The sequence below is a fragment of the Bradyrhizobium sp. RDI18 genome, assembly GCF_043203335.1.
Classification (GTDB): domain Bacteria; phylum Pseudomonadota; class Alphaproteobacteria; order Rhizobiales; family Xanthobacteraceae; genus Bradyrhizobium; species Bradyrhizobium retamae.
Window position 1 is genome coordinate 4,270,001 of sequence record NZ_JBICRN010000008.1, and the last position, 449,235, is coordinate 4,719,235.

The following is a 449,235-nucleotide window of genomic DNA, read 5'->3' on the forward strand; positions in this document are numbered from 1 at the left end:
TTTCCCTCTCCACGACGGACGTTAGCACCCGCCGTGTGACTCCCGCATATTGCTTTCGGGTATTCGGAGTTTGGTTGGGTTTGGTAAGACGGTAAGTCCCCCTAGCCCATCCAGTGCTCTACCCCCGAAGCATTCATGCGAGGCGATACCTAAATATCTTTCGCGGAGAACCAGCTATTTCCCAGTTTGATTGGCCTTTCACCCCTAACCACAAGTCATCGGAGTCTTTTTCAACAGACACCCGTTCGGTCCTCCAGTGAGTGTTACCTCACCTTCAACCTGCTCATGGCTAGATCACTAGGTTTCGGGTCTAATACAACGAACTTGGCGCCCTATTCAGACTCGCTTTCGCTGCGCATACGCCTATCGGCTTAAGCTTGCTCGTTAAATTAAGTCGCTGGCCCATAATACAAAAGGTACGACGTCACCCAGAACGTATCTTGGGCTCCGTCTGTTTGTAGGTGTCCGGTTTCAGGTCTATTTCACTCCCCTCGTCGGGGTGCTTTTCACCTTTCCCTCACGGTACTGGTTCACTATCGGTCGCTGAGGAGTACTTAGGCTTGGAGGGTGGTCCCCCCATGTTCAGACAGGATTACACGTGTCCCGCCTTACTCAAGGATACATCATCGCATTACCCGTACGGGGCTATCACCCTCTGAGGCCCTGCTTTCCTGACAGGTTCCGGTTGTCTTTGATGTATCACTGGCCTGGTCCGCGTTCGCTCGCCACTACTAACGGAGTCTCGATTGATGTCCTTTCCTCCAGGTACTTAGATGTTTCAGTTCCCTGGGTTCGCTTAAAACCTCCTATGAATTCAGAGATTTCATACCTTCACTTGATAACTGGAAATCCAAAACCTCACGGCTTGGTCTCACACATTGCTGTACGAACCCCAAGATAGAGATCTTGGAGTTCCAGCTATCGAAGGTGGGTTTCCCCATTCGGAAATCCGTGGATCAAAGCTTCTTCGCAGCTCCCCACGGCTTATCGCAGCGTAGCACGTCCTTCATCGCCTCTCAGCGCCAAGGCATCCACCGAACACCCTTAAGGCACTTGATTGCTCTCATTATCAATGTCCACACACTCGGCAGAATGTTGTCTGCGCAACAGCCATTGAAGGCACGCATCCTCGATGAATGCGATTGCAACAGCCGGACACTGATTAGAAAGACCAGCTTGCTTCGTAAGATCGAACCGATAGCGAGGCGGTCAAGCTTCGCTACAAAGATCATTTACAACTCACTCATCTTGCGATGAGCGAGCGCCGAAATGATCTGGAGATTAGGAATGAGAGCCCGCAAATTGCTTTGCAGATCCCAAACTCGGATCGATCTCCTCTTTACGATGTCAGATATCACGCATCACGCTATCCATCCGGACTGCGCATGCGAAGTGATGTTTCGCGGACGATTACTCGAGGCATTCCCGGTCTTCGATTTCATCTGGTGGAGCCAGACGGGATCGAACCGACGACCTCATGCTTGCAAAGCACGCGCTCTCCCAGCTGAGCTATGGCCCCGTACCAGAAGACGAATGTTTTCTTTCGCGCTCGCCTTCGCTGGCGCTACGGCGCAGCAGCCTTCGTTCAAGGAAGGCCTGCCGAGCCGAAGCTGCGTTGCAGCGAAGGCTGGTGGGCCTGGGAAGACTTGAACTTCCGACCTCACGCTTATCAAGCGCGCGCTCTAACCAACTGAGCTACAAGCCCCTAACACGAAGGACTCAAGCTCGCGCGCAATCAGCTCACGCCAATGCATCGCACAAGCGCCAAACCTTCGCACAGCGCTAAGCCCCTGGCGCGTGTTCGTCCGCGAAGAAAGAGAAACGAAGACGGCGAAATCCCGCCAATGCAGCTCAACAATCCTGACGATTGTTGGCCACTGATGTTTCTAAAACGATCCGATAGATAGCAAGCTATCTGAAGGATCATCCTTAGAAAGGAGGTGATCCAGCCGCAGGTTCCCCTACGGCTACCTTGTTACGACTTCACCCCAGTCGCTGACCCTACCGTGGCCGGCTGCCCCCTTTCGGTTAGCGCACCGTCTTCAGGTAAAACCAACTCCCATGGTGTGACGGGCGGTGTGTACAAGGCCCGGGAACGTATTCACCGTGGCGTGCTGATCCACGATTACTAGCGATTCCAACTTCATGGGCTCGAGTTGCAGAGCCCAATCCGAACTGAGACGGCTTTTTGAGATTTGCGAAGGGTCACCCCTTAGCATCCCATTGTCACCGCCATTGTAGCACGTGTGTAGCCCAGCCCGTAAGGGCCATGAGGACTTGACGTCATCCCCACCTTCCTCGCGGCTTATCACCGGCAGTCTCCTTAGAGTGCTCAACTAAATGGTAGCAACTAAGGACGGGGGTTGCGCTCGTTGCGGGACTTAACCCAACATCTCACGACACGAGCTGACGACAGCCATGCAGCACCTGTCTCCGGTCCAGCCGAACTGAAGGACCCCGTCTCTGGGGCCCGCGACCGGGATGTCAAGGGCTGGTAAGGTTCTGCGCGTTGCGTCGAATTAAACCACATGCTCCACCGCTTGTGCGGGCCCCCGTCAATTCCTTTGAGTTTTAATCTTGCGACCGTACTCCCCAGGCGGAATGCTTAAAGCGTTAGCTGCGCCACTAGTGAGTAAACCCACTAACGGCTGGCATTCATCGTTTACGGCGTGGACTACCAGGGTATCTAATCCTGTTTGCTCCCCACGCTTTCGTGCCTCAGCGTCAGTATCGGGCCAGTGAGCCGCCTTCGCCACTGGTGTTCTTGCGAATATCTACGAATTTCACCTCTACACTCGCAGTTCCACTCACCTCTCCCGAACTCAAGATCTTCAGTATCAAAGGCAGTTCTGGAGTTGAGCTCCAGGATTTCACCCCTGACTTAAAGACCCGCCTACGCACCCTTTACGCCCAGTGATTCCGAGCAACGCTAGCCCCCTTCGTATTACCGCGGCTGCTGGCACGAAGTTAGCCGGGGCTTATTCTTGCGGTACCGTCATTATCTTCCCGCACAAAAGAGCTTTACAACCCTAGGGCCTTCATCACTCACGCGGCATGGCTGGATCAGGCTTGCGCCCATTGTCCAATATTCCCCACTGCTGCCTCCCGTAGGAGTTTGGGCCGTGTCTCAGTCCCAATGTGGCTGATCATCCTCTCAGACCAGCTACTGATCGTCGCCTTGGTGAGCCATTACCTCACCAACTAGCTAATCAGACGCGGGCCGATCTTTCGGCGATAAATCTTTCCCCGTAAGGGCTTATCCGGTATTAGCCCAAGTTTCCCTGGGTTGTTCCGAACCAAAAGGTACGTTCCCACGCGTTACTCACCCGTCTGCCGCTGACGTATTGCTACGCCCGCTCGACTTGCATGTGTTAAGCCTGCCGCCAGCGTTCGCTCTGAGCCAGGATCAAACTCTCAAGTTGGACTTGAAACCTTGAACCGGCTGATCACAACGTTTGACGAGGTCCCACCATATTTATCGCCCGCGATTCACATCGCTGACGACGATGGTGTAACCTTTAAAACGTGTACCGCCGAAGTCTTTCGTCCAGCCTCAATGCTTCAATACTTGCGTATTTAAGCGATCGAGACTCGCAAGGACTCCGCCGTCCACGTTTCTCTTTCTTCATCTTCACTTGTCAAACAGCCCGGGACCGCTGGGGATCCCACCCTTCCATCTCTGGAAGGTTCCGTAGCCACCCATCCGACGACAAATAACAACCGACTTGTATCGGCTGTTGAGTCACTCATCGTAATGAGGAGCTTACGGGGCGCGAATAGATGCCTTGGCCTCGGGGCCAATGCATCGCCGCGCTCAGTGGCCGGGTTATAGGCCCGCCCGATCGGGGTTGTCAACGCCCTTCGTCAACAAATTGTCGCATCACGTCGAAGAATTTTGGGACGCCAAGAAGTCCCTATGTTTCGGGCCTTTGGCCGCACTTGAGCCACAATCCTGCGACGTTCTGACTATAAGGTAAGCATTGAATCACCGGATGCCAGTGGGGGCTGCCCGGTGTTCATCTACCCGGGACAGGCGATCTCGAGGAACCCGTCGCCTTTCCCACGCGGCCAGGAAACTTCGAGAGATCTGCTGACCATTGACGTTCGAGACTGCGGCCGGTCTTCTTCTGGCCTCTGATTCCCGAATTTCCATGCGTGCGGCAACGCCATGCTCCGGAATCGCTCCCTCAAAAGGGCGGAAACGTGGGCTCTGGATCGGGCGAGGTCTTGTCGGATGTCGATGGAATTTGGGGGGACACAGGGTTGAGCCAGAAGGCGCCACGCGGAAGCGGCTATGGACGCGAGATCGGGATCATTGATCTCGGTCACGAGCCGCCACTTTCCGTGGATGGCTCGGAAGCCGCGGTGATCGATCGCCGCCGTGTCTCTGTACAATGGTTCAGCGGCACTATCCTCACCGGTCTGTGCGGCGCGGCCCTCATCGGCGGCGCCGTTTTTGCGTCCCTCGACGGCGAAATGACCTTTGCCAAGGTGCCGGAGCGGGTCGAAGGCGCGTTGCGCGGGGCATTCGGCGCCAATGACCGCACCGCCACCCTGCACAAGAGCGACCGCCTGCCGCCGCCCGGCGAATCCACCGCCTCGCGCAATGTGATGCGGGTATCGACAGTTACCCGGGTCGGGAACCGCGACGTGATGCGGGTGCGGCCATTCGTTCGCATCTCCGGCAATCTATCGATGACAACGAGCGATCTCGCCGCCAAGATCCCGCCGTTCAACGCGCAGCGCATGCTCACCGATGTCGGCAGCTCGACTCAGCCGGCTTCCGAGGATCCGAACAATCCCGAGGCGGTCGAACCCGACGCCGAGGTTTCCTTCGTGACCAAGGATCTCGCAACGGTGCTGCCGAAGGCGAAAGTCTCCGCCGTGGTCGCGCTGGACGAAGTCCTGATGCGGGTGCGGGATGCCGCGAACTGGCGCGGCTCGGGCGGCGTCCGCTACACGGCGCTTGCCAATGCCGCCGCCGACACCAGCGGCGTGCAGTCCGATCTCAAGCTCGCCTATGCCACCGAAGGCAACGTCTCCGATCCCTATGCCGGCTTTGAAACCCGCATCGTGCCGGAAAATGTCACCCTGCTGCCGAAGACCAAGGACCAGATCACCGGCGGCAACCCCACCGGCGAACGCGTTCACATCGTGAAGAAGGGCGACAGCGTCGCTTCAGTCCTGCGCGACCAGGGCGCGACGCCCGATGAAGCCAGGGCGATCGCGTTGACCCTTGGAGCCCGCGGCCGCGACGGCGGCCTGAGGGAAGGTCAGAAGCTGCGTATCCTGATGGCGCCCTCGGGCCTCGGCCCCGCTGCCCGGCTGCAGCCCTATCGCGTGATCGTCGCCAACGACACCACCGTCGAAGCCGTGGCCGCGCTGTCGGACGTCGGCAAATATGTCGCGGTCGACGTGCAGAGCATGAATACCGTCGCCGAGGCTCCCGCCGGCAAAGATGACGATGATGACGACGAGGATGACGGCAGCGGCGTCCGCCTCTACCAGAGCATCTACGAGACCGCCATGCGCAACAAGGTGCCGGCCGCGGTGATCGAGGACATGGTCCGCATCTATTCCTACGACGTCGATTTCCAGCGCAAGGTGCAACCGGGCGACTCCTTCGACGTGTTCTTCGCCGGCGACGACGAAGCCACCCCCAGCACCGAAAAGACCGAGGTGCTGTTCGCTTCCCTCACCGTCGGCGGCGAAACCAAAAAATACTATCGCTTCCAGACCCCGGACGATTCCGTCGTCGATTTTTACGACGAGACCGGCAAGAGCGCGAAGAAGTTCCTGGTCCGCAAACCCGTCAACAACGCCATCATGCGGTCGGGCTTCGGCGGCCGCCGCCACCCGATCCTGGGCTTTACCAAGATGCACACCGGCGTGGACTGGGCGACGCCCTACGGCACGCCCATCTTCGCCTCCGGCAACGGCGTGGTCGAGAAGGTCGGCTGGGAAGGCGGCTACGGCAAATACGTTCGCCTGAAACACAATAACGGCTACGAGACCGCCTACGGCCACATGTCGGCGTTCGCCAAGGGCATGGAGCCCGGCAAGCGCGTGCGCCAGGGCCAGGTGATCGGCTTCGTCGGATCGACGGGCATGTCGACCGGCGCCCATGTCCACTACGAAATCCTGGTCAACGGCCGCTTCGTCGACCCGATGCGTGTCAAGTTGCCGCGCGGCCGTTCTCTCGAAGGCTCAATGCTGGCGAGCTTCGAAAAGGAGCGCGACCGTCTCGACGCCCAGATGAGCAACCGCGGCAACTCGGCGCGGGTTTCCGAAGCCACCGGCACCACGCCGCAGACCCGCCAGGTCAGCCGCTGAGCCTTCGGGCCGCCCCCGAGAGGCAACTTTACGGCGCCGCGCGAGCGCTGATCAGGAAGACGATCCCGATCGCCGTAAGTCCGAAGGCAACGGCGGCCAGCGGCAGCAGCATGTCGATTGCCGCCTGCGTACCATGGATCTTGCTGTCCCAGACCGCGAAGTCGCCAGTTCTCCAATCATGAAACGAGGTCTCGTCGGAGTGCGGTTGATGTGGCTTCGCGTGCCGTTTCCAGACCAGCGACAGCGACCACGGAAGCAGGACGGCAACCAGCAGCAACACGCTGACCATGGCCAGCAGGAGTCCGATGTCACTCTGGCGGTCGAACAATATCCAGGCCGCTGCCGCAAACCACGCCACAAGCCCGACGGCGGCCCCATAGATGCCGGGGTGGATCTGATCGAAGACGGGCCTGTTGTGTAGGACGATTTCTTTTGTCATCGGAGGGAACCTGTCTCTGGTTACTCTGGGCCGATGCTCCCGGCAGTAGCCGACGCCGATCACCTGCAAGGGCAATCGCAGCGCCGTCCGGCGGTTTCATTAATTTGCGTTCAGTCGCGGCCCCGATGGAACCGGAGCGGCCGGTATCCAGTTGACTAACTGGCAAAATCTTCAATGGAGGATGCCATGGAGAATTGGAGCAACGCAAAATTGTGCGACGTCGCGAACCTGGTCCTCGGCGCGATACTGTTCTTTTCGCCCTGGATGTTCGGCTTTGACGCCGGAACGGTCTCCAACAACGCCTACGTCACAGGCCTCGTAATCGCGATCATTGCGATAGCGGCGCTGGCAGCGTTCGCGGTGTGGGAGGAATGGCTGAACCTGATCGTCGGACTGTGGGCGCTGGTATCGCCTTGGGTCCTGGGCTTCCAGGGGACCACGGCGATGACGGTGCACGTGTTGATCGGCGCTGCCGTGGCGGTGCTGGCGGCGATCGAAATCTGGCTCATGACGCAATACCCGCCGCGGCTTACTACGGGCCGCTGAGGCACCTTGCCCACATACCGCCCGCCGCATGGCTGGCGGCGGGCGGTTGTTGGCGCGACGTGAAGGGGATGAGCAGCAATGAACCGCATTACCCGGGACGACATCATCAAGGCAGTCAGCGGGGCTGACGAAGTCACGATCGCCCAGATCATCGGAACCGGCGCCACCGTAGATGAGCTGGCGGAGGCTCAAGCCTGGATGGCCAATGACGAGCCGATGCTGAATGCGGGCCGGCCGCTGGCGACCGGCCGGGTACGCGAGCTCGTGGACATACTGACCGAGCTCGAGCCCGAGGACGATGATCCCGGTCAGCCGGGGCCTGCCTTCAGTTCAACGGAATGACACAGCCGCGGACCCCTTAGCCAAAAGCCCCGAACATAGCGTGTTCGGGGCTTTTGCGTTGGTGGGGCGCCTCAATTCAGCTTGCGCTTCGGCACCGGCGCTTCGAACTGCGCGATCTCCGCGGTCTGCGCGGCCTTGCCGTTGAAGGTCAGTACGTTGCCTTCGCTCGAGATCTCGACGGAGTCGCCGTCGGCAATCTCGCCGGCGAGGATCATCTCGGCCAGGGGATCCTGCAGGTTGCGCTGGATCACCCGCTTCAGCGGGCGGGCGCCGTAAGCCGGATCCCAGCCCTTGGCGGCCAGCCAGTCGCGCGCCGCTGCATCCAATGTCAGCGTGATCTTGCGATCCTCCAGCAGCCTCTGCAGGCGAGCGAACTGGATCTCGACGATCCGGCCCATCTCGCTCTTCTGCAAGCGGTGGAACAGGATGATCTCGTCGACGCGGTTGAGGAATTCGGGCCGGAAATGCGCCCGCACCATCCCCATCACCTGTTCGCGCACCGCCATTGTGTCCTCGCCTTCCGGCTGGTTCACCAAAAACTCCGAACCGAGGTTCGAGGTCATGATGATCAGCGTATTACGGAAGTCGACGGTGCGGCCCTGGCCGTCAGTCAGCCGGCCGTCGTCGAGCACCTGCAGCAGCACGTTGAAGACATCGGGGTGGGCTTTTTCGATCTCGTCGAACAGCACCACCTGATAGGGCCGCCGCCGCACCGCTTCGGTGAGCGCGCCGCCCTCGTCATAGCCGACATAGCCGGGAGGCGCGCCGATCAGCCGCGACACCGAGTGCTTTTCCATATACTCGGACATGTCGAGGCGGACCATCGCCGTCTCGTCGTTGAACAGGTACGCCGCCAGCGCCTTCGTCAGCTCGGTCTTGCCGACGCCGGTGGGGCCCAAGAACATGAACGAGCCCATCGGGCGGTTCGGGTCCTGCAGGCCGGCGCGCGAACGGCGCACGGCGGTTGCCACCGCACGCACGGCTTCGGCCTGGCCGACCACGCGCTTGCCGAGGCTATCCTCCATTTTCAGGAGCTTGTCCTTTTCGCCTTCCAGCATCTTGTCGACGGGAACGCCGGTCCAGCGCGACACCACCTGTGCGATGTGGTTGGCGGTTACCGCCTCCTCCATCATCTCGCCCACGTCTTCCTTGGCTTCGAGTTCGGCGAGCTTCTTTTCGAGTTCGGGAATTCGGCCATAGGCGAGCTCACCCGCACGCTGGAATTCGCCGCGGCGCTGGGCATTGGCGAGTTCGATGCGCAAGGTGTCGAGTTCGCTCTTCAGCTTCTGCGCGTTCGACAGCTTGTTCTTCTCCGCGCTCCAGCGCGAAGTCAGGTCGGCCGATTGCTTCTCGAGTTCGGCCAGTTCCTTTTCCAGCGTCTGCAGGCGGGTTTTCGAGCCGAGATCGGTTTCCTTCTTCAGGGCCTCCTGCTCGATCTTCAGCCGGATGATTTCCCGGTCCATCAAATCGAGCTCTTCCGGCTTGGAATCGACCTGCATCTTCAGCCGCGCCGAAGCCTCGTCCACGAGGTCGATGGCCTTGTCGGGCAGGAAACGATCGGTGATGTAGCGGTTCGACAGCGTGGTCGCGGCGACAAGTGCGGAATCGGTGATGCGAACGCCGTGGTGCTGCTCGTATTTGTCCTTCAGCCCGCGCAAGATCGAGATCGTATCCTCGACCGTCGGCTCGGAGACGAAGATCGGCTGGAAGCGCCGCGCCAGCGCGGCGTCCTTCTCGACATGCTTGCGATATTCGTCGAGCGTCGTCGCGCCGATGCAGTGCAGCTCGCCGCGCGCCAATGCCGGCTTCAAGAGGTTGGACGCGTCCATCGCACCGTCCGCCTTGCCGGCGCCGACCAGCGTATGCATCTCGTCGATGAACAGGATGATCGAACCTTCGGCTGAGGTAACTTCCTGCAGCACCGCCTTCAGCCGCTCCTCGAACTCGCCGCGGTACTTGGCGCCTGCAATCAGCGCGCCCATGTCGAGCGAGAGCAGTTTCTTGTCTTTCAGGCTCTCGGGCACGTCGCCGTTGAGGATGCGCAGCGCCAGGCCTTCGACGATCGCGGTCTTGCCGACGCCGGGTTCGCCGATCAGCACCGGATTGTTCTTGGTGCGGCGGGAAAGCACCTGGATGGTGCGGCGGATTTCCTCGTCGCGGCCGATCACCGGGTCGAGCTTGCCGTCGCGCGCGGCTTGCGTGAGGTCGCGGGCATATTTCTTCAGCGCGTCATAGGCGTTTTTCGGCCGATGCGCTATCGGCTGTACGGCCCTTGCGCAGCGATTTGATTGCCGCATTGAGGTTTTGCGGCGTGACGCCGCCCTTGCTCAGAATGGTACCGGCTTCGCCGCTCTTCTCGAGCGTCAGCCCCAGCAGCAGCCGCTCGACCGTGACAAAGCTGTCGCCGGCCTTCTCGGCGGCTTTTTCCGCCGCGTCGAAGGCGCGCGCCATATCTGGGGCAAGATAGATCTGCCCGGCGCCGCTGCCCGAAACCTTCGGCAGCTTCTTCAGCGCGTCCTCGGTGGCCTTGAGGATGGCGCGGGAATTGCCGCCAGCGCGATCGATCAGCCCGCCGGCCAGTCCCTCGCTGTCGTCCAGCAACACTTTCAGCACATGCAGCGTCGAGAACTGCTGGTGCCCATCGCGCATGGCGAGCGATTGCGCAGACTGGATGAAGCCGCGCGCCCGCTCGGTGTATTTTTCAATATTCATCTTTTGCTTCCCTCGGCATGCCGCTCCCACCCCTGAGGCATGATTGCGGCATCTTCATTGGGTATCCGCGGACCGCGTTGATATTCCTCAACCGGCCACGGGTCGTCGCCCTGTTTTCAGGCTTGACGCAAATGTGGGCACTGCCGGGCGAAACGGAAGAGCCGCAGCTATAAATTCGGAGTTGTGGCGCGAGCCGGGGGAATCTCTTAATAAGCGGCATGGATGCTACCTCCCCCGCCCGCATCGCCGGGATTTACCGTTACCCCGTCAAAGGCCTGACCCCGGAGCAGCTCGACCACACTGAGCTCAAGCCCGGGCAAACCCTTTGGCTGACCGCCGCTACGCCATCGAGAACGGCCCCTCCGGTTTCGATCCGGCGGAGCCGAAATGGCTGCCGAAGCCGCACTTCCTGATGCTGATGCGGGATGAGTGGCTGGCCGGCCTGCACACCCATTTCGACGACGCGAGCAACGTGCTCTCGATTCTGCCGGAACGGCGAGATTGCGGCCCAGGGCAATTTGGCGACCGCCGAAGGCCGGCGGACAATCGAGAACTTCTTTGCCACCGCCTTTGCCGGCCAGATCAAGGGCCCGCCAAAGGTGCTGGAAAGCCCCGGCCACAGCTTCTCGGACGTCGCCCGCAAGGTCGTTTCGATCATCAATCTCGCCAGCGTCCGCGCCATCGAGGACATCGTCGGCGCCCCCGTTCATCCGCTTCGCTTCCGCGCCAATCTCTATGTCGAGGGCTGGCCGGCCTGGCACGAATTCGACCTGCTCGACCGGACGCTTGCGATCGGCGACATCAGGCTGAAGGTGGTGAAGCGCATCGTCCGCTGCGCCGCCGTCAATGTCGATCCCGATACGGCCGAGCGCGATCTCGCGATTCCCCCGGCGCTGCAGCGCCAACTCGGCCACGGCGATTGCGGGATCTATGCCGAGGTGATCACCGGCGGCAGCATCAGCACCGGCGACGCGATCGCGGCGGAGCAGGCCGAGTTGTTGTAGGGCGTCTGCTGCCATTGCGGGTACGGCGCTCACGCTCCGCGCATGCGGGATACACCGAGTCCTATCCACGTCATTGCGAGCGCAGCGAAGCAATCCACGTCTCGGCTCGGGGATAGATGGATTGCTTCGCTTCGCTCGCAATGACGTGGGTACGACTTCGCGATCTCGCGACACTGATCGCCCGAGATTTGCATCTTGATTTGCCTCTCCTCGAAAACAGAGGGCGCAGGGAAGACCGGGTGCGCGCCGCACCCGCGGTCTCGTGTGCAATTGCGCATAGGAAGAACGCACACGAGCATACAGGTACAGCGGGAGCATCCCGGCCTTCCCTGCGCAATGGCTTTACGGCTTACTTCGTGCTCTTCCCGGAGAACGGCTCTTTTGCCTCCGTCGCCGACGGGATATTCCCGCCAACTTAGCGCCAGCACCGCGGCGCCCGAACCACACGACTTCGCCGTACGCTTCCTGCGCCTACGTCTTGCGCATTCCGCGTCCACCGCATCTCACCGCACGTTCGTGACGATCGCGAGCGCCCCTCATCCGCCGTGAGACGGGCGGAGTTATGCGACTGATTTGGGGGAGAACGAAAGCGGAATATTTTTGATTCTTCTTGTTTTCTGGGCTTGACACGATTTCGGAAAATCAGAAGTGATTTGTCGTGCCAGTTACCAACGCCAGCGTTCTTGCCATATAGTTCAGCACCCAGACGAGCGGGATGTCTGTTCGGAGGATTGAGGTCATGCACAAAACACAGGGATTGTTACTCCTGGCTATCGCTGCTGTCCTTTTCAGCCCACCGGTAGGGGCGCAACAGGTTGCGGCCGAAACGCCGCAGACGATGCTGTCGGCTCAGATTCTGTACGCAGGGGTTCACCTGTGACAAGGCGCTCGGCGCCACCAGGGACAAAAAGCGCTCCCAGCCGGACCGTGCCGTCTGGGTCCTCAAATGCAGCAACGCGACATACCGCGTCACACGCGCCCCCGACATGGCAGCGAAGGTCGAACCGCTCCCGTGAGCGAATGACCTTCGCTCACGGGCGATGGTGGGCACGGCGCTTGCGCTTTTGCCCGCTCTACGGTTTGCCGCAATCCCGATGCAGTTAGATTTATGGTGGGCACGCGGAGCCTGTCATCACTCCGCGAGCGCCCTTGCGCTCGTCGCTGGGCGCGCGTTCGCGCGACCCGTTGGCTTTGCCCATCCTACAGGACTGCCGTCATTGCGCCCGATGCAACGATCGCGCCGCATCGTTCGATTGCCAGCAAACAAGCTCGATGGAGCTATTCCGCCGGCGCAAGCTGGCCCCTGCTCGAGCGTGCTGCAGCGGTTTCGCGCACCCGGACACGGGCACGGCGCTTGCGCCACCAGATCACGACGCCGGTCACCGATAGCGCCGCAACCACCAGCCCCATCACCGAAATCAGGATGCGGCCGGGCAGCCCGACGATCTCGTCCGGAATGCAGCGGGAATTGCGCCTGCACGAAGATATCAGCGGCGGTGCCGACCCACGGCAGTCGCTCGCCGATCGGACGTCCGTCCTCGCTGTCGTAATAAAGCTGCGCCGGGCCGACACCGCCGGCGCCATGATCGTCGCCGGGGTGGAAGAAGGCCGCGGCATACACGCCATGGGCCGGGCCGTAATTGATCGAACCGACAGGCGTGGTCCATCCCCTGCTCTTGCCGTCGGCCGCGGCGCGCGCGGCGACATCGGCATACGTGACCTTGGGTTCGATCGGATCGTCGAGATGCCGATACGGACGCTGCTCATACGGCGTCGGGGTGTAGTTCGATACCGTCTTCATCAGCGGCGAGAACACCTCGAAATACAGGTTGAGCGAGAACGCCGTGAAGGCGATGACGAACAGCAGCGCCCAGGTCCACAGGCTGAAAGCGCGGTGGATATCGAAATTGATTCGATAGGCACTGCCCGAGGTCTTGATCTTCCAGGCTGGCGCCCAGCGCGCCCAGAAGCCCCGGCCGAGTTCGCGCGCAACGGCGGGTGCTCGCTCCGCCCTGGCGCGGCGACGGGACGGCAGCGTCAGATAGAAACCGACGAAGCAATCGATGGTCCAGATGATGGCGATGACGCCAAGCACGCGCATCCCCCAGCGATCGCTGCCCCAGAACTCCGGAATGTGCATGGTGTAGTGCAGCTTGTAGAGAAACGAGACGAAGTTGGCGCGCGTCACCGGCCACACCGCACCCCAGTAGCGCCGCCCGAGCTCCGCGCCGGTGTTGGGATCGAGGAAGATCTGATTGTAGTCGAGCTCAAATCGCTTGCCGGTGGCGGGATCGATCCGCGGCAGCACGAAGAACCACAGCGAATGTTCTTTCTCCGGGGTCATGAACATGTGGACGACGCGCGCGCGCGGATCGCGCTGCTCGATCAGCTTGACAAGCTCGACGGAAGGAATCGCGGGACCGCTGCTGGTCACATCGAACAGGTTCTTGTTCAAGAGATCATCGATCTCGTGATCCCATGAGATGATCGCGCCGGTGACGCCCGAAAAAACAGAAAGCCGGCGGTGAGAAGGCCGGCCCAGCGATGCAGTCGCCCGAAGATCAATTTCATGGCTTCGCCCGTGCTGTTGGTGCCTCAATTAGCAAACATCATCACCGCCGGTCGATTTGACCGGCGGTGATGTATCCGTCGCATTTCGCGGCCGACCTACCATCGATAGGTCAGCTTGGCGATCGCCTTGCGGCCCTCGGCATAGAAGCAGCTCGTATAGCCGTAGCAGGCCGCGACATAGCGGGTGTCGGCGATGTTGGTGACGTTCAGCGCCAGGCGATAGTTGTCTTTGGTGTAGGCCAGCAGCGCGTCGACCGCGGTCGAGGCCGGCACCTTAAAGGTATTGGCATCGTCGCCGAAGGTCGAGCCGACATAACGGACGCCGCCACCGACCTGGACGCCGGCGAGCGGCCCGCTCTGCAGCGTATAGTCGGTCCACAGCGCGAACCGGTTGAGCGGCACGGTGGTCGGCGCCTTGCCGACGTTTACGGGGTCCTCCGTGACCACGGCATCGATGTAGGAGTAGGCGCCACGGACGTTGAAGCCTTCGATCAGCGTGGCCGTGCCTTCCAGCTCGATGCCGCGCGAGTTCACCTGCCCCCTCTGCTCGGCGGTGTAAAGCGGCGGCGCGAAGGTGACGACATTGGACCGCGTCAGATCGAACGCCGCCAGAGTGATCAGCGCATTGATCCCGACCGGCTGATACTTCACGCCGACTTCATACTGGACGCCGGTTTCCGGCTTCAGCAGCTCGCCCGCGGCGTTGGTGTTGAGCACCGGCAGGAATGATTCGGCGTAGCTGAAATACGGCGCGATCCCGTTGTCGAAATTGTACATCACGGCGGCGCGACGGGTGAATGCCGAGTCATTCGTTCTCGCGGAAGACCCGGGTCTCGCGGCAGCCGCGGCGAGAAAGTCGTCCAGATCGGTCGCGGCGAAGTCCTGCCGGGCGCCGAGCAGGAACGAGAGCCGGCCGAGCTTGATCTGGTCCTGCGCGTAGATTCCCATCTGCGACTGCTTGATGTTCTGGTCGTCCGCAGGGCCGAGATTGGTCCATGTGTTGGTGTAGACAGGCGCAAACACGTTGATCTTGCCGGTAGTGTACGTTGAAGCGACGTCCCGGAACGAGGTGTTGCGGTAGTCGATGCCGAACAACGTGGTGTGGCTCAAAATGCCGGTGACGAATTTTCCCTGGAGCTGGTTATCGACTGCGAAGGAGTTGATGGTCGTTGCACCGCCAGAGCCGGCGCGTGACATCAGGCCTGCGGCTTCGTCAGCCGCCGAGGCGTAGCCCAGGCCGTAGAAGCTCTGCTGTTCGTTGTGCATCCACGCATAACGCAGGTTCTGCCGGAACGTGAGGGCCTCGTTGATGTCGTGCGATAGCAGGTAGCCCGCCGTGGCCAGTTCGGTATCAAACCGGTTGAAATTGGGCTCGCCGCCGAAAAACGTATTCGGAATGATGCGGCCGTTGTTGGGCCACACCGTGCCCGACGGCGGCAGGAATTGCAGGCCCCAGCCGGCGGTGTCCTTTTGATAGTTGGCCAGCAGTGTGATGGTGGTGTCTTCGTTCGGCTTGATCGTCACCGCCGGCGCGATGAAGATGCGGTTGTCCTTGGTGAAATCGACCTGGGTTTCGCCGTCGCGGACAGCGCCGGTGAGGCGCCACAATACGGTGCCCTCCTTGTTGGCGGGGCCGCCGACGTCGAATTGGCCCTGGTAGCGATTGAAGCTGCCGCCCGAGACGGAAATCTCGCCAAACTGATAGGCCGTGGGCAGCTTGCTGACATAGTTGAGAATGCCACCGGTGCCGCTGCCACCATACATCACCGAGGATGGACCCTTCAGCACTTCCAGACGCTCGGCGCCGTAGGGCTCCAGACCGAGGAAGTGCACGTAGCGGCTGCTGGGCAGCCGCAGGCCGTCGAGATAGAGGCCCGGCATGGTCATGTCGAAACCGCGGATCTGCAACCCGCCGAAGCGCGTGTCGGAACCGCCGTTGACGTCGCCGCTGACGCCCGCGGTATAGCGGAGCGCCGCGCCGACCGATTCCGCTCCCTGGTTTTTGACCTGGTCGGTGGTGACGACGGAGATCGACTGCGGGGTTTCGATGATCGGCGTGTCGGTCTTGGTCGCGGTGCCGGTGCGGGTTGCGACAAAGCCGCGCACGGGACCGTTGGCGCGTTCGCCGGCACCTGGGCCCGATACGGGCGCAGCCGGTGCCGCCTGCGGGTTGGCGGCGCGGGTAACGCGCCTAGCGCGCGTGGTCGCAGCACGGCGGGATGGTTGGGCCGCGGCCGGGCGGGCGCGCTGCTGCGGCGCGTCCACGGTGACCGGCGGCAGTGACGACTGCGCCAGCGCACCACCGGTCGGCAGGAAGAGCGTGAAACTGCTGACTGCCCCGAGGCAGATCATTCGCATCAGTTGAAGTCGAGTGGCGGAAAACGAATGAAATGCTGTCAGTGTCACCCTTAAGATACCCCGAAGTCTGCCGGCTTGGCCGGTAGGATTTTTGATGCCTCGCTCTAACGCAGACATCTTCGGAGTTCGATGGGTGGTAGCTAGAATTGCTCCAGATTGCGCGATGAAGCGCCAGTTTGCCGATGGCAACCGTGGGAGAAACTTGCGATCGCGTCGCCTTCAATCGTGACGTGCATCAGCGTCGCGCCGACGCACAGGTCGCCCCGGACTGGATTTCAGATTCCAAGCGCGAGGAGGCCAGTACAAACCACAATCAAACCGACGACGATAACAGCAAGAAAACTGGATGAAGCAAAATCTTCGCGCATGACGACACCTACCGCCTCAGGCAAATCTCTCGCGAGCCTGAACCTCTCGCCCCAGGAGTCTCACATAGCCTCCGGTTGTTTGGGGAGAGCCATCAAACCACGGGTTTGTTTCAGGGTGTCTTCGTTGGACTGGGAAAACGACTTCGTCGGAAGGTCCTGCTGTTACGTCCCGGAGTTCCCATGAAACGTCCTCACGAAACTGAGAAGCCAGCGCGGCAATAGGGATAGGCCGCGCCGACCTTAACTCCACGCAACAAGGGCCGGGGTTCCGAGATGTGGCGTAGTTCTTACCCCGCTGCCGCGCCCCCATAACGTGCCCACCATCACGAAGCGTGCTCGACGATAGAGGGTTGGCACGGCGCACGCGCGCCTTTGTCCACCCTACCGTAGATACGGCCGCGCGAGACTGGGGCCGGCGTCCCTAAAACGTCGCCCGTTCGCCGGCCATCGCACGCTCGATCGCGTCTATCAAGATCTGGAGTTCGACGAATTTTAGCCGCGCGCGCTCCGCCTTGTCGCGATCGAACGGCGCGGCGAGCACCTTTGCGTGTGCGTCGCGATCCTCAATCATGCGGTCCCGAGCCTTCTTCAAAATCTCATGGCGTTCGTTCATCTGGTCACTACCTCTATCGTGCCGAACTCCCTCAGGCGGAGCGGGGACTACCAATTGATGATCACGGCGCCGGCAACGACCAGCCCCAGGAAGACCGGCAAAAGGATGGGTGGGGACAAGCCACTCGCTGAGAGCGAATTATTTGGGATCGGGCATATGCTCACCTGTTCAGTTCAGGCAGGACATGCCGCGGCATTTCTTTTCGATTCAGGCCTGCTCGATCTATGCGCGAAAATCGATGCCGCGCAAAATAATCCCTGGGGGGTTGCCTTCAAACTCTCCGGCGAGAAATTTCCGGGAAGCGCATTGTTCGATCCGATCCCGCAGCCGCACGAATTGTCGTTCGCGCTGGTCCGCCGCTGTACGCGAGACATGTTCGAGATCGTCCATCGCTGCGGCGCTGATGGCGCACGGTATCACCCTGGCACCGTCCATCATCGAGAACAGCACTACCATGCGATTGAATTCATAACCACCGATGTCGCCGCGCACGAGTGTCATTTGATCCATCTCCGGCTGGTAAAGGCCGTGCCGCCAGCTCTCAGCCCGTCATTTCTTTCGAACGGGTTGAGGATCAATCTCCGCAATCCTGCGCAGGCATTCGGCTTCGGAATCGTGCGGGCCAGAGACGAATGTTCCGCTGACTTTGGTGGAGTACCATCCGGAAGCGACACCGAGGCGGAGCGATTCTTCAGTCTTGACGTGACGGGGCGAGAGATTTTGCATTCGGTGCTTTCAGTTGCGCGTTCGAGGCAATTCGAGTGCGTGGCAAGAAACTCGACTGCCGAGCCAGAATATTCGCCACGTCAGCTTTCACCAGCGAGGCGGGTGAGGTCGGCCAGTACGGTGGCCACGAGGTCGCGGTGATGCGTGTCGGTCGGCGCCAAATCCGCCGCGTAGAGATTCAGGACGTACCGCGCCTTTGCGACCGCTTCCGGCCACGACCCAGCCGGGACGGTCAGGAGCTGTAGCTCGAGGGCGGCCTGGCGGTCCCGCTGCAGCTTTGCGTTAGCCTCGACGTCGGCGAGCGCGCGGCGGATATCGGTCGCCTTTTGCGCCGCCATGCCCCGGTGCTTGTCGAGATCGACCGGGGTTTCACTCACGAGATGCGATCGCGTCGTCGCGCTGCGCATCGGAAAGATCGACCGAGCTGATCGAGATCATTTCCGTCGAAGCTTGGTGCGGCGCCGCGCCGGGGACCATGATCATGGTGGCGACGCGGCGGAAGCTCTGAAATGAAAGTCCTTCGATCATTTCCTCGTCGGTGATGACCTCATAAGCACCAGGCGGCAACAGCCGGCCGACCCCCTTGAGATGGAACGGACGCTTGAAATGAATCATTTCCCGTCGCGAGCGCATGGTCATGTATCGACCGTGCGCCCTTTCCCCGCAAATAGCTATCGATTTCTCGAACAAAGCGGCATTCGTCCAGGCAACCCGCGCCAGCCGCTGAACCGGGGACTAGGCATCGCAATTACGAGAACAATCGATCGGTCGCCTTGTCGAGCCGCTTCGCCGAACCGCTCGCGTCATTTAGATGACCAACCAATTCACCGGATAGCCGGTAGATGTTCTTGCCCTTGAGGTCAAAGAGCTTCTTGCCGCTAAGATCGAAAATTTCGGGACCGACCACCACAGCGACGCGGGTTCCCTTACTGTTGAATATGGTGCCATTCATGAGCGGGCTCCTTGTTTGACAGCCTGCTGTGAATGCTGCGCCCATTCGTCGCCAGTAGCGAGATAAATCGACCGGAGCCCGCGCCTTTACTGCGGCGGCCTCATTGGACTGCCCAACCATCCCAGCTCTATTCGGATCCGCAGCCGCCTGCGCTTCATGGATCAGCCCGCATTTCCCGCCGGCCTTCACCCCGCCTGCAGCCTCGCCCCGCAAGGAACGGGGCGAGGAAAAGAAGCGCCGCGACGCAATCCGCCTCAGCTCGTCGGCATGACGTAGGCGTAGATACGGCCGCGCGAGACTGGCAACTCGCGGACGCGGTTGCCGCTGTTGCCGGAGATCATGATCGGATTGCCCTTGGCGTCGATGCCGGTGATGATGCCGACATGGCCGCCGCGGCGGCCGCGTGACATCACCGCAATGGCGCCGACCTGCGGGCCGGAAATGCGCTGGCCGTATTTCGCGAACGAGCTCGCCATGTCCGAGCCGGTGCCGCGATAGCCGGAATGTTGCAGGACCATGTTCATGAACCGCGCGCACCACAGGCTGCCGCGTCCCGTGGGGTTGCCGCCGAGATATTTCCGTGCTTCGGCGACGACGTTCGATGAGGTGTAGCCTGAGGCCATCGCGCCGCTGGTCGGCGGCACCGTTGAATTGGATTCGACGCTCGTTCCCGGCGTGACGCTAGCGTTGGCGTCGGCAAGACCGCGCGCGTGCATCTGCGTGACCGCGCGCTCCCAGCGCGATGTGTGCCGGGCGTGCCTGAGCCGGGCGCGACGGCCGGCGCGATCGGCGCGCGCTGCCTTGACCGTGTTGGGCGAAACGAAACCGCCGGGTGTCGCCATCTCGGCGCGGCTTCCCCATGAAGCTCGTTCCCATGAAGCTCGGGTTGTTCTCGACAAAGCCGCCCGCCTGCATGCGTGCAGCCCTGCGCTCCCAGCGCGACATCCTGAGAGCATGGCGATGGTGACGATATGCGTAATGATGCTTGACGTGATGACCGGCGTGATAAGCGCGAGCGTGTCGCCCTGCGCCGTGATTTGGTTTTGCTGAAGCTGGAGAGACAAATACGAAGATGGAAGCCGAACATAGTGCCAACGCGACGAAACGAAGCGACCGGCGAAACGCAAACAACTGACTCATACTTGAACCTCTAACACTCCCACACTTTGCGTTCGTCTACGAACGAACGCGGCCGGCGTTTTGTGTTGCGGGATGTGACGAGAGGAAGATTTTATGTGGCGGCGAGGAAACAATTTCGGGGTGATTCCGCGACAATTCGATGGCGAAAATGAACCTTTCCTGCCGCATTGCAGCCCCGAAAATTAATTGCAATTTTGTGGGTTAGCTGCGCAATGAAGTTACGAAATAACAAGAAAATCGAGAGGAATCCGAAATGCCCTATGCCGTCGCCAAGGATCGCGTGCGTCTCTATTTCGAGGAGGCCGGAAGCGGGACGCCGATCATCTTCCTGCACGAGTTCGCTGCCGACCACACCAATTGGGAGCCGCAGATGCGCTACTTCTCGCGCGGCCATCGTTGCATCGCCTATTCGGCGCGCGGCTATACGCCTTCCGACGTGCCGCCCTCGGCCGAAGTCTACACCTACGAGTATTTCTACACCGACGCGCTCGCCGTGCTCGATCACCTCGGCATTGCCAAAGCGCATTTCGTCGGCCTGTCGATGGGCTCCTATTCCTCGCTGCAGGTTGGCCTCAATGCGCCGGAGCGCGCGCTGTCGATGACGCTCGCCGCCGTCGGCGCCGGCTCGTCACTCGAACAGCTCGACGCCTTCCGCGCGCAATGCGTCGCCAATGCCGAGCAATATGAGGCGATCGGATCGGTTGAAGTCGCCAAGGTGACGCGTGAGGCGCCGAGCCGGATTCCGTTTTTGCTGAAGGACCCGCGCGGCCACGCCGATTTCTACGCCGCGCTGGCGCGTCATGATGCCAGGGGCTCGGCCAACACCATGCGCAGCTTTCAAGGCGCACGACCGTCGATCTACACCATGAACGATGCGATCCGACGCGTGCCGACGCCGGCGCTGATCCTGTGCGGCGACGAGGACGACAATTGTATTGAACCGAGCCTGTTCCTGAAGCGGCATTTGCCGGCCGCAGGGCTTTCGTTCTTCCCGAAGTCGGGCCACGTGCTCAATCTGGAAGAGCCGGCGCTGTTCAACGAGATGGTGGAGCGGTTCATCGCGCTGGCGGAAGCCGGGCGATGGCCGGCGCGCGATCCGCGGTCGATGGTGGCGGCGGTGGTGTGAGCCGCTGCGGTCCCTATTTCCCCTTCCCGCCCCTGCTCAGCAAAAACACGCCCTGCTCGCCGAACATGTTCCAGACCCACCAGGGCAGGTTCAGCGGCACGGGGCGGCCGTAGAGATCGAGCGCCACTGCGCGCTCCATCTTGACGTTGATCTCGTCGCAGAGCTGGACGAAATCCTTGATCGTGCAGAAATGGATGTTCGGCGTGTCGTACCAGGTCGCCGGGAGGTTTTCGGTACGCGGCATGTGGCCGCCGACGAGCAGTTGCAGCCGCATCTTCCAGAAGCCGAAATTCGGGAACGACACGATCGCGCGCCGGCCGATGCGCAGCAGGTTTTCCAGGACCGGTTTCGGCTGCCGCGTCGCCTGCAGCGTCTGCGACAGGATGACGTAATCGAAAGCGTCGTCGGGATAATTGACGAGGTCGGTGTCGGCGTCGCCCTGCACCACGGCGAGGCCCTTGGCGACGCAGCGGTTGACGCCCTCGCGCGACAGCTCGATGCCGCGGCCATCGATGCCCCGGCTCTCCAGGAGCTGCAGTAATTCGCCGTCGCCGCAGCCGACGTCGAGCACTTTTGAGCCGGCCGCAATCATCTCGGCGACGAGGAGATGATCGGTGCGATATTTACCGGTGCGATCGGGCGCTATGCCGCCGAGCGGCAACGCTTGCTCCTGAAGGGCCATATCAACCGCCTGTACCGTCAAGGCCGCGCGCCTTGCCCGCGGATTCCAGGAAGGCGCGAGAAATGTCGAAGAACTCGGGCACGTCGAGCAGGAAGGCATCGTGGCCGCGGTCGGTCTCGATCTCGGCGAACGACACCCGCGCGCTGGAGGCGTTCAGCGCATGCACCAGCGCGCGCGATTCCGAGGTCGGAAACAGCCAGTCGGAGGTGAACGACACTACGCAGAAGCGGGTCTTGATGCCGCGAAACGCTTCCGCCAGCACGCCGTTATGGTCGGCGGCGATATCGAAATAGTCCATCGCCCGCGTCAGATAGAGATAGCTGTTGGCATCGAAGCGCTCGACAAAGGAAGAGCCCTGATAGCGCAGATAGCTTTCGACCTGGAAATCCGCATCGAACGAAAACGTCGGCAGTTCGCGATCCTGCATCCGCCGCCCGAACTTGCGATGCAGCGCGGCGTCGGAAAGATAGGTGATGTGCCCTGCCATCCGCGCCACCGCCAGTCCGCGATGCGGATGCGTGCTGCGCTCGAAATAGCGCCCATGATGCCAGTCCGGATCAGCCATCACGGCCTGCCGGCCGAGTTCGTGAAATGCGATATTTTGCGCCGAATGGCGCGTCGAGCAGGCGACCGGCAGCGCCGAAAACACCCGTTCCGGATAGGCTGCCGTCCATTGCAGCACCTGCATGCCGCCCATCGATCCGCCGATCACGCATAACAATGTTTGGATGCCCAGCCGGTCGAGCAACATGGCCTGCGCGCGGACCATGTCGGGGATGGTGATGATCGGAAAATCCAGTCCCCACGCCTTGCCGGTCGCCGGGTTGGTCGAGGCCGGACCGGTCGATCCCATGCAACCGCCGATCACGTTCGAACAGAGGATGAAATATCTGTCGGTATCGAGCGGGCGCCCCGGACCGACCATGATTTCCCACCAGCCGGCCTTGCCGGTCAGAGGATGCACGTTGGCGACATGCTGATCCAGCGTCAGCGCGTGGCAGATAAGGATCGCGTTGGAGCGGTCGGCGTTCAACTCGCCATAGGTCTGGTACGCGATCTGGAATGGCGCGAGATCGATGCCGCAATCGAGCCTCAAGGGCTGCTCGATGCCGAATTTGGCCACCGGCGAGGTCGGATGATCGGCCTCGTGGGCGCGGTCCTCGCTGTGAATCGACGGACTGGGTACCGACTGCAATGGTGTCATCCCGACCTTCCTCCTCGCGGAGGTCCTTACAGACAGAAATCAGGCCGTAAAAAACCCGGCCTGAACGAAAGGTTCGGCCGGGATCAATCTGTCCCCGGCCTGTTTAGCGAGTTGTTTAACGTGGCTGCAAGCCGGCCGGCTCAAATGACCACGGAATGGAACAAAGCTAGTCCGAAGCAGGTCCCCCGTCAAGGCAGCCGTATGGTTAACCCTGCGGCGATCATGGCGGACCTGACGTTTCTCTTTGCTTTCGACGGCCGTCTTTTCTAATCAATGCCCTTGCTGGGTGGTGATTTCAGACCGATCCGGCGCTGAAGGTTTTAACATGTCCAAGGCACCCCCGGCTCCGCCCTCGCTGCAGGAATTGCGCAAGGAGATCGACGCGATCGACGAGCAGGTCCATCGCCTCTTGATGGCGCGCGGCGACATCATCGACCGGCTGATCCAGGTGAAGCAGACCCAGGAGGTGGGGTCGGCGTTCCGGCCCGCGCGCGAGGCCAGCATGATGCGCAGCCTGGTCGAGCGCCATCGCGGCATCCTGCCGCTCGATACCATCGAGAGCATCTGGCGCGTCATCATCTCGACCTTTACTTACGTCCAGGCGCCGTTCTCGGTGCATGCGGACGTCTCGGTCGGTGAGCCCGCGATGCGGGATTCGGCGCGGTTTCACTTCGGCTTTGTCGTGCCCTATGTCGGCCATTTCAGCGCACAGGCCGCGGTTGAAGCCGTGGCGAAATCGAAGGGCGATCTGGCGCTGGTCTCGGCGGTCTCGAGCCGCACGCCGTGGTGGAGCGCGCTGGAAGCCGAAGGCGCGCCAAAAATCATTGCCCGGCTGCCGTTCCTCGAACGCGCCGATCATCCGGCCGCGCTGCCGGTGTTCGTGATCTCGCGCGTGGCCGATGATGCCATGGTGACGGAGGTGCAGATGTGGAGCGTCCGCGTCTCGGGGTGGAACGCCGATATCGCCCGCGCGCTCGCCCCGCTCGCCGAAATCGTCGCCGTGCCCGATACCGCTTTCGACGGCGCGGCGCTTTTGGTATCGGATGCCGGCACCGGGTTCGAAAAGATCAAGACCGCCCTGATCCAGGCCGGCGCCTCGGTGCGCTCGTCGGCTCTCGTCGGCAGCCACGCAACACGCTATACGGTGCCCCCGAACGGGTCGGCGAAGCCTTAAACGCTGCCCGAAATTCCGGAGTTGAAGATGAACCGCCCCGTGCCGAATCCCGGCATTCTCGATATTGCGCCCTACACGCCCGGCAAGAGCCCGGTGCCGGAGCCGGGCCGCAAGGTGTTCAAGCTGTCGGCCAACGAGACCCCGTTCGGGCCGTCGCCGAAGGCGATCGAAGTCTACAAGGACGTGGCTGATCATCTGGAGGATTATCCGGAAGGAACCTCGCGCGTGCTGCGCGAAGCGATCGGCCGCGCCTACGGGCTCGATCCCAACCGCATCATCTGCGGCGCCGGCTCGGACGAAATCCTCAACCTTTTGGCGCACACCTATCTCAGCCAGGGCGATGAGGCGATCTCGACCGCCCACGGCTTCCTGGTCTATCCGATCGCGACGATGGCGAACGGCGCCAAGAACGTTGTCGCGCCCGAGACCAATTTCACCGCCGACGTCGACGCCATTCTCGCGCGCGTGACGCCGCGCACGAAACTGGTATGGCTCGCCAACCTGAACAACCCGACCGGCACCTACGTGCCGTTCGACGAGGTCAAGCGGTTGCGCGCCGGCCTGCCGCCGCATGTGCTGCTGGTGCTCGACGCTGCGTACTCCGACTACGTGTCGCGCAACGATTACGAGCTCGGACTGGAGCTGGTGGCCACCACCGAAAACACCGTAATGACGCACACCTTCTCCAAGATCCACGGGCTGGCGGCCCTGCGTGTCGGCTGGATGTTCGGCCCGGCGCACATCATCGATGCCGTCAACCGCATCCGAGGTCCCTTCAACGTCTCGACGCCGGCGATGCTGGCGGCGGTCGCCGCGATCGAGGACACCGCGCACATACAGAAGTCGAAGGCATTCACCGAAGAGTGGCGCAACTGGCTGACGGAGGAAATCGGCAAACTCGGACTGAAGGTTACGCCGAGCGTCGCCAACTTCGTGCTGATCCACTTCCCGACCGAGAAGGGCAAGACCTCGGCTGATGCGGACGCGTTCCTCACCAAACGCGGCCTGGTGCTGCGGGCACTCAACAATTATGGCCTGCCGCACGCGCTACGCATGACCATCGGCACCGAAGAGGCCAACCGTCTCGTCGTCGATGCCTTGCGCGACTTCATGGCGGCCAAGTGAGTACGGTACCGATCTTCCGACGCGTCGCGCTGATCGGCTTCGGCCTGATCGGCGGCTCGATCGCGCGCGCGGTGCGGGCCCAGGGGCTTGCGAGCGAAATCGTCACCACCGCGCGTTCGGGGAAGACGCGCGCGCGGGTTACCGAGCTCGGCATCGTCGATCGCGTGCTGGAGACCAACGCGGAGGCCGTCAACGACGCCGACCTCGTGATCCTCTGCATCCCCGTTGGCGCCTGCGGGCAGGTGGCGCAGGAGATCGCGCCGTTCCTGAAAGCGGGCGCGATCGTTTCCGACGCCGGCTCGGTGAAGGGCGCCATCGTCCGCGAAATGGCGCCGCATTTGCCGGGCCATGTTCACTTCGTTCCGGCACATCCGGTCGCCGGCACCGAGCATTCGGGTCCTGATTCCGGCTTCGCCGAACTGTTCATCAACCGCTGGTGCATTCTCACCCCGCCCGAGGGCACCGACCCCATGGCGGTCGAAACGCTGCGCGCGTTCTGGGCCGGCATGGGCGCCAAGGTCGAGACCATGACGCCTGATCATCACGACCTGGTGCTGGCGATCACCAGCCATTTGCCGCATCTGATCGCCTACACCATCGTCGGCACCGCAGACGAGCTGGCGCAGGTCACGTCATCGGAAGTGATCAAATTCTCGGCCGGCGGCTTTCGCGACTTCACCCGCATCGCGGCGTCGGACCCGACGATGTGGCGCGACGTGTTCTTGAACAACAAGGAGGCCGTGCTGGAAATGCTCGGCACCTTCAACGAGGACCTTTCAAAGCTCACCCGCGCCATCCGCCGGGGCGACGGCGAGGCGCTGTTCGAGCATTTCACCCGCACCCGCGCCATCCGCCGCGGCATCGTCGAGATCGGCCAGGATTCCGCCGCGCCCGATTTCGGCCGCCCGCATCCGCCGCTGAAGAAGACGGAGTGAGGCACGGCTTCGGCGCGCCCTCGCGGCCGTCATTGCGAGCGCAGCGAAGCAATCCATCTTTCCGAACATCGACGACCAAAGTGGGCAACCGGCACGCCTGCTAATCTCCGGAACTTTGGGCTGTTCCGGGAGTTATGAATTTTGCGGGATTGCGCGATTTTGCTTTCGGCTCAACACACACATGTGCCGTCTGTCGTCGCAAACGGCGGCATCGCAGGAGGCTCTCATGAGCATCAAGCGAATCCTGGTTCCACTTCCCGGCTCAGCGAGTCACACCGGTCAAATTGAAACGGCATTGTCTGCCGCGAAGGCGTTGGGGGCTCACGTCCAGGCACTGTTCATCAGTGAGCCGCCGCCGGTCACGCGTGGCGGCCTAACGGCCACCGAAATGGGACGAACGGCGACCGTCGCATTGGCAAACCGGCACGCCGAGGAACGGGAGCGAGCAGCGCGGGATGCGCGTGAGGTTTTTGCGCAGGCCTGCGCGGCAGTCGGCATCCCGATGCTATCGGTGAGCGACGAGCCCGGCAGCCCGCTTGCAGCATCCTGGCGCGAAGCCGAGGGATCGTATGTGGAAATTGCGGTGCAACGTGCCGCTGCCTTTGACCTGATGGTCGCCGCAAGCGCCACCGTGATGGAATCGCTGATGGCCATTGCCGAGCAATCGCTGCTGCGGACCCGTCGCCCCGTGCTGTTGGCGGCGGCTAGCCTGCAGAGTGATCTGACCGGCAGCGTGATGATTGCCTGGGACGAGAGTCCGGAATGCTGGCACGCAGTCTCGGCTGCCATACCGTTCATGCAACTCGCCAAATCAGTGCAGGTCATAAGCGTTGATCGGGACGCCAGCAATCGCCAAGCCTCGCAGGCGGAGGTGCTTGCCTATTTGCGCTGTCATGGCATCGCTGCGACCGCGCAGGTGGTTGCACCGCGGAATTGCGCTCAGTGGGCGATACGCTGCTCGCGGCCGGGGCAGAGCATGAAGCCGGCCTGCTGGTCATGGGCGCCTATTCCCACAGCCGCCTGCGCGAAATGGTTCTGGGCGGGGCCACGCGCCACATCCTTAAGAACGCTTCGGCACGCCCCGTTCTCTTGGCGCATTAGCCCTCGTCAGAGCGCAATCGCAGCTTAGGTTGCCGCCGACGCCAACGCTATGGCCTCACTCGCCGAAGGCGGGTGGGGCCGTGCCGGATTTCGGCCGCCCGCATCCGCCGCTGAAGAAGACGGAGTGAGGCGCGGCTTAGGCGATTGCGCTCCGTTCTCACGGCCGTCATTGCGAGCGCAGCGAAGCAATCCATCTTTCCCCGTGCGGAGGTGTGGATTGCTTCGCTGCGCTCGCAATGACGTGGAGAGCTTCGAGCTCAACGGCAGTTAAAACAGCGGCGGCACCTGGCCCACTTTTATCGGACCCAGAAACACCGCGCCATCGACAAAGCGCAGCGGGAAGGCGCGCGCTTTCCGTCCCTCCAGCTCCGCCTCCTTGCCAAGCGCGTTGATGCTGGCGGTGACGCCGGCATTGGCGTTCTGCTTGACGACCTTGCCGAGCCCCGGGATCGCCCTGTCGAGCGCGCCGAATAGATTGTTGAGGTCCTGGCTCTTGACGCCGGGCGCGACGCGATCCAGCGTTGCCTGCGGCACGCCCTCCTCCAGCATCTTCTCGATGCCAAGCGCCGGAATCACTTTCTCGATTCCCGCCACCGTCATCTGCAATTCGCCGTCGATCCGACCCTGCGCGTTGAGGCTCAACGTGCCGGCGGCCAGCGAGATCAGGTCGCCCTGCTGAATCCGCGACCGCACGATCTCGACTTGGCCGCCCGCCGCCTGCAGCTCCCTGAACCGTTCGGGCCACGGTTTTGGCGAAAGATTCTTCAAACCCGTGAGCTTGGTCTGGATGTCGGCGTCGAACGGCTGCGCCAGCACAGGGTGCACCTCCTGCACGTTGCCGCCCGATATCTGCAGCACGGCTTCGATCACGGGGTGATCCTTCGTCGAGCCTTCGGCAAGACGGCCGTGCAGCTCGACATGGCGGGCGCGCGCCAGCGGCGTCTCGACCGGTCCATTGACGCGGTCGATCGAGGGATTGTCGAACACGATGGAAGCGCGCTGCGGCACATCGGGCAATCCGCTCACGCTGCTGCGGCCCAAGGTCCAGTTCACCTTCATCGACGGCGGCTGGCCGCGATCGGCGAGCGTGGCCGGCGCCTTGAATTCGGCGATCAAGAGTCTCGGCTGGTAGATCTGCGCGATCACCATGATCTCGCCGAGCCGCGCGGTGAACGGCACCTGGGCGCCCGCGGTCTGCGAGACCAGCGAAACGCTGGCGTCGTCGCAGCGGACTTCGAAGCGGAACGGGAAGCCGGCCACCGAACGCTTGCCGCAGGCATAGACCCGGCCGGCTTTCGCCTCCTGCGCGGCCCATGCGTCGGCGCGCACGCCGACTTCGGATGCGGCATAGAACCAGAACGCGCTCCATGCCGCGGCAACAACAAGGAGCAGTGCGGGCGCGATGAAGAGGCGCCACAGCGGGCGCCGGCGCGGCGCAGGGGTCATGTCAGGCATGCGGCGTCCTTTGGCTAGCGATTTTGGCGAATGTAAGTATCCGCTCGTCGCAACAAAAGGCATTGAATCCACTTCGCTTTGTCGCGCCGTTCTGGTAGCGGTGCACCCGGCATGTCCGCAATTGAGTTCAACGATACGGAATTCTCGCAAGGCGACCTCTGGGTGTTCGGCTACGGCTCCCTGATGTGGCGCCCGGGCTTCGAATTCATCGAACGGGTTCCGGCACGGCTGATCGGCGAGCACCGCGCGCTCTGCGTCTACTCCTTCGTCCATCGCGGCACGCCGGAAAAGCCCGGCCTCGTTCTCGGACTCGACCGCGGCGGCGCCTGCCGCGGCATTGCGTTCCGGGTCGCGGAAAAGAACAGCGAAGCGACCATCGCCTATTTGCGCGAGCGTGAGCAGGTCACCTCGGTCTATCGCGAGGTGAGACGATCAGTGTGGCTGGAGAACGAGGCGCGCCAGCGCGTCAGCGCCCTCGTCTACGTGGTCGACCGCGGTCACGTGCAATATGCCGGGCGGCTATCGCTGGCCGAACAGTTACGGCACGTGCTGCAGGGACACGGCCAGTCCGGCGTCAACCGCGACTATGTTATCGCAACGGTCAAGGCGATCGAGGCGGAAGGCTTTCGCGATTCCCAACTGCACCGGCTCGCGGCGATGCTGCACGACCAGCATCCGCTGCCTCTTCCCGCAGAGGACAGCGACCGTTGAGCGGGTGTGTGCCAAGCTCGCCCGCCCTGCGACTTCAATTCCTTTGCATCCAACGTCCATCTTTGTCCGGGCTAGCTACGCTAAGGCCATCTCGGCAAAAATTCAGCGCTGCAAAGGCGCTTGATCGACAAACCTGCAACATTACCCCGTGAGATCGCCGACGAACTGCCTGATGTTATCAAGCACCGCTTGCCGATCGCCGGCGAAGGCCCAGTGGTCGGCGCCGTCGAGCTCGATGAATCGCGCCCGCGGGATGTGGTCGGCGAGATGTCTCCCGGCGCCGATGCGGACGGCGCGGTCGCCGCGGCGGTGGAGCACCAGCGTCGGAACGACAACCCGCCCCAGAAGATGCCGCACATCCGTATCGCGGAAGGCCTCCAGCACGCCCCCTGACGGCGCCCGGGCTTGAGGCCGCACGAAGCAGGCCGGCCCACCAGGCTCTCGCTTTGGCATCGCCCGCGAGACTCGGCGCGAACGTTTCGATTCCGGCAGGCCCGCCCCAGGCCGAAGCGAGCTGCTGCAGCCACGCATCATATTGATCGGCGTGCAACGCATGCGGATAGTCGGGTGCAGAGCTTCCCTTCGCGAGCGAAGCGAACAGGATCAGCCCGGCGACGCGGTCGGGATGATCAGCCGCGAACCTGATGCAGGCCGGTCCGCCTTCGGATGCGCCGAACAACACGACCCGGCGCGAGCTTGCGGCATCAAGCACGGTGCGGATGTCCTGCGCAGTTGCCTCCGCGCTGGGGCTGAACCCGACCCGGTCGGACAGGCCGACGCCACGGCGATCGAGCAGGATGAGACGGCCCATCGCCGCAAGCGCGGAAAGAAAGGCCCGGCACCTTGCGTCCTCCCAGACCCGTTCGACGTGGGACACGAAGCCGGCCAGCATCAGAATGTCGGTGCGCCCTCTGCCATAGGTCTGGAACGCGAGATGCACTCGGCCGCCGCTGACATATTGCGTCGGCGGCGGCTCCGCGGCGCCGGCCTCGAGCAGCGCGTTCGTCTCGGCTTCGGGTGCCACGTCGAGTTCGTCGCGCAAACGCTGTGTCAGCGCCTCGAGCTGGCGCTCGGCCCCGGCTCTATCGCCGCCCAGGATGAGATTGCGGATGAGGTGGCGGGCATAGATTTCGCTGAGCGGATCGAGCGCAACCAGACGGCCGGCATGCGCGGCGGCGGACGCGTAGTCGCCCGCCGCGTGCTTCTCCTGCACCACCCGCTCGAGTGCCTGGATCGCGCGGCCGCGTAAGGCCTCCCTGCGAAAGAACGCCCACTCGTCGAATTGCGGACAGTCGCCGGGCGAGAAGCCGTCGAGGAAGTCGGCTTGATAGAGACGACAGGCGCGCTCGAACTCACCGCGGTCGCAAGCCTCTTCAAACAGGCGTGAATCGATCTCCAGATTGTTCGCCGCCGACAACCGAACCGTGGATCTGTCGGATGCGAGGACATCGCCGAGCGCGAGCTGAAGGCGATGCAACAACCGACGCAGCCGCGCCCTTACCACCTCCGTAGGGCTTTCCGGCCACAACATGGTCGCAATCGCATCGCGCCCAACCGGGCCCTTCGCTTCAGCCAGATAGACCAGCAGCGCAAGACCCTTGCGCAGCGCCAACGGGCACAGGCGGTCATCACAACGAACCTCTGGGAATCCGAGCGTCCGGACGCTGAACGAAGCCATGGTGATGCGATCTTCAATGATGGCGTCCGGGGACGCCTAGGGGACGCTGCGATGATAGCACCGGTGGCATTGCACCGTCACCTTCTGGAGAAACGTCATGACCGGACGCGCCGCCGCTCTCATCTATGGCCTCGCGAGCTATCTCATCTTCTTTCTTTCATTTGCCTACACGCCAGCCTTCCTTGGCAATTTTCTCGTCCCGAAGACGATCGACGTCGGACCGGACGGCGGGCTCGCGCAAGCGGTCCTGATCGACGTGATTTTGCTCTGCGTATTCGCGATTCAGCACAGCGTCATGGCGCGTCCAGCCTTCAAGCGCTGGTGGACGCGCATCATACCGGATTCCTGCGAGCGCAGCACCTATGTGCTGATTTCGAGTCTTCTGTTGATCCTGATCTTCTGGCAGTGGCGTCCGATCGTCGCGCCAGTCTGGCGCGTCGAGGGGCTGGCCGGAGGCAATGCTCACGGCGATCTTCTGGATGGGCTGGCTGATCGCGCTGGCTTCGACATTCCAGATCGACCATTTCGAGCTGTTCGGATTGCGCCAGGTCGTCGACGCGCTGCGCGGAGCAGCCGATCGTGTGAAGGCGTTCAAGACTCCGCTCTTGTACCGCCTGGTGCGTCACCCGCTGATGCTGGGTCTTTTGCTCGCCTTCTGGGCGACGCCGCATATGACGGCCGGGCATCTGTTGTTTGCCATCATGAATACCGCCTACATCCTTGTCGGCGTCAGGCTCGAGGAAAGGGACCTGGTTGCCGAGTTTGGCGCGAGCTACGAGCATTATCGCCGACGCGTTCCGATGCTGATGCCGCGTCTCTTCGGCGGCGGCTCCGTCGCTCCAGAGACACGCCGCGGAGGCTGAGATGCGCCATTCTTTGCAACGCCTTCAAAGGCATCGAAGCCCTTGACATCACCGAGATCGCCGAACCGCGCCCCGCATCAAACGAGGTTGTCGTCGATGTCCATGCCGCGTCCGTCAGCTACATGGACTATCTGATGAGCTGTGGCGGCTATCAGATGCGGCCGTCCCTTCCCTATGTGCCGGGAACGGACGCCGCCGGCGTAGTGCTGGCCTGTGGCGACCGGGTCACGCGCTTCCGGCCCGGCGATCGGGTCTGTTGCGGAAACTGGTTCGGTGCGTTCGCAGAGCGCATGGTCGCCAGGGAAAGCAGCGTCGCGTTGCTCCCGGTCAACGTTGATTTCACCGTGGGGTCAACAGTCATGCACACTTATCTCACGGCTTGGTACGCACTGATTGAGCGGGCGGGGCTGCAGGCCGGTGAGACGGTGCTTGTGACGGGGGCCGCTGGCGGGGTTGGCCTCGCTTGCGTCGAGATCGCGCATTTGATCGGCGCGCGGGTCATTGCCGTCGTGGGCAGTGCTGCGAAGGCGGCCATGGTCCGCACGCATGGCGCCGCCGAGGTCGTTGACCATTCGTGCGAAGAGGTGCGTGATCGCGTGAAGGCTCTTGCGGGGGACAAAGGCCTCGACGTCTGCGTTGACAATGTCGGCGGCGCGCTATTCGCCACCCTTGCAAGGCTTATGGGCTGGAATGGCCGGCTGCTCCCAATCGGCTTCACCAGCGGCGAGATTCCGTCGCTCGCCATGAATCTGCCTTTGCTCAAGAACTATTCGGTCGTCGGCGTCTTCGTCGGCGCCTGGATGGAGCGCTATCCGGACGAAGCTGCCCGCGCGGGGGAAACCATCATGGCATTGGTCGGCGACGGCAAGCTTCGCCCCCAGGTTGACCGGGTGCTTCCGCTTCAGCGCGCCGGTGAGGCGATGGGCCTGGTTGCCAGCCGGAGTGCGATGGGCCGAATTGTGCTGCAGGTCAGACGCGGCGAATCGAAAGGAGATTGATGGAATCCGTCGTGATCGAGCAACGCTTCTGCGGTCCGCCAAGTCTACGGTTCGCCAAGTCGGCCAGTTACACGGCCAAGCCCATTGCTGACGTTGCGAACGCAACCGCTACAGGTAAATCGCGCAACCTCGTTCTTCGAGCTCAGCGAACCAACTCGGGCGTGAAATCGTCACCCAGCGCAGATCAAGTTTTTCGAGACGTGGAAGCTTGAGCAGCGCTTCCGGCAAGGTGGCGACAGGGTTCCCTCTCAAATCGATCTGTCGCAGCTCCACCATTGCACCGATCTCTTCCGGCAAGTGCGTCAGGCTGTTGTTCCTGAGATGCAGCTCACGCAGCCGCGTCAGCTTGGAAATGGTCGAAGGCAGAGTGGTCAGGCGATTGTCGGTCACGCGAAGTTCGAGAAGTCCTGTCATCTCGGTCACCGCGTCGGGCAGGCTCTCGAACTCGTTTTCGCTGATGTTGAGATAGCGCAACCGGGTCAGACGCCCCAAAGACGGCGGAAGCTCTTTTAGTGCGTTGTCGTGCAAGTAAAGGAAGTCGCTCAGGCCGACGAGTTCGCCTAGCGCAGCCGGAATCCGCCGCAGCTCGTTGTGGCCCAGGTCCAACGTCCTCAGGGCGCGTAGCTCGCCGACCCTGTCCGAGAGCTCCACCAGGCCATTGTCGGCCAGCACGAGCGATTGCAGGTTCGTCCGATCCCAGACGTGATCCGGCACGGCGCCGAGCGCCTGTTTCCACAAGGATAAGTGCAAGTCCGACGCGGCCATCACTGCAGGATGATGCCTCTACTTCACGCGGAGACCAAGGCCGCCGCTTCTGGCCCAAAGCGGACCTAGCACCGGCCTCGGTTCTCTGCACTCTAAGGCTTCGCAACCGGTCGCCGCGCAACGAGAACCGAGTTGATGCATTGAAGAACAGTTTCGCGCTTTTGATTGCGGAGATGTATCTGGTTGCGGACAATGCCCCTGTCCGTATGTGACTTCGACTCACGCTTCTCTAGGATTGCCACTTCAAGATCGAGTTCGTCCCCCGGACGTACCGGAGTTGGCAGCCGGAGTTCGTCCCAGCCAAGCCCGGCAAGTATCCGAAGTGAATAGGGCTGTGACCGACCTAACAACGAAATTACTATAGCAAACGTGTGAGCACCTGAGGCGGTTAACCCCGCAAAAACAGAGCGAGCGGCAGCCTCTTCGTTGACGTGAAAGGGCTGCGGATCGAACTTCTGGGCAAATTCGATGATTTCTTTTTTTGATACGTGGTAAGGGCCAGCTGTACGCAATTTGCCGACCTCAGCCTCCTCGAAATACAAGACGGCCATCGACAATCCTCTAAGGCCTAGAACAACAGAGACAACAGCCTAGCTCTGCGGCCTCACAAAGTCAGTAGGCCTCCTTCTGCCCGTAACGGACGCGGCCTGGTCGGCGGTTGGCGCCGGTTTTGCCCCTTAAGAACTCCAACCTAGTACTTTACAATGTCTGCCCTCGATCGATTTGGTCTCAAGGAGTGACAGGGTTGGAAAAAGCGACATGCAAAAGAGCTCATCAGTCTGCTTTAGCGGCGTCTTCTCATTGCGTGAAGGAGTTAGCGAAGCGGAGTTTCTGCCGAAATTGCATCAATTCTATCAGCACTTGATAGAGATGGGCTTCGCCACTGGCTATTGCGTCATGCGCCGAGAGGCGCTGGACGGGTTCGGCAAGACACTACCGGCGTTCCAGTATCGTGGCGAACTTCATTATCCAAATATGGAGCTGGAGCACGCCGCATATGCATACGTGAAGCAACGGGGCGAGCGGGTGCACTCTCTTCATGTTGCGATGAACTCAATGGTCAGACCTGGGGCGGATTTCTTTCTGGAGACACGCATCGTATAAATACGCGACCGTCTGCTTCTGGCCCCAAACCGACATGCCCGCCGGCGCTGCCGATGTCAGCTTTCGGGAGCAGCTCTGACTGACCGGAGTTCACCAGGCGGCGGCAGCCGTGGGTTTTGCTCTGCACCTCGTGCTCGAAAATTTCCTCGGGTACCGCCGCGAGTTTCTGCCAGCGCGAGGATTGATCGTTAGAAATGTCCACATCGGAAAGCCCCGTGCCCGTCGAGGCGTTTGTTGGCCGCCCGTCGCGTTTGGCAGCGGTCTGTTCGCAGCCGATGCAACCCGGGCAACGGCGTTTGGTGCTTGATGTATCAAACACTCGACTAATCCGTAAAAACGACCACGCATGTTCACCGTCGTTCGCTTCCAGGTGTTACATCCACAGCGTTCCCGAGGAGCGTTGCACCAGGCAATTCTTGCTTGCGCGCCCCGACGAGATACGTGCCCTTGGCTGCGGTACAGGGGACTGGATTGAGCCAACGCGGTTTTCTCGCCGGAGCGCGCACACAAGAGAGCTCCTCTGGTTTGCGATGTTATGCAACTTGAACCGTTCGGAAAGCCAGCAGTCCGAGTGTACCAATTTTGGTAGTAGCGGTTGGACGCTGTCAGAACCGATCCTTGACGCGGTTGTAAGCCGGTTACGCTGTTTTAGCGTTGGGCGGTTCAGGCCGGCTGGGTTGCCGGAATGAGAGTCGCTTGTTCTGCATTGCTAGTGGATTCGTCGGCTTTTGGCCCAAAGCCGACAAGCCGGACGCACCATTCGCGGATTTATGTGCGCGCGTTCTACTCTAGTTGGCCTGCGCGGTCGCCGGCCGGCGCGGCGCCGGCGCTGGCTGATCGGCTTCCGGTATCACCTCGATGCCGACATCGGCCAGCCGCACGCGCACCTCGGCGGCGACGTATTTCACATATTCCGACAGCAGCAGACGCAGCGTCGCGCCGCTGGTCCACCACGGCTCGTCGCGCCATTTGTCGCCGATCACCGCGAACGGAATCAGCGTGACATCAGGCATCGCATGCGACAATTCCAGAATGGCCCGCGGCATGTGGTAATTCGACGTCACCACGATCAGCGACTTGAAGCCGCGCTCCTGCGCCCAGCGCCGCGTCTCCGCGGCATTGCCGCGCGTGTTGGCGGCGGAGCGGTCGAGATCGACGCAGCAGCCGAGCAGCGACTGGTTGTCGGGCAGCGAGCGCGAAATGTCGCGCGCGGCGTTGGTCGGATGCACGCCCGAAATCAACAGCCGCTTGCCGTAGCCGCCGGCCAGCAATTCCATCGCATCCGCCACCCGCGACGAGCCGCCGGTGAAGACCACAATCCCGTCGGCGCTGCGCGCCGGCTTGATTTCGACGCCGCGCAATTGCGAGAGAAAGGCGATGAAGCCAACCGCCGCAGCGACGAACAGGATCGCCAGGGAGCCGACGATGACCGCACGCAGCCATCCGCGCGGCCGCGCGGCACCCGCCCTCGGCGTGCTATCGTCGTGCTGCAAATCCATATCGTCCGGCAACCCTCGTCCACGGATAATTCTAGAACGTTTTCACGCGAAGTGGAGTCCCGGTGCGCGGGTCAAGTCCGTGACTTGCTTCACTTGAAAATACCAATGACCCGAATCAATCGATATCGTCCAGCGTCGCAAACAGCGTCCGCCGCGACGCCCAGGCGGTAATGGCGGCAATCGCCACGGCCTGTACCGCCAGCGCCAGATAGCCGGACGGCGGCAGCGAAAATGTCCCGAGCAGCGCTGCGAACTGATCGCCGACAGGGGTGCCCGAGAACCAGCTCGCGATCGATTCGGAGAAGCCGAAACCCAGCATCGCAGCGCCGCCGCCGATCACCCCGCCCTCCAGCCCGAGTCGGAGAAAATGCCGCAGGAAGTGGTTGGCGATATAGCGGTCGCCGGCGCCGACGAAGTGCAGCACCTCGACGATCGGGCGATTCGCCGCCATCGCGCCGCGGGTCGCGAACGACACCGAAATGATCGTCGCCACGATCACCAATGCGAGAATGCCGACGCCGGCAAACACGGTGGCGCCGGTCATCGAGCGCATGCGCTCGATCCAGGCGCGGTGATCGTCGACGCTTGCCGACGGCGCCACTTGCGTCACCCTGGAGCGCAATGCAGCGAGGTCGAGCGTGGTGCCGGGCTGGACTCGCGCGACGACGACGCGCGGAACCGGCAACTGCTCGATCGACAGCCCGCTGCCGAGCCACGGCTCCAGCAAACTGGCCGATTCATCCTTGCTGAACGGTTTGACCTGGACGATGCCGGGCTGCGTCCGCATCGCCTCCACCACCGCGGCCGCGTCGCGCTCGAGATCGCGCCCTGCCTGCGGGCGCACCTGAACGGTGATTTCGCTGGCGACTTCGGATTGCCATTCCGCCGCCGATGCGCTGACGAGCAGCACGGTGCCGGTGGTGATGGAAGCGAGGAACGTCATGATCGCGACGACGGCGACCAGCGCGCGGCCGGAGATCGACGCCCGCGGCACGATCGGCGACATGTTGCGCGCCCGCGCCGGCACCTGCGGACGTTCGTTGCCGAGGTCCACCAGCGGCCCATGCTCGTCACCGGCCCTACTCATAGATGTGCAGCCGTCCCTGGTGCAGCACCATTCGCCGCGCCTCGTACTGGTCCATCAGCGTGATGTCGTGGGTCGCGATGATCACCGCGGTGCCCAGCCTGTTCAATTCGATAAACAACCGTAGCAAGCGCCGGCCGAGCGTCGGATCGACGCTGCCGGTCGGCTCGTCCGCCAACAGCAATTGCGGCCGCGAGATCACCGCGCGCGCGATCGCCGCGCGCTGCTTCTCACCGCCCGACAGGATCGGCGGCAGCGCGTCCATGCGCTCGCCGAGGCCGACCCACTTCAGGAGATCGATCACCTCGCGGCGATAGCTGGATTCGTCACGGCCCATCACGCGGAACGGCAGCGCCACGTTCTCGTAGGTCGTCATGTGGTCGAGCAGACGAAAATCCTGCAGCACGATACCGATGCGCGTGCGCAGACCCGCAATCTGATCCTTGCCGAGCAGCGAGACGTCCTGGCCGAACAGATTGACGAGGCCGCGGGTCGGCCGCAGCGACAGAAACAACAGCCGCAGCAGCGAGGTCTTGCCCGCGCCCGAGGGACCGGTGAGAAACTGGAAGGAATGGGCGGGAATCACGAAGGAAAGGTCGCGCAAAATCTCCGGGCCGAGCCCGTACCGCAAACCGACATTTTCGAACCGAACCAAGCTCAGCTCCGCTCGACATGTACCATGGCCGAGCTCCGCTCGGCATGGACCGTGGCCGAGCTCCGCTCGGCGTGGACCGTGGCCGGAAACCCCGGACTTGAACCTGAACCTGGACCCGAACCTGAACTTTGGGCTCGTGGCCCGCTGGCTTGGGCGCCAACCGGACAAAACGGTTTTGCGGCCGTTATGGTTTCCGATTCGTTAACGGTCGGTATGTAGCATCCGGGCGAAGACACTGGTGAGATGGGCTCCATGCATATCGTTTGTCCCCATTGTACAACATCTTACGCCATCAATCCGGCCACCTTGGGCACCGGCGGGCGCACCGTCCGCTGCTCCCGCTGCAAGGAAACCTGGCTGGCGCGGCCCGAGGACGCGATCGAACTGGCCGCCATGCCGGCAGCCATGCCAAGTGCTCCGCTGCCAAGCGCTCCGCCAACTCCTGCGCAATCGAGCCAGCCGGCCGCAAACGATGCCGCGGCCGAATGGGAGGCGATGGCGCGCGAGGAGGAGGAACAGGACACCCCGGTGGTCGACAGTCCCTCGATTTCGCCCCGTTGGCCGGCCGAGGGCGAAGGGTCGCGCCAAGGTGGCGACAGAGGCGGCGACAGCGACTGGCCATCGGTGGCCCGGCGGGATGCGGAAGACCATGGGGATATCCCGATCACCACGCACCGCGAGCGGCTGGCCCGCCTTTTCCGGCTCCCCTCCCTGCCCCGTATTCCGTTCATCCCCTCCGTCGGCCTGCCGACCGCCTGCGCCGCAATGGGCGCGCTGATACTGGCGCTGATGATCTGGCGCATCGAAATCGTGCGGCTGCTACCGCAAACCGCGACGTTCTACAAGATGGTCGGGCTCGAAGTGAACCTGCGCGGGCTGGCGTTCAAGGACATCAAGATCAGCAACGAAACCGTGGACGGCAAGCCGGTTCTGGTCATCGAGGGCGTGATCGTCGGCGAGACCAAAAAACCAGTCGAATTGCCGCGGCTGCGCTTCTCCGTCCGCGACGCGCAGGGCGCCGAAATCTACGCCTGGAACGCGGTGCTGGAACAGCCGGTGCTCAAGCCCGGCGAGCGCGCCTATTTCAAGTCGCGGCTGGCTTCGCCGCCGCCCGAAGGCCGTAATATTGACGTACGCTTTTTCAACAAGCGGGATCTGGCCGGCCACGCCTGAATCTGGCCGCGCTTCCGCAAGGCGAGAGATCAAGACTTCATGCCACGCGTGCTGATTGCCGATGACGAAGACTCCATGCGCTCGCTGGTGGCACGCGCCATCGCCATGGATGGCCACGAGACCGTCACCGCCGAGGACGGCGCCGACGCGCTCGATATCCTGACGCGCGAGCAAGGCCTGTTCGACCTGCTCTTGACCGACATCCAGATGCCGGTCATGGACGGCATCGCGCTGGCGCTGACGGCGGCGCGCGATTTTCCCAACCTGAAGATCCTGCTGATGACGGGCTTCGCCGACCAGCGCGAACGCGCCTCCGGCCTCAATGCGATCGTGCACGACGTGGTGACGAAACCGTTTTCGGTGCACGACATCCGTACCGCGGTGGCGGACGCGCTGGCGGCGCGGAAGGCGGGGTAGGTCAAAAAATCGCGTTGGGGCGCTGCCGATGCCGCAACCTCAACTTGTCGTCCCCCGCCAACGGGTCGCGCGAATGCGCGCCCGATGACAGGCTCCGGCGGGGGACCCAGTACGCCGCGGCTTACCGGTTCAAGTATTGACGTCTCTGGAGTACTGGATCACCCGCCTTCGCGGGTGATGACAGTTGGGGGTAATGAAGACTTCGCGGGCGATGACAGCGGAGTGCGAGCCGAGCCCCTCAATAATCCTTCAACAGCCGCTCGATGTAATCCAGTTCGATCTGCGGACGGGCCGAATCGCCGAGACGGCGGCGCAGTTCTTCCAAAATCCGGCGGACCCGCTGCACGTCGATCTCGCCGGGGATCTTCACCGTATAGTCGTCGGTGAATTCGTTATGGCGCATCGGCCGGCCGAGCGGATCGGTCGAGTTGGCAGCGCCTTGCTGGCGGCCTCTCGGGTTGCCGGGGCCGTCGCCCGGCTGGTCGCCGTCACCTTGCTGCATGGCTTCCGCAAGGCTCTGGGCGCCCTTGCGCAGCGCGTCGAGCGCGCGGCCCTGCGAGTCCACCGCGCCCTCGGCATTGCCCTCGCCGAGCCGGCCGGTGGCATCGCCCATGGCCGAATCGGCCTGATCGAGCCCGTCCTCGCCATCGCCTTGCTCGCCGCCTTGACCCTGCTGGCCCTGACCTTGTTGGCCCTGCTGCCCCTGCTGGTCGCCACGCTGGCCCTGCTGGCCGCGTTGGCCCGGGCCCATGCCGCGCTTGGCGAGCTCTTCCTGCAACTTCTTCAGGCGGTCGCGCAGGCCCTGCTGGTCCTGCTGCAGGTCGCCCATGCTCTGATCGCCCTGCTTGTCACCCTGCTTGCCGCGCATCCGGTCGCGCCGCGAATCCTGGCCCTGCTTGTAGGTCTTGTCGCGCAATTGCTGCTGCTTGCGGATCATGTCGCCGAGCTCGTTCAGCGCCTGCTCCATCTCGTTGTCGCCGCCCTGGCCGGGCTGCGCCATCTGCAGGTTTTCCAGCATCTGCTGTAGCTGTTCCAATAGCTGCTTGGCGGCATCCTTGTCGCCGGAACGCGACATCCGCTCCAGCCGGTCGAGCATGTTCTTGAGATCCTGCTGGCTCAGCATTTTCGTATTGGGATCGAGCGGACGCGCCTGTTGCTGCGGGTTGTTGCGGAATTGCTCGGCGAGCTGGCGCAGGAAATTATCCAGCGCAGCGCGCAGATTATCCGTCAGCTTCTTGATCTCCTCATCGGTGGCGCCACGCTCCAGCGCCTGCTTGAGCGCGTCCTGCGCCGCACGCAGCGCCTTCTCGACATCGGTGATGTTGCCGTCCTCGATGGTGACGGCAAGCGCCCACAGGCTGGCGACGACCTCGCGCAGCGCGGCATCGGTGCGCGCCTCCTCCAGTTGGTGCTTAACGCTGAAGAGACCGAGATAGTGACCGGCTTCGGGCGTGAACAATTCCGGCGCGATCATCAGCGCATCGAGCGCGGTATAGACTTGCGAATTCTGATTGGCATCGAGCGCCAGAATGCGGCGTTGTTCGATCAGGGCGCGGGCGAGCGGCTTGGTGAACAGCCGTTCCGGCAGCCGCATGTTGAACGGCTCGCTCTTGCCCTCATTGCCGGCCTCGTCCTTGGCCGTGAGCGTCAGCGTCACATCGGCGCCGGCATAGGGATCCTCGCTGAGATCCTTCACGGTCTGGCCGACGCCATTGCGGGTGCGCGCATTCGGCAGCACCAGCGCAAACTGCGGCGGCTCGAACAGCGGCCGTGGCTCGGCCTTCTCGGTCTCCTTGCTCTTGTCTTCCTTGTTGCCTTCCTTATTCCCTTCCTTGCCGGAATCGGGAACACGGACGGCGAATTGCGCGCGCGCTTCGGTGACGCCGTAATCATCCTCGAGCTTGTAGGACGTCTGCAGCGAGCCGCGGGCCTGGCGCTCCGGATCCTTCGCCAGCGAGATGGTCGGGGCACGGTCGGGCGTCGCCGCGAAGCGCCACAGTGGCTGACCGGAGGGCGCGCGGACATGCGCGGTGCCGTCACCCGTGATCTTGAAATGCCGTTCGTTGGTGCCCTTCGGGGCCTGCTCGCTGGGCGCGACCTCGGTCACGCCGCCGCCGACCACGACGTCGATACTGCCGCCGCTGGAGCGCACCAGCAGCGTGCTACCTGCAGGCACCGGCAATGGTGCCCCGCTATCGGGAGAAGCGGCATCCCTGTTGGCGGCAGACAGAATGACCGGCGGCTTGCCGGTATAGAGCGGCGGGGTCACCCAGGCGTCGACCCGGACGTTGGCCGGCGCCAGCACGCCGTTCCAGTCGAATGCCGCGGCAATTCGTAGCCGACGCTCGTCGCCGGCGGCGACATAGGCGGCCGCCAGCATCACCATGACCAGCGCGCGCAGCGCCCAGGGGTCGTGGATCGCCAGCCGCGGCGAAGGCAGCCCGGCGCGGATCCGCTTGATCGAGGCCAGCGTGCGCTCGCGCTGCTCCCGCCACAGCGCCTGCGCGATCGGATCCTTGGTCGAGAGCGTATCGGTCAGCGCGGTCGCCGGGCGGTGGCGAATGCCGGTGCCGCGGTCGAGCCGGCTCAACGCCTCTTCGCGGCTCGGCCAGCGAAATCGCGCGAGCGGGAACAATGCGGCCAGCGCCGCGAGGGCGAACAGGCCAAGGCAGATCGCGCGTGCAAGGAACGGCAGCGCCAGCCACAATCCGGCCCAGGACACCACCAGGAACAGCCCAATGACGCTCAGAAACCGGACGAGCCCTGGCCAGCTACGTTCCCACGCAATCGCGTACTGGGCCCGTTGCAAAGCCTGCGTCAGTTGAAGCCGCGCGACGACATCCGGCTCGCGCGCTGGCTTTGTGGGGTCGGGGGAAGCGCCGCTCAACAATCTCTCCGGGTTGTCGATAAGTCAGCCTAGCACAACGGCGGCAATGAGGCACCCGTTCCCGGGGTAACCCACACCCGGAAATACGCATAACATAACACGAAGGCGTGACTGCGGGCGTCCCTCACCGTAACGTCCGCGCCGAACCCGTAAAACTACGAGGAAGCGACATGGACCAGAAGACACACGACAAGGGACTGGAAATTCGCAAAGCGGTGCTCGGCGAGGCCTATGTCGACAACGCGCTGAAGAGCGCCGACAGTTTTAACAAGCCGTTCCAGGAACTCGTCACCGAATATTGCTGGGGCGCGGTGTGGGGCCGCGAGGAACTGCCGCGCAAGACCCGCAGCATGCTCAATCTGGCCATGATCTCGATCCTGAACCGCCCACATGAGCTGAAAGCACACATCAAGGGCGCGCTGACCAACGGCGTCAGTCGCGACGAGATCCGCGAGATCTTCATGCAGGTTTCGATCTATGCCGGCATCCCCGCCGGCGTCGACAGCTTTCGCATCGCGCGCGAGGTGTTCGCGGAATTGGACAAGGGCTGAGGCGTAGCACCATGGAAATCGGATTCATCGGCCTCGGGAAGATGGGCTTCCCGATGGCGCGCCGCCTGATCGAGGCCGGGCATCAACTCACGGTGTTCGACACGCGGCAGGAAGCCATAGGCAAGCTCGTCGCGCTCGGCGCGCAGGCCGGATCATCGCCAAAGGATATCGCCGATCGCTGCGAGACGGTGCTGGCGAGCCTGCCGTCGCTGCAGGCTTCGCTCGAGGTTGCGACCGGCGCGGGCGGCGTGATCGAGGGCAAGCGCGTCAAACGCTTCGTCGATCTCTCTACCGTTGGCTCGCAGATGGCGGCCAGGATTCACGATCTTCTGGCGAAGAATAACATCGTGCAGATCGACAGCCCCGTCAGCGGCGGCGTCGGCGGCGCCGAGAAGGAACGCTGGCCGTGATGGTCTCCGGCCCGCGCGCCGATTACGAGCTGACAAAACCCGCGCTCGACGTCATTGGAAAAGTGTTTTTCATCGGCGAAAAGCCGGGCTCGGCGCAAACGATGAAACTGGCGAACAATTTCCTGTCGGCGACCGCGATGGTGGCGACGTCGGAAGCGGTTGTGATGGGCGTCAAGGCGGGGCTCGATCCGGCCGTGATGATCGACGTCATCAACGCAGGTTCCGGGCTGAACACGGCAAGCCGTGACAAGTTTCCGCGCTCGGTGCTGCCGCGCAGTTTCGATTTCGGCTTTGCCACGGGACTGATGGTAAAGGACGTGCGGCTCGCGCTGGAAGAGATGAAATCTCTGGGGCTATCGATGGAAGTTGCCGAAGCGGTCGGGCGTTTGTGGGAAGTCATCATCCGCGACGAGGGCGCGGAGTCGGATTTCACCGCGGCGATCAAGCCGATCGAGAAGGCGGCAGGCGTGGTGGTCGGCGGTGGTACGAAGGGCAGTCACGCGGCGAAATAAAGCTCCGTCGTCGTCCCTGCGAACGCAGGGACCCATACTCCGCGGCCAATGTTGTTGGAAAAGAACGATAACGAGCAGGTCGCGAAACAATTAACGCCTGTGGCTATGGGTCCCTGCGTTCGCAGGGACGACATCGTTATTGTCGCGCCACCAGTGTCATCACAGCCACGGTGCCGGCTTATCCATCGCGATCAATTCCTCGACCTCGATGCGGGGGCGGACCACGGCGTACTGGTCGTCCTTGACCAGGACTTCCGGCACCAAAGGCCGCGTATTGTAGAAGCCGGACTGCACCGCGCCATAGGCGCCGGCGGTCATGATGGCCAGGAGATCGCCGGCCTTGGGCTCGGGCAAATTGCGATCGAGCGCGAGATAGTCGCCGGTCTCGCAGACGGGTCCGACCACGTCGGCCGTGATCGTCCGCGCATCCTTGGCCGGCTCGCGAACCGGGAGGATGTCATGGTGGGCTTCGTAAAGCGTCGGGCGGATCAGGTCGTTCATCGCTGCGTCGATGATGACGAAGTTCTTGGCTTCGCCCGGCTTCACATAGATGACGCGGGAGACGAGGATGCCGGCATTGCCGACGATCATTCGCCCGGGCTCGAACATCAGCGTGCAGCCGAGATTGTGCGTCACCCGCTTGACCATCGCGGCATAGGCCGACGGCAACGGCGGCGCCTCGCGGTCGGCGTGATAGGGGATGCCGAGCCCGCCGCCGAAATCGATATGCGAGATCGTGTGGCCGTCGGCGCGCAGCGTCTGCACGAATTCGGAGAGAATCCGGAACGCGGTTTCCATCTTGGAGAGATCAGTGATCTGGCTGCCGATGTGCATATCGGTGCCGGTCACCTCGATCCCCGGTAAGCTGGCCGCACGGGCATAGACCTCGCGTGCGCGTGCAATGGGAATGCCGAATTTGTTCTCGGACTTGCCGGTGGCGATCTTGGCATGCGTGCCGGCGTCGACGTCCGGATTGACCCGCAACGAAATCCGCGCGGTCTTGCCGGTTTCGACCGCGAGCTTCGACAGCAACTCCAGTTCGGGTTCGGACTCGACGTTGATGCAGAGGATGTCGGCCGCGAGCGCCGCGCGCAGTTCTGTCTCGGTCTTGCCGACGCCGGAAAACAGAATTTTGTCGCGCGGAATCCCCGCCGCCAGAGCCCGCTTCAATTCGCCGCCGGAGACGACATCGGCGCCAGCGCCTAGCTTTGCCAGGGTGCGCAGCACCGCCTGGTTGGAATTGGCCTTCATGGCGTAGCAGACCAGCGTCTTCTCGCCGGCAAAGGCCTCGGTGAAGACGCGGTAGTGACGCTCCAGCGTCGCCGTCGAATAGCAATAGAACGGCGTGCCGACGGCATCCGCGAGCTCGGACAGATTCACGGCCTCGGCGTGCAGCACGCCGTTGCGATAGTCGAAGTGATTCATGGCGTGCTCAGTCCAGCAGCGGATCGAGAACGAATTTTTTCTTGCCGCCCTTGGGGGCGCTGGGGCCCGCCTCGGATCCATAGGTCGAATTGAAGACGCCGGGCTGCGCCGCGCGCTCGGCCTCGGTATCCGACGTGACCTGCGCCTGCGGCGGCGCGCTTGGCGGCAAATCGAGCCCGCCCTTGCGTCCGCAGCCCCCGAGTGCGAGCGCGGTGACGCTCAACAGGATGATGGCCCATCCCGACGATGACGGGCGGTAGTTACTGATCACGACGAAATCCCCAATGCGCGCCGCACCATACAAAGATTGCCCCAGTCTGGCGAGTGCCGAAGGGCCACGGACAACCATGAAATTGCAGCGAAATTTTCTCTTCACACCTATTTTTGCTCTTTTTCCAGCCGTTTCAGCCAGGCTTTGGCCTGCGAAAGCACGTTCTTCGGCGCGGTGCCGCCATAACTGGTCCGGCTTTTGACCGAGGCCTCCACCGACAGCACGCGCAGGGCGTCCGCGGTGATGTCAGGCTCGACCTCCTGCATCGCCTTGAGCGGCAATTCGTGCAGCGCCACGCCCTGCTTCGACGCGAGCGCCACGATCCGCCCGGTAACATGATGGGCGTCGCGGAACGGCATCTTCAGCGTCCGCACCAGCCAGTCGGCGAGATCGGTGGCGGTGGCGTAGCCCTCGCCGGCCGCGGCCTTCATCCGCGCCTCGTCGGGGACGAGATCGAGGACCATGCCGGTCATCGCGCGAATCGCGAGCGAGAGCGCGGAAAACGCCTCCATCGCACCCTGCTTGTCCTCCTGCATGTCCTTTTGGTAGGCGAGCGGCAGCCCCTTCATCACGATCAAAAGCCCGTTGAGCGCGCCGATCACCCGGCCGGTCTTGGCGCGCACCAGTTCGGCCGCGTCCGGATTGCGCTTCTGCGGCATGATCGAGGAGCCGGTGGTGAACTTGTCGGAGAGCCGCACCAGCCCCACCAGCGGCGAGGTCCAGATCACGATTTCCTCGGCAAAGCGCGACATGTGCACGGCCGCGATCGACGCCGCCGACAGGGTTTCGAGCACGAAGTCGCGGTCCGATACCGCGTCCAGCGAATTGGCCATGGGGCGGTCGAAGCCGAGCGCCTTGGCGGTGGCAGCGCGATCGATCGGAAACGAGGTTCCGGCGAGCGCCGCGGCGCCGAGCGGCGATCCGTTCAGCCGCTTGCGCGCGTCGGCAAAACGGCCGCGGTCGCGCGCCGCCATCTCGACATAGGCAAGCAGATGATGCCCCAAGGTGACGGGCTGGGCGGTCTGCAGATGGGTGAAGCCCGGCATAACGGTTGCGGCATGCTCCACGGCCCGCTCGGCCAGCGCGTGCTGGAAGGCGGCCAGCGCCGCATCCGTCTCGTCGATCGTGTCGCGGACATAGAGCCGGAAATCGGTAGCGACCTGGTCGTTGCGCGAGCGCGCGGTGTGCAGCCGCCCGGCGGCCGGCCCTATCAATTCGGAAAGCCGACTCTCGACATTCATATGGATATCTTCGAGCGCGCGCTTGAAGTCGAACGAGCCCTTGCCGATTTCTGACAAAATCGTGTCTAGACCCTTGCCGATATTTTTCGCATCACTCGCGGTGATAATGCCTTGCGCGGCCAGCATTGCAGCGTGGGCCTTGGACGCGGCGATGTCCTGGGCATAGAGGTGACGATCGACGTCGATCGAGACGTTGATTTCCTCCATGATCGCATCGGGGCGCTCGCTGAACCGGCCGCCCCACATCTTGTTGCTCATGACTTCCCAAGCCCTGCCATCTATATCGTCGGAGTAAGCGAAACGCCGTGGCGGTTTCGACCGTAATTCGACCGTAACCTTGAGCCCTGCATAGCCGTAACTGACACAGGATGACAAACGATATGCCCGAAATGTCCCCGCCCCGCCCGACCACGAGGCGCCGGATTCCGATCGCCATCGGCGCGGTGGCGGCTGCGGGCGTGGTCGGATTGGGCGCGTTTTACGGGCTCGGCAGCTTCAAGCGCGGAACGGGCGGCGATCCATCCTGTGCGGCAGCCGTCGAACTGGCGCGCAAGATATCGCCACTGGCACATGGCGAGGTGGCCGCGCTGACCATGGCGACGACGCCGCTACGGCTGCCCGACCTGGCCTTCGAGGATGGCGAGGGTAAGCCGAGGAAGCTGTCGGAATGGCGCGGCAAGACCGTGCTTGTGAACCTGTGGGCCACCTGGTGCGTGCCTTGTCGCAAGGAAATGCCGGCGCTGGAGAACCTGCAGGCCAAGCTCGGCGGCAAGGATTTTGAGGTGGTCGCCATTAACATCGACACTCGCGACCCCGAGAAGCCGAAAAATTTCCTCAAAGAGGCCAATCTGACCCGGCTCGGCCATTTCGCCGATTCAAAAGCCAAGGTTTTTCAGGATCTTAAGAGCATAGGAAAGGCGCTTGGCATGCCGACCTCGCTGCTAGTGGACGCCCAGGGCTGCGAGATCGCCACCCTTGCCGGCCCCGCCGAATGGGCCAGTGACGACGCGATCAAGCTGATCAAGGGCGCGATGCAGCCGATGAAGGCGGGGAGTTAGCGGGCCACGCTAGCTTAGGCCGCAATATTGAGGTTGCCGCCGACGCCGGGAGCGAGATTGGCGGTCGAGGGCGTGCCGAGCAGCGTCTGGACCGCGGCCTTCTCGGCGTCCGCATTCTGCTTGATGATCGAGGTCTGGATCTGCTGCTGCGTGCCCGCCGCCTGCATCGCGAGCATGCTCGAAACCATAGCCATCATATCCATACGCAGCACTCCTTAAGCCTGAGGCACCCTACCCCGCCACCGGTTAATGAATGCTTGGCGATCAAAGAAAAGTTGCGCGGTCGCACGAATACACGTGACACACTGCGGATGACCAGAATTTGTAGGATGGGTGGAGCGAAGCGATACTCACCAATTCGTGCGCGGAAGCGTGATAGTTTCGCTGCGCTCTACCTATCCTACGAAGACGCGGTGACGCCTAGCGCGTCGGGACCGGTTTGTCGCCGCGGTAGTCGTAGAAGCCGCGCTGGGTCTTGCGCCCCAGCCAGCCGGCCTCGACATATTTCACCAGCAGCGGGCACGGCCGGTATTTCGAATCCGCCAGCCCCTCATGCAGCACCTGCATGATCGACAGACAGGTATCGAGCCCGATGAAATCGGCCAGTTCCAGCGGCCCCATCGGATGGTGCGCGCCGAGCTTCATGGCGGCGTCGATCGCCTCGACGTTGCCGACGCCCTCATAGAGCGTGTAGATTGCCTCGTTGATCATCGGCAGCAGGATGCGGTTGACGATGAAGGCCGGGAAATCTTCCGACACCGCGACCTGCTTGCCGAGCTTGCCGACAAATTCCTTGGCGGTGTCGAAGGTCATATCGTCGGTGGCAATGCCGCGGATCAGCTCGACCAGTTCCATCGCCGGCACCGGATTCATGAAATGAATGCCGATGAAGCGCTCGGGACGGTCGGTCGAGGCGGCGAGCCGGGTGATCGAGATCGACGAGGAGTTGGTGGCGACGATCGCTTCCGGCTTCAATACCGCGCAGAGTTCGTGAAAGATCTTGCGCTTGACCTCTTCCTTTTCGACCGCGGTCTCGATTACGAGATCGCAATCCGAAAGCCCGTCGAGCGTCTCGCTGGAGGTAATCCGCTCCAGCGCCTTCTTGCGCGCGTCCTCGGTAATGAGCTGCTTGGCAACCTGGCGCGACAAATGGCCGTTGATGGTCGCCATCGCCGATTTCAGCCGTTCGTCGGAGACGTCGTTGAGCACCACGTCCAAGCCGGCGAGCGCCGCCACATGCGCAATCCCGTGGCCCATCTGGCCCGAGCCGATCACGCCGACCTTCTTGATTGTCACAGCCATCTTGTCATCCACCGGAACGGCGCGCATATCGCGCCTGTTCATCTCTAAACCTCAGCTACGATATCATCAGACGCGAGGTTTCAGTCCCACCATTGGCACGTATTCTTCACGCGAAGCTTAATCCCCTTCGCCCGCATCCCCTTAAGGTAAACACCGGCCGGACGTTTGCGCGTCCGGCCGGTGTTCCGTTACTTTCCGAGCTTGCCGAGCGCGTCGGTCAGTTCAGGAACCGCCTGATAGAGGTCCGCGACCAAGCCGTAATCGGCGACCTGGAAGATCGGCGCGTCTTCATCCTTGTTGATCGCAACGATCACCTTGGAATCCTTCATGCCGGCGAGATGCTGGATCGCGCCGGAGATGCCGATTGCGACATATAGTTCCGGAGCGACCACCTTGCCGGTCTGGCCGACCTGCCAGTCGTTGGGCGCATAGCCGGCATCGACCGCGGCGCGCGAGGCGCCGACGCCCGCGCCGAGCTTGTCGGCGAGCGGCTCGATATATTTGGCAAAGTTCTCGCGGCTCTGCATGGCGCGGCCGCCGGAAACGATGATCTTTGCCGAGGTCAGTTCCGGACGGTCGCTCTTTGCCACCTCTTCGCCGATGAAGCTGGAGAGGCCCGGATCGGCCGCAGCGGCGGCGTTCTCCACCGGCGCACTGCCGCCCTCACCTGCCGCGGCAAAGGTCGAAGTCCGCACCGTGATGACCTTCTTGGCGTCCTTGGACTTCACCGTCTGGATCGCGTTGCCGGCATAGATCGGCCGCTCGAAGGTATCTGGCGAAACCACCTTGATGATCTCGGACACCTGCATCACGTCGAGCAGAGCTGCGACGCGCGGCATCACGTTCTTGAAGCGCGAGGTCGCGGGTGCGACGAAGGCGTCATAGCTAGGGGCCAGCGACACGATCAGCGCGGCCAGCGGCTCGGCGAGATCATGGGCATAGGCCGCATTGTCCGCGAGCAGCACCTTCTTGACGCCGGCAAGCTTGGCTGCGGCATCGGCCGCACCCTTGGCATTCTCGCCGGCGACCAGCACGTGCACGTCGGCGCCGAGCGCAGCGGCTGCCGTCAGCGTCTTGTTGGTCGCATCCTTGATCGACGCGTTGTCGTGTTCGGCAATCAATAGCGTCGTCATCAGAGAACCCCGGCTTCGGTCTTGAGTTTGGAAACGAGCTCAGCGACGTCCTTGACCTTGACGCCACCCTTGCGGCCGGGCGGCTCCGCTGTCTTGACTATTTCGAGATGCGGCGTGAGATCGACGCCGTAATCCGCGGCGCTCTTGTCGTCGATCGGCTTCTTCTTGGCCTTCATGATGTTGGGCAGCGACGCATAGCGCGGCTCGTTCAGCCGCAGGTCGGTGGTGACGATCGCCGGTCCCTTCAGCTTCACCGTCTGCAGGCCGCCGTCGACCTCGCGCGTAACCTTGAAGTCTGCGCCTTCAACTTCGAGCTTGGAGGCAAATGTCGCCTGCGACCAGCCGAGCAGCGCGGCCAGCATCTGGCCGGTCTGGTTCGAATCGTCGTCGATCGCCTGCTTGCCGAGAATGATGAGGCCGGGCTTCTCGGCATCCGCTACGGCTTTGAGAATCTTCGCGACCGCCAGCGGCTCGACATTGCCTTCGGCCTTGACCAGGATGCCGCGGTCGGCGCCCATGGCGAGACCGGTCCGGATCGTCTCCGAGGCCTGCGCCGGGCCGATCGACACCACCACCACTTCGGTCGCCTTGCCGGCTTCCTTCAGCCGCAATGCTTCCTCGACGGCGATTTCGTCGAACGGATTCATCGACATCTTCACGTTAGCGAGTTCCACGCCCGTTCCGTCGCTCTTGACGCGGACCTTGACGTTGAAATCGACCACCCGCTTTACCGGCACAAGAACCTTCATCGATCCTCTTTCGCTTGAATTCTGGGGTTTGATCAGCTTGTTATTAGCTTGGGCGCGGAACCTAAAGGTCCCGCTATCGGCGGTCAACGCGCGAAAGCCAAAAATCGGCCCCCGAAGGCCCTACCTTCAAGGCTTACCTTAACGGTTCTGACCCGGCACCCACAACACGTCTCCGGCCCCATTATCGTTCATGGCGCGGCTGGCCACGAACAGGAAATCGGACAGGCGGTTCATATACTGAATGGCAGCCGTGCTCACCGGCTCCTCCGGCCGCGCGGCGAGTTCCACCATGATCCGTTCCGCCCTACGGCATATGGTACGGGCGAGGTGCAGGTATGCGGCGGCGGGGGTGCCGCCGGGCAGCACGAACGAGGTCAGGGGCGCGAGATGATCGTTCAGCGCATCGATGTCGCGCTCGAGCCGCTCGACCTGGCTCGACAGCATCCGGAGCCGCTCGGCCTTGCCGTCGCGCTGAGGCACCGCAAGGTCGGCGCCGAGATCGAACAAATCGTTCTGGATCCGGCCGAGCATCGCATCGAGTTCGCGGGCATCGCCGAGGTGCAGCCTCACCACGCCGATAGCGGCGTTGGTTTCATCTACGGTGCCGTAGGCGCTAATGCGCAGATCGTATTTCGGGCGGCGCTCGCCGCTGCCGAGCGCCGTGGTGCCGTCATCGCCGGTCTTCGTATAGATGCGGTTGAGCACGACCATCGACGCTTCCCCTTTCCTGATCCTTATCTGCCCAACGACCACACCACGACCATCGTGATGACGATAGCGATGAACTGCAGCAGCACCCGAAGCCGCATCAGGTGCTGCGAGCGGTTCGGCGAGCCGCCCCGCATCATGTTGACGAGGCCGAGCACCAGCACGATAGCCACGGCCGCAACCGCGAGGGGGAGAACGATCGAACTCAGAAAGGATGCCATCGGCGGTACATAACACCGCAAGACGCCGACTTCCACACGTTCACAACTCCCGCACTACCGCTCGACGATCTGGCTTTTAATCCAATAATATCAGATGCTAGCCACGGCCTTAGGACCAGCCCGCCATCCCCCATCGAGGTGAGATGTGAAGCTCATTCGCTACGTCTACCTCGTCGTCATGGAGGCGTTTTACACGTTCCTCGCCGATGACGGCTGGGCGATCGCGAGCCACATCGCGCTGTCGACGCTGATGGCGCTATTTCCGTTCCTGATCGTGCTGACGTCGCTGGCTGGCTTTTTCGGCTCCAAGGAACTCGCCGATGGGGCCGTCGGACTGTTGCTTCAAACCTGGCCGCAACAGGTCGCCGACGCGCTGTCAGGCGAAATCCACGACGTGCTGACGACGACGCGCGGCGACATTCTGACCGTCGGCGCGGTGCTGGCGGTCTATTTCGCCTCCAACGGCGTCGAGGCGCTGCGGGTCGCGCTAAACCGCGCCTATTCGGTGGTGGAGCCGCGGGCGTGGTACTGGCTGCGGCTCGAATCGATCGGCTATACGCTGGTCGCCGCCGTCACGTCGCTCTTGATGGCGTTCCTGATCGTGCTCGGTCCGCTGATTCTGGAGACGGCGCGCCGCCACATTCCGTTCTTCGTCGAGTCCAACGAAAGCCTTCTCACCTTCGCCCGCTACGGCATCACGATCACGGCGATGACAGTGGCGCTGTTCGTGCTGCATGCCTGGCTGCCCTGCGGCCGGCGAAGTTTTCTGCAGATCCTTCCGGGTATCGTCGTTACGATGGTGGGGTCGCTGATCTCGGGCGTCGTGTTCGGCCAGTATCTGGCGCGCTTCGCCAGCAACTATGTGACGATGTATGCGGGACTTGCCTCGGTCATCATCGCGCTGGTGTTTCTGTATTTCATTTCGGCGATTTTCGTCTTCGGCGGCGAACTGAACGCAGCCATCATGAAGTCGCAACTGCCGAAGGGGATGTCGCTGCATGCAGCGCAGTCGCCAGGGCGCGCGGGCTCACAGGCTTGACCAGAAAGATCTCGGCGCCGGCGGCGCGCGACGCCGCCTCGTCCTCGCTGCGGCCTGATATGCCGATGATGGGAATGCGCCCGAGCGGCGGCTCCAGCGCGCGAATGCGCCTGATCGCCTCGACGCCGTCGATACCCGGCAGGACCATGTCCATCAACACCGCATCGAATGCGCCTTGCGCGAGCCGCTCGGGCGCCGCCTCGCCCTGGCCGATGAAGTCGGTCTGGTGACCGAGTTCGGTCAGGATCGTGTTGAGCACGACGCGGCCGAACGGATTGTCCTCGACGCTGAGCAGGCGCAATGGCCGGGGCGAACTGATCGATATCTCGCCATCGGCACCGGACGCCGCCGTCACGGCGTCCTTTGCGGGCGACATGACGACGTTGAGGGTAAAGGTGGCGCCGCCGCCGCGGCGTTGCGCCACGGTGATGTCGCCGCCCATGGCACGCGCCAGTTGCTTGACCGACGACAATCCGAGACCGGCGCCGCCGAAGCGCGATGCAATGGAGACATTGGCCTGTGAGAACGGCCGGAACAGGCGCTTGATTTCGTTCAGCGCAAGGCCGATCCCGCTGTCGGAGATCGCGAATGAAACGGCGACCTTGCCCTTCGGACCCCGCACAGGCGTGACCTGCAGCCCAACGCTGCCCTGTTCAGTGAATTTTACCGCATTGTCGATCAGGTTCTCCAGCGCGGCGCGCAGGCGGACGGGATCGCCGATCGCAAACCCTGGAAGCTTTTCGGAAATATCGACCGACGATTGCAGGCCCTTGGCCGCGGCGCGACCGGCCAGCGAATCGCCGGCATTACGGGCAAGCGTCTGCAGGTCGAAGTAGTCCTGCCGCACCTCGAGCCCGGGGCCACCGCTGCGCGCGGCATCGACGAACAGGGTCGCAAGGCTCGCCAGATGTTCCGCGCCCGCCTTGATGGTGTCGACCCAGCGCCGTTCGCGTTCGTCGAGGTCCGAGGTCGCGAGCAGATTGCTGATCGCGAGAATGCCGGTCAGCGGCGTGCGGACTTCGTGCGCAAAGGCCGCCAGCGCAGCCTCGACCATGCCGGGCGCAGCGATGGCGGACTTGCGCGTGCCGCGTTTTTTGACCGCGGCGCCGGATACGCGCGTTTTCGCTCGCCGCTTCTTGATTGTTCCCGTGGTGCGTGAGCGCCGCTTTGCCGCCATGGTCCCCCTTCCTCTGCCGCGACCAGCATGACACGCGATGGCGGCCGGTGTCACGGAGACGTTTTCAACAACCCGCAGTAGTACTACTGGAATCGTCGGGCAAACCGACGAGGCTGCGAATACCCGCAGGGGTGACACCTTGCCCACGCAATTCGCGCAAGGCCGTAGCTTGCGTCGATTTCGATAGCTTGTGTCCCGACGCATCCTCGATGAGGCGGTGATGCCGATACACCGGTTGCGGGATACCGAGCAACTGTTGCAACAGCAGGTGGACGCTCGTCGACCAGAACAAGTCCCTGCCCCGTACCACGTCGGTCACGCCCTGCAGGGCGTCGTCGATCACGACCGAAAGATGATAGCTGGTCGGCGTCTCCTTACGCGCCAGGATGACGTCGCCCCACGCCTCAGGGCGCGCGGCGACGACGCCGGTCTCGCCGCCGGGCCCTGCGCCCTCTTCCTGCCAGGCCAGTTCCTTCGTGCGCGCGAGTGCTGCCTGCATGTCGAGCCGCAGCGCGTAAGGCGCACCTTGCGAGATCAACTCTTGGCGCCGGTCCGGCGGCAGCGATTTCGCGACGCCCGGATAGAGCGGCGCCCCGTCGGGGTCGCGCGGCCAGGGCGCGCCAGCCTCGCGTTGCGCAACCAGACGGGCGATTTCCGCACGGCTCTCGAAGCTCGGATAGATCAGGCCCAAGCCTGCCAATTTTTCGACCGCTTCGCGATAGCGCGCAAAATGCTCCGATTGCCGCCGCACCGGTGTTTCCCAGGAAATCCCGAGCCAGGCGAGGTCTTCATAAATCGCCACTTCGAATTCCGGCCGGCAACGCGTCGCGTCGATATCCTCGATCCGCAGCAGAAACCGCCCGCCGCGACGCCGCGCGAGGTCAACATTCACGAGCGCCGAATAGGCGTGGCCGAGATGGAGGTAGCCGTTCGGGCTGGGGGCAAATCGGAAAACGGGTGGCGGCATTGATCTCTTTCACGGGACATGGTGGTTTTAAGGGGCAATGACCATTCACCTCAACAGCCAGTCCGATCTCGAAGACGCCGTCCACGCATTGGTCAAGCAAGACCCGAGGCTCAAGCCGATTTTTGAGCTCACGGGCATGCCGGCGCTGCGGCAGCGCGCGCCGGGGTTCGCGGGGTTAGCTGCAATCGTCTGCGGCCAGCAATTGTCTACCGCCAGCGCCGGCGCGATCTGGGCGCGGCTGACGGCCGCGTTCGATCCGTTCGATCACGAGGTCATCCGCAAGACCCGCGCCGACCGCCTCGGCCGGCTCGGGCTTTCGGCCGCCAAGATCAAGACGCTGAAGAACATCGCGCGCGAACTGGCTGCCGAGCGGCTCAATCTCGAGGTGCTGGCGGAAGAGGATGCGGATGCCGCCCACCACACGCTGACCGCGCTGCCCGGCATCGGCCCCTGGACCGCCGACGTCTATTTGCTGTTCTGCCTCGGCCATGGCGACGCCTGGCCGGCCGGCGATCTCGCGGTGCAGGAGGCCGTGAAGATCGGGCTTGGCCTGAAGACACGCCCGACCGTCAAGCAGATGGCGCCGCTGGCGGAACCGTGGCGTCCCCTGCGCGGCGCGGCGGCGCACCTGTGGTGGAGCTATTATCGCGTGCTGAAGAAACGCGAGGGCGTGCTTCCCGACAAGCTCATCCCCGCAACCTCACCCGATCCTCCCGAGCGCAAGCGGTGACGAAATCGATCACCGCGCGCACGGCGGGCAGGTCGACGAGATCGGGATGCGCGAGCAACCAGAGATCGGCCACGCTGACGAGTTTTTGCGGGGCGACGCGGACGAGTTCCGGATAGGCGGCGGCGACGAAACAGGACAGCGTCGAAATTCCAAGACCGGCGCGTGCGGCCGCGAGCATGTCGCCTTGCGAGGAACAGCGCATCGCCATCGAACCCTGCCGCGTGATCGCATCGCTCCAACGCGCCAGCCGCTCGTTCGACAACCGGTCGGCGAAGCCGATGACGCTGTGGCCCTTCCATTCGTCGCGCCGCTCGGGCAGACGACGCCGCGCGGCATAGTCGCGCGAGGCGTAAAAGCCGGTCCCGAGCCGGCCGATCTTGCGGCCGATCAAATTCTCCTCGCCGCTGTCGACGGGCCGCAGCACGACATCGGCCTCGCGGCGGCGGACGCTCGCCGGATACGGATGGGTAATGATCTCGAGCTGGATATGGTCGTGCTGGCGCAGAAACGGCCCGAGCCGCGGCATCAGCCAGTGCGAGGCGAGCGTGGCGCCGATCGACAGCTTGACCACGCCGCGCGCCTGCGCACCGGTCGCCGATACCGCGGCTTCGGCGCGCAACGCCGCCGCGGCCATCGCATCGACATGCTCGCGAAACTTCTGCCCATGCGACGTCAGCGAAAGACCTTCGTTGGACCGGGCGAACAGGGGAATGCCGAGCTGACCTTCCAGTTCGGCGATCTTGCGCCCAACCGTCGGATGACTGGAGCGCAAGCGGCGCGCGGCCGCCGCGAAGCTGCCGGTCTCGGCCACCGCGACGAAGGTCTTGCACAAGTCCCAGTCCATCGGTGCTCCCTACGGTTCAGATTGCTCCTGTTCATAACTGGATGAACGTCTGTTCAATATTGAACGAATGGCGGCTGCCGTCCAGCCTTATAGTAGCGGCAACAACAGCGCCCGGCCGGCGGCTCCGCCCGCGGTACGGCGCTCTCAATCAACATCATCGACGCAGTCCGGATTTTAAGTCCCGGCTTGGCGTTGCAAGGGAGAGACCGAATGCCGTTGCCTGCTTCGCTTGCCAATTCGCTCGAACTGCCGGTGGTGGGCTCACCCTTGTTCATCGTGTCCGGGCCCGAGCTCGTCATCGCCCAGTGCAAGGCCGGCATCGTCGGCTCGTTTCCGGCGCTGAACGCGCGACCGGTCGAAAAGCTCGACGAGTGGCTGAGCCGAATCGAGAACGAGCTCGGCGAGTACAAGGCGCTGTATCCGGAAAAGAAGGTCGCGCCCTACGCGGTCAACCAGATCTGCCACGCTTCCAACGACCGGCTGATGAAGGACATGGAGACCTGCGTGACGCACCAGGTTCCGGTCATCATCACCTCGCTGCGCCCGCCAGTCGAAATCGTCCAGGCCGCGCATTCCTATGGCGGCGTCGTGTTCCACGACGTGATCAACGTTAAGCATGCGCGGAAGGCGGCCGAACATGGCGTCGACGGCCTGATCCTGGTTTGCGCCGGCGCCGGTGGCCATGCCGGCACGCTCTCGCCGTTCGCGCTGCTGCGCGAAGTGAAGCAGTGGTTCAAGGGCACCGTGCTGCTGTCGGGTGCGATCTCGGATGGCTGGGGCATCGCGTCGGCGCTCGCGCTTGGCGCCGACATGGCCTACATGGGCACGCGCTTCATCGCGACGCAGGAGGCCAATGCCGATCCGGCCTACAAGGCCGCGCTGATCGACCACGCTGCGCATGACATCGTCTATTCCAACCTGTTCACCGGCGTGCACGGCAATTATCTCGGCCCGTCGATCGTGGCCGCGGGGCTCGACCCCGCCAATCTGCCGCAAAGCGACAAGTCGAAGATGAATTTCGGCTCCGGCGGCAACACCAAAGCCAAGGCGTGGCGCGACATCTGGGGCTCCGGCCAGGGCATCGGCCAGATCGCCGACGCGCCGCCGGTCGCAGAGTTGGTGGAGCGGCTCAGGTGCGAATTCGCCGACGCCAGCGACGAGTTTCTCAAGCGCGCGCGTGCGTAAGACACGCCGGTTTCGACAGCCAATCAAATAAAACAAAACAGAGGGATGGAAACAATGAGGATGTCGCGACATTTAGTGACGATCGCATTCGCGGTGTTGGCAAGTACCGCCGCTCTCGCCGAGGGCGACAAAGACGAGATCCGCATCGGCCAGACGCTGCCCTACAGCGGCCCGGCATCCGGCTTCGGCATCATCGGCCGGGCGCAGGAGGCCTATTTCGAGAAGATCAATGCCGAAGGCGGCATCAACGGCCGCAAGATCAAGTTCATCAGCCTCGACGACGCCTACTCGCCGCCCAAGACGGTCGAGCAGACCCGAAAACTCGTCGAACAGGAGGAAGTGCTGCTGATGTTCGGTTCGCTCGGGACCGCCACCAACAACGCGGTGCATCGCTACCTCAACAGCAAGAAGGTGCCGCAACTCTTCGTGCTCAGCGGCGCGACCAAATGGGCCGATCCGAAGAATTTCCGCTGGACCATGCCGGGAATGGCGGCCTACCAGTCCGAAGGCGTCGTCTATGCCAAGCATATCCTGCGGACCAAGCCTGACGCCAAAATCGCCATCCTTTCGCAAAACGACGATTTCGGCCGTGACTACGTCGCCGGCTTCAAGCGCGGCCTGGGAGACAAGGCCGCGACCATGATCGTGTCGGAAGCAACTTACGAAACCAGCGCGCCGACCATCAACTCGCAACTTGCGACGCTGAAGGCCTCCGGCGCCAACGTGATGTTCGGCGTCGTGCTCGGCAAATTCACCTCGCAGATGATCAAGGGCGTGGCCGAGATCAACTGGAAGCCTGACGTGTTATTCGTGCCGACCTCAGCCTCATCGATCTCGTTCCTGGAACCGGCTGGCCTGGAGAACGCCGTCGGCCTGATCTCATCCAGCAACGTGAAGGACACGCTGGACTCGCAATGGGCCAATGACCCCGGCGTGAAGGAGTATTTCGCCTTCATGAAGCAGTATCTACCGAATGCGGATTTGACCAATTCGAACTACGCTGCCGGCTATCATTATGCCAACCTCATGGTGAAAGTTCTGATGGCCTGCAAGGGCGATCTCAGCCGCGAGAACATCATGAAACAGGCGGCGTCGCTGCGCGAGGTGCCGTTGCCGCTGTTGCTGCCGGGCATAACGGTATCGACCGATGCCGACGACTATCTGCCGTTCCAGCAATTAAGGCTGCGTCGCTTCGACGGCAAAAGCTGGATCGGCTTCGACGAAATTCTGGATGATGGCTAGGGCTGAGGGCTTCGGCCGGCCAGGGAGGATAATTTGACATCGATCATCAGCGGCGAACGCCAGATCAGCTACCCCGACATCCACGCCCGCATCGCGCGGGCGGCGATGGGCTTCAAGGCGCTCGGCGTCAGTGGCGGCGTGCCCGTCGGCATGATGCTGCGCAACGATTTTGCGTTCTTCGAAGTCTCGGGCGGCGCAGCCGCGCTAGGCAGCCCGGTGGTGCCGATCAACTGGCATTTGAAGGCCGAGGAAGTCGCCTACATCCTCGCCGACAGCGGCGCGAAAATCCTGGTCTGCCATGCCGACCTGCTGCCGCAGATCAGGGACGGCCTGCCCGCCGACGTGCGGCTCCTGGTGGTGGCGACGCCGCCAGAAATCGCGGCCGCCTTCAACATCGCGCCCGCACTGACGCAAGTCCCCGACGGCATGACCGACTGGAACCGCTGGCGCGACACGCATGCGCCCTCGCAGGAATCGCCGATCGGCAGCGCGCCGATGTTCTATACCTCGGGCACCACCGGCCTGCCCAAGGGCGTGCGCCGCAAGCCGATGACGCCGGAACAGGCTGCGGCGTCGGCGCGGGTCGGCGGCATCGCCTATGGCGTCAAACCGAACGAAGACCAGGTCATCCTGATGAACGGCCCGATGTACCATTCGGCGCCGAACTCCTACGGCATGCTGGCATTCCGCAGCGGCTGCACAATCGTGCTCGAACCGCGCTTCGATCCCGAGGACATGCTGCAACTGATCGAACGTCATCGGGTTACCCACATCCACATGGTGCCGACGATGTTCGTGCGCCTGCTGCGGCTGCCGGACGACGTCAAGCGCCGCTACGATCTGTCGTCGCTACGCTTCGTCGTGCATGGGGCGGCGCCCTGCCCGCCGCAGGTCAAGCGCGCCATGATCGGTTGGTGGGGACCGGTCATCAACGAATATTTCGGCTCGACCGAAACCGGCATCCCGGTGTGGCATTCGGCCGAAGAGGCGCTGGCGAAGCCCGGCACCGTCGGCCGCGCCATCGAAGGCGGTGTCGTGAAAATCTTCCGTCCCGACGGCCAGCCGTGTGGCGTTGGCGAGCCAGGCGAAATCTTCATGCGGCAAATGTCCGTGCCGGATTTCGATTACCACGGCAAGGCCGAGGCGCGCGCCGAGGCCGGCCGCGACGGCCTCGTCAGCGTCGGCGACGTCGGCTATCTCGACGCAGACGGCTATTTGTTCATGTGCGACCGCAAGCGCGACATGGTGATCTCGGGCGGCGTCAACATCTATCCCGCCGAAATCGAGAACGCGCTGATCGGCATGGACGGCGTGCGCGACTGCGCGGTGTTCGGCGTTCCCGACGACGAATTCGGCGAGCGGCTTTTTGCGTGCATCGAGCCGGAAGCGGATGCGGCGCTGTCCCCGGCCGCCGTGCAGGAATTTTTGCGCGGACGTCTCGCCAATTTCAAGGTGCCCAGGGACATCCAGTTCATGGACGCCATGCCGCGCGAAGCCACCGGCAAGATTTTCAAGCGCAAGCTGCGCGATCTATATGCGGAAGGCAAACTGCGCGCGATGGCGTGAAGGGTCACCTTCCGACCCCCCTCCACGTCATTGCGAGCGAAGCGAAGCAATCCACCTCTCCTCACGGGGATAGATGGATTGCTTCGTCGCTCCGCTCCTCGCAATGACGGGGATAGCCTTCCTGCAACCAAATCGAACAGCGTTTTAAACATCATGGCTGTTGCAAAACGGTCATCGGTCGGCGCAAAGATCACTGCATGTAAAGCGCAGGGATCGAAACAATGTTATCCACCGACTTCGTCGTCGCCCGCAACGATCTGCAGCAATGCAAGACCATCGAGACGCAACTGCCCGCCGCGGCCGCGCTGCCTGACGAGACGCTGCTGGTCAAGGTGACGCGCTTCGCCTTCACCGCCAACAACATCACCTATGCCGTGCTCGGCGATCATCTAAAGTATTGGCAGTTGTTTCCGGCGCCCGAAGGTTTCGGCAACGTTCCGGTGTGGGGGTTTGGCGAGGTGATCGCCTCGAAGCATCCTGGCATCGCGGACGGTGAAATCCTGTTCGGCTACTTCCCGATGTCGACGCATCTCGTGATCGAAGCCGCCGACGTCAGTAAGCGAGCCTTGCGCGATGCCGCCGCGCACCGGCAGGGCGTGGCGCCGGTCTATAATGCCTATACTCGGGTCAGCGGCGATCCCTCGTTCGCAGGCAGGCAGGGCGCCTATCAGGCGCTGCTGCGCCCTTTATTCATGCTGTCGTTTCTGGTCGATGACTTTCTCGCCGAGAACGAATTTTATGGCGCAAAAAGCGTGATGCTGTCGTCGGCTTCCAGCAAGACCGCCTACGGGCTCGCGCATCTCCTGCACGCGAGAGGCAACGGCATCAAGACGATCGGCTTGACCTCGGCAGGCAACACGACCTTCGTCAAATCGCTTGGCTGTTACGACGAGGTCGTGACCTATGAGGACGTAAGCTCGCTGCCGACGAACTCTGCGGTCGCCTATGTCGACATGGCCGGCAATACTCCATTACGTGCAACGCTGCACCAGCACTTCGGCGACCAAATGAAATACAGCGGAATCGTTGGGCTGACGCATCGCAAGTCGTCGCCCGCTGATGCGGCACAGGCACTACCCGGCGCCAAGCCGCAATTCTTCTTCGCGCCGGACCAGATCCGAAAGCGCGCCAAGGAGTGGGGACCGGGCGGCGTCGACATGCGGTTCGGCGCCGCATGGTCTGGCTTCGTCCCGAATCTGGAACGTTGGATGAAGGTGACCGAGAACCATGGGCCCGCGGCGGTTCAACGCGCCTATCTCGACACCCTCAACGGCCGCGTGCCGCCGGATCAGGGGCTGATCCTGTCGCTCTCGGAATAGGCGGCATCTCCTTGCGCCCTTCCTGCATCGTCCGGAATAGGTATAGGCTCGCCCACAGGAAAACGCCGCGAAGACGGCCGGTGATGGGAAACGCCCATGCTCGACAGGACGGACGACAGTTCGGTTGCCGCCGACACTTGGCTTGCGCAATTCGAGGAAGCGCTCGGGAAACCCGATGACGCTCTGCTGAAGACGCTGTTCCATCCCGACAGCTACTGGCGCGACGTGCTGGCGCTGAGCTGGAACATCCAGACCCTGAACGGCAGAGAGGCGATCCTGAAAGCGCTGCCGCCGCTGGCCCGTGGCACTGAGCCCTGCGGCTTTGCCATCGCCCCCGATCGCGCCGCACCGCGCAAGGTGATGCGGGCGGGCACCAACGCCATCGAGGCGATCTTCAGGTTCGAGACCAAAGTGGGGCGCGGCAACGGCATCATCCGCCTGATATCAGATGCGGACGATGGCAACCGGCTGAAGGCCTGGACGCTGCTGACCGAGCTTGGCGAGTTGAAGGGCTTTGAGGAACAGCTTGGCGTCAATCGCCCGCGCGGCAACGCCTATTCGCGGGACTTTCGCGGGCCGAACTGGCTGGACCTGCGCAAGGCCTCAGCCGGATACTCGGATCATGATCCCACCGTGCTGGTCATCGGAGGCGGGCAATCCGGGCTGTCGATCGCCGCGCGGCTGAAGCAGTTGAACGTCGATACGCTGATCGTCGATCGCGAAAAGCGCATCGGCGACAATTGGCGCAAGCGCTATCACGCGCTGACGCTGCACAACCAGGTGCAGGTCAATCACCTGCCCTATATGCCGTTCCCACCGAACTGGCCGACCTATATTCCGAAGGACAAGCTGGCCAACTGGTTCGAAGCCTATGTCGAGGCCATGGAGCTGAATTTTTGGACCGAGACCGAGTTCGAGGGCGGCCGCTATGACGAGACGGAAGGTCGCTGGACGGTGACGCTGCGCTGCGCCGACGGAGCTAAGCGCAGCATGCATCCACGCCATGTCGTGCTGGCGACCGGCGTCAGCGGCATTCCGAGCGTGCCTGACGTTCCGGGATTGAAGGATTTCGCCGGCAAGGTGATGCATTCCAGCCAGTATGACGACGGTGAGAACTGGAAGGGCAAGCGCGCCATCGTGATCGGCACCGGCAACAGCGGTCACGACATCGCGCAGGACCTGCATTCCAGCGGCGCAAAAGTCACGCTGTTCCAGCGCTCTTCCACGCTGGTCGTCAGCATCGAACCGTCCGCGCAACTGGTCTACGCGCCTTACAATGAAGGCACGCTCGACGATAACGACCTGATCGTGACCTCGATGCCGCTCAAGCTGGCACGCAAGAGCCATGCGATCACCGCGGAGAAATCCAAGGCGCTCGACACGGAATTGCTCGAAGGGCTGGAACGCGTCGGCTTCAAGCTCGATTTCGGCGAGGACAACACGGGCTGGCAGTTCAAATATCTCACCCGCGGCGGCGGCTATTACTTCAACGTCGGCTGCTCGGACCTGATCATCAAGGGCGATATCGCGCTGAAGCAATTTGCCGATCTCGACACATTCACGACCGCAGGCGCGAAAATGAAGGACGGCGAGACCATCGACGCGGATCTCGTCGTACTGGCGACCGGCTACAAGCGCCAGGAAGAGCTGGTGCGAAAACTGTTCGGCGAGGTGGTAGAGAAGCGCGTCGGCACGATCTGGGGATTTGGCGAGGAGCAGGAACTGCGCAATATGTACAAGCGGACCGGTCAGCCCGGCCTGTGGTTCATCGCCGGCGGCCTCGCGCAATGCCGCATCGGCTCAAAACATCTGGCGCTGCAGATCAAGGCGATCGAGGAAGGGTTGTTGCCGCGAGGCGCGAGAGTTCTGCCTCGCGATCGCTGATTTGCCTGATGATGAAGGCTGCCGCGCGGCGCCAGGCTTCGTCATTGTCGCCGCGAAAGCTGACGAGGCGTTCGAACACCACCTTCCGCGACTTCACGTCGATGATATCGAATTTCGCCCATTGCACGAGCGTGCTCATCTTTTGAACGCTGCCGATCAGGAGAAGGTCGGCGCCGACCGCCTGCGCCTTGCCGAGCAACTGACTGGTAGTGAGGTCTCCGACAGAACAGGCGTTTGCCGGACAATCGAGATCGGCACTTTGCAGCTTTCCGCTCGCCGCCAGATCGCTACGTAGCGAGGCTTCGAAGGTGCGTCGGCGCCGCAAATGGTCGGCGCTTTGATCGATGACCTCGCCCGAGGTGTCGATATATTCGATTTCGGCGACCGCGAAGATGAGCGGCTTGTCCTGCGCCCGATCCAGCAGACGGTTCTGGATCAGCCACCGCGCCCCGCGGCTCCAGGCCACATTGGCGCCCATGCGCAAATCCGTCTGCTCGACCGCGACGATCGCCCCGGATCCGGCGTCGCGCATCTTGAAGGTGACCGCGTATTCCGTTCGGGTGATGCGCGTGACGATCCCGATCATCGACTGATCTGCGCCGAGGTCGGCGGCGATCCTGGCTTCGCAGCCGTCGCAATCCCGCAACTTGCCAGTCTTCGCCGCCTGGTCGTTCACGGCGCTGACGTCGATGATTTGGTAGCGCCCGGATGCCGCGATCAGCCGACGGGTTTCCTCCGTCGAAAGCCGCAATTGCTCGCGGTCGATGTCATCAGGAGGGACGTAGGCGGCTGCGGCGCTGAAATCCTCCAGTTCGAAGGGAAAGACTGCAATCTTGATCGGAGGCGGCGTGGCCGTCTCGGCGGCCTCAGCCGTCGCGAGCGTGGCCAGCGCAATGGCCGGAGCGAGGATAGTGGCGATGGAGCGCATGGATCACCTCGGAACTGCTAACGCGGAGCTGCCTTATTCGCCGCGATTTCGCCCGATCTGCTGCCCCGCCGAAACGGCAGCTTTCCCTGCATCGGCCGGGTGAAATACCCGATCTTGGCTTGCCCCGCTTTCTTCCCGGGGAAATTTGCTTCTATAGTCTAAGCCTATGGGAGGGAGCTTGCGACAGGCATCCAACTCTGTGGCGAGGCCTGTGCCCGCCATCGATCTGAAGCTGCGGCTGGCGTTACGCGTCGCGACGCTTGCGGCAGCTTGCTTCATCGCCGTCGCGGCCTACGCCTTGTTCGACAGCGACCGTGCGGCCAGAGCCAAAGCGAGCCGAATCGCCGAGATCGTTGCCCGGGATCTCTCGTTGCAGCAATCGCAGGCGCAATGGCTCTCCGTCTCCATTAACGCAACGCCGGATTTGCAGGAATCGCGGCGCTGATGGAGCCGGGCCTTTGCATTGCCTACCGCGACAATACCGGCGCGTTTCGCCAGGGCATCTGCAGTGGCGCGCCCGCAGACGAAAAGGCCGCGCCCGAAAGCTTCGCCTCCCTCTATCGCACCGTCTTTCGTCCGGGTGAACCGGTCTCGATGCCGGTCCTCGTTGCCGGCAGCGCTCGGGGCATGGCGGTCGCAACCTTCGACCCCGCCACGCAGATCGGCCAGAGCTGGCGCGAGGTGAGCCGGCTGCTCTCCATCATGGCTTTCGCGCTGGCCGGGCTTTGTGTCGCGGTCTATGCCGCGCTGGCGCGGGCGCTGCGGCCGACCCAGGCCATTGCCACGGGACTGCGGCAATTGGCGGCTAACGATCTTTCCGCGCGCCTGCCGCGTTTCGACCTTGCGGAATTGTCGGCAATTTCCGGCGTCTTCAACACCCTCGCACGGCGGCTGCAGGCAACGCTTGCCGAACGCAACGCCTTGACGCGAAAACTGATCGAAGTGCAGGACGAGGAGCGGCGCCATCTTGCGCGCGAGCTGCACGACGAATTCGGCCAGTCGCTTTCCGCCATCGCGGCGCAGGCTGCCGCCGCCGCTCACACCGCGGAGCGCCAATGCCCGCCACTGTACGAGGAATGCCGGGGCATCTCGCGTACGACGGCGCATATGATGGAAACCTTGCGCGGCGCGCTGGTGCGCCTGCGGCCGCCCGACGTTGAGGAACTCGGCCTCACCCTCAGCCTCGAAAGCCTGGTTGCGAGCTGGAATGGTTTTGAGAAGGGCCGCACCCGATTCGAGATTGCCGTCAGTGGCGAGGCCGACGATTTGCCGCCCGGTGTCAGCGCAAGTCTTTATCGTATCGCGCAGGAGGCGATCACCAATGCGGCCAAGCATGCACAGGCTAGGTGCGTGCGATTGCGTCTCGAGGCCGGAGACGCCGAGATCGTCCTGACCGTCGAGAACGACGGCGAAGCGGCCAGCGCCAACCTGAAGCCGAAAGCCGGCATGGGACTGCTCGGCATGCAAGAGCGCGTGGTTTCGCTCGGAGGGACCTTGCAATTCGAGCGGCGAGAGGCGGGCGGCGCCCGACTTGTCGTGCGCATTCCCACGATGCGGGTGGAGTCTTAGACATGGCAGCCTTAGATTTGGCGGACGCCGGTGGCCGCACGCGCGTGATGCTGGTGGACGACCATGCCATCGTACGCGAGGGCTATCGCTCGCTGTTGCAGAAGCAGGATCGCCTGCAAGTCGTCGCTGAAGCCGACAATGGGGCCGACGCCTATCGCGTCTACAAGGACGCCAGGCCCGACCTCGTCATCATGGACCTGTCGATGCCAGGAATTGGCGGGGTCGAGGCTATCAGGCGAATCCGGCAATGGGACAAGTCGGCGCGCATCCTGGTCTTCACGATGCACCAAAGCGCGGCCTATGCGGTCCAGGCAATCAAGGCGGGCGCACGTGGCTTCGTCACCAAAAGCAACCCGCCCGACGCGCTGCTGCGCGCGATCGCCGAGGTCATGGCCGGCCGCATCGCGCTCAGCCCCGACATCGACCGCGAGCTCGCCATCAACCGGCTCACCGGCGAGCCTTCGGCAGTCGACGCACTGAGCCCACGGGAATTCGAAATCCTGCGCATGCTGCTGGCGGAGAAATCCGTGGATGAGATCGCAAACACGCTGCATATCAGCGTGAAGACCGCGGCCAACACGCGCTATCAGATCCGCGCCAAGCTCGGCGTCGCCTCCGACATCGAATTGGTACGCCTGGCGCTTCGCCAGCGGATCATCGCGGCGGAGGATATCGGGAGCTAGGCTGGAAGAAGTGTGCCATGCGCAAATCCCCCTCGTGCTTCGGGCAGTTGTTTGCAACACTCCCGGCCAACAAATATCAGATCGGGAGAAGCGCATGTCGGCCATTCTCGGCTCGGGCGAGCACCGTTACCGCGTCGTCGAAAACTGGGCGAAGCTGCCGGACGGCTGGAGCCTGACCGACGTCGCCTCCGTCGCCGTCGACAGCAAGGACCGCATCTACGTCTTCAATCGCGGCGCCCATCCGATGGTGGTGCTGGACCGCGAGGGGAATTTCATCAAGAGCTGGGGCGAAGGCCTGTTCAACCGCGCCCACGGTTTGCACATCGATGCCGACGACCATCTCTATTGCACTGATGACGGCGACCACACCGTGCGCAAGTGCTCCACAGAAGGCAAGGTGCTGCTGACCATCGGCATCCCGAACAAGCCCGCCCCATTCATGAGCGGCGAGCCGTTTCACCGCTGCACGCATACCGCGTTGTCGCCGAAGGGCGAGATCTACGTCTCCGACGGCTACGGCAATGCCTGCGTCCACAAATATTCGCCTGACGGTAAGCTCCTGAAGACCTGGGGCGAGCCCGGCACCGATCCCGGCCAGTTCAACATCGTTCACAACATCGCCACCGACGTCGACGGCTGGGTCTATGTCGCCGACCGCGAGAACCACCGCGTGCAGGTGTTCGACGGTAACGGCAAATACGAGACGCAGTGGAATTATCTACACCGGCCGTGCGCGCTGTGCTGCTGCGGCGGCAAACAGCCGAATTTCATCGTCGGCGAGCTCGGCCCCGGCATGGCCGTCAACCGCAATGTGCCCAATCTCGGTCCGCGGCTTTCGATCGTGGATTCGAAGGGCAAGCGCATCGCCCGGCTCGGCGGCGAAAACGGCCCAGGGCTGGAGGCCGGCAAATTCCTCGCGCCCCACGGCATCGCGCTGGATTCCAGGGGCGACATCTATATCGGCGAGGTCGGCGTCACCGACTGGAAGACCAGCTTTCCGGATACGCCGATGCCACTGGAGGTCGGGGTGACGCGCTGCCTGCAGAAGCTGGAGAAGATCTAGACCGGTGCTAGGGCAAGGCCTTGCTAGCGCCGGAGGCCGGAAACGCGGGACTGGCCTCGCCCGTCAAACAGGCTGTGCTCACGGGCAAGGCCTTCTCCGACAATATCGAAGAAGGCGCGCACCCGTGCGGTCCTCTTCAGATCGGCGTGGGTGACGATCCACAATTCGCCGACCAAATCCGGCACCGCATCCGGCAGCGCGCGGGCGAGATCGCGATCCTCGTCGCCGAGATAGCAGGGAAGCAGCGCGAGGCCGATGCCGGCCTTCGCCGCGATGAACTGATTGACGAGGCTGTTGGTCCGGTAGACGAAGGCATCATCCGGCACCATTCGATTGAGCCAGTCGGCCGCCATGATGCCAACTGCGGTTTCTTCCCATCCGATCAGGGCGTGGTGGCCGAGATCTTCCGGGGATGAAACGGCCCCGCCTCTTTCCTTGAGATAGCCGGTTGCGCCGTAAACCGTCCATGCGACGTCGGCGAGCTTGCGACCCCAGAGATCGCCCTCCTTCGGCCGCATCGGACGAAGCGCGATATCGGCCTCGCGGCGCGAGAGATTGAGGACGCGGTTGTCGACCACGAGCTCGACGACGATGCCGGGATGGGTTCGCCGGAACGCGGCGAGATGGCTGGTCAGCTTTCGATATGCCAGCGTTTCCGAGGAGGTTACGCGCAGGCGGCCGGAGGGACGGTAATCCCGCCCCGCAATGTCGCGGTCGATGGCGAGCGCCTCATCTTCCATCCGCTCGGCCGCTGCCGCCATCCGCTCGCCGGCCGGCGTCGCTTGATACGCTCCGCCGGGAAGACGCTCGAACAGACGCACGCCGAGCCGCGTTTCCAGAGCATTCAGGCGCCGAAACGCGGTCGAGTGATCGATATCAAGCGCTTTGGCGGCGCCGGTGAGGCTGCTTGCCCGATGCACCGCCAACACGAGTTGGGGCTCGTTCCAGTCCTCCATGGCGCACACGTAAGCGCCGCTTGCAGTTTCGCAAGTGACGCTGGCGTATTCCCAACGTGCTTTCCGCCGCGCCAAACGTTACCTACCGCAACGGGAAGCGAGATGAGGAACTTAAGGTGACACCGATCCGGCCTTGCACCGGAGCGTGAGGCCACGGCCTCCTCGCATCGACAACCTTCAACACATGGGAGTCCGAGAAATGGGAGCTCCGTCCCCCGAACTTTGCAATCTCTGGCTGGCACGCGCGTTCAATGCGCAGGACGTTGACGCCGCGGCAGCGATGTATCACCCCGACGCCTCGATCGTTCAGGTCGACGAGGTCCATGGCGGCAGCAGCGTCGCGCGCGGCGCCGACGGCATCCGCAAGACGATGGCGGCCTATGTCGGATTGAAGCCGCACATGGATGTCGTCACCCATCACACGACGGTTTCCGGCGACTTCGCGATGACGCGGTCGCAGTGGCTGATCAAGGGCACCGACGAAAACGGCAAGCGCACCGAGGTGCATCACCACGGTATGGAGGTCCACCGCCGGATGCCCGACGGCACGTGGGTATTCTTCATGGATCACCCGTTCGGTGCCGATCCGAGCTGGGCGGTCGAAGCTCCGCCGCACACCGAATAGTCGCGCACACAGCCCACGCCGGAGGCGAATCGCCCGGCCTGGGCCGCCTATCACGATGCATTGACCGCGAATGTCCGGCATTGGCGAGGTAAGGAACCGAGGCTTTTTCCAGGGGCACGGCAGAGAATCACGCGTTCCTGCTGCTGGATAAGCCCCGGAACGCTCTTCACAATCCCGTCACGCTGCCTGTAGTATGCAGAGCACACGCTGCTTCGCAGCTAACATGGGGGTCAGGAGCGTTACTTGAACGCACATGTCTCGCAGGGCGGATGGCCGGTATTGGTGCTGAACGCGGATTTCCGGCCGCTGAGCTACTACCCGCTGTCTCTCTGGTCGTGGCAGGACGCGATCAAGGCGGTGTTTCTCGATCGCGTCAACATCGTCGAGCACTACGACCGCGCGGTGCATAGCCCGAGCTTCGAGATCCAGCTTCCCAGCGTGGTGTCGCTCAAATCCTTCGTCAAGCCGACCACGCATCCCGCCTTCACCCGATTCAACGTCTTCCTGCGCGACCGCTTCGTCTGCCAGTACTGCAACGCGCATGACGACCTGACCTTCGATCACATCATTCCGCGCAGCAAGGGCGGCCAGACCACCTGGGAGAACGTCGTCGCGGCCTGTTCGCCATGTAACTTGCGCAAGGGCAATCTGACTCCGCAGCAGGCGAAGATGTTTCCGCGGCAACACCCGTTCGCGCCGACGGTGCATCAGTTGCACCGCAACGGGCGATTATTTCCGCCGAACTATCTGCACGATAGCTGGCTGGATTATCTTTATTGGGATACCGAGCTCGATCCGTAACAGCCCGCCGCGGGCTGTTGATGGTCGCCTGATCGGCGGCACGCCGAGCTCGACCCATAGGCGGAGCGGTTCAGAATTCGTAGAGCGAGATACCCATCGCCGACGAAACGGCGATTTGGCGCGGTCGAAGACGCGCCAATCACCCGCGAGTTTAGATCTGATAATCCATATCGGCCATGCCCGCACCCGGAGCTGTCGGCGGCGACTTCTTCTTCGGAAGTTCAGCAACCATTGCCTCCGTGGTGACGAGGAGACCAGCTACAGATGCTGCGTCCTCAAGCGCGGTGCGCACCACCTTGGTGGGATCAATAATCCCCTTTGAGATCAGGTTGCCGAACTCGCCGGTCTGGGCATCAAAGCCGAAGGCGTATGTATCCTTGTCCAGGATCTGTCCAATCACGAGCGAGCCATCCTCGCCCGCGTTGATCGCGATCTGGCGGGTCGGCCACGAAAGCGCTTTCTTGACGATCTCGACGCCATAGCGCTCGTCCTCGTTGGCTGGTTTCAGCCTGTCGAGCGCCTTGCCGGCGCGGAGCAGGGGAACGCCGCCGCCGGGCAAAATGCCTTCCTCGACTGCCGCGCGGGTCGCATGCAGCGCGTCGTCGACGCGGTCCTTGCGCTCCTTCACCTCCACTTCGGTCGCCCCACCGACACGGATCACCGCGACACCGCCCGCGAGCTTGGCGAGCCGCTCCTGGAGTTTCTCACGATCGTAGTCGGAGGTGGTCTCCTCGATTTCGGCCTTGATCTGGGTAATGCGAGCTTCAATGTCGGCCTTCTTGCCGCCGCCGTTAACGATCGTGGTATTTTCCTTATCGATCCTCACATGCTTGGCATGGCCGAGCATTTTGATGGTCACGCTCTCCAGCTTGATACCGAGATCCTCGGAAATCATGGTGCCGCCGCTAAGGATGGCGATATCCTGGAGCATCGCCTTGCGACGATCGCCGAAGCCGGGCGCCTTCACCGCCGCGACTTTCAGTCCGCCACGCAGCCTGTTTACGACGAGGGTGGCGAGCGCCTCCCCCTCCACGTCCTCGGCAATGATGAGCAGCGGCTTGCCTGACTGCACGATGGATTCGAGCAGCGGCAGCATTGGCTGCAGTCCCGACAGCTTCTTTTCGTGGATTAGAATATAGGGGTCTTCGAGCTCGACCCGCATTTTTTCGGCGTTGGTGATGAAGTAGGGCGAGATGTAGCCGCGGTCGAACTGCATGCCCTCCACCACTTCAAGCTCGGTCTGCAGCGACTTCGCCTCCTCGACTGTTATTACACCGTCGTTACCGACCTTCTTCATGGCGTCGGCGAGGAAGCGGCCGATCTCGGCGTCGCCGTTGGCCGAAATGGTTGCAACCTGCGCGATCTCATCGTTCGATGTGATCTTTTTCGAGTTCTTCTCGATATCGCCTATCAGGGCATCGATAGCGCGATCGATACCCCGCTTGAGGTCCATCGGATTCACGCCCGCGGCGACAGCCTTCGCTCCCTCCTTCACGATCGCCTGGGCAAGCACGGTGGCAGTGGTGGTGCCGTCGCCAACCCGATCGGACGTCTTGGACGCGACCTCGCGCACCATTTGGGCGCCCATGTTCTCGAACCTGTCTTCGAGCTCGATCTCCTTGGCGACGGTGACACCGTCCTTGGTGATGCGCGGCGCGCCGAACGACTTTTCGAGAACGACGTTTCGGCCCTTCGGTCCGAGCGTTACTTTCACCGCATTGGCGAGAATGTCGACGCCGCGCAGCATCTTCTCGCGGGCATCGACCGAAAATTTGACTTCCTTGGCAGCCATGGTCTTGCTCCTAAGATACTGTTCATCGGTTACCCATTACATCGGGGCGGGCTTTCAGGCGGCCTTGCGACTGGCGCCGGACTCCACCAGCACGCCCATGATATCGTTCTCCTTCATGATCAAATACTCGGTGTCGTCGATCTTGACCTCGGTGCCCGACCATTTGCCGAACAGCACGCGATCGCCCACCTGAAGGTCGATCGGAACGAGCTTGCCGGCCTCGTCGCGCCCGCCGGGCCCGACCGCCACGACCTCCCCCTGTTGCGGTTTCTCCTTGGCGGTATCGGGGATGATGATGCCTCCGGCAGTCTTTTCCTCGGCCTCAATGCGCCTGACGACGACCCGATCGTGAAGCGGACGGAATTTCATTGCGCTCCTCCTCGGCTGTTTGTGGAGATGACAGGAAATCACAGCCGTCGACAGGCGGAAGTCTACGGCTGACATATGCGACCTAGGTGGGTCAGAATTGCGCTTCAAGTGACTTGCAGAAAAATGATTGACGACAGCGGGGGTTGCAGGCGTTCCAGGAACAAACGGCGCCACGCTTCTGTTATGTCGTTGCCTGCCGCACGGGACTGCCGCGCCTTTGCGGGGCGCCCGTCCTGAGCAGGCTTGAAAAGCAACCGACGGTTCGTGGAGGCGCAGCCGTGCTTACCGCGCCTGCATATCAATTGCGCCCGTCGCCGCCGCCGCATGTCGTCGTGGTCGGAAACGAGAAGGGCGGCTCGGGTAAAACCACCATCGCGATGCACGTTGCCGTTGCGCTGCTGAAGGCCGGCCAGCGCGTCGCAACCATCGACCTCGACGGCCGGCAACGGACCCTCACCCACTACGTCGAGAGCCGGCGCGGTTGGGCGCGGCGGAGCCAGGTCGATCTGGAACTGCCGACGCATTTCTGCATCGCACGCGTCGAAGGCCCCATGGTGGCGGAAAACGAGGTCGCCGAATGCTCCGATTTCCAGCGGGCCGTTGCCGCCGCGCAGGATCGCCATGACTTCGTCGTGATCGATACGCCCCCGCATGACAGCTACCTGATGCGGCTCGCCCATTCGATCACGGACACCCTGGTGACGCCGCTGAACGACAGTTTTCTCGACCTCGACGTGCTGGCGACACTCGATCCGGTTACGTTGACGGTCACCGGGGTCGGCCATTACGGCGAGTTGGTGCGCGAGATGCGCCGGCATCGCCGGCCGGTTGACGGCGCCCTCATCGATTGGGTGGTCGTGCGCAATCGCATTTCGGCGCAACGATCATCTATCGTCCCGGTTCTTTGCGGCTGTTTGCAGGAACTTGCCCTCGATGCAGGTTTCCGGGCCGCGACTGGCCTTCAGGAGCGGGCGATTTATCGCGATCTTTTTCCCCGTGGGCTGACCGCGCTGGACGAGCTATGCGAGACAATGCCCGACACCGACGTGGAGGAGGCATCTCGCCTCGCCGCGCGCCGCGAGGTTGAGGGCCTGCTCGAGGCGTTGAAGCTGCCAATCAACGATCGCGGTCGCCGCCGTGCAGCGCTTCGCGCCGAATGGTTTGCTTCTCACGACAGCCCGCTGGATACCGAGATCCTGGCCAATCCGTGAGCGGGGGGCGTCATTACGGAGCTTGCGTCCAAAAAACTTCGTGAGCGTCGGGAACGGCCGCGCGCGGTGTGGGTTCGTTGGAGGCCGTAACAAGCAGCAAAGGAGATTGCGGAACATGACAATGAGATCGCGCATTTGCTCGATGGCCGGCGTGGCAGTCGCCGGCTCGTTGGCCTTCGGCGTCACCAGCGCATCCGCGCAGGCGATCTATGTCGATAGATACGTCGACCCCTATCCCGTGGCAGTGGCTCCCGGTAGCGTTTACGTCGCACCGGCGCCGGTTGTCGCGGCGCCGCCGATTGTACGGCCACGCACCGTGGTGGTGAGCCGTCGGGCCTATGTGCCGGCCCCGTCGTTTGGCGCTGCAGTGCCTATCGACTACGGATCCTACGGCAACATTGTCGTTTCTGACTGGTGAGCCGACTGCGTAGACGCCCGCGTAGGAAGGCCCCGCCGAGGCGGGGCCTTTTCTTTTCGCGGTCTGCCTCGCAGCTCGCCGATCCCTCGAATTCCTTGAGGAGCGGTTGGGCCGGACTTGGCGGCGCGCAATGCAAGCTGCGCCTTCACTCCGCGATCCAATTCTGTCACGATAGCTTTGAGGCGCCAGCCTCGTCACAACACAAGAGCGGCATCAACGCTCCAACGGAAACGCCCCATGCTCATTCCCATCGCCGACGTGCCACGCTGGTATGCCGAACGGAAGCCGAAGGACACCATCGCGGTCAGTCACGGCGCCGATGCCATCACCTGGGAGCAGCTCGAGCGCAACGCCAATCGACGCGCCCACGCCTTCGCTGCCAAGGGCGTGAAGCCCGGCGATTTCGTCGCCATCGGGCTGCCCAACAGCAATGTGTTTTTCGAGACGACCTTTGCCGTGTGGAAATGCGGCGCGACGCCGACGTCGCTGACCTGGCGCCTGCCGCGCGGCGAGGCCGCAGCCGTGCTCGATATCCTCAAGCCATCGCTGGTGGTCGGCGGCCAGCCCGACTGGAATGCGCCGAATTCACTGCCAGCCGATTTCATGCCTGACGGCTTCTCGGACGAGCCTGTGAACAATCCGGTGGCGCGCTACTGGAAGGCGATGACCAGCGGCGGCTCGACCGGTCGGCCGAAAGTGATCCTCGATCACCGGCCCGCCGTGGTCGACACCGCTGGACCGGCGGCGCTCGGCATGCCACTCGGCGCTTCCCTGCTGAACCCCGGCCCGCTCTACCACAACGCGCCGTTCATCGTGTCGCACACGGCGCTGTTCAACGGCGGCCGCGTCACCGGCCTCGTCAAGTTCGACGCCGAGGAATGCTTGCGCCTGATCGAGACCAGCCGGGTACAGTGGGTCAATTTCGTGCCCACCATGATGCACCGGATCTGGGCGTTGCCCGAGGAGGTGCGCAACTGCTACGACCTATCGAGCCTGCAGATCGTGTTTCACATGGCCGCGCCGATGCCGCCATGGCTGAAGGAAAAATGGATCGAGTGGCTGGGGCCTCAGCGCATCTACGAACTCTATGGCGGCACCGAAGCACAGGGCGCCACGATTATATCGGGCGTTGAATGGCTCGAACACCGCGGCTCCGTCGGCAAGATCGGCGACACCTGCCGCCTAAGGATCATCGGCGAGGACGGCAACGATGTAGCACCCGGCGAGACCGGCGAGATTTATTTCCTGCCCAATGACGGCCCGGGCTCCACCTATCACTATCTCGGGGCCGAGCCGAAGCGCCGGCCGGACGGCTGGGAATCGCTCGGCGATATCGGCCGGCTCGACGCGGAAGGTTATCTCTATCTCGGCGATCGGCTCGCCGACATGATCCTGCGCGGCGGCGCCAACATCTATCCGGCCGAAGTCGAGGCTGCGGTATCGGCGCATCCCGATGTGCGCTCCTGCGTCGTCGTCGGCCTGCCCGATCCCGAATTCGGGCAGCGCGTGCACGCTATTCTCGAACTCGACCGGGGCACAGACGCGCAGACTATCGCCGACGGCATGGCTGTGTTCCTGGCCGACCGGCTCAGCCGCTACAAGCACCCGGAAAGTTTCGAGGCCGTCGATGTCGGCCTGCGCGACGATTCCGGCAAGGTTCGCCGCACGTTGCTGCGCGACGAGCGCGCCGGCTGGTTGAAGGAGAATCGCGATTTCCGGATCATGCCGGCCCGCGCGCGGGCAAATGTGGAATGATCCTTAACTGGCCCTGGAACAATTGTGAATCTGCCCCTTATGAGTCGCATGCCGGCCCATTTGGGGGACACTTTCAAGACGGCCGTTTGCAGCATAGACTGTGATGAATTTCCCGCGCTTTCGCCCGAAACGCGCTCCGGTTCGCCAGGAGACCATCCATGCCTTCTTTGACCGAATGGAGAGTGCCGCCCGCAAACCAGCCGCGCCCGGGCGATTACGCTTTCGACCTCGACAAAGCCCTGTCGTCGGTGGTCGGGCTGCATTCGATCATTCCACCCGATGCGTTCAGCGCCGAGACGCTCGGCACCGAACGCGCCGGCAATGGCGTCGTGATCGATGACGGGCTGGTGCTGACGATCGGCTACCTCATCACCGAGGCGGAGGCCGTCTGGCTGCACCGTAGCGACGGCCGCGTGGTGGAAGGCCACGCGCTCGGCTTCGATTTCGAGTCCGGCTTCGGCCTGGTGCAAGCCCTCGGCGACCTCGACCTCGATCCGCTGCCGCTCGGTACTTCCGCCACTGCTGCGATCGGCGACCGCGTCGTGGTCGGCGGCGCCGGCGGGCGGACGCGCTCGGTCGCCAGCCAGATCGCGGCAAAACAGGAATTCGCGGGCTATTGGGAATATCTGCTGGATGAGGCGATCTTCACCCATCCCGCGCATCCCAATTGGGGCGGCACCGGGCTGATCTCGAGCCGCGGCGAACTGATCGGCATTGGCTCGCTGCAGCTTGAACGCGAGCGCGACGGCAAGGCCGAACACGTCAACATGATCGTGCCGATCGACCTGTTGAAGCCGGTACTCGACGACATCAGGAAATTCGGCCGCGTCAACAAGCCGGCGCGACCGTGGCTCGGCATGTTCACCACCGAAATCGACAACCGCGTCGTGGTGGTGGGCATCGCCGGCAAGGGACCCGCGGCGCTCGCCGAACTGAAGACCGGCGACGTCATTCTCGCTGTCAATGGCGACAAGATCACCAGCCAGACCGGCTTCTATCGCAAGCTCTGGTCGCTCGGCAGTGCTGGCGTCGACGTACCGCTCACGGTCTACCACGAGGGCCTCACCTTCGACGTGGTGCTGGCCTCGACCGACCGCGCCAAGCTATTGAAGGCGCCAAGACTTCACTAGATCGAGACTTCACTGGATTGAGGCTGCATTGAAATAGGGGATGGCGTGATGGGTGAGGCCGTGGTGGACGACATCGTGGCCGTGCTGCCGCCGCTATTGCAATCGCTCGAAGCACTCGGCTTTGTCGCGCGCTACCTGAACCCACCTGATTTCGACCGCGTGATGGAGGCCGCAGGCCAGCCTGACGAGGCCTTGCGCGCGGTTCGGTCGAAGCTCGCAGAATGGCCGGCGGAGTTCGCAGATATCAAGACCTCCCTCGACGCGGCGAGCGATGCGGCACTCGCCGCGTTCGCTGCTCTGCGCGTCGTGCAAAATGGCAATGGCGATCTCGTTAGCGTGTTTCGCGCACTTCGCTACGCTCCGCGTGCGCAGGAGGCGCTATATGCGCTGGCTACAAAATTGCCGCCGGTGAGCGAGTTCTTCGTCGACCCGTCGCTGCGCGACAACGACGATCTCGCGGCGCGGCTGGCGGCGCCAGCCAATCCAAACACCGGCGTCTTTCACGATCATAACGAGCCGGGCAGCCGCGGCGGCTTCTCCGCCTACGTGCCGGAATATTACACCCCCGACCGCGCGCTTCCGCTGGTGATGGCGCTGCATGGCGGCAGCGGCAATGGCCGCGGTTTTCTGTGGAGCTGGCTGCGCGATGCCCGCAGCCGCGGCGCGATCCTGGTCGCCCCGACCGCGACCGGTTCGACCTGGGCACTGATGGGCGACGATACCGACACGCCGAATTTGATGCGCATCCTCGACGCCGTACGCTCGCGCTGGAACGTCGATCCCAGGCGGATGCTGCTGACCGGGATGAGCGATGGCGGCACGTTCTGCTATGTCACGGGATTCGAGAGCGCCTCGCCCTTCACGCACCTCGCGCCGGTCTCGGCAACGTTTCATCCGCTGATGGCAGAAATGGCCGATGCCGACAGGCTGCGTGGCCTGCCCGTTCATATCTTGCATGGCCGGCTGGACTGGATGTTTCCTGTACAGGTGGCGCGGCAGACAGCCCAAGCACTGTCGGCCGCGGGTGCCAACGTCATCTATCGCGAGCTCGACGATCTCAGCCACGCCTATCCGCGCGAGATGAATGCAGAGATATTGCAATGGCTGAACGGCCAGGCCTGACCACCGACGATGCTGTCGACACAATCTCGTCCGAATTTATCGTGCACGGCGCGAGGGGCCTCCCGCGTTCAGCGCCTCTGGCATGACGCGGGCGAACTGGTTGCGGCCCTGCAGATGGCCCGCGAAGTCGAGGACGCGCGCCGCGTGGCGCCACAGGGGCGGCACCTTCCGCCTCGGCTCCCCGCCCAGCGCCGCCGAAGGCGCGATCCTAGGTCGGGGAACCATCCCTCGTCCTCCGCGTTAGTGAGCGGTCACGGAGGTATCGCATGCGGACGTTTGTCGGAATGATTTTGGGCGCGCTGCTGCTGGTTTTCGGCGTCTATGTCTACGATTCCATGCGGACGTCGAGCGTCGCCAGCGGCCAGGTCGCGCAGGCCAATCGCACCCTCGTCAACTGGGATGTCGTGGCAGAGGACTGGAAGGCGCTGAAAACGCGCGCCCACGACGATTGGGTCAAGCTCTCGTCGCGATAATTGCTTGATAACTTCCTGGCGAGATCAATCGCAACATTCAAACGCCGTCGTCCCGAACGACGGCGTTTTGACGCTCTAATTGCTTTTCTTCGCCTTGCGCGCGTCGGCAATCACCATCTCGAATTCCGCCATGGTCAGGATTCCCGGCACGCGGAACTTGCCGACGATGAAGGACGGCGTTCCCTTGAATCCGAAGGCTACCGCCTGGTCGTGGTTGCGGGCGAGAATGGTGTCGATTGCCTTCGCATTCGAAGTGAGGTCGCGGTTGAGACGGTCCATATCGATGCCGGCGCCTGCCACCAGTTCGCGGATGCGCGGTTCGGTCAATTTCGAACTGACGCCGATCATCGCCTCGTGCGCCGGCAGGTATTTGTCCTGATACTTGGCGGCGAGCGCCACCCCGCGCCGCGTACTTTGAGACGTCGCCCAGGATCGGCCAGTCCTTCAGCACCAGGCGGACCTTGCCGTCGTCCTGCACCACCTGCTGGATCTCGGGCGCGATCTTGCGACAATACGGGCAGTTGTAGTCGAACCATTCGACGATGTTGATGTCGCCGTCGAGATTGCCGGTCGCGGGAGCGTCGGGGTCGCGGAGCACCAGGGCTTCGGTCAGGACGTCGTCGCCTTGCGCGAACGCCGCACGCGACATGCCCGCGCCGAACAGGGCCACGCCCGCGCCGAGCAAGCCAAGCGCTTCGCGCCGCGTCGAGCCTGGGATCGTCCCGGCCGGATTATTCAATCGCTTCATCTGAGTCTCGCCAAGGGCTGCATTTCCTGTCTACGGCTGAGATAGGGATATGTTACGCGCCAGCATATAGAGCGCCACGGCAATAATGACCACGGCGAACACGATGTTGAGCGCGCCGCGGCGCTCGGCAAGTTGCCGCGCCGAACGCGTGCCGGCCAGTCCGCCTGCGAGGCCGCCCGCCACGAACAGTCCCGCCAATGCCCACGACACCAGCCCGGACCAGGCATAGCTGGCAGCCGTGGTCAGGCCGAACGCGGTAACCGCGACCAGCGAGGAGGAGACCGCGTTCATGATCGGCATGCCGGTCGCCAGCATCAGGGCCGGCACGATCAGGAATCCGCCGCCGATGCCGAAGAATCCCGACACCGTTCCGGTGGTGAGGCCGAGGCCGACAATAGCCGGCATGTTCGCCATCGAGACCTTGACGTCAGGCAGGCCGATCCGCGAGCGCGTCTTCAGCATCAACAGCGCGATGACGATCATCACCAGCGCGAATAGCGCCAATAGCCGCTGACCGTCCATCATCTTGCCGAGGATCGAGCCGCCGAACGCGCCGGCCATGCCGGCCGCGGCGAAGATCAGCGCGCAGGACCAGATCACGGTGCCGCCGCGCGCATGGTTGGACAGGTTGAGCGCGGCGTTGGCGGCCACCGCAATCGCGCTGGTGCCGATCGCCATATGGGGCTCTGCCACGCCGACCACATAGACCATCAGCGGCACCGCCAGGATCGAGCCGCCGCCGCCGACCAGGCCAAGCGAGAAGCCGACCAGCATCCCCGACGCCAGTCCCAGCACGCCTTGCGCCGTGGAGATAATCAAGTTGAAAGACTCTGTTGCACGGCGCAACCATAGAAGGATTTTCTTCAGATCGCCATGGCCGCAGCACAAAGCTGCACTGCAATACACATCAGCCGATCAGGCTGCGACATGCCCCCTCTCTGGCGAAGCGCCCTCGCGGCTGGTCAGCGCCATCAGCGTGCCGGTCATGGTCGCGATCAGCGTCTCCTTGCCGTCATCCGCCGCATAGGCGCGGGCCTCGCACACCGTCAGCGTGCGGCCGGGCTTGACGACGCTGGCACGGAACGCGAACCGCTCGCCGCGCGCCGGCGCCAGCAAGTTGGTCTTGAATTCCACGGTGAGAATCCCCGCACCCGGCGGCATCAGCGTGAAGGCGGCGACGCCGCAGGCGTTGTCGAGCGCCGCCGTGATGATGCCGGCGTGGATGAAGCCGTGCTGCTGGGTGAGGTCGAGCGAATAATCCATCGCCAGATCGACCTCGCCCGGCTCCAGCCGCGCGATCGAAATGCCGAGCGTCTTCATCGCGCGCTGCTGCTCGAACATGGCGGTGGCGACCGCGCGATAATCCGGGTTCTTCGGCTCGAAGCGCGGCATGGGTCACGCCATCGCCGGTTCGAGATGCCGCTTTGCGGCGTCGCGGATCACGGGAGCGAACGGGATCGACTTGCGCGCCTGCCGGTCCATGTGGACGCCGACGAATTCGCAAGTCGCGGCGATTTCGCCGGTTTCGGCGTTACGCATCTCGTGGACGAAGCGGATCGACTTGTCGCGAACCTCGAGCACCTGGCTCCTGACCTCGATGATATCGCCGGCCAGGAATTCGCGCTTGTAGGTGATGTTCTGCTGCACGGCGGCCATGCCGCGGCCGGAGTTGCGCAAGTACGACGGCGTCAGCCCGAGCCGGGCGAACAGATTCCAGTTCGCTTCGTCGAACTTGCCGACATACCACATGATGTTCATGTGCCCGACATGATCGCATTGCCACGGATAGACCGTGCCGCGATAGGTCGCGTCCGTCTCCATCGTTTGCTCCCGCTCTTTTGTCTCTTGATACGGTAGCGTATCAGACGCTCTCCGGGTTAGCAATACGGTACCGTATCAACACTCCGTGGGACCGGACCATGAGCGATGCCAAAGGAGAGGCGCGAACCGGAGAGGCGCGTGCCGGCGAGGTTCGCCACGAGAGCTGGATCGAGGCTGGCTTTGAGGAAATCGCCCGGACCGGCGTCGAGGGCGTACGGGTTGAGGTGCTGGCCAAGAACCTCGGCGTCACCAAGGGCGGCTTTTACCGCCGCTTCCGCGACCGCGCGGCCCTGCTTGACGCCATGCTGCAGCACTGGAGCGCGGGCCGCATCGCCGCGATCGAGAAACAGACCAGCCTCGACGGCGCGACCGCGCGCGAGCGGCTGAAGGCGCTGATCGCGCTCTATTCCGAGCGCATGAACACCGAGGCCATGGCGGTCGAACTGGCGATCCGGCAATGGGCACGATCCGACGAGCTGGCGGCCAATGCGGTGGCGAGCGTGGACGCCGCGCGGCTGAAGAATGTCGGGCATCTCTATCGCGCGACGGGACTGGCGGCCGAGGAGGCCGACGCGCAGGCGTTCCTGTTCTACTGCTTCGTGTTCGGGCAGAGCCTGCTGTTTCTCGAACGCGGCCAGCGCAAGCGCGCGCAACTGGTGGCGAAGTCGGCCGAGACGTTGCTCCGCGGGTTGTAAGCGGAATTGTAGGCGCGGCCGAAACCTCCGGCCGCGCCCGCATCGATTGCTGGCTAGGCCGAGCCCTTCAGCTTCTTGTTGCATTCGCTGTAATAGCCGCCGCCCTTCTGGACCCACTTCATCCCGCCGTTGGCGTTGCTGGCCTTGTTGGCGTTGTATTGATCGAGGCAGGTGTGGAAACGCTGCTTCGTCGCCGTCTCCTTCGAATATTTTGCGTCGACCGCGCTCGGAAAAGTCGTGGGGCCGGATGGCGCAGCCGCAGGTGCGGCTTCCTTCTTGGCAGCCGTCTTCTCTTCCTTCGGCGCGGCGGCCGGAGCCGCGGCGGCGGCAGCGGGCGCGGCGTCGGCGCCGCACTGGGCTTTCCGGAAATCGTTCCACTTCTGGCCGCCGAGCGTGCCGGCGGCCTTTGCGGCCTGGTATTTGGCGCTGCATTCCTGCGCCGTCAGGGCATTCGCCTGCGAGGTCATCGCAAACGCAGCCAATGCCGACAGCGCACACGCGCCCAGTATTTTTGCTTGGATAGTCATCCCTGGTCTCCTTAGGGCAGTAGTCATCTGCGGCGACCATCCTAGCGCAACCACAGCTTGCGACAACGCATCGGACGAACCCTGCGGTAAAAATTTTCTGACGGCGAACAGGCGCGATCCGCCGTCGCATTCAGCCCGCGTTCAGCCAAGGCCACGGTACGTTTGTGCAGGCATTGTGCAGGCCTCCTCCCTGCATTGCTGCAATCGCGTGGCGCATTTGTCCGGTGCAAGCGGATTTGCCATAAGGCGGCGTGAGCCTGATCCCCGCCTCTATATCCTCCGCCATGTCCGACCGCGCCAAGATTCTCGGCACGCTCGAGACGCTCGTCATCGGCGCCGCCGGCGGCCTCTTGTTTCTGTGGCTCAACCTGCCGGGCGGGCTGATTTCCGGCGCGATGGCCGCGGTGGGCATCGCCGCGCTGGCAGGGCGGCCGGTCACCATGCCGGCGATCCTGACGCAGAGCGTTTTGGTGCTGCTCGGCATCATGCTGGGCTCGCTGGTGTCGCGGCAATTGATCCAGCACATCAGCGCCTATCCCCTGACCATCGGCCTGTTGGCGCTGGCGACGTTCTGCTCGACCTTCGGCTCGAGTTTCTATCTGCAGCGCGTACACGGCTGGGACCAGACCTCGGCGCTGCTGGCGGGAAGTCCCGGTGCGCTGTCGCAGATCACCGTGCTCGCCGCCGAGAAGGGCGCAGATGTCGCGGCAATCGCCGTGGTGCAAACCATGCGCGTAATCATCCTGACCGCCGCCCTGCCGCTGCTGCTCGCCTTCACCGGCGTGGCGCCGAGCGCGCCCATGGAGCTGATCAGCCTCGTCGTCGCCTCGCCGCTCGAGCTCGGCGTGCTGGCGGCCGCTGCCATCGCCGTCGCGCTGCTGCTGCGGCTCGCCAAATTTCCGGCGAGCTGGATGTTCGGCGCGATGATCGCTTCCGCCGCGCTGCACGGCACCGGCCTGATCGAGGGCGGCCTGCCGCCCTGGATGCGCGGCGTGGCGCTGGTCGGCATCGGCGCCGTGATCGGCACGCGCTTTGTGCGGATCAGCAAGTCGACGCTGCTCAGCCACATCAATGCCGGGCTCGGCTCGTTTGCGGTCGCGATTCTCATCTCCGCCATTTTCGTCACGGTGATCATGCTGGCCACCGATGTGCGCTTCGCCGACGTCGTCGTGGCGTTTGCACCAGGCGCGATGGACGCCATGCTGGCGCTGGCGCTCACGCTGCATATCGATCCGATCTTCGTCGGCGCCCACCATCTGTCGCGCTTCGTGTTCGTCTCGATCACCACGCCCGGCATCGTGCACCTGTTCGGCCGCCCGCAGGAGGACGTGGACGATTAGACGAGGTCGATCTTTTGCGGCCTATCCACTCGTCGTCCCGGCGAATGCAGGGACCCAATCCCGCTCGCGATTGTCGACGGGATCGCGGCTCCGGCTTCATGTCCCAATCCGCATTTGTGGTTATGGGTCCCTGCGTTCGCAGGGACGACGCACTGAATACGACTTCGCGATCTCGCGACGCATTGCGCCCGAGGTTTGCTTTAGAACTTCCCGCCCTCTTGTTCAGAGGGCGCAGGGAAGACCGGGTGCGCGCCGCACCCGCGGTCTCGTGTGCAATTGCGCATAGGAAGAACGCACACGAGCATACAGGTACAGCGGGAGCATCCCGGCCTTCCCTGCGCAATGGCTTTACGGCTTACTTCGTGCTCTTCCCGGAGAACGGCTCTTTTGCCTCCGTCGCCGACGGGATATTCCCGCCAACTTAGCGCCAGCACCGCGGCGCCCGAACCACACGACTTCGCCGTACGCTTCCTGCGCGTACGTCGAGCGCGCATTCAGCGTCCACCGCATCTCACCGCACGTTCGTGACGATGGCCAACGCCCCTCATCTGCCGTGAGACGGTCGGAGTTATGCGACTGATTTGGGTGCGAACGAAAGCGGAATATTTTTGATTCCTTTTGTTTCCTGGGCTTGACATGATTTCGGAAAATCAGAATTGATTTGCCCGTCGTGTTGATTTGTCGCAGCGTTGCATCGAGATTGCGTTTGCACGCCAGGCAAATCAGTCGCCAGTCTCGTAGGGTGGGCAAAGCGGAAGCGTGCCCACCATCACTTGCACCGGAATTGGAATGGTGGGCACGGCGCTATCGCGCCTTTACCCACCCTACGGCGCTACGCGGCTGCCCGCTTGGCCGACACGATGCCCCACATGGCGATCGCCGCCATCGCCAGCGAGATCAGCACATTGTAGCCGGCAAGCGAGAGCCCGAGGAAGCGCCACTGCACCTCGTCACAACGGATCACCTTCACCGTGTCGAGACGCTGCAGCAGCGTGCCGGCGCTGCCGAGATCGGCCAGCGGGCCGGAGCAATCGGTCGGGCCCTGCCAGAATTGCCATTCGACGCCGGCGTGATAGCCGCCGAGCCAGGCATTGCCGAGCGCCGCGAGCAGCAGCACGGCAAACCCGGCCAGCGCTACCTGCCGCGGCGCCCCGCGCGAGGCGGCAAAGGCGACCAGGAGGCCGAGCGGGACCGCCAGATAATAGGCGTAGCGCTGTTCGAGGCAGAGCGGACAGGGGCGGATATCCAGCACGAGCTGGAAGAACCAGGCGCCTGCCAGCGTCGCCGCGGCGACGACCGCAATCGCCAGCGCCGCGACGACGACCGGATCGGCGGAATGGCGCGCGTGCGACGAATGGAGGGCATCTGACGTCACGGATGTTCTCCGGAGCATGGGTCCATGCTCAAAGTAGGCATCAGCCTCCTATCCCGCCACCGCCCAAGTGTCGAGACACCCACAATCACTTCCACGCGGGTTGACCCGGAAGCGCCGCCCGCTATATTCCGCCGGCTTCGCCGCACCGGCCTCCCGGCCCGCGACCGAAGGCCCCTGTGGCGGAACTGGTAGACGCGCTCGACTCAAAATCGAGTTCCGCAAGGAGTGCTGGTTCGATTCCGGCCAGGGGCACCACGCTTCGCCCTCGCGGGCTACGCGTGGCGCAGCCACGGCGCTGCAGCCGAAGCGTGCCCGGCATAGCGCGAAGGGCAACGACGAGCGACATCGTCCCTCAATCGACCGTGCCACGCGCACAACGGGTTTGTCATATTTTCCACAGACGAGCTATCTATCCAACTCGGACGTGTTTTCTGTGCGCGATTGATACGCCTCACCGCGAAGCTGTCGCTGCGGTACGGAAATAAAAGGGCTCGCTCGGCAGCGAGCCGTAGACAAAAGGCTCCTGCTGCCGTCCGGTTGCGGTCATCACATCATCACGGACGAAGCGAAAGAGCATGGAGATCTCCAGCCCCGGCTGCTTCAGCCGATTGAGCAGCGCTTTCATGAACGGAGAGTTGTCGTCGTCCCCGTCATGCGCCACCTGACCGGCTTTCGCCGCATAGGCGATCATGGTCCCGCCCTCGGGCTCCACGCGCGCCAGCCCCGTTCCGAGCGAGCGCGTGCTGTTGGTGAAGCGCATCTGCGGCCCGAAAGGATTGTCCCGGCATGCATCCAGCACGATGAGCCGCAATCCCCGCACGCCTTCGATTGCGGTGCTGAGTTCGTCGATCGACACTGCTTCAAGGCGCACGTCGCGATCGGTCTTCAACTGCGCATCGACAGGTGCGAGCCAGTTGATTCCGCCCATCTCGAGTCCGTGGCCGGCAAAATAGATGACGGCCCAGTCAGACGTTTCCGCCTCTCTGGCGAAGGCTCGCAGGGCGGCAAACATCTGTTCGCGCGTCTGATCGCGCAGCAGCGTCACCTTGCGGAAGCCAAGCGAGTCGAATTCCGCCGCCAGCGCTTCAGCGTCGCGGCCCGCATTCTTGAGGGGTGAAACGTTCTGATAGGCGGCATTGCCGATCACCAGCGCAACCCGATTGTTGCGCTCGCGCGACGGCGTTGCGCCCGGCGCGACCGGTTCGCCGCGGGGCGGCGCCATTGCGCTATCCACCTCGCGCACAAGCTGCTCCGCCTCGCGGAACACGTCGGCGGCGTCGGGGCTGGACAGCGGCAGCCGGCGCGCTGTGGACAGCGCATCCCGTGCGGCCGTGACATTGTTCGTTCGGGCCAATGCCACGCTCTTGAGGGCAAACGCTTCCGCATTGTTCGGGTCGATCTTGAGCAGCGCACCCAGCACAGGAAGGGATTCCGAATAGCGCTTCATCGCCACGAGGGATTTGCCGTGCAGCAGGCCAATGTCGGAGTACATCTTCTGCTGCGAAAAATTGCTGGTGGCCCGGGTGGCGCGAGCCCGCGCAACCTGTTGGAGCGCCTCATCGGGACGGCCGAGTTGCAGCAGGAAGTCAGCTTGATTAATGAAATTGTAGACATCGCCAGGTTGCAGCCTGGCCGCCTGGTCGAGATCGGCCCGACTCTCCGCGATGTTGCCACGCCGGACGAACGCCGCGGCGCGATTGCGCAGCGCTCCGGCGCGGTCGGAATTGCTGTTCGCCATGGCGAACGCCTGGGTGGCGTCCTTGATCGCGAGATCGAATTGGCCGAGTCCACTGCGGATCGTGCTCCGGTTCAGCCAGGCGTCGACGAAGGATGGGTTATCTTCAAGTGACCGGTCGCAGTTCGCCAGTGCATTGCTGTAGTCGTGCCGCAGGATGAACTTGTAGCACCGATTGTAGTAGGCAGTAGCGCGCTCGCGTTTTGGAATGCCGCGCGTGTTGATGATCGCCATACAAGCTGTGACCCCGGCCTCGCCGTCGTTCGTCTGGCAGGTGTGCCAGAGCTTTGCGCGATTGTCGGAAGGTGCGGCCTCGGATGCGCCGGCACCGGGCAACATCAGCGCAAGCGCTAGCACCATGGCATGGCCCGGCCGGGCTGCCTGCCGATGACCGAACGGAAGCGCGATCATGAACGTGTCCTATTGGGGACGGCGACTTGCCGCCGCCCCGGCGAACCAGCCACATCCGCCAGATGCGATGGCTGGTCGAGAGCCCGCGCCACCCTCTTGATCAGCACGATCATGACCGTTGCGACGAACAGGAAAATCGACCCGATGAAAGCCAGGATGATCGGCATCATCCAAAGCGGCAGCACGCCCAGGATGGCGGCCGATTCCGGCACGCCGGGATCGTAAACAACAGGCACTTCCTGCCCGGTGCGGTAAAGGGGCGGATTGGTTCGCAGGCCGGACTGGAATTCGACGGTCCTGCCGTCAATGGTGTCGAAACGCACAATTGGCGTAAAGAGATAGCCCTTGTTCTCGCTGTCGCGCACGCGCAGCATCTCGATCACGGTACCCTGTGTTTCAACGGCGCGGGCGAGCCACGCTTTCGTGCTCCAGACGCTAAAGCCCGCGCCGAGCAGCAGCAGCAGCCCGATCGGTATCAGCGCGAACCTTGCGAGACGGCTGAGAAAAACTGCAGGATCTTCCATGAAAAGACGCGCCCTGCGGCAAGCACTGTTGTAGGCGTGGATGTGTCTTGGCGCGGACCGAAAGGTTCAATGCCCCGAACAGGTGTCATGGCACCAGCGGCGAGCACAACTCCCGAGCAGCGGGTAGCGGACGCACCGAGGTTTACTCTTCCAACCTCCGGCCTTCCCTCATTTCTTCCCGAACGCGCCGATCAGCCCGCCGAGCAGCTTCGATGCGATTCCGCCGAGCGCGCCGAAGCCGCCGGTGGCGCCGATCACGCCGGTGATGATCGGAATCAAGGTTGCCATGGTCGAGCCTGAGACTGGCGCGGTTGTGGTTGGCGCCTGACCGGCGATCACTCCCAGATTGAAGGGCAGATTGAGAATGCCGGCCGACTGCAGCAGGGTGACGATGCCGAGCATGCCGGCAGAAAGCTGTACGCTCGGCCGCGACATGGCCGGCGCGAGCGGCTCGGCGGGCTTGTCCGGTTTTTCGGTACCGGGAATGGCTTGCCGGTCAGCCGCTCGTACAGCAGCGGCATCAGCACGGTGATGAGATCGACCGGCGCAGCGGCGCCAGGCTGTTGCGGCGTTGCCGGCTGCGAGACGACCGGCGCCGGGACGGTGTTGACCGGTTGCGCGAGCACCGGCGCGTTGGCAATCGGCGCGACCGCCGGCGCCGGCTTGCCGGTCGCAAGCACGGTAAGAAGCTGCGCGATGTCGAGCTGCTTGCCGGTGAGCGCCGACTGCAGAATCAGCGGCAGCAGCAGTTCGAGGCCTTGGCCCGGCTTGGCAGGATCGGCGGCCATCGGTTTCTCCTTCGATAGCAACATGAGAATGAGCGGGAGCAGGTGCTGCAGGTCGAGCGCGGGAGCGCCAGCGGCCGGACCCGTCTCCACCACCGCGACACCGGGCTTGACCGTTTCGGCCGCAAGCGAAACGCCGAGCGCCGCCGCCGTCTCCGGCCCGACCGCGCCATCGACGACCATGCCCTCGGCTTCCTGGAAACGCAGCACGGCGGCTTGCGTGTTCAATCCGAACTCGCCGTCGATCAGACCGGGATCGAAGCCTTTGGCGGCCAGTGCCGCCTGAATGCGCGCAACCACGGCCATATCCATGTTTGGCGCGCCGAGCTCGTAGATGACGGCAGGCGGGTTGACCTTGATCGGCGCGGCACTGTCATAGGAGATGCCGGGAACCAGGATGCCGGTGTGCCAGCCGCGGCCATGCACCGTGTCGGCCACCACGCCGTAACGCCGGCCCTTTGCCTCGATGGTACCGCCATTGCCGTCGCATACTGCGATGTGGCCCATCTTGCCCGGACCCGGCGGATAGCGGAGCACGATGCCGCCGACGGTCGCGGCTGCCTCCTCCACCGAAACGCGTTTTCCCAGCCGCTCGAGGTCAGTCTTCCAGGCGCCGGTATAGGCATCGGCCTTCGCCGGCTGTGCCGTGTGGTCAACGCAGCCGTAAAGCGTGCCGGCTTCCTGATAGACCAGCCACGAGACAAACTCGGCGCAGTCCCACGGGCCATGCCAATCCGGATCGTCCTTCGGCACCTGCGTGTTGACGTATTGCTCGCCGATATGGGCGCGGGCGCGCTGCACCAGGCCCGCCCCCGAAGGCACACCGCTCGCGGGTGGCTGGACAACGGCTATCGCCGGCAGACCATTTAGGAAGGCGTCGGCGCTGCCGGCTTTGTACATTTGATGGGCCTGACGCCACTGCTCCTCGGTCAGGTTATTGCCTTTGCCCGACTCGCGCCCTGCGATGGCTTTCAGCAGGGCAATCGCCTGCACGGGATCGTCGACCATCTCCTTTGTCAGGATGGCGTTCGCGTCATAGCCCGGCACGCCGAAACCGTGGGCGCCGGTCCACTTCGTTCCGGCCTCGCCGATCCGCATGCCGACATAGCTGCGCGACAACAGGTCGAAGTTCGAGGCGGCGCCGTTCACCGGCGAGGGAAAGCGCGCGATCTTGTGGCCGCCGCCGATGATGCCATAGCCGGTCTGGCCGAACCGCGCGGCGCGCGCGCTGGGATATTGAGCGCCGGGATTGTTGTAGCGGAACGAAGCGACCTCGCTGCCTGCAACGTCGTCGCGATTGTCAGCCGTTGAGGGGTCGGTAGACCTGCCGATTTGACCCATTGCGCGCTCCCCCGTTGGTGTGCCTGTTGCCGGTTTCCTCTTCGCCGATCGTTGCGTCCTCGGCCTCGGTTTGCTGCTCATTGGCCGGCCCAGATCTGCCCCTTCGGCACGATGATCCGATCGCCCGGCCAGTGACAACCGGCCGGACGCGCTGTCCGCACTATCGATATTCGCTTGCGCAGCCGGAGCATTACCGCTCACGGCGAACCGTGAAGAGCTTACAGCGTTCTGTAGTCTTCACGTGTGAGGTAGCTAACAGTTGCGATGCAGGTCACCTGCAACTCGGCAACCATCTGGCGCGCCTGAACGGGAGAGCGTTCATTGCCGCGGCGCGTCACGCCTTCGCTGGCATCATCTGCGATCAGGCACCGTAACTCGCATGATCGCCATTCCACTTAGATGATGCGTGGCAGGGCGGCGCCCGCTCCGTGGTCGATGACGTAGCGCCAGGTGCCATCGGACTGGCGGCGAACCAACTCGACCGAGCTGCCGGACGCCACGATGGAGCCGTCCTGGGTGCGCATCTCCCAATCTGCGCGCAGCAGAGCGACGTCACTGTGCTGGACGCAAAAGTTGTTGCGCGACGTCATTGTGCCGGGCGCTTGCAGCAGCCGCTGCAACTCACCAGCGATCGCGTCGAGCCCTATCAGACTTCGCTCGCTTGCATCCACGCGCAGGACGGCATCCACCTCGTAAAGCGCGAGCAGATTGTCTATGTTACGGCTGTTGAAAGCTTGAGCGAATGCCTCGTTCATCCGGGCTGGCTCAGTCACGGTCATGTCTCATCTCCTCATTGGGGAGAAGAAAGAAAGCACGCCCCTTCAGTGCTAACCAAACGGGAAGGAAGCCGCATTGTCATCTGCTGCGCTACGATTAGAACTCGACAATCCGCAACCGCGTCGCCCGGCAGATTGCCCGGTCGAGGATTGGCTGGCCTTCCTGGGCCACCGGTGGAACGCACTTGTACTCTGGCACCTGAAGGACGGTCCGAAGCGGCACGGAGAGTTGGCGGAGCTTCTACCGGGCGTATCTCCGAAGGTGCTTTCTGAGCGTTTGGATGGGCTTGAAGATCGAGGCTTGGTGCTGCGCTCCCCAACCACAGCCTTCCCACGGCGCGTGACCTACTCGCTCTCGCTCAAGGGCACCGAGCTCCTAAGCATCCTCGATCGGCTTGAGCTTTGGTCACGCCGGGATGATCGAGCGGCTGCTCGGTCGCATGACCACGCAAGCTGACGGAGTTAGCGGAGAATCGCGAAGCACCTCCGAAAGCCTCGCCTCACCCCTCCCGATACCAGCTCGCGAGCTGCCATAGATCGTTGTCCCAGCCCGAGATATGCGCGGTCAGCTTGCCGCCGAGCGCCGCGACCCGGGTCCGGGAGACGATGGGCTGGATGTAATTGTCTGACACGACGAGGTCGTTGAGCTTGATGAATAGCGCCGCGCGCTTCACCACGTCGAGCTCCCGCTCGACCTGCTTGTAGATCTCGTCGTATTCCTTGCTTTGCCAGCGCGAGACATTGCGCCCCTGCCACTTGTTTTCCTTGTTCGCCACCTGCCACGACGTGTACTGGTTCATGAAGAACTGCGGATCGGCCTGCGGCATGGTGGTGTTGTACATCTGCGCGTCGCAATAGAAATGCGTGTAGGTGTCGGGATTGGCGGTGTCGGAGGAGAAGAACACCGATCCCACCACCGACTTCAGTTCGACGTCGATGCCCGCTTTCTGGCACGCCTGCTTGACGATCGCCTGGGTCTTCTGCCTGGGCGCATTGATCGAGGTCTGGAATACGAACTTCAGCGGCTTGCCGTCCTTGGCGCGAATACCGTCGCCGCCCTTTTTCCAGCCGGCGGTCTCGAGGATCTGGTTAGCCTTCTCGATGTTGAATTCGAATTTGGTGTTTTTAGACCGGAAGCGTTCTGGATTGTTGAGGAAGTTCGCGGTGGCCCGCGCCGTGCGGCCATAGATGTGTTTCTCGATCGACGCACGATCGATCAATAGATTGATGGCCTGGCGGACGGCCGGATCGCTGAACAGCGGATGTTTGGTCTTTATGCTGGCGCGCTCGCCGTCGACCTCGACCGCGGGATCAGTCGAGTTGAGCTGGATGAATTCGACATTGCCTGACGGGGTGATGCTCACCTTGCCCTTTCCGACAGCCTCCAGCCTCAGCAGGATCTCGTCTTCGACCTGCATGTTCCAGGCATAGTCATATTCGCCGGTCTGCAGCACCGCGCGCGCCGCCGATACCGCGTCGCCGCCGCCCTTGACCTCCACCTCATCGAAATGCGGCCGGTTGGCGACGTGGTAGTTGGGGTTGATCCTGGCGCGAAGCATGTCGCCCGGCTTGAAATCCACGAACAGATATGGGCCGGTGCCGACCGGCTTCAGATTGTTCGGCGCCTCGCGCGACTTGGCGCCGACGTAATCCTTGAACAGATGCTTCGGGATGATCGTGCCGTAATTGCCAACGAAGGCATCGGCCCAGAACGGCGTCGGCTTGGCAAAGGTGAGGCGGACGGTGAAGTCGTCGATCTTCTCGACCGTGATGTCCTTGTAGTTGGCAATCGAGACCGCTGCGGTCTCCGGTGTTTTGGCATATTCCCAGGTGAAGACGACATCGTCGGCCGTGAACGGCATGCCGTCATGCCATTTGACGCCGCGCTTCAGCTTCCAGACCACCGAGCGGCCGTCCTCGGACAATCCATCGTTCTCCTTGCTCGGAACCTCGGCCGCGAGGATCGGAACCAGATTGCCGTCGCCATCCCATCCCGCCAGCGGCTCGTAGAAGATCCGGGAGCCTTCCTGATCCTTGGTGCCGACGGCGAAATGGGGATTGAGCAGGGTGATGGCCTGCCAATACATCAGTTTCAGCACGCCGCCGCCGCCGGCCTTGGTCGGCTTGTAGGGAAGCGCGGTCGCAGCCATCGCGACCCCCGACTGGCTCAGCATCATCCCGGCCATCGGCGCCGAAAGGCCTGCGGCGATCATTCGCTGGACAAAGGCCCGCCGCGACAACCGGCCGGTCTTGACGTCTGCAATCAGGTCTCGCAGTTCCCGTTCTTTCATGGGGCCGACTCCCTTAACTGGTGCCAAATGCCTCGTCACTCTCGATCAAGGAAATGGATCACCTAAGCGCGAACCTGTCAAAGCAGGATCCGGGCCACCGTAGTTCACGGAGTTGTTGTCTTGACCGCACTCGCCTTTGTTACGACCATCGATGATCCAGCGCCTCTAGCCCAGGAGCTCTCATGTCTTCATCCGATCTGCCGCGCCTGAACAGGAGAGCCTTCGTTACCGTGGCTGCCGGCGCGACACTCGGTTGCGCGCCGGCGCTCGCCCAGCATGCGGGCCATGGCACGCCGTCAGGCACAGCGCTGCCTGAAGCAGCGCCCTCCTCCGATCCGTTTGCTCGGCTTCAGGGCGGCACGCCGCATCACCTCACCACCGAGCAGATTGCCCAGCGAAAGGTGGACAGTCCCGCGCCGCAGGGCCCGCAGGGGCGCTGGACGCCGAAGGCGGCGTTGCCGCTGCCGCGAAGCGAAATGGCCTGGGCCACCGCCTGGGCGGGGCGCATGCATATTGTCGGCGGCTACGGCGAAGGCCGTGTCGATCGCGCCTATCACCATGTCTACGATCCGAAGGACGATCGATGGTTCAACGGCGCGCCATTGCCGCGCGGTGCCAACCACGTCGCCGTCGTGGCGGATGCGGGGCGCGTCTACGCGCTCGGCGGCTTCATCGAGCAGAACCGCAATCCCGACCCGAATGCGTTTTTCTACGACGTGGCCGCCGACAAGTGGACGACGATCGCGCCTTTGCCGCGCTCGCGTGGCGCTGCCGCGGCAGTCGCACTCGATGGCAAGATACATCTGATCGGCGGCGCCGGCGCGCCCACCAACGAGCGCGCCAGTGTCGGCTGGCATGAGGTCTATGATCCGCAAACCGACAAATGGGAAATTCGGAAAGCGCTCCCCGCCGCGCGCGACCATGTCGGCGCTGTCGCCTATAACGGCATGATCCACATCATCGGTGGCCGCTTCAACACCTTTGAATACAACACCGACCTTCACCACGTTTATCTGCCTGTATCAGACACCTGGAAGGAGCGCGCGCCGCTGCCCACGGCGCGTTCGGGCCACGGCCTCGTCGTTTACCGCGACCGCCTGTTCGCGATGGGCGGCGAATACGGCGTGCAGGAAAGAGGCCAGATCTCGCAAGGCGTCGTATTCGGTCAGATGGAGAGTTACGATCCGCAAGAGAATACCTGGCAATCTCATGCGCCGATGCTGACACCGCGGCACGCGGTCGGCGCCACCACGATCGGCGATACCATCTACGTTGCGGGCGGAGGCGCCGTGACGGGCGGCGCGGTCCAATCCTCCGTGCACGAGGCGTTTACGCTGGCTGTCTGATTCTCGCTTCGAAAGACCAACTCAGATCCGTTTCCTCATTTCGTCGCCGACCACGCGAAGATCGATCCTGCCGATCAGATCGGAACGAAGCGCCTCGGCCTTGCTGATGGCGGCCATGGTCTGCCGCAAGGTGCTGACGTTCGAGCCGAGCGACACGATGCCGCCCAGCACCGCGGCAATCGAGCCCAGGGCTGCGACCTGATTGGACCCGAGCAGGCCAAGCATCGTGACGAGCATCAATCCGGCACCGAGCGCGATCGCCGACTTCGAGACCAGCGTGATCTTGCGGCACCGCTCGGCGACCTCGGCCAGTTCCTCAAGCCGCGCTTCGATCCGCGAAATCTCGTCACTCGGGTCGTCCTCGTCCATCGGTCTCAAATCCAGTTCTGCAGGGTTTCGTTTTCCGGAATCGTCGGCGGGCAGATCTCTTACCGCAGATGACACGCCGATGCCCACCGGCCTCACTTCTCCCGACGATCATCCAACCGCGGTCGCCCGGTCCACGCCCGATTGAGCCACCGGGTAGCCAGCTCGAGCCGCGGCTTTCCTTGCAGCCGCGCTTGCGCTTCGTGATAGGGGCCGACGTAGCGGAGGCGGGTTGGCAAGTGCGGATACAGGCGGCGTATCCACTTGAGCGCGCGATCGGCGGCTCTCTGATCGCGTTCGTCGAGATCGAGGCCGAAGCCTGTGCGCAGCCGCTCAGGCAACATCTGTGCACTCAGGGCCACGTACCAGCGCGGCGGCCGCAACCCCGGACGTGCGCCGGTCAAGATGTGGTGGGCCACGTCACGCGCCGCGGTGCTGACGGACAAGGTATCCGATCGAGCCATCGCGGCGTTGTAGTCGGCGAACGATGACCAATCCGCCGGCAGGTCTGCAGGTCTCAGCCCGAACAATGCGCCGAACAGCCGGCTTTCGGCCCAATATTGCTCGCGCTGTTCGGGCGAGAGCGGAGGCAAGACGAGATCGTGCGCGATGGCGGCGGTTTCGACAAGGGTGGCGTGAACCCAGCGCAGCGCGGCGATGTCGTTGGCATTGTAGGATGAGCCTTGGGCGAAGCGGCCGCTCGCCTCGGGCAGCACGCCGGAGATCATCGCGTGCCGCCGATGCAGACGCCGGGCCGCGGCAGTCGCGCCATCGAGCGAACCGAACACCATTGTAAACATCAGCTCAAAGGTTCGATGAAAGCGGCCGACCGGATCGGTAAAGGTGCGCGAGTGCTCGGCAACGGCGGTCGCGACCCAGGGATGCGCCAGTTGAAGCAGCAAGGCGCGGCCGGCTCCCAGAAAGATCACGGCTTCCCTGTCGATCCGCCACGTCATCGACTCCGGGCCAAAAATGCCCTCAGCCGGCCCGGCGGCGCCGGCCCTGACGGCATCGAGAGTAGCGTCTAGATCGCTTTCCGAGACCAATTGGCAAACCTTCGAGAGAGATCGACCTGGTTTTCGCGACGCGGATTCTACCGCAACTCAGCGTGCGCGGGCAGAGATATCCCGAGCATTGGTAAAGCCAAACCAGGCGAGCGGCAACGCGAAGCCGCAGAGCACCGCCATCGCAACGAACGCCCCTCCGCCATACCTGGCATAGAAAAGCCCTGAAAGCAGCGTCAGTGCGGCCGTCACCACGCCCGAACCAAACGCGTAGATTGCTTGAGCCGTTGCGGCCATTCTGGCGGGAACAAGAGCTGCCATCAACCGCATGCAAGAAAGATGCAGCAGCGCGAACGTCAATCCGTGCAGCGGCTGCACCAACGCGAGCGCCACGACAGAAGTCGTCGTCCCCGCGACCGACCAGCGGACGATTCCGGCTGCTGCCGCCAACGCCGCCGCACCACGCGCGCCGAGCCGGTTGAGCAAGGCCGGTCCGATCAAAAAGAACACGATGACTTCTGCGGCGACGGCCTCCGACCACAAGACGCTTATGACGGAGGTGTCTATTCCGGCATTGCTCCATCGGATCACCGCAAAGGCGTCATGCATGGCGTGGCTGCCATAGATCAGAGCCGAGACGAGGATCAGGATTCGGAATCGCGCGATTCCAAGCAGTCCACGAACCTCGCTCCCAAGCTGCAATACGCCGGTATGCGGCGCCGATGGAGCTGAAACCCTGGGTACCAGCGCGGTTGCCCCTGCGGCAGCGACAAGCAGGGCTGCGTTCAGCCAGATCACGCGTGTCAGGTCAGTGGACGTTATGAGTTGCCCGATGATCAGCGTGCCGCAGACGAAAGCCGCCGATGCCGAACCGCGGATCCAGCCGTATTCGAACGGCCGCCCGGCGATCTGCGGCCTGGCCGCGTTGACCGACAACGCGTCGGCTATCGACGTCGTCGGAGCTAGTGCCACTGCTTGAACCAGCGCCAGAAGCAGCAACAGCCAAAAGCCATCGGCCCACAGCAACGCCACAGCCGTTGCTGCTGCCAGGGCGGCGCAGAGTGCGAGCACGAGGCGCAATGCTTGCAGGAAATCTGCAAACATCCCGACGAGTGGACCGGCGACAAGACGCGCCAGCAACGCAGCCGCCAGTATCAAGCCGATCTGCTCGAACGTGAGCGCTCTGGTTTCAAAAAACCTCGGCCAGAACGGCGATGCCACGCCGAACGCCGCGTACAACGCGGCGTAAAGAGCTATGTAGGCGACCGGCCCGGGAACGCGCATTTCTGAAAGTTCCTCTCGGTAGAATTACGGCCACAAAGAACACCGCTCTGCCGTAGTTCATCCGCGAAATCTCCACATCCAACTTCTATCCGACCGGCCTTCACAGAAATGGATGGAAGTTGATGCGATATCTTTTCGCCGCCGTGATTGCTGTGTTCGTGATCGCGGTGGATTTTGAAAGTTCCGGAATCAAGTCAGTATGGATGGAACCATCTTTCGTTGTCGCCGAAGCGCAATCGGAACCTGCCACGACATCGAAATCTCACACAGGAACTGTGACCGCGTCGGTCGAGCATTCGCAAGAACCGGATGCAACAAACGTCGTCACGGCGCCGTACGAGTCGGCAACGACAGCCGATGCCGCGGCTCATGCGGTCGCCTCGATAAAGGAGGAGGCCGCGCCAGCGAACCCGATATGTGAAGCGGTCAGAAGTGCCGCTGAGGAACACGATATTCCGATCGGGTTTCTCGTGCGCCTGCTCTGGCAGGAAAGCAGGTTTAAAGTGGCGGAGGTTAGTTCGGCAGGCGCGCAGGGCATTGCGCAATTCATGCCGCGAACGGCGGTCGAAATGGGCTTGAAAGACCCGTTCGATCCGCTGCAGGCGATTCCTGCGTCGGCAAGATTTCTTCGCAAGCTTTATAATCAGTTCGGAAATCTCGGGCTTGCGGCGGCAGCCTACAATGCGGGCGGCGGCAGGATCGAGAAGTGGTTATCGCGGCGCGGCGCGTTGCCGAAGGAAACGCGCGCTTACGTCAAGATCATCACTGGCAACAAGGCCGAGGCCTGGACGGACGCAAACAACACTGTCCACATGCCGACGGACCTGCCAGATAAGGCGCCATGTGAAGGAGTAGGTGGCCTGTCGAAGGAAGACCAGATCGCCGAAATTCCGGTCGATCTGGCGCCTTCGATCAGCGGAATGGTGCGAAAGATTGATGTTGCCGAAGCGAGCCACGCTGCTCTCAAGAAGCGGCGAGTTGTTGCAAGCCGAACCGCAAGGGCCGTACGTACGGCGTTCCGGAATGCACATGCTCGGGTAACCCGGCTGGCAGCAAAGGCTGCGACACGGAAGCCCGGCAAGCAATCCGCCACCCGTTTTGCGTCGGCCGCCGGCAGCGGCAGCCGGACAAAGTCATCGAAAGCATCGCGGGAATTGTAGGCTCGGATCGACCCGCCAGTTAGCACGCAAAAAAAGCCCGCATTGCTGCGGGCTTTTTTCTCGCCTGCTGTCTTACCAGCGGCCGGTGCCGAAGCTGAAGGTTACGCCGGGTCCGCCGCCGTAATAGCGGGGACCACCGTAGTACCCGTACCGGCGCGGCGCGTAATAGCCGTAGCTATCGTAGTACGGGCGATAGTGCCGGTGGTAACCCCAGTGCCGATGACGCCAGTGGCGGCGATGGGCGCTGAAGTCAGTCGAAGACTGCACAGTATCCGTCGCAGGTTTCGCCTTTACCGCATTGTCGGCGGCGTTGGCGGCGGAACCGCCGATCAGCGCAGCAGCACCAACGGCAAATACGATGGCTAGTTTCTTCATCATCGAACTCCAGTGATTGTGTCGACTGTACCGAGTCTAATCACCCCGCCGCGATCACGTTCCGTCTGCGACATTAAGACTGCGACAGCTCCTTGAACAAACATTCATGAATATGAACGGTGGCTCCTTCGACGAGAGTAGCGTTGTACGGCTTCGGGCCGGGGCTTAAGCATCGTCGGTGATCGGAAATCAGCGACATTGCAAATGTGGCGCGATCTACCACCGCACCGAGGCGATGGCGGCCTCGCGCGAGATAGACAGTTTTGAGTGCACGGCTTGCGGCGCTACGCTCGAGAACTGGGACACTGCGTGGGTGCCGATCTATCGCCTGATCAGGGTTCCAGCGATCAAGCCTGACGAAACGCCGCCGACTGCAAGCGAACAGTAACTATTGCGGTGGACTGATCGCAATGGCGATCGCCTCCCCCGCTACGCCGCTGACCTGCAGCACGACAGGGCTTGCATCGAGATCGAGCCGCACACTCTTGCGCACGCCGGGGCAATCGCTGCGGCCGGTGCTGCCGACGGAGCGGACGTAGCCGCCGTTCTGGATCACGTCGATCCAGGCGTCGTCGGACAAAGTGATCTGGTAAATGCCGGGCTTTGGTAGCGCGGGAAGGCGCACTATGCCGCCGTGCCACCGCTCGATTCGCGGCTTGCGCTCAGGCGACATCGCGAAGGAGGCTTGCTCGCCCGGCTGCAGACGAACGACCAGCGCGCCCGCCGGAAGCGCCGGCAACGTCTCTCCGGCTGCAATCGTCGCTTTGTCGGTTGCAGCGAACGCCGTGCGCTCACGCGCGATCGACCACGCAAACTTTTCACAACCGTCGTCGGCCGCCATGGCCGGTCCGAGGAAACCGATCAGCACGATGGCGACGAGACCTGAGCGAAGCATCTAAATCCCCTATTGCGGGAGCGCCGGCGCGGCAAAGCCGTGTTTCGCCAGCGTGCGCTGCCCTTCCGCCGAGAGAATGAACAGTGCGAAATTGTAGGACGGCACTGAGGCTTCGTTCAGCACGGTGAGGCCGTAGTCGGCGCCAACCGCGAGTGCATCGGGCAGTTGCACGATCTGCTGCGCCGGATTCTCGCGCTGTGCAGCGCGCAGGCTACCGGCGGCGTGGAGCAATACCACCTCTTCCGCCACCGCCGGCGGCGTCATGATCGCGACAACCCCAAGCGCCGCCAATATCCGCGTCCACATCACGCGCCGGAATCGCTGGCGTTGGGATAGAACAACTGCTCGCCGTTGATCTTGTAATCGGCGATTGCCTTCTGTCCCTCTGATGACACCAGCCAGTCGATGAAGTGCTGACCGAGATCCTTCTTGACGCTCGGATGCTTTTCCGGATTCACCAGCATGACGCCGTACTGGTTGAACAGGCGCTTGTCGCCTTCGACGGCAATTCCGAGGTCGCCGCGGTTCTTGAACGACAGCCAGGTGCCGCGATCGGCCAGCACATAGGCATTCGAGGCGGAAGCGGTGTTGAGCGCAGCGCCCATGCCCTGCCCGATCTCCTTGTACCAGGGACCCTTGTCCTTGGCGATGTCGATGCCGGCGATCTTCCAGAGATTGAGCTCCGCCTGATGCGTGCCGGACTTGTCGCCGCGCGAGATGAAATCGGCCCCCTTCGCCTTGATCGCGGAGAGCGCAGCAACGATGTCTTTCGAGCCCTTGATGCCGGCCGGATCGCTCTTCGGGCCGATCAGGATGAAGTCGTTGTACATCACGGGATGGCGCCTGACGCCAAAGCCCTCGGACACGAATTTTTCTTCCGCAGGTTTGGCGTGGACGAACACGACGTCGGCATCGCCGCGGCGACCGGTATCGAGCGCTTGTCCCGTGCCTTGCGCCACCACTTTTACGTCGATGCCGGTCCTGGCCTTGAACATCGGCAGGATGTGAGCGAACAGGCCGGAATCCTGCGTCGAGGTGGTCGAAGCTACCACGATCGATTTATCCTGCGCGACGGCGTGGCTTGCGAAAACCAGGCTGGCGGTCGCCGCAATCAGCAGACGGCGCGTGAGCATGCTCATTTGTTTTCCCTTCTTTGGTTTGCGCATGACCTTTTCGGAAAACCGACAACCACTTTTCCGGATCATGCGCTAAATCAATAGTTCGCCGGCGAGGAACGCCCTCGCCTCGGCGGTTTGCGGCGCGTCGAAGAACGATGCGGCTGCACCGGTTTCGACAATACGACCGCGGTGAAGCATGACGATTTCGCCGGCGAGCCTTCGCGCTTCGCCGAGATCATGGGTCGCCATCACGACCTTGATGTTGCGCTCGCTCACCGTGCGGATGATGTCTTCCACCGCCTTGGTGGCGATGGGATCGAGGCTCGCGGTCGGCTCGTCCAGGAACAATACCGCAGGATCGCGCGCCAGCGCGCGTGCCAGCGCCAGCCGCTGCTGCTCGCCGCCGGAGAGCCTTCGCGCCGCGCGATCGGCGAGCGCATGCAAGCCGACCAGTTCGAGCAACTCGGCGACGCGTCGCGCATGCTCCGCGTGCGGAATGCCGGCGGCGCGCAGCGCAAAACGGAGATTGGCGGCGGCGCTGCGCCGGAGCATCGCCGGGCGCTGAAACACGATCGCACGCTTCAGCGGCGGGACGTGTTCAAGCCCGCCCCAGGTGATGCGCCCGCGCGACGGTGCCAGCAGCCCCATCGCCAGGCGCAAGAGCGTCGATTTGCCCGAGCCGTTGGGGCCGATCAGCACCGTGGGCGGGCCCGGCGCCAGCGCGAGCGCGATGTCGTCGAGGATCGTGACGCCACTGGCCGCTACCGTGACGCCATCAAATTTGATCGGCAGTTCGCTCGAAGGCGCGCGCATGGTCATCCCGCCAATCGCTCGCCGGCGCGGCGCACGCTCCAGGCCAGCGCGTTGACCGCGATCACGATCGAAATCAGCACGAGGCCGAGGCCGACCGCGAGCGGCAGGTCGCCTTTGGAAGTTTCCAGCGCAATCGCCGTCGTCATCGTGCGGGTGAAGCCTTCGATGTTGCCACCGACGATGATGATGGCGCCGACCTCCGCCGCCGCGCGGCCGAAGCCAGCGAGCAGCGCCGTGACCAGGCTGAAGCGCGCATCCCAGATCAGCGCCATGACGCGGCCGAGCGGCCCGAGATTCATCGCGGTGAGTTCGTCGCGGTATTCGAGCCAGAGATCCTCGATGGTCTGGCGCGTCAGCGCAGCGATGATCGGCGCGACCAGCACGGTCTGCGCGACGATCATCGCGCTCGGGGTGAACAACAGGCCGAACGCGCCGAGCGGCCCGGAGCGCGACAGCGCGAGATACACCGCGAGGCCGACAACGACCGGCGGCAGGCCCATCAAGGCGTTGAGCAGGACGATGACACCCTGGCGACCGGGAAATCTCGTCAGCGCGATCCAGGCGCCCAAGGGAATGCCGATCAGCGCGGCCAGCACCACCGCCGATAGGCTGACATAGAGCGACAGCCGCACGATCGCGAACAGCGCGGGATCGCCGCTGAGGACAAGTTGAAGGGCGGACGGGCCGTCTGGCATTTGTAATTCCAAGCTACTACGTACATCTTGCGCAGATAGCGACGATATGGTCAATTTCTGTAGTAACTGCACTCCAATGCATATTGGTGCTTATGCCGGAGCTCCTCACGACAGACGAAGCGGCGGATTACCTGCGGCTCTCCGAGCGCAAGCTCTACGAGCTGGTGGCGAACCGCGCGGTGCCCTGCAGCAAGGTGACCGGCCGCTGGCTGTTTCCGCGCACGGCGCTGGACCGATGGGTGTCCGCCGGACTCATTGCGCCTGCTGGCCTGGCACAGGTCGCGCCGCCGATCGTCGGCGGCAGCCACGATCCGCTGCTGGAATGGGGCTTACGTGAGAGCAATTCCGGCCTTGCCAGCCTGGCCGAAGGCAGCGAGGAAGGCCTGCGTCGGCTGACGCGTGGCGAGGTGATGGTCGCGGCGATCCATCTGCACCGGCTCGACGGCGATGACGAGAGAGCCAATGTCGAGGCGGTCGCCGATGCGCCGGGCCTGCACGATGCGGTCGTGCTCGGCTTTGCGCGGCGCGAGCAGGGCATTCTGGTCGCGTCAGGCAATCCGCTGGACTTGAGCGACATGGCCTCGATCGCAACATCACGCGCGCGCATGGCGCAACGCCCGCCCGGCGCCGGCGCGCAATTGCTGCTGCTCGCGCTGCTGGCGCGCGCGGGCATCACGCTCGACGATCTGAAACTAGCGAAGCCCGCCTTCCCCACCGGACCCGATATCGCGCAAGCCATCCGCGCCGGCCGCATCGATTGCGGCATCGCGACGCGAAGCGTGGCGAAATCGGCAGGGCTCGATTTCCTGCCCGTCACCTGGGAGCGTTTTGATCTCGTGATGCGGCAGCGCGACTACTTTATGAAGGGACCGCAGGCGCTGTTCGAGTTCATGCGCGGGCCGAGCTTCCGCGATCGCGCGGGCGAACTCGGCGGCTATGATGTCAGCGAGGCCGGCGCGGTGCGACTGGTGAACTAGGACAGGCACGAGTGGATCGGGCTGATGTCCGCTTCAGCATCGCGGCAATGGCGGCCAAACAGGCGAATTTTCGAAGGCGCGGCTTCTGATCGCGTATCGAATTTGCGCAGCGCGGCACAAGTTTGCACTGCCATCAGGTCGACGGTTGTGCTCTCTTTGGCTGCGCGACCTCTCGCTGATTTCAGCCCCAGCCCCATAGTCGGCTCGAGAAGGGAGCGTTGCCCCGGCGTTGATCCCCCCGATTCGCGCCGGTCGCCTTGTTCATGAGTTCACCTGGAGTGGCAGCCATGGTGCAGAACCTAGTAGCCGGATTGGTCGTGGTGGCTTTGATTATCATGGGCGTGCTTGCCTACGCCCAGAAACATGAGGGATGCTTGCACGGGCGCTCGCTCCAAACCTTCAAGCCCTGCGGATCGGTTAGCGTTGACATGTAGCGCTGGCCGCGACGCTGCGGCCAAACCTCGCGTTGGGCTCGCTTCCGCTGGTGGTCTGTCGAAGTCTGCTCTTGGCCGATACTGTTGAAAAGTCGAAAATCGAACGAGCGAGAAAATCTCGCGAAACAACTCGGGTCGGCAGCAGAATATTGCCCAGCACCGCGGTCGTCGGATCGAAGCCCGAGCGCAGGTGCGTGTCCAATGCGTAAGTGCGCAACGCGCGAGGAGCTACTCGACGAATCCGGCTTGAAAGACGCAGACGAGCAATGAGTGAGGCGGGTGTCAGAGGCAGAGAATGTTCTCCTCAAAACCAAGCGCATCACGATCGATCGGTCTCAAATGCGTGGCATCAAGGCAGCGATAGCCGCAATCCTCCAGGCGTTCAATGATCCGTCTACCGTCCAGCGGCTCGGAGCGGTCCAGATCGGTGAGTATTTCGCACAGGATCGGCACTTTCTGGCCGCTCTTTGCCAGCACGCCTTGCATGCCGTCGAATACCTCAGTCTCGAAACCCTCGACGTCGATTTTGATCAGGCCGACGCGATCGAGATCGATTTTCTGCTCGCGTACATAATTGTCGAAGGCAATAACCTCAACGGTGATATTTTCCGTGAGCTCGCTGGCATGGTCGAGAAAACCGGCGGCAAGTGAACTCGACCCGATATTGATATCGTAATTGTCGAAATTCGCCGCGTGTGGCGGGACGACGGCCATCGTGAAGGCGCCAGGCCGCGCACCGCAGGCAACCTGATTGGCGATAATCCGGTAACTGGAATTGAGCTCGGCGAGCCGTCGAACAAAGGTGAAATATTGCGGCACCGGCTCGAAGGCGTGCACCTCGCCGCTCTGGCCCACGAGCGACAAGGAATAGGCCGACCAGTAGCCGCAATTGGCGCCGATATCGACGAAGATTTTGCCGGGAGCCAGGCAGCGATTGAAGATGCGTTCGAGAAACATTTCGTGAGTATGGAAAAAGTACTTCTTCATCATCCGATGCATGGACATGTCGATCTCGTAATGCACGCCGTTGAAGTGCGTTCTAGCGAGGCCCGTCGGCGGCGTTCTGAACTGCTCGGTCGCACGGCGGTGTAGGATATCGGCAAGCTTCAGCGGATCGCTCGACGCATATTTCAGAAGGAAGCGGGCGGTCTTCCGAGCAATCATGGCGGTCTCGCGGACAGGATGTTGCAAACACGAAGACAATCTGCGCCCGACAGATTGACCAATCTGTGGCGTCAATCGTTCGCGCGTTTTATTCTTTAGCCATGATTGCCGCACCGGCGATGCACATAGCACTTCGTTGCCGTGCCGTTCATTTTTTGGCGCTGTCTGCCGACTACGTCCGGCGCACCAGCCTTAATCAATCCGCGCTTGCCAACCTCCGGAAAGCACTACGCGAACCTCATATCTTCCTACTGCGCGATGGTCGGGGCACTTTCCACTCGTGGCCCTTCTCGGACCTCACTCAAGACCCCGGCTTGAGTCCGGAATGCGCACCAAAGCGAAATCCGCCGGCCACTTTGAATTATGGATTCAGGCCCAGCTTTCTTGCTTTGACGCGTTTTCTGTGCGCGAACCGGTTTCCGCGGATCAAGACGTGCTTCGCTCGAAAACGCCACGCTTACCTTCGCCCCGGCAGCCACGCGACAAACCCCGCTTCGCCCAGCCGCTTCATCACCTCGTCCAGATGCACGCGATCCCGCGTTTCGATGACCACTTCGAGCAAGGTGCCCTTGGCGGGGAGATCGGAGAACGTGCGCTGGTGTGAGACCTCGATGATGTTGGCGCCGGCTTCGGCGAGTAACGCCGAGACGGCGGCGAGCTGGCCGGGACGGTCGACGATGTCGATCGCGATCTGCGTCAGCCGCCCCTCGCGCGCGAGCTCGCGGGTCAGCACGGAAGCGATCAGCCGGGTGTCGATGTTGCCGCCGGTCAGCACTAGGCCGACATTGCGGCCGGCAAAGCGCTCCGGCGCGGCCAACACCGCGGCGAGGCCCGCCGCGCCGGCGCCCTCGACCACGGTCTTTTCGATCGCGATCAGCATCGCCACCGCCCGCTCGATCTGGTCTTCGGTGACGAGCACGATGTCGTCGACGAGATGACGGATGATCTCGGTGGTGATCCGGCCCGGCACTTTCACCGCAATGCCTTCGGCAAGCGTATCGCCGCGCATCGGCAGATGATCGCCCTTGATGGCGTTGTACATCGAGGGATAGAGCTGTGCCTGCACGCCGACGATCTGCAGATCCGGCTTCAGCGATTTGGCCGCAACCGCCATGCCGGAAATCAGCCCGCCACCGCCGATCGGCACCACCAGCGTATCGAGCTGCGGCGCCGCCCGGAGCATTTCCAGCGCGATGGTGCCCTGCCCCGCGATGATCAGCGGATCATCGTACGGATGGATCATGATCATGCCGTGCGTCTCGCCATGCGTGCGCGCAAATTCGCCGGCCTCCTCCAGTGTCTTGCCGGAGATGATCGTATTCGCGCCATGACGCCGCGTGTTCTCGATCTTCACCATCGGGGTGCCGACCGGCATCACGATGGCTGCGGGTATGCCGAGCCGGCTGGCATGATAGGCCACGCCCTGCGCGTGGTTGCCGGCCGACATCGCGATCACGCCGCGCCGCCGCTCCTCCGGCGACAGCGCCAGCAGCCGGTTGAGCGCGCCGCGCTCCTTGAAGGTCGAGGTGAACTGCAGGTTCTCGAATTTGAGCCAGAGACTGCAGCCGCAGATCTCGCTCAGCGTCCGGCTCTGGTCGCATTCGGTAACGAGCACCGACCCGGCAATGGACGCGCCCGCGGCCGTGATGTCCTCGGGCATGACGGCAAGGCGGCCGGGTTCGGAGGCGACTTTCGTCGGCGGTACATTTTTAGGAGGATTCGGCATTTCGGTGGCCTCGTTGAGAGGCAATCGTATAGGCTTTTTCCGCTCCCTTCGCCTCCCTCGAACCTCGTAAAAATCCCGCCCCATGAACATGGGTGTCGCAAAAAACCGCCACGGGGTTACACTTGCGTGGGCTGCAGGGATAGGCAGCCGGAGTTTTCAGATGAATTCATTGAGCGATGGGCCCAAGGCGGAAGCCATCACGGTCGTGCTGGTCGAGGACGACGCGCCGACGCTTTGGCGGCTGCAGGACGCACTCGCCAAGGCCGGATACCAGGTCAGAGCCGCCGGCACGCTCGCGGAAGCCCGCGCCTGTCTCGCGCAAGGCGCGCCAAAGGTGCTGCTGACCGATCTTCAGTTGCCGGACGGCCATGGCGTCGACCTGATCCGCGAGACCCGCAGGCGCTTTCCCGATACCGAGATCATGGTGATCTCGATCCTCGGCGACGAGGAAAGCGTGATTTCGGCGATCACCGTCGGCGCGACAGGCTATCTGCTCAAGGACGCATTCCCGACCGACATCGCCGCCACCGTGCGCGACCTCGTCGCCGGCCATTCGCCGATCTCGGCCTCGATCGCGCGTTTCATCGTGCGCCGGACCCAGAGCACGCCGGAGCCGCCGCCCGGCCCAGTGCTCAACACCACCAAACTGACGCCGCGCGAAATCGACATTCTCTGGGGCATCGCCAAGGGCTTTAGCTACGCCGAGATCGCCAGCCATCTCGGCCTGTCGCGCCAAACCGTGCCCGGGCATATCAAGAGCATCTATCGCAAGCTCGAAGTTCATACCCGGGGCGAGGCGGTGTTCGAGGCGGTCCAGCAGGGCTTGATCAAGTTGTGAACGATCACGGCGACGACGTGCAACCGGAGCTGCCCGGCCGCGCGCGGCGTCGGCTGCGATCGTCCCGTCTCATCCAGTATCTGCTGCTGCAGGCGGTGATCGCCGTCGCCGGCATCGCGGTGCTTCTGCAATCGCTGCCCGGACCTCCCGCGCAGTATCAGGTGACGGCCTTTCAGCTCACCGAAGCCGGCGCCGAGCGTGCGGTGACGCTGCCGTACTTCTCACCGTTGCGGAATGCGATGAACGATCCGCCCCGCTTCAGCGGACACTTCGTCCGCACGGCCGGCGAGGCCTCGGAGGCCTGGTCGGTGTTCCTGCCGCGCTTCACCAACGGGGTCGAGGTTACCGTCAACGATGTCGTGATCCTCGATAGCCGGCGCGATCCCGCCGCCAACCGGCCCGACCGCAACACGCCGGCGATTGCGGTGATCCCCGCTTCCGTGCTGCGCGATGGCGACAACGCCATCTCGATCCGGCTGTTCATCTGGGGTCCGATATCAGGCTTTCTCGATCGCATCTGGGTCGGCCCGGACGAAGAGTTGCGCCCGACCTACAATCTCAGAACGCTGGTGTTCGTGACGTTGCCGGTTGTGTTCTCATCCTGGCAGGCGATTCTGGCGGTCATCCTCGGCATCATGTGGGTGATGCGTCGCCACGAGCCGGCCTACGGCGTTCTGGCGGCGGCGATGGCCGTGGGTGTCGGCCAGGCATTCCTGCAAACGCCGCTGGGTGAGACGCCGTTTTCCAGGTTCAATGTGATCCTGATTTCCTCCGCGCCGATCGAAAGCGCGCTGGTGCTGGTCTTTGCGCTGCTGCTCTCGGGCTGGAAGTGGCAGCGCTACGCCTGGATCATCTTCATTCCGGGCATCGCATTGGCGCTGGCCGGCCTGTTCGGAAATCAGGCGCTGGTGCGCGCCCTCTTCCTGATTCTCGCCGTACCCATGGTCGGCATCTCCCTTCTCATTATGGCCGTCGTTACTGCGCGATCGGCGCTGCAACGGCAGAACGTCGCGAGCTTCCTGCTCGGCTGCGCGGTCACGATCATGCTGACCTGCTGGATCGTCGACCTGCTCTCGGTGTTTCAGATGATGCCCAACCGCATCTTCACCGCGCGGCTGTCCTATTCGGCGATGCTGGTCGCGATCGGCGCGGGGCTCACCTGGCGGTTCGCCCGGGCGTTGAACCAGGTCGACGGCTTTGCCGGCCGCCTCGTCAACCAGGTGCGCGAGGCGGAGGAGAAGCTGAAGGCCAGTTTCGCCCGCGAGGAGGAGCGCGCCCGCGCCGCCGCGCTGGCGCGGGAGCGTACGCGGCTGATGCGCGACCTGCATGACGGGCTCGGCGGCCAGCTCGTGAGCATCGTGGCCTTGAGCGAACGCGGCAATGGCAGCGCGGGGATCGGCGATGCGGCGCGCGCCGCGCTGAAGGATTTGCGCCTCGTCATCGACTCCATGGACGACATCGGCGGCGATCTGATGCTGGCGCTGGGCTCCTGGCGCGAACGCGCCATGGCGCAGCTTCGTCCGCATGACATCACGCTCGACTGGCGCGCGGTCACGGCGCAGGGCCTGCCGGTTCATCCCGAGCTGCGGCCGTGGCACGTCATCCAGATCGTACGATTGTTGGATGAAGCGGTGACCAATGCGGTCAAGCACGCCGAGGCGCGGCGCATTACGGTGAGGATCGAGACGCTGGCGGGTGCCGACGGCCTCGAGCGCGGCTGCATCACCGTCGAGGATGACGGCAGGGGATTTGAGATCGCGCCTGACGGCGGAGCCGCCGGAGCGGCGAAAACGGCGCGCGGCCTGCGCAACATGCGAAGCCGTGCCGCGCGCTGCGGCGCGGAGCTGGAACTGAGCTCCTGCGCCCAAGGGACTCACAAGGGTACGCGCGTGAGGCTGACCTTGCCCCACCGCTTCCCCGACAGCGACGGCGCTGCCGGTTAGCATGCACACTTTTAGTTACGCGATTTCTTTGCGCGAACCGGTGCCCACTCCAGATCAGGTCCGAGGGCATGCTTCGCTTGAAAAACGCTTTGCCTCAGCGGCGGCCGACGCGGTTCACCGGACCACCGCGGTTCATCGGCGTGCCGGGACGAACACCGACGCCCGGAGCTCCGACGCCGACAGCGCCGACGCCGACACGGGCAACGCCAACGGCCGGTGTCACGACCGCAGCCGCTGCGACCGGCGTCGGGCGCGCGACGCAGCCCTTCGGCACGCCAACCGTCTTGCAATAAACCACTGCAGCCTGGGCAGAGCCTACGCCGCCGACTGCAAAGGAAGCCACGGCCGAAAACGCCGCGAGCGTCAGACCTGCGCTCAGCCAACCTGTCTTCTTCAACATGTGTCATCTCTCCCGAATGGGCGTGCAGCTCTTTGCGATGTGCCGATCGGTCACCGCAGCCCACGCGAGATGTACATGGTCCATCGAGGTGCCCGGCAACATCCCATGAAAATGGTGTGGGTGCGCGCGGGGTGATTTGCGACCCGCTTCCGACGCCATGAACATGGCATGGACCGCGGGCGCAACCTCGACGAGTTTTCGCGCGCTTTCAATCTCCCATTCTCGTCAAAAGGTGATCCATGATGAAATCCATTCATGTCGTGGCCGCGGCCACTGCGCTGATCCTGTCGCTCGGCGCAGGCTCGCTGGCTCAGGCGCAATCCGGCCCCACTCCCCAGGAGCAGATGGCCTGCCGTTCGGATGCCGGAAAATTCTGCGCCGAGCATATCGGCAAGCCGCCGCAGATGAATGCCTGCCTGAAAGCAAACAAGACGAAGCTGTCGGATGGCTGCCGCAAGGTGGTGGAATCTCGCGGCGGCTAAGACGCAACGTTTGATTTGATTGAAGCGGCGCGATCGGCCCGCGTTCCCCGGATGCTGCGCAGCGCGCCGCTTGCGGCGTGGTGCGCTGCTGATCCGGGGTCCATGTGCCAGTGGGTCCCGGCTCTGCGGTGCAGCGCTACACGCTGCACCGCGTCCGGGACACGAATACCCCGTTCGAAGGAAACGATCGATCAATCCTGATCGAACAACCTGATCCGCGGCATTTCGATTCGTGCCGGCTCGCCAGCGAACGCTTCTTCGCGGATGATGATGCGCCGCGGCTCGGTTGCTTCGCGGACCTGCGTCTCGACCGCCTCGAGGTCCTGCTCGCGAGGCTGCTGGAAGCGGCGCTTGTCGGCCCAGCGCTGGCGCCGCTCGGCGCGCCGCTGTTCGGCGGCAGGGCGTTTGAGATCGGCATCACGCGCCCTGGCAAACGCCTCCTGGGGCGCAGCAGCCTTCTCCGGCGCAGCAATCCTTTCGCTGGCCTGTTCGGCGGGCTTCGAGGGTTTCGGCGGTGGCGGTACAAGTTGAGCGGCCGCTGCGTTATTGGCCGTCTTCTCTTCGGTGGAAGCATTATCAGCAGCCGGCGCTGCCGCCGCCATTTGCGGCTGTGGTTGCGTTTGGGGCTGTGGCTGCGTCTGTTGGGACTGCGTTTGCGGCTGCTCCTGGGCGGGCGCGGTATTGGCCGCAGCCGCCGTCGCCGCGACATAGGGCACCGGCTGCGATGGCTCCGTCGAGACGGGTATCGGCTCCGCTGACATCCGGCGTTCCAGTTTCGAGATTATCTGCGTCGGCGGGCTGACGATGTTGGCAGCCAGGTATCCACCGCCGAGACCGGCGGCGACCGCGACGACCACGGTTCCTGCCCCCGCAAAATAGGCGGTTGATGTGCGCATCGGCAAACTCCCTCATCCACGCGGGCAACGCGTGGGGTAGGGCGATGTTCCGGTGCGGCGCTGTGTGTAGGAGTTCTGCGGAACCAGCGGCCGATGCAGATCGCCGCTCAGATCATTGCGGCGACTTTTTCCAGCCCGATGATACGGGCAAGCGAGCGCACTTCGCTCTTCTGGTCCTCACGCAACTGGAACAGCAGCGGCATCGCCGCCGATTTCAATTGCTGGACTTCCGCGGACTCTGGATCGATCGGCACGCCCGTCGCATTCGGGTTGGCCTGCCGGCCCGCATGAATCTTGCGGGCAACGGCACGCAGCGCAGTCTCTACCGGTGGCCAGTAGGACTCCTGCGACGCCGTCAGTTTCAGGCGGTCCTTGATGCCGGCGATCTGGCCATCGCTCAATAGCGTGTAGTTTTTCTGCGGCTGGGGCTTGGCTGCGGCCTTGGGCTTGACGGGCGCAGGCGCCTGCACCGGCGCCGTGCTCGGCGCGGCGGTGGACGTGGTGGGCGGGACGGGGGAGCCGCGATTTCCTTCGGCATGGCCATATCGACTGGCGACGTCGAGGCATAGGCCCGGCGCAGCGATTCGTTCAGCGCGGGATCCCTGGGCTGGGGATCAATCGCGGCAGTGGCGTAGCTTAGAACCGCCAGGCGATCCTTTTTGCCTTCCTTGTTCGAGACCGGAGCCTGGACCGAGGAAGCCGACGCCAGTTCGAACCGGGCGGCAGGCAGGCTGTCGCGGCCGACAATGGCGGTGACGGCGGCGCCGGCCACGAGAAAACAGATCAGCGCGACAATCGTCATAGTCTTGGTCAAAAAGGTCTCCATTCCCGCCGACGTTTGGCCCTTTTGCCGAAAACTGGATGACAATTGAGGCTATACGATGCCAATCGCCGCGCTGACGCGGTCGAAAAAGATGGGGAAAAAGTCCCAAAATAGCCCTGGAATCAGGCCGCTGCGGCCAAATCATAGGCCTCCTGGATATCGGCAACGATATCGGAGGCTTCCCACAGGGCGTCGGGGGCGACCTGCTGCAAGGTGACGGTCCAGTTGCACTTGCGGTTGCGCGGCATGCTGACGACGTCGAACTCGATACCGCGGCACAGCGGATGCCGATCGAGCGCAAACATCACCCGGCGCCGGATCTCGTCGAGGGTTGCCGGGGTTTTGGCAAAATACCGATCGAAATCCATTCCATACCCCTTTCGATTTGCCGTCCGACCGTGGCGGCGGACCTTCGTCTGGGGCTATTGTTGGGGCCGATATGGTTAACGGCGCGTTAAGCCTTCGGCATGGCAACCGCCGGGACCTAAGCAAACGGCGGAGCGGAACAGCCCGGCATGGCTGAAGCGACATCCCAGACAACGTCGGTCGCCACCGGGCCATCGGTTCGCGCCGCGCTGGTGGCGGCGATCGCGATTTCAGCCTTCACGCTGTCGATCGCGACGTTCGAACTGTCGATGGCGGACTGGCCCTCCGGCTTCGTCCTGCTTGTCGTCGTGCCGCTGGTCGCGCTGGTGTTCTTCGGCTGCCTCGTGTGGTCGGCTTCGCTGCTCCCCAGGATCCGAACCAGTGGCGCGAAGTTCGCCCTTCCCTTCCTGATCTGCGCGCTGGCGCTCGCCATTCTCGCCTACGCCCCGCTGCATCAGGTCGCCCTCCAGCAGAATTTCCGCTGGCACCGGGCCGACCGCGAACGGATCGTGGCGCGCATCGAAGCCGGCGAGTTGAAACCCAACGTCTCCTACCACAAGAACCTGGTCGCGCTCGGCGACCGCGAGCCAAACGTTTCCGTCGGCAACGACATCGTCGTCGACGAGACGGAAGAAGGCACCTATGTGCTGTTTTTGACCTCACGCGGCCTGAAGCACTATTTCACCGGCTTCCTGCGCGTGCCGCCGGGCGGCGATCCCAAAAACTTCTTCGAATTCGCCGACAAGCCGCCGAGCCGGCTCGAGCGCTACGACGAGAATTGGTATTTCGTGGCGAACTAGGCCGTCTTTTCTCGAAGCGAGCCACCGGCGATGGTGCCGAGCGCGATGCCGCCGATGATCAGCGCCATCGCAAGAAACAGCGACGGCTCCAGCGGCTCGTTCAGGATGGCGGTGGCGCTGACGATGCCGAGCAGCGGCGTCGCCAGCAGGCACAGCGAGGTGGTGACGGCCGACAGGCTGCGGTTCACCATGGTCATCGCCCAGTTGGCGAATGCGGTGCAGACAATTCCGCTATAGAGCATCAACGTGGCAAGACGCCCCGTCCACACGATCTGCGGCGGGCCTTCCACGAGCCACGCGATGGTCGCAAGCAGCGCGGCCGCCAGCAGCACCTGCCAGAACCCGAGCTGGAAGGGTGTCGAAATCCATTTGTGCGCGCGGACGTAAACGATGTTGCCGGCCCAGCAGAACGCGGCAATCAGAATCAGGCCGCTGCCGAACAGCGCGTTGCGGTCAGCCCAGTTCAGCGTCTGCGGATTGAAGATGATCGCGAGGCCCGCCAGGCCGCAGCCGATACCGATCGTGCGCCGGCGCGTGATATGCTCCGACAGAAACATGGCTGCTCCGATCGCCACCCATAGCGGCGTCGTATAGCCGAGCACGATCGCCCTGCCCGCCGGCACGAATTGCAGCCCGGCCGCCACCAGCGCGGAAAACGCCACCAGGTGCAGGATCGAGGTGCAGAACACGACCGGCAGATCGCCGCGCTTCGGCACGATGAACGTCCCCTGCGCCCACAACATCGGCGCCAGCGTCGCGGCGGCGATCATGCAGCGCAGCGCCGTCGCCCATAGCGGGGACACGTCGTGCACGATCATCTTCGTCACCGGCCAGTTGGTCCCCCACGCGAACACGACGCCGACAAGCAGCACCGCCGCGCTGCGGGTTGAAAGTCCACTGGCCATCTCGAACTGGTCCCGTCATGAGCCGCTGGGCATTGCCTAGCCCTTCAACTGGCTCTAGTGAAAGGACCAGTTTTGACGATTTACTGGTACCAGTTGTGGACGATCTGATTCCCGGAATGCTGCATCTGGCGCGCGACAGCGGCGCGACCTTGACGCGCCAGCTCACCGACCAGTTGCGGCACCTCATCACGGAAGGACGCCTCGCGCCCGGCCAGCGCCTGCCCTCGAGCCGGCAACTGGCGCAATCGCTCGCCCTCTCACGCAACACGGTCTCGTTTGCAATCGAGCAATTGGCCGCGGAAGGCTATCTCTCGCTCTCCGTTGGACGCCGTCCGGTCGTCGCCGAAGGCCTGTCGCTCGATCGCCGCAAGATGTCGCCGCGAAGCAGCCGGGCCGGAAGCGAGCGGATAGGCCTGTCGTCCTGGGCGCGCAGTCTGCAGCGGGCGGGCTGGCCGCCTGTTCATGAGGGACGGCCGCGACCGTTTCAGCCCGGGCTGGCGGACGAGCGCGAGTTTCCGCACGATGTGTGGAGCCGCTGCCTGCGGCGCGCGGCGCGAAACGCACCGCTGCGCCGCGACCGGCCCATCAACCATCGACCGCTGCAGGAAGCGCTGCTCGGGCATCTCGTGGTTCATCGCGGAATCAAAGCCAAGGCCAATCAGATATTGATCATGCCGACGGCGCAATCCGGTCTGACGCTGATCGCAGATGCGCTGCTCGAGCGCGGCGATCACGCCTGGATCGAAAGCCCGGGCTATGGCGGCGCCAACACTGCATTGCATGCCGCCGGCGCCATCGTTTCCGCCATACCGCTCGACGCGCAAGGCATGGCCGTCTCATCCCGCAAGGAGGCGCCGCGGCTGATCTTCGTCACGCCGTCGCATCAATATCCCACCGGGCGGCTGATGCCGATCGGCCGCCGTCTCGAACTGCTGCGTTTTGCGGAAGCCACGGGCGCCTGCATCATCGAGGACGACTACGACGGCGAATTTCACTACGAGGCCCGCCCGGTGGCCGCCCTGCAGGGGCTCGCAACGTCGCCGCGCGTGTTCTATCTCGGCACCTTCTCGAAAGCGACGTATGCGGACATTCGCTTCGGTTACCTCGTCGTCCCGGAAGCGCTGATCGGTCACTTCGAACTGGCGCAGCGCCACATGGGAATGCTGACGTCGATTACCATGCAGGACGCGCTGGCCGAGTTCATCGCATCCGGCGCCTATCTCGGCCACATCAGAAGGATGACGCGCCTCTACAAGGGCCGGCGCGACCGCATGCTGCAGGCGCTTGCCGCGGAAGCCGGCGACCGCCTCGCGATCGAAGCCCCGGCCGGCGGAATGCAACTGCTGGCGCGATGCAGCGGGCCGGCGAACGACCGGCAATTGTCGGCGCGCCTGCTCGACGCCGGCGTCGCCAGCCGGCCGTTATCGAGCATGCTGTATCACAAGACCAATGAGCACGGCCTGTTTCTCGGCTTTGCGGCATGGAATGAAAAAGAGATCGATCAGGCGGCGCGCATCCTTGGTCGAATCCTGCGTTGAGACACGCGGATAGCGTTGCGTGACGAACTAACCCGCCGCCCGCCTGGGCTGCGCATTCGCGGCGGCATCGGTGGGCGCCGGAACCTGCATCAGAATGGTTTGGCTAGCGGGCGCGATTTCCACGCCGCATTCCTGGAATCGCCGCTTCATGCGGCGGTTGAATTCCCGCTGCACCGGCCAGCGGCCGGCATCGGTGCAGCGGATCTGGCCGACGATCGAAGCCATCGAGCCGTCTACCTTGTCGACGCCCCACAGTTCGAGGTCGCCGCGGATCAGGTGCTGAAATTCGGGCTCGCGCCGCATTTCGGCGACGATGTCCTTCAGGATCTGGCCGGCGCGGTCGGTGTCTTCCTTGTAGGCCACGTTGACGCTGACGGCGGCGTTGCCGGCGCCGCGGCTCGAATTGGTGATCGTCGTCACCGCACTGAACGGCACGATATGCACGGAGCCGTCGCCGGCGCGCAGGCGAAGGGTGCGGATCGAAACATTCTCCACGACCCCTGAGAGGCCCGACAGTGTGACGGTGTCCCCGACCTGGACGGTGTTCTCGATCAGGAGAAACAGCCCGGTAATAAGGTCCTGCACCAGTTTCTGCGAGCCGAAGCCGATGGCGATACCGACGATACCGGCGCCGGCGAGCAGCGGCGCGACATTGACGCCGATCTCGCTGAGCGCCGTGAGGCCAACGACGACGACGATGAGGCACAACAGTGCCGTTCGCAGCATCGGCTGAAACGTGCGCAGCCGCGCCGCGCGCGCGTAGTGACCGTCGCGCGACAGTGCGGTAACCTTGCGGTCCAGCAACGCGTTGCTGATTTCCCAGATCGCCGCAGCAGCCAGTGCTGCAATGCCGACGGTGACCACCGCCGACACCAGCCGGCTGCCGATCTGGCCGCCGTAGAACCAAACGATGGCGTCGATGCCCCAAACTTCCAGCAGCGCGACAAAGCCGATGAAGGCGATCGCGACCGAGATGACGTTGCGCAACAGCGGCAGATAGCGGTTGGCGCGATTCTCCAGGCCCGGGAAGCGGAGCAGGAGTTCCGGGCTGATGCGGAAGCCGCGATCGATCAAGCTCAGCACCAGCATGGTGGAAAGACGCACGATCAGCACAACTGCGACCGTGCCGACGAAATACTGCAGGAGCAGCGCGTAGCCGTTGCGGATGTTGAGCGCCCACACCGCCCACAAGGCGAGGTCGAGCGCGATCGCAAGATAGTGCCACAGGCCGGCGACGCGGTTGCGCACCCTGGCGGCTGCGCCGTCGCGGCCGGCCGGCGCGCGAATAGCATCCGCAACCTGGCGGCGGCACTGCAGGATAATGACGACGATGAAGAGATGGACGACCAGCATCACGAGGCGCAGCAACGCCATGTAGCCGCCGCGGTGCAAGCCCAGCAGCAACGCCACATTGGCGAAGGCAATGCCCGAGACACCGACGGTGACGATGCGCCGCGCCCATATCTCGATATAGGCTGCGGTCTCGGCGCGAACGCGAAACAGGCCGAAAGGTCCGGCCAGCGCCCGTACCACGCAGATCAGCCCGCGCGTCAGCGCATAGGCGTTGACGACCGCGAGGATCACGAGCCGGGTGGTTGCGAGATCGCCGATCCCGGTTCCCAGCAACATCGTGGCGGTACCGACAAAGACGAGCACCGGGAGCAGTTCGAGCGCGAGACGTCCCAACACAAAGGGCAACCTGACCAGCGACTGCCAAGTGCGCGCCAAACTGAGGCGCCGCCGATGCAGCTCGGGCGCGGCCGTGACGTCAGCCACGGAGGATGGCGGATCGGCCACCGCCAGCGCCGGCACCGGGGCGCGCGCCGTTTGCGGCAGGCGCGCTTCCAACAGCGCCACCGGGCGCTTGATCAGGCGGAAAACCAGCCACTCGGCAGCGAGCGCGCAAAGGAACACCAGCGCCAGTTTCCATGCGATGTCGAACAACTGGTGATAGGCGGACGGATCGTTGGCGGTCCGCACGAACCAGTAATAGAACGCCCGAAAGTCCGTCAGTGTCCGCGCCACATCGGCGACCTCGCGCGAGATCTCACCGACTTGCTCGGATACCGTCAGCAGGAGCTGTGCGCCGAGGCTGTCCGCCGTGAGCGGCATAGCGGATTTCTGTTCGGGTGCGGGAGCCGCGCCTTGCGGTGCCGGCGAGGCACTGGCGATCGCACGTAGCGTCTCGATGACTTGCGCGCGCTTCTTGTCATCGGAAAGCGTATCGAGCGCCCGCTTCGCCTGATCGGGCGTCAGGACGTCAGCTTTGTCGGTAGGGGCGGCAGGCGCGGCGCCGGGCTGCGCGAAAACCGGGAAGGCAAACAGCGCGCCGATGAGCAGGATCGCGGGGAAGAGCTTGGTCGACACGAAGGCCTCGCTGAATAAATTGCGCCCGGCGGCGAAACCTGGAATCGGTCTCGCCTTCGCGCGTGCGTCATGTCGGATTGCCTGTTTTCGCCGTCATCCTGTGTCGGAAGTTTGCCAGCGCGGCGGCTTTGTCTTGGCATTTGCCGTTGGGCACGCCTGGCATTGCTGCATTACAGAAATGCAGTGGCTGGATCGCCGGGAACCTTTTGCGCCCTAGCTAAATCGCGGGGCAGCGTCCCGATATTCCGCCGCTGTGCGCGCAACCATCTCGTCGACCGAAAGAACCTCCGCCACGCCCGAAACGGAATGTCCCGCACTCCAGACATCCTTCCAGCGTTTCGGGCGGTCCTCGCGCGCGCCGATGTCGATATCCTTGCCGATATCGATCGCGCCTCGCTCGGGAAGATCGTCCGGATCGAGGCCGGCGGCCTCGATCGAGGGGCGCAGCATGTTGGTCAGCAGGCCCGTGAATGCCTTGGTCAGCAGGATGTCGTCGGCGCTGCTGGCGGCCAGCATCTCCTTGTAGCGCGCGTCCGCCATGCTCTCCCGCGTGGCGATGAATTTGGTACCCATATAAGCGAGATCGCAGCCGAGCGCCTCGGCCGCGCGCAGGGCGTGGCCATCCGCGATGCCGCCCGCCAGCACCAGGGGCCCGTCGAAGAAGGCGCGCACCGCGCGCACGAACACGAAGGGATTGAGCCAGCCGGTCTGGCCGCCCGCGCCTGCCGTCAGCAGTACCAGCCCATCCGCGCCGGCGGCGACCGCGCGTTCGGCATGGCGGATGGATGCGACGTCGGCAAACACCAGCGCGCCGGCATCGCGCAACGGCTTCAATACCGGCGCCGGCGAGCCGACGGAGGTGATAACCATTTCCGGCCGGTGATGCAGCAGCACCTGCAGATCCTGCTCCAGCCGCGCATTGGAGCGATGCACGATCAGGTTGGCGCATACGGGCGCCGCGGGTTTGCCGCTTGCATCCGAGTGCGCCTTCAGCCGGTCGTCGATGTCCGTCAGCCATTGATCGAGTTGTTCGGGGCTGCGGCAATTCACGGTCGGAAACGAACCGATCACGCCGTTGCGGCAGGCAGCTACCACCAGCTCGACGCCGGAGACGAGAAACATCGGCGCCGCAATCAGCGGCAGGCTAAGGCGATCGCGAAAACGCGCAAGAACATCGGTTGGTTGCATCATCCTAGCTTGAGCAGTGTGCCTGTTGTGTTAGCGTTACCCAACATTGGCACGGGCGAAGGCCAATTACAAAACAAGCAGGAGGAAGAAAGATGGGCAATCCGCTCTACGCGTTTCCGGCGGCATGCGAGCAGACCTTGCTGGCGCTGGCGCGCTACCCGGAGCGCACGGCGTTCGCCTGGCCGGGCGGATCGCTCACCTATCGCGGCGCGACCGACATGATCGGGCGCATGCAGGCCGTGTTCATGAAGCTGGGCTTTCAGCCCGGCAGCCGCGTCGCGTTTCTCACCGCCAACCGCGCCGACACCTGGTGCGCCGGCGTCGCCGCGCAGCTCTCGCGATTGGCGATTACCTGGCTGCATCCTTTGGGTTCGCTGGACGACCAGCTTTTTCAGCTCGAGGATTCCCAAGCGCAGATCCTGGTGGTCGACGGGGTTACCTTCCACGACCGCGGCGGCGAACTCGCGGCCAAAGCGACCGGGGTAAAGACTGTCTTCACGCTCGGCCCCGCCAGCTACGGCGCCGACCTCCTGCAGGCGGTCGAAGCCGCCGGCAGCGCCACGGCACGCAGCTTTGCCGGACCCGACGACATCGCCACGCTCAATTACACTGGCGGCACCACGGGCAAATCCAAGGGCGCGCTGCGGCACCACCGGGAATATGGCGGCTGGGCCAGCGCGATCCTGGCCGATTTCGAAATTCCGGATACGCCGCGCTATCTCACCGTCGCGCCGATCAGCCATGTCGCGGGGACGAAAGTGCTGCCGACGCTGATGCGCGGCGGCACCGTGCACATGCTGAAGGGCTTTGATCCCGAAGCCGTGTTCAAGACCATCGAGCGCGAGAAGATCAATTTCACGTTGTTCGTGCCGACGATGATCTATGTCATGCTGGATCATCCCTCACTCGACAAGACCGACCTCTCCTCGCTCGAACTCCTGCTGTACGGCGCGTCTGCGATGTCGCCGAGCCGGCTGGTCGAGGGCATCGAGCGGATCGGGCCGGTGTTCTCGCAGCTCTACGGCCAGACCGAGTGTTATCCGGTGTCCGTGCTGCGCAAGGCCGACCACGATCCCAGGACGCCGGAGCTGTTCCTGTCCTGCGGATTCCCGATCGCCGCTTGCCAGGTGAAGATCCTCGACAATGACGACCGGGAAGTCGCAACCGGCGAGGCCGGCGAGATCTGCGTGCGCGGCACGCATGTGATGGCCGAGTACTGGAAGCGGCCCGACGCGACCGCGGAGACGCTGAAGAACGGCTGGCTGCACACCGGCGACATCGCGCGATCGGACGAACGCGGCTACATGTTCATCCTCGACCGCAAGAAGGACATGATCGTCTCCGGCGGCTTCAACATCTTTCCACGCGAGGTCGAGGATGTCTTGTCGCAGCATGCCGACGTCGCCATGGTCGCCGTGGTCGGCGTACCCGATGACAAATGGGGCGAGGCCGTCACCGCCGTGATCGTCGCCCGCGAAGGCGCGCGACCGAATCCGGACGAGCTGATCAACCTCGTGAAGGCGAAGAAGGGCTCGGCGCACGCGCCCAAGCACATCAAGTTCGTTAGCGAGTTGCCGATGACCGGCGTCGGCAAGGTCGACAAGAAGGTGCTGAAGGCGGGCTTCTGGACCGGGCGGGAGCGGATGGTGGGGTAGCGATCAGTTAGCTCGGTCGGCAGCTCGCCTTTCAGCCGGCCATGCGCTTTTCGGTAGGAGCCTTCTTGTCGAAATTATTGGGCACTTCGATATCGACTTCGAGTGTCGACACCGTCTTGCCACGCTCCAGCTTAACCATCACCTTGTCGGGATCGAGCACCACGTGCTTCGACACCACCGCGAGGATTTCCTCCCGCAGCGTGGCCAGCAAGTCGGACTGACCGAGCAGCCCGCGCTCATGCGCTAGCAGGATCTGCAGCCGCTCCCGCGCAACTGGGGCGGATGCATTGCGGCCGCTAAACAGCCGCAGCAGATTCATGCTCATGCAGCTCTCCGTCCCAGCAGGCGGTTCATGAAGCCCTTGCGCTCGGCCGGCACGGTCATGGCGACCTGTTCGCCCATCAGGCGGCGTGCGGCATCGATATAGGCGCGGGCCGGCGCGCTCTCGGCATTGTTGAGCGTCACCGGCGTGCCGACGTTGGACGCCTTCAGGACATCCTGGCTCTCGGGAATGATGCCGAGCAGAGGCGTCGCGAGGATTTCCAGGATGTCGTCGATATTGAGCATCTCGCCGCGCGCCGCACGCGCCGGATCGTAGCGGGTGATCAGCACATGCTTTTCTACCCGCTCGCCGCGCTCCGCCCTCACCGTCTTCGAATCGAGCATGCCGATGATGCGGTCGGAGTCGCGCACCGAGGACACTTCGGGATTGGTGACGATGACGGCTTCGTCGGCATAGCGCATTGCGAGCGTCGCACCGCGCTCGATGCCGGCCGGGCTGTCGCACAGAATCCAGTCGAACCGGCTCCTGAGCTCGGTGATAACGCGGCCGACGCCCTCGTCGGTCAGCGCATCCTTGTCGCGAGTCTGTGAGGCCGGCAGCAGCCAGAGACTTTCCAGCCGCTTGTCGCGGATCAGGGCCTGCGGCAGCTTGGCGACACCCTGCACCACGTTGATGAGGTCGAACACCACGCGGCGTTCGGCGCCCATCACCAGATCGAGGTTGCGCAGGCCGACATCGAAATCGACCACCACGACGCTTTGCCCGCCTTGCGCAAGCGCCGCACCGAGCGCGGCCGTCGAGGTGGTTTTTCCAACGCCTCCCTTGCCCGAGGTAACGACCAGGACCTTGGCCATACTTGATCTCCTTAGCCGGTTAATTCAGCGGGGTAATTTTCATGGTGTCGCCCTCCAGCCAGGCTTGCGCCGGGCGGTTGCGGAGCGCGACGTCGATTTCTTCTGCGGTCTGGTAGTAGCCATCGATCGCCAGCAGCTCGGCCTCGATTCTCTGGCAATAGATCCGTGCGGCCGAATTGCCGTTGACGCCGGCCATCGCACGGCCGCGCAGCGTGCCGTAGATGTGAATCGATCCGCCGGCGACGATCTCCGCGCCCGACCCGACCGAGCCCAAAACCGTGACATCGCCTTCCATGAAGACGATGGACTGGCCCGAACGTACCGGGTTCTCCAGCAGCAGCGAGGTCGGCTTCGGCTTCGGCTCGGGCTCCGGCTTCTGCGCCGGCTCGTTTCGCGTGATCACGCAGGAACGGCCGCCGGTCAGCAAGGGCGGCATGCTCGCCGCGAGACGATCTTCCTCCACACCCTCGATTCCGAGGACGCGGATGTTGCGCTCGTTGAGACTGCCGACGAGATGGGCGATGGCGGAGCTTGAGAGATCGACGGCCGAGAGATCGAGCACAATCGGCTTGCCGACGAAGTATCCGGGCGAGCGCGCCAGCGTGGCGTCGATCTCGGCGAGCCATTCCACGATCGGCACGACAGGGCTGAATACGAACGCGACATAGGACCGGCCGCGCAGCCGGACCAGTTGACGCGTGGGATCCGCTCGGACGTCCATGATGTTCGACTCGCCTTTCTTATTGAATGGTTAACAATCGACGAACTTGGTTAACGAGTAATTAATGTGAAAACCCGCGCTACGCGCAGAAAGCAGCGCAACGGGCGGCGAATCCGGCGCATTTGTGGCCGATTCATGCTGCTTATCGTGCGGAACGCACGCCAAAACCCTTTGAAAACAGGGGTCACGGGAGTTGTAGTTAACGCGGGCTCAACTTACTTTCGTCACGTTTCCGACCTAAATTAGTCCTCGCGCGGCTCCAACAAACTTATGTGTGCTGGCGGATCTCTGCGGTCTGGCAGCTCAATCCGTCGGACAGACGGGAACATTTGCCGGCAGGGGACGAGGCAGTGAAAGCCGTGAGTGTTGTGTGGTCGCGAGATCCGATCTCGCAGGCAGGTGCCGTCGGACGCAGGGACGACGCCTCACACCTTGATTCAAATCTTCCAAGCGAGCTCGATAGCGGACAGAAAGCGGACGTCGATGATCCCGCGCGCCTCTTCCGCGATCTGGAACTCCTGACCGGTACGTCACCTGCCGTTCCGCCGCCGAGCAATCCGCCGGTCAATCCGCCAAGCGACATGAGGAGTAAGCGTATGAGTAGTGTGAGTGAGCAGGACCACATCAATCCCCGCGATCCCCTGTACTACGCGCCGCGCTCGCTACGTGAGCGATCGGCTTCCATGCGCGACGCCAGCCCCGCAACGACACCGTTCTCTCCGGCGTCGTTCGACTCCCAGCTCGAGAGCGCCGTATCCGATGCGCTGCGCCATCGCCTCGATCCCGAGATCATGCGCGAACCTCAACTGGAATCGAAGAAGGCGTTGTGGAGCGTCGCAGCGCGCTTTGGTGCCGCGATCGGCGTCGCGGCTGTGGTGGCGCTGTTCTTCGTCATCGCCGTGCCGGGCTCGCGGCAGAGCGACGGTGAGCCGTCGGCGTCCTCCGGAATCGTGCAGTCGATCAAGGCTGCCCTGTTCCAATCCGGAGAGGCTTCGCCAAAGCCTGCAATCAGCGAATTCCAGGCCGTTCTCGCCTCCACGCCACCGAGCGCCTCGCCTGCGCCTGAGCAGTCCCAGTTGCTCAAGCAATTCATGCAGTGGCGCGAGAAGCCGGATCCGGCGACGCCACAACGCGCCAACCCATGATCCAGATGGAGGAATGACAATGCCTGAGAACCGACTTTCCGCCATCTTGTTCTCAAGGAGTTTGCCATGACCTCGCACCGGATCTCCTTGCTGGTCGGGGCCGTGCTGTTCAGGAATCGCAGGCAGCGCTCAGGCTGCCGGCGACGTTGCGATCGTGCGCGACCTTGCAGGCCGCGTCGGCCCCGTGATCGGCTCGGCCCAGGCCTGCCGCGACATTGCGCGTCCCCGCATCCAGACCATCGTCGACAAGTTTTCACAGGTGATCCGGGAAGCCTCGTCGAACGAGGCCGAGCGTTCTGATCTCACCCAGACGTTCGATCGCAGCGTGGCCGACGGCCGCGCCGCCGTTAGCTCGGGCAAAATCGATTGCATCCGGGCCGATCGTCAGCTTGCCGATCTCGAACGCTCGATCTCAGGCCCCAGTCTTTCCAGCGTCATCGGCCCGTCCCCTGCCGCTGCGGCAACGGCCGCGAACGCAGCAACCGCGCCGACTGCCCCGGTTCCGACCGGGCCGCTGCCACGCGGCATCGGCGAAAAGGAAATCCGCTTCGGCATCGCCGCGCCCTTCTCCGGCTCGGCCCGTGAGCTGGGACGCCAGATGAAGCTCGGAATCGAGACCGCCTTCAACCGGATCAACGATGCCGGCGGCGTCGACGGGCGGATGCTCAAACTGCACGCCGCCGACGACGGCTACGAGCCTTCGCGCACCGCGGAAGCGATGAAGCAGCTCTATGAAAAGGACCAGGTGTTCGGCATCGTCGGCAATGTCGGCACGCCGACCGCGGCGGTGGCGATTCCCTATGCGCTCGAGCGCCGGATGCTGTTCTTCGGAGCCTTCACCGGCGCCAACATCCTGCGCAACGATCCGCCGGATCGCTACGTGTTCAACTACCGCGCCAGCTATGTTCAGGAAACCGACGCAGTCGTCCGCTACCTCGTCAAGATACGCCGGCTGCAGCCCCGCCAGATCGCGGTGTTCGCGCAGCAGGATTCGTACGGCGACGCCGGATTTGCCGGTGTCGCCAAGGCGTTTCGCTCCATGGGCGTGAACGACGGCGCCATCCTCCGGCTCAATTATGCGCGAAACACCGTCGACGTCGACGACGCGATCAACCAGTTGAAGCTCGCGAAACCGCCGATCAAGGCCGTCGTCATGGTCGCCACCTACCGGGCCGCGGCGCGGTTCATCGAGAAAACGCGTGACCTCTATCCCGGGTTGATCTACTCCAACGTCTCGTTCGTCGGCTCCACGGCGCTCGCCGAAGAACTGAAACTCTTGGGACCGCGTTACACCAACGGCGTGATCGTGACGCAGGTGGTGCCGGCGGTGTCGGGCTATTCGTCGGCCGTGCTCGAATACAAGAATGCGCTCGCCAAGTATTTCCCAGGCGAAGCGCCCGACTACGTTTCGTTCGAGGGCTATGTCGCCGCCAACGTCCTGATCGCGGGCATCAAACGGACCGGGCCGCAGCTCGATACCGAGAAGCTGATCGACACGCTGGAGACCATGCGCAATCTCGACCTCGGTCTCGGGACCCAGCTCAGCTTCGGCCGCTCCGAGCACCAGGCTTCGAACAAGGTGTGGGGCACGGCACTCGACGAGAACGGGCGTTACCAGCCGATAGATCTCGAATGATCGGGAAGCCGCGACCCCTGTGATCGCGGCTTCACCATGCCCCTCTGGCGGCGCGCTCAGCGCTTCTCGATGACAAGGCTCTGGATGGCGCGGCCGAAATAGCCGCGCTCGTCGGCGAGCCGCGCCATTGCCAGCCCCGCGCCGTCGGGACCGATCCAGGACTCGGCATCGAGCAGGATCCAGTCGCCGACCGGCTCACGGGCAAAATTCACGGTCAGGTCGGCATTGAGAAAGGTCCAGGCGCGGAAATCCAGCACGGCCGAGGTGCCGTTGCAGAAATCCGCCGCCGCCATCGCCCGCATCGCCTGCGAAACGGCTGCGCCTTCCACGATCGGCCGGTCGACGCGATACCAGATCGCGCCGGGACCGGGCTCGCCGAAGCGGCCGCGCGCGGCGCGCAGCGACATCCCTGATACGAACGGGCTGGAGGAAAAATCTGCGGGCTCGACGCGCGATCGATCCGGCCCCGGAAGCTCGACCGGCGGGATCGCGGTCTCTAGCGGCAGTTCCTGGGCCTGCACCTTGATCTTCAGCACGGTCGCGCCGACCACGACGACGCCTTTGGCCAGTAGCCTGACCGCGCAGAGCTGGATCTTGCGGCCCTCGCGCAAAACTTCGCTCTCGATGGTCAGCGGCGCCACCGGCACGGGACGCATCAGGTCCACGGTCACGCGCGCAACCCGCATCGCGACCGGCGTCGGAATCCGCTCCGCCGCCCACACCACCAGCGCCGCCGGCGGCGAGCCGTGCTGCATGCTCGGGTCCCATGGCCCTGCCGCAAAGGGGCTGGTGACGACGTCGTTGCCGTCAACGCGAAAAATGCCGTCCATTGAATGAGAAATCCTGTCGATCAAGGGACGAGCTTCTTGCCTGCTTCGGCGGAACGAGTCGAGCCCGCGGCAAACAGGACACCGTGCGCCATTCGCGGGAGACGGCGAGCAAGGCGGCGCATCAAATGAACGCCATGCCGCCATTGAGGACGATGGTCTGCCCGGTCATGTAGCTGTTGCCGAGCACCATCGCGACGGCTTGTGCGACTTCCTCGGCCTGGCCCATGCGGCCGAGCGGGATGTTGCGCGCCAGATCCGTCCGGCCGCCCATCATGTCGGTCTCGATCAGCGACGGCGCCACCGCGTTGACGGTGATGCCTTCCTTGACGAGGCGCGCCGCGTAGCCGCGCGTCAGTCCTTCCATGCCGGCCTTGGAGGCGTTGTAGTGCACGCCGATCGCGCCGGCGCCGCGCGCCGCGCCCGACGAGATGTTGACGATGCGGCCCCATTTCCGCGCCCGCATCGCCGGCAGCACCGCCTGCGTGCACAGGAACGCCGATTTCAAGTTTACCGCGATGGTGCGGTCGAAATCGTCCTCGGTGAGATCGTCGACGCCGCGCACGAGAGCTAAGCCGGCATTGTTGACGAGAATGTCGATCGGACCGAGCGCGGAGGCCACCTGTTCGACCATGTTGGCGACGGCCGCGGCCTGCGAGACATCGGCTCCGATCGCGTTGGCGTGGCCGCCATTGGCCTTGATCCGGGCGACAACAGCATCGGCATCACCAGCGCGCTCGCGGTAATTGACCGCGACCGCGGCGCCGGCTTCGGCAAGCGTCAAGGCAACTGCCGCGCCGATACCGCGGGACGCGCCCGTCACCAGTGCAACACGCGCACTCAGGTTCTGTCCGGCCATCACCGATCCTCCGTCGCCTTCACGGCGGCGCGCGACCCGCAGGGCACCTCACAATGCGGGATCGACCGCCTCGTCATATTCCTTCTTGAACCGCGCGATCAACTCGGCGGCCGGCACCACCTTGCCGATGCCGCCAATACCCTGGCCGCTGCCCCAGATCTCCTTCCATGCCTTTGGCTTGGCGCGCTCGCCGGAAGCGTCGGTGCCAAAACTCATCTTCGAGGGATCGGAGGTCGGCAGGTCGTCGGGATTGAGACCAGCCTTGACGATCGACGGCTTGAGGTAATTGCCGTGCACGCCGGTGAACAGGTTTGAATAGACGATGTCTTCCGCCGACGACGACGTGATCATCTCCTTGTAGGCTTCGACCGCGTTAGCTTCCTGGGTCGCGATGAAGGCGGAGCCGATATAGGCGAAGTCGGCACCGAGGATGCGCGCCGCACGGATGGCGCGGCCGTTGGCAATCGCGCCCGACAGCGCGATCGGTCCGTCGAACCAGGCGCGCGTTTCCTCGACGAAGGCGAGCGGCGAGATCGTGCCGGCATGGCCGCCGGCGCCGGCCGCAACCAGGATCAGGCCGTCGGCGCCCTTCTCGACCGCCTTGTGCGCGAACTTCTGGTTGATCACGTCGTGGAAGACGATGCCGCCCCAATTATGCGCCGCCTGATTGAGATCTTCACGCGCGCCGAGCGAGGTGATCAGCATCGGCACCTTGTACTTCTCGCAGGCCGCAAGGTCGTGATCGAGCCGGTTGTTGGACTTGTGAACGATCTGGTTCACCGCAAACGGCGCCGACGGCCGCTCCGGATGCGCCTTGTCGTAGGCCGCGAGTTCTTCGGTGATCCGCGCCAGCCATTCGTCGAGCAACGAAGCCGGCCGCGCATTCAGCGCCGGAAACGATCCGACCACGCCGGCCTTGCACTGGGCGATCACGAGATCGGGCACGGAGATGATGAACAGCGGCGACCCGATCACGGGTATCGACAGGCGGCCCTTGAACAATGCGGGCATGGACATTCGAAGCGATCCTCTGGTTATTCAGGCAAACGATTTGGCCCTAGAGATGCCAGACGTCATACCAACCGACAAGGCAATCTTTCCAGTGTCAAGTATTGCGTTTTGGCGCTGCCAGATGAAGGAACGACCACTACTGACAAAGCGCCCTCGTTACGTAATTTTCCGTCTTGCAATCGCCAGACTGCCGCTTGTAGCCGGGCAGGAACACTTTCGGCGAGCATTTCTCGGCCGCGTCAGTATCGAGGCTCTTGCCTTCCTTGTAGCCCTTGCTCTGGCACAGCCGGTCGGCGCCGGCCTTGCAGTCCGGCGCGCCGTTGGCCGCGACAAGACACGCCGCCCGCCCGCTCACCATGACTGATGGCCTGGCGATGTTCGACAGGCTGTCGCTGGCACCCTTGGCGCCGGCGTTGAGATCGTCGATGGTCTCGCCCGGGCTCTTCAGCGGCGGCAGCAGCGACCTGGATTTCTCGAACAGCTTTCCGATTTCGTTGATCAGGCCGGGACTTTCCTGGCGCGGCGCTTGCTGCGGCTCACTCTGTTGCCGCTCGGGCTGCGCCGGCATCGGCTGCTGCGCCGGCGACTGCAGGCCGAGCGAGGGCTGCGGCGCGCCTTGCGACCAGCCGGCATCGGGAGCGATCGCAAGCACGGATGCAACGAGGCCAACGGTCGCGTGCGTCCCGAATAGCTTGATCAAACGGCCGATTCGATCGGACATGGAACGAAACGTAGCCTGGGGCCGGGATGCCGGCAAAGCCTAGACCAGCTTGAACGCGGCGTAGAAGCCGAACACCAGGACGATGGCACCGATGGCCACCCAGGTGCCAAGGCGCTTTTCCAGCTCGGCCCGGATCGCGTCGCCATAGCGGTTGAGCAGGACCGCGACCACGAAGAACCGCCCGCCGCGCGCCACGATCGAGCAAAGGATGAACAGCCAGATGTTGTAGCCGGCAAACCCGGAGGTGATGGTGACGAGCTTGTAGGGGATCGGCGTCAGCCCCTTCAGCAGGATGATCACCGCGCCCCATTCGGCATAGGAGGCGCGGAAGGTTTCGACCTTGTCACTGAGACCGTAGACCGTGATCAGCCAGTACCCGACCGAGTCGTAGAGCAACGCACCGATGGCGTATCCGACCACGCCGCCGGCAACGGATGCGATGGTACAGACGGTCGCGAACCACCACGCCTTCTTCGGCTGCGCCAGCGACATCGGCAGCAGCATGATGTCGGGCGGGATCGGGAAGAACGAGCTTTCCGCGAAAGACACCGCCGCCATGATCCAAAGCGCATAGGGCTTGTCGGCGGCGTTGATACACCAATCGTAGGTCCGTTTGAGCATGGGCGCATGAACCATCATGGAGCGGATTTGTCCATGCCGGAAAACGACGGAATTTGAGGGGATTTACTACCGCTTGCGTAAGGAACGGCCTTCCAGCGCGACAATTCGCCGCCGGGCTGCGGGGCCAGCCGCCGCCTTGGGCAGCGGCTTGTTTGGCGCCGTTTTCGGCGACTTGACGGGCTTCGGCAGCTTCTCGGCGATGCCGAGCAGGTCCTCGCGCCGCTCCATCTCGCGCCAGACGTCCTCCGGCTTCACGCCGGCCGATGCCCAGAGCACGGTCAGGTTATAGAGCAGGTCGGCGCTCTCGCGGACCACCGCGTCGGTCTTGCCGTTGACGGCATCGATCACGACTTCGATGGCTTCCTCGGCGAGCTTCTTGGCCATCTTGGAGGGGCCGCGCTGAAACAGCCGGGCCGTGCGCGACGTCGCCGGATCGAGATCCTTGGCCGCGATAACAGCCTGATAAAGCCGTTCGAGCGAATCACTCATTCTCCGAACCTAATGCAAAGCCATGGCCGGCGTGTTAACGGCCGGGTACACAACCATAAAAAAATCCACCGGCCGACGGCCGGTGGATTTTCCCTAACTTTAATGGTCTCGCGATTACCATCCGCCATAATACGGGCTGCCATAGTACGGGCGGGGCGCGTAGTAGTAAGGCGCCGGGCGGCCATAATAGACCGGGCCGCCACCGTAATAGCCGTAATCGTCATAGTAGTAACGGCGGTTCTGGGTGGCCGCAATCGCAAGCCCCGTACCGACGATGCCGGCAAAGGCCGCCGCTGCCGCCGCGCCACCACCGCCACCGCGATAGTACCGGCGCCGGGCACTGATATCGGTCGCGTCGCTGGTCCCGGTCGAGGCCGTCACGCCCTTGCTCGACGGCGCGGAGCCCGCGAATGCCGTGGTCGGCGCGACTGCCGTCAGTGCAACGGCCACAACCGTTGCCACCGCGCCGGCGCGGCCGATCGATGAAAACACACCTTTTCGCGCAAACATCTCGACATCCTCCGTGGGAGCTGGCCTGACAGGCCTTCGATAGCTAACCACCGAACGGATACTAGGTTCCCGAATCCGAACGGCGGCTGAACGATCCCTGGCAAAATCGTGGCAGTCATCGACCATTCAGGTTAGATGCTGCACAATAGCTCGCCTAAAGGCCAAGTCTGCCGTCGGCGATGTCACGAAACCGACATCGCCGGAGCGGCAACTTGTCCCACCTCTTGCTGATGTCATCTCGATGCGCGCGATCAGGACCAACGCCATCCGCTCTCGCCTGAGCGTTCTCTTGGTTTTCCTTGCCGGGCTGTGCGCCATTGCGGGCTTCTCAGCGAATAGCGCCCTTGCCGCCGACGAGCCTCGGCCTCCGCTCGCAATCCAGTTTTCGCTGGATCGTCCGATCGATGCCGCGGCGGCGCCGTTCGTGATGGCGGCCGCCGGCGGCCTGTTCAGCGCTGAGGCGCTTGCGGTCACGATCAACATCGCCAGCGGATCGCCGGACGCAATTGCGCGCGTCGCGGCCGGCACCAGCGATTTTGCCGTCGTCGACATCAACGCATTGATGCGGTTGCGCGACAAGGACAAGCAGGGCGGCCCCAGGATCAAGGCCGTGTTCGTGCTGTTCAACAAGGCGCCCTATGCCATCATCGCCCGCAAGAGTCGTGGCATCCGCGCGTTGACCGACATTGAGGGCAAGACTCTCGGCGTCGCCGAAGGCGACCTGTCGGCCCGGCTGTGGCCGGCGGTAGCGCACCAGAACAGCATCAAGATCAAGAGCGTGAAGCAGAGCAGCATCAGTGCCGCGGTACGCGAGCCGATGCTGTCGGCGGGCCAGATCGATGCCGTGACCGGATTCTCCTATCTGTCGGCGATCAATCTCAGGGATCGCGGCGTGCCTGCCGACGATCTGGCGGTGCTGAAATTCGCCGACTATGGCTGTGAAGCCTACGGTTTCGCTATTATCGCCAATCCGGCGCTGGCGGCCGCCAAGCCCGAAGCGGTGAAGGGTTCGTGCGAGCCGTCATCGGCGGGTTGCATCTCACGGTCAAGGACCCCGAACGCGCCGCAACCGAGGTCGCAAATCGCATGGACGGCGGCTCGAAGGACCTCGAATTCGAGCGTCTGCAAAGCATCCTGCGCGACTACGTCCTGACCAGCGAAGTGAAACGCAACGGTATCGGCGCCATCGATCCAGCCCGCTTCGAACGCTCGATCGATCAGGTCGCGGACGACTTCAAGTTTCAGAAACGGCCGCAGGCGTCCGACATTTTCGACGATCAGTTTCTGCCCCCACTCAACAGCCGGCTGATTAATTGAGTGAGGGCCCTTCTTCCGCCGGTGCTCTGGGCTTACCCCTCTCCCTACCCCCTCCCCCGCGGAGGGTTGGGGAGAGGGGTGCCGCTTGCTCAAGTCGTTGACGTGTGCGCCCGGCCTCACTAGTCGTCCCGAGCGATCCCAGTTTACAATGGGCGATTGAATCGCCTTGCGAGTCCTCATCTGATGTCCATGCTGCGCCTTTACACCCGTGTCCTTGAGCTGCTTGGCAAGGAGGCGCGGCTGGGCTGGATTCTCGCCGTCGCCAATCTCCTGCTGGCCGGGGCGCAATTCGCCGAGCCGGTGCTGTTCGGCAAGATCGTCGACGTGCTCTCCGGCAAGCCGCAGAGCGGGCCGCTGGCCACGAACTCGGCCTGGCCGCTGCTGGCCGCCTGGGTGGCGTTCGGCCTGTTCACCATCGCGTGCAGCGCGCTCGTCGCGCTCCATGCCGACAAGCTGGCGCACCGACAGCGCCAGGTGGTGCTGACTGATTACTTCGAGCACATCATGCAACTGCCGCTGACCTTCCACACCGGCACCCATTCCGGGCGGCTGATGAAGGTGATGCTGAACGGCACCGACGCGCTGTGGCGGCTCTGGCTTGCATTCTTCCGCGAGCATTTTGCGGCGATCCTGTCGCTGGTCGTGCTGCTGCCGCTCGCGCTCTACATCAACTGGCGGCTGGCGATCCTCCTGTTCGTGCTGTGCGTCGTGTTCACGGCGCTGACCACGTTTGTCGTGCGCAAGACCTACGGCATGCAGAGCGACGTCGAGGCGCAGTACAGCGATCTCTCGGCGCGCGCGTCTGATGCGCTTGGCAACGTCGCGCTGGTGCAGAGCTTCGTACGGATCGATGCCGAAGTGCAGGGCTTGCGTTTCGTCGCCGACAAGCTGCTCGCCGCGCAGATGCCGGTGCTCGGCTGGTGGGCTCTGGTAACCGTCATCACCCGTGCTTCCACCACCATCACCGTGCTCGCGATCTTTACCGTCGGCATCTACCTGCACGCGCAGGGACAGACGACGGTCGGCGAGATCGTGATGTTTGTCAGCTTCGCGACCATGCTGATCCAGAAGCTGGAACAGGTGGTGAGCTTCGTCAACAGCGTGTTCATGGAGGCCCCAAGGCTGCAGGAATTCTTCGACGTGCTGGACGCTGTGCCCGCGGTGCGCGACCGGCCCGGAGCGGTCGATACCGGACGGCTTTCCGGCCTCGTCGAATTCCACGACGTATCGTTTTCCTATGACGGAAAACGGCCCGCGGTCGAAGACGTTTCGTTTACCGCTCTGCCCGGGCAGACCATCGCCCTGGTCGGCCCGACCGGCGCCGGCAAGTCGACGGCGATCGCGCTGTTGCACCGCGCCTTCGATCCGCAGTCCGGCATCATCAAGATCGACGGCATGGACATTCGCGCGTTGAAGCTGACGGCGCTGCGGCGGAACATCGGCGTGGTGTTCCAGGAGGCGCTGCTGTTCAACCGCTCGATCGCGGACAATCTGCGCGTCGGCAAGCCGGACGCGACCGATGAGGAAATGCGCGTCGCCGCAAGCCGCGCCCAGGCGCTGGAATTCATCGAGCGCAGCGAGAAGAAATTCGAAACGCATGCCGGCGAGCGCGGCCGCATGCTATCCGGCGGCGAGCGGCAGCGCTTGTCGATCGCCCGTGCGCTGCTGAAAGACCCGCCGATCCTGATTCTCGACGAGGCGACCAGCGCGCTCGACGCCGTCACCGAGGCCAAGGTCAACGCGGCACTCGACGAGGTGATGAAGGGCCGCACCACCTTTGTGATTGCTCACCGTCTTTCGACCATTCGCAACGCGACCCGCATTCTGATGTTCGACAACGGGCGGGTGATCGAAAGTGGAACTTTCGATGAACTGGTGGCCATGGGCGGTCGCTTCGCGGAACTCGCCAAGGCCCAGTTCATGGTGCAGGAGAATGCCCGGGCCGGCATCAAGGTCAAATAGGCCGGCAAGCCTCTGTTACGGTTCAATTATCGCCGAAATTGCGCCCACTTCGTCCACGATTAAATCGCCGGGCCTCTGTTCTGAATCGCCAAGCCGGTATAGGTTTGCGACCTGCCGCAATGCGACGGCGCCGGACACGCTTGAAACCCGAACATTTGATTTAAGGACCTCTCCTTTTCGAAGGCGGGTCTCAAAGGACCGGAACGGAAAAGTGCATCTTCTTCGCCCGTTGCTTCGCGCTTCCTCATTGAACCTGATTTTGCTGGCGACGGCGCTTGCCGTCATAACGCCGCGCGCCGTGCACGCCGAAGCGCTGTTGGTAGTCGAAGCAGATACCGGCAAGGTGCTGCAGGCCGACAATGCCACCATGCCCTGGTATCCCGCCTCGGTGACCAAGATCATGACGGCTTACGTCACGCTGAAGGCGGTCAAGGAAGGACGACTGTCGCTCGACACGCTCTTGACGGTGTCGCCGGTCGCCGCCTCGCAGTCGCCGTCCAAGATGGGTTTTCCTCCCGGCACCCAGGTCACCGTCGATAACGCGCTCAAGATGATGATGGTGAAGTCGGCCAACGACATGGCCGTGGTGCTCGCCGAAGGCGTCGGCGGCTCGGTCGACGGTTTCTCGGCGATCATGAACCAGACCGCCTTGCGGCTCGGCATGACGCAGACGAGTTATGTCAATCCCAACGGCCTGCCCGCGGACGGACAGGTCACCTCGGCGCGCGATCTCGCGATGCTGGCGCGCGCCGTCATTCGCGACCTGCCGGAATACGAATACTTCATGCAGATCCCCTCGATCCGCTACGGCCGCAGGGTGACGCAGAATTTCAACAAGCTGATCGGGCGCTATCCCGGCGCCGACGGTTTCAAGACCGGCTTCATCTGCGCTTCCGGCTACAATCTGGTCGCGTCCGCCACGCGCAACGGCAAGCGGTTGATCGCCGTCGTGCTCGGCGCATCCTCGGGCCAGGCGCGCGCGGTGCGCGCGGCGCAATTGCTGGAGCGCGGCTTCGGCAACGGGCTGGGCTGGCTGACGCCCGCGCTTGGCACCGTCGACAAACTGGTTCCGGTCGATGCGACGCCGCCGAACCTGCGCGACGAGATGTGCAACGGCAAGCGCAAGCGGCCGGCTACCGATGAGGACCCGGACATCGTCGCCAGCAACGGCAACACTTCGACTGGCGAGACCGCGGTGAACTTCTTCACGGCGGGGCTGCAGAACCACCCGGTCAAACCTGCGGATCTGCTGGCGGCCGCGGCAGAGCCGTCCGAGCCTGTTCCGGTCTATACCGGTCCAACCAAGACCGGCCCCGCATTGATCGCCGCCGTTGCGGCGGAGGCCGAAAAGCAGGCGTCCGCAAAGCGCGGCAAGAAGTCAAAGATTGCCGCGAAGAGGCCCGACGCCGCTGCAGCGCCCAAGGCTGAAGCCAACGCAAAGCCGGCAGCCAAGCCTGCTGCCGTCAGGCACGCAAACGCCAAACCGGATGCTGCCGCCAAGCCGACCGCCTCGGCCGAGAAAAAGCCGGCTGCTTCGGCTGAAAGAAAGCCAGCCGTCCAACCCGCAGCCGCCAAGCCCGCGGCCGTCGGAGACAAGCCCGCGCCAAAACCGGCCAAGCCAAACGCCGCCGCTAAACCCAAAGGCGAAACCAAGCCGGCTGGTTAACGGGCCGCGGAGCCACGTAATTAGGCAGCTTTCCTGCCGTTCGGCCGAACGATTCCAGATCGCCGAAATGCGTCGATAGCGCGCAGCCGCTTGCCATCGGCGGCGGCATTCACAATACTGCCCAAAACAAGGCATGCCCGGCCGAGAGACAGGGAGCCATAGCGTTTTCGAGCGAAGTGGGTACCGGTTCGCATGAAGAAAACGCGTCAAACAAAAATTAGAGCACGGATCTGATGCAATCAGAGCCGGGCTCGGAACCAGAGGGAGATACCATGGAGCGGATCTGGCTCAAGCAATATCCGGCCGGCGTGCCAGCCGATATCGACGTCGCCCAGTACTCGTCGCTGGTCGAGCTGTTGGAAGAAAGCTTCAAGAAGTTCGCCGATCGCAAGGCGTTCATCTGCATGGACAAGTCGATCAGCTACCGCGACCTCGACGAGATGTCCCAGGCGCTCGGTGCCTATCTGCAGAGCAAGGGCCTGCAAAAGGGCGCCCGCGTTGCGCTGATGATGCCGAACGTGCTGCAATACCCGGTCTCGACCGCCGCCGTGCTGCGCGCGGGATATGCCGTGGTGAATGTCAATCCGCTCTACACCCCGCGCGAGCTTGAGCATCAGCTCAAGGATTCCGGCGCGGAAGCGATCATCGTGCTGGAGAATTTCGCCACCACGGTGCAGCAGGTGATCGCGAGGACATCCGTGAAGCACGTGATCGTTGGCAGCATGGGCGACCTGCTCGGCTTCAAGGGCGTGATCGTCAATCTCGTCGTGCGCAAGGTGAAAAAGATGGTGCCGGCGTGGTCGCTTCCGGGCTCCGTCTCGTTCAATGATGCGCTCGCCGCCGGCCGCAGCATGAAGCTCAGCAAGCCGCAGCTCACGCGTGACGACGTCGCTTTCCTGCAATATACCGGCGGCACCACCGGCGTCTCCAAAGGCGCGACGCTGCAGCACAAGAACATCCTCGCCAACGTGCTGCAGAACGACGCATGGCTGCAGCCGGCGCTGAAGAAGCCGCCGCATGTCGACCAGCTCTTCATCGTCTGCGCGCTGCCGCTCTATCACATCTTCGCGCTGACGGCGTGCTTCCTGATGGCGGTGCGCGCCGGTGGCGTCAACCTCCTGATCCCGAATCCGCGTGACATACCTGGCTTTATCAAGGAACTGCAGAAGTATCAGGTCAACAGCTTCCCGGCGGTCAACACGCTCTACAACGCCCTGCTCAACGCGCCCGGCTTCGACAAGGTCGACTTCTCCAAGCTGAAGACCTCCTTTGGCGGCGGCATGGCCACCCAGAAGCCGGTCGCCGAGAAATGGCTGAAGGTCACCGGTTGCGCGCTGTCGGAGGGCTATGGCCTGTCCGAGACCTCGCCGGTGCTGACCTGCAACCCCGCCGACACCGACCAGTTCTCCGGCTCGATCGGCATTCCCGTGCCCTCGACCTACATCTCGATCCGCGACGACGACGGTAAGGAAGTGCCGCTCGGCCAGCCCGGCGAGATCTGCGCCAAGGGCCCGCAGGTGATGGCCGGCTACTGGAATCGGCCGGAAGAGACCGCGAACGTGATGACCGCGGACGGCTTCTTCCGCACCGGCGACATCGGCGTCATGGACGAGCGGGGCTACACCAAGATCGTCGACCGCAAGAAGGACATGATCCTGGTCTCGGGCTTCAACGTCTATCCGAACGAAATCGAGGAAGTGATCGCAAGCCACCCGGGCGTGCTGGAATGCGCCGTGATCGGAGTTGCGGACTCGAAGTCGGGCGAGGCGGTGAAGGCCTTCATCGTCAAGAAAGACCCGAACCTTACCGCCGATGACGTCATCAAGTACTGCACCACGCAGCTCACCGCCTACAAGGTCCCCAAGCAGATCGAGTTCAGGACCGATCTGCCCAAGACCAATGTCGGCAAGATCCTGCGCCGCGAACTGCGCGACGAGAAGAAGGCCGCAGCGTAAGGCGCAGGCGGACGTCTCGACATGACGGAGACTAACGCGCCAGCCGACATTCTGGCCTTCTGGCGCGACGCCGGCCCTGACCGCTGGTACACACGCGACGATGCTTTCGATGCGGAGGTGTGCCGGCGCTTTCTCGGCCTTTGGCAGAGAGCGGCGGCCGGCGAGCTATCGTCGTGGGAAACGAGCGATGACGGCGCGCTGGCGCTCGTCATCGTGCTCGACCAGTTTCCCCGCAACATGTTCCGCGGCGACATCAGGACCTATGCCAGCGACCGCCTCGCCCGTGAAGTGGCGCACCGCGCCGTCGATCACGGCGTCGACGCGCGGATCGATCCCGCTTTGCGCGAATTCCTCTATCTGCCTTTCATGCATTCGGAGCACCTGGGCGACCAGTTGCGCTGCATCGAGCTGTCACGCGCGGCCGGCCATACCGAAAGCCTGAAATGGGCCGAGCACCACGCCGATATCATCCGGCGTTTCGGCCGCTTTCCCCACCGCAACCACCTTCTGGGCCGCGCTACCACGCCGGAGGAGCAGGCATTCCTCGATGAAGGCGGCTTTTCGCCGTGATGACGCAAGCGTGAACGGTCTCGACCGTTGCCGTTTCCCCTCCCCTGAATATTGTGCCGTTCACCTGCCCGGTCTGGAGCGTTCGCTCCAGATTGTTATTTTGACGCGTTTTCTTCACGCGAACCGGTACCCACTTCGCTCGAAAACGCTATAAGGCACACACCGCTCATTGAGGGAGAATTGACGATGACGATCCAAGTTGGCGACAAGCTGCCGGAAGCCAAGTTTCGCGTGATGACCGCGGAAGGCCCGCAGGTCAAAACCACCGACGACATTTTCAAGGGCAAGAAAGTGGCGCTGTTCGCGGTGCCCGGCGCCTATACCGGCACCTGCCACAAGATGCACCTGCCGAGCATCTTCCTCAACGCCTACGCCATCAAGGACAAGGGCGTGAATACCATCGCCATCGTCTCCGTCAACGACGCCTTCGTCATGAATGCGTGGAAGCGCGACACCGACCAGCGCGACGAAGCCGTATTCCTCGCCGACGGCAATGCCGACTTCACCAAGGCGATCGGCATGGAGCTCGATGCCTCCGGCAACGGCCTCGGCATCCGTTCCAAGCGCTATTCGATGCTGGTGGAAGACGGCGTGGTGAAGAAGCTCAACCTCGAGCCCGCGCCGGGCAAGGTCGAAGTTTCCGGCGGCGATACGCTGCTGGGGCAGTTGTAACTTCCTCCGTCATTGCGAACGAAGCGAAGCAAATCCATCTCTCCGCGCGCGCTGAAGCAAAGCATGGATTGCTTCGTCGCAGAGCCTGTCATCGGGCGCGCATTCGCGCGACCCGTTGGCTCCTCGCAATGACGACGGATGGACGCCCCGTTCCATTCTCCCCTTGTGGGAGAAGGTGGCGCGAAGCGCCGGATGAGGGTTCTCTCCGCGGACGCAGACGTTTCAGACGAGGGACGCAGACCCGCGGAGAGAACCCCTCACCCGTCTCAATCGCGCTTTGCGCGATTGATCCACCCTCTCCCACAAGGGGAGAGGGGAAGGCGCGCCTACTTCCCGACCCTCTCCTGCAGCCTCGCCATTGCCACGCCCTCGCGTGCGAGTTGATCGGCGCGCTCGTTTTCGGCATGGCCGGCGTGGCCCCTGATCCAGTGCCAGCGCACTTCGTGCGGCTTTAGCGCCATGTCGAGGCGCTGCCAGAGGTCGACGTTCTTGACCGGCTTCTTGTCCGCCGTGCGCCAGCCGTTCCGCTTCCAGCCATGGATCCAGCCGCTGATGCCCTGGCGGACATACTGGCTGTCGGTGGTGAGATCGACCACGCACGGCTTCTTCAGTGCTTCCAGCGCGGAGATCGCCGCCATCAGCTCCATACGGTTGTTGGTGGTGTGCGGCTCGCCGCCCTTCAGTTCCTTCTCTTTATCGCCGAACCTCAGAATCGCGCCCCAGCCGCCGGGGCCGGGATTGCCCGAGCAGGCGCCGTCGGTGAAAACCGTCACGTGAGGCAATTCGCTCAAGCGACAAATCCGGGCTGGGTCAGGCCGTAATCGCGGACGCTGGAAACGCTCTGGTGAAAGCGCAGCTTGCGGACGTATTCGAGCGGGTCCTTCGGCTTCACCAGCGCGCCCGGCGGCACGTTGAGAAAATCGACCAGCCGCGTCAGCAGGAAGCGCAGCGCCGAGCCGCGCGCCAGTAGCGGCAGCGCTTCCTGCTCGGTATCAGACAATTGCCGCTCGCGGCCATAGGCGTTGAGCAGCGCGCGCGCCTTGGTGACGTTGAACGAATGATCCGGCTCAAAACACCACGCATTCAGGCAGATCGCGATGTCGTAGGCCAGGATGTCGTTGCAGGAAAACGGGAAGTCGATCAGGCCCGACAATTTGTCGCCGAGGAAGAAGACATTGTCGGGAAACAGGTCGGCGTGGATGACGCCGAGCGGCAGATCTTTCGGCCAGCGTGCCTCGAGGTGATCGAGCTCGCGCGCGATGAAGTCCTGCAAGCCGGGCGCGACGCTGTCGGCGCGCGATGCGGCGACATCGAACAGCGGCCGCCAGCCCTCCACCGACAGCGGGTTCTTGCGGAACATCGGGAAGTCCCGGCCCGCCAGATGCATCTTTGCGAGCGCCTCGCCGACGCCGGTGCAATGCGCGGCGTTGGGCCGCCGCGGCCACATGCCTTCGAGGAAGTTGATGATCGCCGCGGGACGCCCGGCCAGTTCGCTGTAGACTTCGCCCCTGCGGTTACGAGCGGGCTGCGGGCAACGCACGCCGCGCTCGGCCAGATGCGCCATCAGCGACAGGAAGTACGGCAGATCGTCCACCGCCACGCGCTTTTCATAGAGCGTGAGGATGAACGCACCCTTGCTGGTATGCAGCAGAAAATTGGAATTCTCGACGCCTTCGGCGATGCCCTTGTAGGAGAGCAACTCGCCGATTTCGTAGCCCTTCAGGAACTCCGCGAGGTCTTCGGCGGCGACGTCGGTGTAAACCGCCATCGCGACTACTCGGCGGCAGCTTCAGGCCGCAGCGAACGCGGCAGCGGGAAGAACTCGTTCTCCTCCGCGGCCGACACCGTCTCCACATGCAATTCGAACCGCTCGGCGAAGGCGCCCATGATTTCCTCGACGATCACTTCCGGCGCGGAGGCGCCTGCGGTGATGCCGAGGCTCTTGATGCCCTCGAAGCGCGACCAGTCGAGATCCGAGGCGCGCTGCGCCAGCACCGAGACCGGGCAGCCCTCGCGCTCGGCGACTTCGCGCAGGCGCTGCGAGTTCGACGAGTTCGGCGCGCCGACCACGATCAGGGCATCGACAACCGGCGCCACCTTCTTCACCGCGAGCTGGCGGTTGGTGGTGGCGTAGCAGATGTCTTCCTTGTGCGGGCCGTTGATGTTCGGGAAGCGCTCCTTGAGCAGAGCTACGATCTCGGCGGTGTCGTCGATCGACAACGTCGTCTGGGTCACGAAAGCGAGGTTGTTCGGATCCTTCGGCGCGAACGTCTTGGCATCCTCAGCGGTCTCGATCAGCGTCACCGCGCCCGTCGGCAACTGCCCGAGCGTGCCGACCACCTCAGGGTGATGCGAATGCCCGATCAGCAGGATTTCACGGCCGCGCTTGAAGTGGATCGCGGCCTCGCGATGCACCTTGGTGACCAGCGGGCAGGTTGCGTCCAGCGAGAAGAAATTGCGGGCGCGGGCATCCGCCGGAACCGATTTGGGAACCCCGTGGGCCGAAAACACCACCGGGGCGTTGGTATTGTCGGGGATTTCGGCGAGTTCCTCGACGAAAATCGCGCCCTTGGTCTTCAGGCTGTCGACCACGTAGCGGTTATGCACGATCTCATGGCGGACATAGACGGGGGCGCCATAAATGGCGAGCGCCCGCTCCACGGTGTCGATGGCCCGCACCACCCCGGCGCAGAAGCCGCGGGGAGAACAAAGCACGATTCTGAGGTCTGGTTTGGCTGGCATGGGGCGCTATCTCGGGACCGAATCACCCCTTGCCGGCGGGCAGGGAACGGCCAATTCGGATAAGGACTTGGGACTGGTTTCGGGCTGTGTCAAGGCACTTTAGCAGACCATTGCGCCAAAGGGGTTGGAAGGCCTATATAGGCGTTGAATTCCCGTCATCACCGATGACCACAGGCTTCGCCTCCAAAAGAGGTGGGCGAGGCACAAAGGAGATTTGCCATGAGCAATGCACCGCTGATGCCCAAGGCGACGGCCGTGTGGCTGGTTGATAATACCGCTTTGACCTTCGACCAGGTGGCCGATTTCACCAAAATGCACCCCCTTGAGGTCCGCGCCATCGCCGATGGCGACGCTGCCCAGGGCATCAAAGGCATGGACCCGATTTCGACCGGGCAATTGACCCGCGACGAGATCGAAAGAGGCGAAAAGGACCCGAATTACCGCCTCAAGCTCGGCGAGAGCAAGGTGGTGCTGCCGCCGGCCGCCAAGAAGAAGGGCCCGCGCTATACCCCGGTGTCGCGCCGTCACGAGCGGCCGAGCGCGATCCTGTGGCTGGTCCGCAACCATCCTGAGTTGAAGGACGCGCAGATCATGCGCCTGGTCGGCACCACCAAGACCACCATCGCCTCAGTCCGCGACCGCACCCACTGGAACGCCTCGACGCTGACCCCGATGGATCCGGTGACGCTCGGCCTGTGCTCGCAGATCGAGCTCGATTTCGAGGTGCAGCGCGCGGCGAAGGAAAAGCCGGTGCCCGCGGCTTACGGCGGCGCCACCCTGCTGCCGGCCTCCGAGACCACGAAAAAGGAGCCGGAATTCGAGCCGAGCGAGAAGTCGGAGGACGACCTCAACGTCGATGCCGTGTTCGCCAAGCTCAAGAATATCGGCGGCAAGAAGCAGGACGAGGAAGAGTAGAAGTTATCGGCTACGGCAGATGTCGAACGCGGCGGGGCAACCCGCCGCGTTTTTTGTTTGCGACGAGCGCTGCGGCTGACAGCCGCTTCAACCGTACTTCAGCTTCATCCAGAGGATTCCGCCGGCCAGGACGATCGTAATCGCATTCGCAACGATCAGCGGCGCATCACCGGAAAGCAGGCCGTACAACAGCCAGAGCAGGAGGCCGAGCACCATGACGAGGAACATTCCAAGCGAGATGTCTTCGGTGGAGCGGGTTCTCCAGACTTTCACGAACTGCGGTGCATAAGCGAGAGTCGTGCAGGTTGCGGCGGCAAACCCCAGCAGCTTGATTGCAAGTTGTTCCATGCCGCCCTTATAGCATCGATTCGAAGATGGATTTAAGAAGGCCGACCGGGTGAGCCGACACGCTTCACGCCTTCTTCAAGAACTCCGTGCGCAGCACCAGGCCCTTGACCTTGTCGGTGCGGCCTTCGATTTCCTCCTCATTGTCGGTGAGGTGGATGTTCTTGATCACGGTGCCGCGCTTGAGCACGGTGGAGGATCCCTTCAGTTTCAGATCCTTGATCAGCGTGACGCTATCGCCCTCGGCGAGCAGTGCGCCGTTGGAATCCCTGACCTTGATGTCCATGTGATGCCTTCTTTGTATGAAGTCCGGCGTCCACCCTCTCCCACAAGGAGAGGGGACAAGATCGCGACGCTGCTTTTTCCCTACCCCAGCTCGATCTCGTCGTTGACTTCATGCGTGAGCGCGATGCCGCCGACGGTCAGAACCATCTTCGCCGGCAGCTTCTCATGGCCCTTGAGCTTGCCGGACTCGACGGCATCCCGCACGGCTTTTTCGATCTCGCGTTGCGAGGTGACGCCGACTTGCTTGAGAAATTTGCGCAGGCTTGCGTTGAAGGTGTCTTCGTTCATGGTGGCCTCCCGTTACGGCCTCGTCGGATTGTTCAGCATCTGCTCGGCGAGATTGCGCTGGGCGCGGTCGGTACGCGCGTTGGCATTGGCGCGCTGGACGTCGCGGTTCTTGCGGCAGTTGACGTAGTCGTTCGAGCCCGGTGCGACATTGTTGGAGCGACAGAACGCGTCATCGTCGGCGCTGGTGTCGACCATGGTCGGCTGGCCGCGTTCGAGGCACCCCGCGAGCAGTGGTGCGATGAGGAGAAATGCGAGTGGCAGGTTACGTCGCATGCTCTGTCCCTTCCAGGTTTCATCATTGCCAGGCGCGCGTCCCCGACTTGATCGGGATGAGCCGGCAATCCATCGAAATAATGGCAGCCTGCTTTGACGATGATGGATGCCCGGGTCAAGCCCGGGCATGACAGCGCGGGTGGGTTGGAACCCTACACCCTGCCCTTCAGCGCGTCGCCGATTTCGTCGAGTACCTTGGGGTCCTCGATGGTGGCCGGCATGGTCCAGCTTTCGCCGTCGGCGATCTTCTTGATGGTGCCGCGCAGGATTTTTCCCGACCGCGTCTTCGGCAAGCGTCCCACCGTGATCGCCAGCTTGAAGGCTGCGACGGGACCAAGTTTTTCGCGCACCAGCGCCACGATCTCCTTTTCGATCTCGGCCGGAGCTCGCGTCACGCCGGCCTTCAGCACCAGGAAACCGCAAGGTACTTCGCCCTTGATCGCGTCCTTGATGCCGAGCACGGCGCATTCGGCGACATCAGGGTGAGAGGCCAGAATTTCCTCCATACCGCCGGTGGAGAGTCGATGGCCGGCAACATTGATGATGTCGTCGGTACGGCCCATCACCCAGACATAGCCGTCCTCGTCCTTGTAGCCGGCATCTGAGGTCTTGTAGTAGCCGGGGAATTCGGTGAGGTAGGCTTCCCTGAAGCGCTCATCCTGCTGCCACAGCGTCGGCAGGCAGCCGGGCGGCATCGGCAGCTTGATCACGATCGAGCCCATCGTGCCTGCTGCGACCTGCTTGGAGGCCTCGTCCACCACGTCGACCTGATAGCCCGGCATCGGCACTGTCGGCGAGCCGTGCTTGACCGGCAACATGCCAAGGCCCACCGGATTGCCGGCGATGCACCAGCCGGTCTCGGTCTGCCACCAATGATCGATGACCGGTACCTTCAACTGCGCTTCCGCCCATTCCACCGTCGGCGGATCGGCGCGCTCGCCGGCCAGAAACAGCGTGCGGAATTTCGACAGATCGTATTTGCGGATGAACGCGCCGTCCGGGTCTTCCTTGCGGATGGCGCGGAAGGCGGTCGGCGCGGTGAACAGCGCGACGGCCTTGTGCTCGGAAATCACGCGCCAGAACGCGCCGGCGTCCGGCGTGCCGATCGGCTTGCCCTCATACATGATCGAGGTCGCGCCATGGATCAGCGGGCCGTAGACGATGTAGCTGTGGCCGACCACCCAGCCGATGTCGGAGCCGCACCACCAGACCTCGCCCGGCTTGACGCCGTAGAGATTGAACATCGACCATTTCAGCGCGACCAGATGCCCGCCATTGTCGCGCACGACGCCCTTCGGAATTCCCGTGGTACCTGACGTGTAGAGAATATAGAGCGGATCGGTGGCGAGCACCGGCGTGCACGGCGCGGCCTTGCCGGCGTCGAGCGCCGCGCGGCGGAGCGCCGCCCAGTCGTGATCGCGGCCGGCCGTGAGTTCGCAAAGATGCTGCGGCCGCTGCAGGATGACGCAGGCCTGCGGTTTGACACTGGAGAGGTTGATCGCCTCGTCGAGCAGCGGCTTGTATTGCACGATGCGGCCGGGCTCGATCCCGCAGCTCGCCGAGAAGATCAGCTTCGGCTTGGCGTCCTCGATTCGCGTTGCGAGCTCTTTGGCGGCAAAGCCGCCGAACACCACCGAATGCACCGCGCCGATCCGCGCGCAGGCCAGCATCGCGAACACCGCTTCCGGCACCAGCGGCATATACAGGATGACGCGGTCGCCCTTGACGACACCGAAATCGGCCATCACGGCGGCGAGCGTCTGCACCTCCTTCAGCATCTCGGCATAGGTGAATTTCGAGATCGTATTGGTGAGCGGCGAATCGTGGATCAGCGCGACCTGGTCGGCGCGTCCGCCCGCGACATGGCGGTCGAGCGCGTTGTAGCAGGTATTGACCACGGCGCCGGCAAACCAGCGGCCATAGGCGCCCATCGAGGGATCGAAGATCTTTTTGGCCGGCTCGATCCAGTCGATCTCGCGCGCGGCGTCAGCCCAAAATGCCTCCGGGTCCGCCAGCGAGCGGGCATGGACCTCGTGATAGCGGCTGTTGTCCTGGATGTTCATGGCGCACTCCCGCTCGACGCATTCTTGGCTCCGCAGGGCCCAGACATGGGCGGGCGCCAGGCGCCCTGCCCTGACCAGGATCTAATGCAGGCCAGTTTTCTTGAACGCATTGTCACGGGAAGCCGCGTCAGATCAAGCCAAGAATGGCTCGACCGCCAAACGACCTAGTAGCCGACGATTCCGTTAATCTTTTGCAGGCGGTCGCGCATGGCCTTTTTCAGATCATAGTCGGGCCGGCCGTATTCCGCATTGCGCCGGGAGATATACTCCTGCTGTTCTCGCCGCAGCGTGCGCGCCTGCTGTGGAGTCATCTTCCCAGCGGCCGCCCTGATATACGACGCTTGAACCTCGCGGTCGAGATCGGCGAGTTCGGGATTGGCGCAGATCGCCTTCTCCACCTTGCGGCGCGCGATGGCACAGTTGAAGCTCGGTTTGCCGGCGACCGCCTGCAACGCGCCTTGCCGCTCGGCCTCCTGCGCCAGCGCCCGGTGGTTGGCTCTTGCGACGACGTGATCCGGGTTCAGCTTGATCGCCGCGGCAAAATCGGCCACCGCCTTGGGCAGATCACCTTTCTTGCGCCAGAGTTCGCCGCGCGCGTTGTGAACATCGGCGTGCGCCGGATCGAGCCGCAACACGCCATCATAATCGGCGATCGCGCGGTCAATCATGTCCTTGCGCTCATAGGCGGTCGCACGTGCGGTCAGCGCCTTGATGCGGTCAGCCTTTTCGGTCTTTGCGTTGTCGATCAGCGCACTGCAGAGATGCACCGTCCTGTCGTGATCATGCGCAAGGCCAGCGGCAAGACAGGCCGCAGGATCAATGCGTATGTCCTCGCCCGGCTCGGTCCCGGTCGCCGATGCATCATACGCATACGTCAGCAACAGCAGGGAAGCCACGACCAGGCTGCGGATGTGGAGATAGCCTCGCATCAATTGATCCGGAAAAGCGCTGTCTATTGCGACGCGATCCTAGCAAGCGACCTGCATTTTCGACAAGCAGCCTGCCAATTTCCGTTGGCACAAGAACAGATTTTGGCCGAAACGTGACCTGCGGGAAACGTAATTCTCTTCACAGACGGAAGAATACGATCCGTGAGAAAATCTGCTGTGAACCTATTGCAGTTTTCGCGGACTCAACAACCATGACCACATTGACCGACTTCAATCCGCCGCGCGCCATCGCGCAATCCCAATCGGGTTACTTCTACTTCTACATGGCGCTGGCCTGCACGGCCGTCGCCTTTCTCGGCTTCGCGCCGACCTACTGGCTGCCGCTGGCGAAACGATCGTTCTCGGCCTCGCCCGTCGTGCACTTTCACGGCCTGCTATTTTTCGCCTGGTCGCTCTATTTCGCATTCCAGAGCTGGCTCGCCGCGTCGGGCAAAGTCGCCCGACACCGCACCATCGGCATGATCGGCGTCTCACTGGCGACCGCGATGACGATTTTCGGCTTCCTGGTCGCGGTCAACGCGATGAAGCGCTCCGCGGCGGCGGGATTGACCAATGAAGGAATCGCATTTTCGATCGTCCCGCTCAGCGGAATTCTGTTCTTTGCCGTGGTGTTCACGCTGGCGATTGCCACGATCCGGCGGCCCGAAACCCATAAGCGGCTGATGCTGCTGGCCAGCATTTCGCTACTGGACGCCGCGGTCGCCCGCTGGTTTCTCACCTTCCTCGCGCCTCCCGGTCCGCTCGGCCCGCCGCCGGTCCCCGTGACCATCCCGCCGGCCTTCGTCGCCTATCTCCTGCTGGTGGCCGCCATCGTTTTCGACTGGCGCACGCGCGGCCGGCCGCATCCGGTCTATGTCTACGGCGGCATTGCGCTGATCGCCGTGAAACTCCTGAATTGGCCGATCAGCCTCTCTCCGCTGTGGCATTCCTTCGCTGGCGGCATATTGGCGATGGCGCAGTAGCGTCGAGTGCAACTTGCCAGGCTGAGCTGATCTTCCCGAATAAGGACAAGCTTCAGCCGGGAAAACCTGCCGGTTTTGGTGCTAGATTGATGGCGACGTTGATCTCGGCCGGCAGGGAATCCCGAATTGCAAGCATTTGAATGGATCATCGGGCTGCTGCTCGCCGCCGTGCTGCTGTCCGCGCTGGCGCGGCGGCTCAAGGTACCCTACCCGACGTTTCTTGCGCTCGGCGGCATGCTGCTGGCATTCGTGCCTTCGGGGCCGCAATGGACACTGGAGCCGGACCTGGCGCTGGCGCTGTTCGTGGCGCCGGTGTTGCTGGATGCGGCTTTCGACACCTCGCTGCGCGACCTCCGAAACAACTGGCTGCCGGTCTCGACACTGGTGCTGGTCGCGGTCGGGGTTACGACCGCCGCCGTGGCTGTCGTCGCGCACTGGCTTCGCCCGGACATGCCATGGGCGGCGCGATCGCGCTCGGCGCCATCGTGGCACCGCCCGACGCCGCGGCGGCCACCGCAACCCTGCGCCAGGTCAACCTGCCTTACCGCATCCAGAAGATCCTCGAGGGCGAAAGCCTGCTCAACGATGCCAGCGCACTCCTAATCTACCGCGTCGCGGTCGGCCTGGTTGCCGCCGAGCACATGAAGGTGCACGAGTTCGTGCCGTCCGTTGCGCTGGCGCTGTTCGGAAGCCTCATTGCCGGCTTCCTGTTCGCGCGGGTCTGGACGCAGATCACGCGCCGCATCACCGAGGCGCCGAGCGCGATCATCACGCAATTCGCCGGCACCTTTATGGTGTGGATCGTCGCCGAGCATATCGGGCTGTCCGGCATTCTCACCATAGTGGCCTATGCGATCACGATCGCCCGCACCGCGCCCGAGCGTACCCCGGCGCGGCTGCGCGTGGCCTCCTATGCTGTGTGGGAAACGGTCGTGTTCGTGCTCAACGTGCTGGCATTCATGCTGATCGGCATGCAGCTCAATCCGATCTGGTCCGGACTCGACGACGAGGTGCGGTTTAAATATTGCAGCTTCGCCGCCGCAATCCTCGCCGTCGTGATCCTCGCACGCATCGCCTGGGTAATGCCGTATGGCGCCTTGCTGCGCGCCTTGAACGCGCACGGCCTGCTTCCTCCGCATGTGTCTGCCGCGGTACCGACGGTGGAACGCGGCATCATCGTGTCCTGGTGCGGGATGCGCGGCATCGTTACACTGGCGGCCGCCTTCGCGCTACCCGAGAGTTTCCCGTATCGCGATCTCATCCTGCTGACGGCCTTTGCCGTCGTGCTGGGGTCGCTCGTGATCCAGGGCCTGACGCTGCGGCCGCTGATCCTCGCGCTGAAATTCGAGGAGGACGATCCGGTTGCGCGCGAGGCCGCTAATGCCCGCTGCATCGCCTATCGCGCCGCGCTCGAGGCGATCGACCCGATCCGTCCGAAGAGGCCGAGATCCTGCGGCTCGAATACCGCGCCGTGCTGCTACGTGCCGAAACCGAACCCGACGTCGGCATCGCGACCAGCGAGCTGCCGGCCGATCCGTTGCGCCGCCGCGCCATCGGCGCGGCACGAGAGGCGCTGTTGAGGATGCGTCATTTCGAGGAGATCGGCGACGACGCCTTCCACCAGGTGGAAGAAGAGCTCGACCGCGCCGAATTGAGCGCACAAGCATAACGGGGCAATAGCGCGTCACGCGCCCGACTTGCAGGTGATCCCGCCGTCGACCACCAGCTCGATCCCGGTGACGTAACGGGATTCGTCGGAAGCTAGAAACAGCGCCGCATTGGCAACGTCCCAGGCGTCGCCCATGTGCCCCATCGGCACCTGCGCATCGCGCGCCCGCCACATCGCTTCGACGTCGCCGGCCGAATAGCTTGCAGCGAGGCCAGCCGAGTGCTCCACCATCGGCGTCTTCATCAGGCCCGGCAGGATGCAGTTCACGCGAACATGGTCTTTCGCGAACTGCACGGCGGTGGTGCGCGTCATCTGGTTCATCGCCGCCTTCGAGGCGCCATAGGTGACGTAGGAGATGCCGAGATGGCGAATCGATGCGATCGACGAGATGTTGATGACCGAGCCGCCACCCTGCTTCTGCATCGCGGGAATAACGTGCTTCATGGCAAAATAGGCGCTCTTGAGATTGACTGCGAAAACGTGGTCCCAGCTTGCCTCGTTCACTTCGACGACGCTGCCCATTTCGGCAATGCCGACATTGTTGTCGAGCACGTCGATGCGGCCATAGGCCTTCAGGCACGCCGCCACCATCGCCTCGACCTCGGCCTCGCGCGAAACGTCGGCGGTGAAGGCAGCAGCCTTGCCGCCCTCGCCCGTGATGATGCTGACGGTTTCTTTTGCGGCAGCCTCATTGCGATCGACGCAGAACACGCTGGCGCCCTCGCGCGCGAAGGTGACGGCGGTCGCCTTGCCATTGCCCCAACCGGGACCGATCGATCCCGCGCCCACCACCATCGCCACCTTGCCCTTGAGCCGTTCCATCGACTTCTTCTCCCTTTGGGTTGTCGTTGCATTGCAGCGCGCACGAACGCGGCGCATCCGAATTTTGGGGCGGGAAATTGGACGGACGGCTGCCCTGGGTCAACCTGTCCGAAAAGCTAAAGCAGCGACTTGGACATAGGCCGAAAAGCCCCTTGCCACCGCCCCCCAAACCGGACTGAATGCGGCCCGCGAAGGAGGCCCGCCGCAGTCGGGCCGGAACGTTAACCGGTCCCCGGGGGAAGCATGGCCGCAGACAAGACAACGCCGCCCAATGACGAGGTCGTCGCCGTTTCGGACGAAGCCTTGCACAAGGCGGAAGCCTACATCGAGGCGGAAGAAGGAGCGGCCAACCGCCTGATGGGGTGGGCGGGAAGGATTTCGACCACGATTGCCGTGGTCATGAGCCTGTTTCACCTCTATGCGGCCTATGCCATCGTTCCGACCCAGGAGCTTCGCTACACCCACGTCGCCTTCACCTTGATCTTGAGCTTCCTGCTGTTTCCGCTGGCGACGCGGTTTCGCAACCGCGTGCGCTGGTGGGATGTCGTTCCCGGGATCGTCGCGGTGGCGACCGTCATCTACGCGCTGTGGGGTGGCGAGGATTTTACCGACCGCGCCACCACGCCCGATCGGTGGGACGTGATCATCGGCATCGTCTTCATCGTGCTGCTGCTGGAGGCGACGCGGCGGACCACGGGTGCGATCATGCCGGTGGTGTCGATCCTGTTCATCGCCTATGCGATGCTCGGGCCGTATTTGCCGGCGCCATGGACCCATCGCGGCTACGACCTGGCCCGCCTGGTCGGCCACCTCTTCATTACGCTGGAAGGCATTTTCGGCGTCGCAGTCGACGTGTCGGCAACGCTGATCATCCTGTTCACGATCTACGGCGCATTCCTGCAGCATTCCGGCGCCGGCAAATTCTTCATCGACTTCTCGCTGGCCTTGATGGGCGGCAAGCCGAACAGCGCCGGCCGCACCGTGGTGCTGTCCTCGTTCCTGCTCGGCGGCCCCTCCGGATCGGGCGTCGCCACGACCGTGATGATCGGAACGGTGGCCTATCCGATGATGGCGAAGGCGGGCTTCGAGAGGAACGCCGCCGGCGGATTGCTCGCTGCCGGCGGGCTGGGCGCGATCCTGTCGCCGCCCGTGCTCGGCGCCGCCGCGTTCCTGATCGCCGAGTTTCTCAAGATCAGCTATCTCGACGTCATCTGGATGGCGACCATCCCGACCTGCCTTTACTACATGTCGCTCCTGTTCATGGTCGAGCTGGACGCCAAGAAATTCCACGCCAAGAACGTGACCTTCACGCCCGAGATGTCGCTCGGCCAGATGACCATGCGGTACGGCTTCCACTTCATCTCGCTGCTCGCCGTCGTCTTTTTCATGGTCATCGGCTACTCGCCGTCGCTATCGGTCTTCTACGCCATTATCGTCACGTTTGCGCTGAGCTTCCTGCGCCGGGAGACCGCGCTGGTGCCGAGCAAACTGGTGAAGGCACTGGCCGACGGCTCGATCGGCGCGCTCAATGCCGCGACCACCTGCGCCTGCGCCGGCATCGTCGTCGGCATCGTGACGCTGACCGGTCTCGGCCTCAAATTCTCGTCGATCGTCATCGCCTATGCCGGCGGCAGCCTGTTGCTGACCGCGATCTACACCGCGCTGATCGTCTGGATCATCGGCCTCGCCGTGCCGGTGACGGCGTCCTACATCATCTGCGCGGTCATCGCTGCGCCCGCGCTGGTCAAGCTCGGCGTGCCTGATTACGCCGCGCATATGTTCATCTTCTACTATGCCGTCCTGTCGGAGGTCTCGCCGCCGACGGCGCTGTCGCCGTTCGCCGCGGCCGCCATCACCGGCGGCGATCCCTACAAGACCACGCTGCAGTCCTGGAAATATACGCTGCCGGCGTTCCTGGTGCCGTTCGTCTTCGTGCTCGATCCGCAGGGCGGCGGCCTCCTGATGTCGATCCCCAAGGGCGGATCGTGGGTCGACATTCTCGAAATCACGATCAAGACAAGCTTGGGGCTGCTGGCGCTGGCTGCATTTGCCCAGAACTGGGCGCTGCGACAAAATACAGCGGTCGAACGCGGCCTGCTTCTGCTATCGGGATTGCTGCTGGTGTTCCCAAGCCTGATTGAGGCAATGGTCGAATGGATCACCGGACGCGATATCAGCTACACCTATGTGCCGGGCCTGATCATCGGTTTCGGCGTATTGCTGTGGCAGGCCAGAACGCGGTCGCCAGAGCGGCCTGCGGTCACAACATAGAGAAGAAGCAATTGAGGAGACAAAAATGAAAAAGACCACAACGATACTGGCGATGGCTCTGGGGCTCGCCTTTGCCGGCGCAGCCCATGCGCAGCAGAAAACCATGTCGATCGGCACCGGCGGCACCGGCGGCGTCTACTATCCGCTCGGCGGCGCGGTTGCCAACGTGCTCTCGAAGAACCTTCCCAACCTGCAGGCCACCGCCGAGGTCACCGGCGGCTCAGTCGACAATCTCAAGCTGATCGGCGCCGGGAAGAGCGAGCTTGCGTTCACCATGGCCGATGCCGCGCTCGATGCTTTGCAAGGGCAGGACAAGTTCAAGAGCGGCAAGGTGCCGCTGCAGGCGCTGCTCGTGGTCTATCCGAACCGCATGCATGTGGTGACGGTGGAAGGCACCGGCATCCAGACCATGGCAGACCTCAAGGGCAAGCGCGTGTCGACGGGTTCGCCCGGCAGCGCCACTGAGGTGATGGCATTCCGCGTCATCGAGGCGGCCGGCCTCGACAAGGACAAGGACATGAAGCGCGAGCGGCTCGGCGTCGCCGAATCCGTCAACGCGGTCAAGGACCGCAAGATCGACGCCTTCTTCTGGGTGGGCGGTATTCCGACCGCTGCAATCACCGATCTCGCGGCGACACCGGGCCTGAAGATGAAGCTGATCGACCATGGCGATCTGGCCGAGAAGATGAATGCCAAATACGGCAAGCTCTATTCGTCGAGCAAGATCAAGGCGGGCTCGTATCCCGGCTACGACAAGGACAACTCCATCGCCGACGTCTGGAATCTGATCGTCACCGGCGACAAGATGAGCAATGAAGACGCCTACACCATCGTCAAGACACTGGTGGAGAAGAAGGCCGACATTGTTGCCGTGCACAAGGAAGCCGAGAGCTTTTCGCTCGACAACCAGGTGCAGGACCGCTCGCCGATCCCGTTCCATCCTGGCGCGTTGAAGTACTTCAAGGAGAAGGGCATCGGCGGCTAAGGCAGCGTGCTGGAGCTAATTCGCTTGCTTCATCAGTGACCGCGGTCTGCCGAGGACCGCGGTCATTCTTTTGGCCGATGAAAGGGTTGTGAGCGTTGCGGCATTGCTGCTCCTGCGAGGGAGCGTTCAGGCGACGTTCGCTGCGCCACGAACATCGCGGCGCCGGCGAGCGACCACAGGCGTTAACACGCAAGGCGCTGATCAAATGTTGCCCAAGCCGGGCATCAGCGCGTCGAAGCCGATGAAATGACCCCGTCGAGTTGCCCGGGCGCTGGTTGGCTGCGTCGCGGCAACAGTTTCCCTAAAATTTTATTCTTGTCCGCTGCTTTAACCCTACTGAAGTAATCATGTGACCTGCCGCAAAATTCCATCATTGCGACCGCAACGCCGATGTACCACTGGCGTTGGGGTAGCTAGCGGGAGGGTGGCATGGAGCAAATCAACTTTGTCGAGTATTCGCGCGCGGCGCACTTTGGGCATCGGAAGCTGGCGCCCAGAGCGTGCGTCGTCGACAGCAAAAAGCACCTGCGATTGTTTCTTTCCGACGCTCTCGAGGATCTCGGGTTCGTCACCTGCGAATGCGGCCAGGCCGGCGATTTGGCAGGCGTACTGCAGGCGGAGCAGCCGGACCTGATCGTGCTCAGCGTGTGCGCCGACGGGATCAATGTCGGCGAAATTCTCGAGGCAATCGTCCGGAAAAACTTCCGCGGCAAGGTTCTCGTGATCGGTCAACCCGACACGATCATGGTTAAGGCCGTCAGGCAAATTGGCGAAGAATACGGCATTGCCATGCTGCCCTCCCTGCCGACGCCGTTCGGCGCGGCGAGCCTGCGCGCCAGCCTCGCGACGCTGCTGCCTGCCGAGCCGGCGCCAAGCCCGGCCGTCGACGTCGCCGAGGCGTTGAAGGCTGGCTGGCTCGAATTGTGGTATCAGCAGAAGATCAACACCCGCACGCTGGTCCCCAGCGGAGCGGAGGCGCTGGTCCGGATGCGGCATCCGGCCTGGGGCGTGGTCCCGCCGGCCTACTTCATTCCCGACGACAAGGATCCGCATTTTCGCAAGCTTTCCGAATTCGTGATCGGCCGCGCGATCGAGGACTGGCGCTATCTGCTGGAGAGCCAGGGCCCGGTCGACCTCTCGATCAACCTGCCGATATCGTTCTTCGACGACGCAGCGGCGGTGCGCGATCTGTGCCGCGCCATGCCCGCCCATCCGGCGTTCGGCGGACTTTTGATCGAGATCAACAGCAGCGAAGTGGTCGACCATCCGGATCTCGCAGTGGACACCGCAAGACGGCTGCGCCTGCACAATATCGCGATCGCCATCGACAATGTCGGCGCGGAATGGCCGTCGCTGCTGGAGCTTCGGAGCTTCCCGTTCGTCGAGCTGAAGGTCGACCAGCAATACGTCAAGGGCTGCGCCGACGATCGGCTGAAGCAGACGGTATGCCGACGCATCGTCGAACTGGCCCGAGACAACGACGCTCGCGCCGTCGCCCAGGGCATCGAGACGCGGGCCGATTACCTTGCCGCGCACGACATGGGGTTCGATCTGATCCAGGGCCATCTGTTCGGCAAGCCCGTCGGGGTGCGCAAATTCGCGCGGTCGCGCCCTCAGCTTGCAGCCGGCTCCGAGAAGGCTCTCTGAGCGAGGCTCACTCGAACTTCATGTCGATGCATTTCGCGATGTCTGAACCGAGGCCGGACGAGATGATGATGCAGCCGCGCACCTTCGGATTATTGTTGTCGCTGGCCCACACCGCATAGCCGCCGGGGCCGAAGAACGAATTGGTATTCGGTCCCTCGGTTTCGGTGGCATCGAACGAATAACTCGAATCGGCATCGAAGATGCGGGGCTTCTTGGTGCAGCCGCCGTCGGCCTGCACGTTGATGACTTCCTTGTTGTCCCGCGTCAGCGCCATCGAGACCTGGCAGCGGAAATACTCTGACGTCTTGGCGTTGAACACGTACGCATAGGATTTGCAGGTCGCGGTGTTGAGCTTGCCCGCGCTCAATCCCCGACTGCAGGCGATCCGCTGGTTGTTGGACAGCTTGAAATTGTCAGCCTCTGCCGCTTGAGCCGGCGTCATGAACGATAGCGCAACACCAAGACCGATCTTCATGACGTGGTTCATCCTGACCATCCCTATGACGTTTTTCGCAATGCATGCTTGTAGCCGGAAAGCGAACATAGTCGCGAAGTCGGACGCGGGAAATCACAAAGTCTCAAGGGCCGTGTGATGCGTCGAAGGTGCAGATTGACGGGACGACGCCGTTCGTGATTTGTTCAAAGCATGGGGCAAGAAGCCGAAGGCTCACGGGGAGGATGGATGATGACGTGCATTTCAACGAAGACGGTTTTGACGGTGGCCATCCTGGCGGGCTTTTCGACCGGCGCATTGGCGCAAGGCGCCGCGCCGACGCCTTGGGAATTGAAGTCGGACATGGGTTACGCCTACGGCAGGGACGGCAAGACACTCGCCTACAAGCTGGGCACCAACAATGCCGGCTTGCTATTGAAGGGCGCCAAGAAAGTGCCGAAGGGCACGTTGTTCTTTCTTGGCCAGAACGGGCAGCTCTACATGCGCTCAGGCCCCTATTTGGAGGCCGACGGCAAGTTCATGTTCGGGTCGGAGTGAGCTTTCTTCCTTCTCCCCTTGTGGGAGAAGGTGGATCGCTGACGCGAAGCGGCAGCGAGACGGATGAGGGGTCTGTCTCCGCGGAGAGAACCCCTCATTCGGCGCGGATTTCATCCGCGCCACCTTCTCCCACAAGGGGAGAAGGGAAGAGGCAACCTAAAACGCTGTCGCCAACTCCTTCGCGCCGGGCTTGCTGGAGTTGAAATCCATCCGCTCATCGGTGATCGCCAATAGTTTCGCCACCGTGTTATGGCGGATCGCGACCGGATTACGCTCGTAGCCGCCGCGCTGGAAGAAATTCGAGGTCGGAACCTGCTCGCGCATCGCCTGCGGCATGGTGACCATGTCGAGGCCGGTGCCGTCGCCGGTCAGGTTCATCATTTCGAGTTCGGCCGCCGTCAGCGGACGATTGTAGCCCTTGGCGCGCGCGAAATGGACCGATGTCAGCAGCTTGTGGGTCTGCAACATCGGTCCGACGTCGACATCGAGCACCATAGCGTGCACAGCCCAGCCCTGCGGGGTGTTGGCGAGCTTCTCATGCTCGGACCAGGTATCCGGCACGGTGCGCGCAAACGCCACCATCCTTTTCAAGACGGCAAGCTTGTGGTCCATCGCCTTGCGCGGCGCGCCCGACAGCATCGCAGCCCTTGCCGTCAATTCCTTGATGATTTCGTGGCCCTGTTCGGCCAAAAGCTCGACGCTGTTGGTGGTGAGCAACTGATTGTAGCCGATCGCGGTCGAGATCGCGCGCGAGCCCGGTTTCGAGGGGTTCAGCCCCGACTGCATGTCGTAACTGCCGTTACCGCCGGTCTCGAACGAGTAGACCCGCACCGCCTGCTCGCGCGTCAATCCCGAGGCCAACGCGTAGCGGGCATAGGCGCGCTTGAATTCGACTTCGGTTGCCGGCCGTTGCGGCGTGAACTGGAAATGCTCGGCGGCCGCTTTGAGAAAATCGGCAACCACCGGCAGCGGCTTGCGCTCGCGCGGCGGCTTTTCTTCTTCCGGCTCCGGGCTGACCGGGCGCTTCGGACCGGTGTAGACCGGCGGCTGCGTCAGCACGTAATCGTTGAGCGTGATCGCCTGGCGTTCCCGGCGCTTGGCGTTGCGGCCCTTTCGCTTCTCGGAGATTGAGGCCCAATAGGCGCCCGCCTCCTCTTCGAAGGCGGCGCGCGCTTCCTGGTACTCTTTCAGCTTACGACGGTATTCGGCCATCGCCTGCGGCGAGGCGGCTTGCGCCATGGCGTCGGCGGTTGAGGGAGGGAGCGGCTCCGTCGCCACGGCAGGCGGCGCACTCGCCAGCAGCGCGAGCGCAGCTAATCCGGAACCCATGCGAATCAATGGCAGGCGCATGGCACGGTTGTAGCAAGCGCCGCCGCGATGTCAGCCCCGAAAGGGAGCGACTCATTTTCCTTCTCCCACAAGGGGAGAAGGGAGAAAGTCACTCCTGCTCGACGCCGCTGGCCTTCACTAGCTGCGACCACTTCTTCTCGTCCTTATCGATGAAGGCCGCATAATCTTCCGGCGTGCCGGGGGTGATTTCGGTGCCGTCATTGCCCAACTGCTTTTTCACCTCGTTGGAACCGAGCGCGTCGCGCAGCGCCTTGTTGAGTTGGTCGACGATCGGCCGCGGCGTGCCGGCGGGCGCGACGAGGCCGTAGTAGAGCGAAGCGTCGAAGCCGGCTAGCCCCGCCTCCATCAGCGTCGGCACATCGGGCAACAGGCTCGATCGTGTGGTGCTGGTGATCGCAAGTGCGCGCAATTTGCCGGCGGAGACGTTGGCGTGCGAGGCCGGGATCGGCGCAAACGCCATCGGGATGTGGCCGCCGAGGAGATCGGTCAACGCCGGGCCGGTGCCCTTGTAGGGGATATGCACCAGCCTGATGCCGGCGGCGCGGGCGAAATATTCGCCGGTGATGTGGCTGGCGGTGCCGGCGCCGGCCGAGCCGAAATTGACCTTGTCGGGATTGGCCTTCGCATAGGCAATCAGCTCGGCGACACTCTTTGGCGGGAATGATGGATGCAACACGAGCGAATTCGGTGCGTTGCCGATCATGCCGATCGGCGCAAAGTCCTTGCGCGGATCGTAGCCGGGGTTCTTGTAGAGCGAGGGGCCTATGGCGAGCGTGCCGGTGTACCCCAGGAGCAGCGTGTAGCCATCGGGATCGCTTTTCGCGACCGCCTTGGTGCCGACCGTACCGCCAGCGCCGGGACGGTTGTCGACCACCACCTTCTCGCCGAGTATCTCGCTCATTTTGTCAGCAATGGCGCGGCCGACGATCGAGGTGCTGCCCCCGGGCGCGAACGGAATGACCAGCGTGATAGCGCGGGCCGGATAGGTCTGCGCTTGTGAAACGTCTGTTGCTGCGCTCAGGCCGAGCATGGCGGCTGCGATGCAAAGCCACTTTCTCCCGATGGACATGGTGGGGCGACTCCCGGGTCTGTTCTTCTTCTTGACCCGGCTATCGTCTCCGAAACCACCGGCATCCGCAACCTGCAGAGCACTCTCTCTCACATGGTGAGATGATCAGCCGTTTCGGTAGCGGCGCCGATCCTATTTCCAGGCGAACACCGGCTGCTCCAGTTCGGCCACACGGGTCTCCCGTCCCGCTAGCACTTCAGCAAATTGATAGATCAGCGCCGCCGTTGGCGCGTGGATGTGCTGGCCGGCATGGCGGAAGCGGATCACGCGCCGCGCGCTTTCGGGAATCCTGGTGAAGCTGAAGACGTCGGCGCGCTCGATGTCGTCGAGCGCGACGCGGTGCACCGAGGCGACCTCCGCTGGATTGGGGACGATATCGGCGCTCGTGCCGACCCAGACCACCACCGGCGTGATCAGATAGCCTGAGCGCGTCGGGTAATCGTCGAGCAGGCCCAGCACATCGCTTTCGCCGAGGCCGACGCCGAGCTCTTCGTGGAGCTCGCGCAACGCGGCCTGCGCCGGCGTCTCGCCGTGGTCGCATCGCCCGCCCGGCAACGCCCATTGGGCGGCGTGGGCACGCAGGCTTGCGGCGCGGCGGGTCAACAGAAATGTGGTGCCCGGGCCGCTCTCGGCTTCCGTCAGCGCGATGGCGACTGCGGCGCGCTTCAGCTCAGGCTCCGCGCGCTCCGAGGGCACCCGCGTAAATGCCGCGCAAAGCTCCGCAATATTCCGCCGTGTGGTATCGTCAAATGACCTGGCCATCCCGCTTGACTACAACACCAGCGCATCAGATGAAATGACCCCGGACAGCAGATAGCCCGCGGGAAACGGAAAGCGCGACATGACAGCCAAGGCCGCGGACAAGCTCAAATCCGACGGCTGGAAGATCGTCGAAACCTCCGGCTTCCTGCACCTGATCGGCCCGCTGTGGCAGCGCGTCGTCGACGGCACGCATGAATACGCGCTTGCCACCGAGGACAAGCACCACAACCGCCGCGGCCTGGTGCAAGGCGGCGTCATCATGACCTTCGCCGACCGCACCTGCGGCATGACCGCCCGCTTCGTCTCGGGCAAGCCGACGCTGGCGACCGTGCAGCTCGATACGCACTTTGTCGAAGCCGGCAAGATCGGAGAGGTTTTGGTGTCGAAGCCGCACGTGGTGCGCTCCACCCGCAGCCTTATTTTCATCACGACGGAAGTGACAGTCGACAGACGCTGCATCGCGATGGCGAGCGGCGTGTTCAAGATATTGAAGAGCGAGGGTTGACCCCAATGCAATACCGCCAACTCGGCCGCAGCGGCCTGAAGATTTCACCGATCTGCCTGGGCACCATGATGTTCGGCGGCCCGACCGATGAAGCGACGTCGTCGCGCATCATTGCGAAAGCGCGCGAGGCCGGCGTCAACTTCATCGACACCGCGGATGCCTATAATGGCGGCCAGTCCGAGCAGGTGGTCGGCCGTGCCATTTCAAACAATCGCACGAACTGGATTCTTGCGACAAAGCTTGCCAACCAGATCGGCGACGATCCCAATCGCGGCGGGCTGTCGCGGCGCTGGGTGATGCAGGCCGCGGACGAAAGCCTGCAACGGCTCGGCACCGATTTCATCGACATCTATTATTTGCACAAGGAGGACCACGCGACGCCGCTGGAGGAGACGGTGCGCGCGATGGGCGATTTGATGCGCCAGGGAAAGATCCGCTATTTTGGCGTCTCCAACTACCGCGCCTGGCGCGTCGCCGAGATCTGCAACATCTGCGACAACAACGGCATCGATCGCCCGATCGTCAGCCAGCCCTATTACAACGCCATGAACCGAATGCCGGAGGTCGAGCACTTTCCGGCTTGCGGCTATTACGGCCTCGGCATCGTGCCCTATAGCCCCTTGGCGCGCGGGGTGCTGACCGGCAAGTACAGGCCGGATGCGGCGCCCGACCAGGACACGCGTGCGGGGCGCGCCGACAAACGCATGATGCAGACCGAATGGCGACCGGAATCGCTGCAGCTCGCCCAGGAGATCAAGCGGCATGCCGAAGCGCGCGGCATCACTGCCGGGCAATTCGCGGTTTCGTGGGTACTGAATTCGTCATTCGTGAGCGGGGTGATCGCGGGCCCGCGGACCGAACAGCAATGGGATGATTATATCCAGGCGCTCGACTATCGCTTCACGGCGGAGGACGAGGCGCTGGTCGACCGGCTGGTGGTGAGCGGCCATCCCTCGACGCCGGGGTTCAATGACCCGGCCTACCCGATCGAGGGCCGGCGGGCGCGAGCGGATGGCCAAGCTCGATGAGCGGAAGCAGCGGTTCCGCGGCGACCCACGACCTGGCGTTGCATCCAGGCTAAAACGCTCGGTAACGGGATAGTAACTTCGCCCGTAGATTACTTCCCTGTTCAAGTGGGAGGTCCATGTGGTGGACGAGCACAGAATAGCACCACGGCGCCGGCTCTTGAAGTCGGGCAAGATTTCGTTTGGCGGCGCAGTCATCGATTGCACGGTGCGCAACCTTTCCGAAACCGGCGCTGCGCTCGAAGTGAGTTCCCCGGTCGGCATTCCCGAATGCTTCACGCTGGTGATCGAAGCCGACCACATCCACGTGCCGTGCCGCGTCGTCTGGCGAAAAACGACGCGGATCGGGGTTCATTTCGAAACCTGACTCGTTCGAAACCTGACGTGCGGACTCCAGCAGCCATCGCGCGCGGCACGCGACCGCGCACGACAATCGTCTGAAACACACGCCGAGTCGCGGACTCGAAGAGTCAGTGCCTGGATTCGAGACTGACGATCACGCCTGTCGGCTCGGGCTCGTGTGGCGACAATTTCGTCAGCGTCTCATCGCTCCAATAAGCAAGGTTTACGATCATGCCGATTGTGGTTTCCCGCTCGGAAGCCTCGGTCGGCTCCAGGACGTTGAGCCCGCCGCTGTCGAGGAAGAATGTATGATCCCCAAACATGCTGGCTAGCTGCGGAACCACCGGATGATCGTCGGGAAGCGCTTGGGCTTCGAATTGCGTCAGAGCGCGTTCCACCTGTGCCGAGTTCAATTTCATGCACGATCTCCTTACTTGGCTTCTGGTTGGTGAGCACCGCGTGACGGCCTTGGCCGCGCGCGGCTCTTCTGCGGAGGGAATTGACGTCAAGCGTGTCGAATCCTGATCGCTCGTCCCCACCGGCGCCGCGCGCCGGCTCGCAGTTTCGCTTTCAATTCCGCAAGCAAGCCGAATTGAAGTCGGGACAGTGGTGCCTCTTGGCGCCGCTTCAACCCGGCAACGAAATTAAATTCGCAATGTTCCGCAGAAAGGCATGTTTGAAATCGCACGGAACCAGGCGGAAAGTTCCGGCGATCCACCGCGTGACTGCCACCGACTACTTCCCGTCGGGAATGGGATGCCGCCTTGCCAGTTCGTCGAGCGGCAGATGCGCTTCCTCGTCGCTCAGCGCAAAACGCACGATGACATCCTGACGCCCGACCTGCCCCCAAAGCCCATCCGATGACCACTTCTGCGGCGCAGGCCCTCGCAGCCCTTCGACCCAGACAAAGTACCATTCCGTCATCGCAGCACCTCCTGGGTCTTCGATCAGGTCTCTTCGATCAGGTCTTGGACCGGAACCAGATGCCTCGCGGCCTCGTTGGAATGACATCGCCTCACACGCATCCTGAGAGAAGGATTTCGCCATGGAGATCAAGAATTTCAAGGACATGTACATTGCCGAACTGCAGGAACTGGTGAGTGTCGAGGACCAACTTGCGGAAGCACTGCTGCGGATGGCAGCGGCGGCATCCCACCCGGCACTCAAGGACGCGCTGGTGGACCATCACGCGGAGACGATCACGCAGAAGGACCGCCTCATGGCCATCCTTCGCCAGCATGGTGCTGACCCGACGGCGCATGTCGACCAGGCCATGGAGGCGCTCGTCCGTGAGACCCGGAAGATGCTCGCGATGCTGGAGGGCGACGACCTTCGCGATGCCGGCCTGATCGCATCCGCCCAGAAGCTCGAGCATTATGAAATCGCCGCCTACGGCTCGGCCGCGGCCCTTGCCGGTCAGTTGGAATTGCGCAACGACCAGGCGACGCTGCACGAGAGCCTGATGGAAGAGAAAGAGATCGATGCGCTGCTCACCGATATCGCCAAGGGTGAGGTCAATCCGGATGCGCTGGCGGCGTGACTAGCGCGCTGGCGCTTCCAAACGCTTCATCCGCACGAGCATGAGGTGCAGCGTCTGTGACGCTGCCACTCAGGACGGCGACACGCACTGACAGCGTCATCGCGGCGATCTTCAGCGTGTTCGGGATTTGGGCCCGCTGCTCCTGGGTTCGGATTCAACTGTCAAACAGCGAGAGGGTGTGCGTCGGCGTTCTCGCGGCGTGAAGCGCCCGAGCCTTGCTTGAACTTCCGCCCTCCATCGAAACAAGGGCGCAGGGAAAGCCGGATGCACGCTGCACCCGCGGTCTCGTGTGCTGTTTGCGCATAAGGAAATGCACACGAGCATACAGGGCAGCGGAGGCATTCCGGCTTTCCCTGCGCGATGGGTTACGGCTTACTTCGTGCTCTTCCCGGAGAACGGCTCTTTTGCCTCCGTCGCCCCCGAGAAGCTTTCGCTTCTTAAGGACTTAACGCCAGCACCGCGGCGTCCGAACCACACGACTTCGCCGTCCGCTACAGGCGCCGACGTCAGCTAGCGCCATTCACGTCCACCGCATCTCACCGCGCGTTCGTGACGTGGCCAACGCCCCTTGGGTGGGTGAGACGCGGAGAGTTATGCCGGTGATTTGGGTTGCAAGTTAAGCGGAATATTTTTAGTTGCGGGGCTTGACACAATTTCTGAAAATCAGAAGTGATTTGCCCGTCGTGCCAATTGGTCGCACCGCGAGCGCAAATCTGCGCTTGCGCGCCCAGACAATCCACCCGCCAGCAGAGCCGGGATATCGTTCGCAGGATAGGGTTCGAACAAGTTGCCCGCATGAGCGGAGCGATATGCGGGAGGGCACTGACCAAAACACGGATATTGCTTCGCTCATCCCAGCTACGCGTGCGGCAGAAGCCGGGACGTCTCGATCGATCAGACTCACGTCCGATCTTCGCCCTCGCGACGCTCCCTGTAATGGGGACTGGCGGCCTCGTCATGACCGCTTCGGCTGCTGAAGAACATCAGCGCCATCAGGCCGCATCCGATCAGAAGCGAGAAGAACGTACCAAGGCCAAGGGCGATCCAGCCGTGCGTGCTCATCGGAACGTCGCTGCTTGCGTTCCAGACGTAAGCGGCCCACACGCCCGTAAGGAGAAGCAGAGCACCAAGTACAATGAGCAGGACTATTTGCCCCGAGCCGATCTTGGCTCTTTGCGAAGATCGCTGCATGCACCAACTCCATCTTCCGGTGAACCAAACAGACTGGAGCGTGTCCGTTCCTAAGGAACTGACCTTTTCTTCCCCTCAGCGCCTTCACCACCCGCTTGCGGCTGCTGCCGACCCACCGGCCACGCGCGCATGATCCTGATTGCGTCCACGCAGCGACTTCTTCGCTTTCTTCGCCATTTTGCATTTCCTCCGAATGCCCGCAGGGCAACGCGAGACATGGAACTGAGTTTCGGATCACGCGAATTGCGCGAGGCCGTGTCCGACCGACCAATTCTCTTTCGCGGCCTCAAGAACGTTCACGAACACGTTCTCCGGCCGGATGCCGGGGCTTTCGGCGAGCAACCCCGCCGTCCGCCGGAACAGCGCTTTCTTCTGTTCCGGAGTGCGGGTGTTGAACACGGTGATCTGGATGAACACGACATCGTCGCTCCGCGCGACGCCATAGGCATCGCCGTAGCGGAAGTTCGCCGCGTCGTGTTCGGTGATGGTCATGAACTGGTCGTCTTCAGGCACGTCGAGCGTTTCGCGCATCGCGCGGTAAAGGCTGTCGAAGATCGCCTGCCGGTAGGCTTCCGGCTTTCCGGCACGCAGAGAGATGTGAATGAGCGGCATCCTCGGATCCTCCTTGACGAAGCGAGCTATCCCGGTAGTTTTTGACACGATGCCTAAAAACCGTATCCGTTATTAACACCATGTCAAATACTTTTTGCGTACCCAGACCCTCATGGTGAGGAGGTGCGCACGCGCTCTCGGCCTCGTCCTTCGAAACGCTTGCTTACGCAAGCTCCTCAGAGCCCGGGAGGCCGCGATAGGACCTGTGGAGTGGAGAAGAGAAACATGAGGCCGCGAGAGTTCGACCACGACGACGTCCTGCGCATCGCGTTCGATCAATTCTGGCGCAAGGGGGTGCGCGGCACGTCGCTGTCGGACATTGCGCGTGACGCCGGCGTCCAGCGCGGCAGTCTCTACAATGCCTTCGGCAGCAAGGAAGCGCTGTTTCTCTGCGCCTACGAGCGCTATGCGAGCGAATATCTCGGCTCTGTCCAAAAGGCGCTGGGCTCCGGGACTTTGCGAAAGCGCCTCACGGCATTTTTCGATCTGACCATAAAGAACTTCCGTTCTGGCTCGCCGCCCCGCGGATGCCCAACCACGCGGGGATTGATGGAGCTCGCGTCGGTCGAAGGCGAAGGGCTGGATGAGAACGCGCGCAAAACCTTCGCGGGTCTGGTGGCGCGCATCACCGGCCTGGTTCAGGAAGTCTTGTCAGAGGGCCTCAAGCGGGGCGAGTTCAACGGCGACCCCGGGACCGCTGCATTGCACATCGTCACCGTGACGCGCGGATTGGCCGTGCTCGAACGCGCATTCGGCGACGAGGTCCAGTTGCGGAAGATTGCCAGGCACACAGTCGATCTCGTACTTGGCAAGGATTGAATCAGAGCCTCCCGGCAACCGGCTTGAAGCACTTAAGGGCGACTGGCGGGCTAGCACATCAACGATCAATGGCGGCTCGTATTCAGATGGACCGATGTGGGTCCTGTAGACGTGGAGATAGTCGGCTATCATTAGGAGCTTGCACATGGCAAAGAAACTTCCGCCGATTCATCCCGGCGAAATCTTGCGGGAAGAATTTTTCGTTCCGCTCAAACTGACACCCTACGCCGTCGCGGCGCTGCACGTGCCGCGTACCCGGATCGAACGCATCGCGCGCGAGGAAAAGCCCGTGACGGCCGACACTGTTCTGCGGCTCGGCAAGTTCTTCGATACCGGTGCTGCGTTCTGGATGAACATTCAGGCGCGTTTCGATCTCGAGACGGCCGAAGACGCGCTCGCCTCGCAGATCAAGAAGATCGCGTCTTACAAGACGGCGTGAGCGCGAGGGTGCGCTTTGTTTCCAGCACTGGACTGCAAGGTGGGAGACTTTCCCTTATGTTTTTCCGGCGAGTGTCCCATCGGAGCGGCGGTGCATGGCTCGCTAGATATGGCGGCTATGCGCCGACAGCCGACACGAGCCCCACTGAATCACGCAGAAAGTTGGTGCAAGATGCTGAACCGTCGTCATAGATACCGAATTGGCGATGGTCAGTCAGCGTGCGCCACCAGCAACCACGCTCAGCGCAATATGCTAGGCTGTGCGCACGACGCGCCTGATCAGAGCGGCGCTGCAAGGGGAGACCAAGATGGAAGTCGCCGATCTGGTCCTTCCTGTGTTTGCGATTATCGTCACAGGCTGGCTGGCGGGTTGGCTTGGCTACATATCGCGGTCGCTGGCCGACGGGCTCGTGCATTTCGCCTATAACGTCGCGATGCCGGCGCTGCTGTTCGTCACCATCGCGCAGGAGTCGGTACGTAATCTTCTGGAATGGCGCTTTCTGCTGGCATTTGGCGGTGGCTCCATCCTGTGTTTCGCGCTGGTCTTTCTGGCAGTTCGCGTGGGGTGGGGGCGCGACGTCGGCAGTAGTACGATCCATGGAATGACAGCGGCGATGACCAATACCGGATTCGTGGCGCTGCCGATCCTGCACTCCATCTACGGGCAGCCTGCCGTTCTGCCCGCCGCCATCGCAACCGTGTTCGTGGCGGGGGTGATGTTCCCCGTGACTGTCATCCTCTTGGAAAGCCAGGGACGCGGCGTGCCCGGGAAAGCGGCACGCTCCGTCGTCCTTGCGAAGCAGATCGTGCTCAATCCGATGGTGCTATCAACCCTGATCGGTCTGGCGTGGGCGATCACAGGCTTCCCGATTCCGGCCCCGCTCGCCGCCTATCTGAACATCTTCGCGGCCGCGCTCACGCCGTGCGCTCTCTTCGCCATAGGGCTTGGCCTCTCGGTTGAAGGAATACGCTCGAACCTCAGAGCGTCCATCGTGCTCGCGGCCGTAAAGCTCATGATCATGCCGTTGATCGTCTACGGCCTGTGTGTGGCGTCAGGCCTCAATCCGCTCTACACGATCGCCGCTGTCGTCTGTGCCGCCGTGCCGACCGCCAAGACGGTGTATATCCTGGCAGGCGAGTACAAGGTGGAGGAACCGCTGGTCGCAGCCACGGTCTCGATCACGACGCTGCTGTCGGTCGCGACGCTGCTGGGCTGGCTCTACGCCCTTCCAGGACTCCCGGCACAGGCGGGCTAAGACGCCGAGGCGCTAAGCGCACGTGTATGTCCGGATAGTGCACTTAATCAAAAAGGGAACGTTTGGTGCACGGTCACCGGAATTTGTCATTTCCCCCTAAGCTCCTCTGCCATCCTGTTTGCCAATCACGCAGCGCCATGCCGCCAGGCGCTCGGCCGGATGCTGCTTCATCCACTCGGCGAGTTGCGGCGCGCCCATCAGGCAGGACCGCACCGACAAGGCGACGAAGTCCGAAGTGGTGACGGTCTGCTCGTGGCAGTTCGTCGGAGAGGAGAGACTGCATAGCACGGCGATGATCTTGATCACGACAGGAGACCCCTATCGCCACGATTGACGCTGGCGACCGAATGACCGATCGGTGCCTTGCCCTGCCGCTCGCTGACCGGTTCAGCCGGCGGGAAGATGCTGTCGTATATCGCGCGGGCTTCTCGAATTAAGCGCGCTCGCTCGCGCTCAGCCTTCGGGACAAATCGAATAACTTCACCCATATTCACTCCAAACCTCGATTAGAGAATGGTTCCACCATGAGATGATGGAAATCATTTAATTCAGATCTAAGATCCCAACTCCAACTTGGAAGCGGTGCAGGTGGTAACGAGGAATAAAAAGCTTGTGACCGGGCGCCGGCATCCAAACACCACAATATTTGCTTCCGCAGGGTTGGCTGTGAATGCGATTTTCCCGCATGCAGCAAGTAGGCCCGCATGAGCTTACGGGTCTGCGCGAACGCATGCCCGCGACGAGCGCAGTGATGACAGGCTCCATAAGGGATCGGCACCAACCAAAAGCCGGATGACCGCCTCGCTCATGCGGCTATGCTTGCTGTTCGCTGTTCGTCGCCAAGCCGAACAGATACAAGCAATACGCGTAAATCGTCGGTCGCGCTGCGTAAGGCGGCGGGGCAATCTAACAACAAGAAAAGGGTGGAATGTCATGCATGGTAAGGTCGTCGCGCTGGTTGCAGCAGCATTTGGGGTCGTAGCTTGCGGACCAGCTTGGGCGGGATGGCCGGACGACAAGCCGATCGAAGTTGTCATCGGTTTTGCTCCCGGTGGCGGAACCGACGTCATGGCGCGCAAGCTGCTGCCGTTCGTCGAGCAGAGATTGGGCGGCAAGGCCAAGTTTGTTGTGCTGAACAAGCCTGGTGCCGGCGGAGAGATCGCGTTTGCCACGATTGCCCGCGCCGCGCCGGACGCTTACGCGATGGGCGTGGTCAATGTGCCAGGCTATAACTTCATTCCGATGACGCGAAAGACACAGTACAGCATGGATGAAATCCGTCTGGTCGCGCGCGTGGTCGACGATCCCAGCGTGATCGTAGTGCCCTCAGAAAGCAAGCTTGCAAGCGTTGCGGACGTTCTGGCTGCGCTGCGCAGCAAGCCGGGTTCGGTAACATTCGGCCATAATGGTGCGGGCACGAACGGACATCTGGCGATCCGCATGCTGGCAAACGCCGCCAAAGTCGAGCCCAACGAAATCTCCTATCGCGGAACGGCCGCGCAAAGGACTGATCTCTTGGGTAGCCATCTGCAGGTTGGAATGGTCAGCCTCAGCGAGATTCCCGAGCTGCACGGCTCCAACAAGGGACAGCTCCGCGCAATTGCAATTCTGTCGAAGCAGCGTTCTCCGTCCCTCCCCGACGTTCCGACGGCAGAGGAAGCAGGCATCCCGGTCACGATGACCGCAGAACGCGGCTTCGCCGTACCGAAGGCCGTTCCAGACGACGTCGCCAGAAAGCTTGAAGCTGCGATTGCGGACGGCTTGCGCGATCCCGAATACATCAAGAGCTCGCCCGGCGACGCCCCCGTTCTCGCGTTCATGCCCGGCACAGAATGGCAGAAGCGTCTTGACGACATGAACCAAGTGCTGCGGCCGTTTGCGGAAGAGATGCGCGCGCAAGAGCAGAAGTGAGAGGGTGTCACGCTGGGCACACCCTCTTGGCCCTCGTTGAGCTCGACGTCCAAATCGGGAATTGTGCGAGACGACGGGCAATCGCCAAGAGGGAGCCGGAGGCGGGCCGTAGATCCGGCCCGCCTCCGCGACCTCAAGCGGTCACGAGGAAATTCCCGGCGTTCAACTCGGCCGGAAGAAGACCCAAGAACAGCACCTGATCGCCCCCGCCGAGATCAAGGGTAGTACCCGAAGCGCCCGCGCTCAGATTGTCCAACGGGTCGAAGTCGGCTCCAAAGCCTTCCAACACGACGACGTCCTGCGTCACGTCGAAGTCGGTAATGGTATCATCGCCTCCTTCAGACTCGCGAAAGATAAACTGATCAGCTCCACCGAGACCTGCGAGGTTGTCGTCACCGGCACCGCCTTCGATCGTATCACCAGCATTGCCGCCGAAGATGGTGTCATTCCCGCGGTCTCCGAAGAGGCGGTCGGGCGCGTGATCCGCCAACTGTTGGTTGGCGACCGCCCGGATGAGGTCGTCACCGTTACCACCAAAGATCGTGTCGGCGGCAACGTCGCCGCCTCGCAGCGTGTCATTTCCGGCGTCTCCAAACACGACATCGCCCGTAGGGTCGTTCCAGAGGATCATGTCATCGCCGGCACCGCCGAAGACTGTATCCATTCCGGCCATTCCGACAACGGTGTCGTTGCCGCGACCGCCGAAAACCAGGTCATTGCCAGCGCCTGTATTGATATTGTCGTTTCCCTGGCCGCCCCTGATAATGTCGTCGCCATCGCCGCCTTCAAGTCTGTCCTTGCCGGCAAGGCCACGGATGATGTCATTGCCGCCGAGCCCGGGAAGAAAATCGTCGCCCGGCGTTCCGACGACAACGTTGTCGTTGTCATCTGCGATTGCGATCAACTGACCCCGGATCTCGCCGCCCTGAAATTGATTCGTGTGGACGTTGAAATAGATCGGGATCTCCGATCCCACCGGAGCTGAGCCCAATTCGTCCGCGAAGTTGGTGATTGAAACGCTGGCGGGGTCCGTCGTCTCCCATCGACCGCTTACCGTCCAGGAGCCATCCACATTCAGGGCGATGTTGAGATCATCTTCGTCCTGCGCCGGGTTGATCTGCCCGAAGACAACGGGCCCGTTTGCTCCTCGCACTTCATTGTGGAAATGCGTGGAGATGACGTCGTCGTCGGTCGACGGCGTCTGGGCGGGACCGCCCGTAATCGGGCCATAATCGACGCCCTCGATCTGAAACGTATAGCTCGCGGCAATTTCCGTGCTGTCAAAGATGACGGTGCCGAGACCGCTTGCAGTCGAGTTGTTCGGGGGACTTCCTGAGAGCCTTCGAGAACCACGCGGAACGCTGTGGACATGAGAGCCTCCTGCTCTTTTGCTCAGCAGGTCGGGCGGCCAGCGACGCCGGCCTGCACATGTGGCAGATGTTGCACCCGGCTCGCGCCGGCATGGATTAGGCGCCGCGTCGCTCCGCCATCGCGGAATCGGCGCGTTGTCCTTCTCGCGGTATTTCGGCCGAGAACAAGGGATCGCTGGATCGCGCCAAGCTGGGTCCGCCGCTGTAGGCCATCGACCGGGCGTTATTGTGACCCTTTTGCGCGATCGAGGCATTGTGATGCAATGTCCGGTTGCCGACGCTGAGCTTATGTTCTGGTGCCACCCAGCATGCACATCTCGATCGCGCACAACCTTGGAACCATCAGCATGCAGCCCTCATGAGCGAAGCGACATGCGGGGATGGGGTATCAATGAAAGCCCCCGGACATCGCGGAGCCTGTCATCACTCCGCGAGCGCCCTTGCGCTCGTCGCTGGGCGCGCATTCGCGCGACCCGTTGGCTCATCCGGACTTGCTGTATCTGCTTCACACCTTCGCTGGCGGAAGGGTTTCAGGTCGTTCGCCGGTGGCGGCCGCGAAATCCCATGGACAAAGAAAGCGAGGCAAGTTGTCGGGAGCCGCGCCGGTCGTTCGTCCTCAGGATGCAAAGCGCAAAAAACTGGATACCTAACGGTGGGAAAGATCGTCGCAATCACGCACATCACTTTCGACAGCGTCATGCAATCACCGGAGTCCTCCAATGACCCCCACCATCACAGCTTTTGAACGGTCGCCCGACCGCGGCAAGGGACAGGCACGTGACATGCCTGTTCGTTGGGCGCTCGAAGAAGTAGGCCAACCGTACGACGTTCGTCTTGTTTCGTTCGACGAGATGAAGGAGCCCGCGCATCGTGCGCTTCATCCATTCGGGCAGATTCCGACCTATGAAGAAGGCAATCTCGCCCTGTTCGAGTCGGGAGCGATCGTGTTCCATATCGCGGAGCGCAATAGTAGCCTGCTGCCGAACGATGCGAATGCCCGGGCGCGCGCGATCACATGGATGTTTGCCGCGCTCAACACGGTCGAGCCGCCGATTGTTGATCGCGAAATGGCCACGCTCGTGGAGCGCGACAAGACCTGGTACGAGCAGCGCCTGCCTATCCTCGAGGATCGCGTCCGTGGCCGGCTGGACGAACTTTCCCGTCGGCTTGGCGATGCCGACTGGCTCGATGGCGCGTTCAGCGCCGGTGACCTGCTGATGGTAACGGTGCTGCGCAGGTTGAACGGATCGGGCCTATTGGACGAATATCCGAACCTCTCCGCCTACGTCGCCCGCGGCGAAGCGCGGCCGGCCTTCAAGCGTGCTTTCGACGCTCAATTGGCGGTTTTCACTGCCGCGTCGACCGGCTGATCAAGGCCGCTCTGCGTCACTTGGGTTTGAGTCCATCGGTGCGAATGTGCCGTTGCGGCACAAAGCGACAGGAATCAGTTTAAGTGCACTGGACTGCACCCCTGGAATGAGACACGATAATTTCTGTGACAGGCTCATTTTGAGGATGACCTGTGGCAGCAAGTGCAAAGAACCGTCAGTATCCGACGGCGTACAAATTGAAGACGATCAAGCGTGTCGAGCAAGGCGAAGCCGTTCTGCCTGTGGCCCGCGAGCTTGGGATATCGCGCAAGCTCCTGCATGACTGGATCAAGGCGTGGAAGGCCCATGGGCCTGAGGGGCTGAACCGCAAGCCCGGGCCGAAGCCTGGTCCCCGCAAGCTCAAGCCGTTGCAGCCGGAGGCAAACAAGCGCTCTGCACTCGCCCGGGCGAACGCGCGCATCGCCGAGCTTGAACGGCTGGTGGGCCGCCAGCAGATGGATATCGATTTTTTTCGAAAAGCCTTGCGCGCAATGGAGCGGCCGGCAACGCAAGGCAAACCCGCATCCGCATCATCGAAGTCATCGAAGCCATGACGCTCGAGGCCGCCGGGTCGCACGCCGATGTGCAGCACCTGTGCAGGCTCGCAGGCCTGCCGCGCGCGACCTATTACCGGCACCTTGCCGGACGCGACGATGAAGCCGGTGAGTGCGAGTTGCGCGATATGATCCAGCGAATCTGCCTCAAGCACCGCTTCTATGGCTATCGGCGGGTGACAGCGACGCTCAGGCGGCAGGGCATGGTGGTGAATGGCAAGAAAATACAGCGGCTTATGCGCGAGGACAATCTCCTGGCCCAGCGCAAGGCGCCGTTCCTGAAGCCACCTGCTGAGAGGCCTTCGGCCTTTCTCATCGTGCCCAATCTGGTGCGCGGCCTCGTGCCGTCGGCGCCGGATCAGATCTGGGTCGCCGACATCACCTATGTGCATCTCGCCAGAGCCTTCGTCTATCTTGCCGTCATTCTCGACGCCTTCTCGCGCAAAGCCGTCGGCTGGGCTTTGGAGAACACGCTCGATGCCTCGCTCGCCATCGCCGCGCTGGACACAGCCCTCGAAGCCCGAAAGCCGCAATCCGGCAGCCTGATCCATCACTCCGATCGCGGCGTGCAATACGCCTCCATCGCCTATCGCCAGAGGCTCGCTGAATACGACATCACCATCAGCATGAGCCGACCGGGCAATCCCTTCGACAACGCCAAGGCCGAAAGCTTCATGAAGACGCTGAAGATGGAGGAGATCAACAGCAGGGCCTTCGCTGACATCAGAGACGCCCGCCGTCGCATCAATGGCTTCATCGCAGAGGTCTACAACAAAGATCGGCTGCACTCGGCGCTCGGCTACCAATCACCGCTTGAGTTCGAAACCGCGTTCGCGCAAAACAAAGCACGATAACGCATCATGGCAACCGCACTGTCACAGAAATTATCGTGTCTCATTCCAGGGGTGCAGTCCAGTGCTGTCACCGTAATTCCCTGTCACCGTAATTAGACATGAATTCTCGCTCTGAGCCTTGACAGGGCTTATGGGCGATGTGGTGTTCAAGGGTGGCGTGGACACAACGATTGAATGCCAAGTCTAGTGTCGCTGTGTGGGGGCGCTATTCCGCCTTTTCCGAATCCGGCTGCGGATCGCTCTTGGTCAGCTTCGGCGAATCCACGTATGGCAACGTTGCCTTGCGCGTGGCCTCAAACCACGGCGCCCAGACAGCTCGCGCGGCCTCGGCCCACAGCGCGAACGGGTTCATCGCGCGCAGATATTGCTCGAAGGCATCGAACGAGGGCACCGCCAGCATGTTGATGGAAATCTGCTCGCGATCGCCCTCTGCCGAGCGGCGGTGGACAATCTCGATCTCGAGGCCGGGCAGACGGGCGGTGGCGCGCATGGGCTCCGGGTGTCGTGGAGTCGATCGATCAGGCTCGGACAAGGGATTTCTCCGTTTGGTGCCCTGATACACGTCGGCCCGGCTTCAGACTACGCCTGGCAGTTCACATCATCGACAAGATCTGAAGAGAAGATATGTAGCGAGAGCAAGAGTGGGAGGAATCGTTATGAGCACCACCGAGGTTGCCAAGCAGTTCACCGCCGCACTCAAAGCCGGCAAGTTCGACGAGGCTGAGCGCTTCTGGTCGGACGACGTCGTGAGCTACGAGGCCCAGGAGGGGCCCATGCACGAGGTCCGCGGCCGCGCGGCGGTGCACGGCAAGGGCGAATGGTGGACCGCCAATCATGATGTGCATAGCTTCGAAGCCGAGGGGCCTTATGTGAACGGCGATCGCTTCGCCCTGCGCTTCAAGATCGACGTGACGCCCAAGGCGACCGGCCAGCGCACGCAGATGGACGAAATCGGCCTCTACACCGTCAAGGACGGCAAGATCGTCGAGGAGCGGTTCTTTTATTGATCGCTTCGAGAGGACGTCATGGTGCCCAGGGGCGGGATCGAACCACCGACACTGCGATTTTCAGTCGCATGCTCTACCAACTGAGCTACCTGGGCATACTCGCGGAGCCCAGAGAGGCCGTGCGAGCGGGCGGTTTATAGAGAGGTCAGGCGGTCATGTCCACCCGCCTTCGCCTGCGGCTTCGGCGCGGCGCGCCCCGCTTCGGGCTCATCCCCAAACATTTGGCGAATCACCATTATTCGGCGTCTTCGGGGTCGGTGGGGCGGCCGGGGATGACGTAGCGGCCGGAGAGCCAGCGGTTCAGGTCGACGTCGCGGCAGCGTTTGGAACAGAATGGCAGCGTGGCCGGATCGGCCGGCTTGCCGCAGACCGGGCAGGGTTTCGGCGGCGGCTTGGGCGCGCCGGCATCCTTGGGGCCATCCTTCGGGCCGCCCTTGGGGCCGTCAACTGGCATTGAGCCAGCCGAACCGGATCGGGAAGCCCTCCCCGCCGAGCAGCGTGACCGATTCGTAAAGCGGCAGCCCAACGACGTTGCTGTAGGAGCCGACCATCTTGACCACGAAGGAGCCGGCGATGCCCTGCACGGCATAGCCGCCGGCTTTGCCGCGCCATTCGCCGGAGCCGATATAGGCCTGGATGTCATCCTCGCTCAAACGCTTGAAGCGCACGCGGGTTTCGATCAGGCGTTGGCGGAACGCCTCCTTCGGCGTTACCAGGCAGATCGCGGTGTAGACGCGGTGATTGCGCCCCGAGAGCAGCCGCAGGCACTGCGCGGCCTCATCCACCAGATTGGCCTTCGGCAGAATGCGGCGCCCGACCGCGACCACGGTATCGGCGGCAAGGATGAAAGCGCCGCGCAGCTCGTCGTCAAGGTGGACGGATTTCAGCGCTGCGTCGGCCTTGGCCCGCGCCAGCCGGTTGGCGCAGGCGCGCGGCAGCTCGCCCCGCTTCGGGGTCTCGTCGACATCGGCCGGGCGCAGCGCGTCGGGCTCGATGCCGGCCTGGTTAAGCAGGCTGAGCCGCCGCGGCGAACCGGAAGCAAGAACGAGTTTGGGACGGCCAAGCATGCTGGATGTGTCGGGGAGATAAGGATTCGGATGGATCGCGCGCGGAACCTATCGGAAGGCACTCCATTCCACAACCGGGGAACAAGTCATTGTTGAAACTCCACTATCTCCGTCGCCCCTGCGAACGCAGGGGCCCATAACCACAGGCCGTTGTCGTAGGAATGACAGGCAGCGACTGGCTGCCTCAAATCGCGCGGCCGCGGCGTATGGGTTCCTGCTTTCGCAGGAACGACGGTGAGAGCATTACCCGCTCGCGGCGCCCGCCTTGGCGAAGCGGCGGCGGATGCGCATCATGAGCCCGTCGCAGACGTCGCGATAGGCGGCGAGCTTTTGCTCGCGGTTGCCTTCCGCGTCGGTCGGATCCGGCGTCGGCCAGTATTCGACATCGGCGGCATGCGTGCGCGTGAGCTCCAGCGCCTTGTGGTGGGCTTCCGGCGACAGCGTGATGATGAGATCGAAATTGAGCCCTTCCCAATCCTCGAGCTCCTCGAACGTCGTCGGCTTGTGGCCGGAAATATCCTGGCCGAGCTCGGCCATCACGGCGACCGCGAACGGATCGAGCTCGCCCTTCTTGACGCCGGCGGATTTCACATAGAGTCCTTGCGGAAACATCTGCTGCAACAGGCTCGCCGCCATCGGCGAGCGCACGCTGTTCAGCCCGCATGCGAACAGCACGGCCTGCGGATTGCGCGCGCGGGGCGGCGCCTCCATGCGTCAGGAAATCCGGCCATTCGGCGTCATGCTTTCCTTTTTGCGCATGACCTTATCCGAAAACCGCTTCGCACTTTTCGGCGTCATGCGTCCTGCCCCTTCCAGTGCAGCACGCAGATCAGCGTGAACAGGCGGCGCGCGGTTTCGAAATCGACGCGGACCTTGCCTTTCAGCCGCTCCTGCAGCGTGCGCGAGCCTTCGTCATGGATGCCGCGGCGGCCCATGTCGATCGCCTCGATCTTGTCAGGCGTGGCGGTGCGGATCGCCTGATAGTAGCTGTCGCAGATCATGAAATAGTCCTTCACGATCCGCCGGAACGGCGTCAGCGACAGCAAATGCGCGACCACGGGCGTGCCGTCCTCGCGGCGGATGTCGAACATCAGGCGGTTGCCGGTAATGGCGATGTGCAGCGTATACGGCCCCTGCACCGCGCCGTCCGGCGCGAACAGGTTCTGCTCGATCAGGTCGTAGATCGCAATCGCCCGCTCATGCTCGATATCGGGGCCGGAACGCCCGATCGATTCCTCATCGAGCGTCACCGCGACGATGCGGTTGTGCTGGTCATCGTCTGGCGGCGGCTTGTTCATGGCAAATTGAGGCGCAATCCGACGGAGCGTGAATGGGCATCCAAACCCTCGGCCTTGCCCAAGGTCATCGCGGCGGGCCCCAGCGCGCGCAACTGGTCCGGCCCGCATTTGAGAATCGAAGTGCGCTTCATGAAGTCTAGCACGCCGAGCCCGGACGAAAACCGCGCCGAGCGCGCGGTCGGCAGCACGTGGTTGGAGCCGCCGACATAATCGCCGATCGCTTCCGGTGTGTGGGCGCCGAGGAAGATCGCGCCGGCGTTGCGGACCTTTGCCGAGAGCGCTTCCGCATCCGCGGTCATGATTTCGAGATGCTCGGCCGCGATCGCATTCGCCAGCTCGACCGCGTCGTCGAGCTCTTTCACCGTGATGATGGCGCCGAAATCGTTCCACGAGGCCCGCGCGATCTCGGCGCGGGGCAGCGTCGCGAGTTGCGACTCCACCGCGCGCTCGACCTCGGTGGCCAGGTCTGCGCTGTCGGTGATCAGGATCGACTGCGCGCTGGCGTCATGCTCGGCCTGCGCCAGCAGATCGGCGGCGATCCAGCCGGCATTTCCGGTCGCGTCGGCGATGACGAGCACTTCCGAAGGACCCGCGATCATGTCTATGCCGACCTTGCCGAACACCTGCCGCTTGGCGGCGGCGACATAGGCATTGCCTGGGCCGACGATCTTGGCCACCGGCGCAATCGTCGCCGTGCCATAGGCCAGCGCCGCCACCGCCTGCGCGCCGCCGACGCGATAGATTTCGGAGACGCCGCCGAGATGGGCGGCCGCAAGCACCAGCGGATTGAGCTTGCCGTCCGGCGACGGCACCACCATGACGACGCGCGGCACGCCGGCGACCTTGGCCGGCACCGCGTTCATCAAGACCGAGGACGGATAGGCCGCCGTGCCGCCGGGCACGTAAAGACCGACCGCATCGACCGCGCTCCAGCGCCAGCCGAGCTCGACGCCAAGCGCATCGATGAAGCGCTCGTCCTTCGGCAACTGCCTCTGGTGGAACGCCTCGATCCGGTCGCGGGCGAATTTCAGCGCGTCGATGGTTGTGGCATCGCAGGCCTTCACGGCCGCGTCGATCTCGGCCGCGGTCACGCGCAGGCCGGCCGCGTCGAGCTCAAGCCGGTCGAACTTCCTGGTCGCCTCGATCAGGGCGGCGTCGCCACGCGCGGCCACGTCATCCACAATCGCCCGTGTGGCGCGCTCGACATCGGCCGACACCTCGCGCTTGGCGACGAGGAATTGCTTGAATTTCGGATCGAAATCGGCGCTGCTGGTATCCAGGCGGACGGGCATGGCGGCTTTCTGAGAGACGTCGGAGGCCCCTGCTCAATGGCGCGGCGGCCAAGGGCCGTCAACCCTCCACGTCGTCCCTGCGAAAGCAGGGACCCATAACCACCGATGTCCCGCTTGGGTCACGCTGGGGCGGCAATCCGCTTGACACCTCGCATTTGTGGTTGATGGTGTGGACGGCCCCCTACGGCATCAGTGTGCCAGAATGAGGTTGTTGCAAATCTCAGACAAGGGAGCCGTCCGTGAAGCAGATTAGCCGCATTGGAATGGATACGTCGAAGTATATTTTTGTGCTGCATGGAGTTGATGCGGCGGAGCAGGTGGTGTTGCGCAAGAAACTTTCGCGCAAGCAGGTGCTGGAGTTCTTTGCCAAATTGCCGCCGACCGTGATCGGGATGGAGGCCTGCGGGGCTTCGCAATATTGGGCGCGGGAGCTTCGCAAGCTTGGCCATGAGGTGAAGCTGATGGCTCCGCAATTGGTGAAGCCCTATGTGACGCGGAACAAGAATGACTGGCGGGATGCGGAAGGCCTGTGTGAGGCGATGAGCCGGCCGAGCATGCGGTTTGTGCCGGTAAAGAGCGCCGAGCAGCAGGCTGCATTGATGCTGACAGGAATCCGCGATGGATTGATCGCCCGGCGCACCCAGTTGACCAACACGATCCGCGGCCATGCGGCGGAGTATGGCCTGATTGCGCCCAAGGGGTTGGACAAGATCGAGCCGTTGTTGGCGCAGATTGCCCAGGACGAGACGCTTCCCGCGATGGCGCGCGAGCTGTTTACGGTGCTGGGCCGCGAATGCACCAGGCTCGAGGGCGAGCTGGAGGCGATCGAGGCCAAGCTGATGGCCTGGCACCGTGGCGATGCCATGGGCCGCCGGCTGGCAAAGATCCCTTCGGTCGGCCCGATCGTGGCGACGGCGCTGGTGATGAAGACACCAGATCCGCGCGCGTTCCGCTCCGGTCGTCACTTTGCGGCCTGGCTCGGCCTCACGCCCAAGGACCATTCCACCGCCGGCAAGACCAGGCTCGGCAAGATCACCCGGGCCGGCGATGAGGACCTTCGTCGCCTGCTGGTGATCGGGGCGACCGCGGTGATCCAGCAGGCCAGGCGTGGCCGCGGCCATCACTCGCGCTGGCTGCTGGCATTGATCCAGCGCAAGCCGCCGAAGCTTGCGGCCGTAGCGCTCGCCAACAAGGTGGCCCGCATCGCCTGGAAGCTGATGGTCACGGGGGAGGCGTACGACGCGACGCGGATCAATGCCACGGCGGCAGTTGCCGCTTAAACAGGTCAAACAGGTTGGCCGACCGGCGGCTCGTCCGCCGACCGACCCGGAAGCTGCAAGAGCAGATGGAGCGATCGAGCAACGATGCGAGACAATCCGTGGGACCCATTGGCCGCCAACAGGCCGCTAGGTTGTTTGGAACTCGCATCGCGCAACCCATCTTGGCCAGCGGTCAACACACCGCATTCACAGGCCGGACATATGGATGCAAGCGATCCGATCTCACTCAAAAAGCTCTTGTGCCACGGGGGCCGTCCACATATGGGTCCCTGCGTGCGCAGGGACGACGATAGAGGGGATACCCCTACCCCTCCGGCCCCAGCGGCGCTATCGCCAGGTCGCTGGCGCCGAGATCGTCGGTGCCGAGGTCGGTCAGCTCGCATTCCAGGCACTCGAGGTCCAGCCGCAGCGCCTCGCCGTGGCTGAACAGGAGAAGCGCGCTGCCGCCGGGAGCCTCGCCCGGGTGGAATTCGATCCCGACCAGTTCCAGCATCGCTTCACGCCGCTGCAAATCGATGTTGCGCGACTTGCAGGCCAGCACCCGGTCGAAGCGCAGCGCCGCGATCAAGCGGCGCGGTTCGGTTCCGCCTGACAGCGTCTGCTCCCAGTCGAGCCGGTTCATGCCGACCACCAGCCGCTTTTCGCCCTGCCGCCAGACGATATCGGAGGCCAAAACGCGGGCGTCCTGCACATGGGCCGATATGACCGCGAGATCGTCGGCGTCGAGCGCAATCAGTTTGAGCGGGTCCGCCGGCATAGGATCCTCGATAGCCCCCTAATCGCTGATGCGCTGGATCAACGCGCCGCAGGCCGAAAGTTTTTCCTCCAGCCGCTCGAATCCACGGTCGAGGTGATAGATGCGGTTGACCATGGTTTCGCCCTCGGCGGCAAGGCCTGCGATAACCAGCGAAACCGACGCGCGCAAATCGGTCGCCATGACAGGCGCGCCGCGCAGCTTTTCGATGCCGTCGATGGTCGCGGTCTCGCCATCCAGCGATATCCGCGCACCGAACCGCGCCAGTTCCTGCACATGCATGAAGCGGTTCTCGAAGATGGTCTCGGTGATCTGCGAGGAACCGCCGGCGCAGGCCATCAGCGCCATCAATTGCGCCTGCAGGTCGGTCGGAAAACCGGGAAACGGCGCGGTCGACACCGTCACCGGCTTTATCGGGCCGCCGTTTCTGGCAACCCGAATGCCGTCATTGTTGACGGTGATCTTGGCGCCGGCCTGCGCCAGCACGTCGAGCGCAGACTGCAAGAGTTCGGGGCGGGCGCCAGAAAGCTGCACGTCGCCGCCGGTCATGGCGACCGCCATCGCATAGGTGCCGGCCTCGATCCGGTCAGGCAGCACGGTGTGGCGGGCGCCGTGCAGCTTCTCGACGCCCTCGACTGTGATGCGAGGCGTGCCCGCGCCGGTGATGCGCGCTCCCATCTTGTTCAGGCAGTCGGCGACATCAGTGATTTCAGGCTCGCACGCGGCATTGCTGATGACGGTCGTGCCCTTGGCGAGCGTTGCCGCCATCAGCGCGACATGGGTGCCGCTCACCGTCACCTTGGGAAAATCGATCGCAGCCCCGCGCAGGCCGCCGGGCGCTTTCGCCACCACATAGCCGCCGTCGATGGTCAGTTCAGCGCCGAGCTTCTCCAGCGCCATGATCAGGAGATCGACCGGCCGGGTGCCGATGGCGCAGCCGCCCGGCAGCGAGACTTTCGCTTCACGCATGCGCGCCAACAGCGGCGCGATCACCCAGAAGCTGGCGCGCATCCGCGACACCAGCTCGTAAGGCGCCGTCGTGTCGATGATGTTGGCGGCAGAAATGTGCAGGGTCTGGCCCTGATATTGGCCGTCGCCCGGCCGCTTGCCCACTGAGGTGATGTCGACGCCATGGTTGCCGAGGATGCGCTGCAACTGCGCGACGTCGGCAAGCCGCGGCACGTTGTCGAGGATGAGCGTTTCCTCCGTGAGCAGCGCCGCGATCATCAGCGGCAGGGCAGCGTTCTTCGCGCCCGAAATCGCGATGGTGCCGTTGAGCTTGCTGCCGCCGACAATACGAATGCGGTCCATGCCATGCCCTCTGCTGTGCACAATTTATGAGCGGGTGCGTCCGCAGCAGAAGCAGCGATGTTTGCGGCGATTTGATGGGGTGCGCCGTCGTTCCGGGGTGCTCACGAAGTGAGCGAACTACGGGGCGCCCTTGCGCCCCTGAGACCTCAAGGTTCCGGGTTCAGCCCTGCGGGCTGCCCCGGAATGACGAAAGACAACGTCAGATCGAGCTCACTTCACGACCTGATAAACGCCAGCAAATCGGCGTTGATCGTCGCGGCCTCCGTGGTCGGCATGCCGTGCGGAAATCCCTTGTAGGTCTTCAGCGTGCCGTTCTTCAAAAGCTTCGCCGACAGCGGCGCGGAGTCTTCGTAAGGAACGATCTGGTCGTCGTCGCCGTGCATCACCAAGACCGGCACATTGATCTTCTTGAGGTCCTCGGTGAAGTCGGTCTGCGAGAAGGCGACGATGCCGTCGTAATGCGCTTTCGCACCACCCATCATGCCCTGGCGCCACCAATTCTCGATCACGGCTTCCGACGGCTGGGCGCCCGGCCGGTTGTAACCGTAGAACGGACCGGCCGCGATGTCGCGATAGAAGTTTGTGCGGCTCGCCGCGAGCTGCGCCTGAAACCCGTCAAACACTTCCTTGGGCAGTCCGCCCGGGTTGGCCGGCGTCTGCACCATCAGCGGCGGCACGGCGCTGAGGATCGCCGCCTTCGCCACCCGGCTCTCGCCGTGGCGAGCGATGTAATGCACCACCTCGCCGCCGCCGGTGGAATGGCCGACATGAACGGCGCCTTTGAGATCGAGATGCGCCGTCAGCGCCGCGAGGTCGTCGGCATAGTGGTCCATGTCGTGGCCGTCGGCCACCTGGCTGGAGCGGCCGTGGCCGCGGCGGTCATGGGCGATGACCCGAAAGCCGTGGTTGAGGAAGAACAGCATCTGCGCATCCCAGTCGTCCGCCGACAGCGGCCAGCCGTGGCTGAACACGATGGGCTGACCCTTGCCCCAATCCTTGTAGAAGATCTCGACGCCGTCTTTGGTGGTGATGGTGGGCATGGGAATTCTCCTCTTGTTATTCCGTCATCCCCGAGCACGCGTCATTGCGTGGCCCGGAAGCTGACGTTGATTGCGATGTGCGGACTAGCCTCGGCAGATGATACCAGAGCCCGGCCTATGTCGACGTCGGCTGGTATCTCCGGATCACGCCGATGATCACGACGACAAAGAATACCAGCACGATGCCCTGGACGATGGCGAACGGCGGCTCGGCCGGTGGCACGCTCGGCGCCAGCGCATGCAGCGCCGGCACTTTGAGGAAGGACTGGATCACCAGCACGAATACGTTGAGATAGAGCGAGACCAGCGCGGTCAGCGCGTAGATCCAGCGCCAGGCGCCGTTAAGCTTCATGCCGTAAAGCGCAAAACAGGCGATCGCCAGCAGCACCAGCGAGAGAATGCCGATCATATGCGACGGCAACAGCTTTTCGGACAAAAGAGGCGGAATCGGAAATCCTGACGCGCTGGTCAGGATCGTGAACACAAGGAAGATCGCGGTCAGGCCCGGCATCCGCTTCGAGCCGAGCATCCCGAACATCACGATGAGGCCCGCCACGATGGCGATCAGGCTGATAACGACGTGCACGAGAACGAATGTCGCCAAACTCATACCTAAAATCATGACGCGCCCCCTTCGTTGGAAATCATCTAAAGGTTACGACGCGGCGCGAAGAATTTCCACACGCATCGCGTGCGGCCTTCGGCAAGGCAGGCATGTGCGTGATTGAAGACACATCAACAAAAATTGTATGATGCACGAAATATTTGCACTGCCGTCACAAATGACGGCAGTCACGCCGTATCATAGCGACGGTTTCGCTGCGTCGGCGAGATAGCCATGCAGCGCGGCGACCACCTGCGCGCCCTCGCCGATCGCGCCGCCGACGCGCTTGACCGAGCCGGAGCGCACGTCGCCGACCGCGAACACGCCGGGCACCGAGGTTTCCAGGGGCGGCACCGGGCGGCCAAGATTCTGCTCGGACTGCGCCCCCGTCACCACAAATCCCGCGCGGTCGAGCGTGACGCCGCAGCCGTCGAGCCAATGGGTCGCCGGGTCGGCGCCGACGAACAGAAACAGGTTGTGCACATCAAAACTGTGCTGTTCGGGCGCCAGCCGGCTCTTCCAGCGCACGCGCTCGAGCGATCCATCGCCGCCGCCTTCGACCGCAATCACCTCGGCGTTGAAGACCAGTTCGATATTGGGCGCCGCCTCGATCCGCTCGATGAGATAGCGCGACATGCTGGCGCCCAGTCCGCCGCCGCGGATGATCATGTAGACCTTGCGCGCATGCCCGGACAGGAACACCGCGGCCTGGCCAGCGGAATTGCCGCCGCCGACCAGCACGACATCCTGGCCCACGCACAGCTTGGCCTCGATCGGCGAGGCCCAGTACCAGACGCCGCGGCCTTCGAACGCGTCGAGATTTTCGATTTCCGGCCGCCGGTAACGCGCCCCGCTCGCCACCACGATGGATTTGGCGCGCAGCGACTGCCCGCATTCGGTGGCCAGCGCGAACACGCCGTCGCGCTGCGAGCAATCCAGCGACCGCACCGAAACCGGAATCAGCATCTCGGCGCCGAATTTCTGCGCCTGATTGTAGGCACGGCCGGCGAGCGCCTGCCCCGAAATACCGGTCGGAAAGCCCAGATAGTTTTCGATGCGCGCGCTGGCGCCGGCCTGGCCGCCGAAAGCCCGCGCGTCGAATACCGCCACCGACAATCCTTCGGAGGCAGCATAGACCGCAGTGGCGAGACCGGCGGGACCGCCGCCGACCACCGCCACATCATAGAGTCTCTCATGCGCATGGTTGGTGATCATGCCAACCGCCAGCGCCAGCGAAGTCTCCGACGGGTTGCGCAGCACGGTACCGTCGGGGCACACCACCAGCGGCAGATCGGCCCGCGAGGCCGAATAGCGCGCGACGAGATCGGCGGCGTCCTTGTCGCTTGCGGGATCGAGCACGTGGTGCGGCTGGCCGTTGCGCGCCAGAAAATTCTGCAGCCGCGCGGTGTCGCCGAGGGAGGACGGGCCGATCAGCACCGGCCCGCCGACGCCGCCCTGGATCAGGCTGACCCGGCGCAGGATCAGCGCGCGCATGATGCGCTCGCCGAGCTCGGCTTCCGCGACCAGAAGCGCGCGCAATTGGTCCGGCGGGATCAGCAGTGTTTCGACGTCACCCTCGGCGTGGCCGTCGACCAGCGCGACGCGCCCGGAAAGTTGTCCGATCTCGGCCAGAAACTGTCCCGGACCCTGGTCGATGACCGGCGTGATATGGCCGAGGCCATCGCGCTGGGTGATCGCGACCGTGCCCGACAGCACCACGAACATGCCGGGGCCGACCTTGCCGGTCTCGAACAGGGTTTCGCCATCCCTGTAGGTCCGAAGCTCCCCGAATCGGCGCATGCGCGCGATTTCGTGATGGGTGAGCGCCGGGAATGTCTGTTCGTAACGTGGAAACGCAGTGGAAGCCGCGCCGGTCGCCGGACCGGCCGTGATGTCTGCACTCATGATCGCCACCCAAGAAACAACAACTGCAAAAGAATTGTCAGGCCGCCCGGCGAGCGATCGGGGATTGCCTCTACGCTACTGGCCCGGCTTTTCTCCGCTGGCGTCATCTAGGGACGCATTGGGGCTTTCGGAAGATGCGCCGGGATCGCTGCGCCCGCGCGCCTGTGACTTCCGCCGCTTGAGATTTTCGCGCAGCGCCAGCTTCAACCGCTGCGATCGTGAATCCTTCACATCCGCAGCCGTCTTTCCCGCGCCTTTGCCTTGATCACCCTTCATCGTCAGTCCGCCGAATATGTCTTGGTCGAGACGGCATCAGCGACGCCGCCATTCGAAGATAGCCGCTTTCGATCAGCCGTGCCGCAATCGCGGCCGGCCTGTGACCGTCCGAACCCCGCGACAAGTAGCGGAAGCCGGGATTCAGCCGCTCAAAGCGAGGTCGGGAACCGGAGCAAGGCCTGAAGTTGCCCATTTGCCCCTGGTCCCGATCGTCGGAACGATTTTTACCCCATTTTGGTGCTTTCCCAGCCTGCCCGCGCGCTTGCACCAGAAGGGCCCTTGTGGCAAGAACCGGCCGCCTGTGGGGGCCTTTAGGGCCGATTCCCTGAATACCGGGCATGCTGCCGTAGCTCAGTGGTAGAGCACTCCATTGGTAATGGAGAGGTCGACAGTTCAATCCTGTCTGGCAGCACCATCACTTTCCCTGAACCATCAGCCACAAGACCCCGGCGCGTCGGGTTGTGGCGGTCATTCGCTTCCCTCGAAAACGGTGCGATTTCTTGAGCGTCGTCGTGGCCGTCTGTAGGAGCTTATGTAAGCTCGAAAACGATCATGCACCGTAGAGTTTGTCGGTCGACGCAAAATGCGGATGCGATCCCACGGCTTCATGCGGGACGATCCGATCGGTTGCACAACGTATGATGTCGTAGCATTCGCACGTTGCTTCCTCGAGCCGCGCCCTGTCGATTTCAACCAAGCCCCGCCGAGCGGATCTGATGGCACCTATGGCACGGAGTTTGGCAATCACCTGTGTCACGGTCGTTCGTCGCACCCCGAGCAACTGCGAAAGTGTCCCCTGCGTTAATGATAGGATATTGTTGCCCTCGGTTCGATCGTGCAGGTGAAGCAGCCAGCGGGCCATGCGGGCCTCGACCGAGTGCAGTCCGTTGCAGGCTGAGACGTGCTGGAACTGCATGAGTATCGACCTCGTGTGCGCCTCGACCACATGTCTGATGGCGCCGCTCTCCATGTAGGCTGCATGAAACCGCGACACGGAGATTTGCGATGCGGTGCCGCCCACCCGCACGACCGCGGTCACGGACGACAAGAAAGAGGGTCCCAGCACCGATAATGCGCCGATCGCTCCCTCGCGCCCGATTACCGCGGTTGCGATCGTTTCTCCGTTCGGAAGGCCGAGCATGAAGGAGATGGCCCCGCTATGGGGAAAGTAAACGTGGTGGCGTCGATCTCCCGCTCGTATCACCACGGCGTCCTGTTCGAGCGACACCTTCTGGAGATGAGGGGCGAGCAACGCGAGGTCTGCCGGCGGCAACGCGCTGAGAAGACGATTACCGGCGCTCGCCGGACGGCCCATCACGAGAGACTTCTTCCCTCAGAAGAACACGCAGCTCTCCTGGAATGTCTTTGGCAGGAATGTCTTCTGCGCTGCGCCGACACTAACTCCACTTTCATCGTGCATCGTTCCGGCTTTGAGCTGCCTTCTTGGATGCGATACTTGCTGAGTACCCTACGGCGCCGCGCCGGTAAAGGTACGACGAATCCTTGGGTGATCGGGCGGAACCGCTCGACACCAGCCTCCGGACCGCTGGCGGATCGAAAAAGCTCAATAAATTCAGTTGGCGGTGTTTCTCGCGACAGTTCCTGTCTGGCAGCAATATCCCCTTCCAATAGACCTCAATCGGAAAATCAGGCCGGGAGCGGGATCGTTCGGCGTGGATTATCGGCAGGGGTTCATCCCGGCCCGAGTGCGACGTTGCGGAACGCCCTGACCAGCGATCCTTCCAGCTTGCCCTCCATGCCGCACAGGATCTGGTAGGCAGCGGGCCGCGGCATTGGCGGCCGGTATGACCTCGACTCGATGAGCGCGGCGAAGATGTCCGAGATCGTCAGCAACCGGACCAGATCGGAAATCTGCGAGGCCTTCAGTCCATCCGGATAGCCGGAGCCATCAAGATACTCGTGATGATGTCTCACGCCGTCCAGAATTTCCGGGCTGATGCCGGACACGCCCTTCAGCAGTTCATATCCGATCGCGGGGTGGCGCTTGATGATTTCCTCCTCGTCGGGCTCGAGGCGTCCCGGCTTGTCCAAAATCGACAGCGGGATGCGCGCCTTGCCGATGTCGTGAAGTGTCGCCGCCATTCCGAGTCGCGATACATCTATGCCGGAGAACCCAATATCGAGCGCGAAGCCGACCGCGACGCCGGTGACGAGCAGGCAATGCTGAAACGTGCCCTCGTGATAGCGGCGCACCTCGTCGAGCCATGCTGAAAGGCCATCCTGCCCGACGCGCTGGATGATCTTCGACGTCGCACGCTTCGCATCGGCAACTTTCACCGGCCTGCCAAGGCGTACATTCGAAAACATCGAGGCGAAGGCGGCCACACCCTCGTCCATCTCCGATACCGGAACCGCAGCTTTGTCCTCCGCGGCCGCTTCAACTGCTTCGATCTGCGCAACCTTGGGAATCGCTTCCTTGGCGCGTGAAAGGACCGCGGTCGCGCCGAGCGCATAGGCCTGCGCTACCATCGAGCGCGAGAGATTGTGAACGACGAACAGTTTTTCGGGAATGCCGGCGAGGTCCTGCAATATGATCCTGAGCCGATCGACGCGCGGCATCTGCCGCAGGTCGACGTCGACCATCAGTACGCCAGGCGACCTGATCTGGGTGCCGTCGCCGCCCAGCAACCAGGGTACCACGGCGTGCTGCGGCTCGAACATCGCACGAATCGCCGGCAACTTCGTCGGTTCGTCTGTGACAAAATAGACGAGCATGTCGAGAAAAGTCCGTACACGCCAATATTGAAGAAACCGTCTCTCAATCTTGGAGAACTGAAAACAAATAGAGCGATCGATGGTTCGAAAGGCCGAGCCCTCACTCGGCTCCATCGGCATTAGGCGCTCTAACGCACCTCATTCTGGGACATCAGGGCTACCTTGCCGTTAAGTATCCACCTCGTATAACTACGTACCTCAAACGAGGTACGCACGCCGGTCGACCGCAGACCATCAGATCGAGGGCATCGTCCGTGAATGATCTCCTGTCGTCGCGAAGCGAACGGCGGACCGAGAGATTGATGCTGTGCGCTTTGGCCGCGATGGGTGGCCTGTTCGCCGGGCCAGCGCTCGCGCAGGCCGATCTCGCCGGGGCAACGGCCAAACTCACGCTGCAGGTTGCGACCGCCATGCTCGGCGAGCGCTGCCGCCGCGTCGAGGCGCCGAACCCCGCATCGTTCGCATCGGTATCGCTGCACCGGACTTTCCACGACGATTTCGACACCCATCCGCTGCTGGATGAAAGATGGGCGCCGCACTACGCCGGCGGCGCTGCCTGGCCGGAAGCACGTTACTGGGGTGGCGAGGGCTCCGACTTCAGGCGCAAGACCAGCTACAATGGCGAACAGCAGATCTATGTCGATCCGCGCTATGGCGGGCGCGAAGCAATGCCGCTCGGCCTCGACCCGTTCAAGGTCAAGGACGGCGTTCTCTCGATCGTCGCCAGCCGGACCCCGCCAGCGCTGAAGACCGTGCTGTTCAACAATGAATATATCTCGGGCATCCTGACGACCCAGAGCCGGTTTGCCCAGAAGTACGGATATTTCGAAATCCGCGCCAAGGTACCGGTCGGCACCGGCGTGTGGCCGGCATTCTGGATGCTTGCCGATGACGGCGGCTGGCCGCCGGAAGTCGACATCATGGAGGGCCGCGGGCAACAGCCGGGCGACATCGTTATGACGACGCATTGGCGGATACCGGAGACGCAGCGCGTGGAACGCTGCGGGTTTGACTTCATTGTGCCGGACGCCCCGACCGCATTCCACGACTACGGCGTGCTGTGGCAGCCGGATCGCATAACCTATTTCATCGACCGACAGCCGGTCTCCGAGATCAAGGTGCCGGTCGGCTTCCACGAACCCATGTACATGATCGTGAACCTTGCGATGGGCTCGAAGACTCTCGAGGGCGTGGGATTCGTCGATGGCGAATCTCCCAATATTGTCGCATTCGAGATCGACAGGATATCCGCCTACCAGATCGACGAACGCTGACCGGAGATCACGATGTTCGGAAAATTCTCGCGCCGGCATTTTGCAAAGCTTGCAGGCTTGTCCGCGCTGGGCATCGCCGCCGCGCCAGCCGATGCCGCCACGCAACCGGCATCCGACCGGCCCGCGCCGGCGAGCTTTCCGAAAGACTTCGTCTGGGGCACCGCGACGTCGTCCTATCAGATCGAGGGCGCCGTGAACGAAGACGGCCGCGGCCGCTCGATCTGGGACACGTTCTCGCACACGCCCGGCAAGATCGAGGACGGCACCAGCGGCGACCGCGCCAACGAACACTATCACCGCTACAAGGAAGACATCGGCCTGATCAGGGAATTGGGCGCGAGGGCTTACCGGTTTTCGATCGCCTGGCCGCGGGTATTTCCGGAGGGAACGGGCAAGCCGAACCCGAAGGGCCTCGACTTCTACGACCGGCTCGTCGACGAACTCCTCAAGAACGGCATCGAGCCATACGGGACGCTATATCACTGGGACCTGCCGCAGGCGCTCGAGGACAAGGTCGGCGGCTGGCGATCCAGCGAAACGTCAAAAGCGTTCGGCGATTATGCCGGCCATGTGGCGGCGCGCCTGTCCGATCGCGTCCGGTCGATCTTCACGATCAACGAAGCCGGAAGGTTCGTGAATTTCGGCTATGGATGGGGCATCGATGCCCCCGGGCTCAAACTGCCCGATGCGGAGGTTAACCAGGTCCGTCACCATGTCGCGCTGGCGCATGGCCTCGCCGTGCAGGCGATCCGCGCCCATGGACGCAAGGGCACCAAGGTGGGACCGGCCGAAAACATCGCGGCCTGCGTGCCGGCGTTCGACACGCCGGAAAACGTTCGCGCGGCCGAGATAGCGACGCGCGAATTGAACTCAGGCTTTCTCGGCGTCATCCTGGAAGGCAAATATACCGACGGCTTTCTGCAGTTCGCCGGCAAGAACGCGCCGAAATTCACCGCTGAAGAGTTGAAGATCATTTCGCAGCCGAACGATTTCGTCGGCCTCAACATCTACGCGCCGCAGTTCTACATCGCCGCTTCCGACAAAGCGCCGGGCTGGAGCGTGCTGCCGTTTCCCGCTTCCTTCCCGCACATGAATTCGGAATGGCTGCGCGTGGGACCGGAGACGATCTACTGGGCGCCGCGGCTGGCGGCAAAGGTCTGGAACATCGAGACGATCTACATCAGCGAGAACGGCACCTCGTCGGAAGACAAGCTTCGCGCCGACGGCCAGGTCTATGACCTCGATCGCATCATGTATCTGCGCAATTACTTGCGGCAGTTGCAGCGCGCGACGTCGGAGGGCGTCCCGGTCCGCGGCTACTTCCTCTGGAGCCTGATGGATAATTTCGAATGGATCTATGGCTATGAGAAGCGCTTCGGGCTCTACCATGTCGACTTCGAGACGCAGCGCCGGACGCCGAAACTGAGCGTCGCCTTCTATCGCGACGTGGTAGCGCGGAACGCGATCGGCGTCTGAACGCCGGCAGCCGGGCCTTTAATACCTCGCGGCTTGCCGGATTGACGCCGGGACCTCGGTGATGGCGCACTGCTTGCCGCCGATTGCCACAGTCGTGGCGGGTTCATGCGCCAGTTTTCGCGACGATTCGTGACTGACGAATACGCCTGCAGCCGTGAGCATCAGCACGACATAAAGGGCGAACATGCCGCCGACCCATTTCCAATAAATCTGGCGGGCCTTGGGGGTAAGGCTTTCAAGTAATCGGCGCATGGTTACCTCCTCATCAGGAAACCTAATGGCTGCGTATAGCCCTCACGCCAGATACGGTGTGTGACGCACTTCACAGATGTCGATTTGTAATGGAGAACCCGTGACCGGAGCCGAACTGAAGAAACTTCGCGAGCATCTCGGTGAGGCCATCGGCCAGCCGCTGTCGGTGGCCGACATGGCCAAGCTCTGCGGGTTGCCGGCCGCGGACGGCGCCGACACCATCCGTAAATGGGAGGTTACGGGGCCGACTGGGCCGGTGGCGGAGCTGTTGCGCATCCTGGCGATGGCCAGCGACCGCTACCCGATCCTCGAAATGTTCAACGTGTTCGACCGCCACGACGTGCCGGTGAAAGATCGCCCGGCGCGGCGGCAAGCCTTCCGCGAGCAGATGCGCAGCGACGTACGCCGCCGCATTGGTTAAGCAAAGCTTGCCTGAGACTTGCGGAGCTAGCGAAAATTAAGCCTTTCGTTACCTTTGATTAGGCCTTCATTAAGTACAAAAAACGTTTGTCTGCCAATGGGTTGGGTTATGGAGTGCTGTCACCTCGGAGTGACAGCATTTTAGATAAAAGGGTCTATCTGCGTGGCCATGGATGACGCCGGCACGCGGTGTCGCCGAACGGTTTTCGGAGACAGCAAAAATGAAAAAGATCCTCGCCGCCCTCGTGGCCTTCGCAGCCCTCACCGCCGCCGCGCCCGCCTCTGGCGCCGACCTTGGCGCGCGCTATTACAAGCAGCCCGCTTATACGCCGGCGATGGTCGCTGCCCAATGGACCGGCTTCTATATCGGCGGCCATCTCGGCGGCGCCTTCAGCGGCAGCCACGACTTCAACGGCGCGGTGCTGAGCGACTCCAGCGCCCGGCTGCTCGGCGGCGTTCAGGCCGGCCTCGACTGGCAATTCGCGCAGAACTGGGTGCTCGGCACCGAGGGCCAGTATTCCTGGCTCGGCAAGAATAACCTCACCGCCACCTTCCCCGGCGCCTACGTCTACACCAATGATCAGCGCGGCCTCGGCTCGGTCACTGCCCGCATCGGCTACACCTGGGGTGCGGGCCTGCTCTACGTCAAAGGCGGCTACGCCTATTCCGACAATCGAGAGAGGCTGACGCTCGCCGGCGCGCCGATCCCCTTCCTACTCGATGGCAACCACAGCCACGGCTACACCGTCGGCGCCGGCGTCGAGTACATGTTCGCCCCGAACTGGGCGGTCAAAGGCGAGTACATGTATTACGACTTCGGCAGCAGCCGCTTTGCTTCCCCTGCGGCGCTGGTGCCGTTCGGAAGCTTCCATAATGACGACCACACGCTGAAGCTCGGCGTCAACTATCGCTTCAACTTCGCCAGCCCGGTGATGGCGCGCTACTAAGCGCTTTCAATTGAGAATTGCAGAAGGCCGGCTTTCACGCCGGCCTTTTTGTTTGCTTTGTTCATTCGCCTGCGTTTTCCGGTTCACGGAAAAATCCAGTGCGGCGAGCGCTAAAATTGTGGCGAAAAAAGGTTCCGTTTTTCCAAACTTGTTAACCGGGTATCGCGATACTGCCGCGCGAGGAAACACCTCAAGGTAGTGTAGACGGGGCAGCGGGCAGATGGCGTTATTCAATTCAGGGGTCAAGGGTTTTCGCTTCGGCGTCAGGGGCAGTCTGTTTGCCGCCTTTGCCGTCATCGCCGGCATGGCGATCATCATCTCTGCCGGCGCCGGCCTGATGCTCGGGCGGCTTGGCGGGACCATGGTGGACTTGAGCGGACGGGATATTCCCCGCCTCGCCGCCAGCCTGCAGCTCTCGGCGCAGAGCGCGAGCCTCGCCAGCCAGGGGCCGGCGCTGCTGGCTGCGCGCAGCGAGCAGGCGCTGAACGATCGCACCGGGAAAATGAAGGAAACCCAGGCGGTCGCGCTGCAGAAGCTCGGCGAGATCGTCGAACTTGGCGCCGACAAGGCCGTCGTTGCCGCACTCAACGAGAACATGAAGAACATCGATGAGGTGATCAAGAGCCTCCGCGCGGCTGCACACGAGCGGCTCGAACTGGCCGCCCAGCACGAAAGACTGTACGAAGCGGTGCGCAAGGCTCAACGGCGCTTCATTGCCGCCGCCGGCCCGGCGGCGATCGACGCCCAGACCGAACTCTACAGCATCTACGCCGCTCCCAACTTCTCGCAGGCCGATGCCATCAAGGCCCACAGGACGGCCGACCAGCTCGCCGACATCGCCGCGAGCGGCAATCTGATGGCGTTCGACATGATCGCCGCGTTGTCGGCCACCAGCGGCGATACGTTGGAGGCCATCGGGAAGGAATTCCGCACCGCGCAGGCGCGCGTGAAGTCGAATGTCGAGAAGCTGCCCACGACCACGGCGATGAATGTCGTCCGCAAAGCGACCCTGGACTTGCTGGCGCTTGCCGATGGCAAGACCGGCGTCTTCAAGGTCCGCCAGCAGGAGCTTGACGCAGACGATTTCGGCCAGACCATTCTGGAGGAAACCCGCAAGCTCAATGTCGGCCTCGGCATCAGCGTGCAGCAATTGGTCGATGGCGTGCAGAAGGAAACCAACGCTGCGGCCTGGCAGGCGCGTCAGGAGATCTCGTTCGGGACCATGGTCATGCTCGCGCTCGGCGTCGGCACGCTGGTCGGCTCGATCCTGTTCGTCTGGCTCTATGTCGGCCGCAACATCCTGCGGCGAATCAGTAATCTGCAGCGCTCGATGCAATTGCTGTCCAGCGGCGACCTCGACTCGGAGGTCTTTCAGAGCCATCACCAGGACGAGATCGGCGCCATGGCCGACTCGCTGCACGTGTTCCGCGAGAGCATGATCCAGAGCCGCGCGCTCTCCGCCGAGCAGGACAAGGACCGCATCGCCAAGTCGGAGCGCGCCTCCCGGATGGAAGCCCGCATCGTCGAGTTCGAAAGCACCGTTCGCACCGCGCTCGACAGCCTGCAGACCGCGGCAGGCTCGATGCAATCGACCGCGCAAAGCATGTCGGCGACCGCCGATCAGTCCAGCGCGCTGGTGACCGCGGTTGCGACCGCCGCCGAGCAGACCTCGGCCAACGTGCAGACCGTATCGTCGGGCACCGAGGAATTGTCCTCCTCGATCGAGGAGATCGGCCGCCAGGTCATCACCTCGGCGGAGATCGCCCGCAAGGCGGTCGACGACGCCGGTGCGACCGACGCCACCATGCAGGGGCTCGCGGATAACGCGGCGCGGATCAGCGTGGTCGTCGACCTGATCCAGACCATCGCCTCGCAGACCAACCTTTTGGCGCTGAACGCCACCATCGAAGCGGCACGCGCCGGCGATGCCGGCCGCGGCTTTGCTGTGGTCGCCTCCGAGGTGAAGAGCCTCGCCAACCAGACCGCGAAGGCCACCGACGAGATCCGCCAGCAGATCGTCAGCATGCAGACGGTGACAGAGACCGCGGTCTCCGCGATCCGCAACATCAGCAACACGATCAGCGAGATCAACGAGGTGACCACCGCGATCGCGGCCGCGGTCGAGGAGCAGGGTGCGGCGACGCGCGAGATCGCGCGCAACATCCAGCATGCCGCGGGCGGCACCAGCGAAGTCTCCAGCAATATCGTCGGCGTCTCCAGCGCCTCGGCGCAAGCCGGAACCGCCGCCGGCCAGGTGCTGACCGCCTCCGACGCTCTGCGCCGCGAGGCCGACGTGCTGCGCGAGGAGATCGACGCGTTCCTGTCGAATATCAGGGCGGCGTAGCCGCAACGCGCTGTCATCCCGGGATGGTCCGAAGGACCAGACCCGGAATCTCGAGATTCTCAGGGGCGCAAGGGGCGCCCCGTAGTTCGCATCTTCGATGCGCCCCGGAATGACAGCCAGCCCGTTTTTCGGCTAGCGCGGCGCCGCCTCTCCCGCTAAGCCGGTAGCATGCATTCGAAAACCGACACGGTGCAGTCCTCGGCCGAGGCACTGCGGTACCCCTTCGAAAGCCACCCGGGCCACGATCAGGTCGTCGAGGTGGTGCCCGGCGTGCTCTGGGTCCGGCTCAAGCTGCCGTTCCGGCTCAACCACGTGAACATCTATCTGCTCGCCGATGGCGATGGCTGGGCGATGGTCGATTCCGGCTTCGGCAACGAGGAATCGATTGCGGCCTGGACCACCCTGTTCGAGGGCCCGCTGCGGCATGTGAAGATCACCCGGCTGATCGTCACCCATTCGCATCCCGATCACGTCGGTCTCGCCGGGTGGATCGTCGAGCGCTTCGACTGCCCGCTGCAGATGTCGCAGGTCGAATACCTGCAATCGGTCTATCACCAGAATCGCGGCACCGAGGAGCGGCGCAACGCGCAGCGGCTGTTCTTCCGCCGCCACGGCATGGACGAGAGCCTGACCGACAGACTGCTCGGCCGCGGCCAGGACTATTTGAAGCGGGTGTCGGTGCTGCCGCCGTCCTATCGGCGCATCTCGCATGGCGACGAGGTCGTGATCGGCACCCGCCGCTTCAAGGTGATCACCGGCGGCGGACACGCGCTCGACCAGGTGATGCTGTACTGCGCCGCCGACAAGCTGTTCCTGTCGGCCGACCAGGTGCTGAGCAAGATTTCGCCCAATGTCAGCGTCTGGGCCGTCGAGCCCGACCAGAACTCGCTCGGGGAATATCTGGCGTCGCTGGCGAGCCTCACCACCACGCTGCCGTACGACGTCATGGTGCTGCCCGGCCACGGCGTGCCGTTTTACGGGCTGAAGACCCGCATCAAGCAGCTCGCCGACCACCACGAGGATCGCTGCCGGCTGATCGCGGAAGCCTGCCGCGAAGTGCCGCAGACCTCGAAGGAGCTGGTGCCGGTCGTGTTCCACAAGCACGTGCTGGACGAGCACCAGATGGGTTTTGCCGCCGGCGAACTGGTCGCCCACGTCAATTACATGCTGGTCGAGGGCCGCCTGACCGGCGAGGTCAGCGACGGCGTGCTGCGGTTCCGCACGACTTGAGACGCAGCCACCCAAGCGACGCCGGATGGTCCAGCCGCGCGGACCGCCACTCACCTAGCGCGTTGATCCGGATCAACATTTGCTCCGGCTAAGTAGCATTCCGGAGGCGCGCCGAAATGTGGGAATTCGCATAGACATCAAAGCTGGAAAGGCTCTAAAAAGGCCCGACGCCAATACGGCCGGTTCCGTTCCAGGTCTTGTGATGGATTACAGCAAATTCTTCCACGTCGCCCTCAACCGCCTGCATGACGAGCGGCGCTACCGCGTTTTCGCCGACCTCGAGCGGATCGCGGGCCGCTTCCCGCATGCGGTCTGGCACTCGCCGAAGGGCAAGCGCGATGTCGTGATCTGGTGCTCCAACGACTATCTCGGCATGGGCCAGCACCCGAAAGTAGTCGGCGCCATGGTGGAGACCGCGACCCGCGTCGGCACCGGCGCCGGCGGCACCCGCAACATCGCCGGCACCCATCATCCGCTGGTGCAGCTCGAACGGGAACTGGCCGACCTGCACGGCAAGCAGGCCTCGCTGCTATTCACCTCGGGCTATGTGTCGAACCAGACCGGCATTTCGACGATCGCAAAGCTCATTCCGAACTGCCTCATTCTATCTGACGCGCTGAACCACAATTCGATGATCGAGGGCGTCCGCCAGGCCGGCTGCGAGCGCCAGATCTTCCGCCACAACGACCTCGCCCATCTCGAGGAACTTTTGATCGCTGCAGGCCCCGACCGGCCCAAGCTGATCGCCTGCGAGAGCCTGTATTCGATGGACGGCGACGTCGCGCCGCTTTCGAAAATCTGCGATCTTGCCGAGAAATACGGCGCCATGACCTATGTCGACGAGGTTCATGCGGTCGGCATGTACGGCCCGCGCGGCGGCGGCATCGCCGAGCGCGACGGCGTCATGCACCGCATCGATGTGCTCGAAGGCACGCTCGCCAAGGCGTTCGGCTGCCTTGGCGGCTACATCGCCGGCAATGCCGAGATCATCGACGCGGTCCGCTCCTACGCGCCGGGCTTCATCTTCACCACCGCGCTGCCGCCGGCGATCTGCTCGGCCGCAACGGCTGCGATCCGGCATTTGAAGACCTCGAACTGGGAACGCGAGCGCCACCAGGACCGCGCCGCCCGGGTCAAGGCGATCCTCAATGCAGCCGGGCTGCCCGTGATGTCGAGCGACACCCACATCGTGCCGCTGTTCGTCGGCGACCCTGGAGAAGTGCAAGCAGGCCTCCGATATCCTGCTGGAGGAGCACGGCATCTACATCCAGCCGATCAACTATCCGACGGTCGCCAAGGGCACCGAGCGGCTGCGGATCACGCCCTCGCCCTACCACGATGACGGGCTGATCGATCGGCTCGCGGAAGCGCTGCTGCAGGTCTGGGAACGCCTCGGGCTGCCCGTGAGGCAGAAATCGCTGGCGGCCGAGTAACCCTACCCGTCCTAATCCTTATCAATTGGGCCGGTGGCGCCGTGCGCTGCCGGCCCAAAGCGTCTATATTGGCCTCTTCCGGCCATGGCGTTTACGAGCGTGCGGCTGGCGTGAAAGATACACGTCCGCAATCCAAGCGCCGGGAGAGGGAGACCCGAGAGCGATGCTGCACGACTGGGGCGTAATCGCCACCGCGTTCGCCTATATCGGCCTGCTGTTCGTCGTCGCCAGCTACGGCGACCGTCTGTCGCCGAGCCAGCGCGGCCGCGCCAGCATGCTGATCTATCCGCTATCGCTCGCGATCTACTGCACCTCTTGGACCTTCTTCGGTTCGGTCGGCTTCGCCACCCGCACCAGCGTCGACTTCCTCGCGATCTATGTCGGGCCGATCTTGATGATCGGGCTTTGCACGCCGCTGCTGCGGCGCGTGATCCAGCTTGCCAAGTCGCAGAACATCACCTCGATCGCCGACTTCATCGCGGCGCGCTACGGCAAGAGCCAGGCGGTCGCCGCCACCGTGGCGGTCATCGCGATCGTGGGCTCGGTGCCCTACATCGCGCTGCAGCTCAAAGCGGTGGCCTCGTCGCTGGAGACGATCCTGAGCGAGGACAAGGTGTTCTCCTCGATGCCGCTGATCGGCGACATCGCACTGGTCGTCACCTTGGCGATGGCGGCATTCGCGGTACTGTTCGGCACCCGCCAGACCGACGCCACCGAGCACCAGCACGGCCTGATGCTGGCAATCGCCACCGAGTCCATCGTCAAGCTGGTGGCCTTTATCGCCGCCGGCGCTTTCGTCACCTTCTGGATGTTCACGCCCGTCGAACTGATCGAGCGCGCGATGAAGACGCCGGAGGCGGTGCGCGCCATCAGCTACGTGCCGTCGATCGGCAATTTCCTGACCATGACGCTGTTGTCGTTTTGCGCGATCATGCTGCTGCCGCGGCAGTTCCACGTCAGCGTGGTCGAGAATTCCAGTCCCGAGGAGGTCAACCGCGCCCGCTGGCTGTTTCCGCTCTACCTGGTCGCCATCAACCTGTTCGTGATTCCGATCGCGATCGCCGGTCTCGTCACCTTCCCGTTCGGCGCCGTCGACAGCGACATGTATGTGCTGGCGCTGCCGATCGAGGCAAATTCCGCGCTGCTCAGCATCGCCGTGTTCGTCGGCGGCCTGTCGGCCGCGACCGCGATGGTGATCGTCGAATGCGTCGCGCTCTCCATCATGGTCTCCAACGACATCGTGCTGCCGATGGTGCTGAAGGGAAGTCCCGGGGCGCGTTACGGCAGCAAGGATTTCGGCGACTTCCTGCTCAAGATCAGGCGCTTGGCGATCTTCGCCATCATGGTGATGGCGTATTTCTACTACCGCGCGCTCGGCAACACCCAACTGGCGGCGATCGGCCTGCTGTCGTTCGCGGCGCTGGCGCAACTCGCGCCGGCCTTCTTCGGCGGCCTGTTCTGGCGGCACGGAACCGCGCGCGGCGCCATGGGCGGCATGCTGGTCGGCATCGCCGTGTGGCTCTACACGCTGTTCCTGCCGAGTTTCCTGGAGAACAATCCCGCTGGCCTGCTGTTCCTGCAGCAAGGCCCGTTCGGCATCACGGCGCTGCGTCCGCGGGCGCTGCTCGGCACCGACCTGCCGCCGCTGATGCATGGCGTGTTCTGGTCGCTCGCGCTCAACATCCTGACCTATGTCGTGATGTCGCTCGCGCGCCAGCCGTCCTCGATCGAACGGCTGCAGGCGGACCTGTTCGTGCCGAACACGCTGGCGCCGATCGCCCCGACGTTCCGGCGCTGGCGCACGACCGTGACCGTGCAGGACATCCAGAGCACGGTGGCGCAATATCTCGGCCCCGAGCGCGCGGCCCAGGCTTTCGAGACCTTTGCGGCCGGTCATCCCGGCAACCACGATCCGGCGGCACCTGCCGATTTCGAGTTGCTGCAATACGCCGAGCGCCTGATCGCCTCCTCGATCGGCGCGGCCTCCTCGCGCCTCGTGATGTCGCTTCTCTTGCGCAAGCGCACCGTCTCGGCCAAGGCCGCGCTGAAGCTGCTCGACGATTCGCACGCCGCGCTGCATTTCAACCGCGAGATCCTGCAGACCGCGCTCAACCATGTGCGCCAGGGCATCGCGGTGTTCGACGCCGATCTGCAACTGATCTGCTCGAACCGCCAGTTTGGCGAAATTCTCGCGCTGCCGCCGCACCTCGTGCAACTCGGCATTCCCTTGCAGGAAATCCTCGAATTCATGGGCGCGGTCAGCGCGTCCGGCGCCGACGATCCCGATACGCTATTGGTGCGGCGGCTGGAGGCCTACACCACCGAGGGCGAGCCCTATCTGGAGCGCCTGGCCGATCGCCACATGGTGATCGAGGTCCGCTCCAACCGGATGCCGGGCGGCGGCCTCGTCATCACCTTCTCCGACGTGACCCCGAGCTTCGAGGCCGCCGAGGCGCTGGAGCGCGCCAATGCGACGCTGGAAAAGCGCGTGCGCGACCGCACCGAGGAACTCACCCGCCTGAACTCCGAACTGGCGCAGGCCAAGAGCACCGCCGAGGATGCCAACATCTCGAAGACCCGATTCCTCGCCGCCGCCAGCCACGACATCCTGCAGCCGCTCAACGCGGCGCGGCTCTACGTCACGAGCCTCGTCGAGCGGCAGAACGGCGGTGAGGACTCCCGCCTGGTCGAGAACATCGACGACTCGCTGGAGGCGATCGAGGAGATCCTCGGCGCGCTGCTGGATATTTCGCGGCTGGATGCGGGGGCGATGACGACCTCGATCTCGAGCTTCAAGATGGCCGACCTGATGCGCTCGCTGGAGATCGAGTTTGCGCCGATCGCCCGCGCCAAGGGGCTGGAGCTGACCTTCGTCCCCTGCTCGCTGCCGGTGCAATCCGACCGCTCGCTGCTGCGGCGGCTGCTGCAGAACTTCATCTCCAACGCGATCAAATACACCCCGCGCGGGCGCGTGCTGGTCGGCTGCCGCCGCCACGGACAATCCTTGCAGATCGCCGTCTACGATACCGGCGTCGGCATTCCCGTGATGAAGCGCGGCGAGATTTTCAAGGAGTTCCACCGCCTCGAGCAGGGCGCGCGGATAGCCCGCGGCCTCGGCCTTGGTCTATCGATCGTCGAGCGGCTGGCGCGCGTGCTCAACCACGGCATCGCGATCGACGCCAACGCCAGCGGCGGCTCGGTGTTTTCGGTGACGGTGCCGGTCGCCAAGGCGGTCAACTACACCCACGCCGTCACCAGCGCGACGCCGCTTTCCAAGATGCCTATGAGTGGCGCCTTGATCGTCTGCATCGAGAACGATCCAGCGATCCTCGACGGCATGAAGACTCTGCTGACGGCCTGGAACGCCGAGGTGATCGCGGTGGCTGACCCGGAAGCCGCGATCGCTGCGATCGAATCGTCCGGCCACGGCGTGACCGGCCTTCTGGTCGACTATCATCTCGACCGCGGCAATGGCGTTGCCGCGATCCGCGAGATCCGTCGCCGGTTCGGCGAAAAGATTCCCGCCATCCTGATCACGGCCGACCGCAGCCCCAACGTCCGCGCCGCCGCGCGCGAGGAAAACATCGCGATCCTCAACAAGCCGGTGAAGCCAGCCTCGCTCCGTGCCCTGCTCGGCCAGTGGCGGGCGCAGCAGATGGTGGCGGCGGAGTAGTATCTCGTTGCGAGATCGCAGGATGGGTGGAGCGAAGCGATACCCATCACCTCGCCGTACATTCAACGCCGCTCACCAGTTCATGGTCGCGCCGACCAGTCTGATCAGTTCGAGTTCGTCAAAGCTATCGGCCGTGCAGACCGCACCCGCAGCGACCAGATCGTCATGGCCGAGGCTCGTCCGTATTCCAATCGTCGCGATGCCGGCCGCCGAAGCGGATTGAACGCCGGACCGGGAATCCTCGAATGCGAGCGACCGGCCGGGCGCGGCGCCGACTGCGCGCAAACCCTCCAGATACGGCATGGGGTGTGGCTTTCCGTGCGCAAGCTCGTCGCCGATTATGACAGCCTTGAACCGATGCATGATGCCAAGTCCCATGAGCATCATTTCGGCGTTGAGCCGGGGCGCGTTCGTCACCGCCACCATGGAAATACCGGTGCGATCCGCGCGGTCAAGCAACCGCATCAGGCCCGGCAATGGTTGAATTTGCCCCGAAGCAAGCTTGCGGAAGGTTTCTTCCTTCTCTGCGATAATGGCCACCTGACGCTCCGGCGAATGGCCCGGCAAAAATCGCTCGCTGATGGAAGCGTTGGAAAAACCCATCAGCTCTTTCGAGGCGCGCTCGCGATCGAAAATGTGACCATGAGGACCAAATACCTGGTTGAACGCTTTCAGATGGAGCGCATCCGTATCAGCCAGCGTGCCGTCGATGTCGAACAGCAGCGCCCGTCCCGACCCAGCCATGCTCGCCATCACCCCGTCGGCGTGCCCTGGCGCCACTGGCCGCCGGAGATCTTGGCCGCTGCGATCACGGCCTGCGTGCGGCTTTCGACGCCGAGCTTCTGCAGGATCGCCGAGACGTGCGCCTTGATGGTCGCTTCGGAGACGCCGAGCTCATAGGCGATCTGCTTGTTGAGCAGCCCCTCCGACAGCATCATCAGCACCCGCACCTGCTGCGGGGTCAGCGTCACCAGGCGGTCGCGCAGCCGCGTCATGTCGGGGTCGGTGGCCGAGGAGAGATCGGTGTCCGGGGGCACCCAGACGTCGCCCTCCATCACCTTCATGATGGCGTCGCGCAGCGTCTCGACGCCGAAGCGCTTGGGAATGAAGCCGGAGGCGCCGAAATCGAGCGACCGCCGGATCGTGCCCGCATCGTCGCTCGCCGACACGATCACCACCGGGATCGCCGGATATTGCGCCCGCAGGTAGATGAGCCCCGAGAAGCCCGAAATCCCCGGCATCGTGAGATCGAGCAGGATCAGGTCGACGTCGGAATCCCGCTCGAGCAGCGCGGTGAGTTCATCGAACGTGCCGGCTTCGCTAACGGCAGCCGAAGCCACGACACTGGCAACCGCCTGCCGCAGAGCGTCGCGAAAGAGCGGATGGTCATCGGCGATGACGAGGTGGGTATTGGCAGCAGCGATCATCTGTTCCGGGCGCCGACAAGAGGTCGGGAAAGCGTGCAAGTCGTTGCTGATTGACAGCAATTTGATTGTCCACTGTCAGGAAGCGACTTGCAAGGCAACCTTTCCCGCGTCCCGCAAAAGCAGTTAATCGGCGCCGATTCCTTGCGAATGGTGCAACGCAAAAAATGAAAGCCGAGGAATCGGGCCGCAGGCCCGAGCCCCAGGGAACTCGGAGAAATGCTTCGCTTTCGAAAAAACGCGTAGCGTCAATCCTTGAAGAGGAGATCGCGGCCGAGTTCATCGATGGTGGAGACAGCATCGAGTGCCGCACGCAGCCGATCGAGGTCGCGGCCCGACAATCGCTTCACGGCAACCGCGTTGGAAGGCGGGATGCCGTGGGCGATGTCCTCAACCTGCTGGGACAGGATGAGATCGAGAAAGACGCGCTGGGCTTCGCCAAGCGCATCGAGATCGCTCTCGCTGGCCTGAACCCTGGCCTTCACGCCAGCCAGTCGCGCCGACGTCGACCGTTCCATGACGTGATAGCGGATTGCCATCGCTCGCACCCATGCAACGAGACCAAACAGTCCGGCCGCCTTGAGGTCGATACGGCCGGCGACCGTGCGGATCCCGCCGAAAAATTTCAGGCTCGCCGGAACGCTGACGTTCTCGACCAACAGTTTGATAAACGCGACCTGGCCTTCGGCCGCCGCGAAGGCCGCCTGACGCACCGAGACGGCAAGGCTGCCGTCGCCGTGAACCGCCCGCAGGTCGAAGAAGATATCGACGGACAACAGATCGGCGGGACTGGAACGTGTGATCCACTTGTCGACGCGATCCCGCCATGTTGCCACCGAGCCGCGCCAAAGCGCGTTCTTCGCCATGACACCGCCCTTGCAATAGGGCACGCCGACCTCGTGCAGGATATCGGCGACATGCGTCCCGAGTTCGGCAAACCAGCGATCCTCCTCGCCGTCAGGCTCGCCCTGCGCGAAGATCACGGCGTTGTCCTGATCCATCGCCAACAGGCTCTCGCCGCGTCCGGCCGATCCGAGCACCAGCAGCGCGTACTCGCACGGCGGCCCTCCTCTGCCGCTCTCCCGCATCATCCGCTCGGCGATCACCGCGGCCTGGCGAGAAAGAGCGCCCAGTTCGCGGGAAATGACTTCGGCGATATCGCGGCCGGACAATCCTTCCGCCAGAAGCAATTCCGCGACTCGCGGCAACTTCGCCCAGGCCGCTGCCAGCGCATGCGCGTCGGCGGCGGCGTCGATCTCGTCGCCGAGCGATATCGCCTCGCCTGCGCGCAGACGCAGCAGATCGCGCGCCGATAATGCGCCGATCACGTAGCCCTTCTCGTCGATAACGCCGAGATGTCGAGTCTTGAGACGATTCATCCGGCCGATCGCGCGGTAGACGAACGCTTCCGCCGGGACCGCCGCCAGCGGCTGGCTCATGATTTCGGCGACCGGCCGTTGCAACGCCGGGGCGTCATCCCGGGCCAGGGCGCGCAACACGTCGCGTTCCGTGACGATGCCCGCGTCAGCCGCCCTGATCTCCGGCCCGGACTGCGGCCCGTGGACGTAGACCGCCGAGATCTTCTCGTCCATCATTCGCGCCAGAGCATCGCCGACCCTGGTATCCGGTGAGACGAAGATCGCGGGCGTCCGCATGATGTCGCGGATGCGGTGGCGGAACGCATAGCTGTCGAAGCGCTGCAGCGTCTTCTCGGCATCGACGCGTGCGGTGGCGTCGACAGCGTCGATCCAGCCGCTGCGCACCTGATCGTCGAGCACGGCGGTGAGTGCGCGACAGGCGCGTTCGGCTTCGGCAACAGTCCGGATGCCGTGCTCACGCAGCTTGGGCACCAGGGCCAGGAATATCCGCGCGGCCATGACCGCATCGCCGAGCGCGGAGTGCCGGCCGGCGGTCTCGACGCCGAGCCAGCCTGCGAGCTTCTCCAGCGTGTACCCGGCCAATTCGGGCGCGGCGATCTGCGCCAGCAGCCGGGTGTCGAGCGTTCTCGGCCGCGACCAGGGAATGCCGGCCAGGTCGCATTCGCGCTTGAGGACCGCCAGATCGAAGCCGACCGTGTGGCCGATCACGACGGATCCGCCGAGAAACGCCTTGAAGCCCGGCCAGGCCTCCGCGAACGGCGGCGCCCCCGCGACGACAGCGTCATCGATGCCATGAATGCGGGTGGCCGCAGCCGGAATCGATTCCCCCGCCGGCCGCAGCAATTGGCGAAACGTATCGCCGGCTGCGAGCTTTCCGGCCGAGAGGCGCACGCCTGCGAGCTCGATCACCCGCGCCTTGCGCGGATCGAGCCCGGTCGTCTCCGTATCGATGACAACGGCGTCGAGCGACAAAAGCAGGGCCCCGCCGGCCGTCCTGTCCATCGACCCCTCCCGCTCGCGCCCGCCGCACCCTCCAACGCCGTTCGACGGTGCTGGCGTAGGCAGGCTCACGACGGTCCTATTTCAAAAGCGCACCGATCACCGCGGCCGCATCGATGCGATCCACCAGCTCGTCATGGATGTTACACAGGCTAACACGCAGGTAGTTGCGCGTGGTCTGGAAATCGCGCCCGCGCAGCTTTTCGTGGATCGGCATCATGGCAAAGTAGCTCTCGGCCAGCGGTTCGGGAATGTCCATCACCCGCTTGGGCGCGTGCCCGCCGACCAGGTCGAGCCGATGCGCCAGTTCGCGCCGCGCCTCCTGCCAGGCGGCCTCGCCGATCGAGGGCGGCACCGGATAGCGATCGAACACCGAAAGGGCGACCGCGATGATCTGGTCGAGCACCGCCCGGCGCTCATCCCCGGCGTGTGGACGCAATATGACATCTACCGTCTCGCCGACCATCGACAGCCCGAGCGGAAAGGCCTGCCAGCGTGCGCGTTCGACCGATTTGGCAAAGCCCTCCTCGGCAAACAGAACCTTGGCGTAATGGCCTGCGCGGGCGCGCGAATATTCGTAGATGCCCTTCTGCGCGATGTACGCCGACTGCGCATCGACGAAGTCCGCGAGCGCCTCGCGGTCGCGAATCGGCGGACGGGGACGAAACAGTTTTTCGAACAGCTTCATTGCAGTCTTTTCCTGCGCGGCGACCTCGATCAGCTTGTCCAATTATCCGGTACCTGCAAAGCGCAATGATTCCAATGCGGCATCGCTGTTAGCAGTCGCAACATACTCTACCCCCCGAAAGTATTATTAAGAACTGACTGTTCGTGATGTTAGCCTTCGTTAGTTCCAAACCGGCACAAGAGCGGTTGGGACTGCGGCGCAGGGGGTGCCGCGCTGACGGGATTGCAATCCCCTCGATCATTCAATCCCGGTGCACTTGCTGACCGGTGTCTTGAGGAGGATTTGCAACCCATGCCTAACCCCACCGATCTGAAAGCTAAAGAAGAAGCACATTGGGCGAAAACATCGCGCCTGATGTTCACGCATCTCGGCATCTGGTTCTTCTTCGGCTTCGTCATCCACATGTTCGTGAAGCCGCTCAACAATATCGTCATTCCGATCCTCGGTTTCCCGCTCGGCTTCTACATGGCCGCGCAAGGATCGCTCATCGCGTTCGTGGTCATGCTGTTCGTGTTCGCGAAACAGCAGGACAAGATCGATCGCGAATTCGGCTTTGCCGAAGAAGATTGAGGGGAGCATCGACATGGCCACGCAAGGCGCTGCCACTTCCGATTTCATCAAAAATCTCGGCAGGATGTACGGGACCTACACCGGCGGGTTCCTGGCTTTCATCATTCTGCTCGCGCTTCTCGAACAGGTTGGCGTTCCGAACAAGATCCTCGGCTACCTGTTCGTGTTCTTCACGCTTGCGGTCTACGCCATCATCGGCGTGATGACGCGAACAGCAGAAGTCTCCGAATATTATGTCGCCGGACGACGCGTGCCCGCCTTCTACAACGGCATGGCGACGGGCGCTGACTGGATGTCGGCTGCTTCCTTCGTCGGCATGGCCGGCACCCTGTTCCTGCTGGGTTACGACGGCCTCGCTTGGGTGCTCGGTTGGACCGGCGGATTTGTGCTGGTATCGATCCTGATCGGCCCATACCTGCGCAAGTTCGGTGCCTATACCGTGCCTGACTTCCTGTCATTCCGGTATGGCGGCAACTTCGCCCGCTTCCTCGGCGTGATCGTGCTTGTGGCCTGCTCCTTTACCTATGTAACGGCGCAAATCTACGGCACCGGGATTATCGCCTCGCGATTCCTTGGAATGCAGTTCGAGCTTGCGGTCTTTGCGGGCCTGGTCGGCATTCTGCTCTGCGCGATGCTGGGCGGAATGCGGGCAGTGACCTGGACTCAGATTGCACAGTACATCGTGCTGATCATCGCCTACCTGACCCCCATCATTATCCTGTCCACCAAGAATTACGGGATTCCGATTCCGGAACTCACCTACGGGCAGGCGATCGTGGATATTACCGCGCGCGAGCAACAGATGCTGGCGAACGGCCTGACGACGGCCGCAGCGCTGAAGCCGCATATCCAGCCGTTCATCAACTACAGCCCGCTCAACTTCTTCGCGATCATCATGTGCATGATGGTCGGCACGGCCTCGTTGCCGCATATCCTGATGCGTTACTTCACCACCCCGTCGGTGCGTGAGGCACGTCAGTCGGTTGCGTGGTCGCTGCTGTTTATCTTCCTGCTGTACTTCTCGGCGCCGGCCTATGCGGCATTCTCGAAGCTGGAGGTTTACACCAACATCATCGGGCGTGACCTGACCGCCATTCGCCCCTGGTTGTTCAGTTGGGGTGAGCTCGGGCTGATCCAGATCTGCGGCAAGAACGCAAGCAGCATCGATGCGATTGTCGCAGCGTGCAAGGCGATCGCCGATCATCCCGGCGTCGTCAGGTTGCAGGACTTCGTGATCAATACGGACGTGATCGTGCTCTCCACGCCGGAGATCGCGGGGCTTCCCTATGTGATCTCGGGCCTGGTGGCGGCCGGCGGTCTCGCCGCCGCGCTCTCCACCGCCGACGGGCTGCTGCTAGCCATCGCCAACGCGCTGTCGCACGACATCTACTACAAGATGATCGACCCTAACGCTCCGACCATCCGTCGGCTCACGGTGGCGCGCGCTCTCCTGGTGGGCGTCGCGGTGGTCGCAGCCGCGACGGCCGCAACCAAGCCGGGCGACATCCTGGCCATGGTTGGCTGGGCGTTCTCGCTCGCGATGGCCGGTAACTTCCCGGCCCTCGTGATGGGTGTCTGGTGGAAGCGGACCACGGCAACGGGCGCCATCTGCGGCATCATTGCCGGCTTCGGCCTCTGCCTGTTCTACCTGGTGACAACGCGGTACTTCCCGGGCGCAGGCGTGAAGTATTTCGGCATGACGTCGCTGTTGAACCCGGCGACGGGGGCTCCGGTGGTCGACATCGCAAAGGCCATGGCACTGCCCAACGCCATGGAAAGCTTCCCAACGCTTGCCCATCCGATGGCCAACAAGGTCGGGTGGTTCAACCTCAACAACATCGCCTGCGGATTGTTGGGAGCGCCGCTCGGCTTCGCTGTTATCTACGTCGTCAGCAAGCTCGGCAGGGAGCCATCGGCCGAAATGCAGGCCTATGTCGACGAAATCCGCAAACCGCGCGGCAGGACGGTGCTCGAAGAGAAGACCACCTGAGCGCAGCCAGATATCGGCAAACGGGGCCCCTCCGGGCCCCGTTTTGTTTTCGATGAAGCCATGACATCGCTTGCCCGGAAAGTCGCCACTTGCCATTGTTGGGCACGATCGTGATGTCGTTACCCATCCCGGTTCATCGATTGCTGAAGCGCTGCGGGAGCAACGGACTTTGGATACTGCATCTTCGTTTGCCAGCTACTGGTATTTTCATCTGCCAAACTTCATCCTGGCGGCATTGATGTACACGATGCTTGGCCGGTTCCTGCTCGGCCTAATGGTCGACGCGGATTCGCCGAACTATATCTGGCGATTCTTTTGCCGGATCACCGATCCCGTGATCGGTGTCATTTCGATCTTGACCCCGAAGATCACTCCTCCCGCCGTGCTATGGCTGTTCGGCTTCGTCTGGTTGTTCTGGCTGCGCGTGGTGTTTCACTACACGTTGCTGGTGCTGAACCTCGCCCCCAGGTTCGGCGGAGCGGCATCATGAACCGCAATTTCTATTTCATCGGAATTGCGTTCTTCGGGATGATCAACGGCATCTTCAACCAGCTCGCACTGATTTTCACGCTGCTGTACGTGCAGATGCTCGCCGGTCCGCTGCTGTTTGGCAGCCTGTCCCTGACGCTGATGTTCGCATCGCTGATGGTCTCGACCGCGACCGTCATCCTCGGCGGAATTCCTGCGGCGATCTACGAGCGGATCACCGGCGGCTCGGAATCCAGCGACGCATCGCTCTGGATATGGCTTGCCGGAACCGCCCTTCTCGCGCTGCCCGCGGCCGGTAACTTTCTCAGGATCGGCCTGTAACGGCCAATGCGCGGCATTGAGGACGGGCCGCGCTGCCGCTACGCTGTGGCCTCTCTAAATCCGGCATATTTGCTTGATCGACGGAGTGGCGGACCGTGGAAGAGATGCGCCGTATCGCCTACGAAACCGTGCTGCGCGCCTGCGGCTTCGCCTCGCTCGCCATCTTCTGCGTCATGATAGGATTGTCATTCCTGCCGCGCTCGGCCTTCCAGGCCGGAGGTTTTCTCAGCATCCTGATGACGGTGATTCTGGTCTTGAAAGCCTGGGAAGCCCGGACCAAGGATCACCGACGTACCGAGATGTGGCTCTACCTCCCCAAGGAGAGCCGTCCGCCTCAGGCTTCCGCGCAGCGGACGGTTTCGACGATCATGCGCGAGACCTATCTGCTGTTCGCGCTCTGGACTGCGAAGATTTCCATCCTGATGTGGAGCGTTGCGCTCGTCTTCTCGGTCATTGGACTTTAGTCCGAAGCTGCACAGATAAACGGCAGATCAGCAATCGCGGCGGCCAAAACGACGCGAAAACGATATCAGTCCCACCGAAAGTACTATTGGGCCAAGCTTCGCGAACATGTAGTGAGCCCCATTCATAATGCGTGATCTGACGCAACGCACGTCTTCGCGATCATAAAACAGGGGAGCGATTCGGAAATGTCTACAGTAGCTATCACGTCGGGCAAGGCCGCCGGCATGACGAAGGACGAGCGTTTCGTCATTCTCGCCTCCTCGCTCGGCACCGTCTTCGAATGGTATGACTTCTACCTGTTCGGTTCGCTTGCCAGCATCATCGGCGCGCAATTCTTCGGCGTCATTGATCCCGCGACAAATCAGCCGATGTTCAACCAGGCCACGCGTGACATCTTCGCGCTGCTGGCGTTCGCCGCAGGCTTCATCGTTCGTCCGTTCGGCGCCATCGTGTTCGGCCGCGTCGGCGACATCGTCGGCCGCAAATACACCTTCCTCGTCACCATCCTGATCATGGGCCTGTCGACCTTCATCGTCGGCATATTGCCCAACGCGGCGACCATCGGCATCGCTGCCCCCATCATTCTGATCGGTTTGCGCCTGCTGCAGGGACTCGCGCTCGGCGGCGAATACGGCGGAGCGGCGACCTACGTGGCCGAACATTCACCGATGGGCAAACGCGGCTATTACACCTCGTTCATCCAGACCACGGCAACGCTCGGCCTGTTCCTGTCGCTGCTGGTGATCCTGTTCACCCGTACGGCGCTCGGCGAGCCTGAATTCGCCAAGTGGGGCTGGCGCATTCCGTTCCTGGTCTCGGTGCTGCTGCTCGGCATCTCCGTATGGATCCGGCTGCGGCTGAATGAATCGCCCGTGTTCCAGAAAATGAAGGACGAAGGCAAGGGCTCGAAAGCTCCCTTGACCGAATCCTTCGCCAATTGGAGCAATGCCAAGATCGTACTGATCGCGCTGATCGGCGGCGTGATGGGTCAGGGCGTGGTCTGGTACACCGGCCAGTTCTACGCGCTGTTCTTCATGCAATCGATCCTCAAGGTCGACGGCTACACCGCCAACCTGCTGATCGCCTGGTCCCTGCTGCTTGGCACCGGGTTCTTCATCGTCTTCGGTGCACTGTCGGACAAGATCGGCCGCAAGCCGATCATTCTGGCAGGCTGCCTGATCGCGGCACTGACCTTCTTCCCGATCTTCAAGATGATCACCAGCAACGCCAACCCGGCACTGGAAAAGGCCATCGAATCGGTCAAGGTCGAGGTGGTGGCCGACGCCAAGGGCTGCGGCGACCTGTTCAACCCGGTCGGCACCCGCGTCTTCTCCGCACCATGCGATACCGCTCGCGCCTACCTGGCACAGCAGTCGGTCAAATACGCGACCAGCTATGGCGCTGCAGGCTCCGGCGTGAAGGTCGTCGTCAACGGAAAGGACGTAGCCTACACCGACGCCAAGACGTCCAATCCGGCCGTCCTGGCAGCGGTGCAGGCCGCAGGTTACCCCAAGGCCGGCGACGCCCAGATCGTGAAGATGGCTCACCCGTTTGATATCTTCAAACCGCAGGTTGCGGCGATCATCGGACTTCTGTTCGTCCTGGTGCTCTTCGTCACGATGGTCTACGGGCCGATCGCGGCGATGCTGGTCGAACTGTTCCCGACCAAGATCCGCTACACCTCGATGTCGCTGCCCTACCACATCGGCAATGGCTGGTTCGGCGGATTGCTGCCGGCGACCTCGTTCGCGATCGTGGCCTCGACCGGCGACATCTACGCAGGTCTCTGGTATCCGATCATCTTCGCTTCGATCACCGCGGTCGTCGGCTTGTTCTTCCTGCCGGAAACCAAGGACGTCGACATCACCAAGTAACGGTTTCGCCGACGGCAACAGCCGCGGCGATACCACACTCCCAACCAAGCCGGCCGCGGATCGCTCCGCGGCCGGTTATTTTTGAACTGCTCATCTACACCTGCGGGGCAATCTCACGTGCGGCAGCCGCGGTACCCAGTCGCACGATCGACGCTCGCGATCCGGTTTCGCGTTTCAGGGCAACGGCATCGCAGCGAGACGACCCAGTGGGCGAAGTGCCGTTGTTTGGTACCCGTGATCAGGCTAGACATTGATGACACGGCCTCTCGAAAGGGCAGAGTAGGATAATGAAACATTGGCGCTATATCGCTATGCACACCGCGGCGGCGGCCGCCTTCATTTTCCTGCTGCAGCGGTATGGGCTGAACGCGTCGCTTGATTCAAGCCTGCTTTGGGCGCTTACCTTCGGTGCATGCGCCGCGGGGCTTGCCTATATGCAATCCAATCGCTGATCTCAATTCGGCTGCGGTCGCTTTGCGGCGATTCAGTTCCTAGCTCGTCGCACCGGTAAACTGCAGCACGATCTCGCGCCGGTGCGGCCGGGCGCGGTGCTCGACTAGATAGATCGCCTGCCAGGTACCCAGCGCGAGCGCGCCCTGCAAAACCGGGATGTGCAGCGAGGTCGCGGTCAGCATGGTCTTGATGTGCGCAGGCATGTCGTCGGGCCCCTCGGTGTCATGACGCCAGCCGGCGTTTTCGGGCGCAAGCCGGTTCAGCGCGGTGGCCAGATCGACCAGCACGGTCGGATCGGCATTTTCCTGGATGGTCAGCGACGCCGAGGTGTGACGGATGAACAGCGTCACCGCGCCTTCGCGCGCATGTGCGTCACGGGCGAATTTTGCGACTTCAGCCGTGAGGTCGGTGAATCCCATGCCGGACGTCTGCACGGTCAGCAGCGAAGACACCATGGTGGTGGCGCTGACGGACGAGGGAGCGGTTCGGGAAATGGATTTGGATGAGCTCACGAATAGTCTCTCCACCGTCGTCCCTGCGAACGCAGGGACCCATAACCACCAACGCCGCTTGTTGCGGAAGATATCAACCCTGATCGTACAAAATCGAAAGGCCGCGGCGTATGGGTCCCTGCTTTCGCAGGGACGACGGTCGAAACCACCCGTCAAATCTTGCCGCTGGCGTCCCGCTGCAGCCGGTTGGCCATCTCGATCAATCGCTGCCAGGCCCGCTCCAGGAACGACATCATGCGATCCATGTCGCGGTCGCTCGGCAGCGGGATTTCGATCTTGCGCTCGCCCTCGGCAACCTTCGGCTCGCTCTTCTTCAGCGAGTCTGATTTCGGCAGCGGCTCCTCGATCTTGCCCGGTACGGTCGGTTCGCGCGAGGCAAGGTCCGCCTTGAGCCGTTCATTCTCGGCCTGCAGCCGGACGATGTCGGCTTGCTGACGGCCGATTTCCGCGTCCATCGCCGCCCGCTCGTCAGGTACGGCATAGCAGGCCCAGCCCGCACCCGTATTGTTGCAGGTCGAGACTGCGCCGGTGCGCGTGTCGAGGCGAAGCACGCCATCGCCCGCCGGCGACAGCGCGTAGCGGCCGTTCTCGGTCTCCGGCATCGGGCCCGCAAGCGCCTGACCGGCGCCGGCGAGACAAACGGCCAGCACAGTGACGCCGGGCAATTTCGAGGACGATTTCGCTCTGCTCATGGGCTTGCTCCCGCCTCAGGACAGTACCGGTTTCCTCGACCGCCGGGGCGCTTTCAAGGCGCCCCTTACACTACTGAGCTATAGGGCGCGCGGCCGGACTTCAACGCGTCTCCGAGCAATTCGATGCGGTCCTGCCCCCAAAACACCTCGCCATCCAGCACATAGACCGGCGAGCCGAACACATCGGCCGAGAGCGCGTCCTGCCGGTTCTGTTCATAGGCTGCGCTAATTTCTTCCGAGCCCGATCGCTCCACCAATTGCTTGCCGGGCAGCCCCGATGCATCGGCGAGTTTCGCAATCGTTGCGGGATCGGCGAGGTTGAGCTGCTGTTCCCAGACGCCGGCAAAGGCCCGTCGCAGATATCGGTCGGGATCGAGGCCGGCCTCCAGCGCCGCAATCACGACGCCATCGGCCAGACGCGCATTGAAGGGCCAGTTCGTCGGCTGCAGGTGGAATTTCAGTCCGCGCTTGTCGCGCCAGCGCTGCAATTCGACCATCCGGTAGCGCTGCCGCACCGGATGGCGCCTCATCAAGGGCAAGCCACCGGTCTCCGAGAACAGATCGACCAGCACCACCGGCTTGTAATTAACCTTGAGATCGTAAGTACTTACGAGGTCACGAAAGGGCTGATGGCCAATATAGGCCCACGGCGATTGGATCGAGAAGTAGTAATCGACCTGACGCGGCATGCGGGCTCCAGGGACGGGGATTTTCGCTTCGCTTGGGATATCCCAGCAGACCGCCCAAATCCGCGCAAGATCGATCCCTGTGGCAATACTGCTGCACTGCGATCGCAGGTCCACAGGGCAGCGGACGACATTCGAATAATTCCAGAAAAATCAAGGCACTAGCTGGTTATTGCGTAATCTTGACTTGATTAGACGCGGTAAGTATGGTCCGCGCGGCTTTCAAGGGTGACGGGTGTAATTTCCATCAACCGTTGGCATCGTTTAGAGTCTTGGGCATGGCCAAAGACAAGAACGACAACGCAAGTGGGAATCGCGATCAGCCGTCGTCTGACGAAGCTGCGCTTTCCGCAAGGCTCGGAAGTCTGGATCAACGGTTGTCCGAAATTCGTGACAGCCGGAAACTCAGGACTGATCAACCCGGAACTGAAAGCGGAGACAGGGCTGCCAGAGCATCTGCGATGGCGCTGGGTTTCCGGCTTTCCTCGGAGTTGGTTGCGGGCGTTGTCGTCGGGGCGGCGATTGGCTGGGGGTTCGACCGTTTGTTGTCGACATCGCCGTTCGGTTTCATCGTGTTTCTGCTGCTCGGCTTCACTGCCGGTGTGGTCAACGTGGTGAGATCTGCAGGCGTAGCTTCCCGCAGACGCTGAGCATCGACGGGAAGTCACGACATTTGAAATTCGATTGCCGGCCAGGCCGGTGGATAAAGAGCCGCGCGGATGAAAATCGACCCGATCCACCAGTTCAATATCGAACCCCTCTTCACGATCGGCCATATCGGCAACCAAACGATCGCCTTTACCAACTCCTCGCTCTACATGTTCCTCTCGGTAGCGGTGATCTCGCTACTGATGATCGGCGGCATGGCAGGACGGCAACTGGTTCCCGGGCGGCTGCAGTCGATCGCGGAAATCTCCTACGAATTCGTCGCCTCGACGATCCGCTCTACCGCCGGCGCGGAGGGCATGAAGTTCTTCCCGCTGATCTTCTCGCTGTTCATGTTCATCTGCATCTCGAACCTGATCGGCATTATTCCCTACACGTTCACGGTTTCGAGCCACATCATCGTCACCGCGGCGCTGGCCTTCCTGGTTTTCTTCACCGTCCTGATCTACGGGCTCTACAAGAACGGCTTCAAGTTCTTCAAGATTTTCGTGCCCTCCGGCGTGCCGATCTACATCCTGCCGCTGGTCATGTTCATCGAAATCCTGTCGTTCTTCCTGCGGCCGGTCTCCCACAGCGTACGTCTGTTCGCCAACATGCTGGCCGGGCACATCGCGCTGAAAGTGTTCGCGGGCTTCGTCGCAATGCTCGGCGTGTCGCTCGGCGCGCTCGGCTGGGTCGGCGGCATGCTGCCGCTGGCGCTCACGGTAGCGCTGACCGCGCTCGAACTCCTGGTCGCGTTCCTGCAGGCCTACGTGTTCGCGATCCTGACCTGCATCTATCTCAACGACGCCATTCATCCGGGACACTAAGCGGTCCGGGGAATTTCCACCCACACCTTTGTCTTACCCCTCAAGGAGCTATAGAAATGGAAGCGGCAGCAGCTAAACTTATCGGCGCGGGCATCGCATGCATCGGCATGGGCGGCGCGGGCGTCGGCGTGGGCATCATCTTCGGCAACTATCTCGCCGCTGCCGTGCGCAATCCTTCGGCGGCCCAGGGCCAGTTCGGCAACCTGATTTTCGGCTTCGCCGTGACCGAAGCGCTCGGCATTTTCTCGCTGCTGATCGCGCTGCTCTTGCTGTTCGTTCCGCTCTGAGCTGCACCCACTCGCGCCGCCTCCGGGCGGCGCGCTGACAGCAACAGGAGACCCCCGTGGCTGAAAAAGTCCTGGTACCCCGGCCAAGGGCACCGGCGCCCATACCGAAGCCGACGGCGGACACGGCGGAGGATTTCCTCCGTTCGAGTCGAGCACGTTTGCTTCGCAACTGGTGTCGCTCGCCATCGCGTTCGTCGCGCTCTATGTGATCGTGTCCCGCTTTGCGCTGCCGCGCGTCGAAAGCGTGATCGACGCACGTCAGAACGCGATCGAGGGCGATCTGGCGGCGGCGCAGAAGTTCAAGGATGAGTCGGACGCGGCGCTGAAAGCATATGAGACCGACCTCGCCGCCGCCCGCTCCCGCGCCCAGGCCATCGGTAGCGAAACCCGCGAGAAACTGAATGCGGCCGCGGAAGCCGAGCGCAAGACGCTGGAAGACCAGCTCACCGCCAAGCTTGCCGCCGCCGAGAAGCAGATCGCGGCGACGCGGGAAGCCGCGATGAGCAATGTCCGCGGCATCGCAGCGGATGCGGCGGGCGCGATCGTCCAGCGCCTCACCGGCGTGCTGCCCGACAGCAAGACGGTGAGCAAAGCCGTCGATGCTTCGTTGAAGGGATAGACCGATGTTCACCGAACCGGAAACCTGGGTCGCGATCGCCTTCGTCATCCTGATGGTGCTGTTTGCCTATCTCGGCATCCACAAGACGGTGCTAACGGCGCTCGACCATCGCGGCGAACGCATCAAGGCCGAACTTGACGACGCCCGCCGTCTGAAAGAGGAGGCCGCCAAGCTGCTCGGCGAGTACCAGACCCGCCGCGCCAGCGCCGAGCGCGAGGCCGAGGAGATCGTCGCCAACGCCAGGGCCGAAGCCGAGCGTATCGCCACCGAAGCCAAGGCCAAGATGGAAGACTTCGTCGCCCGCCGCACCAAGACCGCCGAGAGCAAGATTGCGCTTGCCGAAGCCCAGGCGCTGGCCGACGTCCGCGCCGCCGCCGCCAACGCTGCGGTCGAAGCCGCCTCGACCATCCTGTCGCAGTCGGTCAAGGGCTCGGTCGCCGACGACTTGCTGGCCAAGGGCATTGCCGAGGTTCGCGCCAAGCTGAACTGAGCGCTTTCCACCATCGATCAAAAGCCGGCGCGAGACGATCGCGCCGGCTTTTTTATTGCCTCTTCTTTTTCGGCGCCGGGCGCTCGGGCTTCAGAGCCTGCGGGTCGAAGCCGATATAGAAGATGTACCTGTCGCCGTCAGCGCCGGGCGGTACCGGATAGGTGAGATCTTCGGCCACCAGCGTGAACGGCTCGCTGCCGCTTTCGGTCATGTTGACCGTGGTCTGGTAGGCCTTGGTGGCGATGGTCTTCTCAGATATGCCGCCGTGCACCACTGCGACACGTATGGGGACCTGGACCGAAGCCGGCGCGCCGGCGGGGCCTGCGATAACGCGCCCTTGAATGCCGATCCGCGCGGTGATCACGCCGCCATTGAGGCTGCACTCGCGGGCCATCTTGCTGATCGTCGCCTGGAACCGCAGGTCGTTGCCGACCGGCTGCTTGCCGGGCGCCGCGACGGCGTAGGTGGAAGCGCCTGACCGGACCGTGACCGGCGGACAGGTCAGATCGCCGGTGTCCTGCGGTACCGGCGCGGCAGGCGCGTCTGTGGCCGGCTCGTCCGATTTTCCCCCGAACAGGCTCTTGAAACGATCGGTCAGCGATTGCGCCGATGCCGCCGTGGCCATCGTGCAAGCCAGCCCGCCCGCGACCGCAGCCGCGATCGCTACCCTGAGCAAACGATTGTCACCCATGCGACGTCCCTGCCATCCCCATCATCGTCTATTCCCGCGGCCTTATAGCAGCCCAATGGCGGCGAACCCAAGGCACCCAAAAGGCTTAGAAATCAACGGCTCAGCCGCGGAAATCCTCATGCAGCAGGCCGAACAGCAGATGGTCCTGCCAGATGCCGTTGATGCAGAGATAGCGCCGCGCCAGCCCCTCGCGGGTGAAGCCGCACTTCTCCAAAACCCGGATCGAGGGCGTATTGGAGGGAATGCAGGCCGCCTCAATGCGGTGCAGATTGAGCTCACCGAACAGCGTCGGCAACAGCACCCGCAGCCCCGCGGTCATGTAGCCGCGGCCGGCGTGAGGCTCGCCGACCCAATATCCGATGGTCCCGGCCTGCACGATGCCGCGGCGGACATTAGCGAGCGTGATGCCGCCGATCATGGCGCCATCACGCTCACGGAAGATGATGAAGGGATAGGAGCGGTCGGCGGCGATGTCCTCGGCGTAGCGCCGCAGCCGGCGGCGGAACCCGGCGCGGGTCAGATCATCCGACGGCCAGATCGGCTCCCATGGCGTCAGATAGGTCCGGCTTTGTTCGCGCAATTGCGCCCATTGCGGGAAGTCCGCCATCTGGGGAGCTCGCAGCAGGAGGCCATGGCCACGCGGCATGAGCGCAGCCGGTCCGCTGGTTGGCAAACGAAACAGGGCCATGCCCACTCTCTCCCGCCCAAACTAGCCCTCGCTCGCCCCCGCTCTTGCGGGGGAGAGGATCGGGGTGAGGGGCTCTCTCCACGAGCCGTATCCGCGGAGAGAGCCCCTCACCCGGCGCTTCGCCGTAGCCGAGGCTGTCGCCTCGGCGTTTGCCAAGTACGGCCGCCGAAAGGCAGCCTATGCTCTCTCCCCGCAAGCGGGGCGAGGTTAACAATCTTAATGTAGGAGCGTTTTCGCCTTCGACCGCGTCAATCCTTCCGCAAAAGACACCGCCGTGTCCAGACCCCTTCCGCTGCCAAGCGCGACAACGGCCGGCCGGCTGCGGGACAATAGTGCGTGCGCCGCGTTGCGGGTCGATTCGATGGAGACCGCATCGATCCTGGTGACCAGTTCCTCCACCGTCAGCGGCCGTCCATAGGCCAGCACGTGCCGCGCAAGCTGTTCGGCCCGGGACGAGCAGCTTTCCAGTGCCATCAACAGCCCCGCCTTCATCTGCGCCTTGGCGCGAGCGATCTCGGCTTCGGTCAGGGTTTCCACGGATTCGTTGATGACGTCGACGATGACCTCCATCATCTCCGGGGCGTCGCCGGGATCGGTGCCGGTGTAGAGGCCGAAGAACCCGGTGTCGGTATAGGGCGCGTGGAAGGTGTAGATCGAGTAGCACAGGCCGCGCTTTTCGCGCACTTCCTGGAACAGCCGCGACGACATTCCGCCGCCCAGCGTGTTGGTGAAGACCTGCAGCGAGAACAGCGACAGGTCGGTCTGCGGTACGCCTTCGAGCGCCAGCGTCAAATGCGCCTGTTCGAGGTCACGGTGTACCACGCGCGAGCCGCCCTTGCCGAACATCGCAGGTTGCGGCTTCGGCGCCGGCGTGGCGTCGAAGCTGGCAAATTTCTGCGCCGCTTCCTCCACCACGCGTTTGTGGTCGACCGCGCCGGCGGCCGCCACCACCATGTCGGGGCCGCGGTAATGCGTCGCGAGATAGCCGCGCAACATGTCGCGATCGAAATTCTTCAGCGTCTTCGCGGTGCCGAGCAGCGACCGGCCCATCGGCTGATCCGGAAAGCACAGCTCGTTGAGGTGCTCGAACACGACGTCATCGGGCGTATCCTGCGCCGCGCCGATCTCCTGCACGATGACGCTCTTCTCGCGCTCGAGTTCATCCGGCACGAAGGACGGATTGGTGAGGATGTCGGAGAGCACGTCGAGCGCCAGCGCTACGTCGGCCTTCATCACCCGCGCGTAATAGGCCGTGGTCTCAGTCGAGGTCCCGGCATTGAGGTCGCCGCCGACCGCCTCGATTTCTTCCACGATCTCGCGCGAGGAGCGCCGCGTCGTGCCCTTGAAAGCCATGTGTTCAAGAAGATGCGAGATGCCGTGTTCGTTCGACTTTTCGTCGCGACCGCCAACGCCGGCCCAGACGCCGAGCGCCGCGGTTTCCAGATGCGGCATGGTGTCGGTGACGACGGTCAGGCCGGACGGCAGCTTGGTGACATCAACGCTCATCCGGCAACTCCTTGCTTCGCGGCGCGGCTGACCGAGCGCACGAACCGCTCCACCTCGGCTGAATCGTTCTTCATCACCGTGATGCGTTCCGATTTGGTCATGAGGCCGTCGAGCCAGGCCGGCAGTTGCGGACGCACGCCGCACGCGGCTTCCACCGCATCGGGGAACTTGGCCGGATGCGCGGTCGACAGCACGATGTTGGGGATCTTCGAGTCCGACGTATCGCGATCGGCCACCGCCAGCGCCACCGCGGTATGGGGATCGACGAGGTCGCCGGCCTCGCGCCAGGCGGCGCGGATCGCAGCCGATGTCTCGGTCTCGTCGGCGCGGCCGGCGTCGAACTCCTCGCGGATCGCCGCCAGCATGGCATCCGGCAGCACGAAACGTCCGGACTGCTTTAGCGAGGCCATCAGCCGGCGGACGCTGTCGGCGTCGCGGCGGCTCGCCTCGAACAACAGCCGCTCGAAATTCGAGGAGACCTGGATGTCCATCGAGGGCGAAGCCGAGGCGTGAACTTCGCGGACTTCATAGATGCCGGTCTTGAGCGTGCGCGGCAGGATGTCGTTGACATTGGAGGCGATGCGCAGCCAGCGCACCGGCAGGCCCATCCTCTTCGCCACGTAGCCCGCAAAGATGTCGCCGAAATTTCCCGTTGGCACAGTGAAATCCACGGTACGCGCGGGCGCGCCGAGCGCCACCGCCGACGTGAAGTAATACACCACCTGCGCGACGATCCGCGCCCAGTTGATCGAATTGACGCCCGACAGCGAGACCGCGTCGCGAAAACCGTGATGGTTGAACATCGCCTTCAGGATCGCCTGGCAGTCGTCGAAGGTGCCCTCGATCGCCAGCGCATGCACGTTGGACGCGCCCGTCGTCGTCATCATCCACCGCTGCACGTCGGAGATACGCCCGTTCGGAAACAGCACGACAAGATCGACATTGTCGAGATTGGCAAACGCATCGACCGCGGCGCCGCCGGTGTCGCCTGAGGTCGCGACCACGATGGTGGTGCGCTGATTGCGCTTGGCCAGCACGTGATCCATCAGCCGCGAGATCAACTGCATCGCGACGTCCTTGAACGCCAGCGTCGGGCCGTGGAACAGCTCCAGCACGAATTGATGGGGGCTGACCTGGTTCAGCGGCACCACCGCGGGATGGCGGAACGTCGCATAAGCCTCATTCGCCATGCGGCCGAGATCGGCGTCGGAAATTTCGCCCGCGGCAAACGGCTTGATGACGTCAACGGCAACTTCCCAATAGGGCCGGCCGAAGAAGGAGGCGATGGTCTCGCTCGATAATTGCGGCCAGACCTCAGGCACGTAGAGGCCGCCGTCGCGGGCGAGCCCGGTCAGCATCACATCGCAGAAACCCAGGACGGGGGCCTCCCCCCGCGTCGAAATATAGCGCGTCAAACCACCCTCCAAAGGCGCAAGCCCTGTGCCAAGCCTTTGATATTAGCCATGAATTAGATTTCGCCAAGCGCGAAGCGAGGGCGCACCATAATGGGTTTTGTGGCCAAGGGGAACGAAAAGAGCGCTACGGGGCCTATCGCTTCAATCACTGCCAGTCGTTCAAAAAAGGGCGCTCTCTCTCCTTGCGGGAGAGGGTTAGGTAGCGGCGTCGGCAGTGCGTAGTTTTGAAATTCAGGGGTTCCCTCCCTGTCATTGCGAGCGGAGCGAAGCAATCCATCGCGCAGCACGTGGAGGAGTGGATTGCTTCGCTGCGCTCGCAATGACGAGTGGCGGCCCCGCGCCGCCCTCACCCATATCGAAGCACATCGACCGGATCGAGCCGCGCGGCGCGCCAGGATGGATAGAGCGTCGCGAGCAATGACAGCGTCAATGCCATGGCCACGACGGCGGCGGTTTCGCCGAAATCGATCTCCGCCGGCAGCTTCGACAAGAAGTAGAGTTTTGGTGGAAACAGCTCGGTATTGGTGAGCCAGGACAGGAATTGCCGGATCGTTTCGATATTCAGGCAAACCAGCATGCCGACGAGCAGTCCGGTCACCGTGCCGAGCACGCCGATCGCAGCACCTGCGATCAGGAATATCCGCATGATCGCCCCTCGCGAGGCGCCCACGGTGCGCAGAATCGCGATGTCGCTGCCCTTGTCCTTCACCAGCATGATCAGGCCCGACACGATGTTCAGCGCGGCAACCAGCACAATCAAGGTCAGGATCAGGAACATGACATTGCGTTCGACCTGAAGTGCGGCGAAGAAGGCCGAGGTGCGCCGTCGCCAATCGACGAGGAATATCGGCCGTCCCGCAGCGTCGGCTACCGGCCTTCGGAAGCTGTCCACCCGGTCAGGGCTGCCGTCGATAAAAACTTCGATGGCGCTCACGTCATCGGCGCGGTTGAAATAGGCCTGCGCCTCGGCGAGCGGCAGAAAGACCATGACGGAATCATATTCCGACATGTCGATGCTGAACACCGCCGCAACCCTGTACGGCTTGATCCGCGCCATCGTGCCCTTCGACCGCGCTGCGCCATCTGGCGCGACCAGCGTGATGTTGTCGCCGGCACGCAGCGACAACTGATCGGCAAGCCTGCGTCCGATCGCGACCCCTTGCCCCTGGTCGAATCCTTCCAGCGAGCCCTGCTGGATGTTGCCGGCGATCGCGGCAAGTTTGTTGAGATCGTCGGAACGAATGCCGCGAACGAGCACGCCGGAGGCGTTGTGCGCCGACGATGCCAGCGCCGGAGCGTCCACCACGGGAACGGCGAGCCGTATGCCTGGAACCTGACTGATGCGCTCGGTGACGTCCTCCCAGTCCGTCAACGGCTGCTCCAGCGGTTGCACCAGAAGGTGGCCGTTCAGGCCGACGATCTTGCCCACCAGTTCCTTGCGGAAGCCGTTCATGACCGCCATCACGATAATCAGCGTCGCAACGCCGAGCATGATGCCGAGGAAGGAAAAACCGGCGATAACGGAAATGAAGCCTTCCTTGCGACGCGCCCGCAAGTAGCGCCCGGACAGCAGCCATTCGAATGCCGAGAACGGCAGGGGGCGCGGATTCTCCATGGTCCATTCATAGCGCGTTTTTGGAACGATTGGCGCGCTAGCTTTGAAGAATGGTTCTCATCCACCGCCATATTCCTGCCATGCCAGATCGGGTGGCGCTTCCCCTGCGGATGCCCCGGCCAAGCCTCGAAGTTCAATACGCGTTCGCTCAAGCTCAACCTTCGCTCAAGCTCAGCCGACGTCCGGCATTTCCTCCAGCAGCTTGTCGAGCGTGATCGGATAGTCGCGCACGCGGACGCCGGTGGCGTTGTAGACGGCGTTGGCGACCGCCGCCGCCACACCGCAGATGCCGAGCTCGGCGACACCCTTGGCCTTCATCGGCGACGACATCGGGTCGGTCTCGTCGATGAAGATCATGTCCTGATGCGGAATGTCGGCGTGAACCGGGACCTCGTACCCTGCGAGATCATGGTTGACGAAGAAGCCAGCGCGCTCGTCGACGACGAGTTCCTCCATCAGCGCCGCGCCAACGCCCATGGTCATCGCGCCGATCACCTGACTGCGCGCGGTCTTCGGATTGAGGATGCGGCCGGCGGCACAGACCGCAAGCATCCGGCGCACACGGATCTCGGCCGTGGCGGGATCGACGCCGACTTCGACGAAGTGCGCGCCGAAGGTCGATTGCTGATACTTCTTGTCGATGTCGCCATACTCAATGCCGTCCTCGGCACCAAGGCCGCTACCGCCCGCGGCCTGCGCCAGCGGCACGCGGCGATTACCCGAGCGAACCTCTCCATCAGCGAACTCCGCTTCCGCCGAGTTGAAACCAAGTTTTTGCGCGACCGCCTCGCGCAGCTTGACGCATGCGGCATAAACGCCTGCGGTCGAGTTGTTGCCGCCCCATTGTCCGCCCGAGCCTGATGACACCGGGAAGGTCGAGTCTCCCAAACGCACCACCACTTTCTCCATCGGCACACCCATCATCTCGGCCGCAGTCTGCGCGATGATCGTGTAGCTGCCGGTGCCGATGTCGGTCATATCGGTCTCGACGGTTACAACGCCGTTGTTGTCGAGCCGCACGCGGGCGGCCGACTTCGTCAGCAAATTGTTGCGAAACGCGGCAGCGACGCCGATGCCGACCAGCCAACGCCCATCGCGGACCCTGCCCGGCTGCGGATTGCGCTTGGTCCAGCCAAAGCGCTCCGCGCCTGTCCGCAGGCACTCGGTGAGGCGGCGCTGCGAGAACGGCCGCTCAGGCCTTTCCGGATCGACCTGGGTATCGTTGATGATACGGAACTCGATCGGATCCATGCCGAGCCGCTCGGCCATTTCGTCAACCGCGATTTCAAGCGCCATCATGCCCGATGCCTCGCCCGGCGCGCGCATGGCGTTGCCTTCGGGCAAGTTCAGCTCGGCGAGCCGCGTGGCGGTCATGCGGTTGGCGCCGGCATATAGCAGCCGCGTCTGGGCGACCGCGCCCTCGGGCCTGCCGCCGGGCAGATTGCCGGACCACTCTTCATGACCGATGGCCGAGATCTTGCCATCCCTGGCCGCACCGATGCGGATGCGCTGGATCGTTGCGGGGCGATGTGTGGTGTTGTTGAAGACAAAAGGCCGCGGCAGCGCCACCTTCACGGGCCGCTCGGTTGCGCGTGCGCCGAGTGCCGCGAGCAATGCATCCGAGCGAACGAACAGCTTTGAGCCGAAGCCGCCGCCGATGAAGGGCGAGATCAGGCGAACGTTCTCCTTCGGAATGTCCAGCGTCTTCGCCACCTCCCCCACTCCCCAGGCGATCATCTGGTTCGAGGTCCAGAGCGTGAGCTTGTCGCCATTCCAGGCGGCGATCGAGGCATGCGGCTCCATCATCGCATGCGCCTGATCGGGCGTGGTGTAGCTGGCGTCGAGTTGGACCGGCGCTGCGGTGAACGCATCGGCAAAATCACCGACCGCGGTATCGGCCGGACCGCCGAATACGGGCCGGGGCTTGGCAATGTCCTTGACCGCCGCGAGATCGAAGGCGCCATCCGTTCGGACATAGTCGACGCGGACGAGTTCCGCGGCGGCGCGGGCCTGCTCGAAGGTATCGGCAACCACGAGCGCGATCGCCTGGTGATAATGCTCGATGTCGGGACCGCCGAGCAGCTTCGCAGTGTTGCGGTCACCCTTGCCGAGCTTGCCGGCATTGTCAGCCGTGACGATGGCGCGCACGCCGGGTGCCGACTTGGCGGCAGAGAGATCTATACCGGTGATCCGGCCCTTGGCGATGGCCGAGCCGATCACGTAGCCGTAAGCCGGATTTGAAACGCCTTCATGGTGCTCGTAGGCATAACGCGCGGTCCCCGTGGTCTTGAGCGGACCATCGATGCGATCGGCGGGCTTACCGACGACCTTGAGCTGGTCGATCGGATTGGTTGTGGCAGCGGTTTCGAATCTCATTGATCAAACCTTTCGGATCAGCCTTTCGCTTCAACCAGCACGGCACCCAACGTGCGTTCGGCCAGCGCCAGCTTGAATGCATTCTCCCGCGTCGGCCTGGCGTCGGCGAGCAACTGTGCAACCACCGCCTTGGCGCCACGCGGCATCTGGGCCTCGGCCGCTTCGACGCGCCATGGCTTGTGCGCGACGCCGCCGAGCGCGACACGCCCCGTTCCGTCGCGCTGCACGATCGCAGCCACCGATACCAGCGCGAAGGCGTAAGAAGCGCGGTCGCGCACCTTGCGGTAGATCTGCTTGCCACCGACGGGTTTTGGCAGCGTCACCGCCGTGATCAACTCGCCCGGCATCAACGTCGTTTCGATATGCGGCGTATCGCCGGGCAGACGGTAAAATTCGGCAATCGGGATCGTTCGCGTCGCGCCGTCGGGCCGCACGGTTTCGACGGTGGCATCGAGCGCGCGCATCGCCACCGCCATGTCGCTCGGATGGGTCGCGATGCAGGCTTCGCTTGCGCCTACGACGGCATGCTGGCGGCTGAAGCCGCCGATCGCCGCACAGCCGCTGCCGGGCTTCCGTTTATTGCAGGACTGATTGGTGTCATAGAAGTAAGGGCAGCGCGTTCGCTGCAGCAGATTGCCTGCGGTCGTCGCCATGTTGCGCAATTGCCCCGAGGCGCCGGCGAGCAGCGCGCGCGACAATACGCTGTAGTCGCGCCGCACCCGCGCGTCCGCGGCGAGATCGGTGTTGCGCACCAGCGCGCCGATACGTAGTCCGCCCTCTTGCGTCGACTCGATCTTGTCGAGTGCAAGGCCGTTGACATCGATCAGATGGGCCGGCGTCTCGATCTCGAGTTTCATCAGGTCCAGGAGATTGGTGCCACCGGCGATGAATTTGGCATCCGGCTTGCGCATCGCGGAAGCCGCAGCCTCAGCCGGCGTGCGGGCGCGTTCGTAGGTGAATGATCTCATGCGGGCCTCCCGGCGACTTCCGATATTGCCTCGGCGATGTTGGAATAGGCGCCGCAACGGCAGATGTTGCCGCTCATGCGCTCGCGGAGCTCGGAATTGCTGAGTTGCGGCGGCGCGTTCAGATCGGCACTGACGTGGCTCGGGATGCCGGCCTTGATCTCGTCGAGCACAGCAACGGCCGCGCAAATCTGTCCCGGCGTGCAATAGCCGCATTGGTAACCGTCATGCTTGACGAAAGCGGCCTGCATCGGGTGCATGTTCTCGGGCGTGCCGAGCCCCTCGATGGTCGTAATGCGCTCGCCTTCGTGCATCACGGCTAGCGTCATGCAGGAATTGATCCGCCTTCCGCCAACGATGACGGTGCAAGCGCCGCACTGGCCATGATCGCAGCCCTTCTTGGTGCCGGTGAGATGCAGGTGCTCGCGCAGCGCGTCGAGCAGCGTGGTTCTCGGGTCGAACGTGAGGCCGCGCGCCGTTCCGTTCACGGTGAAGGAAACTTTCCATACGGCAGAGACGTCAGCGACGGCAGCCTCCACGGCAGGCACTTGCGCATTGACGATAGATGGCGCCGCCGTCAGCGCTATCGATGCGGCGCTTCCCGCCAACAGTTTACGCCGCGATAATTCGAAGTCGCTCGGACTTTTCATGTCATGTTCCCGTTTGTGCTTTTCGCCCGGATCACGTTCGAGGCAGGGCGCGGTCTTTACCGCTGCCCGCGTGAAATATCTGGCTGCGCTCCTGTAACTGCGCCGCGTTTCGGCTGTTCCTGGCCGGCGTTCACGTTTGATAGAGCGCGACGGTACGAGCGGCGCCGAGCCCAACATCTAGCAGCCGCAGGCGCGCTCTATTAGATCGTAGAATTGGTTTGTACCTATGAACTGCATTCATGAATGGCGCGGCAAAACTTCAGCGATGTCACCGCGTTCCTTGCAGTGGCGCGCGAAAGAAGCTTCACCCGGACGGCGGCGCAGCCCGGTGTTTCACGCCGCCTTTGCTGTGCTGGTTGAGGCGCTGGGTTACCGGCGCTGATGCTTGTTACCGGGCCGACAAAAGGGCCGCAGGCGAACCTGCAGCCCTCTCTCCTGGAAGGGTCCGTCACTGATTTGTGCAGACCTTCATGGTTTCCATGCTGGTTTCGGCCGCCATCCGGGTAAGGCTCCAATGATGCCGGCAACGCGCGAGCGAATCGATTGTTCCAGTTTTTCCCGATCTAACGATGACCCGTCGGACCAGGCGGCGGCGAACTAGTCCTCTTGGGGTCGTTCCAGGCTTTTGAGATATTTCAGCCCCTCGACCGCCAGCAGCTCCGTGTCGGTCTCGCCCGTCATGCAGCGCTGTCGGATGAAGCGCTGCAGGCCGGCACGGCGTGCATCGTTCTCGTCGATACCACTGTGGATCAGCCGGTAGACGCTCCAGGCCCGTGCAAAGGCGGCTTCTGCGATATCGGGGCTGTTCATCCAGCTCTCCTTGCAAATGCTCCGCAAGGTTACTTTGCCTATTTTTCCCGTCAACTGGCGGCAGACTATCCGCTTCATCCTTCTTGCTTGGTCGCAGCGGAACAAAATCGACTTGTGGGTGATACGCGAATTGCAGCGGCGCGAACGGATCGCGCCGTTCAGCCGAGCCCCATCTCGACCGCGATCCGGATCAAGTCCGAATGGTTCTTGGCGCCGAGCTTCTGCTTGAGCAGCGAGGTGGTGTTGGCGACCGTTTTGTAAGAAATCTCCAGCGCGTCGGCGACCTCGACGATCTTGTCGCCGCGGCCTAACAGCCGCAGGATTTCCAGCTCGCGCGGTGTCATCAGCGATGCCGGATTGGCCTTGATAGACGCACCTGAAAACGTCACCGCCTCCGCCAGTTGCGGTGAAATGAAATTCTCGCCCGCGGCCACCTTGCGGACGGCCCTTACCAGCATCCGAGGATCGTCGCCCTTCGAAACATAGCCCTGCGCGCCCATCTCGATGGCGCGAACGACGAACGCCGGATCGTCATTCATGCTAAACATGATGATCCGCGCGCCCGGATCGTCCTTGCGGATGCGCCGCATCAGCTCGAAACCGGAAACGTCGGGAAGCTTGATGTCGATAACCGTGACGTCGGGCTTCCTGGCAGTGTAGGCGCGGTGGCCGGACTTGGCGTCGGTAGCCTCCTCGATCTTGACGGAATTGTCCGAGGCGAACAGCGAACGGCAACCGGACAGGACCACCGGATGGTCGTCGACGATCAATACCTTCGTTGCCGATCTGGCGGAATTTTGCATCATCCATCCCCTTTCGGGATAAATAAGCGGTTGGCGATATTTGAAAAGAGAAATCTTGGGTTGCGGGAACTAAAATAGTGCAAATCTGGGAAAGGCTTTCTCTTAGAACGCGGTTGTTGCTGCCGCTCGGCCTGATGTTCGTGGCCGCCCTGCTGGCCGGAGCCGTTTCGCTCCAGATCTTTGCCTCTGCGCAACTTGTGGAGGAGGCCCGGCCAGGGACTCGCTCGGCCAGAACGGTCGCGACGGCGCTCAACGCTGCGCTTCGAGTCTCGGCCAATCCGCAAGCAACCCTCGATGCGTTCGTGCAATCACTTGGAATATCGGAAACAATCCGGTTTCGGCGGCTCGGGACCGACCTCGATGTTTACCCTCCCGAGGTGCAGACTCCCCTGGGAACGGTGCCTGACTGGTTCGTCCACCTCCTCGCCATCCCCGAAATCGGGACAGCCTTCCCCGTGATGGTCGAGGGGAAGCAGGTCGGCGATATCGTATTTGCGCCGGACATGTCCGCCGACATCTACGAAAAGTGGATCGGATTTCTGGCGATCGCCTGCTCCGGAATTGTCCTGATGCTGCTGACGGGGGCGATTGCCCATTTCACCGTGCGCTCAGCATTGGTACCGCTGCAGAATCTGGGCGACGGCCTGACCCGCATGCGAACGGGGAATTACGAACAGCTAATTTCCCCTGCCGGTCCGCCCGAGGTCCGCAGGAGCGCGCAGGAAGCCAACGAACTAGCCCGCACCCTCAATCGCCTCAGCCAGGATAATCGCAGCCTGCTGCGCCGTATCATGTCGCTGCAGGATGACGAGCGGCAGGATATGGCGCGCGAGCTCCATGATGAACTCGGGCCGCTGCTGTTCGGGATCCGCGCCAACACGGTGGCGCTCTTGGAAACCATCCCGCCCGCGAACGCGGAGCTGAGGGGCGCGGCCGATGGCATTCTGCAGTCGGTCGAAACCTTGCAGCAGGCGAACCGCCGCATCCTCGACCGCCTGCGGCCGCTCTACATTCAGGAGCTCGGCCTGGAGAAGAGCATCCAGACGCTGCTGCGGAATGCGAAGGCGCAGTCGCCTGATCTCAAAGTGACGTCGCAGATCGACGCTGATCTGAACGAGGTCGATGGCCTGCTGTCGCAGACGGTCTATCGCGTGATCCAGGAGGCGGTGACAAATGTGCTCCGCCACGCCAAAGCGAAGTCGATGCATGTCGCCGCAGGCATCAACGAGCGCGAAGTGACCGTGGAAGTATCCGACGATGGCATCGGCTTTCCGGCAGATCGGATGTTCGGCCGGGGACTGACGGGAATGCTGGAGCGCGTCCGGGCGCTGAGCGGGACGCTTGAGCTGCTGCGCGAGGCAGGGCGCACCAGCGTTCGTTGCCGGCTTCCAGCGGGCGATTCCGCCTCACATTCGCAACACGCAGAACGGAGTTAACGATCAGTCGCCAACGGCGACAACTTCCCGGCGCAACGCTTGGCCCAAGGGGGCGCAGGTAGTGCGCAGGATCTTGGCGTCGCGCGAAAAGGTGAATGCGATGCGGACGGGCGCGCCTTCGTGACTAAGGTAGTCGAGCACGACGCCGTCAGTGGTCGGCGTGATTTCCTCCAGCCCGAATGCGGTGGGTGCGATCGCATCGAGGCGCGGCCGCCAGTAGGATTCGAGTCCGGCGCGGCCTTCACTGACCTTGGCCTCGCCGCACCGGCATTCGGCCATCGCGTCAGCGGCATAGAGGTCGAGCAATGTCGCGAGGTCGCGATTGCGGCACGCGTCCAGCCAGTCGACCACCAATGCTACCTGATCGAAATCATCAGCCAATTCCGCGATCCCATCCACGTTGTCATACCTTGTCCCGAGTGCTGACGCGGGTGACGGAGTATGGCGATCGTCGTGAATGGACACTGAACGGCCTATCTTCCGGAACTCACCGTGATACCTAATGATTGTGCGGAACAAAGGTTCCACTCGGCTAGTCCGGACGAATACGGGGTCTCACGCTCGACGTTGCGCGCGCCACCACACACCGAACGCGATGATGACTGCAAAGGCCAGCGTGAACCAGGTGATGGCGTATTGCAGGTGATCGTCCTTGAGGTGCACGGAGAGCGGCCCGGGCTTTGGAATGCCGCTTTCAGGCACCGGTTGTTCCAGATCGACATAGAACGGCGCGACGGCCTTGCCGCCCTCGCCCCAACCGAGCGCGCGCGCCATCGCGAGATGATCGCGGGTGAACCAAAGCCGTTTTGCCACGCTCTCCGGCGGCGTCAGCGTGCCGGCGCTCTCGGGAAAACGGATATAGCCGGTGAGCTGCACCGGGTCACCGGTGATGAGGCGTCTTGCGGCGCGATCCTGCTGGGCGCGGTCCTGCATCGTGTTCTGCACAAAGCCGGTGTTGACCACGATGGTGTTGCCATCGGCGAGCTGCGCCGGCAGGAAGGCCCAGGTGCCGGGGCCGGAGACGTCGTCGCGCACCGCGGAGCCCGCGCTATAGACCATCGCGTCCGGCAACGGCGCGTAGGTCGCGGTGAAGCTGACGCGGCGGAATTCATCTTTGGCTGGCGTCAGCGAATGCCATTGCGATTGAGCTGGCAGCATGCCGGGCGCAGCGGCGAGCCGTTCGTTCAGCATCGCGATCAGCGCGTGCTTCTCGACACGGCGCTGCAATTGCCAGACGCCAAGGCCGGCGAAGACCGCCACCATGATCAGCGTGAAGACGGCAAAGCCGGCAACCGGCCGCCGCCGTGACGAAAGGCCGGTCATTTCGGCTCGCGGTCGATCAGCCGGCCCGGCGCCGCCTTGTGATGGAACTGCAGCGCGATCAGAAGCGACTTCATCGAGCGTAGCGGTAGAAGCGTGGTCGCTGCGATCAGCGGCAGCCAGAGCACCGCATGCAGCCAGAACGGCGGCTGATATTTGACTTCGACGATCAGGGCGGCGGTGACCACGATGGCGCCCGCCAGCATGATGATGAAGATCGCAGGGCCGTCGCCGGAATCGATGAAGGCGTAGTCGAGCCCGCAAGCTTCGCAATTCGGGCGCAGGTCGAGGAAGCCCGCATAGAGCTTGCCCTTGCCGCAACGCGGGCAGCGACAGGCGAGGCCGCGGAGCGCGCTCTGGGTAAGTGTGGGTGAAGTGTTAGCCATCGACTTTTCCTTCCCTCTCCCCTTGTGGGAGAGGGTGGCGCCTCACGAAGTGAGGCGACGGGTGAGGGGTTCTCTCCGTGGAGACAGACCCTTCATCCGCCTTTGCTTCGCGAAGGCACCTTCTCCCACAAGGGGAGAAGGGTAAGAGAAAGGGGCGGTCCTTCCGACCGCCCCTTGTAGCACGTCAAGCCTGCATCAGTGGCCGGCTACCGGTCCCGCGCCGCGGAACCAGACGTAGATGGTGACGAACAGGAACAGCCACACCACGTCGACGAAGTGCCAGTACCAGGCCGCGAATTCGAAGCCGAGGTGCTGCTTGGAGGTGAAGTGGCCGGCATAGGCGCGGAACAGGCAGACCAAGAGGAAGACAGTGCCGACCAGCACGTGGAAGCCATGGAAGCCGGTCGCCATGAAGAAGGTCGCGCCGTAGACGTTGCCCGAGAACGTGAACGTGGCGTGGGCATATTCGTAGGCCTGCACGGCGGTGAAGCAGGCGCCGAGCACGACGGTGAGGATCAGGCCGTACTTCAGGCCCTGGCGGTCGTTCTCGAGCAGTGCGTGGTGCGCCCAGGTCACTGTGGTGCCCGAGGTCAGCAGCAACAGCGTGTTGAGCAGCGGCAGGTGCCAGGGATCGAAGGTCTCGATGCCCTTCGGCGGCCAGGTGCCCGGCACGGGGCAGGCGCCGGCAGCCGTCCCCGGACCGCAACCGAACACCGCGTCGCGCGTGGCGTGGACCGCATCCGCAGGGAACAGGGCGGAATTAAAGAACGCCCAGAACCAGGCGACAAAGAACATCACCTCGGAGGCGATGAACAGGATCATGCCGTAGCGGTGGCTGATCTGCACCACGCGGGTGTGGTCGCCCTTGTACTGGGCTTCGCGGATCACGTCGCCCCACCAACTCGCCATGGTGTAGAGCACGCCGATGGTGCCGACGCCGAAGATGATCGGCGCGGCAGCGAACATGTGATGCATCCAGGCGATCGCGCCCACGGCCATGATGAAGGCCGAAATCGAGCCGACGACCGGCCACGGGCTCGGATCGACGAGGTGGTAGTCGTGGTGCTTCGCGTGCGCCGTAGCCATTGCGGTCTCTCCGTTAGATGTGCCGTTCCCTTCGGCACATATTCGTCTCAACAATCAAATCGCGAAATCCCGCCAGATACGGAATTCCGAGCTTACAGGTTTCCCTTGCGCTTATCCGTTTCGCCGGCCGCGAGCGGCCTCTGTGTCGGTTCGCGCACGGGATAGAAGGTGTAGGATAGCGTAATCGTCTTCAGTCCGTCGTTCTCGCCGTCTTTCGCCAGTGCCGGATCGACATAGAACACCACGGGCATCTCGCGCTTCTCGCCGGGGCCCATGGTCTGTTCGGTAAAGCAGAAGCAGTTGATCTTCTGGAAATAGGCGCCGACGGTGAGCGGCGCGACGTTGTAGGCGGCAACGCCGGCGGTGGCGCGCGCGGCCTGGTTGGTCACGGTATAGAAAACGGTGACGACCTCGCCGATGCGGACTTCGATCTCGGTCTGCTCGGGCTCGAATTTCCAGGGCAGTCCGGGACCGACATTGGCGTCGAACCGCACCGCGATCTTGCGCGCCAGCGGCGCGTCCGACGGTGCCGAGGTCGCAACCTGGGTGGTGCCGTTGAAGCCGGTGGCGCGGCAGAACCAGTCGTAGAACGGCACGGCGGCATAGGACGCGCCGACCATCAGCACCACGACGAAGCCGCAGATCGAGGCGACGGCCGCATCGCGCGTCAGGGTACGGCGCGAGGCAACCCTCTCGCCTTCCGCCCTGCCCTCGCTGACCTGCGGCTCGTCCTGCATCTCAATCACAACGGACGGACGAGAACGCCCGGCCCCTTGACCATGGTGACTGCGAAAAACAATACGACGAGGACGCCGAGCGCGAGCGCAATGGCGATCGAGCGCTGACGGCGGCTCCGCTTCTGCGCCTCGGTGAGGACGATTCCATCTGGCTTGCGCTTGTCGTCCATGAGCGTTCCATGCGCCCCCTACCCGACCATAGCTGCGACGGCACGAATCACGACCTCAAGCAGGAGCGTCGCAAACAGTGCGAACAGATAGAGGATCGAGAAGGCGAATAGCCGGCGGGTGGCGCGCTGCGCCGGCTTGCCTTCGCGGTGGCGGTAGACCTCGATCGCGAGCCACATCATGCCGGCGCCGAGCATCAGCGAGATGACGCCGTAGACCGCGTCGAAATAGCCGAGCGGCCAGGGCGCTGCGGCGATCGCGACCAGCACGATCGTGTAGAGCAGGATCTGCAGCCGCGTCGCGTCGGGCCCCGCGACCACGGGCAGCATCGGAATCCCGGCGCGGGCATAATCGTCGCTGCGGAACAGCGCCAGCGCCCAGAAATGCGGCGGGGTCCAGAAGAAGATGATGAGGAAGAGGAGCAGCGGCTCCATCGCCAGCGAGCCGGTGGCCGCGGCCCACGCCACCACAGGCGGCAGCGCGCCGGCGGCACCGCCGATCACGATGTTCTGCGCGGTCCAGCGCTTCAGCCACATGGTGTAGATCACAACGTAGAAGAAGATCGTGAACGCCAGCAGGGCACCGGCGAGCCAGTTGACGAGGGTACCGAGCGTCATCACCGAGAAGAACGACAGGATCAGGCCGAACGCCATGGCCTCGCCCTGCGTGATGCGTCCCCGCGGGATCGGCCGGTTGGCGGTGCGCGACATCAAAGCGTCGATGTCGCCCTCATAGGCCATGTTCATCGCGCCCGAGGCGCCGGCCCCGACCGCGATGCACAGGATCGAGGTGAAGGCGATGACCGGATGGACGTGGCCGGGCGCGATGAAGAGGCCGACCAGCGCGGTGAAGATCACAAGCGACATCACCCGCGGCTTCAGCAGCGCGAAGTAATCACCGACATCAGCCTCGGAAATCCGAGGCAGGGCATCGATGGCGTTGTGGTCGACTACCGACAAGATTTATCTCGCTTCACTAAAGCCGCGGCGCGCAACGATGGCGCGCCGCGAACAAATGTTTACTGCACGCGCGGCAGAACTTCGAACTGGTGGAAGGGCGGCGGCGACGTCAGCGTCCATTCCAGCGTGGTGGCGCCGGCGCCCCACGGATTGTTGGCAGCCGCCTGCTTCTTCATGAAGGCATCGACCACGCCGTAGATGAAGATCAGCACGCCGAAGCCCGAAATGTAGGAGCCGAGGGACGACACCAGGTTCCAGCCGGCGAACGCATCCGGATAGTCGACATAGCGGCGCGGCATGCCCGAGAGGCCGAGGAAGTGCTGCGGGAAGAACACCAGGTTGACGCCGATGAAGGTGAACCAGAAGTGCAGCTTGCCGATCGTTTCCGAATACATGTAGCCGGACATCTTCGGGAACCAGTAGTACCAGCCCGCGAAGATCGCGAATACGGCGCCGAGCGACAGCACGTAGTGGAAGTGGGCGACCACGTAATAGGTATCCTGCAGCACGCGATCGACACCGGCATTCGCCAGCACGACGCCGGTGACGCCGCCGACTGTGAACAGGAAGATGAAGCCGATCGCCCACAGCATCGGCGTTTTGAACTCGATCGAGCCGCCCCACATCGTGGCGATCCAGGAGAAGATCTTCACGCCGGTCGGCACCGCGATCACCATGGTGGCGGCGACGAAATAGGCCTGCGTCGCGCTGGACATGCCGACTGTGTACATGTGGTGCGCCCACACCACGAAGCCGATGCCGCCGATCGCGACCATGGCGTAGGCCATGCCGAGATAGCCGAACACGGGCTTGCGCGAGAAGGTGGAGACGATCTGGCTGATCATGCCGAAGCCGGGCAGGATCAGGATGTACACTTCGGGGTGGCCGAAGAACCAGAACAGATGCTGGAACAGCACCGGATCGCCGCCGCCGTCGGCGGAGAAGAACGTGGTGCCGAAATTACGGTCGGTGAGCAGCATGGTGATGGCGCCGGCGAGCACCGGCAGCGACAGCAACAGCAGGAACACCGTCACCAGGATCGACCAGACGAACAGCGGCATCTTGTGCAGGGTCATGCCCGGCGCGCGCATGTTGAAGATCGTGGTGATGAAGTTGATGGCGCCGAGAATCGAGGAAGCGCCGGCCAGATGCAGCGACAGGATCGCGAAATCGACCGCCGGTCCCGGATGGCCCGAGGTCGATAGCGGCGCGTAGATGGTCCAGCCCGCGCCGACGCCGTTGGCGCCCGGCTCACCCTCGACGAAGGTGGACATCAACAGCAGCGCGAAGGAGGCCGGCAACAGCCAGAACGAGATGTTGTTCATGCGCGGGAACGCCATATCGGGCGCGCCGATCATCAGCGGCACGAACCAGTTGCCGAAGCCGCCGATCATCGCCGGCATCACCATGAAGAAGATCATGATCAGGCCGTGCGAGGTCACGAACACATTGTAGGTGTGGGATTCGTGGAAGAACTGGACGCCGGGATACATCAGTTCGATGCGGATCGCGATCGACATCGCAGCCCCGATGATGCCCGCGAAGATCGCGAAGATAAGGTACATCGTGCCGATGTCCTTATGGTTCGTCGAATAAAGCCAGCGCCGCCATCCGGTCGGATTGGCATGCGCATGGTCGCCATGGGCGTGATCGTGGTGTGTCGCTGCGGTCGTTGCCATTTTGTAATCCTGCCTTGCAGTCCCTTTTCGGACCTTTTCAGGTCCGGTCGCCCTTGTCCCTTGCTTGTCCCTTGGCCCGCGCCTTACTGCGCGACCTGGCCACCAGCCGAGGCGTAGGTGTTCGCCGGGTTGGTCGCATACTTCTTCTTCGCCGCCTCAACCCACTCGGCGAATTCCTGATCGCTCACCACCTTGACCGCGATCGGCATGAAGGCGTGGTCCTTGCCGCACAATTCCGAGCACTGACCGTAATACATGCCGGTCTTGGTCGCCTTGAACCAGGTCTCGTTGAGGCGGCCGGGGATCGAGTCGATCTTGATGCCGAACGAGGGCACCGCGAACGCGTGGATCACGTCGGCGCCGGTGGTCTGGACCCGGATCACCTTGTTGACCGGCACCACCATCTCGTTGTCGACGCCGAGCAGGCGCGGCTGCTTGTCCTGCGCCATCAGCGAGTCGAACTCGAACTTGCCGTTATCCGGGTAGGCGTAGCTCCAATACCACTGCTTGCCGGTGACCTTGACGGTCAGGTCGGCCTTGGGAATGTCGAGCTGCTGGAACAGGAGACGGAACGACGGCACCGCGATGCCGACCAGGATCAGCACCGGGATCAGCGTCCAGGCCACTTCGATCAGCGTGTGGTGGGTGGTCCGGGAAGGGACCGGATTGGCCCTGGCGTTGAACTTCACCACCACGATGACCAACAGCGCCAGCACGAACAGGGTGATCAGCGTGATGATCACCAGCAGCAAATTATGGAAGCTGATGATGTTTTCCATCACCGGGGTCGCGGCTTCCTGCAGCGTGATTTCCCACGGCTTTGGCTGCTGCCCAAAAGCCGTCCCGCCGGAGACGAGCGCCATGCCCGCTACCGCCAACCCCAGCAACCGCCGGCCCATCAGGCCCTTCGACATCTTCATGCCGCTCGCGCTCCTTTAGAAATAATCCCCAAAGCATTTCGGCCGGATGGCCGGAAATGCCGCACGATCCGCCCTCACAAACGGCCTACCGGAGGTACTTTGGAAGTACACCTTCGAAAGTACCTGCAACGATATTGCTGCAGTACCCCGGGCCAGATCGTTAGAACGCGTCGAAATCCAGCCTCTCAAACCATAATTCTAAGGCTCTCGCAATGCAGTAGTGGGGCGCAAAGCCATGCGTCACCTGCTATTCGCCGGACGTCGGATTTTCCTGACAAATCAGGCAAAACCCGCCGTTTGGCAGGCCTGCACCGCTTGACAGCCCGATTGCCGGATGTAGGCACAGTCACGGCGCTCCCGAGCGACCTGATCTGCTTGGGTCGGATGGTCCCTCGACGGCGCGGATTGGCTCTCGACTGCCTTCAAGGCGCCGTCATTGCGTATCAGTCCGGGTAAGTCCAGTTACAATATGTGCTGCCGGCGCTGCCGGAAATCGTGAGAGGATCGACCCGGATGGGGCGTTCGAAACATAGGGCGCGACGACATCAGGCAGGATATCGCCTGGAACCGGCCCGCTGGCTCGGCGGCCTGCTCGCCGTGGCCTTCCTGCTCGGCTTAACCCAGGCGGCGAGCGCACAAGGCGCGGTGCGGTCGGTCCATGGCGACTGGCAAATCCGCTGCGACACCCCGCCCGGCGCCCAAGGCGAGCAATGCGCCCTGATCCAGAGCGTGGTCGCCGAGGACCGCTCGAACGCCGGCCTGACCGTGATCGTGCTGAAAACCGCCGACCAGAAGAGCAAGCTGATGCGGGTGGTCGCCCCCCTCGGCGTGCTGCTCCCCTCCGGTCTTGGGCTCAAGCTCGACAACCAGGACGTCGGCCGCGCCGGGTTTGTCCGCTGCCTGCCGAATGGCTGCGTCGCCGAGGTGGTGATGGACGAAAAACTCTTGGGGCAGCTTCGGGGCGCCAAGACTGCGACTTTTATTATCTTCGAGACGCCCGAGGAGGGCATCGGGTTTCCGCTCAGCCTGAACGGGCTGGGTGAGGGGTATGACAAGTTGCCGTGAGGGCGAGCCGATAGTTCCTCACGATTCTGCTGATCGACTTAACCGGCACTGCCGTAGTAATCGAGCAGCCGGCGCGCCTCGATGGAAAGCCAGTCCGCTTCACCGCTGATATAGCCCTCGACTTGCCCGGTGATGCCGATCAAGAAAGTAATGGGCATGCCATAGAGCGCGAACGGCGTGTCGGCTTGACCGCTGGCGCCGGCTCTTGCCACAAGCCCTTGCGGATCAAGCCCGATCGCAAGGCGCCGGAGCTTCAGCCCTTTCACAAAGGGCGCAACGACCGAGCGGTCGCGATCGGTTGCCACGGCGATCACTGCGAAATCCCTACGGTCGCTCGCCGCCAGACTGTCCAGCATCGGCAGTTCGGTCCGGCAGGCCGGACACCAGGTCGCCCAGAAATTGACGAGCACCACCTTCCCTCTCAAGGAGGTCAAATCGATCGCGCCGCCGGAGAGACGCGGAATCGGCACGGACGGGACAGGCCTCGCGCCACGAAGCTGGATGAACTGATGCCGGGAGGTGGCGAATGGCGGCGGACCAGCGGCCGCGGCGCGCGTTGATGCGGCCGGGACTGCAACCGAGGCGCCGGCCCCGAGCAGCCCTGCAACGACCGTGCGGCGTGTTAGCCCGCGATGTGGCGTCATGGTACGTGTCCGCTTGTCATGACCGGATATAGGACCAACCGGCTTCCTGCAATTCGATGATGCGTCCGGGCCCGCTCGGCACCAGATCGACGTTGTCGATCAGCGTGATCGGACGGCCCTCGCTGCGCTGCATGCCCTGCTTCGTCGCATCGCAGACCACGAAGCGGATGTTCGGATTCACCGCCCTTACCACCTGCAGCATATCCTTCACCGGCGAGGTGTCGGCACGGAACATGTGAACGCCGGCATTGTAGGCAACGACCTCGATCATAAACGGCTCGTTGCGCTCCTGATAATATTTCGGAAGGTTGAGCGAGGTCGAGATCAAGGCCCGCATCGTGGTGGGATCGTCGCTATTGATCGGCAGCACCAGCCGATGCACCGGAGGCAATGCGCGCTTCGCCTCCGGTTTCGAGACAGCGGAGCCCGGCTCGGTCAGCAACAACGTCACGACCAGCGGCACGATGAAGGTCAGAGCCAGCCCGACCCATTTAAATACCCGGCGGAAAGACAGGCGCATTGTCGCTGCTTCAAAACGCCTTGGCGAGAGAGGCAATCGCCTCACGCTCAGAATAGGCCACGAGCGCGTTGAGCGCGAGCAGGACAATCGCCGGCACCGGCGATCCGCCGATGACGAACAGATGCGTAATCACGGCGCCGATCATGATGCAGATCAGCAGCAGCGCACCGAAGCCGGCCTTTCGTGGAAGCAGCAGCAGGATTGCCCCGATGACCTCGAGACTGCCGGTCAAATAGCGAAACCATTGACCGAGCCCAATGTGGTGAAACTCGTCCACCATCATCGGCACGCCGTAGAGCTTGACGCCCCCGGCCCCCAGAAACGCCAGCGCCAGCAATCCTCTGACAATCCACACGCCAACATGGGTCCAACGGCGCCCGGCAGGCACAGCAACGTCCGACATCGAAAACTCCCGAAAGTTTGAGAAACGGTCCCCAGGTGTCCAAGACTTGAGGCGCCCAAGACTTAAGGCGCCCAAGGGCGTCCAAGGCTTTCAAAATCAAAATTCGGTACTAAGATGAAATTGACAAGTAGGATGATTTTTCTGGGGTAGTATGAAAAAGCAGACCAACGAGCCCGCACCGTCCGAATGCCCCGCAGCGCCGCAGCTTCAGCGCGCCCTTCGCGTGCTTTCCGGCAAGTGGAAGGGCGAAATCCTCTGGCAGTTGGTCGGCGGCAAGCGCCGGTTCGGCGAATTGCGGCGCGCCATTCCCGACGTGACGCAGCACATGCTGACCACGCAACTGCGCGATCTCGAAAACGAAGGCCTGGTGAAGCGCACCGTGTTTCCCGAAGTGCCGCCGCGGGTCGAATACGAAATGACGCCTGCAGCAAAGGACCTGAAACCGGTGTTCGACGAGCTGTCCCGCTGGGCCAATGCGCATGGCAGGCTGGAGTCCGATTCGAAGGCCGCGAATGCGGCCGGCAAAGCGCATGACAAAGGGCTGTGATGGACCCTCCCCTTTTGCTGCGGTCATGACTATCTTCCGTGATCGTCGTCCCTGCGAACGCAGGAACCCATAACCACAGATGTCCGCGTTGTAATGTGAACTCGCCCGACGTCTGCGCTTACAATTGGCGCTTGTGGTTATGGGTCCCCGCATTCGCGGGGACGACAGCAAACATTCGCATCGGAGCCTGCATGACCAACCTCGCCACCACCTCCCTGCTCGACCGCGCCAATCTCGACCGCGATTCCGTCAGGCGCGAGATCACGCGGGGGCTTCTGGGCGCCGACGACGGCGAGCTGTTTCTGGAATACGGCCAGACCGAAGCGCTCGGCTTTGACAACGGCCGGCTGAAGCAGGCGACCTACGACACCTCGCAGGGATTTGGCCTGCGGGCGGTAAAGGACGACGCGGTCGGCTACGCGCATTCCTCTGACGTATCGCTGCCGGCGCTGATCCGCGCGGCCGATGCAGTCGCCGCGGTGCGCGGCGGCTACAGCGGCAATTTTGCCGCTGCTCCCGCGCATACCAACGTTCGGCTTTATGGCGACGAGAATCCTTTGGATGCGCCGGGGTTCGAAGCCAAGGTCAAGCTGCTGGCAGAGATCGACGCCTATGTCCGCGACAAGGATCCGCGGGTGCGGCAGGCTTCCATCAGCCTGGGCGCCACCTGGCAGGTGGTGGAAATTTTGCGGCCCGACGGCGAAAGCTATCGCGACATCCGCCCACTGGTGCGCGTCAACATTTCCGTGGTCGCCGGACAAGGCGACCGGCAGGAAAGCGGCAGCAAGGGTTATGGCGGCCGCGAGGGCTATGCGCGCTTCATCGAAACCAAGGCGTGGCGCGAGGCTGCCGACGGCGCCATCCGCGAGGCGCTGGTCAATCTGGAATCGGTGCCTGCGCCCGCGGGCGAAATGGACGTGGTGCTGGGCGCCGGCTGGCCCGGCGTGATGCTGCATGAAGCGGTCGGTCATGGGCTGGAAGGCGACTTCAACCGCAAGCAGACGTCAGCTTTCGCAGGACTGATGGGCAAGCAGGTCGCGGCCAAGGGCGTCACCGTCGTCGACGATGGCACCATCGCGTCGCGGCGTGGTTCGCTTTCAATTGACGACGAGGGCACGCCGACCAACCGCACCGTGCTGATCGAAGACGGCATTCTGGTCGGCTACATGCAGGACCGGCAGAACGCGCGGCTGATGAACATGAAGCCGACCGGCAACGGCCGTCGCCAGAGCTACGCCCATGTGCCGATGCCGCGCATGACCAACACCTATATGCTGGCTGGCGAGCGCGATCCGGCGGAAATCATCGCTTCGGTGAAGAAGGGCGTTTATGCCGCGAATTTCGGCGGCGGCCAGGTCGACATCACCTCGGGCAAGTATGTGTTCCAGTGCACCGAGGCCTACAAGATCGAGAACGGCAAGCTCGGCGCGCCCTTGAAGGGCGCGATGCTGATCGGCAACGGGCCGACCGACCTGCACCGCATCACCATGGTCGGCAACGATCTGGCGCTCGATACCGGCATCGGCACGTGCGGCAAGAACGGCCAGGGCGTGCCGGTCGGCGTCGGCCAGCCGACGCTGCGGATGGAAAGGATCACGGTCGGAGGAACGGGCTAGTGAGCGAGGAGAAACTGGCAGGTGATCAAAAGGACACCCTCTCGGCAAGGTAGCGAGCTGGCGCGCCCAGGCCGTGCAACTGGCGGCGATCGTTGCCGTCGTCTTCATCGCCAAGGGCGCGCTGGCCGAGCCGTTTTACGTGCCGTCCGGCTCGATGGAGCCGACGCTTCTGATCGGCGACGCGCTGCTCGCCTCAAAATATCCTTACGGCTATGGCGCCGCGTCGCTGCCGATCCAGATCACGCTGCCCGAGACCGGCCGCCTGTTCGGCGAAACACCCAAGCGCGGCGACGTCGTCGTGTTCCGCTGGCCGGGCGACCGCTCGCAGGCATGGGTCAAGCGCGTGGTCGGCTTGCCGGGCGACCGCATCCAGTTGCGGCAGGGCCAGCTCTTTATCAACGACCATGCCGCGACGTTGGAGCCGGACGGCCTGGCGCAGGCCGAAGACGATCGCGGCAACACCGAACGGGCCTATCGCTTTGTCGAGACGCTGCCGAACGGCGTCAGCCACGCCATCTTCAAGATGCGCGACAATGGAAGGCTCGACAACACGCCCGAGGTGACGGTGCCGCCGGGCAAACTGTTCGTGCTCGGCGATAACAGGGACAATTCCGCCGACAGCCGGGTCTCCGTGCGCGACGGCGGTGTGGGATTGTTGCCGATCGACAATCTGATCGGCCGCGCCGATGCCGTGGTCGGCTCCTGGGATCTCGGCATGCGCAACCAGCCGGTATGGACCTGGCTGTCGGGTTTCCGGCTGGCGCGGTTTTTTACCTCCGTGCATTGATCCCTTTCTGTCATGGCCGGGCTCGTCCCGGCCATCCACGTCTTTATGAGGCATCTTAAGACGTGGATGCCCGGGACAAGCCCGGGCATGACGAACTGAGGGCGCCAGCCATGACCTTCGACGATGTCCGAAAAATCGCGCTGGCCTGGCCGGAGGTCGAGGACGGCACTTCCTACGGCACGCCGGCCTTGAAGGTGCGCAAGAAGATGCTGGTACGGCTGAAGGAGGACGGCGACAGCCTGGTGATGCCGGGCGTGCCAAGGGATCAGCGCGAGATGCTGGTGGAAAGCCAGCCAAAGGTATTTTACTTCACCGATCACTACCGCGATTATCCGATGGTGCTGATCTGCCTGTCGAAGGCCCGTCGCGCCATCGTCGAGCCGCTGTTGCGCCGGCACTGGCGCGCGCTGGCGTCGAAGAGGGCGGTGAAGGAATTCGACGGGAATTTGTAGGCTGGGCAAAGGCGCACTTGCGCCGTGCCCACCATCCCGCTTGCAACATTGGACATGGTGGGCACGCGGAGCCTGTCATCGGGCCGGTGGCTTGGCCCACATACGGCGGCGTGCCTATGGATATGGATAGAGACCAATTCCTCACCGCCGCATTACAAAATCCGATCAACGAAATCATCACCGAGGAATTGTTTCGGCTGTCGCTGCCGGACGCGTGGCTGGTCTCCGGCTGCCTGGTGCAGACGGTGTGGAACGTGCTGACCAAGCGCGCGGTCGATTACGGCATCAACGATTACGACGTGTTCTATTTCGATCCCGATACGTCCTGGGAAGCCGAGGATGCCGTCATCCGCACACTGGCGCAGCGCTTTTCAAGCCGCGGCATCGCTGTCGAGGCGCGCAACCAGGCGCGCGTGCACCTCTGGTACCCGGAGAAACATGGCCTGCCCTACCCGCCGTTGCGTTGCTCGACCGATGGCATCGATCGCTTCCTGACCAAGAACACCCAGATCGGAATCCGGCGCACGCGGGATGGGTATGAGGTTTACGCGCCGAATGGCTACGACGATGCCGCTGGGATGATCGTGCGCCCGAATCCAGGCGCGAATTTTTCCGCGGCGAATTGTGCGGCCAAAGCGAAGCGATGGAAGGCGTTGTGGCCGGAGGTCACGGTGCTGCCGGCGGAATGAAGTCGTAGCCGTCACCGTCGTCCCTGCGAACGCGGACGACGAATGTGTACACGGCCGCTACCTCACCACCCCCGAGGTAAACCCCGCCTTCCTTCGCGGCGGCTTGATGTCCTTCTTCAGGAAGCAGTGCGCTTCCTTGCCGGCATAGCCCGGCCGCGCGTAGGTCCAGGCGCGGCATTTGTTGTCGGCGGCGCAGGCTGCCTTGCAGACGTCATCGCCGTCGCCGTCCTTGAGATCGAAATTCTTGTAATCGCCGCCGACGCGGTCGATTGAGGTTTCAACGCTGTCGTTGCGGCGCTCGACCACGCCGGCGCCGCGCACGCCGGAAACGCAGCAATCGCCGCTCTTGATTCGGGGCGGCACGCTGCCCTTCAGCCAGCAGACCGCGCCCTTGATCAAGCCGGTCGGATAATTGAAGCTCCAGGCGCGGCAGCGCCGATCGCGCTCACAGATCAGCGCGCATTCCGCCGGATCGCCCGAGGTCACGGGAGCGCTGAGATAATCGCCGCCGGGACGGTCGAAATTGGCCTGCGCCAGCGCCGGGCGCGCGCATAGGGCCGCCGCCAAGAAGGCGAGCGCCACCATACACGCCCTGAGCAGGCGACCTGTCTCCATCTGCGGTTGCTTTCGAATGCGCGCGTTGCCAGCGCGGGATGACTTTCCTCGAAAAGTCGTCCCGCCCTCAGCCCATTGATTCAGCATGATTTTTCGAAAGACCGGCAGGCGGTCGTTCGGATCACGCTGGATCGGCTGTCATTTGAGCGCCATCAACCTGTACGGCGGATGAACGGCCCGAAGACCAGGCAACCCGTTTAATCAGAACGCGTATTCCTGATAGACCGGCTCCACGGAGCCACCCCAATCGCCGTTGAATTTATCCAGCATCTCTTCCGCCGGCGTGCGGCCCGCTTCGAGGATGCGCTCCAGCGGTTCGAGGTGGCGGCTCTCGTCGCGTCCGGAGTGGTCGACGCGGTTGCGCCGCCGCAAGCCCGCATGCGACAGCTTCAGGCATTCCTTCGCAATCTCGAACAGATAGCGGTCCTTGATCCTGGCCTTGAAGCCGAAGCGCGGGACGTCGTCGCGCAACGCCTGACGCTCCGCGGCGGTCCAGTGGCTGACCAGATCCCAGGCCGCGTCGAGGCTGTCATTGTCGTACAACAGGCCGACCCAGAACGCCGGGAGCGCCGGCAGGCGGCCCCACGGCACGCCATCGGCGCCGCGCATTTCCAGATAACGCTTCAGGCGGACTTCCGGGAAGATCGTCGACAGATGATTGGCCCAATCTGATATCGTCGGGCGCTCGCCGGGCAACGAATTGTTGCGGCCCTCGAAGAAGGCGCGGAACGACGAGCCGGCGACATCGATATAGGTCTCGCCACGTTTGACGAAGTACATGGGCACATCGAGCGCGTAGTCGACCCAGCGCTCGAATCCCATGCCGTCCTCGAATACCCACGGCAACATGCCGGAGCGCGCGTTATCCGTGTCGCGCCAGATCTCGGAGCGAAACGACAGGAAGCCGTTGGGCTTGCCCTCGGTGAACGGCGAATTGGCAAACAAAGCGGTCGCCACCGGCTGCAGCGCGATCGACACCCGCAGCTTCTTGACCATGTCGGCTTCGGAGGAGAAGTCGAGATTGGTCTGCACCGTACAGGTCCGGTACATCATGTCGATGCCGTACTGGCCGACCTTCGGCATGTAGTTGGTCATGATCTTGTAGCGCCCCTTGGGCATCACCGGGATCTGCGACCGCGACCAGGACGGCGTCATGCCAAGCCCGAGAAAGCCGATGCCCAACGGCGTCGCGATCTCGCGGACCTGCGCCAAATGCGCCATCAGCTCGGACTGGGTCTGGTGCACGTTCTCGAGCGGGGCGCCCGACAATTCGAACTGCCCGCCCGGCTCCAGCGAGATCGCGCCGCCCCCGGTGACGTCATACAACCCGATGATGCTGCCGTTCTCCATGATCGGCTCCCACCCGAGCAAGAGCTGCATGCCTTCGAGCAGCGCGCCGATGCCGCGCGCGCCTTCATACGGCACGGGCTGGCGGCCCTCCAGCGTGAACGGGGTCTTCTCATGCTCGGTGCCGATGCGGAACTCGGACGGCGGCTTGATGCCGGCCTCGAACCACGCGACGAGTTCGTCACGCGATTGCAGCGGCGTCATATCGATCTGGTCACGCGCCATGAAAAAATCCGGATATCTGGCGATTCGACCGAACGCGCCGTGTGGCTGAAGGGGTGCAGACGGCGGCGTCCGCACCAACGAAACGTATCAAAGATGTCATCGCGCCGGCACGCTGTCGCGGGCAGCGGCCGCCTTGACGTCGGAGCAAGAGCAGCCCAGCCGGTCGAGCAGACCGCAAAGCTTCATGGCGTCGGCATCGGACAGTTTGGAGCCGACGTGCTTTTCGATCGCCGCCGAATAGGCGCCCCACATCTTCTTCTGCAACTCGCGCCCGGCTTCGGTGATCTCCACGAACTGGCCGCGCTTGTCGATCTTGCATTCGCGCCGCGCCGCCAGGCCCTCGTCCACCAGGCGGTCGATCAGCCGCGAGGTAGAATATTGCGGGATCAGCATCTGCTTTTCCAGCTCTACCGGGCGCATCTCGCCGGAGGGGGCGCGCGACAGTTCCAATAGCGCATCATACCAGGCCAGCGGCGGAAAGCCCGCTTTCTTCAAATCCTGTTCGACGGCATCGAGCACCCGGCTCTGCACCCGCATCAGGCGGATCCAGGCGGCGGTCGCCTCGGTCGATGGTTTGCGTTTCATGGTCCGGTCCGTATCTGTCACACATCAGTGTACCGCACTAAATGCAGGTGCATCAATCTTGACTATTCCATGCAGATGCATTTAGTCAGCCCGCCAACAATTGCGAGGGAACGAAAAATCCAATGAAACTGTATTATTCCCCGGGCGCCTGTTCGCTGTCCCCCCATATCGCGCTTCTGGAGGCCGGTCTGCCCTACGATCTGGTCAAGGTCGACCTGCGCGCCAAGAAGCTGGAGAATGGTGACGACTTTTTGAAGGTCAACCCGAAGGGCCAGGTGCCGGCCCTCGCCCTCGATTCGGGCGAACTGGTCACCGAAGGGCCGATTATCGTCCAGATGATCGCCGACAGGGCGGGCAAGAATCTGGCGCCACCCCGCGATTCGGACGAGCGCTACAAGCTGCTGGAATGGCTGAACTACATCACGACAGAGCTGCACAGAATCTCGGACCGATGTTCTCGCCGGTGCTGGCCGACGACGCCAAGGGCTTCTTCAAGGACCGTGCGATGAGCAAGTTCAAGTATCTGGAGACCGCGCTTGCCGGACGCGACTATCTGATGGGCAAGCAGTTCACCGTCGCAGACGGCTACCTGTTCACCATGCTGATGTGGGCGACCGACCGCTTGAAGTTCGATGTCTCCGATATGCCGAACCTACTGGCCTACAAGGCCCGCATCGCTGCGCGCCCGAAGGTGCAGGAGGCGATGACCAAGGAAGGGCTGGTGAAGGCGGCGTAAACGTTCGACAGAGACAAAAGACAGGGGCCGGATCGACGATCCGGCCCCTTTCATCTGTGTCACTGCTCCCTCCAGTGGTCGTCCCTGCGAACGCAGGGACCCATAACCCCAGGGAGCTGTTGTTGCAGAAGGCGTCGGCCAGGCTGCCTTATCGATAGATCACGCGGTATGGGTCCCTGCGTTCGCAGGGACGACGAAAGATTTGCGCGAGCTTCGCTTACGCCGCCTGCTTCTTCGGCGGGAAGCGGCCGTAGAAGGTCTCGCCGCTTGCCGCCATATCTTCGAGGAGCTTCGGCGGGGTGAAGCGCGAGCCGTATTTGGCCTCGAGCTTGTGGCAGAGCTCGACAAACTTCCGCGTGCCCATGAAGTCGATATAGGACAGCGTGCCGCCGGTGAACGGCGCGAAGCCGAAGCCCAAGATCGAGCCGACATCGGCCTCGCGCGGGTCGGTGATGACATGGTCCTCCACCGTGCGCGCGGCCTCCACCGCCTGCACCACCAGGAAGCGCTGCTTCAATTCCTCGATATCAATCGTATCGGGATCGAGCTGCTTGGGCTGCAGCGCAGATAGTCCCGGCCACAGGCTCTTCTGACCCTTGCCCTTTTCGGGGTAATCGTAAAAGCCCTTGGCATTCTTGCGCCCCAGGCGGCCCTGCTTCTCGACCATTTCCACCATCAGCTTCTTCTGGTCGGGGTTGATGGCGTTGGGGCCGAGATCGGCTTCGGTCGCCTTGATGACCTTCAGCCCGAGGTCGAGGGCGACTTCATCCGACAGCGACAGCGGACCGACCGGCATGCCGGCCATCTTGGCGCAGTTCTCGATCATCGCCGGCGGCACGCCTTCGAGGAACATCTCGTTGCCTTCGGCGATGTAACGGCCGACGCAACGGTTGGCGTAGAAGCCGCGGGAATCATTTACGACGATCGGCGTCTTGCCGATCACCCGCACATAATCGAGCGCGGCGGCAAGCGCGACATCGCCGGTGTTCTTGCCGAGAATAATCTCGACCAGCATCATCTTCTCGACCGGCGAGAAGAAATGGATGCCGATGAACTTGCGCTGATCCTTGAAGCTTTCGGCCAGCGAAGTGATCGGCAGCGTCGAGGTGTTGGACGCGAAGATCACGTCAGGCTTCAGATATTGCTGTGCCTTGGCGAAAGTTTCCGCCTTGACTTTGCGGTCCTCGAACACCGCCTCGATGACGAGGTCGCAATCCCCCAGCGCGGCGTAGTCCGCGGTCGGGGTAATGCGCGCCAGCAACGCGTCGCGATCGCCTGCCTTGGCGCGGCCCTTGGCGATCTGCTCGTCGATCACCTTCTGCGCATGGGCCTTGCCCTTGTCGGCGCTTTCCTGGTCGCGGTCGATCAGGACGACGTCGAGGCCGGCGCGGGCCGAGACGTAGCCGACGCTGGCGCCCATGAAGCCGGCGCCGATCACGGCGATCTTCTTCACCTTGGTCGGCGGCACGTTCGCAGGCCGCCGCGCGCCCTTGTTCAATTCCTGCATCGACAGGAACAGGCTGCGGATCATCGCGGCGGCTTCCTTGGAGCGCAGCACTTGCGTGAAGTAGCGCGACTCGACGCGGAGCGCGGCGTCGATCGGCAACTGCAGGCCCTCATAGACGCAGCTCATGATGGCGCGCGCCGCCGGATAATTGTCGTAGGTCTCGCGGCGGTAGATCGCATTCCCCGCCGGGAACATCATCATGCCGGCCTTGGAGAACACCGGTCCGCCTGGCAGCTTGAAGCCCTTCTCGTCCCAGGGCGCGACCGCCTTGCCGCCGCCCTTGATCCAGTCCTTCGCCGCCTTGATCAGGTCGGCTGCCGGGACAACGGCGTGGATCAGGTTCAGCGACTTGGCCTTCTCCACGGTGACCGGATCGCCCTTGAGCAGGATCGTCATCGCATCCTGCGGTGGCACCAGGCGCGGCACGCGCTGGGTGCCGCCGGCACCGGGGAACAGGCCGACCTTCACCTCGGGCAGGCCGAGGCGAGTTTTGGGATTTTCAGCCGCAACACGGTAGTGGCAGGACAGCGTCACCTCAAAGCCGCCGCCGAGCGCCAGCCCGTTGATCGCGGCCGCCCACGGCTTGCCGCAGGTTTCGATGCCGCGCAGCACCAGCGAAAAGCGCCGGCTCTGGTCGAACAGCATCTGGTTGGCGGCAACCTCGCCCTTTTCCTTGAAGACTTTCGCGTATTCCTTGTTCATGCCCTCGAGCATGGAAAGATCGGCACCGGCGCAGAACGCTTCTTTGCTGGAGGTGATGACGACGCCCTTTACCGCGGCGTCCGCCGTGGTCTGTTTCAGGATCTCCTCAAGTTCGGTGGTCGAGGTTTCATCGAGCACGTTCATCGAACGTCCCGGAATGTCCCAGGTGACGAGCGCAATGCCGTCGGCGTCGGTCTCGAGCTTGAAATTCTTGAAGGCCATGTCGTTGCTCCCTCGGTGCCGGCAGCCGATGTCAGGCGCGGCGGTTGTGTCTGTGATCTCGTAGGGTGGGCAAAGGCGCACTTGCGCCGTGCCCACTATCGCTTGCGGAGAATTCCATGGTGGGCACGCTTCGCTTTGCCCACCCTACCGCGGTTACACCCGTTCGATGATCGTAGCGGTCCCCATGCCGCCGCCGATGCACAACGTCACCAGCGCAGTCGATTTGTTGGTGCGCTCCAACTCGTCGAGTACGGTGCCGAGGATCATGGCGCCCGTTGCCCCTAGCGGATGGCCGAGTGCGATCGCGCCGCCATTGACGTTGATCTTCGAATTGTCAATCTCGAACGCCTGCATGTAACGCAGCACGACGGAAGCAAAGGCCTCGTTGAGTTCGAACAGGTCGATGTCCGACTTCTTCATGCCGGAACGCTCAAACAGCTTTTCGGTGACATCGACCGGGCCGGTCAGCATCATCGCGGGCTCCGAGCCGATATTGGCGAAGGCACGGATTTTTGCGCGCGGCTTCAGGCCGTGTTTGGCGCCTGCTTCCTTGCTGCCGAGCAGCACCGCGCCGGCGCCATCGACGATGCCGGAAGAGTTGCCGGCATGGTGGACGTAATTGACGCGCTCGATTTCGGGGTGCGACTGGATCGCGACCGCATCGAAGCCGCCCATCTGCCCGACGACGGTGAACGACGGCTGCAGTTGCGCCAGCGACTGCATGGTCGTGGTCGGGCGCATGTGCTCATCCTTGGCGAGGATGGTGAGGCCGTTGACGTCCTTCACCGGAACCACGGACTTGCTGAAGCGACCCTCGTCCCAGGCCTTGGCGGCGCGCTGCTGGCTCTGCACGGCATAGGCGTCGACGTCGTCGCGCGAAAAGCCGTATTTGGTGGCGATCAGATCGGCCGAGACGCCCTGCGGCATGAAATAGGACGGCACCGCCATCGACGGGTCCATCGGCCAGGCGCCGCCGGACGCGCCGATGCCGACACGGCTCATCGATTCGGCGCCGCCGCCGATCACGAGTTCATGCTGGCCGGCCATGATCTGGGCGGCGGCAAAATTCACGGCGTCGAGGCCGGAGGCGCAGAACCGGCTGATCTGCACGCCGGGGACGCTTTCGCCGAGGCCCGCCTTCAGTGCGGCGAAGCGCGCGATGTCGCTGCCGGCTTCGCCGACCGGATCGACCACGCCGAGGATGACGTCGTCAACGACGTCCTCAGCGAGGTTGTTGCGCTCCTTCAGCGCCTGCAGCGGCACCGTGGCGAGCGCCAGCGCCGTGACCTCGTGGAGCGCGCCATCGGGCTTGCCGCGGCCGCGCGGGGTGCGAACGTGATCGTAGATATATGCCTCAGGCATGACGCCCTCCTGGTATGAGGATCATAATATTATAGGCAGATCGAACGGGAAACGGCGAAAAATCAGAAGGCTTCCGCCGCCAGTTCCATGGTGGTCGCGCAACCGGACTGAATGCGCGCAAGATGGACGTGGGTTTCCGGCAGCATCCGCTCCATAAAGAAGCGGCCTGTCACCAGCTTGGTGGTCAGATAGGGCGTGGCGCCATCGGCCGCAATCTTGTCCTGCGCCACCTTCGCCATCCGCGCCCACATGTAGCCGAAGGCGACGAGGCCGAACAATTGCATGTAGTCGGTGGCGGCGGCGCCGGCGTTGTCGGGCTTGGTCAACGCGTTCTGCATCAGCCAGCCGGTAGCCTGCTGCAGATGGCCGAGCGCGGTCGAGAGCGGCGCGACGAACGGCTTCATCGCCTCATTGCCGCCGTGCTCCTTGGCGAACGCTGCGACCTCGGCAAAGAACGCCATCACGGCGCGGCCGCCATTCCGCGGCAGCTTGCGGCCGACCAGGTCGAGCGCCTGGATGCCGTTGGCGCCCTCATAGAGCATGGCGATGCGCGCATCGCGCACGAACTGCTCCATGCCGTGCTCGGCGATATAGCCGTGGCCACCATACATCTGCTGCGCCAGCACCGCGTTGGAGAAGCCGACGTCGGTCATCACGCCCTTCATGACCGGGGTCATCAGGCCCATATGGTCGTCGGCGGCCTCTCGATCCTTCGGATCGGAGGAGCGGTGGGCGACGTCGCTCTTCAGCGCGGTCCACACCACCATGGCGCGCGCCGCCTCGTTGAAGGCGCGGATGGTGAGCAGCACGCGACGAACATCCGGGTGCACGATGATCGGGTCGGCCGGTTTCTCAGGCTCCTTGGCGCCCGTCAGCGAGCGGCCCTGCAGGCGCTCGCGCGCATAGGCGACGGCGTTTTGATAGGCGACTTCGGACTGCGCCAGCCCCTGCACGGCGACGCCGAGGCGGGCCTCGTTCATCATCACGAACATGCCCTGCATGCCCTTGTTCTCTTCGCCGATCAGCCAGCCGGTGGCGTTGTCGTAGTTCATCACGCAGGTCGAATTGCCGTGGATGCCCATCTTGTGCTCGATCGAGCCGCAGGACACGCCGTTGCGCTGCCCCAGCGAACCGTCGGCGTTGACGAGGAATTTCGGCACCACGAACAGCGACACGCCCTTGATGCCGGCGGGAGCGCCTTCGATGCGCGCCAGCACCAGATGGATGATGTTCTCGGCGAGGTCATGCTCGCCGGACGAGATGAAGATCTTGGTGCCCGTGATCTTGTAGCTGCCGTCGGCCTGCTTCACCGCCTTGCTGCGCAACAGGCCGAGATCGGTGCCGCATTGCGGCTCGGTGAGGTTCATGGTGCCGGTCCACTGACCCGCCACCATCTTCGGCACGAACATGTTCTTCTGTTCGGGCTTGCCGTGCACCAGAAGCGCAGCCGTCGCGCCCATGGTCAGGCCGCCATACATCGAGAACGCCATGTTGGCCGCGCTCTGGAATTCGGTGACGACCTGGCTCAGCGTCACCGGCAGCCCCTGCCCGCCATATTCCGCCGGCGCCGACAGACCGAGCCAGCCGCCTTCGGCCACCTGCTTGAAGGCTTCCTTGAACCCCTTCGGCGTCGTCACCGAGCCATCGTCATGCCGCTTGCAGCCTTCGAGATCGCCGACACGATTGAGCGGCTGCAACACCTCTTCGGAGAGCTTTGCGGCCTCGCCCAAAATCGCCTCGCGCACATCGGCGGAGGCGTCGGTGAAACCGGGCAAATTGTCGTAGCGGTCGATCTGGAACACGTCGTTGAGCAGGAACGTGACGTCTTCCACGGGGGCTTTGTAGATCGGCATGATGTTCTCCCGGCAGGGGCAGGCTTGAAAGCTGGCGGCGGCGCTTGACGTAAAACTGTGCGGCGTTCCGGAAAGCGACCTTATCCGGTTCGCGATGTCCTAGGGAGTGACCAGGCCAGCAAATATCCCGACAGCCATTGCGACATATAAAGACGCCGGGGATGGTGACGGCCTTGATCTCTCGCCCCTCGTCACTGCTTGGCGAGTTGCTCCCCCATCAAGCGGTGTAGCAGATTGATTCCCTTCAGCGGACGCACCATCACCTTGAAGTGCGTGATCTTACCGTCATCGCTGAACGTGATGATGTCGACGCCGTTGATCTTGATGCCCTCGATCTCGTTTTCGAATTCGAGGACCGCGCCGTTCGGGCTGCGCCATTCGCCTGTGTATTTGAAGCCGGGGCCGCCCAGCACCTTCCCGGCGCTCGCCAGATATTTGAAGGTGATGTCGCGCCCGCGCTGCGGCGTATGAACGACCGGGCTTTCAAACACCGCATCCGGGTGCAACAGATCCCATAGCGCCGCCGTGTCATGGGACTTCATGTAGCCGTACCACTTGTCGAGGCCGCTCATGGTCATCATGTCTCCTGTGCGGGCGATGACGGGCTGGCGCCGGGAATGGGCTTTCCGGAGCTTATGCGCGTTGACGCATATGCAACTTTGTGCATAATGTCAAATGACAATGAAAGCCGGAGGCCGGCGTCTTGGCGCTTGGTGACGCGATCCTTGCTTGCCTGACCGAACGTCCGATGACGGGCTACGAGCTCGCCAAGACGTTCGACAACTCGATCGGGTTTTTCTGGAAGGCCGACCACCAGCAGATCTACCGGGAGCTCACAAAGCTTCGCGACCGCGGCCACGTCCAGGGCCGCGAGGTGGTGCAGTCCGGCAAGCCGAACAAGCTGGTCTATACCCTCACCCCCGAGGGGCGCGCCGCGCTCCGGCATTGGGCCGCACGGCCGAGCGTTCCGGCTTCGATCAAGGACGACCTCCTGGTGCGGCTCTACGCGCTCGACAGTGTCGACATCGAACCGTTGCGCACCGATCTGATGGCGCGGCTGGAACACCACCGCGACCGCTTCGCCCGCTACGAACGCCTGCTCAACAAGCGCTTCCCCGACGGCACGGCACCGCCGGCCGATGTCGGCAAATTGCTGGGACTTCGCATTGGCCTCGCCCACGAGCGCGCCGTGGCGGAATGGTGCGAAGAGGCGATCGAGGCATTGTCGGCCCTGTCTTCCGGCGTGGAGCGGACCAACGTCGTGCCGATCGAAGGTGTCAAGCGCGAAACCAACGGCTGACGCCGATTTGGCCGGCCGGTAACTTTTGGGGCCGACCGCCCCATTCCTTAACCCCTTCTTTACCGTAACGCGGAAAAGTCGGTTCCGAGGCAGGCGACCCGCGCGAAAATACGATTGTCTCTTCAGTGGGACGCGCGGGGAGGCTGATGGCGCGGGTGGGGCGCCGTAGCGGAACCGGACGAGAGCATGAATTCGCGCGTATCGTGGAGTGTTGACGGCATCGATCCATCGGTCCGCGACAGAGCCGAGGCGGCTGCGCGCCGCGCCGGCATGTCGCTGAACGAATGGCTGAATTCCACCATCGGCGAACCGACCCCGCCCAGTTTCGGCGCGCCCTCCGGTCAGCGGCCGGCGATGCCGGGCCGGCAGATCCCCGACGTGGCCGACATTCACCAGCGGCTGGATTCGATCACAAAGCAGATCGAACAGATTTCGCGGCCGGCAGCCCGCGGCGAAGCCGCTCATGGCGAGCCGACGGTGGCCCGCCAGCTCAACGAGGCCATTTCGCGCCTGGACGCGCGGCTGTCGCAGATTTCGAATCCCGTGCCGGCGCGCCAGGCGCAGATGCAGGAAAGGCAGCGCCAGACCGATTTGGTCGAGCGTGCCGCGGCCCAGGTCTATCGCCCGGCGCCGCCGCTTAGCCCGGTCTCGATGGATTTTGCGGTCGCCGAAATCGCCGCGCGCCAGAACGAACTCGATACTCCGCCGCCGCGCCCGATGCCGCCGCGCAATGCCGCGCCGACGGCCTCGGCCGCCCAGCCCCATTCTGCGCAGCCCAAATCTGTGCAGCCAGTGATGCAGGCCGCGCCTGCGGGGCCGGACTTTTCTTCGCTCGAACGGCACCTGATCAAGATCACGAGCCAGATCGAGGCGCTGCAGCGTCCCGATCATGTCGAACAGTCGATTGCGGCGTTCCGCAGCGAGCTTGCCGAAATCCGTCAGGCCATCACCGAGGCGGTGCCACGCCGGGAGATCGAATCGCTCGAGAACGAAATCCGCTCGCTGTCCCGCCGCATCGACGATAGCCGCCATAACGGCACCGACGGCCAGATGCTGGCCAACATCGAGCGCGCGCTCGGCGAAATCCGCGAAGCGTTGCGCTCGCTGACGCCGGCCGAGCAGCTCACCGGCTATGACGAGGCGATCCACAATCTCGGCGCCAAGCTCGACCTGATCCTGCGCTCGAACGACGATCCGTCGACAGTGCAGCAGCTCGAAAGCGCGATCGCGGCGCTGCGCGGGATCGTCTCCAACGTCGCCTCCAACGACGCGCTGGCCCGCCTCGCCGACGACGTGCACACGCTGTCGGCCAAGGTCGACCAACTTTCCCGCTTTGACGGCAACAGCGATGCCTTCGGTATTCTCGAACAGCGCCTGGCCGCGCTGACCTCGACGCTGGAATCCCGGCAGCCGCCGGCCGCAAGCGAGAATTCGGAGTATGTCGAAAACGCGCTGCGCTCGCTGTCGGAGCGGCTCGACCGCATTCCGGCCGGCGACGACAATGCGTCGGCATTTGCCCATCTCGAACAGCGCGTCTCGTATCTCTTGGAGCGCCTGGAAGCCTCCAACGATCGTTCCGCCGCCGCACCCGCCATCGACCTCGGACGGGTCGAGGAAGGACTGCACGATATTCTGCGTTCTCTTGAACGCCAGCACGCCAGCCTGGTCGCACTCGCCGAATCCAACCGCAATTCCGGCGGTGCATCGCAGCCGACGGACCCCGGCATCGTCGATCTGGTCAAGCGCGAACTATCCGATATCCGCTTCAGCCAGTCGGAAACCGATCGCCGCACGCAGGACTCGCTGGAGACCGTTCACAACACGCTGGGCCATGTGGTCGATCGCCTGTCGATGATCGAAGGCGATCTGCGCGGGGTTCGCGGTGCGCCGGCTACTTCCGCCGCTCCGCCTGCAACGGCCGAAACGCGCGAGGAAGCGCCCCGCCCGACCACGCCGCTGATGACCTATCCGCAGCAAACGAAGCCGGAATTGCCGAACCCTGCCGCGCTGCAGGGGAATGCTCCGGAGCCCTTTGCCGCCGCCCCGCGCGAATTCCACGCCCTGCAGCCGGCCGCACCGGTTGCGCCGCCACTACCACCGCGCGCGATCAGCGAAATCCTGGAGCCGCATGCTGCCGCACCGCGCGCCGCGATCGCGCCGGAATTGCCGCCGGATCATCCGCTCGAGCCCGGCACGCGGCCGCCGCCGCGCGTCGCTTCGCCATCGGAACGGATCGCCGCTTCCGAAAACGCGATCAGCGAGATTGCTTCCGCACCGAAGGAGCCGGTCAGCTCATCGAGCTTCATTGCCGCCGCGCGCCGCGCCGCGCAGGCCGCAGCCGCCGCGCCCCCGCCCGAGAAAGCCGGACGTTCGGCTGCGAAGGCCGCATCGAAGGACAAGGGCGGCGACAAGGCCAAGGCCGGCGACAAGAACCCTCGGCCATTTCCACCAAGATCCGCTCGCTGCTGGTCGGCGCGAGCGTGGTCGTGATCGTGCTCGGCACCTTCAAGATGGCGATGACGCTGCTCGATACCGGCAGCGTGCTGCAACTGCCGATGATGGAACAGTCCAGCGAACCGGCCGCACCGGCGCAGGCCCCGGCACCCTCGGAGAGCAGCGCCAGGCCCGCACCCGCAATCCCTGCGCCGCAAGCGCCCTCGATGATCTCGCCGACGCCGGTCGAGAAGCAGTCGAACAATTCTTCCGCACCGAACACGCTGGACAGCGCGCGGGTCGCAGCTCCGCCGCAGGCCACGACATCCCCGGTTACGGCCAGCGACATCACCGGCGCGATCCCGGCGATGCCGGCCAGCGGCGCCAAGCTTGCGATGATCGCGGTGCCGCCGAGCGAACGGCTGCCCGATGGTATCGGCGGGCCGGTGCTGCGCGCCGCCGCGCTGAAGGGCGACCCGGCCGCGGCTTACGAGGTCGGTGTGCGCTTTGCCGAAGGCAAGGGCGTCGCGTCGAACCTCGACGAGGCCGCCAAATGGTACGACCGCGCCGCGCAAGCCGGCGTGGTGCCCGCACTCTTCCGGCTCGGCACCTTCTACGAGAAGGGCATGAGCGTGAAAAAGGACCTGGATATCGCGCGGCGTTACTACCTGCAGGCGGCCGAGCGCGGCAGCGCCAAGGCGATGCATAATCTGGCCGTGCTCGACGCCGATGGCGGCGGCAAGGGCGCCAATTACAAGAGCGCGTCGATCTGGTTCCGCAAAGCCGCCGATCGCGGCGTCGCCGACAGCCAGTTCAACCTCGGCATCCTCTATGCCCGCGGCATCGGCGTCGAACAGAACCTCGCCGAATCCTTCAAATGGTTCAGCCTCGCGGCCGCCCAGGGCGATGCGGATGCCGGCCGCAAGCGCGACGATGTTGCCAAGCGCCTCGACGCCCAGTCGCTGGCAGCGGCCAAGCTTGCGATCCAGACCTTCACCGTGGAGCCGCAGCCCGACGAGGCCGTTAACGTGGCCTCACCCGCCGGCGGCTGGGATCTCGGCCCCCGCACCTGCCACGGGCAAGCCCGCCGCCAAACCGGCTGCGACCAAGCGCACCGCCGCCGTTCACTAAGCGCTTACCGCGGCATCGCCGCCATATCCCCGGCCATAAATTCGTACTAGTGCTCTGGCCAGCTTGATCCTGAACGGGTCCGGCTTGCAAAGAGGATCGATTGTCAGCCGACGACAGACAGGACGGGGAAAATCGCCTCCGCCGCTCGCCGACGGGCCCTGCGGTTGCGCCACCGCGCCTCCCGCCCGGTCAGGCGCCGGCGCCGCCGCCCCGGCCGCCCCGGCGCCAATGGCAGTTTTGGACGGTGGCAATCTTCATCCTGCTGGTTGCCGGCGTCTGCATTCGCGCCTACCGGGACCTGTCGCAACCGGAGGCCTGGCACTACTGGAAGGACCAGTACGTCTCGCCAAGCCTGACATCACAGGTGATCGATACGCTCCACCTCGACGGTTCGAGCCGGGGGCGCCGCGCCCTGTTCGTCAGCGGCACGATCGGCCCCGCTGCGGCGAGCTGGTTTCGCGGCAGGCTGGACCAGGCCAACCTCGCACCCGGTGACATCGTCTTGTTGGCCTCCCCCGGCGGTGATTTGAACCAGGCCGTGATCATGGGCGAGATCATCCGATCGCGGGGGCTAGCGACAGCGGTCGGCAGCGCCGACGCTACGGGCCGCATCAAGCCCGGTTACTGCGCCAGCGCCTGCGTGCTGGCCTATGCCGGCGGCAAGGCTCGCTACGGCGTATTGGGCTCGGCATTGGGCGTTCATCGGTTTGTCACGACCAGGCCCGTGAACGATCCCGTCGCAGAGGCCCAGCGGATATCAGGCGCGGTGTTGGGCTACATGACCAAAATGGGGGTTTCATCCTCGATCGTGGAAGCGATGTCCGAGACCAGGGACATTCGCTGGCTCAGCGCCAAGCAGGCGCTGGCGATGAACCTCGTCACCGACCCGCTCGGAACGCCCTGAGCCGGCCGAGTGCCGGCCCCACGAACAGACCGGCTTTCCAGATTTTGTAACAGCGTTTCAACGTCCTGAGACACGCGCACGTACGGCAAAAATTTGCCTTCCCGGGCATTTTTAGTCCCTCACGCTGCCGAATTCAGTTATGCAAAGGCGCGGGAACCGGCCCTGCGCACGCAAAGGTGCATGCGCGAACCGGATTTCCACTGCCGGCAAAGACAAGAGAAACCATGCCCTGAGCGGCCCCTCGGCCGTCTCTTGCGGCAAAGCTACAAAAGCGGACGCGCGTGCAGCTCTACCTCCCGATCGCCGACATTCCGGTCAATGTTTTCCTCATCCTGGCGATGGGCGCGGCGGTCGGGTTCGTCTCCGGCATGTTCGGGATCGGCGGCGGCTTCCTGATGACGCCATTGTTGATCTTCGTCGGCATTGCGCCCGCGGTCGCGGTCGCCTCGGTCGCCAGCCACATCGCGGCGTCCTCGTTCTCCGGCGCGATCTCCTACTGGCGGCGGCGCGCCATCGATCCGGTCCTGGCGGTGGTGCTGCTGAGCGGCGGCAGTTTGGGCACGGCGCTGGGGGTCTGGACCTTCACGCTGCTGCGCTCGCTCGGTCAGCTCGATCTCATGATCGCGACATCTTACGTGATCCTGCTGACCACCGTCGGCGGCCTGATGTTCTGGGAAGGCCTGCGGGCGCTGCTCAGGGCCCGCCGCGGCGGTCCGATCACCACGCGCCGCCCGGGCAGCCATGTCTGGATTCATGGCCTGCCCTTGAAGATGCGCTTCAAGCGCTCGAAAATCTATCTGTCCGTCATTCCGGTCGTCGTGATCGGCCTGGCCATTGGCTTCATCGGTGCCGTGATGGGGATCGGCGGCGGTTTCATCCTGGTGCCGCTGTTGATCTATGTGCTGCGGGTGCCGACCTCGACCGTGATCGGCACGTCGATGGTGCTCACCCTGGTCACGATGGTGTTCGCCACCATGCTGCATGCCGTGACCAATCATCTGGTCGATGCGGTGCTGGCGCTCATCCTGATGGTCGGCGGCGTCACCGGCGCCCAGTTCGGTGCCCGCGCCGGGCAGAAAATCCGCGGCGAGCATTTGCGGCTGCTGCTCGGGCTATTGGTTCTCGCCGTGGGCATTCGTTTCGCCGTTGAACTGGTGATCCGGCCCGAGGATCTCTTCACCGTGCGGGAAACAGGAGTGACGGGATGACCGCACGCCTCGCCCGCACGCTCGGATGGCTTGCGCTGGCCGCGGTGCTCGCGGCGTCGCCGGTTCGGGCCGAACGGCTAATCGTTTCGGTGTCGAACCATCGCGTCACCGTGACGCCGAACTATTCCGGCGAGGAGCTGGTGCTGTTCGGTTCGGTCGAGAAGGACGCAACCACGCCGGCCAACCGCACCTACGATCTCGTGGTGACGGTTGCCGGCCCGCGCGCCGACATGGTGACGCGCCGCAAGGAGCGCCGGTTCGGGATCTGGATCAACACCGACTCCCGGCAGTTCCTCCAAGTGCCGACCTACCTGGCGCTGTTTTCCAACCGCCCGTTCGACGCCATCGCATCGCCCGAGGTGCAGCGGCGGCAGCAGCTCGGGCTGAACAACGTGCTGCTCACCCAGCGCGTCGGGCCCGACTACGCCGACGTCGTGCCGGACGATGCGTTCCGCAGCGCCTTCGTGCGGCTGCGCAAGCAGCACGGCCTCTATCGCGAGGAGACCTCGGCGGTGACATTCCTGACGCCGACGCTGTTCCGCACCGGCATTCCGCTGCCTGCGGAAGTGCCGATCGGTCTCTATAATGTCGAGATCAAGCTGTTCGCCGAAGGCGCGCTGGTGGCCAAGACCGACACTGCGTTTGAAATCGTGAAAGTCGGCTTTGAACAGTTCGTCGCGACTACCGCGCGCCAGAACGGATTTGTCTATGGGCTCGTCACTGCGTTCATGGCGCTGATGACGGGATGGATGGCATCGATCGTGTTCCGGAAGGATTGAGGGACGTTCCCCGGATGCTGCGCAGCACGAAGTGATGCGCTGCTGGTCCGGGGTCCATCGCGGATGGGTCCCGGCTCTGCGGTGCACCGCTTTGCGTTGCACCGCGTCCGGGACACGATCACGACTTCCCGGCAAAAAACCCCACCCCCATCGCGACGACGCTGAGCAGCATCGCCGCGGTAGACAGCCATCCGAGCCAATACAATGGGCCCTTGATGACGTAGCGGTCCATCACGTCCTTGCGGCGGGCCATGAGCATCAGCAGCACCATCACCGGCACGGCGAGCACGCCGTTGATGACCGCGCTCCAGTACAGCGCCGATATCGGATTGATCGGGGTGAAGTTCAACGCGATGCCGATGCCGGCCGAGAGCGCCAGCACCGCGTAGAACGCGGCGGCGGCCTTGGGCTTGCGCGCGAGCCCGACCGGCCATCGCCGTCCCTCCCCAACGGCATAGGCGGCGGCGCCGGCGAGCACCGGAATTGCCAGCAACCCGGTGCCGACGATGCCGAGTGCAAAAATCGCTTCAGCGAACGCGCCGGCGATCGGACGCAGGGCTTCGGCCGCGTCCGCCGAGCTCTGGATATCCGTCTTTCCGGCCGCATGCAGCGTCGCCGCGGCCATTACGATGATCGACAATGCGATCAGGTTGGAGAACGCCATCCCAACGATGGTGTCGGCGCGAATACGATTGAATTCCTTCTGCGCGCCGTAGTGCTTTTCGACCAGCGGCCGCTTCGCCTTGTCGACGCGCTGATCTTCGGCTTCCTGCGAGGCCTGCCAGAAGAACAGATAGGGCGAGATCGTGGTGCCCAAGATGGCAACGATGGTGGTGAAATAATCGACGCTCCAGGCCGGGCGCGGAACGAGAATGCCGGCGAGCGCCTCGCCCCACGAAATCTTGGCAAAGGCGAGCGCGACGACATAGGCAAACAGGCTGAGCGTCAGCCATTTCAGCACCAACACGTAACGCCTGTAGTCGAGGAAGATCTGCGCCGCGACCGAGGTCACGCCGAACAGCAATACGTAGAAGATGCTGTGGCCGCCGATTAGCAGTTTGGTGGCGTCCGCCATCGCGCCGAGATCGGCGCCAATGTTGATGGTGTTGGCGATGAACAGCAACGCCACCACCACGTTGAGCAACGACGGCGAATAATGCCGGCCCGCGTTGCCTGCGATACCATGCCCGGTGACGCGGCCGACGCGCGCGGAGATTTCCTGGATCGCCGCCATCAGCGGAAACGTCAGCAGCATGGTCCAGCCGATGCCGTAACCGAACTGTGCGCCCGCCTGGCTATAGGTGCCGATTCCCGACGGATCGTCGTCGGACGCGCCGGTGATCAGGCCCGGCCCTAGCGCTCTCAGAGCATCACGGAAGCGAAACGAACGATGTGCCTTGGCCTGCGCCGCCGGATTGTTATTGCCGGTTCCCGTATGCGCGTGGCGCTTCCGATGCGACTTGTTGCGAACTGACATGCCAAGGGTCCGGCCCCGGCAACAACGAACCTGACGGGCACAGGTTCCTGACCACGAGCTTGTCCGTTGCCTCCTGGTGGTCCGTCACGCGGCGCGTAGCGGCTCGATGATTGTGGCTACGCCCGGCTCCAGAATGCGTAAACGCGGTCCAAACCCCAGCGTATCGAAGGTGGCGCGCAGATCGTCCGCACTCTGGCGGAAATGCTTCCAACCCCTCGGTATGTACGGGCACGATCACCGCGTCCGGGAATGCGCGCGCGGTTTCGATCGTATCGTTGGTGTCCATCGTGATGTGGAAGGGCCCGCGGGTTTGCGCCGCGCCCGCGAACGGCAGCACCACGCCGGCCTTGAACCGCTTCGCCACTTCAGCAACGCCGTCGTACCAGACGGTGTCGCCGCTGATGTAGATCGGACGGCTGCCCGGCCTGCTCGACGAAACCACGAAGCCGATCACGTCGCCCGCGAGCGGCTCGATTCCCGCCGGGCCGTGACGCGCCGGCGTCGCGGTGACGGTCAGCGAATGACCGTTCTTGCCGGTCAGTTCGGTCGATGCCCACGGCGCAAAGCCTTCGGCATGGCCGCCGAGCCGCTTTGCGCCAACCTCCGTCGTCAGCACGCGCTTGGCGGATTTGAGAAAATCGCGTCCCGAATGATCGAGATTATCCGAGTGCTGGTCATGGCTGAGCAGCACGGCATCGACCTCGCCGATATCATGCGCGCTGACGGCGGGACCGATCAGTTTTTCCAGCTTCACGTGCGGCAGTTGATAGGCGCCGGGCTCGTCGAACGTCGGATCGGTGAGCAAGCGGAAGCCGTCGATTTCAATGAGCGCCGTCGGGCCGCCGATCAGGGTGATGGTTACTGTCATGACTTGCTCCTTCCATAGCGTTTTCGAGCGAAGTGGATTCCGGTTCGCGTGACGAAAACGCGTCAAAGCGAAAATTTAGAGCTTCGATTCTGATTTCATCAGAACCGACGCTCGGGATTGACCGGCCGCCGCGGCGGGACGTGTCACCAGATAAATGCCAAGCGCTACGGGAACGATGCCGAGCAGGTCGCGCAATTCGACGTGTTCGCCGAGCACGAGAAAGGCGAACAGCATGCCGAGCGGCGGCATCAAGAAGTGATAGGCGCTCGCGGCCGTCGCACCGCAGACCTTCAAGAGGTGAAACCAGAGCAGGTAAGCCAGGATCGATCCGCCGAGCACGAGGAAAGCGAACGCGCCGGCGAGCCGCGCGCTCGGCACGATGTCACTGAGGCTGGAGAGCGTGAACGCAAACGGCAGCAGCACGACGCCCGCTGCGAGATTCTGCACGCCATTTCCGACCCAAAGACTTCCTTTCGGCGCCAGCACCTTGAACAGGATGGTGCCGACGACGATCGAGGCCAACGACGCGAGTGTGAACAGGATGCCGTGAAAGCTATCCGTGCCGACCGACATGCGGTGCCAGACGATGAAGGCGACGCCGGAGATGCCGAGCAAGAGTCCCGCCACCTTGCGCCAGGTCAGCGCCTCGCCGAGAAACAACGCCGCAAGCACAGCAGTGAAAACCGGATTGGCGCTGACAATCAGGCCGCCGAGGCCGGCCGATACCGTCTGCAGCCCGGTATAACCGAGGCCGAGATAGAGCGCGTTGTTGGCAACGCCGAGGATCGCGAAGATGCCGGCGTCGCGCCAGGTCAGCGAGGACCATGCCTCGCCGCGCAGCGCCGTGATGCCGAGGATCAGGACTCCCGCGAGCGAAAATCGCGCTGTGAGCAGGATCAGCGGCGGGCAGTCGGTGACGCCGACCTTGCCGGCGACGAAGGCAAAGCTCCAGAGCAGACAGAACAGGCCGATATAGAGCGGTAACAGATTGAAGCCGGCGCGGGGGACCGCGACCGAAGGGGCGAGCGACATGGAATAGTCTCCTTCACCCCTGATCTAGGGCCGCGCCTTGATATTTAGAAATTAAATGATAGACTGATGATCAGTTGATTTATAAATGGAGCATTCACATGCTCGATCTCGAACTGCTGCGCAGCTTCGTCTCCGTGGTCGATGCCGGCGGCTTCACCCGTGCCGGCGAGCGCGTCCACCGCACGCAATCGACCGTCAGCCAGCAGATCAAGCGGCTGGAAGACGATGTCGGCCAGCCGCTGTTGAACCGCAACGGCAAGGACGTGACGCCGACGGAGGCCGGCGAGCGGCTATTGTCCTATGCGCGGCGGCTGTTGGCGCTCGCCGAAGAGGCGCGCGACGTCGTGGCGCGCCCCGATAGCGAAGGCGCGGTGCGGCTCGGAGTGCCCGAGGACTTTGCCGCCTATCGGCTGACGAAATTGCTCGCTTCATTCTCGCGCTCGCATCCCGGCCTGAGGCTCGACGTGCGCGCCGATCAAAGCGCAAATCTCAAGCGCGACCTCGAGCGCGGCGAACTCGATCTGGCCTTGTTCAAGCGTATGGCCGGCGAGAAGGGCGGCATCGCGGTATGGCCGGAGCGCGTGCACTGGGTCACCAGCAAGAGCCGCCCGCGCGATACCAGTACAGGCTCGGTGCCGCTGATCGGTTTTCCGACAGGCTGCCTGTACCGGGCGGGCGCGATCCATGCATTGGAAAGCGCCGGCCGCGCCTGGCATATGACCTATACCAGTTCCAACCTCGCCGGCATCCAGGCCGCGGTTGCCGCCGGCATGGGGTTGAGCATTCTCTCGGAGATCGCGATCCAGGCTGAGCATCGCGTGCTGACGGCCAAAGATGGTTTCGCGCCGATCGACAAGACCGAGGTGGCACTGGTGGCCTCGCCCGACGCCAGCCCCGCGACGTTGCGGTTGGCTAATCGGCTCGCTGAGTTCTGCGACTCCGTGCAAGCAAAAGCGGCGTAGTTAACCGGCGGACTACGTCTGCTCGACCAACGCTTCCTTGGCGAGTACCCAGCCAGAAAGGCCATACGACGATCTTAGGACGAACCCCTGCACGCCCTTTGCGATGAGCAATTGGGACGCGGAAGCCAGATCCGCGGCCCAAGGACCGGGGGCACCCGCGTATGATAGGACTCCGCTATCTGTGCACCAAATTCAGCTAGCAATTGCTCAACGGGAATAGCGTCCAATGAATAGATGAAGTTGCCGAACGCATCGTCCTCAAATTGGTATCCTTCAACACCGTTGAAAACGATAGTGCAGGCCGACCACTCTTCGTTTCTTGGGGCTTTTATGTCAGGCTTTGCGTAAAGCTTGATTTGGCGAGTCTCGCAGTTCACGTCATACGCGACGAGGAAATCGTCATGAAGCGAGGGCAGCATGATCGCTCTCTCAATAGCACCGCGACGCCGCGATGGTGTGTACGCGGTTGTCACCGAGCACGTGGGCCATGAAGCCGGGCGCGCCAAAGATCTTTGAAAACGCGGGATCGCGTATGCTCAGGCCCCCGGCATAGGCGCCGAAGGCGGGCATCACGGCGCGCTCGCCGTCACTGGCAAAGCACCTCCGCTCCATCGATCGTCCGCGGGTGGTGACGCGCGCCTTGGGATGTAGATGGCCGGCGATTTCACCCGCCGCCCCCGTCGGCTCATGGCGGAACACGATCGGCCCGATCGCGACTTCGTTCGCTACCGTGCCGCCGAGGTCGGGCGGCAGGGCCGGATCGTGATTGCCCGATATCCAGATCCAGTCGCGCCGCGCCTGCATCGCTGACAGCGCGTCGCGATCCGGCGCCGACAGCCGCCGATGCGCGTCGCGATCGTGAAAACTGTCGCCGAGCGCAATCACCATGCGCGGGTCGTGCCGGGCAATGACGGCGGCGAGCCGGCTCAGCGTCGCCACCGTATCATAAGGCGGCAGCAGCACGCCGCGCGCGGCGAAGCTAGAGCCTTTTTCCAGATGCAGGTCGGAGACGACGAGCAGGCGCTGCTCCTGCCAGAATAGCGCGCCGGAGAGGTCGGCGCGGAACGTCACGTCGGCAACCATGACCTTCGAGGCGCGCATCTGTTGATCGTCTCCCGAAGACTGCGCCCCTGCCGTCACGTGCCTTCCCGTCTATCCCATCGCCTCTTTGACGAGTTCGTCGGCGGCCTCCGCCAGCAACTCATCGCCTGCTTCGCCATAAACTGACTCGCGGCCGATTTCCAGCATCACGGGGACGGCGAGCGGCGAAACGTGTTCGAGTTCCCGATGGCTGATTCGCCCGTGAATACGCGAGAGCATATCACCCAGACGCTTGAGATCGAGCAGGCCTGTCGCGGCATCGGCGCGCGCGGCGCGCAACAGCACGTGGTCGGCCTGATGCTTGCGCAAGACGTCGTAGATCAGGTCGGTCGAGAACAGCACCTGGCGGCGGGATTTTTCCTCGCCTGTAAAGCGCCGCGCGATCAGGCCGGAGATGATGGCGCAGGTGCGGAAGGTACGCTTCATCAATGCGGATTCGGCGAGCCACGCCTCGAGGTCGTCGCCCAGCATGTCCGGATCGAACAACGCGTTGAGATCGAGCTTGCCGTGCCGGATCATGAACGACATATCGCCGAGGCCCCATACGGCCAGCGCATACTCGTTGGCGACGAAGCCGAGCGGCCGCACCCGCGCCCGCTCCATCCGCCGTGTCAAGAGCATGCCGAGCGTCTGGTGCGCCAGCCGGCCCTCGAAGGGATAGCAGACGAGGTAATGCTTGTTGCCGCGGGGAAAGGTTTCGATCAACAGCTCACGCACCGCCGGCACGCGAGAAAAATCCCTCTGCAGCGACAGCCAGTCGCGCACCTGATCGGGCAAGGCATTCCACGCGCGGCGGTCGTCGAGCAACTTGCGCACGCGTTCGGCCAGATAAGTCGAAAGCGGAAACTTGCCGCCCATATAGGACGGCACTTTCGCGTCCTTGTCGTTGGCGCGCGAGACGTAGACCACGTCCTCGGCGAGCGCCTCGTAGCGCACGACTTCACCGCCGAACACAAACGTGTCGCCGATCACGAGGCCTTCAATAAAGGCTTCCTCGATCTCGCCCAGCATCCGTCCGCCGCGGCCGAGCGCACCGGTCGAGCCGGACCCGCCGCTGCGCGAGCGCACCAGGCGGACCTTCAGCATAGTCTCTTCGACGATGGTGCCGACGTTGAGGCGATAGCTCTGCCGCACTTTTGGATTTGCGACGCGCCAGCGACCCTGCTTGTCCTGCTTGATGCGCGCAAAGCGTTCGTAGGTCTTCAGCGCATAGCCGCCGGTGGCGACGAAATCGACGACATCGTCGAAATCGGTTCGCGTCAGCAAGGAATAGGGCGCCGAGGTCAGGACCTCCGCATAGAGATCATCCGAGAAAAACGGCTCGCCGCAGGCGCAGCCGAGCACGTGCTGCGCCAGCACATCGAGCGCGCCAGTACGTAACGGCGGCGTATCCTGCGCATTCTCCGCAATGGCATCGATCGCGACGCGGCACTCCAGCACCTCGAAACGATTGGCCGGGATCAGGACCGCGCGCGAGGGTTCATCCAGTCGGTGATTGGCGCGGCCGATCCGCTGCATCAGCCGCGAGGCCCCCTTCGGCGCGCCGACATTGATGACGAGATCGATGTCGCCCCAGTCGATGCCGAGATCGAGCGAGGACGTGCAAACCACGCCGCGCAGCTTTCCTGCCGCCATCGCGTCCTCGACCTTGCGGCGCTGGGCGACGTCGAGCGAGCCATGATGTAGGGCAATGGCAAGGCCGTCGTCGTTCATGCGCCAGAATTCCTGAAACAGCATTTCAGCCTGGCTGCGGGTGTTGACGAAGATCAGCGTGGTCTTGTTGCGCCGGATCAGATCATACATTTCGCCGAGCGCATGGCGCGCGGTATGGCCGGCCCAAGGCAACCGCTCCTTGGTGTCGAGCATCTCGACGATGGGCGCCGCCGCGCCACCGGCCACGACGATATCAGCTGACACGTCCTTGCCGTCGCGCTGCGGCATCAGAAACCGCGCCAGCGATTCCGGCTCGGCTACCGTCGCGGATAGTCCGATCGCGCGCATTTCCGGCGCCAGGCGCCACAACCGCGCCAGGCCAAGCGACAACAGATCGCCGCGTTTCGAGGTGACGAGCGCGTGCAGCTCGTCGAGCACGATGCGCTTGAGGGAGGAGAACAGAAACGGCGCATCGTCCGACGACAGCAGCAGCGCCAGTTGTTCCGGCGTGGTCAGCAGAACATCCGGCGGATAGCGCCGCTGCCGTTGCCGCCGCGACACCGGCGTATCGCCGGTGCGGGTCTCGACCTTGATCGGCAACCCCATCTCGGCAATCGGCGTCTCCAGATTGCGCGCGATGTCGACCGCGAGCGCTTTCAGCGGCGAAATGTAGAGGGTGTGGAGACCGCCGGTGCGTTTCACGCTGCGGCCAGTGGAGATGAGGTTGGAGCGAGTTTGCAGCTCAAGCCCCCTCCCCCTGAAAGGGGAGGGCCGGGGTGGGGGTCAGCCGCTTGCTCCGTACCCGCGGCTGACCCCCACCCGTCGCGCTCAGGCGCGCGCCGACCTCCCCTTTCAAGGGGAGGTTGGAAGATGCCGCACTCAACTCCACCAGCGTCGGCAGAAAGCCCGCCAGCGTCTTGCCGGCGCCGGTCGGCGCGATCAAGAGCGCCGAACGGTCGTCGCGGGACTTTGCCAGCAGCGCCAATTGATGCTCGCGCGGCGACCAGCCGCGCGCGGCGAACCAGCGCCGGAAACGGTCGGGCAGCAGCGCAGCCGTTTCAAGCGGCGTGAGGGGCAAGGGATCGGGCGACGGCACGGCAAAGAGGTAAGCCGTTGGAGCGGGTTCGTCGAGGGCCTCGGAAGTCACCTCGCCCCGCTCTTCTCGTGTCCCGGGCGCGGTGCAGCGTGCAACGCTGCGCCGCAGAACCGGGACCTGCCGCAGCATTGTGGACCCCGGATCAGCAGCGCACCACGCCGCAAGGCATAGCGCGTCAAAGACGCGCGTAAACGCGCTGTTGGCGCTGCGCAGCATCCGGGGAACGCCGTCCCCCTACTCCGTCACCGGCTTGTCGGAAATATCCCAGTCCTTGCCGTTGAAGATGGAGATGTAGAGCGTCTTCATCGGTGTGTAGTCCTCCGGCGTGTAGCTATAGGTCACGCCGTCCAGCATGTAGGGGGAATGGAAGCCCGCCAGTGTCGTGGTCTGCTTCAGAACGTTGGCGCGGGTGAGCTCGTCGCCGCAACGGCGCAGGATCTCCGCCATCGCCACCACCTGGCCGTAACCGGCAAAGGCGATAGTGTTATCGGGGTCGACATTGGGCAGGTACTTCTTGCGCAGCTCCTCGAATGCCATCACGTCCGGGTCCTTCTCGAAGCGCGGCACCCCGACTTCCTTGGCGTAGCGGATGGCAACGATGCCGGTGGCATTCTCGAAGCCGGCGGCACTGAGAATCGAACGGCCCGTCGATCCCGCCGACAACAGATGCAGCGGCTTCCAGCCGAGTTCAGCGACTTTCCGGATCGACTGCGATGACGCCTTACCGGTCGAGATGTTGTAGAAAACATCCGCGCCGGACTTCGAGAGATTGATGATCTGCGAATCGATCGTCGGTTCGGTCAGATCGTAGGTCTGCTCCGTAATCACCTTGGCGGTGCCGCCGGCATCGGCCAGCACCTTCTTGAAGGGCGTCAGAAAATCTCGGCCGAAATCATCGTTCTGATAGAGGATGCCGACCTTCGCGTTCGGTTTCACGCTCACGACATGCTTGGCGAGAATGCGCGCTTCGGTCGGATAGAGCGGCAGGCCTGCCATGGTCCATTTGAAGTTCTTCGGATCGTTCCATTTCGACGCGCCGGTATTGAGCAGGAGCTGCGGCACGCCTTTCGAGTTGAGGTATTTGTGCACGGCGGTCTGCGGCGCGGTGCCGAGCGAGCCGTACAGCGCCAGCACTTCCTCCTGCTCGACCAACCGCCGCGTCGCCTCGACGCATTTCGGCGCGCTGTAGCCGTCGTCCATGGAGAGGAATTTCACCTTGCGTCCGTTGATGCCGCCTTTCTCGTTCAGCATCTGGAAATAAGCCTCGCCGACGCGGCCGAGCACGCCGTAGAGCGAGCCGGGGCCGGAATGCGGCACGGTCTGCCCGATCTTGATTTCGGTGTCGCTCGCACCCGGATCGTATTTTTTCTCGGCGGCCCAGACGAAGGGCGCGGGCAGCGTTGATGCAAAAGCGGTAGCGAGCGCGGTGGCGCCGAATTCACGGCGAGTCTGTTTCTTGTTCATTGTTGTTTCTCCCTTATGGGAGCTTTGATCAGGCATTCCGGTGTCCCTGGCAATAGCTGACATGTCGCACGCAATCCCGCCATTCGCGGTATGCGTAGCACCTAGACTCAAGTTTTCGCGGCGACGACGACCAGGCCCGGAACCGGCGCATGATCCTCGTTGCGGGCAGATAATTCTTCGAGGCGGGATAACTGCAGGCCGCACCCCTCGACGGTCGCGCGCACGTAAGCCGCAGCGTGCGCGTAGCGGAGGCCCCGCCCGAGCCTGACATCCTCACCGTCATGGGTTTCCGTGGTGAAGGCGATGAGACCGCCGCCCGGCACCAACACGCGCGCTGCTTCCGCCAGCACGGGAGCGATGTCGGCAACATAAACCATGGCGTCCGCGGCAAGGATCAGGTCGGCGCTGGCCTCCCTCCTCGCGCGCAGGCCCTGCAGCATGTCCGCGACCTCCAGCTCCGCATAGAGGCCAGTGGCGCGCGCCCGCTCGACCATGCGCGGTGACAGATCGACGCCGATGAAATGATCGACCTCCCTGGCAAACGCCGACGCCGCCAGCCCGGTACCGCAGCCGAGGTCGATCGCGCGCTTGAAGAACGCCGGCTTGCGAGCGGCTGATCGCACCGCCAGCACCGCCTTGAACAACAGTGCCGGGCCGCGGTAGCCGAGATCGTCCACCAGCGAGGATTCAAACCGCGACGCATATTGGTCGAACAGCGTTTGCACATAGGCTTGCGGCATGCCGGTCAACGGTTCGGCGCCGAGCCGCATCAATCGAAGTCCGGCGCCACGGCGGTCGCCGGGATCGCTGGCCTGGGCCTGGCGAAACGCCGAGATCGCCGCGTCATGCTCGCCGAGTTGCTCGCGGATATCGGCGAGCGTGAACCAGGCGGACGTGAAATTCGGCGCTAGTTCGATCGCCTGCATCAGCAGATCGGCGGCGGCCGCAAGGTCGCCCTTCGATTGCAGATCGCGCGCGAATTCGAACCGGCGGTCGGCCATCAGATCGCCGGAAGACAGAAACAGGCGGGCAGGCATGGGTTCCGAAGCTTGTCATTGCCGGGCTTGACCGGCAATCCATCGTAAAAAGTAGACTCTTCTAAAGATGGATGCGCGGGTCAAGCCCGCGCATCATCACACGGCTGAACATCGCCGGAAGACGCCCTATATAAGCCGGATGCGTCCGCATGACATCCTGTTGCCAGTTGCCGCCGGCCTGTGCTGCAAGCCGGGCGGCTTCCATATCGATCCCGTTCGCCCGGTCGAGCGCGCCGTAATTACCCATGGCCATTCCGACCACGCCCGGCCCGGCCATGGCGCCGTGCTCGCCACGCAGGAAACACTCGACATGATGCGGCTGCGCTATGGCGACAATTTTGCTGCGACCACCCAGGCGATTCGCTATGGCGAAGAGGTCCGCCTCGGCGACGTCAAGATCAAGTTTCACCCGGCGGGCCACGTACTGGGCTCGGCGCAGATCGCCGTTTCCTGCAAGGACCTCTGCATCGTTGCATCCGGCGACTACAAGGACGCGATCGATCCGACCTGTACGCCATTCGAAGTCGTGCCCTGCGACGTCTTCATCACCGAAGCCACCTTCGGCCTGCCGGTGTTCCGCCATGGCGATGCGGCGGATGAAGTGAAAAAGCTACTCGCGTCCGTCGCGCTGTTTCCGGAACGCGCGCATCTGGTCGGGGCCTATTCGCTCGGCAAAGCGCAGCGCGTGATCGCGCTGTTGCGCGAGCAAGGCTACGACGCGCCGATCTATCTGCATGGCGCGATGGAAGGGATCACGCGCTACTATGAGAGCCGCGGCGTAGCGCTCGGCGAGCTGCGGCTGGTGAAGGGCATGAAGAAGGCCGATCTCGCCGGCACCATCACGCTGGCGCCGCCGACGGCTACCTCTGACATTTGGACGCGGCGATTCCCTCGATCCGGTCACGGCGTTTGCCTCGGGCTGGATGCGGGTGCGGGCGCGCGCCCGCCAGCGCGGCGTCGAACTGCCGCTGGTGATTTCCGACCACGCCGACTGGGACGGGCTGACCGCCACCATCGCGGCCACCGGCGCCGGCGAGGTCTGGGTCACGCACGGCCAGGAAGACGCGCTGGTGCATTGGTGCAAGGCGCGCGGGCTTGCCGCGCGGCCGCTCGATCTGGTCGGCTACGGTGATGAGGAGGAACACGAGGTGGTGGCGGCCGACGAGGCCGAGACATGAACCGCTTTGCCGAACTGCTTGACCGACTCGCCTACGAGCCCGGCCGCAACAACAAGCTGCGGCTGATCACCGCCTATTTCCGCGACACGCCCGATCCCGACCGCGGCTACGCGCTGGCGGCGCTGACCGGCGCGCTGTCGTTCAAACATGCGAAGCCGGGGCTTGTTCGTGACCTGATCATGGATCGTACCGATCCGGTGTTGTTCGGACTGTCCTATGATTATGTCGGCGACTTATCCGAGACGGTCGCGCTGATGTGGCCGAAGGGCGGAGATCATTATGGCGAGTCATTGCTGGGCCACCCCTCTCCCCTGCCCTGCCCCGCAAGGGGGGAGGGAGCGCAGTTGCGGGCTGAGTGGTCACCGCAAATCAAATCGAAGGCCAAAGACAAGACTCTTTCCGTTCCCTCCCCCTTGCGGGGTCCGAGGCGAGCGAAGCTAGCTCTCGAGGTCAGGGAGAGGGGTATCACACGGGTGGTCTCGATAATGACGCCCTTCCCCCAACCAGCCACAACAACCCGCCTCCTCCCACCCTCTCCGAAGTCGTCGTTACCCTTCGCACGCTCGGCAAGACCGAACTGCCAAGCCAGCTCGCGCGCTGGCTCGACGAGCTCGACGAGACCGGCCGCTGGGCGCTGCTAAAGCTCGTCACCGGGGCGATGCGGATCGGGATTTCGGCGCGGCTGGCAAAAACGGCCGCAGCGGCTTTGGGCGACAAGGACCCGCACGAGATCGAGCTGATCTGGCCGGGGCTCGCCCCGCCCTATCTCGAATTGTTCGCCTGGCTGGAAGGCCGCAGCGAAAAACCGGTCAACCGCGATCCGGCGCCGTTCCGCCCGGTGATGCTGGCGCATGCGATTGAGGATGCGGATTTCGCCAGTCTCGATCCGGCCGATTTCATCGCGGAATGGAAATGGGACGGCATTCGCGTGCAGGCAGTAAGCGGTCGCGATGAGCGCGGGCACATGCAGGCGCGGCTCTACTCGCGAACTGGCGAGGACATCACCAACAGCTTTCCCGACCTCGTGCCGTCGCTGCATCTGCCCGGCGCGATCGACGGCGAACTGCTGGTGCTGCGCGATGGCCGCGTGCAGACCTTCAACGTATTGCAGCAGCGGCTCAATCGAAAAGTCGTCTCGCCGAAATTGACCAAGGACTTTCCGATCCACCTGCGCGCCTACGACCTGCTCGGCGACGACGAGAACGACCTGCGCGAATTACCGTTTGTCGAGCGCCGGGCGCATCTCGAAGTGTTCGTCCGCAAGCTGGACGACCCGCGCATCGACCTGTCGCCGACGATCGCCTTCGATAGCTGGCAGGCGCTGATAGCCGCGCGTGCCGACCCCGCCAGCGCCGGAGCCGGCGAGGACGCTGATGCCATCGAGGGCGTGATGCTCAAGCGCCGCGACGCGCCCTATCTGCCGGGCCGGCCCAGGGGCCAGTGGTGGAAATGGAAGCGCGATCCGCACATCATCGACGCCGTCTTGATGTATGCGCAGCGCGGCCACGGCAAGCGCTCGTCCTATTATTCGGATTACACGTTCGGCGTCTGGACCTCGGGCGAAGATGGCGAGCAACTGGTGCCGGTCGGCAAGGCCTATTTCGGGTTCACGGATGAAGAGCTGTTGCAGATCGACCGTTTCGTCCGCCGCAACACGACCGAAAAGTTCGGCCCGGTCCGCCATGTCGTGCATGAGCCGGACCAGGGGCTGGTGCTGGAAGTGGCGTTCGAGGGGTTGGCGCGCTCGCCGCGGCACAAATCCGGCGTCGCGATGCGGTTTCCGCGCATCAGCCGGCTGCGCTGGGACAAGCCGCCGCGCGAGGCCGACCGGCTGGAAACGCTGGAACGGATGTTGAAGGACGTGACGGCAAATTAACATTCCGCAGGCGCATGGCGGCCATTGACTGATATGAGCGGGTTCCCCATGTGCCCCGCCGTGCCTATAATGCGCACGACCCGCAAGGAGAAACCGATGCCCAACGACGTCCGAGACCTGCCGGCCAGCCATGACGGCCTGTATCGTTTTCTCGGCGGCTCGCCGCTGTCGGTGGCGTTCCGGCTGATCCTGTTGTCGATCCTGGTCGGCGTGGTGCTCGCCGCCATCGGGTTCGATCCCTGGAATATCCTGCACAGTATCCGCATGCTGTTCCAGCGGCTGTGGGATCTCGGCTTCGACGCCGTCAACTGGCTGTGGCGCTACTTCCTGCTCGGCGCTGTGATCGTGGTCCCGATCTGGCTGCTGTCGCGGCTGTTCGGCGCCCCGCGTGGGCGCTAGTCACTCATTGGGCGGTGGCAGCCGATGCAATTGCGATTTGTCGGCTGCGGCGATGCGCTCGGCTCCGGTGGCAGGTACAACACCTGCTTCCACGTCACGGGCGCCAGCGTCAATTTCCTGATCGATTGCGGCGCATCGTCGTTGCCGGCGCTGAAGCGGCTCGGCATTGCGCGCGACGAGATCGATCTGATCCTGATCACGCACTTCCACGGCGACCATTTTGGCGGCCTGCCGTTCCTGCTGTTGGATGCGCAGTTCACGCGACGTTCGCGCCCGCTCGTCATTGCCGGCCCGCAAGGGATCGAGACAAAACTCGCTAGCCTGATGGAAGCGCTGTTCGAGCATTCATCGAAGACAAAACAGCGTTTTGATCTCTCGGTTGTCGCGCTTGAACCAGAGCAAAGCCGCACATTCGGCGACGTCAAAGTCACGCCCTATCCCGTCGTCCATGGCGAATCCGGCGGGCCGTTCCTGGCTTATCGCGTCGAGGTGGAGGGCCGCGTCATTGCCTATAGCGCCGACACCGAGTGGACGGAGACGCTGATCCCAGCGGGGCGCGACGCCGACCTGTTCGTCGCCGAGGCGTATTACTTTGACAAGATCGTCAAGAACCATCTGAGCCTGAAAACGCTCGCAGCGCATCTGCCCGAGATCAACCCGAAACGGCTGGTGCTGACGCATATGAGCGACGACATGCTCGGGCGGCTGGGCGAACTGCCCTATACCGCTGCCGAAGACGGCATGGTCGTCGAGCTCTAGGTATGCATTCGCCCCTAGCTCCATCGAAAGTCACGACGGCACAGGTGTTTGCCATCGCGGGTCCTGCGATGGTCGCAAACCTGACCACGCCGCTGATCGGCATCGTCTCGACCACCGCGATCGGCAGGCTCGGCGACGCCACGCTGCTCGGCGGCGTGGCGTTGGCCTCGGTGCTGTTCGACTGCATGTTCTGGCTGTTCGGATTCCTGCGCATGAGCACGGTCGCCTTTACGGCGCAATCGCTCGGCGCCGGCGAGACGTCGGAACTGCGCGCCATCCTGGCACGCGGGCTGATCGTCGCGGCACTGGTCGGCGCGGCCTTGATTGCCCTGCAGATACCGCTGGCATCGATTCTGCTGGGCGTGATGGGCGGCAGCGACAGCGTTACACAGGCGGCAAAGACGTACTTCGCGATCCGGATCTGGTCAGCGCCGCTGGCGCTCGGCAATTACGTGGTGCTGGGATGGCTGGTCGGGCAGGCCCGGGCCAAGCTGGCGCTCGGAACGCAGATCACGATCAACCTCATCAACGTGGCGGCGACCGTCGTGCTGGTGCTGGCGCTCGACTTCGGAATTGCCGGCGCTGCAATCGCCGCGCTGATCGCGGAAGCCGCAGGCCTGATGCTCGGATTGCAGATCGCCCGCCACCTTTCGAAAGGGCAACTCGGGGTTTCCCGCGCGATGCTGTTCGATCCGGCCAAGCTGATGCGCATGCTCTCGGTCAACCGGGACATCATGATCCGCACCGCGTCGCTGATCGCGGCGTTCTTGTTCTTCACCGCACAGGGCGCGCGTGCCGGCGACCTGACGCTCGCCGCCAATGCCGTGCTGAACAATTTTCTGCTGTTCGGCGCCTTTTTCCTCGATGGCCTCGCCAACGCGGCCGAGCAGCTCTGCGGCCGGGCCTATGGCGCCCGCAACAAGGCGGCCTTCGCAGGCGCCGTGAAGCTCGTCGTCATGTGGGGCTTTGGCTTCGCGCTCGCGGTCGCCGCCTGCTTCCTGCTGTTCGGGCCCGCGTTTGTCGACGTGATGACGGCAAACGCGGAGGTGCGGCGCATCGCGCGCGACTATTTGCCGTTCGTGATTTTTGCGCCGTTGCTCGGCGTGTTCGCCTTTGCCTTTGACGGGATCTACATCGGAGCCACCTGGGCGCGCGACATGCGCAATCTCATGGTGGCTTCGCTGGTGATCTTCCTCACCGCGTGGTTTGCGCTGCGCTCGTTTGGCAATGCCGGACTGTGGGGCGCGCTACTGGTTCATTACGCCGCGCGCGGTGGGTTAGAGGCGCTGCGGTATCCGGCGCTGTTGAGGAAGTCGTTTGGCTCGTAGCCCGGCCGCATCTACCTCACCGGCCAGTCCTCGGCGGTAATCGTCGCTGCATCCGCGCCAACGATCTCCGAGAGCGAATCACGCCCCGTGCGCAGCAAGGTCGAGGCGAGATCGTTTTTGATGTCGTCGACGAGACCAAGTCCCTTGTAGACCAGCGACGAGTAGATCTGGATCAGGCTGGCGCCGGCGCGGATTTTGGTCAGCGCCGCGCCGCCGGAATCGATGCCGCCGACGCCGATCAACGGAAACGCGCCCTCGGTGCGGACATAGGTCTCCGCCACCATGCGGGTCGATAGTCGAAACAGCGGCCGTCCCGACAATCCGCCCTGCTCTTTGGCGCGGGCCTGTTCACGCAGGATCGAAGGGCGCGCCAGCGTGGTGTTGGCGACGATCATGCCGTCGACGCGGCGCGAGCGCGCGATGTGCACGACGTCGTCGAGTTCGGCGAGGCTGAGATCGGGCGCGATCTTCAGCAGCACCGGCGAATCCCCGGCATTCTTCCGCACCCGTTCGCGCGCATCGATCACCTTGGCGAGCAGTTCGTCGAGCGCAGCCGCTTGCTGCAAATTGCGCAGGCCCGGCGTGTTCGGCGAGGAGACGTTGACGGTGAAATAGCTCGCGACGGGTGCAAAGGTCTCGATCAGCTTGACATAATCGGCCACGCGGTCGGACGAATCCTTGTTCGCCCCGACATTGACGCCGATAATGCCGCCATGGTGGGCGCGCGCCGCCAGCCGGCGCAATGCGACTTCGGCGCCATCATTGTTGAAGCCCATGCGGTTGATCACGGCTTCATCCCGCTCGAGCCGAAACAGCCGCGGCCGCGGATTGCCGCCCTGCGGTTTCGGCGTCACCGTGCCGATCTCGACAAAGCCGAAACCGAGCCGCAACAGTGCGTCGGGCACTTCCGCGCTCTTGTCGAAGCCCGCGGCCATGCCGATCGGATTGGGGAAATTCAGGCCGAAGGCGCGTACCGCCAGTTTGTGGTCGTCGGCGCGCGGCTTGACCGACGGCAGTAGCCGCAGGCCCTGGATCGCCATGCGATGCGCGTCCTCAGGATCGAACCAGCGCAACAGCGGCAGCGAGAAGGCGTCGAAAACGCGGATCACGGGAGTAGCTCCGGAATGTCGTGCGTGCCATCGGACCGCGCGCGCATGTTGAGAATGCCGGTCACCGCGCCGAGATCGAGTTCGCCGTAGAGATGCGGAAACAGTTCGTCGTTGCGCGAACGCTCCCAGCGCAACGCATCCCCCAGCGCGTCGGCGTCGACCGCGACCAGGAACAGCCCGGTCTGGCCGAAATAATGCTTGCGCGCGGTCTCGGCGACCTGGGACGCGGTCGAAAAATGAATGAAGCCGTCGCGCAGATCGTCGCTACTTCCTCGGTAGACGCCCTGCCGTTCGGCCTCGCGCCAAGCCGAGGCAGGAGTGATTTTATAGATCGTGGGCACCGCTTTCCGGACTTCCTGCTTCTCGTTGAGTCTCTTGGGATTTTCCCGGAAAAGGCCGGGTTGGCGGCCGACCGTAAAGGCGGCCCGCGCCTAACTCAAGCGCTGCGGTCACAGACTTCGGCTGGAAGAATTGCGCGAACCGGCCAAATGAGGCAATAATTCCTAGATCGCTTCAGGGATTTTCGATGGCCAGACAGGCCAAGGCGCAACGCATTCTGACCCACAGCCAGATCTGGACCGCGCTCGACCGGCTGGCGGAACGTGCCGGCATGTCACCCTCGGGTCTTGCCAAGCGCGCCGGCCTCGATCCCACCACGTTCAACAAATCCAAGCGCATCGCCGCCGACGGCCGAGAACGCTGGCCGTCAACGGAATCAGTTTCCAAAGCGCTGGCCGCGACCAATTCGTCGGTCGAGACCTTCATGCAGTTGATCGGCGACGGCGCGCGCAGCCAACAGTCGGTGCCGCTGCTCGCCCTGGCGCAAGCCGGCGGCGGCCATTTCGACGATTCCGGCTTTCCCGCCGGCAAGGGCTGGGGCGAGGTGGCGCTGCCGTCGACCAGCGACGAGCATGCCTACGCCCTGGAAATCTCGGGCGACGCGATGAGGCCGACCTATCGCGACGGTGACATCATCGTGGTGTCGCCGGGCACGCCGATCCGGCGCGGCGACCGCGTGGTGCTCAAGACGTCAGATGGCGAACTGATGGTCAAGGAATTGAAGCGCCGGACCACCAAGACCCTGGAACTGCAGTCGCTCAATCCAGCGCATGCCGATCGCACGCTTGAGGCCGACGACGTCGCCTGGATCGCCCGGATCGTATGGGTGAGCCAGTAGGACGGTGTCGTCCCTGCGAACGCATACGAACGCAGGGACGACGGAGAGACCAGGGCGCGTAACTTACGTCGCGTAATCCGGCTCCTTGCGGTCCAGCATCCGTTTCAACGCATCGAAATGCCGCTGCGCCGGGGTCGGGCCCTTGTAGAGATGCTCGTCCTTGTAATCGCGCTTGGTTTTCTCCACCACAGGCGCAGGGAGCTGTTTCAGTTTCTGCCCGGTCCACATCGCATAGATCTGCACCTGGGCGGCGCGTTCGACGTAATACAGCATGTCGTAGGCTTCGGCGACGGTCGCGCCGACGGTGGAGATGCCGTGATTGGCCATGAACAGCACGGTCTTGTCACCGATGACTTTAGCGAGCCGCGCGCCTTCGGCCGGATCGAGCGCCGGGCCGGTATATTCATCGTCATAGGCAATAGCGCCCGACAGTCCGACCTCGGTCTGGCCGATCTCCTTGATGCGGGGGTCTTCGAGCCGCGTCAGCGCGCTGGCGTGCGGCATATGGGTATGAAACACCGCCTTCGCCTGCGGCAGGGCCTTGTGGATCGGCGCATGGATGCAGTAGCAGGACCGCTCCACCTCGCCTTCGCCGCTTTTGACCTCGCCGTCGTCGATGCCGACTTCCATGAAGCAGGAGGCCGTGACTTCGGACCAGTGCGTGCCGAACGGGATCTGGTAGTAGCGGTCGCTCTTACCCGGCACTACGAATGTCAGATGGTTGAAGATGCCTTCGGAAAATCCCTGGATGAAGGCCAGCCGGTGCGCGGCCGCGAGATCGACCCGCGCCTGCCATTCCTCGGCGCTGTACTCGCTGAGCGTCTTCGGCGAAACCCTATACTGCATGAGCTTTCTCCCTAATGCGCTTATCCGCTGGCCTCACGACGGAGGCTTTGGCGGCTGTTATGCGCTGTAGTGTAGCGCAATCTGGCGCCGCCATGGCTGAAATTGCGGCGGACCTGCCATCCCGGTTTGCAGGTCCGAGCCGCAGCCAAGCCCTCCGGTGTCGTCCCGGCCTTGAGCCGGGACCTATAACCACAGGCGTTCGTTGCTTGCATCAAGCTAGAGCCACGGCGAAGCCGATAGCATCGGCCTGTGGCTATGGGTCCCTGCGTTCGCAGGGACGACGGAGAGGCCTACGCGCTCCGCGCCAACGCACCGTCAATCATCGCGATCGAATTTTGCACCCCGTACACCGCGACGAACGAGCCGAACCGCGGGCCCTTCTCCTGGCCGAGCAGCACCTGGTAGAGCATGTTGAACCAGTCGAGGGAGACGCCAGGCCGGCCGTCCTTGCCCTTCTTGACCGGATCGAGGAACGGCTCGCGGCGGCCGATCTCATAGACCACGTTCTGGATATCTTCGGCGCTCGACCCCGCCGGCAATTGCGACAGCGCGTCGCGCAGATCCTGCAGCGCGGCGCGCTCGCTGTCGGTCGGCTCGCGGAACTGCTTGGTCGGCGCCACGAAGTCGCGATAGTAGTTGATGGCGTAGCCGACCATCGCGTCCAGCTTCGGATGGGTCTGCGGCGTGACGCCCGGACGATAGCGGCCGATAAAGCCCCACAGCGTTTCGGCGTTCTCCGCATTCGACGACGACACCAAGGTGAGCAGGAGCTGGAAGGTGACGGGCATATCCGCCTTCGGCGGCTTGCCGGAATGGATGTGCCAGACCGGATTGGCAAGCTGCTGCTTGGCATCCTGCCGCGGGAAGCCGTCGAGGAATTGCTGATAGTCGTCGACATTGCGCGGGATGACGTCGAAATAGAGTCGCTTCGCCGCCTTCGGCTCGCGATACATGAACAGCGACAGCGATTCCGGCGAGGCGTAGCGCAGCCATTCGTCGATGGTGAGCCCGTTGCCCTTCGACTTCGAAATCTTCTGGCCCTTTTCGTCGAGGAACAGCTCGTAATTGAAGCCCTCCGGCGGTGTGCCGCCGAGCGCCGAACAAATCTTGCCGGACAGCTTGACCGAGTCGATCAGGTCCTTGCCGGCCATTTCATAGTCGACGCCGAGCGCAAACCAGCGCATCGCCCAGTCGGGCTTCCATTGCAGCTTGCAATGCCCGCCGGTGACGGGGACCGTGACGCGCTCCTTGGTCTCGGGATCTTCATAGGAGACGGTGCCGGCCTTCACATCGTGCTCGATGATCGGGACATACAACACCATGCCGGTGCGCGGGCAGATCGGCAGGAACGGCGAATAAGTCGCCGCGCGTTCCTCGCGCAAGCTCGGCAGCATGATCTTCATGACGGCGTCGAGCCGTTCCAGCATGCGCAGCAGCGCGGCGTCGAACCGACCCGACGCGTAGTAGTCGGTCGAAGAGGCGAATTCGTAGTCGAAGCCGAACGCATCGAGGAACGCGCGTAGCCGCGCATTGTTGTGCGCGCCGAACGACGGGTACTCGTTGGAGAACGGATCTGGTATCCGCGACAACGGCTTGCCGAGATGTGACGCCAGCATCTCCTTGTTCGGCACATTGTTCGGCACCTTGCGCAGGCCGTCCATGTCGTCGGAGAACGCGAGCAGCCGGGTCTTGATCTTGTCCTCGGTCAGCACGCGAAAGGCGTGGCGGACCATGGTGGTGCGCGCGACCTCGCCGAAGGTGCCGATATGCGGCAGGCCCGAGGGACCGTAGCCGGTCTCGAACAGCACCTCGTCCTTCGGGTTCTTCTTCAGCCGCGCGACAATGGCCTTGGCCTGCTCGAACGGCCAGGCGTTGGATTGTTCGGCGAGCGCGCGCAAATCGCTCGGGCTAAAGGCATGGTCGATGACGGACATTAAAGGCTCTCCAGAGGCCGCGGAAACTAGCGCCTCCGCGGCAAAATGCAAAATGACGGGCGAAGGTCCCGTAGGGTGGGCAAAAGCGCCCTTGCGCCGTGCTCACCATCTCTCCCAAATCTTCGTCTCGAATGGTGGGCACGCTTCGCTTTGCCCACCCTACGAAGCGGTCAGAACGGACTGATCGAAAAATACCGTAGCCACAGATCGGTGAAGCGGCCTTTTTCCCAGATCCGGAACAGCGCCCAGTTCAGTGACGTCCGCAGCAAATCATTGCCCTTGCGCACCGCGATCCCGATGCCCTCGCCGAAATAGCGGCTCTCGACGAAGGGCCCGCCGGAAAAGGCGCAGCATTCGGCAGAATCGGTGCCGTTGATCCAGAACGCCAGCGAGATCGCATCGCCGAAGATGAAGTCGACCTCGCTCCGCCTGAGTGCCAGCCGCAGCGCGTCGTCGTTCGGGTAGGATTTGATCTCGGCGTCGGTGAACATCGCCTTCAGATAGGCCTCGTGCGAAGTGCCGGCGATGACGCCGACCTTCTTGCCTTCGAGATATTCCGGGCGGATCTCCGGCATCACGGCGTCGCGCCGCGACACGAAGCGCGCCGGCGCGCGGTAATAGGGATCGGTGAAGTCGAGCCGGGCGCGCAGGGCCGGCGTCACAGCCATGGAAGCGATAATGGCGTCGCCGCGGTTGCTTGTGATCGCATCGACCAGCGTCTCGAACCGGCGCATCTGGATGGTGCAGGAAATCTTGATCTCGTCGCACAGCGCGCGCGCCAGATCGACGTTGAAGCCGGCGGGGTTGCCGTCGGGGCCGGTAAAGTTGAACGGCGGGTAGTCAGTCTCGGTCAGGAACCGGATCACGGTCAGGCGCGACATGTCGGGCCGGTCCGGACGCCGCCGCGGGTCCCAGAAGCCGGGCACCGCCTGCGGGGCCGCCTCGACCGCGGTGCGGGGTTGGGTTTGCGCCTGCGCCGCATGACCGCCGAGAGCCGTCAACGCGGACACGACCGACAGCCCGACCAGCCACGCGCTGATGGTTCGATGCAGTCTTGCATTGGTTAACTGGACGTTAAGATATGGCATCTTTGGCAATGGCTTTGCGGAATTTCACGGCCTTATAGACCATCCGGCCCGCTATGCGAGGCCGTTTTCGCTCCTCGGCCAGCTTGCCGCTCAGAGATACCGTTTCAAATCCTTCGCGGCTTCCTCGGGCGTCCGTTTCAGGTTGAAGGGCGCTACGAAATTGCCGTCGCGATCCATCAGATAGATCAGCGCGGTGTGATCCATGGTGTAATCGCCGTCCTTGAGCGGGACTTTTTTGCATAGACCCGGTAGGCCGAGAGCACCTTTGCGATCGCCTCCGGATTGCCGGTCAGCCCCTTCAAATGCGGGTCGAAGCTGGAGAGATAGTCCTTCATAGCGGCCGTCGTGTCGCGCTCGGGATCGACGGAGACGAACCAGGCGTTGACGCGATCGGCATCACTACCCATTGCCTTCAGCACTTCCGAAATCTCGAATAGCGCCGTCGGGCAGACATCGGGGCAATGGGTGAAGCCGAAGAAGATCAGTGTCGGCTTGCCCTTCAAATTCTGCTCAGTGACGGTCTGGCCGGACTGGTCGGTCAGTTGAAACGGTCCGCCGATCGCGGCCGGCGCCGTGACGGTTCGCAAGCCGCCCATCGCCCACAGCATGATCGTCAGCCCGACCGCGAGGCTCGCGGCGAAGGCAGCGATAATCACCAGCGGGCGAATGGTCCGGTCCATGTCAGGAATTCCTTATTGCCCGGTCAGAAGCAGGCCGAGATGCCGGCGGCGATCATTTCGAAAAACACCGTGGTGCCGTAATGGAACCACAATGCAGCCGCGCCGAGCACGGCCACCGCACCGAGGCCGGCAGCGCTCCAGACGATCACGGACGCGACCCTGCCCTGACGCGGGGCTGCCGCCATCATTCGGACTTGCGTGGAAATCGGCTGAACCATGGGGTTCAGATAGGGTCAGTTCCCGATGCAGGCAAGCGGAATGGCCGCGCCCGACATCACGTCACGCGGAGGGCAAGTCGGGCGAGAGGTGCACAAAAAAGCAAATGGCCGGGACAGGCCCGGCCACCGCGCTACTTTTTTGGCGAAACGCGCGTTCGGTTCAGCGCGAAGCAGGCTTGTTCGAGGACGCCTGGGCGTCGAGATAGCAGGGCCTGTACATCGCCTGAAGCTGCTTGCCGCGCAGGAACAGCATGCGCTGGGTCAGGCCACCGCGCGCCGCGATCCACCTCCGTACCGCCGGCGGATACATCGAATACAGCATCTGGGTTGCTTCGGGATTGGTGATGGCACGGCCGTTGGCGCCGAAATCCCAGGCGGCATGGAAGCCCAGATTAGCGTGCGAGGTAACGCAGATCCGGTCATGGGGAACCGCGCCGAGCACGATGGTGCAGGCCGAGGCGCACAGGCCGTCGATGATCACGGTTTCGCCTGAAGTGCGTAGGCCCTGGTATCTGTCGACATAGGTGCCGATCCGGCCGCCGCGATCATCGGCTATCCGCACCACCGCCTGGCTCACCCCCATTCCCGCCAGCAGCAGCACCGCGGCAAGCAACCCCGTCACCAGCTTCATATCCCGCCCCAGTCCAAAAATGTCGAAACCGAATCTGATCGTCTTCGTGATGCAAGACGTGGCGTAGCGTCGTTTGAGTTCGTGATTTTGTCTAGGCAGCCACAGCTAGTCAAAACAAATTCAAATCAAGTGTTGCTTGGCCGCTGCACCCTCCGCGCGCAAAGGTCCCGAACTGGAACAAACGACTCTTGCCGAGGTGGCGATGCGTTACAGCAGAGTCCGATTGCCGTTGACCGCGCGCAAGGACGCGGGCTTGAATCAAAAACGGCACGGGGGAGGAAACGATGGCTGACGATGCAGACGTAATTGTGGTCGGCGGTGGCTTGGCGGGGCTGGTCGCGGCGACGGAGATCGCAGATGCCGGCAAGCGCGTCATTGTCGTCGACCAGGAAGGCGAACAAAGCCTTGGCGGACAAGCCTTTTGGTCGTTCGGCGGATTGTTTCTGGTCGATTCTCCCGAACAGCGTCGGCTCGGCATTAGGGATTCGTTTGACCTTGCCTTGCAGGATTGGATGGGCACCGCAGGCTTCGACCGTGACGACGACCATTGGCCGAAGCGATGGGCGGAAGCCTATGTCGCGTTCGCGGCCGGTGAGAAGCGGGAATGGCTGCGCGCGATGGGCCACCGTATTTTTCCGGTAGTCGGCTGGGCCGAGCGCGGCGGCTATGACGCGATGGGTCACGGCAATTCGGTGCCGCGCTTTCACGTCACCTGGGGCACCGGCCCCGGCATCGTCGAGCCGTTCGAGCGCCGCGCGCGCGAAGCGCAAAAAAATGGCCGGTTAACGTTCAAGTTCCGCCACCGCGTCGACACACTCATGATGGCGAACGGCGCGGTCGAGGGGATCGGCGGTTCGGTGCTCGAGCCCGACAGCGTCGAGCGCGGCAAGAGCTCATCGCGCCAGGTCGTCGGCCATTTCACGCTGCGTGCGCAGGCCGTGATCGTTGCTTCCGGCGGCATCGGCGGCAATCACGACATGGTCCGGCAGAACTGGCCGAAGCGTCTGGGCGCGCCGCCGAAGTTCATGATCTCCGGCGTGCCCGAACATGTCGACGGCCGCATGATCGGCATCACCGAGGCGGCCGGCGCGCGGCTGATCAACCGCGACCGGATGTGGCACTATGTCGAGGGCATCCGGAACTGGAACCCGATCTGGCCGCGCCACGGCATCCGTATCCTGCCCGGCCCCTCCTCGATGTGGTTCGACGCCACGGGCAAGCGCCTGCCCGCGCCGCTCTTCCCCGGCTCCGACACGCTCGGCCAACTGCAATACATCATGTCGACCGGCTACGATTACTCCTGGTTCATCCTGACCCAGAGCATCATCAAAAAGGAGTTCGCGCTCTCCGGCTCCGAGCAGAATCCCGACCTCACGGGCAAGAGCTGGCGCATGACCATCAAGCGCGCCACCAACAAGGGGGCGCCGGCGCCGGTGGAAGCGTTCAAGCAGAACGGCGCCGACTTCATCGTGCGCGACAATCTCGGCGACCTCGTCAGCGCGATGAACGCGCTCGCCGGCAACGACCTGCTCAAGCACGATCACATCAAGGCGCAGATCGAGGCACGCGACCGCGAGATCACCAACCCCTATGTCAAGGACGCGCAGGTGATGAACCTGCACAATGCGCGCCGCTACATCGGCGACAAATTGATCCGCACCGCAAAGCCGCACAAAATTCTCGACCCTGAACACGGCCCGCTGATCGCGGTCAAGCTTAACATCCTGACGCGCAAGACGCTGGGCGGTTTCGAGACCGATCTCGACTCGCGCGTGTTCGGCACCAACGGCGAGATCATCAGGGGCCTGTACGCCGCCGGCGAAGCCGCCGGATTCGGTGGCGGCGGCATGCATGGCTACCGCTCGCTGGAAGGCACTTTTCTCGGCGGCTGCCTGTTCTCGGGGAGGAATGCGGGACGCGCGGCCGCGAAGGCGGCTTCCTGATTTCTCGCCGTGATGGACGGGCTTGTCCCGGCATGGCGGCTCCAATCTCAATGCAAATAACGCAGTGGCGCATGGGACACGAGCGCGCTAAGTAACCGCCGCCCCCTCACAGGAGAACAATATGACGATCCAGCGCTTCGAAACCGGACCTCGCATGAGCCAGGCCGTCGTCCACGGCAACACCGTCTATCTCGCGGGCGTCGTTGCCGGCAAGGCCGCCGGCAAAAGCGTGACCGAGCAGACTCAGGACATTCTCTCGATCATCGACGGCCATCTCGCCAAGGCCGGCACCGACAAGTCGAAGCTCTTGTCGGCCACGATCTACATCACCGACATGAAGACCTTTCCCGAGATGAACGCGGTGTGGGACGGCTGGGTCTCGGCCGGCAACACGCCGGCGCGCGCCACCGTCGAGGCCAAGCTCGCCGCCCCACAGTACAACGTCGAGATCATGGTGGTCGCGGCGAAGTAACGTCAGCCAGCCGCTGACCGTCTTGCTGCCCCGGATTGCAGGCGCGATCCGGGGCATTTTCATCTGCCTCTCACGCGCTGATCCGTGCGCCCGTAACATCGCCGATATCAGCCTGAAGCCACCGCGCGATCCGGCGCCAGGAATGGCGCAAGGCCCTGCGCCCCATGAAAAGGCCGAGGTGACCGCATGGCTCGGAGGCCCGTTCCAGCCATGCCGGCGGCGTGCCCAAAAGCCGCGCAGTTGCGAACGCCTGATCGGGCGGGACGACGATGTCGTTCTCTCCCGCCAGCAGGAAGACCGGCACGCGCACCTCGGCAGGATCGATCCTGCGGCCGAGCGCGACGAAACGCCCTTCAGCGATCTGGTTCTCGCGAAAAACCCGGCCGGTCACCTCGAGATAATAGGCTCCCGGCAGATCCAGCGTCTCGCGATCCCAGCGCTTGAAACGGTCCAGCAGCATGCGCGCCTCGTCCGATCCATCGCGAAGATTCCTTTGCAGCACGGCTTCCACGTCATGCTGGCTGAACGGCGTGTTCCAGAACCGCAGCATGTGCTCGCCGTTCACGATTCCTTCGCCCTGCTGCACCATCTGCTCGAAAGCTGCCTGCGGAAGCGCGGCCACCATTTTCGAAAGCTCTGACGGCGCGGATACATCGACCGGCGCACCGGCGAGCACCAGCCGCCGCACCTTGCCGGGAAAACGAGCTGCATAGACCAGCGACAACCACCCGCCCTGGCACAGGCCGACAAGATCGACCGGCGCGCCGATCTCGTCGATCGCCACATTGAGTTCGGCAAGATAATTGTCGATCGACAGATGGCGCATTTCCGGCGTGGCCGAGCGCCAGTCCGTGACATAGATGCGGTTCATGCCGTCTCGCTGCAGCGCCCCTACCAGACTATGGCCAGGCGCGAAGTCCGCGACCAGCGCGCCGTGCAGCGCATAGGGCGCGCAAACGAGCACCGGCTGCGCCGCATTCCCTCGCGAAAACGCCCGCAGCCGCATCGACGGAAGTTGCAGCGCCACGACGTTTGGCGTGGTCCAGGCCAGCGGCATCTGCTCCGGCGCGTTGGAAGGCGCGGGCTTGGGATCAGCGAACCATTGCGCGTAGCTGTCGAGCGCCAACCGCGTGGCCTCCAGCGGCCACAGCCACACCTGCTGCGCCCAATCGGCGCCCGCATGCTGCTCCGGCGTCTCCGGCTTCTTGGGTTTCTCTGCCACGCCCGTTCCCCGATTGATCGTCCCACCATGGTGAGGACGGCAAGAGCCGACGTCGCATGCTTTTACGCCAGATCCAGCGCAGGCCCTAGCCCGATCGATCGTCGGAAATAGGTCAGCACCGCATCCGCAAGATGCATGATTGCCAAAAATCGAAATCCTTGACCTCTGAGGTAATCGATTGGCGCGTCGGATTTTTCGATAGTCGGTCAGCCGGCCCATTCGGCCGGAACGAAGGAGAGCATGATGACCGACATCAACAAGATCGCCCGCAGCTACATCGATCTGTGGAACGAGCGGACGCCAAGCCGCCGCCGCGAAATTCTCAGCCAGAACTGGACCAGCGATGCCCGGTACATCGACCCGCTGATGTCGGGCGATGGGCATGACGGCGTGGACGCGCTGATCGCGGGCGTGCAGCAAAAGTTTCCGGATTTCAGGTTCAGGCTGATCGGCGAGCCCAATGGCTTTGGCGACCACGTCCGCTTCTCCTGGGGCCTCGGCCCCGACGGCGGCGACAGCCCGATCAAGGGCACGGATTTCGCAGTCCTCAGCGACGGCCGCATCCGCAGCATCACCGGCTTCCTCGATCAGGTGCCGGCGGGGGCGTAGCCGGCCGACCGTCGTCTCACACAGCGCGTCACTTACGAAGCTGTCATCCCCGCCAACGGAGTATGACTTCGCGATCTCGCGACGCATTGCGCCCGAGGTTTGCTATTCACTTCCGCCCTCAATGACAGAGGGCGCAGGGAAGACCGGGTGCTTGCTGCACCCGCGGTCTCGCGTGCGATTTGCGCAAAGGAAAATGCACACGAGCATACAGGTACAGCGGGAGCATCCCGGCCTTCCCTGCGCAATGGCTTTACGGCTTACTTCGTGCTCTTCCCGGAGAACGGCTCTTTTGCCTCCGTCGCTCCTGAGAAGCTTCTTCCCAAGAACTTAACGCCAGCACCGCGGCGCCCGAACCACACGACTTCGCCGTACGCTTCCTGCGCCTACGTCTTGCGCATTCCGCGTCCACCGCATCTCACCGCACGTTCGTGACGATCGCGAGCGCCCCTCAATGGGTGAGACGGGCGGAGTTATGCCGCTGATTTGCCTCTCGCGTGAAGTGGAATATTTTCGATTCCCGGGCTTGACACGATTTCTGAAAATCAGAAGTGATTTGCGCGTAGCGTTGCTTTGCCGCAGTCGCGCATTGAAATTTCGCTTGGGCGCGAGGCAAATCAGTTCGCAGTTCGTAGGCTGGCAAAGTCAACGGGTCGCGCGAATGCACGCCGAGCAACGAGCGCAAGGGCGCTCGCTACGCTGAAAAAATAGCTTGCTCGGAGCAAAACGTTCTGCTGCAACGATGGTCCGGCCGGCCCTGTTGCGACGTTGCGGAGCATAGAACCGGCGCGGGATTTGCTTCGCTGAGGCGATCGAAAAACGGAGCTGTCATGAGCATCGACCTGACCCGCCGCACCCTCCTTCACCTGGCCGGCGCCTCGTCGCTGAGCGCGGCCGCCACGGCGGCAGCGTTGGCGGAAGGAGCGGCCGACGGCGCTGCCGGGTCGACCTTCGCCAACCGCACGCCGATGCGGATCGGCATGGTGACCTTGCGCGTGCGTAACCTCGATCTCGTCGCCAATTACTATCGCGACGCTATCGGGCTCACCGTCATGCAGCGCACGGCTACCGGCGCCCGCCTCGGCGCGGGCGGCGTGCCGCTGCTCGATCTCACCCTGCGCGCGGGCGCCGCCACCGAGGCGCGGAATGCCGCGGGGCTCTATCACACCGCCTTCCTGATGCCGAGCCGCAAGGATCTCGCGCGCTGGCTGGTGCACGCCGCAACGAACAAGGTGCCGCTCTCCGGGTTTGCCGATCATCTCGTCAGCGAGTCCGTCTATCTCGACGATCCCGAAGGCAACGGCATCGAAGTCTACGCCGACCGCGCGCCCGAAAGCTGGAAGTGGGATGGCGGCACGGTCGCGATGGCGACCGACCCGCTCGACATCGACGGCCTGCTGACGCTGACGAATCCGCGCATCTCCAACTATACCGGGGCGCCCGACGGCCTTCGCATCGGCCACATGCACCTGCGCGTCGGCGACCTCGAACAGGGCGACCGCTTCTATGGCGGCGCCATCGGCTTCGACCCGACCCGCAAGCGCACCGGCGCCGCGTTCCTGTCGTCGGGGCGCTATCACCATCACCTCGGCATCAATGTCTGGCAGAGTTCCGGCGCCGGCCGGCGAGATGATGCGGCCACGGGACTTGCATGGTTTTCGCTTGAAGTCGCGACGCCAGAGTTATTGCAGGCGCAAGAGCAGCGCCTGCGGCAGGCCGGCGCGCCGGCTGTTGCGATCGCGAACGGCGTCGAGACCGCCGATCCCTGGGGCACCAAGGTGCGGCTGATCAAGGTTTGAGCGCGATCATCGGTTAGCCCCGTTCAGCATGCGCCGATAGGGCATGCGACCGCGGGAGAAGTCGGTTTTCTGTCTCCGCCAATGAGCACCGAACATTATTTCTTCTTATCGGAACCCAAGGTTGGCTGCCAGCCTCCGACCTTCTGACTCGGTGCTGCGGCAATTACCTTGATCTTCTCCTTCTTGGGTTTCTTCGCTTCCCGATTGCCTCGTTGCTCGCCTTTGGCCATGTCGATCTCCTGGGTTGATGGTGATGCCAGAACCATGCAGATCCGGCTAGATATCGTTGTCGACTAGAGCCGAGGCGCGTCGAGATCATATCTGACCCTCAATGTCCTGATCAGATCGAGCGTGCGGGTACGATAGAATTCGTCGCCCTCGGACGCTGGCCGACTGATGCTCGCGCTCCATCCGTAAGCATCGTCGAAAACAAACATTGTCATCCCCGAAGGCCAGGGACCATGGAGAATTCTTGCCTGCTCGACAATCATATCCTGGAGCTCATCGGCGGTCTTGAAGGGTCTGCTCATGGCTTGCCTCCCGGACCTTTTGTGGGCGCCCCGCTATTCTTCAAGCTGATCGAACTCATCGGATAACAGGATCCGGCCCCTGGGCGTGGATATCCTCACGTCCAAATAACCTTCCTGCAAAAGCTCCTTTGCCTTCTTGACGGCAGCCCCCGCCGCCGCACGGCTAAGATTGACCCGGCCAAATTGATTGTTGCCGCTGATCAGGTAATGCAGTTCGCTCGTCCTATCCATGCAGGAACGCCACGGCCGACACCAACAATGGAAGAAGCGGCGGAACGATTGCCGGCGGGACGGTCCGGTCGGCAGCCAAGCAACCTTAGGACAACAAAAGCGCTCCGTTCGTCGGGGCGTGAGCGTTGCTAGCCCTCAGTCACCGATAGACGCCGTGGGAAACGCGGTGATAATCAACTCTAGGCTCGCGTCGCCGCAATAGCGAGCGCTAAAACGCCGCGGCGACGCCCGCGAGCGCCTGCCGGTGGCAATGCTCGCACTTGACCTTATCCTAACCTCCAGCGCGATTGCGGAAGGGGCGCTGACGTAATCCCGTCGCGTCCAGCTCGAAGCGATCTACATGGCCCGATCCGCGGAAATTTGTCGGGCCTATCTCAATCGAAGGCCGATGGCAGCTCTCCCTTGCGGAAGATGACCGTCGGCTCGTCGTCATAGTCGCCCATCTCAGGGTCACCGGTGGATGAGAAGGCAACAACCCCGAGCTTGCTCTCGGCCAGCCGCTCCGCGGTGCGAAGCGCGGCCGTTGCCGTTTTGCAGGCTATCGGAACGCCCGCTTTCAGGTTTCCTCCCCGGCCAGCATCGAAGGCCTGAACGAAGTAGCTTGTTTCGCGAGCCATGGGGATCTCCTTAGAAATGCGGATCGCACCGCGCGATTTCTGATTCAAGCCATCGATCGCATCAGCGCGGAAATTTCGATTGTCGCAAAGTTGGAGTACGTATCCGATACGGCGTAAGGCAAAATGAGTTGACCGTTGTGCGTCATCGCTCCGCAGGTATAGACCACATTGGGAACGTAGCCTTCGCGTTCGGATGGTTCGGGTCGCAGCAACGGTTCACGCGAACGCGCCAGCACCCTGGAGGGGTCGCGCTTGTCCAGCAGCGCTGCGCCGATCGAATACTTCCGGACCGGGCCGACACCGTGCGTCAACATCAGCCAGCCCTCCTCCAGTTCGATTGGCGATCCGCAGTTCCCGATCTGCACGAACTCCCAGGGAAATTGCGGCCTCAAGACCGCCTGACCGCCTTCCCATCTGTAGAGATCGTCCGAATAGACCAGATAGAGATTCTCGTTGTCCTGTCGCGCAATCATGGCGTACCTGCCATCGATTTTCCGCGGGAAGAGCGCCATGCCCTTGTTACGCGCGGCTGCGCCTTGCAGCGGCGTCATCCGAAACGAGAGGAAGTCGGCGGTTTCGATCAACTCCGATCGGATGGCAGTGCCCTTATAGGCGGTATAAGTTGCGTAATAGGTCGTCCGACCGCCATCGCGGAATTGGACGAAGCGCGCGTCTTCGATGCCGTTCGATTGCGACTCCGTCAGCGGAAAGATCACCCGTTCGCTGATGTCCGGTGCTAGCTCGAAAACGACATCGACTTCATCGCCGCTCGGTCCGGCGGTCCGGTGCGTGATCCGGGGACTGGTAGCGAGCCGGGCGGTCGGATCGACTGTAATGCTGCCATCCGCCGCGATCGTGCCGGCGCGAAACGTCAGCGACGATACATGCCCCTCGCCGACAGCTCGGAGGCTCAGAATGAAGCGCAGGCTGCCGCTCGGGATTCCCGACTGGTCGGGGTGCGGCACGATGCTTGGATTGAACAGTGCCGACGCTTCGAAGGAATATTCGTGCAGGAAGTAGGCGCCGATCAGTTGGCGCTGCACTTCGGAAAACGTAGAGTGCGCCAGCAGCGCCTCCTCCATCTCATCGGCACGCAGCTCAAACGTCTTTAGCAAGTTGCGGTGCCGGCCCTGAAAATTCTCCAGCACGTCCGCTAATTGGGCGGCTGCAGCCTGCGAATCGAGATTGAGAACGCGCTCGACAATATGATTGGCGCGTGTCTTGTCGGTCGGATTGAGATCGCGCGGTTCGGTCGCTGGCTTGAACGGACGGACGATTACGCGCGCAGGATCAGGCCGCAGATAGAGCGCCCGCCGATTGATAAAAGTGGCTTGCAACAGCGTGTCCTCTGTTCGCGTGTGCGTGAGTAGACGCTTGACTCAAGCGCCTACGGCGCGAAGCGCCACGGGGTTGGTCGGATTAATATTGGCGCGCACAAGCTGGCGCATCTCGGCGAGCGCCAGCAGATAGGACACGACCGACTCCCCGCCGCAATTTTCATTCGCGCGGTCAGGATGCAGCCCGTCGCGGCAAGTGCCGGTGTCGGAATCGACCAGCGCCACCGACAGGTCGTTGCCGCCGAAAAACCAGGAAAAAACCCTGGCCGCGATCGCCCTCCATTCGGCATCGCCGTCCGCCCGCCAGGCGATCAGACATGCCGCAATCGTTGCGCTGGCTTCCACCGGCTGCTGATCGAACGCGCCAGGAGGCTTTCGAAGTTGTCCGAAGCTCGTCGTGCCCACGGGACGGAAATGCCCGGTTGACGTCGTCTGCTGTGTCATCAACCAGCGCAGGGTTCTCAAGCCAGCATCGATGTAGGCCGGCGTTCGCGTTGCGAGGCCCGTAGCGATCAGGGCCTGCGGCAGGCGGGCGTTGTCATACGCCAGGCTTTCCTCAAACCACACCCAGTCCGGCGTCTCGACCAAATCCAGGCCCGAAACCAGCCCATCGGCAAGAGAATGCCTGATCTCACGGGCGCGCTGATCATCCGGAGTTACGGCACAATAGGCGTCGAGGCCGAGCAGCGTGAAGGCCATTGCGCGAGGCGAACGAAAGGCCGCGGCGGTCGACAGGGCTTCGGCAAACAAGGCCGCCGCCCATCGACGCCGTGACCGGCTGGCATCCTTCCGCGCGCATGCGCCCAAGGCCCACAGAGTTCGCCCGTGGCTGTCCTCGGAGCCTTTATCTTCAAGCCAGGTCCGGTTGAAACCCATGAAGTTGCGAAAGCGCCTGGTATCGGGATTCCACGCATGCTGCACAAAGGCGGCAAAGCGGCCCGTCTGGCTTTCCGAAAGCGGGTGCTCGCCCGGTTCATTGAGCGCGCAGGCCAGCAGCAACGCGCGGGCGTTGTCGTCCACGCAGTAGCCGTGCGCGCGATCAGGTACCGAATGCACGGCGTGCTGAAACAGGCCGGTATCGTCGCACATCGACATGAAATGGCCCAATTGCATGTCGGGCACGGCGGGGCGGTGCGGCGCGATTGCGTCCGGTCGGGCGCGCGCGATCACCTTCAGCCGGTGGCCGTGTCGTGCATTGTCGAAGGCGGTCATGTAACGCTCGGCTGTGCGCTCCCATGTCATCGATCGGCTGGCAGCGTAGGCGCGCTCGCGCATCGCCTGACGACGAGGACCGTCGGTAAGCAGGCCCGCTATTTCGTTGCCGATCCCCATCGCGTCGCCAAAGGAAACGAGAACGCCGCGGCCGTCGGCCAGCAGTTCGCGCGCATGCCAATAAGGTGTTGAGACGACCGGCTTGCCGAGGCCGAAGCTGTAGGCCAGCGTGCCCGACGTCATCTGCGCCTCGTTGAGATAGGGCGTGACATAGACGTCGCACATTGAAATGAATTCGAGCAGCGTGGCCTGATCCACGAACTGGTCGAGGAATACGACGTGATCCTCGACGCCAAGTTTGCGCACGCGTGCCATCAGGCTGCCGCGATAGGCTTCGCCCTGGTCACGAACCAGATTGGGATGGGTCGCACCAAGTACCACATAGACCGCGTCCGGCCGTCTTTTCAGGATCGAGGGCATGGCGTCGATCATGACCTCGATGCCCTTGCTGGGGGACAGCAGGCCGAACGTCAGAATGACCGACCGGTTGCTGAATCCGAACTTGGCCTTTGCCTCGTCCGGCGCGACGAACGGAAAGTCGGGGATGCCATGGGCTATGACCTCGATCTTGTCGTCCGGCACACGATAGACGTTGCGCAGCAGTTCACGGCCCTTGTTGGCCATCACGACGACTTTCGAGGACATCTCGACGATGCACTCCATCACCGCGCGCTGAGCCGCGGTCGGTGCGGCCAGCACCGTGTGCAGCGTCGTGACGACCGGCATGGTAAGGCGCGACAGCAGTTCCAGGATATGAGCCCCGGCCTCGCCGCCGAAAATTCCGAACTCGTGCTGCAGACAGACGATGTCGAACCGGCCGGCGTTGAGAAACGCCGCACCGGCCACATACTCCTCGACGCTGGCATCCTTGATCTGCATCGCGACCGAGGCCGGATAGTCGTAGGTCTGATCGTGGTCGGTCATCGCCACGATGCAGGTTTGCAGGTTTGGCTCCGAATTCGAGATTGCCCGTTGCAGGTCGGTCGAAAATGTCGCGATTCCGCAGCGGCGAGGCAACGAATTGCCGATCACGGCGATCCTGCGTAGCGGCGTCACGTATGCGCCTCGGCCAGGCCGGTGAGTTTCGTCACGTCGGAAGCAACGGACCGAACAGGCTTGATCGATTGCCCGGAAAGCCTGTGCAAAAGGGAGCCGATCGGACCGCTTGCGGGATATGCGACCAGGGCGGTTAGCCCGTTGGCACCGACTTCGATGCTGGCACGACCGCCGCCGACGAAGATCGCCTGCCCGACGGACAGCGCGGCCAATCCGATCGCCGCATGGCCGTCGAGAGCGAGAACCCAAGTCTCCGAATCGGCGAGCAGCGCCCAGCTTGATCCCTCGGGTAACTCAAGCCGCTCAAGCACAAAATGCTGGCTCGCGACCAGAACCGTCCGCTCAAGAGTCAGGCGGACTGGATGACGTGGTGGTCGAAGCGGAGCGATGTTCGCGACTGCGACGCCATTGTCGATGTGCAGTTCACGCTGCCTGCCGTAGTCGAACAGGCGGAATGTCGTATCGCTGCGCTGTTGAATCTCGGCGAGCACGATGCCGGCGCCGATAGCGTGGATGGTCCCAGCCGGAATGAAGATGACATCGCCTTTCGCAACCGGACGCCATTGAACCAGATCAATGATCGAGCCATTCGTGATCGCCGTCCGTAGTTCTTGTGGTGTGATCCGTCGATTCAGGCCGACGGCGATCTGCGCGCCCGGCTCCGCCGAGATGATGTACCATGCCTCGCTCTTGCCGTTCGGCATCCCCATTGCGCGCGCAAACGTATCGTCCGGATGGACCTGGATCGACAATGGCGCGCTGGTGAACAGCAACTTGAGAAGCAAGGCAGGAGTCGGCGCATTGCTGTCGGCGCGCTCGAACCAAAGCTCTCCCACCGCACCCCCGGTACCGTCGATGCTGCTCCATGGCTGGAGATCGCTGACACCCCAGGGCTTGGGCATGGCCCGTACGGACGCGTGTTCGATGGGCATAGGATCTCCTGACCCATGACGCGCATGCCGAAGCGACATGCCGTTGGTCGATATCATCAGTAGGATGTGTGGCTAAGCGTCGCGTCTGCGGGACACGCCTTGTTGCGGAACCGGTTACGCTGTTACTCATATGGATACTACCGCACCCAATAGCAACCATTTTGCTTCGCGCGCGGTCGATATAGTGCAAGACGGCACGCCGAGGACGGCATAGGCGACTGGAAATCGATCCCAGCTCCACATCACGCTGCTCTCTCGCCATCAGAAAGATGCGGAACGAACGCTGACCCTTGCCTTCGCTTTGGGATTTCGCTCGACATCGTCATGAAAAGAGCGTCTGCTATACACATCACCGCTCCTTCATTGGCTGCTATCGGTGACTGAGAGTCTTGTACTCCCGCCACACGAGGGGCGGTTAATATGTCCACCAGCCAACAATTCAATCTGCGAGAGTGGCTGGTACCTCCAATCCTGGTACCAGTTATTCTTGGTCTCCTTATCGCTGGAGCAGTTATTGTCCAGTGGTAACGCCGCAGTGACGGAAGACGCGCATCACGATGCGCCAACCGCGGCTTTTTGAAACCAGCTTCCACGCAGATCAAATCATCGCGGTGAACGCGCGAGGAATGGCGATGAAAAAATCCGTGCTTTCAATTGAAGAACCAGAGCCGAAGAAGGCGGTGCGGGCCGACAGGCCTCCGACCGAAGGGTTCGCGACGATTGTCGACGGCCATTTCAAGTCGGAGTTTGATACGATCGAGGCTGCCGAGGTCTCCGGTCGAAAGCTGAAGACCGCTTATCCGATGCTTCAGGTCCAGATCTACGATGCCGCCATGAGGGTGCGTACCTTGTTGAGCTAGCAAAGCTGGCTGTCGCGCCGTTATCGCCCGTGCGAAGAAAAAGCCCTCTACCGGTCGGGGCGCCTCCATCTCAGCAGCCGCGGCAGATATTCTTCAGCTTGGCGTTGGTCCTGGCCTCTTCTGCGCTGAAAGGATCTTTGTAGGCGGCTCGCGACGGGTCTTTTTCGGGGATAGCGGGCTTTTCCATTTTCGGAGGATGCGCGGCGTCGTAGCACGACAGGCGCGCATTGGCGTTGTTGATCGCGCGGCACTCTGGCGCAGCGGCAAGAGCGCCCGACGCACATGCGCATAGTGCCAGCACGGCGAGAGTCGTTTTCATCCGAGTTCCCTTCCCGATTGGTCGCAGGTCAAATCAAGCAGGTCGATGCGCGGCGACCGTCGTCACGCAACCTCGTCGGTCCAGACCTTGAAGCCGACCAATGTGTTTGGCCCAAATGTCTGGGTGATCGGCACGTCGGAAGCGTCGCGCCCCTGCGCAATCAGGATGCGACCGATCCTTGGCACGTTGTTGCGCGGATCGAAAGTACGCCAGTGCCCACCGACATAGGCTTCGAACCAGCCGGCGAAATCGCCTGCAGCCCATGGCTTTGGCGTGCCGATGTCGCTGAGATAGCCCGTGCAATAGCGCGCAGGAATGTTCATGCAGCGGCAGAACGCAACGGCAAGATGGGCGTAGTCGCGGCAGACGCCCTTGCCTTCCTGGTAAGCCTCCCACGCCGTCTTGCTGGCGCGAGCATACTCATATCCGAAGGCGATGTGATGATGGACGAAATCGCAGATCGCCTGGACTCGCGCCCAGCCCGGCGGCTTTTTCTCGAACAATTGCCAGGCGATTTCCGAAAGCCGGTCGGTCTCGCAATAGCGGCTGCCGAGCAGATAGGCCAAAGTGTCCGCGGGAAGATCCTCGATCGCGTGCTGAACGGCGGAAGTAAACACCGGATCTGGCAGACCGCTGTCGCGAACGACGCCGTCGGCCGCAAGACGCACGCGGCCGGCGGGCGCAACCATGCGGCTGCACCAATTGCCAAACATGTCGCGGTAGGGAATGATCTCGACGACTGGGTCGGTGGTGAGGAAATCCGGCACGATGACGTCGGACGCACGGGTGAAGTGCGTGCCCAGCACCATGATCATCGGCGTCGGCTGCGGGAAATCGTAGATCATTTCGAATCCGACGCGAATCTTCACTCGAAAGCCCTTTCCGGCTGCTGCCTGCTCGAAGTGGCTACGAAGCCAGCGAATACAAGGCGTTGGCCGGCTTATTCGACCAAATGCGGCGGGCGCCAAGGCAATCGATATGCGCTGAGATTGCCGACCTCACCCGGCTCTCGGGAGAGGCGCGACCTGAACAAACAGATGTTCGGCCGCAACAGTCTTGAACGCGTGCCACGCGCGCCGGCAGATCAGCGCGAGGAACAGTTCGCGCGGCTGCGGGACCGGATCGACGCATGCGTGTCCCGCAAATTCCTGGCCCGAGAGTTTGAAGGCACTCCTCCCGGCATCATCGTGCGCAGCATAGATTTCCGTTCCTGAAGACGCAGCCGCTCATCGGCCGGCGGGAAGGTCACAATGAACCGATCTGCGGGCCGGTAAAAAGCAGTTCCGCCTTTTCTCAATCATGCTCTAATGTCCGAGCTATTTTCCGAGGGGACCGACTGCATGAATTTGCCGATGAGCTGGGACGAATGGGCCGCACACGACGGCGTGGCGCTGGCCGCGCGTGTCGCGAAGGGCGAGTTGACGGCCAAAGAATTGGCGGCGCAGGCCGCCGCCGCCATCGCCAAGGTCGATCCCCCACTTTCTGCCGTCGTCGAAGTGTTCGAGGATGCGGTCGCGGATCCTGCGACCGACGGCACCAATCTCGATGGTCCCTTTGCCGGACTTCCGTTCCTGATGAAGGACCTCGGTCCGACATTGAAGGGCCGGTTGCAGGAAATGGGCTCGCTCTATATGCGCGGCAATCGCGCCGCGGCCGACACGTTCCTGACGCGAAGGATGCGCGCGGCCGGACTCAATCTGATCGGACGCACCACCACGCCGGAATTCGGCGTCTGCAGCTCGGCCGACAATCCCGCTGTCTACGTTACCCGCAACCCTTGGAATACCGACTACACCACCTGCGGATCGTCGGCCGGCAGCGCTGCGACGGTCGCCGCCGGCGCGGTGCCGATCGCGCACGCGACCGACGGCGGCGGCTCGATCCGGATTCCTGCCGGCGTCAACGGCAATATCGGGCTGAAAGTCTCGCGCGGCGTATTCTCGCTGTCGCCGCTCCTCTCCGACTTGAGCGGGCTGGTCTCGATCCAAGGCTGCCAGTCGCGCACGGTGCGCGACACCGCGGCCTTCGTCGATGCCTGCCGCGGTCCGGCGCCGGGCGAATTCATGCCGTTCTGGAGTCCGCCGGAGCCTTACACGCGGATGATCGCACGCGATCCTGCCCGGCTGAAAATCGCGCTGTCGTATCAGTGGGGCGATTACCGTGCGACGCCGCATATTGCAGCCGAGTTGCAGAAGGCCGGGCGCTTTCTCGAGGGCCTCGGCCATCACGTCGATTACGCCCTGCCCGATCTGGACTATGGCGAAGCCTTCGCGGCGCAGACCACCTGCTACATCAGCAATTTTGCCGTCGTGATCTCCAACATGCTGGCGGCGCGCGGCCTCGAACAGCCGCCGGAAGATCTGATCGAGCCAATCAATATCCGGATCTGGGAGCGTGGCCGGCACACATCCTACGCCGACCGTGCCCGCATGCAGGCGGTGTTCAACACGACCTCGCGCAGCTTCGGCGCGTTCTTCGATGACTGGGACATCATCCTGACGCCGATCACCGCGCTGCCGACGCCGAAGGTCGGCACCACGGAATATCTCACGATCAGCGACAATCCCGACGTGCTGGACTGGTTCGGCAACCTCTGGCGCAATTTTGCTTTTACCCCGCTCGCCAATCTCTGCGGCATCCCCGCGATCTCGCTGCCGCTCGCCACCCACGAACACGGCCTGCCGCTCGGCATCCAGGCCATCGCGAAGCAGGCCAATGACGGCTTATTGTTGCAGCTCGCGGCGCAGATCGAGCGCGCGATCGACGGCAAGTGGACTGCGGGCCAGAAGCCCGGCGTTCATGTGACGAGCGATTGAACGGCGCGCTCGGCACCATCTACATTCGTGATAGCGCCGGAAGTATACGGTAGCGAGCCATTTCTGTCGGAAAGTTGGCGCGGTTGGCGAGCAGGAGCACGCCGACCTTTCGCGCGGGGACCAGCCCCATATAGGCCGACGCGTTGTTGAGACCGCCCGGCTTGTCGACGATGCTTACCCCATCGACGTCGACATTCTCCCAGGCCATCGCCTGTCCAAACATCTCGCTCACACGGAACATCTCGCGCTGCGTGATCTGCAAGGCTTCGCGCAACTGCGGATCGATCGCTCTGCCGTCGACACAAGCAGCAAGGAAAATCGCCAGATCCCGCGCCGACGAGAACATCTGTCCGGTCCCGGCGAAATGGTAATAACTCTGCTGGTTGCCAGGCGGCCCGATTGGCGTTCCGTCATCGGAGTAGCCCTGGACGGCGCGCTGCATGAACTCCGGACTCATGATGGCGCGATTGTCCGGCCCGCGGTCCGGAAGCAGCGTCGAGTTCATGCCGAGAGGCTTCAGGATGCGGGTTTCGACCAGTTCCTTGATTGGAAGCCCATACCGACGCTCGAGCGCGAGCTGCAACAGCACATAGCCGGCGTGCGTATAGACGCGCTGCTTGCGCGGCTGCTCGCCCGCAGGGGGAGTCCAGGCGTTGAGTATGTCGAGAAACTTGGCCAACGAGTACGTCTCGTTGGGCCATGGCGGATGATCCGTTGGCAGCAGGAGGCCGGACGTATGGCTTGCAAGCTCGCCGATCGTGACCCGACGAATATAGTCCCCCCGCAATTCGGTGACGTATTTGTCGATGGGATCGTCCAACCTCAATTCGCCACGAAGCGTTCCGAGCGCCACCAGCGTAGCTTCAAACACCTTGCGCATGGACGCGATATTGAACAGCGAGTCCGGCGTAATTGTCGTTTTCTTGGCTTGATCCGCGAAGCCGTAGGTAAAAAATTCCACGCGGCCGGCGATGTAAACTGCGGATGCGGTCCCGCCCGGATGATCAGCCGTCGCTTCGGGGGCGAGGTGGCCTGCCACGAGGTCTCGAACCCGCGATTCCATATCAGTGTCGGCAATGCCAACTGGCGCCGAACCGGACAGGCAGGCAAGCAGAAAGGTCAAGCCTGCAGCGCGACACCACCATCTGATCGAAGCCGTTGCCATTTGGAGATGTACCGCGAAATCGCCGGCCGCTGCTGTCAGCGGGGCGAAGCGGTGATTGATAGAAACAACATGACAGATCCGCGCGGCAGTGGTGATCCCCTGGGTTATGCTCCCAGCCGAAACGCGCTGTCCCTGCGATCGCTCCTCAAGAACACGGTCATTTGATCAAGCGCCCTGCCCGCTTGATGATGTGGGGTGGGATGACTGATCTTCGAATCGTCATCCCGCCCAATCGCTGCTTTCTCCGGGAAAACCGGTGCGCCGGCTCTACTTCCACTTCGCCAGATAGAACCGCGGCAGTTCGTCCGGATACGGCGTGAAATCGAGCTGCTTGGAGTGGCCGTAGGTCGTCACATAGGTGTGCAGCGGCGCCCAGTAGGCCTGCTCGGTGATCTTCTTGATCGCCGCCGAATAGGCCTCCTTGCGCGCTTCCGGATTGATGGTCGATCCGCCCTGCAACAGCAGCGTCGTCACCTCGGGATCGCGCGCATAGTCGTCGGCCCCGCCGTCGAAGTAGTTCGGCAGAATGGCCGAGACGTCGTTGATCGAATAGCTGCCCCAGCTTCCGAGATACATCCGCAGTTCGCCGGCCTTGGCGCGCTGGATCAGCGCCGCGGTCTGGAGCTGGTTGAGCTTGGCACGAATGCCGACCGCATGCAGATAGTTCTGCACCGAGGAGCCCCATTGCGGCAGCACGTAGCTGGCAAGCTCGACGTCGAATCCATCGGGATAGCCAGCCTCGGCGAGAAGCTGCTTCGCCTTCGCCGGATCGTAGGCGTAGGCCACCGCGGCTTCGGCATCGCAGCCGAACTGCGAGGGGAAGCAGGGCGCAGACGGAACGCGGCTACCACCGGTGACGAGCTTGTCGGCGATCGCCTTGCGGTCGATCGCGTGCCAGATCGCCTGCCGCACCTTGAGCTTGGTCAGGGGATTGTCGGCGCCGGTTCGCCCGCCCGCATCCATCGAGAGAAAGCCGATCCGCATCGATTCCTTGCGCACCGACTGCAGATGCGGCATCCGGTTCACGGGCTCGAGCTGGTCCGGGTTCATGTTCCAGATCCAGTCGGCGCGGCCGGCGAGCAATTCCGTCATCTCGGTGCCGGCATCCGGCACGAAACGCACGCTCATCTTCTTGATCGCCGGCTTGCCCTTGGGACTGCCGGCCCAGTAGTCCTCGAAGCGCTCGAAGTCGATGGAGACGCCGGGCTCGACCTTCGTCACCTTGTAGGGACCCGCGCCGACCGGCGCCTTGGCGTAACCTTCTGCGCCGACCTTCTCGCGATAGGCCTTGGGATAGATCGGCAGCACCAGCGCGAAATATTCCAGCGCCGCCGGGTTCGGCCGCTTCAGCTTGACGCGCACCGAAAGGTCGCCGGTCTTCTCCGCCTTGTCGATCCAGTTGTAATTCGACGGGGTCGAGACGCGGCTCGCCGGATCGGCGACGATATTGATGGTGTAGACGACGTCATCGGCCGTGAACGGGCTGCCGTCATGAAACTTGACGCCGGGCCTTAAGCTGAACTCGATCGTGGTCGGATCCGGCAGCTTCCATTCGGTTGCGAGCAGCGGCTCGAGCTTGAACGTATCGGGATTGCGGTAGACCAGCGCGTCCCAGCCCTGGTGATGCATCACCACGCCGGTGCGCAAATTGTTATAGAAGGGATCGATGTTGGGCAGCGCGTCGCGCATCACGATCCGCAGCGTGTGGGCGGATTTTTGCGCGGTAGCGGGCAATGCACCGGCCCCCGATAGAACCGCCGCCAGAATTGCAACGCCGAGCTTTTTTTGCATACGCATATCGCTCTCCATTTTTTTCTATTACAGACGGCGCAAAAGACGCCCTATGCCAAGTGACATTCTACCATCCCCCGGGGCGGGCGGACCATGGGCATTGGCGCCTCATGGCGGCAGCGCTCGACCGCGATGCGGCAGCGCGGGTTGAACCGGCAGCCCGGCGGAATATTGGACGGATCCGGCATGGCGTCGCCGAGACCGATATCCGGCACGCCCTTGCCCGGCTCCGGCGTCAGCACGCTTTCCAGGAGCGCCTGGGTGTAGGGGTGGCGGGGCTTTCGAAACAGCGCGTCGGTTTCGTTCCGCTCGACGAAACGGCCGAGATACATCACCGCGACTTCGCTCGCGACATGCTCGACGACGGCGAGGTTGTGGCTGATGAAAAGGTAAGTCAGCCCGAGGTCGCGGCGCAGGTCGGCCAAAAGATTGAGGATCTGCGCCTGCACCGAGACGTCGAGCGCGCTGGTCGGCTCGTCGCAGATCACGATCCGCGGCTCCAGCACCAATGCGCGGGCAATCGCCGCGCGCTGGCGTTGCCCACCGGAGAGTTGCGCCGGCATGCGCTCGCCCATCGCGGCCGACAGGCCGACGCGCTCGAGAATGCCGCCGACCCGGCGCTCGATCTCGCCGCGCGAGAAAGTGCCCTGGGCTGCAAGCGGCAGCGCGACGATATCCTTGATGCGCCGGCGCGGATTGAGCGAGGCGAACGGGTCCTGGAACACCGGCTGGATCAGGCGCGCCCGCGCCTTGCGGTCGAGGTCGAACAGGCGCTTGCCATCGACCAGCACGGTTCCCGCCGTCGGCTTGAGCAGCCCGAGGATCAGGCGGGCCAGCGTGGATTTGCCGCATCCGGACTCGCCGACGATGCCGAGCACGCTGCCGGCCGGCACGCTGAAGGTGACATCGTCGACCGCGACCACGCGCTTTTCCGCCGACATCAGCCCGGTGTGGACGCGGAATTCGCACCGCAGGTTCTCGACCTCGATCGCGGCGGTCATGCGGGTTGCAACTCCGCCCAGTCCGGCTCGAGCCGGCAAAGATAATCATGCGCATCGCCCGCCCGACGCCGCGGTATCGCGCGCGCGCAGGTTTCGTCGGCGTGGGCGCAGCGCGAGCGAAAGGCGCAGCCGGCAAAGCCGGGCCCGATCGCCGGCACGACGCCGGGAATCGAGCCGAGCGGCCGGTCGCGCTGCACGCGGCCGGGCACCGGCACACAGGACAGAAGACCGCGGGTGTAAGGGTGTTGCGGCGCACGGAACAGTTCCGCGGTCGGCGCGCGCTCGACCACCTCGCCGGCATACATCACCGACACGTGGTCGGCGACGCGCGCGACGATGCCGAGGTCATGGGTGATCAGCAGGATCGAGAGGCCGAGCTCGCGCTTGAGACCCGCGAGCAGCCGCAGGATCTGCGCCTGCACGGTGACGTCGAGCGCGGTGGTCGGCTCGTCGGCGATCAACAGTTCCGGATCGCACATCAGCGCCATCGCGATCATGACGCGCTGGCGCAGGCCGCCGGAGAGCTGGTGCGGAAACTGGCCGAGCCGCATGCCAGGTGCGGTGATGCCGACGCGGCCCATCAGTTCGGCGGCGCGGTCGAGGGCCGCCGCGCGCGAGCCGCCCTTGTGGCGCGTCATCACCTCCGCCATCTGCGAACCGATGGTGAAGGCCGGATTGAGGCTGGTCATCGGCTCCTGAAAGATCATCGCCATGCGGTTGCCGCGCAGGCGTGCCATCTCGCGGTCCGACAGCGATGTGAGGTCGGTGCCGGCGAAGCTCATCTTTTTCGCCGAACGCTGGCCGCCGCGGGCGAGCAGGCTCATCACCGCCAGCGCGGTCACCGACTTGCCGCAGCCGGACTCGCCAACTAGGCAATGAGTCTCGCCCCTCTCGACCCGGAACGAGGCGCCGCGCACCGCCGCGGTGCGGCCGAACGTTACCTGAAGCTCCTCCACGTCCAAGAGCGAACTCATCGCAGCCGCTCCGCGCCGAGCAGATTGCGCAGTCCGTCGCCGACCAGATTGATGCCGAGCACCAGAACTGCCAGGGCTACGCCGGGGATCATGATCACCCAGGGCGAAAAGAACATGTAATCCTTGCCCTCGGCGATCATCAGCCCCCATGACGGCAGCGGCGGCGGCACGCCCAACCCCAGGAACGACAGGGCAGCCTCGAGCAGGATGGCCAGCGCCATCTCCAGCGTTGCCACCACGGCAAGATGGCTCGCGATGTTCGGCAAGATTTCCTTGATCAGGATGTGCGGCATCGAGGCGCCGGCGCACCAGGCCGCGCTGACGTAATCGTGGTTGCGGACCTGCATGGTGGTCGCGCGCGCGACGACCGCGAAGCGGTCCCATAACAGCAGCCCGAGGGTGGCGACGACGAGCCCGAGGCCCGATCCCATCAGCCCGACCACCGCAAGCGCGACCAGCACGACAGGGATCGACAATCGCGTCGTGATGGCGAACAGCACGAAATCGTCGACGCGGCCGCCGAAAAACCCGCCGAGCACGCCGAGCGTGATGCCGATCAGCCCCGACGTGATCACCGTCATGATGCCGATCAGGAGCGAAATGCGCGCGCCATAGACCAGCCGCGCGAGATAGTCCCGGCCGAGTTGGTCGGTGCCGAGCCAATGGCCCGGCTCGGTGCCCTCCATCCAGAACGGCGGCTTGAGGCGATTGCCGAGGTCCTGGGTGAACGGATCCTGCGGCACCAGCGCGTTGCCGACGAGCGCCGCCGCGAGGACGATCGCGACAATGGCAATCCCGATCGCAAAGCCGGCGGCGCCGATGCGCGAGCTGCCTATGCTCGAAGGCTGCGGCGCCTGAATGGCAATCGGCTCGCTCATCCGGTCCTCAGCCTCGGATCAAGCAGCGCATTGAGGATGTCGGCCAAGAGCGTGAGGCCGATATAGAACACGGCCAGCACCAGCACCACCGCCTGCACGACAGGGAAATCGTTCTTGGCGATGCTCTCCCAGCCGAGATAGCCGACGCCATGCAGCGCGAACACCGTTTCGATGACGATCGAGCCGCCCAGCATGAAGCCGAGCTGGACCGCCGCGATCGACACGACGGGAATGGCGGCGTTGCGCAGCGCGTGCTTGAAGATGATACGCGCCCGCGACAGGCCCTTTGCGCGGGCGGTGCGGATGTAATCGGAGGCCATCGCCTCGATCATGCCGGAGCGCGTCAGCCGCGTCAGCGCCGGGATCGCGGTGAAGGCAAGCACGATGCCGGGCATCACGAAATGCTGCCAGGTGCCGGTGCCGGAGATGGGCAGGATGCCGAGCTGCAGGCCGAGCACGATCATCAGAATCAGCGCCAGCCAGAAGCTCGGCACGGCCTGACCGACCATCGTGAACAGGGTGACGCCGCGGTCGATCCAGGTGTTTTCGCGCAGCGCCGCCAGGATGCCGAGCGGTAGCGAGACAATCAAAGCGAGGCTCAGGCCGACCAGGCCGAGCGTCAGCGTGATCGGCAGGCGCTTCTGGATCAGGTTCGCCACGCTGTCCTTGAAGAAATAGCTCTGGCCGAAGTCGCCGACCATGGCGCGGCCGGTCCAGGCGAAGAACTGGACGTAGAGCGGGCGGTCGAGGCCATAGGCCTTGCGCACGATTTCGACGTCGGCTTGCGTCGCCTGCGGACCCGCGATCGAAACCGCGAGGTCGCCGGACAGCCGCGTCAGCAGGAATGCAAGCGTCATGACGGTCAGCGCGACCAGCACACCGAGAGCAAGACGCCGGGCAATCAGACGCAACATCTATCAGGACTCCACGACCGACCCGGAACGCGTTCTCGGATAGGCCGCCATACAACAAAGCGAACGTAACGGTGTCATCAAACAGTTGTCCCTTGCAAGAGAGGCGGCGATATTTCGTGCAGGGTGTGCACGTCTTGGAATGTTGGTCTCACCTAAGATCGATTCGAGCCGCGGCTCGCTGCCGCGTTCCGAGCGAGGCGTTGAGGAACGTGGTGCGAGCGTAGCGCCCGTCCACGCCATGGAGGCGAATGCAATGTGCATGCCATGGCGGGAGTTCTGACGTCCGGTCAGGGCAACGCCTTCGCGCCCAAAAATCAAATGAATTCAATGGCTTTGCTGCGGAGTGGCGGTCCTCCCGGAGCAAACTGGGGCACGAAGACCGGCGGCGAGCTATCAATGGCTCATCTGCTGCTGCGTTTGATTAAGCAGCCGGATCATATCCGCGTCAGTTGTCTGGACGAAATCGTCTAATGAAGCGGCATCCAAGTCGGCATGGGAGCGGGTTTCAGCTCAACGTGCAGGGCCTTTGAATAATCCGATGCGCACTCGCATTCCCTTGCCAGGGGCGCTGTCGACATCGAAATCCGCTTTGGCGTTCTCCGTCAATGTACTGAGCATGAGTGCTGAAAGCTTCCCGGGCATGGGCCACTTTGCGCCTTCGGCAAGTCCGTTCCCGTCGTCTGCCACCACCACCCGATAGTAGTCGTCGCGCTCCTGCAGGCATCTGACTGTCAATGTGCCAGATTCACGCCCATCAAAGGCGTACTTGAATGCATTCGTCAGCAGTTCATTGACGAGAAGTCCCACGGGCATCGCCACGTTGATTGAAATCGGAGCCTGGTCGGCTTTGAGGTCCAGTCTGACGCCGTCAAGACCGTGAGTACGCGTCACGGCGGACGCAATCTGTGTAAGATACTGGCCAAGATCGATGGTTTGACCAAGACCGTCGCCGGAAAGTTCTCGGTAGAGAATGGCCAACGATTCGATGCGTCCAGCCAGACGATCCAGCGCCGCCCGGTCAGCGCTGTTTTGGTTGCGAATATCAAGGCGGATGAGCGCGGCGATCAGTTGCAGATTGTTCTTTACTCGATGCTGCAACTCCTTCAGCAAAAGATCCTTATCGCGCAATTGCCGCTCAAATTCCTCACGTTGCGATTTTGCGCGCTCGGTGATGTCGATCAGCGCGACAATGCGATAGTCCTCCGTTCCGTCCTCGTTTTGGATCACGCCGGCAAATGCATCTACCAATAAGTGCTTCGGCTGCTCGCGTTGAAACGTCCCGATAAAGTCATCGCAGTTAAGTAGCGACTTGGTGAAGGTGACATCAGGTTGTCCTTCGAGCGTGAACGACTCCAGTACCGACCAACCTCTTCCCTTGATCTCCGAAGCGGTTTGTCCCGTCAGCGCCTCGTAGGACTTGTTCGCAAAAATTATGCGCTGGTCTCCACCGATTATTTTGGAGATGACCACCGCGATCGGTAACCGATCGAGGAACAGTCTGAATTCGTGGGAGTTGATCGCTTCTGTGATATCGAGCGCATCGAACAGATCATTGACCTGCTGCGAAGCAGACGTGGAACCCTCTTCTGGGTCACCCATTTTACCTGTCCTGGTTGCCGGGCGGGATTCGCTCCTGTCCCGCAATCCATGCAGGACGTACGTTGAGAATAATAAGGTTCTGGCGCGTCCGTGCCAGTCAAATCGCCTGCGGCGGCGCGCGACTCCACCTTGGGGCCAGGGGAAAACGTCTTGGAAAGGTCGTGGGCTGAAGCTGCTTCGGAGCGATATTTGTCGCCGACATCGAGATATCTCTCGGTTCCCGGACCGCCGCGGTCGAAGCGACTGGAGCCGCGGACCATGCAAATCCCTACCGTCGGCCCGCCGCCGCGGTGCCAAGCGGCAAAACCGCGACCGATGACGGTTTAACCGGCGTTTGCTCCTGTGCCGGAAGACGCAGCAGAGCTGCCGATTCCCTCGTGCCGTAGACGAGCATCGTCGCCGACCCGATGAGCAACATCAGGGCTGAGACGATAACGGCGAGGAAGATCCGCTCCATGAACGGTCAATGAACGGCAGCGACATCCGTTCCCTCATACTTGGGTATGGCAGCCAAGCGAGGCTTCCTTGCGCCGGGCGGCAAATGAAGGGACGTCCAGAAAGGTCCGGCAGTCGTCCATGCCGCAGACCGCGTCGGACACCGCGCGTCAAAGCCAGCGATGGCCGCGGCCTGATGAGCCTTCAGTCAAACGTAGCGAGCCGGCGCAAACGGGGCGACGTCGTAAGGCGGCGGCGCGCCGCCAATCATGGCGGCAATGGCGGCGCCGGTTGCGGGACCGGTCGTGAAGCCGATGTGCTGGTTGCCAAACGCAAGCCACAGGCCGGCATGCCGAGGCGCTGGTCCGATCATCGGCAGGCTGTCGGGCAGCGTCGGCCGTGAGCCGCGCCATGCATCGCCGACGGCATCGCCGAATTCGACCACGCCACGCGCGAGCGGAACGACTTGGTCAAGCTGGGCGAACGAGGACGGCGCATCGCGATCGGTCAGTTCGACGCCCGAGGTGACGCGGATACCCTGCTCCATCGGCGTCATGATAAAACCGCCGTCGATATCATAGATCGGACGCCGCAAGGAGCGCGCCGGGTTCGGCTTGAATTCGCGGTGATAGCCGCGTTCATAGGCCAGCGGCACGCGATAGCCGAGCGGCCGCAACATATCCGCAGACCAGGGACCCAGCGCGGCCACCACATGCCGCGCCGAAATCTCGCCCTCGGCCAGCACCACGCGCCAGCCATTGTCGTCGGGTATGATCGCCTTGATGTCCGCCTGCCTCACCTGGCCGCCGGCGTTCGCGAACATTCGCGCATAGGCCTTGACCACTTCGCCCGGCGAGTCGACCGAGGCGGTCTGGGTGTGCAGCAGGCCCACTTTATAAACGGGCACAATATCCGGCTCGAGCGCGGAGATGGCCTGGCGGTCGAGCCATTCGCTGGCGATGCCGTATTCTGCCAGCATGGCCTGCTCCTGCTTCGCCGCGAGAACCGCATCGCTGCGCCACGCCCTGAGCCAACCGGTCTCGCGAATGCGATGTCCCGCTCCCGCTTGCACGATCCATTGTCGATGCAATTTCGCCGATACATCGATCAAGCCATGCAGCGCGGTCGCGCGCGGCCCAAGTCGCGACGCGGCCGAATTGGCCAAAAAGCGCGCGACCCAGCCCGCGTTCTTCACCGCCCAAAGCGGATTCCAGCGCAATGGCGCATGGCGGTTGGTCAGGTATTTCGGCAGCGACGTCCACAGCGATGGATTGTTGAGCGGCGTGATCGAGCCGCTGCTGATGATGCCGGCATTGCCGTATGAGGTCTCGCTGCCCGGCTCGCGCCGATCGACGAGTACGACCGACATCCCGCGCTGCCGCGCGGCAAAGGCCGTCGATACCCCGACGATGCCCGCGCCGAGCACCACGACATCCGCATTATCTTCCGGCATCAACTTTCCAAACGCCTTCCCAAGGAGATCTTACAAAGGAGACTTCACATCATGCTCGGACCACCGCCGACCGGCAACACCGGAAGTTCCCTTCCCAACAAATCATCACCAAAACGCCGCATGTGAGTCTGCAACCTTTCCGACGCCCGTGGCTTTCTTGCACCGCGACGTTCGTCGCATTCCAGCCAACCTTCATAGGAGTTGACTATATGGCTGCACTACTCGGAAACCTGCTTGGTACCGTCGATGGCCTGCTCGGAACCGCCACCGGCGTACTCGGCGGCGCAAGCGCCAGCGGAAGCGCTTCTGCCAGCGCCAGCGGCACGGCGGACCTGTCGAACACGCTCGATCTCGGCGCAGTGATTGAGACCAACCCGAGCATCGGCCTCTCGGCAGGGCTCGACGGTGTCGACGCTTCGGTTTCCGCACCGACCTTGATCGGCGCCAGCGCCGATGTCGGCCATCTCGATGTCGGTGGCCTGCTCCACGGCCTCGCCTAACTCCAGTTGAGTTCGGACATTTCAAAACCGCGCGGCGTGGGGAGCGCATCCCCACGTCACGTCTCCGATATATGCACTGCGCGAGTGGATCGCGCAGCGCCAAGTCAACTCGCCCCACGTCAACTCGCTTAAGGTGATTGCCGAATGCCTACGGGCATGCTGACCGCCCTTGACGACTCCGTCGCGCCGGCGCGACGGATGGATGACGTTCGCCAGGCGCTGGTCGCACTATGGCCGCAATTCCTCTGGGCTGGGCTGTTCTCCAGCGCCATCAACCTGCTCTATCTGAGCTCGCCGCTTTATTTGATGCAGGTCTATAACCGGGTGCTGCTCAACGAGAACGTCTCCACGCTCGTCCTCCTCACCCTGATCCTGGCGATCGCACTGCTCACCATGGCGGCGCTGGACGCGGTACGCTCCTACATCCTGATCCGCTGCGGCATCCGCCTCGACATGGAATTGTCCGCGCGCGTGTTCGAGGCGCTGGTGGTGCGCTCGGCGCAGCGCGGCGCATCGCGCGGCGCGCAGCAATTGCGCAATCTCGATCAGTTCCGCACCTTCGTGACCGGCCCCGGCATCTATTTCGCGTTCGACCTGCCGTGGATCCCGATCTATCTGATGCTGCTGTTCTTCATTCATCCGCTGCTGGGCATCGTCGCGACCATCGGCGCGCTTCTCCTGCTTGGCCTCGCCGGTCTCAACGAGGTGATGACCCGCGACCCGATGAAGGAAGCCGAAGCCGCCGGCAACCAGTCCTATGTGTTCACCGAAAACATCCTGCGCCACGCCGACGTGATCCGCGCGATGGGCATGCAGCCGGCGGTGGAACGCAACTGGCAGAGCCAGCGTTCGTCGATGCTGGTGCAGCAGGCGCAGGCCAGCGACAAGAACGCGGTGATGACTTCCACCATCCGCTTCTTCCGCCTGCTATTGCAATCGCTGATGCTCGGCACCGGCGCCTGGCTCGCCATCGACCACGCGATCACGCCGGCAACCATCTTCGCCGCCAGCATCGTGATGGGCCGGGCGCTGGTCCCGGTGGAACAGGCGGTCGGCACCTGGAAGCAGTTCATCGGCGCGCGCGAGGCCTATGCGGAGGTGCGCGAGCTGCTCGGCGAGATCGACCTGACGCCACCGCACACCATCGTGCCGCGGGCGCGCAACACCATCGAAGTGCGCGAATTGCGCTGCCTGCTGCCGGCGCGCAAGGAGCCCGTCATCAGGGACCTGACGTTCGAGCTTGGCGGCGGCCAGGCGCTCGGCATCGTCGGCCCGAGCGGTTCCGGCAAGAGCACGCTGGCCCGCCTTCTCGTCGGCGCCATCCTACCCTCCGATGGACGGTTGCGCTTCGGCGGGCTCGATTACAGCCATTGGGATCCGCTCGAGTTCGGCCGCCATGTCGGCTATTTGCCGCAGGACGTCGGCCTGTTCGCCGGCACCGTGCGCGAGAACATTGCCCGCTTCGGCGATGCTTCGACGGACGAGATCATCGACGCCGCCAAGCGCGCCGGCATTCACGAGATGGTGCTCGACCTGCCGAAGCAATACGACACACGGTTGGGTCCCGGCGGCGTCGGCCTGTCCGGCGGGCAGCGGCAGCGTCTGGCGCTGGCGCGGGCGCTGCTCGGCCGCCCGCCCCTGCTCGTACTCGACGAGCCCAACGCCAATCTCGATGCCCCCGGCGAAGAGGCGCTGAAGGTGGCGCTACTGCAGGCCAAGAGCGAGGGTGCCACCATCATCGTGATCACCCACCGCACCACCATCCTCGACATCGTCGACGTCATGATGGTGCTGCGGGGCGGCATGCTCGACATGCTGGGTCCGCCGGGCGAGGTCTACCACGCGCTCCAGCAGGCTGCCGCGGGGCGCGCGTCATGACGGCGATCGGCGACGGCTTCGCCCCGATGCGCGACCGTGCGCGCTACGCACGCCCTTCGCGGCCGGCGCTGCTCGGTGCCGGCGTGGTGGCGGCGTTCCTTGCCGCGATGACGATGTGGGGAACGCTCGCGCCGATCTCCGGCGCAGCCATCGCCAGCGGCAACCTCCAGGTCGAGGGGCGGCGGCAGAGCGTGCAGCACCCCTATGGCGGCGTCGTCCGCCAGCTCACCGTTCGCGACGGCGCGCGCGTCGAAAAAGGTCAGCTCCTGATCCGGCTAGACGACAGCGACCCGCGCGCCAAGCTCGATGTGCTCACGGCCGATCGCGACGCTGCGCTCGCCGCGCGCGCACGGCTGGTCGCCGAACGAGACCGAAAAGATGCGCCGGAGTTCGACGAACATCTCCGCGCGCGCAGCGAACTATCCGCGTCGCGCCAGGCCATGGCCAACGAGACCGCGATGATGGCGGCGCGAAAGCACCAGTTCGCCGCCGAGACGGCGGTGCTGCGCGGCAAGATCAAGGAGCTCGAAGCGCAGATCGCGGGCACGCAGGCGCAGCTTGCCGGCACCGAGAAACAGCGGGAACTGCTGACCGACGAGATGAATGGCGCGCAACATCTGTTCGCGCAAGGCTATACGCCAAAGACCCGCATCCTTGCTTTGCAGCGCGAGGACGCCCGGCTGAAGGCCGATATTGGCGCGCAGCAGGCCAGCATCGCCGGCATGCAGCAGCAGATCGCGCAGAACGATCTCGAGATCGCCAGGGTGGAACGCGCACGGATGAGCGAGATCACCGACCAGTTGCGCGGATGCGAAAACAAGCTCGCGGAACTGACGCCCAAGATCGACGCCGCCACGGACGTGTTGGTCCGCACGCGGATCACGGCGCCGGCGACTGGCTCCGTCGTTGGCCTCGACGTCTTTACCGAGGGCGGCGTGATCCAGCCCGGCGCGCGGCTGATGGACATCGTGCCCACCGACAATCCGCTGATCGCCGCCGCAAAACTGAAACTCTCCGATATCAACGAAGTCGCCGTCGGCCACCGTGCCGAGGTGCAGCTCACCGGCGTCAACTATATCGAGCGTCCCCGGCTCTACGGCACCGTGCACACGGTGTCCGCCGACCGCCTGACCGACGACAAATCCGGGCTAGGCTATTACGCCGTCGAGGTCGCGCTCGATCCCGACGACGTCAAGAAGTCGCGCATCGACCTGCAGGCCGGCATGCCGGCCGAGGTGATCGTGCCGACGCGTCCGCGCACCCTGTTCGAATATCTGCTCGGTCCGCTGCGCGACGAGATCACCCGCGCGTTCCGCGAGCGCTGAGGAGGAGATGGCCATGGCCGACGCCGTCAAGAATGCCCGCCGCTCCGACGAAGCCGAGCGCAGCCGGCATCTCGCGGCAACCGAATCGGTTGCCTTCGCCACCATGCTGCTCGGCCTGCTCAACGACGCCGACACGGCGCTGCACCGCCTGGAGCACGAAGGGGAAGCCCGCGCGGCGCAGCCGGCTGCCCTGCACCCGCCTCCGGCAGATATGGTCCCGGCCGCGCTGCAGCCGGCCGATCCCGCACCCGGCCATGACGACCAGCATGCCGGCGTGATCGAACCTCCTGCGGCCGACCTTTCGCCTGCGGTCCACGCCGACGCCACGGCAACGAACACGCCGCAAGATACGACCGCGATGCTCGCCGAAGCTCCATCAGGCGACGTGCTCGCCACGCAGGCTTTTACATCGACGCCCGCGCTATCGAGCTTCAGCGCAGCTCTGGATCACGCGCCATCGGCAGGCGCAGGCAGCGCGCCGTCCGGCAGCAGCATCGCATCACCGTCATTCGATCTTGGCGCGTCCGCTCACAACCTTGCAGGCAGCCTCACCGGCATCGTCGACACCGCGCTTGCAACGGTATCGAGCACGATCGCAAGCGTGAGTGCCACCGTAGGGCAACTGACGGCGACCGTGACCGGCACCGCGAGCCATCTCCTCGACGGCTTGACCGGCACGGTGACCGGCCTGATCCATGACGCGCCGGCCCCCAGCCTGCTCGAACCGCTGACGACGAACCTTTCCGGCCCGACATCCAGCACAACGGATTTCTCCGGCACCGCGCAGCACGACATACCGCTGCTCGACACCGCGGGCGCGATACCGACCTCGCTGCTACATCCGATCCCGCTGCAGCTCGGCTTTCTCGGCCAGCCAACGATGGACGGCCATGAGCCGCATGACGGCGCATTCTCGGCGCTGGGGATCCATCATTTCTGAGAGATCAGCTTTTACCCAACCTTCATTTGCGTGGCCGGAGTCCGGTCAACCTCGGCAGCAACGTCGGTAATGATCTCGCGCAGCCAAACAAGGGCGGGATCCAGGTGAAAGGACGCCGGCCACTGCAGGGCTTCTCGGAATGCGGGGATGCGGACCGGCGCACGCAGCAGCTTCAGCGGAAAGTTTCGCGCGAAAATTACAGCGAGGCGATGATGCATTGTCGCGATGCGGGAGTGGTTCGCGGACTTTCAGTTCTGCCGCACAGGTTGGCGGATCACTGTCTTGAGCTTTTCAGGCGCCGTCTTGCGAGGGTCGCTCAGGTAGACCTCATGATGCCGACCGGTGAAATCGTAGCCGCCCGAAGGCATGATCTCCCCGTGCAACCTCGCGAGCAGCGGTCCTTCGTCGTCGTAGCTGCCCACGTGCAATGCCTGGAGGCAGAGGCCTTCCTCCAGGCTTTCGAGCCTCAGACTGTCAGGAAGCGCGCCGAGCTTCTCTCGCGCCTTGATCCTGGCGGCCAGAAAGGTTTCGTCATTCACATAGTCCGGCACCATGATCATCATGGTCCACTCCCATTCGTCCTTACGCCGTGCGGAGAAGCTTTCAGGGTCGGGAGCTGACCAGAGTCCCTCCAATGGCATCACGACGAAGTCGTTCCCGTTTGCCTTGCAGGAGAATTTGATCGTAAAGGCCGTCGCGTAGAGGCTTTCGACGGCGAGCCTATAGGCTTGGGCTGTGTTCGGGTCACCACGACCATCCACCATGAGGTAGGAAACCGGCGGCACATCGATCGTCACGAAGCGGTTAAGGGGAGCGGCAAAGAGTGGCTTCCTCACCTTCTTTAGATCCAGCTTTTCCATCTACCCCCTCACAGCATTCCGGATATGTTTGGACGGCCGAACCAGATCAGCCTTACTGGACCACACTAGACCACCTCGCGCAGAATGCACTGAGCCCGGAGAGCCATAGTGAGGGAGGCGGCATGGAAAAGAACGTAAAGGACTTGTTTGAGCGCTATGAGAACCTGTTCCGAACGGCGCTTAGGGATCAAGTGGATATGGACCAAGTGGTGTCCTCATACGCCACCGCGTTCGTTGCGGCCTCTCCGGCTGGCGTCAGTGTCGGCCGAAATGACGAACACCTGAAGCAGATGATGCAACAGGGGTTTGAAAATTATCGCCGGATCGGTACGAAGGATATGCGACTTCGCAATGTCCGCATCGCACCGATCGACGAGCACCATTGCCTGGCGCACGTCGCTTGGACCGCCATCTACAACCGTGGCAGCGAGCCGGATGTTTCCATCGATTTTGAGGTCCATTATCTGGTGCAGCAGCTCGAAGACACACCAAAGATCTTTGGATGGGTGTCAGGGGACGAGCAAGCCGTTCTGAAAGAACGCGGCATCATCTGAATTCCGCTTCCCACACGGTTCGCGTTCCGGTGCTGCCTGCGATTTTGTGCTATGCTTGCAAATAGCCTTCAGCCAGATCAAACGCTGTTTTCACCGGTCCGTTATGGCTGACATACCAGATACCGCTGGCGTCATTGTCCGGCCGCCAATCGCGTGGGCGCTCGCGGTGCTTGCCGGGCTCGCGCTCAACTGGCTCATGCCCTTGCCGTTCTTGCCGGCCGCGCTACCTGCAGGCTGGCAGGGCGCGACGGTGTTTGCCCTCGCGCTGGCGCTGGTCGCGTGGGCGATCTCTACCATCACCCGGGCCGGCTCGAACGTGCCCACCAACCTGCCGACCACCACCATCGTGGAGGCCGGCCCCTACCGCTTCACGCGAAATCCTATTTATCTCGGCATGGCGCTGGGGCTCATCGGCCTGGCCATTGCCTTCAACAGCCTCTGGCTGTTGATGACGCTGGTGCCCTTCGCGCTTGTCATCCGCTACGGTGTGATCGCCCGCGAGGAAGCCTACCTCGAGCGCAAGTTCGGGGACGTCTATCGCCGCTACTGCGCGCGGGTCCGGCGCTGGCTATAGGGCTTGTCGGCCAGGACCAGCGCCCCCGGGGGAACCCGCGCCTCGCCGTTCCCGCTCCGCAAAACGGCATGGGCATGGGTCGTGGGAAGGCGTATATTTGCGTGGTCCTTCGCGCAAAATGATCAACCTCTCATGGAGGTGGCCATGAAATATGTGCTGCTTGGTAATCTGAGCCCGGAATGGGCAAGCAAGCAATCGGAGCGGGTCAGCAAGGCCAAGACAAAACTCGACAAGCTAGGCATCAAGGTCGAGTCGATCCACTACACGCAGGGCTACTACGATTTCGTCGACATCGTCGACGCCCCGAATGAGGGAGCGATGCTCGCGTTCTCCGTCTGGTACGCGGCCCAAGGTCTGGGGCGGATCCAAAGCATGCCGGCTTTCGACGCCAAGACCTTCGAAGCCGCGATCAAGGACGCAGCGGGCTAAGCCCCGGAGCGTGGCTCACGGCTTTCCTGCGAACCACCCGTGCCCGCTTCGCTTGGGCGAGCAGGGTGTGGCATTGTTCGCGGGCGCGGGTGCCGCGCTTACCCCGGAGTGATCGAAAGCCGGCGCGCCAGGCTCGATGAAGGATGCCGCAAGCCGCTACGCAGCGATTACTGCGGTGGTACGGCTTGGTCCGGACCTGTGGCTCAATCTGCAGAAGCGCTACGATCTGGAGCGGGCCGAGCAGGAGCTTGGCGAGAAGATCAATGCTATTCCCCCAGGTTGGAAGTGGCGGTTCTCTGACCGCTTGACGCGGCGCGCCATCTATGTTCTCTTTTTGTTCTTTGGACATCGTGTACGAGGTCGCTTCTTTCCATGCATGACATTTGCACCGACGCCGGGTCGATCACGCTCTTCATTCATAATGACGACGATACGCCCGTCGAATTCGTCCGGCAGCTCCTTCGCAACGTCTTCGGCAAGTCCGAACGGGAAGCGATCGCATTCACCGCGCTGATCGAGAACGAAGAGAAGGTGGCCTGCGGCCCCTACCCCGGCCCGGTCGCTAAGGCGCTGCTGGATTCGGCACGGCAAAGCATCAGCGCCGCCGGTCATGGTTTGCTGATCACCAGCGAAACCGCGGCCACGCAAGGCGCATGCGATCTTTGCGGAGCACCGGCGACTGGCAGTGAAATCCTGCTCGCCGGCAGGACAGCGTGCCTCTGCAACGGCTGCCTGCTTGCCGTCAGGCTCGCATCGGAGGCCGTGCCTGGAGACGAGTTCAAACACGCCTGGCTCGCGCTTGACTGGCACTTTGCCGGAATCCCGCGAAACCAGTTGGTGACGAGAGCGCGGCAGTTTCCCGGCCACATGCTCGCCGACGTCCAGGTCGCGGTCGACCAGTTGCTCGCCTCGCCGCTGCACTTCTTCGGCATTCACGAGGAGTATCGCTATGAGACGCTGGCATTTGCGGCCCTGATGAAGCAGGGCCGGAACGCTCCCGCGCTTGCGCCGGCGCAGTACCACGACGTCGAGATCGGTGAAGCGCAGCCGGTGAAATGCCTGCATAACGGACTGTGGCTGTGCAGAGCCGGCGAGCTCCGCTACGCCGTGCTGCTATCGTTTCATCGTGAATACCAGCATGAGGCTGCGATACGTATCGAGATCGCCGTGCCGACCGGCGCCGCCGGCGACGCACTGGTGCAACGTTCGTTCGCCGAGCTTGAAGAGGCGGTGCACGCCGCGCGTTCCTATCGCGGCAAGATCCTTTCGCTCGAAGGTGGATCCGACTATCGCGGACGGTCGCGCGGGGTCATGGTGCACCGGCTGCCGGCAGTCGGACGTGATGAAGTCATCTTGCCCGAACAGACGCTGAAGCTGCTCGATCGCAACGTCATGGGCTTTGTCGGCAATCGCGCGGCGCTTCGCAAGCTGGGCCAATCGACCCGCAAGGGCATCCTGCTTTACGGCCCGCCGGGCACCGGCAAGACGCACACGATCCGTTACCTCGCGACCAATTTGCCCGGACATACGACGTTGATCATCACGGCCGAGCAGGTGGGGTTGCTCGGCGTCTATATGAAGCTGGCGCGCCTGTTGCAGCCAACGATGGTAGTGATCGAGGACGTCGACCTCATAGCCCGCGATCGCGAAGAGATGGGATCGTGTGAAGAGCCGCTGCTCAACAAGCTGCTCAACGAAATGGACGGGCTGAAGGAGGACTCCGACATCCTGTTCGTCCTCACCACCAACCGGCCGGAGCAGCTTGAAGGCGCGCTGGCCGGCCGGCCCGGACGCATCGACCAGGCGATCGAAGTGCCGCTGCCCGACGGCATCGGCCGCAGCAAGCTTGTTCAGCTCTATGGCAAGGAGCTGCCGATGGACCAGACCATCATTGATGAGACCGTGAACCGCACGAAGGGCGTCAGCGCCGCGTTCATCAAGGAATTGATGCGGCGTATCGCGCAAGCGAGCATTTTTCGGGATGACGGTTCGACGGTCGAATCCGGCGACATCAGCGAAGCGCTGGACGACATGTTGTTCACTGGCGGCAGACTCAACGTCACCCTGCTCGGCGGGGCGCAGGAAATGGCAGGCTCTTGATCGGACTTGGCTTGGTAGAATAGGTTTTGACCTGCTACATGCCATGAACCCGATCGTCTGAGCCAGCGGCTATGAGCGTTTCAGCCGACGCCCTGTACAAAATGTCCGACGTCGAATTGCTGACGGCCTATGTAGAGGCACGGCGACAGTTCGTCGAAAAGAAGTTCGCGCGCGACACGCAGCGGGCGCGGCTGGAGTGGCTCAGAGCCAAAATGTTCGTCGGCAGCCCGGGCGGGGTCACCGAGCGCAACATGGCTATCGACGTTTCCGAGGAAATCGCGCGCAAGGGCCAGGAACTGCGCGAGATGACGCGAGAGCTCGATCTGCTGAAGGTCGATGTCGACGTCATCGGAATCGTCATTCGATCCCGCGGCGCGCCGGCACTGGTCGCCGCACAAGCGGAAGACGCGGTTCAAGGCGACGCCGAGCGCGAAGGCCATTGAAGCGCCTGAGGCACCCTTTGCACGTCAGAGTTAGTTGATAGGTGCTCCGTCCATCGAGCACGTGCACAGCGGCAGCCTCTAGCAGGTCAAGATATTTGCGCGATGCAGTTGATAAATGGCGCGCCACCGCCGATGAAGATGCGCACTATTGCTTCCCCGTGGCGCCGCGCCCAGATAATGTGACGCTGTAACGCAGGACTTGATCAATGCTTTTAGCTATTGAGCAGGAAACACCAACAGCCTGTTCGCGGTTCACGACGGCGACCATTGGATCGCCCAATGGCGATCGGCTACCGAGCCTAGCCGTACAGCCGATGAATACGCCGTGTGGCTGTCGCAGCTCATGGCGATGCACAAACTTGAGCTCAGCCTTTTGAATGCCTGTGTGATATCGAGCGTAGTGCCGCAGTCAATCTTCAACCTGCGAAACCTGTCGCGTCGCTACTTGCACGCCGAGCCGTTGATCGTTGGTGAGAATACCGAGCTGGGCATCGAGGTGCGGACCAAGAAGCCCTCGGAGGTCGGATCGGACCGTCTGGTCAATGCGCTGGGCGCGCTCAAGCTCTATTCCGGGCCATTGATCATTGTCGATAGCGGGACCGCCATCACGCTGGACGTGATCGGAAGTGATGGCGGCTTCGAGGGAGGTGTGATCGCGCCAGGCGTCCACCTGTCGATGGAGGCCCTGCATGCAGCCGCCGCGAAGCTTCCCAGAATTGCGCTGCAAAAGCCACGACGGGTGGTAGGCGATGACACAGTTAGCGCCATGCAGTCCGGTATTTTCTGGGGTCACGTTGCGCTCATCGAAGGAATGATTGCTCGCATTAAGGCTGAGCGGAACGAAGCAATGACGGTCGTCGCCACCGGCGGTGTCGCATCGTTGTTCCACGACGCCACCAAGGCGATAGATCACTTCGATCCCGACCTGACGATTCGCGGTCTGCTGGAGATATACCGGCGTAGTACGGGATCACGGTGACAATGCACTCAATTCGAGAACTTAACGGGCTCAATCGAAGGAGCGGCCGATTTGGCTGCAATCGCGTATTCCGAAATGGCGCGCTACGCCGGATAGACACGACGAATACAATCTGCCGTTCCTACTTCGCTAGCGCCGCTAGCGAGCGCAGATCGCTGCGATTTCCATCCGGCGAGTCGCGAGATTAAGCAGGAACGTAGGTCAACCTGATCACATCCTCGCCAATCCGATCATTAGTCACAAGGCGGAGCGGCGGCCGGGGTCCGGCGAAATATGGCCTGCCGTGGCCGAGCACGACAGGGTGCAGGTAGATCCGATACTCATCGATCAGGCCAAGTTCGGTGAGGCTTCGCGCCAAGTCCGGGCCAGCAACTTCGATCTCCCCGTCGCGCTCGGCCTTCAGCTCACGAATCGCGCCCTCGAGATCATCCCCAACAAGCGTGGCGTTGGGGCCGACCGACTTCAACGAGCGCGAGACGACCCATTTCGGCTGGCTCCGCCACGCCGCCGCGAAGGCGTGTTCCTCTGCACCCCACTCAGGATGATCGTCGTCCCAGTAGCGCATGATCTCATACATTTGGCGACCGTACACACTACCTGCCTGCCGCTGAGCCTCCTCGATGAAGTGGCGGAAGAGCGTAGGGCTTGGCGCGAACGCCATATGGTCGACGTAGCCGTCGAGGGACTGGTTCATTCCGAACACGAGCTTAGCCATACCCAATTCCTTCCTCACGCGGCACATCCACGCGGTTCTGATTGCGGTATGCAATCGGTTGTAAGCTAGATTGACTGATTTTAAATCGCAATTGGGAACGGCGACGGCACGTTCGCCCGCGATCAAGTGCGCGCTGTCGCGCAGCGGTGCAAGTCGTGAGCCGGAAAGAGGTTCGCGTTCGTGGGCTGCGGAGCGAGCTGCTGCGAACGTTAACCGCCGCCTCTGGCGTAGAGGCGGCGGTGCCGGGCGTTCGTGCCTTTGAACCGAAACTGATGCGGGCGGGGTTCTCCCTGAACCGTTACCGATTACTACCGAGTGGTTCTGCCAGTCCGATGAGAAGTCCTTCGGGGCCGCGGATGTAGCAGAGCCGATACAAGTCCTCGTACTGAACCACTTCGCCGACGAGCTGCGCACCGTGCTTACGGAGCCTGGTGAGTGTTTCGTCGATGTCGCTCACAGTGAACATAGCACGCAGGTAGCCGAGCGCGTTCACCGGGGCGTTCCGGTGATCGGCGACTACAGACGGGGTGAGAAAACGCGAGAGCTCGAGGCGGCTGTGGCCGTCGGGAGTGACCATCATGGCGATCTCGACGCGCTGATTACCCAGTCCAGTGACGCGTCCGGCCCATTCTCCTTCAACCATGGCTCGCCCCTCAAGCGTCAGGCCAAGCTCGGTGAAAAAAGAGATGGCATCATCGAGAGATTCCACCACGATGCCGACGTTGTCCATTCGTAGCAATTTGCTTTTAGTCATGATTTCGGTCGTGTCCCTGGTGGTGGTGTAGCTGCTGGACGGTAGCACTACGCCATCCACGACGTGAAGAGCTTCGGGCACGCTCATAGTCGTCCATCCATTCTCGCGCTTCTTCCGCGATCAGTTCGAGTTCTACGTCCGCAAGCTGGCAAAGAATGGCGTCCGTCTGATTTCAATCACGCAGGACCTCGGCGACGATCCGATGAGCGTGATGATGCGGCAGATCATGACCCTGTTTGATAAGTATCAGTCGAGGGAGAACGCAAAGCACTGTCCGCTATCCGCGACCAGGCTCATGCGGATGCCGAACGCGCCGCCGCGGCGTTAGAACGTGTTGGACCAGCCATCACGCCAGAGAGCCTCCGCCGGTTCGCGCTGAGCGCGCGCCGCAAGTTGCGAAACGAGGATGGAACATACCGGCGGGACCATTTGCGCGCCGTGGCCCAGCGCGTTGAGGTCATCAGTCCGAGCGAGATTCGAAAACCGAACTGCTCCGGACACTTGTTGCCGCTGCTCGCGTAGAATCGGCGGCTGCTGCCGTTCGCAGTCTCCAAGATCGTCTCCTTCGCGCCATGAGCGGCCGTCGCACTACTTTCTCTCGCTCCGAGTGCGGCCCCACGGCGACCGGTGGAGCCTTAGTCAATGAGCACCGGGATAAGCGACAGAACGAGCAGCCCCGCCATCGACCAGTTGAAGACGCGACGAACCGATGGATTGACGAGGAAGCGTCCGACCGCAACGCCGAACGCCGCCCAGAGCGCGACCGAGAGGAACACCGCGCCGTCGAGGACGAGGAGGATCAGCGTGGTTTCGACCACGGGGTTGCCCGCTGCCGTGGTGAAGGCCGCGAGCGCTCCAAGCGCCGACATCCAGCCCTTGGGATTGACCCACTGGAACAGCGCCGCCTCGACAAAACCGATGGGGCGATCGCGCGTCGAGCCATCCGCCGATCCGCGCGAGCGGGCGATGCGCCATGCGAGGTAGAGAAGGTATGCAGCGCCAGCGTATTTGAGCACGGCATGGATGCGCGGCTCGGCGAGCATCGCGCCCGCGATACCGGCACCAAGAACGACAATCATCACACCGAAACCGAATGTGATGCCGAGGATGTGGGGTATCGCGCGCCGGTAACCGAAGTTCGCGGCGGTCGAAGTGACCATAATGACATTGGGGCCGGGCGTGAACGACATCGCCGACGAGAAGAGAACGAGCGGCCAAAAAAGGAATCCCTCGACCATTACGCCCTGCTGCTCCACTTGTTAGCGCACCTGTGGCATAGTGCACGCAGCGTGACTGGGACCAACTACCTCAGAGGTATTCACGGTGAGCAGCGAGTCGTTCGCCGATCATCTGCGTGCCTGGCGGGAGCGGCGGGGGCTATCGCAGCTCGCGCTCGCCGGCCAGGCCGGCATTTCGCAGCGGCACATTAGCTTTCTCGAGCTTGGCCGGTCTCGGCCGAGCCGCGAGATGGTGGATCGTCTTGCCATTGCGCTCGGCGTGCCATTGCGGCAGCACAACGAACTCCTCCTTGCGGCCGGCTTCGCACCTGAGTGGCACGAGCGCGACCTCGCGGCGCCTGACATGTCCGCGGTCACAAGCGCGCTCGACTATATCTTGAAGCAGCAAGAGCCCTATCCGGCAGTCGTCGTGGACCGTCACTGGAACCTCCTGCGGAGCAATGACGGTGCGGCACGGCTCGTCGAGTTTCTGACCGGACCGACAGCGCCGGGCGCGGCAGTGAACCTCGCCGACGCTCTCGTCGGGCCCGATGGCCTGAAGCCGCATCTGCGGAACTGGCCGGAGGTTGTCCGCCACTTCATCCGCTCGATCGAAGCCGACGCGGCGGTGGACGGCTGGCCGGAAACCGCGGCGCTCCTCAAGCGACTGCTCGGCTATCGCGGGGTCCGCGCGGCGCTACGGCAAGAGAGCGCGGGCGGCGATGCAGGCCCGGTGCTGCCCATGCATTTCCACAAGGACGGCAAAGAGATCACACTCTTCACAACCATCGCCACGCTCGGGACGCCGCAGGATGTCACTGCAGCCGAGATTAGGATCGAAAGTTTTTTCCCGATGGATGCCGCGACGCAGAAGCTGATGCACGACTGGGCGCGGGAGGGTGTCCGAGCCACGCGCACTGTAGCGCTTTCAACAAGCGGCGGCCTATAACACGAAAGGTCGAAAAAGATTCGACAACTCAAGGTCTGACACAAGTGCGTCCGCTTAGGGCCCACAAACAGACCTTGGGAACGCGCGATCAGGCCTCGTCACATCGGAAAGGCATGGCGTCACCTGCGGCCCGATCCGCAGACAAAATCGCAGACTAATTTCTCTTTCAAGTCTGCGGCGTGCGGCTAAGTGATTGAAATGATGGCGCGCCCGAAGAGATTCGAACTCCTGACCCCCAGATTCGTAGTCTGGTGCTCTATCCAGCTGAGCTACGGGCGCGTTTTCGCTTGGCATTTGGGCTTTAAGAGGCCCGGATGCGTCCGACAAAGACCTCGGACCATCGCGAAAGAGCGCTTTAGCTACCCGCTCCGGCTTCGCTTGGCAAGGTGGGGAAATGCGATCGGGGGGCCAATTCCGGGCAGTATTTCCGTCATTCCGGGCGCATCACAGCGCAAACCTCGGATGTGCCCGCACATCGGGGAATCTCGTGCCACGACTTCTGGATTTCGGTTCAATGCGGAGCCTGTCATCGGGCCGCGCGTTCGCGCGGACCCGGTGGCATCGCTCCGGAATAACGTGGAGGATTAACTGCTTACGCACGCGCCCGCTCGTTGCGGACGCTCTGCAGTTCCACTGGGCGGTCGGGAATCGAGACGCGGAAGGTGGCGCCAATGGTGCCCTCGACCAGGTGAATGTCGCCGCCATGGGCGCGGACCAGCTCGGCTGCGATCGCCAGGCCCAGCCCGCTGCCGCCGGGGCGGCCGGAGGTCTGGAACGCCTCGAACAGGTGCTCGCGCGCCTTTGCCGGCACGCCCGGACCGGTATCGGAAACCTCGATGATCGCGACCGAGCCTTCGCGGCGGCCGGTGATGCGGATCTGCAAGGTCGCGGCGTCGCCCTTGGGGCGGCTGTCGAGCGCCTGCACCGCGTTGCGCACCAGGTTGAGCAGCACGCGAAAGAGCTGGTCGGGATCGGCGTCAATGGAAAGCCCGCGCTCGATGGCGTTGATCCAGGTGATCGAGGCGTCGGCGGCAAGGCCCGCGGATTCGCGCACCTCGGTGACCACGGGTTCGACCTGGATCAAGCGGCGGTCGGGCTCGGCCTCCTGGACGCGGCCATAGGACAGCGTCGACTGGCAGAAGTCGATGGCGCGCTCCAGCGAGCGCATCAGTTTCGGCGCAAAGCGCTGCACCCGTGGATCGGGCACGCTGGCCAATTGATCCGAAAGCAATTGCGAGGACGCCAGAAGATTGCGCAGATCATGGTTGATCTTCGACACGGCAAGCCCGAGCGCGGCAAGCCGGCTCTTCTGGGAGAGCATCGAGACGAGGTCGCGCTGCATGTCCGACAGTTCGCGCTCGACAACGCCGATCTCGTCGCCGCGCTGGCTCGGCACGATGATGCGCGCCGCGCTTTCGGGGTTTTCGTGGAAGCCGACGAGATTGGCGGTCAGCCGCCGCATCGGGCGGACAAACAGATAATGCAGCGCGAGGTAAACCAGCCCCGCGGCCAGCATCGCGATCCCCAGCGAGACCAACAGCAGGTTGCTGGAAAAGCGGTACATCGCCAGCCGCAACGGCCTTTCGTCGATGACGACCTCGATGAATTGCGCGCCGCCGGGCGCGGGCCCCACCACGCGGATGGTCTGGTTGCCTCGCTCCAGCATGGTCTCAAAGGACTCGACGATCGCGGACCACACCGTGAGCGTCCGCATGTCGATGTCACGGTCGATCGCCGGCGGCAGGTCGGCGCTGGCGAGCAGCCGACGCTGCTGCCCCATCTTGATGGCGACCGCCCGCGCGCCGACGCTGGTCAGATCTGCCGGGCCAGCGAATCCGGGACCATGCCGAGCGGCGCGGCGTCCAGCACCAAGGCGGCTGTATTGGCCGCGGCGAGGCGGTCGTTCAGCCGGTTGGTCCAGAAATTCGCGATCGAAGGCACATAGATCATCAGGAGCGCGATCATCACGAGCGGGATGGTGAGCAGCAGGAGCTTGCCGGACAGGCCGAGCCGCCGCGGGCCCGAAGGCCGCGGCGCTTGAAGAGTCGGCTGGTCGGTCGCTGACACGATTATCCGCCTTGATATCTCTGCTTTCGGAGCCCGCCGAACCCCGGCCGCCCGGCCCATATAAGTTCGCGTTCCTGTGATTCCGAGGATGCGTTTGGGCCACCGAACGGTCAAATTACCGATCGCTAATGTCCTGTGGTTCCGATGGTCCGGGCGCGTCGCCGTCTTGCCCCTGAAAACCCCACGAAAACAGATATATTCGCCCCAATTGCGACGTTTCAAAGAACGGCTGATGCCGCAACCCCCGACATTGACGAAAACAGGTCGCTCCCGTATAAGCCGCGCCAATTGTCCGCGATGGCCCGGTTTCACCGGGGGCGGCTCGCTTTGGGCCGTAAATGGCCCGTTTTCGGGCCGGCCCGCATCATCGGACGTATCTCAATCCAACAGGCAAATTGCCCGGTCAGCGGAGAACTACCCGTGAAGCGGACTTATCAACCCAGCAAACTGGTGCGCAAGCGCCGTCACGGCTTCCGCGCCCGTCTCGCCACCGCCGGCGGCCGCAAGGTTCTCGCCGCTCGCCGTGCGCGCGGCCGCAAGCGTCTGAGCGCCTGAGCCGGATCCTTTCCGGAGATTTCATTCATGGATCGGCTGAGGCAGCGGGCGGACTTTCTCGCCGTTGCCAATGGCACGCGGGCCAACAGCGCTGCCTTCGTGGTGCAGGGCCGGGCCCGCGACGATGACGGCCCGATCCGAATCGGCTTCACCGTTACCAAAAAGAACGGTACTGCTACCGAGCGCAATCGCATCCGGCGCAGGCTTCGCGAACTGGTGAAGCGGCTGGACGTCATATCAATGCGACCGCACCATGATTATGTGCTGGTAGGCCGTCGCGCCGCGCTCACCCGCGACTTCGCAACCATGCTCGACGATCTCCGCTCGGCACTGCATCGCCTCGACCGGCAGCCGACGGGCAAAGCGTTTTCGAGCGAAGTGGATTCCGGTTCGCGTGAAGAAAACGCGTCAAAACGAAAACTGAGGGCCTCGGTTGCGACGTCAGTCGGAACCGAAAGGGCCCGAAACCCGAATTGAATGGCGAGACCTCAAAAACGATGACCGACAACCGCAACACCATCCTCGCCGTCATTCTGTCCGGCCTCGTGCTGATCGCCTGGCAGTATTTCTACAATATGCCGCAGATGGAGCGGCAGCGCGCGCAAACCCAGACCCAGGCCGAGCTGAACAAATCCGCGCCGCAGCCGGCGCCGGGATCGACCACGCCGCAACCGGGATCGACCCCATCCGCGACGACGCCCGCCGGCCAGCCGGGCGCGGTTCAGCCCATCGTCAGCCGCGACGCCGCGATCGCCGCAACGCCGCGCATCAAGATCGAAACGCCGCGGCTTTCCGGCAGCATCTCGCTGAAGGGCGGGCGCGTCGACGATCTCTCGCTGGAGAAATTCCGCGACACCGTCGATCCGAAATCGCCCGCGATCGTGCTGTTCTCGCCATCGAACACGGCGCATCCCTATTACGCTGAGTTCGGCTGGGTCGCCGCCTCGGGCTCGACGGCTCGGCTTCCCGACCGCGAGACGGTGTGGCAGCAGGAGGGTTCCGGCAGCCTGACGCCCGACAGACCGGTGACGCTGAAATGGGACAATGGCGAGGGCCTCACCTTCCGCCGCACCATTGCGATCGACGACCGCTATCTATTCACCATCAAGGATGACGTTACCAACGTCGGCAGCGCGCCGGTCACGCTCTATCCGTTCGCACTGATCTCGCGCCACGGCACGCCTGAGGTCTCGGGCTACTACATCCTGCACGAAGGCCTGATCGGCTATCTCGGCGACAAGGGCCTGCAGGAACACGGCTACAAGGGCGTCGCCGAGGCGCCTGTTCTGGGCAATGGCGCGCGCGGCTTCGAGTTTAATGTGACGAATGGCTGGCTCGGCATCACCGACAAGTATTGGGCCGCGGCGCTGTTGCCTGACACGTCGGCGCGCCTCAAGGCTCGCTTCCTTGCCGAACCCGGCGCCAAGGTTCGTTATCAGGCCGACTACCTGCAGGATCCGCAGACCATTGCGATCGGCGGCACCGGCAGCGCCAATGCGCGCCTATTCGCCGGCGCCAAAGAAGCCGGCGTCGTCGGCATCAACTTTCCGTTGGCCGGCCATGGCGGCTACAACAAGGAACTCGGGCTGAACCATTTCGATCTGCTGATCGACTGGGGCTGGTTCTATTTCATCACCAAGCCGATGTTCCTGCTGCTCGACTATTTCTTCCATCTGGTCGGCAATTTCGGCGTCTCCATCCTGCTGGTGACGGTGCTGATCAAACTGGTGTTCTTCCCGCTCGCCAACAAATCCTACGCCTCGATGGCGAAGATGAAGTCGGTGCAGCCGCAACTGCAGGCACTGAAAGAGCGCTATCCCGACGACCGCCAGAAGCAGCAGCAGGAGATGATGGAGATCTACCGCAAGGAGAAGATCAACCCGGTCGCCGGTTGTCTTCCCATCGCGCTGCAGATCCCGGTGTTCTTCTCGCTCTACAAGGTGCTGTTCGTCACCATCGAAATGCGCCACGCGCCGTTCTATGGCTGGATCAAGGATCTCTCTGCGCCCGACCCGACCAACCTGTTCAATCTCTTCGGTCTGCTGCCTTTCGATCCGACGCATATACCGGTGATCGGATTTTACCTCGCGCTCGGCGTCTGGCCGATCATCATGGGCATCACGATGTGGATTCAGATGAAGCTGAATCCCACGCCGCCGGATCCGACCCAGAAGATGATCTTCGACTGGATGCCGCTGATCTTCACCTTCATGCTGGCGGGCTTCCCGGCGGGTCTCGTGATCTACTGGGCCTGGAACAACCTGCTCTCGGTGATCCAGCAGGGCTACATCATGCGCAAGAACGGCGTGAAGGTAGAGCTGTTCGACAACATCAAGGCGACGTTCGTTCCGAAGAAGGCCGTCGAGAAGACGTAAAAGCTGCCGCACTGTTAGCAGTGCAAGCACCCTCCAACCCCGTCATGCCCGGTCTTGTGCCGGGCATCCACGTCTTTACGGTATTGGTGATAGAGGAAGACGTGGATGGCCGGGACAAGCCCGGCCATGACGATGGATCTGGGACCTTCGCATGACCGCCGAAACCGATGCGGGGCTGATCGAAGAGGGACGAAAACTCTTCGCCGGCGAATGGAAGTTCGTCTGGGCCTCGCCCTCGATCGAAACACTGCCGCCGATGGCGGGCATGGAAGTGGCGTTTGCCGGCCGCTCCAATGTCGGCAAATCGAGTCTCATCAACGCGCTCACGGGGCGCAACGCGCTGGCTCGCACCTCGCATACGCCGGGCCGCACCCAGGAACTGATTTTCTTCGAAGGGCCTGACAAGGCCGGGCTGCGGCTGGTCGACATGCCCGGTTATGGCTATGCCTCGGCGCCGAAAACCAAGGTCGCCTCCTGGACCAAGCTGATTCATCAGTTCCTGTTAGGACGCGCCACGTTGGCGCGGGTCTATGTGCTGATCGACGCGCGCCACGGCATCAAGGATGTCGACCAGGACGTGCTGAAGACGCTGGATAAATCCGCCGTGAGCTACCAGGTGGTGCTGACGAAAACGGATCAAGTGAAGCCCGCTGAGCTGCAAAAGAACATCGCCGAAACCACGGCCGCGCTCGCCAAGCATCCGGCGGCGTTTCCGGATGTATTGGTGACCTCCTCGCGCACCAGCGCCGGCATGCCGGAATTGCGCGCTGCGATGGTGCGCCTGTTGAAGGAGCGTGGCTGATGAACCGCGCCGGCCGCATCCTGATCGTGCTCGCTGCCATCATGGGCGCTGACGGTGTCATGCTTGCGGCAGCCTCCGCCCACGGCGCGGATGCGTCGCGGCTGGTGTCGGCGTCGTCGATGCTATTGTTTCACGCCAGCGCGGTATTAGGCGCCGTCGCGTTGGCCGAGCGCGGGATCGTTCACGCGAAAATCGGCATCGCGGCCGCTTTCGGCTTTGTTCTCGCAGCCGGCCTGTTCGCCGGCGATTTGACGCTGCGGCACTATGCCGGGCATGGGCTGTTTGCGATGGCCGCGCCCACTGGGGGGACACTGCTGATCGCAAGCTGGCTGGCGCTGGCGGTTTCGGCGGCGTGGCCGCGGCAGGGCTGACTCCTCCTTCTCCCACAAGGGGAGAAGGGAACAACCCACTTTGCGCCCTGCCCGCCAATCGGATAGAACCCGGCCCGACATCCGAAAATGGCGAGACCCGCTTTCATGACATCAGCGCAAGATATCAGCCCGCTCGATCAGGCCCGCATCCTGTCGGAAGCGCTCCCGCATATGCAGCAATATGACGAGGAAACCATCGTCATCAAATATGGCGGCCACGCCATGGGCGCGGAGGAAACCGCCAAGGCGTTTGCGCGCGACATCGTGCTTCTGGAGCAGACCGCGATCAATCCTGTGGTGGTGCATGGCGGCGGGCCGCAGATCGCGACCATGCTCAAGCGGCTCGGCATCCAATCGGAATTTGCCGCCGGACTGCGCATCACCGATGCCGCCACGATTGAGATCGTCGAGATGGTGCTGGCGGGCTCGGTGAACAAGCAACTCGTCGGCTACATCAACGAAGCCGGCGGCAAGGCCGTCGGTCTGTCCGGCAAGGACGGCAACATGGTGAAGGCCACCAAGACCTCGCGCACCATGGTCGATCCGGATTCCAACATCGAGAAGGCGATCGATCTCGGCTTCGTCGGCGATCCCGACAAGGTCGATCTCACGCTGTTGAACCAATTGATCGGCTATGAACTGATCCCGGTGCTGGCGCCGCTGGCGACCTCGCATGACGGCCACACCCTCAACATCAACGCCGACACGTTTGCCGGCGCAGTGGCCGGCGCGCTCAAGGCCAAGCGGCTATTGCTGTTGACCGACGTTCCCGGCGTGCTCGACAAGTCGAAGAAGCTGATTCCGGAATTATCGGTGAAGGACGCGCGAAAGCTCATCGCCGACGGCACGATTTCCGGCGGCATGATTCCGAAGGTCGAGACCTGCATCTACGCGCTGGAACAGGGTGTGCAGGGCGTCGTCATCATCGACGGCAAGATGCGGCACGCCGTGTTGCTCGAGTTGTTCACCAATCAAGGCACCGGCACGCTGATCCACAAGTGATGAGCAAAGCGGCGACGCGCATACGGGCCGTCATGGCCAAGCATGACGAGCGGAGGGCATCGCGACGGCCGCGCTTTGCACGCTTCCTGATGTCGCTGCCGATCGCAATGATCTCGCTGTTCGTTTCCGCGCTGCCCGCGTTTGCCGACTTGAAGCTCTGCAACCGCATGAGCTACGTCGTCGAGGCCGCGATCGGCATCGACGAGAAATCGGCGACCGCGACGCGCGGCTGGTTCCGGATCGATCCGGCGGCCTGCCGGGTGGTGCTGCAGGGCGCGCTGACGGCCGACCGCATCCTGTTGAACGCGCGTGCGCTCGGCGTCTACGGCGCCTCGCCGATCCCGCAGAACGGCAACGACACGCTGTGCATCGCGCCGGACAATTTCGTCATCGCCGCCGCCCGCCAGTGCCGCGGCAACCAGACGCCGGCGCCGTTCACCCAGATCACGCCGACGCGGACCGACGACGGCACCCTTGTCGCCTATCTGGCCGAAGATTCCGAGTATGACGACGAGCAGGCGCGGCTCGCTGGCATCCAGCGGCTCCTGGTGATCGCGGGCTATGACGCCGCGCCGATCGACGGCGTCGACGGGCCGAAGACGCAAGCCGCCCTGAGCGCCTTTCTGAAGAGCCGCGGACTGGCGGCCGAAATCGTGCAGTCGCAAAACTTCTTCGCCACCATGATCGACGCCGTGCAAAAGCCCTCCTCCACAGGGCTGACCTGGTGCAACGACACGCCGCACAAGATCATGGCGGCGGTCGCCACCGACGACGGCAAGGCGGTGACCAGCCGCGGCTGGTACCGCATCGATCCCGGCAAGTGCCTGCATCCCGATGTGATCGGCCAGCCCAAACAGGTCTACAGTTTTGCCGAAGCCGTCGACGGCGAAAACCGCGCCATCAAGTACCGGGACAAGCCGTTGAGCTGGGGCGGCCCGAAACAGCTCTGCACGCGCGAAAGCAAGTTCGAGATATCCGAACAGGGCGATTGCGGAACGCGCGGGCTTGCCGCAATCGGCTTTGCGCCGGTCGATATGAGTAGCGGCGGCAAGACGCTGCGATTTGCGATCCCGTGATGGGACACAATTCCATCGTCGTCCCTGCGAACGCAGGGACCCATAACCACCGAACCGAGTTTTGGCTACTATGCTACCAACGAACAGAGGCAATGCGCACTGTGCTCATCAATGATCGCCGCGGCTTATGGGCCCCTGCTTTCGCAGGGACGACGGGTTGAGACGGCAAATGAAAACCAACTCTCCCCGCTCCTTCAGCCACATCGACACCTGGGTGTTCGATCTCGACAACACGCTGTACCCGCACCACGTCAATCTTTGGCAGCAGGTCGACGCGCGGATCGGCGAGTTCATCAGCGCTTACTTGAAGATCTCCGCGGAAGAAGCCCGCGTCATCCAGAAGGACTATTACCGCCGTTACGGCACCAGCATGCGCGGCATGATGACCGAGCACGGCGTGCGCGCCGACGACTATCTGGCCTATGTGCACCAGATCGATCATTCGCCGCTGGAGCCGAACCCGGCGATGGGGGCTGCGATCGCAAAACTTCCGGGGCGCAAGCTGATCCTGACCAACGGCTCGACCGACCATGCCGGTGCGGTGTTGGCACGACTCGGCATCGGCGAGCATTTCGAGGCGGTGTTCGATATCATCGCCGCCGAGCTGGAGCCGAAGCCGGCGCCGCAGACCTACGACAGGTTCCTGCGCGTCCACGGCGTCGATCCCCTGAGGTCGGCGATGTTCGAGGACCTCGCCCGCAACCTCGTGGTGCCGCATCAGCTCGGCATGACCACGGTGCTGGTGGTGCCTGACGGCGCCAAGGAAGTGGTGCGCGAGGACTGGGAGCTGGAAGGCCGCGATGCAGCTTACGTCGATCATGTCACGGATGATTTGACGGGGTTTTTGCAGACGTTGAGTGGAAAGTAGATCCACTCTCTCCGTCGTCCCTGCGAACGCAGGCACCCATACGCCGCGGCCGCTGGTAAGAGGCACTCTGGCAGACATCCCGTTCAACAACCGGTGCCTATGGTTATAGGTCCCTGCGTTCGCAGGGACGACGAGGGAGGGGAGCGGTCGCAGGGACGACATCCTGCCTTGACTCTCACCTCTCAAATCCCGAAAAAGTCCACCGACTTTGCCCAATCCCCTGAGGAATCCCGATGTCCCTGTCCGCGCTCGAATCCACCGTCAATTCCGCCTTCGATGCCCGCGACGGCATTTCGACGGCGACCAAGGGCGAGGTTCGCGAGGCCGTCGATCACGCGCTTGAACTGCTCGACAAGGGCGAAGCGCGGGTGGCCGAGCGCGAGGCCTCGGGCAAGTGGAAGGTCAATCAGTGGCTGAAGAAAGCCGTGCTGCTGTCGTTCCGCCTCAACGACATGGGCCAGATTCCCGGCGGCCCCGGCAAGGCGTCCTGGTGGGACAAGGTGCCGTCGAAGTTCGAAGGCTGGGGCGAGAACCGTTTTCGCGATGCCGGTTTCCGCGCCGTGCCCGGCGCGATCGTGCGCCGCTCGGCGTTCATCGCCCGCAACGTCGTGCTGATGCCCTCCTTCGTCAATCTCGGGGCCTATGTCGATGAGGCGACCATGATCGACACCTGGTCGACGGTCGGTTCCTGCGCGCAGATCGGCAAGCGCGTGCATATTTCCGGCGGCGTCGGCATCGGCGGCGTGCTGGAGCCGCTGCAGGCCGAGCCTGTGATCGTCGAGGACGATTGCTTCATCGGCGCGCGCTCGGAAGTCGCCGAAGGCGTGATCGTGCGCAAGGGCGCGGTGCTGGCAATGGGCGTGTTCCTCGGCGCTTCCACCAAGATCGTCGACCGCGAGACCGGCGAAACCTTCATTGGCGAAGTGCCGGAATACTCAGTCGTAGTTCCCGGCGCCCTGCCCGGCAAACCCCTGAAGAACGGCCAACCCGGCCCATCGACGGCCTGCGCCGTGATCGTCAAGCGCGTCGACGAGCGCACCCGCGCCAAGACCAGCATCAACGAATTGCTGCGGGACTAGGGCTCGAACCTGAAGTCGTCCCAGGGCGACCAACGACCGCGCCGCGGGCTTTGCCGCCGCCCGGAGTTACAAGGCTGGCCCGCCGCGGGTTTGGCGTGTTAAGCGGGGGTATGAATGACGCCGTTACCATTACCCGCGACCTCGTCCGCTGCCCCTCTGTCACCCCTGCCGATGCCGGTGCGCTCGGCGTGCTCGAACGTCTCCTGAAAGACGCCGGTTTCGAGGTGCATCGCCTGACCTTCGGCGAGACAGGCACCGCCGATATCGACAACCTTTACGCTCGGATCGGCACCGAGGCGCCGCACATCACCTTTGCCGGCCATACTGACGTGGTGCCACCCGGCGATGAGGCCGCGTGGACGCTCGGCGCGTTCTCGGGCGAGGTCAAGGACGGCTTTCTCTATGGCCGCGGCGCGGTCGATATGAAGGGCGGCATCGCCTGCAGCGTCGCAGCCGTGCTGCAATATCTCGCCGACCACGGCGGCAAGCCGCAAAAAGATGGCCGGGGTTCGATCTCGTTTTTGATCACCGGTGACGAAGAGGACATTTCCGTCAACGGCACCATCAAGCTTCTGAAGTGGTGCGCCGAGCGCGGCGAAAAATTCGATCATTGCGTGCTCGGCGAACCTTCCAACGTCGAAGTGCTGGGCGACTGCATCAAGATCGGCCGCCGCGGCTCGCAGTCCGGCACGCTCTATGTCGAGGGCGTGCAGGGCCATGTCGCCTATCCGCACCGCGCGTCGAACCCGGTGCCTGATATTTCGCGGCTGATCGTAGCGCTCTCCGACGAGCCGCTCGACCATGGCAGCGCGCAGTTTCAGGCGTCCAACCTCGAGTTCACTTCCGTCGATGTCGGCAATAGCGCTGGTAACGTCATCCCCGGACAGGCGCGTGCAAAATTCAACATCCGCTACAATGACAACCACACGCAGGAAAGCTTGCGCGCGCTGGTAGAGGAGCGGCTGGCAAAGGCCTGCGGCAACCGCATCCGCGCCCGCATCGTGTGGGAATATTCCAACTCCAACGTGTTCGTGACGAAGCCGGGCGCGTTCACCGATCTCGCGGTAAGCGCGATCGAGGAGGTCACCGGACGCAAGCCGGAGCTCTCGACTTCCGGCGGCACCTCGGACGCGCGTTTCATTTCGAGCTACTGCCCGGTGATCGAGTTCGGCCTCGTCGGCCAGACCATGCACCAGATCGACGAACGCACGCCGGTATCGGATCTGCAGAAGCTGACGAAGATCTATCGCGGGGTGTTGGAGCGATATTTTGGGTAGCTTCCGCGCAGAATGGTAGGATGGGTGGAGCGCAGCGATACCCATCATCTCGCCGCCAACACGATGGGTATCGCTTCGCTCCACCCATCCTACATCGTCAGCGTCAGCTAATACTCCACCCGCACCAGATACAGCCCCTCCGGGGGCGCCACCGGGCCGCAGGCGGCGCGGTTGCGGGCGGCTAAAGCGGCGGCGAGGTCATCGGCGCTCCAGCGGCCTTCGCCGACCCAGACCAGTGAGCCCACCATCGAGCGCACCTGGCTGTGCAGGAACGAGCGAGCGGAAGTGAGGATCGAAACCTGATCGCCTTCCCTGATCACGTCGAGCTGGTCCAGCGTCTTCTCCGGTGATTTCGCCTGGCACTCGGTGTCGCGAAACGTCGTGAAATCGTGCTTGCCGAGCAGCCTCTTGGCTGCGGCGTCCATCGCATCCGTATCGAGATGCCGCGGCACCCGCCAGCTCCGCTTGATATCGAGTGCGAGATTGGCGCGGTGGTTGGTGATCCGGTAGCGGTAGTGGCGTCTCTTGGCCGAGAAACGTGCCTCGAAATCGTCGGCCACGATCTCCGCCGAGAGCACACCGATCGGATGCGGACGCAAATGCGCGTTCAACCCATCGCGCAGGCGGCCCAGCGGAAACGGCTTTTGGATATCGCAATGCGCGACCTGCGCCAGTGCATGGACCCCGGCATCGGTGCGGCCCGAGCCATGGACGCGCACGTCCTCGCTGCAGATCGCCTTCACCGCAGTTTCCAGCGCGCCCTGCACGGTCGGCGCGTTATCCTGGATCTGCCAGCCGGAGAACGGCGTGCCGTCGTATTCGATGATGAGTTTGTAGCGGGGCATGTTTACTCGATGTCATCGTCCGCCAACCGGTCCGGCCTTCGGCCGGCCGGATGACAGGCTCAGGCGGACGATCCAGTACGCCGTGAAGTCCATATTCATTCTCAGAGGCCGCGACGTACTGGATACCCCGCCTTCGCGGGGTATGACAGTGTTAAGAGAAGCGCGCACCAGCCTTCAGCGGCGTACCGCGCAGGAAATCTGCGGCCTTCATCCGCGCCTTGCCTTCGCGTTGCAGTTCCAGAATGCGGATCGCGCCGTCACCACAGGCGATCGTCAAACCATCGTCGAGCACCTCGCCGGGCGCACCTGAACCTTTCGCCAACTCACAGCGCAGAATCTTGATCCGCGCCGGCTCGCCGTCGGTAGCCAACTCGCACCAGGCGCCCGGAAACGGCGACAGTCCGTGAATATGCCGCAGCACCTCGCGCGCCGGTCGCTTCCAGTCGATCCGCGCCTCGGCCTTGTCGATCTTGGCGGCGTAGGTCACGCCGTCTTCGCTCTGTTTCTTGAGCTGTAACCCGCCGCGCTCGAGCCCGCCCATGGCGCGCACCATCAGGTCGGCCCCGAGCGGCGCCAGTGCGTCGTGCAGATCGGCGGCCGTCATCAAGTCCGTGATCGCGAGCCGCTCGGCCATCGCGACGTCGCCGGTGTCGAGGCCAACATCCATCTTCATCACCATCACGCCGGTCTCGGCATCACCTGCCATGATGGCGCGATTGATCGGGGCGGCACCGCGCCAGCGCGGCAGCAGCGAAGCGTGCAGGTTGAAGCAGCCGTAGCGCGGCGCGTCGAGGATGGCCTGCGGCAGGATCATGCCGTAGGCGACGACGACGGCGGCGTCGGCATTGTGCGCGCGGAATTCGGCAAGCGCTTCCGGCGTCTTCAGCGTTGTGGGCGTCAACACGGGAATCCCAAGCCGCCGCGCTTCCTGCTCGACCGGGGTCGGCTGCAGTTTCATGCCGCGCCCGGCCGGCTTTGGCGCACGGGTATAGACCGCCACAACCTCATGGCCGTGGGCCGCGAGTTCCAGCAGCGTCGGCACTGCGAAATCGGGCGTGCCCATGAAGATCAGGCGGAGTGGCATGAGGTGGAGATTCCCGGGAACGATTTATTTTACTCGTCATGGCCGGGCTTGTCCCGGCCATCCACGTCTTTAGTGCAGCCAGAAAGAAAGGCGTGATGCCCGGGACAAGCCCGGGCATGACGGCTGAGAGAAATGCAATTCACCCAGCCGCGCGCTTGGCAGCCTTGGTAAACTTCTTCATCACGCGGTCGCGCTTCAGCTTCGACAGATAGTCCACGAACAGCACGCCGTTGAGGTGGTCGATCTCATGCTGGATGCAGGTGGCGAACAGGCCATCGGCGTCCTCCTCATGCACCTTGCCGTCGAGATCGGTGTAGCGGATGCGAACCCGCGCGGGACGTTCGACCTCCTCGTAATATTCGGGGATCGAAAGGCAGCCCTCCTCGTAGACCGACATTTCCTCGGACGAGGAGAGGATTTCCGGGTTGATGAACACCCGCGGCTTCGGCTTGGTCTCGCCGTTCTCGTCCTTCTTGGCGAGATCCATGGTGATCAATCGCAAAGGTTGCGCGACCTGGATCGCGGCCAGACCGATGCCGGGCGCGTCGTACATGGTTTCGAACATGTCGTCGGCGAGCTTGCGGATCTCCGTCGTCACCTTTTCGACAGGTTTGGAGACGAGCCGCAACTGCTTGTCCGGCAGGATGATGATTTCTCTGATGGCCATGATTTTTCTCTGGCGCGGATTTAAGCCGCTGACCTGCCGGGGTCAATCCGCCGCGGCGACCGTTAAGGCGGCCTTAACCATGATTTTTAAGGCGGCGTTAACCACAAAAATTGATCCAGCATTACCATAGATGTTCCCTCTTCGTTCGCTTCGAGCGGCGAATCGGGCTACAAGGCTGACATGAACGAAATTCTCTTCATCGTCGGCGACCTGCCGATTCACGTCGGCGAGGCGCTTGCGGGCTTCGGCGCGCTCGCATTGGTGCTGCTGCTGACGATTGCCATCGTCATCGCCCGCTCCGGCCGCCGCGGCGCGGAACTGGCAATGGCGCAGGCGATCCGCGCCGACGAGCTGGAAGAGCGGCTGAGCGAGATGCTGCGGGCGCAGAGCGAATCGACGGGGCGGGTCGACGCCATGGCGCAGGCGCTGGCCGGCCGCCAGGCCGAGATGGCGCGCGCGGTCAACGAGCGGCTGGACTCGGTCACCCATCGCGTCGGACAGTCGATGGAAGCGACCACGCGCCACACCATGGATAGCTTGCGCGTGCTGCATGAGCGGCTCGGCATCATCGACAACGCGCACAAGAACCTCACCGACCTGACCTCGCAGGTGACGACCCTGCGCGACGTGCTCGCCAACAAGCAGTCGCGCGGCGCCTTCGGCCAAGCGCGGATGGAAGCGATCGTGCAGGACGGCATGCCGCAGGGCTCTTACGAGTTCCAGTACACGCTCTCATCAGGCAAGCGGCCGGACTGCGTGGTGTTCCTGCCCGACCAACGCCCGCTCTGCATCGACGCCAAGTTTCCGCTGGAGGCGATGACCGCGCTGCACGACGCGCGCAGCGACGAGGAACGAAAATTCGCCACGCAGCGCCTGCGCAACGACGTGATGAAACACGTCAATGATATCGCCGAGAAGTACCTGATCGCCGGCGAGACCCAGGATACGGCGCTGATGTTCGTGCCGTCGGAATCGGTCTATGCCGAAATCCACGATGGCTTTGACGACGTGATCCAAAAAGCCTACCGCGCCCGCGTCGTGCTGGTGTCGCCCTCGCTATTGATGCTGGCGATCCAGGTGATGCAACAGATCCTGAAAGACGCGCGCATGCGCGATGCCGCCGACCAGATCCGCACCGAAGTGCTCAATCTCGGCGACGATCTGGGCCGCCTCCGCGACCGCGTGCTGAAGCTCCAAAAGCATTTTGGCGACGTGAACGAGGACGTGCGGCAGATCCTGATCTCCGCCGACAAGATCGAAAAGCGCGCCGGGCGGATCGAGGAACTCGATTTCAGCAAGACCGATGCGCCGGTGGAAGTGCCGCGTTTCGTCAAGAACAGCACGCCCGAGCTGTTCCCCGCCCCGCGCAAGCTGCAGGCTGGGGAGTAGCGGCCGTTGCCCCGCTATGGCCACATATCAAGCTGTCATCGCCCGGCTTGATGTGCGCCGGGCGATGACAGTCTTTTAGTTGCAGAATCTGCTAACACCCCTCCATGACCGCACCGGAAACCACATCCCCCGCAGCTACACCCGCCCCCACTTGGCGCGAGGCCTGGGCCGTGTACCTGCAGCCGCGCGTGCTGATCGTGCTGGTGCTCGGCTTTTCGTCTGGGTTGCCGCTGGCGCTGTCGGGATCGACGCTGCTGGTGTGGATGCGCGAATCCGGAGTCGATCTCGGCACCATCGGACTGTTCGCGCTGGTCGGCACGCCCTACACGCTGAAATTTGCTTGGGCGCCACTGGTCGATGCGCTGCATGTCCCGATCTTCACGCGCGCGTTCGGCCGCCGCCGCGGCTGGCTGGTGTTCTCGCAACTGCTGCTGATCGGCGCGATCCTGCTGCTGGCGCTGACCGACCCGGCGCGCTCGCCGCTGTTCGTGGCGCTCGGCGCACTTCTGGTCGCGACCATGTCCTCGACGCAGGACATCGTGGTCGACGCATTCCGCGTCGAGAGCCTGCCCGAAAGCGAACAGGCCGCCGGGATGGCCTCCTACGTCGCGGCCTACCGGATCGGCATGCTGGTCTCGACAGCCGGCGTGCTGTTCCTCGTAAGCGCGTTCGAGGACACCGGCATCGGGCGTAGCTCAGCGTGGATGTGGGGCTATGTTGCGATGGCCGCGCTGGTGCTGATCGGGACCGTCACGGCGCTGGCCGCCACCGAGCCTGAACAATCGGTGCGCGCCGAGGCCAAGACCCACGACGAGGCTGCATTCTCGCGCGTCATGCATGCCGCCATCGGGGCGTTCTCCGAATTTCTGGTCCGCAAGCATGCCTTGACGGTGCTGGCCTTCGTGGTGCTGTTCAAGCTCACCGACGCGTTTTCCGGCACCATGACCGCGCCGTTCGTGATCGACCTCGGCTTCACCCGCAACGACTACGCCGCCATCGTCAAGGGCGTCGGTCTCGCCGCAACCCTGATCGGCGGCTTTGCCGGCGGCTATGTGGCGCGGCGATATTCGCTGGTCGCGAGCCTCTGGATCGGCGGCGTGCTGCAGGCGATCTCCAACCTGGTGTTTGCGTGGCTCGCCTTTGTCGGCACCAATCAATGGGCACTGGCCGCCGCCATTTCGGCGGAAAACTTCACCGGCGCGATCGGCACCGTGATCTTCGTCGCCTATCTCTCGGCGCTATGCCGGAACCCGTTGCACACGGCGACCCAATACGCGCTGCTCACCGCACTGGCGGCCGTCGGGCGCACCTATCTGTCCTCCGGCGCCGGCTATGTGGCGGAGGCGACGGGCTGGCCGCTGTTCTTCGTGATCTCGGTTGCGGTCGCGGTGCCGAGCCTGATTTTCCTGGCGTGGCTGCAGCGGCGCGGACATTTTGCGGCGCTGGGGCCGGTGAAGGTTTAGGTTCCTGTCGTCCCGGCCTTGCGCCGGGACCCCATAACCACGAATCTTCATTGTTGAAATGCGCCGGAGCTCCAGCGCGGTCTAACCACGAGCACCTGCGATTATGGGTCCCTGCGTTCGCAGGGACGACGAAGATCGATGCAATACGCGTCGATCTAATGCTTGGTCACCACGCTCCACTTCGTGATCACGGCTTCGCTGATCTGCCCGGCGTCCTGCGCGCAGGCGACTTCGTCGACCTTGACCGAGATTTCCTTGCCGATGAAATTCTTCAGTTGCGCGGTCTGGGCCTCGCTGCTGGTGACGAGCTGGAACGTTTCGGGGCCGGTTTCGAGATTGCAGAGCCCGTTCGGCGGCGGCAGCCGGCGCGGCTCGCTGGTGATCTGGTAGGTCGCGGCGCGCTTCTTGCCGCCCTTCATGGCGTTGAGTTCGCCGGACAACACGTCGCCGGCTTTGATCGGCTTGCCGGGCTTCGGCGCCGGCTCGGTCTGCTGCGCCCACGCGGAAGGCGCGATCAAGGTCGCCGCCATGAGGACCGCAAAACAATAGCGCTTGCCGAATCGTGGTTTCGTCATGTCGATCAGTTCCGTTGGTGATAGCTAGAACAGCGTGCGCTGCCGCATGGCAGCCGATAGCGTACCTTCGTCGAGATAATCAAGCTCGCCGCCGACCGGCACGCCATGGGCAAGCCGGGTGATCTTGACGTTGGCGTCCTGCAGGAGATCGGTGATGTAATGAGCGGTGGTCTGGCCGTCGACCGTGGCGTTCAGCGCGAGCACGATTTCGCTGACTTGCGACTCGTGCGCGCGGGCCACCAGCGCGTCGATCGTCAGATCCTGCGGGCCCACGCCGTCGAGCGGCGACAATGTGGCGCCGAGCACGTGGTAGCGGCCGTTGGTCGCGTTCGCGCGTTCCAGCGCCCAGAGGTCGGCGACGTCGGCGACCACGACGATGGTCGAGGGATCGCGCCTGGGGTCGATGCACACGGTGCAGGGATTTTGGGTATCGATGTTGCCGCAGGTCTTGCAGACCTGAATCCTGTCGATTGCCACCTGCAGCGCGCCGGCCAGCGGCGTCATGAGCGCCTCGCGCTTCTTGATCAGGTGCAGCGCCGCGCGCCGCGCCGAGCGCGGCCCGAGCCCCGGCAGGCGCGCCAAGAGCTGGATCAGGCGTTCGATTTCAGGGCCGGCAACGCTGGCGGCCATTTCAGGTGAGACCAAGTCCGGGCGGCAGGCCGAGCCCGCCGGTCAGCGCCTGCATCTTTTTCCATCGCCGCGGTTTCCGCCTTGCGCCGCGCGTCGTTCTGCGCCGTGACCAGCAGATCCTCGAGCACTTCGCGCTCCTCGGCCTTCATCAGCGACGGATCGATCTTCACGCCCTTCACTTCCATCTTCGCAGTCATGCGAACGGCAACCAGCCCGCCGCCGGAAATGCCCTCGACCTCGAGATTGCCGAGCTCTTCCTGCATCGCCTGCATCTTGGATTGCAGCTCCGCCGCCTGCTTCATCATGCCGAGAAAATCAGCCATTCATCCGTCCTCTCGAGAGTCCGATCAGTCGTCGTCGCCGTCGGAAGTCTCGTTCAAGTCGTCAGTGATAATATCGGATTCCGGCGGCTCGGCGGCAAGCCTTCGCACCTCGACGACCTTAGTGCCGGGAAACCGCGCCAGCACCTCCTGCACGCGCGGATCGGCCTCGGCTGCGCGGGCGTGCTCGTTTCTCGCTTGCTCGTTCTGCGAGCGCAGTGTCGGCTGGCCGGCCTCGTTGGAGACGATCACGGTCCAGCGCCGCCCGGTCCACAGTTCCAGCTTGCGGGAGAGGTCGTTGACCAGCCCCCGCGCCGCATTCCGCTCCAGCGCCACCTCAAGCCGCCCGTCCTCGAAGCGGACCAGGCGCATGTCGGATTCCAGCGCCGTCTTGGTCAGGATATCGCGCTTTTCGCCGGCGAGCGCGACAAGCTGCGGGAAAGTGGTGATCCGCAGAACGGGCGCGGTATTCGTTTGTGCCGACGGTGCCGCCATTTGCGGGCGCGCGGACGCTTCCGCGCCGGAGCGGGGCGAGGCAGGCGTTCGCATCGGCGATGCGGCAGACATTGAAGATACCGGTGCGGTGGGCGCAGCCCGTGACGGCGCCGCACCGCCCGCGGCGATTTGTGCGCCACCGCCGTTTTGGTCGAGCATCCGGATCGCTTCGTCCGGCGTCGGCAAGTCGGCGACATAGGCGATGCGCACCAGCACCATTTCGGCGGCAGCCGCCGGCCGCGTTGCCGTCTGTACCTCGGTGATGCCCTTGAGGAGCATCTGCCACATCCGCGACAGCACCCGCATCGACAGCTTTGCGGCAAATTCACGGGCGCGGACGCGCTCGGTCTCGCCGAAGGCGACGTTGTCGGCGGTGGCGGGGACGATCTTCACGCGGGTGACGAAATTGACGAATTCGGCGAGGTCGGACAGCACCACGACCGGATCGGCGCCGACGTCATACTGGCTGCGGAATTCGCCAAAGGCGCTGGCGATATCGCCGCGCGCCAGATGCTCGAACAGGTCGATCACCCGGGTCCGGTCGGCAAGCCCCAGCATCTGCCGTACCGCGTCGGCACGGACTAGCCCCGCCGCATGCGCGATTGCCTGATCGAACAGCGACAGCGAATCGCGCACCGAGCCTTCGGCGGCGCGCGCGATGATGCCGAGCGCTTCCGGCTCGACCTCGACACCTTCCTTTTTCGCGATGTTGGAGAGATGCCCCATCAGCACATCCGCCTCGACGCGGCGGAGATCAAAACGCTGGCAGCGCGACAGCACCGTCACCGGGACTTTACGGATCTCGGTGGTGGCGAATACGAACTTGGCGTGCTCGGGCGGCTCTTCCAGCGTCTTCAAGAAGGCGTTGAAGGCCGCCGTCGACAGCATGTGGACTTCGTCGATGATGTAGACCTTGTAGCGGGCACTGGCAGGCGCGTAGCGCACGCTGTCATTGATCTGGCGCACGTCGTCAACGCCGGTATGGGACGCGGCGTCCATTTCCAGCACATCCATGTGCCGGCTCTCCATGATCGCCTGGCAGTGCACGCCGAGATCCGGCATGTGGATGGTCGGCCCCTTCACCGAACCGTCAGGCTTTTCGTAGTTCAGCGCGCGGGCCAGAATCCGCGCCGTGGTGGTTTTGCCGACGCCGCGAACGCCGGTCAGGATCCAGGCCTGCGGAATCCGCCCGGTTTCGAACGCATTCGAAACGGTGCGGACCATCGCCTCCTGGCCGATCAGGTCGTCGAAACTGGAGGGGCGGTATTTTCGCGCCAGCACCCGGTAGGGCTTGGCGGCCTCGCCCTGGCCGAGAGCAAAACCGCCCTGGCCGGCGCCATCGGGGTGATCGGGGGGAGCGCCAGCATCACTCATCGGTCGATCCGCAATTGATTATCTCTCGGGGCCGGCTTGCGGAAAGGAGGGAATCGAACGCAGGGCCGGACAGGCCGTTTCCCTGCGCGATTCGCTCGAAAAACAGGTAGGAGACTGACGAGCGACCCGATCCGGACCTCGTTAGGGCTGCTTCCTTCCGGACCTGACCCGGTTGGCGAGTGGCTCGTCCACCGCCAATCTCCCGGTCCCTATTTGGGGCCAAAAGGGCCGGAAAGCAAGCGGGGCTTTCCCTGTCATACGCCGCGGATGCGGGGTATCCAGTACGCTGCGGTCCGTACTAGGCCCGCCTTCGCTCGTTGAGGCTACGGCGGACAAGTCAACCGCTTTCGCGGGTGATGACACCTTGGTATGAAACTAGGAGTGCCCACAGAAGGCACTTTATCGGCCCGGCATGGATCGGGCAGGGAACTCTTGATGCCCTCTGACGCCTCCACCTGGTCGCTGCATTCCCAGCTCAAAAAGGACACCATCGATATCGGCGACCTGCCGCTGTGCAAGGTGCTGGTCATCAAGGACGCGCATTACCCGTGGCTACTCCTGGTGCCACGCAGGGCAGGTGCGGTGGAAATCATCGACCTCGACGATGTCGAGCAGGCGCAGTTGATGACCGAAATCTCCCGGGTTTCGCGGGCGCTCAAAGAGATCACCAAATGCGACAAGCTCAATGTTGCGGCGCTCGGCAATCTGGTGCCGCAGTTGCATGTCCATGTCATCGCGCGGCGCACCAGCGATGCGGCCTGGCCGCGCCCGGTTTGGGGCGTGATGCCGCCGCTCGCGCACGACGCCGAGGAAGTCCAGAATTTCATCAACGCGCTTCGCCGCAAGATCTGGTTGGGTTGAATAGATGTCCGCATTCGACAAGTATCCGCTGGGGAAGCCCGCTTTCGTTACCCATATCCTGGATCGCGCTGCGCATCTGCGCACCAACGACGAAAAGCTGTTCGCGCTGGAGAACCAGCGCAACGCCAGCGCCTATGTGATCTACCGCGACTCGCTCCTGGTGAAGCAGGAGGCGGACGGGCCCCGCGTGCTGCTCGGCGTCGAAGAAGCGGTGAAGCTCGGCGCCAATCCCGGCACCATCTTTCTGGGCCTGCGCGACGGTGCGCCGGTGTTCGGCATGGGTATTTCAGCCACGGCCGTGGAAAAGCTGATGACGCGCGGCGACGTCACCGTGACCGAGCTGCGCGGCATGGCCATGCAGGGCACCGTGCCGCCGGAACAACTCTCCGCGATCGCCATGGCCAAATCGATGGTGACCTGGCATCAGCGCCACGGCTATTGCGCCAATTGCGGTACCCGCACCGCGATGAAGGAAGGCGGCTGGAAGCGCGAGTGCCCGAGCTGCAAGGCCGAACACTTTCCGCGCACCGATCCGGTCGTGATCATGCTGGTTACGCATGGTGATCGATGCCTGCTCGGCCGGCAGAAGCAGTTTATGCCTGGAATGTGGTCGTGCCTCGCCGGCTTCGTCGAAGCGGCCGAGACGATCGAGGACGCGGTTTGCAGGGAAATTTTCGAGGAATCCGGCATCCGTTGCACCGACGTGAGCTATTACATGACGCAGCCGTGGCCCTATCCGTCATCGCTGATGATCGGATGTTCCGCGCGTGCGCTCAACGAGGAGATCGTGGTCGATCGCGCAGAACTCGAGGACGCGCGTTGGTTCGATCGCGCCGAGGTCGCTCTCATGCACAAGCGCCAGCATCCCGACGGCCTGTTTGCCGCGCATCCCTTCGCGATCGCGCATCATTTGATCGGCCAATGGTTGCATGGCCGAAGGGATAACTGCGCGTAGCGGGAACCGGCGCCTGCTTGCTCGATTAACTGGGGACTTGAGCGGACATGACGGATTCACGCATGAACTTTCAGAACAAGGCGCCGAAAATACCTCCGCGCGTCCTCTGCATCGGCATGCCGGTGCGTGACCTCACTTTTCATACGCCGGGCGTTCCCGGGCGCGGTTCCAAGGAGAACGCCACCGCATTCGACGAAATCTGCGGCGGCAACGCGCTCAATGGCGCGATCGGCATCGTTCGACTCGGTGGCCGCGCCTCGATTTGCGGGCCGATGGGTGATGCCAAGGAAACGTCGAGTCGCTTCATCTTCGAGCAGATGGCGCATGAGGGCATCGAGACAAAACATCTCATCCACATGCCAGGGCTGGTGACGCCGATCTCGGCGGTGATGATCGATCCTTCCGGCGAGCGCACCATCGTGACCTTCCGCGATCCGAACCTGTGGCATGTGAAGTTGCCCGACTTCGACACGCTGCTGGACGATTGCGCCGCCATTCTCACCGAGAGCCGCTGCGCGGAATTCTGCACCGAGCTCTGCGCCGAGGCGGTCCGGCGCGGCATTCCCGTGATTGTCGACGTCGATCGCGCAATGTCGATGCGCGAGGGACTGTTGAACGCCTCCACCCACCTGGTGTTCTCGAGCGAGCCGCTGCAGGAAACCGCAGATGTTAGCGACGATGCCCAGGCGCTGAAGAAAATTGCCAAGCTGACCCCCTCGTTTCTGGCGGGAACCCGGGGCCCGAGGGGCACGATCTGGCTCGACGAGAACGGCGGTATCCAGGAAACCCCGGCTTTCCCGGTGCATACGGTAGACACCCTGGGCGCCGGCGACGTGTTCCACGGCGCGATTGCGCTCGCGATCACCGAGAACCAGGAATTGCGGCAGGCGCTCCGATTCGCCTCCGCCGCGGCGGCATTGAAATGCACCCGCTTCGGGGGCGCCTTCGCAGCCCCGCAACGTGCTGAAGTTGAAGAGTTTTTGACCCACGGCCAAGCTGCAGGCCAGACCTCGACCGACCACTAACGGCTTGCTATAGAAGAATTTTCTATATATGAGGGGATCAGACCTTTCATATGGAACATTCTTCTCATGACCGACCTAGCCGTTCAGCTCCCTGAAGCCAGCCGCCGGCTGGATGCCATCGACCGCAAGATACTGACCGTGCTGCAGGAGGACGCCTCGCTATCGGTTGCCGAGATTGGGGACAGGGTCGGGTTGTCGTCGACGCCGTGCTGGAAGCGGATCCAGCGGCTGGAGGCCGATGGCGTGATCCTGCGCCGGGTGGCGCTGGTCGACCAGAACAAGATCGGGCTCGGCATTTCCGTGTTCGTCTCGGTCGAGAGCGCCGACCATTCCGAGGCCTGGCTGCGAAAGTTCGCCGACGCCGTCAGCGCCATGCCCGAGGTGATGGAATTTTACCGGATGGCCGGCGACGTCGATTACATGCTGCGCGTCGTGGTTGCCGACATGGCGAGCTATGACGTGTTCTACAAAAAGCTGATCAGCGCAGTGCCGCTGAAGAACGTCACCTCGCGGTTTGCGATGGAGAAGATCAAGTCGGTGACCGCGCTGCCGGTGCCGGCGGCGTAGGGACAATCGTATCCCCACATTCACTGTCATCGCCCGCGAAAGCGGGCGATCCAGTATTGCAGAGACGTCAGCGACAGAGCCGAGAAGCCGCGGCGTACTGGGTCCCCCGCCTTCGCGGGGGACGACAGTCATGACTGGGGCGACGGGCGCCCCCCTCAAATCTTCTGATTATACTCACCCACTTCCGGATGCGTGCGCAGCACGGAATCCATCGCCTCGAACATGTCGCGCATGCGCGCCTCACTCACCGGGCTCTCGACCACGACCACCAGTTCCGGCTTGTTCGATGAGGCCCGCACCAGACCCCAGCTTCCGTCCTCGACGGTAACGCGCACGCCGTTGACGGTGACGAGATCGCGGATCTTCTGGCCGGCGACCTTGTCGCCCTTCTTCTGCAGCGCTTCGAAATGCTTCACCACGGCGTCGGCGACGCCGTATTTGGCCTCGTCGGCGCAATGCGGCGACATGGTCGGCGACGACCAGGTTTTCGGCAGCGCGTTCTTCAGGTCCGCCATCGACTTGTCAGGCGCGCGATCGAGCATCTCGCAGATCGCAATTGCCGAGACCAGGCCGTCGTCATAGCCGCGGCCGAACGGCTTGTTGAAGAAGAAGTGGCCAGATTTCTCGAATCCCGCCAGTGCGCCCATCTCGTTGGTGCGGCGTTTCATGTAGGAATGGCCGGTCTTCCAGTAGGCGGTCTTTGCGCCCTGCTTTTGCAGCACCGGATCCGTGACGAACAATCCAGTCGATTTCACATCGACCACGAACTGCGCTTCCTTGTGGATCGCCGACATGTCGCGCGCCAGCATCACGCCGACCTTGTCGGCGAAGATTTCCTCGCCGGTGTTGTCGACGACACCGCAGCGGTCGCCGTCGCCGTCGAAGCCCAGGCCCACATCGGCCTTGTGCTTGAGCACGGCGTCGCGGATCGCGTGTAGCATCTCCATGTCTTCCGGATTCGGATTGTACTTCGGAAACGTGTGGTCGAGCTCGGTGTCGAGCGGAATCACCTCACAGCCGATCGCCTCCAAAACCTGCGGCGCGAACGCGCCCGCAGTGCCGTTGCCGCAGGCGGCAACAACCTTCAGCTTGCGCTTCAGCTTGGGACGGCTGGTGAGATCGGCGATATAGCGTGCCGGAAAATTCTCGTGGAATTGATAGGAGCCACCGACCTTGTTGTTGAAATCGGCCTTGAGCACGATCTCCTTCAGCCGCGTCATCTCGTCGGGGCCAAAGGTGAGCGGGCGGTTGGCGCCCATCTTGACGCCGGTCCAGCCATTGTCGTTGTGCGAGGCGGTGACCATGGCGACGCAGGGCACGTCGAGATCGAACTGCGCGAAATAGGCCATCGGCGTCACCGCGAGCCCGATGTCGTGCACCTTGCAGCCCGCGGCCATCAGGCCGGAAATCAACGCGTATTTGATCGAGGCCGAATAGCCGCGGAAATCGTGGCCGGTGACGATTTCCTGTTTGACGCCGAGTTCCGCAATCAGCGCACCGAGCCCCATGCCCAGCGCCTGAACACCCATCAAATTGATTTCCTTCTCGAACAGCCAGCGCGCGTCATATTCGCGGAAACCAGTCGCCTTCACCATCGGTCCGGATTCGAAGTCATAGGTATTCGGAACCAGCACGGATTTGGGCTTCGGGAACATAAGATGACCTTGTCATGCAAGCGAGGGAACCGCAGCCATAGTGAAAACATAGGCCGGGCGAAAGGCGGGCCGACGCGTTTTGACGGTCAATTGCGGCGGTTTGGTAGCCGGATAACCTTACTGTTCCAGCACCATTCGGCCGTTGGCATATTCGAAGCGCTTCAGCTTCGACAGGAACGACAGGCCGAGCAGGTTCTCGGATAACGCCTCGTCGGGCAGCACCACGGCGTCGACGTCGCGCACCACAAGGCCGCCGAGTTCGATCATGGCAAGCCGCGTACGCGCGGCTTTGATGGTGCCGTTGGCGGTGGTGACAGTCGCGTTGTAGTCGCTGCGCGAGGGACGCAGGCCGAAGCGGGCCGCCGACTTTTCGTTCAGCGCCACCAGCGAGGCGCCGGTGTCGACCATGAAGTTGATGCGTTGCCCATCGATGCGGCCATCGGCCTGGAAATGGCCGCGCGCATCGCGAGGAATGTCGAGGCTGCGGCCTGAGGCTTGCGCGACGGTTTGCACGGGAGCTTTTTGAGGCGACGTGCTGGCCGAGGCCGAGGTCGGCGACATCTGGTCTGCCATCTGCGCCATGTAGGTGCCGAGGCCGACCAGGACGGCGGCAAGGATCATCAGGTTACGCATCACGCCACACTCGATTCCAGACCGCCGATATCACCACGCCAGCCGCGCGACCGCGACTAACGGCGATGACCGGGCCTGCCATTTTGACGAAAAGGATGAGTGAAGTGTTAACGGGCCTATCTTGAACCTCTCCCCGCGAAGAGCGGGGAGAGGGAGTTAAGACCCTCACGTCCCCCGTGGCTTGACCCGGCGGGTCGGCAGCGCGGTGGCCGGGTCTTCCGGCCAGGGGTGGCGGGGATAACGGCCGCGGAGGTCGGAGCGCACGGCGGCATAACTGCCGCGCCAAAAGCCTGGAAGGTCGCGCGTCACCTGCACCGGGCGTTGCGCCGGGGACAGCAATTCGAGAACCAGCGGCGCCTTGCCTTTGGCGATCGAAGGATGGGTGTTGAGCCCGAACAGTTCCTGCAGGCGCACAGCAATGGTCGGGCCCTGCTCGGCCTCATAGTCGATCGCGAGCATGGTGCCGGTCGGAGCCTCGAAATGCGTCGGCGCCTCGCGCTCCAGCCGCGCGCGCAATTCCCATGGCAACAGCGTCATCAGCGCATCCGAGAGATCGCCGGGGGAAAAATCCTTTAGCGAGGTCTTGTCGTGGAGCGCGGGCACCAGCCAGTTCTCGGCTTGTGCTGCCAGCGCAGCATCCGACAGATCGGGCCAGTTCTCACCTTCCGTCTTGCGCAGGAACATCACGCGGTCGCGCCATTGCTTCAGGGATTTCGACCATGGCAGCTTATCGAGCCCGGCGGCGACCAAGCCCGCAGCGAAGATGCGTGCGGTCTCTGTCGACGGCGACAGTGCCATCGGCGCTTCCGACAGCGTGATTGCGTGCAGCGTGCGCTTGCGGCGCGCACGCAGCGCCATCGCGCCGCGATCGAACGAAATCTCTTCGGTGCTTTCGATCTGATCGGCGAAATGCGATTCGATATCTCCTTGCGCGATCGGTGCTGCCAGCAGAATGCGTCCCTGGGCTGCGGTGCCGGTCAGTTCGGCGACCGCGATATAGGGCGTGCGCGCCAGCGACGAGGCTTGCTCGACGGCGGCGCCACGGCCGTTGGCGAGCACGAAACTGCCGTTGCCGCGGTTGCGGGCGACCCGGTCGGGGAAGGCGAGTGCGAGCATGACGCCTGTTGAAAGTTCGTCGTTAGGCGGGCGAAGCTGTTTGGGCTCCGTCGCCGCCACCTGCTGGGCCCAGCGCTGTGCAAGACTGCGCGCGCTGGAAGCACGCGGCGAGCGGTCGCGGCGGAACTGATCGAGCCTGACATCGAGATCGACGCTGTCGCCGCCGAGGCTGCGCTCGGTCAGGATCGCGGCGATTTCGGCGGCCTCTTCGCCCGCGCCTAGCCGATGCGAATCCACGATCATGCGCGCCAGCCGGGGCGGCAGCGCCAGTGCGCGTAGGCTCTTGCCCTCTGCGGTGATGCGGCCGTCGCTATCGAGAGCGCCGAGTTCGAGAAGCAGGCTGTCCGCTTCCTTCAGCGCCGGCGCCGGCGGGGGATCGAGAAACGCCAGCGTCGCCGGATCGCGGACGCCCCATTGCGCGAGATCGAGCACCAGCGAGGATAGATCGGCCGAAAGAATTTCGGGCTGGGTGTAGGCGGCGAGCGACGCCGTTTGCGGTTCGTCCCATAGCCGGTAGCACACGCCGGGCTCGGTGCGGCCGGCGCGGCCGCGGCGCTGGTCGACCGCGGCGCGCGAGGCGCGCACGGTCTCGAGCCGCGTCAGGCCGATATCGGGCTCGTAACGCGGCACCCGCGCCAGGCCGGAATCGACGACGATGCGGACGCCCTCGATGGTGAGCGAGGTCTCGGCAATCGAAGTCGCCAGCACGACTTTGCGTTGCCCCTTCGGTGCCGGCGCGATGGCGCGGTCCTGCACGGCGGCCTCCAGCGCGCCAAACAGCGGCACGATCTCGACGCTTGCGTCATGAACCCGTTCGCCGAGAAAATTCTGCGTACGGCGGATTTCTGCGGCGCCCGGCAGAAACGCCAGCACCGAGCCGGGATCGGCGCGCAGCGCGGTTGCGATCGCATCAGCCATCTGCCGCTCGATCGGCGCATCGGCCTTGCGGCCGAGATAACGCGTCTCCACCGGAAAAGCGCGGCCTTCGCTGGCAACGACAGGCGCGTCGCCGAGCAGTTTGCCGACCCTTGCACCGTCGAGTGTCGCCGACATCACGAGGATGCGCAGGTCCTCGCGCAGGCCGGTCTGCGTATCGCGGGCGAGCGCGAGCCCGAGATCAGCGTCGAGCGAACGCTCGTGAAATTCATCGAACAGCACGGCGGCAACGCCGTTCAACTCGGGATCATCGAGAATCTGGCGTGAAAAGATTCCCTCGGTGACCACCTCGATCCGGGTCGCGCGCGAGATCTTGGAGCCGAAGCGGACGCGATAGCCGACGGTCTCCCCTGCCCGCTCGCCGAGCGTCCGCGCCATTCGTTCGGCGCTGGCCCGCGCCGCGATCCGCCGCGGCTCCAGCATGATGATCTTCTTGTCCTTCAGCCAGGGCGCATCGAGCAGCGCCAGCGGCACCCGCGTGGTCTTGCCGGCCCCGGGAGGCGCCACCAGCACCGCCGCGTTGTTAGCCGCGAGCGTGCGCCCGAGTTCGTCGAGCACCGCATCGATGGGGAGAGGCGTGTCGAAGGTAAGAGGCAATATCTCTCATCCGTCATCACCCGCCTTGTGCGCAATGGCGCACTGGGGCGGGAGATCCAGTAAACGCAGCCGTTTCTGAGTACGAAGACCTTGCATACTGGATACCCCGCCTGCGCGGGGTATGACAACTGTGGTTGCGGCTACACCTTCGGCTCAGGCGCCCGTCCGACACTCTCATACGTGAAGCCCTGCGCGGCCATGTCCTCGGGGCGATAGATGTTGCGCAGGTCGACCACCACGGGCTGCGCCATTTCATTCTTCAGGCGCTCCAGATCAAGCGCACGGAACTGGACCCACTCGGTGACGATCACCAGCGCATCGGCGCCGCGCGCGCATTCGTAGGGGTCGGTGCAATATTCGATGTCGGGTAATTCCTTCTTCGCCTGCTCCATGCCGACCGGATCGTGTGCGCGCACCTTGGCGCCCATGTCGAGGAGACCTGTCACCAGCGGGATCGACGGCGCCTCGCGCATGTCGTCGGTATCGGGTTTGAAGGTGAGGCCGAGCACCGCCACCGTCTTGCCGCGCAGGCCGCCGGTTGCGTTGGAAACCTTGCGCGCCATCGCCCGCTTTCTGATGTCGTTGACGCCGAGCACGGCCTCGACGATGCGGAGCTGCACGTCATGATCCTGCGCGATCTTGACCAGCGCGCGGGTATCCTTCGGAAAGCAGGAGCCGCCGAAGCCCGGACCGGCATGCAGGAATTTTGAACCGATGCGGTTGTCGAGCCCGATGCCGCGCGCGACTTGCTGCACATCGGCGCCGACTTTTTCCGAGAGATCAGCAATCTCGTTGATGAAAGTGATCTTGGTGGCGAGGAACGCGTTGGCCGCGTATTTGATCAGTTCAGCGGTGCGCCGCGCCGTGAACATCAACGGCGCCTGGTTCAGCGACAGCGGCCGGTAGACGTCGCCGAGCACCTTGCGCCCGCGTTCGTCTTCGGTTCCGACCACGATACGGTCGGGGAATTTGAAGTCGCGGATCGCGGCGCCCTCGCGCAAAAATTCCGGATTGGAGGCGACCACGACGTCGGCCGACGGATTGGCCTCGCGGATCAATCGTTCGACCTCATCGCCAGTGCCGACCGGCACGGTCGATTTGGTGACCACCACCGTGAAGCCCGATATCGCCGCCGCAATCTCGCGCGCGGCGCTGTAAACGTAGGTAAGGTCGGCATGGCCGTCGCCACGCCGCGAGGGCGTTCCGACCGCGATGAACACGGCGTCGGCTTCTGCCACCGGCGCGGTCAGGTCGGTGGTGAAATCCAGCCGCTTGGCCTTGACGTTGGAGGCCACCAGCGCGTCGAGCCCGGGCTCGAAGATCGGGATCTCGCCTCGGCGCAGGGCTTCGATCTTGCCGGCGTCCTTGTCCACGCAGGTGACCTGGTGGCCGAAATCGGCAAAGCAGGCGCCGGATACCAGCCCCACATAGCCCGTGCCAATCATGGCGATTCGCATGAAAACAATCCGTATTTGATGGTTAACGCCAATCCCGATTTTGCGGGCGTCTTAGAGCATTTTTCACCAAAGGGGGAAACCGGAAAAAGCGCCCGATCCCGGCATATGCTTTGTATGGATAAAGAAGAAAGCAACGGATCAGGCCGAAGATGCGGCCGCCTCGCGCCGAAAAAGGGACACCGATGACTTCAAACGGTACATCCGCCGTTACGGAACGCTCCACCCGCATCGACTGGGTGGACTACGCCAAGGGCATCTGCATCGTCATGGTGGTGATGATGCATTCGGTGCTGGGGGTCGAAGCGGCGGCCGGCCAAAGCGGCTTCATGCATGCGTTCGTGATGTTCGCAAAACCGTTCCGGATGCCGGATTTCTTCCTGATTTCGGGCCTGTTTCTTGCCGTTGTCATCGACCGTGACTGGCGCACCTATCTCGACCGCAAGGTCCTGCACTTCGCTTATTTCTATGTGCTGTGGGTGACGATCCAGTTCGGCTTCAAGGCTCCTGGCTTCGCCGCTGAATCGGGTTGGCGGCATGTCGGATTCATGTATCTGGAATCTTTCGTCGAGCCGTTCGGCACGCTGTGGTTCATTTATTTGTTGCCGGTGTTCTTCGTTGTCACAAAGCTGTTGCGCGGCGTCCCGCCGCTTGCGATCTGGCTCGCGGCCGCGGCGCTCGAAATGGCGCATATCACGACCGGCTGGACCGTGATCGACGAATTCTGCGGGCGTTTCGTCTATTTCTATTCCGGCTACCTGTTTGCCAATTACGTGTTCGCGTTGTCGGACCGTGCGCGGGTGCGCCCGGTCCTCGCGCTCGTGGGCGTCGCGTTGTGGACACTCGTCAACGGCGCGCTGGTCGTATCCGGCTTTGACGAATGGCCGCTCGTTTCGCTGGCACTTGGCTTTGCGGGCGCCGGCGCCATCATCGTCATGGGCACGCTGCTGGCGCGCATGCAGTGGCTGAATTTCCTGCGCTATTGCGGCGAGCATTCCATCGTCATCTATCTCGCCTTCTTCCTGCCGATGGCGGTGACCCGAACGCTGCTTTTGAAGACCGGCCTGATCGCCGATATCGGGATGGTCTCGCTGATCGTGACGGTTGCAGGCGTCGCGGGAGCGGTGGTGATCTGGCGCCTGGCGTTGGCGCTGCGGGCCGACTTCCTGTTCGAGCGCCCGGCCGCGTTCTGGATCGCGCCGAAAAAGGCCGCGCCGGCGCTGCAGCCGGCGGAGTAGGGTTCGCCGGATCGTTGTCGTCCCTGCGAACGCAGGGACCCATAACCACCGGCCCTCATGGTTAGATCTGATGAGGCCGCTGGATTGCTCCACAATAACCGCCTGCGTTTATGGGTCCCGGGTCGCGCGGAGCCTGTCATCGGGCGCGCATTCGCGCGACCCGTTGGCTTGCCCGGGACGACGGCAATTTGGCTGTGCGGTAGCGACCAAAATCCCTCTCCCGAGGCTGTCAATCCGCGCAAAAATCCTAAATTTCGGCCATGCCGAAATCAGCCCCCAAAGCCGCCGCGAAACCCGTTCCCGCCAAAGCGCCTGCCAAGGCGCCCGCCAAAGCCCCTGCCAAGGGCGACCATGTCTTCCTGGTCGACGGTTCCGGCTACATTTTCCGCGCCTATCACGCGCTGCCGCCCTTGAACCGCAAATCCGACGGGCTGCAGGTCAATGCCGTGCTCGGCTTCTGCAATATGCTGTGGAAGCTGTTGCGCGAGATGCCCGAGGATAACCGGCCGACGCATCTGGCGGTCGTGTTCGATAAATCGGAGATCACGTTCCGCAACAAGCTCTATCCTGATTACAAGGCGCACCGGACAGCGGCGCCGGACGATCTGATCCCGCAATTCGCGCTGATCCGCGAGGCGGTGCGGGCGTTCGATCTGCCGTGCCTGGAACAGGTCGGCTTCGAGGCCGATGACCTGATCGCGACCTATGTCCGCATTGCCTGCGAGCGCGGCGCTACCGCCACCATCGTATCCTCGGACAAGGATCTGATGCAGCTCGTGACCGATTGCGTCACCATGTACGACACCATGAAGGACCGGCGCATCGGCATCCCTGAGGTTATCGAGAAATTCGGCGTGCCGCCTGAGAAAGTCGTCGAGGTGCAGGCGCTGGCCGGCGATTCCACCGACAACGTTCCCGGCGTTCCCGGCATTGGCGTCAAGACCGCCGCGCAACTGATCATCGAATATGGCGACCTCGAACAATTGCTGTTCCGAGCCGGCGAGATCAAACAGCCGAAACGGCGCGAGGCACTGATCGAGAACGCCGAGAAGGCGCGGATCTCGCGGCAACTGGTGCTGCTCGACGACAAGGTCGATCTCGAAGTGCCGCTCGATGACCTTGCCGTGCACGAGCCGGATGCGCGCAAGCTGATCGCCTTCCTCAAGGCGATGGAATTCTCCACCCTTACCCGCCGTGTCGCCGAATATTCGCAGATCGATCCCGCCGATATCGAGCCGGATGCCGGCAACAAGAGCGGCGCCAGTGTCTTCGCTGTGCCGCCATCGGGCAAGAAGCCGGAGGGCTATGAAGGCGCGACGTTGGATAGTCCTCCCGCCGGCAAAGCCGGCACCGCGCCGGGCAAGACCGGCGGCGACAAGCAGGACAAGGCGGCGAGCCACAAGGGTACGCCGATATCGCTGGCCGCGGTCCGCGCGGAGGCCGCGCGAAAACTGCCGGTCGATCGGACCAAGTACCAGACCATCCGCACGTTCGATGCGCTCAATGCCTGGGTTGCGCGGGCCTATGACGCCGGCACGTTTGCGATCGTCGCCAAGGCGAGCTCGGACGATCCAATGCAGGCCGACATCTGCGGCATCGCGCTGGCGCTGGCGCCAAACGACGCCTGCTATATTCCACTCACACACAAGCAATCGGGCGGCGGCGCAGGCCTGTTCGACGCTGGCCTCGCGCCGGACCAGATCACGGCCGCCGAAGCGCTGGCGGCGTTGCAGCCGCTGTTGGAATCGCCGGGCATTCTCAAGATCGGCTTCGACATCAAGTTCAGCGCCGTGATGCTGGCGCAGCACGGCGTCACCCTGTGCAACGTCGACGACGCGCAATTGATGTCGTACGCGCTCGACGCCGGACGCAATTCACATGCGCTGGGGTCGCTCGCCGAACGCTGGTTTGGCCATGCCGTCACGAGCGAAAGCGAGCTAATCGGCAACGGCAAGAACAAGCTGACCTTCGACCAGGTCGCGATCGACAAGGCGGCCATCTATTCGGCCGAAAGCGCCGACGTGATCCTGCGGTTGCATCGCGTGCTCAAACCGCGGCTCGCCGCGGAGCACATGATGACGGTCTACGAGACCCTGGAGCGGCCGCTGGCCACCGTGCTGGCGCGGATGGAACGGCGCGGCATTTCGATCGATCGGCAGGTGCTGTCGCGGCTGTCGGGCGATTTCGCCCAGACCGCGGCGCGCGTCGAGGCCGAGTTGCAGGAGATCGCCGGCGAGCCGATCAATGTCGGCAGCCCCAAGCAGATCGGCGACATCATCTTCGGCAAGATGGGCATCCCCGGCGGCACCAAGACCAAGACCGGCGCGTGGTCGACCTCGGCGCAGATCCTCGACGAACTCGCCGAACAGGGTCATGAATTCCCGAAGAAGATTCTGGAATGGCGGCAGGTCTCGAAACTGAAATCGACCTATACCGACGCGCTGCCGAATTACGTGCATCCGCAGACCCACCGCGTGCACACGACCTACGCGCTGGCTGCGACGACCACGGGGCGGCTGTCATCCAACGAACCAAACCTGCAGAACATCCCGGTTCGCACCGAGGACGGCCGCAAGATCCGCCGCGCCTTCATCGCAACGCCGGGCCACAAGCTGGTGTCGGCGGATTACTCGCAAATCGAATTGCGGCTGTTGGCCGAGATTGCCGACATCCCCGTTTTGAAGCAGGCATTCCGCGACGGGCTCGACATTCACGCCATGACGGCCTCAGAGATGTTCGGCGTGCCGATTAAGGATATGCCGGGCGAAGTGCGGCGGCGTGCGAAAGCGATCAATTTCGGCATCATCTACGGCATCTCGGCATTCGGCCTTGCCAACCAGCTCGGCATCGCCCGCGAGGAAGCCTCCGCCTACATCAAGAAGTATTTTGAGCGCTTTCCGGGCATCCGCGCCTACATGGACGAGACGCGGGATTTCTGCCGCACCAACGGCTATGTCACGACGCTGTTCGGACGGAAGATGTACTACCCGGACATCAAAGCCTCCAACGCCTCGGTCCGCTCCTTCAACGAGCGCGCCGCAATCAACGCGCGCCTGCAAGGCACCGCCGCCGACATCATCCGCCGCGCCATGATCCGGATGGAGGACGCGCTGGCGGAGAAGAAGCTGTCGGCGCAGATGCTGTTGCAGGTGCATGACGAACTGATCTTCGAGGTGCCCGACGACGAAGTGGCGGCGACGCTGCCGGTGGTGCAGCACGTCATGCAGGACGCGCCGTTCCCGGCGGTGGTGCTGTCGCTGCCGCTGCAGGTCGATGCGCGGGCGGCGAATAACTGGGACGAGGCGCATTAGCTGCTTCTGTCATCGTCCGGCTCAAGCCGGGCGATGGCAGGCTTGTGTGCAGATAGGCTTCCATCGCCGCCAGAAATGTCCTCGGAGCAATATACGAAATGACATCGCCGCGGCTCGCACGTTAGAAACGTGCGCATTCCTCGCCGCGAGTCCCCCCATGCCTCACATCACAACTCTGCTCGGCTTCGCCCTGGTCTCGCTCGGCATGGTGCTGACGCCGGGGCCGAACATGATCTACCTGATCTCGCGCTCGATCACGCAAGGGCCGGCAGCCGGCATCGTCTCACTGGGCGGCGTCGCGCTCGGGTTCGTATTCTACATGCTGTGCGCGGCGTTCGGCATCACGGCGCTCTTGTTTGCGGTGCCCTATGCTTACGACGCGCTGCGGTTTGCTGGCGCTGCCTATCTGCTGTGGCTGGCGTGGCAGGCGCTGAAACCGAACGGGCGCTCGCCGTTCCAGGTGAAAAAGCTGCAAGTCGATAGCCCGCGCAAATTGTTTGCGATGGGCTTCGTCACCAATCTGCTCAATCCGAAGATCGCGATGCTGTACCTGGCACTGCTGCCGCAGTTCATCGACCCCACGGTCGGAAGCGTGCTGACGCAGTCGCTGGCGCTCGGTGCGATCCAGATCGTGATCAGCGTCAGCGTGAATGCGATGATCGCGATCGCCGCCGGATCGATCGCAAACTTTCTCGGCACGCGGCCGAGCTGGCTGTTGGTGCAGCGCTGGCTGATGGGAACGGTGCTGGCGGGGCTTGCGGTGAAGATGGCGTTCGAGGCGAAGCGGGCGTGATCTTTCTTCCTTCTCCCCTTGTGGGAGAAGGTGGCGCGCGAAGCGCGCCGGATGAGGGGTTCCCTCCGCGGAGACAGACCCCTCACCCGTCCGCGATGCTTCGCATCGCGTCCACCCTCTCCCAACAAGGGGGAGAGGGGAAGTGCGCTCAATCAATCCAGCTTGGCTTCCATACCGCGCTTGGTCGCCGGGCGGGCCATCATGGCGTTGTACCAGCGCTCGACGTTCGGAAAATCCTTCAGCTCCACCTTGTGGCGCGGATGGCGCCAGGCCCAGCCGAGGATGGCGAAGTCGGCGACCGACAAGGCATCGGCGACGAACTCCCGGCCCTCCAGCCGACGGTCGAGGACGCCGTAGAGCCGGCGGGTTTCGGCCATGAAGCGTTTGAGGCCGTAGGCGCGATCGGTTTCGTTCTCCAGCGCGATGAAATGATGCACCTGGCCCGGCATCGGTCCAAAGCCGCCCATCTGCCACATCAGCCATTCATAGACCGGGATACGCTCGGCCAGCGGCTTGGGCAGGAACTTGCCTGTCTTCTCGCCGAGATAAAGCAGGATCGCGCCGGACTCGAAGATGCCGACCGGCTTGCCGCCGGGGCCGTCGGGATCGAGGATCGCCGGGATCTTGTTGTTCGGGCTGAGCTTGAGAAAGGCGGGCGCCATCTGCTCGCCCTTGGTGATGTTCACCGGGATCACCTTGTAGGGCAGCCCCATTTCCTCCAGCGCAACCGAGATCTTGCGGCCGTTCGGCGTGTTCCAGGTGTGCAGTTCGATCGTCATTTTTTGTCATCCCCGCGACCCGTCTCCGCCAAGGCTCCGCCGGGGTTTGCGATAATGGGTCCGCCGGAGCTTTAGCGAAGGCGACAAGCGGGGTATCCAGTACCCCGGAACTTCGGGGCGTTACAACAGCCGCTGCGGAATACGGGGTCATCCGCTGGAGCCTGTCATCGGGCGGCGCGGTGCGCCGACCCGATGGGCCGGGACGACATTGTGCCCTGTTGACGGCGCTGGATCGGCGCTGGAATCTGCCCTGCAGCGTCGGTAGATTGCGCCCCGCCTGAAACCTTCGGGGAAACCGTCTTGTCCAAATCAGCCTCCCGCGCCCGCCTCGCCGAGATCATCCGCAAGCGCTCATTCGGCCGCGGCGAGATCACGCTGGCCTCGGGCCGCAAGAGCGACTTCTACTTCAACCTCAAGCCGACCATGCTCGACCCCGAAGGTGCGGCGCTGTTGGCGGAACTGACCTATGAGGCGCTGAAGGACGACAATCTCGATTTCGTCGGCGGGCTGGAGATGGGCGCGGTCCCGCTGGCGGGCGCGATCGCGCAGCTCTCCTGGCTCAAGGGCCACCCGATCGCCGCCTTCTTCGTGCGCAAGAAGCCGAAGGAACATGGCGCCCGCCTCGCGGTCGAGGGGCTGGCCAAGGGCGAGACCCTGCAGGGCAAGCGCACCGTGATCGTCGAGGACGTCACCACCACAGGCGGCTCGGCGTTGAAGGCGGTCGAGGCCGTGCGCGAAGCCGGCGGCGAGATCGTGCTCGTGCTTACGATGGTAGACCGTGAGGAAGGCGCGACCGAAGCCTTTGCCGAGGCTGGGCTTGAGTTTCGTTCGCTGTACAAGGCAGGTGAATTTTTGAAGGGGTGAGTAGGTCTTCCCCGGCCCCGCTCATCACTCATTTACCATCCGCCGTTAAGGTTACCCGAACTGAAGCCGTCGCGCTTCAGCGCGTTTGTTGGGTGGAGTTGGCGTTGCGTACAGAGTTGGCTTTTTCGCGCGTGCGGCGCCGCGCGACGTTGGTTGCCGCAGCGATCCTTTCGGGCGCTCTCCTGCTCGCGCCCGGCAGCGTTTCCGCCGAAGGCCTGTTCGATTTCCTGTTCGGCGGCGCGCAGAAGCAGCAGACGCGGCAAGCGTCACCGCAGGCCAATTTCTTCGCCGATCCGTTCGGCCTCAATCAGCAGCCATCAGCGCCCGCCCCGGCCCCACGCGTGGCTGGCTCCGGGCCAGCGTTTTGCGTGCGAAGCTGCGACGGCAAGTATTTTCCGCTGACCGCGCGCGGCACCGCCTCGCCGGTGCAGACCTGCCAGGCGTTCTGTCCGGCCAGCGTCACCAAGGTGTTTTACGGGAGCAACATCGATCATGCGACCGCGAGCAATGGCGAGCGTTATGCCGACAGCGAGAACGCCTACGCCTATCGCAAGGCGCTGAGCGCCGACTGCACCTGCAACGGCCGAAGCCCGTCCGGGCTTGCGCCGGTCGATCTCACGCTCGACACCTCGCTGCGCTCCGGCGACGTCGTCGCCACCACCGACGGCCTGGTGGCCTATACCGGCGTGCGTCTTGGCGCCGACCACACGGCGGAGTTCACGCCAGTCGCCTCCTATCCCGGCCTCACGGCGGATGTCCGCGCCCGGCTCGGCGAAATGAAGGTCGCGCCAGTCAGCGCCGAGATGGTCGCCGGCACCGCGCCGCTGCCCGAAGCACGGCGCGACGACGAACTGCCGACCGCCTCTATCCCGAAGACGGCCGCGCCGAAAGCGGCGAAGCGGGCGGAAGCGCGATAAGGCAGTACGCCGCAGGGCCCAAACACAAAATTGCGAAAACAACCCCATGCAAAGTAGCCTGGGCCCGGCCTCGCAGCATTCACATAGCTGACGCCAGCACTACCGCCCCACAATGACCCCGATCACGTTCGGCGCCGACAGATATTTTTCCTCGATCGCGGCCCGCGCCGCGGCGCGATTTTCCGGCGTCAGCAGGCCGCGCTTCTCGGCGAGAATCATCCAGCAATAGCCCCACCAGTCCGTCAGCATGCCCTGGTCGTCAACGAGATCGTAGCCTTGCTCGGCCGCAAAAATCCGCGCCTGCGCCTCATCCAGCGAATCGAGAAAGGCGTGATCCTCGATCGAAAACAGTTCGTCGCTGAAATCGTCCGTGGTGTAGCCCCACACCGACATGCAGACCGCGTTGAACTCGCGGTCGATCGCGTCGTCGTCGACAAGCCGGCGGCGCGAGGCCTGATGCAGGCGCGACAACGAACGCGCGAAATCGGCGATGCGGGTGAGAGCGAACTGATCGAAAGCGATGGTGGACATGTAGTCCTCGCAAACTCGGATGGGCCTATATGTTGTGTCGGCGGCGTGCCGAATCACAATGATATATCAAAGACTTGCTAAGGTGTTCTTAATTTGTTCCAACTTCGTGCCGAAACTTCGCCTATCCGGTTGCCGCAAGAATCGAGAATCATGGACGGGACGCAAGCAAGCCAGATTCGGACGCTGTGGCTGGAAGCGGCCGACGCGAGAACCTTGGGATCGTGCGATGGTATGAACCATCCGCAATCCAATCCTTCACATCGCCGACAACAGCTTGTCGCCGCAATAATTGGCGTAGAATTTTCCGCCGCATTGCCGCTTGATCGCGGCACAACGCGCGGCTGGTGAAGCGCCCTTTTCGACGCTGAACGAGCAGCTCAGCCCGTCGGCACTTCTGCCGGTCTTGCCCGCGGCAAAGGCGGCGCTGGTGGCGCTGATGCAGACCATCAATAACGCGGTGGCAGCGATCTCGATCGTCAATCTCATGACAGGCCTCCCCGTTTTGCTGGCACGCGATTCCTCGGGACTCCAATCGGCATCTACCCACCAAGCCCAGCGATCCCTGTACCTTGGTATTGAATTATAACACCAAAAGATAACACCAAAAGCCGGCCGCCGGTGCCGCGAAATCGGCCCGGTCCTTGCATAATTTCATACCAGCGCAGTGCACAACATACTCCGGCTTCTCCGGCGTTTCGATTACCGGACAAGGCGCCTATGTTGTGAGTCTCAATGCAGGGATCGACGTGTTGCAGGAACAAATCGCAGGGAACTATCCGGCACTTGACCAGCCGGTCGACGAACTCGCGCTGGCCGAGATCAAGGGCGCCATCCTCGCCAAGTTGCGCCTTGCGATCGGCAAGGACGCCGGCATGGCGACGCGTCGCGACTGGTACAAGGCCGCGGCGCTGGCGTTGCGCGACCGCGTCGTGCACCGCTGGCTGACGGCCGAAAAGGAGAGCTACGATGCGGGCAGCAAACGGGTCTATTATCTCTCGCTCGAATTCCTGATCGGCCGGCTGTTCACCGACGCGTTGAACAATATGGGCCTCTTGCCGGTGTTCGAGGCGGCGCTCGGCGATCTCGGCGTCGGCCTGGATGATTTGCGCAAATGCGAGCCGGACGCCGCGCTCGGCAATGGCGGTCTCGGACGACTTGCGGCGTGCTTCATGGAAAGCATGGCGACGCTGGCCGTTCCCGCTATCGGTTATGGCATCCGCTACGATTTCGGCCTGTTCCGCCAGATCGTTTCGCAGGGTTGGCAGCAGGAATATCCGGACGAATGGCTGAGCTTCGGCAACCCCTGGGAATTCCTGCGGGCGGAGGTGGTCTATCACGTTCATTTCGGCGGCTTTGTCGATCACGTCGACGACAACGGGCGCGACCGCGCGACGTGGCGCCCGGCGGAAACCGTGCAGGCCGTCGCCTATGACACGCCGATCGTGGGCTGGCGCGGCCAGCACGTCAACGCGCTGCGGCTTTGGTCGGCGCGCTCGCCCGATCCCTTGCGGCTCGACGTCTTCAACACCGGCGACTACCTCGGCGCCGTCGCCGAGGAAGCGCGCGCGGAATCGATCTGCAAATTCCTCTACCCGAACGACGAGAGCCCCGCGGGGCGCGAACTGCGGCTACGGCAGGAATATTTCTTCGTTTCGGCCTCGCTGCAGGACCTGGTCAAGCGGCACCTCGCCTCGGACGGGCAGTTGCGCAACTTGGCAATGAAGGTCGCGGTGCAGCTCAACGACACTCATCCTAGCCTTGCCGTCACTGAGCTGATGCGCATCCTGGTCGATCTGCACAATTTCCGCTGGGACGAGGCGTGGAAGATCACGGTGGCGACGCTGTCCTACACCAATCACACGCTGCTGCCGGAAGCGCTGGAGACATGGCCGGTCGAACTGTTCGAGCGGCTGCTGCCGCGGCATCTCGAAATCATCTACCGCATCAACGCCGCGCATCTGGCGCTGGCCGATCAGCGCTGCCCCGGCGACATCGAATATCGCGCGTCGGTGTCGCTGATCGACGAGAAGTCCGGACGTCGCGTGCGGATGGGGCAGCTCGCCTTCGTCGGCTCGCACCGCATCAACGGCGTGTCAGCGATGCACTCCGACCTGATGAAAGAGACCGTGTTCCACGATCTCAATCATCTCTATCCCGGCCGCATCACCAACAAGACCAACGGCATCACCTTCCGCCGCTGGCTGATGCTGGCCAATCCGAAGCTGACCGGTCTTATGCGCGAGGTCTGCGGCGAGGCCGTACTCGACGACTTCTCGCTGTTCGAGCGCCTCGAGGCCCACGCCAGCGACAACGCGTTCCAGCAGCGTTTTCGCGAGGTCAAGCATCACAACAAGCTGGCGCTGGCGCGGCTCATCAACGAGCGCCTTGGCGTCAAGATCGATCCGTCGGCATTGTTCGACATCCAGATCAAGCGCATCCACGAGTACAAGCGGCAACTGCTCAATGTCGTCGAGACCATTGCGCTGTACCAGGCGATCAAGGACGAGCCGCAGCGCGACTGGGTGCCGCGCGTAAAAATCTTCGCCGGCAAGGCGGCGGCGAGCTATCGCTACGCCAAGCTGATCATCAAGCTGATCAACGATGTCGCCGAAGTCGTCAACAACGACCCTGACGTCGCAGGACGGCTGAAGGTCGTCTTTCTCGCCGACTACAATGTCAGCCTCGCCGAAGTGATCATTCCGGCCGCCGATCTATCCGAACAGATTTCGACCGCCGGCATGGAGGCCTCCGGTACCGGTAACATGAAGCTGGCGCTGAACGGCGCGCTGACGATCGGCACGCTCGACGGCGCCAATATCGAAATCCGCGACCATGTCGGCGCGGAGAATATCGCAATCTTCGGCATGGAGGCCGGCGACGTCATGATCCGGCGCAAGCAGGGCCTGGATGCGACTGATGTGATCAGCCGCTCGCCGCGGCTGGCGCGCGCCATTACTGCAATCGAGAGCGGCGCGTTCTCGCCCGACGATCGCGCCCGTTTCGCCTCGATCGGCCACGCGCTGCGCTATCTCGACCACTACATGGTCTCGGCCGATTTCGATTCCTACTACGCGGCGCAGCGCGGCATCGACGCACGCTGGCAAGTGGTGCCGGCCTGGACCCGCGCTTCGATCCTCAACGTGGCGCGGATGCCGTGGTTCTCCTCCGACCGCACCATCCGCGAATATGCCGAGGAGATCTGGAACGTGCCGGTGCGGGCGGCTGCGCCGGTGCTGGAGGCAGGCGTCCAGCGCGGGGCGACGCGATAAGCCCCGGGGGCAGGTATACATTACCTCAGACGTCATTGAATTCGGCGGAGTTGCGGTGATATTGCATCCACGTCAGCAATGACGGCACTTGCGGCAAGGCTGTCGCCTCTGAAATCGAAAGTATCCATGCTCACCAAAGGCCCACACCTCTTCGACGACGCCACGCGGGTCACCGCCGGCGATAGCTGCTGGCAGGGTAAGACCAGCCCGGACTACTGGGCATTTGTCGGCCCGTTCGGCGGCTGCACAGCCGCCACCATCCTGCGCGCGCTGATGGAGCATCCGCAGCGTGCGGGCGATCCGTTGTCGGTCACGGTGAATTTCTGCGCACCGGTCACCGAAGGCGGCTTCGAGCTCGACGTGCGCCTGGTCAAGGCCAACCGTTCGAGTCAGCATTGGTGCGTGGAGATGACGCAAGGCGGCGGCGACGTCGCGACGCTGGCGACTGCCGTGTTCGCCGAACGCCGTCCGTCCTGGTCGCACCAGCAGGCAAAATTTCCAGGCGCCGCGCCGTTCGAGCAGTCACGTTCGTTTCCGAACACGCCGATGACCTGGACGCACCAGTATGATTTCCGCTTCGTCGAGGGTGAGCCGAATTTCTACGGCTCGCCGGCGTCGCCGCCGCTCGATGCATTCTCCAAGCAGTGGATAGGCGACCGCATGCCACGGAAGATCGACATGCTGTCGCTGATGTCGATGTCGGATGCCTTCTTCGGACGGGTATTTCTGGCGCGGCGGGAACTGGTCCCGTTCGGCACGGTGTCGCTGACGACGTATTTCCATACCGCGTCGGAAGAGCTGGCGGCCGAGGACATCACCCATGTGCTGGCGGTGGCCGACGCCAGAATTTTCCACAGGAGTTATGGCGACCAGCACGGCGAATTATGGTCGCCGTCGGGACGCCTTCTCGCAACCACGACGCAAATCGCCTATTTCAAGGCGTGACAGCGTAGGGCGGGCAAAGGCGCGCTTGCGCCGTGCCCACCATCTATCCAAGTGCTATCTTGAATGGTGGGCACGCTTCCGCCTTCGCTCGTCGAGCTACGGCGGACAAGCCGCTTTGCCCACCCTACGATTCTTCGGAGGCCCGGCTCATGTCCGAAGCTGCCCAACCCCGCATCGCCCTGCTCGGTGTCCCCCTCGAGATCGGTGCCTCGCAGGCTGGCACGCTGATGGGACCGGCGGCGCTGCGCACCGCAGGCATCGGCCGCATCCTCGATCAACTCGGTTTTGTCGTCGAAGACCATGGCGACATGCTGACGCCGGCCATTGCTCGCGCCGAGGGCCCGCCGCCGGCGAACGCCAAATATTACGACGTGATCAAAACCTGGATCCGCGCGCTCAGCGAGCGTTCGTATTTGCTCGCGCAATCCGGCGCCGTTCCGATCTTCATGGGCGGCGATCACTCGCTCTCGATGGGGTCGGTGAACGGCGTCGCGCGACACTGGCAGGAACAGGGCCGGCCGTTGTTCGTGCTGTGGCTCGATGCACATGCCGATTACAACACGCCGCAGACGACCGAGACCGGCAACATGCACGGCATGTCGGCGGCCTTTCTCTGCGGCGAGGACGGCCTCGAGGGCCTGCTCGGCGACGTGCCCCGCGCCTCGATCGGTCCCGAGCGGATCGATCTGTTCGGCATCCGCTCGATCGATCCGCTGGAGAAAAAGCTGGTGTTCGAACGCCGCGTCGCGATCGCCGACATGCGCGCCATCGACGAGTTCGGCGTCGCCGTCCTGATCCGGCGCGTGATCGAGCGCGTCAGGGCGAGCAACGGGGTGCTGCATTTAAGCTTCGATGTCGATTTTCTCGATCCTGCGGTCGCCCCCGGCGTCGGCACCACGGTACCGGGTGGCGCGACCTATCGCGAAGCGCATCTCATCATGGAGTTGCTGCACGATTCCGGTCTGGTGCGATCAGTCGACGTCGTCGAGCTCAACCCATTCCTGGACGAACGCGGCCGCACCGCGCGCGTCGCGGTCGAATTGATCAGCAGCCTGTTCGGCCTGCAGATCACCGATCGCCACACGCCCAGCAACGCGGTCTTTCCGGACAACAGCCAAATTCGTCGGAAAAGCAAAAAGGGCGGCCCATGAAGCCGCCCTTTGGAGCAGTTGCCTGCGTTTGAGCCTTACTCTGCCGCGAGCTTCAAATCCGGCGCAGCAGCGCGAACTTCGGCGTCGACCTGGGCTTCGAACTTGGCAAAGTTCTTCTGGAACATGCCGACCAGTGCGCGCGCGGTCTTGTCGAACTCGGCCTTGTCCTTCCAGGTGTTGACCGGATTGAGGATCTCGCTGGGCACGCCCGGCAGCGCGGTCGGCACCGCAAAACCGAAATACTTGTCGGTTCGGAATTCGACATTGCGCAACGAACCGTCCAGCGCTGCGGTCAGCAGCGCGCGCGTCACCTTGATCGGCATCCGGCTGCCGGTGCCGTATTTGCCGCCGGTCCAGCCGGTGTTGACCAGCCAGCAATCAACATTGTGCTTGGCAATCAGCTCGCGCAGCATGTTGCCGTAGACGGAAGGATCGAGCGGCAGGAACGGCGAGCCGAAGCAGGTGGAGAATTCCGGCTGCGGCTCATTGCCGAGACCGCGCTCGGTGCCGGCGACCTTGGCGGTATAGCCGGACAGGAAATGATACATCGCCTGCGCCGGCGAGAGTTTTGCAATCGGGGGCAATACGCCGAACGCGTCGGCGGCCAGCATCACGACGTTTTTCGGCTGGCCGGCGCGGCCGGTGCGCGAAGCGTTCGGGATGAAATCGAGCGGGTAGGCCGAACGGGTGTTTTCGGTCTTCGAACCGTCGTCGAAGTCGGGCACGCGGGTATTTTCGTCGAGCACCACGTTCTCGAGCACCGCGCCGAAGCGGCTGCTGGCGGCGAAGATCTGCGGCTCGGCTTCCTTCGACAGCTTGATGCACTTGGCGTAGCAGCCGCCTTCGAAGTTGAAGACGCCGTCGCTGCCCCAGCCATGCTCGTCGTCGCCGATCAGGGTGCGGTTGGGATCGGCCGACAGCGTGGTCTTCCCGGTACCGGAAAGGCCGAAGAAGATCGCGGTGTCGCCCTTGGGTCCGACATTGGCCGAGCAGTGCATCGGCAGCACGCCCTTGGCGGGCAGATAATAGTTCAGCGTGGTGAAGACCGACTTCTTCATCTCGCCGGCATAATAAGACCCGCCGATCAGGACGATCTTGCGGGCGAAATCGATCGCGACGACGTTCTCCGAGCGCACACCGTGACGTTTAGGGTCGGCGCGGAAGCTCGGCAGGTCGATGATGGTGAGTTCAGGCACGAAATCCTTCAGCGCTTGAGCCTCGGGGCGGATCAAGAGCGTTCGGATGAACAGCGAGTGCCAGGCAAGTTCGGTGAAGACGCGCGTCTTGATCTGGAAGCTCGGATCGGCGCCGCCGTAAAGATCCTGCGCATACAGCGTCATGCCTTCGGCATGCTTGAGGAAGTCGGCATAGAGCGCGGCAAACTGCTCCGAGGTGATCGACTGGTTACCGGCCCACCACATGTTCTTGTCGGTGGTCGCATCACGCACCGTGAACTTGTCCTTGGGACTGCGGCCGGTGAACTCACCGGTGTCCGCGCAGAGCGCGCCGTCGGCCGACAACACGGCCTCGCCGGCCGTGAGTGAATGCTGATAAAGCTGCGGCGCGCCGAGATTCCAGTGCACCGTCTTGAGATTTTTTAAGCCGAACTTGTCGGCGCCGAAGGCACCGTTGCGTAGACCCGTCTCTTGCACGAAGAAAGTCCTCCTCGAACCCGCGTTACTCGAATCGCGCGCATGTCGCTTGACGCGCTCTGTCGCGGTGAACCCTGAATATAGCCTTCCGGCCTCGGTGCGGCGACCTATATTGTTGAACGCCGTGCTTGCCAAGCCGATCCACGCGATTTGGTTTATTCCAGCGCGGAAGGTTGATTTCCATCAATCGCTTGCTGCACTGCTTTGCGCCGGTTTGCCCTTTTGGTTGCGCGACCATCCGCCGTTGGCTAGCTCGGCCGGTAATTGCTGCGTCGCACCATCAGGATATTTCAGCGCGCGGCGCGCGTTTTCATGACGAAGCTTTCCGCCCGTGTGATCGCGAACTGCACCATCGCTTCGCTTTACGACAAACGCCTGAATCTTCTTCACTGTCATCGGCGATGAATTCGACAGTGCAGCCGTGGTTGCTGGTGGCGGCAAGCGTTGACCCTTGCTAGCCCTTGGCCCGCGCCTCGCCTGCCAGCCGCACCAGCATCTTGCGCAACGCCATGGCGCTGGTGACCCGTTCCGGGAAATCCAGCCGCAGCGTCGCAGAGCCGGCCTGCATGTCCATGCCGTCGGGGTCGCAACCAGTGCAGCACCAGTCCGAGGACTCGGCGCCCAGCAGTTTGGTCGCGTAGAGGTTCATCGCCTCGCGGTGATCCTCATTCATATGCTCGACAGCGCCTTGCTCGGCTTCCAGCATATCGGTGGCATCGCCGATCTCGGTCATGAACTGCTCGGGCCTGAGATCGATGATGCGGCCGAAACCGGCGACCAGATGCAGGCCTGACGGGACGATCCGGAAGAACGAGAAATCCTTGAAATCTACAAACGCTTCAGCCGATGGATGAGCGTTGAGATAGCGCCGGCGCAGGATTTTCGCATCTTCCCCTTGGGCCTCCTCGGCCCGTCCCGCCAGCATGATCCGTGCGCCCTCCAGCGGATCGCCGGCGGCGCGTTCGTCCAGCATCAGCGATACCCTGCTATCGGCGAGGATGTTTTTTGTATGCAGCGCCAGCCGCGAAAGCAACAGAATCGGCGACGCATCGGCATGGCTGGCGACGTTCACCAGCGAGCAATAGGGATCGCCACTTTCGGGCATAAGCGTGGCCAACGCGCCCTGCCGACAGCGCCGCAGCAGCGATCGGGCCAGTTTGGAAGCATCAAAATCTGCGGTCGGCTGCATGGTTCCTTTCCGGCCATCTTATTGCAAAAAGGGCCTTTTCTCATCGGGTCAGGGTGCTATATGGGGGGCCGCGCGTCTCCTTGGGAGCGTTTTGCGGAACTCGGTCACACTTCAGCCCAGCTTGCATTGCTCGTTGACTGTGTACGAAGCCCATTTATGCGGCGTCTGGCTCAATTGCTCGCCGTTTAAGCCACTCTCTTATTCGAAAGCAGAGGCTCATGCCCACAATCGCCCTGGTCGATGATGACCGCAACATTCTCACTTCCGTATCGATCGCGCTCGAAGCCGAAGGCTATCGCATCATGACCTATACGGATGGTGCCTCGGCGCTGGACGGCTTCCGCACCTCGCCGCCGGACCTTGCGATCCTCGATATCAAGATGCCGCGCATGGACGGCATGGAGACATTACGCCGGTTGCGGCAGAAGTCCGACCTGCCGGTGATCTTCTTAACTTCCAAAGATGAAGAGATCGACGAATTGTTCGGCCTCAAGATGGGCGCCGACGATTTCATCCGCAAGCCGTTCTCGCAGCGCCTCTTGGTCGAGCGGGTCAAGGCCGTGCTTCGCCGCGGCCAGCCCAAGGATCCGACCGCCGTTCCGAAGGAGCCGGATGCACGCGCGCTGGACCGCGGCCTGTTGCGGATGGACCCGGAGCGTCACACTTGCACCTGGAAGAACGAGCCGGTGACGCTGACGGTGACGGAGTTCTTGATCCTGCAGGCGCTGGCCACGCGGCCCGGTGTGGTGAAGAGCCGCAACGCGCTGATGGACGCGGCCTATGACGACCAGGTCTATGTCGACGACCGCACCATCGACAGCCACATCAAGCGGCTGCGCAAGAAGTTCAAGGTGGTCGACGACGATTTCGAGATGATCGAGACGCTGTATGGCGTCGGCTATCGCTTCAAGGAAGCCTGATCTGCGTTTTCCGGGCGGAAGTGTTAACTGACACGTCCGCCCGTTCGGCGTAAAGGCGTAGAGCTAGAAATCGGCGCATCACAACCGGCAGTTCAGCCATTGCTAGATCGAACGCAGCCCGATCCCAACCTGAACCACGAGGATGCTTTGGAGCTCCTCGATCGGGAACGCGTTGCCGAGGATAATGCGGGCGAGAAGGGCTGGCGGCGACCGCTCGGCTGGTTGCGCCGGGCCGGGCAGTTCTTCTTCGCGCTCTCCTTCTCCAGCCTCACGCGCCGGATCGTCTCGCTCAATCTGGCGGGCCTCGTCGCGCTGGTGGCGAGCATTCTCTATCTCTCGCAATTCCGCGCCGGCCTGATCGATGCGCGGGCGCAGAGCCTTCTGGTGCAGGCCGAAATCATCGCCGGCGCGATTGCCGCCTCCGCCACCGTCGAAACCAACACCATCACGATCGATCCGGACCGGCTGCTCGACCTCAAGCCCGGCGAAAGCTACGGCGCGCCGGACGAATCTTCCGGGCTGGATTTTCCGATCAATCCGGAGCGGGTCGCGCCGGTGCTGCGGCGGCTGATCTCGCCGACCAAGACCCGCGCCCGCATCTATGGCGGCGACGGCGGCATGATCCTCGACAGCCGCAGTCTCTACGGCCGCGGCGACGTATTGCGATTCGAACTGCCGCCACCTTCGACGGAGAAGCCGGGCTTCGTCGAACGCGCGCTGATCGCGACCCGCACTTGGCTCAATCGCGGCGACCTGCCGCTCTATCGCGAGCTGGGCCCGGAGAACGGCAAGGGCTATCAGGAAATCGTGCAGGCGCTCGACGGCGTCAAGAGCAGCGTGGTACGCGTCAACGACCGCGGCGAGGTGATCGTCTCGGTCGCGGTCCCCGTGCAGCGCTTCCGTGCCGTACACGGTGCACTGATGCTCTCGACGCAAGGCGACGACATCGACCAGATGGTGACCGCCGAGCGGCTGGCGATCCTGAAGGTCGGCGGCGTGGCCTCCGCGGTCATGATCGTGCTGTCGCTCTTGCTCGCGAGCACGATCGCGGGTCCGGTGCGGCGGCTGGCCGACGGCGCCGAGCGCGTCCGCCGGCGCATCCAGACCCGCGTCGAGATTCCCGATTTCACCCGCCGCCGCGACGAGATCGGCCATCTGTCCGGCGCGCTGCGCGATATGACGAACGCGCTCTACAGCCGCATCGAGGCGATCGAGATGTTCGCCGCCGACGTCGCCCATGAATTGAAGAATCCGCTGACCTCGCTGCGCTCGGCGGTGGAAACGCTGCCTTTGGCACGCAACGACACCAGCCGCGCGCGCCTGCTCGAGGTGATCGAGCACGACGTCAAGCGGCTCGACCGGCTGATCTCGGATATTTCAGATGCGAGCCGCCTCGATGCCGAATTGCAGCGCCAGGACATGGCCCCGGTCGATCTGCGCCGGCTGCTGACGACGCTGACCTCGGTCGCCAACGAAACCCGGCTCGGCCACGACGTCGCGGTCGAAGCGCGCTTCGAGGGCCGCGGCGCCACCGATACTTTCTCGGTTCCCGGCCACGATTCCCGGCTCGGACAGGTGATCTCCAACTTGCTGTCCAATGCGCAATCCTTCTCCACCCCCGGCGGGAAGGTGCGCGTCACCTGCCGCCGCGCGCGCTCGGAGATCGAAATCATCGTCGATGACGATGGACCGGGTATCGGCGAGGATGCGCTGGAACGCATCTTCGAGCGCTTCTACACCGACCGTCCCCATCAGGGCTTTGGCCAGAACTCAGGTCTCGGCCTATCGATCTCCAAGCAGATCATCGAAGCGCATAATGGGCGGATCTGGGCGGAAAACCGCCACGGCCCGGCCGGCGCCGACGGCAAGCCGAGTGTGGCGGGTGCGCGGTTCGTGGTCAGGCTGCCCACGCCATGACGGCGGGCGCGAGCGTGCACGCCTCCGCCGTGCTGGTGGGCGATCGCGCCGTGCTGATCCGCGGGCCATCGGGCGCCGGCAAGTCACGGCTAGCCTTCGATCTGATTCTCGCCGGACGCGCCGGACAGCTTCCGCGGGCCGTTTTGGTCGGCGATGACCGTGTCCATCTTGACACAGTGGCCGGACAATTGTTGGTCCGCCCGGCGCAAGAATTGGCCGGGCTGATCGAGGTACGGGGCCTCGGCATTCGCCATTGTGACTTTGTTGGGGAAGCGGTGGTGGGCCTCGTCGCCGATCTTGCGGCCAGCGATGCCGAGCGGCTGCCGCCGCCGGAAGCGCTCTCCACCCGCCTGAACGGTGTTTTACTACCGAGAATTCCCGTCGGAACCGGCTACGACCCCCTCCCGCTGATTGCAGCGGCCCTGACGACAACCGCCGGTTCAGGTTCCGTCCAACCTTTGGATGATTGTTCGAAGGGGATTGGTAACCATATAAGCCCCAATATCGCCACCGAATAAACCGGCGCAGGCCTCACTCTTTACCGGCAAATTCCGGAACAATAGCCAAGATGCCCTCTTGCGCGGGGCCTCTGGATGGTCAAAGTGGCGCGTTCGTGCGGTGCACCAAAAAGCACCCGCGAGGAGTTTCCGATGATTGGTCTAGTGCTTGTGACCCATGGGCGCCTTGCCGACGAGTTCAAGGCGGCGCTCGAACATGTCATGGGTCCGCAAAAACAAATTGAAGCCATCACGATTGGAGCCGAAGACGACTCTGATCTGTGTCGAAGCGATATCATCGAAGCGGTGAATCGCGTCGACAGCGGCGATGGTGTCGCCATCCTCACCGACATGTTCGGCGGCACACCGTCCAACCTCGCAATTTCCTGCATGAGCCGCCCAAAGGTGGAAGTGCTCGCAGGCATCAATCTTCCCATGCTGGTTAAGCTTGCCAAGGTGCGCGAAGAGCGCTCGCTTCCCGACGCCATCGCGATGGCACAGGAAGCCGGCCGCAAATACGTCACCATCGCCAGCCGCGTGCTCGCCGGCAAATGAGCGACGAGGCCGCGCCCGACAAGGAACTCGGGCCGAGCGTGCCCGCGGGCGCCATCTCGCGGGAACTTCAGATCATCAACAAGCGCGGCCTGCACGCGCGGGCGTCGGCGAAGTTCGTCCAGATGGTGGAGCGCTTCAATGCCGAAGTCTGGGTGACGCGCGGCAACGAAACCGTCGGCGGCACCTCGATCATGGGCTTGATGATGCTGGCAGCGGGACCTGGAACCTCGGTTACGGTCTCCGCGATCGGCCCCGAAGCGCAGCAAGCGGTCGATGCGATCGCAGCGCTGGTCGCCGACAAGTTCAACGAAGAAGGCGTGTGAGACACCATCAAAACGGGTTCGTCACAATCCCGCCGTCGGCGCGCAGCGCGGCGCCGTTGGTGGCGCTGGAGGCTTTTGAACAGACGTAGCAGATCAGATTGGCGATCTCTTCCGGCGCGGCGTAACGCTGCAAGAGCGACGCCGGGCGACGTTCGCTGAAGGTGCGCGAGACGAGGTCATCGACGGTCGTGCCCGCAGCTTTCGCGCGCGCGGCCAGGCGAACCGGCGCCATCTCGACCCAGGTGGGGCCGGGCATCACCGAATTGACAGTCACGTTGGTGCCCTTGGTGGTTTCTGCCGCGCCGCGCGCGATGACGAGCTGCGCCGATTTCGAGAAGCCGTAATGCACCATCTCCTTCGGAACGAAGACACCGGATCTCGCTGGAGACGAACACGACACGGCCCCAGTCCTTGTTATCAAGCATCCGCTTCAGGTAGTGCCGCGTCAGCCGCACCCCGCTCATGACGTTGACTTCGAACATTCTCGACCAATCGGAGTCCTCGATCTCGAAAAATCCCTTCGGTTCGTAGATGCCGAGATTGTTGACGAGAATGTCGACGTCGGGAAATTGCGCCACCAGCGCGGCACAGCCCGCTGCGTTGCCGAGATCGAACGCCGCGACGTGCACTTTGGCCGACGGCGCAGCCTGTTCAACTTTCGCCACGGCCACGCTGACTGCCGCCTGCTCGCGGCCATTGACGATCACCTCCGCGCCCATTTGCGCAAGCCCGATGGCGGTCGCGAGCCCGATGCCGCGGGTCGAGCCGGTCACGAGCGCCGTTTTATCCGTCAGGTCGAGATCCATGCGTTACCCCTTCGAGTGATTTCTATCTGGCCGGCGGCACGATGAAGATGTTCCAGGCCGTCGCGGGGCCAGCCTTGCCGAGAAAGAATCGCCGCGTGGTCATCACCATGCGCTCGGCATTGGCGGCATGGGCCTGCATCCACGCCTCGCATTTTTCCAGTTTCCAGTCGCCGACCTCGCAGATGCCGATGAAGCCTGATCGCTTCGCCTCCTCGAGCGAGGTCAGGCCGGACGACCACGGCTCGTCCGGCGTCAGCGGCGCCGGATGGTCGGGGCTGTAGAAAGTGACAGGCTGGCCGGTATCGGTATAGGCGGCGACCACCGGCCAGCGCGAATAAAACCGCGTGTGCCAGGCCTCCGTCAGTTCGCGGGCGAGTTCGGAACGCGCCCGATACTTCGCGCCTGCGGTGCGCTTTTGATCCAGTTCGTAGGCGACGATCCTTGGCGATATCGCCAGCACGACGAGCGAAATGACGAGCCAGGTCGTCGTCAGGTTCAACAGCGCGATTCTCCGGATCCGCACCGCCGGGATCGCGACCAGCGCGAGCGGCATCAGGAAGAACAGCGGGATGCCCCAGTCGGTCTTGAGATAGACGTGGAATATCAGCGCACCCAGCGGCGGACCGATCGCCACGACCGCCTGGACGATCCAGACATTGATCGCCTGCGAAATGTTGACGCCAGTGTTGGCGCCGCGCGCAAAGGCCGGAAACGGCATCAGACGGAACGGCCGCCACATCAGCGCGATCGCGCCGAGTATCACCGGTGCGGCCAGCAGTGCGAGATTGTGCCCGACATAGCCCAGCGCGAGATCGTCGATCATCGCGCGATCGGTGAGAGTAAGTATCGCCGGCATAGGTGAGCGGGACGAAGTCCACCTGCTTCAGCCACATGAAGTGCGGGAGCATTGCGACCACGAGCGTGGCAATCGCGACCCATGGCGCCGGCGAACGCAGGAACTGCAAACGCTGCGGATGGATCAACGCGGCAAGGCCGACGGCGCCGATCACGGTCAGCACCCAGTACTTGGTCATCAGCGCCAGCGCACCGGCGAGCCCTAGCCACACGCCCGATTTGACGCTGCGTTTCTCGAACGCGTCGAGATAGGCCAGCACGACGAGCGGCAGCGTGACGAGTTGCAACAGGTCCGGATTGTACTTGAAGCCCTTGAAGTTGAAGATCGGATAGAGCGCGAGCATCGCCACGACGAAGAACGCGCGGCGGCGATCGACCACGCGCAACGCCAATAGCCAGCAGATCACGAGGGAGCAGCCGAGCGTCGCCATTGCCAATGCATAGGTCGCCCAGTCCGTGACCGGAAACAGCATGAACCAGGCGCCGGCGACCCATCCCGACAGTGGCGGGTGCTTGCCATAGCCGAGCAGGAACTTCTGCCCCCAGGCGAAGGCCTCCGCGACGTCCATATGGACGTCCTGCCCGGTCTTCAGATTGACCAGGATCAGCGTCCACAGCACGGCGTGGACCACGGCAAAGCCGGTCACCAGCCACAGGCCAGCTTTGGGATCACTGGCGCGTGAGGCCAGCCACGCCGCCAGCCGCTGGATCGTGGGAATGCGCCTGCGCGCGGCCGTGGGTGAAATGGATGCAATCGACATGGCCACTGCCTAGCGTGTTTTCGGCTCAAGTGGAATCAGCTTGGCGCGAAGAAAGCCCCTTAAAATACAGCAAGATGGTTGCCGCACGGAGACGCGAATGCTATCCCGCGCCCATGACAACTGCGCCCATTTCCAACATCCGCAACTTCTCCATCGTCGCTCACATCGACCATGGCAAATCGACGCTGGCTGACCGTCTGATCCAGACGACGGGCGGGCTGTCGGACCGCGAAATGGCGGGCAAGGAACAGGTGCTCGATTCCATGGATATCGAGCGCGAGCGCGGCATCACCATCAAGGCGCAGACGGTACGGCTGAACTACCGCGCCAAGGACGGCAAGGATTACATCTTCAACCTGATGGACACGCCCGGCCATGTCGACTTCGCCTACGAAGTCTCGCGGTCGCTGGCGGCCTGCGAAGGGTCGCTCCTGGTGGTCGATGCCAGCCAGGGCGTCGAGGCGCAGACGCTCGCCAACGTCTATCAGGCGCTCGACAACAATCACGAGATCGTGCCGGTTCTCAACAAGGTCGATCTGCCGGCGGCCGAGCCTGATAAGGTCAAGCAGCAGATCGAGGACGTGATCGGGATCGATGCCTCGGACGCCGTGATGATCTCGGCCAAGACGGGCTTGGGCGTTCCCGACGTGCTGGAGGCCATCGTGACCCGCCTGCCGCCGCCGAAGGGCGATCGCGGCGCGACGCTGAAGGCGCTATTGGTGGATAGCTGGTATGACGTCTATCTCGGCGTCGTCGTGCTGATCCGCGTCGTCGACGGCACGATGAAGAAGGGCCAGCGCATCCGCATGATGGGCACCAACGCGGCCTATGATGTCGAGCGCGTCGGGTTCTTCACGCCGAAGATGGAGCAGGTCGACGAGCTCGGCCCCGGCGAGATCGGCTTCATTACCGCGGCGATCAAGGAAGTCGCCGACACCCGCGTGGGCGATACCATCACCGACGACAAGAAGCCGATCACCGAGATGCTGCCCGGCTTCAAGCCGGCGATCCCGGTGGTGTTCTGCGGCCTGTTCCCGGTCGATGCCAACGATTTCGAAACGCTGCGCGCGGCAATGGGCAAGCTGCGGCTCAACGACGCGAGCTTCTCCTACGAAATGGAAACTTCGGCCGCACTCGGCTTCGGTTTCCGCTGCGGTTTCCTTGGGCTGCTGCATCTCGAAATCATCCAGGAGCGGCTGTCGCGCGAGTTCGATCTCAACCTGATCGCGACGGCGCCGAGCGTGATCTACAAGATGCACCTGACCGACGGGCAGGAGATCGAGATCCACAACCCGGTCGACATGCCTGACGTCGTCAAGATCGCCGACATCGAGGAGCCGTGGATCGAGGCCACGATCCTCACGCCGGACGAATATCTCGGCAGCGTGCTAAAGCTGTGCCAGGACCGGCGCGGCGCGCAGAAGGAGCTCACTTACGTCGGCTCCCGAGCGATGGTGAAATATGATTTGCCGCTCAACGAAGTCGTGTTCGATTTCTACGACCGGCTGAAATCCGTCTCGAAGGGCTACGCCTCGTTCGATTATCATCTGACCGACTACAAGATGGCCGACCTCGTCAAGATGCAGATCCTCGTCAACGGCGAACCGGTCGATGCGCTGTCGATGCTGGTGCACCGGACGCGCGCGGAGGGCCGCGGCCGCGCCATGGTCGAAAAGATGAAGGAACTGATCCCGCCGCACATGTTCCAGATCCCGATCCAGGCCGCGATCGGCGGCAAGGTGATCGCCCGCGAAACCGTCCGCGCGCTGCGCAAGGACGTCACCGCCAAATGCTACGGCGGCGACATCACGCGCAAACGCAAGCTTCTGGAGAAGCAGAAGGAAGGCAAGAAGAAGATGCGGCAGTTCGGCAAGGTCGACATCCCGCAGGAAGCGTTTATTGCCGCGCTGAAGGTGGATAGCTGAGGCGAATGCTCAAACCACCCGAGCATGATGGGGATCAGGTCCGGCCTTGAGGCTTCCGTGACCGCATAACAAAAAGATCGAAAACAACCCCAAGCAAAGTAGCCGGCATCTGTCGGTGTGTCGAGCACGTTAACTGCCGCAGGCGCAATCCGACCTCTCCCGCTGATCACGGCATAAGGGGGATGCTGCTCATCATCTTGCTCCCGGGCGGCGGATAGGCCACCATCATCCCGCGCATATAAGCAACAGCACACGCGCGGGGAAACGCATGGGCAAGGCCTCCGGTTTATCCTACGGCTGGGTCGTCGTCGCCGTAGGCGCGCTGATGACCTGCGTTGCGTTCGGCTCGATGCTGTCGTTGGCCGTGTTCCTGCAGCCGATTTCGGACGCGATGGGCTGGTCGCATAGCGGCATCTCGGCGGCAGCAACGATCAACTTTCTCGCCATGGGATTGGCGGCGTTCTTCTGGGGCACGCTATCCGACCGGTTCGGCACCCGCATCGTCGTCCTGTCTGGCACGCTGCTGCTCGGCGCCGGGCTGATCGGCGCGAGCCAGGCCACCAGCCTGTGGCAGTTTCAGTTGGCGTTCGGCGTCTTGATCGGGATTGCGGCCGGCAGTTTCTATGCGCCGATGGTCGCGGTGGCGAGCGCCTGGGTCGAACATCGCCGCAGCCTCGCGGTGGCGTTGGTGACGGCCGGCATGGGCGTTTCGCCGATGACGGTCGCGCCATTCGCAAGCTATTTGATCACGGCCTACGACTGGCGCACGGCGATGCTGATAATCGGCATCGTCGCCTTGGCGCTGTTGATCCCAGCCTCATTGCTGGTGCGACGGCCGCCGGAGCCGTCAACGCCTGCTGCCGCCCATGGGACGGGCGCGCCTGACGGGCAGTGGACGGTCGCGCAGGCGCTGCGAACGCCGCAATTCATCATCCTGGCATCCGCGCATTTCGCCTGCTGCGCGGCGCATTCGGGGCCGATCTTCCACCTGGTGAGCTACGCCATGGTGTGTGGCATTGCGCCCCTGACCGCCGTCACCGTTTACAGCCTCGCCGGCTTCTCCGGCCTTGGCGGCCGTTTACTGCTCGGCTTGCTGGCCGATCGCTTCGGCGCCAAGCACGTTCTGGTCGGCGGCCTGTTCGTCCAGGCCTTGGCGATCGCAACCTATCTCGCGGTCGGCCAGCTCGGCGAGTTCTACGCCCTGTCGGTTGTCTTCGGCCTCGCCTACGGCGGCGTAATGCCGCTATACGCCGTGCTGGTGCGCGAATATTTCGGCGTGCGCATCATGGGCAGCATGTTCGGCGCCGTGTCCGCGTTTGCCAGCCTCGGCATGGCGCTGGGGCCGCTCGCCGGCGGCTGGGTATTCGACGCCTTCCACGGCTATAGCTGGCTCTATGTCGGCTCTTTCACGATCGGCATGGCCGCCGTCGCCATAGCCTTGAGTTTCCCGTCCGCCAAGCGACCGTCGCAGCCGTCGCTCAATGTCGGTCGCGCGGCGGCGTGAATATAGAAAGCAGGACCAAGAGAGAATGCGAGGAAACGCATGAACAGGCAGCCCGGCATCGACCTCGTCGAACGCGCGCGGGCGCTGGCGCCATTGATCACGCGCGAGGCCGACGAGATCGAGCGGACCCGCCGCCTGACATCAGCGGTGACACAGGCGCTGATCGAGAACGGGCTCTACCGCGCGCTGCTGCCGAAGAGTTTTGGCGGCGCCGAGGTGCCGCTTGAAACATTCATGCAGATGCTGGAGGAAGTCGCCAAGGCGGACGCCTCGACCGCATGGTGCCTTGGCCAATGCAGCGTCTGCGCCATGACTGCGGCCTATCTCGATCCCGATGCTGCCAACGAGATCTTCAACGTTGCCCCCGGGATCCTGGCCTGGGGCGCGATCAACCACGAGGTGCAGGCGGTTCCCGGCGGCTACAAGGCCAGTGCGCGCTGGGATTTTGCTTCCGGCTCGCGGCAGGCAAGCTGGCTCGGCGCCCATGTCCGGGTCGTCGAAGCCGACGGCACCCCGCGGCGCAGGCCGGACGGTTCGCCGGAGATCCGTACCATCCTGTTTCCGGTAACCAGCGCCACGATGCACGACGTCTGGGACGTGATCGGCCTGCGCGGCACCGGCACCGATTCCTATTCGGTCGACAATCTGTTCATCCCGGAAAAGTTCGCAGCGCTGCGCGACGATCCGGCAGCGCTGCGCGAGAACGGGCCGCTGTACAAGCTCTCTACCAACATGGTTTTCGGCATGGGCTTTGCGGCGACCTCGCTCGGCGTCGCCCGCGCCACGCTCGATGCGGCGATCGACCTCGCCCGGGGCAAGACACCGCAAGCGTCAAAGGCGATGCGCGACAACAACGCCGTGCAGGGGCTGATCGGGCGCACCGAGGCGCAACTGCGCGCCACGCGTGCCTATCTCTATGCCACAGCAGCGGATGTATGGCATGACCTGTCGCAAGGCGCTGTTGTCACCGAAGCCCATCGCGTGGCGCTGCGCATCGCCTCGACATGGACGATCCATCAATCGGCCGCCGTGGTCGACACCGCCTATCACATGACCGGCGCAACGGCCGTATTCAATGCCAACAAGTTCGAGCGCCGCTTTCGGGACATGCACGCGATCGCGCAGCAGATCCAGGGCCGTGACGCCCATTACGAGGATGCCGGCCGGGCGATCCTCGCGGGCAATCTCGACGCGCCGCCGACGATGCGATGAAGAAACGCAAGAGACGGCTTCCACCCGCTCGCATCCTGCTTTAGGTTCTGCAATGGAAGCAGGCAGGATGCGCTGACATTGCAATGAAGAAGGCGGCACGGAAGCGAGCTGTAAAGCGCATCGCCAAACGGCCGCGCGCTGCCACCGGGGACACTGCGGTGGAAGCCGTCTTCGAGGCCTATCCCAATCCGGTCAGGGCAAAACTGCTGGCGCTGCGCCGGCTGATTTTCGACACCGCAAGGACCACCGAGGGCGTCGGCGCCCTGGAAGAGGCGCTGAAATGGGGGCAGCCGAGCTATCTCACGACCGAGAGCAAGAGCGGCAGCACGATCCGGATCGACCAGGTGAAGGACGAAGCCGGCCGCTACGCGGTCCATTTCCACTGCCAGACCGATCTGGTCGAGACCTTTCGCGAGCTGTATCCGGAACTGCGCTACGGCGGCAACCGCAGCATTCTGCTCGACGCCGGTGACAAACTGCCCGAGGCCGCGCTGCGCCACTGCGTGGCGCTGGCGCTGACGTATCATGCGAGGAAGAGACGGGCGAAGTAGCCCCCACCGTCATTGCGAGCCACCCGGTCGGCGCGAAGCGCCGCCGGATGACAGGCTCCGCGAAGCAATCCATCTCTCCATACCTGCGGAAGCATGGATTGCTTCGTCGCTGTCGCTCCTCGCAATGACGGCTGCGAAGGTCACGCCATCCTCACGCCACCAGCGCCGCACCTGCCGGCGCGCTCCAGTTGCCTTGCGTCTTCAACAGGCTGACGATCTCCGCATTGGGCCGCGCGCGGCTGAACAGGAATCCCTGCCCCTCGTGACATCCCTCGTTGCGCAGGCAATTTACCTCCGCCTCGCTCTCGACGCCTTCCGCCGTGATCGTGACGCCGAGGCCCTTGCCGAGGCTGATGATCGAACGCACGATCGCCTGGGCGTCGGGATTGGCGGCGAGGTCGCGCACGAAAGACTGATCGATCTTGATCTTGTCGAACGGAAAGCTGCGCAGGTAACTCAGGCTGGAATAGCCGGTGCCGAAATCGTCCATCGAGATGCGAACGCCGAGCGCGCGCAGCGCATGCAAGGTCGCGAGCACCTCACTGCTCTTTTCCAATAGCAGCGTCTCGGTAATCTCGAGCTCCAGGCGCTTCGCCGGCAGGCCGGACTGCTTCAGTGTTTCCACGACCAGCGACAAGAGATTGCCGACACGGAACTGCAGTGGCGACAGATTGACCGCGACGCGGACGTCGTCGGGCCATTGCGCCGCATCCGTGCAGGCGCGGCGCAGCATCAACCCGCCGACGGCGTTGATCAGTCCGGTCTCCTCGGCGACAGGGATGAATTCGGCTGGCGAGATCATGCCGCGCTCGGGATGCGGCCAGCGCACCAGCGCTTCGAAGCCAGTGATGCGTCCGCTCGCAAGATCGACCAACGGCTGGTAATAGGGCCGCAGCGCATCGGTGTGCACGGCCTCGCGCAGTTCGGTTTCGATCTTGCGGCGGGTCTGGGCGCGCGCATCCATTCCGGCCTCGAAGAACGAGAACGTGCCGCGGGAATCGTTCTTGGCGCGCGACAATGCAAGGTCGGCGTTCTTCAGCAGTTTCTCGGACTCATCGCCGTCGCCGGGCGACATCGCAATGCCGATGCTGGCTCCGATGACGACCGAATGCCCGTCCAGAAGATAGGGGTCAGCGATCGCGTCCAACAGGCGCCTCGCCATGAATATCGCGTCCTCGGGTCGCGTCACCCCGCTCTGGATGACAGCGAATTCGTCGGAGTTGAGCCGGGCCAGCGCATCTTCCTCGCGCAGCATCGATTGCAATCGCTTGGCGACGCCGCGCAGCAGCTTGTCGCCGATGCCGTGACCGAGCGTATCGTTGACCGCCTTGAAATGGTCGAGGCCGAGCACGAGCACCGCCACCTTCTCGGCGTTGCGGCGGGTGCGCAGCAGGATGTCGTCCATCTGCTGACGCAGCAAGTTGCGATTCGGTAGCCCGGTCAGCCCGTCATGCTGGGCCATGAACGTCAGCCGCGCCTCGGCGCGCTTGCGTTCGGTGGTGTCCATCAGCGCAAGCAGGACCGCAGGCCGATCACCGTAAACAAGCTGGCGCGAATAGATCGCCAGATCGATCAGCGCGCCGTCGGCCCTGACATGCTTCCAGGCGTGGGCCGCGCGCTCGTCGCCGGCGTGTTCGCCGGCCCATGGCGGCTCGACGTCGAAGGCCTGCAGGTTGCGGATCGTAAGCTTCTCGAATTCACCGCGGCTGTAACCGTAGTGCTGGATTGCGGCATCGTTGACGGCAAGAATTCGTTCGTCACCCAGCGCGCAGACGATCATCGGAACCGGATTGCTGTCGAACAGCAGGCGGAACGAGGCCTCGCGCTGCTTCAACTCGGTGATGTCGACGCGCAACCCGATGATGCCGCCATCCCCGGTCAGCCGTTCATCGATCAGGATGACACGGCCGTCCGCCAGCCGTTGCTCGTGCTGCTCGCCCGGCTGGAATAGCTTCTTGAGCCGCGCGGCGATCCATTCTTCCTCGCGCCCGATCGCTTCCGGGTAATCGCCCCGCGCTACGCCGACGCGGATGGTATCCTCCAGCCGCACGCCCGGACTGAACAGGTCCGAACTGCGGCTGTACATCTCCGCATATTTCTTGTTCCAGAGAATGTAACGGCCGTCGGCGTCGAGAACCACGATCCCCTGCGGCAGGATATCGATAGCTTCACGCAAGCGCTCGTGGGATTTGCGCGCCTCCGCAAGCGCGGCTTGGACCCCGGCGAGCTTGCGCACGGCCTCGCCAGTCGCGGGCCGGCGATTGGCAGACAGCTTCACAGCGGGCTTTGCGGGCCGGCCAGGAAAACGGACAATCGACTGTTTCGGCTTCCTGGCAGCTTTTGGCTTCTTCGGCATAACTACGCTCTACTCGCACTGTGCGTGCAAAGTTTTCAGATAAGTCTCTGAAAAAAGGTATCTCTTGTCGTAGAAACTACTACCTCGCGCGCGCATGCGCCGCCCGACAAAACGGCACGCACACGCTTTGCGTGTAAAAACTCGGTGCGGACCGCCGATCCACGGGGCATAATCGACGCGCGGCCGCCGGGCACAGCTTCTCGCGCGGCGGATGCACAAGGAATGCGCGAAACGCCGCGCGTGCGCATAAATGCCCATCGGTGACCGAGAGGGTTATCGCGCGGTTAATACGACCGCAGCGCAACGCCCGCTCAGCACAGCGAAGATGCCGCGGCTTGCGCTTCCGGTACCACGTCGTGATCGTAAAGCCGCCTGCGGAACGCCGCATGGGCTGATATCTCGGCATCGCGCACGCCGAGATCGGCGTAGGACGAGTCGTAGCGCATCCCATTCTCGCGCGCACCGCGCTGAACCGCCGCTACCCGCTCGCGCCTCAGCCGCTCATAAGCCAGCAGCGCGGCCGGCACATTGGCGCGCGACGCCTGCGCCAGAATCGTTGCCAGCGCCATGCCGTCCTCGATCGACTGGTTGGCGCCCTGGCCGAGATGCGGCAGCATCGGATGCGCGGCATCGCCGAGCAGCGTCAACCGGCCGTGCGTCCAGGCCGGCAGCGGCTCGCGATCGTACAGCGCCCATCGGAACGTCTGATCGACCTGGCTCAGCAACGTCCCGATGCGCGGGTCCCAGCCCTCGAACTCGCGGCGAAGCACGTCGGGATCTCCGGGCGCAGACCAGGATTCCTTCATTTCGGCATCAGCCGGCACGAAGCCGACATAGTTGATGAGCTCGCCCGATCGGACCGGAAAGCTGAGAAAATGTTTTCCCTGGCCCAGCCACATCTGCCAGCAATCGGTCGGCCAGCGCGGAATGCGCTGATGCGGCAGCACGCCCCGATAGGCGACGGAGCCGTGAAACACCGGCCGGGACGGCGGCGCCGCATAGCGCCGGAGCTCCGAGTGGATGCCATCGGCTGCGATGACGACGTCGCCTTCCGCGGCGGCGCCATTGGCGAATGTCACGCGCGCAACCTGATCGGCCTGCTCGAAGCCTGTAGCGCGATGGCCCGTGCGAACCACAGCGGGCGGCAATGCGTTGGCCAGAATCTCGACCAGGTCCGCGCGATGCATGCCGAACGTCGCGTTCCAGCCCGCGGAGTCCGTCACCTGAACCGGAGCGATCGGCGCGCCGTCGTGGCGAAAATAGTGAGAAGCGGTACCGACCCTGGCCCCCCATCTTTCCACCTGCTGTCCGAGCCCCACCCGCTGCAACTGCCGCACGCTGTTGGGTGTCAGAAATACGCCCGCCCCGACCTCGCCAAGCGCGGGCGCCTGCTCATAGACGGAAACATTGAAGCCGTGAGCGATCAGCGCGTTCGCGGCGAACAATCCGCCGATGCCACCTCCAATGATCACAACAGTGAGCTGCGGCTGCGTCATCATCCCACGCGAAAAATGCTTCGGAAGCTTGCTCGTTCAAGCTATCCTCCCTTGCCGTAAACACCAAGCGCCGGCGCAGTGGACCGGACGAAGAACGACAGCGGGAGGAGTTTCAATGCACGGCGCCATGCCAGCTCTGCTTGCCGCCCGCCGTAAACTGGCGCTCCTGCCGCTGGTTCTGGTCATGTCCACGCATTTTCATGCGCGCGCATCGGCCGCGGACTATCCAGACCGCTCCGTGAAGATCGTCGTGCCCTTCCCCGCCGGAGGAACGGCCGATGCCATTCCACGGATTATCGCGGACTGGCTGTCACGCAAATGGGGCCAGCCGGTGGTCATCGAAAACCGCACGGGTGCCGCGGGAAACATTGGTGCCGAGCAGGTCTTTCATTCGGCGCCTGACGGCTACACCCTGCTCTCGTCGCCGCCGCCGCCGCTCGTGATCAATCACAATCTGTACCCCAGGCTCGGCTTCGATCCGACCAAGTTCGAGCCGATTGTGGTGATGGCCCAGGTACCAAACGCGCTGATCGTCAATCCGAACAACGTCAAGGCATCGAGCGTGCCCGAGCTTATCGAATATCTGAAAGGCAATGCCGACAAGACGATCTGCGCCACGCAGGGCAACGGCACGACCTCGCATTTGACGTCGGAGCTGTTTCAATCGATGGCGAAGGTGAAGCTGCGGCACATTCCCTATCGCGGCTCGGCGCCCGCGTTGCAGGGGCTTGTCGCCGGCGACGTCGACGTCATGTTCGACAATCTCGGCGTCTCGCTGGCGCTTGTCCAGGCGGGCAAGTTGAAGTTGCTCGCCGTGGCTTCGTCCAAACGGCTCCCCGCGCTGCCGGATGTACCGACGATCGCCGAAACGTTGCCGGGTTTCGAAGCGGTCGCCTGGTACGGAATCGTAGCGCCGCCCAAAACTCCGAAAGACATCGTCGAGAAGATCAACGCCGATGTGAACGAGGCCTTGCGCCAGCCTCAGGTGCAGGATCAGCTCAAGAAACTGTCCGCCGGTATTTTCGGCGGCCCGATCGACAAGTCATCCGCTTACATGCGCGAGGAAATCGACCGGTGGGCCGCGGTGATCAAGTCCGCCAACATCGAGTTGCAGTGAGGGAACGCGTGAGTTGATTTCGATGCGGGGGTTGCGCGGATTGTTGCGCTGTGGGGACCACGCAATTGTGCTAGCCGCGCCTCTCCCCTGTTGCCGATTTCATGCTACGTTAGCGCGAAATGAGCGATCCCTGAACTCTCTGGTCCAATGAACCCGCGCCTGTTTCTGATCCCCCTCATAACCTTGCTATCCGCCGCCCATGCCGCAAGCGCATGGGCGCAGGACAAGGGCACGGTCCATCCAAAACCGCTGCCGCCGCTGGCCAATCCCAACGATCCCAACATCGCCGCCAAGGAACTGTTCGGCCGCAAGGTGCTGCCGACGGCAATGCCGACGCGCGTGCACGGGTTCTATGCCCATGGCTGCATCGCGGGCGCGGAAGGGCTGCCGATCAACGGCGATAACTGGCAGGTGATGCGGCTGTCGCGCAATCGTTACTGGGGCCACCCGGATCTGGTCGCGCTGGTCAAGCGGCTGGCCGCCAGAGCGCGCCGGGATGCCGGCTGGCCCGGCATATTGGTCGGCGACATGTCGCAGCCACGCGGCGGGCCGATGTTGACCGGGCATGCCAGCCATCAGGTGGGGTTAGATGCCGACATCTGGCTGACGCCGATGCCGAACCGGCAACTATCGCGCAACGAGCGCGAGGAGATGTCCGCGGTGATGATGGTGCGCAGCGACCGGCTCGATATCGATCCGCACGCCTGGACGCCGACGCATCTTGCGGTGATCCGCGCCGCGGCGCTCGAGCCGACCGTACAGCGCATCTTCGTCAATGCCGCGATCAAGAAGGCGTTGTGTCGCGAAGCCAAGGGCGACCGCGGCTGGCTCCACAAGGTGCGGCCGATGTACGGCCACGACTATCACTTCCACATCCGCATGAAATGCCCGCCCGGCGCCGGCGAATGCGAGAGCCAGCCCGAACCGAACGATGGCGAAGGCTGCCAGCCTGCCGACCTCGCCTACTGGTTCAGCGACGCGGTGCTGCATCCGAAACCGCCGAAAGTGCCGCCGAAGCCGAAGCCGCCGATGACGATGGCGGCGCTGCCGCCCGCCTGCAAGTCGGTGCTGAACGCGCCGGATACCAAACACGAAGTGTCAAGCAGACCCAGCGGAGAACGACGATGAAGATTTGGCCCCTGATTGCATCGATCGCATTCGTCACGAGCGTGCACGCGCAGACCCCTTATGCAGGAATGCAGACGCGCTCGATCAAGGCGCTATCGGAGCAGCAGATTTCCGATCTTGGCGCCGGCCGCGGAATGGGCCTGGCGCTTGCGGCCGAACTGAACGGCTATCCGGGGCCGTTGCACGTTCTCGAGCTTGCCGACAAGCTCGAACTCTCCGCCGAGCAACGCGCCGGCATGCAGCGCCTGTTCGATTCCATGAAGGCCGAAGCGATGCCGCTGGGCGCCAGGCTGATCGAGCAGGAAGCCGAACTGGACAAGCAGTTTGCCACCCGCACCGTCACGCCCGAAAGCCTGAAGGCGTCCACCGCCGCCGTTGCCGCCACGCAAGGGGTGCTGCGCGAGACCCATCTGAAATATCACTTGTCGACCGGCAGCATTTTGACCCCGTCGCAGATGACCAAATATGCGGAGCTGCGGGGTTACGGCGGTGGCGGGCACAAGCGACACCATCACCATTGACGGCCCGCACCATTGACGGCCCGGCTGCACCTTGCAAGCCGGTGCAGCCGCCTTTACCTCCTCTCCCATCCTGACTATTGTCAGGGCTGGCGATATCCCGATCGACCGCAAGTCTTTCAGGGAATACCGGAACGGCGCTTCCGATGGTCGCCTTACCCCAACCAACGCCTGTCCTGCGCGCGGCAACCGCAGCTCGCAATCATGCATGGAGCGCCCGATGAATCGTCTTGCCGGCCTTGTCCTGGCCTTCGCCTTATCGTTAGCCATCCCCTCGCCCGCCGCCGCGCAGGACAAATCCCTGACCATCTTCGCCGCGGCCTCGATGAAGAATGCGCTCGACGAGATCGACGCCGCCTATGCCGCGAAGACGGGCGCCAAGATCACCGTCAGCTATACCGCCAGTTCTGCGCTCGCCCGACAGATCGAACAGGGCGCACCGGCCGATATATTCATCTCCGCCGATACCGACTGGATGGACTACGCAATCGGAAAGAAGACCATCAACGAACCGAGCAGGATCAATCTGCTCGGCAACAGCATCGTGCTGATCGCACCGAAGGATTCGAAAATCGACAACGTGAACATCGGCCCCGGCTTCGATCTTGCAAAACTCGCCGGCGACGGCCGGATCGCCACCGGCGACGTGAAATCCGTGCCCGCCGGCAAATACGCCAAGGCGGCGCTGGAGAAGCTCGGCGCATGGCAGGCCGCCGAGCCGAAATTTGCGATGGCCGTCGACGTTCGCGCCGCGCTGACGCTGGTGGCGCGCGGCGAGGCTGCACTCGGCATCGTCTATTCCACCGACGCCAAGGTCGAGCCCGGCGTCAAAATCGTCGGCACCTTTCCGGCCGATTCCCATTCCGCGATCATCTATCCCGTCGCGGCGACGACGACCGCGAAGCCGGAAGCCTCCAATTATCTCGCCTTCCTGCGCTCGACCGCGGCGAAGGCCATTTTTGAAAAATACGGCTTCAAATTCCTCGTCAGCCCGTCAACCTGATGTTCGAGATCTCGCCGGCCGAATGGACCGCCATCCTGCTGTCGCTGCGGGTGGCCATCATCGCAACCCTGGTGGCGACGCCGTTCGGCATCGCGTTGGCGTGGCTGCTGGCGCGGCGTGAGTTCTGGGGCAAATCGGTTCTCGACGCCCTGGTCCATTTGCCGCTGGTGCTGCCACCGGTGGTCACCGGCTATTTGTTGCTGCTGAGCTTCGGCCGCCGTGGCCTGGTCGGGGCGTGGCTCGCCGATCATCTTGGCATCGTGTTCGCGTTTCGCTGGACCGGCGCCGCGCTCGCCTGCGGCATCATGTCGTTTCCGCTGCTGGTGCGGCCGATCCGGCTCTCGATCGAGGCGGTCGACCGTCGCCTCGAGCAGGCGGCAGGCACGCTCGGCGCGGCGCCGTGGCAGGTGTTTGCGACGGTAACCCTGCCGCTGGCGCTGCCGGGCGTGCTGGCCGGCATGGTGCTCGGCTTTGCCAAGGCAATCGGCGAGTTCGGCGCCACCATCACCTTCGTCTCCAACATTCCCGGCGAAACCCAGACCATTTCATCAGCGATCTACTCGCTGATCCAGACGCCGGACGGCGATGCCGCGGCGGGGCGACTGGTGCTGATTTCGATCGTGATCTCGATGGGCGCTTTGATCGCGTCCGAATGGTTCGCGCGGCGCGCCACGCAGCGCCTGCACGGGAATTGACCCATGCTGCGCGTTGACGTCACCAAGCAACTCGGCGAATTCTCGCTTGAGGCTTCCTTCGAGAGCCAGGGCCGCGTCACCGGCCTGTTCGGCGCATCCGGCGCCGGCAAGACCTCGCTGATCAACATGATCGCAGGGCTGTTGCGGCCCGATCGCGGCATCATCGCACTCGACGATGAGACGCTCGATGATACATCCGCAGGCGTCCACGTGCCGCCGCATCGGCGACGGATCGGCTACGTGTTTCAGGACGCCCGGCTGCTTCCGCATCTCGACGTGCGGCAAAACCTCGACTACGGCCGGCGCATGAACCGTCTCGCGGCAGATCCCGCGCAATTCACGCGCATCACCGACCTGCTCGAAATCGGCCATCTGCTCGATCGCCGTCCCGGAAAACTCTCTGGCGGCGAGCGCCAGCGCGTTGCGCTCGGCCGCGCGCTGTTATCGAAGCCGCGGCTGTTGCTGCTGGACGAGCCGCTGGGATCGCTCGACGAAGGCCGCAAGGAGGAAATCCTGCCCTATTTGGTGCGGCTGCGCGACGAAGGCATCCCCATGGTCTATGTCAGCCACGACGCCGCCGAGCTGCGTCAGCTCGCGACCCAGATCGTGATGCTCAAGCGCGGCCGCGTCACCGCGCTCGGCGGCGTCGAGGTGCTGACGTAGAGCATCGTTGAGTTAGGCAAGTATGGACCCGCGAAGGGGCTCGACTCCCTCTCCCGCTTGCGGGGAGGGCCGGGGTGGGGGTGCCGCCGCGAGTCACACTGCCCGTATGGAGAGAGCCCCCACCCGGATCGCATCTATCGATGCGATCCGACCTCCCCGCAAGCGGGAGAGGTAAGAAAGCCCGCGCAAGATTTACTCCGGCACGATCCGCACCGCACCGCGGGCGGCACTGGTCGTCAGCGCGGCATAGGCCTTCAGCGCCATCGACACGTTGCGGCTGCGCTTCTTGGCGGGCTTCCAGGCGTCCGCCCCGCGGGCCAGCATGGTTTCGCGGCGCTTCGCCAGCGTCGCGTCATCCACCACGAGGCTGATCGAGCGCGCGGGGATGTCGATCTTGATCAGGTCGCCGTCTTCCACGAGACCGATCAGGCCGCCTTCAGCCGCTTCCGGCGAAATGTGTCCGATCGACAGGCCCGAGGAGCCACCGGAGAATCGGCCATCGGTGATCAGCGCGCAGACCTTTCCGAGGCCCTTCGATTTCAGGTAGCTGGTCGGATACAGCATCTCCTGCATGCCGGGACCTCCGCGGGGTCCCTCATAGCGGACCACGACGACGTCCCCGGCCTTGATCTTGCCGCCCAAAATACCTTCGACCGCGGCATCCTGGCTTTCAAAAATCCGCGCCGGTCCTTCGAACTTCAAAATGCTCTCGTCGACGCCCGCCGTCTTCACGATACAGCCGTCGACCGCGAGATTGCCCGAGAGCACCGCGAGGCCACCGTCCTTGGAGAAGGCGTGCGCGGCGTCACGGATGCAGCCCGTGGCGCGGTCGGTATCGAGTTCCTCGAACCGGCGCTCCTGGCTGAAGGCGACCTGCGTCGGCACGTTGCCCGGCGCCGCCGTGAAGAACTTGCGGACGCTTTCGCTCTTGGTCTGCTTGATATCCCAGCGGCTCAGCGCGTCTTCCAGCGTCTTAGAGTGAACCATCGGCAGACCGCGGTTGAGCAGCCCGGCGCGGTCGAGTTCGCCGAGGATGGCCATGATGCCGCCGGCGCGGTGCACGTCTTCCAGGTGCACGTCCGCCACCGACGGCGCGACCTTGCACAGCACCGGCACCCGCCGCGACAGCCGGTCGATATCCTGCATCGTGAACGGCACCTGGCCTTCGTAAGCCGCCGCCAAGAGATGCAGCACGGTGTTGGTCGATCCACCCATGGCGATGTCGAGCGTCATCGCGTTCTCGAACGCCTTGAAGTTGGCAATCGCCCGCGGCAGTGCGGTTTCGTCCTCCTGCTCGTAATATCGCCGCGCCAGGTCGACGATCAGGTGCCCGGCCTCGACGAACAATCCCTTGCGGTCGGCATGCGTCGCCAGCACCGAGCCGTTACCCGGCAGCGCCAAGCCAAGCGCCTCGGTCAGGCAGTTCATGGAATTGGCGGTAAACATGCCCGAACACGATCCGCAGGTCGGACAGGCCGAGCGCTCGATCACCTCCACGTCCGCATCGCTGACATTGCTGTCGGCGGCTGCGACCATGGCATCGATCAGGTCGACCGCGCGGACCTTGCCCTTGAGGTTGACCTTGCCTGATTCCATCGGGCCGCCGGACACGAACACGGTCGGGATGTTGATGCGCAGCGCCGCCATCAGCATGCCGGGCGTGATCTTGTCGCAGTTGGAGATACAGACCATCGCGTCGGCGCAATGCGCGTTGACCATGTATTCGACGCTGTCGGCGATGATTTCGCGCGACGGCAGGCTGTAGAGCATGCCGTCATGGCCCATCGCGATGCCGTCGTCGACGGCGATGGTGTTGAACTCCTTGGCGACGCCGCCCGCCTTCTCGATTTCGCGCGCGACGAGCTGGCCGAGGTCCTTCAGGTGCACGTGGCCGGGCACGAACTGGGTAAAGGAGTTGACCACCGCAATGATCGGCTTGCCAAAGTCCTCGTTCTTCATGCCGGTGGCGCGCCAGAGGCCGCGGGCGCCCGCCATGTTGCGGCCGTGTGTCGTGGTTCGGGAACGATAGGCGGGCATGATCTATCCTTCTTGGATCGGGAAAGGCGTCTTTTAGACGGTGAACCGGCTCGATTAAAGCGCCTTGGCGCAGGGTCGCCATGCGCGGGCTCACCCAAAACGGGACAGGGCTAGGCGCGCCCCTGCCCCGGCTACCGCTAGACGACCTCGCGCGCGCGCAGTTCCGCGATCGCCTTCGTGTTATAGCCGAGCGATGCCAGCACCTCGTCGGTGTGGGCACCGAGCGCGGGCGCCATGTGGTCCAGCCTTCCGCCACCATGGGCGAGCTGAAAGCCGCTGCCGGCAAAGCGCAGGCGGCCATAGGGCGTATCGATTTCCTGAATGGCGCCGCGCGCGGCGATCTGCGGGTGGTCGATCACCTCCTCGATCTTCCAGATGCTGGCGCAGGGCGCGCCTGCGGCTTCCAGGAGCTTTTCCCACTCGCGCGGGTCCTTCCTGGACAGCGCCTCCTCGATGATGGCCCGCAGCGCCGGCTCGTTTTCCTGACGGGCAAACCAGTCAGCAAAGCGGGAATCCTCAAGCGCATCGGCGCGGCCGAGCGCGGTCATCAAGGCGCGGTATTGCTTCTCGCTGTTGACGGCGAGCAGCAGATAGCCGTCGCCGGCCTTGAACAGGTTGGCGGTGGGCCTTCGGCTCACGGCCTGATTGCCGGAAAGCTGCTGGCGGTGGCCAGCGACCGAATAGTCCGCGACCTGCCCGGACAAAAACGCCAGCGTCGCCTCCAGCATGGAGACGTCGATCAACTGGCCCTTGCCGGTATGGGTGCGCTGGAACAGCGCGCTCGACACGCCAAAGGCTGCGGTCGCTCCCGACAGCACGTCGCAAACCGCAAAGCCGGCCCGCGTCGGCCCGGTCTCGGGATGACCGGTGATCGACATGATGCCTGATAGCGCCTGGATCTTGCCGTCGTAGCCCGCTCCCAGCCGTTCCGGCCCGGTCTGACCGAAGCCGGAAATGGCGCAATAGATCAGCCGCGGGTTGATCTCAGACAGCGCGGCATAGCCGATGCCGAGCTTGTCCATCACGCCGGGACGAAAATTCTCCATCACGACGTCGGCCTGGACGGCGAGCTGCTTGACGATGGCAATCGCTTCCGGCCTCGAGAGGTCGAGTGTCAGGCTGCGCTTGTTGCCGTTGATCGCCTGCCAGCCCGGCGCGAGGCCGCGCTCGGCCCATTCGCGGCTCAGCGGCGTGCGGCGCATGTCCTCGCCCTCGCGCCGCTCCACCTTGATGACGTCGGCCCCGAGCAGCGCGAGCTGGTAACTCGCATAGGGGCCAGCCAGCACTTGCGTGAAGTCGAGAATCTTCACGCCTTCGAACGGTCGGGTCAATGGAACGTCCTCCTGCTTCCTTCTTCCCTCTCCCATTGCAGGAGAGGGTGGCCGTGAAATCCACCCTCCCCTAGAGGGGGAGGGTCGGCTCACATGGAGCGCAGCGAAATGTGAGACGGGGTGGGGTGATCTCTCCACTCAGGCACTGTTGGACGTGGAGAGACCGTCACCCCACCCCGCCGCTGCGCGGCGACCCTCCCCCTCCAGGGGAGGGTGACGGGATCAAGCCGCCCGGTTACCGCGTGCGATTTCCTTCTGCTTGTCGAACTCGGCGCGGCGGCGCGCCAGTTCTTCCGGGCTCATCTGCGAGATGTTGTTGTAGTCGAGCTTCCAGGAGGCATCCTCGCTCCAGCGCAGCGGCGACTGCATCGTGGTGCGCGCGCCGGGCGCGGACTCGAGCAGCCGCAGCGCCAGTTCGAGCGTCAGCGCCTGCGACTCCACATCATGCGGCTTGCCGGCGGAATTGCCGAGCGGGAAATCCGAAAACAGGAAACGCGGCGCGGCGGCGTATTCGACAATATCCTTGGCGCAACCCATCACCACGGTGGCGATGCCGTTGGCTTCGAGATGACGCGCGACCAGCGCCGAGGTCTGATGGCAGACCGGGCAGTTCGGCACGATCACGGCGGCATCGACCTTGTCGGCAAGACAGCGGGCGAGGATGTCGGGCGCGTCGACGTCGATGGTGACGCGGTGGCTGCGATTGGTCGGCGCCCCGAAGAAGCGCGGCGCGACCTCACCGATCCGCCCCGAGGCCTTGGCCTTCAGAAGCTGCGGCAGCGGAAACCAGGTGCCGCTGTCGGTTGCCGTGGTGTGCTTGCGGTCGTAGCCGATATGCGAGATACGCAAGTCGTGCTCTTTCGAGGTGTCGCCGTCATAGACCTGATAGAACTTGGCACTGCCGTTGTACGCCGCGCCCGGTCCCTGATCGCCCTTGGTGGGATCATATTGGGCGGCCGTGGTGACGATGGTGACGCGCGATTGCGCGAGCGGCTTTTTCAGCGGCTGGAACGGCGCGTCGACATAGTGCGCCCAGCGGTAGGGCGTGGTGTAGCCAATCGCCGCGTAGTAGTCGCGGGTCCGCTGCATATAGGGAACGGGAGAATCATAGTCGGGTGCAAAGCCGAGCTGGTCGTCAGAGGGGCCGGACATTGTTGTGTCTCTCCTGCGTTTCCACCGTGCGGCCGTGAAGCGGCCTTGCCCCGCAGGCTAATGATACTCGGTTCATTCCTCAACCGCGGATATTGCATCAGAGGAGCGCAGGATCGCGCTTCCTGACCGCACGAGCGAAGGCGGTATACCACTGAACGCTTGCTGCGTGCTGTAGGTCACATGTGAACGCGCGTTCATAAAAATCCGTCGAACTTTCTCCGCCCCGGGCCCGTCTCACAGGCATATCAGGCAATCATGCCTGGATTGGAGAATGTACATGTTTCGCAAGATTACCCTCGCTGCCGTCGCCGCCATTGCCATGACCGCGGCTGCGGTCGCACCGGCGTCCGCCGGCGGCAAGCATGGTGGCCATCACGGTCACGGCCACGGCCACGGTCATCACGGCCATGGTCATCATGGGCATGGACATCATGGACATCATGGACATGGTCACTGGGGCCATCGCCACTTTGGAACGTCGTTCTATGTCGGCGGAAGCTGCTACAAGACCATCTTCACCAAGTATGGTCCGCGCACCGTGTACGTCTGCGCTCCCTACATCTATTGAGCGCGTATAGCACATGACGGGAAGGCCTCAGCCGGCGGCTGGGGCCTTTTTCGTTCGCTGAATCGCCTCTCTTAGCCGCCGGCTTTATATGGAACTGAAGAGCGTGAGAACTCGTTCAGAATGGACACGCTCCTGATCGCATCAGAACGTTGAACAGGAAGAAGCAGGCACCAATCAACGGAGGTTTGCAATGCCCAGTACCGTTGGAACGACGGATCACGTTTACAAGATCCTGGATCTCGCCGGATCGTCCGAAAAAAGCATCGAGGATGCCATTCAGAACGCCATCACCCGCGCATCAAAGACCATTCGCGAATTGAAATGGTTCGAGGTCGTTCAGACCAGAGGCCATATCGAAAATGGCTCGGTTCGCCACTACCAGGTCACCTTGCGAGTCGGATTTACGCTGGAGGAGTAACTCTGGCGCAATGCGCGCCCTGCGTCGAATCAAAACGGCGCGCTCTGTGACGGACCACAGCCAAAACAAGTTTTGCGGGCGATCAAACGCCTGCCACCGACGACCAGATATCCGCAAGCTTGCGCCTGAAGGCCTGCCAGCTTGTCAGGGGCACGACCTTCTCTTCATCTTCCGGCAGCCGCAGGCCAACCACGTTGACGCGGCCGCCACTGATATTGCGCGCGACAAGGACGATGGGATCGAGCGCCAGTTCCGCGCCTGCTTTCGGCGCGTGGTCGAGATGGATATCGAAATAATCCGACAGCGTCAGCTTGGCCTGATCCTCGCTGGTGGCGACGCCGTAGACCTCCGCCAGTTCACCCAGCGTGTGCTCGCCCGACACCACGAAATCCCCGAGCAGATGCGGGTCGGGCGCCGTGCTCGGCGGCATATCGACAAAGAAACGGTCCAGCGCCTCGGCCTTTTCCGGCGGCGCCAGCAGATAGACGTAGTCGCCGGCTTCGATCGGATCGGCCTCCGCGGGCGAGAGAATCCGCTCGTCGCGGATGACGAGCGTCGGCTTCGACCAGGATGGCGTAAGGCCACGCCGGAAATACAGGCTCTTCGCCCGTACCGGATAACCGACCAGTTGCTGCTCGAGCTGGCCGGGCAGATCGAGCTCGACGCGCCGCGGACCGCGTTCGATGCGCGGCAGCGCCACGTGCAGCCACCGCGCCGCCGGCGCCAGTGTCCAGCCCTGCAGCAAGAGCGAGATGATGACCACGACAAAGGCGACGTCGAAATAAAGATAGGCCTTTGGCAATCCGACCAGCATCGGGATCGAGGCGAGGAAGATCGCGACCGCGCCACGCAGGCCGGTCCAGGCGATGAAGATCTTTTCCCGCCAGTTGAACCGGAACGGCACCAGGCACAGCAACACCGCGATCGGCCGCGCCACCAGCATCAGCACCAGCGCCACGATCACGGCCGGACCGACGCTATCCAGCAGGCGCTGCGGCGACGCCAGCAGCCCGAGCAGGACGAACATCACGATCTGCGCCAGCCATGTCGCGGCATCGAGAAACGTCACCACCGAATTATGGGCGCGCGTCGGCCGGTTGCCGACGATGATTCCCGCCAGATAGACCGCGAGAAAGCCTGACGCATGTGCAATCTGCGCTACACCGAAAACCACCAATGCCGCGGTCGTGACGAAGGGCGCATGCAAGCCCTGCGGCAGCGCCATGTGATTGAGCGCCAGCACCACCAGACGACCGCCGACCACCCCGAAGATGGCGCCGAGCAGACCCTCGCGCGCGAGTTCGAATGCGACATGTCCGGGTGAGCTTTGACCGATGGAAATGAATTCGACCAGCATCAAGGTCAGGAAGATCGCGAACGGATCGTTGGTGCCGGACTCCGCTTCCAGCGTCGCTCCGACACGGGGACGCAGGCGCAGGCCCTGGGTGTGGACGAGCAGAAACACCGCGGCGGCATCGGTCGACGCCACCACCGCGCCGACCAGCAGGGACTCGGTCCAGTTCAGGTCGAGCGCGTATTTGGCGACCGGCGCTGATATCAGCGCGGTGAGCAGTACGCCGATGGTCGCCAGCACCATCGACGGGGCAAGTACCGTGCGAATGCTTTGAAACTTGGTTCGCAGGCCGCCGTCGAACAGGATCAGCGCCAGCGCCACCGAGCCGACCAGATAGGTGGTGCGGACATCATCGAAGCTGAGCTGGCCCGGCCCGGCATCGCCCGCCAGCATGCCGATCAGGAGGAACACCAGCAGCAGCGGCGCCCCGAAGCGCAACGCCAGCAGGCTCGACAGGATGCCCGCCATCACCAGAATGGCGCCCAGAAAGATGGCGATGCTGACCGAGTCGAGAGAAGTCATGAACCTCCGATATCGTCGCAAATACTTGCATTTGCATCCTTATCGTTGCCACACTTGATCGCCAACCCATTTCTGCGATCGCGGCAATGTGCCGGATTTACGGGCCTGACCTTGCCGCGTAGCTGCGTATCGATGGCATCCGCACGTCGCCTGTGAGAATCTGCCTGCTATTCGCGAATCACCTTTGTCTGATGGGGCCAGAGCCTCGAACGAGAATTTTCCGATGGACCTGAAAGAGATCATCGAGATCCTGCACAACGCCGCGCGTTCGGTCGGCGCGGAGGTCACCTCGCCCTGGTTCTATCTGCAACTGGGACTGATCCTGACGGCCGCAGGCATCGCCTGGGCTGGCGCCACCGCCGTGCGCTCCAGGATAGACGTTTCGTCGGTTGCAATGGGCTGGCCGGCGCCGTTCCGGCTGTTCGTCCGCGTGCTGGTCGGCAGCACGTCGACGGCGGTGTTCGCGCTTCTAATGATGCTGGCGCGTGGAGTCATGATCGCGTCGACCTGGCCGAGCCGCAGCTATCTGCTCGCGGTTGCCGCCAAGCTCGCCTTCGCGTGGCTGGTCATCAACCTCATCACCTCGGTGATCCGCAATACCTTCGTGGTCCGGCTGGTGTCGATTTCGGCCTGGCTGGTCGTGGCCCTGAGCATTCTGGGCCAGCTCGAGCCGGTGGTCGAGGCGCTCGACTCGGTCTCGATCGTGCTCGGCGATCTCAGGCTGACGCCGCTGCTCCTGATCAAGCTCGGTGCGCTCCTGATCGTGACGCTGTGGCTGACCAACATCGCCAGCAACTTCGTGGAGGGCCGCATCACCCGGTCCGGCGATCTGACGCCGTCGATCCAGGTTCTCCTCGTCAAGATCGTCCGGTTCACGCTGATGGTATTTGCCATCGCGGTGGCCCTGAGTGCGGTCGGCATCAACCTCGCAGCGCTCGCGGTGTTCACCGGCGCGGCCGGCGTCGGTATCGGCCTCGGCCTGCAGAAGATCGTCGCCAACTTCATCAGCGGCATCATCCTCCTGGTCGACAAGTCGGTGAAGCCGGGCGATCTCGTCACCATTGGCGACAACACCGGGCGCATCAGCACGATGAAGACGCGCTACATCTCGGTAGCCGCCGGCGACGGCCGCGAGTTCCTGATCCCGAACGAAGACCTGGTGACGCAGAAGGTCGTGAACTGGACCTATACCGACAAGAACACGCTGGTGAAGGTGCTGTTCAGCACCAATTACGACGCTGATCCGCGGGCGGTGTGCAAACTGGCCATCGACATTGCAGGCGCCGTGCCGCGCGCCATCAAGAACAAGCCACCGAACTGCATCCTGACCGAATTCGCCGAGGCCGGCATGAAGTTCTCGCTGACCTTCTGGTTGCCGGATCCCGACGGACTCGACAACGTCAAGAGCGACGTGATGCTGGAGCTGTGGGATGCGTTCAAGCGGGAGGGGATCCGCGTTCCCTATCCGGTCCGCGAAATCCGGGTCCGCGGCGGCGCGCTGCCGGTCGAGCCCGTAGTGGAAGTTTCCGGCTAGATGCAAGCCTTTTAAAGCCGCGCCGTGGTCCAACCTCGGCTTGCACTGACCGGTTGGATCATTAAATTAGGTAGTCAAAATCAGCCCTTTTTCCGTTCCAGAAGCATGACCCGCCCATGAGCTATATCGAAGCCACCGACACCTCCTTGCGAAAAACCGGCCAGATCAAGCTGCATGGCGCAAGCGGCTTCGCCGGCATGCGCAAGGCCGGCGCGCTGGTGGCCAAATGCCTCGACGAGCTGACCGACGTCGTCAAGGCGGGCGTTCCGACGTCGCGGATCGACGAATTCGTCCGCGACTTCGCCTTCAGCCATGGCGCCTATCCGGCGACGCTGATGTATCGCGGTTATCGCTACTCGACCTGCACCTCGATCAATCACGTGGTCTGCCACGGCATGCCGGGCGACCGCGCGCTGAAGGAAGGCGACATCGTCAATATCGACGTCACCTTCATCGTCGACGGCTGGTACGGCGATTCCAGCCGGATGTATGTGATCGATCCGATCGCCCGCAAGGCCGAGCGGCTGATCGAAGTCACCTATGAGGCGATGATGCGCGGCATCGCCGCGGTGAAGCCCGGCGCCACCACCGGCGACATCGGCCATGCCATCCAGAGTTTTGTCGAGCCGCAGGGCATGAGCGTGGTGCGCGATTTCTGCGGCCATGGCCTCGGGCGCATGTTCCACGACGAGCCCAACATCATCCATATCGGCCGGCCCGGCGAAGGCGTGATGCTCAAGCCCGGCATGTTCTTCACCATCGAGCCGATGATCAATCTCGGCAAGCCGCATGTAAAAATCCTGTCCGACGGCTGGACCGCCGTGACCCGCGATCGCTCGCTCTCGGCGCAGTTCGAGCATTCGGTCGGCGTGACCGCGACCGGCGTCGAGATTTTTACGCTGTCAGAGCGCAACGGCGAGAAGCCGCTGGCTCCGGCCTAACTGGCCATCCCGAACGACCAGCCGTTCGTAACCGTACAGGTTCCTTTCCGCGTTGACCGTCCCGGCTGCGACTTGGCTGCAAATGCTTCGCATGTGCTGATAACCCCGCTTTGCCGAGAGCCGCGGCGCATTGCAGCAACACGCCTTGTCATTGAGCTGCAATAGCATCGGAATATCCCGGGTTGTGCGGGGTAGCATCTAGCGCGAGCCCTTCGGAACGGAAGTCTCTGGCGGGCAAAAGAGCAACCAAGGGAGCAAGGGCAATGTTCGAAATTTCACGTCGCGATCTGGTCCTCGGGAGCACGGGGGCAGCGCTCGTTTTCGGCCTCAAGGGACCAGTTTCGTTCATCGGCGCGGCGCACGCGCAACGGGCCGCCGACAGCCTCAAATTCAAGGTCGGCGAGATCGAGGCCTTCAGCCTGCATGAGGGCAGTGTCGAGCGCGCCGCCACTGAGGGAATGATCAAGAACGCCTCGCTTGACGACATCAAGAAGGCGCTGACGGCTGCCGGCATCAACCCGGATAAGTTCGACAATCCCTTCACCGTCACCGCGATCCGGACCGGCGGTAAGGTTGTGCTGTTCGACACCGGCTTTGGCGGCAATGGCCCTGCGACAGTTGGCAAGCTCGCCGACAACATGAAGGCGGCGGGTCTCGATCCCGCGACGGTCTCCACGGTGGTGATCTCGCACTTCCATCCCGATCACATTTCGGGGCTGTGGGTGAAAGAAACCAACGCCCAGGTTTTTCCGAATGCGGAAATCCTGATGCCCGAGGTGGAGTACAAGTTCTGGACCGATCCGGCGCTGGTGGAGAAGGTGCCCGAGGCCAATCGCCCCCACGTCAAGCGGATCCAGGCAACTTTCCCGACCTGGAAGAACATCAAGCAGTACAATGACGGTGCCGACGTCGCGCCCGGCGTCAAGGCGATTGCCACGCCCGGCCACACCGTCGGCCACATGTCCTTCCTGGTCGCTTCGGGCGGGCAGCAGCTATTCATCCAGAGCGACGTGACCGGCATGCACCAGTTGTTCGTGCGGAATCCCGGCTGGTTCTCGTCGTTCGACGCAGACGGGCCTAAGGCGGAAGCCACGCGCCGCGCCTTTTTCGATCGCGTGATCGCGGAAAAGGGCATGATCGCCGGATATCACTTCGGCTTCCCGAATGTCGGCACGCTGACAAAGGACGGCAATGGCTATGCGTTCGCGGCCGTGAAGGCCTGATCACAGGCACGAATTGAAAACGCCCCGAAGGCGCCGCGGTCTGCGCGGCGCCTTTTTCCTCAAATGCTCTCGCACTTTAGAGTTGCAAAACCTCACCGGCACGGCATGGTTACGGCCGATGCCTGCCAAGACCAGCAATCCCCCGGATCAATCCACAGAGACGCCGCACTACCACGGTCATCGCGAGCGGCTGCGCGAGCGGTTTTACGGCGCCGGGCCGGAGGCGCTGAGCGACTACGAACTGCTGGAGATGGCGCTGTTTCCGGCCCTGCCCCGGCGCGACACCAAGCCGCTGGCGAAGGCGCTCTTGAAAAATTCGGCTCGTTTGCCGAAGTCATTCACGCGCCGGTGGCACGCCTGCGCGAGGTCGACGGCATCGGCGAAGCATCGATCAACCAGATCAAGCTGCTCGCCGCGGCAGCAAGCCGGGTCGCGAAAGGCGAGATCAAGCGCAAGATTGCGCTCTCGTCCTGGAACGACGTGATCGATTATTGCCGGAGCGGAATGGCGTTTGCCGACAAGGAGCAGTTCCGCCTGCTGTTCCTTGACAAGCGCAATCAACTGATCGCCGACGAGGTGCAGCAGACCGGCACCGTCGACCACACCCCGGTCTATCCGCGCGAAGTGATCAAGCGGGCGCTCGAACTATCGGCGACTGCGCTGATCCTCGTGCACAACCACCCTTCCGGCGATCCGACGCCGTCGCAGGCCGATATCCAGATGACCAAGGCCATCATCCAGATCGCGACCCCGCTCGGCATTTCCGTGCACGACCACATCATCGTCGGCAAGAACGGGCACACGAGCCTGAAAGGGCTGAAGCTGATGTAGCGTATTGCTACCGCTCAATAATCGTTTATCGCCAACGAGACGACCAGCATCGTGCCGCGGCAGGACCTCGCACGGCGAAATCACGACCGATGATAACGAAATCAGGTGATCGCAACGCGCAGTTGCGCTAGTATCCACCTGTCGAGCGTCCCTTGCCGCGCGCTCTAGCGTCGAGGGGCCGACGAACTAACGTCGGATAGGTTTTCGCATCGGAGGACCGTCATGACCAGCACTTCAGACACCGTCAAGAGCCCTCAGGCCGGTTCGGATACGGCACCGCTACGCGCGAAGTGGGGGTGGATCGTCGCACTCGGCGTCGTCTATCTGCTCGCCGGGTTTATCGCGCTCGGCAGCGTCGCAATGGCTACCGTCGTGAGCGTCTTCGTGGTCGGCGTGATGATGATCATCGCCGGCGTCGCAGAGGTGTTTAGCGCCTTCCAGGTCAAGAGCTGGGGCAAGTTTCTGCTCTGGGCTCTGCTTGGCGTGCTCTACATCATCGCCGGCTTCGCGACGTTCCAGAATCCGTTGCTCGCGGCAGTGCTACTGACCCTCGTTCTCGGCGCATCGCTGGTGGTCTCGGGCATCATGCGGATCGTGCTGGCTTTCAGCATGAAACGAGAAATGCCCTGGATCTGGGTCGCGCTATCCGGCGTGATCACGCTTCTGCTCGGCGTGCTGATCCTGGTGCGCTGGCCGGTTTCGAGTCTCTATATCCTCGGCCTGTTCCTCGCCATCGATCTCATCATGGCCGGTGCTGGTTGGATCGGGCTCGGCTTCGGCCTGCGCCGCGCTCGCTGAAGTGTGGTCGGCGGGCTGCGCGTGGCGCAGTCTCTTGATCGACGAAAGGGAGGCGCCCATGCGCTGGATCTACCTCGCCGTGATCATTCTGTTCGTCGCTGCGACCATCATCTTCGCGCTGCAGAACTTCGAACTCGTCACCATGTCCTTCCTCGGCCTGAATGCCAGCGTGCCGCTCGCTGTGCTGGTCGCCGTCGCCTACCTGCTGGGCGCGGCGACGGGCGGCAGTCTGTTCGCACTGCTGCGCCGATCTTACGAAGGGTCGAGAGGAAGTATCGGGGCGTCCTGAACTGAGTGTCGTTTCATCTTCCGGCCAACGAGGGTGACGATGGACGAAACAGCGCGCGAACCCGTTCTGGTGGACCTTGCTTTGCAGGGCGGAGGCTCCCACGGCGCCTTCACCTGGGGCGTGCTCGACCGTCTGATCGAGGAGCCGTGGCTGCGGATCGAGGCAATCTCCGGCACGTCGGCGGGCGCAATGAATGCAGCCTTGGTGGCCGACGGGTGGACGCAAGGCGGTGCCGATGGCGCGCGGGCGGCGCTCGCGGCCTTTTGGCGAAGCGTGTCGCGCGCTGCCGCGTTCAGCCCGCTGCAGCGCTCGCCGCTCGACCGACTGATGGGCCGCTGGACGCTCGACACGTCACCCGCCTATGTCGCCATGGACCTGATGGCCCGTGTGCTTTCGCCTTATGATCTCAATCCGCTCGGCCTCAACCCGCTGCGTGCCATCCTCGCCGAAAGCATCGATTTCGAGCGACTGGCCCGGGCATCAATCAGGCTGTTCGTCACCGCGACCAATGTGCGCACCGGCCGCGGCCGCATCTTCCGCAATGCGGAGATCACGGCCGACGTCCTGCTTGCCTCGGCTTGTCTACCGACCATGTTCCAGGCAATTGAGATCGACGGTGAGCCCTATTGGGATGGCGGCTATGCCGGCAATCCGACCCTCACGCCGCTGGTGCGCGAAAGCGACGCTCATGACACCATCCTGGTGCAGATCAATCCGCGCGAACGACCGAAACCGCCGCGTACGGCAAACGAAATTCTCAATCGCCTCAACGAAATCTCCTTCAACTCGCCGCTCATGAAGGAATTGCGCATGATCGCGCTGCTGCGCCAGGTGGCGGACCCCGGACACGGCGAGGGCGCGCGCTGGGCCGGAATGCGCACGCACCGGATCATGACCGACGCGCTCACGGAGTTCGGCGCATCATCTAAACTCAACGCTGAATGGCAGTTCGTTTCGCTGCTCAAGGAAGAAGGACGCAAGAGCGCCGACGCATTCCTCAAGACGCATGCTGACGATCTCGGCCGGCGCTCCACCGCCGATCTCGATGCACTGCTTGCGGAGTGCTGAGGGCGATGACCCTGTTGGGACTTCTCGGCATCCTGATCGGGCTCGGCCTGCTGATCTTGTTCGCCTATCGGGGCTGGAGCGTGTTGCTGCTCGCGCCGCTTGCCGCGCTGGTTGCCGCATTGTTTTCCCGCGAGCCACTGCTGGCCCACTGGACCCAGACCTTCATGGTCAGCGCGGCAGGCTTTCTGGCACAGTTCTTTCCGCTGTTTCTGCTCGGCGCCCTGTTCGGCAAACTGATGGAAGACAGCGGCTCGGTCGCCGCGATCGCGACCTTCATGACGCGGCGGCTGGGCACGCGGCGGGCTGTGCTCGCAGTGGTGCTCGCCGGAGCGCTCGTCACATATGGCGGCGTCAGTCTGTTTGTCGCCTTCTTCGTGCTCGCACCGATGGCGCACGAGCTGTTTCGCAACGCCGGCATCCCGCGGCGGCTGATGCCGGCGGCAATCGTGCTCGGCACCTCCACCTTCACCATGTCGGCGCTGCCCGGCACGCCATCGATCCAGAATGCGATCCCGATGCCATTCTTCGGCACCACGCCGTTCGCCGCGCCCGGCCTTGGCCTTCTGGCATCGTTGATCATGCTCGGCTTCGGCCTGTGGTGGCTCAACCGCGAAGTGGCCAACTCAAAAGAAGCGGCGAAGGCTTCGGCGACGGCGTGCCGATGCCTTCCGCCCGTCTTGCCACCGACGAAAAGCTGCGCGAACGCGCCACCACCGCGCGGGAGTTCGATCCGGCGGAGATCGTACACGGTGCGGTGACCGACGTTCCGCCGTCGGTTGTACTCGCCGCACTGCCGCTCATTGTGGTGATTATCGTCAATCTCGCGATGTCGCTGCTCATCTTGCCGGCACTGGACACCCGCTTTCTCGCCGAAGCTCGCTGGGGCGAAACGTCGCTCGCGGCCGTCGGCGGCGTATGGGCTGTCATCACAGCCCTCGCCTGTGCGATCGTGGCGGTCCTCGCTGTCAGCCATCGGCGATTGCCGGCCCTGCGTGCAACCATGGACGCCGGCGCCAACGCCGCCGTACTGCCGGCCCTGAGCGTCGCGAGCCTGGTCGGCTTCGGCGCCGTGGTGGCGGCTATGCCCGCCTTCGATGTCGTGCGCGACACCGTGCTCGGCATCGGCGGCGGACCGCTGGTCTCGCTCGCGGTGGCGACCAACGTGCTCGCCGCGCTCACGGGGTCGGCATCGGGCGGGCTGACCATTGCGCTCGACGCACTCGGGGCGACGTATATGACGCGCGCGGCGGAGATCGGACTCGATCCCGCGCTGCTGCATCGCGTGGCGGTGATCAGTTCGGGTACGCTCGACAGCCTGCCGCATAACGGCGCGGTCGTCACGCTGCTCGCCGTCTGCGGATCGACGCACCGGGACAGCTATCGCGACATCGTCATGGTCGGCATCGTCGGCGCACTCATCGCCCTCGTTGCCGTCATCGCGCTCGGCTCGGTGGCGGGATCGTTCTGAGCCACCGGCGCGGCCTGCCGTCTCAGGTAAATGGTGCACGACCACCCTTCCGGCGATCCGACGCCGTCGCTCTCGGGTTGATCGTTCGCAAGTGCAACAATGCTCAGCCGGGACATCGTAGAACGCCAACAGAGCGTCGCGATCCTTGATCAGGCAATCGACGGCCTTCCGGCAGCCCTCCGCCGTCGCCCCAGTGATGACCAGGATGCATTGCGGCTGGTCCGCCAGCCGGGCCGATGTATTCAAGACCTTAGTCTAAATTGTCGCAGTACCACAGGATTGGGTTTGACTTGCGACCGAGAGACTCGAAAGATCAAGGCGTAAATGGAGGCGGGTCAGGTCAAGCGGCTGAAAGGCCATCTGTACAGTACCGATGACGAGAGGCGCGAGGTGTCCAGGCTTCTCAAGATCGACAGTTTGCAAACCTACTTCTTCTCGGCGGCCGGTGTGGTCAAGGCCGTCGACGGCATCAGCTTTGATGTCAATCAGGGCGAGACGATAGCTATCGTTGGCGAGTCTGGATGCGGCAAGTCCGTCAGCGCGCTCTCGATCCTGCGGCTGGTCGCCGATCCGCCCGGCCGTATCATTGGCGGCAGCATTCGCTTCCGGGACAGAGACCTTCTCAAGCTGAGCGATGAGGAAATCCGAGAGGTCCGAGGCAAAGACATTGCCATGGTGTTTCAGGAGCCGATGACCTCGCTCAATCCAGTACTGACGATTGGGCGACAGCTCACCGAGACCATGGAGCAGCACCTCGATATGACCCGGGACCAAGCGGTCGCGCGTGCGATCGAGCTGTTGGGCATGGTGGGGATATCGGATCCGGAGCGTCGACTGAGGCAGTATCCGCATCACTTCAGCGGCGGCATGCGCCAACGCGTGATGATCGCCATGGCCTTGTGCTGCGAGCCCAAGCTGATCGTCGCCGACGAACCGACGACGGCGCTCGACGTGACGGTTCAGGCGCAGATTCTCGAGCTGATGAAGGATCTGACGCAGCGTCTGGGCGTGGCGCTGATCATCATCACCCACAATCTTGGTATCGTCGCGCGCTATGCTGACAGGGTCAATGTCATGTACGCGGGCAAGATCATCGAGAGTGGAACTGCGCACGACATCTATCACCATCCCCACCATCCATACACGCTGGCGCTGCTGCGTTCGGTGCCGCGCATGGATCAGCCGCGCCGGGCTCGGCTCGATCCGGTGCAGGGACAGCCGCCCGACCTTTCGCGCCTCGGCGTCGGCTGCTCGTTCCATCCGCGCTGCGGCTTTGCCATTGCGCGCTGCGCGAGTCAGCCGCCTCCCTTGGAGCGGATCGATGGCGGCGATCATCTCGCGGCATGCTTTGAGGCAGACAACGTAGCCCGATCGATGACGAGGTCGTCATGACCCCCATCGAACCAACCGGCGCGGTACGGCAGAGCGCCGAAGCGGCGGTACAGGCATCGATCGTCGTGCCGGACGTCGCGCTCGAGCATAGGCGCCAATCGGAACGGCGCGTCGCCCTGGCGCCGGAGTTGGTCACGATTCGCAACCTGAAAATGCACTTTCCGGTGATTGAAGGCGCTCTCTTCTCCAAAGAGGTCGCTCGCGTGAAGGCTGTCGACGGAATCAACCTCACCATCCGCAAAGGAGAGACGCTCGGATTGGTCGGCGAGTCGGGTTGCGGCAAGACCACCACTGGTCGGTGCATCCTGCGGCTCGAGCACCCGACCGGAGGCGAGATCCTGTTCGACGGCAAGAATCTGGTCGATCTCGATCAGAAATCGATGCGGGCCCTGCGGCAGAAGATCCAGGTCATCTTCCAGGATCCTTACAGCTCTCTCAATCCGCGCATGAAGATCGGGGAGATCATCTCCGAGCCGATGAAGGTGCACGGGACCGAGCCGAACAAGGCAGCTCGCGATGCGCGGGTCGCGGAATTGCTCCGCCTGTGTGGCCTGGATCCCAAGTTTGCCGACCGCTATCCCCACGAAATGAGCGGCGGCCAACGCCAGCGCGTCGGCATCGCACGTGCCCTGTCGGTACGTCCGGAATTCATCATCTGCGACGAGGCGATCTCAGCATTGGATGTGTCGATTCAGGCGCAGATCATCAACCTGCTGGAGGACCTGCGGGACCAGTTCGGACTGACCTATCTGTTCATCGCGCACGACCTCAGCGTCGTCCGCCACCTGTGCCATCGCGTCGCAGTCATGTATCTCGGCAAGATCGTCGAACTGGCGGATTGCGACGAGTTGTACGGCAATCCTCTGCATCCCTATACTCAGGCGCTTCTCGCGGCCGTGCCGGTGCCGGATCCCGACTTGGAGAGGGCGCGCGCCCATCGGATCGTGAAAGGCGAAGTGCCGAGTCCGATGAATCCGCCGAGGGGATGCGTGTTTCATCCGCGCTGTCCGCTTGCGGTCGACAGTTGTGCGAAGATTGTCCCGGAGTTCAGGGAACTGCGGCCCGGCCATTGGGTGGCTTGTTCCGTAATTTGAATGAAAGCCCCGTAAGAAGGGCGACAGGGGCGTAAAGCCCCGGCCCATGAAAGCCAGGAGGAGTGTGTTCCAGAGGGAGAAAGATCATGAACCTTTCGAAATATCTCAGAGCCGCGTCAATTATGGCGGTCGGCGCGGCCGTTGCCATCGGCTTCTCCGGAGCTCCAGGTCAGGCTGCGCCTAAGAAAGGCGGGATACTGAACTTTGTGGTGCCGGACGAGCCGCCGAGCTGGGACGGTCACCGCGAGACGACGTTCGCGCTGATCCATCCCTTTGCGCCGTTCTATAGCCTGCTCATCAAGGTCAATCCGGAAAATCCGTCCTCACCGACGGACTTCGTGTGCGACCTGTGCACGGAAATGCCAGCTCCGACCGACGGGGGCAGGACCTACACGTTCAAGATCAAGCAGGGCGTGAAATTCCACGACGGAACGCCATTGACGGCGCAGGACGTCGTCGCATCATACAAAAAGGTCATCTTCCCACCGGAGGGCACGACCAGCGCGCGCGTGGCCTATTTCGTCATGGTCGACAGCGTGAGCGCGCCGGACGACCACACGGTCGTATTCAAACTCAAGTATCCATCGGGCGCCTTCATCCCGGCGCTGGCGACGCCTTACAACTTCATCTACTCGAAGGCAAAGCTCGACCAGGACATCCGCTGGTACGAGAAGAATGTCATGGGGTCAGGGCCCTTCAAGTTCGCGGGAAGAGAGGCAGGCGCCTCCGTGCGCGGCGAGCGCAACAAGGACTACCACGTTCCCGGGCAACCCTATCTCGACGGCTTCGAGGCGATCTTCTCCAGTAAGCAGGCGGTGCGCGTGCAAGCGATCCGCGGCGACCGAGCCGCAATCGAGTTCCGCGGCCTCCCGCCGAAGAGCCGCGACGACCTCGTCGACGCACTCGGCAGGGACATCACGGTCCAGGAGAGCGACTGGAACTGCGTGCTCCTGTTCACTCCCAACCACAAGAAGAAGCCGTTCGACGACGTCCGCGTCCGCCGCGCGCTCACGCTGGCGGTCGACCGCTGGGACGGATCGACGAGCCTTTCGCGCATCGCCATCGTGAAAGCGGTCGGTGGTGTCGTATTCCCGGGTCACCCGCTGGCGGCGACGAAGGCGGAGCTCGAACAGATCCCTGGCTTTTGGCCGGACATCAACAAGTCGCGTGCCGAGGCGAAGCGGCTGCTGCAGGAGGCCGGCGTTTCGAACTTGACGTTTGTGTTGTCCAACCGCGCCGTCGACCAGCCATATACGATCGTGGGCACGTGGCTCATCGACCAGTGGCGGCAGATCGGCGTGACGGTCGAGCAGAAAATGGAGCCGACAGGCCCGTTCTACGCGCGGCTCAGGTCACAGGATTTCGACGTGACGATGGACTTCAACTGCCAGTCGGTCGTCAATCCGCTGCTCGACATCGGCAAGTTCCTGTCGACGGACATCGGCAACGAGAGCTATGGCGGGTACACCGATCGCGACCTCGACAAGATCTTCGAGGCAATGAACCGTGCTCCCGAGGAGGCCGAGCAGCGCAAGCTGATGCGGCAGTTCGAGAAGCGCGTGCTTGACGAGCAGGCGCACTCGTTCGTCACGCTGTGGTGGAACCGGATCATTCCGCACCGATCCTACGTGAAGGGCTGGAAGATCAGTCCCAGCCACTACCTCAATCAGGATCTCGCCAACGTATGGCTCGACAAGTAACCGCCCGGCGGCGGTTGATGACAACAGCGGTTTCCAGGGCACCTGCCAGAGCAAGGCGGTGAACGGGAAACCGCGGCGACACCGCGAGCGAAAGTGCTGCAGCAGCGATCATGTACCAGTACATCCTCAAGCGACTCCTGTTGATGATCCCGACGCTGCTCGGCGCCGCGCTGCTCGTGTTCCTCCTGTTGCGGCTGGTGCCGGGCGACGTCTGCGTGCTGCGCATGGCGGGTGGGGCCGGATACGTTGATCCCAAGGCGGTCGAACTCTGCCACGCCGAGCTGGGCCTTGATCGCTCCTATGTAGTGCAGTTTCTGGATTTCATCTGGGGTTTCGTCCGATTCGATTTCGGCAAGTCGATGTGGACTGGACGCCCGATCGTGGAAGAGGTCGCGCTGCGCTTCGAACTTTCGCTGCAGATCGCGATCATGGCCACGCTTACCGCCATCATGCTGGCCATTCCGCTCGGCACGATCTCCGCCGTCAAACAGAACACCTGGATCGACTACGTGGTGCGCGCCTTCAGTATCGCCGGAATCGCGATGCCTTCCTTCTGGCTCGGCGTCCTGATCATCCTTGGCCTGCTGATCACCAGCAAGTCGGTGTTCGGAAGTCCCTGGATGCCGCCGATTAAATATGTGCCGCTCTGGGTCGACCCCTTGCACAACCTGAGCATGACCATCTTCCCGGCCCTGGCGACCGGCTACCGCTATTCCGCCGTTGCGACACGTATGACGCGTTCGGCGCTGCTCGAAGTACTGCGCGAGGATTACGTCCGCACGGCGCGCGCCAAGGGGCTCGTCCAGAAGCTCATCATCCGGCGCCATGCGCTCGGAAACGCGCTACTGCCGGTGGTGACGATCATCGGCATTGAATTCGCGTTCCTGATGGGCGGCCTGGTGGTCACCGAGCAGGTGTTCAACCTCAACGGGCTAGGCAAGCTGTTTGTCGCTTCCGTGACCAATCACGATTACACGATGACCCAGGCACTGGTCATGTTGGTGGCTGCGATATTCGTGGTCACCAACTTTGTTGTGGACATCGTCTACGCGTGGCTCGACCCGCGGATTCGGTACAAATGATGGCTGGAATCAGAGGCTTTGCATGACTATCGCGACCGACCTCGGGACGAAGGTCGAGCTGACGGATGAGCGGAAGGCACCGAGCAGGCTTTCGGCGATCGCTCGGTTCGCACGCCGCAATCCACTGGGCGCCGCCGGCGGCGCAGTCATCATCGTCATGGTGCTGGTTGCGGTGTTTGCCGATTTCATCGCCCCCTACAACCCGGTCGCCAACGCATTCGATCGCATGCACGAGCCACCGAGTCTCGAGAATTGGCTCGGTACGGATCAATACGGACGCGACGTGTTCTCGCGCATCGTCTACGGGGCGCGCACTGCCCTGCTCGTCGGATTTGCGTCGTCGTTCGTCGGCGCCACCTTCGGCCTGGTGCTCGGGGTAGCGAGCGCCTATTTCGGCGGCAAGATCGATCTGATCCTCCAGCGCATCATCGATATATTCATGGCGTTCCCGCTGATCATCATGGCGCTCGCCGTCATCGCAATCTTCGGGACAGGGGCGCAGAACGTGATCATCGCGATCACCATACCGTTCATTCCGCGCTGCGCCCGCGTCGTTCGCTCGAGTGCGCTGGCGATCCGCGAACTCCCCTACATCGACGCCGCCCGCGCCAACGGCTTCAGCCACACCCGCATCATTCTGCGGCACATGATTCGAATGTAATGGCGCCGTTTCTCATCATGATCACCGCCTTCGTGGGTCAGGCAATCTTGCTCGAAGCATCGCTTTCCTATCTCGGTCTCGGAGTGCAGGAGCCGACGCCGGCATGGGGCCTGATGCTTCAGGGCGGCGCCGAGGAATACGCCGAGAGCGCCCCCTGGATAGCCATCTTCCCGGGCATCGCCATCAGTCTTGCGGTGTTCGGTTTCAGCCTGTTCGGCGATGCGCTACGCGACGAGCTCGATCCCAGGCTGCGATCCTTGTAAACAGCAGCCAGCACGCCTGCGGGCCACGGAGCGCGCGTTCTTCGTAGGCTGCCGCAGGGTCACAAGCCCCGCGGGACGCACGATTATCCTTCCTGGCGTACGGCCCGCCGACAATGCTTCAAGCCTCGCCTGCATTTACCATTTATTAACTCTCCGCTTCGCGCTTTGGCGACTGCGTGAGAGAGCGGTTCATCGGATGAGAGGGGGTAGCTCATTCTCGAATGAGAGGGGATCGATGATGAATCAGCTAGCAGGGCGGATAGGGATCGCGGCTCTTTCGATGAGTCCGGGGCACCTGGTCGACAAATTTCTCGACTGGGCTCGAGGAACTGAGGGGCGCGATGGCGCTTGCGGAAATCAACAGTTTGGCCCGCAACGAGGTGCGAACCAAGGTGCTGTTCGATTGATTCGGCGACTAAGCGCGATGGCACGGTCGAACCGCCGTCGTGCCCTTGGCCGAGTTCGATGGCACAACGCCGCTGAAACAAGTCGAAACCGGCCCATCCAGGCACAAAAGGGCCGGCTCAAATGAGGCGGCCCTTTCGTCTCTATCCGGGTGGTGCAGCGCATGCGGGCCACAGCCCGCAAAGCCTTTGGTCTGCTGACAGGCGCTCCGCTTTTCTGGTCTTGATCGTTGGCGGTGCTTCATCTCCGGAAATTCAAATCCATATATCGTTCGCCACGGTCCGATCCCCGCCTTCCTCGCCGGTGTTGGGAGTCCCTCGCGGCTCGATCAAGAGAAGCTTCACCTCCTACGTCATCGTCGGCAGGAACGGTCACGCAAGTTTGAGGGGACTGAAGCTGATCTAATGCTGTTTAGCTGAGGACGGCGCGCGAGACGCAAATTGGGTCAGCCCGCCGCCATGATGGAGCATCGGATGCACACGACACGCCGAACGTTCCTGCAAACATCCTTTGCAACAGCCGCTGCCGCGCTCTTGCCAACCTCTCTGCGTGCCCAGCAAGGCCAGCTTGTCCGCCGTCCTATACCTTCGACCCGTGAGGAGATGCCGATCGTCGGACTGGGGACCTGGATCACCTTCAACGTCGGCAACGATCCGGTGCTCAGGGACGAATGCGCTGCTGTCATGGCCGCCTTCTTCGAGGGCGGCGGCCGCATGATCGATTCCTCGCCTATGTATGGCTCGTCGCAGCCGGTTGTCGGCTACGGCCTTCAAAAGCTCGGGCAGCCGCCTGCACTATTCTCAGCCGAAAAGGTCTGGACGTCCTCGGCGACGGCAGGCCCGGCCCAGATCGAGCAATCGCGCCGCTTCTGGGGCGTGCCGAAGTTCGACCTCGTTCAGGTTCACAACCTGCTCGCCTGGAAGGCGCATCTGCAGACGCTCCTTCAGATGAAAGCCGCCGGTACGGTGCGTTACGTCGGAATCACCACGTCCGAAGGCCGCCGTCATGATCTTGTCGAACAGATCATGCGAAACGAGCCGATCGATTTCGTGCAGTTCTCCTACAATGTCGTGGATCGCGAGGCGGAGGCACGGCTGCTGCCGCTGGCGGCAGAGCGCGGGATTGCGGTGATTGTGAACCGGCCGTTCCGGCAGGGCGAACTGACCAATCGCCTCAAGAACAAGCGGCTGCCAGAGTGGGCGGCCGAACTCGGGGTGTCGAGCTGGGCGCAGCTCATGCTGAAGTTCATCCTGTCTCACCCGGCCGTCACCGTCGCAATTCCCGCGACCACGCGCGTCGACCACGTGCGGGAAAACCTCTCGGCCGCCGCCGGACCGATGCCAGACCTCGCCACGCGGCAGCGCATCTCGGCCCACGTGCAGGCGCTTTGATGTCGGAGTGGTGGACCTATCGCGCGGAGGATTTCCTGCTGTTTTCGCCGCGCGTCTACTGGCGCATGTTCGAAACGCACAATGCGGCGCTTTGGCCTCTGCACGTCGTGACGCTTGCCGCCGGCCTGCTCATCATCCTGCTTATCGCGTGGCGGCCGGGAGTCTTGGCACGTTGGATCGCACTCATCCTGGCGGTTCTCTGGATCTTCGTCGGGTGGTCGTTCCTGTGGAATCGTTATTCAGGCATCAACTGGGCTGCCGTCTATGTTGCGCCGGCTTTCGCCGTTGAAGGTGGGCTGCTGCTCATCTTGTCTTTGCGCGATGGCCTTGCCTTTGACCGCCGCGGGCCAATCGCTTGGATCGGGTATCTCCTCCTTGCCTTCGGAATAGCCGGACAGCCATTGCTTGCGCCGCTGCAGGGACGCGGCTTGGCCTCGTCCGAGGTCTTTGGCATCGCGCCGGATCCGACGGCGATCGCGACGCTCGGCGTTCTGCTCCTCGCCCGCGGCGGGCTTGTACCATGGCTGCTGCCGATCCCCGTGCTCTGGTGTCTCCTGAGCGGCATAACGCTGCGGACGATGGGCGAGCCGCAAGCCTGGGCCCCTGCTGCCGCCGTGGCGCTTACCGCTACAGCCTGGATCTTGACGATCATCCGCCAGCGCGGGTCGCTTCCGGCCGCGTGAAGGCACATGCGTCAGACGATCTGGCAGACGTGGTAGGCGATGCCGCCCTCGACCAGATATCCCGACCCGACGCAGACGATGTCGTTCATCCAGGCATATTGTTCCGCCCCGGTTTCGAACAGCGGGTTGGTGCGGAAGTAATAGCGCGACGGGTCAACCTGATGTCGTTTCGCGGGATCAGCCATTTCTGACCGCAATTCGGGCGGCGTGATCCAGCGTCCGCCGTAGGTCATGTGCACCAGCGCGCCGTCGTGCGTGCGCAGCGTCAGGCGGACGTCGAGCGACATCGCGCCATCGGTGCGGAACAGCGCCCAGTCGCCGCCGCCGGGCACCACCTCGCCGCGCAGCTTTGGGCCGTCGAAGGTGCCGCCGGCCGCGCCGAACAGGATGCGGCGGCCGAGCGGACCGTCGCCGATGTTCAGTTTCGGATTGAGATCGACGACGATGTCGAACAATGGGGCCGTCCTGATCGCGGCGACCGGTTTGACGCGTGGATCTACTGTCATCATCTGGGTCCTGGTTCGCGGGAGCAAGTCACTCGGCGGCGAGCTGCCGGACCCCGGCATCGCCAAATATCCTGCGGCGTACCGCGTCGGTCGAGACGCCGGACTGCGCGCAGAGTTCGGCAAGGTCGAAGAAGAATCGCTCGTGGACGATCCGGTCGTCCTTGAACGCAAACTGGATGAATACCGGGAGGTCTGCGCACCTGCCGTTCGGTACCACGCCGAAGCGATCGCCGGTCATTGTCATCTGCACGCGGCCCCAGCAGACGAGCGCATCCTCATTGGCGGCGTGGCCCTGCAGGACGACATTGTAATCGGGGAACGAAGCGAAGAACCGGCTCAGCACCTTCTCGTTCTCGGCAAGACCACGGGCGGTGGTTCCGAAGGCCGGGTTTTCCAGCACCATGTCGTCGTGGAGGACCTTTAACGTCGCCGGCACGTCCTGACGGCTCTTTGCCGCCGCCAGGGCCTGCGCCAATTCGAACATTCGATCGCTGTTCATGACCCTCCTCCCGTACCTTCCCTCGAGCTCTTCTGCTCGAATTCATACCGAGCGTCTTTCACATACTATATGTATGTTATATGTTAGTAGGATCATAGGCGTCAAGTGGTATGTCGGGGCATGCAGGAAGCTGGACGCGAACGAACCCGCCGCGAGGAGTACACGGAAGCCACGAGGCAGGCGCTGCTGGCGGCCGGCCGGGACATTTTTGCGAGCGAGGGCTATCAGGCGGCGGGAATCGAGGCGATCTCGCGCGCCGCGCGCGTGACGCGGGGCGCCTTCTATCACCACTTCGAGGACAAGAAGGCGCTGTTCGACGCGGTGGTCGTTGCGCTCCAGATCGAGGCCGCGGCCAGGATCGAAGCGCGAGCGAAGATGGAGCGCAAGATTTGGGACCGCCTGACCGAGGGCATCGAAGCCTATCTCGACGCCTGCCTCGAGCCGGCCTATGCGCGCATCGTCATCCAGGAAGCGCCGGCGGTGCTCGGCAATGCGCGCTACCGGGAGATCGAGGAAGCCCATCCAATGGCCCTGCTCACCGCGACGCTTGCTGCGCTAAAACGCCAGGGCGAGCTCGATTTCGAGGATATCGAGCTCCTGAGCCGCATGGTCGATGCGATGATCTGCGAAGTGGCGCTGCTGCTGCCCGGGGCAGAGAATCCGAAAAGGCTCCGAGCCCGCGGGCAAAAGATCATCGGCAGCCTGCTCGGCGCCTTCCGCACCACTTGAGCGCAAGCGCGCTCACGGCGCGACCCATCGTTGCACCGCCTCGGCGGTGTCGGCCGGTGTGGTGTTGAAGCAGATGCGCGTTTGCGGCGCGGCGAGGTGAACCAGATTGATGATCCGCTCGAACAAATGCAGCCGCTCTCGCGGCTCGCGCAGCCCGGCCCCGATCACCACGCAGTCATAATGCTTTGCGCCCAGCGCCGCGGCGGCGACTGCTTCGGCGGTATCGCCGAGATCGATCAGGCAGCTATCGGCCTCATAGCCCATCGCGCGAAGCTGCTCGATCTGAGCTCCAACATAGCTCGTCATCAGTTCGGCCGTGAGCCCCGGGAAAGCGCTGAAGTCGACGAAGGAAGGCTCGATGCCGATGGCGAGCACGGTCTTTTTGGCCATGCGGATGCTCCAGGCAAAATTATCTCCGGGAAAACGCGCACATCGTCAAACAGGTTCCGACTTCGACATTGACAGCATCATTCGACATTCACCGAAGCATTCTTGTCGCAAGATCAGCCATTGTGGTCTGCACCGCCGCTCCAACGAGCACGTACTGAACGTTTCACAGGAGAACGTTATGGCTGCTACCAACAACGCAAACCAGAACCTGGTCGTCACCGCATTCTGGGAAGTCAATTCGGGCGAGGAAGCCACCGTCGCGGAGCTTCTCAAGGATTTTCTGCCGCAGGCACAGCGTGAGCCCGGCGTGAAGGCATTCCAGATTCACCAGAACATCGCAAAGCCACGAGAATTCTTCTTTTACGAGGTATTCGCAGGCGAAGCGGCCTTCGCCGAGCATCAGCAGACCGACCATTTCAAGAACATCATTCTCGGGCAGGCGATTCCGAAACTCGCCAAACGCGAGCGGTCGCAATTCCGGTTCATTTGAGGTCAGAACGGCTTCGGCGCGCCACGGCTCGTCTCAGTGGCTCGCCGCCGCAACAATTTGCGTTCTCGCTTGTTGGTCGCAAGTGTTGACGCGAGCTCGAACGCAGCGCGGGCTTCCGCGAAGCGGCCGAGTTTGTGCAGCAGATCGCCGCGGACGCTTGGGAAGAGGTGATAGGTCTTCAGCGCGGGCTCGCCCGCCAATCCGTCCACGATCGCGAGCGCAGCCGCCGGCCCTTCGGCCATACCGATAGCCACGGCGCGGTTGAGCTCGATGATCGGCGAGCGCACCAGCGCGCCCAATTTGGCGTAGAGTTCGGCGATTCGCGGCCACTCGGTTTCATCAGGTGTAGCGGCTCTGGCGTGACAGGCGACGATCGCCGCCTGCAGTGCATAGAACCCGCTGCCTCCGCCGAGCTCGCAGGCTCGTGCCAGCGCCAGCAGTCCCCGGCGGATCTGAAGCCGGTCCCACAGCGCGCGGTTCTGGTCCATCAGGAGAATTGGATCGCCGGCTGCGTCGGTGCGCGCCGCGGTGCGCGAAGCATTCAGCTCCATCAGCGCGAGCAGGCCGTGGGCTTCAGCTTCCTGCGGCGCGACCAGCGTCAGCACCCGGCCCATGCGCAGCGCGTCGTTGCAGAGCTGCGGCCGTAGCCATTCGTCGCCGCGGGCGGCCGTATAGCCTTCGTTGAAGATGAGATAGACGACCTCCAGCACCGAGGCGAGCCGTTCCGAAAGCTGCTCGCCGCGTGGCGTTTCGTAGGCTAGGCCGGATTCGGACAGCGTCCGCTTCGCCCGCACGATGCGCTGGGCGATGGTCGCTTCCGGCTGTAGGAAGGCGCGCGCTATCTCTTCCGTGGTCAGACCGCAGATCATTCGGAGCGCCAGCGCCGCGCGCGCCTCGCGCGACAGTTTTGGATGGCAGGCGGTGAAGATCAGCCGCAGCAACTCGTCACCAATATCGTCGTCGAGTGCGGCGTCCAGATCCGGCATCGCCTGTTGCTCCTGCTCGAGGTCGCGCGTCAGCATCTCATGCTTGCGCGCGAGCATGCTGCGGCGGCGCAGATGATCCAGCGCACGGCGCTTGGCCAGCGCCATCAGCCACGCCCCGGGCTTCTCCGGCACGCCGCTGGCGGGCCAATGCTCCAGCGCCGCGACCAGGGCTTCCTGGGTCAAATCCTCCGCCAGCGGCACGTCGCGCAGCATTCGCGACAGCCCCGTGATCAGGCGCGGCTGTTCGATGCGCCAGACCGCGAGGATAGTGCGATTGACGTCTGCGGCCGTCATCGCCGCCGACTGTGTGCGCCGAACGTGTGCATCAGGCGTGAGCGCGAATGCCGGCCTCGCAGGCGCCATCCACGCCAGGCGTCGCCAGCACGCGAACTTCGCAGGTACCCTCCCAGCCCGGCATATGCTCGAGGTGCAGTTGCATGAACTCCCTCGCGGCGGCCACGGCCTCTTCCATGTCCCGGAGTTCGAAGATCGCGTATCCGCCGATCAGCTCCTTGCTCTCGACGAACGGTCCATCGATCACGCCAAGCTTGCCGTCCGTTATCCTGACTTGCGCCCCGGCCATGGCGATCGGCATCAGGCCGCCGGTGTCGAGCATGCGGCCGGCCTGGATCTCCCGTTCGGCGAGCTTGCCCATCGCCTCCATCAAAGCCGGCGTCGGGCCTTTGTCGGGCTGGGGCGAGGTAACGATATACATGAAGCGCATTGCGGAACTCCCGTTGAGGCGAGCCGCGGCGACGATCGCCGGCAAAACTGTCTCGCTATGGGAGACGACGAACGGGACGGCGCCGGATCGACAGGTGTTCTGGAAATATTTCGGGAGCCAGCCCGGCCCGGGCCGCCGGTCTACTGTCCCCGGATCATGATCAGGGGATCGGCGGTATCAGGCACGCGCCGCCACTGCGCATTGTCGTCGGCCTCGAACTGCCAGGTCTCGCCTTTGGCCGACATCAGGATCATCTGTCCGCGCTCCAGCCGCCATTGGTTTGGCGCGAAGGCCGCAACCGCCGGATCGCATTTCGGCTTCAGGAACACCTGGAAATTATCCCCGGTCGCCTCGGTGTTGGTCAGCGTCAGGCCGCAGACCGTCTGCCCATTGCCGCGAACCATCGACCAGTCACCGATCATCTGGTCCATCGACTTGGCGAGCGAGCGGGCGGCGGCGAGGTTCTGCAGGATGTAGACGCCCTCGCCGGTCCGCAGGCCCTCGAAAATGCCGCTCTCGACTTCGGTGAAGTCGATCACCGGCTGGCCTGCCGCGTCCTGCAGCCGCACGATGTCCAGCCCCTTGATATTCCAGGCCGTGATGTCCTTGGTGAACGGCAATGCCTTGGCGCAACCGGGCTCAAGCTCGAGCTTGAGCCCTTGCGGCGTCGCATCTGCCTTCATCGTGATGACGCAAGTCTTGCTGCGCTCGGTGGTGGCAAGTTCCCACTGCCCGATCATTTCCTTCTTCAGGGCCGCGGCATCCTGCGCCGCCACCTGCGGTGCAAGCGCGAGCAGCGCCGTCAGCGCTGCTGCCGTAATGCCTGAACGCCCAAGCAACATCAGCGTCCCTTCACCGGGGTCTCCGGAACGGGCGTCAAGGGCGCCTTACCGGCAAACCAGTTTTTCAGGTTATCGACGACGAGCTGATCCATGGCGTTGCGCGTTACCACCGAAGCTGAGCCGATATGTGGCAACAGCACGACATTTTGCATGGCCATCAACTCGTCCGGCACGTTCGGCTCGTTGGCGAACACATCGAGCCCGGCGGCGAGGATAGTGCCGGATTTCAGCGCCGCGACCAGCGCCGGCTCGTCGACAACGGAGCCGCGGGCGACGTTGATCAAAACGCCGCGCGGACCAAGCGCCTGCAACACGTCGGCATTGATCATCTTGGCGGTCGAGGCGCCGCCGGGCACGATGACGATCAGCGTATCGACCGCCTTCGCCATCTCCATCAGGTCGGGATAATGCTGGTAGGACACGGCCGGCGACGGATTGCGCGAATGATAGCAAACCGGCACGCGCGAGGCCTCGAGCCGGCGGCCGATCGCCTGGCCGATGCGGCCCATACCGACGATGCCGATCTTGCGGTCGCGCAGCGAACCGGCGCTCAAGGGATAGTTCTGGGCCTGCCATAGGCCGGAGCGCAGATAGCGGTCGGCCTTGACGAATTCGCGCAAGGTCGCAATCAGAAGTCCCATCGCGACGTCGGCGACTTCTTCCGTCAGCACATCGGGCGTGTTGGTGACGACGATATTGTGCTCACGCGCGTAGGACGAGTCGACGTGGTCGTAGCCGACGCCGAAGCTCGCGACGATTTCAAGCTGCGGAAATTGCGACAGCGCCTTCGCGTCCGCCGGCACCATGTGATAGGTGACCGCCATGCCGCGGATTTTTGCGACCGTATCTGATGTCAAGCGCTCGAGGTCAGCCCGGCTCTCCGCCATATGCAGGACGTACTGATCCGGAAAGCCGTTTTCCAGGATCGGCCTGACAGGTCCGTAGATCAACAGATCGATCTTCTCGGACGAAATATTCGCGGCAGCCATCAATTTTCCTTTCCAAGCGCGCTCTCATGCCAGCGCCGTAGTACCAGATGCGAAACTAGCGCCAGCAGCCCATAGATGACAATCCCGGCCACCGACAGCAACAACAACGCCGCGAACATTCGGGGAATGTTGAGGCGATAACCGGATTCGGCGATCCGGAAGGCAAGGCCGGAGCCGGCGCCTGCCGTGCCCGCGGCGATTTCGGCGACCACGGCGCCGATCAGCGACAGGCCGCCCGCGATCCGCAAGCCACCGAGGATGAACGGCAGCGCCGCCGGCAACTTCAGGTACCGCAACGTCTGAAGCCGTGACGCGCCATAGAGCTGAAAAAGCCCGGCCAGATTGCGGTCCACCGAATTCAGCCCGAGCGTGGTGTTGGACAGAACCGGAAAGAAACCGACGATCCAGGCGCAGACAATCACCGCAGTCTGCTGCGGCAGATAGATCAGCAATAACGGCGCAATTGCGATCACCGGCGTGACCTGCAGGATCACCGCATAGGGAAACAGCGAATATTCCAGCCATTTCGATTGGTTGAATACCAGCGCCAGCGCGACGCCGCCGACGGCAGCGGCGATGAAACCTTCCAGCGTGGTGAGCAAGGTGACACCGAGCGATTCCGACAGCACCGGCCAGTCGTTGACGAGCGTCTGAAAAACCGTTGTCGGACTCGGCAGCACGTAGGGCTGGATATCGTTGACGCGGACGACAAGTTCCCACAACGCCAGGCCCGCTGCGAGCACGACAACGGGAAGCAGCATGCGGCCGATGTTCTGCAGGGAACTCATGCGCTACGCTGCCCGGAATAGGAAGGCGCCAGCGCATTCGAGACCTCGCGGCAATAGCCGGCATAGTTGGCCGAGGTGCGAAACTCCTCCCCGCGCGGCTCAGCCGTCGCGATGCGAAACTCGGCACGGACGCGCCCCGGGCGCGCCGTCATCACGATCACCCGCTGCGACAGATAGACCGACTCGAATACCGAGTGGGTGACGAAAATGACGGTCTTGTGCAGCTTCCGCCACAGCGCCAGCAGGTCGTTGTTGAGCCGAAAGCGCGTGATCTCGTCGAGCGCCGCGAACGGCTCGTCCAGCAGGAGAATGTCCGGATCGGTGACCAGCGCCCGCGCCAATGAAACCCGCATCTTCATGCCGCCGGACAATTCGCGAGGGTATGCGCCGGCGAATTCGGCAAGACCAACCTGCGCCAGCGCCTCCTCGATACGCCGGTCGGCTTCGGCCGGCGCCGCATGCGCAAGCTTCAGCGGCAGGCAAACATTGTCGCGCACGCTCGCCCACGGCATCAGCGTGGGCTCCTGAAACACAAAACCGATGGGATGCCGCCCTTCCGCCTTGTTGGCGCGATGGGGAACGCTCACCGTGCCCGCACTCGGCGCACCGAGCCCCGCGATCAGCCGCAGCGCGGTGGATTTTCCGCAGCCGGAAGGCCCGAGCAGCGAGACGAAGTCGCCCTTTGCGACATCAAGATCGAGCGGCCCCAGCGCGGTCACGCAATTGTCATAGGTCTTGCTGACCGCGCGCAGGCGCACTGCAAGGCCCGCCGCATCGCTATCCGTCTCCGACAAAGCGGGCCCGGCCATCTCGCCTCAGTTCTTCGGCCGCAGATCGAGACCGACGGCCTTGTTGACGAAGCGCAGCGTGTAGGCCTGGCGGTAGTCGATATCGCGGCGAACCACGCCGGCACGCACCATCTTGTCGAAGAAGCTCGCCACGCGCGCGTCGTTCATGGCGCCGATGCCGTCGCGCAACGTATCGCCGGAATCGACGATGCCGTATTCCTTCATCTTGGCGACGGAATAGCTGAGCAGCTCGTCGGTCATTTCGGGGTTGATCTTCTTGATCATCGCGTTGCCGGCGGAATTGTCGCCGTAGAGATAGTTGTACCAGCCGATGAAGGAGGCATCGACAAAGCGCTGCACCAGGTCCGGCTTCTTGTCGACGATCTCGCGGCGCGTCTCGATCAGCGTCGAATAGGCGTTGAAGCCGTGATCGGCGAGCAGGATCACGCCAGGCTTGAAGCCGGCCGCCTTCTCGACGGCGTAGGGCTCGGAGGTAACGTAGCCCTGCATCGCGCTTTGCTTGTTCACGATGAAAGGCTGCGGATTGAAGGTGTAGGGCTTTACCTTGCTCTCGCTGAACCCATATTCGGACTTCAGCCACTGGAAGTAGCTCGCGACGCCTTCCTTGGACACCAGCAGTGTCAGCGGCTTGAGATCTTCGAGTTTTGCAATTTTGGTTTCCGGATGGGTGAGGAATACCTGCGGATCCTTCTGGAAGATCGCGGCGACCGCAATCAGCGGCACGTTATTGGCAACGGCGTCGAACGATTGCAGCGTGTTCGCGCTCATGAAGAAATCGAGCTTGCCGGCGGTCAGCAGGATGCGGTTGTTGGTGTTGGGCCCGCCGGGAACGATTGTGACGTCGAGGCCGTATTTCTTGTAGGTGCCGTCGGCGACCGCCTGGAAGAAGCCGCCATGCTCGGCCTCCGCGACCCAGTTGGTTCCGAACGACACCTTGTCGAGGGTTTCGGCGCGCACAGGCATCTGTCCTGCGGTCAGCGCCAGAAGACCGGTGGTTAACGCTCGCAGCAAAAAGGCCGGGTTCATGGTTGGACTCCGTCGATCATTCTGGCCCATGATGAGAGGCTAAGGACAACGTCCCCAAGAGGATTTGTCCAGGGATCGGACCATTCCCGGACTATCTAACAAACTACTCTGCAAATTCATCCAAAGAAACGCTTCGCTCGATGGCCTCAACCGTTCCGCCCCGCGACTGGACCGACATCCGCTGGTCCGACATTGCCAAGAATGGCGCTAAGGCCGACGCCGCGCGCTGGATCGCGGTGCTGCCATTGGCAGCCACCGAACAGCACGGCCCGCATCTGCCGCTGGAAACCGACGTCCTGATCGGCGAGGCCTATCTGGCGCGGGTGCGCGAGCTGTTGCCCGTCGCGCTGCCCGTCACCTTTCTGCCGCTGCAGCCGGTCGGCATCTCCACCGAGCACATCGATTTTCCGGGCACGCTGACGCTGCCGACCGAGGCCGCATTGAAGGAGTGGATGGCGATCGGCGAGCGCGTCGCGCGATGCGGAATCCGCAAGCTCGTGATCGTGACGAGCCATGGCGGCAACAGCGCGGCGATGTCGCTGGTCGCGCAGGATCTGCGCGCACATCACGGGCTGCTCGTGGTGACCACGAGCTGGTCGCGCTTCGGCGCGCCGGATGGATTGTTTTCCGCGGAAGAGCTGCGTCACGGCATTCATGGCGGCGCGGTCGAGACCTCCATCATGCTGGCGCGCTATCCGCACACGGTGCGGAGCGAGGCGATCGCCGATTTTCGGCCTGCCAGCATCGCGATGGAGAAAGAATTTCGTTGGCTCTCGGCGCATCGGCCAGTCCCTTTCGCGTGGCAGGCGCAGGACCTTAACGAAAGCGGCGCGGTGGGCGACGCCACCAAAGCCACTGCGGAGAAGGGCGAACAACTGCTCGATCACGGCGCTCGGGCGTTCTGCGAACTGCTCGATGACGTCGACAAATTCGATCCGGAATTGTTTCTTCGTAAAGCATAAAATCGCGATCTATTCTCCTAACCATCTGAAATATCGAAGAAATAAACGACGAAACCATATTTCCGGCCGCCGCCTCGAACCGCTTTTCAACGTGCTCCGTCCAACTGGGCATGCGGACCACAATGGCCGCTTAACTTAAGGATGGAGACTTCCATGTCGATCAAGACCAAGTTCGCCGCTCTCGCGCTCGCTACCCTTGCCGTTGCCGGCGGCATGGCTTCCACACAGGCTCAGGCCAAGCCGCTGCATTGGGGTGTCGGAGCCGGCCTCGTTGGCGCAGCCATCGTCGGCACTGCCATCGCAGCTTCGGGTCCCCACTACTACTATGACGGCTATCGCCGCTGCGGCTGGGTTCGCCAGTTCGACGCTTTCGGCAATTACATCGGCCGCGTCCGGACCTGCGCTTACTGATTTCTGCGGCTGACTTGGTTGCTGTTTGAGAAGCGATTTCTTCAACGAACCACTTCAGACCCTGAAAAAGCTTCTCGTGGATCAGCGTCCGGCACGGGCGCCTCATCCACCCCGTGCCGCACCCGACCCGCCCGGTTGTCCCCTCCGGGCGGGTCACCTTTTTGCTGCAGACCGACAACCTGAAGAGCAGCCATCTTCACGCATCCTCCTCGCGCGAACCGGCATCCGTCCCGGATCGCCCGAGCCAAGTTTTCGTTCGAAACGTCCGCTCCTGCGGCTGCGTTGCGCGGATGTCACGCGACGATGTCATTCAGACGAGGTGGTTCAATCCTTGTTGTAGTTGCGAATTGCTCGCAATAAGGGCTGTCCGACGGATGCCCCTGGTCCCGATCTGGGGCTGGAACAGCCGACCAATCCACAAGAACGGGCGGGCCGATATTTCTAACCGATTTCTTTGGTGGCAGCGCGCCGGCAAATCTGCAGTGATGATGAGAGAAGTCGCCGGAATGTTCGCGCTGGAAGTACAGAAATCATGAGCCGTCGCAGCCGGTCCCGAGAGTATCTGCTGGCAGGCGTAGGCCTGAGCCTGCTCGCATTCGACGGCGTTGCCACCGCTGCAGATATGCCGTTGAAGGCACCGGCGCTGAGAGCCGTCTACAACTGGAGCGGCTTCTATCTCGGCGGCCATGTCGGTTATGGTAGCGGCAGCTTTGGCCCTGATACCAATCCCCTGCCGCTGCAAGGCGTGTTTTTTCCCCACAGCATCACCGGCCTGATCGGCGGCTATCAGGCCGGTTACAATTTTCAGCTCCCGAACAACCTGATGCTGGGGAGCGAAGCCGATGTTTCATTCCTGAGCACGCTTGATCGTCCGAGGCTTGCGCCGGCTCCCTTCAGCACGACCTTCGACTATATTGCCACGGCCCGGGGCCGCGTCGGTTACGCCTTCGGAACGCTGTTGCCCTATGTGACCGGCGGCGTCGCCTGGGCTAGGGCCCATGTCGACATCAATGATGTCGACGGAAACGTGCCATCTACGCGCGGGCATACACATCTCGGCTGGACCGCAGGCGCTGGCGTCGAGTATGCCGCCGACGCCAGATGGAGCGCAAAACTCGAATACGACTACATCGATCTGGGAGGCCGAGCCTATGGGCTTGCGGACGTGCCGCTGCCGGACGTCCGGGTCGATCCGAAGGTCCATACGGTCAAGCTCGGATTGAGCTACAAGATCTGGGACGGGCCGGGCTCCGCGACATCAAGCGACTACACCATCAGGCCACCCACCCCTCCCGCGTCCAAGGACTGGAACGTCCACGCCCAGACGACATTCCTTCCGCAGGGCTATCCAAGCTTCCGCTCGCCGTATCAAGGTACGAACAGCCTGCCGGGCGCCGGACGCGTCAGAGAGACCTGGACGGTCGGAGCCTTTCTCGGCTGGCGGTTGTGGGACGGCGGAGAGTTCTATTTTGGTCCGGAGCTTGCGCAGGGCTTCGGAATCGGCGGCACGTTAGGCTTGGCAGGTTTTTCAAACGGCGAAGCGCAAAAAGGCGGCGCCGAATATCCGAGATTCCGCGCACAGCGCTATTTCTTCCGGCAGACGTTCGGGCTGGGCGGCGAACAGGAGGAAGTGGCCGATGCGGCCAATCAGTTGCCGGGCAAGCGCGACATCGACCGGATCACGGTGACGGTCGGGCGATTTGCCGTCGGAGATTTTTTGACGGCAATTCCTACGCAAAAGACCCGCGTGTGGATTTCATGAACTGGGCAATGTGGGCGTCCGCGGCCTATGACTTTCCGGCCGATCTCCCCGGATTTACCCGCGGCGCGGTGGTCGAACTCAATCGCAAGGACTGGGCAGTCCGCGCGGGCGTGTTTCAGGTGCCCTCTGCTCCCAACAGCGATGTCCTCACCTTCAAGACCGGCGGAGCTGTTGTCGAATTCGAAGAACGTAACACTGTGTTCGATCAGTCCGGCAAATTGCGGCTCGGCATCTTCGCCAATCGCGGCAATACCGGCAACTACCGCAATGCGCTGGCGATCAGCGCCGCAGATCCGACGCTCGACATCAACGACATCATGCCCAGCATCCGGCGCGAAAACCTGAAATACGGTTTCTACGTCAACGCCGAACAACAGATCATGAATGATGTCGGCTTGTTCGCCCGCGCGAGCTGGAACGACGGCCGCAACGAAATCCTGTCCTTTACCGACATCGACCGCAGCGTCTCGGCAGGCCTGTCAGTCAAGGGCAGCTATTGGGGACGCCCGAGCGATACATTCGGTTTGGGCGGCGCAATCAATGGTCTCTCCAGCGCGCACCGCGATTTCCTGGCGGCCGGCGGTCTCGGCCTGCTGATCGGCGACGGCCGTCTCAACTACAGCAACGAACGAATCCTCGAGACCTACTACGCCTACGCCATCGACAAGAACTTCACGCTCACCGCCGACTACCAGTTCATCACCAATCCCGCCTACAATGCCGATCGCGGCCCGGTCCATGTGTTCTCCGGTAGGCTGCACGGCGAGTTCTAGTGCCCTCGAGGCACCCCATGCTCTACTTCGTGATCAAATGCGCCCTGTCCGGCATTATCATCGCGGCGGTGTCGGAAATCGCCAAGCGCAGCCCGGCATTCGCTGCGCTCATCGTATCGCTGCCGCTGCTTTCCCTGCTGAGCTTCCTTTGGCTCTGGCACGATACCGGCGATGCGGAGCGGATTGCCGGTGTGGCGGAATCGACGTTCTGGTACGTGCTGCCGTCGCTACCGCTGTTCCTGATATTGCCGGCGCTGCTCAGGGCGGGCGTGGGCTTCTGGCCCAGCCTCGCCGCAGGCTGCGCGGTGACGATTGCTCTTTACTTCCTCACCGCCTGGATGCTCTCCAAATTCGACATTCGCCTTTGAAGCGGCAGGCGGCAGCGGGGAAACCGTTGGGATTTTATCCCGCCGGCTGGAACGAATCTGCACGCGCCATCGCCCATGCATCGCGGAAGCGCGGATCCTGGGTGCCTTCGATCAACTCGCCCGGACGCAGCGACGGATAGAGTTGCGCGAATGACAACGTGTCATTCGTGGAGGATCGCTGCGAGAAGTGGATCGGCCGCAATTGCCGCGGATGGTCGAGGCCGGCCGCGGCGATAAGTTCGGACAGGGCGTGCAGGGTAGCGTGGTGATAATTGTAGACCCGTGCGGTCTTGTCCGGCACCACCAGCGCGCGGGCGCGGAGCGGATCCTGGGTGCTCACGCCAGTCGGGCATCGATCGGTATGGCAGCTCAGCGACTGGATGCAGCCGAGCGCGAACATGAACCCGCGCGCCGAGTTGCACCAGTCGGCGCCGATCGCCATCGCTCGCGCCATGTCGAATGCGGTTGCGATCTTGCCGGCGGCGCCGATCTTGATCCGGTCGCGCGCATGGATGCCGATCAGTGCATTATGGACGAAATTGACGCCTTCGCGCATCGGCATCCCCAGATGGTCCATGAATTCCAGCGGCGCAGCACCGGTGCCACCTTCATTGCCGTCGACCACAATGAAATCAGGATATATCCCGGTCTGAACCATCGCCTTGCAGATCGCCAGGAATTCCCAGGGATGACCGACGCACAACTTGAATCCGGCGGGCTTGCCGCCGGACAGTCGCCGCATCTCGCCGATAAAGACCATCATTTCCAGCGGCGTCGAGAACGCGCGGTGCGTGGCCGGAGAAATGCAATCCTCGCCCATGGGGACACCGCGAATTTTGGAGATCTCTTCAGAGACCTTGGCTGCCGGAAGCACCCCGCCATGTCCCGGCTTGGCGCCCTGGCTGACCTTGAGTTCGACCATCTTGATCTGATCGTCGCTGGCGATGCGGGCAAATTCCTCCGGGTTGAACGAGCCGTCGCGGTTGCGGCAGCCGAAATAGCCCGAGCCGATTTCCCAGATGATGTCACCGCCGTGTTCGCGGTGGTAAGGACTGACGCCGCCCTCGCCGGTGTCATGCGCAAAGCTGCCCTTCCTCGCACCGGCATTTAGCGCCCGCACCGCGTTGGGGCTGAGCGCGCCAAAACTCATCGCCGAGATGTTGAAGACCGAGGCCGAGTACGGTTTGGTGCAATCCGGACCACCGATGGTGACGCGAAATTGCTCGACGGCACGAGACTTCGGCGCCATCGAATGGTGCATCCATTCATAACCATCGCGATAGACGTCCTGCTGGGTGCCGAACGGCCGCTTGTCGAGCACCATCTTGGCGCGCTGATAGACCAGAGCGCGGGTATCGCGGGAGAACGGCATGCCGTCCTTCTCGCTCTCGAAGAAGTATTGCCGGATCTCCGGCCTGATCTCTTCGAGCAGGAAACGAATATGCGCCGAGATAGGATAGTTGCGCAGAACGGCATGATTCTTCTGCAGCAGATCGCGAACGCCCAGCAGCGTGAGCGCGCCGAAGATCGCGATCGGCACCAGCAGAAATTCCCAGACTTTTAGATTATTGTCGAAGATCCCGATGCCGATCAGCAACGCCGTCACGACGGCACAGACCGTTAGAATAATGTAGCGTGGCGAGAACGGAAGCAGCAGCGTATCCATGGAACCCCCTCACCCAAATTATCCTTGCCGGACGGCAGCTTAGTCCAATCGCCGGAACGGACGCTACACGATATACGCAGCGTCATTCACGGAAGTGACGGCGGCCTAGAAAAATAGTTGGCGGCTTCACCAGGCCGAAATAAACCCGTCGCCTTTTGCAGTGCAGCGTAGCGGTCCGGCGCCCCGCCACTCAGTGGCTGTGCAACCGCATCTCGTGTGGAATCTTGCCCTGCTGCAGTCCATGCTGGGCCAGCCATGCGTCAGTGGAGAGAATGGCACGGTCGATATGGTCGGCGGTTCGCGAGAAATCGTACGGTGAGCCCACCAGCGGGCATAGCGGCGGCACCACGAAATACTCGATATCGGACCCAAGCGTTTCGAGCTCGCTGACCAGTTGCCGCGCGATCAGGAGCGTCAGCGCATGCAGCGCGTTGGCAACCGCCCCGACCGGCGGCGCCTGGTTCGCGCAGGCGTGCCCGGTCGGCAGAACGATCAGGCGCTTGGCCCCCTTCTTCACCGCGACCTGCACCGGCGTGTTGGAGGAGATCGCGCCGTCGGCGAGGTAGTAGTCTCTGTAGCGGATCGGCGAGAAGGCACCAGGGATCGCGGTGGACGCGACGATCGCTTCCGCGGTGGAACCTTCCGACAGCACGATGCTGTCGCCCGAGATGATATCGGTCGCGACGATGTGCACGGGAAGCTTCGCTTCTTCGAGATTGCGATAGGGAATGTGATCGTCGATCAGCTTGCGGATCCCGTCATGGGGAATCAGGAAATCGCGGCGCCACAGGAAGCTCAACACCGTCCGCCAGCTCATCGGAAAAACATCGTGCCGCTGCAGCCCGCGCCAGATCGTCGCCAGCCGCTGCACGCCATCAGGCGTGGGATCGCCGGCATAGAACGCGCCGTTCAGCGCGCCAACGCTGCAGCCGACCACCATGTCGGCGGTGAGGCCGTGCGCAGCAAGCGATTGCAGCATGCCGACCTGGATGGCGCCAAAGCTGCCGCCGCCCGCGAATACGAAGGCGGTCTTTCCCGGACCAATCTCGTCGCATACCGGCACGCAAATACTCCCTCATCGCGCGTCGGCAACGGGCCGCGCGACGTTTGGGAGGGTTTATAGCAGCGGGGGAACGGGGTGGGCTACTGGGCCGCGAACAACGATCTATCACCACGTCGTCCCTGCGAACGCAGGGACCCATAACCACAAATGCAAGTTGTCGCGCCGGGAAGCGGCCCCGGCGTTTTTCAACAACAAGCATTTGTGGCTATGGTTCCCGGCTCCTGATGCGCAATTGCGCATAAGGGCCGGGACGACAAAGGATAGAGCTTCGATCGTCTCAGCGCTCGACGAACGCTTTTTCGATCACGAAATGGCCGGGCGTGTTGTGGCTGCCTTCGAGGAAGCCGCCGGATTCGAACATCTGCTTCAGTTCTTCCAGCATGGCCGGGCTGCCGCACATCATGATGCGATCGGTCTCGATATTGAGCGGCGGCTGGTGGATGTCGTTGAACAACTGCTCGGATGAGATCAGGTCGGTGATGCGGCCGCGATTGCGGAACGGCTCGCGGGTCACGGTCGGATAGTACAAGAGCTTCTCCGACAGCAGCGGCCCGAACAGCTCGTCGTCGCGCAGCTTGGCGACCAGGTCTTCACCATAAGCAAGTTCGGAGACCTGACGGCAGCCGTGAACGAGCACGATGGTCTCGAACCGCTCATAGACATCGGGGTCCTTGATCAGGCTGGCGAACGGCGCAAGGCCCGTGCCGGTCGACAGCAGCAGCAAGCGCTTGCCCGGAATCAGATTGTCAGTGATCAGCGTGCCGGTCGCCTTGCGGCCAACCAGAATCTCGTCGCCCTCGCGGATCTTCTGCAGCTTTGACGTCAGCGGGCCGTCCGCGACCTTGATGGAGAAGAACTCGAGCTCTTCCTCGTGATTGGCGCTCGCCATGCTGTAGGCCCGCAGCAGCGGCCGGCCCTCGACCTCGAGGCCGATCATTGCGAACTGGCCGTTCTGGAAGCGGAAACCGGAATCGCGGGTGGCCCGGAAGCTGAAAAGCGTATCGGTCCAGTGGCGGACAGAAAGGACTTTCTCTCTATAGAACGCGCTCATGTGTTTTCGTTTTTCCTGACGTCTCGATGTAGAACGTTTCGGTCTTCGGGCCTCAAAGTGCCAAAAATCAGCGAAATCGTCGGCGATTTGGCGCTTCATTTGCGCACAGCAGACACATAGTCAATATGACCTGCAGCACAATTGAGAACTCGGAATGGCTGTCGGTCTAATTTGCAAAAAGGTTCGATCGCCTTCGTTAACGCTTTCTCACGCAATTAACTTGCTGAATTCGGCGCCTATCTGGCAATAAAAGACTACGTCGAATTAAGAACGTTTCAAAAGAGATCGCATGCGAAGCCCATCTGAGTTTCGAAAGGGAAAACCGGGCTTCTATCCGGACCAGGCGGTCTATGCAGAGTTTGCGGCTGCCGAATTCGGGCTGGAGTTTCGCGACCTCGACGGCGGCTCGGGATTGATCTTCAGCATCGCCTCGCGCGACAGGCTGCTTCATTTCGGCGCCGGCCGATGCTCCTGGTATCCGCAGAACAATGCGACGGCTTCGACGCTGGCGTCGGACAAGTTCTTTGCCAGCAGGATTCTGCGAGACGCCGGTGTGCCCGCGCTCGGCGGCGAGTATTTCTTCCTGCACGACCGCCACCGCGCGCATCGCCCGGCGGGCCATGAACGCAGTGACGCGATTGCCTGCTTCAAGGCATTGGGTGGATCGGCCTTCGTCAAGCCGCTCACTGGAGCGCGCGGCGATTTCGCGCAAGCTGTTCACGGCGAAGCGGCGCTCGTTCGCTATCTCGATGCGGTGATGAAGCATTATGACGCCGTTCTGATCCAGCCGATCGTCGATGGCACCGAGTATCGCGTTTTCCTGCTCGACGATGACGCGCTCTACTGCGCGCGAAAACGCCCGCCGTTCATCTCGGGCGATGGCGTGCGCACGTTCCGCGAACTGCTGACGGCCCATAATGAAGCTTTGCGGGCCCGCGGCCTTTCGCCGGCTTCGCTGTCCGATCACGACCCGTCACTCGACACTGTGCCGGCAAATGGCGAACGGCGCGAGATCCCCGGGCGGATGAATCTCAGTGCTGGCGGCACGATGGTGCTGGCGGATGCACCGTCCGAGGAGGCCATCGTGCTGGCGCGGCAGGCTGCGCGCGCGATCGGACTTCGCGTAGCGGCCATCGACATGTTCGTGGATATCGGTGACCAACCGGATTCCATGCAAGTCATCGAGGTCAACTCCAACCCGGCGATCCGGCTGCTGGAGAATTCCGGCCGCGGCGACCTAATCCTGAAGATCTGGCATCACACCTTCTCGACCATGGGACTGCTCTAGTGTTCGACCTGCCGAAATATGGTGACGGCGTCTGCCTCGCGCGCATGGCCGAGCTGTTGGACATGCTGGCCGTCGATCGCGCACGGCTGCGGCGCATCTCGGTGGTGGTGACCGGCTCGAATGGCAAGGGCAGCACGGCGGCGATGTGCGCTCGAATCGGCCGCGCTTACGGTTTGCGCACGGGTCTCTTCACTTCCCCGCATCTGTTTCGTTTCAACGAACGGATACAGGTCGACAACGTCGAAATCGACGATGACGCGCTCGCCCTTCTGAAGCGTAAAGTAGAGGTGGTGGTCGCCGACGTCTCGAGCCGTCGCGGTGAACAATTCGGCGCTTTCGAAGCGCTGTTCGCGCTCGCCTGCTTGCACTTCCAGAAGAGCGAATGCGATTTCGCGGTGTTCGAGGCCGGCATCGGCGGACGCTATGATCCGGTCCGCCTGATCGGCGCGCGCGACTTGCGTCACCTCGGTCGATTTCGAGCATGTCGATCTGCTCGGCAACTCGCTTGAACTGATCGCCTCCGACAAGAGCGACGCCTGCGCCGCCGGCGGCACGATTATCTATGGCGAAAACTGCCGCGACCTGCGGCGACATCTCGTCGAGTATCATCGCTGGCGCGGCTGCACCCCACTGTTCGTCCGTGACGAGATCAGTGTCGACAACGAAGCCCAATCCGCGTCGGGGCAGCATTTCGATTTCCAGTTCGGCTATCATGATTTTCGCCGCATCGAGCTGGGCCTGCCCGGCGCGTTTCAGTTCAACAACGCGGCCATCGCGGTCACCTTGTTCCTGCTCTGGCTGCAACGCGAGCAGCCGCGCAAGACTCCCGAGCGGATCGAAGCGGCCATCCGTTCAGGCCTGCGCAATGTCCGCTGGCCCGGCCGCCTGGAGGTCATCCGGCAAGACCCACTCACGGTGATCGACGTCGGCCACACGCCGGACGGCATCCGGCAATCGCTCGCGAGCCTCACGGCTATTCATGGCCGCGACGATTGGATTCTCGTCACTGGCGCCTCGCGCGACAAGAAGGCCGGCGAGATCGTCGGCGCGCTGGCGCCGTCGTTCGATACGATCATCTGCACGGCGGCGCACCACAAGGGCGCGGATCCGCAAGACATCGCTGCCGCCGCGCGACTTGGCAATTCCAACGCAACCATTCATGTCGCGGCGACAATCGCGGATGCCGTGAGGCTCTCGCAGGAGATGGCTCTGGAACAAAAGCGCAGAGTGTATGTGGCGGGTGGATTATTCCTGGCGATCGAATACGCGACCGTCGCAAAGGGCGGCCGCGCGGAGGATTTGGAGTTTTTCTGAACGTGGCGCACAATCCGTACAGTCGAGCGGCTATTCCGCGGACAGTGCACTGGAAAGCGCCAGAATGCGACACCGAGGGGAGAGAGCACCATGAGCGACACCGTCAATCGTCAGATCCTGCTGGTCGAAAAGCCGACCGGCAAGCTCGGGCCGGAGCATTTCAAGATGGTCCAGGGCACGATGCCCGAGCCGAAAGATGGCGAGGCGCTGGTGCGGACGCGCTATATTTCGCTTGATGCCGCCAACCGCGCGTGGATGCACGGTGCCACCTATCGCGCCGCCGTCGAGGCCAACACGGTGATGGCTGGTGGCAGCATCGCGGAGGTCATCGCCTCGAAGGCTTCAAGCCTCGCACCGGGCGATATCGTATTCGGCGATACCGGCTGGCAGGATTATGCCGCCGTGCCAGCAAAGCATCTGAACAAGATGCCGAAGATGGAGCCGATGACGCACCTGCTCAGCGTCTACGGCATCGCCGGCCTCACCGCCTATTTTGGTCTCCTGCATGTCGGCAAGCCGAAGCAGGGCGAGACCGTCGTCGTGTCGGCTGCCGCCGGCTCCGTCGGATCGATCGTCGGGCAAATCGCCAAGATCAAGGGCTGCAACGTCATCGGCATTGCCGGCGGCAAGGACAAGTGCCAGTGGCTCACGTCCGAACTCGGCTTTGACGCCGCGGTCGATTACAAGGACGGGGCTACCTTCAAGGCGCTGCGATCAGCCGCGCCGAAGGGCATCGACGTCTATTTCGACAATGTCGGCGGCGAGATTCTCGAAGCCTGCCTCTCGCTGATGAACAACCGCGGCCGCATCGCCTGCTGCGGCGCGATTTCGCAATATGACGGCGTGCCGTCGGCCCATGGCCCGCGCGGCGTGCCCGGCCTGATCGTGGTGAAGCGCCTCATCATGCAGGGCTTCATCGTGATGGACTACATGGACCAGAGCGCCGCGGCACTCGCCGACCTGCAGTCCTGGGTCGCCTCAGGCAAATTGAAGGTGCAGGAAGACGTGATCGACGGGATCGAGAACACGCCGAAAGCGCTGATCGGCTTGCTCGCCGGTGAGAACCGCGGGAAGCGGATGGTGAAGGTGTAGATTGCAGTCCGTAGCAACCATTAAACGGATTGATTGTGTGCGATTGATTGTCCTACCGTGGTTGCAGGATGACGGCGGGCTCGCCGTCGTCAAGGCGTGGCCTGGCAGCGGCTGTGGGTGGTGAGAAATTGGAGCGACGGCCATCCTTGACGACGGCTGCGCGCGCCGTCGGTGGGATGGCAGGTCGGGACGAAGAAACGGTCCTGCGGTCGAACCAAGAAACCTCGATTAGCTTGCTGGCGAGGCGCCAATCGTTGCCGCCGAGGGTGGCTTGGCTTGCCACGGCGTGCCACGGGCGACGACCGTGTTGATGAAGATGAGCAGCTTCCTGGCGCAAGCGATGAGCGCTCGCTTGTGTTCTTTTCCAGCGGCCCTCAGCCGGCTGTACAGGGCGATAAGCTGCGGATTCCAGCGCAAGGATGCCGGCAGCGCAGCCGTATAGAGCGCCCGGCGCAGCCTTTTGCGCCCGCCGTCGATGTGACGAGCGCCGATTTGCTCGCCGCTGTCATCATCATAGGGCGCAAGCCCGGCGAGCGCGGCAGCTTGCTCGCGGCTGAGCTGGCCGATCTCCGGCATGCGCACCAGGATCGCGACCGCGGTCGGCAGCCCGGCACCGCCAACGCTGTGGATCAGATCGAGCCGCTGGGCGAGGTCGCGATGCTCGCGGATCGCGGCCACCAAGGCCTTGCGTTCGACCCTCTCGCGCTTGGTTAAGCGGGCAATCTCTTCCTTCCAGACCTTCTGGATGCGCGGATCGCGGCAGGTCTCGAGCCGGTTTTTGTACAGCGTAATATCCTCTCCGATCTGTTCGATCAGCGTCAGATGTTCGGCAAACGGCTGCAACCGGGGATCGGGGGCGGCGTGGATCTTCTTGACCGCAGCAGTGCAGGCGGCAATCAGCGCGGCATCGATCTTATCGTTCTTGGCGCGCTGCAAGTGGAACTTGGCATAGGCCCGCACTTGGGCCGGTTGAAACACCACCACAACGAACCGCTTGCGCCGCAACTCGATGACGACTGGGAGTTCATAGCCGCCACTCGCCTCGATCCCAATGCGCTTGACCTTGTGGCGCCGCAACCACTCCAACAGCACCTTGTGGCCTTCAGCCGTGTTCTCGACTTGCAGCTGCAAGGAGCTGCCATCGATCGCTACGTCCAGCTTGCGTTTGCCGGTATCGATCCCGGCGCAGATTGTGGTACGCTTGGCCATCTTCGTCGACCCTCCCTTGTGATGCGAACCTAAAGTTCCTTCAACCATCCGGGTCCCGATGAAGTGCCGACTGCGATCTTGCTACGTAAGACAGCCCTCTAGGCTTCGGTGGGCATTGATCCGATCAATCGGCGGCCCAGTCCGGGTGGCCACCCAGGCTGGGCCATTCCTCACGGAACAACACAAGTGTAACATGGCGCGCTAATACAAGGGTGGGCAAAGGCGCGCTTCGCGCCGTGCCCACCATCTCTCCATTCGCTCGCGTCTGGTGGGCACGCTTCGCTTTGCCCACCCTACGAGTTAGTGCGCCGCTTCCGCCGCCGCCTGCCCGGCCTTCTTCACCTTGCGTTCCTTGAGCCAGTTCTCGAACCGCTGGATCACGACAAAGAACGTCGGCACGAACAACACGGCCAGACAGGTCGAGGCCAGCATGCCCGAGGCCGCCGTGATGCCGATCGACTTCCGGGCGTTGGCGCCGGCGCCGGTCGCAAGCACCAGCGGGATCATGCCGAAGATGAAAGCAAACGACGTCATCAGGATCGGCCGGAACCGGGCTCGCGCCGCCTCGACGGCGGATTCCAGCAACGGCTTGCGATCGCGCACGTGCAGTTCCAGCGCCACCTCGACGATCAGGATGGCGTTCTTGGCCGACAGCGCGATCAACAGGATGATGCCGATCTGGGTATAGAGATTGTTCTCGATCCTCAGTCCCGTCAGCACGATCATTGGGCCAAGCAAGGACAGCGGCACCGCGAGAATCACCGATATCGGCGCGTACCAGCTTTCATATTGTCCGGCCAGCACGAGGTAGACCAGCAGCAGGGCCAGGCCGAACGCCCAGTAGATCTGGCCGCCGACGACCTTCTCCTGGTACGACATCGCCGTCCACTCGAAGCCCGTGCCGGGCGGCAGGGTCTTCGCGGCAATCTGCTCCATCAGATTCATCGACTGACCTGAGCTGTAACCCGTCGCCGGCAGGCCGATGATGGTTGCGGAAGGATACAGATTGTACAGGCTGATCAGCGACGGACCGATCGCCGGCGTGATCTTTGCCACGGTGCCGAGCGGGATCATGTCACCATTGCTGTTACGCACCATCATGTTTTGGATGTCACGCGGCGTCAGGCGGAATTGCGCGTCCGCCTGCGCATAGACCTGGAAGGTACGGCCGAACTTGTTGAACTGGTTGACGAAGGTCGAACCCATGTAGGACGACAGCGTCGAGAAGATCTGGTCGGTCGTGACATGCAGCGTCTGGGTCTTGATTCGATCCACCTCGATGTCGAACTGCGGCACCATCGAGCGGAACGGCGAACTCACCCGCTGCAGCGCGCTCTGTGACGACGCATTGGCGACGATCGCGCCGGTGATCGCCTGCAACTTGCTGAAGTCGGAATTGCCGTCGCGGAGCTGGACCTGCATCGCGAAGCCGGCGGCGTTACCGATACCCTGGATCGGCGGCGGCGGGACTACCAGGATCCGCGCCTCCTCGATGACGGACAGTTTTTCGTTCAATCCGACGAACAGCGAGCGCAGATCCTCACCTGGCCCTCGCGCGCTCCACTCTTTCAAGATCAAATAGGCGACGCCCGCATTGGCGAGGCTGGAAGAATTGTCGAGCGCGGAGATGCCGGAAATGGCGATGACCTGATCGACGCCCGGGGCCTTGCCGGCTATCTCGCTGACCTGGGTAAGCACACGCTGGGTACGTTCAAGCGCCGCACCATCAGGCAATTGCACGGCGACCAGGAGATAGCCCTGGTCCTCGATCGGAATGAAGCCGGTCGGCACCCGCGACAGGCCGTAGCCACCGATGGCAATCAGGATCAGCGCGCAGATGACAGAAGCATTGCTGTGTGCGATCAGGCGGCCGATCAACCGGCTATAGGCGGCCTCGACGCGGTTATAGACCGCGTTGAAGCCGCGGTAGAAAAAAGTTGCGCTGCTCCGGCGGCACTGGCCGGCGCAGCCACAACGCGCACTGCGTCGGCTTCAGCGTCGCCGCGTTGATGGCGCTGAGCAGCGCGGTTGCGGCAATGACCAGCGCGAACTGCGCATACATCTGCCCGGTCAATCCCGGCAGAAACGCCGAGGGCAGGAACACCGAGATCAGCACCAGCGTGATGCCGATGATCGGCGCAAACAGCGCGTCCATCGCGCTGATCGCGGCGTCATGGCCGGACATGCCCTTCTCGATATTATGCGCGGCGCCTTCGACCACAACGATGGCGTCATCAACCACGATGCCGATCGCGAGCACGATCGCAAACAAGGTCGAGATATTGATGGTGAAGCCGAGCGCCGCCATCGCAGCAAAGGCGCCGATGATCGTCACCGGCACCGTGGTCGCGGGCACCAGCATCGCGCGCCAGTCCTGCAGGAAGATCAGGATCACGACGAGGACGAGCAAACCCGCCTCGATCAGCGTCTTGTAGACCTCATTGATCGATTCCGAGACGAATTTGGTGGTGTCGAACGGCGTGTCGTAGACCACGTCCTGCGGAAACGCCTTCGCCAGCACCTGCATCTTCTTCTCGACGACCTGCTGGACCTCGAGCGCGTTGGCGCCGGGCGACTGGAATACGCCGATTCCGGTGGCCGGCTTGTTGTTGAGCGAGAACGCCTGGCTGTAGGTCTGAGCGCCGAGTTCGACCCAGCCGACATCGCGCACGCGCGTGACGTCGCCGCTAGTACCGGTCTTGACGATCACATTCTCGAACTCGCTGGTGTCAGCGAGCCGTCCACTGACGTTCAGCGTATACTGGAACGCCTGCCCTGCGGGCGCCGGCGGTGCCCCGACCTGGCCCGCGGTGACCTGCTGGCTCTGCTGCTGGATCGCCGAAATGACATCCTGCGGCATCAGCCCGCGCGCATACAGCTTGTTCGGATCGAGCCAGACCCGCATCGAGTACTGACCGGCCCCGAACACGGTGACGTTGCCGACGCCGGGCAGACGCGACAGCTCGTCGCGAATGTTGATGGTGGCGTAGTTGCTCAGGAACAGACTGTCATAGGTCGCTTTCGGCGACGTCAGCGTCACGAACAGCAGGATCGCCGTCGATCTCTTCTGCACGGTGACGCCCTGGTTCTGCACCGACTGCGGCAGCTGCGCCAGCGCGCTCGACACCCGGTTCTGCACCAGCACCTGCGCGAAGTTGAGGTCAATGCCGATCTTGAACGTGACCGTCAGCGTGTAGGTGCCGTCGGCGCCGCTGTAGGACTGCATGTAGAGCATGTCCTCGACGCCGTTGACCTGCTGCTCGATCGGCAGCGCCACCGTATCGATCACGGTTTTCGCGCTGGCGCCGGGATAGCGGGTGGTGACCTGCACCGTCGGCGGCACGACCTCAGGATACTGCGCGACGGCCAGCCGGAACAAACACACGCCGCCGATCAGGATCATCAGGATCGCGATGACGTTGGAAAGAACCGGCCGCTCGATGAAAAACTTCGAAATCATGGCGGGCTCCTACTTGGCCACAGCCGACTGCGCTTCGATCTTCTTCAGTTGCGGATCGACCTTCTGGCCGGGAATCGCGCGCAACAGCCCGGCGGTGACGACGCGGTCGTCGGCCTTCAGGCCTTCTTCGATGACACGCAGCTCGCCCTCCAGCGGCCCGACCCGCACCTTGCGCTGCTCGACGATATTTTCGCCGTTCACGACCAGCACGTAGCGTCCGGCCTGATCGCTCCCCAGCGCAACATCAGGTACGAACAGCCCATTCTGCTCCTGATCAATCGGGACGCGGACGCGAACAAAGAACCCCGGCAGCAACGCGCGGTCGGAATTGGGCAGCACGCCACGCACCGGGAGCGTGCCGGTCGACTGGTTGAGCGTCACCGCGGCATAGTCGAGCCTGCCCTTGTGCGGATAGCCGGTCTCGGTCTGCAACCCGACTTCGATCGGCAATTGCCTGAGGTCGTCCGCCGTCATCCCGCGCCGGCGGGCCTCCGTACGTATCCGCAGCACGTCCTGTTCGTTGACGTTGAAATTCACCCAGATGGGATCGAGCGCCACGATGGTGGCGAGCTGCGTCGGCGACGAGACGCCGACGAGTTCGCCGACGGCGACGAGATGCGCGCTGACGACGCCGTCGAACGGCGCGGTCACATTGGTATAACCATAATTGACCGCCGCGATCTTGGTATTGACCTGGGCCTGAAGCAGGTTCGCTTGCGCGTTGTCGCGCGTCGAGGTGGAAGTATCGAGCGTGGCCTGCGAAACTGCCTGCCGCTGCACCAATTCCTGCTGGCGCTTGAAGTCCGCCTCGGCCTGCCTCACCGTTGCCTGCGCGCCGGTTTCCGCGGCCTGTGCCTGCTCGAGCTTCAGCTTGTAGGTGTCCGGCTCGATCGTGAACAGGGACGTGCCTTCCTTCACGTAGGCGCCGTCCGTGTAGTTGATCGATTGCAGAAAGCCCTGCACGCGCGCAACCAGATCGACATTCTTGATCGCTGCGGTATTGCCGGTCGCTTCCAAATAGCGCGTGAAGGACCGTTGCACCGGCACCGCGACATCGACCTTCGGCGGCGGCGGCGGGACAAAAGTATTTTGTTCGCAGGCACTTAAGATGCCCATTGCAGCAACGGCGAAAGCTGCACGGCAGGCGGAAGCGCCTCTTTGCGCGGCGGCGCCGTGTGATCTCAAGCGTGCAGGCGAACGCGAAGCCTTCATTTTTTGGTACCTCAATCGGTCTTGTTCTGGAAAAGGCTTTATTCAGAAATCGGCTTTCCGCCATCCCATGAAAATAGCAACAATCCGCTTGCGGCGGAACTGGAAAGCGAAAATGATGCGTCCTGATTTTTCTCTCGACACATTTCGAAATTTCACTTCGGTTGAAGCGGCGGCTTCCGACGAAACAAAAGGATTATTTAAATGACCAACATGATGACGAGCGCAAGAAAGTTTGGGCTGTTGTTGGCGGCCGCGACATTCGCAATTGCAGCCCCGGCGTTTGCGCAGGCGCCGAGCCAGGCGCAACGCGACGCGATCAAGTCGCAGTGTCGTTCGGACTATATAGCGCGTTGCTCCAGCGTGCCGCCGGGCGGCGAGGCCGCGCTGCAATGCCTGCAGAAGAACATGTCGAGCTTGTCATCGGGCTGCCAGGGCGCGGTGCGCGCCGTGGAAGCGGCGGCGGCCAAGCCCGCGGAGACGGCCAAGCCCGCCGACACCGCCAAGCCGGCCGAGGCCGCGCCGCAGAAATCTGCGGCACCGGCCGCCGCGACGGCGGCGCCGTCCAAATCCGGCGAACCGAAGGCTGCAGCCGCCGCCCCCGCTGCCGGACAGCCGACTAGCGCCCAGATTTCCGCCATTCGCAGCGCGTGCCGCTCCGATTATCCGAAGGTCTGCGCGGGCGTACCGACCGGTGGCGCGCCGGCGCTGCAATGCCTGGAAAAGAACAAGGGGAAACTCTCGGCCGGTTGCGAGAAGGCGGTCGCCGCCGCCAGTGGTGGTGGAGCAGCAGCCGCCGCAGCGCCCGCAGCCGGCGCGGTTCCGGCCGCAGCGGGAACCGCGGCTACCGCTGCGCCAACGGCGGCGCCGACCGTGATCGTGCTGCGGCCGATGCGGCCGCGTGAAGAACTGTTCGTGCTGCGCTCGGCCTGCGGCGCCGACGTGCGCACGATTTGCGGCGGCGTGCCCGCGGGCGGCGGGCGGATCGTGCTGTGTCTGGCGACCAACGCTGCCCAGCTTTCACCGGCATGCAAGGACGTTTTGTCCCAATTCGCGGCACGATAGTCACGCGCCTTCGGCGATCCCAAGTTGACCCGGGGATCGTCGGTCACTCACCGCCGCGAAAGGCGAGGATGAGCTGAATGAGCCGGACCGACAGTGCGATGTAAAGGATCGTCATCAGGAGTTGGTAGGCGACGTGCCAAGTGAGCTTGGCCAGCTTGTAGAGACCGTCGACGAAGTTCAGCAGCAGGAGGACAACACCGAACAGCATGACGCCGCGGCCGACGAGACCGTGGCGCAGATAGCCTAATAGGACGACCGCCGGCTCGCTGCTCGATACGTGGGCGCCGGCGGATATGATCAACGTCCCGATGATCATCTTTTCGACGTGAGAGAATATTTCCTTGGAGACTGGCTCGACATGTTCGGAATAGAACGCCAGCCATTTGGCTCTGACCTGCGCCATGAGTTCTCCTTGGGTTATCCTTGCGGCGATGAAAGGGAGCTTCACTACAGCGGGTCCGCGATCAGGACGCAAGAAGACCAGCCAGCCCGATCCGCGGATACTCACCTCAACGATCGGCCGGCAACGAAAAACGAGATCGGCACGCAAAGCCGACGCGACAGCATCCGCAGAACTTTCCGAAGAAAGTCTTCAAAAAGGAAGCTTTCAATGCCTGAACATCAACCAGTACCAGTCCGGGAGACCGACATGCGTTACTTGCTGATCATTTCATCCGCCCTCTTCGCGTTCGGCACCACCATGACCTTTGAATCGACCGAAGCCAACGCCGCGGTATGTGCCAAGGGCGTCTATCGCGCCGGCTGCGCCGGAGCGCGCGGCGCAGTCGTCGTCCGCAAGCCGGCCGTGGTTTGCAGGACCGTGTGGGTGAACGGCGCGAAGGTTCGCCGCTGCACCTGAGCCCGAAGGTTCGGTCAAGCCAGAGTTGTCGCAGAGCGGACAACCGTTCGCGGACAGAACCGGCGGACGAAACCGGGCCATTGGGCGCCCGGTCCTGACACGATCGGGACCGGACGCCAGCCGCCATCCCTCATCATTTTTCTGTAGCGCAAATATCCGGCACGGATTAGTCTCCACTCCAAATTAGTAAGCATACTGTCGATTGGGAGGAAGACGTGCGTATCGCCGTCATTGGTGGAGGCCCCGGCGGCCTCTACTTTGCCTATCTCTGGAAGCGCCGTCATCCGGACGCGCAAATCGATCTGTTTGAGCAGAACCCCGAAGGCGCGACCTGGGGGTTTGGCGTGGTGTTCTCCGAACAGGCGCTGGAATTTTTGCGCGCCGACGACCCCGAGACGGTCGATGCCATCACACCACGGATGGAGAGCTGGAAGAACATCACGCTCAATTTGCGTGGTGAGAGCGTCGAGATCGACGGGATCGGCTTCTCTTCGATCGGCCGGCTTGAACTATTGACCATCCTGCAGCAGCGCGTGCGCGCGGCAGGCGTGGCGGCGCGATACGACACCACGATCCAGTCGATCGGCGAACTCGGCGGATACGACCTGATCGTTGCCGCCGACGGGCTGAACTCGCTGGTGCGCCGCGGGTTTGAGCAGGAATTCGGCGCCTCGGTTTCGCATTCGACCAACAAATTCGCCTGGTACGGCACCAGCAAGCGCTTTGCGACGCTGTCGCAGACGTTCGTGAAGACCGATCTGGGCTTCTTCAACGCGCATCACTATCGCTATTCGCCCGCCATGAGCACGTTCCTGGTCGAATGCGATGCGGCGACCTGGCAGGCCTATGGATTCGAGCACAAGACGATCGAACAGTCGCAGGCGATCTGCGAGGAGATTTTTGCGGAAACCCTCGACGGTCACTCTCTGGTGTCGAACAAATCGGTGTGGCGCAATTTTCCCTGGATCTGGAACGAGAACTGGTCCCACACCAACATGGTGCTGATCGGAGACGCCTTGCACACCGCGCATTTCTCGATCGGCTCAGGCACGCGGCTCGCCATCGAAGACGCGATCGCGCTAACCAAGGCGCTGGAGGCGGAAAACGATATTCCCACAGGGCTCGCCCGCTACCAGGCCGAGCGCAAGCCGATCGTGCAGAAGCTGGTGACGGCGGCGCGCACCAGCGCCGACTGGTACGAACATTTCCCCGAACACATGAAGCTCGACCTGATGGACTTTGCCTACAGCTACATCACCCGCTCCGGGCGGATCGCCGATGCGCGGCTGCGCGCGATGTCGCCGGAATTCATGACGCGTTACGAGGCGGCGAAGAAAATCGGGAGCCAGGCATGACGTGCGAAATTTCTGATTTGGTCCCCCGCGACAATCCGGGCGCGCGCGAGATCGGCTTTGCGATCCCGGAACGCTATAACGCGGGCAGCATCCTGTTCGATAATCTCGCGGCCGGCCGCGGCCAGCGGCTGGCGCTGACCGGCCCCGGCGGCACGCGCACCTATGCAGAGCTCTGCACTGAAGCCGCGCAATGGGGCCACGGCTTTCAGTCGCTGGGCTTGAAGCGCGGCGACCGCATTCTGATGTTCCTCGACGACACGCCGGCCTATCCAGCGGCGTTTTTCGGCGCGGTGCGCTCCGGCTTCGTGCCGCTGTTGATCAACACGCTGACGCCGCCGGACCTCCTGCAATTCTATCTCGCGGACGCCGGCGCAACGGTAGCCGTCGCCGAGGCCGAGTTTACGTCGCGGTTCAACGCGGAGGCCTGCAAGGATACGCCGCTGCAAACACTTGTTGTGGTCAATGGCGTAGCGGGCGAGCACGCCGTGCCGTACACGGTCGACGCGGCGAAGTGGCTGCAAGGCTTCGCCACCGATCTTCCGGAAGCCGACACCCACCGCGACGAGATGGCGTTCTGGATGTATTCGTCGGGCTCGACCGGCCGCCCCAAGGGCATTGTGCATCTGCAGCACGACATGGCCTATAGCGAGCAGGCATTCGCCCGCAGCGTGCTCAAGCTCGGGCCGGACGACGTCTGCTTCTCGGTGCCGAAGATTTTCTTCGCCTACGGCTTCGGCAACGCCATCACCTTCCCGTTCTCGGTCGGTGCGGCGACGCTGCTGCTGCCGGGACAACCGAAGCCCGCCACGATCTTCCAGGCGATCGAAGAGTATCGACCGTCCGTGTTTTATGGATTGCCGACGCTCTATACCTCGCTGACCAAGGCCGAGGGTGCGGCGACAACCGATTTCTCGTCGCTGCGGATGGCGCTGTCGGCGGCCGAGGTCTTATCGGCAGAAGTGTTCAACGGCTGGAAAAAGCTGACGGGGCTCGAGATCATCGAAGGGCTCGGCTCGACGGAAGTCCTGCACATCTATCTTTCCAACCTCCCCGAGAAGAAAAAACTCGGCGCCGCGGGCCTGCGCGTGCCCGGCTATGAAATCCTGCTCAGGGACAAGGACGGCCGCGAAGTCGCCGACAACGAGGAAGGAATCTTGTGGGTCCGCGGCGATTCCAACACGCCGCTGTACTGGAACCGACCGGACAAATCCGCCGAGACCATTCGCGAGGAGGGGTGGATCTACACCGGCGACCGCTTCGTGCGTGATGCCGACGGCTTCCATTTCTTCCGCGGCCGCGCCGACGACTTGGTCAAGATTTCGGGGCAATGGGTTTATCCGCTCGAAGTCGAACTGTGCCTGGCCGAGCATCCCGACATCAGGGAATGCGCGGTGTTTGCGGCCGAACTGCCGGACCGCCGGATGACCCTGAAAGCGGTGGTGGTGATGAACAAGGGCGAGTTCGATGCGACGAACGCCACCAAGACATTGCAGGATTACGTCAAGGCAAAGCTGCTGCCTTACAAATATCCGCGCGAGATCACCTTCATCGAGGAACTGCCGAAGACCGGCACAGGCAAGATCGACCGGCAAGCGTTGATGAAGATGTAGCGGCTGCAAACTCGCTGTCGTCCCTGCGAACCTTCGCAAACTCGACGTCGTCCCTGCGAACGCAGGGACCCATAACCACTCATGTCAGTTATGGCCTTAGGCTGCAGCCACAGCCTGCCCAACACAAATATTTGTGGTTATGGGTCCCGGCTCAGGGCCGGGACGACAGCAGAGTTTTTTGGCACTGACACTCGTCCCCAACGCTCCCCTCACCCCACCTTCCCCAAATGCTCCAGCGCATCTTCCGCGCGCAACGGCACGCGCGAGGCTTCATTGTTGAGATCGACGAGTTGCGTTAGGAGCGTCAGCAGGGTCTTGCGGTCCGCAGGCTTCAGCGGCTGCAGCATCCTGACCTGGGCGCGCTCGACCGACGGCATGATGTCGCGCAGCACGGCCGCGCCCGATTTCGAGAGATAGAGCAGCTTGACGCGCTTGTCCTCGCGCGAGGGCTTGCGCTCGATCAGCGCCTTGCTCTCCAGCCGCTCGATGACGTTGCCGAGGGTCGAGCGGTCGAACGCGATCACCGCCGAAAGCCGGGTGGCATCGATGCCCGGATGGGTGTGGATCGCCACCAGCGACGCATATTGCACCGGCGTCAGGTCGAACGCGCTGCATTCCTCGACGAAGATAGAGACCGCGATCTGCTGCATCCGCCGGAACAGATAGCCGGGCGCGGTATAGACGGCGTCCATGGTGATGGGGGATGGCTTACTCGGCATCGGGCTGCCTGTCCGGCGCAGCATCAGTGAATGCCTTCATTGGCTTTGCCGCGGCTTCCGCCTCGAGCAGGCGGGAAAAGGCCGAAACGTCGACGCCGAAGCGCCGCGCGTTGGCAAGCTGCGGCACCAGGCAGAGGTCGGCAACCGTCGGCGTGTCGCCGAAACAGAACGGCCCGTTCTCGCCCTTGATCAGGGTCTCGCAGGCAGCGAGGCCTTCGCGGTTGGCCCAAGCCGCCCACTCCGTCACCTTCTCTTCCGGCAGGCCGATCTGGCGCAGCCGGGCCAGCACCTTCAAATTCTGCACCGGATGGATGTCGCAGGCGATGGCGAGCGCAAAGGCGCGCACCTTTGCGCGGCGCAGCGGATCCTTTGGCAATAGCGGCGGGTGGGGATGGGTCTCGTCCAGCCATTCGATGATGGCCAGCGACTGGGTCAGCACCGCGCCATCGTCGCCCTCCAGCGTCGGCACCAGCCCCTGCGGGTTGATCGCGAGATAGTCCGGCGCAATCTGTTCGCCCTTGCGAAGGTGATGCGGCAGGTGCTCTGCCGTGAGCCCCTTGAGGTTGAGCGCGATCCTGACGCGATAAGCCGCGCTGCTGCGGAAATAGCCATGCAGCCTCATCGGAACCTCCCTGATTCTTCCGGCCTGTTCGGGTTTACCACATTGACGCTACCGATATTGTAAGTATACTGTCAATCTACACGATAAAGAATGACGGGAGGCTTGCCATGGAAGCCGTGCAGAAGACGCCGGAACGCGAGGCGTTCTACAAGAAGATCGACGGCGATAATCTCTCCGCGCTGTGGAACGTGCTGGGCGACCTCGTCACGCCGGAGCCGCGCAGTGCCTGCCGGCCGCATCTGTGGAAGTTCGATTCTGATCCGCGACTACATGACCGAGGCAGGCCGACTGATCACCGCCAAGGAAGCCGAGCGGCGGGTTCTGGTGCTGGAGAATCCGGGGCTGCGCGGCCAGTCGAAGGTCACGACCTCGCTGTTTGCCGGCGTGCAGATGGTGGTCCCGGGCGATGTCGCGCCCGCTCATCGGCATAGCCAGTCGGCCTTGCGCTTCGTGCTCGAAGGCAAGGGCGCCCATACCACCGTCGATGGCGAGCGCACGGCGATGGAGCCCGGCGATTTCATCA

The 449,235-nt window shown here is 63.2% G+C and carries 421 protein-coding genes, 6 tRNA genes, 2 rRNA genes, 1 other RNA gene, 30 pseudogenes and 1 riboswitch (2 of these 461 only partly in view); of the genes and pseudogenes, 218 read left to right on the forward strand and 242 right to left on the reverse strand.

The annotated features are described in order from the left end of the window. The 4 genes from ACFXS9_RS29660 to ACFXS9_RS29675 form a co-directional block, all read right to left on the reverse strand. Positions 1-1,059, reverse strand: a 23S ribosomal RNA gene (locus ACFXS9_RS29660); it reaches 1,784 nt to the left of the window's first position. Positions 1,060-1,443: 384 nt separating this feature from the next. Further along, a tRNA-Ala gene (locus tag ACFXS9_RS29665) sits at positions 1,444-1,519 on the reverse strand. A 109-nt stretch (positions 1,520-1,628) separates the two neighbouring features. Beyond that, a tRNA-Ile gene (locus tag ACFXS9_RS29670) sits at positions 1,629-1,705 on the reverse strand. A 228-nt stretch (positions 1,706-1,933) separates the two neighbouring features. Further along, a 16S ribosomal RNA gene (locus tag ACFXS9_RS29675) occupies positions 1,934-3,422 on the reverse strand. The 16S and 23S rRNA genes sit together here with 2 tRNA genes alongside, the layout of an rRNA operon. 841 nt (positions 3,423-4,263) lie before the next feature. Here ACFXS9_RS29675 and ACFXS9_RS29680 point away from each other — a divergent pair. Then, a complete protein-coding gene (locus ACFXS9_RS29680; protein ID WP_392695007.1) occupies positions 4,264-6,333 on the forward strand; it encodes a M23 family metallopeptidase in 2,070 nt (689 codons plus the stop codon). 28 nt (positions 6,334-6,361) lie between these two features. Here ACFXS9_RS29680 and ACFXS9_RS29685 read toward each other — a convergent pair whose 3' ends face one another. Continuing rightward, on the reverse strand, positions 6,362-6,772 hold the full coding sequence (locus tag ACFXS9_RS29685; protein WP_392695010.1) for a hypothetical protein: 411 nt from the start codon (positions 6,770-6,772) through the stop codon (positions 6,362-6,364). Positions 6,773-6,958: 186 nt separating this feature from the next. Here ACFXS9_RS29685 and ACFXS9_RS29690 point away from each other — a divergent pair, with 186 nt between their 5' ends. Both ACFXS9_RS29690 and ACFXS9_RS29695 read left to right on the forward strand, forming a co-directional pair. Then, positions 6,959-7,318 carry an SPW repeat protein gene (locus ACFXS9_RS29690; protein ID WP_392695013.1) on the forward strand — a complete coding sequence of 120 codons (360 nt, stop codon included), beginning with the start codon at positions 6,959-6,961 and terminating at the stop codon, positions 7,316-7,318. A gap of 78 nt (positions 7,319-7,396) precedes the next feature. After that, the gene (locus ACFXS9_RS29695) at positions 7,397-7,660 is read left to right on the forward strand and encodes a hypothetical protein (protein WP_392695016.1); all 264 of its coding nucleotides are present in this window, start codon (positions 7,397-7,399) and stop codon (positions 7,658-7,660) included. 71 nt (positions 7,661-7,731) lie between these two features. Here the strand turns inward: ACFXS9_RS29695 and clpB are convergent. Further along, positions 7,732-10,372: pseudogene (clpB, locus tag ACFXS9_RS29700) on the reverse strand (ATP-dependent chaperone ClpB). A 218-nt stretch (positions 10,373-10,590) separates the two neighbouring features. On the opposite strand from clpB, the pseudogene ACFXS9_RS29705 reads away from it, so the two are divergent. After that, positions 10,591-11,376, forward strand: a pseudogene (locus ACFXS9_RS29705) (MOSC domain-containing protein). Between the two features lie 1,278 nt (positions 11,377-12,654). Here ACFXS9_RS29705 and fsrB read toward each other — a convergent pair. Both fsrB and ACFXS9_RS29715 read right to left on the reverse strand, forming a co-directional pair. Continuing rightward, positions 12,655-13,947: pseudogene (fsrB, locus tag ACFXS9_RS29710) on the reverse strand (siderophore utilization protein FsrB). A 96-nt stretch (positions 13,948-14,043) separates the two neighbouring features. Then, positions 14,044-16,053, reverse strand: coding sequence for a TonB-dependent siderophore receptor (locus tag ACFXS9_RS29715; protein ID WP_392700087.1), 2,010 nt, complete (start codon positions 16,051-16,053; stop codon positions 14,044-14,046). 434 nt (positions 16,054-16,487) lie between these two features. On the opposite strand from ACFXS9_RS29715, the gene ACFXS9_RS29720 reads away from it, so the two are divergent. Further along, positions 16,488-16,655, forward strand: coding sequence for a hypothetical protein (locus ACFXS9_RS29720; RefSeq protein ID WP_392695018.1), 168 nt, complete (start codon positions 16,488-16,490; stop codon positions 16,653-16,655). A gap of 439 nt (positions 16,656-17,094) precedes the next feature. Here ACFXS9_RS29720 and ACFXS9_RS29725 read toward each other — a convergent pair whose 3' ends face one another. The 6 genes from ACFXS9_RS29725 to ACFXS9_RS29750 form a co-directional block, all read right to left on the reverse strand. Further along, positions 17,095-17,286 carry a hypothetical protein gene (locus ACFXS9_RS29725; RefSeq protein ID WP_392695021.1) on the reverse strand — a complete coding sequence of 64 codons (192 nt, stop codon included), beginning with the start codon at positions 17,284-17,286 and terminating at the stop codon, positions 17,095-17,097. A gap of 222 nt (positions 17,287-17,508) precedes the next feature. Further along, positions 17,509-17,787 (reverse strand): DUF1488 family protein, encoded by a 279-nt coding sequence (locus ACFXS9_RS29730; protein WP_213288989.1) that lies wholly within the window; start codon positions 17,785-17,787, stop codon positions 17,509-17,511. Positions 17,788-18,092: 305 nt separating this feature from the next. Then, complete coding sequence (locus tag ACFXS9_RS29735; protein WP_392695023.1) at positions 18,093-18,389, reverse strand: hypothetical protein; 297 nt, start codon at positions 18,387-18,389, stop codon at positions 18,093-18,095. Further along, entirely contained in the window at positions 18,382-18,651 is a 270-nt protein-coding gene (locus ACFXS9_RS29740) for a hypothetical protein (RefSeq protein WP_392695025.1), read from the reverse strand. The genes ACFXS9_RS29735 and ACFXS9_RS29740 overlap by 8 nt, the downstream gene beginning before the upstream one ends. 109 nt (positions 18,652-18,760) lie before the next feature. Continuing rightward, on the reverse strand, positions 18,761-19,153 hold the full coding sequence (locus ACFXS9_RS29745; RefSeq protein WP_392695027.1) for a hypothetical protein: 393 nt from the start codon (positions 19,151-19,153) through the stop codon (positions 18,761-18,763). A 65-nt stretch (positions 19,154-19,218) separates the two neighbouring features. Next, positions 19,219-19,806, reverse strand: a complete 588-nt coding sequence (locus ACFXS9_RS29750; RefSeq protein ID WP_392695030.1) for a TIGR02594 family protein — start codon at positions 19,804-19,806, stop codon at positions 19,219-19,221. 551 nt (positions 19,807-20,357) lie between these two features. On the opposite strand from ACFXS9_RS29750, the gene ACFXS9_RS29755 reads away from it, so the two are divergent. Next, on the forward strand, positions 20,358-21,230 hold the full coding sequence (locus ACFXS9_RS29755; RefSeq protein ID WP_392695033.1) for an alpha/beta fold hydrolase: 873 nt from the start codon (positions 20,358-20,360) through the stop codon (positions 21,228-21,230). 13 nt (positions 21,231-21,243) lie between these two features. On the opposite strand, the gene metW is transcribed toward ACFXS9_RS29755, so the two are convergent. Both metW and ACFXS9_RS29765 read right to left on the reverse strand, forming a co-directional pair. Then, a complete protein-coding gene (gene metW, locus ACFXS9_RS29760) occupies positions 21,244-21,912 on the reverse strand; it encodes a methionine biosynthesis protein MetW (RefSeq protein WP_392695036.1) in 669 nt (222 codons plus the stop codon). Position 21,913: 1 nt separating this feature from the next. Next, positions 21,914-23,116, reverse strand: a complete 1,203-nt coding sequence (locus ACFXS9_RS29765) for a homoserine O-acetyltransferase (protein ID WP_392695039.1) — start codon at positions 23,114-23,116, stop codon at positions 21,914-21,916. A gap of 82 nt (positions 23,117-23,198) precedes the next feature. Then, positions 23,199-23,278: riboswitch (SAM riboswitch) on the reverse strand. 163 nt (positions 23,279-23,441) lie between these two features. Here ACFXS9_RS29765 and ACFXS9_RS29770 point away from each other — a divergent pair. The 4 genes from ACFXS9_RS29770 to ACFXS9_RS29785 all read left to right on the forward strand — a co-directional run bounded on the left by ACFXS9_RS29770 (position 23,442) and on the right by ACFXS9_RS29785 (position 27,479). Further along, a complete protein-coding gene (locus ACFXS9_RS29770) occupies positions 23,442-24,290 on the forward strand; it encodes a chorismate mutase (protein ID WP_392695042.1) in 849 nt (282 codons plus the stop codon). A 27-nt stretch (positions 24,291-24,317) separates the two neighbouring features. After that, the gene (locus ACFXS9_RS29775) at positions 24,318-25,415 is read left to right on the forward strand and encodes a pyridoxal phosphate-dependent aminotransferase (protein WP_392695045.1); all 1,098 of its coding nucleotides are present in this window, start codon (positions 24,318-24,320) and stop codon (positions 25,413-25,415) included. Beyond that, positions 25,412-26,350 carry a prephenate/arogenate dehydrogenase family protein gene (locus ACFXS9_RS29780; RefSeq protein WP_392695048.1) on the forward strand — a complete coding sequence of 313 codons (939 nt, stop codon included), beginning with the start codon at positions 25,412-25,414 and terminating at the stop codon, positions 26,348-26,350. Before ACFXS9_RS29775 ends, ACFXS9_RS29780 begins: the two co-directional genes overlap by 4 nt. A gap of 226 nt (positions 26,351-26,576) precedes the next feature. Further along, positions 26,577-27,479, forward strand: a complete 903-nt coding sequence (locus tag ACFXS9_RS29785) for a hypothetical protein (protein ID WP_392695051.1) — start codon at positions 26,577-26,579, stop codon at positions 27,477-27,479. Positions 27,480-27,718: 239 nt separating this feature from the next. Here the strand turns inward: ACFXS9_RS29785 and ACFXS9_RS29790 are convergent, their stop codons facing one another. Next, positions 27,719-28,906 (reverse strand): DUF2125 domain-containing protein, encoded by a 1,188-nt coding sequence (locus ACFXS9_RS29790; protein ID WP_392695053.1) that lies wholly within the window; start codon positions 28,904-28,906, stop codon positions 27,719-27,721. A gap of 111 nt (positions 28,907-29,017) precedes the next feature. Between ACFXS9_RS29790 and ACFXS9_RS29795 the strand changes: the two genes are divergently transcribed. Then, positions 29,018-29,617 carry a gamma-glutamylcyclotransferase gene (locus ACFXS9_RS29795; protein ID WP_392695056.1) on the forward strand — a complete coding sequence of 200 codons (600 nt, stop codon included), beginning with the start codon at positions 29,018-29,020 and terminating at the stop codon, positions 29,615-29,617. A gap of 141 nt (positions 29,618-29,758) precedes the next feature. On the opposite strand, the pseudogene ACFXS9_RS29800 reads toward ACFXS9_RS29795, so the two are convergent. Next, a pseudogene (locus ACFXS9_RS29800) lies at positions 29,759-31,295 on the reverse strand (alpha/beta fold hydrolase). 157 nt (positions 31,296-31,452) lie between these two features. Then, positions 31,453-31,761 carry a hypothetical protein gene (locus tag ACFXS9_RS29805; protein WP_392700358.1) on the reverse strand — a complete coding sequence of 103 codons (309 nt, stop codon included), beginning with the start codon at positions 31,759-31,761 and terminating at the stop codon, positions 31,453-31,455. On the opposite strand from ACFXS9_RS29805, the gene ACFXS9_RS29810 reads away from it, so the two are divergent. Then, a complete protein-coding gene (locus tag ACFXS9_RS29810; RefSeq protein WP_392700360.1) occupies positions 31,754-32,158 on the forward strand; it encodes a methyltransferase family protein in 405 nt (134 codons plus the stop codon). The genes ACFXS9_RS29805 and ACFXS9_RS29810 overlap by 8 nt on opposite strands. A 56-nt stretch (positions 32,159-32,214) precedes the next feature. Beyond that, positions 32,215-33,156: an NADPH:quinone oxidoreductase family protein gene (locus tag ACFXS9_RS29815; protein ID WP_392700089.1), complete on the forward strand. Its 942-nt coding sequence runs from the start codon at positions 32,215-32,217 to the stop codon at positions 33,154-33,156. 108 nt (positions 33,157-33,264) lie between these two features. On the opposite strand, the gene ACFXS9_RS29820 is transcribed toward ACFXS9_RS29815, so the two are convergent. Then, a complete protein-coding gene (locus ACFXS9_RS29820) occupies positions 33,265-33,921 on the reverse strand; it encodes a leucine-rich repeat domain-containing protein (RefSeq protein ID WP_392695059.1) in 657 nt (218 codons plus the stop codon). A 92-nt stretch (positions 33,922-34,013) separates the two neighbouring features. Further along, the gene (locus ACFXS9_RS29825; RefSeq protein ID WP_392695062.1) at positions 34,014-34,472 is read right to left on the reverse strand and encodes a MaoC/PaaZ C-terminal domain-containing protein; all 459 of its coding nucleotides are present in this window, start codon (positions 34,470-34,472) and stop codon (positions 34,014-34,016) included. A gap of 208 nt (positions 34,473-34,680) precedes the next feature. Between ACFXS9_RS29825 and ACFXS9_RS29830 the strand changes: the two genes are divergently transcribed. Beyond that, entirely contained in the window at positions 34,681-35,025 is a 345-nt protein-coding gene (locus ACFXS9_RS29830) for a DUF6614 family protein (protein ID WP_392695064.1), read from the forward strand. A 788-nt stretch (positions 35,026-35,813) separates the two neighbouring features. Here ACFXS9_RS29830 and ACFXS9_RS29835 read toward each other — a convergent pair. From ACFXS9_RS29835 to ftsE, 3 genes are all read right to left on the reverse strand, one after another. Further along, positions 35,814-36,524, reverse strand: coding sequence for a YdcF family protein (locus ACFXS9_RS29835; protein WP_392695067.1), 711 nt, complete (start codon positions 36,522-36,524; stop codon positions 35,814-35,816). A 115-nt stretch (positions 36,525-36,639) separates the two neighbouring features. Continuing rightward, positions 36,640-37,611: a cell division protein FtsX gene (locus ACFXS9_RS29840; RefSeq protein ID WP_392695069.1), complete on the reverse strand. Its 972-nt coding sequence runs from the start codon at positions 37,609-37,611 to the stop codon at positions 36,640-36,642. Next, positions 37,604-38,263, reverse strand: coding sequence for a cell division ATP-binding protein FtsE (gene ftsE / locus ACFXS9_RS29845; protein WP_028348200.1), 660 nt, complete (start codon positions 38,261-38,263; stop codon positions 37,604-37,606). Before ftsE ends, ACFXS9_RS29840 begins: the two co-directional genes overlap by 8 nt. Before the next feature lie 252 nt (positions 38,264-38,515). Between ftsE and ACFXS9_RS29850 the strand changes: the two genes are divergently transcribed. Both ACFXS9_RS29850 and ACFXS9_RS29855 read left to right on the forward strand, forming a co-directional pair. Continuing rightward, entirely contained in the window at positions 38,516-39,436 is a 921-nt protein-coding gene (locus tag ACFXS9_RS29850; RefSeq protein ID WP_392695072.1) for an MJ0042-type zinc finger domain-containing protein, read from the forward strand. A 39-nt stretch (positions 39,437-39,475) separates the two neighbouring features. Beyond that, positions 39,476-39,853, forward strand: coding sequence for a response regulator (locus ACFXS9_RS29855; RefSeq protein WP_065743818.1), 378 nt, complete (start codon positions 39,476-39,478; stop codon positions 39,851-39,853). A gap of 238 nt (positions 39,854-40,091) precedes the next feature. Here the strand turns inward: ACFXS9_RS29855 and ACFXS9_RS29860 are convergent, their stop codons facing one another. Further along, the gene (locus tag ACFXS9_RS29860; protein ID WP_392695076.1) at positions 40,092-42,740 is read right to left on the reverse strand and encodes a TIGR02302 family protein; all 2,649 of its coding nucleotides are present in this window, start codon (positions 42,738-42,740) and stop codon (positions 40,092-40,094) included. 170 nt (positions 42,741-42,910) lie between these two features. Between ACFXS9_RS29860 and ACFXS9_RS29865 the strand changes: the two genes are divergently transcribed. Both ACFXS9_RS29865 and ACFXS9_RS29870 read left to right on the forward strand, forming a co-directional pair. Beyond that, on the forward strand, positions 42,911-43,291 hold the full coding sequence (locus ACFXS9_RS29865; RefSeq protein WP_065743820.1) for a carboxymuconolactone decarboxylase family protein: 381 nt from the start codon (positions 42,911-42,913) through the stop codon (positions 43,289-43,291). 11 nt (positions 43,292-43,302) lie between these two features. Further along, a pseudogene (locus tag ACFXS9_RS29870) lies at positions 43,303-44,213 on the forward strand (NAD(P)-dependent oxidoreductase). 159 nt (positions 44,214-44,372) lie between these two features. Here the strand turns inward: ACFXS9_RS29870 and lysA are convergent. The 3 genes from lysA to argH form a co-directional block, all read right to left on the reverse strand. Then, complete coding sequence (gene lysA / locus ACFXS9_RS29875; protein ID WP_392695080.1) at positions 44,373-45,638, reverse strand: diaminopimelate decarboxylase; 1,266 nt, start codon at positions 45,636-45,638, stop codon at positions 44,373-44,375. A gap of 7 nt (positions 45,639-45,645) precedes the next feature. Continuing rightward, positions 45,646-45,909 carry a lipoprotein gene (locus ACFXS9_RS29880; RefSeq protein WP_392695082.1) on the reverse strand — a complete coding sequence of 88 codons (264 nt, stop codon included), beginning with the start codon at positions 45,907-45,909 and terminating at the stop codon, positions 45,646-45,648. Positions 45,910-46,016: 107 nt separating this feature from the next. Then, positions 46,017-47,408: an argininosuccinate lyase gene (gene argH / locus ACFXS9_RS29885; RefSeq protein WP_392695085.1), complete on the reverse strand. Its 1,392-nt coding sequence runs from the start codon at positions 47,406-47,408 to the stop codon at positions 46,017-46,019. Between the two features lie 122 nt (positions 47,409-47,530). Here argH and ACFXS9_RS29890 point away from each other — a divergent pair, with 122 nt between their 5' ends. Further along, positions 47,531-48,208, forward strand: a complete 678-nt coding sequence (locus ACFXS9_RS29890; protein WP_392695088.1) for a TlpA disulfide reductase family protein — start codon at positions 47,531-47,533, stop codon at positions 48,206-48,208. A 14-nt stretch (positions 48,209-48,222) separates the two neighbouring features. On the opposite strand, the gene ACFXS9_RS29895 is transcribed toward ACFXS9_RS29890, so the two are convergent. From ACFXS9_RS29895 to ACFXS9_RS29920, 6 genes are all read right to left on the reverse strand, one after another. After that, the gene (locus ACFXS9_RS29895; protein WP_028348190.1) at positions 48,223-48,411 is read right to left on the reverse strand and encodes a putative motility protein; all 189 of its coding nucleotides are present in this window, start codon (positions 48,409-48,411) and stop codon (positions 48,223-48,225) included. 217 nt (positions 48,412-48,628) lie between these two features. Further along, positions 48,629-49,510, reverse strand: a complete 882-nt coding sequence (locus ACFXS9_RS29900) for a 3-hydroxybutyryl-CoA dehydrogenase (protein ID WP_392700090.1) — start codon at positions 49,508-49,510, stop codon at positions 48,629-48,631. Between the two features lie 188 nt (positions 49,511-49,698). Then, positions 49,699-50,643, reverse strand: a complete 945-nt coding sequence (locus tag ACFXS9_RS29905) for an electron transfer flavoprotein subunit alpha/FixB family protein (protein WP_392695091.1) — start codon at positions 50,641-50,643, stop codon at positions 49,699-49,701. Further along, on the reverse strand, positions 50,643-51,392 hold the full coding sequence (locus tag ACFXS9_RS29910; RefSeq protein ID WP_392695093.1) for an electron transfer flavoprotein subunit beta/FixA family protein: 750 nt from the start codon (positions 51,390-51,392) through the stop codon (positions 50,643-50,645). Before ACFXS9_RS29910 ends, ACFXS9_RS29905 begins: the two co-directional genes overlap by 1 nt. Positions 51,393-51,530: 138 nt before the next feature. Beyond that, positions 51,531-52,103: a cob(I)yrinic acid a,c-diamide adenosyltransferase gene (locus ACFXS9_RS29915; RefSeq protein WP_213285728.1), complete on the reverse strand. Its 573-nt coding sequence runs from the start codon at positions 52,101-52,103 to the stop codon at positions 51,531-51,533. A 23-nt stretch (positions 52,104-52,126) separates the two neighbouring features. After that, positions 52,127-52,321, reverse strand: coding sequence for a twin transmembrane helix small protein (locus ACFXS9_RS29920; RefSeq protein ID WP_392695096.1), 195 nt, complete (start codon positions 52,319-52,321; stop codon positions 52,127-52,129). Between the two features lie 145 nt (positions 52,322-52,466). Between ACFXS9_RS29920 and ACFXS9_RS29925 the strand changes: the two genes are divergently transcribed. Continuing rightward, positions 52,467-53,360 (forward strand): YihY/virulence factor BrkB family protein, encoded by an 894-nt coding sequence (locus tag ACFXS9_RS29925; RefSeq protein ID WP_392695099.1) that lies wholly within the window; start codon positions 52,467-52,469, stop codon positions 53,358-53,360. On the opposite strand, the gene ACFXS9_RS29930 is transcribed toward ACFXS9_RS29925, so the two are convergent. Both ACFXS9_RS29930 and gluQRS read right to left on the reverse strand, forming a co-directional pair. After that, entirely contained in the window at positions 53,284-54,537 is a 1,254-nt protein-coding gene (locus ACFXS9_RS29930; protein ID WP_392695102.1) for an ATP-binding protein, read from the reverse strand. The genes ACFXS9_RS29925 and ACFXS9_RS29930 overlap by 77 nt on opposite strands. A gap of 64 nt (positions 54,538-54,601) precedes the next feature. Further along, the gene (gene gluQRS, locus ACFXS9_RS29935; protein WP_392695104.1) at positions 54,602-55,504 is read right to left on the reverse strand and encodes a tRNA glutamyl-Q(34) synthetase GluQRS; all 903 of its coding nucleotides are present in this window, start codon (positions 55,502-55,504) and stop codon (positions 54,602-54,604) included. 37 nt (positions 55,505-55,541) lie between these two features. Between gluQRS and ACFXS9_RS29940 the strand changes: the two genes are divergently transcribed. Then, positions 55,542-56,234, forward strand: coding sequence for a DNA-3-methyladenine glycosylase family protein (locus ACFXS9_RS29940; RefSeq protein ID WP_392695106.1), 693 nt, complete (start codon positions 55,542-55,544; stop codon positions 56,232-56,234). Here the strand turns inward: ACFXS9_RS29940 and ACFXS9_RS29945 are convergent. After that, entirely contained in the window at positions 56,191-57,078 is an 888-nt protein-coding gene (locus ACFXS9_RS29945; protein ID WP_392695108.1) for a LysR family transcriptional regulator, read from the reverse strand. The two genes, ACFXS9_RS29940 and ACFXS9_RS29945, sit on opposite strands and share 44 nt — an antisense overlap. Before the next feature lie 210 nt (positions 57,079-57,288). Here ACFXS9_RS29945 and ACFXS9_RS29950 point away from each other — a divergent pair, with 210 nt between their 5' ends. From ACFXS9_RS29950 to ACFXS9_RS29970, 5 genes are all read left to right on the forward strand, one after another. Then, positions 57,289-58,263, forward strand: coding sequence for an NAD(P)H-dependent flavin oxidoreductase (locus ACFXS9_RS29950; protein WP_392695110.1), 975 nt, complete (start codon positions 57,289-57,291; stop codon positions 58,261-58,263). 54 nt (positions 58,264-58,317) lie between these two features. After that, positions 58,318-59,505, forward strand: a complete 1,188-nt coding sequence (locus ACFXS9_RS29955) for an ABC transporter substrate-binding protein (protein WP_392695112.1) — start codon at positions 58,318-58,320, stop codon at positions 59,503-59,505. Positions 59,506-59,538: 33 nt separating this feature from the next. Beyond that, positions 59,539-61,071, forward strand: coding sequence for an acyl-CoA synthetase (locus tag ACFXS9_RS29960; protein ID WP_392695115.1), 1,533 nt, complete (start codon positions 59,539-59,541; stop codon positions 61,069-61,071). A 221-nt stretch (positions 61,072-61,292) separates the two neighbouring features. Then, positions 61,293-62,390, forward strand: a complete 1,098-nt coding sequence (locus tag ACFXS9_RS29965; RefSeq protein ID WP_392695118.1) for a DUF2855 family protein — start codon at positions 61,293-61,295, stop codon at positions 62,388-62,390. Positions 62,391-62,486: 96 nt separating this feature from the next. Continuing rightward, positions 62,487-64,274, forward strand: a complete 1,788-nt coding sequence (locus ACFXS9_RS29970) for a flavin-containing monooxygenase (RefSeq protein ID WP_392695120.1) — start codon at positions 62,487-62,489, stop codon at positions 64,272-64,274. On the opposite strand, the gene ACFXS9_RS29975 is transcribed toward ACFXS9_RS29970, so the two are convergent. Next, positions 64,213-65,202, reverse strand: coding sequence for a DUF2380 domain-containing protein (locus tag ACFXS9_RS29975; protein ID WP_392695123.1), 990 nt, complete (start codon positions 65,200-65,202; stop codon positions 64,213-64,215). The two genes, ACFXS9_RS29970 and ACFXS9_RS29975, sit on opposite strands and share 62 nt — an antisense overlap. A gap of 211 nt (positions 65,203-65,413) precedes the next feature. Here ACFXS9_RS29975 and ACFXS9_RS29980 point away from each other — a divergent pair, with 211 nt between their 5' ends. From ACFXS9_RS29980 to ACFXS9_RS29995, 4 genes are all read left to right on the forward strand, one after another. Continuing rightward, positions 65,414-65,647, forward strand: coding sequence for a hypothetical protein (locus ACFXS9_RS29980; RefSeq protein WP_392695125.1), 234 nt, complete (start codon positions 65,414-65,416; stop codon positions 65,645-65,647). Then, entirely contained in the window at positions 65,647-66,771 is a 1,125-nt protein-coding gene (locus ACFXS9_RS29985; protein WP_392695127.1) for a histidine kinase, read from the forward strand. The genes ACFXS9_RS29980 and ACFXS9_RS29985 overlap by 1 nt, the downstream gene beginning before the upstream one ends. Positions 66,772-66,773: 2 nt before the next feature. Continuing rightward, positions 66,774-67,454, forward strand: a complete 681-nt coding sequence (locus ACFXS9_RS29990; RefSeq protein ID WP_392695130.1) for a response regulator — start codon at positions 66,774-66,776, stop codon at positions 67,452-67,454. A gap of 94 nt (positions 67,455-67,548) precedes the next feature. Then, positions 67,549-68,517 (forward strand): peptidyl-alpha-hydroxyglycine alpha-amidating lyase family protein, encoded by a 969-nt coding sequence (locus ACFXS9_RS29995; RefSeq protein ID WP_392695133.1) that lies wholly within the window; start codon positions 67,549-67,551, stop codon positions 68,515-68,517. 23 nt (positions 68,518-68,540) lie between these two features. Here ACFXS9_RS29995 and ACFXS9_RS30000 read toward each other — a convergent pair whose 3' ends face one another. After that, a complete protein-coding gene (locus tag ACFXS9_RS30000) occupies positions 68,541-69,473 on the reverse strand; it encodes a LysR family transcriptional regulator (protein ID WP_392695136.1) in 933 nt (310 codons plus the stop codon). A gap of 199 nt (positions 69,474-69,672) precedes the next feature. Between ACFXS9_RS30000 and ACFXS9_RS30005 the strand changes: the two genes are divergently transcribed. Both ACFXS9_RS30005 and ACFXS9_RS30010 read left to right on the forward strand, forming a co-directional pair. After that, entirely contained in the window at positions 69,673-70,098 is a 426-nt protein-coding gene (locus ACFXS9_RS30005; RefSeq protein WP_392695138.1) for a YybH family protein, read from the forward strand. A 243-nt stretch (positions 70,099-70,341) separates the two neighbouring features. Beyond that, complete coding sequence (locus ACFXS9_RS30010) at positions 70,342-70,899, forward strand: HNH endonuclease (RefSeq protein ID WP_057842830.1); 558 nt, start codon at positions 70,342-70,344, stop codon at positions 70,897-70,899. A 151-nt stretch (positions 70,900-71,050) separates the two neighbouring features. Here the strand turns inward: ACFXS9_RS30010 and groL are convergent, their stop codons facing one another. Both groL and groES read right to left on the reverse strand, forming a co-directional pair. Next, positions 71,051-72,691: a chaperonin GroEL gene (gene groL, locus ACFXS9_RS30015; protein ID WP_392695141.1), complete on the reverse strand. Its 1,641-nt coding sequence runs from the start codon at positions 72,689-72,691 to the stop codon at positions 71,051-71,053. Positions 72,692-72,745: 54 nt separating this feature from the next. Beyond that, complete coding sequence (gene groES, locus ACFXS9_RS30020; protein ID WP_392695143.1) at positions 72,746-73,060, reverse strand: co-chaperone GroES; 315 nt, start codon at positions 73,058-73,060, stop codon at positions 72,746-72,748. Between the two features lie 278 nt (positions 73,061-73,338). On the opposite strand from groES, the gene ACFXS9_RS30025 reads away from it, so the two are divergent. The 6 genes from ACFXS9_RS30025 to ACFXS9_RS30050 all read left to right on the forward strand — a co-directional run bounded on the left by ACFXS9_RS30025 (position 73,339) and on the right by ACFXS9_RS30050 (position 79,169). Further along, positions 73,339-74,271 (forward strand): division plane positioning ATPase MipZ, encoded by a 933-nt coding sequence (locus ACFXS9_RS30025; RefSeq protein WP_392695145.1) that lies wholly within the window; start codon positions 73,339-73,341, stop codon positions 74,269-74,271. A 115-nt stretch (positions 74,272-74,386) separates the two neighbouring features. Then, positions 74,387-74,689: a hypothetical protein gene (locus tag ACFXS9_RS30030; RefSeq protein WP_392695147.1), complete on the forward strand. Its 303-nt coding sequence runs from the start codon at positions 74,387-74,389 to the stop codon at positions 74,687-74,689. A gap of 237 nt (positions 74,690-74,926) precedes the next feature. Continuing rightward, complete coding sequence (locus ACFXS9_RS30035) at positions 74,927-76,444, forward strand: AMP-binding protein (RefSeq protein ID WP_392695150.1); 1,518 nt, start codon at positions 74,927-74,929, stop codon at positions 76,442-76,444. Between the two features lie 158 nt (positions 76,445-76,602). Further along, a complete protein-coding gene (locus ACFXS9_RS30040; RefSeq protein WP_392695153.1) occupies positions 76,603-77,574 on the forward strand; it encodes a S1C family serine protease in 972 nt (323 codons plus the stop codon). A gap of 48 nt (positions 77,575-77,622) precedes the next feature. Further along, entirely contained in the window at positions 77,623-78,696 is a 1,074-nt protein-coding gene (locus ACFXS9_RS30045) for a phospholipase (protein ID WP_392695155.1), read from the forward strand. Positions 78,697-78,962: 266 nt separating this feature from the next. Then, the gene (locus tag ACFXS9_RS30050; RefSeq protein ID WP_334366488.1) at positions 78,963-79,169 is read left to right on the forward strand and encodes a hypothetical protein; all 207 of its coding nucleotides are present in this window, start codon (positions 78,963-78,965) and stop codon (positions 79,167-79,169) included. 75 nt (positions 79,170-79,244) lie between these two features. Here the strand turns inward: ACFXS9_RS30050 and ACFXS9_RS30055 are convergent. From ACFXS9_RS30055 to ACFXS9_RS30070, 4 genes and pseudogenes are all read right to left on the reverse strand, one after another. Then, positions 79,245-79,917 (reverse strand): annotated as a pseudogene (locus ACFXS9_RS30055) (DsbA family protein). 30 nt (positions 79,918-79,947) lie between these two features. After that, a complete protein-coding gene (locus ACFXS9_RS30060; protein WP_392700091.1) occupies positions 79,948-80,733 on the reverse strand; it encodes a sulfite exporter TauE/SafE family protein in 786 nt (261 codons plus the stop codon). 99 nt (positions 80,734-80,832) lie between these two features. Then, positions 80,833-81,309: a PaaI family thioesterase gene (locus tag ACFXS9_RS30065; RefSeq protein WP_392695158.1), complete on the reverse strand. Its 477-nt coding sequence runs from the start codon at positions 81,307-81,309 to the stop codon at positions 80,833-80,835. A 3-nt stretch (positions 81,310-81,312) separates the two neighbouring features. Next, entirely contained in the window at positions 81,313-81,738 is a 426-nt protein-coding gene (locus tag ACFXS9_RS30070) for an acyl-CoA thioesterase (protein ID WP_392695161.1), read from the reverse strand. 98 nt (positions 81,739-81,836) lie between these two features. Here ACFXS9_RS30070 and ACFXS9_RS30075 point away from each other — a divergent pair, with 98 nt between their 5' ends. Beyond that, positions 81,837-82,433, forward strand: coding sequence for a TetR/AcrR family transcriptional regulator (locus ACFXS9_RS30075; RefSeq protein WP_392695163.1), 597 nt, complete (start codon positions 81,837-81,839; stop codon positions 82,431-82,433). 53 nt (positions 82,434-82,486) lie between these two features. Here ACFXS9_RS30075 and ACFXS9_RS30080 read toward each other — a convergent pair whose 3' ends face one another. After that, complete coding sequence (locus ACFXS9_RS30080; protein WP_392695165.1) at positions 82,487-82,960, reverse strand: hypothetical protein; 474 nt, start codon at positions 82,958-82,960, stop codon at positions 82,487-82,489. A gap of 251 nt (positions 82,961-83,211) precedes the next feature. Between ACFXS9_RS30080 and ACFXS9_RS30085 the strand changes: the two genes are divergently transcribed. Next, entirely contained in the window at positions 83,212-84,300 is a 1,089-nt protein-coding gene (locus ACFXS9_RS30085; RefSeq protein WP_392695167.1) for an AbrB family transcriptional regulator, read from the forward strand. A gap of 832 nt (positions 84,301-85,132) precedes the next feature. Here ACFXS9_RS30085 and ACFXS9_RS30090 read toward each other — a convergent pair. Continuing rightward, positions 85,133-85,693 (reverse strand): disulfide bond formation protein B, encoded by a 561-nt coding sequence (locus tag ACFXS9_RS30090; RefSeq protein WP_392695169.1) that lies wholly within the window; start codon positions 85,691-85,693, stop codon positions 85,133-85,135. A 152-nt stretch (positions 85,694-85,845) separates the two neighbouring features. Between ACFXS9_RS30090 and ACFXS9_RS30095 the strand changes: the two genes are divergently transcribed. Continuing rightward, a tRNA-Leu gene (locus ACFXS9_RS30095) sits at positions 85,846-85,930 on the forward strand. 196 nt (positions 85,931-86,126) lie between these two features. Here ACFXS9_RS30095 and ACFXS9_RS30100 read toward each other — a convergent pair. From ACFXS9_RS30100 to ACFXS9_RS30115, 4 genes are all read right to left on the reverse strand, one after another. Next, on the reverse strand, positions 86,127-87,821 hold the full coding sequence (locus ACFXS9_RS30100) for a caspase family protein (RefSeq protein WP_392695172.1): 1,695 nt from the start codon (positions 87,819-87,821) through the stop codon (positions 86,127-86,129). Further along, positions 87,818-88,345: a DUF3592 domain-containing protein gene (locus ACFXS9_RS30105; RefSeq protein ID WP_392695174.1), complete on the reverse strand. Its 528-nt coding sequence runs from the start codon at positions 88,343-88,345 to the stop codon at positions 87,818-87,820. The genes ACFXS9_RS30100 and ACFXS9_RS30105 overlap by 4 nt, the downstream gene beginning before the upstream one ends. A gap of 335 nt (positions 88,346-88,680) precedes the next feature. Further along, positions 88,681-90,471, reverse strand: a complete 1,791-nt coding sequence (locus ACFXS9_RS30110; RefSeq protein ID WP_392695176.1) for a peptidoglycan-binding protein — start codon at positions 90,469-90,471, stop codon at positions 88,681-88,683. A gap of 395 nt (positions 90,472-90,866) precedes the next feature. Next, positions 90,867-91,250, reverse strand: a complete 384-nt coding sequence (locus tag ACFXS9_RS30115) for a YybH family protein (protein WP_392695179.1) — start codon at positions 91,248-91,250, stop codon at positions 90,867-90,869. A gap of 73 nt (positions 91,251-91,323) precedes the next feature. Here ACFXS9_RS30115 and ACFXS9_RS30120 point away from each other — a divergent pair, with 73 nt between their 5' ends. Beyond that, entirely contained in the window at positions 91,324-91,704 is a 381-nt protein-coding gene (locus tag ACFXS9_RS30120) for a winged helix-turn-helix transcriptional regulator (RefSeq protein ID WP_392695181.1), read from the forward strand. 43 nt (positions 91,705-91,747) lie between these two features. Here ACFXS9_RS30120 and ACFXS9_RS30125 read toward each other — a convergent pair whose 3' ends face one another. Then, positions 91,748-93,538, reverse strand: coding sequence for a peptide ABC transporter substrate-binding protein (locus ACFXS9_RS30125; protein ID WP_392695184.1), 1,791 nt, complete (start codon positions 93,536-93,538; stop codon positions 91,748-91,750). Positions 93,539-93,720: 182 nt separating this feature from the next. On the opposite strand from ACFXS9_RS30125, the gene ACFXS9_RS30130 reads away from it, so the two are divergent. Next, positions 93,721-94,884, forward strand: coding sequence for a Kelch repeat-containing protein (locus ACFXS9_RS30130; RefSeq protein ID WP_392695186.1), 1,164 nt, complete (start codon positions 93,721-93,723; stop codon positions 94,882-94,884). Between the two features lie 21 nt (positions 94,885-94,905). On the opposite strand, the gene ACFXS9_RS30135 is transcribed toward ACFXS9_RS30130, so the two are convergent. The 3 genes from ACFXS9_RS30135 to ACFXS9_RS30145 form a co-directional block, all read right to left on the reverse strand. Continuing rightward, a complete protein-coding gene (locus tag ACFXS9_RS30135; protein WP_392695189.1) occupies positions 94,906-95,253 on the reverse strand; it encodes a hypothetical protein in 348 nt (115 codons plus the stop codon). Positions 95,254-95,345: 92 nt separating this feature from the next. Continuing rightward, positions 95,346-96,296, reverse strand: a complete 951-nt coding sequence (locus ACFXS9_RS30140; protein ID WP_392695192.1) for an oxygenase MpaB family protein — start codon at positions 96,294-96,296, stop codon at positions 95,346-95,348. Positions 96,297-96,353: 57 nt separating this feature from the next. Beyond that, entirely contained in the window at positions 96,354-97,538 is a 1,185-nt protein-coding gene (locus ACFXS9_RS30145) for an MFS transporter (protein ID WP_392695195.1), read from the reverse strand. 203 nt (positions 97,539-97,741) lie between these two features. Between ACFXS9_RS30145 and ACFXS9_RS30150 the strand changes: the two genes are divergently transcribed. Next, positions 97,742-98,698: a lytic transglycosylase domain-containing protein gene (locus tag ACFXS9_RS30150; protein WP_392700093.1), complete on the forward strand. Its 957-nt coding sequence runs from the start codon at positions 97,742-97,744 to the stop codon at positions 98,696-98,698. A gap of 72 nt (positions 98,699-98,770) precedes the next feature. Here the strand turns inward: ACFXS9_RS30150 and ACFXS9_RS30155 are convergent, their stop codons facing one another. Further along, on the reverse strand, positions 98,771-99,076 hold the full coding sequence (locus ACFXS9_RS30155; protein ID WP_392695197.1) for a hypothetical protein: 306 nt from the start codon (positions 99,074-99,076) through the stop codon (positions 98,771-98,773). Positions 99,077-99,251: 175 nt separating this feature from the next. On the opposite strand from ACFXS9_RS30155, the gene ACFXS9_RS30160 reads away from it, so the two are divergent. Beyond that, positions 99,252-99,461, forward strand: a complete 210-nt coding sequence (locus ACFXS9_RS30160) for a hypothetical protein (protein ID WP_392695200.1) — start codon at positions 99,252-99,254, stop codon at positions 99,459-99,461. Here the strand turns inward: ACFXS9_RS30160 and ACFXS9_RS30165 are convergent, their stop codons facing one another. From ACFXS9_RS30165 to ACFXS9_RS30185, 5 genes are all read right to left on the reverse strand, one after another. Then, on the reverse strand, positions 99,462-99,968 hold the full coding sequence (locus ACFXS9_RS30165; RefSeq protein WP_392695203.1) for a hypothetical protein: 507 nt from the start codon (positions 99,966-99,968) through the stop codon (positions 99,462-99,464). A 9-nt stretch (positions 99,969-99,977) separates the two neighbouring features. Beyond that, entirely contained in the window at positions 99,978-100,259 is a 282-nt protein-coding gene (locus ACFXS9_RS30170; RefSeq protein WP_392695206.1) for a substrate-binding domain-containing protein, read from the reverse strand. A gap of 14 nt (positions 100,260-100,273) precedes the next feature. Next, on the reverse strand, positions 100,274-101,101 hold the full coding sequence (locus ACFXS9_RS30175) for a substrate-binding domain-containing protein (RefSeq protein ID WP_392700095.1): 828 nt from the start codon (positions 101,099-101,101) through the stop codon (positions 100,274-100,276). A gap of 75 nt (positions 101,102-101,176) precedes the next feature. Continuing rightward, positions 101,177-101,899, reverse strand: a complete 723-nt coding sequence (locus ACFXS9_RS30180) for an energy-coupling factor ABC transporter ATP-binding protein (RefSeq protein WP_392695209.1) — start codon at positions 101,897-101,899, stop codon at positions 101,177-101,179. Positions 101,900-101,901: 2 nt separating this feature from the next. After that, positions 101,902-102,594 carry an ABC transporter permease gene (locus ACFXS9_RS30185; protein WP_392695212.1) on the reverse strand — a complete coding sequence of 231 codons (693 nt, stop codon included), beginning with the start codon at positions 102,592-102,594 and terminating at the stop codon, positions 101,902-101,904. A 92-nt stretch (positions 102,595-102,686) separates the two neighbouring features. On the opposite strand from ACFXS9_RS30185, the gene ACFXS9_RS30190 reads away from it, so the two are divergent. Continuing rightward, positions 102,687-103,571, forward strand: a complete 885-nt coding sequence (locus tag ACFXS9_RS30190; protein WP_392695214.1) for a substrate-binding domain-containing protein — start codon at positions 102,687-102,689, stop codon at positions 103,569-103,571. Here the strand turns inward: ACFXS9_RS30190 and ACFXS9_RS30195 are convergent. The 3 genes from ACFXS9_RS30195 to ACFXS9_RS30205 form a co-directional block, all read right to left on the reverse strand. Then, on the reverse strand, positions 103,568-103,768 hold the full coding sequence (locus ACFXS9_RS30195; RefSeq protein WP_392695217.1) for a hypothetical protein: 201 nt from the start codon (positions 103,766-103,768) through the stop codon (positions 103,568-103,570). The genes ACFXS9_RS30190 and ACFXS9_RS30195 overlap by 4 nt on opposite strands. 519 nt (positions 103,769-104,287) lie before the next feature. After that, positions 104,288-105,169 carry an FkbM family methyltransferase gene (locus tag ACFXS9_RS30200; protein ID WP_392695219.1) on the reverse strand — a complete coding sequence of 294 codons (882 nt, stop codon included), beginning with the start codon at positions 105,167-105,169 and terminating at the stop codon, positions 104,288-104,290. A gap of 457 nt (positions 105,170-105,626) precedes the next feature. Further along, positions 105,627-106,829, reverse strand: coding sequence for a threonine ammonia-lyase (locus tag ACFXS9_RS30205; RefSeq protein WP_392700097.1), 1,203 nt, complete (start codon positions 106,827-106,829; stop codon positions 105,627-105,629). A gap of 226 nt (positions 106,830-107,055) precedes the next feature. Here ACFXS9_RS30205 and ACFXS9_RS30210 point away from each other — a divergent pair, with 226 nt between their 5' ends. Continuing rightward, a complete protein-coding gene (locus ACFXS9_RS30210) occupies positions 107,056-107,733 on the forward strand; it encodes a response regulator transcription factor (RefSeq protein WP_213285676.1) in 678 nt (225 codons plus the stop codon). Further along, complete coding sequence (locus ACFXS9_RS30215) at positions 107,730-109,676, forward strand: ATP-binding protein (protein ID WP_392695221.1); 1,947 nt, start codon at positions 107,730-107,732, stop codon at positions 109,674-109,676. Before ACFXS9_RS30210 ends, ACFXS9_RS30215 begins: the two co-directional genes overlap by 4 nt. A gap of 94 nt (positions 109,677-109,770) precedes the next feature. On the opposite strand, the gene ACFXS9_RS30220 is transcribed toward ACFXS9_RS30215, so the two are convergent. Continuing rightward, the gene (locus tag ACFXS9_RS30220) at positions 109,771-110,076 is read right to left on the reverse strand and encodes a hypothetical protein (RefSeq protein WP_392695224.1); all 306 of its coding nucleotides are present in this window, start codon (positions 110,074-110,076) and stop codon (positions 109,771-109,773) included. Positions 110,077-110,315: 239 nt separating this feature from the next. On the opposite strand from ACFXS9_RS30220, the gene ACFXS9_RS30225 reads away from it, so the two are divergent. Beyond that, positions 110,316-110,558: a cysteine rich repeat-containing protein gene (locus tag ACFXS9_RS30225; protein ID WP_235782721.1), complete on the forward strand. Its 243-nt coding sequence runs from the start codon at positions 110,316-110,318 to the stop codon at positions 110,556-110,558. A 191-nt stretch (positions 110,559-110,749) separates the two neighbouring features. Here the strand turns inward: ACFXS9_RS30225 and ACFXS9_RS30230 are convergent, their stop codons facing one another. The 3 genes from ACFXS9_RS30230 to ACFXS9_RS30240 form a co-directional block, all read right to left on the reverse strand. Next, on the reverse strand, positions 110,750-111,454 hold the full coding sequence (locus ACFXS9_RS30230) for a hypothetical protein (protein ID WP_392695227.1): 705 nt from the start codon (positions 111,452-111,454) through the stop codon (positions 110,750-110,752). A 107-nt stretch (positions 111,455-111,561) separates the two neighbouring features. Next, positions 111,562-111,924, reverse strand: coding sequence for a hypothetical protein (locus ACFXS9_RS30235; protein WP_392695230.1), 363 nt, complete (start codon positions 111,922-111,924; stop codon positions 111,562-111,564). 475 nt (positions 111,925-112,399) lie between these two features. Beyond that, positions 112,400-112,645: a hypothetical protein gene (locus ACFXS9_RS30240; RefSeq protein ID WP_392695232.1), complete on the reverse strand. Its 246-nt coding sequence runs from the start codon at positions 112,643-112,645 to the stop codon at positions 112,400-112,402. Positions 112,646-112,792: 147 nt separating this feature from the next. On the opposite strand from ACFXS9_RS30240, the gene ACFXS9_RS30245 reads away from it, so the two are divergent. After that, positions 112,793-113,443: a hypothetical protein gene (locus ACFXS9_RS30245; protein WP_392695235.1), complete on the forward strand. Its 651-nt coding sequence runs from the start codon at positions 112,793-112,795 to the stop codon at positions 113,441-113,443. Here ACFXS9_RS30245 and ACFXS9_RS30250 read toward each other — a convergent pair. Then, the gene (locus tag ACFXS9_RS30250; protein WP_392695237.1) at positions 113,440-114,348 is read right to left on the reverse strand and encodes a DMT family transporter; all 909 of its coding nucleotides are present in this window, start codon (positions 114,346-114,348) and stop codon (positions 113,440-113,442) included. The genes ACFXS9_RS30245 and ACFXS9_RS30250 overlap by 4 nt on opposite strands. Before the next feature lie 95 nt (positions 114,349-114,443). Here ACFXS9_RS30250 and ACFXS9_RS30255 point away from each other — a divergent pair, with 95 nt between their 5' ends. After that, positions 114,444-115,886, forward strand: coding sequence for a PLP-dependent aminotransferase family protein (locus ACFXS9_RS30255; protein WP_392695240.1), 1,443 nt, complete (start codon positions 114,444-114,446; stop codon positions 115,884-115,886). A gap of 27 nt (positions 115,887-115,913) precedes the next feature. Here the strand turns inward: ACFXS9_RS30255 and ACFXS9_RS30260 are convergent, their stop codons facing one another. Further along, the gene (locus ACFXS9_RS30260; protein ID WP_392695242.1) at positions 115,914-118,253 is read right to left on the reverse strand and encodes a mechanosensitive ion channel domain-containing protein; all 2,340 of its coding nucleotides are present in this window, start codon (positions 118,251-118,253) and stop codon (positions 115,914-115,916) included. Between the two features lie 213 nt (positions 118,254-118,466). Further along, the gene (locus tag ACFXS9_RS30265; protein ID WP_392700098.1) at positions 118,467-119,441 is read right to left on the reverse strand and encodes an NAD(P)H-dependent flavin oxidoreductase; all 975 of its coding nucleotides are present in this window, start codon (positions 119,439-119,441) and stop codon (positions 118,467-118,469) included. A 92-nt stretch (positions 119,442-119,533) separates the two neighbouring features. Here ACFXS9_RS30265 and ACFXS9_RS30270 point away from each other — a divergent pair, with 92 nt between their 5' ends. Beyond that, positions 119,534-121,096, forward strand: coding sequence for an AMP-binding protein (locus ACFXS9_RS30270; RefSeq protein WP_392695245.1), 1,563 nt, complete (start codon positions 119,534-119,536; stop codon positions 121,094-121,096). 31 nt (positions 121,097-121,127) lie between these two features. On the opposite strand, the gene minE is transcribed toward ACFXS9_RS30270, so the two are convergent. From minE to minC, 3 genes are read right to left on the reverse strand one after another with little or no spacing between them, the layout of a single operon-like run. Beyond that, a complete protein-coding gene (minE, locus tag ACFXS9_RS30275; protein ID WP_156433752.1) occupies positions 121,128-121,421 on the reverse strand; it encodes a cell division topological specificity factor MinE in 294 nt (97 codons plus the stop codon). Then, a complete protein-coding gene (gene minD, locus ACFXS9_RS30280) occupies positions 121,418-122,233 on the reverse strand; it encodes a septum site-determining protein MinD (protein WP_392695248.1) in 816 nt (271 codons plus the stop codon). The genes minE and minD overlap by 4 nt, the downstream gene beginning before the upstream one ends. A gap of 19 nt (positions 122,234-122,252) precedes the next feature. Continuing rightward, positions 122,253-122,954: a septum site-determining protein MinC gene (gene minC / locus ACFXS9_RS30285; RefSeq protein ID WP_392695251.1), complete on the reverse strand. Its 702-nt coding sequence runs from the start codon at positions 122,952-122,954 to the stop codon at positions 122,253-122,255. Between the two features lie 596 nt (positions 122,955-123,550). Here minC and ACFXS9_RS30290 point away from each other — a divergent pair. Together ACFXS9_RS30290 and ACFXS9_RS30295 are read left to right on the forward strand one after the other, a co-directional pair. Continuing rightward, the gene (locus ACFXS9_RS30290) at positions 123,551-124,099 is read left to right on the forward strand and encodes a hypothetical protein (RefSeq protein ID WP_392695253.1); all 549 of its coding nucleotides are present in this window, start codon (positions 123,551-123,553) and stop codon (positions 124,097-124,099) included. Positions 124,100-124,214: 115 nt separating this feature from the next. Further along, positions 124,215-125,735 (forward strand): ABC transporter substrate-binding protein, encoded by a 1,521-nt coding sequence (locus ACFXS9_RS30295; protein WP_392700100.1) that lies wholly within the window; start codon positions 124,215-124,217, stop codon positions 125,733-125,735. A gap of 56 nt (positions 125,736-125,791) precedes the next feature. Here the strand turns inward: ACFXS9_RS30295 and ACFXS9_RS30300 are convergent, their stop codons facing one another. From ACFXS9_RS30300 to ACFXS9_RS30330, 7 genes are all read right to left on the reverse strand, one after another. Continuing rightward, positions 125,792-126,565, reverse strand: coding sequence for a thioesterase family protein (locus ACFXS9_RS30300; protein ID WP_392695256.1), 774 nt, complete (start codon positions 126,563-126,565; stop codon positions 125,792-125,794). Positions 126,566-126,686: 121 nt separating this feature from the next. Then, a complete protein-coding gene (locus ACFXS9_RS30305) occupies positions 126,687-127,421 on the reverse strand; it encodes an SDR family NAD(P)-dependent oxidoreductase (protein ID WP_392695259.1) in 735 nt (244 codons plus the stop codon). Positions 127,422-127,469: 48 nt separating this feature from the next. Next, complete coding sequence (locus ACFXS9_RS30310; protein ID WP_392695261.1) at positions 127,470-128,438, reverse strand: NAD(P)H-dependent flavin oxidoreductase; 969 nt, start codon at positions 128,436-128,438, stop codon at positions 127,470-127,472. A gap of 130 nt (positions 128,439-128,568) precedes the next feature. Then, positions 128,569-129,153, reverse strand: a complete 585-nt coding sequence (locus tag ACFXS9_RS30315; protein WP_392695264.1) for a hypothetical protein — start codon at positions 129,151-129,153, stop codon at positions 128,569-128,571. A gap of 39 nt (positions 129,154-129,192) precedes the next feature. Next, positions 129,193-129,774, reverse strand: coding sequence for a YqaA family protein (locus ACFXS9_RS30320; protein ID WP_392695266.1), 582 nt, complete (start codon positions 129,772-129,774; stop codon positions 129,193-129,195). Between the two features lie 66 nt (positions 129,775-129,840). After that, positions 129,841-130,263 carry a phosphoribosyl-ATP diphosphatase gene (gene hisE / locus ACFXS9_RS30325; protein WP_392695268.1) on the reverse strand — a complete coding sequence of 141 codons (423 nt, stop codon included), beginning with the start codon at positions 130,261-130,263 and terminating at the stop codon, positions 129,841-129,843. A 114-nt stretch (positions 130,264-130,377) separates the two neighbouring features. Then, positions 130,378-130,773, reverse strand: coding sequence for a hypothetical protein (locus ACFXS9_RS30330; RefSeq protein WP_392695271.1), 396 nt, complete (start codon positions 130,771-130,773; stop codon positions 130,378-130,380). A gap of 241 nt (positions 130,774-131,014) precedes the next feature. On the opposite strand from ACFXS9_RS30330, the pseudogene ACFXS9_RS30335 reads away from it, so the two are divergent. From ACFXS9_RS30335 to ACFXS9_RS30360, 6 genes and pseudogenes are all read left to right on the forward strand, one after another. Then, positions 131,015-132,090: pseudogene (locus tag ACFXS9_RS30335) on the forward strand (ABC transporter substrate-binding protein). A 183-nt stretch (positions 132,091-132,273) separates the two neighbouring features. Beyond that, the gene (locus ACFXS9_RS30340; RefSeq protein ID WP_392695274.1) at positions 132,274-134,052 is read left to right on the forward strand and encodes a glucan ABC transporter ATP-binding protein/ permease; all 1,779 of its coding nucleotides are present in this window, start codon (positions 132,274-132,276) and stop codon (positions 134,050-134,052) included. 211 nt (positions 134,053-134,263) lie between these two features. After that, the gene (locus ACFXS9_RS30345; protein ID WP_392695276.1) at positions 134,264-135,718 is read left to right on the forward strand and encodes a serine hydrolase; all 1,455 of its coding nucleotides are present in this window, start codon (positions 134,264-134,266) and stop codon (positions 135,716-135,718) included. A gap of 272 nt (positions 135,719-135,990) precedes the next feature. Then, entirely contained in the window at positions 135,991-137,673 is a 1,683-nt protein-coding gene (locus tag ACFXS9_RS30350) for a long-chain fatty acid--CoA ligase (protein ID WP_392695279.1), read from the forward strand. 21 nt (positions 137,674-137,694) lie between these two features. Next, complete coding sequence (locus ACFXS9_RS30355; protein ID WP_392695281.1) at positions 137,695-138,243, forward strand: DUF924 family protein; 549 nt, start codon at positions 137,695-137,697, stop codon at positions 138,241-138,243. 186 nt (positions 138,244-138,429) lie between these two features. Continuing rightward, positions 138,430-138,915 (forward strand): peroxiredoxin, encoded by a 486-nt coding sequence (locus ACFXS9_RS30360; protein ID WP_028348108.1) that lies wholly within the window; start codon positions 138,430-138,432, stop codon positions 138,913-138,915. A gap of 326 nt (positions 138,916-139,241) precedes the next feature. Here ACFXS9_RS30360 and rnhA read toward each other — a convergent pair whose 3' ends face one another. Genes rnhA through ispH form a run of 3 tightly spaced genes read right to left on the reverse strand, consistent with a single transcriptional unit; the run spans position 139,242 to position 141,657 of the window. Next, positions 139,242-139,706 carry a ribonuclease HI gene (rnhA, locus tag ACFXS9_RS30365; protein WP_057844385.1) on the reverse strand — a complete coding sequence of 155 codons (465 nt, stop codon included), beginning with the start codon at positions 139,704-139,706 and terminating at the stop codon, positions 139,242-139,244. Continuing rightward, positions 139,703-140,683, reverse strand: coding sequence for a homoserine kinase (locus ACFXS9_RS30370; protein WP_392695284.1), 981 nt, complete (start codon positions 140,681-140,683; stop codon positions 139,703-139,705). The genes rnhA and ACFXS9_RS30370 overlap by 4 nt, the downstream gene beginning before the upstream one ends. A gap of 5 nt (positions 140,684-140,688) precedes the next feature. Beyond that, entirely contained in the window at positions 140,689-141,657 is a 969-nt protein-coding gene (gene ispH, locus ACFXS9_RS30375) for a 4-hydroxy-3-methylbut-2-enyl diphosphate reductase (RefSeq protein ID WP_028348105.1), read from the reverse strand. A 219-nt stretch (positions 141,658-141,876) separates the two neighbouring features. Between ispH and ACFXS9_RS30380 the strand changes: the two genes are divergently transcribed. Next, complete coding sequence (locus tag ACFXS9_RS30380) at positions 141,877-142,572, forward strand: DUF1013 domain-containing protein (RefSeq protein WP_057844387.1); 696 nt, start codon at positions 141,877-141,879, stop codon at positions 142,570-142,572. Between the two features lie 87 nt (positions 142,573-142,659). Here the strand turns inward: ACFXS9_RS30380 and ACFXS9_RS30385 are convergent, their stop codons facing one another. The 6 genes and pseudogenes from ACFXS9_RS30385 to ACFXS9_RS30410 all read right to left on the reverse strand — a co-directional run bounded on the left by ACFXS9_RS30385 (position 142,660) and on the right by ACFXS9_RS30410 (position 146,755). Then, entirely contained in the window at positions 142,660-142,920 is a 261-nt protein-coding gene (locus ACFXS9_RS30385; RefSeq protein WP_392695288.1) for a SemiSWEET transporter, read from the reverse strand. Positions 142,921-142,984: 64 nt separating this feature from the next. Continuing rightward, a pseudogene (locus tag ACFXS9_RS30390) lies at positions 142,985-143,251 on the reverse strand (alkylphosphonate utilization protein); the annotation flags it as partial. 32 nt (positions 143,252-143,283) lie between these two features. Further along, a complete protein-coding gene (locus tag ACFXS9_RS30395; protein ID WP_057844390.1) occupies positions 143,284-143,490 on the reverse strand; it encodes a DUF6494 family protein in 207 nt (68 codons plus the stop codon). A gap of 12 nt (positions 143,491-143,502) precedes the next feature. Continuing rightward, positions 143,503-143,763 (reverse strand): hypothetical protein, encoded by a 261-nt coding sequence (locus ACFXS9_RS30400; RefSeq protein ID WP_392695290.1) that lies wholly within the window; start codon positions 143,761-143,763, stop codon positions 143,503-143,505. Positions 143,764-143,915: 152 nt separating this feature from the next. Then, positions 143,916-145,826 (reverse strand): propionyl-CoA synthetase, encoded by a 1,911-nt coding sequence (locus tag ACFXS9_RS30405; protein WP_392695292.1) that lies wholly within the window; start codon positions 145,824-145,826, stop codon positions 143,916-143,918. Between the two features lie 164 nt (positions 145,827-145,990). Continuing rightward, positions 145,991-146,755, reverse strand: coding sequence for a tetratricopeptide repeat protein (locus tag ACFXS9_RS30410; protein WP_392695295.1), 765 nt, complete (start codon positions 146,753-146,755; stop codon positions 145,991-145,993). A 212-nt stretch (positions 146,756-146,967) separates the two neighbouring features. Between ACFXS9_RS30410 and ACFXS9_RS30415 the strand changes: the two genes are divergently transcribed. Beyond that, complete coding sequence (locus ACFXS9_RS30415) at positions 146,968-147,738, forward strand: hypothetical protein (RefSeq protein ID WP_392695298.1); 771 nt, start codon at positions 146,968-146,970, stop codon at positions 147,736-147,738. A gap of 126 nt (positions 147,739-147,864) precedes the next feature. Continuing rightward, positions 147,865-149,407: pseudogene (locus ACFXS9_RS30420) on the forward strand (cation:proton antiporter). 15 nt (positions 149,408-149,422) lie between these two features. Here ACFXS9_RS30420 and ACFXS9_RS30425 read toward each other — a convergent pair. Then, positions 149,423-150,229: an SDR family NAD(P)-dependent oxidoreductase gene (locus ACFXS9_RS30425; protein ID WP_392695300.1), complete on the reverse strand. Its 807-nt coding sequence runs from the start codon at positions 150,227-150,229 to the stop codon at positions 149,423-149,425. A gap of 243 nt (positions 150,230-150,472) precedes the next feature. On the opposite strand from ACFXS9_RS30425, the gene ACFXS9_RS30430 reads away from it, so the two are divergent. The 3 genes from ACFXS9_RS30430 to ACFXS9_RS30440 all read left to right on the forward strand — a co-directional run bounded on the left by ACFXS9_RS30430 (position 150,473) and on the right by ACFXS9_RS30440 (position 155,132). Continuing rightward, a complete protein-coding gene (locus ACFXS9_RS30430) occupies positions 150,473-152,500 on the forward strand; it encodes a TRAP transporter permease (RefSeq protein WP_392695303.1) in 2,028 nt (675 codons plus the stop codon). 25 nt (positions 152,501-152,525) lie between these two features. Beyond that, on the forward strand, positions 152,526-153,485 hold the full coding sequence (locus ACFXS9_RS30435) for a TAXI family TRAP transporter solute-binding subunit (protein WP_392695305.1): 960 nt from the start codon (positions 152,526-152,528) through the stop codon (positions 153,483-153,485). Between the two features lie 429 nt (positions 153,486-153,914). Then, the gene (locus ACFXS9_RS30440) at positions 153,915-155,132 is read left to right on the forward strand and encodes an EAL domain-containing protein (protein WP_392695308.1); all 1,218 of its coding nucleotides are present in this window, start codon (positions 153,915-153,917) and stop codon (positions 155,130-155,132) included. A gap of 7 nt (positions 155,133-155,139) precedes the next feature. Here ACFXS9_RS30440 and ACFXS9_RS30445 read toward each other — a convergent pair whose 3' ends face one another. After that, the gene (locus ACFXS9_RS30445; RefSeq protein ID WP_392695310.1) at positions 155,140-155,619 is read right to left on the reverse strand and encodes a hypothetical protein; all 480 of its coding nucleotides are present in this window, start codon (positions 155,617-155,619) and stop codon (positions 155,140-155,142) included. Positions 155,620-155,817: 198 nt separating this feature from the next. Here ACFXS9_RS30445 and ACFXS9_RS30450 point away from each other — a divergent pair, with 198 nt between their 5' ends. Further along, positions 155,818-156,123, forward strand: a complete 306-nt coding sequence (locus ACFXS9_RS30450) for a hypothetical protein (protein WP_392695313.1) — start codon at positions 155,818-155,820, stop codon at positions 156,121-156,123. A gap of 156 nt (positions 156,124-156,279) precedes the next feature. Here ACFXS9_RS30450 and ACFXS9_RS30455 read toward each other — a convergent pair whose 3' ends face one another. From ACFXS9_RS30455 to ACFXS9_RS30465, 3 genes are all read right to left on the reverse strand, one after another. After that, on the reverse strand, positions 156,280-157,473 hold the full coding sequence (locus ACFXS9_RS30455) for a hypothetical protein (protein WP_392695316.1): 1,194 nt from the start codon (positions 157,471-157,473) through the stop codon (positions 156,280-156,282). Positions 157,474-157,561: 88 nt separating this feature from the next. Further along, positions 157,562-158,542 carry a Bug family tripartite tricarboxylate transporter substrate binding protein gene (locus ACFXS9_RS30460; protein ID WP_392695318.1) on the reverse strand — a complete coding sequence of 327 codons (981 nt, stop codon included), beginning with the start codon at positions 158,540-158,542 and terminating at the stop codon, positions 157,562-157,564. 132 nt (positions 158,543-158,674) lie between these two features. Beyond that, complete coding sequence (locus ACFXS9_RS30465) at positions 158,675-159,304, reverse strand: NUDIX hydrolase (protein WP_392695320.1); 630 nt, start codon at positions 159,302-159,304, stop codon at positions 158,675-158,677. Between the two features lie 79 nt (positions 159,305-159,383). Between ACFXS9_RS30465 and ACFXS9_RS30470 the strand changes: the two genes are divergently transcribed. The 3 genes from ACFXS9_RS30470 to ACFXS9_RS30480 all read left to right on the forward strand — a co-directional run bounded on the left by ACFXS9_RS30470 (position 159,384) and on the right by ACFXS9_RS30480 (position 161,201). Then, a complete protein-coding gene (locus ACFXS9_RS30470) occupies positions 159,384-159,809 on the forward strand; it encodes a PaaI family thioesterase (protein WP_392695323.1) in 426 nt (141 codons plus the stop codon). A 5-nt stretch (positions 159,810-159,814) separates the two neighbouring features. Then, on the forward strand, positions 159,815-160,837 hold the full coding sequence (locus ACFXS9_RS30475; RefSeq protein WP_392695325.1) for an aldo/keto reductase: 1,023 nt from the start codon (positions 159,815-159,817) through the stop codon (positions 160,835-160,837). 121 nt (positions 160,838-160,958) lie between these two features. After that, the gene (locus tag ACFXS9_RS30480; protein WP_392700102.1) at positions 160,959-161,201 is read left to right on the forward strand and encodes a PilZ domain-containing protein; all 243 of its coding nucleotides are present in this window, start codon (positions 160,959-160,961) and stop codon (positions 161,199-161,201) included. 103 nt (positions 161,202-161,304) lie between these two features. Here the strand turns inward: ACFXS9_RS30480 and ACFXS9_RS30485 are convergent, their stop codons facing one another. After that, the gene (locus tag ACFXS9_RS30485) at positions 161,305-161,595 is read right to left on the reverse strand and encodes a hypothetical protein (RefSeq protein ID WP_028348084.1); all 291 of its coding nucleotides are present in this window, start codon (positions 161,593-161,595) and stop codon (positions 161,305-161,307) included. A gap of 316 nt (positions 161,596-161,911) precedes the next feature. Further along, the gene (locus ACFXS9_RS30490; protein WP_028348083.1) at positions 161,912-162,100 is read right to left on the reverse strand and encodes a hypothetical protein; all 189 of its coding nucleotides are present in this window, start codon (positions 162,098-162,100) and stop codon (positions 161,912-161,914) included. A 121-nt stretch (positions 162,101-162,221) separates the two neighbouring features. On the opposite strand from ACFXS9_RS30490, the gene ACFXS9_RS30495 reads away from it, so the two are divergent. After that, positions 162,222-162,716: a ferritin-like domain-containing protein gene (locus ACFXS9_RS30495; RefSeq protein ID WP_392695328.1), complete on the forward strand. Its 495-nt coding sequence runs from the start codon at positions 162,222-162,224 to the stop codon at positions 162,714-162,716. 900 nt (positions 162,717-163,616) lie between these two features. Here the strand turns inward: ACFXS9_RS30495 and ACFXS9_RS30500 are convergent. Together ACFXS9_RS30500 and ACFXS9_RS30505 are read right to left on the reverse strand one after the other, a co-directional pair. Next, positions 163,617-163,907 (reverse strand): hypothetical protein, encoded by a 291-nt coding sequence (locus ACFXS9_RS30500; protein ID WP_392695330.1) that lies wholly within the window; start codon positions 163,905-163,907, stop codon positions 163,617-163,619. A gap of 234 nt (positions 163,908-164,141) precedes the next feature. Beyond that, positions 164,142-164,519 (reverse strand): tautomerase family protein, encoded by a 378-nt coding sequence (locus tag ACFXS9_RS30505; RefSeq protein WP_392695333.1) that lies wholly within the window; start codon positions 164,517-164,519, stop codon positions 164,142-164,144. Between the two features lie 225 nt (positions 164,520-164,744). On the opposite strand from ACFXS9_RS30505, the gene ACFXS9_RS30510 reads away from it, so the two are divergent. From ACFXS9_RS30510 to ACFXS9_RS30525, 4 genes and pseudogenes are all read left to right on the forward strand, one after another. Then, positions 164,745-165,338, forward strand: coding sequence for a TetR/AcrR family transcriptional regulator (locus ACFXS9_RS30510; protein ID WP_392695335.1), 594 nt, complete (start codon positions 164,745-164,747; stop codon positions 165,336-165,338). 7 nt (positions 165,339-165,345) lie between these two features. Next, a pseudogene (locus ACFXS9_RS30515) lies at positions 165,346-165,473 on the forward strand (type II toxin-antitoxin system RelE/ParE family toxin); the annotation flags it as partial. 10 nt (positions 165,474-165,483) lie between these two features. After that, positions 165,484-165,777 (forward strand): HigA family addiction module antitoxin, encoded by a 294-nt coding sequence (locus ACFXS9_RS30520; RefSeq protein WP_392695338.1) that lies wholly within the window; start codon positions 165,484-165,486, stop codon positions 165,775-165,777. Between the two features lie 307 nt (positions 165,778-166,084). Next, positions 166,085-167,032 carry an AEC family transporter gene (locus tag ACFXS9_RS30525; RefSeq protein WP_392695340.1) on the forward strand — a complete coding sequence of 316 codons (948 nt, stop codon included), beginning with the start codon at positions 166,085-166,087 and terminating at the stop codon, positions 167,030-167,032. Between the two features lie 96 nt (positions 167,033-167,128). Here ACFXS9_RS30525 and ACFXS9_RS30530 read toward each other — a convergent pair whose 3' ends face one another. Both ACFXS9_RS30530 and ACFXS9_RS30535 read right to left on the reverse strand, forming a co-directional pair. Then, entirely contained in the window at positions 167,129-167,338 is a 210-nt protein-coding gene (locus ACFXS9_RS30530) for a hypothetical protein (protein WP_334383854.1), read from the reverse strand. Next, entirely contained in the window at positions 167,335-167,520 is a 186-nt protein-coding gene (locus ACFXS9_RS30535; protein WP_392695343.1) for a hypothetical protein, read from the reverse strand. Before ACFXS9_RS30535 ends, ACFXS9_RS30530 begins: the two co-directional genes overlap by 4 nt. Positions 167,521-167,965: 445 nt before the next feature. Here ACFXS9_RS30535 and ACFXS9_RS30540 point away from each other — a divergent pair, with 445 nt between their 5' ends. Beyond that, positions 167,966-168,943, forward strand: coding sequence for a tripartite tricarboxylate transporter substrate binding protein (locus ACFXS9_RS30540; RefSeq protein WP_392695345.1), 978 nt, complete (start codon positions 167,966-167,968; stop codon positions 168,941-168,943). 133 nt (positions 168,944-169,076) lie between these two features. On the opposite strand, the gene ACFXS9_RS30545 is transcribed toward ACFXS9_RS30540, so the two are convergent. Further along, positions 169,077-170,567 carry a calcium-binding protein gene (locus tag ACFXS9_RS30545; protein WP_392695348.1) on the reverse strand — a complete coding sequence of 497 codons (1,491 nt, stop codon included), beginning with the start codon at positions 170,565-170,567 and terminating at the stop codon, positions 169,077-169,079. Between the two features lie 465 nt (positions 170,568-171,032). On the opposite strand from ACFXS9_RS30545, the gene ACFXS9_RS30550 reads away from it, so the two are divergent. The 3 genes from ACFXS9_RS30550 (at position 171,033) to ACFXS9_RS30560 (ending at position 173,091) form a co-directional block, all read left to right on the forward strand. Beyond that, positions 171,033-171,683, forward strand: a complete 651-nt coding sequence (locus ACFXS9_RS30550) for a glutathione S-transferase family protein (protein WP_392695350.1) — start codon at positions 171,033-171,035, stop codon at positions 171,681-171,683. 152 nt (positions 171,684-171,835) lie between these two features. Then, positions 171,836-172,237: a transposase gene (locus ACFXS9_RS30555; protein ID WP_392695353.1), complete on the forward strand. Its 402-nt coding sequence runs from the start codon at positions 171,836-171,838 to the stop codon at positions 172,235-172,237. Further along, positions 172,234-173,091, forward strand: a complete 858-nt coding sequence (locus tag ACFXS9_RS30560) for an IS3 family transposase (RefSeq protein WP_392695356.1) — start codon at positions 172,234-172,236, stop codon at positions 173,089-173,091. Before ACFXS9_RS30555 ends, ACFXS9_RS30560 begins: the two co-directional genes overlap by 4 nt. A gap of 205 nt (positions 173,092-173,296) precedes the next feature. On the opposite strand, the gene ACFXS9_RS30565 is transcribed toward ACFXS9_RS30560, so the two are convergent. Next, complete coding sequence (locus ACFXS9_RS30565; protein ID WP_392695358.1) at positions 173,297-173,581, reverse strand: hypothetical protein; 285 nt, start codon at positions 173,579-173,581, stop codon at positions 173,297-173,299. 166 nt (positions 173,582-173,747) lie between these two features. Between ACFXS9_RS30565 and ACFXS9_RS30570 the strand changes: the two genes are divergently transcribed. Continuing rightward, positions 173,748-174,098, forward strand: a complete 351-nt coding sequence (locus tag ACFXS9_RS30570; protein WP_392695361.1) for a SnoaL-like domain-containing protein — start codon at positions 173,748-173,750, stop codon at positions 174,096-174,098. Between the two features lie 19 nt (positions 174,099-174,117). Here the strand turns inward: ACFXS9_RS30570 and ACFXS9_RS30575 are convergent. The 6 genes from ACFXS9_RS30575 to hisD form a co-directional block, all read right to left on the reverse strand. Further along, a tRNA-Phe gene (locus ACFXS9_RS30575) sits at positions 174,118-174,193 on the reverse strand. A gap of 140 nt (positions 174,194-174,333) precedes the next feature. Beyond that, complete coding sequence (gene yacG / locus ACFXS9_RS30580) at positions 174,334-174,552, reverse strand: DNA gyrase inhibitor YacG (RefSeq protein WP_392695364.1); 219 nt, start codon at positions 174,550-174,552, stop codon at positions 174,334-174,336. Beyond that, positions 174,542-175,165 carry a Maf-like protein gene (locus ACFXS9_RS30585; protein ID WP_057845441.1) on the reverse strand — a complete coding sequence of 208 codons (624 nt, stop codon included), beginning with the start codon at positions 175,163-175,165 and terminating at the stop codon, positions 174,542-174,544. The genes yacG and ACFXS9_RS30585 overlap by 11 nt, the downstream gene beginning before the upstream one ends. 243 nt (positions 175,166-175,408) lie before the next feature. After that, the gene (locus ACFXS9_RS30590) at positions 175,409-175,876 is read right to left on the reverse strand and encodes a low molecular weight phosphatase family protein (protein WP_392695367.1); all 468 of its coding nucleotides are present in this window, start codon (positions 175,874-175,876) and stop codon (positions 175,409-175,411) included. Between the two features lie 83 nt (positions 175,877-175,959). Beyond that, positions 175,960-176,463, reverse strand: coding sequence for a UPF0262 family protein (locus ACFXS9_RS30595; protein ID WP_392695369.1), 504 nt, complete (start codon positions 176,461-176,463; stop codon positions 175,960-175,962). Next, entirely contained in the window at positions 176,460-177,755 is a 1,296-nt protein-coding gene (hisD, locus tag ACFXS9_RS30600) for a histidinol dehydrogenase (RefSeq protein ID WP_392695372.1), read from the reverse strand. Before hisD ends, ACFXS9_RS30595 begins: the two co-directional genes overlap by 4 nt. Positions 177,756-177,994: 239 nt before the next feature. Between hisD and ACFXS9_RS30605 the strand changes: the two genes are divergently transcribed. Then, positions 177,995-179,035, forward strand: coding sequence for an IS110 family transposase (locus tag ACFXS9_RS30605; protein WP_392690879.1), 1,041 nt, complete (start codon positions 177,995-177,997; stop codon positions 179,033-179,035). Positions 179,036-179,339: 304 nt separating this feature from the next. Here the strand turns inward: ACFXS9_RS30605 and ACFXS9_RS30610 are convergent, their stop codons facing one another. The 6 genes from ACFXS9_RS30610 to ACFXS9_RS30635 all read right to left on the reverse strand — a co-directional run bounded on the left by ACFXS9_RS30610 (position 179,340) and on the right by ACFXS9_RS30635 (position 184,925). Further along, complete coding sequence (locus ACFXS9_RS30610; protein ID WP_392695375.1) at positions 179,340-179,792, reverse strand: DUF2948 family protein; 453 nt, start codon at positions 179,790-179,792, stop codon at positions 179,340-179,342. A gap of 18 nt (positions 179,793-179,810) precedes the next feature. Next, complete coding sequence (gene murA / locus ACFXS9_RS30615; protein ID WP_392695378.1) at positions 179,811-181,100, reverse strand: UDP-N-acetylglucosamine 1-carboxyvinyltransferase; 1,290 nt, start codon at positions 181,098-181,100, stop codon at positions 179,811-179,813. Between the two features lie 215 nt (positions 181,101-181,315). Then, on the reverse strand, positions 181,316-182,140 hold the full coding sequence (locus tag ACFXS9_RS30620; RefSeq protein ID WP_392695380.1) for an alpha/beta fold hydrolase: 825 nt from the start codon (positions 182,138-182,140) through the stop codon (positions 181,316-181,318). 115 nt (positions 182,141-182,255) lie between these two features. After that, entirely contained in the window at positions 182,256-182,762 is a 507-nt protein-coding gene (locus ACFXS9_RS30625; protein WP_392695382.1) for a hypothetical protein, read from the reverse strand. Positions 182,763-182,942: 180 nt separating this feature from the next. Continuing rightward, positions 182,943-184,649, reverse strand: a complete 1,707-nt coding sequence (locus ACFXS9_RS30630) for an FAD-dependent oxidoreductase (RefSeq protein WP_392695384.1) — start codon at positions 184,647-184,649, stop codon at positions 182,943-182,945. Between the two features lie 75 nt (positions 184,650-184,724). Further along, the gene (locus ACFXS9_RS30635; RefSeq protein WP_392695387.1) at positions 184,725-184,925 is read right to left on the reverse strand and encodes a hypothetical protein; all 201 of its coding nucleotides are present in this window, start codon (positions 184,923-184,925) and stop codon (positions 184,725-184,727) included. Between the two features lie 340 nt (positions 184,926-185,265). On the opposite strand from ACFXS9_RS30635, the gene ACFXS9_RS30640 reads away from it, so the two are divergent. Then, positions 185,266-185,340 (forward strand) — tRNA-Thr (locus tag ACFXS9_RS30640). Positions 185,341-185,475: 135 nt separating this feature from the next. On the opposite strand, the gene ACFXS9_RS30645 is transcribed toward ACFXS9_RS30640, so the two are convergent. Both ACFXS9_RS30645 and ACFXS9_RS30650 read right to left on the reverse strand, forming a co-directional pair. Then, complete coding sequence (locus ACFXS9_RS30645) at positions 185,476-186,240, reverse strand: Crp/Fnr family transcriptional regulator (protein WP_392700104.1); 765 nt, start codon at positions 186,238-186,240, stop codon at positions 185,476-185,478. Positions 186,241-186,617: 377 nt separating this feature from the next. After that, a complete protein-coding gene (locus ACFXS9_RS30650; RefSeq protein ID WP_392695390.1) occupies positions 186,618-187,661 on the reverse strand; it encodes an HD-GYP domain-containing protein in 1,044 nt (347 codons plus the stop codon). 302 nt (positions 187,662-187,963) lie between these two features. Between ACFXS9_RS30650 and ACFXS9_RS30655 the strand changes: the two genes are divergently transcribed. Continuing rightward, complete coding sequence (locus ACFXS9_RS30655; RefSeq protein WP_392695393.1) at positions 187,964-188,935, forward strand: family 16 glycosylhydrolase; 972 nt, start codon at positions 187,964-187,966, stop codon at positions 188,933-188,935. A 12-nt stretch (positions 188,936-188,947) separates the two neighbouring features. Continuing rightward, positions 188,948-190,411: a GH1 family beta-glucosidase gene (locus ACFXS9_RS30660; protein WP_392695395.1), complete on the forward strand. Its 1,464-nt coding sequence runs from the start codon at positions 188,948-188,950 to the stop codon at positions 190,409-190,411. Positions 190,412-190,429: 18 nt separating this feature from the next. On the opposite strand, the gene ACFXS9_RS30665 is transcribed toward ACFXS9_RS30660, so the two are convergent. Then, positions 190,430-190,663, reverse strand: coding sequence for a hypothetical protein (locus ACFXS9_RS30665; protein ID WP_392695398.1), 234 nt, complete (start codon positions 190,661-190,663; stop codon positions 190,430-190,432). A 100-nt stretch (positions 190,664-190,763) separates the two neighbouring features. On the opposite strand from ACFXS9_RS30665, the gene ACFXS9_RS30670 reads away from it, so the two are divergent. Together ACFXS9_RS30670 and ACFXS9_RS30675 are read left to right on the forward strand one after the other, a co-directional pair. After that, positions 190,764-191,084: a helix-turn-helix domain-containing protein gene (locus ACFXS9_RS30670; RefSeq protein ID WP_392695401.1), complete on the forward strand. Its 321-nt coding sequence runs from the start codon at positions 190,764-190,766 to the stop codon at positions 191,082-191,084. Positions 191,085-191,304: 220 nt separating this feature from the next. Then, on the forward strand, positions 191,305-192,030 hold the full coding sequence (locus ACFXS9_RS30675) for an outer membrane protein (protein ID WP_392695404.1): 726 nt from the start codon (positions 191,305-191,307) through the stop codon (positions 192,028-192,030). A gap of 6 nt (positions 192,031-192,036) precedes the next feature. On the opposite strand, the gene ACFXS9_RS30680 is transcribed toward ACFXS9_RS30675, so the two are convergent. After that, positions 192,037-192,348, reverse strand: a complete 312-nt coding sequence (locus ACFXS9_RS30680) for a hypothetical protein (RefSeq protein ID WP_392700362.1) — start codon at positions 192,346-192,348, stop codon at positions 192,037-192,039. Here ACFXS9_RS30680 and ACFXS9_RS30685 point away from each other — a divergent pair. The 4 genes and pseudogenes from ACFXS9_RS30685 (at position 192,251) to ACFXS9_RS30700 (ending at position 200,710) form a co-directional block, all read left to right on the forward strand. Beyond that, entirely contained in the window at positions 192,251-194,374 is a 2,124-nt protein-coding gene (locus tag ACFXS9_RS30685) for a methyl-accepting chemotaxis protein (RefSeq protein ID WP_392695407.1), read from the forward strand. The two genes, ACFXS9_RS30680 and ACFXS9_RS30685, sit on opposite strands and share 98 nt — an antisense overlap. Before the next feature lie 168 nt (positions 194,375-194,542). Beyond that, the gene (locus ACFXS9_RS30690; RefSeq protein ID WP_392695409.1) at positions 194,543-195,604 is read left to right on the forward strand and encodes an MBL fold metallo-hydrolase; all 1,062 of its coding nucleotides are present in this window, start codon (positions 194,543-194,545) and stop codon (positions 195,602-195,604) included. A 202-nt stretch (positions 195,605-195,806) separates the two neighbouring features. After that, positions 195,807-197,037, forward strand: a pseudogene (gene hemA, locus ACFXS9_RS30695) (5-aminolevulinate synthase). A 163-nt stretch (positions 197,038-197,200) separates the two neighbouring features. Further along, complete coding sequence (locus ACFXS9_RS30700; RefSeq protein WP_392695412.1) at positions 197,201-200,710, forward strand: NahK/ErcS family hybrid sensor histidine kinase/response regulator; 3,510 nt, start codon at positions 197,201-197,203, stop codon at positions 200,708-200,710. A gap of 72 nt (positions 200,711-200,782) precedes the next feature. On the opposite strand, the gene ACFXS9_RS30705 is transcribed toward ACFXS9_RS30700, so the two are convergent. The 4 genes from ACFXS9_RS30705 to ACFXS9_RS30720 form a co-directional block, all read right to left on the reverse strand. Further along, entirely contained in the window at positions 200,783-201,454 is a 672-nt protein-coding gene (locus ACFXS9_RS30705; RefSeq protein ID WP_392695415.1) for an HAD family hydrolase, read from the reverse strand. 8 nt (positions 201,455-201,462) lie between these two features. Further along, positions 201,463-202,134: a response regulator transcription factor gene (locus ACFXS9_RS30710; RefSeq protein ID WP_028348051.1), complete on the reverse strand. Its 672-nt coding sequence runs from the start codon at positions 202,132-202,134 to the stop codon at positions 201,463-201,465. Between the two features lie 248 nt (positions 202,135-202,382). Next, positions 202,383-204,515, reverse strand: a complete 2,133-nt coding sequence (locus ACFXS9_RS30715; protein ID WP_392695417.1) for a DUF294 nucleotidyltransferase-like domain-containing protein — start codon at positions 204,513-204,515, stop codon at positions 202,383-202,385. 76 nt (positions 204,516-204,591) lie between these two features. Beyond that, complete coding sequence (locus ACFXS9_RS30720) at positions 204,592-205,242, reverse strand: hypothetical protein (RefSeq protein ID WP_392695420.1); 651 nt, start codon at positions 205,240-205,242, stop codon at positions 204,592-204,594. A gap of 249 nt (positions 205,243-205,491) precedes the next feature. Between ACFXS9_RS30720 and ACFXS9_RS30725 the strand changes: the two genes are divergently transcribed. From ACFXS9_RS30725 to ACFXS9_RS30750, 6 genes are all read left to right on the forward strand, one after another. Beyond that, positions 205,492-205,770: a DUF4212 domain-containing protein gene (locus tag ACFXS9_RS30725; RefSeq protein ID WP_392695423.1), complete on the forward strand. Its 279-nt coding sequence runs from the start codon at positions 205,492-205,494 to the stop codon at positions 205,768-205,770. Between the two features lie 13 nt (positions 205,771-205,783). Continuing rightward, positions 205,784-207,760, forward strand: a complete 1,977-nt coding sequence (locus tag ACFXS9_RS30730; protein ID WP_392695425.1) for a sodium:solute symporter family protein — start codon at positions 205,784-205,786, stop codon at positions 207,758-207,760. Between the two features lie 70 nt (positions 207,761-207,830). After that, on the forward strand, positions 207,831-208,250 hold the full coding sequence (locus ACFXS9_RS30735) for a hypothetical protein (protein WP_392695427.1): 420 nt from the start codon (positions 207,831-207,833) through the stop codon (positions 208,248-208,250). Further along, positions 208,247-208,570, forward strand: a complete 324-nt coding sequence (locus tag ACFXS9_RS30740) for a hypothetical protein (RefSeq protein WP_392695429.1) — start codon at positions 208,247-208,249, stop codon at positions 208,568-208,570. The genes ACFXS9_RS30735 and ACFXS9_RS30740 overlap by 4 nt, the downstream gene beginning before the upstream one ends. 95 nt (positions 208,571-208,665) lie before the next feature. Further along, positions 208,666-209,034 (forward strand): hypothetical protein, encoded by a 369-nt coding sequence (locus ACFXS9_RS30745; RefSeq protein ID WP_392695431.1) that lies wholly within the window; start codon positions 208,666-208,668, stop codon positions 209,032-209,034. Between the two features lie 225 nt (positions 209,035-209,259). Further along, entirely contained in the window at positions 209,260-210,909 is a 1,650-nt protein-coding gene (locus ACFXS9_RS30750; protein WP_392700105.1) for an MFS transporter, read from the forward strand. A 491-nt stretch (positions 210,910-211,400) separates the two neighbouring features. On the opposite strand, the gene ACFXS9_RS30755 is transcribed toward ACFXS9_RS30750, so the two are convergent. From ACFXS9_RS30755 to ACFXS9_RS30765, 3 genes are all read right to left on the reverse strand, one after another. Continuing rightward, on the reverse strand, positions 211,401-211,874 hold the full coding sequence (locus ACFXS9_RS30755) for a secondary thiamine-phosphate synthase enzyme YjbQ (protein WP_392695434.1): 474 nt from the start codon (positions 211,872-211,874) through the stop codon (positions 211,401-211,403). Between the two features lie 152 nt (positions 211,875-212,026). Next, positions 212,027-212,566 (reverse strand): hypothetical protein, encoded by a 540-nt coding sequence (locus ACFXS9_RS30760; protein ID WP_392695437.1) that lies wholly within the window; start codon positions 212,564-212,566, stop codon positions 212,027-212,029. Between the two features lie 65 nt (positions 212,567-212,631). Beyond that, entirely contained in the window at positions 212,632-213,255 is a 624-nt protein-coding gene (locus ACFXS9_RS30765) for a 2-hydroxychromene-2-carboxylate isomerase (protein WP_392695438.1), read from the reverse strand. Between the two features lie 275 nt (positions 213,256-213,530). Between ACFXS9_RS30765 and ACFXS9_RS30770 the strand changes: the two genes are divergently transcribed. From ACFXS9_RS30770 to ACFXS9_RS30790, 5 genes and pseudogenes are all read left to right on the forward strand, one after another. Then, entirely contained in the window at positions 213,531-213,902 is a 372-nt protein-coding gene (locus tag ACFXS9_RS30770) for an AtpZ/AtpI family protein (protein ID WP_392695440.1), read from the forward strand. Positions 213,903-213,971: 69 nt separating this feature from the next. After that, positions 213,972-214,727 carry a F0F1 ATP synthase subunit A gene (locus ACFXS9_RS30775; RefSeq protein ID WP_057845468.1) on the forward strand — a complete coding sequence of 252 codons (756 nt, stop codon included), beginning with the start codon at positions 213,972-213,974 and terminating at the stop codon, positions 214,725-214,727. A gap of 56 nt (positions 214,728-214,783) precedes the next feature. Continuing rightward, on the forward strand, positions 214,784-215,014 hold the full coding sequence (locus ACFXS9_RS30780) for a F0F1 ATP synthase subunit C (RefSeq protein ID WP_291602905.1): 231 nt from the start codon (positions 214,784-214,786) through the stop codon (positions 215,012-215,014). Between the two features lie 82 nt (positions 215,015-215,096). Further along, positions 215,097-215,633 (forward strand): annotated as a pseudogene (locus ACFXS9_RS30785) (F0F1 ATP synthase subunit B'); the annotation flags it as partial. 4 nt (positions 215,634-215,637) lie between these two features. Beyond that, positions 215,638-216,123, forward strand: a complete 486-nt coding sequence (locus ACFXS9_RS30790; RefSeq protein WP_392695444.1) for an ATP F0F1 synthase subunit B — start codon at positions 215,638-215,640, stop codon at positions 216,121-216,123. 52 nt (positions 216,124-216,175) lie between these two features. Here the strand turns inward: ACFXS9_RS30790 and ACFXS9_RS30795 are convergent, their stop codons facing one another. From ACFXS9_RS30795 to paoA, 8 genes are all read right to left on the reverse strand, one after another. After that, positions 216,176-216,814 (reverse strand): hypothetical protein, encoded by a 639-nt coding sequence (locus tag ACFXS9_RS30795; RefSeq protein WP_392695447.1) that lies wholly within the window; start codon positions 216,812-216,814, stop codon positions 216,176-216,178. 100 nt (positions 216,815-216,914) lie between these two features. Further along, positions 216,915-217,502, reverse strand: coding sequence for a GNAT family N-acetyltransferase (locus ACFXS9_RS30800; protein WP_392695450.1), 588 nt, complete (start codon positions 217,500-217,502; stop codon positions 216,915-216,917). 216 nt (positions 217,503-217,718) lie between these two features. After that, complete coding sequence (locus ACFXS9_RS30805) at positions 217,719-219,008, reverse strand: M16 family metallopeptidase (RefSeq protein ID WP_392695452.1); 1,290 nt, start codon at positions 219,006-219,008, stop codon at positions 217,719-217,721. Then, entirely contained in the window at positions 219,005-220,423 is a 1,419-nt protein-coding gene (gene thrC / locus ACFXS9_RS30810; protein WP_392695454.1) for a threonine synthase, read from the reverse strand. Before thrC ends, ACFXS9_RS30805 begins: the two co-directional genes overlap by 4 nt. A gap of 346 nt (positions 220,424-220,769) precedes the next feature. Beyond that, positions 220,770-222,038 (reverse strand): lipoprotein-releasing ABC transporter permease subunit, encoded by a 1,269-nt coding sequence (locus tag ACFXS9_RS30815; RefSeq protein ID WP_392695456.1) that lies wholly within the window; start codon positions 222,036-222,038, stop codon positions 220,770-220,772. Between the two features lie 171 nt (positions 222,039-222,209). Further along, entirely contained in the window at positions 222,210-224,414 is a 2,205-nt protein-coding gene (gene paoC / locus ACFXS9_RS30820; RefSeq protein ID WP_392695458.1) for an aldehyde oxidoreductase molybdenum-binding subunit PaoC, read from the reverse strand. 17 nt (positions 224,415-224,431) lie between these two features. Beyond that, positions 224,432-225,382, reverse strand: coding sequence for an FAD binding domain-containing protein (locus ACFXS9_RS30825; protein ID WP_392695461.1), 951 nt, complete (start codon positions 225,380-225,382; stop codon positions 224,432-224,434). Continuing rightward, positions 225,379-226,029: an aldehyde dehydrogenase iron-sulfur subunit PaoA gene (paoA, locus tag ACFXS9_RS30830; RefSeq protein WP_392695463.1), complete on the reverse strand. Its 651-nt coding sequence runs from the start codon at positions 226,027-226,029 to the stop codon at positions 225,379-225,381. Before paoA ends, ACFXS9_RS30825 begins: the two co-directional genes overlap by 4 nt. Positions 226,030-226,272: 243 nt before the next feature. Between paoA and ACFXS9_RS30835 the strand changes: the two are divergent. Next, positions 226,273-226,368: pseudogene (locus ACFXS9_RS30835) on the forward strand (LysR family transcriptional regulator); the annotation flags it as partial. Between the two features lie 258 nt (positions 226,369-226,626). Here the strand turns inward: ACFXS9_RS30835 and ACFXS9_RS30840 are convergent. Both ACFXS9_RS30840 and ACFXS9_RS30845 read right to left on the reverse strand, forming a co-directional pair. Further along, positions 226,627-226,839: a hypothetical protein gene (locus ACFXS9_RS30840; RefSeq protein WP_392695465.1), complete on the reverse strand. Its 213-nt coding sequence runs from the start codon at positions 226,837-226,839 to the stop codon at positions 226,627-226,629. Positions 226,840-226,997: 158 nt separating this feature from the next. Further along, entirely contained in the window at positions 226,998-227,642 is a 645-nt protein-coding gene (locus tag ACFXS9_RS30845) for a response regulator (protein ID WP_392700107.1), read from the reverse strand. A gap of 113 nt (positions 227,643-227,755) precedes the next feature. Here ACFXS9_RS30845 and ACFXS9_RS30850 point away from each other — a divergent pair, with 113 nt between their 5' ends. Continuing rightward, complete coding sequence (locus ACFXS9_RS30850; RefSeq protein ID WP_392695468.1) at positions 227,756-229,078, forward strand: histidine kinase; 1,323 nt, start codon at positions 227,756-227,758, stop codon at positions 229,076-229,078. Between the two features lie 3 nt (positions 229,079-229,081). Here the strand turns inward: ACFXS9_RS30850 and ACFXS9_RS30855 are convergent, their stop codons facing one another. The 9 genes from ACFXS9_RS30855 to coxB form a co-directional block, all read right to left on the reverse strand. Continuing rightward, a complete protein-coding gene (locus tag ACFXS9_RS30855) occupies positions 229,082-229,543 on the reverse strand; it encodes a nuclear transport factor 2 family protein (protein ID WP_392695470.1) in 462 nt (153 codons plus the stop codon). 90 nt (positions 229,544-229,633) lie between these two features. Beyond that, positions 229,634-230,401 (reverse strand): SURF1 family protein, encoded by a 768-nt coding sequence (locus tag ACFXS9_RS30860; RefSeq protein WP_392695473.1) that lies wholly within the window; start codon positions 230,399-230,401, stop codon positions 229,634-229,636. Further along, positions 230,398-230,784 carry a DUF983 domain-containing protein gene (locus ACFXS9_RS30865; RefSeq protein ID WP_392695475.1) on the reverse strand — a complete coding sequence of 129 codons (387 nt, stop codon included), beginning with the start codon at positions 230,782-230,784 and terminating at the stop codon, positions 230,398-230,400. Before ACFXS9_RS30865 ends, ACFXS9_RS30860 begins: the two co-directional genes overlap by 4 nt. A gap of 195 nt (positions 230,785-230,979) precedes the next feature. Continuing rightward, entirely contained in the window at positions 230,980-231,870 is an 891-nt protein-coding gene (locus ACFXS9_RS30870) for a cytochrome c oxidase subunit 3 (protein ID WP_334383892.1), read from the reverse strand. A gap of 92 nt (positions 231,871-231,962) precedes the next feature. After that, entirely contained in the window at positions 231,963-232,607 is a 645-nt protein-coding gene (locus ACFXS9_RS30875; RefSeq protein WP_392695477.1) for a cytochrome c oxidase assembly protein, read from the reverse strand. Positions 232,608-232,612: 5 nt separating this feature from the next. Then, positions 232,613-232,777 (reverse strand): hypothetical protein, encoded by a 165-nt coding sequence (locus tag ACFXS9_RS30880; protein WP_028348021.1) that lies wholly within the window; start codon positions 232,775-232,777, stop codon positions 232,613-232,615. 18 nt (positions 232,778-232,795) lie between these two features. Further along, a complete protein-coding gene (locus tag ACFXS9_RS30885) occupies positions 232,796-233,734 on the reverse strand; it encodes a heme o synthase (protein WP_392695480.1) in 939 nt (312 codons plus the stop codon). 59 nt (positions 233,735-233,793) lie between these two features. Then, positions 233,794-235,413: a cytochrome c oxidase subunit I gene (gene ctaD / locus ACFXS9_RS30890; RefSeq protein ID WP_392695483.1), complete on the reverse strand. Its 1,620-nt coding sequence runs from the start codon at positions 235,411-235,413 to the stop codon at positions 233,794-233,796. An 83-nt stretch (positions 235,414-235,496) separates the two neighbouring features. Then, the gene (coxB, locus tag ACFXS9_RS30895) at positions 235,497-236,333 is read right to left on the reverse strand and encodes a cytochrome c oxidase subunit II (RefSeq protein ID WP_392695486.1); all 837 of its coding nucleotides are present in this window, start codon (positions 236,331-236,333) and stop codon (positions 235,497-235,499) included. A 513-nt stretch (positions 236,334-236,846) separates the two neighbouring features. Here coxB and ACFXS9_RS30900 point away from each other — a divergent pair. Then, positions 236,847-237,398, forward strand: coding sequence for an invasion associated locus B family protein (locus ACFXS9_RS30900; protein WP_065743953.1), 552 nt, complete (start codon positions 236,847-236,849; stop codon positions 237,396-237,398). A gap of 38 nt (positions 237,399-237,436) precedes the next feature. Here the strand turns inward: ACFXS9_RS30900 and ACFXS9_RS30905 are convergent, their stop codons facing one another. Genes ACFXS9_RS30905 through ACFXS9_RS30915 form a run of 3 tightly spaced genes read right to left on the reverse strand, consistent with a single transcriptional unit; the run spans position 237,437 to position 238,965 of the window. Continuing rightward, positions 237,437-238,042: a TlpA family protein disulfide reductase gene (locus ACFXS9_RS30905; protein ID WP_392695489.1), complete on the reverse strand. Its 606-nt coding sequence runs from the start codon at positions 238,040-238,042 to the stop codon at positions 237,437-237,439. A gap of 16 nt (positions 238,043-238,058) precedes the next feature. Then, positions 238,059-238,562 (reverse strand): hypothetical protein, encoded by a 504-nt coding sequence (locus ACFXS9_RS30910; protein ID WP_392695492.1) that lies wholly within the window; start codon positions 238,560-238,562, stop codon positions 238,059-238,061. A gap of 10 nt (positions 238,563-238,572) precedes the next feature. After that, positions 238,573-238,965, reverse strand: coding sequence for a DoxX family protein (locus ACFXS9_RS30915; RefSeq protein ID WP_392695494.1), 393 nt, complete (start codon positions 238,963-238,965; stop codon positions 238,573-238,575). Between the two features lie 151 nt (positions 238,966-239,116). On the opposite strand from ACFXS9_RS30915, the gene ACFXS9_RS30920 reads away from it, so the two are divergent. The 5 genes from ACFXS9_RS30920 (at position 239,117) to ACFXS9_RS30940 (ending at position 243,056) form a co-directional block, all read left to right on the forward strand. Next, positions 239,117-239,512, forward strand: coding sequence for a winged helix-turn-helix transcriptional regulator (locus tag ACFXS9_RS30920; RefSeq protein WP_392695497.1), 396 nt, complete (start codon positions 239,117-239,119; stop codon positions 239,510-239,512). Between the two features lie 191 nt (positions 239,513-239,703). Further along, on the forward strand, positions 239,704-241,128 hold the full coding sequence (gene tldD, locus ACFXS9_RS30925; protein WP_392695500.1) for a metalloprotease TldD: 1,425 nt from the start codon (positions 239,704-239,706) through the stop codon (positions 241,126-241,128). A gap of 73 nt (positions 241,129-241,201) precedes the next feature. Further along, a complete protein-coding gene (lepB, locus tag ACFXS9_RS30930; protein ID WP_392695502.1) occupies positions 241,202-241,915 on the forward strand; it encodes a signal peptidase I in 714 nt (237 codons plus the stop codon). A 110-nt stretch (positions 241,916-242,025) separates the two neighbouring features. After that, on the forward strand, positions 242,026-242,367 hold the full coding sequence (locus ACFXS9_RS30935) for an MmcQ/YjbR family DNA-binding protein (RefSeq protein WP_392695505.1): 342 nt from the start codon (positions 242,026-242,028) through the stop codon (positions 242,365-242,367). A gap of 122 nt (positions 242,368-242,489) precedes the next feature. Continuing rightward, entirely contained in the window at positions 242,490-243,056 is a 567-nt protein-coding gene (locus tag ACFXS9_RS30940; RefSeq protein ID WP_392700109.1) for a nucleotidyltransferase family protein, read from the forward strand. Positions 243,057-243,113: 57 nt separating this feature from the next. Here the strand turns inward: ACFXS9_RS30940 and ACFXS9_RS30945 are convergent, their stop codons facing one another. The 3 genes from ACFXS9_RS30945 to ACFXS9_RS30955 form a co-directional block, all read right to left on the reverse strand. Continuing rightward, positions 243,114-243,641: a PAN domain-containing protein gene (locus ACFXS9_RS30945; RefSeq protein ID WP_392700111.1), complete on the reverse strand. Its 528-nt coding sequence runs from the start codon at positions 243,639-243,641 to the stop codon at positions 243,114-243,116. A gap of 231 nt (positions 243,642-243,872) precedes the next feature. Then, positions 243,873-245,243 (reverse strand): glutamate--cysteine ligase, encoded by a 1,371-nt coding sequence (locus ACFXS9_RS30950; protein WP_392695508.1) that lies wholly within the window; start codon positions 245,241-245,243, stop codon positions 243,873-243,875. 96 nt (positions 245,244-245,339) lie between these two features. Beyond that, a complete protein-coding gene (locus tag ACFXS9_RS30955; protein ID WP_213285562.1) occupies positions 245,340-245,828 on the reverse strand; it encodes a MarR family winged helix-turn-helix transcriptional regulator in 489 nt (162 codons plus the stop codon). 122 nt (positions 245,829-245,950) lie between these two features. Here ACFXS9_RS30955 and gstA point away from each other — a divergent pair. Beyond that, a pseudogene (gstA, locus tag ACFXS9_RS30960) lies at positions 245,951-246,564 on the forward strand (glutathione transferase GstA). A 217-nt stretch (positions 246,565-246,781) separates the two neighbouring features. Here gstA and ACFXS9_RS30965 read toward each other — a convergent pair. The 4 genes from ACFXS9_RS30965 to ACFXS9_RS30980 all read right to left on the reverse strand — a co-directional run bounded on the left by ACFXS9_RS30965 (position 246,782) and on the right by ACFXS9_RS30980 (position 252,788). Next, positions 246,782-248,995: an FAD-dependent oxidoreductase gene (locus ACFXS9_RS30965; RefSeq protein WP_392695512.1), complete on the reverse strand. Its 2,214-nt coding sequence runs from the start codon at positions 248,993-248,995 to the stop codon at positions 246,782-246,784. 153 nt (positions 248,996-249,148) lie between these two features. Then, positions 249,149-250,357 (reverse strand): acetyl-CoA C-acetyltransferase, encoded by a 1,209-nt coding sequence (locus ACFXS9_RS30970; protein WP_392695515.1) that lies wholly within the window; start codon positions 250,355-250,357, stop codon positions 249,149-249,151. 62 nt (positions 250,358-250,419) lie between these two features. Next, positions 250,420-252,210, reverse strand: coding sequence for an acyl-CoA dehydrogenase C-terminal domain-containing protein (locus ACFXS9_RS30975; RefSeq protein WP_392695518.1), 1,791 nt, complete (start codon positions 252,208-252,210; stop codon positions 250,420-250,422). Between the two features lie 191 nt (positions 252,211-252,401). Next, positions 252,402-252,788 carry a nuclear transport factor 2 family protein gene (locus ACFXS9_RS30980; protein ID WP_392700113.1) on the reverse strand — a complete coding sequence of 129 codons (387 nt, stop codon included), beginning with the start codon at positions 252,786-252,788 and terminating at the stop codon, positions 252,402-252,404. Between the two features lie 125 nt (positions 252,789-252,913). Between ACFXS9_RS30980 and ACFXS9_RS30985 the strand changes: the two genes are divergently transcribed. The 6 genes from ACFXS9_RS30985 to ACFXS9_RS31010 all read left to right on the forward strand — a co-directional run bounded on the left by ACFXS9_RS30985 (position 252,914) and on the right by ACFXS9_RS31010 (position 259,965). After that, positions 252,914-253,510, forward strand: coding sequence for a PadR family transcriptional regulator (locus tag ACFXS9_RS30985; RefSeq protein WP_392695521.1), 597 nt, complete (start codon positions 252,914-252,916; stop codon positions 253,508-253,510). Positions 253,511-253,696: 186 nt separating this feature from the next. Further along, positions 253,697-256,000, forward strand: a complete 2,304-nt coding sequence (locus ACFXS9_RS30990; protein ID WP_392695524.1) for a hypothetical protein — start codon at positions 253,697-253,699, stop codon at positions 255,998-256,000. After that, the gene (locus tag ACFXS9_RS30995) at positions 255,991-257,124 is read left to right on the forward strand and encodes a tetratricopeptide repeat protein (RefSeq protein WP_392695526.1); all 1,134 of its coding nucleotides are present in this window, start codon (positions 255,991-255,993) and stop codon (positions 257,122-257,124) included. The genes ACFXS9_RS30990 and ACFXS9_RS30995 overlap by 10 nt, the downstream gene beginning before the upstream one ends. Positions 257,125-257,318: 194 nt before the next feature. After that, complete coding sequence (locus tag ACFXS9_RS31000) at positions 257,319-257,978, forward strand: hypothetical protein (protein ID WP_392695528.1); 660 nt, start codon at positions 257,319-257,321, stop codon at positions 257,976-257,978. A 281-nt stretch (positions 257,979-258,259) separates the two neighbouring features. Next, entirely contained in the window at positions 258,260-259,186 is a 927-nt protein-coding gene (locus ACFXS9_RS31005) for a sulfite exporter TauE/SafE family protein (protein ID WP_392695531.1), read from the forward strand. Beyond that, positions 259,183-259,965, forward strand: a complete 783-nt coding sequence (locus ACFXS9_RS31010) for a TIGR02186 family protein (protein WP_065743935.1) — start codon at positions 259,183-259,185, stop codon at positions 259,963-259,965. Before ACFXS9_RS31005 ends, ACFXS9_RS31010 begins: the two co-directional genes overlap by 4 nt. A gap of 118 nt (positions 259,966-260,083) precedes the next feature. Here the strand turns inward: ACFXS9_RS31010 and ACFXS9_RS31015 are convergent, their stop codons facing one another. The 3 genes and pseudogenes from ACFXS9_RS31015 to ACFXS9_RS31025 all read right to left on the reverse strand — a co-directional run bounded on the left by ACFXS9_RS31015 (position 260,084) and on the right by ACFXS9_RS31025 (position 263,342). Further along, positions 260,084-261,442 (reverse strand): NRAMP family divalent metal transporter, encoded by a 1,359-nt coding sequence (locus ACFXS9_RS31015; protein ID WP_392695534.1) that lies wholly within the window; start codon positions 261,440-261,442, stop codon positions 260,084-260,086. A gap of 84 nt (positions 261,443-261,526) precedes the next feature. After that, positions 261,527-262,310: pseudogene (locus ACFXS9_RS31020) on the reverse strand (MBL fold metallo-hydrolase). Between the two features lie 75 nt (positions 262,311-262,385). Further along, positions 262,386-263,342, reverse strand: coding sequence for a DMT family transporter (locus tag ACFXS9_RS31025; protein ID WP_392695537.1), 957 nt, complete (start codon positions 263,340-263,342; stop codon positions 262,386-262,388). Between the two features lie 98 nt (positions 263,343-263,440). Here ACFXS9_RS31025 and ACFXS9_RS31030 point away from each other — a divergent pair, with 98 nt between their 5' ends. Beyond that, positions 263,441-264,304: a LysR family transcriptional regulator gene (locus ACFXS9_RS31030; RefSeq protein ID WP_392695540.1), complete on the forward strand. Its 864-nt coding sequence runs from the start codon at positions 263,441-263,443 to the stop codon at positions 264,302-264,304. Positions 264,305-264,733: 429 nt separating this feature from the next. Here ACFXS9_RS31030 and pdeM read toward each other — a convergent pair whose 3' ends face one another. The 5 genes and pseudogenes from pdeM to ACFXS9_RS31055 form a co-directional block, all read right to left on the reverse strand. Then, positions 264,734-265,405, reverse strand: coding sequence for a ligase-associated DNA damage response endonuclease PdeM (pdeM, locus tag ACFXS9_RS31035; protein ID WP_392695543.1), 672 nt, complete (start codon positions 265,403-265,405; stop codon positions 264,734-264,736). Between the two features lie 51 nt (positions 265,406-265,456). Continuing rightward, complete coding sequence (locus ACFXS9_RS31040) at positions 265,457-267,799, reverse strand: ligase-associated DNA damage response DEXH box helicase (protein ID WP_392700114.1); 2,343 nt, start codon at positions 267,797-267,799, stop codon at positions 265,457-265,459. 130 nt (positions 267,800-267,929) lie between these two features. Continuing rightward, a pseudogene (locus tag ACFXS9_RS31045) lies at positions 267,930-268,283 on the reverse strand (hypothetical protein); the annotation flags it as partial. 105 nt (positions 268,284-268,388) lie between these two features. Next, positions 268,389-269,618, reverse strand: a complete 1,230-nt coding sequence (locus ACFXS9_RS31050) for an ABC transporter substrate-binding protein (protein ID WP_392695546.1) — start codon at positions 269,616-269,618, stop codon at positions 268,389-268,391. 107 nt (positions 269,619-269,725) lie between these two features. Then, positions 269,726-270,655: a methyltransferase domain-containing protein gene (locus ACFXS9_RS31055; RefSeq protein ID WP_392695547.1), complete on the reverse strand. Its 930-nt coding sequence runs from the start codon at positions 270,653-270,655 to the stop codon at positions 269,726-269,728. A 139-nt stretch (positions 270,656-270,794) separates the two neighbouring features. Between ACFXS9_RS31055 and ACFXS9_RS31060 the strand changes: the two are divergent. From ACFXS9_RS31060 to ACFXS9_RS31080, 5 genes and pseudogenes are all read left to right on the forward strand, one after another. Continuing rightward, positions 270,795-271,833 (forward strand): annotated as a pseudogene (locus ACFXS9_RS31060) (ligase-associated DNA damage response exonuclease). Continuing rightward, positions 271,830-273,709: pseudogene (locus ACFXS9_RS31065) on the forward strand (ATP-dependent DNA ligase). The pseudogenes ACFXS9_RS31060 and ACFXS9_RS31065 overlap by 4 nt, the downstream one beginning before the upstream one ends. Positions 273,710-273,805: 96 nt before the next feature. Then, positions 273,806-274,108, forward strand: a complete 303-nt coding sequence (locus tag ACFXS9_RS31070) for a DUF6460 domain-containing protein (protein WP_057846243.1) — start codon at positions 273,806-273,808, stop codon at positions 274,106-274,108. A gap of 24 nt (positions 274,109-274,132) precedes the next feature. Next, the gene (locus tag ACFXS9_RS31075; RefSeq protein ID WP_392695550.1) at positions 274,133-274,867 is read left to right on the forward strand and encodes an MBL fold metallo-hydrolase; all 735 of its coding nucleotides are present in this window, start codon (positions 274,133-274,135) and stop codon (positions 274,865-274,867) included. Positions 274,868-274,869: 2 nt separating this feature from the next. Beyond that, positions 274,870-276,195, forward strand: a complete 1,326-nt coding sequence (locus tag ACFXS9_RS31080) for an MATE family efflux transporter (RefSeq protein ID WP_392695553.1) — start codon at positions 274,870-274,872, stop codon at positions 276,193-276,195. A gap of 11 nt (positions 276,196-276,206) precedes the next feature. Here ACFXS9_RS31080 and ACFXS9_RS31085 read toward each other — a convergent pair whose 3' ends face one another. Next, complete coding sequence (locus ACFXS9_RS31085; RefSeq protein ID WP_392695556.1) at positions 276,207-277,304, reverse strand: quinone-dependent dihydroorotate dehydrogenase; 1,098 nt, start codon at positions 277,302-277,304, stop codon at positions 276,207-276,209. Continuing rightward, positions 277,301-277,645 (reverse strand): DUF952 domain-containing protein, encoded by a 345-nt coding sequence (locus ACFXS9_RS31090; RefSeq protein WP_392695559.1) that lies wholly within the window; start codon positions 277,643-277,645, stop codon positions 277,301-277,303. Before ACFXS9_RS31090 ends, ACFXS9_RS31085 begins: the two co-directional genes overlap by 4 nt. Positions 277,646-277,830: 185 nt before the next feature. Here ACFXS9_RS31090 and ACFXS9_RS31095 point away from each other — a divergent pair, with 185 nt between their 5' ends. After that, the gene (locus ACFXS9_RS31095) at positions 277,831-278,481 is read left to right on the forward strand and encodes a S24 family peptidase (protein WP_392695562.1); all 651 of its coding nucleotides are present in this window, start codon (positions 277,831-277,833) and stop codon (positions 278,479-278,481) included. 63 nt (positions 278,482-278,544) lie between these two features. Here the strand turns inward: ACFXS9_RS31095 and ACFXS9_RS31100 are convergent, their stop codons facing one another. The 6 genes and pseudogenes from ACFXS9_RS31100 to ACFXS9_RS31125 form a co-directional block, all read right to left on the reverse strand. Then, a complete protein-coding gene (locus ACFXS9_RS31100) occupies positions 278,545-279,327 on the reverse strand; it encodes a class II aldolase/adducin family protein (protein ID WP_392695565.1) in 783 nt (260 codons plus the stop codon). A 290-nt stretch (positions 279,328-279,617) separates the two neighbouring features. Further along, positions 279,618-281,261, reverse strand: coding sequence for a lysine--tRNA ligase (locus tag ACFXS9_RS31105; RefSeq protein WP_392695568.1), 1,644 nt, complete (start codon positions 281,259-281,261; stop codon positions 279,618-279,620). Between the two features lie 170 nt (positions 281,262-281,431). Continuing rightward, positions 281,432-282,349 carry a transporter substrate-binding domain-containing protein gene (locus ACFXS9_RS31110; protein WP_392695571.1) on the reverse strand — a complete coding sequence of 306 codons (918 nt, stop codon included), beginning with the start codon at positions 282,347-282,349 and terminating at the stop codon, positions 281,432-281,434. 90 nt (positions 282,350-282,439) lie between these two features. Further along, positions 282,440-283,029: pseudogene (locus tag ACFXS9_RS31115) on the reverse strand (SCO family protein). Positions 283,030-283,052: 23 nt separating this feature from the next. Continuing rightward, the gene (locus ACFXS9_RS31120) at positions 283,053-283,247 is read right to left on the reverse strand and encodes a hypothetical protein (RefSeq protein WP_057846245.1); all 195 of its coding nucleotides are present in this window, start codon (positions 283,245-283,247) and stop codon (positions 283,053-283,055) included. Between the two features lie 160 nt (positions 283,248-283,407). After that, positions 283,408-283,878 (reverse strand): hypothetical protein, encoded by a 471-nt coding sequence (locus tag ACFXS9_RS31125; RefSeq protein WP_392695574.1) that lies wholly within the window; start codon positions 283,876-283,878, stop codon positions 283,408-283,410. A 284-nt stretch (positions 283,879-284,162) separates the two neighbouring features. Between ACFXS9_RS31125 and ACFXS9_RS31130 the strand changes: the two genes are divergently transcribed. Together ACFXS9_RS31130 and ACFXS9_RS31135 are read left to right on the forward strand one after the other, a co-directional pair. Then, positions 284,163-285,821, forward strand: coding sequence for an FAD-binding dehydrogenase (locus tag ACFXS9_RS31130; RefSeq protein ID WP_392695577.1), 1,659 nt, complete (start codon positions 284,163-284,165; stop codon positions 285,819-285,821). A 121-nt stretch (positions 285,822-285,942) separates the two neighbouring features. Continuing rightward, positions 285,943-286,293 (forward strand): RidA family protein, encoded by a 351-nt coding sequence (locus tag ACFXS9_RS31135; protein ID WP_028347975.1) that lies wholly within the window; start codon positions 285,943-285,945, stop codon positions 286,291-286,293. A gap of 70 nt (positions 286,294-286,363) precedes the next feature. On the opposite strand, the gene ACFXS9_RS31140 is transcribed toward ACFXS9_RS31135, so the two are convergent. Next, positions 286,364-287,515, reverse strand: a complete 1,152-nt coding sequence (locus ACFXS9_RS31140; protein ID WP_392695580.1) for an alpha/beta fold hydrolase — start codon at positions 287,513-287,515, stop codon at positions 286,364-286,366. Positions 287,516-287,758: 243 nt separating this feature from the next. Between ACFXS9_RS31140 and ACFXS9_RS31145 the strand changes: the two genes are divergently transcribed. Further along, positions 287,759-288,124, forward strand: coding sequence for a nuclear transport factor 2 family protein (locus ACFXS9_RS31145; protein WP_392695583.1), 366 nt, complete (start codon positions 287,759-287,761; stop codon positions 288,122-288,124). 827 nt (positions 288,125-288,951) lie between these two features. Further along, positions 288,952-289,920, forward strand: coding sequence for a VOC family protein (locus ACFXS9_RS31150; protein WP_392695586.1), 969 nt, complete (start codon positions 288,952-288,954; stop codon positions 289,918-289,920). Between the two features lie 95 nt (positions 289,921-290,015). Here ACFXS9_RS31150 and ACFXS9_RS31155 read toward each other — a convergent pair whose 3' ends face one another. The 7 genes from ACFXS9_RS31155 to ACFXS9_RS31185 all read right to left on the reverse strand — a co-directional run bounded on the left by ACFXS9_RS31155 (position 290,016) and on the right by ACFXS9_RS31185 (position 295,895). After that, entirely contained in the window at positions 290,016-290,150 is a 135-nt protein-coding gene (locus tag ACFXS9_RS31155; RefSeq protein WP_392695589.1) for a hypothetical protein, read from the reverse strand. A gap of 63 nt (positions 290,151-290,213) precedes the next feature. Then, positions 290,214-290,450 carry a hypothetical protein gene (locus tag ACFXS9_RS31160; RefSeq protein WP_392695592.1) on the reverse strand — a complete coding sequence of 79 codons (237 nt, stop codon included), beginning with the start codon at positions 290,448-290,450 and terminating at the stop codon, positions 290,214-290,216. 33 nt (positions 290,451-290,483) lie between these two features. After that, a complete protein-coding gene (locus ACFXS9_RS31165) occupies positions 290,484-290,681 on the reverse strand; it encodes a hypothetical protein (RefSeq protein ID WP_247510545.1) in 198 nt (65 codons plus the stop codon). Between the two features lie 374 nt (positions 290,682-291,055). After that, positions 291,056-291,346: a hypothetical protein gene (locus ACFXS9_RS31170; RefSeq protein WP_392695595.1), complete on the reverse strand. Its 291-nt coding sequence runs from the start codon at positions 291,344-291,346 to the stop codon at positions 291,056-291,058. After that, positions 291,343-292,638: a glycoside hydrolase family 130 protein gene (locus ACFXS9_RS31175; RefSeq protein ID WP_392700116.1), complete on the reverse strand. Its 1,296-nt coding sequence runs from the start codon at positions 292,636-292,638 to the stop codon at positions 291,343-291,345. Before ACFXS9_RS31175 ends, ACFXS9_RS31170 begins: the two co-directional genes overlap by 4 nt. Before the next feature lie 39 nt (positions 292,639-292,677). Then, positions 292,678-294,963, reverse strand: coding sequence for a glycosyltransferase family 4 protein (locus ACFXS9_RS31180; protein ID WP_392695598.1), 2,286 nt, complete (start codon positions 294,961-294,963; stop codon positions 292,678-292,680). Beyond that, entirely contained in the window at positions 294,960-295,895 is a 936-nt protein-coding gene (locus ACFXS9_RS31185; protein ID WP_392695601.1) for a class I mannose-6-phosphate isomerase, read from the reverse strand. Before ACFXS9_RS31185 ends, ACFXS9_RS31180 begins: the two co-directional genes overlap by 4 nt. Positions 295,896-296,452: 557 nt before the next feature. Between ACFXS9_RS31185 and ACFXS9_RS31190 the strand changes: the two genes are divergently transcribed. Next, entirely contained in the window at positions 296,453-296,755 is a 303-nt protein-coding gene (locus ACFXS9_RS31190; RefSeq protein WP_392695604.1) for a hypothetical protein, read from the forward strand. A gap of 70 nt (positions 296,756-296,825) precedes the next feature. Here the strand turns inward: ACFXS9_RS31190 and ACFXS9_RS31195 are convergent, their stop codons facing one another. Together ACFXS9_RS31195 and ACFXS9_RS31200 are read right to left on the reverse strand one after the other, a co-directional pair. Further along, positions 296,826-297,074 carry a hypothetical protein gene (locus ACFXS9_RS31195; protein WP_392695607.1) on the reverse strand — a complete coding sequence of 83 codons (249 nt, stop codon included), beginning with the start codon at positions 297,072-297,074 and terminating at the stop codon, positions 296,826-296,828. A 62-nt stretch (positions 297,075-297,136) separates the two neighbouring features. Continuing rightward, entirely contained in the window at positions 297,137-297,943 is an 807-nt protein-coding gene (locus ACFXS9_RS31200; protein WP_392695610.1) for a transglutaminase family protein, read from the reverse strand. A 168-nt stretch (positions 297,944-298,111) separates the two neighbouring features. Between ACFXS9_RS31200 and ACFXS9_RS31205 the strand changes: the two genes are divergently transcribed. Both ACFXS9_RS31205 and ACFXS9_RS31210 read left to right on the forward strand, forming a co-directional pair. Next, entirely contained in the window at positions 298,112-298,288 is a 177-nt protein-coding gene (locus ACFXS9_RS31205; protein WP_392695613.1) for a hypothetical protein, read from the forward strand. 126 nt (positions 298,289-298,414) lie between these two features. Then, positions 298,415-299,890 (forward strand): amidase, encoded by a 1,476-nt coding sequence (locus ACFXS9_RS31210; protein ID WP_392700118.1) that lies wholly within the window; start codon positions 298,415-298,417, stop codon positions 299,888-299,890. A 19-nt stretch (positions 299,891-299,909) separates the two neighbouring features. Here the strand turns inward: ACFXS9_RS31210 and ACFXS9_RS31215 are convergent, their stop codons facing one another. Next, positions 299,910-300,929: a serine hydrolase gene (locus tag ACFXS9_RS31215; protein ID WP_392695616.1), complete on the reverse strand. Its 1,020-nt coding sequence runs from the start codon at positions 300,927-300,929 to the stop codon at positions 299,910-299,912. Here ACFXS9_RS31215 and ACFXS9_RS31220 point away from each other — a divergent pair. Then, positions 300,819-301,220, forward strand: a complete 402-nt coding sequence (locus ACFXS9_RS31220) for a hypothetical protein (RefSeq protein ID WP_392700364.1) — start codon at positions 300,819-300,821, stop codon at positions 301,218-301,220. The genes ACFXS9_RS31215 and ACFXS9_RS31220 overlap by 111 nt on opposite strands. Positions 301,221-301,322: 102 nt before the next feature. Here ACFXS9_RS31220 and ACFXS9_RS31225 read toward each other — a convergent pair whose 3' ends face one another. From ACFXS9_RS31225 to ACFXS9_RS31245, 5 genes are read right to left on the reverse strand one after another with little or no spacing between them, the layout of a single operon-like run. Beyond that, positions 301,323-302,852 (reverse strand): ABC transporter substrate-binding protein, encoded by a 1,530-nt coding sequence (locus ACFXS9_RS31225; protein WP_392695619.1) that lies wholly within the window; start codon positions 302,850-302,852, stop codon positions 301,323-301,325. A 44-nt stretch (positions 302,853-302,896) separates the two neighbouring features. After that, positions 302,897-303,847, reverse strand: a complete 951-nt coding sequence (locus tag ACFXS9_RS31230) for an ABC transporter ATP-binding protein (RefSeq protein ID WP_392695622.1) — start codon at positions 303,845-303,847, stop codon at positions 302,897-302,899. Next, positions 303,844-304,821 carry an ABC transporter ATP-binding protein gene (locus ACFXS9_RS31235; RefSeq protein WP_392695625.1) on the reverse strand — a complete coding sequence of 326 codons (978 nt, stop codon included), beginning with the start codon at positions 304,819-304,821 and terminating at the stop codon, positions 303,844-303,846. Before ACFXS9_RS31235 ends, ACFXS9_RS31230 begins: the two co-directional genes overlap by 4 nt. After that, positions 304,818-305,699 carry an ABC transporter permease gene (locus ACFXS9_RS31240; protein ID WP_392695628.1) on the reverse strand — a complete coding sequence of 294 codons (882 nt, stop codon included), beginning with the start codon at positions 305,697-305,699 and terminating at the stop codon, positions 304,818-304,820. The genes ACFXS9_RS31235 and ACFXS9_RS31240 overlap by 4 nt, the downstream gene beginning before the upstream one ends. Then, positions 305,696-306,613 carry an ABC transporter permease gene (locus ACFXS9_RS31245; protein WP_392695630.1) on the reverse strand — a complete coding sequence of 306 codons (918 nt, stop codon included), beginning with the start codon at positions 306,611-306,613 and terminating at the stop codon, positions 305,696-305,698. The genes ACFXS9_RS31240 and ACFXS9_RS31245 overlap by 4 nt, the downstream gene beginning before the upstream one ends. A 264-nt stretch (positions 306,614-306,877) precedes the next feature. Here ACFXS9_RS31245 and ACFXS9_RS31250 point away from each other — a divergent pair, with 264 nt between their 5' ends. Beyond that, complete coding sequence (locus tag ACFXS9_RS31250; protein ID WP_392695633.1) at positions 306,878-307,084, forward strand: hypothetical protein; 207 nt, start codon at positions 306,878-306,880, stop codon at positions 307,082-307,084. A gap of 39 nt (positions 307,085-307,123) precedes the next feature. Here the strand turns inward: ACFXS9_RS31250 and ACFXS9_RS31255 are convergent, their stop codons facing one another. The 3 genes from ACFXS9_RS31255 to ACFXS9_RS31265 form a co-directional block, all read right to left on the reverse strand. After that, positions 307,124-308,212, reverse strand: coding sequence for a sensor histidine kinase (locus tag ACFXS9_RS31255; RefSeq protein WP_392695636.1), 1,089 nt, complete (start codon positions 308,210-308,212; stop codon positions 307,124-307,126). Between the two features lie 268 nt (positions 308,213-308,480). After that, entirely contained in the window at positions 308,481-308,669 is a 189-nt protein-coding gene (locus tag ACFXS9_RS31260; RefSeq protein ID WP_392695639.1) for a hypothetical protein, read from the reverse strand. Positions 308,670-308,855: 186 nt separating this feature from the next. Continuing rightward, positions 308,856-310,100 (reverse strand): NAD(P)/FAD-dependent oxidoreductase, encoded by a 1,245-nt coding sequence (locus tag ACFXS9_RS31265; protein ID WP_392695641.1) that lies wholly within the window; start codon positions 310,098-310,100, stop codon positions 308,856-308,858. Positions 310,101-310,309: 209 nt separating this feature from the next. Here ACFXS9_RS31265 and ACFXS9_RS31270 point away from each other — a divergent pair, with 209 nt between their 5' ends. The 4 genes from ACFXS9_RS31270 to ACFXS9_RS31285 all read left to right on the forward strand — a co-directional run bounded on the left by ACFXS9_RS31270 (position 310,310) and on the right by ACFXS9_RS31285 (position 314,743). Then, positions 310,310-310,600 (forward strand): hypothetical protein, encoded by a 291-nt coding sequence (locus tag ACFXS9_RS31270; RefSeq protein ID WP_392695644.1) that lies wholly within the window; start codon positions 310,310-310,312, stop codon positions 310,598-310,600. Positions 310,601-310,798: 198 nt separating this feature from the next. Further along, positions 310,799-312,478, forward strand: a complete 1,680-nt coding sequence (locus tag ACFXS9_RS31275; protein ID WP_392695647.1) for a type I secretion system permease/ATPase — start codon at positions 310,799-310,801, stop codon at positions 312,476-312,478. Beyond that, entirely contained in the window at positions 312,475-313,803 is a 1,329-nt protein-coding gene (locus ACFXS9_RS31280) for an HlyD family type I secretion periplasmic adaptor subunit (protein WP_392695650.1), read from the forward strand. Before ACFXS9_RS31275 ends, ACFXS9_RS31280 begins: the two co-directional genes overlap by 4 nt. Before the next feature lie 13 nt (positions 313,804-313,816). Continuing rightward, a complete protein-coding gene (locus ACFXS9_RS31285) occupies positions 313,817-314,743 on the forward strand; it encodes a hypothetical protein (RefSeq protein WP_392695653.1) in 927 nt (308 codons plus the stop codon). A gap of 11 nt (positions 314,744-314,754) precedes the next feature. On the opposite strand, the gene ACFXS9_RS31290 is transcribed toward ACFXS9_RS31285, so the two are convergent. Continuing rightward, positions 314,755-314,961: a hypothetical protein gene (locus tag ACFXS9_RS31290; RefSeq protein ID WP_392695655.1), complete on the reverse strand. Its 207-nt coding sequence runs from the start codon at positions 314,959-314,961 to the stop codon at positions 314,755-314,757. Positions 314,962-314,991: 30 nt separating this feature from the next. Next, a complete protein-coding gene (locus tag ACFXS9_RS31295; RefSeq protein WP_392695657.1) occupies positions 314,992-315,603 on the reverse strand; it encodes a GyrI-like domain-containing protein in 612 nt (203 codons plus the stop codon). 122 nt (positions 315,604-315,725) lie between these two features. Between ACFXS9_RS31295 and ACFXS9_RS31300 the strand changes: the two genes are divergently transcribed. The 6 genes and pseudogenes from ACFXS9_RS31300 to ACFXS9_RS31325 form a co-directional block, all read left to right on the forward strand. Further along, on the forward strand, positions 315,726-316,157 hold the full coding sequence (locus ACFXS9_RS31300; RefSeq protein ID WP_392695659.1) for a nuclear transport factor 2 family protein: 432 nt from the start codon (positions 315,726-315,728) through the stop codon (positions 316,155-316,157). 103 nt (positions 316,158-316,260) lie between these two features. Then, a complete protein-coding gene (locus ACFXS9_RS31305) occupies positions 316,261-316,731 on the forward strand; it encodes a methyltransferase family protein (protein ID WP_392695662.1) in 471 nt (156 codons plus the stop codon). A gap of 144 nt (positions 316,732-316,875) precedes the next feature. Further along, positions 316,876-317,160, forward strand: coding sequence for a GYD domain-containing protein (locus ACFXS9_RS31310; RefSeq protein WP_392695665.1), 285 nt, complete (start codon positions 316,876-316,878; stop codon positions 317,158-317,160). A 372-nt stretch (positions 317,161-317,532) separates the two neighbouring features. After that, entirely contained in the window at positions 317,533-319,260 is a 1,728-nt protein-coding gene (locus ACFXS9_RS31315; RefSeq protein ID WP_392695668.1) for an ATP-dependent Clp protease adaptor ClpS, read from the forward strand. A 71-nt stretch (positions 319,261-319,331) separates the two neighbouring features. Then, on the forward strand, positions 319,332-319,703 hold the full coding sequence (locus tag ACFXS9_RS31320) for a hypothetical protein (protein WP_392695671.1): 372 nt from the start codon (positions 319,332-319,334) through the stop codon (positions 319,701-319,703). A gap of 235 nt (positions 319,704-319,938) precedes the next feature. Next, positions 319,939-320,682: pseudogene (locus tag ACFXS9_RS31325) on the forward strand (type III pantothenate kinase); the annotation flags it as partial. A 184-nt stretch (positions 320,683-320,866) separates the two neighbouring features. Here ACFXS9_RS31325 and ACFXS9_RS31330 read toward each other — a convergent pair. Together ACFXS9_RS31330 and ACFXS9_RS31335 are read right to left on the reverse strand one after the other, a co-directional pair. After that, positions 320,867-321,397, reverse strand: a complete 531-nt coding sequence (locus ACFXS9_RS31330) for a dihydrofolate reductase family protein (RefSeq protein WP_392695674.1) — start codon at positions 321,395-321,397, stop codon at positions 320,867-320,869. A gap of 298 nt (positions 321,398-321,695) precedes the next feature. Then, positions 321,696-322,151: a VOC family protein gene (locus ACFXS9_RS31335; RefSeq protein ID WP_392700120.1), complete on the reverse strand. Its 456-nt coding sequence runs from the start codon at positions 322,149-322,151 to the stop codon at positions 321,696-321,698. Positions 322,152-322,233: 82 nt separating this feature from the next. Here ACFXS9_RS31335 and ACFXS9_RS31340 point away from each other — a divergent pair. Beyond that, positions 322,234-322,422, forward strand: a pseudogene (locus ACFXS9_RS31340) (recombinase family protein); the annotation flags it as partial. 364 nt (positions 322,423-322,786) lie between these two features. On the opposite strand, the gene ACFXS9_RS31345 reads toward ACFXS9_RS31340, so the two are convergent. Then, positions 322,787-323,389: a LysE family translocator gene (locus ACFXS9_RS31345; RefSeq protein ID WP_392695677.1), complete on the reverse strand. Its 603-nt coding sequence runs from the start codon at positions 323,387-323,389 to the stop codon at positions 322,787-322,789. 85 nt (positions 323,390-323,474) lie between these two features. Here ACFXS9_RS31345 and ACFXS9_RS31350 point away from each other — a divergent pair, with 85 nt between their 5' ends. Then, positions 323,475-324,317: a helix-turn-helix domain-containing protein gene (locus ACFXS9_RS31350; RefSeq protein WP_392695680.1), complete on the forward strand. Its 843-nt coding sequence runs from the start codon at positions 323,475-323,477 to the stop codon at positions 324,315-324,317. Positions 324,318-324,519: 202 nt separating this feature from the next. On the opposite strand, the gene ACFXS9_RS31355 is transcribed toward ACFXS9_RS31350, so the two are convergent. Beyond that, positions 324,520-324,596, reverse strand: a tRNA-Arg gene (locus tag ACFXS9_RS31355). Positions 324,597-324,909: 313 nt separating this feature from the next. Beyond that, a pseudogene (locus ACFXS9_RS31360) lies at positions 324,910-326,444 on the reverse strand (sensor histidine kinase). A gap of 360 nt (positions 326,445-326,804) precedes the next feature. On the opposite strand from ACFXS9_RS31360, the gene rpmH reads away from it, so the two are divergent. The 10 genes from rpmH (at position 326,805) to dapE (ending at position 335,789) form a co-directional block, all read left to right on the forward strand. Beyond that, positions 326,805-326,939, forward strand: a complete 135-nt coding sequence (gene rpmH / locus ACFXS9_RS31365; RefSeq protein WP_008542748.1) for a 50S ribosomal protein L34 — start codon at positions 326,805-326,807, stop codon at positions 326,937-326,939. A 27-nt stretch (positions 326,940-326,966) separates the two neighbouring features. Next, a complete protein-coding gene (gene rnpA / locus ACFXS9_RS31370; RefSeq protein ID WP_392695696.1) occupies positions 326,967-327,416 on the forward strand; it encodes a ribonuclease P protein component in 450 nt (149 codons plus the stop codon). Positions 327,417-327,436: 20 nt separating this feature from the next. After that, positions 327,437-329,314, forward strand: coding sequence for a membrane protein insertase YidC (gene yidC / locus ACFXS9_RS31375; protein WP_392695699.1), 1,878 nt, complete (start codon positions 327,437-327,439; stop codon positions 329,312-329,314). A 151-nt stretch (positions 329,315-329,465) separates the two neighbouring features. Continuing rightward, the gene (gene yihA, locus ACFXS9_RS31380) at positions 329,466-330,116 is read left to right on the forward strand and encodes a ribosome biogenesis GTP-binding protein YihA/YsxC (protein WP_392695702.1); all 651 of its coding nucleotides are present in this window, start codon (positions 329,466-329,468) and stop codon (positions 330,114-330,116) included. Continuing rightward, on the forward strand, positions 330,116-330,487 hold the full coding sequence (locus ACFXS9_RS31385; RefSeq protein ID WP_392695705.1) for a DUF423 domain-containing protein: 372 nt from the start codon (positions 330,116-330,118) through the stop codon (positions 330,485-330,487). The genes yihA and ACFXS9_RS31385 overlap by 1 nt, the downstream gene beginning before the upstream one ends. 105 nt (positions 330,488-330,592) lie before the next feature. Next, entirely contained in the window at positions 330,593-331,489 is an 897-nt protein-coding gene (argB, locus tag ACFXS9_RS31390) for an acetylglutamate kinase (RefSeq protein ID WP_028347942.1), read from the forward strand. Positions 331,490-331,578: 89 nt separating this feature from the next. Further along, the gene (locus ACFXS9_RS31395; protein ID WP_392700122.1) at positions 331,579-332,565 is read left to right on the forward strand and encodes a DUF1036 domain-containing protein; all 987 of its coding nucleotides are present in this window, start codon (positions 331,579-331,581) and stop codon (positions 332,563-332,565) included. 169 nt (positions 332,566-332,734) lie between these two features. Continuing rightward, on the forward strand, positions 332,735-333,433 hold the full coding sequence (locus ACFXS9_RS31400; protein ID WP_392695708.1) for a pyrimidine 5'-nucleotidase: 699 nt from the start codon (positions 332,735-332,737) through the stop codon (positions 333,431-333,433). Positions 333,434-333,666: 233 nt separating this feature from the next. After that, a complete protein-coding gene (dapD, locus tag ACFXS9_RS31405; protein WP_057846067.1) occupies positions 333,667-334,512 on the forward strand; it encodes a 2,3,4,5-tetrahydropyridine-2,6-dicarboxylate N-succinyltransferase in 846 nt (281 codons plus the stop codon). A 110-nt stretch (positions 334,513-334,622) separates the two neighbouring features. After that, a complete protein-coding gene (gene dapE / locus ACFXS9_RS31410; RefSeq protein ID WP_392695711.1) occupies positions 334,623-335,789 on the forward strand; it encodes a succinyl-diaminopimelate desuccinylase in 1,167 nt (388 codons plus the stop codon). A gap of 107 nt (positions 335,790-335,896) precedes the next feature. Here dapE and truA read toward each other — a convergent pair whose 3' ends face one another. The 3 genes from truA to def form a co-directional block, all read right to left on the reverse strand. Beyond that, complete coding sequence (truA, locus tag ACFXS9_RS31415; protein ID WP_392695714.1) at positions 335,897-336,634, reverse strand: tRNA pseudouridine(38-40) synthase TruA; 738 nt, start codon at positions 336,632-336,634, stop codon at positions 335,897-335,899. A 151-nt stretch (positions 336,635-336,785) separates the two neighbouring features. Beyond that, positions 336,786-337,718, reverse strand: a complete 933-nt coding sequence (gene fmt / locus ACFXS9_RS31420) for a methionyl-tRNA formyltransferase (RefSeq protein ID WP_392695717.1) — start codon at positions 337,716-337,718, stop codon at positions 336,786-336,788. Positions 337,719-337,857: 139 nt separating this feature from the next. Further along, complete coding sequence (def, locus tag ACFXS9_RS31425) at positions 337,858-338,385, reverse strand: peptide deformylase (protein WP_392695720.1); 528 nt, start codon at positions 338,383-338,385, stop codon at positions 337,858-337,860. On the opposite strand from def, the gene ACFXS9_RS31430 reads away from it, so the two are divergent. From ACFXS9_RS31430 to ACFXS9_RS31440, 3 genes are all read left to right on the forward strand, one after another. After that, the gene (locus tag ACFXS9_RS31430; protein ID WP_392695723.1) at positions 338,378-338,515 is read left to right on the forward strand and encodes a hypothetical protein; all 138 of its coding nucleotides are present in this window, start codon (positions 338,378-338,380) and stop codon (positions 338,513-338,515) included. The two genes, def and ACFXS9_RS31430, sit on opposite strands and share 8 nt — an antisense overlap. A gap of 50 nt (positions 338,516-338,565) precedes the next feature. Beyond that, positions 338,566-339,774, forward strand: a complete 1,209-nt coding sequence (locus tag ACFXS9_RS31435) for a DNA recombination protein RmuC (RefSeq protein ID WP_392695726.1) — start codon at positions 338,566-338,568, stop codon at positions 339,772-339,774. A 104-nt stretch (positions 339,775-339,878) separates the two neighbouring features. Continuing rightward, complete coding sequence (locus ACFXS9_RS31440) at positions 339,879-341,237, forward strand: AmpG family muropeptide MFS transporter (RefSeq protein ID WP_392695729.1); 1,359 nt, start codon at positions 339,879-339,881, stop codon at positions 341,235-341,237. A 155-nt stretch (positions 341,238-341,392) separates the two neighbouring features. Here the strand turns inward: ACFXS9_RS31440 and ACFXS9_RS31445 are convergent, their stop codons facing one another. From ACFXS9_RS31445 to ffs, 5 genes and pseudogenes are all read right to left on the reverse strand, one after another. Further along, a complete protein-coding gene (locus tag ACFXS9_RS31445) occupies positions 341,393-341,812 on the reverse strand; it encodes a hypothetical protein (RefSeq protein ID WP_392695732.1) in 420 nt (139 codons plus the stop codon). A gap of 24 nt (positions 341,813-341,836) precedes the next feature. Further along, complete coding sequence (recR, locus tag ACFXS9_RS31450; RefSeq protein WP_392695735.1) at positions 341,837-342,442, reverse strand: recombination mediator RecR; 606 nt, start codon at positions 342,440-342,442, stop codon at positions 341,837-341,839. Position 342,443: 1 nt separating this feature from the next. Further along, positions 342,444-342,765 (reverse strand): annotated as a pseudogene (locus tag ACFXS9_RS31455) (YbaB/EbfC family nucleoid-associated protein). 24 nt (positions 342,766-342,789) lie between these two features. Beyond that, a complete protein-coding gene (locus ACFXS9_RS31460; RefSeq protein ID WP_392695737.1) occupies positions 342,790-344,631 on the reverse strand; it encodes a DNA polymerase III subunit gamma/tau in 1,842 nt (613 codons plus the stop codon). 106 nt (positions 344,632-344,737) lie between these two features. Further along, an RNA gene (ffs, locus tag ACFXS9_RS31465) (signal recognition particle sRNA small type) lies at positions 344,738-344,834 on the reverse strand. 232 nt (positions 344,835-345,066) lie between these two features. On the opposite strand from ffs, the gene ACFXS9_RS31470 reads away from it, so the two are divergent. The 4 genes from ACFXS9_RS31470 (at position 345,067) to ACFXS9_RS31485 (ending at position 348,039) form a co-directional block, all read left to right on the forward strand. Then, a complete protein-coding gene (locus tag ACFXS9_RS31470; RefSeq protein WP_392695740.1) occupies positions 345,067-345,492 on the forward strand; it encodes an HIT domain-containing protein in 426 nt (141 codons plus the stop codon). A 4-nt stretch (positions 345,493-345,496) separates the two neighbouring features. Beyond that, the gene (nudC, locus tag ACFXS9_RS31475; RefSeq protein WP_392695743.1) at positions 345,497-346,447 is read left to right on the forward strand and encodes an NAD(+) diphosphatase; all 951 of its coding nucleotides are present in this window, start codon (positions 345,497-345,499) and stop codon (positions 346,445-346,447) included. 62 nt (positions 346,448-346,509) lie between these two features. Next, the gene (locus ACFXS9_RS31480; RefSeq protein WP_392700123.1) at positions 346,510-347,472 is read left to right on the forward strand and encodes a sugar kinase; all 963 of its coding nucleotides are present in this window, start codon (positions 346,510-346,512) and stop codon (positions 347,470-347,472) included. A gap of 66 nt (positions 347,473-347,538) precedes the next feature. Next, positions 347,539-348,039, forward strand: a complete 501-nt coding sequence (locus tag ACFXS9_RS31485) for an Lrp/AsnC family transcriptional regulator (RefSeq protein WP_028351627.1) — start codon at positions 347,539-347,541, stop codon at positions 348,037-348,039. Between the two features lie 155 nt (positions 348,040-348,194). Here the strand turns inward: ACFXS9_RS31485 and ACFXS9_RS31490 are convergent, their stop codons facing one another. From ACFXS9_RS31490 to ACFXS9_RS31505, 4 genes are all read right to left on the reverse strand, one after another. Further along, the gene (locus ACFXS9_RS31490; RefSeq protein ID WP_392695746.1) at positions 348,195-349,694 is read right to left on the reverse strand and encodes a phosphomannomutase/phosphoglucomutase; all 1,500 of its coding nucleotides are present in this window, start codon (positions 349,692-349,694) and stop codon (positions 348,195-348,197) included. 117 nt (positions 349,695-349,811) lie between these two features. Beyond that, positions 349,812-350,315, reverse strand: a complete 504-nt coding sequence (locus ACFXS9_RS31495; RefSeq protein ID WP_392700125.1) for a TIGR02281 family clan AA aspartic protease — start codon at positions 350,313-350,315, stop codon at positions 349,812-349,814. Between the two features lie 177 nt (positions 350,316-350,492). Then, positions 350,493-352,976, reverse strand: coding sequence for an ATP-dependent helicase HrpB (gene hrpB / locus ACFXS9_RS31500; RefSeq protein ID WP_392695749.1), 2,484 nt, complete (start codon positions 352,974-352,976; stop codon positions 350,493-350,495). A 140-nt stretch (positions 352,977-353,116) separates the two neighbouring features. Then, complete coding sequence (locus ACFXS9_RS31505; RefSeq protein ID WP_392695752.1) at positions 353,117-354,433, reverse strand: UDP-glucose dehydrogenase family protein; 1,317 nt, start codon at positions 354,431-354,433, stop codon at positions 353,117-353,119. Between the two features lie 182 nt (positions 354,434-354,615). Between ACFXS9_RS31505 and ACFXS9_RS31510 the strand changes: the two genes are divergently transcribed. The 3 genes from ACFXS9_RS31510 to ACFXS9_RS31520 all read left to right on the forward strand — a co-directional run bounded on the left by ACFXS9_RS31510 (position 354,616) and on the right by ACFXS9_RS31520 (position 359,772). After that, positions 354,616-355,668, forward strand: coding sequence for an acyltransferase family protein (locus ACFXS9_RS31510; RefSeq protein WP_392695755.1), 1,053 nt, complete (start codon positions 354,616-354,618; stop codon positions 355,666-355,668). Positions 355,669-355,928: 260 nt separating this feature from the next. After that, complete coding sequence (gene polA / locus ACFXS9_RS31515; RefSeq protein ID WP_392695758.1) at positions 355,929-358,979, forward strand: DNA polymerase I; 3,051 nt, start codon at positions 355,929-355,931, stop codon at positions 358,977-358,979. A 157-nt stretch (positions 358,980-359,136) separates the two neighbouring features. Further along, a complete protein-coding gene (locus tag ACFXS9_RS31520) occupies positions 359,137-359,772 on the forward strand; it encodes a LysE family translocator (protein WP_392695762.1) in 636 nt (211 codons plus the stop codon). A gap of 152 nt (positions 359,773-359,924) precedes the next feature. Here the strand turns inward: ACFXS9_RS31520 and ACFXS9_RS31525 are convergent, their stop codons facing one another. Next, positions 359,925-360,551, reverse strand: coding sequence for a glutathione S-transferase family protein (locus ACFXS9_RS31525; protein WP_392695765.1), 627 nt, complete (start codon positions 360,549-360,551; stop codon positions 359,925-359,927). 300 nt (positions 360,552-360,851) lie between these two features. Here ACFXS9_RS31525 and pyrE point away from each other — a divergent pair, with 300 nt between their 5' ends. Further along, positions 360,852-361,415 (forward strand): orotate phosphoribosyltransferase, encoded by a 564-nt coding sequence (pyrE, locus tag ACFXS9_RS31530; RefSeq protein ID WP_392695768.1) that lies wholly within the window; start codon positions 360,852-360,854, stop codon positions 361,413-361,415. A gap of 104 nt (positions 361,416-361,519) precedes the next feature. Continuing rightward, on the forward strand, positions 361,520-362,332 hold the full coding sequence (locus ACFXS9_RS31535; protein WP_392695771.1) for a DUF2865 domain-containing protein: 813 nt from the start codon (positions 361,520-361,522) through the stop codon (positions 362,330-362,332). Between the two features lie 99 nt (positions 362,333-362,431). On the opposite strand, the gene ACFXS9_RS31540 is transcribed toward ACFXS9_RS31535, so the two are convergent. Both ACFXS9_RS31540 and ACFXS9_RS31545 read right to left on the reverse strand, forming a co-directional pair. Next, the gene (locus ACFXS9_RS31540; RefSeq protein WP_392695774.1) at positions 362,432-362,863 is read right to left on the reverse strand and encodes a hypothetical protein; all 432 of its coding nucleotides are present in this window, start codon (positions 362,861-362,863) and stop codon (positions 362,432-362,434) included. A 255-nt stretch (positions 362,864-363,118) separates the two neighbouring features. Next, entirely contained in the window at positions 363,119-363,349 is a 231-nt protein-coding gene (locus ACFXS9_RS31545) for a hypothetical protein (RefSeq protein ID WP_392695777.1), read from the reverse strand. A 254-nt stretch (positions 363,350-363,603) separates the two neighbouring features. Between ACFXS9_RS31545 and ACFXS9_RS31550 the strand changes: the two genes are divergently transcribed. The 3 genes from ACFXS9_RS31550 to rocF all read left to right on the forward strand — a co-directional run bounded on the left by ACFXS9_RS31550 (position 363,604) and on the right by rocF (position 368,228). Continuing rightward, entirely contained in the window at positions 363,604-366,132 is a 2,529-nt protein-coding gene (locus tag ACFXS9_RS31550; protein ID WP_392700127.1) for a glycogen/starch/alpha-glucan phosphorylase, read from the forward strand. A 126-nt stretch (positions 366,133-366,258) separates the two neighbouring features. Further along, the gene (locus ACFXS9_RS31555; RefSeq protein ID WP_392695780.1) at positions 366,259-367,077 is read left to right on the forward strand and encodes an acyl-CoA thioesterase; all 819 of its coding nucleotides are present in this window, start codon (positions 366,259-366,261) and stop codon (positions 367,075-367,077) included. A 149-nt stretch (positions 367,078-367,226) separates the two neighbouring features. Beyond that, positions 367,227-368,228 carry an arginase gene (gene rocF, locus ACFXS9_RS31560; protein WP_392695783.1) on the forward strand — a complete coding sequence of 334 codons (1,002 nt, stop codon included), beginning with the start codon at positions 367,227-367,229 and terminating at the stop codon, positions 368,226-368,228. A 35-nt stretch (positions 368,229-368,263) separates the two neighbouring features. Here the strand turns inward: rocF and ACFXS9_RS31565 are convergent, their stop codons facing one another. The 3 genes from ACFXS9_RS31565 to ACFXS9_RS31575 all read right to left on the reverse strand — a co-directional run bounded on the left by ACFXS9_RS31565 (position 368,264) and on the right by ACFXS9_RS31575 (position 371,069). Next, the gene (locus ACFXS9_RS31565) at positions 368,264-369,880 is read right to left on the reverse strand and encodes a phosphoenolpyruvate carboxykinase (protein ID WP_392695786.1); all 1,617 of its coding nucleotides are present in this window, start codon (positions 369,878-369,880) and stop codon (positions 368,264-368,266) included. Positions 369,881-370,063: 183 nt separating this feature from the next. After that, entirely contained in the window at positions 370,064-370,270 is a 207-nt protein-coding gene (locus ACFXS9_RS31570; RefSeq protein ID WP_392695789.1) for a hypothetical protein, read from the reverse strand. 64 nt (positions 370,271-370,334) lie between these two features. Next, positions 370,335-371,069 carry a HugZ family protein gene (locus ACFXS9_RS31575; protein WP_392695792.1) on the reverse strand — a complete coding sequence of 245 codons (735 nt, stop codon included), beginning with the start codon at positions 371,067-371,069 and terminating at the stop codon, positions 370,335-370,337. A gap of 218 nt (positions 371,070-371,287) precedes the next feature. Here ACFXS9_RS31575 and ACFXS9_RS31580 point away from each other — a divergent pair, with 218 nt between their 5' ends. From ACFXS9_RS31580 to ACFXS9_RS31600, 5 genes are all read left to right on the forward strand, one after another. Beyond that, positions 371,288-371,989 (forward strand): response regulator transcription factor, encoded by a 702-nt coding sequence (locus ACFXS9_RS31580; RefSeq protein WP_027541437.1) that lies wholly within the window; start codon positions 371,288-371,290, stop codon positions 371,987-371,989. 99 nt (positions 371,990-372,088) lie between these two features. Then, positions 372,089-373,906, forward strand: a complete 1,818-nt coding sequence (locus tag ACFXS9_RS31585) for a stimulus-sensing domain-containing protein (protein WP_392695797.1) — start codon at positions 372,089-372,091, stop codon at positions 373,904-373,906. Continuing rightward, a complete protein-coding gene (locus ACFXS9_RS31590) occupies positions 373,903-374,424 on the forward strand; it encodes an HPr kinase/phosphorylase (protein ID WP_392695800.1) in 522 nt (173 codons plus the stop codon). The genes ACFXS9_RS31585 and ACFXS9_RS31590 overlap by 4 nt, the downstream gene beginning before the upstream one ends. A gap of 132 nt (positions 374,425-374,556) precedes the next feature. Then, positions 374,557-374,958: a PTS sugar transporter subunit IIA gene (locus ACFXS9_RS31595; RefSeq protein ID WP_024339151.1), complete on the forward strand. Its 402-nt coding sequence runs from the start codon at positions 374,557-374,559 to the stop codon at positions 374,956-374,958. Further along, on the forward strand, positions 374,955-375,281 hold the full coding sequence (locus ACFXS9_RS31600) for an HPr family phosphocarrier protein (RefSeq protein WP_057841959.1): 327 nt from the start codon (positions 374,955-374,957) through the stop codon (positions 375,279-375,281). Before ACFXS9_RS31595 ends, ACFXS9_RS31600 begins: the two co-directional genes overlap by 4 nt. A 7-nt stretch (positions 375,282-375,288) precedes the next feature. Here the strand turns inward: ACFXS9_RS31600 and ACFXS9_RS31605 are convergent. Continuing rightward, a pseudogene (locus ACFXS9_RS31605) lies at positions 375,289-376,087 on the reverse strand (SDR family NAD(P)-dependent oxidoreductase). 22 nt (positions 376,088-376,109) lie between these two features. Next, positions 376,110-377,703 (reverse strand): annotated as a pseudogene (locus ACFXS9_RS31610) (glycosyltransferase family 39 protein). 113 nt (positions 377,704-377,816) lie between these two features. Between ACFXS9_RS31610 and lepA the strand changes: the two are divergent. From lepA to ACFXS9_RS31630, 4 genes are all read left to right on the forward strand, one after another. Further along, positions 377,817-379,628, forward strand: a complete 1,812-nt coding sequence (gene lepA, locus ACFXS9_RS31615; protein WP_392695803.1) for a translation elongation factor 4 — start codon at positions 377,817-377,819, stop codon at positions 379,626-379,628. A 268-nt stretch (positions 379,629-379,896) separates the two neighbouring features. Beyond that, positions 379,897-381,132 carry an MFS transporter gene (locus ACFXS9_RS31620; protein ID WP_392695806.1) on the forward strand — a complete coding sequence of 412 codons (1,236 nt, stop codon included), beginning with the start codon at positions 379,897-379,899 and terminating at the stop codon, positions 381,130-381,132. 39 nt (positions 381,133-381,171) lie between these two features. Beyond that, a complete protein-coding gene (locus ACFXS9_RS31625; RefSeq protein WP_392695809.1) occupies positions 381,172-382,344 on the forward strand; it encodes an acyl-CoA dehydrogenase family protein in 1,173 nt (390 codons plus the stop codon). Between the two features lie 83 nt (positions 382,345-382,427). Beyond that, entirely contained in the window at positions 382,428-382,895 is a 468-nt protein-coding gene (locus ACFXS9_RS31630) for a DUF1801 domain-containing protein (RefSeq protein WP_392695812.1), read from the forward strand. A 151-nt stretch (positions 382,896-383,046) separates the two neighbouring features. Here ACFXS9_RS31630 and ACFXS9_RS31635 read toward each other — a convergent pair whose 3' ends face one another. Both ACFXS9_RS31635 and ACFXS9_RS31640 read right to left on the reverse strand, forming a co-directional pair. After that, positions 383,047-385,251 (reverse strand): putative bifunctional diguanylate cyclase/phosphodiesterase, encoded by a 2,205-nt coding sequence (locus ACFXS9_RS31635; RefSeq protein WP_392695815.1) that lies wholly within the window; start codon positions 385,249-385,251, stop codon positions 383,047-383,049. Between the two features lie 311 nt (positions 385,252-385,562). Beyond that, positions 385,563-386,747 (reverse strand): FAD-dependent monooxygenase, encoded by a 1,185-nt coding sequence (locus tag ACFXS9_RS31640; RefSeq protein ID WP_392695818.1) that lies wholly within the window; start codon positions 386,745-386,747, stop codon positions 385,563-385,565. Between the two features lie 115 nt (positions 386,748-386,862). Between ACFXS9_RS31640 and ACFXS9_RS31645 the strand changes: the two genes are divergently transcribed. The 6 genes from ACFXS9_RS31645 to modC all read left to right on the forward strand — a co-directional run bounded on the left by ACFXS9_RS31645 (position 386,863) and on the right by modC (position 391,871). Further along, positions 386,863-387,864: a Bug family tripartite tricarboxylate transporter substrate binding protein gene (locus tag ACFXS9_RS31645; RefSeq protein ID WP_392695821.1), complete on the forward strand. Its 1,002-nt coding sequence runs from the start codon at positions 386,863-386,865 to the stop codon at positions 387,862-387,864. Between the two features lie 147 nt (positions 387,865-388,011). Next, positions 388,012-388,992, forward strand: coding sequence for a penicillin-insensitive murein endopeptidase (gene mepA, locus ACFXS9_RS31650; RefSeq protein WP_392695824.1), 981 nt, complete (start codon positions 388,012-388,014; stop codon positions 388,990-388,992). Beyond that, positions 388,989-389,513: a Spy/CpxP family protein refolding chaperone gene (locus ACFXS9_RS31655; protein ID WP_392695827.1), complete on the forward strand. Its 525-nt coding sequence runs from the start codon at positions 388,989-388,991 to the stop codon at positions 389,511-389,513. Before mepA ends, ACFXS9_RS31655 begins: the two co-directional genes overlap by 4 nt. 217 nt (positions 389,514-389,730) lie before the next feature. Beyond that, the gene (gene modA, locus ACFXS9_RS31660) at positions 389,731-390,513 is read left to right on the forward strand and encodes a molybdate ABC transporter substrate-binding protein (RefSeq protein WP_392695830.1); all 783 of its coding nucleotides are present in this window, start codon (positions 389,731-389,733) and stop codon (positions 390,511-390,513) included. Next, positions 390,513-391,208, forward strand: a complete 696-nt coding sequence (modB, locus tag ACFXS9_RS31665) for a molybdate ABC transporter permease subunit (RefSeq protein ID WP_392695833.1) — start codon at positions 390,513-390,515, stop codon at positions 391,206-391,208. The genes modA and modB overlap by 1 nt, the downstream gene beginning before the upstream one ends. Positions 391,209-391,211: 3 nt before the next feature. Then, entirely contained in the window at positions 391,212-391,871 is a 660-nt protein-coding gene (gene modC, locus ACFXS9_RS31670) for a molybdenum ABC transporter ATP-binding protein (RefSeq protein ID WP_392695836.1), read from the forward strand. Positions 391,872-392,063: 192 nt separating this feature from the next. On the opposite strand, the gene ilvD is transcribed toward modC, so the two are convergent. The 3 genes from ilvD to ACFXS9_RS31685 all read right to left on the reverse strand — a co-directional run bounded on the left by ilvD (position 392,064) and on the right by ACFXS9_RS31685 (position 396,391). Beyond that, positions 392,064-393,908: a dihydroxy-acid dehydratase gene (ilvD, locus tag ACFXS9_RS31675; protein WP_392695839.1), complete on the reverse strand. Its 1,845-nt coding sequence runs from the start codon at positions 393,906-393,908 to the stop codon at positions 392,064-392,066. Positions 393,909-394,045: 137 nt separating this feature from the next. Then, positions 394,046-395,239 (reverse strand): CaiB/BaiF CoA transferase family protein, encoded by a 1,194-nt coding sequence (locus ACFXS9_RS31680; RefSeq protein WP_392695842.1) that lies wholly within the window; start codon positions 395,237-395,239, stop codon positions 394,046-394,048. 222 nt (positions 395,240-395,461) lie between these two features. Beyond that, a complete protein-coding gene (locus tag ACFXS9_RS31685; RefSeq protein WP_392695845.1) occupies positions 395,462-396,391 on the reverse strand; it encodes a glycine reductase in 930 nt (309 codons plus the stop codon). Positions 396,392-396,668: 277 nt separating this feature from the next. Between ACFXS9_RS31685 and ACFXS9_RS31690 the strand changes: the two genes are divergently transcribed. Together ACFXS9_RS31690 and ACFXS9_RS31695 are read left to right on the forward strand one after the other, a co-directional pair. Continuing rightward, positions 396,669-396,959 carry a hypothetical protein gene (locus ACFXS9_RS31690; RefSeq protein WP_392695848.1) on the forward strand — a complete coding sequence of 97 codons (291 nt, stop codon included), beginning with the start codon at positions 396,669-396,671 and terminating at the stop codon, positions 396,957-396,959. Positions 396,960-397,149: 190 nt separating this feature from the next. Continuing rightward, a complete protein-coding gene (locus ACFXS9_RS31695) occupies positions 397,150-397,377 on the forward strand; it encodes a dodecin (RefSeq protein ID WP_392695851.1) in 228 nt (75 codons plus the stop codon). An 82-nt stretch (positions 397,378-397,459) separates the two neighbouring features. Here ACFXS9_RS31695 and ACFXS9_RS31700 read toward each other — a convergent pair whose 3' ends face one another. After that, positions 397,460-399,253, reverse strand: coding sequence for a potassium/proton antiporter (locus tag ACFXS9_RS31700; RefSeq protein WP_392695854.1), 1,794 nt, complete (start codon positions 399,251-399,253; stop codon positions 397,460-397,462). A gap of 223 nt (positions 399,254-399,476) precedes the next feature. On the opposite strand from ACFXS9_RS31700, the gene ACFXS9_RS31705 reads away from it, so the two are divergent. The 16 genes and pseudogenes from ACFXS9_RS31705 (at position 399,477) to ACFXS9_RS31780 (ending at position 416,076) form a co-directional block, all read left to right on the forward strand. Next, on the forward strand, positions 399,477-400,787 hold the full coding sequence (locus tag ACFXS9_RS31705; protein WP_392695857.1) for a mechanosensitive ion channel family protein: 1,311 nt from the start codon (positions 399,477-399,479) through the stop codon (positions 400,785-400,787). A 116-nt stretch (positions 400,788-400,903) separates the two neighbouring features. Continuing rightward, positions 400,904-401,728: a type I methionyl aminopeptidase gene (gene map / locus ACFXS9_RS31710; protein WP_392695860.1), complete on the forward strand. Its 825-nt coding sequence runs from the start codon at positions 400,904-400,906 to the stop codon at positions 401,726-401,728. A 263-nt stretch (positions 401,729-401,991) separates the two neighbouring features. Further along, a complete protein-coding gene (locus ACFXS9_RS31715; protein WP_392695863.1) occupies positions 401,992-402,951 on the forward strand; it encodes an MBL fold metallo-hydrolase in 960 nt (319 codons plus the stop codon). A gap of 118 nt (positions 402,952-403,069) precedes the next feature. Continuing rightward, positions 403,070-403,782 (forward strand): annotated as a pseudogene (gene radC, locus ACFXS9_RS31720) (DNA repair protein RadC). Between the two features lie 222 nt (positions 403,783-404,004). Beyond that, positions 404,005-404,580: an HdeD family acid-resistance protein gene (locus tag ACFXS9_RS31725; protein ID WP_392695866.1), complete on the forward strand. Its 576-nt coding sequence runs from the start codon at positions 404,005-404,007 to the stop codon at positions 404,578-404,580. Positions 404,581-404,638: 58 nt separating this feature from the next. Then, positions 404,639-404,869, forward strand: a complete 231-nt coding sequence (locus tag ACFXS9_RS31730) for a hypothetical protein (protein WP_392695869.1) — start codon at positions 404,639-404,641, stop codon at positions 404,867-404,869. 39 nt (positions 404,870-404,908) lie between these two features. Further along, positions 404,909-405,937 carry a patatin-like phospholipase family protein gene (locus ACFXS9_RS31735; protein ID WP_392695872.1) on the forward strand — a complete coding sequence of 343 codons (1,029 nt, stop codon included), beginning with the start codon at positions 404,909-404,911 and terminating at the stop codon, positions 405,935-405,937. A 14-nt stretch (positions 405,938-405,951) separates the two neighbouring features. Next, positions 405,952-407,405: pseudogene (locus tag ACFXS9_RS31740) on the forward strand (GntP family permease). 324 nt (positions 407,406-407,729) lie between these two features. Next, on the forward strand, positions 407,730-408,797 hold the full coding sequence (locus ACFXS9_RS31745) for an ABC transporter ATP-binding protein (RefSeq protein ID WP_392695874.1): 1,068 nt from the start codon (positions 407,730-407,732) through the stop codon (positions 408,795-408,797). Positions 408,798-408,949: 152 nt separating this feature from the next. Next, positions 408,950-409,891, forward strand: a complete 942-nt coding sequence (locus ACFXS9_RS31750; RefSeq protein WP_197427252.1) for an ABC transporter ATP-binding protein — start codon at positions 408,950-408,952, stop codon at positions 409,889-409,891. Positions 409,892-409,977: 86 nt separating this feature from the next. Beyond that, a complete protein-coding gene (locus ACFXS9_RS31755; RefSeq protein ID WP_392695877.1) occupies positions 409,978-411,591 on the forward strand; it encodes an ABC transporter substrate-binding protein in 1,614 nt (537 codons plus the stop codon). Between the two features lie 110 nt (positions 411,592-411,701). Beyond that, the gene (locus tag ACFXS9_RS31760; RefSeq protein ID WP_392695880.1) at positions 411,702-412,673 is read left to right on the forward strand and encodes an ABC transporter permease; all 972 of its coding nucleotides are present in this window, start codon (positions 411,702-411,704) and stop codon (positions 412,671-412,673) included. A gap of 22 nt (positions 412,674-412,695) precedes the next feature. After that, positions 412,696-413,334 (forward strand): ABC transporter permease, encoded by a 639-nt coding sequence (locus tag ACFXS9_RS31765; protein ID WP_392695882.1) that lies wholly within the window; start codon positions 412,696-412,698, stop codon positions 413,332-413,334. Continuing rightward, complete coding sequence (locus ACFXS9_RS31770; RefSeq protein WP_392695885.1) at positions 413,334-413,597, forward strand: ABC transporter permease subunit; 264 nt, start codon at positions 413,334-413,336, stop codon at positions 413,595-413,597. The genes ACFXS9_RS31765 and ACFXS9_RS31770 overlap by 1 nt, the downstream gene beginning before the upstream one ends. Before the next feature lie 878 nt (positions 413,598-414,475). Further along, positions 414,476-415,393, forward strand: coding sequence for an aldo/keto reductase (locus ACFXS9_RS31775; RefSeq protein ID WP_392695888.1), 918 nt, complete (start codon positions 414,476-414,478; stop codon positions 415,391-415,393). Next, on the forward strand, positions 415,393-416,076 hold the full coding sequence (locus ACFXS9_RS31780) for a DUF6064 family protein (RefSeq protein ID WP_392695891.1): 684 nt from the start codon (positions 415,393-415,395) through the stop codon (positions 416,074-416,076). Before ACFXS9_RS31775 ends, ACFXS9_RS31780 begins: the two co-directional genes overlap by 1 nt. Positions 416,077-416,087: 11 nt before the next feature. Here ACFXS9_RS31780 and ACFXS9_RS31785 read toward each other — a convergent pair whose 3' ends face one another. Both ACFXS9_RS31785 and ACFXS9_RS31790 read right to left on the reverse strand, forming a co-directional pair. Next, a complete protein-coding gene (locus tag ACFXS9_RS31785; RefSeq protein WP_392695894.1) occupies positions 416,088-416,582 on the reverse strand; it encodes a DUF3237 domain-containing protein in 495 nt (164 codons plus the stop codon). Positions 416,583-416,610: 28 nt separating this feature from the next. Further along, positions 416,611-417,081 (reverse strand): ester cyclase, encoded by a 471-nt coding sequence (locus tag ACFXS9_RS31790; RefSeq protein ID WP_392695897.1) that lies wholly within the window; start codon positions 417,079-417,081, stop codon positions 416,611-416,613. A gap of 120 nt (positions 417,082-417,201) precedes the next feature. Here ACFXS9_RS31790 and ACFXS9_RS31795 point away from each other — a divergent pair, with 120 nt between their 5' ends. Then, positions 417,202-417,810 (forward strand): TetR/AcrR family transcriptional regulator, encoded by a 609-nt coding sequence (locus ACFXS9_RS31795; protein ID WP_028351014.1) that lies wholly within the window; start codon positions 417,202-417,204, stop codon positions 417,808-417,810. 12 nt (positions 417,811-417,822) lie between these two features. On the opposite strand, the gene ACFXS9_RS31800 is transcribed toward ACFXS9_RS31795, so the two are convergent. Next, entirely contained in the window at positions 417,823-418,200 is a 378-nt protein-coding gene (locus tag ACFXS9_RS31800) for a hypothetical protein (RefSeq protein ID WP_028351015.1), read from the reverse strand. Between ACFXS9_RS31800 and ACFXS9_RS31805 the strand changes: the two genes are divergently transcribed. After that, positions 418,169-418,690 carry a putative quinol monooxygenase gene (locus tag ACFXS9_RS31805; RefSeq protein ID WP_392695901.1) on the forward strand — a complete coding sequence of 174 codons (522 nt, stop codon included), beginning with the start codon at positions 418,169-418,171 and terminating at the stop codon, positions 418,688-418,690. The genes ACFXS9_RS31800 and ACFXS9_RS31805 overlap by 32 nt on opposite strands. Positions 418,691-418,692: 2 nt before the next feature. Here ACFXS9_RS31805 and ACFXS9_RS31810 read toward each other — a convergent pair whose 3' ends face one another. The 7 genes from ACFXS9_RS31810 to ACFXS9_RS31840 form a co-directional block, all read right to left on the reverse strand. Next, positions 418,693-419,970 carry an RNA polymerase sigma factor gene (locus ACFXS9_RS31810; protein WP_392695904.1) on the reverse strand — a complete coding sequence of 426 codons (1,278 nt, stop codon included), beginning with the start codon at positions 419,968-419,970 and terminating at the stop codon, positions 418,693-418,695. A 31-nt stretch (positions 419,971-420,001) separates the two neighbouring features. Further along, complete coding sequence (locus tag ACFXS9_RS31815) at positions 420,002-420,400, reverse strand: YciI family protein (RefSeq protein WP_392695907.1); 399 nt, start codon at positions 420,398-420,400, stop codon at positions 420,002-420,004. Between the two features lie 140 nt (positions 420,401-420,540). Beyond that, a complete protein-coding gene (locus ACFXS9_RS31820) occupies positions 420,541-421,242 on the reverse strand; it encodes an AprI/Inh family metalloprotease inhibitor (RefSeq protein WP_392695910.1) in 702 nt (233 codons plus the stop codon). Then, a complete protein-coding gene (locus ACFXS9_RS31825) occupies positions 421,242-422,231 on the reverse strand; it encodes a 2-hydroxyacid dehydrogenase (protein ID WP_392695913.1) in 990 nt (329 codons plus the stop codon). Before ACFXS9_RS31825 ends, ACFXS9_RS31820 begins: the two co-directional genes overlap by 1 nt. Then, positions 422,231-423,019: an ABC transporter permease gene (locus ACFXS9_RS31830; RefSeq protein ID WP_392695915.1), complete on the reverse strand. Its 789-nt coding sequence runs from the start codon at positions 423,017-423,019 to the stop codon at positions 422,231-422,233. The genes ACFXS9_RS31825 and ACFXS9_RS31830 overlap by 1 nt, the downstream gene beginning before the upstream one ends. Then, positions 423,016-423,828 (reverse strand): ABC transporter ATP-binding protein, encoded by an 813-nt coding sequence (locus tag ACFXS9_RS31835; protein ID WP_392695918.1) that lies wholly within the window; start codon positions 423,826-423,828, stop codon positions 423,016-423,018. The genes ACFXS9_RS31830 and ACFXS9_RS31835 overlap by 4 nt, the downstream gene beginning before the upstream one ends. A 6-nt stretch (positions 423,829-423,834) precedes the next feature. Then, complete coding sequence (locus tag ACFXS9_RS31840; protein WP_392695921.1) at positions 423,835-424,854, reverse strand: ABC transporter substrate-binding protein; 1,020 nt, start codon at positions 424,852-424,854, stop codon at positions 423,835-423,837. Positions 424,855-424,994: 140 nt separating this feature from the next. Between ACFXS9_RS31840 and ACFXS9_RS31845 the strand changes: the two genes are divergently transcribed. From ACFXS9_RS31845 to ACFXS9_RS31860, 4 genes and pseudogenes are all read left to right on the forward strand, one after another. Then, the gene (locus ACFXS9_RS31845) at positions 424,995-425,816 is read left to right on the forward strand and encodes a creatininase family protein (RefSeq protein ID WP_392695924.1); all 822 of its coding nucleotides are present in this window, start codon (positions 424,995-424,997) and stop codon (positions 425,814-425,816) included. 153 nt (positions 425,817-425,969) lie between these two features. Then, the gene (locus ACFXS9_RS31850; protein WP_392695927.1) at positions 425,970-426,227 is read left to right on the forward strand and encodes a hypothetical protein; all 258 of its coding nucleotides are present in this window, start codon (positions 425,970-425,972) and stop codon (positions 426,225-426,227) included. Between the two features lie 532 nt (positions 426,228-426,759). Next, a pseudogene (locus tag ACFXS9_RS31855) lies at positions 426,760-428,762 on the forward strand (carbohydrate porin). 17 nt (positions 428,763-428,779) lie between these two features. Next, positions 428,780-429,130 carry a DUF3147 family protein gene (locus ACFXS9_RS31860; RefSeq protein WP_392695930.1) on the forward strand — a complete coding sequence of 117 codons (351 nt, stop codon included), beginning with the start codon at positions 428,780-428,782 and terminating at the stop codon, positions 429,128-429,130. Positions 429,131-429,164: 34 nt separating this feature from the next. Here ACFXS9_RS31860 and ACFXS9_RS31865 read toward each other — a convergent pair whose 3' ends face one another. The 3 genes from ACFXS9_RS31865 to ACFXS9_RS31875 form a co-directional block, all read right to left on the reverse strand. After that, positions 429,165-430,796 (reverse strand): FMN-binding glutamate synthase family protein, encoded by a 1,632-nt coding sequence (locus tag ACFXS9_RS31865; protein WP_392695933.1) that lies wholly within the window; start codon positions 430,794-430,796, stop codon positions 429,165-429,167. A gap of 190 nt (positions 430,797-430,986) precedes the next feature. Continuing rightward, positions 430,987-431,859, reverse strand: coding sequence for a patatin-like phospholipase family protein (locus tag ACFXS9_RS31870; protein WP_392695936.1), 873 nt, complete (start codon positions 431,857-431,859; stop codon positions 430,987-430,989). 277 nt (positions 431,860-432,136) lie between these two features. After that, positions 432,137-432,910 (reverse strand): ferredoxin--NADP reductase, encoded by a 774-nt coding sequence (locus tag ACFXS9_RS31875; protein ID WP_392695939.1) that lies wholly within the window; start codon positions 432,908-432,910, stop codon positions 432,137-432,139. A 289-nt stretch (positions 432,911-433,199) separates the two neighbouring features. On the opposite strand from ACFXS9_RS31875, the gene ACFXS9_RS31880 reads away from it, so the two are divergent. The 4 genes from ACFXS9_RS31880 (at position 433,200) to ACFXS9_RS31895 (ending at position 436,604) form a co-directional block, all read left to right on the forward strand. Further along, positions 433,200-434,198, forward strand: a complete 999-nt coding sequence (locus tag ACFXS9_RS31880; protein WP_392695942.1) for a RimK family alpha-L-glutamate ligase — start codon at positions 433,200-433,202, stop codon at positions 434,196-434,198. After that, positions 434,198-434,707 (forward strand): hypothetical protein, encoded by a 510-nt coding sequence (locus ACFXS9_RS31885; RefSeq protein WP_392695945.1) that lies wholly within the window; start codon positions 434,198-434,200, stop codon positions 434,705-434,707. Before ACFXS9_RS31880 ends, ACFXS9_RS31885 begins: the two co-directional genes overlap by 1 nt. A gap of 274 nt (positions 434,708-434,981) precedes the next feature. Further along, positions 434,982-435,512 (forward strand): glutamate ligase domain-containing protein, encoded by a 531-nt coding sequence (locus ACFXS9_RS31890; protein ID WP_392695948.1) that lies wholly within the window; start codon positions 434,982-434,984, stop codon positions 435,510-435,512. A 90-nt stretch (positions 435,513-435,602) separates the two neighbouring features. Next, positions 435,603-436,604 carry an NADP-dependent oxidoreductase gene (locus ACFXS9_RS31895; protein WP_392695951.1) on the forward strand — a complete coding sequence of 334 codons (1,002 nt, stop codon included), beginning with the start codon at positions 435,603-435,605 and terminating at the stop codon, positions 436,602-436,604. Positions 436,605-436,832: 228 nt separating this feature from the next. Here the strand turns inward: ACFXS9_RS31895 and ACFXS9_RS31900 are convergent, their stop codons facing one another. The 3 genes and pseudogenes from ACFXS9_RS31900 to ACFXS9_RS31910 all read right to left on the reverse strand — a co-directional run bounded on the left by ACFXS9_RS31900 (position 436,833) and on the right by ACFXS9_RS31910 (position 442,389). Beyond that, positions 436,833-437,813 (reverse strand): IS110 family transposase, encoded by a 981-nt coding sequence (locus ACFXS9_RS31900; RefSeq protein WP_392695954.1) that lies wholly within the window; start codon positions 437,811-437,813, stop codon positions 436,833-436,835. Positions 437,814-438,113: 300 nt separating this feature from the next. Further along, positions 438,114-441,273, reverse strand: a pseudogene (locus ACFXS9_RS31905) (efflux RND transporter permease subunit). A 9-nt stretch (positions 441,274-441,282) separates the two neighbouring features. Continuing rightward, the gene (locus ACFXS9_RS31910; protein WP_392695957.1) at positions 441,283-442,389 is read right to left on the reverse strand and encodes an efflux RND transporter periplasmic adaptor subunit; all 1,107 of its coding nucleotides are present in this window, start codon (positions 442,387-442,389) and stop codon (positions 441,283-441,285) included. Here ACFXS9_RS31910 and ACFXS9_RS31915 point away from each other — a divergent pair. Together ACFXS9_RS31915 and ACFXS9_RS31920 are read left to right on the forward strand one after the other, a co-directional pair. Then, positions 442,382-442,690, forward strand: coding sequence for a hypothetical protein (locus tag ACFXS9_RS31915; protein ID WP_392695960.1), 309 nt, complete (start codon positions 442,382-442,384; stop codon positions 442,688-442,690). The two genes, ACFXS9_RS31910 and ACFXS9_RS31915, sit on opposite strands and share 8 nt — an antisense overlap. Continuing rightward, complete coding sequence (locus ACFXS9_RS31920; RefSeq protein ID WP_392695962.1) at positions 442,687-443,547, forward strand: cysteine rich repeat-containing protein; 861 nt, start codon at positions 442,687-442,689, stop codon at positions 443,545-443,547. Before ACFXS9_RS31915 ends, ACFXS9_RS31920 begins: the two co-directional genes overlap by 4 nt. Positions 443,548-443,590: 43 nt before the next feature. On the opposite strand, the gene ACFXS9_RS31925 is transcribed toward ACFXS9_RS31920, so the two are convergent. Further along, positions 443,591-443,950 (reverse strand): hypothetical protein, encoded by a 360-nt coding sequence (locus ACFXS9_RS31925; protein ID WP_392695964.1) that lies wholly within the window; start codon positions 443,948-443,950, stop codon positions 443,591-443,593. Between the two features lie 246 nt (positions 443,951-444,196). Here ACFXS9_RS31925 and ACFXS9_RS31930 point away from each other — a divergent pair, with 246 nt between their 5' ends. From ACFXS9_RS31930 to ACFXS9_RS31940, 3 genes are all read left to right on the forward strand, one after another. Beyond that, entirely contained in the window at positions 444,197-444,406 is a 210-nt protein-coding gene (locus ACFXS9_RS31930; protein WP_392695966.1) for a hypothetical protein, read from the forward strand. Between the two features lie 215 nt (positions 444,407-444,621). Then, positions 444,622-445,761, forward strand: a complete 1,140-nt coding sequence (locus ACFXS9_RS31935) for an FAD-dependent monooxygenase (RefSeq protein ID WP_392695969.1) — start codon at positions 444,622-444,624, stop codon at positions 445,759-445,761. After that, positions 445,758-447,371 (forward strand): benzoate-CoA ligase family protein, encoded by a 1,614-nt coding sequence (locus ACFXS9_RS31940; RefSeq protein WP_392695972.1) that lies wholly within the window; start codon positions 445,758-445,760, stop codon positions 447,369-447,371. Before ACFXS9_RS31935 ends, ACFXS9_RS31940 begins: the two co-directional genes overlap by 4 nt. Positions 447,372-447,580: 209 nt before the next feature. On the opposite strand, the gene ACFXS9_RS31945 is transcribed toward ACFXS9_RS31940, so the two are convergent. Beyond that, the gene (locus tag ACFXS9_RS31945; protein ID WP_392695975.1) at positions 447,581-448,090 is read right to left on the reverse strand and encodes a MarR family winged helix-turn-helix transcriptional regulator; all 510 of its coding nucleotides are present in this window, start codon (positions 448,088-448,090) and stop codon (positions 447,581-447,583) included. Beyond that, positions 448,080-448,712, reverse strand: a complete 633-nt coding sequence (maiA, locus tag ACFXS9_RS31950) for a maleylacetoacetate isomerase (RefSeq protein ID WP_392695978.1) — start codon at positions 448,710-448,712, stop codon at positions 448,080-448,082. Before maiA ends, ACFXS9_RS31945 begins: the two co-directional genes overlap by 11 nt. Before the next feature lie 107 nt (positions 448,713-448,819). Between maiA and gtdA the strand changes: the two are divergent. Further along, positions 448,820-449,235 (forward strand): annotated as a pseudogene (gene gtdA / locus ACFXS9_RS31955) (gentisate 1,2-dioxygenase) (it continues 626 nt past the right edge of the window).

What these genes read in the sequence shown, in the direction of transcription:
- metW (WP_392695036.1), bottom strand. Translation starts at nt 21,912, where the DNA reads ATGGCCCTTCAGGAGCAAGCGTTGCCGCTCGGCGGCATAGCGCCCGAT.
- ACFXS9_RS31790 (WP_392695897.1), bottom strand. Translation starts at nt 417,081, where the DNA reads ATGAACAGCGATCGAATGTTCGAATTGGCGCAGGCCCTGGCGGCGGCA.
- ACFXS9_RS30915 (WP_392695494.1), bottom strand. Translation starts at nt 238,965, where the DNA reads ATGTCGGACGTTGCTGTGCCTGCCGGGCGCCGTTGGACCCATGTTGGC.
- ACFXS9_RS31470 (WP_392695740.1), top strand. Translation starts at nt 345,067, where the DNA reads ATGCCCTCTGACGCCTCCACCTGGTCGCTGCATTCCCAGCTCAAAAAG.
- ACFXS9_RS30560 (WP_392695356.1), top strand. Translation starts at nt 172,234, where the DNA reads ATGACGCTCGAGGCCGCCGGGTCGCACGCCGATGTGCAGCACCTGTGC.
- ACFXS9_RS31510 (WP_392695755.1), top strand. Translation starts at nt 354,616, where the DNA reads ATGACTTCAAACGGTACATCCGCCGTTACGGAACGCTCCACCCGCATC.
- polA (WP_392695758.1), top strand. Translation starts at nt 355,929, where the DNA reads ATGCCGAAATCAGCCCCCAAAGCCGCCGCGAAACCCGTTCCCGCCAAA.
- rocF (WP_392695783.1), top strand. Translation starts at nt 367,227, where the DNA reads ATGTCCGAAGCTGCCCAACCCCGCATCGCCCTGCTCGGTGTCCCCCTC.
- ACFXS9_RS31775 (WP_392695888.1), top strand. Translation starts at nt 414,476, where the DNA reads ATGCACACGACACGCCGAACGTTCCTGCAAACATCCTTTGCAACAGCC.
- ACFXS9_RS31435 (WP_392695726.1), top strand. Translation starts at nt 338,566, where the DNA reads ATGAACGAAATTCTCTTCATCGTCGGCGACCTGCCGATTCACGTCGGC.
- ACFXS9_RS31725 (WP_392695866.1), top strand. Translation starts at nt 404,005, where the DNA reads ATGACCAGCACTTCAGACACCGTCAAGAGCCCTCAGGCCGGTTCGGAT.
- yacG (WP_392695364.1), bottom strand. Translation starts at nt 174,552, where the DNA reads ATGCCAGTTGACGGCCCCAAGGGCGGCCCGAAGGATGGCCCCAAGGAT.
- ACFXS9_RS29955 (WP_392695112.1), top strand. Translation starts at nt 58,318, where the DNA reads ATGAGGATGTCGCGACATTTAGTGACGATCGCATTCGCGGTGTTGGCA.
- ACFXS9_RS31385 (WP_392695705.1), top strand. Translation starts at nt 330,116, where the DNA reads ATGAACCGCGCCGGCCGCATCCTGATCGTGCTCGCTGCCATCATGGGC.
- ACFXS9_RS31600 (WP_057841959.1), top strand. Translation starts at nt 374,955, where the DNA reads ATGAGCGACGAGGCCGCGCCCGACAAGGAACTCGGGCCGAGCGTGCCC.
- ACFXS9_RS30250 (WP_392695237.1), bottom strand. Translation starts at nt 114,348, where the DNA reads ATGGCCAGTGGACTTTCAACCCGCAGCGCGGCGGTGCTGCTTGTCGGC.
- ACFXS9_RS31130 (WP_392695577.1), top strand. Translation starts at nt 284,163, where the DNA reads ATGGCTGACGATGCAGACGTAATTGTGGTCGGCGGTGGCTTGGCGGGG.
- ACFXS9_RS30435 (WP_392695305.1), top strand. Translation starts at nt 152,526, where the DNA reads ATGAAAAAGACCACAACGATACTGGCGATGGCTCTGGGGCTCGCCTTT.
- ACFXS9_RS30400 (WP_392695290.1), bottom strand. Translation starts at nt 143,763, where the DNA reads ATGCGACGTAACCTGCCACTCGCATTTCTCCTCATCGCACCACTGCTC.
- ACFXS9_RS30570 (WP_392695361.1), top strand. Translation starts at nt 173,748, where the DNA reads ATGAGCACCACCGAGGTTGCCAAGCAGTTCACCGCCGCACTCAAAGCC.
- ACFXS9_RS30990 (WP_392695524.1), top strand. Translation starts at nt 253,697, where the DNA reads ATGAATTCGCGCGTATCGTGGAGTGTTGACGGCATCGATCCATCGGTC.
- lysA (WP_392695080.1), bottom strand. Translation starts at nt 45,638, where the DNA reads ATGAATCACTTCGACTATCGCAACGGCGTGCTGCACGCCGAGGCCGTG.
- coxB (WP_392695486.1), bottom strand. Translation starts at nt 236,333, where the DNA reads ATGAAGATGTCGAAGGGCCTGATGGGCCGGCGGTTGCTGGGGTTGGCG.
- ACFXS9_RS31145 (WP_392695583.1), top strand. Translation starts at nt 287,759, where the DNA reads ATGACCGACATCAACAAGATCGCCCGCAGCTACATCGATCTGTGGAAC.
- ACFXS9_RS31105 (WP_392695568.1), bottom strand. Translation starts at nt 281,261, where the DNA reads ATGTCCGTCATCGACCATGCCTTTAGCCCGAGCGATTTGCGCGCGCTC.
- ACFXS9_RS30130 (WP_392695186.1), top strand. Translation starts at nt 93,721, where the DNA reads ATGTCTTCATCCGATCTGCCGCGCCTGAACAGGAGAGCCTTCGTTACC.
- ACFXS9_RS30245 (WP_392695235.1), top strand. Translation starts at nt 112,793, where the DNA reads ATGGCTGAAGCGACATCCCAGACAACGTCGGTCGCCACCGGGCCATCG.
- ACFXS9_RS30080 (WP_392695165.1), bottom strand. Translation starts at nt 82,960, where the DNA reads ATGACTATCCAAGCAAAAATACTGGGCGCGTGTGCGCTGTCGGCATTG.
- ACFXS9_RS29930 (WP_392695102.1), bottom strand. Translation starts at nt 54,537, where the DNA reads ATGGCGGCAAAGCGGCGCTCACGCACCACGGGAACAATCAAGAAGCGG.
- ACFXS9_RS31330 (WP_392695674.1), bottom strand. Translation starts at nt 321,397, where the DNA reads ATGGCTAAGCTCGTGTTCGGAATGAACCAGTCCCTCGACGGCTACGTC.
- ACFXS9_RS30750 (WP_392700105.1), top strand. Translation starts at nt 209,260, where the DNA reads ATGACGAAGGACGAGCGTTTCGTCATTCTCGCCTCCTCGCTCGGCACC.
- ACFXS9_RS30350 (WP_392695279.1), top strand. Translation starts at nt 135,991, where the DNA reads ATGGAGCGGATCTGGCTCAAGCAATATCCGGCCGGCGTGCCAGCCGAT.
- ACFXS9_RS30880 (WP_028348021.1), bottom strand. Translation starts at nt 232,777, where the DNA reads ATGGACGACAAGCGCAAGCCAGATGGAATCGTCCTCACCGAGGCGCAG.
- ACFXS9_RS30865 (WP_392695475.1), bottom strand. Translation starts at nt 230,784, where the DNA reads ATGGCTAACACTTCACCCACACTTACCCAGAGCGCGCTCCGCGGCCTC.
- ACFXS9_RS31210 (WP_392700118.1), top strand. Translation starts at nt 298,415, where the DNA reads ATGAATTTGCCGATGAGCTGGGACGAATGGGCCGCACACGACGGCGTG.
- ACFXS9_RS31395 (WP_392700122.1), top strand. Translation starts at nt 331,579, where the DNA reads ATGTCGCTGCCGATCGCAATGATCTCGCTGTTCGTTTCCGCGCTGCCC.
- ACFXS9_RS30110 (WP_392695176.1), bottom strand. Translation starts at nt 90,471, where the DNA reads ATGGGTCAAATCGGCAGGTCTACCGACCCCTCAACGGCTGACAATCGC.
- ACFXS9_RS29965 (WP_392695118.1), top strand. Translation starts at nt 61,293, where the DNA reads ATGTTATCCACCGACTTCGTCGTCGCCCGCAACGATCTGCAGCAATGC.
- yidC (WP_392695699.1), top strand. Translation starts at nt 327,437, where the DNA reads ATGACCGACAACCGCAACACCATCCTCGCCGTCATTCTGTCCGGCCTC.
- ACFXS9_RS29695 (WP_392695016.1), top strand. Translation starts at nt 7,397, where the DNA reads ATGAACCGCATTACCCGGGACGACATCATCAAGGCAGTCAGCGGGGCT.
- ACFXS9_RS31910 (WP_392695957.1), bottom strand. Translation starts at nt 442,389, where the DNA reads ATGGGCATCTTAAGTGCCTGCGAACAAAATACTTTTGTCCCGCCGCCG.
- ACFXS9_RS31230 (WP_392695622.1), bottom strand. Translation starts at nt 303,847, where the DNA reads ATGACCGCCGCGATCGAGGTCGAGAACCTGCGGTGCGAATTCCGCGTC.
- ACFXS9_RS31580 (WP_027541437.1), top strand. Translation starts at nt 371,288, where the DNA reads ATGCCCACAATCGCCCTGGTCGATGATGACCGCAACATTCTCACTTCC.
- ACFXS9_RS30445 (WP_392695310.1), bottom strand. Translation starts at nt 155,619, where the DNA reads ATGAACCACGTCATGAAGATCGGTCTTGGTGTTGCGCTATCGTTCATG.
- ACFXS9_RS31305 (WP_392695662.1), top strand. Translation starts at nt 316,261, where the DNA reads ATGGCTGACATACCAGATACCGCTGGCGTCATTGTCCGGCCGCCAATC.
- ACFXS9_RS31480 (WP_392700123.1), top strand. Translation starts at nt 346,510, where the DNA reads ATGAACTTTCAGAACAAGGCGCCGAAAATACCTCCGCGCGTCCTCTGC.
- gluQRS (WP_392695104.1), bottom strand. Translation starts at nt 55,504, where the DNA reads ATGCCGCCACCCGTTTTCCGATTTGCCCCCAGCCCGAACGGCTACCTC.
- ACFXS9_RS29720 (WP_392695018.1), top strand. Translation starts at nt 16,488, where the DNA reads ATGGCAACCGTGGGAGAAACTTGCGATCGCGTCGCCTTCAATCGTGAC.
- ACFXS9_RS31915 (WP_392695960.1), top strand. Translation starts at nt 442,382, where the DNA reads ATGCCCATTGCAGCAACGGCGAAAGCTGCACGGCAGGCGGAAGCGCCT.
- ACFXS9_RS31780 (WP_392695891.1), top strand. Translation starts at nt 415,393, where the DNA reads ATGTCGGAGTGGTGGACCTATCGCGCGGAGGATTTCCTGCTGTTTTCG.
- ACFXS9_RS31640 (WP_392695818.1), bottom strand. Translation starts at nt 386,747, where the DNA reads ATGACGCAGCCGCAGCTCACTGTTGTGATCATTGGAGGTGGCATCGGC.
- ACFXS9_RS30040 (WP_392695153.1), top strand. Translation starts at nt 76,603, where the DNA reads ATGCCTTCTTTGACCGAATGGAGAGTGCCGCCCGCAAACCAGCCGCGC.
- tldD (WP_392695500.1), top strand. Translation starts at nt 239,704, where the DNA reads ATGACCAACCTCGCCACCACCTCCCTGCTCGACCGCGCCAATCTCGAC.
- ACFXS9_RS31025 (WP_392695537.1), bottom strand. Translation starts at nt 263,342, where the DNA reads ATGTCGCTCGCCCCTTCGGTCGCGGTCCCCCGCGCCGGCTTCAATCTG.
- ACFXS9_RS30680 (WP_392700362.1), bottom strand. Translation starts at nt 192,348, where the DNA reads ATGATGATCGCCATGCCGGCGATGACGGCAAAGGCGGCAAACAGACTG.
- ACFXS9_RS29905 (WP_392695091.1), bottom strand. Translation starts at nt 50,643, where the DNA reads ATGACGACGCTATTGATTGCCGAACACGACAACGCGTCGATCAAGGAT.
- ACFXS9_RS30425 (WP_392695300.1), bottom strand. Translation starts at nt 150,229, where the DNA reads ATGGAACGGCTCAAGGGCAAGGTGGCGATGGTGGTGGGCGCGGGATCG.
- ACFXS9_RS31620 (WP_392695806.1), top strand. Translation starts at nt 379,897, where the DNA reads ATGGGCAAGGCCTCCGGTTTATCCTACGGCTGGGTCGTCGTCGCCGTA.
- ACFXS9_RS30440 (WP_392695308.1), top strand. Translation starts at nt 153,915, where the DNA reads ATGGAGCAAATCAACTTTGTCGAGTATTCGCGCGCGGCGCACTTTGGG.
- ACFXS9_RS29730 (WP_213288989.1), bottom strand. Translation starts at nt 17,787, where the DNA reads ATGACACTCGTGCGCGGCGACATCGGTGGTTATGAATTCAATCGCATG.
- ACFXS9_RS31165 (WP_247510545.1), bottom strand. Translation starts at nt 290,681, where the DNA reads ATGGATAGGACGAGCGAACTGCATTACCTGATCAGCGGCAACAATCAA.
- ACFXS9_RS29775 (WP_392695045.1), top strand. Translation starts at nt 24,318, where the DNA reads ATGAACCGCCCCGTGCCGAATCCCGGCATTCTCGATATTGCGCCCTAC.
- ACFXS9_RS31270 (WP_392695644.1), top strand. Translation starts at nt 310,310, where the DNA reads ATGGCTGCACTACTCGGAAACCTGCTTGGTACCGTCGATGGCCTGCTC.
- ACFXS9_RS30725 (WP_392695423.1), top strand. Translation starts at nt 205,492, where the DNA reads ATGCCTAACCCCACCGATCTGAAAGCTAAAGAAGAAGCACATTGGGCG.
- ACFXS9_RS29690 (WP_392695013.1), top strand. Translation starts at nt 6,959, where the DNA reads ATGGAGAATTGGAGCAACGCAAAATTGTGCGACGTCGCGAACCTGGTC.
- ACFXS9_RS31820 (WP_392695910.1), bottom strand. Translation starts at nt 421,242, where the DNA reads ATGTTGCTTGGGCGTTCAGGCATTACGGCAGCAGCGCTGACGGCGCTG.
- ACFXS9_RS30520 (WP_392695338.1), top strand. Translation starts at nt 165,484, where the DNA reads ATGGCAAAGAAACTTCCGCCGATTCATCCCGGCGAAATCTTGCGGGAA.
- ACFXS9_RS31920 (WP_392695962.1), top strand. Translation starts at nt 442,687, where the DNA reads ATGACCAACATGATGACGAGCGCAAGAAAGTTTGGGCTGTTGTTGGCG.
- ACFXS9_RS30775 (WP_057845468.1), top strand. Translation starts at nt 213,972, where the DNA reads ATGAAAATCGACCCGATCCACCAGTTCAATATCGAACCCCTCTTCACG.
- ACFXS9_RS31490 (WP_392695746.1), bottom strand. Translation starts at nt 349,694, where the DNA reads ATGTTCCCGAAGCCCAAATCCGTGCTGGTTCCGAATACCTATGACTTC.
- ACFXS9_RS29740 (WP_392695025.1), bottom strand. Translation starts at nt 18,651, where the DNA reads ATGACCATGCGCTCGCGACGGGAAATGATTCATTTCAAGCGTCCGTTC.
- ACFXS9_RS31685 (WP_392695845.1), bottom strand. Translation starts at nt 396,391, where the DNA reads ATGTCCGGCCCCTCTGACGACCAGCTCGGCTTTGCACCCGACTATGAT.
- ACFXS9_RS30195 (WP_392695217.1), bottom strand. Translation starts at nt 103,768, where the DNA reads ATGGGGCTGGGGCTGAAATCAGCGAGAGGTCGCGCAGCCAAAGAGAGC.
- ACFXS9_RS31135 (WP_028347975.1), top strand. Translation starts at nt 285,943, where the DNA reads ATGACGATCCAGCGCTTCGAAACCGGACCTCGCATGAGCCAGGCCGTC.
- modC (WP_392695836.1), top strand. Translation starts at nt 391,212, where the DNA reads ATGCTGCGCGTTGACGTCACCAAGCAACTCGGCGAATTCTCGCTTGAG.
- ACFXS9_RS29900 (WP_392700090.1), bottom strand. Translation starts at nt 49,510, where the DNA reads ATGGCTGTGACAATCAAGAAGGTCGGCGTGATCGGCTCGGGCCAGATG.
- ACFXS9_RS30730 (WP_392695425.1), top strand. Translation starts at nt 205,784, where the DNA reads ATGGCCACGCAAGGCGCTGCCACTTCCGATTTCATCAAAAATCTCGGC.
- ACFXS9_RS30540 (WP_392695345.1), top strand. Translation starts at nt 167,966, where the DNA reads ATGCATGGTAAGGTCGTCGCGCTGGTTGCAGCAGCATTTGGGGTCGTA.
- ACFXS9_RS31525 (WP_392695765.1), bottom strand. Translation starts at nt 360,551, where the DNA reads ATGACGATCGAACTGCACACCTGGAACACGCCGAACGGCCGCAAGATC.
- ACFXS9_RS31860 (WP_392695930.1), top strand. Translation starts at nt 428,780, where the DNA reads ATGCTCTACTTCGTGATCAAATGCGCCCTGTCCGGCATTATCATCGCG.
- ACFXS9_RS30790 (WP_392695444.1), top strand. Translation starts at nt 215,638, where the DNA reads ATGTTCACCGAACCGGAAACCTGGGTCGCGATCGCCTTCGTCATCCTG.
- ACFXS9_RS31155 (WP_392695589.1), bottom strand. Translation starts at nt 290,150, where the DNA reads ATGGCCAAAGGCGAGCAACGAGGCAATCGGGAAGCGAAGAAACCCAAG.
- ACFXS9_RS31485 (WP_028351627.1), top strand. Translation starts at nt 347,539, where the DNA reads ATGACCGACCTAGCCGTTCAGCTCCCTGAAGCCAGCCGCCGGCTGGAT.
- ACFXS9_RS30225 (WP_235782721.1), top strand. Translation starts at nt 110,316, where the DNA reads ATGATGAAATCCATTCATGTCGTGGCCGCGGCCACTGCGCTGATCCTG.
- ACFXS9_RS29975 (WP_392695123.1), bottom strand. Translation starts at nt 65,202, where the DNA reads ATGCGCTCCATCGCCACTATCCTCGCTCCGGCCATTGCGCTGGCCACG.
- ACFXS9_RS30410 (WP_392695295.1), bottom strand. Translation starts at nt 146,755, where the DNA reads ATGCGAGGCTATCTCCACATCCGCAGCCTGGTCGTGGCTTCCCTGCTG.
- ACFXS9_RS31655 (WP_392695827.1), top strand. Translation starts at nt 388,989, where the DNA reads ATGAAGATTTGGCCCCTGATTGCATCGATCGCATTCGTCACGAGCGTG.
- ACFXS9_RS29820 (WP_392695059.1), bottom strand. Translation starts at nt 33,921, where the DNA reads ATGGCCGCGTCGGACTTGCACTTATCCTTGTGGAAACAGGCGCTCGGC.
- ACFXS9_RS31055 (WP_392695547.1), bottom strand. Translation starts at nt 270,655, where the DNA reads ATGCCTGCCCGCCTGTTTCTGTCTTCCGGCGATCTGATGGCCGACCGC.
- truA (WP_392695714.1), bottom strand. Translation starts at nt 336,634, where the DNA reads ATGCCCCGCTACAAACTCATCATCGAATACGACGGCACGCCGTTCTCC.
- ACFXS9_RS31755 (WP_392695877.1), top strand. Translation starts at nt 409,978, where the DNA reads ATGAACCTTTCGAAATATCTCAGAGCCGCGTCAATTATGGCGGTCGGC.
- ACFXS9_RS30595 (WP_392695369.1), bottom strand. Translation starts at nt 176,463, where the DNA reads ATGAACAAGCCGCCGCCAGACGATGACCAGCACAACCGCATCGTCGCG.
- ACFXS9_RS31945 (WP_392695975.1), bottom strand. Translation starts at nt 448,090, where the DNA reads ATGCCGAGTAAGCCATCCCCCATCACCATGGACGCCGTCTATACCGCG.
- ACFXS9_RS30155 (WP_392695197.1), bottom strand. Translation starts at nt 99,076, where the DNA reads ATGATGAAGAAACTAGCCATCGTATTTGCCGTTGGTGCTGCTGCGCTG.
- ACFXS9_RS31635 (WP_392695815.1), bottom strand. Translation starts at nt 385,251, where the DNA reads ATGCCGAAGAAGCCAAAAGCTGCCAGGAAGCCGAAACAGTCGATTGTC.
- ACFXS9_RS30305 (WP_392695259.1), bottom strand. Translation starts at nt 127,421, where the DNA reads ATGGCCGGACAGAACCTGAGTGCGCGTGTTGCACTGGTGACGGGCGCG.
- ACFXS9_RS30630 (WP_392695384.1), bottom strand. Translation starts at nt 184,649, where the DNA reads ATGAGTGCAGACATCACGGCCGGTCCGGCGACCGGCGCGGCTTCCACT.
- ACFXS9_RS30465 (WP_392695320.1), bottom strand. Translation starts at nt 159,304, where the DNA reads ATGGCCAGGTCATTTGACGATACCACACGGCGGAATATTGCGGAGCTT.
- ACFXS9_RS30005 (WP_392695138.1), top strand. Translation starts at nt 69,673, where the DNA reads ATGGGAGCTCCGTCCCCCGAACTTTGCAATCTCTGGCTGGCACGCGCG.
- ACFXS9_RS31030 (WP_392695540.1), top strand. Translation starts at nt 263,441, where the DNA reads ATGCTCGATCTCGAACTGCTGCGCAGCTTCGTCTCCGTGGTCGATGCC.
- ACFXS9_RS30125 (WP_392695184.1), bottom strand. Translation starts at nt 93,538, where the DNA reads ATGAAAGAACGGGAACTGCGAGACCTGATTGCAGACGTCAAGACCGGC.
- ACFXS9_RS30525 (WP_392695340.1), top strand. Translation starts at nt 166,085, where the DNA reads ATGGAAGTCGCCGATCTGGTCCTTCCTGTGTTTGCGATTATCGTCACA.
- ACFXS9_RS30175 (WP_392700095.1), bottom strand. Translation starts at nt 101,101, where the DNA reads ATGCTCACGCGCCGTCTGCTGATTGCGGCGACCGCCAGCCTGGTTTTC.
- ACFXS9_RS31575 (WP_392695792.1), bottom strand. Translation starts at nt 371,069, where the DNA reads ATGCAGCCGACCGCAGATTTTGATGCTTCCAAACTGGCCCGATCGCTG.
- ACFXS9_RS31840 (WP_392695921.1), bottom strand. Translation starts at nt 424,854, where the DNA reads ATGAACCCGGCCTTTTTGCTGCGAGCGTTAACCACCGGTCTTCTGGCG.
- ACFXS9_RS30290 (WP_392695253.1), top strand. Translation starts at nt 123,551, where the DNA reads ATGAGTAGTGTGAGTGAGCAGGACCACATCAATCCCCGCGATCCCCTG.
- ACFXS9_RS29830 (WP_392695064.1), top strand. Translation starts at nt 34,681, where the DNA reads ATGCAAAAGAGCTCATCAGTCTGCTTTAGCGGCGTCTTCTCATTGCGT.
- ACFXS9_RS31185 (WP_392695601.1), bottom strand. Translation starts at nt 295,895, where the DNA reads ATGCCCATCGAACACGCGTCCGTACGGGCCATGCCCAAGCCCTGGGGT.
- ACFXS9_RS31555 (WP_392695780.1), top strand. Translation starts at nt 366,259, where the DNA reads ATGCTCACCAAAGGCCCACACCTCTTCGACGACGCCACGCGGGTCACC.
- ACFXS9_RS31320 (WP_392695671.1), top strand. Translation starts at nt 319,332, where the DNA reads ATGAGCGTTTCAGCCGACGCCCTGTACAAAATGTCCGACGTCGAATTG.
- ACFXS9_RS30455 (WP_392695316.1), bottom strand. Translation starts at nt 157,473, where the DNA reads ATGCGCCTGCCATTGATTCGCATGGGTTCCGGATTAGCTGCGCTCGCG.
- ACFXS9_RS31800 (WP_028351015.1), bottom strand. Translation starts at nt 418,200, where the DNA reads ATGGCCAAAAAGACCGTGCTCGCCATCGGCATCGAGCCTTCCTTCGTC.
- ispH (WP_028348105.1), bottom strand. Translation starts at nt 141,657, where the DNA reads ATGCCAGCCAAACCAGACCTCAGAATCGTGCTTTGTTCTCCCCGCGGC.
- ctaD (WP_392695483.1), bottom strand. Translation starts at nt 235,413, where the DNA reads ATGGCAACGACCGCAGCGACACACCACGATCACGCCCATGGCGACCAT.
- ACFXS9_RS30805 (WP_392695452.1), bottom strand. Translation starts at nt 219,008, where the DNA reads ATGAGCGTTGATGTCACCAAGCTGCCGTCCGGCCTGACCGTCGTCACC.
- ACFXS9_RS31315 (WP_392695668.1), top strand. Translation starts at nt 317,533, where the DNA reads ATGCATGACATTTGCACCGACGCCGGGTCGATCACGCTCTTCATTCAT.
- ACFXS9_RS31865 (WP_392695933.1), bottom strand. Translation starts at nt 430,796, where the DNA reads ATGGATACGCTGCTGCTTCCGTTCTCGCCACGCTACATTATTCTAACG.
- maiA (WP_392695978.1), bottom strand. Translation starts at nt 448,712, where the DNA reads ATGAGGCTGCATGGCTATTTCCGCAGCAGCGCGGCTTATCGCGTCAGG.
- ACFXS9_RS30470 (WP_392695323.1), top strand. Translation starts at nt 159,384, where the DNA reads ATGACAGCCAAGGCCGCGGACAAGCTCAAATCCGACGGCTGGAAGATC.
- ACFXS9_RS31805 (WP_392695901.1), top strand. Translation starts at nt 418,169, where the DNA reads ATGCCGATGGCGAGCACGGTCTTTTTGGCCATGCGGATGCTCCAGGCA.
- ACFXS9_RS31695 (WP_392695851.1), top strand. Translation starts at nt 397,150, where the DNA reads ATGCCCAGTACCGTTGGAACGACGGATCACGTTTACAAGATCCTGGAT.
- ACFXS9_RS31925 (WP_392695964.1), bottom strand. Translation starts at nt 443,950, where the DNA reads ATGGCGCAGGTCAGAGCCAAATGGCTGGCGTTCTATTCCGAACATGTC.
- ACFXS9_RS30315 (WP_392695264.1), bottom strand. Translation starts at nt 129,153, where the DNA reads ATGTCCGATCGAATCGGCCGTTTGATCAAGCTATTCGGGACGCACGCG.
- ACFXS9_RS29865 (WP_065743820.1), top strand. Translation starts at nt 42,911, where the DNA reads ATGGACCAGAAGACACACGACAAGGGACTGGAAATTCGCAAAGCGGTG.
- ACFXS9_RS30385 (WP_392695288.1), bottom strand. Translation starts at nt 142,920, where the DNA reads ATGGAACAACTTGCAATCAAGCTGCTGGGGTTTGCCGCCGCAACCTGC.
- ACFXS9_RS30840 (WP_392695465.1), bottom strand. Translation starts at nt 226,839, where the DNA reads ATGAACAGCCCCGATATCGCAGAAGCCGCCTTTGCACGGGCCTGGAGC.
- ACFXS9_RS31880 (WP_392695942.1), top strand. Translation starts at nt 433,200, where the DNA reads ATGCGAAGCCCATCTGAGTTTCGAAAGGGAAAACCGGGCTTCTATCCG.
- ACFXS9_RS31225 (WP_392695619.1), bottom strand. Translation starts at nt 302,852, where the DNA reads ATGCGTATGCAAAAAAAGCTCGGCGTTGCAATTCTGGCGGCGGTTCTA.
- ACFXS9_RS30510 (WP_392695335.1), top strand. Translation starts at nt 164,745, where the DNA reads ATGAGGCCGCGAGAGTTCGACCACGACGACGTCCTGCGCATCGCGTTC.
- dapD (WP_057846067.1), top strand. Translation starts at nt 333,667, where the DNA reads ATGTCCCTGTCCGCGCTCGAATCCACCGTCAATTCCGCCTTCGATGCC.
- ACFXS9_RS31015 (WP_392695534.1), bottom strand. Translation starts at nt 261,442, where the DNA reads ATGTCAGTTCGCAACAAGTCGCATCGGAAGCGCCACGCGCATACGGGA.
- ACFXS9_RS31735 (WP_392695872.1), top strand. Translation starts at nt 404,909, where the DNA reads ATGGACGAAACAGCGCGCGAACCCGTTCTGGTGGACCTTGCTTTGCAG.
- ACFXS9_RS31545 (WP_392695777.1), bottom strand. Translation starts at nt 363,349, where the DNA reads ATGAGATTGACGATCGAGATCGCTGCCACCGCGTTATTGATGGTCTGC.
- ACFXS9_RS30270 (WP_392695245.1), top strand. Translation starts at nt 119,534, where the DNA reads ATGGGCAATCCGCTCTACGCGTTTCCGGCGGCATGCGAGCAGACCTTG.
- ACFXS9_RS29795 (WP_392695056.1), top strand. Translation starts at nt 29,018, where the DNA reads ATGTCCGCAATTGAGTTCAACGATACGGAATTCTCGCAAGGCGACCTC.
- ACFXS9_RS30875 (WP_392695477.1), bottom strand. Translation starts at nt 232,607, where the DNA reads ATGCAGGACGAGCCGCAGGTCAGCGAGGGCAGGGCGGAAGGCGAGAGG.
- minE (WP_156433752.1), bottom strand. Translation starts at nt 121,421, where the DNA reads ATGAGCATGAATCTGCTGCGGCTGTTTAGCGGCCGCAATGCATCCGCC.
- ACFXS9_RS30535 (WP_392695343.1), bottom strand. Translation starts at nt 167,520, where the DNA reads ATGGGTGAAGTTATTCGATTTGTCCCGAAGGCTGAGCGCGAGCGAGCG.
- ACFXS9_RS29910 (WP_392695093.1), bottom strand. Translation starts at nt 51,392, where the DNA reads ATGAAGGTTCTTGTGCCGGTAAAGCGGGTGGTCGATTTCAACGTCAAG.
- ACFXS9_RS31595 (WP_024339151.1), top strand. Translation starts at nt 374,557, where the DNA reads ATGATTGGTCTAGTGCTTGTGACCCATGGGCGCCTTGCCGACGAGTTC.
- paoA (WP_392695463.1), bottom strand. Translation starts at nt 226,029, where the DNA reads ATGAAAAGTCCGAGCGACTTCGAATTATCGCGGCGTAAACTGTTGGCG.
- lepA (WP_392695803.1), top strand. Translation starts at nt 377,817, where the DNA reads ATGACAACTGCGCCCATTTCCAACATCCGCAACTTCTCCATCGTCGCT.
- ACFXS9_RS30860 (WP_392695473.1), bottom strand. Translation starts at nt 230,401, where the DNA reads ATGACCGGCCTTTCGTCACGGCGGCGGCCGGTTGCCGGCTTTGCCGTC.
- ACFXS9_RS30760 (WP_392695437.1), bottom strand. Translation starts at nt 212,566, where the DNA reads ATGAGCAGAGCGAAATCGTCCTCGAAATTGCCCGGCGTCACTGTGCTG.
- ACFXS9_RS31285 (WP_392695653.1), top strand. Translation starts at nt 313,817, where the DNA reads ATGGCCGACGCCGTCAAGAATGCCCGCCGCTCCGACGAAGCCGAGCGC.
- ACFXS9_RS30795 (WP_392695447.1), bottom strand. Translation starts at nt 216,814, where the DNA reads ATGGGTGACAATCGTTTGCTCAGGGTAGCGATCGCGGCTGCGGTCGCG.
- ACFXS9_RS31875 (WP_392695939.1), bottom strand. Translation starts at nt 432,910, where the DNA reads ATGAGCGCGTTCTATAGAGAGAAAGTCCTTTCTGTCCGCCACTGGACC.
- ACFXS9_RS30230 (WP_392695227.1), bottom strand. Translation starts at nt 111,454, where the DNA reads ATGCGCACATCAACCGCCTATTTTGCGGGGGCAGGAACCGTGGTCGTC.
- ACFXS9_RS29920 (WP_392695096.1), bottom strand. Translation starts at nt 52,321, where the DNA reads ATGGCATCCTTTCTGAGTTCGATCGTTCTCCCCCTCGCGGTTGCGGCC.
- ACFXS9_RS30265 (WP_392700098.1), bottom strand. Translation starts at nt 119,441, where the DNA reads ATGCAACCAACCGATGTTCTTGCGCGTTTTCGCGATCGCCTTAGCCTG.
- ACFXS9_RS30360 (WP_028348108.1), top strand. Translation starts at nt 138,430, where the DNA reads ATGACGATCCAAGTTGGCGACAAGCTGCCGGAAGCCAAGTTTCGCGTG.
- ACFXS9_RS30355 (WP_392695281.1), top strand. Translation starts at nt 137,695, where the DNA reads ATGACGGAGACTAACGCGCCAGCCGACATTCTGGCCTTCTGGCGCGAC.
- ACFXS9_RS30490 (WP_028348083.1), bottom strand. Translation starts at nt 162,100, where the DNA reads ATGACGGAATGGTACTTTGTCTGGGTCGAAGGGCTGCGAGGGCCTGCG.
- ACFXS9_RS30740 (WP_392695429.1), top strand. Translation starts at nt 208,247, where the DNA reads ATGAACCGCAATTTCTATTTCATCGGAATTGCGTTCTTCGGGATGATC.
- hisE (WP_392695268.1), bottom strand. Translation starts at nt 130,263, where the DNA reads ATGAGTGATTCGCTCGAACGGCTTTATCAGGCTGTTATCGCGGCCAAG.
- ACFXS9_RS30645 (WP_392700104.1), bottom strand. Translation starts at nt 186,240, where the DNA reads ATGGGCCGTCCGGCGAGCGCCGGTAATCGTCTTCTCAGCGCGTTGCCG.
- ACFXS9_RS30505 (WP_392695333.1), bottom strand. Translation starts at nt 164,519, where the DNA reads ATGCCGCTCATTCACATCTCTCTGCGTGCCGGAAAGCCGGAAGCCTAC.
- ilvD (WP_392695839.1), bottom strand. Translation starts at nt 393,908, where the DNA reads ATGCCCGCCTATCGTTCCCGAACCACGACACACGGCCGCAACATGGCG.
- ACFXS9_RS30650 (WP_392695390.1), bottom strand. Translation starts at nt 187,661, where the DNA reads ATGCTCGTCTATTTTGTCACAGACGAACCGACGAAGTTGCCGGCGATT.
- ACFXS9_RS31495 (WP_392700125.1), bottom strand. Translation starts at nt 350,315, where the DNA reads ATGATCCTTGCCGCCGTCCTGGTCGGCCTCGGCACCTACATGGCGCAG.
- ACFXS9_RS31295 (WP_392695657.1), bottom strand. Translation starts at nt 315,603, where the DNA reads ATGGAAAAGCTGGATCTAAAGAAGGTGAGGAAGCCACTCTTTGCCGCT.
- ACFXS9_RS31715 (WP_392695863.1), top strand. Translation starts at nt 401,992, where the DNA reads ATGTTCGAAATTTCACGTCGCGATCTGGTCCTCGGGAGCACGGGGGCA.
- ACFXS9_RS29810 (WP_392700360.1), top strand. Translation starts at nt 31,754, where the DNA reads ATGCTCACGGCGATCTTCTGGATGGGCTGGCTGATCGCGCTGGCTTCG.
- modA (WP_392695830.1), top strand. Translation starts at nt 389,731, where the DNA reads ATGAATCGTCTTGCCGGCCTTGTCCTGGCCTTCGCCTTATCGTTAGCC.
- ACFXS9_RS31160 (WP_392695592.1), bottom strand. Translation starts at nt 290,450, where the DNA reads ATGAGCAGACCCTTCAAGACCGCCGATGAGCTCCAGGATATGATTGTC.
- ACFXS9_RS30675 (WP_392695404.1), top strand. Translation starts at nt 191,305, where the DNA reads ATGAAAAAGATCCTCGCCGCCCTCGTGGCCTTCGCAGCCCTCACCGCC.
- ACFXS9_RS31310 (WP_392695665.1), top strand. Translation starts at nt 316,876, where the DNA reads ATGAAATATGTGCTGCTTGGTAATCTGAGCCCGGAATGGGCAAGCAAG.
- argB (WP_028347942.1), top strand. Translation starts at nt 330,593, where the DNA reads ATGACATCAGCGCAAGATATCAGCCCGCTCGATCAGGCCCGCATCCTG.
- ACFXS9_RS31810 (WP_392695904.1), bottom strand. Translation starts at nt 419,970, where the DNA reads ATGACGGCCGCAGACGTCAATCGCACTATCCTCGCGGTCTGGCGCATC.
- ACFXS9_RS30905 (WP_392695489.1), bottom strand. Translation starts at nt 238,042, where the DNA reads ATGACGCCACATCGCGGGCTAACACGCCGCACGGTCGTTGCAGGGCTG.
- ACFXS9_RS30180 (WP_392695209.1), bottom strand. Translation starts at nt 101,899, where the DNA reads ATGCGCGCGCCTTCGAGCGAACTGCCGATCAAATTTGATGGCGTCACG.
- ACFXS9_RS30450 (WP_392695313.1), top strand. Translation starts at nt 155,818, where the DNA reads ATGACGTGCATTTCAACGAAGACGGTTTTGACGGTGGCCATCCTGGCG.
- groES (WP_392695143.1), bottom strand. Translation starts at nt 73,060, where the DNA reads ATGAAATTCCGTCCGCTTCACGATCGGGTCGTCGTCAGGCGCATTGAG.
- ACFXS9_RS31815 (WP_392695907.1), bottom strand. Translation starts at nt 420,400, where the DNA reads ATGCGCTTCATGTATATCGTTACCTCGCCCCAGCCCGACAAAGGCCCG.
- hisD (WP_392695372.1), bottom strand. Translation starts at nt 177,755, where the DNA reads ATGCCCGTCCGCCTGGATACCAGCAGCGCCGATTTCGATCCGAAATTC.
- ACFXS9_RS30220 (WP_392695224.1), bottom strand. Translation starts at nt 110,076, where the DNA reads ATGTTGAAGAAGACAGGTTGGCTGAGCGCAGGTCTGACGCTCGCGGCG.
- ACFXS9_RS31730 (WP_392695869.1), top strand. Translation starts at nt 404,639, where the DNA reads ATGCGCTGGATCTACCTCGCCGTGATCATTCTGTTCGTCGCTGCGACC.
- ACFXS9_RS29890 (WP_392695088.1), top strand. Translation starts at nt 47,531, where the DNA reads ATGCCCGAAATGTCCCCGCCCCGCCCGACCACGAGGCGCCGGATTCCG.
- ACFXS9_RS30075 (WP_392695163.1), top strand. Translation starts at nt 81,837, where the DNA reads ATGAGCGATGCCAAAGGAGAGGCGCGAACCGGAGAGGCGCGTGCCGGC.
- ACFXS9_RS30115 (WP_392695179.1), bottom strand. Translation starts at nt 91,250, where the DNA reads ATGACCGTGACTGAGCCAGCCCGGATGAACGAGGCATTCGCTCAAGCT.
- ACFXS9_RS31895 (WP_392695951.1), top strand. Translation starts at nt 435,603, where the DNA reads ATGAGCGACACCGTCAATCGTCAGATCCTGCTGGTCGAAAAGCCGACC.
- ACFXS9_RS30610 (WP_392695375.1), bottom strand. Translation starts at nt 179,792, where the DNA reads ATGCCGGCGGACCCGCTCAAACTGATTGCGCTCGACGCCGACGATCTC.
- ACFXS9_RS31705 (WP_392695857.1), top strand. Translation starts at nt 399,477, where the DNA reads ATGGACCTGAAAGAGATCATCGAGATCCTGCACAACGCCGCGCGTTCG.
- ACFXS9_RS31765 (WP_392695882.1), top strand. Translation starts at nt 412,696, where the DNA reads ATGACTATCGCGACCGACCTCGGGACGAAGGTCGAGCTGACGGATGAG.
- ACFXS9_RS31080 (WP_392695553.1), top strand. Translation starts at nt 274,870, where the DNA reads ATGCATTCGCCCCTAGCTCCATCGAAAGTCACGACGGCACAGGTGTTT.
- ACFXS9_RS29785 (WP_392695051.1), top strand. Translation starts at nt 26,577, where the DNA reads ATGAGCATCAAGCGAATCCTGGTTCCACTTCCCGGCTCAGCGAGTCAC.
- ACFXS9_RS31590 (WP_392695800.1), top strand. Translation starts at nt 373,903, where the DNA reads ATGACGGCGGGCGCGAGCGTGCACGCCTCCGCCGTGCTGGTGGGCGAT.
- ACFXS9_RS31260 (WP_392695639.1), bottom strand. Translation starts at nt 308,669, where the DNA reads ATGGAGCGGATCTTCCTCGCCGTTATCGTCTCAGCCCTGATGTTGCTC.
- map (WP_392695860.1), top strand. Translation starts at nt 400,904, where the DNA reads ATGAGCTATATCGAAGCCACCGACACCTCCTTGCGAAAAACCGGCCAG.
- ACFXS9_RS31240 (WP_392695628.1), bottom strand. Translation starts at nt 305,699, where the DNA reads ATGAGCGAGCCGATTGCCATTCAGGCGCCGCAGCCTTCGAGCATAGGC.
- ACFXS9_RS30050 (WP_334366488.1), top strand. Translation starts at nt 78,963, where the DNA reads ATGCGGACGTTTGTCGGAATGATTTTGGGCGCGCTGCTGCTGGTTTTC.
- ACFXS9_RS31280 (WP_392695650.1), top strand. Translation starts at nt 312,475, where the DNA reads ATGACGGCGATCGGCGACGGCTTCGCCCCGATGCGCGACCGTGCGCGC.
- ACFXS9_RS30950 (WP_392695508.1), bottom strand. Translation starts at nt 245,243, where the DNA reads ATGGCGCGTGACCAGATCGATATGACGCCGCTGCAATCGCGTGACGAA.
- ACFXS9_RS29915 (WP_213285728.1), bottom strand. Translation starts at nt 52,103, where the DNA reads ATGGTCGTGCTCAACCGCATCTATACGAAGACCGGCGATGACGGCACC.
- ACFXS9_RS30105 (WP_392695174.1), bottom strand. Translation starts at nt 88,345, where the DNA reads ATGGAAGATCCTGCAGTTTTTCTCAGCCGTCTCGCAAGGTTCGCGCTG.
- ACFXS9_RS31825 (WP_392695913.1), bottom strand. Translation starts at nt 422,231, where the DNA reads ATGGCTGCCGCGAATATTTCGTCCGAGAAGATCGATCTGTTGATCTAC.
- ACFXS9_RS30550 (WP_392695350.1), top strand. Translation starts at nt 171,033, where the DNA reads ATGACCCCCACCATCACAGCTTTTGAACGGTCGCCCGACCGCGGCAAG.
- rnpA (WP_392695696.1), top strand. Translation starts at nt 326,967, where the DNA reads ATGGATCGGCTGAGGCAGCGGGCGGACTTTCTCGCCGTTGCCAATGGC.
- ACFXS9_RS30920 (WP_392695497.1), top strand. Translation starts at nt 239,117, where the DNA reads ATGAAAAAGCAGACCAACGAGCCCGCACCGTCCGAATGCCCCGCAGCG.
- minD (WP_392695248.1), bottom strand. Translation starts at nt 122,233, where the DNA reads ATGGCCAAGGTCCTGGTCGTTACCTCGGGCAAGGGAGGCGTTGGAAAA.
- ACFXS9_RS30565 (WP_392695358.1), bottom strand. Translation starts at nt 173,581, where the DNA reads ATGCGCGCCACCGCCCGTCTGCCCGGCCTCGAGATCGAGATTGTCCAC.
- ACFXS9_RS31645 (WP_392695821.1), top strand. Translation starts at nt 386,863, where the DNA reads ATGCACGGCGCCATGCCAGCTCTGCTTGCCGCCCGCCGTAAACTGGCG.
- ACFXS9_RS30845 (WP_392700107.1), bottom strand. Translation starts at nt 227,642, where the DNA reads ATGCAAAATTCCGCCAGATCGGCAACGAAGGTATTGATCGTCGACGAC.
- ACFXS9_RS31205 (WP_392695613.1), top strand. Translation starts at nt 298,112, where the DNA reads ATGTTCGGCCGCAACAGTCTTGAACGCGTGCCACGCGCGCCGGCAGAT.
- ACFXS9_RS31120 (WP_057846245.1), bottom strand. Translation starts at nt 283,247, where the DNA reads ATGGTTCAGCCGATTTCCACGCAAGTCCGAATGATGGCGGCAGCCCCG.
- ACFXS9_RS31110 (WP_392695571.1), bottom strand. Translation starts at nt 282,349, where the DNA reads ATGCCATATCTTAACGTCCAGTTAACCAATGCAAGACTGCATCGAACC.
- ACFXS9_RS30185 (WP_392695212.1), bottom strand. Translation starts at nt 102,594, where the DNA reads ATGCCAGACGGCCCGTCCGCCCTTCAACTTGTCCTCAGCGGCGATCCC.
- ACFXS9_RS30975 (WP_392695518.1), bottom strand. Translation starts at nt 252,210, where the DNA reads ATGCCGATCTACAAAGCCCCCGTGGAAGACGTCACGTTCCTGCTCAAC.
- ACFXS9_RS31190 (WP_392695604.1), top strand. Translation starts at nt 296,453, where the DNA reads ATGCGCCAACCGCGGCTTTTTGAAACCAGCTTCCACGCAGATCAAATC.
- ACFXS9_RS31245 (WP_392695630.1), bottom strand. Translation starts at nt 306,613, where the DNA reads ATGTTGCGTCTGATTGCCCGGCGTCTTGCTCTCGGTGTGCTGGTCGCG.
- ACFXS9_RS29940 (WP_392695106.1), top strand. Translation starts at nt 55,542, where the DNA reads ATGACCATTCACCTCAACAGCCAGTCCGATCTCGAAGACGCCGTCCAC.
- ACFXS9_RS31250 (WP_392695633.1), top strand. Translation starts at nt 306,878, where the DNA reads ATGGCGGGAGTTCTGACGTCCGGTCAGGGCAACGCCTTCGCGCCCAAA.
- ACFXS9_RS31690 (WP_392695848.1), top strand. Translation starts at nt 396,669, where the DNA reads ATGTTTCGCAAGATTACCCTCGCTGCCGTCGCCGCCATTGCCATGACC.
- nudC (WP_392695743.1), top strand. Translation starts at nt 345,497, where the DNA reads ATGTCCGCATTCGACAAGTATCCGCTGGGGAAGCCCGCTTTCGTTACC.
- ACFXS9_RS30900 (WP_065743953.1), top strand. Translation starts at nt 236,847, where the DNA reads ATGGGGCGTTCGAAACATAGGGCGCGACGACATCAGGCAGGATATCGC.
- ACFXS9_RS29770 (WP_392695042.1), top strand. Translation starts at nt 23,442, where the DNA reads ATGTCCAAGGCACCCCCGGCTCCGCCCTCGCTGCAGGAATTGCGCAAG.
- ACFXS9_RS30475 (WP_392695325.1), top strand. Translation starts at nt 159,815, where the DNA reads ATGCAATACCGCCAACTCGGCCGCAGCGGCCTGAAGATTTCACCGATC.
- ACFXS9_RS30665 (WP_392695398.1), bottom strand. Translation starts at nt 190,663, where the DNA reads ATGCGCCGATTACTTGAAAGCCTTACCCCCAAGGCCCGCCAGATTTAT.
- ACFXS9_RS30500 (WP_392695330.1), bottom strand. Translation starts at nt 163,907, where the DNA reads ATGCAGCGATCTTCGCAAAGAGCCAAGATCGGCTCGGGGCAAATAGTC.
- ACFXS9_RS30460 (WP_392695318.1), bottom strand. Translation starts at nt 158,542, where the DNA reads ATGTCCATCGGGAGAAAGTGGCTTTGCATCGCAGCCGCCATGCTCGGC.
- ACFXS9_RS29755 (WP_392695033.1), top strand. Translation starts at nt 20,358, where the DNA reads ATGCCCTATGCCGTCGCCAAGGATCGCGTGCGTCTCTATTTCGAGGAG.
- ACFXS9_RS31150 (WP_392695586.1), top strand. Translation starts at nt 288,952, where the DNA reads ATGAGCATCGACCTGACCCGCCGCACCCTCCTTCACCTGGCCGGCGCC.
- ACFXS9_RS31075 (WP_392695550.1), top strand. Translation starts at nt 274,133, where the DNA reads ATGCAATTGCGATTTGTCGGCTGCGGCGATGCGCTCGGCTCCGGTGGC.
- ACFXS9_RS30370 (WP_392695284.1), bottom strand. Translation starts at nt 140,683, where the DNA reads ATGGCGGTTTACACCGACGTCGCCGCCGAAGACCTCGCGGAGTTCCTG.
- ACFXS9_RS30415 (WP_392695298.1), top strand. Translation starts at nt 146,968, where the DNA reads ATGACCACATTGACCGACTTCAATCCGCCGCGCGCCATCGCGCAATCC.
- ACFXS9_RS31795 (WP_028351014.1), top strand. Translation starts at nt 417,202, where the DNA reads ATGCAGGAAGCTGGACGCGAACGAACCCGCCGCGAGGAGTACACGGAA.
- ACFXS9_RS30660 (WP_392695395.1), top strand. Translation starts at nt 188,948, where the DNA reads ATGTTCGGAAAATTCTCGCGCCGGCATTTTGCAAAGCTTGCAGGCTTG.
- recR (WP_392695735.1), bottom strand. Translation starts at nt 342,442, where the DNA reads ATGGCCGCCAGCGTTGCCGGCCCTGAAATCGAACGCCTGATCCAGCTC.
- minC (WP_392695251.1), bottom strand. Translation starts at nt 122,954, where the DNA reads ATGGACGTCCGAGCGGATCCCACGCGTCAACTGGTCCGGCTGCGCGGC.
- ACFXS9_RS30030 (WP_392695147.1), top strand. Translation starts at nt 74,387, where the DNA reads ATGACAATGAGATCGCGCATTTGCTCGATGGCCGGCGTGGCAGTCGCC.
- ACFXS9_RS31850 (WP_392695927.1), top strand. Translation starts at nt 425,970, where the DNA reads ATGTCGATCAAGACCAAGTTCGCCGCTCTCGCGCTCGCTACCCTTGCC.
- ACFXS9_RS31625 (WP_392695809.1), top strand. Translation starts at nt 381,172, where the DNA reads ATGAACAGGCAGCCCGGCATCGACCTCGTCGAACGCGCGCGGGCGCTG.
- ACFXS9_RS30700 (WP_392695412.1), top strand. Translation starts at nt 197,201, where the DNA reads ATGCTGCACGACTGGGGCGTAATCGCCACCGCGTTCGCCTATATCGGC.
- ACFXS9_RS30300 (WP_392695256.1), bottom strand. Translation starts at nt 126,565, where the DNA reads ATGGACGGCATTTTTCGCGTTGACGGCAACGACGTCGTCACCAGCCCC.
- ACFXS9_RS30910 (WP_392695492.1), bottom strand. Translation starts at nt 238,562, where the DNA reads ATGCGCCTGTCTTTCCGCCGGGTATTTAAATGGGTCGGGCTGGCTCTG.
- ACFXS9_RS30780 (WP_291602905.1), top strand. Translation starts at nt 214,784, where the DNA reads ATGGAAGCGGCAGCAGCTAAACTTATCGGCGCGGGCATCGCATGCATC.
- ACFXS9_RS29685 (WP_392695010.1), bottom strand. Translation starts at nt 6,772, where the DNA reads ATGACAAAAGAAATCGTCCTACACAACAGGCCCGTCTTCGATCAGATC.
- ACFXS9_RS31940 (WP_392695972.1), top strand. Translation starts at nt 445,758, where the DNA reads ATGACGTGCGAAATTTCTGATTTGGTCCCCCGCGACAATCCGGGCGCG.
- ACFXS9_RS31265 (WP_392695641.1), bottom strand. Translation starts at nt 310,100, where the DNA reads ATGCCGGAAGATAATGCGGATGTCGTGGTGCTCGGCGCGGGCATCGTC.
- ACFXS9_RS30765 (WP_392695438.1), bottom strand. Translation starts at nt 213,255, where the DNA reads ATGCCGCGTCAGGTCGATTACTACTTCTCGATCCAATCGCCGTGGGCC.
- ACFXS9_RS30150 (WP_392700093.1), top strand. Translation starts at nt 97,742, where the DNA reads ATGGAACCATCTTTCGTTGTCGCCGAAGCGCAATCGGAACCTGCCACG.
- ACFXS9_RS30965 (WP_392695512.1), bottom strand. Translation starts at nt 248,995, where the DNA reads ATGGCCTTCAAGAATTTCAAGCTCGAGACCGACGCCGACGGCATTGCG.
- ACFXS9_RS31520 (WP_392695762.1), top strand. Translation starts at nt 359,137, where the DNA reads ATGCCTCACATCACAACTCTGCTCGGCTTCGCCCTGGTCTCGCTCGGC.
- ACFXS9_RS31505 (WP_392695752.1), bottom strand. Translation starts at nt 354,433, where the DNA reads ATGCGAATCGCCATGATTGGCACGGGCTATGTGGGGCTGGTATCCGGC.
- ACFXS9_RS29985 (WP_392695127.1), top strand. Translation starts at nt 65,647, where the DNA reads ATGGAGCCGGGCCTTTGCATTGCCTACCGCGACAATACCGGCGCGTTT.
- ACFXS9_RS31430 (WP_392695723.1), top strand. Translation starts at nt 338,378, where the DNA reads ATGGCCATGATTTTTCTCTGGCGCGGATTTAAGCCGCTGACCTGCCGG.
- paoC (WP_392695458.1), bottom strand. Translation starts at nt 224,414, where the DNA reads ATGAGATTCGAAACCGCTGCCACAACCAATCCGATCGACCAGCTCAAG.
- ACFXS9_RS30815 (WP_392695456.1), bottom strand. Translation starts at nt 222,038, where the DNA reads ATGGAGAATCCGCGCCCCCTGCCGTTCTCGGCATTCGAATGGCTGCTG.
- ACFXS9_RS30635 (WP_392695387.1), bottom strand. Translation starts at nt 184,925, where the DNA reads ATGAAGGGTGATCAAGGCAAAGGCGCGGGAAAGACGGCTGCGGATGTG.
- murA (WP_392695378.1), bottom strand. Translation starts at nt 181,100, where the DNA reads ATGGACCGCATTCGTATTGTCGGCGGCAGCAAGCTCAACGGCACCATC.
- ACFXS9_RS31835 (WP_392695918.1), bottom strand. Translation starts at nt 423,828, where the DNA reads ATGGCCGGGCCCGCTTTGTCGGAGACGGATAGCGATGCGGCGGGCCTT.
- ACFXS9_RS30625 (WP_392695382.1), bottom strand. Translation starts at nt 182,762, where the DNA reads ATGATTTTAGGTATGAGTTTGGCGACATTCGTTCTCGTGCACGTCGTT.
- ACFXS9_RS30380 (WP_057844387.1), top strand. Translation starts at nt 141,877, where the DNA reads ATGAGCAATGCACCGCTGATGCCCAAGGCGACGGCCGTGTGGCTGGTT.
- ACFXS9_RS31785 (WP_392695894.1), bottom strand. Translation starts at nt 416,582, where the DNA reads ATGACAGTAGATCCACGCGTCAAACCGGTCGCCGCGATCAGGACGGCC.
- ACFXS9_RS30870 (WP_334383892.1), bottom strand. Translation starts at nt 231,870, where the DNA reads ATGGCTACGGCGCACGCGAAGCACCACGACTACCACCTCGTCGATCCG.
- groL (WP_392695141.1), bottom strand. Translation starts at nt 72,691, where the DNA reads ATGGCTGCCAAGGAAGTCAAATTTTCGGTCGATGCCCGCGAGAAGATG.
- ACFXS9_RS31290 (WP_392695655.1), bottom strand. Translation starts at nt 314,961, where the DNA reads ATGCATCATCGCCTCGCTGTAATTTTCGCGCGAAACTTTCCGCTGAAG.
- ACFXS9_RS30620 (WP_392695380.1), bottom strand. Translation starts at nt 182,140, where the DNA reads ATGCCCACCATCACCACCAAAGACGGCGTCGAGATCTTCTACAAGGAT.
- ACFXS9_RS29850 (WP_392695072.1), top strand. Translation starts at nt 38,516, where the DNA reads ATGCATATCGTTTGTCCCCATTGTACAACATCTTACGCCATCAATCCG.
- ACFXS9_RS31930 (WP_392695966.1), top strand. Translation starts at nt 444,197, where the DNA reads ATGCGTTACTTGCTGATCATTTCATCCGCCCTCTTCGCGTTCGGCACC.
- ACFXS9_RS30395 (WP_057844390.1), bottom strand. Translation starts at nt 143,490, where the DNA reads ATGAACGAAGACACCTTCAACGCAAGCCTGCGCAAATTTCTCAAGCAA.
- ACFXS9_RS31845 (WP_392695924.1), top strand. Translation starts at nt 424,995, where the DNA reads ATGGCCTCAACCGTTCCGCCCCGCGACTGGACCGACATCCGCTGGTCC.
- ACFXS9_RS29825 (WP_392695062.1), bottom strand. Translation starts at nt 34,472, where the DNA reads ATGGCCGTCTTGTATTTCGAGGAGGCTGAGGTCGGCAAATTGCGTACA.
- ACFXS9_RS30800 (WP_392695450.1), bottom strand. Translation starts at nt 217,502, where the DNA reads ATGGCCCTGTTTCGTTTGCCAACCAGCGGACCGGCTGCGCTCATGCCG.
- ACFXS9_RS31745 (WP_392695874.1), top strand. Translation starts at nt 407,730, where the DNA reads ATGGAGGCGGGTCAGGTCAAGCGGCTGAAAGGCCATCTGTACAGTACC.
- ACFXS9_RS29990 (WP_392695130.1), top strand. Translation starts at nt 66,774, where the DNA reads ATGGCAGCCTTAGATTTGGCGGACGCCGGTGGCCGCACGCGCGTGATG.
- ACFXS9_RS30165 (WP_392695203.1), bottom strand. Translation starts at nt 99,968, where the DNA reads ATGCTTCGCTCAGGTCTCGTCGCCATCGTGCTGATCGGTTTCCTCGGA.
- mepA (WP_392695824.1), top strand. Translation starts at nt 388,012, where the DNA reads ATGAACCCGCGCCTGTTTCTGATCCCCCTCATAACCTTGCTATCCGCC.
- ACFXS9_RS29895 (WP_028348190.1), bottom strand. Translation starts at nt 48,411, where the DNA reads ATGGATATGATGGCTATGGTTTCGAGCATGCTCGCGATGCAGGCGGCG.
- ACFXS9_RS29835 (WP_392695067.1), bottom strand. Translation starts at nt 36,524, where the DNA reads ATGGATTTGCAGCACGACGATAGCACGCCGAGGGCGGGTGCCGCGCGG.
- ACFXS9_RS30655 (WP_392695393.1), top strand. Translation starts at nt 187,964, where the DNA reads ATGCTGTGCGCTTTGGCCGCGATGGGTGGCCTGTTCGCCGGGCCAGCG.
- ACFXS9_RS31195 (WP_392695607.1), bottom strand. Translation starts at nt 297,074, where the DNA reads ATGAAAACGACTCTCGCCGTGCTGGCACTATGCGCATGTGCGTCGGGC.
- ACFXS9_RS31275 (WP_392695647.1), top strand. Translation starts at nt 310,799, where the DNA reads ATGGATGACGTTCGCCAGGCGCTGGTCGCACTATGGCCGCAATTCCTC.
- ACFXS9_RS31235 (WP_392695625.1), bottom strand. Translation starts at nt 304,821, where the DNA reads ATGAGTTCGCTCTTGGACGTGGAGGAGCTTCAGGTAACGTTCGGCCGC.
- ACFXS9_RS31630 (WP_392695812.1), top strand. Translation starts at nt 382,428, where the DNA reads ATGAAGAAGGCGGCACGGAAGCGAGCTGTAAAGCGCATCGCCAAACGG.
- ACFXS9_RS31540 (WP_392695774.1), bottom strand. Translation starts at nt 362,863, where the DNA reads ATGTCCACCATCGCTTTCGATCAGTTCGCTCTCACCCGCATCGCCGAT.
- ACFXS9_RS31095 (WP_392695562.1), top strand. Translation starts at nt 277,831, where the DNA reads ATGGCCAGACAGGCCAAGGCGCAACGCATTCTGACCCACAGCCAGATC.
- dapE (WP_392695711.1), top strand. Translation starts at nt 334,623, where the DNA reads ATGAATGACGCCGTTACCATTACCCGCGACCTCGTCCGCTGCCCCTCT.
- ACFXS9_RS30000 (WP_392695136.1), bottom strand. Translation starts at nt 69,473, where the DNA reads ATGGAGGACTGGAACGAGCCCCAACTCGTGTTGGCGGTGCATCGGGCA.
- ACFXS9_RS29995 (WP_392695133.1), top strand. Translation starts at nt 67,549, where the DNA reads ATGTCGGCCATTCTCGGCTCGGGCGAGCACCGTTACCGCGTCGTCGAA.
- ACFXS9_RS30955 (WP_213285562.1), bottom strand. Translation starts at nt 245,828, where the DNA reads ATGAAACGCAAACCATCGACCGAGGCGACCGCCGCCTGGATCCGCCTG.
- ACFXS9_RS31760 (WP_392695880.1), top strand. Translation starts at nt 411,702, where the DNA reads ATGTACCAGTACATCCTCAAGCGACTCCTGTTGATGATCCCGACGCTG.
- ACFXS9_RS30200 (WP_392695219.1), bottom strand. Translation starts at nt 105,169, where the DNA reads ATGATTGCTCGGAAGACCGCCCGCTTCCTTCTGAAATATGCGTCGAGC.
- ACFXS9_RS31335 (WP_392700120.1), bottom strand. Translation starts at nt 322,151, where the DNA reads ATGACTAAAAGCAAATTGCTACGAATGGACAACGTCGGCATCGTGGTG.
- ACFXS9_RS30310 (WP_392695261.1), bottom strand. Translation starts at nt 128,438, where the DNA reads ATGTCCATGCCCGCATTGTTCAAGGGCCGCCTGTCGATACCCGTGATC.
- ACFXS9_RS29970 (WP_392695120.1), top strand. Translation starts at nt 62,487, where the DNA reads ATGCTCGACAGGACGGACGACAGTTCGGTTGCCGCCGACACTTGGCTT.
- ACFXS9_RS31010 (WP_065743935.1), top strand. Translation starts at nt 259,183, where the DNA reads ATGACCGCACGCCTCGCCCGCACGCTCGGATGGCTTGCGCTGGCCGCG.
- ACFXS9_RS29750 (WP_392695030.1), bottom strand. Translation starts at nt 19,806, where the DNA reads ATGGCGACACCCGGCGGTTTCGTTTCGCCCAACACGGTCAAGGCAGCG.
- ACFXS9_RS30100 (WP_392695172.1), bottom strand. Translation starts at nt 87,821, where the DNA reads ATGATCGCGCTTCCGTTCGGTCATCGGCAGGCAGCCCGGCCGGGCCAT.
- ACFXS9_RS29725 (WP_392695021.1), bottom strand. Translation starts at nt 17,286, where the DNA reads ATGAACGAACGCCATGAGATTTTGAAGAAGGCTCGGGACCGCATGATT.
- def (WP_392695720.1), bottom strand. Translation starts at nt 338,385, where the DNA reads ATGGCCATCAGAGAAATCATCATCCTGCCGGACAAGCAGTTGCGGCTC.
- ACFXS9_RS31830 (WP_392695915.1), bottom strand. Translation starts at nt 423,019, where the DNA reads ATGAGTTCCCTGCAGAACATCGGCCGCATGCTGCTTCCCGTTGTCGTG.
- argH (WP_392695085.1), bottom strand. Translation starts at nt 47,408, where the DNA reads ATGAGCAACAAGATGTGGGGCGGCCGGTTCAGCGAGCGCCCCGATGCG.
- ACFXS9_RS30770 (WP_392695440.1), top strand. Translation starts at nt 213,531, where the DNA reads ATGGCCAAAGACAAGAACGACAACGCAAGTGGGAATCGCGATCAGCCG.
- ACFXS9_RS30945 (WP_392700111.1), bottom strand. Translation starts at nt 243,641, where the DNA reads ATGGTGGCGCTCGCCTTCTTGGCGGCGGCCCTATGCGCGCGCCCGGCG.
- ACFXS9_RS29950 (WP_392695110.1), top strand. Translation starts at nt 57,289, where the DNA reads ATGCCGTTGCCTGCTTCGCTTGCCAATTCGCTCGAACTGCCGGTGGTG.
- ACFXS9_RS30135 (WP_392695189.1), bottom strand. Translation starts at nt 95,253, where the DNA reads ATGGACGAGGACGACCCGAGTGACGAGATTTCGCGGATCGAAGCGCGG.
- ACFXS9_RS30340 (WP_392695274.1), top strand. Translation starts at nt 132,274, where the DNA reads ATGTCCATGCTGCGCCTTTACACCCGTGTCCTTGAGCTGCTTGGCAAG.
- ACFXS9_RS30980 (WP_392700113.1), bottom strand. Translation starts at nt 252,788, where the DNA reads ATGACCATGAGCGGCCTCGACAAGTGGTACGGCTACATGAAGTCCCAT.
- pdeM (WP_392695543.1), bottom strand. Translation starts at nt 265,405, where the DNA reads ATGCGCGCCTCGAAGGTCATGGTTGCCGACGTGACGTTCCGCGCCGAC.
- ACFXS9_RS31050 (WP_392695546.1), bottom strand. Translation starts at nt 269,618, where the DNA reads ATGAACAAGAAACAGACTCGCCGTGAATTCGGCGCCACCGCGCTCGCT.
- ACFXS9_RS31255 (WP_392695636.1), bottom strand. Translation starts at nt 308,212, where the DNA reads ATGGGTGACCCAGAAGAGGGTTCCACGTCTGCTTCGCAGCAGGTCAAT.
- ACFXS9_RS30065 (WP_392695158.1), bottom strand. Translation starts at nt 81,309, where the DNA reads ATGCCGCGCTTCGAGCCGAAGAACCCGGATTATCGCGCGGTCGCCACC.
- ACFXS9_RS31100 (WP_392695565.1), bottom strand. Translation starts at nt 279,327, where the DNA reads ATGCAGTATAGGGTTTCGCCGAAGACGCTCAGCGAGTACAGCGCCGAG.
- ACFXS9_RS30430 (WP_392695303.1), top strand. Translation starts at nt 150,473, where the DNA reads ATGGCCGCAGACAAGACAACGCCGCCCAATGACGAGGTCGTCGCCGTT.
- ACFXS9_RS30590 (WP_392695367.1), bottom strand. Translation starts at nt 175,876, where the DNA reads ATGGAGGCGCCGCCCCGCGCGCGCAATCCGCAGGCCGTGCTGTTCGCA.
- ACFXS9_RS30090 (WP_392695169.1), bottom strand. Translation starts at nt 85,693, where the DNA reads ATGCTCCGGAGAACATCCGTGACGTCAGATGCCCTCCATTCGTCGCAC.
- ACFXS9_RS29945 (WP_392695108.1), bottom strand. Translation starts at nt 57,078, where the DNA reads ATGGACTGGGACTTGTGCAAGACCTTCGTCGCGGTGGCCGAGACCGGC.
- ACFXS9_RS29840 (WP_392695069.1), bottom strand. Translation starts at nt 37,611, where the DNA reads ATGAGTAGGGCCGGTGACGAGCATGGGCCGCTGGTGGACCTCGGCAAC.
- ACFXS9_RS30970 (WP_392695515.1), bottom strand. Translation starts at nt 250,357, where the DNA reads ATGCCTGAGGCATATATCTACGATCACGTTCGCACCCCGCGCGGCCGC.
- ACFXS9_RS30205 (WP_392700097.1), bottom strand. Translation starts at nt 106,829, where the DNA reads ATGCCCGAGGACATCACGGCCGCGGGCGCGTCCATTGCCGGGTCGGTG.
- ACFXS9_RS31345 (WP_392695677.1), bottom strand. Translation starts at nt 323,389, where the DNA reads ATGGTCGAGGGATTCCTTTTTTGGCCGCTCGTTCTCTTCTCGTCGGCG.
- ACFXS9_RS30045 (WP_392695155.1), top strand. Translation starts at nt 77,623, where the DNA reads ATGGGTGAGGCCGTGGTGGACGACATCGTGGCCGTGCTGCCGCCGCTA.
- ACFXS9_RS30210 (WP_213285676.1), top strand. Translation starts at nt 107,056, where the DNA reads ATGAATTCATTGAGCGATGGGCCCAAGGCGGAAGCCATCACGGTCGTG.
- ACFXS9_RS30070 (WP_392695161.1), bottom strand. Translation starts at nt 81,738, where the DNA reads ATGGAGACGGACGCGACCTATCGCGGCACGGTCTATCCGTGGCAATGC.
- fmt (WP_392695717.1), bottom strand. Translation starts at nt 337,718, where the DNA reads ATGCCACTCCGCCTGATCTTCATGGGCACGCCCGATTTCGCAGTGCCG.
- ACFXS9_RS31700 (WP_392695854.1), bottom strand. Translation starts at nt 399,253, where the DNA reads ATGACTTCTCTCGACTCGGTCAGCATCGCCATCTTTCTGGGCGCCATT.
- ACFXS9_RS30705 (WP_392695415.1), bottom strand. Translation starts at nt 201,454, where the DNA reads ATGGCTGGGTCGGGACGGGCGCTGCTGTTCGACATCGACGGCACGCTG.
- ACFXS9_RS30545 (WP_392695348.1), bottom strand. Translation starts at nt 170,567, where the DNA reads ATGCCTCGATCGCGCAAAAGGGTCACAATAACGCCCGGTCGATGGCCT.
- ACFXS9_RS30495 (WP_392695328.1), top strand. Translation starts at nt 162,222, where the DNA reads ATGGAGATCAAGAATTTCAAGGACATGTACATTGCCGAACTGCAGGAA.
- ACFXS9_RS29765 (WP_392695039.1), bottom strand. Translation starts at nt 23,116, where the DNA reads ATGACACCATTGCAGTCGGTACCCAGTCCGTCGATTCACAGCGAGGAC.
- ACFXS9_RS30585 (WP_057845441.1), bottom strand. Translation starts at nt 175,165, where the DNA reads ATGCTTGGCCGTCCCAAACTCGTTCTTGCTTCCGGTTCGCCGCGGCGG.
- modB (WP_392695833.1), top strand. Translation starts at nt 390,513, where the DNA reads ATGTTCGAGATCTCGCCGGCCGAATGGACCGCCATCCTGCTGTCGCTG.
- ACFXS9_RS30035 (WP_392695150.1), top strand. Translation starts at nt 74,927, where the DNA reads ATGCTCATTCCCATCGCCGACGTGCCACGCTGGTATGCCGAACGGAAG.
- ACFXS9_RS30935 (WP_392695505.1), top strand. Translation starts at nt 242,026, where the DNA reads ATGACCTTCGACGATGTCCGAAAAATCGCGCTGGCCTGGCCGGAGGTC.
- ACFXS9_RS31770 (WP_392695885.1), top strand. Translation starts at nt 413,334, where the DNA reads ATGGCGCCGTTTCTCATCATGATCACCGCCTTCGTGGGTCAGGCAATC.
- yihA (WP_392695702.1), top strand. Translation starts at nt 329,466, where the DNA reads ATGACCGCCGAAACCGATGCGGGGCTGATCGAAGAGGGACGAAAACTC.
- ACFXS9_RS31900 (WP_392695954.1), bottom strand. Translation starts at nt 437,813, where the DNA reads ATGGCCAAGCGTACCACAATCTGCGCCGGGATCGATACCGGCAAACGC.
- ACFXS9_RS30825 (WP_392695461.1), bottom strand. Translation starts at nt 225,382, where the DNA reads ATGAGATCATTCACCTACGAACGCGCCCGCACGCCGGCTGAGGCTGCG.
- ACFXS9_RS31445 (WP_392695732.1), bottom strand. Translation starts at nt 341,812, where the DNA reads ATGACGAAACCACGATTCGGCAAGCGCTATTGTTTTGCGGTCCTCATG.
- ACFXS9_RS31750 (WP_197427252.1), top strand. Translation starts at nt 408,950, where the DNA reads ATGCACTTTCCGGTGATTGAAGGCGCTCTCTTCTCCAAAGAGGTCGCT.
- ACFXS9_RS30190 (WP_392695214.1), top strand. Translation starts at nt 102,687, where the DNA reads ATGCCGGAGCTCCTCACGACAGACGAAGCGGCGGATTACCTGCGGCTC.
- ACFXS9_RS30690 (WP_392695409.1), top strand. Translation starts at nt 194,543, where the DNA reads ATGCATTCGAAAACCGACACGGTGCAGTCCTCGGCCGAGGCACTGCGG.
- ACFXS9_RS31400 (WP_392695708.1), top strand. Translation starts at nt 332,735, where the DNA reads ATGAAAACCAACTCTCCCCGCTCCTTCAGCCACATCGACACCTGGGTG.
- ACFXS9_RS29790 (WP_392695053.1), bottom strand. Translation starts at nt 28,906, where the DNA reads ATGCCTGACATGACCCCTGCGCCGCGCCGGCGCCCGCTGTGGCGCCTC.
- ACFXS9_RS30320 (WP_392695266.1), bottom strand. Translation starts at nt 129,774, where the DNA reads ATGCTCAAACGGACCTACGATTGGTGTATCAACGCCGCCGACAAGCCC.
- ACFXS9_RS31125 (WP_392695574.1), bottom strand. Translation starts at nt 283,878, where the DNA reads ATGAAGCTGGTGACGGGGTTGCTTGCCGCGGTGCTGCTGCTGGCGGGA.
- ACFXS9_RS30405 (WP_392695292.1), bottom strand. Translation starts at nt 145,826, where the DNA reads ATGAACATCCAGGACAACAGCCGCTATCACGAGGTCCATGCCCGCTCG.
- ACFXS9_RS31460 (WP_392695737.1), bottom strand. Translation starts at nt 344,631, where the DNA reads ATGAGTGATGCTGGCGCTCCCCCCGATCACCCCGATGGCGCCGGCCAG.
- ACFXS9_RS31300 (WP_392695659.1), top strand. Translation starts at nt 315,726, where the DNA reads ATGGAAAAGAACGTAAAGGACTTGTTTGAGCGCTATGAGAACCTGTTC.
- ACFXS9_RS31440 (WP_392695729.1), top strand. Translation starts at nt 339,879, where the DNA reads ATGACCGCACCGGAAACCACATCCCCCGCAGCTACACCCGCCCCCACT.
- ACFXS9_RS30940 (WP_392700109.1), top strand. Translation starts at nt 242,490, where the DNA reads ATGGATAGAGACCAATTCCTCACCGCCGCATTACAAAATCCGATCAAC.
- ACFXS9_RS31070 (WP_057846243.1), top strand. Translation starts at nt 273,806, where the DNA reads ATGCCCAACGACGTCCGAGACCTGCCGGCCAGCCATGACGGCCTGTAT.
- ACFXS9_RS29855 (WP_065743818.1), top strand. Translation starts at nt 39,476, where the DNA reads ATGCCACGCGTGCTGATTGCCGATGACGAAGACTCCATGCGCTCGCTG.
- ACFXS9_RS30145 (WP_392695195.1), bottom strand. Translation starts at nt 97,538, where the DNA reads ATGCGCGTTCCCGGGCCGGTCGCCTACATAGCTCTTTACGCCGCGTTG.
- ACFXS9_RS30330 (WP_392695271.1), bottom strand. Translation starts at nt 130,773, where the DNA reads ATGTTTGCGCGAAAAGGTGTGTTTTCATCGATCGGCCGCGCCGGCGCG.
- ACFXS9_RS30485 (WP_028348084.1), bottom strand. Translation starts at nt 161,595, where the DNA reads ATGAAATTGAACTCGGCACAGGTGGAACGCGCTCTGACGCAATTCGAA.
- ACFXS9_RS30240 (WP_392695232.1), bottom strand. Translation starts at nt 112,645, where the DNA reads ATGGATTTCGATCGGTATTTTGCCAAAACCCCGGCAACCCTCGACGAG.
- ACFXS9_RS30685 (WP_392695407.1), top strand. Translation starts at nt 192,251, where the DNA reads ATGGCGTTATTCAATTCAGGGGTCAAGGGTTTTCGCTTCGGCGTCAGG.
- ACFXS9_RS30715 (WP_392695417.1), bottom strand. Translation starts at nt 204,515, where the DNA reads ATGGACAGGACGGCCGGCGGGGCCCTGCTTTTGTCGCTCGACGCCGTT.